The organism is Algibacter lectus (assembly GCF_004368925.1).
GTDB classification, from domain to species: domain Bacteria; phylum Bacteroidota; class Bacteroidia; order Flavobacteriales; family Flavobacteriaceae; genus Algibacter; species Algibacter lectus.
The window spans coordinates 634386-1081209 of the sequence record NZ_SORL01000007.1 but is presented as its reverse complement, the minus strand read 5'-3'; the positions used below and the strand labels follow the sequence as shown (position 1 = coordinate 1081209).

General features: G+C 33.4%; 314 protein-coding genes, 2 tRNA genes and 1 pseudogene (1 of these 317 running past the window's edge). 185 read left to right on the top strand and 132 right to left on the bottom strand.

From position 1 onward, the window contains the following. The first annotated feature begins 450 nt into the window (after positions 1–450). The 5 genes from DFQ06_RS05300 to DFQ06_RS05280 all read left to right on the top strand — a co-directional run bounded on the left by DFQ06_RS05300 (position 451) and on the right by DFQ06_RS05280 (position 4285). Positions 451–825 carry an immunity 22 family protein gene (locus DFQ06_RS05300; RefSeq protein ID WP_042507082.1) on the top strand — a complete coding sequence of 125 codons (375 nt, stop codon included), beginning with the start codon at positions 451–453 and terminating at the stop codon, positions 823–825. Positions 826–1006: 181 nt separating this feature from the next. Then, complete coding sequence (locus DFQ06_RS05295) at positions 1007–1561, top strand: REP-associated tyrosine transposase (RefSeq protein ID WP_074935569.1); 555 nt, start codon at positions 1007–1009, stop codon at positions 1559–1561. Between the two features lie 158 nt (positions 1562–1719). Further along, positions 1720–2193, top strand: coding sequence for an SMI1/KNR4 family protein (locus tag DFQ06_RS05290; protein WP_133966475.1), 474 nt, complete (start codon positions 1720–1722; stop codon positions 2191–2193). Between the two features lie 656 nt (positions 2194–2849). Continuing rightward, positions 2850–3224: an immunity 22 family protein gene (locus DFQ06_RS05285; protein ID WP_042507082.1), complete on the top strand. Its 375-nt coding sequence runs from the start codon at positions 2850–2852 to the stop codon at positions 3222–3224. Positions 3225–3700: 476 nt separating this feature from the next. Next, positions 3701–4285, top strand: a complete 585-nt coding sequence (locus tag DFQ06_RS05280; RefSeq protein ID WP_133966473.1) for an imm11 family protein — start codon at positions 3701–3703, stop codon at positions 4283–4285. A gap of 117 nt (positions 4286–4402) precedes the next feature. Here the strand turns inward: DFQ06_RS05280 and DFQ06_RS05275 are convergent, their stop codons facing one another. Then, on the bottom strand, positions 4403–4588 hold the full coding sequence (locus DFQ06_RS05275; RefSeq protein WP_133966472.1) for a hypothetical protein: 186 nt from the start codon (positions 4586–4588) through the stop codon (positions 4403–4405). A 239-nt stretch (positions 4589–4827) separates the two neighbouring features. Between DFQ06_RS05275 and DFQ06_RS19635 the strand changes: the two genes are divergently transcribed. The 11 genes from DFQ06_RS19635 (at position 4828) to DFQ06_RS19370 (ending at position 20940) form a co-directional block, all read left to right on the top strand. Continuing rightward, positions 4828–4953 (top strand): GH-E family nuclease, encoded by a 126-nt coding sequence (locus tag DFQ06_RS19635; RefSeq protein ID WP_133966470.1) that lies wholly within the window; start codon positions 4828–4830, stop codon positions 4951–4953. After that, the gene (locus DFQ06_RS05265) at positions 4944–5459 is read left to right on the top strand and encodes an ankyrin repeat domain-containing protein (protein ID WP_133966468.1); all 516 of its coding nucleotides are present in this window, start codon (positions 4944–4946) and stop codon (positions 5457–5459) included. Before DFQ06_RS19635 ends, DFQ06_RS05265 begins: the two co-directional genes overlap by 10 nt. Before the next feature lie 924 nt (positions 5460–6383). Next, positions 6384–6515, top strand: a complete 132-nt coding sequence (locus DFQ06_RS19595) for a hypothetical protein (RefSeq protein ID WP_262709869.1) — start codon at positions 6384–6386, stop codon at positions 6513–6515. Between the two features lie 4 nt (positions 6516–6519). Beyond that, positions 6520–7146 (top strand): hypothetical protein, encoded by a 627-nt coding sequence (locus DFQ06_RS05260; RefSeq protein ID WP_133966466.1) that lies wholly within the window; start codon positions 6520–6522, stop codon positions 7144–7146. A gap of 365 nt (positions 7147–7511) precedes the next feature. Then, the gene (locus DFQ06_RS05255; protein WP_052415424.1) at positions 7512–7988 is read left to right on the top strand and encodes a hypothetical protein; all 477 of its coding nucleotides are present in this window, start codon (positions 7512–7514) and stop codon (positions 7986–7988) included. Between the two features lie 622 nt (positions 7989–8610). Then, the gene (locus tag DFQ06_RS05245; protein WP_074935566.1) at positions 8611–11340 is read left to right on the top strand and encodes a hybrid sensor histidine kinase/response regulator transcription factor; all 2730 of its coding nucleotides are present in this window, start codon (positions 8611–8613) and stop codon (positions 11338–11340) included. A gap of 374 nt (positions 11341–11714) precedes the next feature. After that, positions 11715–13031, top strand: a complete 1317-nt coding sequence (locus tag DFQ06_RS05240) for a sugar porter family MFS transporter (RefSeq protein ID WP_133966464.1) — start codon at positions 11715–11717, stop codon at positions 13029–13031. Positions 13032–13041: 10 nt separating this feature from the next. Continuing rightward, positions 13042–14649 (top strand): glycoside hydrolase family 32 protein, encoded by a 1608-nt coding sequence (locus DFQ06_RS05235; protein ID WP_133966462.1) that lies wholly within the window; start codon positions 13042–13044, stop codon positions 14647–14649. A gap of 24 nt (positions 14650–14673) precedes the next feature. After that, a complete protein-coding gene (locus DFQ06_RS05230) occupies positions 14674–17841 on the top strand; it encodes a SusC/RagA family TonB-linked outer membrane protein (RefSeq protein WP_231961800.1) in 3168 nt (1055 codons plus the stop codon). 12 nt (positions 17842–17853) lie between these two features. Further along, entirely contained in the window at positions 17854–19602 is a 1749-nt protein-coding gene (locus tag DFQ06_RS05225) for a RagB/SusD family nutrient uptake outer membrane protein (RefSeq protein ID WP_042505373.1), read from the top strand. Positions 19603–20793: 1191 nt separating this feature from the next. Beyond that, on the top strand, positions 20794–20940 hold the full coding sequence (locus tag DFQ06_RS19370; protein ID WP_159020643.1) for a hypothetical protein: 147 nt from the start codon (positions 20794–20796) through the stop codon (positions 20938–20940). Between the two features lie 240 nt (positions 20941–21180). Here DFQ06_RS19370 and DFQ06_RS05220 read toward each other — a convergent pair whose 3' ends face one another. Beyond that, positions 21181–21447, bottom strand: coding sequence for a hypothetical protein (locus DFQ06_RS05220; RefSeq protein WP_074935562.1), 267 nt, complete (start codon positions 21445–21447; stop codon positions 21181–21183). A gap of 466 nt (positions 21448–21913) precedes the next feature. On the opposite strand from DFQ06_RS05220, the gene DFQ06_RS05215 reads away from it, so the two are divergent. Further along, positions 21914–22384, top strand: a complete 471-nt coding sequence (locus DFQ06_RS05215; protein ID WP_133966460.1) for a T9SS type A sorting domain-containing protein — start codon at positions 21914–21916, stop codon at positions 22382–22384. Positions 22385–22397: 13 nt separating this feature from the next. Next, the gene (locus DFQ06_RS19535) at positions 22398–23615 is read left to right on the top strand and encodes a hypothetical protein (protein WP_231961799.1); all 1218 of its coding nucleotides are present in this window, start codon (positions 22398–22400) and stop codon (positions 23613–23615) included. A gap of 418 nt (positions 23616–24033) precedes the next feature. Here the strand turns inward: DFQ06_RS19535 and DFQ06_RS05205 are convergent, their stop codons facing one another. Continuing rightward, positions 24034–25539: a right-handed parallel beta-helix repeat-containing protein gene (locus DFQ06_RS05205; RefSeq protein WP_133966458.1), complete on the bottom strand. Its 1506-nt coding sequence runs from the start codon at positions 25537–25539 to the stop codon at positions 24034–24036. A 502-nt stretch (positions 25540–26041) separates the two neighbouring features. Here DFQ06_RS05205 and DFQ06_RS05200 point away from each other — a divergent pair. The 15 genes from DFQ06_RS05200 (at position 26042) to DFQ06_RS05130 (ending at position 47569) form a co-directional block, all read left to right on the top strand. Further along, positions 26042–27235: a pyridoxal phosphate-dependent aminotransferase gene (locus DFQ06_RS05200; protein ID WP_133966456.1), complete on the top strand. Its 1194-nt coding sequence runs from the start codon at positions 26042–26044 to the stop codon at positions 27233–27235. A 3-nt stretch (positions 27236–27238) separates the two neighbouring features. After that, complete coding sequence (locus DFQ06_RS05195) at positions 27239–28363, top strand: AEC family transporter (protein ID WP_133966454.1); 1125 nt, start codon at positions 27239–27241, stop codon at positions 28361–28363. 506 nt (positions 28364–28869) lie between these two features. Continuing rightward, on the top strand, positions 28870–32121 hold the full coding sequence (gene hsdR, locus DFQ06_RS05190; protein WP_133966452.1) for a type I restriction-modification system endonuclease: 3252 nt from the start codon (positions 28870–28872) through the stop codon (positions 32119–32121). Continuing rightward, positions 32121–33548: a DUF262 domain-containing protein gene (locus DFQ06_RS05185; protein ID WP_133966450.1), complete on the top strand. Its 1428-nt coding sequence runs from the start codon at positions 32121–32123 to the stop codon at positions 33546–33548. The genes hsdR and DFQ06_RS05185 overlap by 1 nt, the downstream gene beginning before the upstream one ends. Beyond that, a complete protein-coding gene (locus tag DFQ06_RS05180; protein ID WP_133966448.1) occupies positions 33526–35580 on the top strand; it encodes a DUF262 domain-containing protein in 2055 nt (684 codons plus the stop codon). The genes DFQ06_RS05185 and DFQ06_RS05180 overlap by 23 nt, the downstream gene beginning before the upstream one ends. An 11-nt stretch (positions 35581–35591) precedes the next feature. Next, complete coding sequence (locus DFQ06_RS05175) at positions 35592–36995, top strand: class I SAM-dependent DNA methyltransferase (protein WP_133966446.1); 1404 nt, start codon at positions 35592–35594, stop codon at positions 36993–36995. Continuing rightward, complete coding sequence (locus tag DFQ06_RS05170) at positions 36996–38249, top strand: restriction endonuclease subunit S (protein WP_133966444.1); 1254 nt, start codon at positions 36996–36998, stop codon at positions 38247–38249. Between the two features lie 13 nt (positions 38250–38262). After that, the gene (locus DFQ06_RS05165; RefSeq protein ID WP_133966442.1) at positions 38263–38871 is read left to right on the top strand and encodes a DUF4062 domain-containing protein; all 609 of its coding nucleotides are present in this window, start codon (positions 38263–38265) and stop codon (positions 38869–38871) included. Between the two features lie 6 nt (positions 38872–38877). Beyond that, complete coding sequence (locus DFQ06_RS05160) at positions 38878–40278, top strand: ATP-binding protein (protein ID WP_133966440.1); 1401 nt, start codon at positions 38878–38880, stop codon at positions 40276–40278. A gap of 267 nt (positions 40279–40545) precedes the next feature. Then, a complete protein-coding gene (locus DFQ06_RS05155) occupies positions 40546–41364 on the top strand; it encodes a hypothetical protein (protein WP_133966438.1) in 819 nt (272 codons plus the stop codon). 19 nt (positions 41365–41383) lie between these two features. Then, positions 41384–41587 carry a UvrD-helicase domain-containing protein gene (locus DFQ06_RS05150; protein ID WP_133966436.1) on the top strand — a complete coding sequence of 68 codons (204 nt, stop codon included), beginning with the start codon at positions 41384–41386 and terminating at the stop codon, positions 41585–41587. 47 nt (positions 41588–41634) lie between these two features. After that, positions 41635–42624: a hypothetical protein gene (locus tag DFQ06_RS05145; RefSeq protein WP_133966434.1), complete on the top strand. Its 990-nt coding sequence runs from the start codon at positions 41635–41637 to the stop codon at positions 42622–42624. A gap of 66 nt (positions 42625–42690) precedes the next feature. Next, entirely contained in the window at positions 42691–45360 is a 2670-nt protein-coding gene (locus DFQ06_RS05140) for an AAA family ATPase (RefSeq protein WP_133966432.1), read from the top strand. Further along, on the top strand, positions 45361–46605 hold the full coding sequence (locus DFQ06_RS05135; protein ID WP_133966430.1) for an McrC family protein: 1245 nt from the start codon (positions 45361–45363) through the stop codon (positions 46603–46605). It abuts the gene before it with no gap. A gap of 55 nt (positions 46606–46660) precedes the next feature. Further along, a complete protein-coding gene (locus DFQ06_RS05130) occupies positions 46661–47569 on the top strand; it encodes a phospholipase D-like domain-containing protein (protein ID WP_133966428.1) in 909 nt (302 codons plus the stop codon). 21 nt (positions 47570–47590) lie between these two features. Here the strand turns inward: DFQ06_RS05130 and DFQ06_RS05125 are convergent, their stop codons facing one another. From DFQ06_RS05125 to DFQ06_RS05115, 3 genes are all read right to left on the bottom strand, one after another. Continuing rightward, complete coding sequence (locus tag DFQ06_RS05125) at positions 47591–48025, bottom strand: hypothetical protein (protein WP_133966426.1); 435 nt, start codon at positions 48023–48025, stop codon at positions 47591–47593. 95 nt (positions 48026–48120) lie between these two features. Further along, positions 48121–48786 carry a hypothetical protein gene (locus tag DFQ06_RS05120; RefSeq protein WP_133966424.1) on the bottom strand — a complete coding sequence of 222 codons (666 nt, stop codon included), beginning with the start codon at positions 48784–48786 and terminating at the stop codon, positions 48121–48123. Between the two features lie 6 nt (positions 48787–48792). Beyond that, positions 48793–50142, bottom strand: a complete 1350-nt coding sequence (locus DFQ06_RS05115; RefSeq protein ID WP_133966422.1) for a tyrosine-type recombinase/integrase — start codon at positions 50140–50142, stop codon at positions 48793–48795. Between the two features lie 267 nt (positions 50143–50409). Between DFQ06_RS05115 and DFQ06_RS05110 the strand changes: the two genes are divergently transcribed. The 17 genes from DFQ06_RS05110 (at position 50410) to DFQ06_RS05030 (ending at position 90533) form a co-directional block, all read left to right on the top strand. After that, the gene (locus DFQ06_RS05110) at positions 50410–51612 is read left to right on the top strand and encodes a site-specific integrase (RefSeq protein ID WP_133966420.1); all 1203 of its coding nucleotides are present in this window, start codon (positions 50410–50412) and stop codon (positions 51610–51612) included. Between the two features lie 716 nt (positions 51613–52328). Next, complete coding sequence (locus tag DFQ06_RS05105) at positions 52329–53387, top strand: GntR family transcriptional regulator (RefSeq protein ID WP_235833488.1); 1059 nt, start codon at positions 52329–52331, stop codon at positions 53385–53387. A 111-nt stretch (positions 53388–53498) separates the two neighbouring features. After that, positions 53499–57566: a two-component regulator propeller domain-containing protein gene (locus DFQ06_RS05100; RefSeq protein WP_235833487.1), complete on the top strand. Its 4068-nt coding sequence runs from the start codon at positions 53499–53501 to the stop codon at positions 57564–57566. A 563-nt stretch (positions 57567–58129) separates the two neighbouring features. Continuing rightward, entirely contained in the window at positions 58130–61657 is a 3528-nt protein-coding gene (locus tag DFQ06_RS05095) for a sulfatase-like hydrolase/transferase (protein WP_133966418.1), read from the top strand. Positions 61658–61746: 89 nt separating this feature from the next. Then, positions 61747–62718 carry a Gfo/Idh/MocA family protein gene (locus DFQ06_RS05090; protein ID WP_133966416.1) on the top strand — a complete coding sequence of 324 codons (972 nt, stop codon included), beginning with the start codon at positions 61747–61749 and terminating at the stop codon, positions 62716–62718. A gap of 40 nt (positions 62719–62758) precedes the next feature. Further along, a complete protein-coding gene (locus DFQ06_RS05085) occupies positions 62759–65029 on the top strand; it encodes a glycoside hydrolase family 3 N-terminal domain-containing protein (protein WP_133966414.1) in 2271 nt (756 codons plus the stop codon). 2 nt (positions 65030–65031) lie between these two features. Then, entirely contained in the window at positions 65032–66162 is a 1131-nt protein-coding gene (locus DFQ06_RS05080; RefSeq protein ID WP_133966412.1) for a glycoside hydrolase family 88/105 protein, read from the top strand. Between the two features lie 121 nt (positions 66163–66283). Then, complete coding sequence (locus DFQ06_RS05075) at positions 66284–68056, top strand: sulfatase family protein (RefSeq protein ID WP_133966411.1); 1773 nt, start codon at positions 66284–66286, stop codon at positions 68054–68056. Between the two features lie 293 nt (positions 68057–68349). Further along, positions 68350–69819 (top strand): alpha-1,4-L-rhamnosidase, encoded by a 1470-nt coding sequence (locus DFQ06_RS05070; RefSeq protein WP_133966409.1) that lies wholly within the window; start codon positions 68350–68352, stop codon positions 69817–69819. 88 nt (positions 69820–69907) lie between these two features. After that, positions 69908–73366, top strand: a complete 3459-nt coding sequence (locus DFQ06_RS05065; protein WP_133966407.1) for a glycosyl hydrolase — start codon at positions 69908–69910, stop codon at positions 73364–73366. A gap of 670 nt (positions 73367–74036) precedes the next feature. Next, positions 74037–77246, top strand: a complete 3210-nt coding sequence (locus DFQ06_RS05060) for a BNR-4 repeat-containing protein (protein ID WP_133966405.1) — start codon at positions 74037–74039, stop codon at positions 77244–77246. 67 nt (positions 77247–77313) lie between these two features. Beyond that, positions 77314–79230 carry an ulvan lysase-like protein gene (locus tag DFQ06_RS05055; RefSeq protein WP_133966403.1) on the top strand — a complete coding sequence of 639 codons (1917 nt, stop codon included), beginning with the start codon at positions 77314–77316 and terminating at the stop codon, positions 79228–79230. 413 nt (positions 79231–79643) lie between these two features. Beyond that, a complete protein-coding gene (locus tag DFQ06_RS05050) occupies positions 79644–82745 on the top strand; it encodes a SusC/RagA family TonB-linked outer membrane protein (RefSeq protein WP_159140025.1) in 3102 nt (1033 codons plus the stop codon). A gap of 10 nt (positions 82746–82755) precedes the next feature. Continuing rightward, complete coding sequence (locus tag DFQ06_RS05045) at positions 82756–84627, top strand: RagB/SusD family nutrient uptake outer membrane protein (RefSeq protein WP_159140026.1); 1872 nt, start codon at positions 82756–82758, stop codon at positions 84625–84627. A 39-nt stretch (positions 84628–84666) separates the two neighbouring features. After that, positions 84667–87699, top strand: coding sequence for a SusC/RagA family TonB-linked outer membrane protein (locus DFQ06_RS05040; protein ID WP_133966398.1), 3033 nt, complete (start codon positions 84667–84669; stop codon positions 87697–87699). 26 nt (positions 87700–87725) lie between these two features. Then, the gene (locus DFQ06_RS05035) at positions 87726–89447 is read left to right on the top strand and encodes a RagB/SusD family nutrient uptake outer membrane protein (protein ID WP_133966397.1); all 1722 of its coding nucleotides are present in this window, start codon (positions 87726–87728) and stop codon (positions 89445–89447) included. A gap of 39 nt (positions 89448–89486) precedes the next feature. After that, on the top strand, positions 89487–90533 hold the full coding sequence (locus DFQ06_RS05030; RefSeq protein WP_133966395.1) for a DUF5627 domain-containing protein: 1047 nt from the start codon (positions 89487–89489) through the stop codon (positions 90531–90533). Positions 90534–90612: 79 nt separating this feature from the next. Here DFQ06_RS05030 and DFQ06_RS05025 read toward each other — a convergent pair whose 3' ends face one another. Beyond that, positions 90613–91494: an AraC family transcriptional regulator gene (locus DFQ06_RS05025; protein ID WP_133966394.1), complete on the bottom strand. Its 882-nt coding sequence runs from the start codon at positions 91492–91494 to the stop codon at positions 90613–90615. 173 nt (positions 91495–91667) lie between these two features. On the opposite strand from DFQ06_RS05025, the gene DFQ06_RS05020 reads away from it, so the two are divergent. The 28 genes from DFQ06_RS05020 (at position 91668) to DFQ06_RS04885 (ending at position 148748) form a co-directional block, all read left to right on the top strand. Next, on the top strand, positions 91668–94940 hold the full coding sequence (locus tag DFQ06_RS05020; RefSeq protein ID WP_159140027.1) for a family 78 glycoside hydrolase catalytic domain: 3273 nt from the start codon (positions 91668–91670) through the stop codon (positions 94938–94940). A gap of 36 nt (positions 94941–94976) precedes the next feature. Next, a complete protein-coding gene (locus tag DFQ06_RS05015) occupies positions 94977–98249 on the top strand; it encodes a family 78 glycoside hydrolase catalytic domain (RefSeq protein ID WP_133966391.1) in 3273 nt (1090 codons plus the stop codon). 8 nt (positions 98250–98257) lie between these two features. Continuing rightward, a complete protein-coding gene (locus tag DFQ06_RS05010; protein ID WP_133966389.1) occupies positions 98258–99556 on the top strand; it encodes an alginate lyase family protein in 1299 nt (432 codons plus the stop codon). Between the two features lie 11 nt (positions 99557–99567). After that, positions 99568–102435 (top strand): glycosyl hydrolase, encoded by a 2868-nt coding sequence (locus tag DFQ06_RS05005; RefSeq protein ID WP_133966387.1) that lies wholly within the window; start codon positions 99568–99570, stop codon positions 102433–102435. 27 nt (positions 102436–102462) lie between these two features. Beyond that, positions 102463–103875, top strand: a complete 1413-nt coding sequence (locus tag DFQ06_RS05000) for an L-fucose/L-arabinose isomerase family protein (protein ID WP_133966386.1) — start codon at positions 102463–102465, stop codon at positions 103873–103875. Between the two features lie 30 nt (positions 103876–103905). Then, positions 103906–104958, top strand: a complete 1053-nt coding sequence (gene rhaT / locus DFQ06_RS04995) for an L-rhamnose/proton symporter RhaT (protein WP_133966385.1) — start codon at positions 103906–103908, stop codon at positions 104956–104958. A gap of 116 nt (positions 104959–105074) precedes the next feature. Beyond that, positions 105075–107939 (top strand): alpha-L-rhamnosidase, encoded by a 2865-nt coding sequence (locus DFQ06_RS04990; protein WP_133966383.1) that lies wholly within the window; start codon positions 105075–105077, stop codon positions 107937–107939. Positions 107940–107949: 10 nt separating this feature from the next. Beyond that, positions 107950–109734, top strand: coding sequence for a glycoside hydrolase family 43 protein (locus tag DFQ06_RS04985; RefSeq protein WP_133966382.1), 1785 nt, complete (start codon positions 107950–107952; stop codon positions 109732–109734). Between the two features lie 130 nt (positions 109735–109864). Then, complete coding sequence (locus DFQ06_RS04980) at positions 109865–111508, top strand: GH39 family glycosyl hydrolase (RefSeq protein WP_133966380.1); 1644 nt, start codon at positions 109865–109867, stop codon at positions 111506–111508. A 402-nt stretch (positions 111509–111910) separates the two neighbouring features. Continuing rightward, on the top strand, positions 111911–114868 hold the full coding sequence (locus DFQ06_RS04975; protein WP_235833486.1) for a SusC/RagA family TonB-linked outer membrane protein: 2958 nt from the start codon (positions 111911–111913) through the stop codon (positions 114866–114868). 14 nt (positions 114869–114882) lie between these two features. Continuing rightward, on the top strand, positions 114883–116475 hold the full coding sequence (locus DFQ06_RS04970) for a RagB/SusD family nutrient uptake outer membrane protein (protein WP_133966379.1): 1593 nt from the start codon (positions 114883–114885) through the stop codon (positions 116473–116475). Positions 116476–116704: 229 nt separating this feature from the next. Continuing rightward, positions 116705–118861, top strand: coding sequence for a beta-xylosidase (locus DFQ06_RS04965; RefSeq protein WP_133966378.1), 2157 nt, complete (start codon positions 116705–116707; stop codon positions 118859–118861). 47 nt (positions 118862–118908) lie between these two features. After that, positions 118909–119757, top strand: coding sequence for a hypothetical protein (locus DFQ06_RS04960; RefSeq protein ID WP_206672749.1), 849 nt, complete (start codon positions 118909–118911; stop codon positions 119755–119757). 39 nt (positions 119758–119796) lie between these two features. Then, on the top strand, positions 119797–120498 hold the full coding sequence (locus DFQ06_RS04955) for a 3-keto-disaccharide hydrolase (protein WP_133966376.1): 702 nt from the start codon (positions 119797–119799) through the stop codon (positions 120496–120498). A 67-nt stretch (positions 120499–120565) separates the two neighbouring features. Then, on the top strand, positions 120566–121801 hold the full coding sequence (locus DFQ06_RS04950) for an alginate lyase family protein (protein ID WP_133966374.1): 1236 nt from the start codon (positions 120566–120568) through the stop codon (positions 121799–121801). A gap of 11 nt (positions 121802–121812) precedes the next feature. Continuing rightward, positions 121813–122127: an L-rhamnose mutarotase gene (rhaM, locus tag DFQ06_RS04945; RefSeq protein ID WP_133966372.1), complete on the top strand. Its 315-nt coding sequence runs from the start codon at positions 121813–121815 to the stop codon at positions 122125–122127. A gap of 137 nt (positions 122128–122264) precedes the next feature. Then, complete coding sequence (locus DFQ06_RS04940; RefSeq protein WP_133966370.1) at positions 122265–124712, top strand: BNR-4 repeat-containing protein; 2448 nt, start codon at positions 122265–122267, stop codon at positions 124710–124712. A 171-nt stretch (positions 124713–124883) separates the two neighbouring features. Continuing rightward, complete coding sequence (locus DFQ06_RS04935; RefSeq protein ID WP_133966369.1) at positions 124884–127664, top strand: alpha-L-rhamnosidase; 2781 nt, start codon at positions 124884–124886, stop codon at positions 127662–127664. Then, positions 127664–130441 (top strand): family 78 glycoside hydrolase catalytic domain, encoded by a 2778-nt coding sequence (locus DFQ06_RS04930; protein WP_235833485.1) that lies wholly within the window; start codon positions 127664–127666, stop codon positions 130439–130441. Before DFQ06_RS04935 ends, DFQ06_RS04930 begins: the two co-directional genes overlap by 1 nt. 3 nt (positions 130442–130444) lie before the next feature. After that, positions 130445–132067 carry a sulfatase family protein gene (locus tag DFQ06_RS04925; RefSeq protein ID WP_133966367.1) on the top strand — a complete coding sequence of 541 codons (1623 nt, stop codon included), beginning with the start codon at positions 130445–130447 and terminating at the stop codon, positions 132065–132067. Further along, complete coding sequence (locus tag DFQ06_RS04920; RefSeq protein ID WP_235833483.1) at positions 131979–133415, top strand: sulfatase; 1437 nt, start codon at positions 131979–131981, stop codon at positions 133413–133415. The genes DFQ06_RS04925 and DFQ06_RS04920 overlap by 89 nt, the downstream gene beginning before the upstream one ends. 37 nt (positions 133416–133452) lie before the next feature. After that, on the top strand, positions 133453–136485 hold the full coding sequence (locus tag DFQ06_RS04915; RefSeq protein WP_133966363.1) for a glycoside hydrolase family 2 TIM barrel-domain containing protein: 3033 nt from the start codon (positions 133453–133455) through the stop codon (positions 136483–136485). A 31-nt stretch (positions 136486–136516) separates the two neighbouring features. Next, positions 136517–140032 (top strand): glycosyl hydrolase, encoded by a 3516-nt coding sequence (locus DFQ06_RS04910; RefSeq protein WP_206672750.1) that lies wholly within the window; start codon positions 136517–136519, stop codon positions 140030–140032. A gap of 11 nt (positions 140033–140043) precedes the next feature. Further along, positions 140044–141567 carry a sulfatase gene (locus DFQ06_RS04905; RefSeq protein WP_133966361.1) on the top strand — a complete coding sequence of 508 codons (1524 nt, stop codon included), beginning with the start codon at positions 140044–140046 and terminating at the stop codon, positions 141565–141567. A 76-nt stretch (positions 141568–141643) separates the two neighbouring features. Continuing rightward, positions 141644–143035 carry a BNR repeat-containing protein gene (locus DFQ06_RS04900; protein WP_133966359.1) on the top strand — a complete coding sequence of 464 codons (1392 nt, stop codon included), beginning with the start codon at positions 141644–141646 and terminating at the stop codon, positions 143033–143035. Positions 143036–143346: 311 nt separating this feature from the next. After that, positions 143347–145812, top strand: a complete 2466-nt coding sequence (locus DFQ06_RS04895; RefSeq protein ID WP_133966357.1) for an endo-acting ulvan lysase-like protein — start codon at positions 143347–143349, stop codon at positions 145810–145812. Between the two features lie 219 nt (positions 145813–146031). Continuing rightward, the gene (locus DFQ06_RS04890) at positions 146032–147402 is read left to right on the top strand and encodes a 3-keto-disaccharide hydrolase (RefSeq protein WP_133966355.1); all 1371 of its coding nucleotides are present in this window, start codon (positions 146032–146034) and stop codon (positions 147400–147402) included. Between the two features lie 5 nt (positions 147403–147407). Beyond that, positions 147408–148748, top strand: coding sequence for a Gfo/Idh/MocA family protein (locus tag DFQ06_RS04885; protein ID WP_133966353.1), 1341 nt, complete (start codon positions 147408–147410; stop codon positions 148746–148748). A gap of 198 nt (positions 148749–148946) precedes the next feature. On the opposite strand, the gene DFQ06_RS04880 is transcribed toward DFQ06_RS04885, so the two are convergent. The 9 genes from DFQ06_RS04880 to DFQ06_RS04840 all read right to left on the bottom strand — a co-directional run bounded on the left by DFQ06_RS04880 (position 148947) and on the right by DFQ06_RS04840 (position 162555). Continuing rightward, positions 148947–149993, bottom strand: coding sequence for a GntR family transcriptional regulator (locus DFQ06_RS04880; RefSeq protein ID WP_133966351.1), 1047 nt, complete (start codon positions 149991–149993; stop codon positions 148947–148949). Between the two features lie 170 nt (positions 149994–150163). Continuing rightward, complete coding sequence (gene aldA / locus DFQ06_RS04875) at positions 150164–151603, bottom strand: aldehyde dehydrogenase (RefSeq protein WP_133966349.1); 1440 nt, start codon at positions 151601–151603, stop codon at positions 150164–150166. Positions 151604–151636: 33 nt separating this feature from the next. Next, on the bottom strand, positions 151637–153052 hold the full coding sequence (locus DFQ06_RS04870; protein ID WP_133966347.1) for a purine-cytosine permease family protein: 1416 nt from the start codon (positions 153050–153052) through the stop codon (positions 151637–151639). 52 nt (positions 153053–153104) lie between these two features. Then, positions 153105–154394, bottom strand: coding sequence for a class II aldolase/adducin family protein (locus DFQ06_RS04865; RefSeq protein ID WP_133966345.1), 1290 nt, complete (start codon positions 154392–154394; stop codon positions 153105–153107). 27 nt (positions 154395–154421) lie between these two features. Continuing rightward, positions 154422–155795 (bottom strand): FGGY-family carbohydrate kinase, encoded by a 1374-nt coding sequence (locus DFQ06_RS04860; protein WP_133966344.1) that lies wholly within the window; start codon positions 155793–155795, stop codon positions 154422–154424. 11 nt (positions 155796–155806) lie between these two features. Next, positions 155807–157087: a sugar isomerase gene (locus DFQ06_RS04855; RefSeq protein WP_133966342.1), complete on the bottom strand. Its 1281-nt coding sequence runs from the start codon at positions 157085–157087 to the stop codon at positions 155807–155809. Between the two features lie 93 nt (positions 157088–157180). Next, complete coding sequence (locus DFQ06_RS04850) at positions 157181–159286, bottom strand: bifunctional aldolase/short-chain dehydrogenase (protein ID WP_133966340.1); 2106 nt, start codon at positions 159284–159286, stop codon at positions 157181–157183. Positions 159287–159439: 153 nt separating this feature from the next. Further along, positions 159440–161104 (bottom strand): TIM barrel protein, encoded by a 1665-nt coding sequence (locus DFQ06_RS04845; RefSeq protein WP_133966338.1) that lies wholly within the window; start codon positions 161102–161104, stop codon positions 159440–159442. A gap of 14 nt (positions 161105–161118) precedes the next feature. Further along, positions 161119–162555: a sulfatase family protein gene (locus DFQ06_RS04840; RefSeq protein ID WP_133966336.1), complete on the bottom strand. Its 1437-nt coding sequence runs from the start codon at positions 162553–162555 to the stop codon at positions 161119–161121. Positions 162556–162724: 169 nt separating this feature from the next. Here DFQ06_RS04840 and DFQ06_RS04835 point away from each other — a divergent pair, with 169 nt between their 5' ends. After that, positions 162725–164830: a DUF5722 domain-containing protein gene (locus DFQ06_RS04835; RefSeq protein WP_133966334.1), complete on the top strand. Its 2106-nt coding sequence runs from the start codon at positions 162725–162727 to the stop codon at positions 164828–164830. Positions 164831–164876: 46 nt separating this feature from the next. After that, entirely contained in the window at positions 164877–166583 is a 1707-nt protein-coding gene (locus DFQ06_RS04830) for a sulfatase (RefSeq protein WP_206672752.1), read from the top strand. Positions 166584–166664: 81 nt separating this feature from the next. On the opposite strand, the gene DFQ06_RS04825 is transcribed toward DFQ06_RS04830, so the two are convergent. From DFQ06_RS04825 to DFQ06_RS04815, 3 genes are read right to left on the bottom strand one after another with little or no spacing between them, the layout of a single operon-like run. Then, positions 166665–167465 carry a 3-keto-disaccharide hydrolase gene (locus DFQ06_RS04825; RefSeq protein ID WP_133966332.1) on the bottom strand — a complete coding sequence of 267 codons (801 nt, stop codon included), beginning with the start codon at positions 167463–167465 and terminating at the stop codon, positions 166665–166667. A gap of 11 nt (positions 167466–167476) precedes the next feature. Beyond that, positions 167477–168106 (bottom strand): gluconate 2-dehydrogenase subunit 3 family protein, encoded by a 630-nt coding sequence (locus tag DFQ06_RS04820; protein WP_159140028.1) that lies wholly within the window; start codon positions 168104–168106, stop codon positions 167477–167479. A gap of 4 nt (positions 168107–168110) precedes the next feature. Beyond that, positions 168111–169829, bottom strand: coding sequence for a GMC oxidoreductase (locus DFQ06_RS04815; protein ID WP_133966328.1), 1719 nt, complete (start codon positions 169827–169829; stop codon positions 168111–168113). 297 nt (positions 169830–170126) lie between these two features. Here DFQ06_RS04815 and DFQ06_RS04810 point away from each other — a divergent pair, with 297 nt between their 5' ends. After that, positions 170127–171218: a hypothetical protein gene (locus DFQ06_RS04810; RefSeq protein WP_133966326.1), complete on the top strand. Its 1092-nt coding sequence runs from the start codon at positions 170127–170129 to the stop codon at positions 171216–171218. A 13-nt stretch (positions 171219–171231) separates the two neighbouring features. Here DFQ06_RS04810 and DFQ06_RS04805 read toward each other — a convergent pair whose 3' ends face one another. The 4 genes from DFQ06_RS04805 to DFQ06_RS04790 are packed head-to-tail and all read right to left on the bottom strand — an operon-like array spanning position 171232 to position 180037. Further along, entirely contained in the window at positions 171232–174042 is a 2811-nt protein-coding gene (locus tag DFQ06_RS04805) for an alpha-L-rhamnosidase (RefSeq protein WP_133966324.1), read from the bottom strand. A 48-nt stretch (positions 174043–174090) separates the two neighbouring features. After that, a complete protein-coding gene (locus DFQ06_RS04800) occupies positions 174091–175524 on the bottom strand; it encodes a sulfatase family protein (RefSeq protein ID WP_133966322.1) in 1434 nt (477 codons plus the stop codon). 25 nt (positions 175525–175549) lie between these two features. Next, positions 175550–178429: a glycosyl hydrolase gene (locus tag DFQ06_RS04795; protein ID WP_133966320.1), complete on the bottom strand. Its 2880-nt coding sequence runs from the start codon at positions 178427–178429 to the stop codon at positions 175550–175552. Between the two features lie 57 nt (positions 178430–178486). Then, positions 178487–180037, bottom strand: coding sequence for a T9SS type A sorting domain-containing protein (locus tag DFQ06_RS04790; RefSeq protein WP_133966318.1), 1551 nt, complete (start codon positions 180035–180037; stop codon positions 178487–178489). 291 nt (positions 180038–180328) lie between these two features. On the opposite strand from DFQ06_RS04790, the gene DFQ06_RS04785 reads away from it, so the two are divergent. Both DFQ06_RS04785 and DFQ06_RS04780 read left to right on the top strand, forming a co-directional pair. Continuing rightward, the gene (locus tag DFQ06_RS04785; RefSeq protein WP_133966316.1) at positions 180329–181798 is read left to right on the top strand and encodes a sulfatase; all 1470 of its coding nucleotides are present in this window, start codon (positions 180329–180331) and stop codon (positions 181796–181798) included. Further along, on the top strand, positions 181795–182118 hold the full coding sequence (locus DFQ06_RS04780; RefSeq protein ID WP_206672753.1) for an EthD family reductase: 324 nt from the start codon (positions 181795–181797) through the stop codon (positions 182116–182118). Before DFQ06_RS04785 ends, DFQ06_RS04780 begins: the two co-directional genes overlap by 4 nt. A 70-nt stretch (positions 182119–182188) precedes the next feature. Here DFQ06_RS04780 and DFQ06_RS04775 read toward each other — a convergent pair whose 3' ends face one another. The 4 genes from DFQ06_RS04775 to DFQ06_RS04760 all read right to left on the bottom strand — a co-directional run bounded on the left by DFQ06_RS04775 (position 182189) and on the right by DFQ06_RS04760 (position 189723). Next, a complete protein-coding gene (locus DFQ06_RS04775; RefSeq protein ID WP_133966314.1) occupies positions 182189–184096 on the bottom strand; it encodes a sulfatase-like hydrolase/transferase in 1908 nt (635 codons plus the stop codon). 7 nt (positions 184097–184103) lie between these two features. After that, positions 184104–186932 (bottom strand): alpha-L-rhamnosidase, encoded by a 2829-nt coding sequence (locus DFQ06_RS04770; RefSeq protein ID WP_133966312.1) that lies wholly within the window; start codon positions 186930–186932, stop codon positions 184104–184106. A 282-nt stretch (positions 186933–187214) separates the two neighbouring features. After that, a complete protein-coding gene (locus DFQ06_RS04765; RefSeq protein WP_133966310.1) occupies positions 187215–188228 on the bottom strand; it encodes a fasciclin domain-containing protein in 1014 nt (337 codons plus the stop codon). 184 nt (positions 188229–188412) lie between these two features. Further along, a complete protein-coding gene (locus DFQ06_RS04760; RefSeq protein ID WP_133966308.1) occupies positions 188413–189723 on the bottom strand; it encodes an alpha-amylase family protein in 1311 nt (436 codons plus the stop codon). Positions 189724–190031: 308 nt separating this feature from the next. Between DFQ06_RS04760 and DFQ06_RS04755 the strand changes: the two genes are divergently transcribed. From DFQ06_RS04755 to DFQ06_RS04740, 4 genes are read left to right on the top strand one after another with little or no spacing between them, the layout of a single operon-like run. Next, complete coding sequence (locus DFQ06_RS04755; protein WP_159140029.1) at positions 190032–193283, top strand: glycosyl hydrolase; 3252 nt, start codon at positions 190032–190034, stop codon at positions 193281–193283. Between the two features lie 6 nt (positions 193284–193289). Then, positions 193290–194246 carry a hypothetical protein gene (locus DFQ06_RS04750; RefSeq protein ID WP_133966304.1) on the top strand — a complete coding sequence of 319 codons (957 nt, stop codon included), beginning with the start codon at positions 193290–193292 and terminating at the stop codon, positions 194244–194246. Between the two features lie 24 nt (positions 194247–194270). Further along, positions 194271–195350 (top strand): PKD domain-containing protein, encoded by a 1080-nt coding sequence (locus DFQ06_RS04745; protein ID WP_133966302.1) that lies wholly within the window; start codon positions 194271–194273, stop codon positions 195348–195350. A gap of 29 nt (positions 195351–195379) precedes the next feature. Then, positions 195380–196828: a sulfatase family protein gene (locus DFQ06_RS04740; RefSeq protein WP_133966300.1), complete on the top strand. Its 1449-nt coding sequence runs from the start codon at positions 195380–195382 to the stop codon at positions 196826–196828. A 105-nt stretch (positions 196829–196933) separates the two neighbouring features. Here the strand turns inward: DFQ06_RS04740 and DFQ06_RS04735 are convergent, their stop codons facing one another. The 12 genes from DFQ06_RS04735 to DFQ06_RS04680 form a co-directional block, all read right to left on the bottom strand. Next, positions 196934–198595 carry a glycoside hydrolase family 43 protein gene (locus tag DFQ06_RS04735; protein ID WP_133966298.1) on the bottom strand — a complete coding sequence of 554 codons (1662 nt, stop codon included), beginning with the start codon at positions 198593–198595 and terminating at the stop codon, positions 196934–196936. A gap of 442 nt (positions 198596–199037) precedes the next feature. After that, positions 199038–199721 carry an alpha/beta hydrolase fold domain-containing protein gene (locus tag DFQ06_RS04730; RefSeq protein ID WP_317129996.1) on the bottom strand — a complete coding sequence of 228 codons (684 nt, stop codon included), beginning with the start codon at positions 199719–199721 and terminating at the stop codon, positions 199038–199040. Positions 199722–199751: 30 nt separating this feature from the next. Further along, a complete protein-coding gene (locus tag DFQ06_RS04725; RefSeq protein WP_133966294.1) occupies positions 199752–199955 on the bottom strand; it encodes a hypothetical protein in 204 nt (67 codons plus the stop codon). Between the two features lie 129 nt (positions 199956–200084). Beyond that, the gene (locus tag DFQ06_RS04720) at positions 200085–200312 is read right to left on the bottom strand and encodes an outer membrane beta-barrel protein (RefSeq protein ID WP_133966292.1); all 228 of its coding nucleotides are present in this window, start codon (positions 200310–200312) and stop codon (positions 200085–200087) included. A 9-nt stretch (positions 200313–200321) separates the two neighbouring features. Continuing rightward, on the bottom strand, positions 200322–200627 hold the full coding sequence (locus DFQ06_RS04715; protein WP_133966290.1) for a hypothetical protein: 306 nt from the start codon (positions 200625–200627) through the stop codon (positions 200322–200324). A gap of 264 nt (positions 200628–200891) precedes the next feature. Next, the gene (locus tag DFQ06_RS04710; RefSeq protein WP_133966288.1) at positions 200892–203855 is read right to left on the bottom strand and encodes a G8 domain-containing protein; all 2964 of its coding nucleotides are present in this window, start codon (positions 203853–203855) and stop codon (positions 200892–200894) included. Positions 203856–204241: 386 nt separating this feature from the next. Further along, positions 204242–206818: a beta-glucosidase gene (locus DFQ06_RS04705; protein WP_133966286.1), complete on the bottom strand. Its 2577-nt coding sequence runs from the start codon at positions 206816–206818 to the stop codon at positions 204242–204244. A 61-nt stretch (positions 206819–206879) separates the two neighbouring features. Then, positions 206880–208160 (bottom strand): T9SS type A sorting domain-containing protein, encoded by a 1281-nt coding sequence (locus DFQ06_RS04700; protein WP_133966284.1) that lies wholly within the window; start codon positions 208158–208160, stop codon positions 206880–206882. 45 nt (positions 208161–208205) lie between these two features. Then, positions 208206–209609, bottom strand: a complete 1404-nt coding sequence (locus tag DFQ06_RS04695) for a sulfatase family protein (RefSeq protein ID WP_206672754.1) — start codon at positions 209607–209609, stop codon at positions 208206–208208. A 58-nt stretch (positions 209610–209667) separates the two neighbouring features. Beyond that, positions 209668–211002 (bottom strand): family 43 glycosylhydrolase, encoded by a 1335-nt coding sequence (locus DFQ06_RS04690; protein WP_074935494.1) that lies wholly within the window; start codon positions 211000–211002, stop codon positions 209668–209670. Between the two features lie 3 nt (positions 211003–211005). Next, positions 211006–212526 carry a sulfatase gene (locus DFQ06_RS04685; RefSeq protein WP_074935493.1) on the bottom strand — a complete coding sequence of 507 codons (1521 nt, stop codon included), beginning with the start codon at positions 212524–212526 and terminating at the stop codon, positions 211006–211008. 4 nt (positions 212527–212530) lie between these two features. Next, positions 212531–214288 carry an alpha-L-rhamnosidase-related protein gene (locus tag DFQ06_RS04680; protein ID WP_074935492.1) on the bottom strand — a complete coding sequence of 586 codons (1758 nt, stop codon included), beginning with the start codon at positions 214286–214288 and terminating at the stop codon, positions 212531–212533. A gap of 287 nt (positions 214289–214575) precedes the next feature. On the opposite strand from DFQ06_RS04680, the gene DFQ06_RS04675 reads away from it, so the two are divergent. The 9 genes from DFQ06_RS04675 to DFQ06_RS04635 all read left to right on the top strand — a co-directional run bounded on the left by DFQ06_RS04675 (position 214576) and on the right by DFQ06_RS04635 (position 229414). Then, on the top strand, positions 214576–216015 hold the full coding sequence (locus DFQ06_RS04675; protein WP_208326564.1) for a sulfatase family protein: 1440 nt from the start codon (positions 214576–214578) through the stop codon (positions 216013–216015). A 322-nt stretch (positions 216016–216337) separates the two neighbouring features. Continuing rightward, positions 216338–219568, top strand: coding sequence for a SusC/RagA family TonB-linked outer membrane protein (locus tag DFQ06_RS04670; RefSeq protein WP_133966278.1), 3231 nt, complete (start codon positions 216338–216340; stop codon positions 219566–219568). A gap of 24 nt (positions 219569–219592) precedes the next feature. Next, positions 219593–221131: a RagB/SusD family nutrient uptake outer membrane protein gene (locus tag DFQ06_RS04665; protein WP_133966276.1), complete on the top strand. Its 1539-nt coding sequence runs from the start codon at positions 219593–219595 to the stop codon at positions 221129–221131. 96 nt (positions 221132–221227) lie between these two features. Next, complete coding sequence (locus DFQ06_RS04660) at positions 221228–222709, top strand: sulfatase family protein (RefSeq protein WP_133966274.1); 1482 nt, start codon at positions 221228–221230, stop codon at positions 222707–222709. Between the two features lie 21 nt (positions 222710–222730). Then, positions 222731–224260: a sulfatase gene (locus DFQ06_RS04655; RefSeq protein ID WP_074935489.1), complete on the top strand. Its 1530-nt coding sequence runs from the start codon at positions 222731–222733 to the stop codon at positions 224258–224260. Positions 224261–224323: 63 nt separating this feature from the next. Then, positions 224324–225742: a sulfatase family protein gene (locus DFQ06_RS04650; protein ID WP_074935488.1), complete on the top strand. Its 1419-nt coding sequence runs from the start codon at positions 224324–224326 to the stop codon at positions 225740–225742. An 89-nt stretch (positions 225743–225831) separates the two neighbouring features. Further along, positions 225832–227010 carry a carboxypeptidase-like regulatory domain-containing protein gene (locus DFQ06_RS04645; RefSeq protein WP_074935752.1) on the top strand — a complete coding sequence of 393 codons (1179 nt, stop codon included), beginning with the start codon at positions 225832–225834 and terminating at the stop codon, positions 227008–227010. Positions 227011–227047: 37 nt separating this feature from the next. Continuing rightward, positions 227048–228076: a class 1 fructose-bisphosphatase gene (fbp, locus tag DFQ06_RS04640; protein ID WP_074935487.1), complete on the top strand. Its 1029-nt coding sequence runs from the start codon at positions 227048–227050 to the stop codon at positions 228074–228076. Between the two features lie 291 nt (positions 228077–228367). Next, entirely contained in the window at positions 228368–229414 is a 1047-nt protein-coding gene (locus tag DFQ06_RS04635; protein ID WP_074935486.1) for a GntR family transcriptional regulator, read from the top strand. A gap of 319 nt (positions 229415–229733) precedes the next feature. Here the strand turns inward: DFQ06_RS04635 and DFQ06_RS04630 are convergent, their stop codons facing one another. Further along, positions 229734–230828: a leucine-rich repeat domain-containing protein gene (locus tag DFQ06_RS04630; protein WP_133966272.1), complete on the bottom strand. Its 1095-nt coding sequence runs from the start codon at positions 230826–230828 to the stop codon at positions 229734–229736. A 27-nt stretch (positions 230829–230855) separates the two neighbouring features. Beyond that, positions 230856–231203: a hypothetical protein gene (locus tag DFQ06_RS04625; RefSeq protein ID WP_133966270.1), complete on the bottom strand. Its 348-nt coding sequence runs from the start codon at positions 231201–231203 to the stop codon at positions 230856–230858. 255 nt (positions 231204–231458) lie between these two features. Here DFQ06_RS04625 and DFQ06_RS04620 point away from each other — a divergent pair, with 255 nt between their 5' ends. After that, entirely contained in the window at positions 231459–235709 is a 4251-nt protein-coding gene (locus DFQ06_RS04620) for a two-component regulator propeller domain-containing protein (protein ID WP_133966268.1), read from the top strand. Between the two features lie 157 nt (positions 235710–235866). On the opposite strand, the gene DFQ06_RS04615 is transcribed toward DFQ06_RS04620, so the two are convergent. Next, the gene (locus DFQ06_RS04615) at positions 235867–237465 is read right to left on the bottom strand and encodes an arylsulfatase (protein WP_133966266.1); all 1599 of its coding nucleotides are present in this window, start codon (positions 237463–237465) and stop codon (positions 235867–235869) included. Between the two features lie 442 nt (positions 237466–237907). Between DFQ06_RS04615 and DFQ06_RS04610 the strand changes: the two genes are divergently transcribed. The 12 genes and pseudogenes from DFQ06_RS04610 to DFQ06_RS19530 all read left to right on the top strand — a co-directional run. Then, positions 237908–241009: a SusC/RagA family TonB-linked outer membrane protein gene (locus tag DFQ06_RS04610; RefSeq protein ID WP_159140031.1), complete on the top strand. Its 3102-nt coding sequence runs from the start codon at positions 237908–237910 to the stop codon at positions 241007–241009. A 28-nt stretch (positions 241010–241037) separates the two neighbouring features. Then, on the top strand, positions 241038–242540 hold the full coding sequence (locus DFQ06_RS04605) for a RagB/SusD family nutrient uptake outer membrane protein (RefSeq protein ID WP_133966262.1): 1503 nt from the start codon (positions 241038–241040) through the stop codon (positions 242538–242540). A 281-nt stretch (positions 242541–242821) separates the two neighbouring features. Then, the gene (locus DFQ06_RS04600; RefSeq protein ID WP_133966260.1) at positions 242822–245584 is read left to right on the top strand and encodes an alpha-L-rhamnosidase; all 2763 of its coding nucleotides are present in this window, start codon (positions 242822–242824) and stop codon (positions 245582–245584) included. A 117-nt stretch (positions 245585–245701) separates the two neighbouring features. Next, positions 245702–248437: an alpha-L-rhamnosidase gene (locus tag DFQ06_RS04595; protein ID WP_133966258.1), complete on the top strand. Its 2736-nt coding sequence runs from the start codon at positions 245702–245704 to the stop codon at positions 248435–248437. A 54-nt stretch (positions 248438–248491) separates the two neighbouring features. Continuing rightward, positions 248492–250249, top strand: a complete 1758-nt coding sequence (locus tag DFQ06_RS04590) for a glycoside hydrolase family 43 protein (RefSeq protein WP_133966256.1) — start codon at positions 248492–248494, stop codon at positions 250247–250249. 63 nt (positions 250250–250312) lie between these two features. Continuing rightward, positions 250313–251827: a sulfatase gene (locus tag DFQ06_RS04585; protein WP_160491501.1), complete on the top strand. Its 1515-nt coding sequence runs from the start codon at positions 250313–250315 to the stop codon at positions 251825–251827. A gap of 20 nt (positions 251828–251847) precedes the next feature. After that, complete coding sequence (locus DFQ06_RS04580) at positions 251848–253326, top strand: hypothetical protein (RefSeq protein ID WP_133966252.1); 1479 nt, start codon at positions 251848–251850, stop codon at positions 253324–253326. 21 nt (positions 253327–253347) lie between these two features. Beyond that, positions 253348–253557 (top strand): T9SS type A sorting domain-containing protein, encoded by a 210-nt coding sequence (locus DFQ06_RS04575; protein ID WP_133966250.1) that lies wholly within the window; start codon positions 253348–253350, stop codon positions 253555–253557. A gap of 316 nt (positions 253558–253873) precedes the next feature. Then, the gene (locus DFQ06_RS04570; RefSeq protein WP_166668885.1) at positions 253874–254404 is read left to right on the top strand and encodes a hypothetical protein; all 531 of its coding nucleotides are present in this window, start codon (positions 253874–253876) and stop codon (positions 254402–254404) included. Positions 254405–254968: 564 nt separating this feature from the next. Then, positions 254969–258022: a SusC/RagA family TonB-linked outer membrane protein gene (locus tag DFQ06_RS04565; RefSeq protein WP_159140034.1), complete on the top strand. Its 3054-nt coding sequence runs from the start codon at positions 254969–254971 to the stop codon at positions 258020–258022. Positions 258023–258042: 20 nt separating this feature from the next. Then, positions 258043–259785, top strand: coding sequence for a RagB/SusD family nutrient uptake outer membrane protein (locus DFQ06_RS04560; RefSeq protein WP_133966244.1), 1743 nt, complete (start codon positions 258043–258045; stop codon positions 259783–259785). A 316-nt stretch (positions 259786–260101) separates the two neighbouring features. Beyond that, positions 260102–260328: pseudogene (locus DFQ06_RS19530) on the top strand (DUF5712 family protein); the annotation flags it as partial. Between the two features lie 225 nt (positions 260329–260553). Here the strand turns inward: DFQ06_RS19530 and DFQ06_RS04555 are convergent. After that, positions 260554–260627: transfer RNA gene (locus DFQ06_RS04555), tRNA-Met, on the bottom strand. A gap of 135 nt (positions 260628–260762) precedes the next feature. Between DFQ06_RS04555 and DFQ06_RS04550 the strand changes: the two genes are divergently transcribed. Next, positions 260763–261155 carry an START-like domain-containing protein gene (locus tag DFQ06_RS04550; RefSeq protein WP_042498517.1) on the top strand — a complete coding sequence of 131 codons (393 nt, stop codon included), beginning with the start codon at positions 260763–260765 and terminating at the stop codon, positions 261153–261155. Between the two features lie 66 nt (positions 261156–261221). Next, on the top strand, positions 261222–262064 hold the full coding sequence (locus tag DFQ06_RS04545) for an aminotransferase class IV (protein WP_042498810.1): 843 nt from the start codon (positions 261222–261224) through the stop codon (positions 262062–262064). Here the strand turns inward: DFQ06_RS04545 and DFQ06_RS04540 are convergent. The 5 genes from DFQ06_RS04540 to DFQ06_RS04520 form a co-directional block, all read right to left on the bottom strand. Further along, the gene (locus DFQ06_RS04540; RefSeq protein WP_042505527.1) at positions 262061–262621 is read right to left on the bottom strand and encodes a YqgE/AlgH family protein; all 561 of its coding nucleotides are present in this window, start codon (positions 262619–262621) and stop codon (positions 262061–262063) included. The two genes, DFQ06_RS04545 and DFQ06_RS04540, sit on opposite strands and share 4 nt — an antisense overlap. 122 nt (positions 262622–262743) lie before the next feature. After that, entirely contained in the window at positions 262744–263016 is a 273-nt protein-coding gene (locus tag DFQ06_RS04535; RefSeq protein ID WP_042498520.1) for an HU family DNA-binding protein, read from the bottom strand. A 187-nt stretch (positions 263017–263203) separates the two neighbouring features. Then, complete coding sequence (gene fmt, locus DFQ06_RS04530) at positions 263204–264151, bottom strand: methionyl-tRNA formyltransferase (protein ID WP_042505524.1); 948 nt, start codon at positions 264149–264151, stop codon at positions 263204–263206. 119 nt (positions 264152–264270) lie between these two features. After that, a complete protein-coding gene (locus tag DFQ06_RS04525; RefSeq protein WP_133966242.1) occupies positions 264271–266175 on the bottom strand; it encodes a RecQ family ATP-dependent DNA helicase in 1905 nt (634 codons plus the stop codon). Between the two features lie 9 nt (positions 266176–266184). Continuing rightward, positions 266185–266724 (bottom strand): AAA family ATPase, encoded by a 540-nt coding sequence (locus DFQ06_RS04520; protein ID WP_133966240.1) that lies wholly within the window; start codon positions 266722–266724, stop codon positions 266185–266187. Between the two features lie 90 nt (positions 266725–266814). Between DFQ06_RS04520 and DFQ06_RS04515 the strand changes: the two genes are divergently transcribed. From DFQ06_RS04515 to DFQ06_RS04475, 9 genes are all read left to right on the top strand, one after another. Next, positions 266815–267108, top strand: coding sequence for a DUF493 family protein (locus DFQ06_RS04515; protein ID WP_042498528.1), 294 nt, complete (start codon positions 266815–266817; stop codon positions 267106–267108). 156 nt (positions 267109–267264) lie between these two features. Beyond that, complete coding sequence (locus tag DFQ06_RS04510) at positions 267265–268449, top strand: vWA domain-containing protein (protein WP_133966238.1); 1185 nt, start codon at positions 267265–267267, stop codon at positions 268447–268449. A 94-nt stretch (positions 268450–268543) separates the two neighbouring features. Further along, complete coding sequence (locus DFQ06_RS04505) at positions 268544–269197, top strand: DUF4290 domain-containing protein (RefSeq protein ID WP_133966236.1); 654 nt, start codon at positions 268544–268546, stop codon at positions 269195–269197. 9 nt (positions 269198–269206) lie between these two features. Beyond that, a complete protein-coding gene (murA, locus tag DFQ06_RS04500; RefSeq protein WP_042505516.1) occupies positions 269207–270517 on the top strand; it encodes a UDP-N-acetylglucosamine 1-carboxyvinyltransferase in 1311 nt (436 codons plus the stop codon). 70 nt (positions 270518–270587) lie between these two features. After that, on the top strand, positions 270588–271679 hold the full coding sequence (locus tag DFQ06_RS04495; protein ID WP_133966234.1) for a DUF695 domain-containing protein: 1092 nt from the start codon (positions 270588–270590) through the stop codon (positions 271677–271679). A gap of 11 nt (positions 271680–271690) precedes the next feature. Beyond that, on the top strand, positions 271691–272803 hold the full coding sequence (locus tag DFQ06_RS04490) for a DUF2891 domain-containing protein (RefSeq protein ID WP_042505509.1): 1113 nt from the start codon (positions 271691–271693) through the stop codon (positions 272801–272803). Positions 272804–272833: 30 nt separating this feature from the next. Then, positions 272834–273574, top strand: a complete 741-nt coding sequence (gene pxpA / locus DFQ06_RS04485; RefSeq protein WP_074935361.1) for a 5-oxoprolinase subunit PxpA — start codon at positions 272834–272836, stop codon at positions 273572–273574. Positions 273575–273579: 5 nt separating this feature from the next. Then, the gene (pxpB, locus tag DFQ06_RS04480; protein WP_133966232.1) at positions 273580–274311 is read left to right on the top strand and encodes a 5-oxoprolinase subunit PxpB; all 732 of its coding nucleotides are present in this window, start codon (positions 273580–273582) and stop codon (positions 274309–274311) included. After that, positions 274304–275152, top strand: coding sequence for a 5-oxoprolinase subunit C family protein (locus tag DFQ06_RS04475; protein ID WP_133966230.1), 849 nt, complete (start codon positions 274304–274306; stop codon positions 275150–275152). The genes pxpB and DFQ06_RS04475 overlap by 8 nt, the downstream gene beginning before the upstream one ends. 8 nt (positions 275153–275160) lie before the next feature. On the opposite strand, the gene deoC is transcribed toward DFQ06_RS04475, so the two are convergent. Further along, positions 275161–275817 (bottom strand): deoxyribose-phosphate aldolase, encoded by a 657-nt coding sequence (gene deoC / locus DFQ06_RS04470; RefSeq protein WP_042505502.1) that lies wholly within the window; start codon positions 275815–275817, stop codon positions 275161–275163. 437 nt (positions 275818–276254) lie between these two features. After that, positions 276255–278861, bottom strand: coding sequence for an ATP-dependent chaperone ClpB (gene clpB, locus DFQ06_RS04465; protein ID WP_042505500.1), 2607 nt, complete (start codon positions 278859–278861; stop codon positions 276255–276257). Positions 278862–279237: 376 nt separating this feature from the next. Here clpB and ytxJ point away from each other — a divergent pair, with 376 nt between their 5' ends. Beyond that, complete coding sequence (gene ytxJ / locus DFQ06_RS04460) at positions 279238–279627, top strand: bacillithiol system redox-active protein YtxJ (protein ID WP_042498545.1); 390 nt, start codon at positions 279238–279240, stop codon at positions 279625–279627. Positions 279628–279821: 194 nt separating this feature from the next. Next, positions 279822–280349, top strand: coding sequence for a DUF5004 domain-containing protein (locus DFQ06_RS04455; RefSeq protein ID WP_133966228.1), 528 nt, complete (start codon positions 279822–279824; stop codon positions 280347–280349). A 75-nt stretch (positions 280350–280424) separates the two neighbouring features. Here the strand turns inward: DFQ06_RS04455 and DFQ06_RS04450 are convergent, their stop codons facing one another. Then, positions 280425–281603 (bottom strand): hypothetical protein, encoded by a 1179-nt coding sequence (locus DFQ06_RS04450; RefSeq protein WP_133966227.1) that lies wholly within the window; start codon positions 281601–281603, stop codon positions 280425–280427. Between the two features lie 108 nt (positions 281604–281711). Next, entirely contained in the window at positions 281712–283004 is a 1293-nt protein-coding gene (fahA, locus tag DFQ06_RS04445) for a fumarylacetoacetase (protein ID WP_133966226.1), read from the bottom strand. Positions 283005–283205: 201 nt separating this feature from the next. Between fahA and glyA the strand changes: the two genes are divergently transcribed. The 10 genes from glyA (at position 283206) to DFQ06_RS04400 (ending at position 294840) form a co-directional block, all read left to right on the top strand. Further along, a complete protein-coding gene (gene glyA, locus DFQ06_RS04440; protein ID WP_042505495.1) occupies positions 283206–284477 on the top strand; it encodes a serine hydroxymethyltransferase in 1272 nt (423 codons plus the stop codon). A 314-nt stretch (positions 284478–284791) separates the two neighbouring features. Next, a complete protein-coding gene (locus DFQ06_RS19365; RefSeq protein WP_159140035.1) occupies positions 284792–284953 on the top strand; it encodes a hypothetical protein in 162 nt (53 codons plus the stop codon). A gap of 128 nt (positions 284954–285081) precedes the next feature. Continuing rightward, positions 285082–285480 (top strand): hypothetical protein, encoded by a 399-nt coding sequence (locus DFQ06_RS04435; protein WP_042498557.1) that lies wholly within the window; start codon positions 285082–285084, stop codon positions 285478–285480. Positions 285481–285563: 83 nt separating this feature from the next. Continuing rightward, positions 285564–289901: a CusA/CzcA family heavy metal efflux RND transporter gene (locus tag DFQ06_RS04430; RefSeq protein ID WP_133966225.1), complete on the top strand. Its 4338-nt coding sequence runs from the start codon at positions 285564–285566 to the stop codon at positions 289899–289901. Between the two features lie 10 nt (positions 289902–289911). Then, positions 289912–291057, top strand: coding sequence for an efflux RND transporter periplasmic adaptor subunit (locus tag DFQ06_RS04425; protein ID WP_133966224.1), 1146 nt, complete (start codon positions 289912–289914; stop codon positions 291055–291057). A 2-nt stretch (positions 291058–291059) separates the two neighbouring features. Next, a complete protein-coding gene (locus DFQ06_RS04420) occupies positions 291060–291758 on the top strand; it encodes a VIT1/CCC1 transporter family protein (protein ID WP_133966223.1) in 699 nt (232 codons plus the stop codon). A gap of 83 nt (positions 291759–291841) precedes the next feature. After that, positions 291842–292282: a thioredoxin family protein gene (locus DFQ06_RS04415; RefSeq protein ID WP_042505489.1), complete on the top strand. Its 441-nt coding sequence runs from the start codon at positions 291842–291844 to the stop codon at positions 292280–292282. Further along, on the top strand, positions 292266–293264 hold the full coding sequence (locus DFQ06_RS04410) for an FAD:protein FMN transferase (protein WP_133966222.1): 999 nt from the start codon (positions 292266–292268) through the stop codon (positions 293262–293264). Before DFQ06_RS04415 ends, DFQ06_RS04410 begins: the two co-directional genes overlap by 17 nt. After that, positions 293261–293473 carry a DUF4266 domain-containing protein gene (locus tag DFQ06_RS04405; RefSeq protein WP_042505484.1) on the top strand — a complete coding sequence of 71 codons (213 nt, stop codon included), beginning with the start codon at positions 293261–293263 and terminating at the stop codon, positions 293471–293473. The genes DFQ06_RS04410 and DFQ06_RS04405 overlap by 4 nt, the downstream gene beginning before the upstream one ends. Positions 293474–293526: 53 nt before the next feature. Then, positions 293527–294840: a DUF3570 domain-containing protein gene (locus tag DFQ06_RS04400; RefSeq protein ID WP_162857616.1), complete on the top strand. Its 1314-nt coding sequence runs from the start codon at positions 293527–293529 to the stop codon at positions 294838–294840. A 64-nt stretch (positions 294841–294904) separates the two neighbouring features. Here the strand turns inward: DFQ06_RS04400 and DFQ06_RS04395 are convergent, their stop codons facing one another. The 10 genes from DFQ06_RS04395 to DFQ06_RS04350 all read right to left on the bottom strand — a co-directional run bounded on the left by DFQ06_RS04395 (position 294905) and on the right by DFQ06_RS04350 (position 305531). Further along, entirely contained in the window at positions 294905–295435 is a 531-nt protein-coding gene (locus DFQ06_RS04395; RefSeq protein ID WP_235833482.1) for a CIA30 family protein, read from the bottom strand. A gap of 30 nt (positions 295436–295465) precedes the next feature. Next, positions 295466–295894: a hypothetical protein gene (locus tag DFQ06_RS04390; RefSeq protein WP_052415434.1), complete on the bottom strand. Its 429-nt coding sequence runs from the start codon at positions 295892–295894 to the stop codon at positions 295466–295468. 1 nt (position 295895) lies between these two features. Then, positions 295896–297383 (bottom strand): cryptochrome/photolyase family protein, encoded by a 1488-nt coding sequence (locus DFQ06_RS04385; protein ID WP_133966221.1) that lies wholly within the window; start codon positions 297381–297383, stop codon positions 295896–295898. Next, entirely contained in the window at positions 297380–297508 is a 129-nt protein-coding gene (locus tag DFQ06_RS04380) for a DUF2256 domain-containing protein (protein WP_074935353.1), read from the bottom strand. The genes DFQ06_RS04385 and DFQ06_RS04380 overlap by 4 nt, the downstream gene beginning before the upstream one ends. Next, positions 297508–298965, bottom strand: coding sequence for a cryptochrome/deoxyribodipyrimidine photo-lyase family protein (locus tag DFQ06_RS04375; RefSeq protein ID WP_133966220.1), 1458 nt, complete (start codon positions 298963–298965; stop codon positions 297508–297510). The genes DFQ06_RS04380 and DFQ06_RS04375 overlap by 1 nt, the downstream gene beginning before the upstream one ends. A 44-nt stretch (positions 298966–299009) precedes the next feature. Continuing rightward, positions 299010–299297, bottom strand: coding sequence for a TIGR03643 family protein (locus DFQ06_RS04370; RefSeq protein WP_133966219.1), 288 nt, complete (start codon positions 299295–299297; stop codon positions 299010–299012). Positions 299298–299304: 7 nt separating this feature from the next. Then, positions 299305–299706: a DUF2452 domain-containing protein gene (locus tag DFQ06_RS04365; RefSeq protein WP_133966218.1), complete on the bottom strand. Its 402-nt coding sequence runs from the start codon at positions 299704–299706 to the stop codon at positions 299305–299307. A 3-nt stretch (positions 299707–299709) separates the two neighbouring features. Then, positions 299710–299874, bottom strand: coding sequence for a Lacal_2735 family protein (locus tag DFQ06_RS04360; protein ID WP_042498574.1), 165 nt, complete (start codon positions 299872–299874; stop codon positions 299710–299712). Positions 299875–300090: 216 nt separating this feature from the next. Continuing rightward, the gene (locus DFQ06_RS04355) at positions 300091–301149 is read right to left on the bottom strand and encodes a PAS domain-containing sensor histidine kinase (protein ID WP_042505474.1); all 1059 of its coding nucleotides are present in this window, start codon (positions 301147–301149) and stop codon (positions 300091–300093) included. Positions 301150–301433: 284 nt separating this feature from the next. Beyond that, positions 301434–305531: a hybrid sensor histidine kinase/response regulator transcription factor gene (locus tag DFQ06_RS04350; protein WP_133966217.1), complete on the bottom strand. Its 4098-nt coding sequence runs from the start codon at positions 305529–305531 to the stop codon at positions 301434–301436. Between the two features lie 286 nt (positions 305532–305817). Here DFQ06_RS04350 and DFQ06_RS04345 point away from each other — a divergent pair, with 286 nt between their 5' ends. The 6 genes from DFQ06_RS04345 to DFQ06_RS04320 all read left to right on the top strand — a co-directional run bounded on the left by DFQ06_RS04345 (position 305818) and on the right by DFQ06_RS04320 (position 320058). Further along, a complete protein-coding gene (locus tag DFQ06_RS04345) occupies positions 305818–307290 on the top strand; it encodes an arylsulfatase (RefSeq protein ID WP_133966216.1) in 1473 nt (490 codons plus the stop codon). 28 nt (positions 307291–307318) lie between these two features. Then, positions 307319–309919, top strand: a complete 2601-nt coding sequence (locus DFQ06_RS04340; protein ID WP_133966215.1) for a fibronectin type III domain-containing protein — start codon at positions 307319–307321, stop codon at positions 309917–309919. 25 nt (positions 309920–309944) lie between these two features. Beyond that, positions 309945–313094 carry a beta-galactosidase, LacZ type gene (locus DFQ06_RS04335; protein ID WP_133966214.1) on the top strand — a complete coding sequence of 1050 codons (3150 nt, stop codon included), beginning with the start codon at positions 309945–309947 and terminating at the stop codon, positions 313092–313094. A 58-nt stretch (positions 313095–313152) separates the two neighbouring features. Further along, positions 313153–316239, top strand: coding sequence for a glycoside hydrolase family 2 TIM barrel-domain containing protein (locus DFQ06_RS04330; protein WP_133966213.1), 3087 nt, complete (start codon positions 313153–313155; stop codon positions 316237–316239). Between the two features lie 389 nt (positions 316240–316628). After that, a complete protein-coding gene (locus DFQ06_RS04325; RefSeq protein ID WP_133966212.1) occupies positions 316629–318239 on the top strand; it encodes a sulfatase in 1611 nt (536 codons plus the stop codon). A gap of 295 nt (positions 318240–318534) precedes the next feature. Then, positions 318535–320058, top strand: a complete 1524-nt coding sequence (locus DFQ06_RS04320) for a GH3 family acyl-acid amido synthetase (protein ID WP_133966211.1) — start codon at positions 318535–318537, stop codon at positions 320056–320058. A 4-nt stretch (positions 320059–320062) separates the two neighbouring features. Here the strand turns inward: DFQ06_RS04320 and DFQ06_RS04315 are convergent, their stop codons facing one another. Both DFQ06_RS04315 and cls read right to left on the bottom strand, forming a co-directional pair. Then, on the bottom strand, positions 320063–320665 hold the full coding sequence (locus DFQ06_RS04315) for a hypothetical protein (RefSeq protein WP_042498825.1): 603 nt from the start codon (positions 320663–320665) through the stop codon (positions 320063–320065). Positions 320666–320687: 22 nt separating this feature from the next. Then, positions 320688–322109, bottom strand: coding sequence for a cardiolipin synthase (cls, locus tag DFQ06_RS04310; RefSeq protein ID WP_133966210.1), 1422 nt, complete (start codon positions 322107–322109; stop codon positions 320688–320690). 142 nt (positions 322110–322251) lie between these two features. On the opposite strand from cls, the gene DFQ06_RS04305 reads away from it, so the two are divergent. From DFQ06_RS04305 to DFQ06_RS04290, 4 genes are all read left to right on the top strand, one after another. Continuing rightward, positions 322252–322692: an arsenate reductase family protein gene (locus DFQ06_RS04305; RefSeq protein ID WP_074935344.1), complete on the top strand. Its 441-nt coding sequence runs from the start codon at positions 322252–322254 to the stop codon at positions 322690–322692. Further along, positions 322685–324151, top strand: a complete 1467-nt coding sequence (locus DFQ06_RS04300; RefSeq protein ID WP_133966209.1) for a DUF748 domain-containing protein — start codon at positions 322685–322687, stop codon at positions 324149–324151. The genes DFQ06_RS04305 and DFQ06_RS04300 overlap by 8 nt, the downstream gene beginning before the upstream one ends. A 10-nt stretch (positions 324152–324161) precedes the next feature. Further along, complete coding sequence (locus tag DFQ06_RS04295) at positions 324162–325268, top strand: DUF748 domain-containing protein (RefSeq protein ID WP_042505451.1); 1107 nt, start codon at positions 324162–324164, stop codon at positions 325266–325268. 134 nt (positions 325269–325402) lie between these two features. Next, positions 325403–325894: a Dps family protein gene (locus DFQ06_RS04290; protein ID WP_042498602.1), complete on the top strand. Its 492-nt coding sequence runs from the start codon at positions 325403–325405 to the stop codon at positions 325892–325894. A 543-nt stretch (positions 325895–326437) separates the two neighbouring features. Here the strand turns inward: DFQ06_RS04290 and DFQ06_RS04285 are convergent. The 6 genes from DFQ06_RS04285 to DFQ06_RS04260 form a co-directional block, all read right to left on the bottom strand. Further along, positions 326438–326662, bottom strand: a complete 225-nt coding sequence (locus DFQ06_RS04285) for a hypothetical protein (protein ID WP_133966207.1) — start codon at positions 326660–326662, stop codon at positions 326438–326440. Between the two features lie 148 nt (positions 326663–326810). Then, entirely contained in the window at positions 326811–327452 is a 642-nt protein-coding gene (locus DFQ06_RS04280; RefSeq protein ID WP_133966206.1) for a porin family protein, read from the bottom strand. Between the two features lie 26 nt (positions 327453–327478). Beyond that, positions 327479–328174, bottom strand: coding sequence for a cyclase family protein (locus tag DFQ06_RS04275; RefSeq protein ID WP_133966205.1), 696 nt, complete (start codon positions 328172–328174; stop codon positions 327479–327481). Positions 328175–328180: 6 nt separating this feature from the next. Beyond that, positions 328181–328669: a hypothetical protein gene (locus DFQ06_RS04270; RefSeq protein WP_133966203.1), complete on the bottom strand. Its 489-nt coding sequence runs from the start codon at positions 328667–328669 to the stop codon at positions 328181–328183. 115 nt (positions 328670–328784) lie between these two features. Continuing rightward, complete coding sequence (locus DFQ06_RS04265; RefSeq protein ID WP_042498618.1) at positions 328785–329246, bottom strand: GNAT family N-acetyltransferase; 462 nt, start codon at positions 329244–329246, stop codon at positions 328785–328787. Positions 329247–329264: 18 nt separating this feature from the next. Next, positions 329265–330062, bottom strand: coding sequence for a hypothetical protein (locus tag DFQ06_RS04260; protein WP_133966201.1), 798 nt, complete (start codon positions 330060–330062; stop codon positions 329265–329267). A 309-nt stretch (positions 330063–330371) separates the two neighbouring features. Between DFQ06_RS04260 and DFQ06_RS04255 the strand changes: the two genes are divergently transcribed. Further along, entirely contained in the window at positions 330372–330971 is a 600-nt protein-coding gene (locus DFQ06_RS04255; RefSeq protein WP_042505441.1) for an MCP four helix bundle domain-containing protein, read from the top strand. A 199-nt stretch (positions 330972–331170) separates the two neighbouring features. On the opposite strand, the gene DFQ06_RS04250 is transcribed toward DFQ06_RS04255, so the two are convergent. The 7 genes from DFQ06_RS04250 to DFQ06_RS19360 form a co-directional block, all read right to left on the bottom strand. Beyond that, positions 331171–331683: a hypothetical protein gene (locus DFQ06_RS04250; protein ID WP_042498627.1), complete on the bottom strand. Its 513-nt coding sequence runs from the start codon at positions 331681–331683 to the stop codon at positions 331171–331173. 92 nt (positions 331684–331775) lie between these two features. After that, the gene (locus DFQ06_RS04245; RefSeq protein ID WP_133966200.1) at positions 331776–332258 is read right to left on the bottom strand and encodes a DUF4240 domain-containing protein; all 483 of its coding nucleotides are present in this window, start codon (positions 332256–332258) and stop codon (positions 331776–331778) included. 149 nt (positions 332259–332407) lie between these two features. Beyond that, positions 332408–333277, bottom strand: a complete 870-nt coding sequence (locus DFQ06_RS04240; RefSeq protein ID WP_133966199.1) for a carboxypeptidase-like regulatory domain-containing protein — start codon at positions 333275–333277, stop codon at positions 332408–332410. Between the two features lie 511 nt (positions 333278–333788). Further along, positions 333789–334355, bottom strand: a complete 567-nt coding sequence (locus DFQ06_RS04235) for a hypothetical protein (protein ID WP_042498635.1) — start codon at positions 334353–334355, stop codon at positions 333789–333791. 221 nt (positions 334356–334576) lie between these two features. After that, complete coding sequence (locus DFQ06_RS04230) at positions 334577–335608, bottom strand: helix-turn-helix domain-containing protein (protein ID WP_133966197.1); 1032 nt, start codon at positions 335606–335608, stop codon at positions 334577–334579. Between the two features lie 32 nt (positions 335609–335640). Beyond that, positions 335641–335787, bottom strand: coding sequence for a DUF5670 family protein (locus DFQ06_RS19655; RefSeq protein ID WP_227805986.1), 147 nt, complete (start codon positions 335785–335787; stop codon positions 335641–335643). A 25-nt stretch (positions 335788–335812) separates the two neighbouring features. Further along, the gene (locus tag DFQ06_RS19360) at positions 335813–335956 is read right to left on the bottom strand and encodes a hypothetical protein (RefSeq protein ID WP_159140036.1); all 144 of its coding nucleotides are present in this window, start codon (positions 335954–335956) and stop codon (positions 335813–335815) included. Positions 335957–336184: 228 nt separating this feature from the next. Between DFQ06_RS19360 and DFQ06_RS04225 the strand changes: the two genes are divergently transcribed. Beyond that, positions 336185–336979, top strand: a complete 795-nt coding sequence (locus DFQ06_RS04225) for a TerC family protein (RefSeq protein ID WP_042503372.1) — start codon at positions 336185–336187, stop codon at positions 336977–336979. A gap of 66 nt (positions 336980–337045) precedes the next feature. Here the strand turns inward: DFQ06_RS04225 and DFQ06_RS04220 are convergent, their stop codons facing one another. The 10 genes from DFQ06_RS04220 to DFQ06_RS04175 form a co-directional block, all read right to left on the bottom strand. Continuing rightward, positions 337046–339613: an ATP-binding protein gene (locus tag DFQ06_RS04220; RefSeq protein WP_133966195.1), complete on the bottom strand. Its 2568-nt coding sequence runs from the start codon at positions 339611–339613 to the stop codon at positions 337046–337048. Positions 339614–339782: 169 nt separating this feature from the next. Then, a complete protein-coding gene (locus DFQ06_RS04215; protein WP_042503375.1) occupies positions 339783–340229 on the bottom strand; it encodes a response regulator in 447 nt (148 codons plus the stop codon). A gap of 15 nt (positions 340230–340244) precedes the next feature. After that, a complete protein-coding gene (locus tag DFQ06_RS04210) occupies positions 340245–340796 on the bottom strand; it encodes a helix-turn-helix domain-containing protein (protein WP_074935332.1) in 552 nt (183 codons plus the stop codon). Positions 340797–341096: 300 nt separating this feature from the next. Next, positions 341097–341432, bottom strand: a complete 336-nt coding sequence (locus DFQ06_RS04205) for a hypothetical protein (protein ID WP_042503379.1) — start codon at positions 341430–341432, stop codon at positions 341097–341099. 91 nt (positions 341433–341523) lie between these two features. Further along, positions 341524–341715: a hypothetical protein gene (locus tag DFQ06_RS04200; RefSeq protein ID WP_042498647.1), complete on the bottom strand. Its 192-nt coding sequence runs from the start codon at positions 341713–341715 to the stop codon at positions 341524–341526. A gap of 75 nt (positions 341716–341790) precedes the next feature. Next, positions 341791–341952 (bottom strand): DUF1328 domain-containing protein, encoded by a 162-nt coding sequence (locus tag DFQ06_RS04195; protein WP_074935331.1) that lies wholly within the window; start codon positions 341950–341952, stop codon positions 341791–341793. 244 nt (positions 341953–342196) lie between these two features. Further along, a complete protein-coding gene (locus tag DFQ06_RS04190; RefSeq protein ID WP_074935330.1) occupies positions 342197–342646 on the bottom strand; it encodes a ferritin-like domain-containing protein in 450 nt (149 codons plus the stop codon). Between the two features lie 324 nt (positions 342647–342970). After that, positions 342971–343177, bottom strand: coding sequence for a DUF6327 family protein (locus DFQ06_RS04185; RefSeq protein WP_042498656.1), 207 nt, complete (start codon positions 343175–343177; stop codon positions 342971–342973). Beyond that, complete coding sequence (locus DFQ06_RS04180) at positions 343177–343524, bottom strand: hypothetical protein (RefSeq protein WP_042503383.1); 348 nt, start codon at positions 343522–343524, stop codon at positions 343177–343179. The genes DFQ06_RS04185 and DFQ06_RS04180 overlap by 1 nt, the downstream gene beginning before the upstream one ends. Before the next feature lie 26 nt (positions 343525–343550). Continuing rightward, positions 343551–343880 (bottom strand): YtxH domain-containing protein, encoded by a 330-nt coding sequence (locus DFQ06_RS04175; protein ID WP_133966193.1) that lies wholly within the window; start codon positions 343878–343880, stop codon positions 343551–343553. A 200-nt stretch (positions 343881–344080) separates the two neighbouring features. Here DFQ06_RS04175 and DFQ06_RS04170 point away from each other — a divergent pair, with 200 nt between their 5' ends. After that, entirely contained in the window at positions 344081–345436 is a 1356-nt protein-coding gene (locus tag DFQ06_RS04170; protein ID WP_162857617.1) for an NAD-dependent succinate-semialdehyde dehydrogenase, read from the top strand. Between the two features lie 160 nt (positions 345437–345596). Here the strand turns inward: DFQ06_RS04170 and DFQ06_RS04165 are convergent, their stop codons facing one another. The 7 genes from DFQ06_RS04165 to DFQ06_RS04135 form a co-directional block, all read right to left on the bottom strand. After that, complete coding sequence (locus DFQ06_RS04165; protein WP_133966189.1) at positions 345597–346991, bottom strand: NAD-dependent succinate-semialdehyde dehydrogenase; 1395 nt, start codon at positions 346989–346991, stop codon at positions 345597–345599. A 48-nt stretch (positions 346992–347039) separates the two neighbouring features. Next, on the bottom strand, positions 347040–347348 hold the full coding sequence (locus tag DFQ06_RS04160; RefSeq protein WP_133966187.1) for a hypothetical protein: 309 nt from the start codon (positions 347346–347348) through the stop codon (positions 347040–347042). Positions 347349–347466: 118 nt separating this feature from the next. Beyond that, positions 347467–347766 carry a ribosome hibernation-promoting factor, HPF/YfiA family gene (gene hpf / locus DFQ06_RS04155; RefSeq protein WP_133966185.1) on the bottom strand — a complete coding sequence of 100 codons (300 nt, stop codon included), beginning with the start codon at positions 347764–347766 and terminating at the stop codon, positions 347467–347469. A gap of 50 nt (positions 347767–347816) precedes the next feature. Continuing rightward, a complete protein-coding gene (locus DFQ06_RS04150; protein WP_042498672.1) occupies positions 347817–348458 on the bottom strand; it encodes an NADPH-dependent F420 reductase in 642 nt (213 codons plus the stop codon). A 183-nt stretch (positions 348459–348641) separates the two neighbouring features. Continuing rightward, entirely contained in the window at positions 348642–349652 is a 1011-nt protein-coding gene (locus DFQ06_RS04145) for an AI-2E family transporter (RefSeq protein ID WP_133966183.1), read from the bottom strand. A gap of 109 nt (positions 349653–349761) precedes the next feature. Beyond that, positions 349762–350667: a YihY/virulence factor BrkB family protein gene (locus tag DFQ06_RS04140; protein ID WP_133966181.1), complete on the bottom strand. Its 906-nt coding sequence runs from the start codon at positions 350665–350667 to the stop codon at positions 349762–349764. A 138-nt stretch (positions 350668–350805) separates the two neighbouring features. Beyond that, on the bottom strand, positions 350806–351435 hold the full coding sequence (locus tag DFQ06_RS04135) for an SDR family oxidoreductase (RefSeq protein WP_133966179.1): 630 nt from the start codon (positions 351433–351435) through the stop codon (positions 350806–350808). A 258-nt stretch (positions 351436–351693) separates the two neighbouring features. Here DFQ06_RS04135 and DFQ06_RS19355 point away from each other — a divergent pair, with 258 nt between their 5' ends. The 14 genes from DFQ06_RS19355 to DFQ06_RS04070 all read left to right on the top strand — a co-directional run bounded on the left by DFQ06_RS19355 (position 351694) and on the right by DFQ06_RS04070 (position 373897). Next, positions 351694–351846 (top strand): hypothetical protein, encoded by a 153-nt coding sequence (locus DFQ06_RS19355; RefSeq protein WP_159020555.1) that lies wholly within the window; start codon positions 351694–351696, stop codon positions 351844–351846. A gap of 610 nt (positions 351847–352456) precedes the next feature. Continuing rightward, complete coding sequence (locus DFQ06_RS04130; protein WP_133966177.1) at positions 352457–356092, top strand: DUF1592 domain-containing protein; 3636 nt, start codon at positions 352457–352459, stop codon at positions 356090–356092. Further along, positions 356089–357432 carry a DUF1552 domain-containing protein gene (locus tag DFQ06_RS04125; protein WP_133966175.1) on the top strand — a complete coding sequence of 448 codons (1344 nt, stop codon included), beginning with the start codon at positions 356089–356091 and terminating at the stop codon, positions 357430–357432. The genes DFQ06_RS04130 and DFQ06_RS04125 overlap by 4 nt, the downstream gene beginning before the upstream one ends. A gap of 42 nt (positions 357433–357474) precedes the next feature. Next, positions 357475–358803, top strand: coding sequence for an L-fucose:H+ symporter permease (gene fucP, locus DFQ06_RS04120; protein WP_133966173.1), 1329 nt, complete (start codon positions 357475–357477; stop codon positions 358801–358803). A gap of 1 nt (position 358804) precedes the next feature. Then, entirely contained in the window at positions 358805–360727 is a 1923-nt protein-coding gene (locus tag DFQ06_RS04115) for a serine/threonine protein kinase related protein (protein ID WP_133966171.1), read from the top strand. Positions 360728–361124: 397 nt separating this feature from the next. Continuing rightward, complete coding sequence (locus tag DFQ06_RS04110; RefSeq protein WP_133966169.1) at positions 361125–362189, top strand: polysaccharide lyase family 7 protein; 1065 nt, start codon at positions 361125–361127, stop codon at positions 362187–362189. A 42-nt stretch (positions 362190–362231) separates the two neighbouring features. After that, positions 362232–364115: an NADP-dependent phosphogluconate dehydrogenase gene (gndA, locus tag DFQ06_RS04105; protein WP_133966167.1), complete on the top strand. Its 1884-nt coding sequence runs from the start codon at positions 362232–362234 to the stop codon at positions 364113–364115. A gap of 43 nt (positions 364116–364158) precedes the next feature. Further along, positions 364159–365433 carry an Nramp family divalent metal transporter gene (locus tag DFQ06_RS04100; protein ID WP_133966166.1) on the top strand — a complete coding sequence of 425 codons (1275 nt, stop codon included), beginning with the start codon at positions 364159–364161 and terminating at the stop codon, positions 365431–365433. Between the two features lie 43 nt (positions 365434–365476). Further along, complete coding sequence (locus DFQ06_RS04095; protein ID WP_133966164.1) at positions 365477–366577, top strand: polysaccharide lyase family 7 protein; 1101 nt, start codon at positions 365477–365479, stop codon at positions 366575–366577. Positions 366578–367022: 445 nt separating this feature from the next. Beyond that, a complete protein-coding gene (locus DFQ06_RS04090) occupies positions 367023–370214 on the top strand; it encodes a SusC/RagA family TonB-linked outer membrane protein (protein ID WP_133966162.1) in 3192 nt (1063 codons plus the stop codon). A gap of 10 nt (positions 370215–370224) precedes the next feature. Beyond that, entirely contained in the window at positions 370225–371583 is a 1359-nt protein-coding gene (locus tag DFQ06_RS04085) for a RagB/SusD family nutrient uptake outer membrane protein (protein ID WP_133966160.1), read from the top strand. Positions 371584–371770: 187 nt separating this feature from the next. Then, positions 371771–372481, top strand: a complete 711-nt coding sequence (locus tag DFQ06_RS04080; protein ID WP_042498685.1) for a FadR/GntR family transcriptional regulator — start codon at positions 371771–371773, stop codon at positions 372479–372481. Positions 372482–372624: 143 nt separating this feature from the next. Further along, the gene (locus DFQ06_RS04075) at positions 372625–373395 is read left to right on the top strand and encodes an SDR family NAD(P)-dependent oxidoreductase (RefSeq protein ID WP_042498688.1); all 771 of its coding nucleotides are present in this window, start codon (positions 372625–372627) and stop codon (positions 373393–373395) included. Positions 373396–373462: 67 nt separating this feature from the next. Then, the gene (locus tag DFQ06_RS04070; RefSeq protein ID WP_133966158.1) at positions 373463–373897 is read left to right on the top strand and encodes an RbsD/FucU domain-containing protein; all 435 of its coding nucleotides are present in this window, start codon (positions 373463–373465) and stop codon (positions 373895–373897) included. Positions 373898–374072: 175 nt separating this feature from the next. On the opposite strand, the gene DFQ06_RS04065 is transcribed toward DFQ06_RS04070, so the two are convergent. Continuing rightward, a tRNA-Ser gene (locus tag DFQ06_RS04065) sits at positions 374073–374157 on the bottom strand. Positions 374158–374410: 253 nt separating this feature from the next. Here DFQ06_RS04065 and DFQ06_RS04060 point away from each other — a divergent pair. The 8 genes from DFQ06_RS04060 to DFQ06_RS04025 all read left to right on the top strand — a co-directional run bounded on the left by DFQ06_RS04060 (position 374411) and on the right by DFQ06_RS04025 (position 384310). Beyond that, complete coding sequence (locus DFQ06_RS04060; protein WP_074935305.1) at positions 374411–375040, top strand: NAD(P)H-dependent oxidoreductase; 630 nt, start codon at positions 374411–374413, stop codon at positions 375038–375040. Positions 375041–375189: 149 nt separating this feature from the next. Further along, a complete protein-coding gene (locus DFQ06_RS04055) occupies positions 375190–376383 on the top strand; it encodes a DegT/DnrJ/EryC1/StrS family aminotransferase (protein WP_042498690.1) in 1194 nt (397 codons plus the stop codon). 142 nt (positions 376384–376525) lie between these two features. Further along, positions 376526–379462 (top strand): ATP-binding protein, encoded by a 2937-nt coding sequence (locus DFQ06_RS04050; protein ID WP_133966156.1) that lies wholly within the window; start codon positions 376526–376528, stop codon positions 379460–379462. Positions 379463–379861: 399 nt separating this feature from the next. Beyond that, a complete protein-coding gene (locus tag DFQ06_RS04045; RefSeq protein WP_133966154.1) occupies positions 379862–381106 on the top strand; it encodes a T9SS type A sorting domain-containing protein in 1245 nt (414 codons plus the stop codon). A 4-nt stretch (positions 381107–381110) separates the two neighbouring features. After that, a complete protein-coding gene (locus tag DFQ06_RS04040; RefSeq protein WP_133966152.1) occupies positions 381111–381812 on the top strand; it encodes a hypothetical protein in 702 nt (233 codons plus the stop codon). Positions 381813–381835: 23 nt separating this feature from the next. Further along, positions 381836–383239, top strand: a complete 1404-nt coding sequence (locus DFQ06_RS04035) for a hypothetical protein (protein ID WP_133966150.1) — start codon at positions 381836–381838, stop codon at positions 383237–383239. 10 nt (positions 383240–383249) lie between these two features. After that, positions 383250–383831: a hypothetical protein gene (locus DFQ06_RS04030; RefSeq protein WP_133966148.1), complete on the top strand. Its 582-nt coding sequence runs from the start codon at positions 383250–383252 to the stop codon at positions 383829–383831. A gap of 11 nt (positions 383832–383842) precedes the next feature. Continuing rightward, a complete protein-coding gene (locus DFQ06_RS04025; protein ID WP_133966146.1) occupies positions 383843–384310 on the top strand; it encodes a T9SS type A sorting domain-containing protein in 468 nt (155 codons plus the stop codon). A 76-nt stretch (positions 384311–384386) separates the two neighbouring features. Here DFQ06_RS04025 and ribB read toward each other — a convergent pair whose 3' ends face one another. From ribB to tpx, 6 genes are all read right to left on the bottom strand, one after another. Beyond that, positions 384387–385547 carry a 3,4-dihydroxy-2-butanone-4-phosphate synthase gene (ribB, locus tag DFQ06_RS04020; protein WP_394345336.1) on the bottom strand — a complete coding sequence of 387 codons (1161 nt, stop codon included), beginning with the start codon at positions 385545–385547 and terminating at the stop codon, positions 384387–384389. A 15-nt stretch (positions 385548–385562) separates the two neighbouring features. Further along, complete coding sequence (locus DFQ06_RS04015) at positions 385563–387527, bottom strand: LptF/LptG family permease (RefSeq protein ID WP_081959086.1); 1965 nt, start codon at positions 387525–387527, stop codon at positions 385563–385565. 8 nt (positions 387528–387535) lie between these two features. After that, positions 387536–388171, bottom strand: coding sequence for an outer membrane lipoprotein periplasmic chaperone LolA1 (locus DFQ06_RS04010; protein WP_042498836.1), 636 nt, complete (start codon positions 388169–388171; stop codon positions 387536–387538). A gap of 12 nt (positions 388172–388183) precedes the next feature. Continuing rightward, complete coding sequence (locus DFQ06_RS04005; protein WP_133966144.1) at positions 388184–390619, bottom strand: DNA translocase FtsK; 2436 nt, start codon at positions 390617–390619, stop codon at positions 388184–388186. Positions 390620–390778: 159 nt separating this feature from the next. Then, complete coding sequence (locus DFQ06_RS04000; protein ID WP_042498714.1) at positions 390779–391150, bottom strand: diacylglycerol kinase; 372 nt, start codon at positions 391148–391150, stop codon at positions 390779–390781. Further along, a complete protein-coding gene (tpx, locus tag DFQ06_RS03995) occupies positions 391143–391649 on the bottom strand; it encodes a thiol peroxidase (RefSeq protein WP_042498717.1) in 507 nt (168 codons plus the stop codon). The genes DFQ06_RS04000 and tpx overlap by 8 nt, the downstream gene beginning before the upstream one ends. A 521-nt stretch (positions 391650–392170) precedes the next feature. On the opposite strand from tpx, the gene katG reads away from it, so the two are divergent. Then, positions 392171–394345, top strand: a complete 2175-nt coding sequence (gene katG / locus DFQ06_RS03990) for a catalase/peroxidase HPI (protein WP_133966142.1) — start codon at positions 392171–392173, stop codon at positions 394343–394345. A gap of 68 nt (positions 394346–394413) precedes the next feature. Then, complete coding sequence (locus tag DFQ06_RS03985; protein WP_133966140.1) at positions 394414–394887, top strand: ankyrin repeat domain-containing protein; 474 nt, start codon at positions 394414–394416, stop codon at positions 394885–394887. 108 nt (positions 394888–394995) lie between these two features. On the opposite strand, the gene DFQ06_RS03980 is transcribed toward DFQ06_RS03985, so the two are convergent. The 12 genes from DFQ06_RS03980 to nhaC all read right to left on the bottom strand — a co-directional run bounded on the left by DFQ06_RS03980 (position 394996) and on the right by nhaC (position 405503). After that, complete coding sequence (locus DFQ06_RS03980) at positions 394996–396219, bottom strand: autotransporter outer membrane beta-barrel domain-containing protein (protein ID WP_133966138.1); 1224 nt, start codon at positions 396217–396219, stop codon at positions 394996–394998. A gap of 102 nt (positions 396220–396321) precedes the next feature. Next, entirely contained in the window at positions 396322–397098 is a 777-nt protein-coding gene (locus DFQ06_RS03975; RefSeq protein ID WP_133966136.1) for a hypothetical protein, read from the bottom strand. A gap of 178 nt (positions 397099–397276) precedes the next feature. Further along, the gene (locus DFQ06_RS03970; protein ID WP_133966134.1) at positions 397277–398218 is read right to left on the bottom strand and encodes a hypothetical protein; all 942 of its coding nucleotides are present in this window, start codon (positions 398216–398218) and stop codon (positions 397277–397279) included. Between the two features lie 73 nt (positions 398219–398291). After that, on the bottom strand, positions 398292–398441 hold the full coding sequence (locus DFQ06_RS19350; protein WP_159140037.1) for a hypothetical protein: 150 nt from the start codon (positions 398439–398441) through the stop codon (positions 398292–398294). 248 nt (positions 398442–398689) lie between these two features. Then, positions 398690–399457, bottom strand: coding sequence for a T9SS type A sorting domain-containing protein (locus DFQ06_RS03965; RefSeq protein WP_133966132.1), 768 nt, complete (start codon positions 399455–399457; stop codon positions 398690–398692). A 604-nt stretch (positions 399458–400061) separates the two neighbouring features. Beyond that, the gene (locus DFQ06_RS03960; protein WP_074936417.1) at positions 400062–400427 is read right to left on the bottom strand and encodes a DUF6567 family protein; all 366 of its coding nucleotides are present in this window, start codon (positions 400425–400427) and stop codon (positions 400062–400064) included. A 243-nt stretch (positions 400428–400670) separates the two neighbouring features. Beyond that, positions 400671–401696, bottom strand: coding sequence for an NAD-dependent epimerase/dehydratase family protein (locus tag DFQ06_RS03955; RefSeq protein ID WP_133966128.1), 1026 nt, complete (start codon positions 401694–401696; stop codon positions 400671–400673). Between the two features lie 61 nt (positions 401697–401757). Beyond that, a complete protein-coding gene (locus DFQ06_RS03950) occupies positions 401758–402327 on the bottom strand; it encodes a Crp/Fnr family transcriptional regulator (protein ID WP_133966126.1) in 570 nt (189 codons plus the stop codon). Positions 402328–402501: 174 nt separating this feature from the next. After that, on the bottom strand, positions 402502–402759 hold the full coding sequence (locus tag DFQ06_RS03945; protein WP_133966124.1) for a DUF6952 family protein: 258 nt from the start codon (positions 402757–402759) through the stop codon (positions 402502–402504). A 49-nt stretch (positions 402760–402808) separates the two neighbouring features. Then, positions 402809–403117 carry a thioredoxin family protein gene (locus tag DFQ06_RS03940; RefSeq protein ID WP_042503454.1) on the bottom strand — a complete coding sequence of 103 codons (309 nt, stop codon included), beginning with the start codon at positions 403115–403117 and terminating at the stop codon, positions 402809–402811. A 139-nt stretch (positions 403118–403256) separates the two neighbouring features. Then, on the bottom strand, positions 403257–403895 hold the full coding sequence (locus DFQ06_RS03935) for a peroxiredoxin (protein WP_042498751.1): 639 nt from the start codon (positions 403893–403895) through the stop codon (positions 403257–403259). A gap of 141 nt (positions 403896–404036) precedes the next feature. Continuing rightward, positions 404037–405503 (bottom strand): Na+/H+ antiporter NhaC, encoded by a 1467-nt coding sequence (nhaC, locus tag DFQ06_RS03930; RefSeq protein WP_042503457.1) that lies wholly within the window; start codon positions 405501–405503, stop codon positions 404037–404039. 93 nt (positions 405504–405596) lie between these two features. Here nhaC and DFQ06_RS03925 point away from each other — a divergent pair, with 93 nt between their 5' ends. After that, entirely contained in the window at positions 405597–406619 is a 1023-nt protein-coding gene (locus DFQ06_RS03925; protein ID WP_133966122.1) for a metal-dependent hydrolase, read from the top strand. Here DFQ06_RS03925 and DFQ06_RS03920 read toward each other — a convergent pair. The 3 genes from DFQ06_RS03920 to smpB are packed head-to-tail and all read right to left on the bottom strand — an operon-like array spanning position 406616 to position 408225. Further along, positions 406616–407161 (bottom strand): pyridoxamine 5'-phosphate oxidase family protein, encoded by a 546-nt coding sequence (locus DFQ06_RS03920; protein ID WP_042498756.1) that lies wholly within the window; start codon positions 407159–407161, stop codon positions 406616–406618. The genes DFQ06_RS03925 and DFQ06_RS03920 overlap by 4 nt on opposite strands. Before the next feature lie 17 nt (positions 407162–407178). Continuing rightward, positions 407179–407760 (bottom strand): hypothetical protein, encoded by a 582-nt coding sequence (locus tag DFQ06_RS03915; protein ID WP_042503463.1) that lies wholly within the window; start codon positions 407758–407760, stop codon positions 407179–407181. Positions 407761–407766: 6 nt separating this feature from the next. Then, positions 407767–408225, bottom strand: coding sequence for an SsrA-binding protein SmpB (gene smpB, locus DFQ06_RS03910; protein WP_042498759.1), 459 nt, complete (start codon positions 408223–408225; stop codon positions 407767–407769). Between the two features lie 324 nt (positions 408226–408549). On the opposite strand from smpB, the gene DFQ06_RS03905 reads away from it, so the two are divergent. From DFQ06_RS03905 to DFQ06_RS03870, 8 genes are all read left to right on the top strand, one after another. Continuing rightward, positions 408550–410133 carry a S41 family peptidase gene (locus tag DFQ06_RS03905; protein WP_133966120.1) on the top strand — a complete coding sequence of 528 codons (1584 nt, stop codon included), beginning with the start codon at positions 408550–408552 and terminating at the stop codon, positions 410131–410133. 92 nt (positions 410134–410225) lie between these two features. Then, entirely contained in the window at positions 410226–410930 is a 705-nt protein-coding gene (locus tag DFQ06_RS03900) for a toxin-antitoxin system YwqK family antitoxin (RefSeq protein WP_162857618.1), read from the top strand. 213 nt (positions 410931–411143) lie between these two features. Further along, positions 411144–412331, top strand: a complete 1188-nt coding sequence (mnmA, locus tag DFQ06_RS03895) for a tRNA 2-thiouridine(34) synthase MnmA (protein WP_133966118.1) — start codon at positions 411144–411146, stop codon at positions 412329–412331. A 24-nt stretch (positions 412332–412355) separates the two neighbouring features. Further along, positions 412356–414011, top strand: a complete 1656-nt coding sequence (locus DFQ06_RS03890; protein WP_133966116.1) for a S8 family serine peptidase — start codon at positions 412356–412358, stop codon at positions 414009–414011. Further along, complete coding sequence (locus DFQ06_RS03885) at positions 414011–414952, top strand: NAD(P)H-dependent flavin oxidoreductase (RefSeq protein ID WP_133966114.1); 942 nt, start codon at positions 414011–414013, stop codon at positions 414950–414952. The genes DFQ06_RS03890 and DFQ06_RS03885 overlap by 1 nt, the downstream gene beginning before the upstream one ends. A gap of 95 nt (positions 414953–415047) precedes the next feature. After that, entirely contained in the window at positions 415048–416427 is a 1380-nt protein-coding gene (locus DFQ06_RS03880) for an MATE family efflux transporter (protein WP_042503471.1), read from the top strand. Positions 416428–416495: 68 nt separating this feature from the next. Continuing rightward, a complete protein-coding gene (locus tag DFQ06_RS03875) occupies positions 416496–416723 on the top strand; it encodes a hypothetical protein (protein WP_042503473.1) in 228 nt (75 codons plus the stop codon). Positions 416724–416804: 81 nt separating this feature from the next. Beyond that, the gene (locus tag DFQ06_RS03870) at positions 416805–417377 is read left to right on the top strand and encodes a phosphatase PAP2 family protein (protein ID WP_133966112.1); all 573 of its coding nucleotides are present in this window, start codon (positions 416805–416807) and stop codon (positions 417375–417377) included. Here the strand turns inward: DFQ06_RS03870 and meaB are convergent. Together meaB and DFQ06_RS03860 are read right to left on the bottom strand one after the other, a co-directional pair. Further along, positions 417348–418433, bottom strand: coding sequence for a methylmalonyl Co-A mutase-associated GTPase MeaB (gene meaB / locus DFQ06_RS03865; protein WP_042498777.1), 1086 nt, complete (start codon positions 418431–418433; stop codon positions 417348–417350). The two genes, DFQ06_RS03870 and meaB, sit on opposite strands and share 30 nt — an antisense overlap. Before the next feature lie 80 nt (positions 418434–418513). Beyond that, a complete protein-coding gene (locus DFQ06_RS03860; protein ID WP_042503481.1) occupies positions 418514–419068 on the bottom strand; it encodes a DUF2911 domain-containing protein in 555 nt (184 codons plus the stop codon). 202 nt (positions 419069–419270) lie between these two features. Between DFQ06_RS03860 and DFQ06_RS03855 the strand changes: the two genes are divergently transcribed. The 3 genes from DFQ06_RS03855 to DFQ06_RS03845 are packed head-to-tail and all read left to right on the top strand — an operon-like array spanning position 419271 to position 421896. Then, entirely contained in the window at positions 419271–419822 is a 552-nt protein-coding gene (locus tag DFQ06_RS03855; protein ID WP_042498780.1) for an RNA polymerase sigma factor, read from the top strand. Continuing rightward, positions 419806–420390, top strand: coding sequence for a hypothetical protein (locus DFQ06_RS03850; protein WP_042498783.1), 585 nt, complete (start codon positions 419806–419808; stop codon positions 420388–420390). Before DFQ06_RS03855 ends, DFQ06_RS03850 begins: the two co-directional genes overlap by 17 nt. Positions 420391–420402: 12 nt before the next feature. Further along, positions 420403–421896 carry a YggN family protein gene (locus DFQ06_RS03845; RefSeq protein WP_133966110.1) on the top strand — a complete coding sequence of 498 codons (1494 nt, stop codon included), beginning with the start codon at positions 420403–420405 and terminating at the stop codon, positions 421894–421896. A gap of 86 nt (positions 421897–421982) precedes the next feature. Here DFQ06_RS03845 and DFQ06_RS03840 read toward each other — a convergent pair whose 3' ends face one another. From DFQ06_RS03840 to DFQ06_RS03775, 13 genes are all read right to left on the bottom strand, one after another. Continuing rightward, positions 421983–422462, bottom strand: coding sequence for a hypothetical protein (locus tag DFQ06_RS03840; protein WP_042503486.1), 480 nt, complete (start codon positions 422460–422462; stop codon positions 421983–421985). 304 nt (positions 422463–422766) lie between these two features. Then, positions 422767–423228, bottom strand: coding sequence for a hypothetical protein (locus tag DFQ06_RS03835; protein WP_042503488.1), 462 nt, complete (start codon positions 423226–423228; stop codon positions 422767–422769). A gap of 280 nt (positions 423229–423508) precedes the next feature. Beyond that, positions 423509–424045 carry a DUF6933 domain-containing protein gene (locus tag DFQ06_RS03830; protein WP_133966108.1) on the bottom strand — a complete coding sequence of 179 codons (537 nt, stop codon included), beginning with the start codon at positions 424043–424045 and terminating at the stop codon, positions 423509–423511. Between the two features lie 402 nt (positions 424046–424447). Continuing rightward, positions 424448–424849, bottom strand: a complete 402-nt coding sequence (locus tag DFQ06_RS03820; RefSeq protein WP_042503492.1) for a hypothetical protein — start codon at positions 424847–424849, stop codon at positions 424448–424450. Between the two features lie 99 nt (positions 424850–424948). Then, positions 424949–425410 (bottom strand): hypothetical protein, encoded by a 462-nt coding sequence (locus tag DFQ06_RS03815; protein ID WP_042503493.1) that lies wholly within the window; start codon positions 425408–425410, stop codon positions 424949–424951. Between the two features lie 128 nt (positions 425411–425538). After that, positions 425539–426372 (bottom strand): hypothetical protein, encoded by an 834-nt coding sequence (locus tag DFQ06_RS03810; RefSeq protein WP_133966106.1) that lies wholly within the window; start codon positions 426370–426372, stop codon positions 425539–425541. Between the two features lie 199 nt (positions 426373–426571). Continuing rightward, positions 426572–427540 carry a hypothetical protein gene (locus DFQ06_RS03805; protein ID WP_133966104.1) on the bottom strand — a complete coding sequence of 323 codons (969 nt, stop codon included), beginning with the start codon at positions 427538–427540 and terminating at the stop codon, positions 426572–426574. 60 nt (positions 427541–427600) lie between these two features. Beyond that, positions 427601–428134 carry a DUF3124 domain-containing protein gene (locus DFQ06_RS03800; RefSeq protein WP_231961814.1) on the bottom strand — a complete coding sequence of 178 codons (534 nt, stop codon included), beginning with the start codon at positions 428132–428134 and terminating at the stop codon, positions 427601–427603. Between the two features lie 227 nt (positions 428135–428361). Next, positions 428362–430299 carry an OmpA family protein gene (locus DFQ06_RS03795; protein ID WP_133966102.1) on the bottom strand — a complete coding sequence of 646 codons (1938 nt, stop codon included), beginning with the start codon at positions 430297–430299 and terminating at the stop codon, positions 428362–428364. Between the two features lie 72 nt (positions 430300–430371). Then, on the bottom strand, positions 430372–432297 hold the full coding sequence (locus DFQ06_RS03790; protein ID WP_162857619.1) for an OmpA family protein: 1926 nt from the start codon (positions 432295–432297) through the stop codon (positions 430372–430374). 91 nt (positions 432298–432388) lie between these two features. Then, entirely contained in the window at positions 432389–433315 is a 927-nt protein-coding gene (locus tag DFQ06_RS03785; RefSeq protein ID WP_042501229.1) for a PorP/SprF family type IX secretion system membrane protein, read from the bottom strand. Between the two features lie 11 nt (positions 433316–433326). Then, positions 433327–441195 (bottom strand): T9SS type B sorting domain-containing protein, encoded by a 7869-nt coding sequence (locus DFQ06_RS03780; protein WP_133966100.1) that lies wholly within the window; start codon positions 441193–441195, stop codon positions 433327–433329. 32 nt (positions 441196–441227) lie between these two features. Beyond that, a complete protein-coding gene (locus DFQ06_RS03775) occupies positions 441228–441758 on the bottom strand; it encodes a hypothetical protein (protein WP_133966098.1) in 531 nt (176 codons plus the stop codon). Positions 441759–442218: 460 nt separating this feature from the next. On the opposite strand from DFQ06_RS03775, the gene DFQ06_RS03770 reads away from it, so the two are divergent. The 4 genes from DFQ06_RS03770 (at position 442219) to DFQ06_RS03755 (ending at position 446482) form a co-directional block, all read left to right on the top strand. Then, positions 442219–442704, top strand: coding sequence for a SixA phosphatase family protein (locus DFQ06_RS03770; protein WP_042503705.1), 486 nt, complete (start codon positions 442219–442221; stop codon positions 442702–442704). Between the two features lie 177 nt (positions 442705–442881). Continuing rightward, the gene (ppk1, locus tag DFQ06_RS03765) at positions 442882–444948 is read left to right on the top strand and encodes a polyphosphate kinase 1 (protein ID WP_133966096.1); all 2067 of its coding nucleotides are present in this window, start codon (positions 442882–442884) and stop codon (positions 444946–444948) included. A gap of 1 nt (position 444949) precedes the next feature. Further along, complete coding sequence (locus DFQ06_RS03760; RefSeq protein ID WP_074935793.1) at positions 444950–445855, top strand: Ppx/GppA phosphatase family protein; 906 nt, start codon at positions 444950–444952, stop codon at positions 445853–445855. A gap of 99 nt (positions 445856–445954) precedes the next feature. Beyond that, positions 445955–446482, top strand: coding sequence for a porin family protein (locus tag DFQ06_RS03755; protein ID WP_074935794.1), 528 nt, complete (start codon positions 445955–445957; stop codon positions 446480–446482). Positions 446483–446532: 50 nt separating this feature from the next. On the opposite strand, the gene miaE is transcribed toward DFQ06_RS03755, so the two are convergent. After that, positions 446533–446824, bottom strand: partial view of a MiaE family protein gene (gene miaE, locus DFQ06_RS03750; protein WP_042501210.1) — the 3' portion only. Its footprint extends 290 nt past the window's final position; the window shows 292 of its 582 coding nt (coding positions 291–582); the start codon falls outside the window, past its right edge; its stop codon occupies positions 446533–446535.

The following is a 446824-nucleotide window of genomic DNA, read 5'->3' as shown; positions in this document are numbered from 1 at the left end:
GCCCTCGCGCGCCATATCCGTAACTCTGGCGCACTTCTGTGAAGTGTGTCTAATTTTCTTTAGCATTTGCAATGCAATTTATTATCTTTAAACACTGTCTCAGAGATATAAAGTTATAGATAGTACAGTTCCAACATTTGTGACAATAACAATAATTGATTGGGTAGATTTATTTATTCGACCAATCTATTTTAAATCCCTTCGGTTAAAGTACATGTTCTATGGTAATTTGAAATAGGAAAACAATTAGTCACGCTTTACAAAAGCGCGCCAGGTTCTGCGATTATAGATGTGGCACGAGTGGGTAAATAATTCCGAAGCTTCTGCTAATTTCCATAAAAGATTAATTGCCAGATTAAAAGCAGCAAAAACAAAAAAACAAGCAAAAACAATAGTAACACAAATGCACAATAAGCACTTAAAGAAAACACATTAATTTTTTGAATAATTATGGATGAATTACATTTATGGGTAGGTATATTTAGTGGTACAGAAGAAGAATTTCACCAACTATTCGATCTAACCTCCTTTTATAATAGCCAAGAAGGAGAAGACTTCGAACGTTGTGGGTTTTGCAAATATTTGAATAAAAACTCTTATGATAATGATTTCATTGGGCATGTTTATATTGAAAATGATTTACAAAAACTACTAGATGGACTCCCTAGTGATCAATTAACAAAAGATGTATTAAAATATTGCAAAAATAATAAGCTAACTAATCCTAATGCAATGTTATATTATGGAGATGAATGGTTAGATGGCGATTCTTTAGCTAAAGAATTTGAAGGTTTAAAATATATAGGAACTTTTGATTGGGAATAAAGATTTAATAAAAATATAAGACATTGCAACTGCGGTGGTTTTTTTATTGCGATAAATATAAATACACAAAAACACCAACAGTAAAAACCCCTCGCGCGGCATATCCGTAACTCTGGCGCACTTCTGTGAAGTGTGTCTAATTTTCATTAGTATTTGCAATGCAATTTATTATCTTTAAACAATGTCTCAGAGATATAAAGTTATAGATAGTACCGTTCCAACATTTGTTACAATAACAATAATTGATTGGGTAGATTTATTTATTCGACCGACCTATTTTAAAATATTAGATGATTCTCTAAATTATTGTATTTCAAACAAAGGATTAGCGGTACATGCATACGTATATATGAGTAGTCATATACATCTTATTATTAGTTCTCAAGAAAATGAGTTGCAGGACATTATTCGCGATTTTAAAAAACACACCTCTAAGGAATTTATAAAAGCGATAAAAGAACTTCCTGAAAGTAGAAGGGAATGGCTTTTAGCTAAATTTAATTATGCAGCAAAGCGTGTAAAGAAAGGTGTTAGTTATAAGGTTTGGAAAGATGGGTATCATCCCGTAATTTTAGATACTAGCAAAAAAATAGAGCAACGTATAAATTATATACATTATAATCCTGTGGCTTCAGAATTAGTTTATCATGAAAGAGATTGGAAAAATAGTAGCTATGCAGTCTATGAAGGGGACAATCTAGAAACCCCTTCGGTTAAAGTACATGCTCTATGGTAATTTGAAATAGGAAAACAATTAGTCACGCTTTACAAAAGCGCGCCAGGTTCTGCGATTATAGATGTGGCACGAGTGGAGATTATAGAAAAAATAATAATGGGCAGGGCTATGTACAAACAAAGAAAAAAACAAAAATTAAATGTAAATCATAAATAAAAATGGCTAATCTGTTTTTTACAAACACCGCTTTGAAGATGCATATTTTGAATAACGGTGTAACAAAAGAAAAAATTGAAAATGTAATTTCACAAGATTTCAAAGGAAAAGAAGACTTTATTAAATTTTATCTTGCATATGATGGAGTATTTTTTAATGAAGGAGCTGTAGTAAGTATTGAACAGTTTGAAAAGGATGATGAAGATGAATATTATGAATTAGAATTAGAGAGTATTTATAGAATTGACCAAATCCAAAGTATTTGGGAGGCGATAAAAGAACGTTCTGCAGGAGCAAAAAAATTTATGGAAAGTCATATCCCTTTTGCTGGCGATGCTGGAGGGAATGATTTTTTTATAGAAATTCCCACAGGCACAATAAAATATATTTCTTGGGAATACGAGATTGAAGAGGGGCTTATTGGAGTTGCTCATAATTTTAAAGATTTTTGTTTATCGGTAGAACCGTTAAATTAATTTAGCCCGATAGCGCGGATTTGTACCTTAAATCTGTATGTCTTAAAATAAAGTTAGATTTTCATGAAATTGATAATCAGTTTTACAGTTTTTAGACTATTACGATTTAATTTGATCTATTTTGAAACAAGTTTATGCTAATTGTCAATAAGTACCTAATTAAAGCTCATGGTTATTCCATCCCAATGTGTTTGGAATTTAGTGTCCCCCTCGCGCGCCATATCCGTAACTCTGGCGCACTTCTGTGAAGTGTGTCTAATTTTCTTTAGCATTTGCAATGCAATTTATTATCTTTAAACACTGTCTCAGAGATATAAAGTTATAGATAGTACAGTTCCAACATTTGTGACAATAACAATAATTGATTGGGTAGATTTATTTATTCGACCAATCTATTTTAAATCCCTTCGGTTAAAGTACATGTTCTATGGTAATTTGAAATAGGAAAACAATTAGTCACGCTTTACAAAAGCGCGCCAGGTTCTGCGATTATAGATGTGGCACGAGTGGGTAAATAATTCCGAAGCTTCTGCTAATTTCCATAAAAGATTAATTGCCAGATTAAAAGCAGCAAAAACAAAAAAACAAGCAAAAACAATAGTAACACAAATGCACAATAAGCACTTAAAGAAAACACATTAATTTTTTGAATAATTATGGATGAATTACATTTATGGGTAGGTATATTTAGTGGTACAGAAGAAGAATTTCACCAACTATTCGATCTAACCTCCTTTTATAATAGCCAAGAAGGAGAAGACTTCGAACGTTGTGGGTTTTGCAAATATTTGAATAAAAACTCTTATGATAATGATTTCATTGGGCATGTTTATATTGAAAATGATTTACAAAAACTACTAGATGGACTCCCTAGTGATCAATTAACAAAAGATGTATTAAAATATTGCAAAAATAATAAGCTAACTAATCCTAATGCAATGTTATATTATGGAGATGAATGGTTAGATGGCGATTCTTTAGCTAAAGAATTTGAAGGTTTAAAATATATAGGAACTTTTGATTGGGAATAAAGATTTAATAAAAATATAAGACATTGCAACTGCGGTGGTTTTTTTATTGCGATAAATATAAATACACAAAAACACCAACAGTAAAAACCCCTCGCGCGGCATATCCGTAACTCTGGCGCACTTCTGTGAAGTGTGTCTGTTTTTTTTTAGTATTTGCAATGCAATTTATTATATTTAAACAATGTCTTAGAGATATAAAGTTATAGATAGTACTGTTCCAACATTTGTGACAATAACAATAATTGATTGGGTAGATTAATTTATTCGACCAACCTATTTTAAAATCCTTCGGTTAAAGTACATGCTCTATGGTAATTTGAAATAGGAAAACAATTAGTCACGCTTTACAAAAGCGCCCCAGGTTCTGTGATTATAGATGTGGCACGAGTGGTCATCAAGCTTTAGATGATTTAGCTAATGGTACGCGGAAAGATTTGAGAGATGGAAAAGTTAAACTACATTGTAACGGATAGAAAATGAAATATTATAAGTTAACAGATTATTATCCTAGAGATGTTTTTTTCTCGTTTAGTGATAAAAATAGTATTCAAAAAAGTAATTTAGAAATAGGCTTAAATTCTTCTTCGAAGGATAAATTAATTTATACAGTAGATAAGTTTGATAGTTATGTTGGTGAGTATGATATATTGCCTACAATAGGAGCTCCTTTAGTAAGTTTAAAGTTAAAACAAATAATAGAAAAATTTAATATTGAAGACTGTCAATTTATCCCTGCGATTATCGAAGACACTTCATCTGGTAAGATTAACGAATATTTCTTTGCAATGAATATTCTAAATAGTGTAGAGTGTTTAGATAAAGAAAAATCTGAAATTAAGCCACTAATGAAGTCTTTTCCTAATGGACCCATAAAAATAAATAATTTATTTTTTAAAAGCGATAAATTAAAAGATCACTGTATTGTGCGAATGTTAGAGTCAAAATCTATAATAGTAGTAAATTTTACATTATTAGAAAAATGTAAAGAATTTAGAGTGAAAGGAACACAATTTGTGAAAGAAGGAAATCAATTATCTCCTTCTTTTGTAGATTATAACTAGTGACCCCTGATGTCGCTAGTATGTCCGAGTAAGGCTACCGCTAGTTTTTAACTAGTGGCGAATTAGAGTAAGAAATACAAATGATAAAGTAAAACCATAGCGACAGCTGTGGTTTTTTTATTGCGCAAAAGCTTGTTTGGTTTTAAAGTTTTGCAATGCCATATCAATCATTTTAAAAACAAAGTTTTTGTTTTCATCAGACAAGGCAGAGATATTCTCTAAACGTTTGGTTGTTTCCCCTCGCGCATCATATCCGTAACTCTGGGCGCACTTCTGTGAAGTGTGTCTAATTTTCTTTAGCATTTGCAATGCAATTTATTATCTTTAAACAATGTCTCAGAGATATAAACTTATAGATAGTACTGTTCCAACATTTGTGACAATAACAATAATTGATTGGGTAGATTTATTTATTCGACCAACCTATTTTAAAACCTTTCGGTTAAAGTACATGCTCTATGGTAATTTGAAATAGGAAAACAATTAGTCACGCTTTACAAAAGCGCGCCAAGTTCTGTGATTATAGATGTGGCACGAGTGGTATGACACAAAAGGAGTTTAATGATTTTGTAAACGACCCTGACAAATTTCAAATAGAAGATCCTCATGAAAATATGAGTCATAAACACGAAAAACAAAAATCAAAGAAAAAACTAAAATGCCATTAAATATGAGTATTGATGAAGATAAATTAATTAAAGCTTTAGTTCAAGATGATTTTACTCAAATTGAAAAGTTAATTACAGAATATGGTGTAAACGCAACAGATTCATTTGGAAGAAGCTTTTTAATAAATTGTGTTATTAAAAACAAATACAATTTTGTAAAAAAACTTTTAGAATATGATAATATAGATGTTAATATACAGGATGAAAATGGGTTTACAGCTATACATTTTGCTATTGAAGAAGGTTATCCTAAAATTTTAAAAGAAATTCTTTCTACAAAAGGAGTAAATATTAATCTTAAAGATAAATTCGGAAATACTCCATTATGGAGAGCGGTTCATAATAAACCTGAAGAAAAAGAATCTATTTGGATGTTAATCAAAAATAAAGCAAATGTAAATATCGAGAATGAATATGGGATTTCTGCCTTAAAAATAATGCAGGAAGATGACGAAGACGGTCAGTATAGTTATAAAGATATTTTTGAATACATAAAAGAAGAATAGTTCAGATTTGTAATCTTTTCATAAAATAAGAGCCTCAATATAACAATTGTGGTTTTTTATGCTCAAAGACTTCGTTTTTAGAGCCTTTTCAAAAAACTTATTAACTCTCCTCTCGCGACATATCCGTAACTCTGGCGCACTTCTGTGAAGTGTGTCTAATTTTCTTTAGCATTTGCAATGCAAATTATTATCTTTAAACAATGTCTCAGAGATATAAAGTTATAGATAGTACAGTTCCAACATTTGTGACAATAACAATAATTGATTGGGTAGATTTATTTATTAAACCAACCTATTTTAAAAACCTTCGGTTAAAGTACATGCTCTATGGTAATTTGAAATAGGAAAACAATTAGTCACGCTTTACAAAAGCGCGCCAGGTTCTGGGATTATAGATGTGGCACGAGTGGGTAAAAAACAAGTGTAAGTTGTAAATAAAATAAGACACCAAATATGTCATATATAAATATAGTCATGCCATTAACTGATTTTATTCCTTTTATTCAGGAGGTTTTAGAGAAAAACAATGGATCTATTTATGCAGAAAAAAGAAACAGTGATAAAACTGTTTCTAAATTTAAGGTCAATTCTATTAATGACATAGAGAATAACAGAGAAGTTAATCCCCTCGCGCGACATATCCGTAACTCTGGCGCACTTCTGTGAAGTGTGTCTAATTTTCTTTAGCATTTGCAATGCAATTTGATATATTTAAACTCTGTCTCAGAGATATAAAGTTATAGATAGCACTGTTCCAACATTTGTGACAATAATAATAATTGATTGGGTAGATTTATTTATTCGTCCAACCTATTTTAAAACCCTTCGGTTAAAGTACATGCTCTATGGTAATTTGAAATAGGAAAACAATTAGTCACGCTTTACAAAAGCGCACCAGGTTCTGCGATTATAGATGTGGCACGAGTGGGTTATATTTTACAAATACCAAAACAAAATGGTGCAATCCCTGAAGAAGTTCTAAAATATGCTAAAAAGAAAAAAGTTATAATTGATGAAATTAAAGATGTAACCATGGATGCATTAAAATGGTGGTAATATTATGGAATTAAAATACATATTAATGGGCTGGAATGATGCCTACGGAGAAATTCAGGATAAAGAAGACACATTAGATTTTTATAGAAATTCTTATGAAGATGAAATAGAAAAAGAAATATTAGAAGAAGCATTATCTTCTTTAGAAAATTGGTCAAAATACGCCTATAAAAATAAATTATTATTTCATATAACAGCATTAATTAAAGATAATGACCAGCCTTATGCAGATATTTTATTTAATGATGGAAATGTGATTATTAATTTTATAGATGAGTTTAATAGAATATATCTTTCATATACTTTTGGAGGTAACCATCATCCAAAAAAGCTGTTTTTAGAAAGTTTATACTATTTCATTTATTCTGATGATAAAGAGTTTTATGCTTGTAGCAAGAGTATTAAAGATGTTCAATATATTTTTACACCCGAAGGGAAATTAACTGTTTGGAATCGCTATATAGAAGATGGTAAATTGTATGAGGATGTTAAAGAGGCGACAAAAGCTGTTAATGTAAATAATAATTGGGAATTATATCCAAAATTAGATCAATATGATAGTGTTTCGCGCTTAAAAAGGTGGGGAGAAGATGAGTTAACATTACCATGGAACAAGAATAATACATTATGATACACAAGCCCTCTCGCGCACCATATCCGTAACTCTGGCGCACTTCTGTGAAGTGTGTCTAATTTTTTTTAGCATTTGCAATGCAATTTATTATATTTAAACACTGTCTGAGAGATATAAAGTTATAGATAGTACAGTTCCAACATTTGTGACAATAACAATAATTGATTGGGTAGATTTATTTATTCGACCAACCTATTTTAAAACCCTTCGGTTAAAGTACATGCTCTATGGTAATTTGAAATAGGAAAACAATTAGTCACGCTTTACAAAAGCGCTCAAGGTTCTGCGATTATAGATGTGGCACGAGTGGGGGATAAGAAATTCGGTCATTTATTTGATCCGCCTTTATAATAAATATTGAAATGGAAAACTATATAAAAATACAACCCGAAGTAATTTCTGGTCTTGGTGAAAAAACTACGTTTAAAGAGTTTGAACCTCCCTTTAAGACAATTTTAAATTTACATATCGATCTTGAAGATTGGCTTGGTGATGATTTAATGGAATGTTATCCGGCATTTATTATTACTGAAAAATTAAAAAAAGGATTAGAAATTAGTGATTTTTCAGGATTTAAATTTTCAGAAATGGAGGTTTCTAAAGCAGAATATTTTGAAGATAATTATCAATTAGAAAAACCTGTACCCATCTTTTTTTGGCTACAAGTTATCGGACAAGAATTTGCAGATGATATTTTACTTAATGATAAGAAGGAACTTTATCTTAAACCTAAATTACTTAAATATTTACAAGGAAAATTTAATGTAAATTATTTACAAGTAGAACCGCAAAGGAATGAGTTTGATGACTTATTGGACAACATGTTATTAGAAAGCTAGTTGATAGAAAAATCGCACCGCTAACGCGAGAATCTTTCTGTTGAGAAAAAGAGCATAGTAATTAGAATCCTCACTAGTGCTAGTTCGTAACAAGTACCATCCCAATAAAGTTTCACTTAAAAAATTTAAACAATAAAAGCTATCTATTCATTTAGGTAGCTTTTTGTATTTTTAAATTATGCGTAGAAAGTATAAATTTCATAATCCAACAGCGGCATGTTTTGTTTCGTTTGCAACAGTATATTGGTTAGATACAGAGTAATACATCGTTTAAGTTTTCTGTAAAAACGGAATAGATTAAAAGAATAATGTTGATTTAAAGTATTCCGTTGGAAGTAAAAACACGATTTTGGTTAGTTATTTCTTGTCTTAAAAAAGACAAATTAGCTTAATCTATAAAAAGTTATATCTTCATGGAGTTAACGGGTTTATATTAACTAATTTATTTAGAGCATACGTTTGTTGTTAGGGCAGAACAATAATATAAGTTTTAAAACAGACAGTAAATATCGAAAACCTCCTACAATACTAAAAAGTGATAATTGGATGTATAATTATTTTTTTTTAATTAACCATTTATTTAAATAAACAATACCTTAGTTCCTGCTTATATTTTAAATAAATGAAAAATATTAATTTAAATAATTATTTTATTCTATTTGCTTTATTGATTATTACTGGTTGTAAAAACGAGGAGTCATTAAAGCACAAAATTGGTTTTTCTCAATGTATTAGTAAGGATGATTGGAGAAAAGCTATGGATCATGAAATGGAAGTTGAAGCTTCATTATATGAGGACATTGATTTAACAATTTTTCAGGGCAATGAAAATGTAGAACTTCAAAAATCCCAAATTGAATTCATGATAGATAATGAGTTTGATGTTATAATCGTTTCCCCGTTAAGACCAGAACCATTGGTTTCTGTAATTGAAAAAGCTTATGATAAAGGGATTCCGGTTATTATTATGGATCGAAAAATTAATTCACAAAAATTTACAGCTTTCATTGGAGCCAATAATCTCGATGTAGGGCGTAATGCTGCTAATTATATAGCTTCTTTAAATGAAAAACCATCCAAAATTCTTGAAATTAGAGGAAGTGATAATTCTTCACCTGTTATCGAGAGACATTTAGGATTTCATGAAATTATATATAATGAACCCAATAGTAAGGTTGAGTATAGAATTAATGATGAAGATATTGAACAAAGGGTACCTCAAATTTTAGATTCGCTACATGTTAAACCTATTAATTTTGTGTATGCTTTTAATGATGATATTGCGTATAGAACCTGGAAAATTGCAAAATCTAAAGGCCTTGAAGAGTCTATTAAGTTTATTGGTGTAGATGGCTTAAATGGTGCAAATAATGGAATTCAATTAGTGCAAAATGGTATACTAGCTGCAACTATATTATATCCAACGGGTGGAGACGAAGCTATAAAAATAGCTATGAAGATTTTACGAAAAGAAAACGTTTCTAAAAACAACATATTAAACACCACGGTAATTGATTATAGAAATGCTGAGATTATGAAAAATCAGTATGATAAAATTAATAAGCATCAAAATGAAATAGAAGAACAACAAGAAAAAATAACACAGCAAGAGGAAACATATTCAACTCAAAAGAACATACTAAAAGTGCTTTTAGGATTGTTAATTACAAGTTTACTTTTAGCTATCTACAGTGTATATTCAGCAAATAATATTAAAAAGAAAAAGCGTGAGTTAGAAATTCAAAATAAAAAAATAACGACGCAGCGTAATCAAATCAAGAAATTTGCCGAAGAAGTAAAGGTTAGTAACGATGCTAAAACGAATTTCTTTACAGGATTATCGCATGAATTTAAAACACCAATAACACTTATTTTATCTTCAATTGAATCTTTAAGTGAAGATAATGCCATTAAGGATAATAAACTTTTAAGGGAAGTTGGTTTAATTTACAATAACTCTAAACGATTATTAAGGTTAATAAATCAACTTCTAGATTTTAGAAAAATTGAAGACCGAAAATTTATATTAAAAGCCTCGGAAACTAATATTTATGAGTTTTCAACCGGAATTTTTAAAGATTTTGAACGTGAAGCACAAAAAAGAAATATCGAATTCTTAATTAACACCAACGATGAAAATTTAAAAATTTATATAGATAGAAATTTAATGGATAAAGTCTACTTCAATTTACTATCCAATGCCTTTAAGTTTACACCAAATAATGGTAGTGTACATATTAATATTTTAAATGAAGTTGATAGCAATTTTGTTAAAATCAATTTTAAGGATAGCGGAATTGGAATACCTAAAAAAGATCTAGATAATGTTTTTCAAGCCTTCTTTCAGGCATCCAACAACAATAAAGTAAGTTCTGGTATTGGTTTACATTTATCAAAAGAGTTTGTGGAAATGCATAAAGGAACCATAGATGTATCAAGCAAACATGGTACAGAATTTACCCTAACACTTTACAAAGGAAATGCGCATTTAAGTTCTGATGAGATTATTTACGAACCCGATTTAATAGATAATTCTGTATTAAATTTTAATACAGATTTTGAAGAAAACGAGTTTGTTGAGGTTGGTGTAGTTCGTGATGAAGAGCATTACTCTATTCTTATTATTGAAGATAATTCAGATTTAATTAAATATTTAAGAAATAAATTGATTGGCGAATATGACGTACATGTCTCCGATGGAACTGATGGTATTGAAAAAGCTTATGAAATAGTGCCCGACATTATTATTTGCGATATTAATTTACCAGATAAAACAGGTTTTGAAATATGCGAAATTTTAAAGAAGGACTTAAGAACTTCTCATATTCCAACAATTATGCTAACTGCTTTAAATAATAAAGAATCTTATTTAAAAGGTTTGGAATCGGGCGCAGATTTATATTTAACCAAGCCGTTTAGTTTTGCTGTTCTTCAGCAATCCATAAAAACCATGATTTATAATAGGGAAAAACTTCGTTATTATTTTATAAACAACATTCACAAAATAAATACGGATAATAGTTTTGGCTCGATAGAACAGGATTTTTTATCTAAAATAAATGAAATAATAAACGAGAATTTAGATAATTCTAAATTTTCGGTTGAAAACTTAGCTACTGCTCTAAACATATCCAGAGTACAACTATACCGAAAAACCAAAGCTATTTTAGGTGTTTCAATTAGCGATTATATTCAAAATATACGCTTAGAAAAGGCAAAAACACTTTTGAAAGAAACCAAATTAACAATCTCTGAGATTGCATATGCTACTGGCTTTTCTTCTCCTAATTACTTTTCTACTAGTTTTAAGAACAAGTTTGATAATTCACCTAAAGCATACAGAGCGTCTTAAGCCTGCCTTTACTTTATGTTTTCTTTAGTTACCAATTCTTGTTTTGCTAAAATAAGGGGTGTTTTTTTATGAACACTATTTTTTTAGTGGTAGTTATTAATGGTATTCTTATTTTGAGGTGGGTTTTTTTATTGAATTCGCATGTTAATAACATATAATAAGGTATCAATTTTGAAATAATGGTGTAACAATTTTAGAGATTAGTTTTTTATAATTTAAAAATTAAAGGGTTTAATCTTTTTTAAATCAGGTGTTTACACTGTATTTAAGTTCAACTGAACAATTTCAATATATATTGATACATATGTAACACATCAAAAAAGGCTTTCAGTATAACTTGCAAACACTAAAACTAACTAAACACCACCACACATATGAATAAGAAGATACTAATATGGTCTGTTACAGCTGCCTTAGCTGGCTTCCTTTTTGGATTTGATACAGTAGTTATCTCGGGCGCAGAAAAGCGACTACAATTATTATGGGGTTCTTCAGATATGTTCCATGGTGTTGTAGTAATAGGTATGGCACTTTGGGGAACTGTAATTGGTGCTTTTTTTGGTGGTATTCCTACTAATAAATTAGGACGTAAAAATACTTTAGTATGGATAGGTGTTTTATATACAATATCCGCTATCGGTTCTGCCTTAGCTAACGATCCTATAATTTTTGCCGTTTTTAGATTTATAGGTGGTTTAGGTGTTGGAGCATCTACAATTGCAGCTCCAGCTTACATATCAGAAATAGCTCCGGCTAAAGACCGTGGCAAATTGGTTGGCTTATATCAATTTAATATAGTTTTTGGTATTCTTGTCGCTTTCCTATCTAACTACCTGCTAAATAATATAGGAGAAAACGCTTGGAGATGGATGGTAGGTGTAGAGGCTATTCCTGCGGCTATATATACACTTTTTGTATTAACGGTTCCTAAAAGCCCAAGGTGGTTGCTAACTAAATTAAGAAATGCCGAAGCAGTAAATGTTCTTAAAATTATTAATCCAGATCAAGATCCAGAAAAGTTGATGATGGAGATTAAGGATGAAATGGAAAATACTGTTCCAAATGAAAACATTTTTTTAAAGAAATATAGATTCCCATTAACCCTCGCATTTTTAATAGCCTTTTTTAATCAATTATCAGGAATTAACGCATTGCTTTATTATGCACCTAGAATATTGGCAGAGGCAGGTTTAGAGGAAAGTTCAGCCCTTTTAAGTAGTATAGGCGTAGGTGTAACCAACTTGCTATTTACACTTTTGGGTATTTATTTAATTGATAGATTAGGACGTAAGCAACTTATGTATATATGTTCTTTTGGTTATATTATTTCATTAAGTTTGGTTTCAGCTGCTTTCTTTTTTAGTTGGGAAGGTAGTGCAATGCCCATATTTTTGTTCATGTTTATAGCGGCACATGCTATTGGTCAAGGCACAGTAATATGGGTATTTATTTCTGAAATTTTCCCTAATCATTTAAGAAGCTCTGGTCAATCATTTGGTAGCTCGGTGCATTGGGTATTAGCCGCTATAGTTCCGTCTTTAGTTCCTGTGTTATTCTCTACAATTGGGGCGGGTATGGTTTTTCTATTCTTTGCAATTATGATGGGGTGCCAGTTGCTATTTGTAATTTTTATGATGCCGGAAACCAAAGGAGTAAGCTTAGAAGAATTGAGTAAAAAACTAATTAAGTAAGATATATAATATGAAAACAGTAAGAAAAGCAAATCTAGTTTTAATGTTTTTGGCTTTAACCTTCATTATTGGATGTAAAGGTAAAAGTGAAACCAATCAAAAGGTTGATGAATTAATCATTGTAAACTATTCAGAAGAAGATCTTTATCGCCCTAATTTTCATTTTACTCCAAAAAAAGCTTGGATGAATGATCCTAACGGCATGTTCTATTATAATGGTTATTACCACTTATACTTTCAGTACCACCCAGATAGTAATGTTTGGGGACCAATGCATTGGGGGCACGCAATAAGTACAGATATGATTTCATGGACGGAACAGCCCATAGCTATTTACCCAGATGAATTAGGGACTATTTTTTCTGGGAGCGCCGTGGTGGATATTAGTAATAGTTCTGGTTTGGGAGAAGTAAGTAAAGCAATACCAATTGTAGCTATATATACCAGTTCAAAAAAGTTAGAGGGAAATGATAACTGGAAGCAAACTCAAAGTGTTGCATTTAGCAATGACGAAGGCAAAACCTTTACTAAATATGAAAACAATCCGGTTATAGATAACGATAAAATAAAAGATTTTAGAGACCCAAAAGTTACTTGGGATGATGACAGAAATAAATGGATAATGTCTCTTGCTGCTGGCGATAAAATTATGTTTTACGAATCTAAAAACTTGAAAGACTGGAATTTACTTTCAGAATTTGGACAAGGTATTGGTGGTCATGGTGGTGTGTGGGAATGTCCAGACTTATTTAAACTACCTGTTATTGGAACCAATGAATCTAAATGGGTGCTTTTTGTAAGTATTAATCCTGGTGGGCCAAATGGAGGTAGTGCTACCCAATATTTCATTGGAGATTTTGATGGAACTACATTTACCATGGACAAACAATTTGAAACAGCACTAAATGAAAAACATGACTATTGGATAGATTTTGGTAGAGATAATTATGCAGGGGTAACATGGTCTAATGCTACAAGAAAAAACGGTGGTAAACTTATGCTAGGGTGGATGTCTAATTGGGATTACGCTCAAAAAGTACCAACCGAAAATTGGAGAAGTGCTATGACTATAGCTAGAGAAGTACAACTTCAAAAAAACGAAAATGGCTATAGATTAATATCAAACCCTGTAAAAGAGCTAGCTAACTATAGAGGCAGAAAATATAAAAAAGAAAATATTGTCATTAAAGATGATACAAAAATTATAGATGCTGAATCCATTGATTTGGCTAAAACAGAAATTCAATTTAATATTTCAAACTTAGAAGAAACTACATACACATTTAAACTTTCTAACCATAATGGAGAGGAATTGTTATTTGGTTATGATAACATTAAAAAAGAGTTTTTTATAAATCGAAAAAAATCAGGAAAAACCAGCTTTTCTGAAAAATTCGCTAATAAAATTACTTTGGCAGGAAGAACTTCTACTAATGATAATTTATCAGGAACTATTTTATTAGATAAAACTTCAATTGAGTTATTTTATGATAATGGTGAAACCGTAATGACAGAAATTTTCTTTCCAAACACACCATATACTAAATTAAGTATTGAAAGCAAAAATCAAGAATTTATTCTAGATAACATTGAAGTGCATGAATTAAACTTTAACTAAACCAAGTATTAACTAAATTAAATTATGATGAAATTAAAACAACTATTTTTTACTCCCGTATTTGCTTTAATGAGCTTATGGGTACAAGCGCAGGTTACAGGTACTGTGACCTCGCTGGAAGATGGTATGCCTATGCCAGGTGTATCTATAATTGTAAGTGGTACAACTCAAGGTGCGGCCACAGATTTTGATGGAAACTATGTTTTGGACAATATTGATTCAAATGCAACATTAGTTTTTAGTTACGTTGGGTATAAAACTCAAGAAATTCAAATTAACGGGCGTTCTGTAATTAATGTAGTGCTTACAGAAGATGCAGCTTCACTAGACGAAATTATTGTTACCGGATATGCAAGAGAAAGAAAGGTAGACGTAACAGGGGCTATTACCGTTGTAGAACTTGGGCCTACGGAGGGTGTAAGTATGAGTTCTGGTAGTGCTGTTCAGGGGTTGCAAGGTAGAGTTCCGGGGGTGTTTATAGAAAAATCTGGAGATCCTACAGGAGCTAGTAGTAATATTTTAATTCGTGGTGCTACAACACTAGGTAATAATAACCCTTTATTTGTTATTGATGGAGTTCCAACAGTTAGGCAAGATGTGTTTTCTAGTATTAATCCTAGTGCTATAGAGTCTGTTCAAGTGCTAAAGGATGCCTCGGCATCTTCTCTTTATGGTGCTCGTGCTGGTAATGGGGTAATTATTGTTACTACTAAAAACAGTTCAAAAGCTGCTGGTGGTGAAAAATTTAAAGTAAGCATTAACTCAAATATTTCGGTGCTTTCTGAGAAGAAACAACGTTATGATATGCTTAATGCGCAGCAAAGAGGGCAAGCATTATGGCAAGCTTCGGTAAATGATGGCTCAGACCCAAATAGTGGTTATGGTGAAATTTACAACTTTGACTGGAATGGCGATTTTAACAACCCTGTTCTAAATGGAGTAACTGTACAACCATTTGTAGGAGGTGATACTAGCGTACCTGCTGGCGATACAGATTGGCAAGATGAAACTTATAAAACGGGTTATGTTTATAACAATGAAATATCTGTTTCTGGTGGTACTGATAATTCTTTTCACTTACTTAATATTGGACATTTAAGAAATACAGGGATTCTGAAATATACAGGTTATGAAAGAATTTCTGCAAAATTAAATTCTAATTTTCATTTATTTGATAATAGATTAAGAGTAGGTGTTAATACACAAATATTCACGTCTGATGAAACCTTGGCTTCTACAGATGTTGGTAGTGCGCCAACACCAGGTTTAGCGATTACTTTAGCTCCAACTTTACCAGTTTATGATGCTAATGGCGATTTTGCTGGTCCTATAGGTTCTGGGTATTCAGATAGAAATAACCCTGTTTTAATGCAATATTTAAACCGTTGGGATAATACCGATAGAACAACTTTCTTTGGTAATATATGGGGTGAATTCGATATCATTGAAAACTTAACTTTTAGAACAAGTTTAGGTCTAGATTATAGCGATTTTAACAGAAGAGATATTGAGACTAAAGTTAATAACGGATTTATTACAAGAGGTAATAATAGGCTAATACATGGCAATAGTAAATTCACAAGTTTAGTGTTTACAAATACATTAAGCTACCAATTAGAGCTTAACGAAAAACATAAAATTGGTGTTCTATTAGGAACTGAATCTATATCTGATGATTCTCAAAACTTTACAGCTCAAGCAGATGGTTTTGCAGTTGAAAATGAATCTTTCTTTCAGTTAGATGCTGCAACTGGAGCGAGAACCAATACAGGTTCTTCTACAGGAAGTCGTTTGCTATCTCAGTTCGGAAAAATTAATTATGGTTATGAGGATAGGTATTTAGCATCTTTTACCTTACGTCGTGATGGGTCTTCTAGATTTGGTGCAGAAAATAGATATGGTATTTTTCCAGCTGCAACAGTAGGTTGGAGAATTAGTAATGAAGAGTTTTGGAATGATAATGAAATTGTAAACTCATTAAAGTTTAGAGCAGGATATGGAGAAGTAGGAAACCAAACTATTGGAGATGTAGCACGTTTTGGATTATTTGAATCTAGATATGGTGCAAATCAATTACAAGCAACAGGAGATGATTTCTTTTTTAATACCTTTTATAATGTAGGTACTGCTTACGATTTAAATGGAAATAATACAGGTAATTTACCTTCTGGATTTGTTTCTATTCAAGCTGCAAATGCTGGTTTAAAATGGGAGACTACAAAGGAGATTAACCTTGGTTTAGATTTTACATTATTTAATAATAATGTTGTTGGGTCTTTTGATTATTTCACAAGAGAAACTTCAGATATTTTAACGATACCACCAATTGCATCAGCAGTAGGTGAAGGTCAATTAAGAACTTTAAACGGTGCAACTACTCAAGTAAAAGGTTGGGAATTGTCTTTAGGATATTCTAAAACATTAGATAATGGTTTATCATTTACAGTTGCTACCAACTTTGGAGCATTTAAAGATGAGATTACCGAATTACCAGCAGAAGTAGTTTCTGCATTCCCTGGAACAGTTGATAATTCTATAATTGGTCATTCGCAATTTTCAATTTATGGATATAAATCAGACGGATTATTTCAAAGTCAAGCCGATGTAGATAATAGCCCAACACAAGTTCCAGCAGGAAGACCAGGAGGAATTAAATTTAAGGATTTAGATGGTAATGGAAGCGTAGGTGTAGAGGATAGAGATTTCCTTGGAACTACTTTGCCAGACCTAGAGTATGGTATTAGAATTGATATGGCATATAAAGATTTCGACGTGTCATTATTTGGTTCTGGTGTAGCAGGAAGAATTGGTCAAGATCCTTATATTTTCTGGAATAATTTTGTGCAAGGTAGAGAAAACGCAGGTCTTGGTGTGTTAGATGCATGGTCGCCAACCAATACAGGTTCAAGTATTCCTTCTTTAACATTAGCAAATAACGATACAAGAACTTCTGATTATTTATTTAGAAACAACTCTTATTTTAAATTAAGAAACCTTCAATTTGGATATTCTCTTCCTGAAGAATTAGCAAATAAATTAGGAGGAATGACTAGCTGCAGAGTTTACTTCCAAGGAGAGAATTTATTTTGGATTACTCCAAGTGATTATATAGGTGCCGATCCGGAGCGTACGGATGTGAATAGAATTCCAGTACCTACAACGCTTTCATTAGGACTTAATATTAACTTTTAAAAAATGCGAAACATGAAAAAATATATAAAAACAATATGTACAGGAATTATGGCAACATTGGTGTTGTTTGCTTGTTCCGATGATTTTTTAGAATACGAACCAGAAGGTGTTTTATCTAATGAAAATGTAGCAACTGCCGAAAATGCCGAAGCCTTAGTGGTGGCAGCATATGCTGGAATTGCTAATGATGATATGGTTGGGCCATTAACTAGTATGTGGGTGTATGGTAGTGTACGTTCAGATGATGCATATAAAGGCGGCGGTGGTCGTGGAGATGTAGATGTTGTAGATAGATACGAGCAATATAACTTAACTATTGCTGATGACCCGTTAGATTGGATGGCTCCAAGAACGTGGACAAACTATTACGCTGCTATTTCAAGAGCTAATTTTGCTTTAGATGTAATCAATCAGATTCCAGATGCCGATTATTCAGATAAAACTATTAGACAAGCAGAACTTAGGTTTTTAAGAGCGCATTCGCATTTTGTTTTAAAAACATTGTTTAAAAAAGTCCCTTACATAACAGAGGGTTTAACGCAAGAAGAAATTTTAGAAATTGATAACCGTTTGGATAATGATGCTTTATGGAATACTATAGCAGACGATTTCTTATTTGCATATAATAATTTACCTCAATCACAGGATCAGGTAGGTAGAGCAGACAAAAATGCAGCTGCGGCATATTTAGCTAAATTACGCTTGTATCAAGCTTACGAGCAAAATGATACACACCAAGTTACTAATATTAACATGTCTCGTTTACAAGAAGTTGTAGATTATGCAGATGATGTTACTGGTGCTTTAGAGGCAGATTACGGTAATAATTATTTGGATGGTTTTGATAATGGTTTAGAATCTATTTGGGCAGCACAATTTTCAATAAACGATGGTACAACCGTTGGTAGAGTTAGTTTTGTAACAGGATTAAACTCACCGCACGGAACAGGTTTATATGGATGTTGTGGTTTTCACTTAGCAAGTCATAATATGGTAAATGCGTTTAAAACAGATGCATCAGGGTTGCCATTATTAGATACATTTAATGATAGTAATATATTTGATGTAGTTGATGGTAATGGAGAAACTCCTTTAGCTTCAGGAATTACTTTGGATCCAAGAATTGATCATACTGTTGGAATACCTGGTCGTCCATTTAAATATCGAAATACAGTTAATGAGGCTGGTGATATGATTTATAATTTTAGTTGGGCTAGAGATCCAGGCGTGTATGGCTATTTTGGAAACATGAAGGAGCAACAAGCTCCAGATTGCTCATGTTATGTTAAAGAAGGGCCATTTGTAGGAACTTCTAAAAACATTGAGTTTATTAGATATGCCGATGTCCTTTTGTTTAAGGCAGAAGCTTTAATACAAATGAATCAAGTAGATGATGGCATTGGATTAATTAATGAAGTCAGACGACGTGCAGCAGCAAGTACACAAAGACAGTTAGATGCAGGAGCATCTGATATTTATAACATTGGTGAGTATCCAATGGGAATGTCTAAAGAAGAAGGTCTTAAAGCCTTAATGTTTGAAAGACGTTTAGAGTTTGGTATGGAAGGACCAAGATTTTTCGACTTAGTACGTTGGGGAATTGCTGAGCCTGTACTTAACGCTTATTTAGATGTTGAAAAAACTAGAAAAGATTTTCTTTCTAGCGCAAAATTTACGGCAGGAAGAGATGAATACTATCCTATTCCTCAAAGAGAAATTGATTTCACCGGAGGTTTATATGAGCAAAACCCTGGGTATTAATTAAAGTATTTATTTAGTAGTTTGAGTTAGTTTTTAAATTCCAGAAGAGCCTCGTATTTTTTAGGTTCTTCTGGAATTATTTAGTATGTCTTGTTCTGAAACGGCTAGAGGTTAAAATAGGTTTTACGCTGCTATTTTGCGTGAACCATGCTAACAAAGGTTTGATTGAGAAAGAATTCATCTTTTAAGATGTCGTTTAGACGTTACTCATGGAATATTCGTAATAATGATTTTTTTGTCATATTAGTGTTAATCTTTTTTCCTTTTAAGAATTTGAGTATATACATTGCTATAATATTGTATTCCTTTTTCAGAATGATGTAAGTGTCCTTCTAATATATATACTATTACTCAAATCTTAGCTTACTATTTTTATGGAATACATATCTATGATCAAGACTAATTAACAAAAAAAATTAACGGTTTGATAAGCAAACTGTCGATTACGCCATTAAAAAAGTATTTAATAGAAGAGAGAAGTATTAATAAAGATTTCTTTACTAAAGAAACCTGTAGATTTAATCTTGATTCTTTCAATGACCTCTGTAACAACAGTGTTTTATCTGGTAATTTTTATTATTCTAAGGAATTAGTATAATCGTTATAGCAATTTAATAGAATTCGATTTAAATTGATCCTATTTGTAGTTAAGTTAAAAAAACCGCCAAATGTTTTAGCAAAAAAAAAAGTCAAGAATAAAATTCTTGACTTTCCCTTTGTTTACCTGTAGCGAGAATGGGGCACGATCCCATGACCTCCGAGTTATGAATTTTCGTACAAGAAAATTTCATAAAACTAAATAATTGATTATCAATTATTTAAAAACTACCATATTTTAAATCGTGTTCCAAAACGTGTTCAGTTTTGTGTTCACTATTATTAGTAATAATTTGAACAATAAAATTAGATTTTAAGATTGAAATAGACAAGGTTTTTTGTGTTTTTTTTACTTTAAATTTTAGTATTGAAGCTATCGTGTAAGAAAGTAATAAGTCTATTTTATACTGCTACGTTTACTTATTATTCTAATTGAATAATTTCATAAAATGGCAAAGTCCCATAATGTAAACTATATTATATATAATTGTTAAAAAAATGATAATTCTTTGATATTGAAGCTTTTTTATTGAAAACAAACATCTAAATGCAATGCGTGCATCGTATATTTATGACAAGAAAAAGAAATGCGCCATGAAAACATTAAAAGAATTAAAAAACAGATTAGAGAAGCTTAATTTTGGAAGATTATTAAATTCTGAAAAGAGTAAAAAGAACGAGCCAAGAACTTTAATTACAGCATCAACTTTTGATGATGAAGATTTGTTTATGTTTATCTAAAATATAGCTTTCTGACTGTTTATTAAAAAATGCTGATTTAGTTCGGCGGGAAGTTTTATGTTTATTTTTTAATAACATTTTAATCTTCAAGTTTTTCAGAATCTAAAATTGAGTTTTCTTCCCATAAAAATACCTTCAAAATAGTTTCTAACGCTAGGGGACTGTTCAAAATCCGCAAGGATTTCCTTAAGTAGGCTAGAACTAGCAATAAATTATAGTGTTTGAGAAATTTTGGGCCAGTCATAAAAGGTTTTTTCTTATCCCTCGAAACATCAATAATTCCATCCATTTTTTTGAGCCGGCTAAACATTGTTCCAATAATTTTCCCCTTTCTTTTCCTTTAAATTGTCCAGAACCCCAAAAGTAATTAATAACCATAAAATTCTTTCCGATTAATGGAAGCCAAGAATCTTCTAGCGGCACATATTCAAAAAATAGTTTTCCTCTAACATCTACTTTTTGAAAATTATAGCCATTTTTAAATACTTTTGATATCTGCTTTTGCATTTCTTGTCACTTATCTCACAACAAATATGTTCATCTTGAATATTCTTTTCAGTAAGTTTTAGAATTTCCATCTTTTCTGTTTTATCAAAAGTAAAATAGACAAGCTTATTTTCCTATGATAATTATCAATTATCAATGAATGTCGAATTTTTTTAAACATCCTGTTTTTTTACAAAAAGCGGAATTTAAAAAAACTAAGCATGTTTAAAATTATATATTTATTGGTTTTTGTGAGCATATTTTTAATGTGCTGTGCAACGATTAGCAGTGCTATCATTTTTTTTGATTCAATTTAATCTGCAGGTAGTTTATTCTTACTTAATAGACGTAAAAACATCTAAAAAAGCGATTAAGTGTTTATTTTTATAGATAAAATGATTATATTTGGCGAATTAAATCAGACTAGTTAATTTTCTTTTAACCTATTTGGGGTGAAAAAAGACGAAATCTATTAAAAAAGATACCAATGAAAAACACAACATTTGTAGTAAGTCTATTATTTGCTACACATTTAATCTATTCACAAGAAACTATTCCAGCATCAGGAGGAGAAGCCATAGGTAGTGGTGGTTCATCTAGTTATTCTGTAGGTCAATTGGTGTATACTAGCAATACTGGTAGTGGTACAATTACTCAAGGAGTACAACAAAGTGTAGAACTATTTACACTAAGTAATCCAGAAGTTACTACAGTAAATTTAACTGCTGTAACCTATCCTAATCCAACATCAGATTATGTAGTGTTGGCTATAAGCGATGCTAATCTTACAGATTTAAGCTATTCACTTTATGATTTACAAGGAAAAGAAATTACAAAAGGTCAAGCAACCCAATCTAACATGCAAATAGAAATGCAACATTTAGCAATAGGGACTTATGTACTAAAAGTAAACCAAAACAATCAAGAATTAAAAACATTTAAAATTATTAAAAAATAACTTTAACCTAATTATGAAAAAACTATACACAATTTTAGCAGCAGTTTTAATAACTGCAAGCGGTTTTGCCCAAGCCCCAGAAAAAATGAGTTACCAAGCTGTTGTAAGAGACAGTGATGATAATTTAATTGCAAACCAACCTGTAGGCATGCAAATAAGCATTTTACAAACCAGTGCAACAGGTACGGCAGTATATGTAGAAACGCAAACACCAGCAACTAATGTAAATGGTTTAGTAGCACTAGAAATAGGTGCTGGAACTGTTGTAAGTGGTGATTTTACCACGATAGATTGGTCAGCTGACACCTATTTTATAAAAACAGAAACCGACCCAACAGGGGGAAGTAGTTATAGCATAACTGGTACCAGTCAGTTATTAAGTGTGCCTTTTGCGTTATATGCAAAGACTTCAGGTAACGTACAAACTTATAATACTGATACAAACGGAACTGATTTTAATATTTCGACTAATGGAGATACCCACACGTTTAACTTGCCAAGTGCAAGTGAATCGGCACGTGGTGTTGTTAGCACCTCAAATCAAACAATGGCTGGAGACAAAACATTCACTGGAACTGTGGCTGCCTCTTCTAAATTAGTTGTTGGAAATAGTACTATTACTGATGGAGCTGCTTTGGAAGTATCATCTACTACAGCGACATTCTTACCTCCTAGAATGACTACAGTACAAAGAGATGCTATTGCAAGTGTACCAGAAGGAAGTATGATTTACAATTTAACCGATAAAAAAGCCCAAGTCGCAGTTGTGACTGTAGCTTCCGATTTGGATCAATCTACTTGGGGTGCATCTACAGGGGGTGGTTTAATTTCATCTGGTGAATCTTTGGGGCAGACTTTTATTGCAACCTCTTCGGCTACAGTTACTCAAATAGGATTCTATGGGACATATGGTACGTGGGCTACTGGAACTATATCATGTAAAGTATATGATAGTGTTGGTGGAAACTTGCTAGCGACATCACCTGATACAAGTACAATAAAGGAAAATAATACACACTTATTTACGTTCTCTGGACTTTCTTTAACTGCTGGACAAAGCTATTATGTTGATTTTGAAATAATTTATAGTGGAGGATATTTATATTCTTATGGTGGAACTAATTATGATGGTGGAGATGCTTATATTAATGGTGTCGTAGATCCTGCACTCGATTTACCTTTTAAAATTTTCCATCCTGCTTATTCATTAGATTGGGAGAATTTACATTAATCAATACTAGTAATCTTATGACTTTGATAGTGTCAAACATTTTAAATAAACAATGAGTTTTCAAGAAGTTTAGATAAGAATAATAAATACAAGTTTTTAGAAAGGGTTATCACTTTTAATGATAACCCTTTCTTAGTTTTGAATAATTTGCCAGTTGTTAAATTGCTACTTCTCTTTATTGTTTTAGAGCTGCTGCTGCGTTCAGGAATTAATGGTAACCTGTTTGTGTATGTTTAGTTGCGCGGTTAATCAACTAATTTACCAACCATTCGAATAGATTATCAACGGTTTGGTGTGCCTACCCTTATGTATATGGTTTGTTCAGTGTTGTAGGTGCCTAATTTCGCGAATGTAAACCGAATAGAAAATAGATAGGATTTTCGTAAGTAGTTACACAAGTCATTAATTATATGCGGTATTACTCCTTTATAACTCTTGTTATAAACTCTCTTTCATTTGATATAAATTTTAATAGATAAATACCATTTGGTAATTCAGTTAAATCAATTGATGATTTTGGTTCAATCATTTTAATAAAACGACCTGTTATATCATATAGAATAATATTATTTAAGTTTTTAATTTTCGTGTTTATTATGCCACTAGTTGGGTTAGGATAAGCAATACCTTGGAATATAGGTGAATTATTATCTGTAGAAAGCGTACTGTCAAACTCATAAGCTCCTATATCATAATTTATTCCTTTAGGTCTTGTATTTCCATTTATATCATACGTAACTATTGTACTTACAAGGTTGGTACCTGTATCAATAGCTTGAGAATCTGTTGCCAAATTAAAATCATTTAATGTTGGGTCAACAAATATAGAATTCATGGAGCTAGCCAATAGAGAGTTTGTGTCAAGCCCTAATGCTTGCCATGCGGCTAAACTAATAGTCGAACCGTCTCCTTTATTACTCATTTTATCGTTCAATATATTGTTATCGCTTGTAAACATGGCAGTATTATTTATAGCAATACAGCCTCTCCAAGCGTGTTGATTAATAATGATGTTATTATAGATTTCTGTATTAATATTAGCTCCGTTTTGAAGTAGTATTCCCCATCTACCATCGGAAGGAACAATAATGGTATTATTATATATTTTGGCTCCATTAGTTACAATGGCTCCATCTTGTTGGAAAAGTGAAATTCCTTGTGAGGAATGATTATTATATATAAGGTTATTATAAACTGTAGGATTTTGCAGTCCATCCATATTTATTCCAGCAGCTCCATTGTTATCATGAATGTTGTTACCGTAGATTAAGGCATCACTAATTATTCCATCTCCTCCTGCAGATGAATCTCCGTTTAAATGGATTCCAACATTATTATTACCATAGCACTCATTATATCTAATTATAGGTCTGTCTGAACTATTAGATACATAAATTCCGTGTTCATCGATTGAGTTAGTGCAAACATTGTATTCAATTAGAATATCATCTGTAAATGCTGTAAAAATTCCTCGTTCTGCATTATTGTCGCAAGCACAATTTCTAACAATAGAATTATTAGAAACAACCACTCGTATTCCATTACCATTTCCTAGCATATCGTTAACAATAAAGCTATCGATTATTATATAGTTAGCATTCTCAATGTTAATACCATCGTTTCTTATTGCACCACTTTGATTAATTAATACACTATTTCCAGTTCCCATAAAAATTATAGGATTTGCTGCTGTGCCATTTACATTTCTTAAGTCAAAACCTACGTAAATTCCATTTTCTACAAAAACGGTATCTCCTGCAATAACAAGATTCGCAGCATGTTGAATGGTTAAGAAAGCATCATTTTGGCTTAATCCTGTATTTGAGTTTAGTCCAGAATTTGAGACATAGTAATTAGTAGCTTTCAAGTTGTAACTTGATGTTATTATTAAAAGGAAAAGGAAAGAGAGTTTAGGTAAATTCATTTTGTTGGGGTTTTATAGTATAAAGGTAAATGTAATCTTATTTGGTTGTACAATTTAATTGCATTTTTTGCGGCTTTTTTTGCGTGATTTGCGTTAATAAAAGTTTGATCGAGAAATAATACACCAATTAATCAATGGTTCGAATAGATTGTTAATAATTATAAATCCGCTAAAATTAGATATTATTGCAGTGATTTTATATTTCTCAACTCAATATCAATAAATTCAAATTTATACTACTTAATGTTTAATTGATTACTAATTGTTTTATTTAGGTTGATTTCTATTACAGATTATTCAAAAATATAAGTCAAAACATATTATTTAGAATTTTCAATTTTTGAAAAATCGCCTTTAAATCGCTTTTTTTGTCAACCCCATAAAAAAACGCCTCAATTTTTTCGTAATACAAAAAAAGGGGTAGTGCTTTTTATGTTTTTCACTCCTTTCGTTTTATTCAAGTTTATTAACTTCTGATCTCAACTTTTTATAAAATAAAACTATGAAATCAACCGAATTTAGTAGAAGAGATTTGTTAAAAAAAGGAGGACTTTCTTTATTTACTTTAGCATTAATGCCTAATGATATTTGGAGTGCTAATGTTACAGAGGCTCAAAAAAGTAACAGTCCTTTTTTATATAATTATAAGAATACTTTTAATGAATTTACTCCACCTATACTAAATGAAGTTGAAGATTCATTAGTGATTTTAAGAGCTAATGAAAATCCTTATGGTCCGCCTCCAGAAGCAGCTAAGGCATTTCAGGATGAAGTATTCAAAGGAAATAGATATGCATGGAAAACCTTAAAGGAGCTTGAAGCTAAAATAGTAAAGAATGAAGGCGTAACGCCAGATCAGATTTTAATGGGTCCTGGTTCTTCAGATTTGTTAGAAAAAGTGGGTATGGTATTTTTTAGTGAAGGAGGTAATGTGGTCAGTGCCGATCCAAGTTATATGTCGCTTATTGTAGTTGCAAAGTCGGTAGGAGGCGAGTGGAAGTCTTATAAATTATTAGAAGATTCTCAACACGATTTAGATGCTATGGAAGCAGGAGTAGATGAGGATACAAAACTGGTTTATATCTGTAATCCAAACAATCCAACGGGTTCAATTACCGATGCAAATAAATTAAAAGAATTTTGCCGAAGAGTCTCAAAAAAAGTACCTGTTTTTGTTGATGAAGCTTATATCGAGCTTTCCAAAAATGGGTTAAAAGATTCTATGAATTCCTTGGTAGCAGAAGGTGAAAACGTCATTGTTGCGCGTACATTTTCTAAAATCCATGGTATGGCTGGTTTACGTATTGGTTATGTAATAGGTAAAAAAGAAACTTTAGAACGAATTAGTGAAATTACTCGTGGCGGAATGGGCATTACAGGGCCAACAATTGCTGCAGCTTCAACAAGTCTAGATAATGATGCATTTTTAATAGATTGTAAAGCAAAAATTACGGAAGCTAGAGATTATACCATGACGTATTTAAAATCTAATAACTTCTCTTGTTTGCCTTCTGAAACTAACTTCATCATTTTTGAAATCCCAATGGATGGCGAAAAATTCTTAGAAAAAATTTATGGTAAAAATGTTGCTGTAAGAGCCTTTAAGTTTTGGGATAAAAACTGGTGTAGAGTAAGTATTGGCACTCTAGATGAAATGAAAGCTTTTACTAATGCTATTAGCGAAATCTTTGCCTAATAGATGGAGAATGTTTTAGATAAACCTATTTCGTTTCTTCTTTTTGTAGTTATAGGGCTGTTGTTAAGAAAGAAAATATCGGCAGGCGATGAAACCAATGGATTGAAAAGTTTAATTCTTTCCATAGTTTTACCTGCAACTATATTTATAGCCCTATTAAAAATAAAAATTGATAGTAACCTTATTCTTTTTCCAGCATTAGCACTTGGTCTAAATTTATTATTATTGGCCATATCTCCTTTGTTACTGCTTATTATTGGAATAGATGAAAACTCACCATCTGGCAGAAGTGCTAAACTTTTAATTCCTTCTTTGGCTCCAGGACTATCTTGTTTTCCTTTTATTTTAGAATTTCTAGGAGATGGCGCTTTAGCAAATGCAGCCATGGCCGATTTAGGAAACAAATTCTTTGTTCTATTTCTGTTATATTTATTGGCTGTAAAGTGGCATTATAAAAAAGCAGATACACAAAAAATGCCTTTAAAATCGAGGTTAAAATCACTTTTACTCACTTTACTTTACGAGCCTGTTAACCTTTTTATTTTCGCTGCACTTATATTGGTTTCATTTAATATCTCTCTAGATAGTCTTCCTAACTTTTTGGGCAGTACTTTAACTCGATTAAGTGCGATAATGACGCCGCTAGTTTTAATTTTTATTGGATTAGCTGTAAAATTGAAAAAGAAGCAATTTTTCGAAATATTTTCATTACTTATCCTTAGAGCAGCTTTTACACTTTTACTTATTTCTGCAGTTGTTTTTACTTTTAATTTAGTTGTTAAAAATGATATACTCGTGCTCATCGCCTTTTCCTTAAGCGCATGTAGTTTTTGGCCTTATGCACACATTTCTGGTATTGATTTTAAAGAAAAAAATCGTGCAGCGCATGATAAAACCTTTAATGCAAATTTTGCAATATCGATATTAGCTTTATCCTTACCCATATCAGTTTTACTGATTTTAGGAATTCTTACTGCAAATACACTGTTTGTTTCTCCATCTAACTTATTATTTTTAAGTTTAGTTTTATTTTTTATGGGGATAATTTACCCTGTTATTTTAAAGGTTAGAAAAAGTTCGTTTAATCATGATAAAGAGCAGATTTTAGAACAAAATGTAAATCAATAACTGACTAAATTAGTTGTCTTTTGCAAACGCTAACAATTCCTTTTCATGGAAGTCTAAAATCATTGAGAAGATAATATTTAAGCTCTTTTTACTTTTCTTTGTTTAAAATTTGAGTGTTTATTTCCTCTTTTACGGTTTTCCGTAAAGTTTACTTCTGCAAAAACTTTAAGTTTGATAAATTCTTATGTGATGGTAAGAAATTAGTAATTAGTTTTATTTGGAGTATTTCATCTAAAATCCTCTTTCTAAGGCGTTTTGTTAATTGCTTAATATTTAGGTTGTTATTTTTTGTTGTAAGAATGTCATCATTTTAAGTGTAAGAAAAACAATTATTTTTAAACCATAAGAGGCTATGTTTTTGATAAAGGTGCTATATTTAGAGTCTCCCTTATAATTAAAATTGATAGCATTGAAGTTTAAGTAATCAATAGAATGGTGTTCTATGGCGAAGTCAAATTATAATTTGATTTTTTTTAGAGAGCTCGTTAGTTATTTTTAGTTTTTAAATGAAAATAAATACAAATTTTAGTTTTTTAGAAAAAGGATATCCTGGGTTAATGCATTTAGCAATTTTAGCTGAACGCAATTGTTATTCAGATCCTAGCACAACTTTGGCAAAACTTAGAATTCTCACAGAAAAGCTTGCTAGTATATTAATTGACTTTGAGCAGTTAGAAGAACCTCACGATAAAAAGCAAATGAGTCGTTTGGCTGTATTAGCTAACAATTCAGATACGCCTTCCGAAATCATTTCTATTTTTCATAGTATCAGAAAATCTGGAAATAAAGCATCACATTCAGGAGAAGGCACACAAGCAGAAGCAAGATACATGTTAAGGCAAGCCTTTTATTTAACCAAATGGTTTATTGAAGTTTATGAAAACGAGGAGGTTTCTGTAGATTATGCAACACCACAAGAGTCTTGGTTTATTTTAGAAGACTCTAGAGCAGAAGAACTTGAACAAGAGTTGGAACTTCTAAAGCAAGAAGTAGATAGTTATAAGCAGAAAATAAAAGAGCAAACTCAAATTTCTGAAGAAGCAAAACAACAACGTAAAGAGCGTGCTTTTGCAAAAGTAAAAAAAACAGAAGAGACCGAAGCAGAAACACGAGACCGCATTGATAAGCAATTAAGAGATGCGGGTTGGGAATGCGATACACCAAGTTTAAATTATAAATCCAAGAAAACACTTCCTCAAAAGGGAAGACAAATGGCTATTGCCGAATGGAGGTGCGGAACTAAATGGGCAGATTACGCTTTATTTAATGGTTTAGAACTTATTGGTATTGTCGAAGCTAAAAAGCATATTAAAAATGTAATGAGTGATTTAGGGCAAGCTAAAACATATAGTGAGCTTGTAACTAATGATCATAATATTACATTTCCTAAACATATAAATAATTCAACTTACAATGTGCCTTTTATGTTTTCTACCAACGGAAGACCATATTTAGAGCAATTTAAAACAGCTTCTGGAATTTGGTTTTGGGATGGAAGAGATCAGAAAAATTTAGCAAGACCCTTACCAGATTGGTTTTCACCTAGAGATTTAATTGAAAAGTTAAATTATGATGAAAACGAAGGTATAGAAAAGCTTCAAAAAACAGATTACGACTTATTATCAGATCCAAGTGGTTTGGGATTAAGAACGTATCAAATTGATGCTATTAAGGCGGTCGAGCAAAAGATACTTACTAATATAGAAGATAGACGTGCCTTATTAGCTATGGCTACAGGTACAGGTAAAACGCGTACCATGATTGGTATGTGTTATCGTTTAATTAAGTCTGGGCGTTTTAGACGAATCTTGTTCTTAGTGGATAGACGTATGCTTGGTAAACAGGCGTCCGATGCTTTTAAGGAAGTGCATATTGAAGGTTTACAAACTTTTGCTCAAATTTATGACTTACAAGATTTAGAAGATAAAGTATCTGAATTGGATACTAAAATCCATTTTGCAACGGTACAAGGTATGGTGCAGCGTATTGCATATTCTGATGATTCACCTAGCGTAGGAGATTATGATTGTATTGTGGTTGATGAAGCGCATAGAGGTTATACGCTTGATAAGGAAATGGATGAAGAAGAAGTAATACTTCGCGACCAAATTGATTTCCAAAGTAAATACCGTATGGTATTAGATTATTTTGACGCCTACCGTATTGGTTTAACAGCGACACCAGCATTACATACAAAAGATATTTTTGGAGACCCTGTGTTTATGTATTCCTATCGTCAAGCCGTTATAGAAGGGTATTTAATAGATTTTGAGCCACCTTATGTATTTCAAACCACGTTGTCTAAAGGCGGGATAGTTTGGAAAAAAGGTGATGAAGTCAAAGTTTATGATCCTGAAGAGAATGAAATTAAAGATTTAGGAGTAACCGAAGACGAAATAAAAGTAGAAATTACAGGCTTTAATCGCAAGGTGATTACGGAAAACTTTAATCGTGTTATCTTAAATGAATTGATTTCAATTTATGGAATATTACCTGATAATAAAGGGAAAACTCTAATTTTTGCAGCAACAAATGCACATGCAGATACTATAGTAAGATTACTTTATGAAGAGTTTGCCGAATTAGGAGAAGAAGCCGATCAAGATGCTATTGTTAAGATAACAGGAAATGTTTATAATCGAGAAGATTTATTACGTAAATTTAAAAATGACCAATACCCAAGTATTGTAGTTACTGTAGATTTATTAACCACAGGAATAGATGTACCAAGTATTTCTAACTTGGTGTTTTTACGTCGCGTAAACTCACGTATTTTATACGATCAAATGATTGGCCGTGCAACCAGACGTTGTGACGAGATTGGAAAAGATGTCTTTAAGATATACGACTGCGTTGGTGTTACTGAAATTATGTCTAAAGAACAAGTCATGAAACCAGTAGCGCCTTTAGTAACAAAGTCTTTTGGTAATTTAGTAGAAGAACTTGCCATTATTGAAGATAACTATATTAAAGAAGTAAAATTAGACCGTATTATCGCCAAAATTCAGCGTAAAATATCAGGGTTTAGCGAAAAGCAAAAAGAGCAACTTGAAATACTTTCAGGTGAACCTACAGTAAGAGATTTTGCCAAAAAACTAAAAACCATAGACATTGAGCAAATAAACCAAACTATAGAAGACTATGGTCATTTATGGGAGTTTTTAGATAGGGAAAAAGGGCAATCTTCAAATTATGGTACATTATATAGCGACCATGAAGATAGCGTTGAAGACGTATCAAGAGCTTACGAGAAAAACCTGAAACCTAAAGATTATTTAGAATCTTTTACTGAATTTATAAATAACAACCGTAACGAAATTGCGGCACTAAATATAGTGTGTACAAAACCGAGTAGTTTAACAAGAGCTGAATTAAAAGAGCTACGTTTAATACTCGATACGCAAGGTTTTAATAAAAACAACTTAAATACAGCTTACAAAGAGGTTACTAATACAGAAATTGTTGCAGATATTATCGCACACATACGTACCTCTGCTTTAGGGGAGGACTTGGTGAGTCACCAAGAGCGTATCACTAATGCGGTTTCAAAACTTAAAACATCCCATAATTGGAATCAAATACAATTAAAGTGGTTGGATAAAATGGAAGCACAACTTCAAAAAGAATCCATTATTACTTTAGAAGATTTGAATAAACCGCCTTTTAGTGTGGATGGCGGATTAAAACGCTTAGATAAAGTCTTTAAAAATGAAACAGCTCAAATTATTAAGGAACTAAATGATTATCTGTACGCGTAATGGAGAGAGTATTAAAAGACGTTGAACAAGACATTACATTAGTTGGTACAGTTAATATTCATTCTTTTTTCAAAAGGAAAAACAATATTACAATACCAGATTACCAAAGACCTTATGTGTGGGATAAAGAAAAAATAGACCAATTATTTAGTGATTTAAAAAGTCATTTTTTCACTGATAATATTTTTCAAGATAACACAGATAGTTATTATTTAGGTTCTGTTCTATTTTATAAAAAAGATAATGAATATCAAATAATAGATGGACAACAAAGAATAACTACTTTAGTTTTAATGCTAAAAGCATTTGGTGTTCCTGGTTATTCAGAAGACATGTTTAATTTAAATTATAAGTCTAATATTTCACATAAAAATATTAAGAAAAACTACGACTATTTAGTTTCTTATAATGGTTTCATAAAGAATTTTTTTGAGGATATTTTAAAGAAATTAGTTTTTACAATTATTATAACACCTTCAGAAGATGAAGCATTTACTTTTTTCGATAGCCAAAATAATCGCGGTGTACCTTTAAGTGCTATTGATTTTTTAAAATCGTACCATTTAAGAGAATTGAAATATAGTGAAGATCTTCAAGCTGTTTTTGCAAGGAAATGGGATTCAAATAACAAAGGGAAGTTTCTAGAGTATTTGTTTGATAATTATTTATGGAGAAATAGAAATTGGAAAGGAAAATGGCTAGAATATGAGTCAAAAACAGCTATTTTAAATACGTTTCAGAAAAACAGTAAAAAAAGTTATGTAAAAGAGGTTAAATTGTACCCAAATGCCTTTAATACACTCGCTTCAAACTTAGTTTTCGATGAGTTAAAAGGTGTAAATTTACAAACCAATTCTTTGTGGTTAAATACAAAGGAAAAAGACTATCCATTTACATTAAGACAACCCATACAAAAAGGGATTGGCTTTTTCTTATATGCAGAAAAATATACCGCATTGTATAACCATTTGTTTGTAGAAAGAGCAGATAATGAATTTATTGATTTTTACGAAACAATTTACTCCAGTATCAATAATTATCTTAAAGGTTTTTTTAAACTCTGTTCTATTTCTTTTTATGACCAATTTAAAGGAGAAAAACTATATGACTTTGCTTTGTATTTAGATTACTTTTTAGGAAGTATCCGTTTAGGACAAAAAGCTATTGTTGCTCAAACCATAATAAAAATATTAAGAGATCAATCACAAAATTTATTAGATGTAATTGATATGAGTTATGAGCCACAAGAAGTGTTTGATTTTTTAATTAGTATTACAGATAATAATTTATATCAGAATAATGCTAATGAAAATTTCTCAGGTGTAAGAGGTAATTATTACAATTCAGTAAAGTGGTATTACAAAAAAGAAACAGAAACCATGTTAAATAAAAAAGACTGGATAAATGATAGACTTATTAGAAAATAACGAGCAACTTATTGATATTAAGTCTGAAGAAATAACTTTAAGCAAAGTAGTTTCTAATAATTTAAGGTTTAATATTCCTTTGTATCAAAGGCTATATGTTTGGGGAGAGGAACAAATAAATACGTTATTAGGAGATATTAAAAATGCATTTTTAACAGACCCCACTAAACCTTTTTTCTTAGGTGGTATTGTTGTTATAAAAAACAACAAAAAGCAATTTGATTTAATAGACGGGCAACAAAGGTTTACTACATTGTGGTTAATAAGTAAGTTTTTAAACCGCGGTGGTTTAGAGCGATTTACTTATACTAATGGGGATAGCACTGCAAACGATAAATCTAACAATTTTGATTGCCGTTTACATTTTTCTGTAAGAGATTTTGCAAATAAGTATTTTTCTAAACACAATTTTATACTGACTAATTCTGAAAATGAGGAATTAAAAGCTATTTCTTCAGCTGAAAAAACAATCGAAACCTATTTTAACAACGATAGTAAAGAAGTAGAGAATATAAATTTAGATAAATTATCAGAATATATTTTTAAAAACATTCGCTTGATTGCTACAGAAATGCCTGTAAATACTGATGAAAACAAAGTGTTTGAGGCAATGAATAATAGAGGTGTACAATTACAGCAACACGAAATTTTAAAGTCTAGATTACTTCATCGATTACAGCACTATCCTGATAGAGAGAAATATGCAATGATTTGGGATGCATGCTCTGTTATGGATGAATATGTAGAAAAAAGTTTAAAAGACACGGCTAATTTTACATGGGGAGAATTGTTTCCGGATAAGGTTACAGAGAATGAAGATAAGTATGAAGAAGTACCAATTGATATTTTACCTAAATTAAAAGCATTTGAAGAAAAGGAAGATTCTATAAATCTTTTAAAGATTATTAGTGATGATAAATTTCTAGAAGCCAATGATAATTCTAAGGAAGATAAAACCCAATATAGCTCAGAACAGGTAAGAAGCATAATTACTTTTCCGATGCTTTTGCTGCATACCTTGCGTATTTTTCAATTTAAAAAGTTTAAAAATTTAAAGCCTGAAGAAAGCTCCGAGGTAAAAGAAAAAAATCTGATAAAAATATTTGAAGATGCTTTTAAAAACGAAACTCTAAACAATGAAAATGAAGTTGCTAATTTTTTTAAACTATTATGGCAGGTTAGAGTTCGTTTTGATAAATATGTTATAAAATGGGTTACCAATCCAGATAGCAATCACGAAGAAACGCATTTGATTAAAAAATTATATAAATCAAAATATAAAGAAACAATTTCTGTAAGGCGAGTAAGTCCAGATACTAACGAAAAATTTGCTTTATTACAAAGTATGCTTTACCACTCGCAAGAATTAATTACTCAGTATTGGTTAACGCCATTTTTAAATAAAATGTTAGAAGATCATGTAGATGAAACGATACTTTTTAAGTATTTAAAGCAGCTTGATAACGACATGTTTTGTAATGAAAGAACTGTAAAACTAAAAGAATTAAGTTTTAGTATGTTAACTAAAGATGAAACAGAGATGAGTGGTAACGTAGATTTTGTTACTGCTGTTTTAAATTTAAAAAATGGGACAAAGTTTGCTAGTTATTGGTTTTACAAACTCGATTTTATTTTATGGATGAACCGAAAAGAGTTTATTGCATATAAAACAGAAGAGTTAAAGAAACTCTGGGAAAACTATAGAATGACTGCCAAAAATTCGGTAGAACATATTTGCCCTCAAACACAAAACTCACATGATTATGACTTGGTCTATAACGTTTCCGATTCGGAAGAAGTGAAAAAACATAAGCTTGATGATTTTGGGAATTTAGTACTGTTAACCTCTAGTATGAACTCGGAGTATAGTAACAAGATGTATGCAGTAAAAAGAACAGAATTTATAAAGAAAAAAAGATTAGATTCGCTTAAATCAGATATAATCTTTGAAAAAAATAATTGGAATTATCAAAATATGGACGATCATAGAGTAATGATGATTGAACAATTTTCCAACTACCTTAACAATTAGAAAACATATAAATGGCATTATCCACACAAGAAATAGTAAATAAACTTTGGAATCTCTGTAACGTATTACGCGACGATGGTATCACATATCACCAATACCTTAACGAGTTAACCTTTATTCTGTTCCTTAAAATGGCAGAAGAAACAGACTATAACGACAAGTTACCAGAAGGCTACCGTTGGGAAGACCTAAAACATAAAGAAGGCATAGAACTGTCTACATTTTACAGAGAGTTGTTGTTGCATTTAGGAACCAAAACAACAGGTAAAATCCAGAAAATATACAACAACGCACAAACCAGTATTCAAGAACCTGCCAACCTACGTAAAATTATAAAGCACATCGATGAGCTCGATTGGTTTGAAGCCAAAGACGAAGGTTTAGGTGAAATGTACGAAGGCTTGTTAGAAAAAAATGCGAGCGAGAAAAAATCGGGAGCAGGTCAATACTTTACACCAAGACCATTAATTAATGTGATGGTACGTTTAATGGATCCTAAAGTGGGCGAACGTTTAAACGACCCTGCATGTGGAACCTATGGGTTTATGATTGCCGCACACCATTACATTTTAAAGCATAACGATCTTTATAACCTTACCGAAGCGCAAAACAACCACTTACAAACCGAGCAATATTCAGGTTGCGAGTTGGTAGGCGATACACACCGTTTAGCAATGATGAATTCCTTTTTACACGGTATGGGCGGAAACATTGCACTAGGCGATTCTTTAAGTAGTTATGGTGAAAGCATTAAAAACAAAGATTTAGTATTAGCAAACCCACCATTTGGAACCAAAAAAGGAGGCGACCGACCTACAAGAACCGATTTAGTATACCCAACAAGTAACAAGCAATTAAACTTTTTGCAAGGTATTTACCGTAGTTTACATACCAGAGGTGGCGCACGTGCTGCCGTAGTATTACCAGATAATGTACTGTTTGAAGATGGCGACGGACAAAACGTACGTAAAGACCTCATGGAAAAATGTAACCTACACACCATTTTGCGTTTACCAACAGGTATTTTTTATGCAGCAGGTGTAAAAACCAATGTGCTCTTTTTTGAACGAGGTACCACAGACAAAGCCAACACCAAAGACGTATGGTTTTACGATATGCGTACCAACATGCCCAACTTTGGAAAACGCACACCATTTACCGAAAGCTATTTTACAGACTTCGAGAAAGCCTATACCGCCACAGACCGAAACAAAATAAAAGACGAACGTTTTAGCTGTATTTCGAGGGAAGACATTGCCAAAAAGAACGACTCGCTCGATTTAGGCTTAATTGCCGACGATAGCATTACCAAAGCCGAAGACATTGGTGAACCTATAGACATTGCCAAAGCCGCCTTAACCGAATTAACCAGCATTACCACGGAGTTGAATGCCATAATTAAAGCGCTGAACTAGATGGAGAAGACATTGCCAAAGAATTGGGTAAATGCTAAGTTAAAAGATTTATCAACTATTCAAAGTGGAGGAACACCTTCAAGAAGTAAAAAGCAGTATTGGTCTGGCGACATTCCTTGGGTTAAAATTTCTGATTTAAAAGAGTGGTATGTCAATTCTACAACTGAATTTATTACTGAAGAAGGATTAAATAATTCGTCAACTAAGATTTTTCCTAAAGGAACAATTCTTTTTACAATTTTCGCAACTATAGGTAAAGTAGGTGTTTTAGATATTGAAGCTTGTACAAATCAAGCTATTGCAGGAATTACACCAGTTGAAAGCATTGAGCATAAATTTTTAACTTATTCACTGATTGAATTAGCTGAAATATTAAAAAATGAAGGAAAAGGTGTTGCTCAGAAAAATATCAATTTAACTATTTTAAAGGATCTGAACATCCCTCTTCCACCACTAGCAGAACAACAACGCATTGTTGCCAAGTTAGACGCCTTATTTGGGCATCTAGAGCAAATCAAAAATCGATTAGATTCATTAAATAAAATTGGTGGCAAGTACTTAAACAGTTGTATTGTTAATTCATCCGAGAATAAGTTTTATCCACGAAAGAAAATTGGAGAATTTTTGGAGGAGGGAACTTCTCGTATTGGAAATGACTGGGAAGGACTTAGATTAATTGGTGTTTCTGCAAAAGAAGGAATAACAGATTTAAGAATTGGCCAGAAGAAATCTTTTGAAAAATATAAAATAGTCCAACCAGGTGATTTTATTTACAATACAATGAGAGTTAATATTGGTTCGATAGCAATATATGAAGGTGACAAAATAGCTTTAACTAGTCCAGATTATGTTGTTTTTAGAGTTAAAGAATATTTATCGGCACAATTATTATTCAGGTTTTTAAAATCTGAACAAGGGTTATTAGAAATAGGATCTAATACTAAAGGTAGCGTTAGAGCTAGGTTGTATTTCTCTGCTTTATCGGAAATAAGAATGCCTATTGCGCCAGAACCAATTCAGCTTTCTGCGCAAAAATTTTTAAAAGAGTTTGATACTACCTTAAAGAGTTTGAATAGCCTAAAAAGGAAGCAACTAGATAAACTTCCACAAGCTATTTTAGCCAAAGCCTTTAAAGGCGAGTTGGTGGAGCAGTTAGATGCAGATGGTAGTGCTGAGGTTTTGTTGGAGGAGATAGAGAGTTTGAAGGCAGAGTTGAAACCTGTTAAGAAAACGGTTAAAAGGAAGAAGAAATAAATATTGAATAAAAATGAGTGTAAAACGTAATAATATAAAAGTATTTGTAGCATCTACAGTTTACAATTTTCAAAGTAATTTAGATCGAATTTATAATCTTTTAGATGGTTTTGGTTATGATGTTTTTATGTCTCACAAAGGTACCATACCCTTAGATAGTAGTAAGTCTTGCGCTACTATGTGTACAGATGGTGTAGAAATTTGCGATGTGTTTTTAGGTTTTATAAGACCAGATTACGGCTCTGGTGTTTTAGAAAAAGGAGGAGATTCTATAACACATATGGAGTTTAAAACAGCAGTGAAAAGAAACATACCAAGATTTGTATTATGCGACTATAGAGTAACATTTACTAGAAATTTATTTAAGGATAGTTATGTTATAGAAAACTATACGCAAAAGAAAATTAATTTTGAAAATATAGCATTTCAAAATAAGGTGATGGATACAAGATGCATTACAATGTATAACGAAGCTGTAAAGGATAAAGATCGACCTGCATCTAGAAGAACTGGTAATTGGGTACAAGAATATTATGATTATGATGCTGTAAAAATGCATATAGAAAGTCAGTTTAAATATCCAGAGCGTATTCAAAAATTAATAGATAATTCAAAAGCTTAATTAATTATGGAAAATCTATCATTTATTCAAGAATTAGTAAAAAGTAAAAAAGAACTAAACGTTACTTTTTTAGAAACTATAAACCAAGAACAAATATTAAAGACTATTTGTGGGTACTTAAACACCGAAGGAGGTTGGCTTGTTATTGGTCATTCAGGTAAACAACCAGTAGCAATAAATAATTTAGACAATAATATAGTTGAAAAACTTAAAGCAGAGGTTAATACTAAAATTAATCCACAGCCTTTAGTGTATATAGCAATCGATGACGATGGAGCTGGTAATCAGTTTATATTAATTAACATATTAAAAGGCTCTAGGCAACCTTATACATTTAGTAATGATTTTTATATTTATGAGGGTAAAGAAGTAAAATTAGCAAATCAAGATGATATTAGTGTGATGCTAAGAACTTCAAATAAATATACTTCTACTTGGGAAAAAATAACAGCTATAGATTGTGTTTTATCAGATTTAAACGAAGATGAAATAGGAAAGACAATTAATGAAGCAAATAAAATGAGTAAAGGGGAAACGTTACCTAATAATATAGAGGCTTTTTTAAATTATTTTCAATTAACAGATTATGGTAATATAAAAAATGGCGCAGTAATTCTTTTTGCAAATACACCAGCTCGCTTTTTACAACAATGTAGAATTAGAATATCTGTTTTACCAGAAGGAAAAACCGGAAATGTAATTAATGATATTGAATTAATAGAAGATAATCTTTTTGTTGCATTTAAAAGAGTACAAGATTATTTTAAACGTAATAACCCATTAATAAGTAAATTTGATAATAATGATTGGGATAGAAGAACAGCTTTAAGGTTTCCTAGTGAAGCATTAGATGAAGCTATAGTAAACGCTATGGTACATAGGGATTATGGAGATGTTTCAGGAGATATTACTATTAATATTTACCCAGATAAAATGGAGGTTATTAATTCCGGAGAAATTCCAGACGATATTGTACAAAGAAAAACAACAATTAAACCCCATCATTCTGTGTTAAGAAATCCTACCATTGCTCACATGTTTTATCTAAGAGGTAAAATGGAAAAACTAGGACGAGGTTTAACCCTAATTAGTAATCAATTTATAAAAGCAGGTTACAGAAAGCCAGAATGGACTACTCAAAGTGGTTATACTACATTAACTTTATACAGTGTAGCTAAAGAAATAAAGCTTAATAAAAGAATGGTTTCTTTTATTAAAAATTATAGTGAACCTATGTTTACTCGTAAGGATTACGAATTGTTTTTTGAAAATGATATTTCAGAGAAAACAGCCAGAAACGATTTATCTACTTTAGATGAAGCAGGTTATATTAGTCAAAAAGGTAAAGGTTCTAATACCTTTTATAGTAGATTAAAAAAACAATTACCGGAAAATACCGGAAGTTAATTTGTTTATAATTAATGCATGAGGTTTTAACTTTGTTTTTTTACCGGAAATTACCGGAGAATAGTTTGTTTGCCTTGATAATTGTAAGAAATAGTACTTTTTATTTACCGGAAATTACCGGAAGCGATTCGTAAAGTGCTAAAAAAAATAAAAAAGAATTACCGGAAATTGCCAGAGTTATTATCGTTTAAAGTAAAAGTAAAGATCAAAAGTTTAAAGCCTGTATTTAGTAAGATTGTATTTAAAGAGTATTTATAAAATAAAAATATGATAGATAATATAAAATACGCAACTATTAGCGACATTTATGTAAAGGACTTGATGTTTTATAACGAGAATGATATACCTAATTTAATAAAGTTTTGCAAGAATAATAATATTACATGCCTACCAGGAAGAGATCGAAAATCTTGCTATAAGTTAATAGGACATGAATTTAAAAGCGCAAAGTTGTCTCCTGATTTGGTTTGTAATCCAACTGATTTACTTTTTGATTCAAAAACATTAGATAAATTTAAAAGTGGAAATCATGATGAGGTTTTATTTGTTATTGAGAAAAAAACAATAAAAGGAGTTGTTCATGTTACTGACTATAATAATTCTTTTATAAATTTTGAAACTTATAAATTAGTTTATCAGTTTGAAAATTTAATACGCAAATATTTAATTAAAAAGAATGAAACAAACGATTCTTTGATTTCATGGATGAAAGAGGAAGGTCAAAATAATTCACATTTCGAAAAGCGATATAAAGAATGTATGCCCGATGATTACTCCAAAAAAGAAATGGAGAAGAATCGTAGATTGAACTTTAATCCTTTTCAAACATTTTTTTTAAATGACTTGCTTTATTTTTTGATTAGTAAAAATTATCTTTCTTCTAAATTTAACGTGAATTCTGTAGAATCAATAAAAATAGTAAGAAATTGGGTTGCTCATAATAAGGATTTGGCTCACTTAAAGTTTGGGGGGCAATTCCCTATTTATCAAATAAAAGAATTAGAACGATTTGTAAAACACATTAATATATTCTTTGAGCGCTATGAAGAACTTGATTTTAGCTTAAAAGAAATGTGTCTTAAATAAAATTGTTAACCATTAAAGAATGAAAATACTACCTACTAGAACAGATTTAAGCAGTTTAAACGATCAGCAAAGAAAAGCCGTATTATCAGAAGAAAAACGAATGTTAGTATTAGCAGGAGCAGGGTCGGGCAAAACAAAAACCTTGCTTAATAAAATTAATTATTTAATTAATGATAAAGATGCCGATTCTAAATATTTTAGAGCAAATGGCAGAACGTCTTAAACTAGTGAGAATAGGGATTAATAAATAGTATAAAAATAATTATGAAAATGCAATACTCTTCATTTGAAAAAGGAGAATTATTTGAAAAATTTGTAGAAGATAAATTATTCAAAGTAACAGATTACGATTTAATACATAGAACAAATAGCATAAGTCAAAACGAAACAAGATATGCTGAAGATACATTAAAACCAGATTTTAAGTTCCGTTGTAAAACAACACAGCAAGAGTTTTATGTAGAAGCAAAATTTCGATCAGGTTTTAATGCTAAAGATATGATTGAGGTTATAAGTTATAATCAAATAGAACGGTTTAAGATAATTCAAAAAGAGGAAAACACACCTGTTTATATTGCTATTGGATATGGTGGTGTGCCAGATAATCCTAATTATGTAAGTTTAATTCCGTTAGACGAGTTGAGTTATTTAGAGCTTTATGATTCATATTTAAGACGTTTTCATATTGATAAGGCATTAGTTAATAGCAGTCAATTAAATTTCTCAATAACACCACAAGAGTCTGAAGAACGCTTGAAAGAAAGTATTAATGAACAGAAAGCTAGAGTAGAAGAGGATTCTGTATCTCGTTTTAAAAACAAGAAATTTATAGTTGGATTTGCTATTGGTTTGCTATTATTGTCTTTTTTTATTTTTAATGTTTTCAAAACGCCTACAGAAGACACTTTAAAACAAAAGACAACTGAGTATTATAGCACTATACAATCTGGTAATATAGATGAATTAGAAAATTACATTAATCCTTATGTAAATAAGTGGTATAGTAAGTCTAATGTAACTTTTTCTGAGATTAAGAAACAAACACAAGCGTATATAAAAAATCATCCTGAAAGTAGAGTGGAAATACAATGGGATACTTTCAAAGTGACACCTTTAAATGATGATTATGCTGTAACGTATAATATGATCTACAAATTACTAAAAGAGGATTATGGTAAAGATAAAATCTTTCATTTAAAAATTAATGCAGTATGGAGTAACGATCTAAAGTTAAAGAGTCTTTATGAGGAGAAAATATAAATAGAACTATTGTTAGTTAATCGTATATAACGGAAAGAATCAGAGTCAATTAGCAGCATTTTTTTTATGCTAAAATTAAAAGATAATAAGTTAATGCTATTCAATAGAGTAACTAAAGAACATATACTGCAAGGAATTAGAGATTTTGAAGAAAAAGGGTATCCGAATGAATTTGGGCCATCTTCAACTTATGATTTGGTTCATGAAGGTAAACATTACGCTCCTAAAGCTATAATGGCTTATGCAAATTATCATGCAGAGGGAAGAACGATTGAGCGTTATTTTAAAGGTGGAAAAAATACGGACTGTTTTAATACCTTCGAAAAACTTAAATTTAATGTTATTAAAAAGCAGCTTAAAGATCCTATATTTCAAATTCAAGTTTCTAACACTGATAAAACTGCAGATGGCGATTTTTTAACAGCAAAATTGCAAATTGTAAAAGGTGGTTATCAATTATTAAAAGGATCTTATATTTATAAAGAACCAAAACCTAGTTTTTTAAAACACTCTTATTATAAAATGAGAGTTAAATATGAAAAAGAGAATTATTTTGAAGATTCAGAGTTTAGTAAATATCTCATTCTTAAAAAAAGTATAACTTTTAATAAACCATCGCCAGCTGCGGTTATTACTCTTAACAGAGCAGCAAACGGAAAACATGAATGGAAATTACAAGATGGTACTACCCTTGAAGAATTTGAGAAAATGATGAATTTAAATGATTATAGAAAACAAAGTAGTAATACAAAACTAGATGGTTTAATTCAAAACTACAAAAGAGCGCTATTAGAGGATAATTGGTTATATGCTGAGTTATACAAATTTGAATGGGCTAGTTGGTTATATAGTAAAGTGGATTTTAACAAACAATCTAATGAAGAAATTCTTGAAATTTGTTTGGCTTCGCAAAATGAAAACTATACCAATTCTAAAGGAGTTCAGTTTATTAAACAAGGAGCTAGAGAAAAACTTAGTAAATATATTGGAATTGAAGATATCCGAATTTTTAGAGATTTTTATAATGGTCTAGAATTAGAATATATACATTATTCTAGTCGTAATATGAGTTTTCCTATTTTGTCTTGCTGGATGTCTGTTTTAGTACCTAATTCTGTTTTTCCTGCAAGTAGAACATCTTTTTTAGGTGTTATTAAAGAGTTATTTTCAATAAAGTTAAAGAGTAGTAATATTGATTTTGTAATTGGAATGCAAAAACCAATGCAGAGAATATGCAATATTTTATTGGAGGATAAGGAGATTGTTGATTTTTTTAGTAAGCAATTACATAAATCAGAGTTGTCACAGTTAGATTTAAATTGGTTAACACAAGATTTTTTACTATTCACAGATAGAAATCCAAATTTGTTAAAATCTATAGCAGAAACTACAGAAGAAAAGAAAGAACAAAATGTTATGGTTAATATAGCTCCAAAAAATCAAATACTATACGGTCCTCCAGGAACAGGTAAAACGTTTTATTTAAAAGATCGGTTATTTGATAGTTATACGTTAAAGAAAGAGGCGGTAACAAAAGAAAAGTATTTTGAAGAAACAGTTTCAAATTTAACGTGGTGGCAGGTAATTGCATTAGCTCTAAATGAAATAGGAAAAGCTAAAGTAAACGATATTTTAGAAAATAGGTGGGTAGCTACCAAAGCAGCATTATCAGAATCAAAAAATGTAAGAGCAACGTTATGGGGTACTTTACAAATGCATACTATTTTAGAGTCTAAAAATGTTGCGTATAAGCAACGTCAAAACCCACTAATTTTTGATAAGGATGATAATAAAACTTGGTGCTTATTAGATGATGAGGTGAAAGAACAAAGCCCCGAAATTTTTGATGTACTGCAAGATGTAAATGATTTTGATATTAGTCCACAAAAAGTAATAAAAAACTATGATTTTGTGACATTTCATCAATCTTTCGCTTATGAGGATTTCATTGAGGGTATAAAACCTATTATTCCAGAGAGCGATAACGAAATAGAAGATGGGCAATCTTTAGGATATACTATTGAAGATGGTGTGTTTAAAAAATTATGTATTAAAGCTAAAAATGATCCTGGTAACCGTTATGCAATTTTTATTGATGAGATAAATAGAGGTAATGTTTCTGCTATTTTTGGAGAGTTAATTACACTTATTGAAAAAGATAAACGAAGTGGAGGTAAAAATGAATTAAGTATAAAGTTACCGTATTCTAAAAAAGAGTTTAGCGTGCCAGCTAACTTAGATATTTATGGTACTATGAATACTGCAGACCGATCTGTAGAAGCATTAGATACTGCTTTAAGGCGACGATTTGAGTTTAAAGAAATGATGCCAGATTATGGAGTTATAGAAAATGAAATGGTTGGAGATTTAAAGCTTTCTGAAGTATTAAAAACCATAAACCAACGTATCGAACTTTTAATCGATAGAGATCACAGTATCGGACATTCTTACTTTGTAGATGTTAATAATGAAGAAGAATTAGCTCAAGCTTTTAATAATAAAATTATGCCATTACTACAAGAGTATTTTTATGGTGATTATGGTAAAATAGGATTGGTTTTAGGAAAGGGCTTTGTTGAAAAATTAAAGAATGATAAAGTAGACTTTGCTAAATTCGATTATGAAAATGCTAACGATTATAAAATACCAAGCTATCAACTTAAGCAAGTTAATGCCTTAACAGTTGAAGATGCTGTATCACTTTTATTAGGTTTAAAAGAAGTAGTTGCTGAATAATTGAAAAAACGAAACAACATATCCGTTTTTGAACATCAACGTCTTTATATCGGTGATCAAGGCTTTAAACAAGTGCATTTAGATGCACTTTTAAAGTTGAATGAATATCACGATGGTAATTATTTTGAACCCATAGCCAAAGGTGTAAAGTTTAATCAATACGTAGGAGTTATTCAAGTTGATGGCTTAACTATTGAGATTAACCCTAAAGCAGATAAAGATGACGATGATAATAAATGGAAAGGTGTTTTGCTTAAAATGTTACAAGCTTGTGGAAAGCTTAAAGCAGAATCTTCTGGAGCAGCACATGTAAAAAAACAACATCTTAACTTGTTAGAGGTTTATTTTGAATTGTATTTGCTAGAAGTAGAAAGTCTAGTTAGAAAAGGACTAATTAAACAATATAGAAAGCAAACACAAAACACAAAAGCTTTAAAAGGAAAGCTAGAGTTTGCTGGACACATTAGTAAAAATATAATTCATAAAGAGCGTTTTTATACTACGCATCAGGTTTACGATAGTAATCACTTTTTACATCAAGTTTTACAAAAGGCATTAACTATTGTCACTCAATTTGCAAATGGGTCTAGATTGCAAGATTTAGCAAATAGAGTACAATTGAACTTTCCAGAAGTAGATAATAAAATTATTACAGCAAAAGAACTTAATGCCATTCATCTAAACAGGAAATCTAATGGATATAATAACGCATTAGAATTAGCACGTCTCATTATTCTTAACTATTCGCCAGATATTTCAAGTGGTAAAGAAAAAATGTTGTCACTTTTGTTTGATATGAATGAGTTATGGGAAACCTATATTTTAAAGCAACTTCAAAAGGAGTGTGTAGGTACAGATATAAAAGTTTCAGGGCAAGAATCTAAATCCTTTTGGGGAAGCAACAGTTTGCGTCCAGATATAGTGTTACGGCAAGGTGAAAAGACAATAATTATAGACACAAAGTGGAAACGACCTAATAGAAGTTCGGCTTCAGTAGGGGATTTGCGTCAAATGTATACCTATTGTCGTTTTTGGGATGCAGAGAAAGCTATGCTTTTATATCCTGGTGATTATGCTGAAAATAAATTCAAATCTTATCTCACAGACGATTATTCAAAGCATGAAAATGATGAAGCATCTGATATAGATCATCAATGTAAAATGGGTTTTGTATCTGTTTTGGGTGAGGAAGGTGAATTAGATAAAGATATTGGGAATAAAATTATAAAACTCTTGGAAGGATGAATCAAATTAAAGAAGACTTAGTAATAAATTCAAAAGAGAATAAAAGAAGTAAATAATGGCATTGTTTTTAAATACCCCTAAATTAAATTATTGGATTCCTAAATTAATCGAGGAAAGTGAAGAAGAGTTGATTTTAATAGTTCCATATATTCAGACATCTGAAAATGTCCTAAAGGCTTTAAATAAAGCAGATTCTAATGGAGTGGAAATAACTTTAGTCTACAGAGAGAATAAGTTATCAGACTATGAGAAAAGCAAGCTCTTAGCTCTAAAAAATATAAACTTATTGCATCATCCCAATGTACATTGTAAGTGTTATTATAATGGAGATTTACTTATTGTCGGTTCTATGAATCTTTATGAATATTCAGAGAAGAATAATAGGGAAATGGGAATGTTAATGCATCGATGTGATATTGACGGTGATGAAAAGGGATTTAAAATTTATAATGATGATAAAGAAGTTTTTGATGATGGTATACAAGAAATTCGCGAGATTATTAATGGTGCAAGTTTAGAGAAGTCTAATGATAAAGCTAGAGAAAGATCTTTTGAAATAGATATTATTAAAACCGAAGAAGATTTGGCAAGAGATCTATGTGATAGATTAAATAAATCTTTTTTGAATAAGAAGTTTAAGCCTTTTGAAATTAATGATAAAGTATGGTTTGCAAAATGTGATAATTATTTTGACAAAGTAGATGTTATTTTTGAATACAAAAGAATAGCAATAAAATTTAAGTTAGATCAAGAAGAACTAATCAAAGTATATAACGCGTGGGTAAATGTATACGATGAGTATGAGTTTGCGGGGTTTAAGTATTATTGGAATGATCCTTATCAAGAATTATTATTGTACAGAGATTTTAATTTTGATTGGAGTGATGATAACATTAAGGACAAAAAATACTATGAAGGTATATCTAGTATTATTGAAAAATATAGAAAGCTTTCTAATAAATAAAAGTAGTAAGCTACCCCAACACTAAAAAAAATAAACAACATCACCAGTATCCATATCAAAATAGGGTAGAGCACCATCATGTCTAGGAGCTAAATTATTGATTTTATAATAACGTGTAAGAATCTGTTTTTTCAGGTTTTCCAAATCACCTTTAGTAGCAGGTTTATTATTCAATGGAGTAAAAGCAGCTTTTATTGTATCGGCTAGCAAACTACCTGCTGCTGCATTTCCTGTACCAGCCAAACTCATTGAATCTACTTTTGTTTTTTCAGGTGCAGTTGGTAAAGTTGTGACTTCAGTTTTAGCTTCGGAATCAGAAACGGTAGGAAGTTTCATTTCTATTTTCTTTCTAGCATGATGAGCTTTCGAACGACAAGAGTTGCTACAATATTTTTGAACACGACGACGTTTGGGGTCAAATTCTTTATAGCAATATTGACAAGTATAAAATTCCATATCTTTAATTTAGCGTCAAACGAACGCACGTTTGACGCTAAATTAATATTTTTTGTAGTTTTTAGACTAATTTTGTAGTCAAAAATTTTAAAAAGTTAGAGATCAACGTTAAAAACCGAGCTTAATAAAAACTTATCAATCTCATCATCATCAATTATTAGCTTTTGTTTTTTGGTAGGTTTAGCCTTTTCGCTAACGGGTAGAGGTTGTATAGGTTCAGGAGGAGTAATTTTTAATTCAGTACTAGCATAGGTTGCCTTTAATTGTTCTAAAAGCGCTATAGTTTCATTCGGTACTTTATTTGGTTGAATTTTAAAATGATTGTTTAATTCTTCACTATGTTTTTGAAATTGCTCCGCTTGGAATTTAAACATATTGATAATACCAACATCTAAGTTCGCGAAAGTTTTATCTATATTAACATACATCCACCGCGTCATAAATGCATGACCTTCTACGTGCTCTTTATATTTATCTAGTAATACTCTAAAATGTTCTTCTTCTAAAGTCTTTTTAGCTTCAAATAATTTAAAAAGATTACTTTCTAGTATATCCGATTTTTCTAAAAGCGCAACTATTGAAAACGCATTAACGTCCGCAATTATTTCTTTTGGATTGAATAGATAGAATAAAGTATTAGCAGCATCTTCAGGTAAAACACCTTCGTAAATACTTCCTTTAAGTTTAGAAAAAAGAATGGTTGGCACATATATAATATAATGCCGAAGTAAATTATCTTTTATCGTTGTAAAAATATCCATATCTATTTATAGTAAATCGGAATAATCATTTGGCAATTCAGCATCAATATCTCTTAAGTATTTTTCAAGAGCCTGCATTGAAGAGTGCCCTGTTATAGACATCAATTCACTTTTTGCAGCATGAGGCGATGTGCTTTGCGCTAAAGCACGGTATAATTTAGTTATAAATGTATGTCTAAAACTATAAAGCCCATGGTTATTATCTAAGTTAAACTTTTCCTTCACTACGGTTTTAAATCGTTTAGAAAAGTAATCGCGTCTATTGTTTTCTGTAGCATCCCAAGCACCACCAAGTTTTATTGGTGTGAATAAAAAGTTTTCAGGATTCAGTTTAGATAAATCTGGAAGTTCTTTTAAAATTATCTTAGGAATAATTTTCGTTTTTAAAGGGCTGTTTTTAGCTTTAAACTTAATGGTGTTATTCTTTAAGTCAAAATCTTTTATTTTCAATCTACACACTTCTATTGGTCTTAGTAGATTGTAAGAAATGAATTTAATGTACAGAAGTAATATGGGGTCTTCTTTTTCTAGGTATTTAAATATGTCTTCTTGTTCATTAGCACTATAAGTTTGATTCCTTTTCGGAGTACTTTTAAGAACAGATATTTTTCGCATTGGATTAGAAGCAATAATCTCATTGTCCTCCAAAGTTTGCATCAAGCTACTTAAATTAAGACGATAATTGTTTCTATTTCTAGCACTAGATTTCAATAACACAGAGTTTAAAAACTCTAGAGCTACTTTTTTAGTGAATTGATCTATGGTTTTAATTTTCGGTTTATTCTCTTTTACCCATTTCACAACAGCATTGGTAGAATATTGGTAATCCTTTAGAGACCTTTCATTAATTACTTTAGCCTTGAGTTCCAAACTAAAATCAAAAGCCTCGCGAATCGTCATTTTATCCTCTTCTTTTTCTTGTTTTGGAGGTTGTGAAGCTTCAATTTTTACTTCTGCAGGGATAGATTGTTCAACAGGAACAGTTTTAGCTTGTTCTACAGGAGCAGGAACTTCACTTTTTTTAGCAAGTTTATTTTTATGAAATTCTGTATTATCAAGAAATGGATTGTAGCCTTCTTTAAGTAATTTTAAAAGTCTTCTACGGTATCGAGATAAAAGTGCAAGCCTATCTTCTTTATTTTTGTGAGAGTTGGCAGAACCATAAATATTTTTCATTCGCTTGAGCTTCCCTGTTTTAGGATCTCGAAAAGAAAAATAGACGTACCAACGTTTTGATAAATCTCCGTTAGCGGTGTGGATTTTTGGAGTTGAAAAAATCTTTTTGTGTGCCAAATCGTATTCTAAATCGTGTTCATTTTCGTGTTCAAATGTAATGAATTCGTTTATATTAAGCATAAAAAAACGGTTTAGAGTGAACTAAACCGTTTGTTTTGAATCGATTAAATGATGTAGCGAGAATGGGGCACGATCCCATGACCTCCGAGTTATGAATTTAGAGCGTACTATGTCAAATCAATATGAATACCTTTAAAATTCACTAAAAGTGAAGCTTTAGATTTTGTTTGAATCGAAATGAAATCAATTAATATCAAAGAATGTTTTAGCTATGTTTTAGCAGTGTATAAATACACAGAGTTTTATCTTTATTAAAAATCAATACTTATGGCATCAGTAACACCTTTTTTAGTTAAACGACCAAATTCAAAAAATCTACATCCTATATCGATTAGAATTATAAAGGATAGGAAGCCATCATATATTTATATTGGACAATCTATAAAGTTGAAGCAGTGGGATACCAAAAATCGAAGGGTAAGAAAATCACATCCAGATCATTTAGAAATCAATCAGCTGATACTATCAAAACTATCTTTAGCCAACAAAAGTTTGATTAATGCAGAGATTGAAGCGCAGGATTTATCTTCAAAAAAGATAAAAAATCAGATTGTATCGAAATATGATAACGATTTTTTTAAAGTAGCCGAGAGTTACTTGGTAAACATAAGAAACCGAAAGCAGTTTCATCAATTGGATATTGAAATTGGTCGTATAGCAGTGTTTAGAGAATTTATAAAAAACGATCACCTTCATTTTAAAGACTTGAATGTTGAACTCCTAAAACAATTTGAACATTTTCTGTTAAGTAAAAGAAATTTGGTTGCACGTACTGTGGCTAATTATATGATTACGCTTCGAACTATTTATAATTTAGCTATTAGTCAAAACATCACCAAAAAAGAGTTATACCCTTTTGGAAAAGGGAAATTTCAAATTAAGTTTCCAGAAACAAAAAAGGTAGGATTAAATAGAGAAGAAATAAAAACTTTAGAGAATTTAACAGGTTTAACCCAAGCTCAAGAGTACGCTTTATATGCATGGTTAATTAGTTTTTATTTTGCAGGAATTCGGATAAGTGATGTATTACAATTAAAGTGGGCAGATTTTTATGACGAGCGATTACATTACCGTATGGCTAAGAACAACAAATTAGTGTCTTTGAAGATCCCTGATAAAGTTTCTAAAATTCTCAGTAAATTAGAAAGAGAAGAACATTCTGTTTATCTGTTTAAGGAGTTAGAAGGGATTAATTTAAATGATAAGAAACGCGTAAGAACGAGAATAAAAACAGCTACAAGAAACTTCAATAGGAGGTTAGAGCTTGTTGCCGAGCAAGCAGGAATAGATAAAAAAATGTCCATGCACATTGCTCGCCATAGTTTTGGTAATATTTCGGGAGATAAAATACCCATTCAAATGTTACAAAAACTATATCGACATTCTTCGGTTACTACAACTATGCTTTATCAAGCTAATTTTTTGCGTAAAGATGCCGATGAGGCACTTGATATGGTTATTGATTTTTGAGTTTTATTAAGAGATTGTTTAATTGGTTCAAGAGGAACTAACCAAAATCTAATTTTAATATTAGTCTCAGAAGGTAATAACGGCTATAGTTTTATTTGGCACCTAATTACATACCGTTTTGTAAGTCTTTATTCAACTTATTGATTTTTAACTTTGATTAACTGAGTATGGATAAGATAGAAGTAAGTCAATTTGTTTTTTTTAGTCCTTTTCTAAATTTATTTTCATTAAAAACTAAACAGTATTTTTTTTGCTAACCACGAAACTCAAAAAAAATAGCCTGCTATAACCAATAGGGTTTTAAAATACAGAAACCATCATTTATAATAAGTTTTTATTCTAATGTTATTATGATAAATAATATATTTTAATTAGTCCTGCTTAAAAGTTATAGACATGGTAACTAAGTTAAAATTTTTCTTTTTTACACTTAAATTGCTTCTAAAGTAGAAACAAGTTTATGTATAACAAAATAGCTATAGTTATAAAAAAATGAGAAGAAATTAAGTTAAAACAAAAATGTTAGTGTATTTATTTCAGTATTTCAATCATACAAAAAATAGTTTAAAACAAGTTTATTTTCTTACATTTAGTGGGGAAAAAACACTTTGTTGAGGGTAATTGGTACTTTTCGATACCAAATTCGGTATAATTTAACTCTCTACTAAAAGTAAATTGCAGTCAGAATTTTTTTAATCTTTAAATTTTTAGAAATCATGGAAACTGTAATGGATGCAATTAATTTTATAGATATTAATAAAAGCTCAAGAGTACCAATGTACCAACAGATCGTTGATTCTATAATCAATAATATATCAAACGGTAATATAGTATTGAATGAAAAATTACCATCAATAAATACAATAAGTGAGGATTTCTACCTTTCTCGGGATACAGTTGAAAAAGCATATAGTATATTAAAAGAGCGTAATATAATTGTTTCAATACCTCGAAGAGGTTATTACGTTTCAAAAATAGAGACTACGCATAAATTAAAAATTTTATTTTTAGTAAATAAACTAAGTTCTTATAAAATGAGAATTTATAATTCTTTTTTGGATAGAATTGGAGTCAATTCGAAAATTGATTTAGTGATTTATCATTGTGATGAATTTGTCTTCTTGAATACTTTAAAGAATAATAAATCGGGTTATGATTATTATGTTATTATGCCGCATTTTAAAACCGATAAACTTCAGCATGCTAGTTATACAGAAGAGGCGCTTAGGGCTATAAATAGTATTCCAAAAAATAAATTAATCATATTGGATAATTTGATGCTGCCAATAGAAAAGGATGTAGCTGCAGTATATCAGGAGTTTGATAAAGATATATATGACGCTTTAAAAATTGGGATATCTAAAATATCTAAGTATAAAAAAATGATTTTATTTTATCCCGAAAAATCTGTTTATCCTTTTCCAAGGAGGATTCTTCATGGTTTTAGGAAGTTTTGTTTGGAAAATGAAATTGATTTTGAAATACTTAGTGAGGTCTGTGATGATATGGTATTTATTAAGGGAGACCTGTTTATTACTATTGAGGAGACTGATTTAGTAAATTTAGTGAACCAAATACGAGAAAAAGAATTTATAATGGGAGAAGAAATAGGTGTGATATCCTATAATGATACTCCGCTTAAACAACTATTAGGCATAGCAGTGGTGTCTACAGATTTTAAAATAATGGGGTTAATGGCTGCTGAAATGATTTTAAATAATGATAAAAGCAAAGTAAAAGTGCCTTTTCATTTTATAGATAGAGCCTCTGTTTAAAAAATACTTAATTAAAATTTTAAGTTATACAAATCTTATTTAATACCAATAGATATTAATACTTTAGTCTCACAAGTAAAAAAGTTTAATTAACTTTACTCTGGCTTTAAAATGTCATTAATTAAACCGTACTTTTTATATATGCGTGGGCATTTCATGTTTTTCTTTATTTTTAGTTATATAGCTTTAGGTTTTTCACAAAACGACACCTATAAATTCAAGCATTTGGTGGCAACCGATGGTTTATCTCAAAATACAATTATAGATATTAATCAAGATGATTTAGGGCAAATTTGGATAGGTACTCGAGATGGTTTAAACAAATTTGATGGTAGTGAGTTTACGGTTTATCGGCATGATAAAAATGATCCTAGATCAATAAGTAATAACGATATTATTTGCATTGAAAATGGTAGAGATAGTACAATATGGATCGGTACTTTTTCGGGATTAAATAAATATGACACTAGGACGGATGTATTTAAAACTTATCTCAATGATGATCAGAAAACATCCCTTGGAAACAATATTGTTTGGACTATTAAAAAGTTATTAAACCAAGAAATATGGGTAGGTACACCGTCAGGGCTATCTATATATAATGAGTTTAAAGATTCCTTTAAGAATTATACTTCAGTGGGGCAGGTACTTTCTATTTTCGAAAATAAAGCAGGAGAAACCTACATAGGAACAGACAATGGAGTATTAAAAGTTATAGCAGAAAGTAATAATGAATACAGTTTTATTAGAATAAAAGGAACAGAAGGAGTGGTTGTTCAGGATATTGAAGAGAGTCAATATGGGAACTTGCTTTTAGGGACACGTAATCAAAATGTATTGGAGTATAATTTAGATAGTGGTAAAATTACTACTTATTTAGACCAATTGAGCTTAAAGGGGCAGGATAAGAACGTTAGAAAACTGCTATTTGATGATTTGGGAAATTTATGGGCTGGCACTTATGATGGTGTACAGATTATAGATAAGAATAAAAAATTATTAACGCTTTATAGTGATATTAATGATAATGAATCTATTAGTGGGAACTTTATAAAAAGTTTGTTTAAAGATAAAAAAGGCTCGATTTGGGTTGGAACCTATCATGGAGGTATTAATATATGGGATGATTCCAATATAAATTTTATTAATATCACTCAAAAACCTGCAGATAAAGGTTTAAGTTTTAAGGCGGTAAGCTCTATTGTTAATCATAACGACAAGGTTTATTTTGGAACAGAAGGGGGCGGGGTGTCTATTTTAGATACTAAAAATCAGTTCTTTGAATATATTACAACCAATAATTGTAGTGCATTAAAAAGTGATAATATTAAATCGTTGTTCTTGTCAGAAAACAATAATTTATGGATAGGGACATTTGAAAAAGGCTTTTTATTGTACAATATTAATGATCGAGAAGTCAAGAATGATATTTTGCCTAAAAAGTTATTAGAATCTATTCAAAATGTAGGTGTAAGTAATATATGTCAAGATCTTGATAAAAATATTTTAATAGGTACTTTGGGAAAAGGCTTGATAAAGTATAATCCTATTAAAAAAAACTATGAGCTAATTAATAAAGGCTTAACAAGTAATAATATTAAATGTCTATATGTAGATTCTAAAAATAATATTTGGATAAGTGGTTTTAAAGGAGGTAATATTATTAAACCAAATGGAGAAATAAAACACTTTTTTTATGATGAAAGCACTAATTTGGGACTTAGTACTACGGTCGTTTTTGAAGACTATAAAGGGACTATGTGGGTAGGGACAGAGTTTGACGGACTTTTTAAACTTGTGGGTAATAAGTTTACTCCGGTAAATCTAAAAATTAGTGATATTTCAATTATAGGAATTAGAAGTATTGAAGAAGATAAAAAAGGAAAGCTGTGGCTTAGTACCACCAATCAAGGTATAGTTTGCTTTAACACTGTTAATAATAGTATAGCTAAATATTATACTCAAAAAGACGGAGTTATTAGCAATCAGTTTAATAATAAGGCTAGTTTACATATCGGAGATTCAGGTTTTATGTTTGGAGGACCATCTGGTGTGTCTTATTTTAATTCCAACAATTTAATTAGAAATAAATATGTACCGCAAGTATTAATAACCCATTTTAAATTAAAAAATAAATCTATAAATGTAAATAGTAAAGAAGGATTACTTACTGAAACTATAACATTTACAGATGACCTAAAACTTGCCTACGACCAAGGGAATTTTAGTATCTCCTTTTCTATACCCAGCTTTATAAATTCAAGTAAGAATAGTTACTTATACCGTTTAAAAGGACTTGAGGATGAATGGACAGAAACCACAGAAAACACAGCGTCCTATACCATTCAAAACCCTGGAAATTATACTTTTGAAATAAAAGGGGTTAATAATGATGGCTTTTCAAATAAAGTTCCTACGAGGTTAAATATTCATGTAAATCCTGCACCTTGGAGATCTTGGTGGGCTTTTTTATTTTATGGAGTATTTATATTTTATGTTTTGTATTATTTAATGAACATATTAAAGTCAAAAACAAAATTAAAGCATCAATTAGCTTTAGAAAAAATAGAAGCAGAACAAATTAAAACAGTTAATAAGCATAAATTAGAATTTTTTACTAATATATCTCATGAGCTAAGAACACCACTTACCTTAATCCTTGGCCCCCTAAATGAAATACTTGATAATTATAGGGGGAGCAGCACAATGTATAAAAAATTGAAAGTTATAGAGAGTAGTGCTAATCACTTACTACAACTCATAAACCGCTTGATGGATTTCAGAAAGCTCGAAAATAATTTAATGAAACTGGAAGCGGCGGAAGGAAATATAGTGAAGTTTTTAAAAGAAATATATTTGTCTTTTTCAGAATATGCTAAAAATGGAAATTACGATTATACTTTAGAAACTACTTCCGATAATATTCAGGTCTATTATGATCGCTATAAGCTAGAGCGTGTGTTTTATAACTTAATTTCAAACGCATTTAGATATACACCAAAGGGAGGGAAAATTACATTAAAAGTTATTCAATATCCTGATGAAATTTGTATTAAGGTAGAGGATTCGGGTGTGGGGATTGCTGAAGAATATAGAGATAAAATTTTTGAACGTTTTTTTGAATTGTCTATAAATAATAAACCGGATAATGACTATAATAAAGGAACAGGTATAGGTTTATCAATAGTAAAGAATATAGTAGACTTGCACAAAGGTAAAATTAGTGTTTCTGGTAACAAAGATGGTAAGGGAACCGTTTTTTCATTCAAACTACCATTAGGAAAAGAATATTTGGATGAAACTGAAATTATTCAAGATTTTAAATTCTCTGATGATTTGGAGCAATATGTTAATCAATTAGAAGGTCAGGAAGTAGTGCTTGAAAAAGATGTTTTTGAGCTTCAACATATTCAGGAAAAAAGTACAATACTTATTGTAGAAGATAATAAGCAACTTAGAAAATTTATTGTAGATATTCTTATTTCAGAATATAATGTTTTAGAAGCGGAAAATGGAAAAGTAGCCTATAAGCTAGCTATAGGTGAGCCAGTAGATCTTGTAGTAAGTGATGTAGTAATGCCAGAAATGACGGGTACTGAGTTATGTTCTCTAATTAAGGAAGATATTAGAACAAGTCATATTCCTGTAATTTTGTTAACATCAAGGTCTTCGTTGATTTTTAAAATGGATGGGTTGGAAAGTGGAGCAGACGATTATTTAAGCAAACCTTTTAATGTGAAAGAGTTGAAGCTAAGAATTAAAAATATTTTGAGTACAATCTCCCGTTTAAAGGAAAAAATAAATTCTAATGAAATACTGCAACCCGATGACGTTGTATTGTCTTCATTAGATGAAAAACTGTATAATAAAGCATTATCCATAGTGGAATTAAATATTAGTAATGAGCAATTTGATATCTCATTTTTTTGTGAAGAACTAGGGGTGAGCAGAACGGTCTTGTTTAAAAAAATTAAGGCATGGACAGGATTTTCACCTAAAGATTTTATTCAGCATATACGTTTAAAAAGAGGAGCACAGTATTTGGAGCAAGGAGAGTTAAATATCTCTCAAATTAGCTATAATTTAGGATTTAAAAACCCTAAATACTTCAGTAAATGTTTTAGAAAAAAATTTGGTAAAACACCAACAGAGTATATAAAAACCTTTGGAGATTATTAAAATGAAATTATTTCCGGAAACAAGTTAAGATTACCTCGCAATATATTGTAAAAGAATTAGTTTACTCTTTTTGAGTATTTATTTACCCCTCTAGTTGTTTAGTTTTGACGTGATTAGCAAATAATAAAGAGTTTGCTTTTTAATATAGGTTTATAACTAACTAATTAAACTAATGAAAAATAAGAAAATCAATGTCTTGGAATTAGCCATAATTTTGATTGTGGTATTTTGTTCTTTGATGCTTATTTATTTAATAGGCGAACTATAATTTATATGGTTCACTTAATCCGTTTACCGTTGCTGTAGAATAAGATTTCCCTAAGGGGTCTGGATATATTGATCTCCATGACCCTACTATCAATACTGAAAAATAAGAATAAAAATATAAGGAGTTATAATTATGTTTTTAATATTGATGTTGGACATTATATAAATCTCTTAATGATAATTAAGTCAGGACAGAACAGGACAATCAATAAATATTAATAGATTAATTTTAATTTTTTGAATTTATAAAGAGAATATTATTTTAAATTAAATCAATAATTTTTGTAGCTATTACTATGTATAAAAGTCGTTTTTTATTAGGTCTGTTTAGTGTTGTTTGTGGTTTAAATCTCACTAATGCGCAGCAAAAAAATAACCAAGAAAAGCCAAACATTATATTTATCCTTACAGATGATCAGCGTTTCGATGCGATTGGTTATGCGGGTAATAAATATGTGGAAACTCCAGAAATGGATAATTTGGCAAAATCTGGAACATATTTTAAAACAGCCATTGTTACAACACCTATTTGTGCAGCAAGTAGAGCTAGCATATTAACAGGATTGCACGAACGATCACATAACTTTAATTTTCAAACAGGGAATATTCGAGGAGAATATATGGAAAGCTCGTATCCTACACTTCTTAAAAATAATGGGTATTATACTGGTTTTTATGGTAAATATGGTGTTCGATATAATGATTTAGATAAGCAATTTGATGAATATGAATCTTATGACCGAAATAACAAGTATAAAGATAAAAGAGGCTACTATTATAAAACAATCGATAAAGATACAGTTCATTTAACGCGTTACACGGGCCATCGGGCATTGGAGTTTATTGATAAGAATGCAACTAATAATAAGCCATTTTGTTTGTCGTTAAGTTTTAGCGCACCACATGCCCATGATGGTGCTATAGATCAATATTTCTGGCAAAATACTACCGATAAGCTTTTACAAGACACTACAATTCCTGGTCCTGAACTTGCTGATGATAAATATTTTGAAGCCCAGCCTAAAGCTGTTAGAGATGGTTTTAATAGGTTACGTTGGACATGGCGTTACGATTCTCCCGAAAAGTATCAGCACAGTCTAAAAGGATATTACAGAATGATTTCTGGAATAGATTTGGAAATCAAGAAAATTAGAGAAAAACTAAAAGAAAAAGGTTTAGATAAGAATACGGTAATCATCGTAATGGGAGACAATGGTTACTTTTTAGGGGAGCGTCAATTAGCAGGTAAATGGTTAATGTACGATAACTCTATTCGGGTGCCATTAATAGTTTTCGATCCTCGTGTAAACAAACATCAAGATATTAACGATATGGTGTTGAATATTGATGTACCCTATACTATTGCAGATATAGCAGGGGTAGAAGCCCCTAAATCTTGGCAAGGTAAAAGTTTAATGCCTATTGTAAAACAAGAAAGAAATACAATTGAAAGAGATACCATTCTTATAGAGCATATATGGGATTTTGACAAAATTCCTCCAAGTGAAGGTGTTCGTACTGAAGAGTGGAAATACTTTCGTTATGTGAATGACAAAACTATAGAGGAACTTTATAACCTCAAGAAAGACCCACAGGAGATAAATAATTTAATAGGAAAGAAAAAATACCAAAAAGTAGCCCATAAGCTTCGCGAAAAACTAGAGGAGTTAATTAAAAAGAATAGCAATGAATTTAGAGCAGCTCCAACCGATTTAACAGTCGAGCTAATAAGAGAGCCGGAAACCGAAGTTAAAGTTTTCGATTTAAATCCAGAACTTGGATGGGCGGTACCATTAGGTTCCAAATTTCAATCTGCTTATCAAATATTAGTAGCATCTAAGGAAGCCACTGTTAATGATAATAATGGTGATGTTTGGGATAGCGGTCAAGTACGTTCAACAAAATCTACTAATGTAGAATACCAAGGAAAACCATTAAAAGTAGGAGAAACTTATTATTGGAAAGTTCGAATTTGGGATGAGGAAAACCGTTTAGTTGATTATTCAAAAGCTCAGAAATTTACTATAGGTGAAAGTGATAGTTATATTATTTCTACCGAAAACAAGTTCGTTATCGATAAAATTAAACCAGCAACATTTGAAAAGAGAGGGGCTTTTTATTTTATAGACTTTGGTAAAGCTGCTTTTGCAACAATGGATTTTAAATATGTAGCAAAAACACCACATACCTTAACTGTTAGAGTCGGAGAAATGATAGATAACCAGGGCAACGTTAACCGTACACCTCCTGCAAAAAGTAATATTCGTTATCAAGAGTTGAAAATTAATGTAAAACCAGGTCAAACCAACTATAGAATTCCTGTTCAAACAGACGAAAGAAACACAAGAGCCAACAAAGCCATTCCCTTGCCTGATGGGTTTCCTCCATTGGTGCCATTTAGGTATGTGGAAATTGAAGGGGCTCAATCCGAAATAGAAGCAAATGATGTTGACCAATTAGCGTTTCATACGTATTGGGATGAAAAAGCTAGTAGTTTTAATAGTAACAATGATATTTTAAATCAAGTATGGGATCTAAGTAAGTATTCTATAAAAGCAACTACGTTTAACGGACTATATGTTGATGGAGATAGAGAGCGTATTCCGTACGAAGCAGATGCTTATCTTAATCAGTTAAGTCATTACACAACCGACAGAGAATATGCTATGGCAAGAAGAACCATAGAATATTTTATGAAACACCCAACATGGCCAACCGAGTGGCAACAACATGTCGCTTTGTTGATTTATGCAGATTATATGTATACGGGTAATACCGAATTAATAGAACGCTACTACGAGTCGTTAAAGCATAAATCGCTTTATGAATTGTCAAATAATGACGGTTTAATTACCTCTACAAAGGTAGACGCAGAGTTTATGCGTAAACTCGGTTTTGAAGAGGGGTACAAAAAGCCACTTACAGATATTGTAGATTGGCCACCCGCTAATTTTAACGGAAGCAAAACAAAAGGAGAACTCGATGGATTTGTATTTAAACCTTACAGTACGGTAATAAATTCGTTCTTCTACGAGAATATGAAAATCATGTCAGAATTTGCAAAAATACTTGGTAAAACTCAAGAAGTTCTCGATTTCGAATTAAGGGCTTCAAAAGCTAAAAAGGCAGTTAACGAGCAAATGTTTGATAAAGAACGTGGTATTTATGTTGATGGGATAGGTACAGACCACGCATCTTTACATGCTAATATGATGCCTTTGGCATTTGGCTTGGTACCCGAAGAATATTATGAATCGGTTGTTAATTTTGTAAAGTCTCGGGGTATGGCCTGCAGTGTATATGGTGCACAATTTTTAATGGATGGCTTATATAACGCAGGCGAAGAGGATTATGCGCTCGATTTATTGGCCAGTACTGCCGAAAGGAGTTGGTACAACATGATTCGTATTGGATCTACAATTACTTTAGAAGCCTGGGACAATAAGTATAAAAATAATTTAGATTGGAATCATGCTTGGGGTGCAGTGCCTGCAAATGTTATTCCAAGAGGGTTGTGGGGTATCAAACCTAAAACTCCAGGATTTGGAATAGCTACAATAAAACCGCAAATGAGTACGCTAAAAACAAGTGAAATTACAGTACCAACGGTTCGTGGTGCTATAAAAGCTAAGTACACCCATATTAGTTCCCGATTGCAATCTTACGAAATTGAAATACCGGGGAATATGGTAGCTGAGTTTTCTTTAGGTGATATAGAGGGAAAAGATTTAATCCATAATGGAGAGAAGGTGGCTTCTGCTTTTGATGCTGTTCAATTATCTCCTGGTAAGCATACCATTCAATTAAAAATCAATTCGTTTTAATTGAAGTGAAGCGTATAGAAATTAAATAAAATGAGCGATTACAACAGTTTTATTGTGATAAAATAGCAATAGAATAGTCTTTCAATTTCATGGAAAACAAAAAAATTAATTGGGGAATTATTGGTTGTGGAGATGTAACCGAAGTTAAAAGCGGACCTGCTTTTCAGAAGGTCAAAAACTCCTGTTTAATAGGTGTTATGAGACGACAAGAAGCCAAAGTTATTGATTTTGCTAAACGTCATGGTGTTGCTTATTGGACTACGAATGCAACTGAATTGATAGAAAATAAAGAGGTAAATGCGGTTTACGTGGCTACACCGCCTTCATCCCATTTAAAATATGCACTTCAAGCTATTAAAGCAGGAAAACATGTGTATTTAGAAAAACCAATGGTCCTTAATACACATGAAGCAGAAGTGCTTTTAAGTGCTGTAAAAAAAAATATAGCCAAAGTTACTGTAGCGCATTACCGTCGCGAATTGCCTGTTTTTAAAAAGGTGAAAACATTATTGGATAGTAATAGTATCGGCAAAGTGGCTTCAGTAAAAATAGTAATTAAACAAAAAGATAATACGAGCTTAATAGCTAAGACTGAAGACAATTGGAGATTGAACCAAGAAATTTCTGGAGGTGGATATTTTCATGATATTGCACCTCATCAAATCGACTTAATGTGTCATTATTTTGGAGAGGTTGAAATCATTAAAAAGGGATTCCAGGACGTAGCGCAATATTCGAAGCAAAATGTAGCTGGCGAGATGATATTTAAAAATGGGGTAAAGTTCACTGGCCTCTGGAATTTCAACGCGTCCGAAGATATGGATAGCTGTATTATTCATGGAGAAAAAGGGCGTATAGTATTTTCTTTTTATAACGATACGATAAGCCTATCGGTTTGTGGAAAGACCGAAATTTATAAATATGACACACCCGAACATGTGCAACAACCTATGATTGATAAAACCGTGCACTATTTTTTAAGTAATAGTCTTAATCCGTGTTCTGTATGCGAGGCTGCCGTTGTAACCCAAATCATGGATGTGTTTTGTGGAATTAAATGAATTATAATTTTTAATAGAAAAATAAACGATTTAAGCTAAAATGAAGAAATTACTATTTACATTTTTAATAACAACGGGTACTATACTTTTTTCTTGTCAAAAAAGTGAAGCACAATCAAAAGATTATAAAGATGCTCGTTTATCTGTAGAAGAACGTGTAGAGGCTTTATTGCCCAACCTTTCTTTAGAAGAAAAAGTATCTCAAATGCGTATATTTCATGCAAACATTGGGGTAGAAGCAGATGAAAAGGGAAGCTTGAAATTATCTGATAGAGTAGTAAAAAAACTAAAATTAGGTATAGCAGGAATAAAAAATCCAGCAGAACATATGGATGCTCTTGCTGCTGCAAAATTTAATAATGAACTTCAAAAATACATTATAGAGCATAACCGTTGGGGAATTCCAGCGTTATTTGTTACCGAATCTTATAATGGTGTGGATGCCGAAGGGTGTACAAAATTTGGTCGTCCCATTGCATCAGCGGCGTCATTTAATCCGGAATTGGTGAATCGTATTTGGGATGTGGTAGGAAAAGAAGCTCGTTTACGTGGGATGCATATGTGCCATTCTCCTGAAGCCGATTTGGTTAGAGATCCGCGTTTTGGACGGATGAGTGAGGCCTTTGGAGAAGATACTTATTTAACAACCCAAATGGTTACTAATGCCATAAAAGGGGTTCAAGGGGATTATGAAGGTTTAGGTAAAGGTACACATATTGGTGCTGTGGCTAAGCATTTTGCAGGATATGGACAGGTGTTAGGTGGTACTAATTTTGCTGCCATTGAAATATCGGATAGAACATTAATAGATGAAATATATCCACCTTTTGAAGCCGCAGTTAAAGATGCTAAATCTTTAGGTATTATGGCATCACACGGCGATCTAAATGGTATTGCGAGTCATGGAAATCCTCAATTATTAACGGGGACACTTCGCGATGATTGGGGGTTTAAGGGTTACGTTGTCTCTGATGCTAATGATATTGGACGTTTACATTATTTTATGAAAGTTGCTGAAACACCTGAAGCAGCTGCACAAATGGGATTAGAAGCTGGTGTAGATATAGATTTGTATGCGGAAGATGCTTATGCTTTACTTCCTGAAATGGTAAAGAAAAATCCTGAAATTGAAAAATTAATAGATAGATCGGTAAGACGTGTTTTAAGAACTAAATTTATATTAGGATTGTTTGATAACCCATATATCGATATTGCAGAAGTTGAAAAAGGAGTGCGTGCACAATCATCGTTAGAATTAGCAAAGGAGTCCGATTTAGAATCTATTATTTTACTTAAAAACGAAAATAATACGCTTCCGTTAAATAAAAATAAAAAAACTAAAATAGCGCTTTTAGGGCCATTGGTTAAAGAGAATACAACAGAAATGTTTAAATCTGTTGTTGGTAAGAATATTCAATTTGTATCAGAAAAAGGATTTCATTTAACGGATGAAAAAGGAGGGAATCCTAAGTTATTAGATAAAGATCCAAAAGCCATAGCTAAGATGGTTGAAATAGCTAAAAATTCAGATTTAACTATCTTATTTTTAGGAGGTGATGAGTTTACTTCAAAAGAAGCTTTTTTTACAAACGCTATTGGAGATCGAGCAACTATTGATCCCGTTGGTGCTCAAGATGAACTTATAGAAAAAATAAAAGCTATAGGAAAACCTGTAATTGTGGTTTTAAAACACCGTAGAACACTCTCTATTAATACCATTTCGGAGCAAGCTGATGCTATTTTAGACACCTGGGATTTAAGTGAGTTTGGAGATCAATCAACAGCTAAAATCATTTTTGGAGAGGTGTCACCTTCTGGTAAATTACCTGTTACGGTTCCCCGATCTATTGGTCAATTACCTTTTCATTATAGTATGAAAGAAATCAATTATAAAAAAGGGTACTTATTTATGGAAGATGGTCCCATATATCCCTTTGGTTATGGTTTAAGTTATGTTAATTTTGAGTATTCGAATATTAATATTTCTAATTCAGAAATCACTCCTGATTCTGTAATTGAAGTTAGTATAAAAGTTACAAATACAGGGGCTATCAAGGCTAAAGAAGTGGTTCAAATGTATATAAAAGATGAAATAGGCTCGGTAACTAGACCCGATAAAGAGTTGAAGGGGTTTGATAAAATTGAACTCAATCCAGGAGAAAGCCAAACCGTAAGTTTTAAAATTACACCTAAAATGTTGAAATTTACTGGACTTAACATGGAAAAAATATTAGAGGCAGGAAGTTATACTGTAAAAGTAGGTTCATCATCAGAAAATTATTTAGAAACAACATTTAAACTAAAAAAATAAAAATGAAAAAATTGGTATTAAAGTTACTGGCAGTATATACGTTAATTGGTTGTGCAGTGCCTCACAAGGCAGTTGCACAAATGGCGTTAGATAATTCTGAGATTGAAGCATCAATGATTAAAGCCTTAGAGTGGCAAGAAGCACACCCTATTTTTGCTATCGCTCCTACAGATTGGACGGCAGGGGCCTATTATACCGGAGTGGCTCGAGCACATAAAACCACCAAGGATATGATGTATATGGCTGCTTTAAAAAATCAAGCGTATAATAACGATTGGCAAACGTATAATAGATTATACCACGCCGATGATGTGGCTATATCGTACAGTTATCTCTATGTTGGAATGAACGATAATCGACCAGGTTTTGTAAACTTAGAACCTACTCAGAAATTCTTAGATGCACATTTATTTGAAGATAATATATGGAAATCGGGTAAAGATAAAACCACTAGTGGTAAAACTATTTTATGGTGGTGGTGCGATGCTTTATTTATGGCGCCGCCCGTATTAAATTTATATGCAAAGCATACTAATCAGCCTAAGTATTTAGATGAGATGCATAAATTTTATATGGAAACCTACAATCAATTATTCGATAAGGAAGAGCGCTTATTTGCAAGAGATATGCGTTATGTTTGGAAGGGCAATAATAAAGATGAGAAAGAACCAAACGGAAAGAAAATATTTTGGTCTAGAGGAAATGGCTGGGTATTAGGAGGTTTAGCACTACTTTTAGACGACATGCCTAAGGAATACAAACACCGACCATTTTATGAAAATCTTTTTAAAGTAATGGCGTCAAGAATTTTGGAACTGCAACCAGAAGATGGTTTATGGCGTACTAGTTTATTATGTCCTGAAGCTTATGACCACGGCGAAGTAAGCGGTAGTGGCTTCTATACATTTGCTTTAGCATGGGGTGTAAATAATGGAATATTGGATAAGGCGAAATACCAACCAGCTGTAAAAAAAGCATGGCAAGCATTAAAGAAATGTCAACACAGCGATGGTAGAGTAGGTTGGGTTCAAAATATTGGAGCTTCTCCTGAGCCTGCGTCTGCAGATAGCTGGCAAAATTTTGGTACCGGAGCATTTTTAATGGCAGGAAGCGAAGTTCTGAAATTAAAATAAACTAAATATTCTTTGGTATTCATAATATACTTGGTAGCCTGAAAATAATTTGGGGATACCTAAAGTATAATATTATAACAGAAAACTGATAAGTATAAAATTAATCGTAATAATAAAATAGATGAATTTTCCTAGATTAAAGTTTTTTAAGAATTTAATGTTTTTATTTATTGTAATACTTTCTATAAGTTGCCAGAATAAAAATAAAAAGGATAAACCATCAACTATTTTAGACCAACAGAAACGCCCCAATATCTTATGGTTAGTTACTGAAGATATGGGGGCGTATATTCCGCCTTTTGGAGATTCAACAGTAGTAACACCACATTTAAGTCGATTAGCAAATGAAGGTGTGATTTATCCCAATTTGTATTCAACTTCTGGGGTTTGTGCTCCAAGTCGGGCGGCAATAGCTACGGGAATGTATCCGTCAAGTATAGGGGCAAACCATATGCGAACCAATAGCTACACAAAAGAAAGAGGGCTTCCTGCCTACGAGGCCGTACCGCCTTCTGATGTAAAAATAATTAGTGAATGGTTACGTATGGAAGGCTATTATTGTACTAATAATTATAAAACAGATTATCAATTTAATGCCCCAGCCACGGCATGGGATGAAAGCAGTGTTTATGCCCATTGGAGAAACAGAGCAGATAATCAACCGTTTTTTGCCGTTTTTAATTTTACAGAAACACATGAGTCGGGGTTGTTCGAGCCATACGGATTTAGAGAAATTGAAACCCGTCTATATCACGCAGGAGATAGAAATTACAATTGGAAAAACAAGAATGCTTCTCATGCGAAAAATAGAATGGCAGAGGCGGAAACACCAAAGCACCTTCCGTTGGATACAGAATTTAATATCCCTCCGTATTTACCAGATACAGATGTTGTGAAACGAGATATGTGGAAGGTTTACAACAATATTGCCGAAATGGATAGCCAAGTAGGTGCGGTATTAAAACAATTGGAGGATGATGGCTTATTGGAAAACACCATTATCTTTTTTTATGGGGACCACGGTGGCCCATTACCTAGAGAAAAGCGACTTATTTATGATTCGGGATTAAACACTCCCATGATTATTCGTTTTCCGAAAAAGAAGCGTGCAGGAACAAAAGATGATCAATTGATAAGTTTTGTAGATTTTGCCCCAACGTTATTGGCGCTTATAGGAGAGAAACCAAAACCATACATGCAAGGACAACCCTTTTTAAATGCTTATAATACAGAAAAACGAGAATATATACATGCAGCTGCCGATCGTTTTGATGCAGAAACAGATGTGATAAGAGCTGTGAGAGACCAACGTTTTAAATATATTAGAAATTATAGGCCAGAACAAGGGTATTATTTGCCAATAGCATATAGAGAGCGAATTCCAACCATGCAAGAATTATTGAGGTTGAAAACAGAGGGTAAACTTAATGATATTCAAAAACAGTGGTTCAGGGAAAGAAAACCCAAAGAAGAACTGTTTGATTGTGAAACAGATCCTTTTGAGTTAAACAATTTGGCGGATAACCCTAATTATCAAAATAAACTTAGCGAATTAAGTAACGAAATGGACAGGTGGTTAAAAACGATTGGTGACAATCCTTATTTGCCAGAAGTAGAGCTGATTAATAAGCTATGGAATGAAAATAAAACACAACCAAAAACATCCGACCCCATTATTTCTAATGAAAATGGAAAAGTAAAAATAACATGTGAAACCGTTGGAGCCTCCATTGGATATAGAATAATAAATGAAGGAGATAATACAACACAGTCATGGGACATATACCAAACTCCATTTTCAATTGCTCCTGATGTAAAATTGGAATGTTTTGCACATCGTATTGGTTTTGAGCCAAGCAAAACTATTCGTATTTCGGCATCAAATAAGCTTTAGGTTCTTAGTAATAATAAATGTTTATAACTTAAAATCATTAGTTTACCGAACATAAAGATAGGTTTGTCTTTCATAGTGTTTTTTTATGAAAAGCCTGTTTTGGGGATATTATAGCACGCTTGTATTCTATTCATTAGAGAGCTGTTTATTCAATTATAAAATAATAATAATAGGAGCTTTTTTAAAAGTGGGCTTGCTAAGCAGCTTAAGTAAACTCTATCTCAAATTAGCATATTCAAGAGGTTCTAAAAACTAAAAATAGTACTAGGTAATATAGAAATAAATAAAGTTTAATGATAGATAAAAAAATAAGCAGGTTGTCAAAAACGATAATAATATTGTTTTTGCTTTCTCCATTAATTTCTATTAAGGCGCAAGCACAAATTGTTTTGGAAACAGATTTTACAAATCCTACAAATGTGAAACAAGAAATGCGCTATCATTTAAACGTTTTCAACAGGATTACGCCTTTAAATGGGGTTAAGGTTTCAAAAGCCAACGGTAATTCTAAGATTTGTATAGTAAGGCCGCTTGGAGGTATTGCTAGTAAAGGAAAGGCTGATATAACCAAGGATTCTTATAAGTGGGATGCTAATTCTAAAAAATTCTATACAGATTTTACCTTGTTAAAAAAGCAGATAGATGGTGTTTTTAATCAAGGGTTAGGTATTCATCAAATTGTATTAGATAATCCATCTTGGGCATTTCAACGTAATGAAAAGGGAGAGCTAATTAGGGACTCTTTAAAAATTTCTACCTACGGAAACGCAGAACCTCCTAGAGACTATAAGGCTTGGGGCAATTATTTAAAAGATGTTATGGCGTTTCTTGTGGAGACTTATGGTGAAGAGAGGATGCTGAAAACACAGTTTGATATAGGTCGTGAAATAGGAACTCCAACTCATTGGTCTGGCACCAAAGCGCAGTTTTTTGAGTTTTATAAAGTATCAATTACAGCTATTAGGGAAGTGCTTCCTAAGGCAAAAGTAGGTACGCATTTCCTTTGGGGCTCTTCTAATAAAGCCTGGGGAATCGATTTTGTAAAATGGAGTAAAGCGAATAAGGTGCATTATGATTTTGTTGGTGTTTCTTTTTATCCCTTTTACGATAAACCAAACCGTACTAATTTTAAAGAAGTGTATGCTAAAGATTTTGCAGTTATTAAAGATATCCCAGAATGGGATGAAAAGGCAAAACTCGAGATGCATGAATATGCTTTAATTAAAAGCTTGAGCAAGGCAGGGAACTCCTTTGTAAATGCATCAGAAGCGCATCAAAATTCATTTATAGTTGGGCTTATGAAAATGTTTTACGAAAACAATATGCAAAATGTTTTTCAATGGGGGCAAGGAACAAAGCATGAGCTAGCCGATAAAGCCCTTTTTGAGATGCAAGGAAATATCTATTATAAGTCTAAAAAGAAAGGAGCAGAATTATCCAAAACTAGTTATGTTGATGCTATATTTTCTAAAGATGTTTCAAAGCGTAAATATAACATCTTGGCGTATAATTACAATGCTAATCCTAAAGCAGCAGCTTCAGCGCATTTAAAAATAAGTGCAAAAATTAATATTCCGCCGGGTACAAAAGTAAAGGTAAGATCTGCAGTTTATAATGTAAAAGAAGATCTCTCTCCATGGTCTAAATGGCGTGAAATAACTACCAATGGAAATGAGAAAAACAAATCTAATATTTCTTTTGAAGCGGAGCTACCCGTATTTTCTTTTTTGAAATATGAAGTTATACTCTCGGATTCATATTAAAAACCTTGTATCGATTGGTTTCGATACTTAATTTTTCAATTGAAACTAAAGTACTAATTACATTAATTTAATTTAACTGGACCAAGTAATGAAGTGTAAAATTTTATATATCCTTATTGCTATTTCTTTCTTTTGTTGTGAACCTCCAAATAACGAAAATCGAAATATTGAAAACACATTAAGTTTGCAAGAGTTAAGTGATCAATTTAAATCGCCTTCAAAGCAATATCGACCAGAAACGTGGTTTCATCTTAATGGAAACAATATAAGTAAGGAAGGATTAACTTTAGACTTAGAAGCGATTAAGGAAGCTGGTTTGCAAGGCATTCATTTGTTTAATAAAGCTGGTCGCCCTTATCCAAATGTAGAGCCTGTTAAAATTTTATCTCCAGAATGGGAAGATATGATTCGGCATGCGGCCGACGAATGTCAACGTCTTGGATTAAAATTTACCATGCAAAATTGTCCAGGTTGGTCTATGACGGGGGGACCGTGGGTACCGGTAGAAGAGGCGCAGCGTGAAATTGTAGAAACGGTTTACAGAGTATCTGGAGGTAAAATATTTAGGGGGATTCTAGAAATTGATTCATTATATAAAACTCTAGATTACAATTATAAAGACATTCAGGTGCTCGCTTTTCCAACGCCGGAAGGAGACGATTTAGCACCTTTAAATCCTTCAGAAATTAAAACCAATAATACTTTAATTCCATGGAGTGATATTTTTAATCCCAATTCGAAAATTAGTGTTACTCGTACAGCGACACATTTGGATAAACTTTTAAATACCTATAAGTCTCAAGGGATTTCAAAAGTAAATGATGGCCATACTTGGGTTGAAACTAAGTTTAGTAAGGCTGTTACATTACGTGCTATTACTTTTCCGCAACCACGACATATTATAATGGGAAAAGAATACCCTAGGGTTGATGTCTCAATTAAAGTTGAAGCATTTATAAATAACATATTTACGGAAATAATAACCCTGAAATTACCTGATGCAAATTGGAATGATAGGCGGAAATTTCTAACGCTAGCCATTCCTGAAACCACGTCTAATACGTTTAAATTTACGTTTAAAGGCAAACATGCTATTTCACCAGAATTTATTCACTTAAACTCAAGTCCAAAATTGCATAACCATGAAGCCAAAGCGGCAAAGGTATTAAGACGCCTTGAAAAAGAGGTGCAATTTCAGTATTCTGAGAATACCATGGTTAAAAAAAACACCATCTTGAATTTAACGGATAAAATGGATCGAGATGGGAAATTGAATTGGAATGCTCCTGAAGGTAATTGGACGGTTGTACGTTTTGGTCATATCAATATGCGCCTTACTAATAAACCGGCAGTACCTGAAGCGACTGGTTGGGAGTCCAGTAAATTAGATAAAATAACGATTGAAAATCATTTACGAAAAGGAATGATTGGTAATTTAATTAAAGCAGGCGGACCAATTGGAGATGGTAAATTACACGGGTTATTAATAGATAGTTGGGAAAGCCATGTACCTACTTGGACCGTAAATTCTGAAGATATGTTTAAGGAATTTGAAAACCGTAGAGGCTATAGTATGGAACTATATTTGCCAGCTACTATGGGATATGTTGTTGATAGTCCTGAGGTAACCACCAAGTTTTTAAGAGATTTACGCCAAACTATGGATGACGTTTTTGTAGATAATTTTTTTAAACATTTTGCAACCGTAGCTCACGATATGGGAGCCGAAGTATATACCGAAGGTGCAGGAGGAGAAGTGTTGCCCATTGACCCTATGAGGTATTATGGAGTAAGTGATATTCCTATGACTGAATTTTGGTATCCGAAAGCGCCATCTGCCCAAAACGAGTATGCAAAACCTATTCTTTCCGCGGCATCTGCAGTACACTTGTACAACAAAACTGTTTTGGCTGCAGAAGCATGTACGCAGGTGGGCGTAAAATGGAATGAACATCCTTTTTCAGTAAAATATTTAATAGATTATAATTTTACCAAAGGGGTAAATCATTTGGTGTTTCATACGTTTTCGCATACCCCACAAACTAATGTATATCCTGGCTCGAGCTTTGGTGGTAATATTGGTTTCCCTTTGGTTCGTGAGCAAACATGGTGGAAATACATGTCTGATTGGACCGATTATTTAGCTAGAAATCAATTTGTTTTACAGCAAGGCGAATACGTAGCAGATGTGTTATGGTATTATGGGGATCATTTTGAACGCCCACCTTTCGATTTAGATTATTTTCCTAAGGGGTATCGGTTTGATTATTTAAATGAAGAAATTTTACAAAACAACCTTAATGTTATAAATGGTAAAATCCATGTTGAAAATGGAGGAGATTACCGAATTATCAAACTAAGAGACTCTCAAGATATGCTATTATCTACAGCGCAAAAATTAAAAGAATTGGTACAGGAAGGCGCTGTAATTCTAGGAGATAAACCCATAGATTCGCCGAGTTTGATGGATGATGAGAAGGATTTAGAAAGGCTTAAATCTATAGCAGATGAGCTCTGGGGGACAACCAAAAGTGGTTTAAAACAAGTAGGTAAAGGCCGAGTGTATTGGGGGAAAACATTGGATGAGGTATTAAAAGAAGAACAAATAGTACAAGATGTTATTGTTCCAGAAGGTTTGGACATCAATTGGATTCATAGAGAAACCCAAGATGCGCACATATACTTTGTAGCATCAAAAGAGGAAGTTCCCGTTGATGTGTCATTAAGTTTTAGGCTTAATAATGTAAGCCCTCAAATATGGAATGCATTTACGGGAGAGCAACAGGGTGCTAAAATATGGAGTAGCTCTAAAAATCGAACCAATGTTGTACTGTCATTACCGTCAAGCGGAAGTGCTGTAGTGGTATTTTCAAAAGAAGATAAAAAACCTTTAGCTTCAAAGGTAACCTATAACAATCAGGTGCTCTTAAATTCTAAAATGGGCTGGTATCATATTAACGGTTCTACTGATTTTCCTAAATTAACTTGGAAAGATGATACACTTATAGCTTCAACATCGGGGTCCTATGTTTTTCATAACAAGAATAATAACTTAACTAAGGTTATTAATGTTGATGAAGTATCGCTTCAAAATGATTGGAAATTGAATTTTGATATAGGTTGGGACACTTCAGAATCTATACAAATTCTAGAATTAAAATCCTTATCAGAACTGGAAGATGAGGCTATAAGGCATTATTCAGGAACAATAACCTATTCAAAAATAATTAACCTGAAAGAAACAGGGAAGCACACCATGTTAGATTTGGGAAAGGTTGCTAACATTGCAGAGTTATGGTGTAATGGTGAAAAAATAGGAGTTAAATGGGCTCCTCCATTTGAGTTTGATGTGACTAATAGTGTTAAAAAAGGCGATAATTTAATTGAGGTTAAAGTAACTAATACTTGGAGAAATCAACTTATTTTCGATAATACCCGCCCAGAGGGAAACAAAAAAACATGGACAACAAGTCCGCCAAGAAAAGCAGAGAAACAATTGGAGGAAACAGGTTTAATAGGACCAGTAGTTATAAGGAGTATCAGGTAATTTTATTCCGGTAGTAGGAGTTTTTTTTATTCCTGTCCAAATTTAGTTTTAAGTCACTAGTTAACAGTGAGAGAACCCATATAGGGCAGGATAGATATGTGGTGTCGTTATTAGATATTTATGTGCAAATGAACTAACTAAACTTTTTCATATGATAAAAAAACGACACTTAAACATCTCATTTTTATTGCTTTTTGTTTGTATTGCAGTACGGGTAGCTTTAAAAACATAAATTAAATTAACAAAGCTAGAAATATGTTTTTTTTTTGAAAAAGTACTTTTAACACCAATTAAATCTTAATTGTTTAATTGGTGTTAGCTATGTGTGTTTTATGTAATCCTACCTAAAATGTGAAATGAGATTTCAATCTTTTCTTTACACATTCGCTAATTTTTATATGGGAGATGCATGTGTTTAAACCACTCTAAGGTTATAAGTTTCATATAAAACAAACTAAACCTTCAAGTCCTGAGGTTTTAGCTGGATATATAGAATTTTCATGGTAGGCCCTTAGCCGACCAATAGCAACTAAGAAATTAATCATTAAGCATAATTATTATGATCCAGATTGTTTGGTTAGAATAAGCAGTTATGTCTTATTACAAGGTATAACGTTTTTTTTAACATGCAATCCGTTAAAAACTAAACTAGAATTTTAAACTAATTTTAATGAAAACAAAAATACAATTAAGCACTACAAGAAACTATGGAATGTTAATGGTGTTTCTATTAGTCTCGTACTTATCATCTTTTAAAATATCGGCACAGGTTACTTTTATGGATAGCACGAAGGTTACTAACGATGCTTTTTATTTTTGGAAAGAAAGCGACCCTAAACCATACCATTATGGAGCTAGTATTAATCCACATGGTAATTGTGTGAAAGTTTCAAATGGTTATGTGTTTTATACATGGTACCGGGGTGGTTGGAGCAATCGTGCCTTAATGGTTTCTCGTAAGAAAATTGGAGAAGGAACATGGGTGCATGTAGCGCTACCTGCTAAGTTAAGTTTGGTTGGAGGAAAAGGAGATACGCATTTAACCACCAATATAGGAATTTGCCCCATAGATGGTACAGTACATTTAATGTTTGATCACCATAACGAAGATTTAAATTATATAAGATCGAAGAAAAATATAGCATTTGCTCCAGATAGTGAGTTTACTGCCGAGAACTTTCTTCCTCAACAAAACTACTTAACGCCTGGAAAAGTGGTTGGCGGGGTTACTTATCCCGATTTATTTAACAATGACCAGGGAGAAATGTATTTTGAAAGAAGATTAGGTTCTGCTGTTGGAGGAGATATTGTTATGACATATTATAACGGAGATACTTGGTCGCAGGAAACTACAATAATTAAAGGAAGAGGGGCTGAGGTAACTCAAGGAGAACGAAATTTTAGCTATGGAAGTGCACACTTTATTAATGGTAAATTTTACTACACCTATTCGCCACGTTGGGCAGAGTCTCCAACAGTACTGGGTGAAGGTGTTTATTTGATGGAATTAGGTAAACGAATGGACAGTAAAGCAACAAATGTAGCAGGAAAAAGTTTCGATTTACCTATTATAGATCACTCTCCGTTTTTTATTGCCGATCCGCGAAGTGTTCCTGACAATGCAGGTTGGGCAGGAGGACCTCAAGTTGCTATTTCGCCCAAAAATGATATTTATATGTACATTCAACCTAAAAAGACAACGCATTATAATTATCTGAAAAAAGCAGGAGAAACAGAATTTATTGAAGATAGAGGCAAAGGCGGGTTAGGTACCTTTTATGGAAACCGTATGTATAAGTTTGTTACTAGTGGTGAGGATCTAGTGGTTAATAGTTGTTTGGCAGGAAGCTATGAATGGCGCGAAGATTTTAGAATGAACGTTGGAGCTCGATTTAGGAAAAGTGTTAAAATTATGGATAACGGAACTATTGTAGCCGTATTTAGCGAGAGAATAGATAGCGATAAAGTACCTATTTATTGTTATGTATTAAAAATTGAAAAAGAAGATTACATCCCCCAAACCATAAGTTTTGAAGCTATCGAGGAAAAAACAGAAGGCGATACCAATTTTCAGTTAGATGCAACAGCCAGTTCTGGGTTACCTGTTTCATATATTTCCACAAATACCAATATAGCTCGCATTGTTAATGGTAATACCGTAGAGATTATAGGTGTTGGATCTTGTAATATTGTGGCAAGTCAGGTAGGAAATGGAGTCTATGATAATGCACCGGATGCATCTCAAACCTTGGTGGTTCATGCAAATGCCTCTAAAACAAATCAAACTATTCAATTTGAGTTAACTTCAACTACTCATGTTTGGGGTAGCCCCGATCAAACTTTAAACGCTATAGCAAGCTCAGGATTAGTTGTTCAATACGAAAGCACTAATACCAATGTAGCTGTTGTTTTAGAGGGGAAAGTACATGTAAAACGGGCCGGGAAAACCACTATCAATGCGTTACAACTAGGTGATGATACTTACAATGCGGCACCTATTGTAGGCCACGAACTTGTAGTACCTTTAAAGGAACAGGAAATTACTTTTTTAGAAATTCCGGAAGTAACATCAGGCGACCCAGCATTCCAACTTCAGGCTAAAAGTAATAATCCGGATGCAAACCTTAGGTTTCTATGTCCAAATAACCAAGTCGCTATTGTTTGGAGTAATCAAGTTAGACAGGTTTTGGGAGCTGGCTCTGCTACCATTACTGTCTCTGGCGCGGGTAATGAGTTTTTTACTTCGGCACAAACTACCCAAACTATAAAGGTGAACCCAAAAACTCATATCATACCTACAGATATTGAAGCAGAATATTACACAACAAAAAGTGGTGTAAATATTACTAGGTGGAGTAATACCGTATTTTATCTAAATTCATGGAACATTGATGATTTTGCTGAATATACTATTGATGTACCCGAAGATGGTGTATACGAAATTGAGGTTTTTGCAGCATCGCCCGGGTCTTCTAAAAAACTTAAAGTGGTTAGTGGTTCAACTAAACTCGCCGATATAGCTCTTACGGTAACACCAAATCTAACTGTATTTAAAGGCTCTAAAGCAAATATTACGCTTAATAAAGGCGTGCAGAAAATTAAATTAGTGGGCGTTATTGGAGGCTTTAACTTCGACCGCATGAAAATAACTAAAGGCCAGATAGTAGGTGGTGCTGATGGCGAAGGTGTTTACAAGTTAATTAATGTAGGTACTGGGAAATTTTTGGGTGCAGGAGTCGCAGGTAGCCAACCGGTAATTATGCAGGATTCTGGTGAAGGGCTAGATAGAAAATGGGAGTTTGTTAAAACTACTGTTGGAGGTGTAGATTATTATAATATAGACAGTAAAGACATTGGTATATTGCGTTATACAGGAGCAGGGTTTTCTGCAGGTGCATATCTTGTAGTAAGTACAACCAAAGAATCTCCGGCAGGTGATACCGATAAAATATGGACAATACATTATAACGAAACAGATAATACCTTTAGGTTTGAGGCTAAAAGCAATGGCAAGTTTTTGTATCATGATATTGATGGTAATTGTTACAACATAAGTGCTGATGCGGATGATGCTAGAAGTAAATGGAAGGTTGAAGGCCATGGTGGCCCATTACTAAATCTGAAAAATCAAGATATGTTGGTGTCTTCTATAAAAGTATATCCTAATCCAGCAGAAGCAAGCTTTATATTAGCCCTAAACAATTTAAATACGTCACATATAAAAATATATAATATTTTAGGCAAGCTTGTTTTTGAAACAACCACAAATGAGAAAAATATGCAAATAGTGAACCGTGGGCAATTTACTTCCGGAATTTATTTAATAAAGGTTTTAACCAATAACCAAAAGGTATTTTACACTAAACTTATAATTAAGTAAGATCTTTAGTGAGAGGTACACTGGGAATTAGGATAGTATTAATAATTTTTTTGATAAAAACAAACAGATGAAAAGACGCAATTTTATACAGCTTTCAACCTTTGCCGGGATTGGCTTGTCTCTCCCAATTTCTAGTGTTTTTAGCGCTTGTTCAAATCATTCAGAGCATTCACTGGAATTTAAAAATTTAGTTTCTGGTCTATTAAAAGATTGGTGTGATGGGATGATTAAAGTGCAGATTAACAATCCGTCTAATTTAGAGGAACATGGAGCTTTGGGGTGTCCATCTTGTTCACATATACACGGCCGCTGTATGGATGCTGTTTATCCATTTTTATATATGGCCGATGTTACTGCCGATAAAAAGTATTTAGAAGCTGCTAAATTAGTAATGATTTGGGCTGAAAATAATGTATCCCAAGACAATGGAGCTTGGACAGTTATTCCAAACCCAAAATCGTGGAAAGGCATTACCATTTTTGGAGCCATAGCCTTGGCGGAAGCCCTGCATTATCATGGCCACGTTTTGGATAGTCAAACCCGTAAGCAATGGACAGAGCGTTTAGCAAAAGCAGGTCAATATATTTATGACACTTTTACAATAGATTTTACAAATATAAATTATGGAGGAACAGCTATCTATGGCTTAGATTTAATAGGAGGTGTGCTCGGTAATGAGGAGTTTAAATCGAAAAGTAAAAAAATGGCTCAACAAGTAACGGGCTTTTTTACAACAAAAGATCATTTATTGTTTGGAGAGTGTAAACCTGATGCTGGTAAACTTAGTGCTAAAGGTTTGCATGGTGTAGATTTAGGGTATAACGTTGAAGAAACCCTAAATAGTTTAGTTATGTATGCTTTAAAAAATAAAGACGAAAAGTTATTGGAAGTGGTAACCAAATCGCTAGAAAGTCATTTAGAATTTATGCTACCCGATGGAGCTTGGGATAATAGTTGGGGTAATCGGATGTATAAATGGAGCTATTGGGGAAGCCGAACCTGTGATGGTAGCCAACCCGCATTCGCAATGATGGCACATATTAACCCAGCATTTGGAACCGCAGCAGTAAAAAATACTGAATTATTAAAACAATGTACTTCAAAAGGTTTGATACATGGAGGTCCACATTATATATCGGCAGGAATACCTCCTTGTGTGCATCATACGTTTGCGCATGCCAAACCTTTAGCTGTTTTGTTGGATCACTGGAAGCATCTTCCAGAAATTAATAAAAAAGCAGCTTTACCAAGAACGGTTGCAGATGGTGTAAAACATTTTAAAGATATTGATGTCTCTGTTTTTGCAAGGGGAGATTGGCGAGGGACCGTGAGTACCTACGATGCAGAATACCATTATAAATACGATTATCGTCAAGCTACTGGAGGCAGTTTGGGCATATTATATCACAGTAAGGTAGGATTACTTTGTGCAGCTAGTATGGCTGTTTACCAAATGGTAGAAGAATACAATCAGCAACCACAACCAGGTGAAGATATTGCTTTAACACCAAGAATTGAAACTTTTAAAGATGATGAATGGTACACAAACCTTTTTGATTTAACAGCAAGTATGGAGTCTAATGATCAAAATGGGATCATTGAGGTATTGTCAAAAGTAAATCTTAAGAATGAAGCAAGGGAAACCGTTTCGGAAACGGCATCTACATTTCAGTTAAAATATAGCTGTGCAAAAGATTCTCTACAAATACAGGTATCAACAAATCAAAAAATTATAGAACCAACAGCATTTGTATTACCAATAGCTTCGCCTTCTGGGGAAGTGGTGGAGCTTGTAGATGATAATGAAATAAACATTATAAAGCCAGAAGGTGTTGTCAGCATAAAATCAAATGTACCAATAAAGCTTAAAAATATTTCAGGAAGCAGACTTTTTAATATGGTTCCAGGTATTGAGGCTGTACCCATAGAAGTGTTTTTTGAAGAAGATTCTAATGAGTTATATTTAACTATAACCGTGAATTAATAAATAATTTAAAATAGGTTTTTGCTAAAAAAAAAGGGTATATCTTTTTTATTTAAAATAATATCAAAAATCTATTTTGATATTATTTTTTTTTAGAATAAATTGTGTTAGAAAATTCTTCCAAAAGGAAGATCCTCAATATCTGTTAAAGTGTTAATTAAGCCATTTTCTACTCATGTCCATATGGCTAATAAAAGTGTCCCGTTTTTTAGTAATCAAAATTAATTATATGAAGATCTTTAGTTTCTGTAATTAATGCAAAATAAGGTTTTGTTTATTAAAAAAATGTATAAAGTACATTGTTGCATGACAAAACAGGACAGGTTAACTTCTTTTAACATATATATTTACAACAACTAATTTTGAACTAAATGTATATGAAATTAAAAAAAACATTAAAAATTTCGCGAAATATGAGGCGAATTTTTACTGCAGCTGGGATGATACTGTCCTGCATAGGAATGACAAATGCTCAAACAGTTTCGGGAACGGTGTCTGCAGACGGTCTAGTTTTACCTGGCGTTACAGTTGTAGTCAAGGGGACTTCTCAGGGTGCTATTACAGATTTTGATGGAAATTATAATGTAAGCGCAGACGCTCAAAGTACTCTTATTTATTCTTTTATGGGGTATAAAACTCAGGAGATACCTGTTGCTGGTAGGAGTAAAATTGATGTCGTTTTAGTAGAGGATGTTGCAACGCTAGGTGAAGTGGTAGTGGTTGGTTATGGAGTCCAGAAAAAAGAGAGTGTAGTTGCTGCTATTACTCAAATTGAAGGAGAGGCTTTAATGGAAAGAGCGGGAGGATTAACCAATATAGAAGAAGCACTGCAGGGAAACTTACCTGGAGTAACTACTATTCAAGGTAGTGGGATTCCGGGTCAGTCCGACATGCAAATTTTTATTCGCGGTCAAAGTTCTTGGAATGGAGGAGGACAACCATTAATTCTTGTTGATGGAGTACCTAGATCTATGACAGATATTGATATGAATGATGTAGAAAAACTTTCTGTACTTAAGGATGCTTCTGCTACTGCTGTTTTTGGAGTAGAAGGTGCAAATGGAGTAATCCTTATAACAACCAAGCGTGGTAAAACAGGGAAAGCCCAATTGTCCTTATCTGTTAATTCTACCATTAAAATGGTTTCAAAATTGCCGGAAAAATTGGATTCTTACGATGCAATCCGACAGGCTAACAGTTCTATTTTAAGAGAATTACCAATCTCTCCAATAGGATGGGGGGATTACACACCAATGGGAATTCTTGATAAATACCGTAATCCATCAACTCTAGAAGAAAGTTATATATATCCTAATGTGAACTGGGAGGATGAGCTTTTAAAAGATTTTGCTCAAGATTATAGAATTAACCTATCTGCTCGCGGTGGAGGAAAAAATTCTAAATATTTCGCGAGTTTAGCTTATCAAACGGTGGATGATATTTTTGATGGAGCCAAATACGATAGTGGAAAAGGATATCTGGGTGAATATAATTATGAGCGGTTTAATTACCGAAGTAATCTAGATTTTAATATTACAAAAACTACAGAGTTATCGGTAAACCTTTCGGGGTATTTAGGAATTCGAGAATCACCAGCTAATTTAAATGTTGTAGTTAATGGACTCTATGAAATTGCACCTAGTCTGTATACACCAGTATATCCAGATGGTTTATATGGCCAATATATAGACGATGGGTTTGGTATAACTAATCCTATTGTGAGTTTAACCAATACAGGATTTACTACCACTTCTAGCTTTCAAGTAAATACGGATGTTATATTGAAACAAAAACTTGATTTTATAACTCCAGGTTTGAAATTTCAAGGACGGTTTTCGTTAGATAATAATATGAATAGCCAACAATCTTTAACAGACCCAGGAGGAGATGGTCTTGAAAATTTAGTATACCGAGTTTATGATGGAGATCAGGAATTAATTTTGTCTCCAAATGGAGTGAATGATTTTGATTTTGTGGTAAATCCATGGAGAGTAGGAACTTCATCTGTTCAAAATGGAACAAGGTCTCGTAGGTTACTTTATGATATGTCTTTGGATTACTCAAGAACTTTTGCGGAGAAACATAATGTTACTGCATTGTTTTTATTTAGAAGACAAGAGATTGCTAGGGGAAGTGTTTTTCCTACATTTCGTGAAAACTGGGTGAGTAGAGTAACTTATAATTATGATAATAGATATTTTATAGATATTAATGGTGCATACAATGGTTCAGAGAAATTTGGTCCTGGTTTTCGTTTCGATCTATTTCCTTCTGCAGCAGCAGGGTGGACAGTTACTAACGAGGCGTTTATGGATAATGTAGATTGGTTAAATAAACTTAAAGTAAGAGGCTCCTATGGACTTATAGGTGATGATAATTTTAGTGGTAGATGGCGTTATATTACACAATGGCAAAATGGAGGGTCTGCATTTTTAGTGCCTAGCGCTTATCAAGGTAACGGCGGAAGGTCTCCATATATTTACTATACGGAGCAAAGTGTTGGAAATCCTAACCTTCAATGGGAAACAGCTACTAAATATAACGTGGGTGCCGAGGTATCATTATTTAATAATTTAATCACCGCTGAATTCGATTATTTTGGAGAAGACCGAGATAATATCCTTATCACTGGCTCACAACGAGCCGTTCCAGATTGGTTTGGAACAGCTCCTCCCGATTTTAATAAGGGAAAAGTAGAGGTGAGAGGATACGAAATTGTTTTAGGTGCAGACTATAAATTGGGTAACGGTTTAAATCTTTATAGTGATTTAAGTTTTACACAAGCAAAAGATAAAGTTATAGAAAGAGATGACCCTGCGTTAAGACCTTTTTACCAAAAGAATGAAGGTTATACAATAGGTCAATCAAGATCTGCAATTCCTGCTGGAATATTAACAAGTTGGGATGATGTTTATATGTCAACACCACAGATAAATAATCAAGGCCAAACACGCGTGGGTTATTATGATGTGGTAGATTTTGATGGCGATGGTATTTATAATAGCTCTTTTGATAATGCCCCATATGGTTATACATCACGTCCGCAAAGAAACTGGACTGCTACTTTTGGTGCACGTTACAAAGGCTTTAATCTTTCGGCTCAGCTATATGGAACACAAAATGCTCAAAGGAGTTTTGGAAATAGAACCTTCACTAATCAAACAGATTTGATTTTTAAACAAGACATAGATTATTGGACTGTAGATACTCCAAACAATACAGATACCCAACCAGCATGGCGGGCAGAAGCAGCTACTAACCCTAGAGATGGTATTTACGATGCATCATTAACAAGGCTTAAAGCGATTTCATTATCCTATAATATACCTAAAAAGACTTGTAAGAAATTAGGCGTAAAGAGTCTTCAAGTTTTTGCTAATGGTAACAATTTGTTTGTATGGACAGATTTACCAGATGACAGAGAATTTAACGGTGGACTTACCGCAGATTCTAGTTTTAGGGGAGATTATCCTACATTAAGAAGGTTTAATTTCGGGTTTAATTTGAATTTTTAAAAAAATGGTGATGAAAAATTATAAAGTAAAAATAGTATTAATCTTGGGGCTTATGTTCTCGTTTTCATGTGAAGACTACTTAGATAAAGCGCCCGAGTCAGACTTAGATCAAACAGATGTTTTTAAAAACTTCGATAACGCGCAAGGTTTTATTGAGGAAATGTATGCTTTAGTCGTAGATTACGGAACTTCAGCACACACCTTTCAAGACTATTTGTACGGAGATGATGCACATGGTAATAGAACATGGAAGGCTAGTTATCTGATTGATAACGGGGACTTAAATGGTTTAAATTCAGCTAATTATAGTTATTTAACACCATGGAAAGGAGCGGCTTATGGAACCGCTAATAATAATACAAATCAGGCTAATGCAAGTAGAAGACCTGGCGTATGGGATGGTAGTTTAAAAGGAATTCGTAATGCTAATATAGCAATTTCGAATGTAGAGTTAATGGTAAATTTAACTCAAGAGGAAAAAGATGTTATACTTGGACAAGCCTACTTTTTTAGAGCCTATTTTCATAATGAAATTATGAAGTTTTGGGGACGTTTTCCTTATATAAAAGAAGTAATAACTGGTGATGGTTTTACAATACCACGCCCATTAACCTATAAAGATTGCGCTTTAGAGGCTAATGAAGATTACAAAAAGGCCATTGAATTATTACCTGTAGATTGGGATGATATGTTATATGGACAAAAAACCTTAGGCGAGAATATGGGGAGACTCACTAAAGGAGCAGCTTATGCTTTTCAAGGTAAAAACCTACTTCTTGCTGCAAGCCCGTTGATGCATGCTAACAATGGAAGTCTTAATACCTATGAGTATGATACAGAGTTATGCAACATGGCTGTCGATGCTTTTGCAGGGATACTAAAATTAGCAGACCAAGGGAGATATGGATTAGCGACCAATTTGGACGACTATGAAGAAGTGTTTTGGAGAACACCTGCACCTAATATGTGGCCTGGTAGTACAGAGTTTGTTTTTTCTGCTCCAGGAGGTCGAAGTGTTTCTGCTGAAATATTTATGACATCAGGAATGGATAGAGACATCCATGGAAGGTCCGGGTCCGAAATCTCTAGCCCGACCCATAATTTTATCCATAATAATTTTGGAATGGCAAATGGCTTATCAATTGAAGATGATATGAGTGGAAAGTATGGTACACCATTATATGATCCTAACAATCCATTCGAAAATCGCGATCCCCGTTTTTATAAATGGATTGTTATAGACGGCGAAGTGTTTGGAACAAAAGCAACTATACCTGCTAAACATAGAAAAGCTCAACTTTTTACAGGAGGGGAGCATCGTAGTAGTGGTAGTGATAACCAGCCATCTACAACAGGATATATGAGAAAGAAATTTTACCCTGTAGTTAATGGTGAATTTCATAGTAAGTGGAATAGAATTATAAATAAATATATGGGAGTGCGTTTACATATGAGACTTACCGATGTCTATTTAATGTACGCAGAAGCATTACATGCGGCTAAAGGAGCAACTGCAACGCCTGCGTCCTATTCATTAACTGCTGAGAATGTTGTTAATATAATGAGAGATAGAGCAGGTATTCCTCACGTTAATTCATCAATTGTTTCTGATAAAAACAAATTTATGGACGAATTACGACGCGAGAGAAGTGTAGAATTAAGTTTTGAAGCCCACAGGTGGGTAGATCTTCGCCGTTGGGGAATAGCGCATGAAGAAAAATATAGAAGGAAAACATCTTTTGAATTTCCTAAAGACCATTCGTCTTACACGGAAAAACTACTTGTTGAAAGAGTTTGTGAATACCCAAAGCATTATTGGATACCATTTGAGGCTAAACAAACACAGATTTACGAGGGATTTCCTCAAAATCCAGGATGGTAGTTTTATACAATTCGTTTTAATTAATATTAAAGAAAAAAAATGAAGATAAATAAATTATATAGGTTGTTTACTCTAGCGTGCTTAATGTTGTCTTGCTTTTGTAATGTTGCAATAGCTCAAACTGAAGGAACAGAGGTAAAAGCGACCGTGATTGATGAACAAGGTAACCCGATAAACAAAGTTAATGTTTTTGGACCCAATGGTATTCAATCATCGACAGATGTTAATGGACAGTTTCAAATTAAATTACTTAGTGATGAGACTGTGGTAATTCAAAAAAAGGGGTATGAGTCAGAACTAATTAATATGACTGATTTAACTGAGAAAATTACCCTAGTGAAATCTGCTTTTCTGGCCAATGAAGATGACCAAATAAAAATGGGGGTTGCTACCAAGCACCGTCGTGATATTGTAGGTGCCGTATCTTCAATAAATACAAAAGACCGATTAACTTATGATAATACCCAATGGGTTAGAGATTATATTAACGGTTTGATGTTAGGAGTGGAAGGATCTGCGAACGTTAGAGGTTTAGGAAATGCTGTATTCGTAATCGACGGGGTAATAGGTCGTGATCCTAACATCCTAAACATGGAAGAGGTAGAACAAATAACCGTGCTTAAGGATGCTAATTCTGTGGCTCTATACGGAAGTCAAGGTAGAAATGGAGTTATTATAATTAATACTAAACGCGGGAAAATAAATAAAAAAGAAGTTAATGTAAATGTGCGTTCTGGTATTAGAACACCACTTGCATTACCTAATTACTTAGGTTCTGTACAGTATATGGAACTTTATAATGAAGCAAGAAATAATGATGGATTAGATAACTTTTTTGAGCCTTCTCTTATTGAAGAATTTAGGAGCAGTACAAATAAATTTCGTTATCCAGATATAGACTTCTACTCAAGTGAATACTTGCAACCTTTTGTAAATTCCACAAATGTGGTTACAGAGTTTTCTGGAGGAAATGATAAATCTCAATATTATGTTAATGCAGGATGGACAGGAAATGAAGAATGGGTTAGAACAAACTCTGATGCAAATGCAGGAACTAATCGATTTAATTTGAGAGCTAATATAGATTTTAAAGTTAACGATTGGATTACAAGTAGTATTGATGGTATTGCAATTATTAATTCAGACAAGTCGGCATTGTCAAATTTGCTAAGCGCGGGTACAACGTTTAGACCTAACGATTATTCACCTTTATTGCCAGTATCAATGGTTGATACAGAGGCTAATCCAGAACTGGCTGCACAATTAGAAGCTGCTGGAATATTTGATGGAATGTTACTAGGATCTACACAACAATTTCAAGAAAATACACCAGTTGCAAATGCAATTGCAGGAGGTTATCAAAACGATGTGTTTCGTTCTACCCAGTTTAATAATTCAATTGATTTTAATTTAGATAGAATAACCGAAGGTTTATCTGCAAAAACATATTTAAGTTTTGATTTTTATGATTCATACAAATTGTCAATTAGAAATAAATATCGGGTTTATGAACCAACTTGGGAAGATGATAAAATTGTAGCATTAACAGCGTTTGGTGATGTAGATCAAAAAGATTTAACCGAAAATGTTAGTACAAACGGTTTTGTTTCTCGATTGGGTTTTTACGGATTGGTAAACTATCAAAAAACTATTGGAACTAATCATTCAATAAATTCTACTTTTTTAGGGTACTACAACTCAGAGAAAAGAAATAGCGTACTTCAAAAAGATATTGATTCTCATTTTGGGTTTCAATTAGCTTATGATTATAAGAAAAAAATGTTTGTAGATTTTAGTGGCTCTTATGTGCATTCTATTAAACTACCAGAAGGAAATAGAGGAGGTTTATCTCCAACATTGGGTGTCGCTTATATCCTAAGTGAGGAATCTTTTCTTAAAGAAAGTAATTTTGTAGACTATTTAAAGTTAAAAGCATCTGGAGGTATTATAAAGTCTGATAAAGGGATTAACGGTTATTATTTGTACGGTGAAGATTATTCTAATGGAGGAACATTTAATTGGGCCGATGGACAAAGTTCTAACAGAAGACAAGATATCTCGCAAGGAGCAAACCCTAATATGGGATATGAAGAACGTATTGATTTAAATATTGGCTTAGAAGGTTATTTATGGAATTCACTTTGGTTCGAATTTAACTATTTCAAATCAGACCTTGATAAGCAATTAACGTTTTTAACAGATAAATATCCATCTTATTATAACACCTTTAGACCACGAGACAATTATAATAAAAATTCATTTAAAGGTTTTGAAATTGGTGCAAACTATAAAAAAGCTATTAATGATTTTACAGTAAGCTTAGGCGCTAATATTTTATATAGCGAATCTATAGCAACAAAACGATCTGAAGTTAATGAGTTTGACTACCAAAATAGAGTTGGAAGAGAAACATCGACAATTTTTGGACTAGTAGATCAAGGGTTTTATTCTGAGGCTGATTTTAATGTAGATGGTGAAGGTAATACTGTGTTAAATGATGGATTACCTGTTCCTGGCTTTGGTGCGGTACTTCCGGGAGATTTAAAATATAAAGATCAAAACGGAGATAATATTATTGATAATGATGATAGAGTGGCAATTGGACAGTCTAGTAGTCCTTTTAGCTATGGAGTAAATTTAAATTTAAACTATAAAGCATTCAATTTGTTTATTTTAGGTACTGGTCAAACAGGAGGAGATGCTATTAGGTCTAATTCCTACTTTCAAGTAAATGGTAATGATAAATATTCAGAAGTTGTTTTAGGCCGATGGACTCCACAAACCGCAAGCACTGCAACGTTCCCAAGGTTATCAACTCAAACAAATAAGAATAATTTTGGAACGTCTACTTTTTGGTTATACGATAATAGCTTTTTTAAAATTAACCGTGCACAGTTAACTTATGAATTTAATGAGGCTTTAAGTAACAAATTAGGTATGAATGATTTCAGTTTAAATTTTCAAGGGACTAATATTTTAGAACTATCTAAAAACAGAGATATTCGTCAGTTAACTATTGGTGGGGCTCCTCAATTTAGATCTTATACTTTAGGTGTGAGAATGTCATTTTAATGTAAAAACAAAACTTATAAAATAGAATGAGAAATTTAATAAAATATATATTACTAGTATCGGTTTTTGCGGGTATGGTTGCATGTGATTCCTTGGAGCCAATCGATGAGAACAGATTGGACTTTGATTATGTGAGTACAGTTCCCCAATCGGCAGAAGGATTATTATTACATGGCTATAATGGTTTAATAGACCAGTTTATCTTCTCGGAAGTAGCAACGGATGATGCTGTAAATAATAAATTAAATAACGGATATAAGCGAATGGCTCTTGGCGAGTTAACAGCGCAATTTAATCCTGCTTCACGTTGGAATACTTTTGAAAGAGTATTTTACCTCAACAGGTTTTTAGAAGTTATTGAGGCTGGCGAGATTCAATGGAATAGAGATGAAGATATTAATGCATTGTTTTATCAACGGATGAAAGGAGAAGCTTTAGCATTAAGAGCATTACATCATTTTTATGTGTTACAAGCACATGCTGGTAAAGGGGCTTCAGGTGAGTTATTAGGGATACCATATTTTACGGAGTTTATTGAAGCCGATGGTGATTTTAATAAACCGCGTTTATCGTTTGAAGGAGCTGTTGAGGCTATTATGAAAGATTTTGATGATGCTTTAGATTTATTACCTACAGATTATTCAGAAAATGAATCTGACGTAGATCCATGGTATGCAGATGTAGATTTTGGAAAGTATAAAGTAGTAAATGGTGGTCAGTATAATTTACGTATTTCTGGTAGAATAGTAAAAGCACTTAAAGCACGTTTGGCGTTGTTTGCTGCCAGTCCATCATTCTTAAATGGCCAAAATGGTTATTACAATATGGCTGCAAATACAGCGGGAGAAGTCCTAAACACTATAGGAGGTATTTCTGGTTTAGAACCTAACGGTATTGAGTTTTACACATCAGATAATGATATAAATAGTGGCGAAATGATATGGCGTGGATCTATTGGAGGCAATAGTTCAGGTTACGAGGAAAGAATGTTTCCTCCTTCTGTAAACGGTGAGGGAGAGGTAAATCCAACACATAATTTAGTTATGGCATTCCCTATGCAAAATGGATACCCGGCAACTGTAGCTAATGGTTTTGATCCTCAAAATCCTTATGCAAATAGAGATCCTAGATTAGGAAAATATATAGTAGTTAATGGATCTTCCTTTGGAGGGGGGACTATTAATACAGGTGTTGGAGGCGGAATTGATAGATTGGATTCTATACCTCAATTTTCAACAACTACAGGATATTATCTTAAAAAATTATTACGTCCAGATGTTAGGATTAATAATGATGGTACTACCACAGGGAAGAGGCACTATGACGTTTACTTTAGGTACACAGAATTATTTTTAATATTTGCAGAAGCAGCTAATGAAATTGGTGGTCCAGACCAACAAGTAGAAGGTATGTCTGCTCGTGATGTTATTGGAGCAATTCGTCAAAGAGCTGGTATTACTCAACCTGATGCTTATTTAGCAACTATTACAACCAAAGAATCTATGAGAGAGCTAATTAGAAATGAGCGCCGATTAGAATTAAGTTTCGAGGGGCATAGATTTTGGGATCTTCGTAGATGGGGAGTGTCATTAAATGAATCTGCACAAGGATATTTCGATGATGGAGATAATTATGTAGAACTTCCTGCTGTTGAGATTAGAAATTATCAACCATTTGCTACTTATATGCCAATTCCAAACGCTGAAACTTTAAAGTTCTCAGAGTTAGAGCAAAATCAAGGTTGGTAGGATTATTGTAAATTTTAAAAGAATTTAAAAATATTAAATATGAAAAAACATTTATTAATAATATGCGCTTTTGCCTTTTGTATACTGGCTTGCGAGAACCAGGAAAATGAATTTGATGACTTTGGTTCGACCTCAGTATATTTTCCTTTCCAAACACCAATAAGAACTTTAATTTTAGGTGAATATGATTTGGGATTTAATGAAAATGATAATAATCATCGGTTTGAAATTGGGGTTACCATGTCTGGAGTTTATGAAAATAATAAAAATAGGAAGGTCTATTTTGAATTAGCACCAGATTTGATTAACTCAACCTTATTAGGGGTCGATTCTGTAAACGTACAGGTATTGCCATCTTCATATTATACTATTGAGCAAGAAAGCCCGGTAACAATTCCAAAAGGATCTATTAAAGGGCGTATACCAGTTCAGTTAAATGATGCATTTTTTGAGGATCCGCTTTCATTTGCGGGAGACGGTGAGGTGCATTATGTTATTCCTTTAGAAATAACACAGATTGAAGAATTAGACTCTCTGTTAACCGGTGTTCCTGTTGTTGATAGCCCAATAAAAATAAAGAGTGATGATTGGCAAACAGTTCCTAAAGATTATACACTTTTTGGTATTAAATTTATGAATAAATATCAAGGTGTTTATTTACGCCGTGGTGCGGATGAAATGACAAATGCAGGTGGGGAAACAGTGAATAATGTTTATCATGAAGAATTTGTGGTAAAGGATGAGTTGGTAACTTTATCTACAACAGGGAAAGATAAAATTGAATTATCTAACCTTGTTCGTAGAGGTGGACTTTCTAGTCCTGGTAATGTGAACATTGAGTTAGCTTTTAATGAAAATGGAGATTGTACTATTAATAGCTTTGATGAAGATCCTTATAATGTATCTGGCTCAGGAAAGTTCGTGCAAGATGGAGATGAATGGGGTGGAGAAAAGCGTGATGTCATTTATTTAGATTATTCATATACAGATGCTGTAAATAATGAAACGCATGCCGTAAAAGACACCTTAGTAATAAGAGATAGAAATGTTAAATTCGAGGAATTTACAGTTGAATTAACAGAGTAGATTTATTTGTAGTACATAAATAAAAAATATTAATATTTTATAGAATAAATAAGTAGAGGGAGTTTGTAACTCTCTCTACTTATTTATTATTACCAAGGTTTCTATACTTACCAGGTGATAATCCCGTTTTACTTTTAAACAATCTGTTAAAATAATAATCAGATTCAAAACCTAGCTCATAGGCTATTTCTTTTTGGTTTTTTTCGGAACTTAACAGTAGCTCTTTAGATTTTTCAACTTTTAATAATAAATAATACTGCAAAGGAGAAACACCCGTTTGCTTTTTAAAGTCTAATCTAAATTTAGAATAGCTCACACCCAATTCGGCAGCCATTTTTTTTAAGTCAATGTTTTTATTAATGTTTTCATACATTAAACCTTTTGCTTTAGAGACCATAGAGTTTAGGTCTTCTATGTTGTTTCCTCCGTGCTTTATGTTGTGGAGTTCTGCCATAAGTTGCATACATATACCCGAGGCTAATTTTTGAAACCCAAAAGGTTCTTTATCAAATAATTTAAAAAGGGAATTAAAATAATTTAAAACTTGAGGTTTATTGCATTTAGATATTACAGGCTCATTAGGCGTAAAAAAACCATTTGATAATAACTGATTGGCTATGTCACCAGAGAATCCAACCCAGCGTTCTGTCCATCCTGTTTTTTTTAACGGTTTGTATTTATGCCAAACTCCAGGAAATAATAAAAAAAGGTCCCCATCAGATACTTTTAGAGGTCCACTTTCTTTACTTTCAAAAAACCCTTCGCCTTTGGTTATAAGCACAACATGAAATTCATCTAAAACACGACCTCTGTTCCAAGTGAAAAAATAATTATCTGGATGGTCTTTTGGAGGGTAATTACTGTTTTTTTCGATAACAGTTCGTCCTAGGTTATTTATGTAAAAACCCCATTTTTTATCATTTTCAAGAGTTATTAGATATTTTCGGTATGTATTTTTCATATCATTTTGTGCAACTAATATATCAAATTGTTAATTGATAAATAGTGTTTAATTATAGAAATTTATAAAAAAATAAAGTCCCTACTTCAATTTAAAATAAAGCATGTTTTCAAATCTGTGTTTTATCATAATATACGGGTAACATGTATTATAAGATTTTTAAATTATTACAAATGAAAAATAAATTATTAAGTCCATTTAATTCAGTTTTTAAAGTTGTTATTGTTACCGTTTTTATGTTAACAATAATCAGTTGTAATTCAAAAACTAAAAGCGAGGTTACGCCAATAGATCTTAAATGCGAATACCTTGTAGATCCGTTAGGAATAGATAATGTGCAACCAAGATTAAGTTGGAAAATTATAGATAAAAATAAAACCCGTGGTCAAAAGCAAACAGGGTTTCAAATAATAGTAGCCAATAGTCTAGAAAATCTAAATGCAAATAAAGGTGATGTATGGGATTCTGGTCAGGTTTCAGATGCGCAATCTGTTAATAATATATACCAAGGTAAAGCATTAACTTCCGGACAAATTTGTTATTGGAAAGTTCGTGTTTGGGATGTATCTGGTAGCGTTTCTAATTGGAGTGAGCCAGCCAAATTTGCAATGGGATTGTTAAACGAAAAAGATTGGACAGGCGATTGGATTTACAAAAACGACCAAACAAAAAAAGATCATAACTGGTACAGAAAAAACGTAATACTTACTGATGTTCCAGAATCTGGACTTATACACGTGGCTTCTTTTGGATACCACGAAGTTTATGTTAATGGCGAAAAAGTAAGTAATGCTGTTATGAATCCGGTGTATTCGATGATGAAAAAACGTTTACCGTATTTAACCTACGACATAAAAAATCACCTTAAAAAAGGAGATAACGTTATTGGTATTTGGCACGCTGCAGGTTGGGCTAGATGGGGAAGAATGGTTGAGTATCACGATGCGCCGTTTGTATTTAAAGCGCAAGCTAATATTTCTGTTGCAGGTAATAATATGGTTTTAGCAACAGATACAACCTGGAAATGTAAAAAAAGTTACAGCGCGTATTACGGGCCTTGGGATATTTTAAATTTTGGAGGAGAAGTCATTGATGAGCGTTTACGTGAAGATGATTGGAACAAAGCAGATTACAACGATAGCAATTGGGCAAATGCCGTTGTTTTCAATCAGTCTGATGCAAAAGAAATTGGTAAAGCCGATATTTATTTGGGTTTAAAAGGAGCTAAAGTTGTAGAAAGCACCGATAATAATCCGCCAACAAGTAAAATAACCGCGACTCTAAGTGCGCAAATGGTAGAGCCCCAAGTTAAGTTTAAAGAGGTAAAACCTATTGGTGTTCAAAAAAATAACGATGGTACTTACGTGGTAGATATGGGAGAAAACTACACAGGTTTCTTCGAGATGAATTTATTTAACGGTTCAGAAGGTGATACAGTAACCTTTGAAATTAGTGACCAGCTAGGACAAACTTCTTCTTGGGAACAAAAAAGTATGTATATCTATGATAAATCTGGAGAAGGTCATTTTACCAATCGTTTTAATGTAGCAGGTGGTCGTTGGATTACAATTCAGGGGATAAATTATAAGCCAGAATTAAAAGATATTAAGGGTTATGTAATAACCAATGATCGTAAACAAATTAGCCAATTTGAAAGCTCTAGCGAACTTTTAAATAAAATTTATCAAATTAATTTAAACACGTATATCGCAAATACTATTGATGGTATTTTGGTGGATTGTCCACATCGTGAAAGACGTGGTTGGGGAGAGGTTACTGTTGCGGCTATGTATGGCGATGCTTTACCAAATTTTGAAAGTGGAGCTTATATGGAGCAATATGCACAATTTATGCAAGACTCTCAAGCTGATAATGGTAAAATGCGAGCGGTTATTAATGGTGATGATTTTAATTTTTTAATGTGGATGGCAAATAGCCCAATTACCATTTGGGAAACCTACAGAATGTTAGGTGATAAAAAGCTACTGAACAATCATTATCCAGCATTAAAAAAATGGATGAATTGGCTATACGAACATTCTAATTACAACACAGGCGGAGCGTTAAAAATAGGGAAGCAAGGTTCTATGGCTTTTCCTGGTTTAGGAGATTGGTGTACGCCAAGAGGTAATTTCTGGACGTCTAGTAACTCCCCAGAATCTGCTCATTTTAACAATTGTGTGTACGCTTTTATGCTAGAATCAGCAAAAAATATTGCCGAAGCATTAGATAAAGATGAAGATAAAAAAGTGTTTGCAAGCCGTTTAGAGGTACAGCGTAAGGCTACGCATAAAGAACTTTACAATCCTGAAACAGGCAAATATGGCGAAGGGCATCAAGTAAATCAGGCTTTTGCATTAATTGCAGGTATTACGCCAGAATCAGAAAAACAAAAGGTATATGATAATTTGGTAGACCAAGTATTGTATAAATTTCCATATTATGATACAGGTAGTTCTGGTCAGGCACTTTACACGCGTTATTTTACCGAGTACGGCGAACGTATGGATTTAATTTACGAACTACTTCAAGATAAACGCCACCCAAGTTATGGGTATTTTATTGAGCAAGGAAAAACGGTATGGCCAGAGCGATGGTCTGCGGTAGGTGGCAGTCAAATACACACGTGTTACACAGGTATTGGTGGTTATTTTATCAAAGGTTTTGGAGGTATAAGACCAGATTCTGAAACATTTGGAATGAAACGTTTTATTGTAAAACCTGCTCCGGTAGGCGATTTAACGTACGCTAACACAGCTTATACATCGATGTATGGCGATATTGCTGTAAATTGGAAAAAAACGGATAATTCAGCAGTTTTTCAAGTTGAAGTTCCTGTAAATACATCAGCTAAAATATACATTCCGGCTACTTCAAGTCAAGATGTTTTAGAAGGTAATCTTATTGCAGAAGATGTTGATGGAATTAATTATATAGGCACAGAAAAAAGTGATGCCGTTGGAAATTATGTTATTTATGAAGTTAGTTCTGGTGTATACAATTTTAACGTGACGCAACTTCCAAAAACAACCTATCCAGAGCCGTTAAATCAGCAAGAAAATTTAGCTTTAATAGCACGAATGAATGCGTCTTCAATGACTATTAAATCTGATAAATTACCAGTTTTTGAAGCTTTTAGAGCGAATGATGAAAATACTGAAACGCATTGGAAAGCAAGTGGTTTAGAAAAGGAATGGTTAGAGATAGAATGGGTGAAGCCTGTAACTTTCAATACTATTGTACTTAAAGAAATAGACAAGCATATCACCAATTATAAAATTCAATATTTAAAAGAAAACCAATGGGTAGATCTTGCTAACGGAACTTCTATTGGAGATCTTAAAACATTCAATTTTGAAACGGTTACATCTAAAAAATGTAGATTATTTATCACTAGCGCTAAAGATAAACCTAGTGTTTCAGAATTTGAAGTGTATCAAAAATAAATAGTTGAATATCATACTACAAACAAAATTTATAAAATGAATAATTTCTTCAATACAAATCTAAAATGGGTAGGCGGTACTATGCTGACTATACTTTTTTTAGCATTACTATCTAGTTGTAAATCTGATAATTCAGAAATACTTGAAGTGAATGATTTGCGTTGTGAATACCGCGTAAATCCTTTGGGTATAGATAATACTGCGCCAAGATTAAGTTGGAAGTTAGTTGATCAACATCAAAAAAGAGGACAAAAACAATCAGCGTTTCAAATACTTGTTGCGAGTAGTTTAGATAATTTGAACAATAATATTGGCGATTTATGGGATTCTGGTAAAACGGAAACCAATGCGTCTGTAAATAATGTTTACGCGGGTAAAAAATTAGCATCTAACCAAGCCTGTTTTTGGAAAGTAAAAGTTTGGGATGCTACAAACAAGGAATCTAATTGGAGTGATTCTGGTAAATTTTCAATGGGACTTTTAAAATCAGAAGATTGGAAAGGGGATTGGATTTACAAAGCAGATCAAAAAAAGACCGATCATAACTGGTATAGAAAAACGTTCACACTTTCAGAAAATGCGACTTCGGCTTTTGTGCACGTAGGATCTTTTGGTTATCATGAATTGTATGTGAACGGTGAAAAAGTTACCGATAATGTATTGAATCCTGTGGCTTCTTATATGAAAAAAAGGATTCCTTATTTAACGTATGATATTGCTGATAAATTAAAAAAAGGAAACAATGTTATTGCGGTATGGCACGCTGCTGGTTGGGCACGTTGGACACGTATTCGAGAATATAGAATGGTTCCGTTTGTATTTAAAGCACAAGCCGAAATTGTTGCAGGAGGAGAAAATATTACTTTAAAAACAGATGAAACTTGGAAAACTAAAAAAAGTAATTCTGAATATTATGGCGATTGGGATATTCTGCGTTTTGGAGGTGAAACGATTGATGATAGCAAAAGAGAAGACGATTGGAATACTGCACAATATAATGATAGCAATTGGATGAATGCAAGTGTGTACGATTATGAAGTTTTAAATGCTAAAATACCTGAAGGTAACAATATAAGTTTTGCCTTAAACAGTAATAAAAACAGAGAAGTTCGTGCGTTGTATAGCCCAATAAAAGCTGAGTTAAGCGCTCAAATGGTAGAGCCTCAAGTAAAATTTAAGAAGATAAAAGCTATTGGGGTTGCTAAAAATGATGATGGAACCTATCGTATTGATTTAGGAGAAAACTATACAGGTTTTTTTGAAATGGATTTGTATAATGGAAAGGAAGGTGATTCTATTTTGTTTGAAATTAGTGATCAGACCGAAAGAATTATGAATTGGAGTCAAAAAAGTAAATATATTTTTGGGAAATCAGGAAAAGGAAAGTTTTCCAACCGGTTTAATGTTGCAGGAGGACGTTGGGTTACCGTTTATGGGTTAAAATATGAACCTAAAATAGCAGATGCAAGAGGTTATGTAGTGACTAACAATCGTAAGCAAATCAGCAAATTTGAATCTTCAAGTGCGCAATTAAATCAAATTTATCAAGTTAATTTAAATACCTATTTAGCCAATACTATGGATGGTATTTTGGTAGATTGTCCACACCGTGAACGACGTGGTTGGGGAGAAGTTACTGTAGCTGCAATGTATGGTGATGCGTTGCCCAATTTTGAAAGTGGCGCGTATATGGATCAATATTTACAATATACTAGAGATGCACAATTTCCAGATGGTCAAACTAGAGCCGTATTAAATGAAGAAGATCGTCCGTTTTTAATGTGGAAAGCAAATAACCCACTAACAGTTTGGGAAACTTACAGAATGTTAGGCGATAAAAAAGTACTAGAAGATAATTACGAATCGATGCAAAAATGGATGACTTGGTTGTATGAGCATTCTAATTACAAAACTGGTGGTGCTTTAATAATTGGTGAACAAGGAAAAAGAGAAATGCCAGGTTTGGGAGATTGGTGTACGCCACGTGGTAATTTCTGGACAAGTAGTAATTCTCCAGACGCAGCACATTTTAACAATTGTTTATATGCTTTTATGTTAGAAAATGCGATGCATATTTCTGAGGCACTGAATAAAACTGAAGATGCGCTAGCTTATAAAAATAGATTGAAAGTGCAGCAAGAAGCAACCCATAAACTATCTTACAACCCAGAAACGGGTAAATATTTAAAGGGGTATCAAGTAGATCAAGCTTTTGCACTTTTATCGGGAGTAACACCAGCATCAGAAAAAGAAAAAGCAGAGGCGCAATTGGTTAATAATGTCTTGTATGATTTTCCATATTACGATACAGGTAGTTCTGGTCAAGCCCTTTATACACGCTATTTTACAGAGTCTGGTGAGCGTATGGATTTAATTTATGAGTTGTTAAGAGACAAACACCATCCTAGTTATGGCTATTTTCTGGAACAAGGTAAAACGGTATGGCCAGAGCGTTGGTCTGCGGTAGGAAATAGTCAAATTCACACTTGTTACACAGGTATTGGTGGGTATTTTATTAAAGGTTTTGGTGGAATTAGACCAAATCCGGAAAGTTTAGGAATGCAAAATATGATTATAAAACCAGCTCCTGTTGGCGATTTAACCTATGCCAATACAGCATACGAATCGATGTATGGTAATGTGGTTGTTAATTGGACAAAGAAAGCAAACACAGCTACATTTCATATTGAAGTTCCTGTAAATACAACGGCAAAAGTATATTTACTAGCAACGGATAAAAATAGTATAACTGAAGGCGGAGCATTAGCCGAAAATTCAGAATATATAAGCTACGTAGGTACAGAAAAAAATGATGCGGTTGGTAATTATGTAATCTATAATGTAACATCTGGTATTTATGATTTTAATGTGACCGATGTGCCAGAAACAAGCTATCCAGAGCCATTAAATAACTTAATTAATTTTGCTTTAATAGGTAGAATGAGTGCATCGTCTATGTTTATTGAAACTGAAAAACTACCAGGTTTTGAAGCTTTTAAAGCCAATGATGAAGATGATGAAACACGCTGGTTATCTGCTGAAACTAAAAATCAATATTTAGAAGTCGCTTGGGTAAAACCTCAAACGTTTAACCAGATAATGATTAATGAGTTTGACAATCAAATTACAAACTATAAAATTCAATATTGGGATAATGGTACGTGGAAAGATCTTGTAAGTGATACCACTTGTGGGGCTAATAAAACGCATAAAATCGATGCTGTTACAGCTACAAAATGTAGAATTTATATTATTGATGCTAAAAAAGCACCATCAGTTTCAGAAATAAAAATATATCAATCTAAATAAGATAAAATATGAAACATATATTTCTTAGATACTTCCGTTTTAGTTTTGCTTTAGTTGTTTTAACTCTAGTAGGATGTAATTCTTCATCTAAAAATAAAGTATATCTCGAAGAAGAAAATAAGGCTAAAACAGATCTGGATATTGGGCTGGTATATTACAATGAACTTCATTTACAATTAGTAAAAAAACGAATTAAAGAGAAGGATAGTTATTTCAATAATAAGTACCATGAGGTGTTAAAAGAAGGACAAGCGGCGTTGGATTATGTGGCGGACCCTGTAACAAATAAAACCCAAATTCCTCCTAGTAAAGATTTGCACGATTATTTAAGTTACGCGCCTTATAGGTGGCCAGATGCTTCTAAACTAGATGGCTTGCCTTGGATTGCTCGCGACGGTATAATTAATCCTGTGTCACTTGGTGCAGATACAGATTTTAGCAGAAATACAGCTTTTTTTGATGCCATAGAGAAGCTAACATGGTCTTATTATTTTTCAGAAGATAAAAGGTTTGCAGAAAAAGCGATTGAATTGATAAAGGTTTGGTATTTGAATCTTGAAACTAGGGTAAATCCCAATATTAATTTTGGTCAAGCAGTTCCAGGACTTGCAGATGGAAGAAAGGCCGGAGTACAGGAATGGTGTCAGCAATCTCAAGTAATCACAGCAATGCAAATGTTTGAAAACGATGGGATTCTACCTAAAGACGTAAAACAAGGCATGGATATTTGGTTTAATGATTATCTCCATTGGCTTATAACCAACCCTATGGCAATTGAAGCGGGTTTAACTAGACAGAACCATGCAAATCATTATAATTATCAAGTAGTCGGGTTAATGATGTATCTCGGTAAAAATGAAGAGGCTAAACAGGTGGTTGAAGATGCTAAACAAGCTCGAATTGCAGATCAAATTATGCCAGATGGAAGTCAGCCTAGGGAAATGGGTAGAACCAAATCTGTTCAGTATGCCACTTTAAATTTATGGTCTATGACGGAGTTGACACTTATGGGGCAAAAATTAGGCATAGATTTATGGGCTTATGAAACAAAAGAAGGTAGAAGCCTAAAGAAAGCTTATTCGTATTTAACTCCTTTTGTGTTAGGTATTGAAAAATGGCCTCAAAGGCAAATTACCGAAGGCGGTCCTGAAAAAGCAATTAATAAGTATATGGTACCAGTGTTTTCTATGGCATCTACTGCTTTGGACACCATATTAATAGATCCTAAATTTAAAACTTATACTAATTTGAAGCCACTTGATGCTTTAAGGTATCCACCGATAAATCTTTTACACAGAAAAAATTAAAAAAGTATAAAATGAAAAATAAAAGAACATTAACTACTAAGAGAATTTTTAGAACATTATCGGTTTATGTATTTCTCTTTATTATTGTAGGTAGTTGCAATACTGATAATGTAGAAAAAACAAGTCCAGATCTTTACAGTAGTTTTCAAAATCCACCAGCCCAAGCACGTCCATTTGTTCGTTGGTGGTGGAACGGAGATAAAATTAAAGCGAAAGAATTAGATAGAGAATTAGAGTCGCTTCATAGTGTTGGTTTTGGCGGTGTAGAAATTAATCCTATTGGTATGCCGGCAGCTCCTGATAATGGCGATAAGTCTTTAGTTTGGATGAGTGACGAATGGATTGATATGGTAGTACATGCTAGTAAAAAAGCCAAAGATTTAGGCATGATTACCGATATGATTGCCGGTACAGGTTGGCCATTTGGTGGAGAGTTTCTTAAAGACGATGAAACTTGCCAGCGTATGGTTTCCGATAATGTGGTGTATAAAGGTGGCGAAACTATTTCTGTAGACGAGCCTTTTCTTATCAATTTATATAAAGAAAAATATAAAAACTACCGTGCTCAAAAACACATTAGCGAGCGTACAACTTACAAACTATCGCACGTAACGTTAGTGCCAGAAAATTGCAAGAATGGCAATGAGGTGATAGATCTAAAAAAGCATATAGATAGCAACGGAAAATTATCTTACAAGATAGAAAAAGAAGGAAATTATTTTTTAAGCTATGGCTTAGTACAACAAAATTTTAGAGATGTAACATTAGGTGCGCCAGGTGGTGCAGGACCTGTAATGGATCATTATAAAAAAGAAATGACCTTAGCGTATTTAAATAGATTAAAGAAAATATCTGAGCGATCTGGATATCCTTTAAGCGATTTAATAAGAGCTTTATTTTGCGATAGTATAGAAGTTTCTGGAGCAAACTGGACCGATGGTTTTGCTGATATTTTTTATAAAGCGTATGGTTATAAGTTAGATAATTGGATGCCTTTTGTATTTTATTTAGCCTATGATGATTATTCAAAAGATAAATATTCTAAAAATTTCACACCAGAGTTTAAAGATCAATTAAAGCGTGTACGTTATGATTATAATAAACTATTGGTAGAAACATTCTTAAAAAACTTTACCCAAACTTATAAAGATTTTTGTGAAGAAAATAATGTACTATGTCGTTACCAAGCTTACGGAACACCATTTTTAATGGGGCTGTTAGATGGTAATATGATACCAGATATTCCAGAAAGTAATAACTGGATTTATACCGTTGAAATGAAAGATTTTATCTGGAAATGGAAAGAAGATCATGGGTATATGCTTTGGAACATGCACGCATCTGCAGGGGCACACTTAACAGGAAAGAAAATTACAAGTAGTGAAGCATTTACCAATTTACATGGGGTTTTTAAAGCAACCCTTGAAGAGATAAAGCAGCATGATGATATGAATTTTATTACAGGAATTAATCATACTGTAGTGCATGGTTATAATTATTCGCCACCCGAAGTTGAGTTTCCAGGATGGGTACGTTTTGGTACTTATTTTAGTGAACATAATACATGGTGGGAGCATTTAAACCATTGGACAGGTTATAATGCACGTTTATCTCATGTATTTCAAAATTCGCAAGCAGAAAAATCGGTGGCTATTGTTGGCCCAACTGCAGATGTTTGGGGAGATTACGGGTTAAACCGTGGAAAACTACAAAATAACTTAGGGTATTTGTATAAATTATGGGAGCCTATCAGTCAGTTAGGGTATTCGTGCGAATACATCAATCAAAGAGTTTTAGAAGGATCTGTAATTAAAGATGGGACTATTTCTTTTGGTGATATGACTTATGATTTACTTGTTTTAGCAAGCTTAAAATCGATTAGTCCAGAGGCTGCAATCATTATAAAAAACTATGTAGAATCTGGAGGAAAAGTAGTGGTTGTAGATCAAATGCCAACAAAATCATTACATTTTAAAGATTTTGAAAAAAATGATAACATTGTAAAAAGTACTTTAGATAAGTTGTTGGCAGAAAATCCTAAATCTTTCATTCAGGTAAAAGAACCAAAATCTTTAGATGACTTATTGCCATGGACAGAACAGATCTTAAAAGAATCTAAAATTGCTGCAGATGTTGTCATTAGCAATCCAACAAAAAAGGTGTATCAATTACATCAGTTTACTGCTGATAAAGATATTTACTTCTTTACGAATATACACAGGTTCGAAACCACCAATTTTGATGCTAAATTTCCTGTTGAAGGGAAATACCCTTGGGTTTGGAATCCTGAAACAGGAGAAAGAACACCATATTATTACGCTTCTAAAACAAATGAGTTAAGCATCAGTTTAAAACCTTTAGAGTCTTTATTATTAATTTTTGAAGATGAAAAACCATCTGTAAAAGCTGTTCCTGTAAGCACTAAAATAAAAGATTCTAAAGTATTAGATGTTAATTGGACCGTAACAGGAAATCAAATAGATAAGCAAACTTTTACGTGGCAAATGAAAGAACTTATCGATTTTAGCAAATCTAATGATAGCACACAAAGTGGTTTTGGTGGAAAAATAATTTATAAAACAACGGTAAGTAACACAGCAGGTTTTACACATTTAGATTTAGGCGATGTAAACGAAGGAGTTACAGAGTTGTACATAAATGGACAAAAAGTAGGGAAACGTTGGTACGGAAAAGCGCTTTATAATATAGAAGATTATCTTAAAAAAGGCAATAATGAAATAGAAATTCATTATACCACAGTATTGGCAAACTACGCCAAATCGCTTAAAAATAATAAAATGACAAATGGTTGGACTAGACGATATAAAGATTTAGTACCAACAGGTATACAAGGACCTGTAAAGCTTTTAAACTATTAATAATAAGATTAAGAAAAAGATATAACAATGATAAAAGTAGGATTATTTGGTGTCGGTTTAGATACCTATTGGCCACAATTTGAAGGTTTGTTAGAACGATTAGAAGGCTATCAAAAGCAAGTTGCAGACAAAATGCAAAGTTTTGGGGCAGAGGTAATTAATGTAGGCTTGGTGGATTCACCTGTAAAAGCACGAGAAAAGGCTCAAGTTTTGAAAACTGAGGATGTAGATATCCTTTTTTTATATGTGTCTACTTATGCCTTATCATCTACAGTTTTACCTGTCGTTCAAAAACTAGGTTGCCCAATTATAATTTTAAATATACAGCCTGTAGCTGCGATAGACTACGAAAGTTTTAACAAACTAGGAGATAGAGGAAAAATGACAGGCGAGTGGTTGGCACATTGTCAAGCGTGTTCAGTGCCAGAATTAGCAAATGTATTTAACCGTTCGGGGATAGATTATGAATTTGTTACAGGGTATTTAGATGAGCAAGCGGTTTGGGACGAGATTCAAGATTGGATAGATGCAGCTAACGTGGCTTCAGTAATGAATAACAATCGTTTAGGTATTTTAGGACATTATTACTGTGGTATGCTAGATGTATATTCAGATTTAACGAAGCAATCGGCAGCATTTGGCACGCATATAGAAATTGTAGAAATGTGTGAGCTTAAAAGGTATAGAGATGAAGCTACAGATACGGAGGTAAATGAAAAAATTAAAGAATTTCATACCACGTTTGAAGTGGTTGAGGCTTGTGAGGAAGACGAAATAAAACGTGCAGCTAAGACATCTGTAGCGTTAGATAAATTAGTTGAAGTACATAATTTAGGATCTTTAGCCTATTATTATGAAGGAGATTCAGGAAATGAATATGAAAATATTGTAACCTCTGTTATTGCAGGAAACACCTTATTAACAGGGAGAAATATACCTGTAGCTGGCGAGTATGAAGTCAAAAATGCACAAGCCATGAAAATTATGGATGCCTTTGGTGTTGGTGGTTCTTTTTCTGAGTTTTATGCTATGGATTTTAACGATGATATTGTGATGCTCGGGCATGATGGACCAGCACATTTTGCCATAGCAGAAGGCAATGTACAATTGGTTCCGCTTCCTGTATACCACGGTAAACCAGGTAAAGGATTATCTATTCAAATGACTGTAAAACATGGCCCAGTAACCTTATTATCTGTAGTAGAAGGTAAAGACGATGTGTTTTTATTGGTTGCCGAAGGTGAATCTGTAGAAGGGCCTGTGTTACAAATAGGAAATACAAATAGTCGTTATCGTTTTTCTATAGGTGCAAGAGGGTTTATGAACGAATGGTCTAAACAAGGACCATCGCATCATTGTGCTATTGGCGTAGGGCACATAGGAAATAAATTAGGAAAACTTGGTAGACTTTTAAATTTAAGGGTTGTTACTATTTGTTAGAAAAAAAGCGAAGAATACAAAATAATAATTATGCAAGCAATATTAGGAGTTTTATTTCATTCGTTAGGCGGTGTGGCCGCAGGTAGTTTTTACATGCCTTATAACAAAGTAAAAGGTTGGTCTTGGGAAACCTATTGGGTGGTTGGTGGCGTTATGTCTTGGCTAATTGTACCACCTATAGCAGCTTGGTTAACCGTACCAGGCTTTGCAGAAATAATTGCAGCAAGTTCAAATACAATCTTGTTAATTACATTTGTAATGGGATTACTTTGGGGTGTTGGAGGTTTGTCTTACGGGCTTGGTGTACGTTACTTAGGGATGTCCTTGGGTAATTCTGTAGTACTTGGTTTTTGTGCTGCTTTTGGAGCGATAGTACCTTCCATTTATTACAATATTAATCCTGAAGCAGGAAAAACATCTTTTACAGATATGTTGGCCGATTCTGGCGGACAAGTTGTATTACTTGGTGTTTTAGTGTGTGTGTTAGGAATTGCAATTTGTGGAAAAGCAGGAGTTCTAAAAGAAAAGGAACTATCCGATGAAGAAAAAAAGAAAAGTGTATCAGAATTTAATTTGGTAAAAGGGCTAATAGTAGCTGTACTTTCTGGTATTTTAAGTTCTTTTTTTAGCTTTGGTATAGAAGCAGGAAAACCTTTAGCAGATGCTGCTGTAGCTGCAGGCTTCGATCATTTATATTCTAACAATGTTACATTTGTTGTTATTCTTTGGGGAGGGTTGGTTTCTAATTTAGTATGGACTACTTTGTTGAGTATCAAAAACAAATCATATAAAGATTTTACAAATAAAAGCACACCAATATCAAAAAATATTATGTTTTCTGTATTAGCAGGAACCATCTGGTTTTTACAATTCTTTTTCTATGGAATGGGAGAAAGTAAATTGGGTAATGGTGCTAGTTCTTGGATTCTGCACATGTCTACCATTATTTTAACAGCAAACCTTTGGGGTGTTTATAGAAAGGAATGGACTGGTGTTGCTAAGAAAACAAAGTATACCATTGCAGGCGGAATTTTAGTGATTCTTTTATCTGTTGTTTTAGTAGGAATAGGGAATTCTATTTAATTAAGATTCTATCAATTAAAAAATAATATTTCTTTAAACCAATCAGGACAGCTCAGTACAGTTATAAATAACTACATCATTAACTTTGAAAATCACTTAAAATTAAGAACTAAATAATGATAAAAATAAAGATTTTATTTGCGCTTTTGTGTATTGGTTTGTTAAACACGTCTTGTTATCAGAAGGAATCCAATATAGAGACTTCAGAAATAACTTTTGAATCTTTAACTTGTAATGCCAAAATAAACCCAACAGCTATTGAAAGTAAACAACCAATTTTTTCATGGATTGTAGCTGTAGAAGGTAACAATAAATCGCAATCTGCTTATCAAATATTAGTAGCATCAAGTTTAGAAAAATTAAATAACAATCAAGGAGATTTATGGAATTCTGGTAAAACGGAAGAAGCTAAATCAACTTACGTAAAATATAAAGGAACAAAACTTAATGCAGTAACTTCGTATTACTGGAAAGTAAAAATTTGGGACGAGAAAAAACAAGAATCAGATTGGTCTGAAATTCAAAGTTTTCAAACAGGGTTAATAGATGAGGCAAATTGGGGAGACTCAAAATGGATAAGCCTAAATAAAGATACAAGAACATCAGAACATAGTTTTCGTGAATACAAAACAGGGCCAATGAAAGCGCCTATTATGGTTAATGGGCAAGCAGCATCTTACTTTAGAAATGTTATTAATACAGAAAAAGAAATAGAAAATGCACAAGCTTATATTTGTGGATTGGGGTATTATGAGCTTTATTTAAATGGTGCTAAAGTAGGCGATCATGTTTTAGATCCTGCTCCTTCTAATTACGATAAGCAAGCTTATTATGTAAATTATGATATTTCAGAACAACTAAAATTAGGTAAAAATGCTTTTGGAATCATTTTAGGGAATGGTTTCTATGCGCAAGATATTTCTTGGAAAAGAGACCCAGAATCAGATAAAGATATGTCTTACGGCCCACCAACGGTTCGTTTTTTAATTAAAGTAACCTATAAAGATGGTAGCAAAAAAGATTTTTATACAGATGAAAATTGGAAAGAATCTACGGGGCCAATAGTATTTAATAATATTTATGGTGGTGATACTTATGATGCTCGTTATGAAATTAATGGTTGGAATACTTTAAATTATAATGATGAAAAATGGGGAAATGCAAAAGTTGTTACACCTAAATTAAAGAAGATTAGTGCACAACAAATTCCTGCAATTAAAAAATTAAAAGAATTTGAGCCTCAAAATGTATTTAAAGCTCCAAATGGAGATTGGATTGTAGATTTTGGTCAAAATATTGCTGGTTGGGTAAAAATAAATGTAAAAGAAAAAGAAGGCCAACTTATAGAAATTACAACTACAGAATCTTTGTTAAGAAATAGTAAAGATGTTTTTCAAGGTTCTACAGGTGGTGGAGCAAATGGTATGGCTCAGATTTATAAATATATCTGTAAAGGAAATGACTTAGAATCTTGGGAACCAAAGTTTAGTTATCACGGATTTCGTTATGCTAAAATAAAAGGCGTGTCTACAAAACCAGACAGCAAAATGATTAAAGCTGTTTTAGTGGCTACAGACATTCAAGAAAAAGGAAGTTTTAGCTCATCAGAACCTTTATTTAATAAAATGCATAGTATTAGTAAATGGACTATTGTAGATAATGTACATGGTATTCCAGAAGATTGTCCGCATCGCGAAAAATGTGGTTGGTTAGGAGATGCACACGCGTTTTGTGAATATGCATTATATAATTATGACATGTATGATTTCTATAAAAAATACATGGAAGATATTCGTACTCAAATGAGACCAACTAAAGGACATAATAATCCTGAAATTAAATTTCAAGTACCAACCATGATTGCGCCAGGTAAAAGAACATCTTCTTATGCAAAACTAGATTGGGGTGTAGCAACAATGTATTTACCTTGGTATAATTACTTGCATTATGGTGATGATGCTATTGTAAAAGACTACTATAAAGAAATGAAAGGTCTTACAAATTTTTATCTTTCATTTAAAGATGAAAATGGAATTATTCAAGACGGAATGGGGGATTGGTGTCCACCAAGGTGGGATAGAAGAAAGAACCCAGGTGCTATGGAGTGCGACCCAATTATTTCTGCCAATGCTTATTTCTATGATATTTTAGGTGTTATGGAAGGTTTTGCAAAAATAAATAAGGATGCTGCTTTTGAAGCAGAAATGAAAAAGGAAAAAGAGCAATTAAAAGCCGCTTTTAATAAAAATTTTTTAGTTGCTATGCCAAAAACAAACTTAAAATGGTATGGTAGTCAAACAGCAACTGTACAAGCATTACAGTTTGGTATGGTTCCAGAATTAGAAATAGAGCAAGTAGTAGATGGTTTGGTGTATGATATTACAGAAATAAAAGGATGGCATCATTCTACAGGTATTCATGGTAATAGATATATTTACACTGTTTTAACTAAATATGGTAAAGCAGATTTGGCGTATCAAATTTTAACAACACCAGATTTTCCTAGTCAAACGTATGTAATGAATAATGGTTTTACCACTTGGCCAGAGCGCCAGTTTGAATGGGAAACTATGGAAGGACCAACCAATTCTTTAAACCATCCTATGCATAGTGGTTTTGCTGCTTATTTTTATGAATCTTTAGGAGGAATTAAATCATCAAAAGATAATGTAGGTTATAAAGTATTTACAGTAAACCCAGAATTTCCAAAGAAAGTTACATCAACTTCAGTTACCGTACCAACCCCTTATGGAGATATTAAAAATGCCTGGTCTTTAAAAGAAAATGTTTTATCTATGGATATTAAAGTACCATTTAATACCAAAGCAAAAGTTGTTTTAACTCAAAACGAAATAGAATCACTAACTATTAATGGTGAACCTTACCTAGATAATCAAGAAAAATATAATCTAGAAGTTGTAGAAAATACGAATGTAATTTTAGGATCAGGTAATTATATAATTAAGTATAAAAAGTTTTAATAATTTTTAAATGAAGAAGATGTCTTATTCAGGTGTATATAAAGTATTGGTTTTAATTTTAGCTGTAACTTTTTTTTGGTGTAATTCAAAACCCGAAAAGAAAGAAATAGCTGCAGCCATAGAAGTAAAAGCTACAACAGGTAGTTGGGGAGATCAAGGCGATGGCACTTATGTAAACCCTATTTTAAATGCAGATTATCCAGATTCTGATATAGAACAAGTTGGAGATACTTATTATATGATTACTTCTAAGCAACATGTTTCGCCAGGAATGCCCATTTTAGAATCTAAAGACATGGTAAACTGGACTAATGTAGGACATGTTTTTAATAGTTTGTCATGGGGGCCAGAATACAATTGGGACAGAATGAATGGTTATTCTTTTGGAGTATGGGCTGGTGATTTAGCATATCATGAAGGTACTTGGTATTGCTACCAAATAGATTATCAACACGGGTTAATGGTTACAACTGCAAAAGATATAAAAGGCCCATGGAGTGCCCCTGTTTTTATGCTGCCAAAGTCTAAAGTTTTAGACGATCCAGCTGTGTTTTGGGATGAAGAAACTCATAAAGCTTATGTTATAGTCAATACTGCAGGAAAACAAAAAAGCGCAAAAAACACTATTGAAGGAAACGAAAATAGAATTTACGAAATGAGTTGGGATGGTACCAAAATTCTTGATGAAGGTAAATTAGTATACACCGGAATGGGAGCAGAGGCAGCTAAAGTTTATAAAATAGAAGATACTTGGTATATCTTTTTAGCAGAATGGACTATAGGGGATAAGTCTACCAAACCAGGTGTTAAAAACCCTAAAAATGATAGAAAACAAATTGTTTTACGTTCAAAAGAAAGTATCTATGGACCATATGAGGTGAAAACAGTTTTAGAAAAGGGAGCCGTGTTTAATGACCGAAGCGCAAGTCAAGGTGCGTTAATGCAAGCCCCAGACAAATCTTGGTGGTATATGCATCAATTAATTCAAAACGATGATATACCTTTCCAAGGAAGACCACAATGTTTAGAACCAGTGAAATGGGTAGACGGCTGGCCAATTATTGGTGTAGATGAGGATAATGATGGAATAGGAGAACCTGTGAAACAATATAAAAAACCAATAAAAGACTATCCCATTACAGCACCAAGTACAGATGATGATTTTTCATCTGCTAAATTAGGATTTCAATGGGAATGGAATCACAATCCAAGAAATACACATTGGTCCTTAACAGAACGGTCAGGTTGGTTGCGGTTAAAAGCAAGTAAAGTTTTGCCTAATGAAAAAGGTTACGGACCCAATATTAATGAATGGACCAATAATGATGGTTCAGATTCCGATTTTTGGAGAGCAAGTAATACTTTGAGCCAACGTATTATGGGAATAACTACGGGTACAGCGATGGCTAAGTTTGATATATCAGGTATGAAACCACATCAATTAGCAGGATTTGTACGTTATGGTGGGGTGTTTAACTTATTAGGTATTGAGGTTGATGCTACGGGTAAGAAACACTTGTTTTATATGAATCCTTTGGCAAAAAAGGTTACAGGACCTGAACTAACAGGGAATGATTTATATGTAAAAACATCAAATAATAGTAACCAAGCCACTTATGAATATAGTTTTGATGGAGAAAATTTTAAACGTTTCGGACCTACATTTACTATAGCTTTTGGAAAATGGACAGGAGATAGATTAGGGTTTTTCTCATGGAATGAAAAAGAAGATGCAGGTTACATAGATGTGGATTGGTTTACTTATGATTATGATGGACCTAAAGCATCTAATTAATAAATAACTATGGCTGGTGCCTATTAAGTCAAATTATTTAGGATAGATTACCCCTTTAATACAGGATAGAAAGGGGGAATCTGTTATTTATTTTTATAGAATAATTGCATAGTATTCCAAAAACTAAATAATGATGACTATAAAAAGAAATAATATTCTATTTATAATTTTTTTGCTTTGTATTTTTCAGTTTTCTTGCTCTAAGGCTGAAGATATAGAGGAAGTTGTAGAAGAACCTGAAGAAATAGAAGAACCTACTATAAATCCCGATAAAACAGTCTCTATAAATACAGGTGCCGTAGTTGGGGAATTTTATAATTTTTGGTCTACTCGACCTATGATAAACCAAAATCGATTTTCAAGTTCAAATTTTAGAGCGGCCATTGAAGAGATAAAGCCTTATGTTAAGAGTTATAATTTAGTAAGAGTATTAGGGGGGAGAACCGATAACTTAAATACATTTTATAAAGGTGTTGACGATCAAGGAAAAATTATTACCGATTTTAGTGGCCTTATAAGTAGTATGCAGGGGTTTATGCAAACGGGTTTTAAACCTAGAATTGTATTGGATAATGTTCCTTGGGCTATGAATGCCGTGAAGGAAGTGAATACCTATGGAAATACAAATCCACCAGACGACTATGATTTGTGGAGGCAATACATTAATAATTTCTTACAAACTTTAATAACGGAGTTTGGTTACAATGAGGTAAAAACTTGGCGTTTTAGAGTCGCTACAGAACCTAATTATGCACCACAACATTGGAACGGTACCAAAGAAGACTTTTTTAAGCACTACGATATTACAGTAGATGAAGTTTTAAAAGTGATTCCTGAAGCAATTATTGGCCCAGGGAATAACTTAACAGAAGGGGTAGCTACATTCACTACAGAAATTATAGACCACTGTGCAAATGGAACAAATTATGCTACCGGAGAAAAAGGAACGCAAATGGATTTTTTCTGTATTTCCTATTATGAAAAAATAGACGAAAATACGGTACGACTTCCTAATACTGTTGAGAAATACAGAGCCAAACTTGATAGTTATCCGCAGTTTAGGGATATTCCTTTTGATATTCAAGAGTTTGGAGTTTTGCGTGATGAAAATGGTAAAAGAGGACTTAGCTTAAGTGATGCCACAGAATTGGGGGCTAGTTGGTATGCAAGGATTGCCGATTTGGCTTACGATTATAAAATTTCTGAAATATATGATTGGGGACAAGAAGTAGAGGGTACTACCTTACCAGAAGGAAGAAGGAATGTTACCGAAATGTTTTTAAAGATGGAAGGCGGAAATAGAATAGAATCCATTGATAATATTAATGACCATGCTGGTGTAATACCAGTCACTAAAGGCAATATAATATATTTATTAGTTTACAACCATAACACTAGTAGAAATAGTACTTCAACTAGAACAGTATATCCTCAACTAGAAGGTGGCCTAATTAGTGGAGGCTCAAGTTGGAAAATGAATACCTGGACGGTAGATAAAACTCATGGTGTTTTTATGCACGAACTTTATAAAGATGTTAGAGCTGCTGGAGTAGGAGAAAAAAACAGTGGGCGTATATATGGGAATAGGCCATCCGATCGTTTTGAAGACGGATGGACTAATGTGTTAAATGCCAACTTAGCAAAATATACACAATTGGCTCAACTACCACAAACCATCAAAGATTCAATTGTAAGAAAGAAGGATGGTAAAATTACTTTAAAAGTTGATTTGGAATCTCATAGTGTCAAATTAATAGAACTTATTCCTCAATAAAATGAATATTAAAATTACAACAAATCTCATTGTTTAAAGGAAATGAAAATTACTTCATATTGTTTTAAAACTTGTCGTTGGAGTAGAGTAAAGTTTTCATTGATATACTTTCATAAAAGGGTTTAATTAAGTTTAAACCCTTCACTTTTTTATAAATGTACTTCCTTAAAGCGTTATTTGTTTTTTTGCACAAAAAGAGGGGTTTATTTAAGAGGTTAAAGTTTTAAAATAAAGATAAGTTGTAAGCATGACAAAACAGGACAGTTAAGTATTTAGCACTTTCTATATTTATAAATATTAAACTAATAAACTAACTATATGAATCTAAAAATTAATTTCAAAACCCTTTTTGGGTATCGAAAAACTTGGTTGTCTGCAATCTTAATATTGTCTTGCATAACCATGACAAACGCTCAAACAGTATCTGGTACTGTAAAAGCAGACGGAGAACCACTACCTGGAGCCACCGTTATTGTTAAAGGAACATCCAAAGGAACAACGACTGATTTTGATGGGAACTTCACTGTAGATGCAAATGCTCAAACCGTTCTAGCCATCTCTTATGTAGGGTATTCAACTCAAGAAATTTTGGTGGGGAATCAAAATCAAATTAATGTAACATTAGAGCAAGATAACAAGTTAGATGAGGTGGTTGTTATTGGTTATGGAACACAGCGTAAATCAGATTTAACAGGGTCGGTTTCATCTGTAAGTTCAGAAGATTTAACTGCAGTTCCCGTATCTAGGGTCGATCAAGCCTTGCAAGGTCGAGCTTCTGGTGTTCAGGTTACACAAACTAGTGGTGCTCCTGGCGCAGGCACTGTTATTAGAGTAAGGGGAGGTAACTCTATTACGGGTAGTAATGAGCCGCTTTGGGTTATCGATGGTATTGTTGTTGGAACAAATTTCAACTTAAATAATATTAATAGTAATGACATTAAATCTATTGAGATTTTAAAAGATGCATCTTCCATTGCTATATATGGTTCTAGAGGAGCAAATGGTGTTGTTTTGGTTAGTACTAAAAATGGTGCTGGGGCAGGTTCAGGAAAACCTGAAATAAGTGTAAATCTCTATACAAGTACGCAATTAGTGCCCGAATTACCAGATATGCTTTCTCAAGCAGAACAAATTGCTTTTACAAATGAAAGTGCACGATTTAGATCGGCAGCAGAACCTTTTCCAAACGATCCATCAAGCTATCCTGATAATGATTGGTTTGATTTGCTTTTAGACCCATCTCCAATTTATAATGCCGATGTATCTATTTCTGGAGCAACAGATAATTTAAATTATTATACCTCTTTAAACTATTTCAATCAAGATGGACTAGTAAAAAGTACGGGTATCGAAAAATATATTTTCAGATCTAACTTAGATTATAAACTTAGTGATAAAGTAAAAGCAGGATTTAGAGTTAACTATTCAAGGATTGAACAAGATAATGGGAATGCAAACTTTGGTAATGCTTTTGCAACGCTTAGAACACAGCCTATTTATAATGACGATGGAACATTTAATGGTTTTGATGAGGTGGTAGGTTCGCCTTGGTCAAACCCGATAGCCAATATAGCTTTAAATACAAACGAAACATTTTCTAATAATTTGTTAGCATCGTTATATTTAGAATATAAGCCAGCTCCAAATTGGGTTATTCGATCAACATTTAGTCCGGAGTTTAATAACACAAAACAAAACAGGTTTACATCTAGCCAAAGTCCTCATTTACTTGTTGTAAATGACTTAGGCAGTGCAAGTGTAAGAACTGTTGCAAGTAGCGGGTGGAATAATGAAAACACCATTCAATACCAATCTGATTTTGGGGAGAATCATAGTGTAACGGCACTTGCTGGAGCATCTTTTCAAAAAGTGTCTACAGAAATAGCCGAGGCAGAAGCTTTTGGTATTACTAGTGATGCTACTGGTTTTAATAATCTAGGCTTTTCCGATCCTACACGAAGCGTAGTAAGTAGTGATTTTACAGGATTTCAAATTGCTTCTTTTTTCGGAAGGTTAAACTATGCCTATAAAGACAAATATCTTTTAACTTTAGTGGGAAGAACGGATGGTAGTTCGGTTTTTGCTGAAGGGAATAAATATGAATTTTACCCTTCAATTGCAGGAGCTTGGAAAATAACAGAAGAATCATTCATGGAAGACCAAGATGTATTTCAAGATTTAAAGCTAAGAGCTAGTTATGGTAAATCTGGTAATCAAGCCATTGATCCTTATAGAACAAAGGGGGTCTTAGTTGAAGCTAATACAACACTTAATGGTGAAGAAAAACCGGGTTTAACATTAGGTAGACCTTCAAACCCTAATTTAATATGGGAAACTACAAATGCCTTAGACATCGCTTTAGAAGCATCTCTTTTTGGGGGTAAAATTTTTACAGAGCTAAATTATTATTATAAAAAAACGAATGATTTATTGTTAGACGTTACTATACCAAGACAAACAGGGTTTACAAGTCAGTTACAAAATGTAGGGTCATTGGAGAATAAGGGATGGGAATTTCTTGTGAATTCAACAAACATTAGTAATACCAATTTCAATTGGAATTCTACTTTAACAGTATCATCTAACAAAAACAAAATTTTAGACCTTGGCGGTGCAGATTTTATAGATTTAACAGTCGATGCTATTTTGGGCTCTGGTAATACGCGATTAATAGTGGGAGAGTCTGTGCCTGTTTTCACAGGGGTACCCTTTTTAGGAACTTGGAAAAGTCAAGATGAAATTGATGCTTCAGGTTTAACAGACCCGCAAGTTGTTGGAGGATCTAAATTTGAAGATGTTAATGGCGATCATATTATTTCTAATGAAGATGCTGTTGTGTTGGGGAGTCCGCTTCCTGATTTTATCTTTGGATTTGAAAACTCATTTTCTTATAAAAACTGGGATTTTTCATTCTATTTTCAAGGAACCGTAGGTAACGAAGTGTATAATTTAAGAACACGAAATCATTACTTTAATAGAGGTGAAACTACTAAGTTTGCTGAGTTAGCGGATCGATGGACTCTAGATAATCCTACGTCTAATATTCCAAGAGCTGGTGCCGATTCGGTTACGGGAACACCTCCAAATTCAGAATATGTCGAAGATGGGTCGTATTTACGTCTTAAAACTTTAAGATTAGCATATAATTTACCTGTTGATAAAATGGGATTGAACGGATTTAAAAATGCTACCATTTATTTTTCAGGGAGTAATTTATTGTTGTTTTCTAACTTTAGATTAATTGATCCTGAGGCCAGTAATTTTGGAAGAAGTGGCCTAGGTAATATTGCACAAGGTTATAATGACGGTTCATATCCTAACCCAAGAGTTTTAACACTTGGATTAAACGTAACATTTTAAAAATAAACACACAGATGAAAACAAAATATATATATTTATACGTTGCCATTACAATTGCTTTTTTTAGTTGTGAGAGTTTCCTAGAGGAAGATCCTAAAGCAGTAATAGCACCCGAAACATTTTTTGCTTCAGAAAATGATGCAAGACAAGCTATGAATGGTGTTTATGGAATTTTAAAGAATAATTCTATTTACGGCCAAGTTGGCTTAGATGTTTTTTATGATAATGGAGCAGATATTATAGAACCCAATCGTGCGGCAAATATTTTTGAGCCTATTGGGAATTATTCTATGAATGAAGCCATTGCCGATGTATCTGTACAAAAAATGAGTGTATCAGATACTTGGAAAGATTTATATAGGGTTATTAATAATGTAAATATTGTTATTGATAGGGTTACCGATAATGAAGCTATAACACCAGCCTCGCAATTGGATATTATTGCAGATGCAAGATTTGTAAGAGCGCTATCTTATTGGCATATAACAAACCTTTGGGGAGATGCACCGTATTACACAGAAGCTCTAGAAATAGATGAAGTTAAAGTTTTAGGAAGAACAGATGAAGCTATTATTATAAGTGGTGTTTTAGACGATTTACAATTTGCTCAAGCCAACTTGCAAGATGCTTATACCGGAGATAATAGTGGTAGAGCCTCTAAATGGGCTGCTGCTATAATTGAAGCAAAAATTTTAATGCAACAAGAACAATGGCAATTAGGATTAGATAAATGTATTGAGATTATTAATCAATCACCACATGCTTTGTTATCTAATTATGCAGATGTATTTGATCCAAAAAACGAATATAATTCAGAAATTATTTGGTCTTTAGACTTTGCTAAAGATATAAGAGGTCAATTTGAAGAAGGAACAGTAAGGGACGATGGTTCTTTACCTGCTGTTTTTGGTAATGGAAACTGGAGGCCAAGTATGTTTAGTCCGCGATTAAGAGATGAGCCTGCTAATAATGATGATAGTGATGCTTTAAAAGCAGCTTTAGCCGCAAATAACGAAGCGTTTAACGGAACGGGGTTGCAGGTGGCATCTAAAGATTTTGCGGAAAAGTTTCCTGCGAATGATTTAAGAAGAGCATTAAACATTCAAGATACTTACGCAGGTATTCAATTAAACTTTCCTTATATGTCTAAATTTTGGAATTTAGATGTGAACGATTCACCGCGATTTAATCACTCGGATAATAGATTAGTATTTCGTTTAGCAGATGTACATTTAATGGCTGCAGAGTGTGAAAACGAGCGTCCTGGAGGAAGTCCTATAGTAGCTTATAGTTACATAAAGGATTTAAGAGAACGTGCTTATACAAGTATAGTTGATGCCGAGATTATAAAAGGGCTTAGTCAACAAGCGTTTAGAGAAGCTATATACGATGAGCGTAAGTGGGAGTTAGCAGGAGAAGCTCACAGACGTTACGATTTAATTAGGTGGGGCATACTGTTCGATGTTGTAGAAAATTTAGAATACAGATTTTGGGACCCTTCTGCCAATATAAAATCATGGCATGTAAAATTGCCAATACCATTACAAGAACTGCAAACCAATCCAAATTTATTGCAGTCAGACCCAACTAATAATGGCTACAGATAAGAGTGTTTTTTAGTTTGTTACCTTTATTAAGGTCGAAATAATTGTATTTCGGCCTTAATGTTTTGTTTAAATAGTTATCCTCAAACTATTGCTGGAGATTTTTATAGTGTTTTGGTTATTCACGCAATACCAAGCTTAAATTTAAAACAGATAACAGTAAAGGAGCTTCTAATTACACGTACAAAATGTTCCAGGAATTTGAAATTTTTAATAACTAAATATATTATTGATGAAAAAAATATGGTTAACAGCTCTATTGTTAGCAACATTGCTTACTAGCGAAGCACAAAACAATAAATCTGTAGAATCTAGATTAGATACAGAAATAAATGAACAAGTAGCTAAATTAATTAGCCAAATGATGTTAGAGGAAAAAATTGCTGAAATGACGCAAGATGCTCCGGCAAATGATAGATTGGGTATCCCTTTTATGAAATTTGGAGAAGGCTTACATGGACTTTGGTACCATGGCGTAACGGTGTATCCTCAAGCTATTGCGGCAGGTTCAACATGGGAGCCAAAATTAGTTAAAAAAATGGCTGAACAAACAGCCTTAGAAGCACGTGCTTTAAACATTACACATATTTATTCACCTAATTTAGATGTTATTTCAGGAGACCCTAGATATGGCAGGGTAGAAGAATCATACGGAGAAGATCCTTATTTAGTATCAAGAATGGGCGTTGCATTTATTCAAGGTATGCAAGGTATGGGGAAAGAACAATTTGATAAAAACCATGTGGTAGCAACAGCGAAACACTTTGTGGGATATCCCGAAAATAGAAGAGGAATTAATGGTGGTTTTAGCGATATGTCGGAGCGCCGATTAAGAGAGGTTTTTTTACCTCCGTTTGAAGCCGCGGTAAAAGAGGGGGATATAGCCTGTATTATGCCAGGGCATCAGGATTTTAATGGCGTACCGTGCCATATGAATAGTTGGTTGTTAAATGATGTTTTAAGAGGAGAACTAGGATTTGACGGGTTTATAGTATCGGATAATAATGATGTGGGGAGATTACAAACCATGCATTACATAACAGAAACTAGAGCAGAAGCTGCTTTGTTGGGGTTAAAAGCAGGCGTGGATATGGATTTAGTTTTAGGTAAACCGTTAGACTTATATACTTATCATGCTACAGTTTTAAAGGATACCATCCAGAAAAATCCGGAATTAGTAAAATATATTGATAAAGCAACCTCTAGAATACTTAAAGCAAAATATAAATTAGGATTGTTTGATTCTAAATCAAAAGAAGTAAAAACAGATACTATAGTTAGCAAAAAGGAACATCAGGAATTTGCTTATGAAATGGCGAAAAAGGCGATTATTTTACTAAAAAATGATAATAACCTATTGCCTTTAGATAAATCTAAAATAAAGTCTTTGGCCATTATTGGCCCTAATGCTACTGAATTACAGCCTAAAAAAGGCACCTATTCATTATTAGGAGGGTATTCTGGACTGCCACCTTATTATGTTTCTGTACTAGATGGTATTAAAAATAAGGTGGGAAAGGAGATAAAGATAAACTACGCAAAAGGCTGTGATTTATTAGGCGAATCTACACAAGGGATTTCTGAAGCCGTAGCGGCAGCCGAAAATTCAGATGCTGTAGTACTCGTGGTTGGAGGTTCTAGGCGGACAGCAGGAGAAGGTGTAGATCGTGAAAGTCTGGAATTATATGGGGTACAGAATGATTTGGTGGAAGCTATTCATAAAACAGGAAAACCTGTAATTGTAGTTTTAATAAATGGCCGTCCATTATCTATTAATTATATAGCTGAAAATGTGCCTTCAATTTTAGAAACATGGTATTTAGGAATGCGTTCAGGAGACGCGATTGCAGATGCTCTGTTTGGTGATGTAAATCCTGGAGGGAAATTAACGGTTTCTTTTCCTCGTTCGGTAGGTCAAATTCCTGTAACGTATTTAGAACGACCAGATTTTATTGGGTCTGGTAAAGGGCTATATAAAAATGCTGTTAAAACACCATTATTTCCATTTGGTTATGGGTTAAGTTATACAGCGTTTAATTACAGTAAACCAAAATTGGAAAAAGAAACCATTAATATGGACGGATTTACTACGGTATCGGTGGAGGTAACTAACACGGGACAAAGAACCGGAGATGAGGTTGTGCAAATGTATGTGCGCGACGATTATGCTTCTGTAGGCCGTTACCTTAAAATGTTAAAAGGGTTTAAGCGTATTACCTTAAAGCCAGGAGAAACTAAAACTGTTAGTTTTAAACTTGGTTTTGACGAATTAAATATTTTAAACCAAGACCTGAAAAAAGTTGTGGAACCTGGAACTTTTACTATTTCTGTAGGAGCTTCTTCTAAAGTTGAAGATTTAAAAACGATTACCCTAAAGGTTAAATCATAATTTAAAAAATAAGTTACAGTACATTTTTAAAACAGATATTTATAGATATGGACAAATTAGTTTTAATGGTATTTGCCATTTTAGTTGTGGGTTCGGTAACAGCACAAACCGTAATTAATGCGCCCAGCGGAAGAGTAGCTATAGTGGCAGATGGCAATTCACCAGATCCAGACGATTTGGGAGGTACAGCCGTTTCCATAGCTTTGCTTAAAGCAACAGGCCTAGAAAATAGGTTGGTACACTATTCCCACAGTTGCGATTTGGTAAGAGTAGATAGAATTTCAGAAGCAGCAGAATACGAAAGGCACGCCATGATGCAAACGGCCTGCGATGGAACTGCACGGCGATGGGGAGGTTTTGATCATTTAACCTTTTTTGATGCCAAGTGGCAATTGGACGAAACTATTAAAGATTTAAGTAATGCTATAAATGCTTCTTCAGAAAAGGACCCACTTTGGATTATTGAAGCAGGCGAGCCTGATATTATAGGCTTTGCATTGGAGGCTTCGCTAAAAGAGAAGCTCCAATTCGTGAAAGTGATAACGCATCATCCTGCAAATGACGATGCTGGTGATTTTTATAAATGGCAGGATATTTTAGATTTTGGTATTGAAGAAGTTCGTATATCTGATCAAAATATCAATTTAAAAGTGGATCAATCTCAATGGAATTGGGCTATGAACCATCCCGATCATCGCATTCAGTTTGTTTGGCTTATGGGGAAAATGGCAGAAATAGATAATGTGGTGAAGTTTCAAAAAGGAAAATGGGATTGTTCGGATGCCGGTATGGTGCTATATTGGATAACAGGGGCTAATGTAAATAAGGGATTGCAGCAAGGTTCTGTAGCGGTTGTTAAAACCTTGTTAGAAGGGGGGATTTCAAAAAAAAACTAAATAAAAATCACATCAAGTATTCACGAGAAAAATTAGACAATGATAAAAAATAAGTTGGTATTAATTGCCGTATTGGTTTTTACGTTAAATGTAATTGCCCAAGATAATACTCAAATAAAAAAAGTACAACTATTAAATAATGATAAAGAGCCTCAATTAAATAGCGGGGAATTTATAGCTTTATTTAATGGGAAGAATTTAGATGGCTGGGAATCTAAACAGGGAACTATGAAATTTGAAGTAAAGAATAGTGAGATTGTAGGAACTTGTAGCGAGGGACCGAGTACTTTTTTATGTACAGAAAAAGAGTATGTAGATTTTATTTTTACTTGTGAAACAAAATGGGAAGTAGATGGTAATACAGGAGTTCAAGTCCGTTCCATAATTCAAAAGGATTCAAATCGAAATACAGTTATTGGTCCCCAGGTAGAAATGGAGGATTTAGCAAAAAAAGGGCGCGGTTGGTCTGGAGGGATTTATGGTCAGAATTGTGGAGGATGGTTTTACCCTTTAAAAGCTCCTGAACACGAAATTCATAAAAATGTTATAGATAGAAGTACCTGGAATCGTGTAACGGTAAAAGTAAAAGGAAATGTATTTAAAACTTGGATAAATGGAGTTCCGGCAGCACATTGGATAGATAAAAATAATGAATACCCAAAAGGATTTATTGGACTGCAAGTTCATGGTGGTAAACAAGGGGTTATTCATTGGAGAAACCTTAAAATTAAGGAGCTTTAATAAAAAAACATTTCAAAGTTTAAATAGTTTGTTTTTTCATATGTAATTAATAAAAAGATTTTAAAATATGAGTCGTACTATGTTTAAAACAGTGGTTTTATCACTCTTAATGGGGGTAACGGTTTCTGGTAATTGTAATATACAAGCTAAACCGGATGAAAATAAAAATGGGTTTAAAGACAGTTTGTCGCTTTTAGACTGTAGTAAATTAGAGGCTGTTAAAAATAAGTTAGAAGCCCCAGAGTATGCTAATGTGTATAGCGATTTGGTAAAAAGTGCTAATAAGCAATTAGAAGATAAAGCCTTATCAGTGGTTCAAAAAACACAAATACCACCAAGTGGAGATAAACATGATTATATATCGTATGGTCCTTATTGGTGGCCAAATCCAGATAAACTAGATGGATTGCCGTGGATAAGGAAAGATGGACAGATAAATCCGCTTACGCGTGAAGGAAATACAGATTTTGAAAGCAAAAATGTTATGTTTGGAAATATTACTAACCTGTCTTTGGCTTATTTTTTTTCAGATGAAGAAAAATATGGGAAAAAGGCTTTAGAGTTTCTTAAAGTATGGTTTGTAAACAATGAAACAAAAATGAACCCTAATTTAAATTTTGCTCAAGGTATTCCAGGGATAAATACAGGGCGAGGTATTGGGATTATTGAGTTTGCAGGAGTAACAAATATTATAACGGCTATAGAGATTTTAGAGTTAAAAAATACAATAGACAAGGAAACAAGTAAACAATTAAGGCTTTGGTTTACAAAATACCTTTATTGGTTACAAACTAGCGAAAATGGCATTTTTGAGAAAAACACCAAAAACAATCATGGGGTATGGTATGATGTTCAGGAGGTAAGTATACTTATGTTTTTAAATAAAAATGAAGAGGCTAAAGCTGTACTTGAAACCGTTAAAACTAAGCGTATAGCAACACAAATAGAACCAAATGGAAGTCAGCCACACGAATTAGCACGAACAAAAGCACTTTCGTATAGTACCATGAATTTAAGAGGGTTTACACAATTGGCATACTTCGGAAAAAGATTAGGGGTCGATTTATGGAACTATCAAGCAAAAAACGGCGCTAGTATAAAAAAAGCCTTTGAGTTTTTAAAACCTTATGCCTTAGAAGAAAAAAAATGGGAACATCAACAAATAAGTAGTGTTAAAAAAGCACTCCAAGGTCTAAATAGTTTGTTTTTAATGGCCGGAAGTCAATTTAATGTTGGTGAATACTGTGCCATAGGAAAACCTAAAGATGGTGTTTATTCTAACCTATTATATCACTGTAACTAAATATATTTTTTATGCAAAGATTAGCTTTTAGAATGAAATTGAATGAAGGTCAGAAAGAGGCCTATAAAGAACGTCATGATAAGTTGTGGCCAGAGTTAAAACAATTGTTAAAAGAGAATGGAGTGAGTGATTATTCTATATTTTTAGACGAAGAAACCAATATGCTTTTCGCTTTTCAAAAGGTTTCGGGCAATGGAGGCTCTCAAGATTTATCCAAAAACGACATAGTAAAAAAATGGTGGGATTTTATGGCAGATATTATGGAGGTACATCCCGATAATTCTCCTGTTTCTGTTCCTTTAGAGGAATTGTTTTATATGGAATAGTAAGCTTAGGCTATCAAGAAGTTAACGGCTTTAGTTATCTTATTCATAATTTAAATTACACCCCTACAAAGCAGTATAGATATGTTCTAGTCTCTAATTAAATTTATAGACTAAAATAAACTAAATAAATACTTATAATGCTTTATAATGAAAAAAAATACTTAGTAAATATTGTTAGTTATAAACCTGTACAAATATTTATAATACTCCTATACACATTTATTTCACAGGCACAGGTTGTATTCGAAAATGAAATTAAAATAACCGATTTAGGTTTGCATTTCGATGGAAGTCAAGTAACAACTAGTGCTACAAATACAGGAGATGCCGCACCCTATGATTTTTATTTTGGAAGAAATATTTCAGCTCATGGCGACTGTATTACAACGTATAATGAGTATGTTTTCATGACGTGGTACAGAGGCGGGAAAGCAGACCGCCATGTTATGTTAACCCGTTACAACACCAATACAGGAACCATGGCGACCATAGAGTTTCCGCATCGCCATACGGGGTATCAAAATAAATGGTGGATTGGAGAATCTCATAACACTATTGCTATAGGAGTAAGCCCTTTAAATGGAACAATCCATTTATTGTACGATATGCATTCTTATGACAATTCAAGACCTTCAGATGGTAGTTTAAGTGACGATTATTTTAGATATTCCTATTCCATAGCCAATGCTGCTGCATTACCTGATGTAGACTTCACATTAGATAAGTTTGTACAAAATACTAGCGGTGGATATAAACATTTAAGTCTTAATGGTGGAGTAGATTATAACAATTTTTCGGCACTTACGTATCCTAAGTTTTTCTTGAACAATTCGGGAGATTTATTTATGTACATGAGAGAGGGCGGAAATAATAATGGAGCATATAAATTTTCTAAATATAATGCAAGTACATCCACATGGTCTAGTTTTACCCATTTTAACGTGTTAAACGCAAAGAATCAACCAGGAATAACCTACAATTGGGGGCTTTATGGCGATATAAAATATGTTAACGGTAAAATGCGTATCGGTTTTCAGCGAAGATCTCAAGATAATAACGATAAGTACATATATCAAAATGGGGTGTATTATGCGTACTCCGATGATCAAAATGGCTTTACAGGCTGGAAGAACCACCAAGGACAAAGTTTCAGTTTACCATTATATGATGCCGATTTTATCAAAGTAATGGAGCCTGGAGATTATGTGCAAGGTACCAATGCAAATTCAATAAATATTGTTCAAGATTTTGATTGGACTGTTACCGAAAATGGGGATGTTCATATTATAAGCAGGGTAAAAGACAATCAATATAATATTACAAAATATTTACACACCTATAAACCTGCTGGAGCAACAGATTTTATAACCTCGGAAGATTTCTCGGGAGCAGAAGCTATTTATACTGCAGGGGACGATATCTTTATCATTGGATTAACTGGAGGTAGAGTTTATGTAGAAAAGGCACAAGGCGGTACCAATAATTTTACACGGGTCTATCAGGCTATTTCTGGTAAAACCTTCGATCATGGGCAAGTGTATATCGCTAATGGTAAATTGTATTATTATTTGATGGAAAACAGCTCAGGCAATGCTCAACCACTATATCTTCAAGTGATAGATTTAGGAATTGTATTAGAACCTTTTAGGGTAACTATAACATCTCCGTCAAACGACGAAACTTTTGATATTGGAGAAACGGTTCAAATTTCTGCTAATGCTACCGATGAAAATGGAAGTATTTCAAAAGTAGAATTTAGAGTTAATGGCGTCTCTTTGGATGAAGATACTACAAGTCCATACACTGTTAATTGGGCTCCCGAGACCGAGGGAACTTATACCGTTCAAGCTATAGCTTACAATACAAGTAATAAAACGGTGTCTTCTCCCGCAATTACTGTTCATTTTCAAGTTAATGATCCAACAGATTTAACAGGTAGTATTTACAGATTGAAAAATTTTGTAACCGAACAGTATTTAGATTCTGAAGGTGCCGATGTTGTTGCTAGTGTATCCAGTAATGGTACCGATAAAGAATGGGAGTTTGTTAAGGCAGGAGATTATTATAATATTGAAAGTAAAACAGATCGCGGTATCCTGAGGGCTGCAGGTAATCCAGTTGGCGATATTATAAATACAGCATTTTCTGCACCTCGTGAAGATTCTGATAAACAATGGACTATTATTTATGAAAACGATGGCGCGTATCGTTTTAAAACCCGAAATGGGAATAGATATTTGTACCACAATGCCAACGGGATTATTGAACACTCTGAAAATACAGACGATAGGAGTAAATGGATTATAGAGGCTGCAACGCTAAACATAGATGATAAAGTACTTAAATCATCATCATTAAAAGTGTATCCTAACCCAGCTCGTAATAAATTTATACTCGTTTTATCAGGTTTTAATAGCGCAACAGTAACTATTTATGATATTTTGGGAAAGCCTGTTTATAAAAGTTCAACAAATAGTAATCGTTTAGAGATAGAAAACCAGGGCAGGTTTAAAAAAGGTGTTTATTTTATTGAAGTTTTGGATGTGTACCAAAGGATAAACCGAACAAAACTTGTAGTGAAATAATTTTATAATAAAGGTATGTATTAATTCTTTTTTTTAATAGCTTCTCATGAAACGAGATAAAGCAGGACAGTTTTTATATAAAAAATAAACATCTTAGCTTTTTAAGCTTTATCTGTTTTTTGGAGTTGTGAATAGCTTAAGATAATCGTGTTTTTAACCTAAATATTATATATGAAGTTAGAGTATTTTTTCGTTTTAGTCATTAGTTCCATAATAAGTTTTTGTTCGTTTTCATGTGAAAAAAAAAATGTTGAGGCTCCGTATGCTCTAACCATTTCTGAAGGATTTATAAATCCAATTGGGTTTTATGATAGTAGGCCCACTTTGTCTTGGAAATTACCAGTTTCAGAACAAGTTAAGTCACAAACGGCTTATCAGGTAGTTTTAGCATCTTCAGAAGAACTATTGCCAAATAATCCAGATTTATGGGATTCCAATAAACAAGATAGTGAACAAGTTAGTTTTGTAAAATATCAAGGTAAAGTATTAGAATCTAGACAAAAAGTGTATTGGCAAGTGCGCTATTGGAATGAGAATGGCAAGGTATCGGAGTGGAGTGAAGCAAACACTTTTGAATTAGGTTTATTGCATAATATAGATTGGAAAGCAAAATGGACCGGTCTAGATACTGCTAAAGATAGTATCAAAGGTGTGCGAAAGTTTTTAATGCATAAACCTCAGTATTTAAGAAAAGGTTTTACATTACCTAACCATGTAAAATCTGCTAGATTATATATTACTGCTAAGGGCATTTTTGATGTGCATTTAAATGGTAAAAATGTTAGTGATGATGTGATGCCTCCGGGTTGGACACCGTATAATCACCGTATAGAAACCTTGACATACAACGTTACTGATTTTTTAGAAATAGGTAAAAATGTTATAGCAGTAGAGCTGGCTACTGGATGGCATTCAGGAAGAATTAGTAGAGGCAAAGCGCTTTACGATAATTTTGCATCTCCAAAAGTATTATGTCAGTTAGAAATAACCTTAAAAGACGGTTCAAAACAAACTATTTTATCAGACGAAAGTTGGAAAGGTACAACCAATGGGCCAATTAGATTAGCTGGTATTTATGATGGAGAAACTTACAATGCTAATTTTGAAATCCCCAATTGGTCAACTTCAAATTTTGATGATGTGTCATGGCAAAATGTAGAAGTTGAACCTATTTCCGATGATGTTCAACTAGAGCCTAAACGTCACACTACAGTAAAAAACAAAACAATTATCAAAGATGTAGAGATTGTTTCAGTAAAGGAAAATTCGGTAATATTCAACTTAAAGCAAAACATGGTAGGCATTCCAAATGTTAAAGTGCCAATGAAAAAAGGAGATACTTTAACAATTCGTTTTTCTGAAATGTTGTTGAATGATGGAACATTTTATACCACAAATTACCGTTCAGCACAATCAACCGATTATTATATCGCAGCTGCGGATGGTATTATAGAATACAAACCAAAATTTACATTCCACGGATTTCAGTTTGTAGAATTAAGCGGATTTGATAAAGAGGCAAAGCCCGAGACAACTTGGGTTGAAGGAATCGTGCAACATTCAGATTTTGAAAAAAATGGAACATTTACTTCATCGCACCATAAATTAAATCAACTGCAAAGTAATATAACATGGGGGCTACGAGATAACTTTTTCGATGTTCCAACAGATTGTCCGCAACGTGATGAGCGTTTAGGGTGGACTGGAGATGCACAAGTAATTTCTCCAACGGCTATGTTTAATTATAATACACATGCTTTTTGGACAGCCTGGTTGCAAAGTATGAGGGAAACTCAGTCTGAACATAACAATGGTTTAATTCCTTTCATAATTCCAGATGTACTACAAAATAATAATGGAAGTTCGGGTTGGGGAGATGCAGGTGTTATTATCCCTTGGGATATTTATAATATCACAGGAGATATAAGCGTACTTGAAGAAAATTACGATATGTCCAAAAAGTGGGTTAGCTATTATCAATCTAAGGCTGAAAATTATATTCCCAATATGTACTCTTTTGCCGATTGGTTGCAACCCTATCCAGAAAAAACAGGTAAAATAGGAAATAGAGGCGATACACCCAAAGAGTTGATTAATACAGCTTATTTTGCACATTCGGCCCATTTAGTCTCCAAAATGGCTCGAGTTTTGGGAAAAACAGAAGAAGAGAAAATATACAAAAAGTTATATAAAGAAGTGGCTAATGCTTTTGAAAACACCTTTTTTGATAACGGAAAGTTTACAGGCAAAAAACAAACACAAACAAGTTATTTATTAGCAATCTATTTTGATTTACTAAAACCAGAAACTAAAGTAAAAGCACAAAAACAGTTGCTTGAGGAGATAAAAAATGCCAATAACCACTTAGGAACTGGTTTTTTGGGAACACCACTATTGCCAAAGGTACTTGATGATATGGGAGAAATAGATTTGATGTATAAAATTCTATTTAAAGAAACATATCCATCTTGGTTTTACTCTATTAATCAAGGTGCAACTACTATGTGGGAACGTTGGAATAGTTTCAGTAAAGCAGAAGGGTACAATCCGCAAAGTATGAATAGTTTAAACCATTATGCTTATGGTGCCGTTGGACAATGGATGTATGAGCGTATTGCTGGCATTGCATCTTTAGAGCCGGGTTATAAAAAAATAAGAATTGCTCCCATACCTAATACTGATTTTTTAAATTCTGCTTCTGCAAGTTTAAATACACCATACGGAAAAGCTTCTTCTTCATGGAAAATTGAAAATAAAACGTTTCAATTGGAAGTTGTGGTTGCTCCAAATACATCAGCAGAAGTTCATATACCATATGGAAGTATTGAAAATCTATATGTAAACGGAAATCTTTTTAAAGCTACTTCAAATATAAAATTAATACATAGCGATAAAGAATTTTTCGTGATTTCAGTAAATTCAGGAACCTATAAATTTCAAACTAAACTTTAATGAATACAAACATGTTTAAATATCTTTTTTCTGCAATGTGTTGCTTTATTTTATTTTTTCAAGTATCATGTAAAGAACCACAAACTCTAGGAAGTCCTAAAAATTTAACGGTTTCAGAAGGTTTTGAAAACCCTTTAGGATTTTACAATAGTAAGCCTAGTTTTTCATGGCAATTGCCAGTTTTGTACGAAGTGAAAAACCAAACCGCTTATCAAATAGTTGCAGCTACTAACCCAGAATTACTTCCAAACAATCCAGATGTATGGGACTCTAATAAACAAGAGTCTAGACAATCCACTTGGATTAATTATCAAGGAAAAGCACTAAAGTCGAGACAAAAAGTATATTGGCAAGTTAAATATTGGAACCAAGATGATATAGCTTCAGAATGGAGTGAAATTAAAAACTTTGAATTAGGCCTATTAGGTAATAGTGAATGGCATGCAAAATGGATAGGTCTAGACACTAAAAAAGAAAAGATTTTAGGGAGTCAAGAAAATATAATTCATAGAGTACAATATTTAAGAAAAGGTTTCGAATTGTCTGCTGAGGTGGCTTCTGCAAGATTATATATTACAGCAAAGGGCGTGTTTGATGTGGCTATAAACGGAGAAGATGTGAGTGATGATGTGATGCCTCCTGGATACACACCATACAAAGCACGTTTAGAGACTATAACGTACGATGTAACTGGTTTAATCGTGTCGGGACAAAATACAATTGGAGTAGAACTGGCTGCCGGGTGGCACTCAGGGAGATTAGGTTGGAAGAAATCTCTATGGATTGATACAGAATCCCCAAAGGTGTTGTGCCAGTTAGAACTAACAATGAAAGATGGTTCAAAACAAATGATTCTTTCTGATGAAGGTTGGGAAGGAACTACAAACGGACCAATTAGAATTTCTGAAATTTATGATGGTGAAACTTACGATGCTAATTTGGAAATGAGTGGTTGGGCTACTAATAATTTTAATGATAAAAAATGGGAATCTGTAGAGGCGTTTCCTGTTTCTAACGATATACGCTTAGAGCCTAAAAGACATACCACCGTTAAAACTAAAATTGAATTAGCCACCAAAGAGATAATTGAAAAAGATGGAGCTGTTATTTTCGATTTAAAACAAAATATGGTAGGAGTTCCATTGTTGAAAGTTCCGATGAAAAAAGAACAAACATTAAAAGTTCGATTTGCAGAAATGTTGTCGCCAGATGGTACTTTCTACACGGAGAATTACAGAAGTGCCCAGTCTACAAATTATTATACAGCATCAAAAGATGGCGTTGTAGAATGGATGCCAAAATTTACATTTCATGGATTTCGGTATGTGGAATTAAGCGGATTTGATACTTCAAAAACACCTTCAAAAAACTGGGTTACAGGGTTAGTGCAATATTCGGATTTTGAACAAAACGGAACATTTGCATCGTCTCATGAAAAATTAAACCAACTTCAAAACAATATTGTTTGGGGCTTACGTGGCAATTTTTTTGATATTCCAACCGATTGCCCACAACGTGATGAACGTATGGGGTGGACCGGAGACGCTCAAGTTTTTGGGCCTACATCAATGTTTAATGCCGATGTTTATAAATTTTGGGCAAGTTGGTTGCAAAGTGTACGAGAATCTCAATATGATAATGGCGGAATTCCTTGGGTAGTGCCAGATGTTCTACTTAACAATAAAGTAAGTGCCGGATGGGGCGATGTATGTACCATTATTCCTTGGAAAATTTACTTTAGAACAGGAGATAAAAAAATCTTAGAAGAAAACTTTGAAACCATGAAAAGATGGGTAGCCTATCATGAAACAAGGTCTAAAGATTATATTTCTTCTATGGATGGTTTTGCCGATTGGTTACAGCCGCTTCCTGCAAATGGCAATAATAAAGGAGATACATCCCACAGTTTAATTGGTACTGCTTTTTTTGCACATTCAGCAAATTTAACAGCAAAAACGGCGAAAGCTTTAGGTAAAACAGATGCCTTTAAAAAGTATAATACTTTGTACAAAAATGTATCAAAGGCTTTTGAAACTGAGTTTTTTGATGAAAATGGAAAAGTAAAAGAAGGTACAGCAACTCAAACTTCTTATTTATTAGGCTTGGCTTTTGGTTTAATCTCTGAAGATAATAAAGCTAAAGCAAAAAAGTATCTTATAGAAAAAATAACAGAAGCCGACAATCATTTAAGAACAGGTTTTTTAGGAACTCCTTTATTGTCTGAAGTTTTAGATGAAACTGGAGAAATAGATTTGATGTATAAACTATTATTCAATGAAACCTATCCATCATGGTTTTATTCTATCAATCAAGGTGCTACAACTATTTGGGAACGTTGGAATAGTTATAGCAAAACAGACGGATTTAATCCGCAAAAAATGAATAGTTTAAACCATTATGCTTACGGAGCAATTGGAGAATGGATGTACGAGCGTATAGCAGGTATTGCACCTTTAGAACCAGGCTATAAAACCATTAGAATAGCACCAGTTCCGGGAGAACCGTTAACTTCAGCCTCAGCTAACTTAAACACACCTTACGGGGAGGTGGCATCTGCTTGGGAGATAAAGGATAAGGGCTTTTTCTTAAATGTTACTGTGCCACCAAATACTAAAGCCGTAATAGAAATTCAAGCAAATACATCTCAAGAAATTTTTGTTAATGGTGAGGTATTTAAAGAAAGTGAAAATCTTAAATTAATAGAGAAAGGAACAAGCGTTTTCAAGCTATCTGCACAATCTGGTTCTTATAATTTTCAAACAACAATTAAAGAATAAAAAATGAAAATAAATACAACCTTCTCCATTGTTTTAGCAGTGTTAATTAGTTTGTCAAGTTGTAACGATGTAAATAAAAAGGAGTTAACTAAAGATATTGAAACCCGTAAAAAGCCAAACATCGTTTTTATTTTAACCGATCAATGGAGAGGTTCTGCTTTAGGTTATGCCGGTAATCCCGATGTTAAAACACCACATTTAGATGCCTTTGCAAAAACGTCTGTAAATTTTACTAATGCAGTATCTGTTACTCCCGTTTGTACGCCACATAGAGCGGCTTTACTAACTGGTAAATTTCCCACGACTACAGGTATGTTTTTAAACGATCTGTATTTACCTTCAGAAGAATTATGTATGGCGGAAATTTTAAAGGAAGAAGGTTACAATACCGCCTATTGGGGGAAATGGCATTTGGATGGGCATGGAAGATCAACGTATATTCCAAAAGAAAGACGCCAAGGTTTTGATTTTTGGAAAGCCTTAGAATGTTCTCATAACTACACAAAAATGCCCTATTATGATAATGAAAATACGGAGTTAAAACATTGGGGTGAATATTCTCCATTTGCTATTGTTAAAGATGCTAATCAATACTTAACGAAGCATGCTAATGATGAAAACCCATTTTTAGCTTTTATCTCTATAGCTACCCCGCATTATCCTCATAATAGTGCACCAAAGAAATACAAAGACATGTATTCACCTGATGCATTAACTCTAAACCCTAATGTGCCTGAGGAATTTAAAGAAAGAAGTCGTAAAGAGTTACAGGGGTATTATGCACATGCCACGGCAACAGATGAGGCTATTGGTAAGGTTATAGCTAAAATTAAGGAGTTAAATTTGTCTGATAATACCATCATTGTTTTTACTGCCGACCATGGTGAAATGATGGGAGCACATGGGGTAAAGCCCTTTGTAAAACAATTGGCATGGGACGAATCTATTAGAGTTCCGTTTTTAATAAAATACCCTGGTATAGACAAGCAGAAAGGAGCGGTAATTAATGCGCCACTTACTACACCAGATATATTACCATCGCTATTAAGCCTGATCAATATTAAAATTCCTGATGATATAGAAGGTGAAAATCTTTCAGAATTAATTAAGAATCCAAACCCAGAATTTGATCGTGCTGCTTTGGTTATGAATGTTGCCCCTTTCGGTTCTAATTACAACGATTCTCCATATCGAGCTATAAAAACTAAGCAATATACTTATGCTAGAACACCTAAAGGACCAACTATGCTTTTTGATAATTTAAGAGATCCGTATCAAATGCATAATTTACTTGGTAAATCAGAATTTACGGAACTTCAAAATGAGTTAGACACAAAACTTAATGTAGCGCTGAAAAAACTAGGAGATGATTTTAAAACACGAGAAGCATATTTGAAAGAATGGGGCTATATGTTAGATGAAAAGAAAAAAGCAATTCCTTATTGGGGCTTTGATGAAGGTAAAGGAGTGGTTAAAGATTTAGGTAAAAGACGCATGGATGTGCAATCACCAAAAAAAAAAATAAGATATGAAAAATATGATGTGGATATTTGTTTTTGCTCTGAGTTTAGCTTCATGTACTTATGCACAGCAAGTTCAGCCCAATATATTGGTGTTTTATGTTGATGATTTAAGAGCAGAGTTGGGGTGTTACGGAAGTGAAACAGCAATAACTCCTAATATAGATAAATTAGCAGCAGAAGGAATTCTGTTCAATAAAGCATATACACAACAAGCTATTTGTGCCCCTTCTAGAATGAGTACTTTAACGGGTTTACGCCCAGAATCTTTAGGGATTTATAGTATTTTTACACCTCTTCGTAAAGTTCATAAAAATGTGGTTTCAATGCCACAATTTTTTAATAAAATAGGCTATAAAACAGTAAGTATTGGTAAGGTATATCATCATAGTTCTGATGATAAAAAAGAATGGTCTATCTATTTTGAAAAAGAACCAAATACTTATAATAAACCAGATAATCTGGCATTAATAGAGCAATTAAAAGCCGAGGGTAAAAAGTCTTTAAACGGACCCGCTTTTGAAAATGCAGATGTAGAAGACGAAGCTTATAAAGATGGCCGCGTATCAAAATACGCCATAGAAACATTAAAGAAGGTTAAAGATGATAAATTCTTAATGTTTGTAGGTTTAAGTAAACCACACTTACCATTTAATGCGCCCAAAAAATATTGGGATTTATATGATAGAAATAATTTTAAAATTCCCTCTAGAGAAAAACCTAAAGATGCTTACAGATTAGCATTAACTCAGTGGGGCGAGTTAAGAGGGTATCAAGGTATACCTAAAGAAGGCGATTTAGATGATGATTTAACCCAAACTTTAATTCATGGTTATCACGCTTCGATTAGTTATATAGATGCTCAAGTAGGTAAAGTTATGAATACTCTAGAAGAATTAGATTTACGCAAAAACACCATGGTTATTTTTATGAGCGATCATGGGTATAAAATAGGTGAATATGGAGCTTGGTGTAAACATTCTAATCTAGAAATTGATGTTAGAGTTCCGTTAATAATTAGTAGAGAAACGGGCCATAAACATAGAGTTGTTGGCAAAACATCTGATGCCTTAGTAGAAAATGTAGATATTTTTCCAACTTTAATTGAATTATGTGGATTAGAAGGTCCAAAAGGGGAAGGAAGAAGCTTACTTTCTGTAATTGATAATCCAAAAAAACGATGGGATAAAGTGGCAACAAGTGTGTATGCTAGAGGAAAAAAAATAATGGGTTGTACGGCAACAGATGGTGAGTGGCGTTATACAGAATGGAGAAATTCTCAAACTAACGAAGTTCTTCAAGCTGAATTATACGAACATAAAAAAAGCCTTTTATCTTATGTTAATTTATCTGGAAACAAAAAATATAAGAAAGTTGAACGTAGAATGAAAATGCTTTTAGAAATACAATTTCCTGGGGATAAACCATTCTTGCAAAAAGATATTCCTAGGTAGAATATAAAATTAGTTTAAATCAACACACTATTGTAATATGAAAAAGCATTTTATAATAATACTTTCTATAATGCTATTGTCGTTGGAACTTTTTTCGCAACGTGCTGAAATAAATTTCAATAACAATTGGTTATTTATTCTAGAAGATAACGTGTCTTTTTCAAAAGAAAATTTTAATGATTCCAAGTGGCAATCATTAAACGTCCCTCACGATTGGTCTTTTGAAAAAGGCGTTCGTAAAGGAGGTGATCAAGGTCAAGGTGGTGGTTATCATGATGGCGGTATAGGTTGGTATAGGAAAGCTTTTAACGTAAAAAAAGAAAGTCTTTCAAAAATAACATACATCAATTTTGATGGGGTTTACATGAATAGCGAAGTTTGGGTAAACGGCAACCATTTAGGGAAACGACCTTATGGCTACATTAGTTTTATATATGATATTTCAAAGTATTTAAAAGAAGGTGAAAATAGTATTACTGTAAGAGTTGATAATAGTTTAGAGCCATCGGCACGTTGGTATCATCCTTGTGGAATTTATGCCCCAGTAAAATTAGTAGTCGTAAATCCAACGCATTTTAAACCCAATAGTATTTTTATAAAAACGCCTTCTATTAAAGAAGATAAAGCAACTGTTTCTATTGATGCAGAAATTAATGGCGATGTAAACAAGCTAAAATATGAAGTGAAATTGTTTTCTCCAGAGGGAAAAGAATTGACTAAAAAAAATGAAAGCTTAAAAGGATCAAATCCAACTTATCAATTTGAAATAGAAAAACCACAATTATGGAGTCCAGAAACGCCAACCTTATATAGAGCTATTACCAAAATTTTAGATGGTAAAAAAGTAATTGACGAGGTAGAAACAACGTTCGGCTTTAAAACAGTAAAATGGGAAACTAAAACAGGTTTTTGGTTAAATGGCGAAAACGTAAAATTAAAAGGTGTTTGTGAGCATTGGGAAGGCGGACCTGTTGGAGGCGCTTGGACAAAGCCTTTGTTACGCTGGAAATTACAATCTTTAAAAGATATGGGGATTAATGCCATTCGCCCGTCGCACAACCCAACTCCTCCAATGTTTTATGATTTATGTGATGAAATTGGTCTGTTGGTGATGGATGAAATTTTTGATGGTTGGCACAAAAAAGCACCTCAAGATTATGGCAAACAAGCCTTTGATGAATGGTGGCAGCGCGATGTAAAAGAATGGATTACCAGAGACAGAAATCATCCAAGTATTTTTGTGTGGAGTTTAGGTAACGAAACCCATAGTGATGTTGCACCAGAATTGGTGAAATTCGGAAAAAGTTTAGACCCAACACGATTATTTACATCAGGCGCAGGAAATCCAGAAGATATGGATATTACAGGTGTTAATGGAGGATCAGAAACCAAATCATTTATAGAAAGTAAAACCTTTGATAAACCATTTATTTCTACCGAAGCGCCACATACTTGGCAAACTAGAGGTTATTACAGAACACAAACTTGGTGGCGAGATAACGAATTACCAGGAACTTACGAATTGCCAAATTTAACCGAAAAAGAAATCTTTTTTTACGAAGGAATCAACCCTAAAAATTGGCGAAACAGAAAACAAAGTTTCAATTCGTCTTACGATAATGCTACGGTAAGAGTATCAGCTAGAAAATACTGGGAAGTAATGCGAGATAATCCTTGGCATAGTGGTCATTTCCGTTGGACAGGTTTCGATTATTATGGTGAAGCAGGTTTAGTACATGGAGGTTTACCATTTAATTTATTTATGGGAGGTGCTTTAGATGTAGCAGGATTTAAAAAAGATTTGTTTTATTTCTATCAAAGTCAATGGACCAAAGAAACTATGATTCACATGCTTCCTCATTGGACGCATCCCAGAATGGAAAAAGGAACGGTTATTCCGGTTTGGGTATATTCTAATGCAGATGAAGTTGAATTATTTTTAAATGGAAAATCACTTGGAAAAGACAAACCGGGAACCGTTTGGAACGAAATGCAATGCGAATGGATGGTACCTTATCAAGACGGAAAACTAGAAGCCGTGGCATACATTGATGATAAAGAGGTAAAACGCACGTCTTTTTCAACCAGCAAGCAACCATCAAAATTAAAGACAAGTATTCAAAAGTTAGCTGCGGAAGATTCTTTTACCACAAGTTATATTATCACTTCAGAAGGATTAGACGAAAGTGATAATTTATATCCCTACGGAGAAAATAAAGTCTACTATAATATTCAAGGTGATGTAAAGAAAATTTCTATGGAAAATGGAAATCCTATTGACCCTACAAGTAGAACAAAATCAGATTTTAGAGCCTTGTTTTTCGGGAAAACGAGATTGTTTTTAAGAGCGTTACCAAATGCAGAAAAAGCTTCACTAATAACAGCTTCAATTTTAGGAGATAAGGCATTATACACTTCAAATAAAATATCCATTGATGCCAAACAGATTCAAGTTTTTGGGACTTCAAATACAGATGATTTAGAAATTCTTTATACTGTAAATGGCGAAAATCCAGAAACAAAAGGTGTTATTTATAAAGGTGCTTTTAAAGTTGCAGATGCTACAATAGTAAAAGCAGTAGTAAAACAAAATGGCAAAGTTGTTTTAAATATGGAAGAAACCTTTGGTAAAAACAAAGGCTTATTTTGGGGAAACGAACACTCTAAAGATATGTGGATAGGAAGAGGGGTAAACATTTCTGCGGAAGAAGGTGTTTTAGAAGGTGATGCAAAAGTTAGTAAGCAGGCACACCGTTATAAAGGTAGTGGATTTGTAAGGTTTGATGGTAAAGAAGGCGCTATAACGTTCTATCAAGAAAACGATGGTGAAGAAGGTGATTATAGTATGCGTTTTAGGTATATGCATAATAATGAAGGGGAATTACATACCATGAAGTTATATCTAAACGATGAGTTTATAAAAACTCTAGAATTTAAACCAACTGGAGGTTGGGAAAAAGAATGGAAATTCGTTCCTGCCATATTAAGACTTAAAGCCGGAGCAAATAATATTAGGATTGAAACAGCTGGCCACAGCGGACCCTTTATTGATGAGTTGTTTATTGATTAAGGTAAAAATTAAATTAATTTAAAGATTAAAAATGAAAAAGGTTTTATTGCTAGTATGGATTGTTGTTTTATCTGTTAACCCAATGTTTGGGCAAAGTTTGTATAAACAAGATAGTACATTCGACAAAAATAGCATACTTGAAACAGGGTTTCAATCCCCACCAAATGAAGCTAAAGCAAGAACTTGGTGGCATTGGATTAGCGGAAACGTATCTAAATCTGGAATTACAAAAGATTTAGAAGCGATGAAAGAAGTTGGTATTCAAGAAGCACAATTGTTTAATGTTAAATTAGAATTTCCAGATGGACCTGTAAAATATTTAAGTGAAGAGTGGTTAGATTTATTTCATTTTTCTGCAAAAGAAGCTAAAAGATTAGGATTAGAACTTACGTTTCATAACAGTGCAGGTTGGTCATCTTCAGGTGGTCCATGGATTACACCAGAATATGCTATGCAAACAACCGTGTTTACGGAAGTTACAGTACAAGGCGGAAAATTATTTAAAGATCAATTACCACAACCTAAAACCAAATTAAATTATTACAAAGATATTGCAGTATTGGCATTTCCTAAACCTCAAACAGATATAAAAATAGATGGTTTAGATTATAAAAATTTAACAGATCGTATTCGAAATCATTTGTTACCAGATACAAAAGCGATTACTGCTTCTGCCGTAATTAATAAAAATGACATTATTGATTTAACTTCAAAAATTACAAAAAACGGATTTATTGAATGGAACGTCCCAAAAGGAGAATGGATTATTTTAAGATTAGGACACACGCCAACAGGTAAAAGTAACCACCCAGCACCAGAAGGAGGCCGTGGTTTAGAAGTTGATAAAATGAGTAAAAAAGCAGTTGATGTCTATTGGGAAGGCGGCATACAACCTATTATTAATAAATTGGGAGATTTAATTGGAACAACTGTTAATAATTGTTTGATAGATAGTTATGAAGTAGGAACTACCAATTGGACTGCCAGGTTTGATGCTGAATTTAAAAAATTAAGAGGGTATAGTTTAACAAGCTATTTACCAACCTTAGCAGGTTATTACGTAGAAAGTGGTGAAGTATCAGAACGTTTTTTATGGGATTTTAGAAGAACGATAGGAGATTTAATGGCAAAAAATTATTACGCTCATTTTGGAGAATTATGCCGTGAAAATGGCATGAAATTTTCTGTAGAACCCTATTGGGGGCCATTTGACAATATGCAAGTTGGTGCAACTGGAGATATAGTAATGTGTGAGTTCTGGAGTGGTGGATACCCGTTTTTCGATTCTCCTAAATTCGTTTCTTCGATAGCACATTTAAACGGAAGTTCTATTGTTGGTGCCGAGTCTTTTACAGGAATTGGTGGTTGGGACGAGCATCCTGCTGTTTTAAAATCTATAGGAGACCAAGCTTGGGCACAAGGTATTACGCGTTTTATTTTTCATACGTATGTACACCAACCTTGGGATGTAGCTCCTGGTTTAGCATTAAGTTATCATGGTACAGATTTTAACCGATTAAATACATGGTGGAGTCAAGGAAAAGGCTTTATGGATTATATTGCTAGGTCTCAATTTTTACTTCAACAAGGTCAAAATGTAGCAGATGTTTTGGTTTTTACAGGAGAATCATCTCCTAACACAGCTTTTTTAATGCCAGAAATTAAAGCCATGGGTTTTGATTATGATTTAATTGGAGCCAATAAATTAGCAGGATTAACGGTTAAAAATGGAGATATTTATACATCAGTTGGTAATAAATACAAAGTTTTAGTTTTACCAACTTCTAGTTGGATGAAACCAGAAACACTTTCTAAAATAGCAGCACTTACAAAAGCAGGTGCAAAGGTAATTGGTGAGCGTCCTTATAAATCTCCAAGTCTCGAAAATTACCCAAAAAGTGATGATAAGATTGATAAACTTGCAGAAAACTTATGGAATTCTGGTTTGGTAAAAAAAATAACAATTCAAGAATTTTTATCAAAAAGTAAAACACCTTCTGATTTTAGAATTGAAGAAGGAGACGCATCAGACATCAGTTTTATCCACAGAAAAACAGAAGATGCAGATATCTATTTTATTGCCAATGCTAAAAAAGAAAGTAGAGAAATTACAGGACGATTTAGAGTAAAAGGAAAGCAACCAGAATTATGGAATTCAGAAAGTGGTGAGGTTAAAAGTCTTGCTGTTTGGGTAGATAATGAAGACGGAACAACAAGCGTGCCTATTCAATTAGGTATGGAAGCATCTGTTTTTGTGATATTTAGAAAACCAGTTGCAGCATCTGCTCATATTACAAAAATTTCTGAAACACTTAAAAAACCTCAATTAGAACCTTTATCTAATTTGAAAATTATTAAGGCAGAATATGGTTCATTTTTACAAGACGGATTGGTAGATATCACCGATAAGGTAAAGGCAGCTGTAGAGGATAATAAATTAAAACTACAGGCAGGAAGAGGTTTTTGCGATTGTGATCCTGCAATGGGGTATAAAAAGGAATTCCGAATGGAATATAAAATAGGTGAAGAAATCAAGCGAATATACGTAGAAGAAAGAGAGTTTGTAAATATAGATGCTACTGATAAAGGATCTTTAACCATTTTAAAAGCAGTTTTTGGAAAGTTTAAGCCAGAAACTAAAGAGGTACCTAAATATTATAAAACATTTGATATTACAGAGAAAATTAAAGGTATGGTATCCTCTGGAGTTTTAGAAATTCCGATAGAAAAATCTTTAATAGATGGTCATGTTCCCGAAGGTAAAAACAAAGTATTGCGTGTTACTTTTTCTACGGATGGGGTAGAGCATGTTGTTTCTGTTCCGGAAGGAAGAGTGCTTAACCTGTCTAAAGATATTTCTAAAACAAAACTGGTTAGTACTAATGGAAAAGTAAATTGGGTAACATCTTATCCAGGAGAAATAAAATACCAAACTTCTTTGGGTAAGAATAAAACGATTAAAGTAAAATCGGTTCCAAAACCAATAGAGTTAGTAGGTGACTGGAATATAGAATTTAAAGAAAATTTAAGTACACCAATTAAAACCGTATTTAATAATTTGGTGTCGTGGTCTAATTCAGATAATAATGCTATTAAATATTATTCAGGAACAGCAACATATCAAAAAAACTTTAATATTTCTAAAAAGATATTTAAAAAAGACACCTCTTTTGAGTTAGATTTAGGAAGTGTTGGTGTAATAGCAGAAGTAATTATAAATGGTAAAAATGCAGGTATATTGTGGAAAGCACCGTTTAGAATTAATATTGATGATTTTGTAAAAGCAGGACAAAATACGCTAGAAGTTAGGGTAACCAACCTGTGGCCAAATCGTTTAATTGGAGACGAAAATTTATCGTTAGATTTTGAAAGAAAAGGAGAAAAAACAAAAAGTTTACCAAATTGGTTGCTAAATAATACACAACGACCGAGTAAGAGAACCACGTTTCCGGCTTGGAAGCATTGGAGTAAGAATGATGCCTTATTTGCTTCAGGGTTATTAGGACCGGTAAAAATTAATGTATTTCAAAAAATTATTTTAGAATAAAATATTTAATTATGAAATCTACACATTTAATATTTTTTATTGTTGCGTTTTTAAGTTTAGCCTGTCATAATAAAAAGTTGGTTAAAAATGAAAAAGTCGATGTCAAACCGAATATACTGTTTATCTCGGTTGACGATTTAAACAATTGGATAACACCTATTGATGGATTTTCAAATGCGAAGACACCTAATTTTGACAGGTTAGCAGCCATGGGAGTTACATTTACAAATGCACATGTTCAGGCACCTTTATGTGGGCCCTCGAGAGCATCTATCATGTCAGGATTGCGTCCTTCTACAACAGGTATTTATGGTATGACACCAGATAATGAAATCCGAAGATCAGGTAATCCTGCTACCAAAGACATTACATTTTTACCAGAATATTTTGAGAATAACGGCTATCATACCATGGGGATTGGTAAACTGTTTCATATTCACGCACCAGATAGTGTTTTTAATGAATCTGGAGGTCGTGTTAAAGGTTTTGGGCCTTATCCAGAAAAACGTTTTGTTTGGGATGGTTATGGAAAAGGTATCAAAGGAACACACGGAAGAACCAGCACAGACTGGGGCGCATTTCCAGAAAACGATACCTTAATGCCAGATCACCAATCTGTAAATTGGGCTATTGAACGCTTACAAAGAGCATACGATAAGCCATTCTTTTTGGGACTCGGGTTTTTACGTGTACATGTGCCGCTTTATGTGCCTCAAAAATGGTTTGATATGCATCCTTTGGAAAGCATACAAACACCAGCATATTTTGCGGATGATTTAAACGATATTCCATCTGTAGGTATGCAGATAAACGATTTACCCATGATGCCTTCCACAGAGTGGGCAATACAAAGTGGCGAATGGAAAAAGATTATACAAGCCTATTTAGCTTGTATGAGTTATGTGGATAATGAATTAGGGCGCGTGCTAGATGCATTGGAAAATAGTAAATATGCAGATAATACTATTATTGTATTATGGTCTGACCATGGGTACCGTTTAGGAGAAAAAGGCACCTTTGCAAAACATGCCTTATGGGAAACCGCAACAAAGGCACCTTTAATGTTTGCAGGACCTAATGTACCAAAAGGCAAGAAAATTGATGCACCAGTTGAGATGTTATCTATTTACCCAACACTTTTGGAATTAAGTGGATTACCAGCTTATGCTAGAAATGAAGGGAATAGTTTAGTTGCTATGATGAAAAATGATGAAGGATTGGAAGAGGCTAGAGCTATTACAACCTTTGGTATGAATAACCATAGCATTAAGGCAGATGGCTATAGATACATTCGTTATGAAGATGGAACTGAAGAGTTTTATGAGCATAGTAGCGACCCTAATGAGTGGAAAAACGAAGCTAGTAATCCTAAGTTTAAACATAAAATTGAGGCATTACAAAAACTATTACCCACTGTAAATTCCAAATGGGATGAAAAATCTAATTATACCTTTCAACCTTATTTTGTAAACCAAAAGATGAGGGTAAATGGAAAAGATACCGAGCCTGTAAAAGTTATTGGAGCAGATAGATAGTTAGGAGGAGTAGGCCAAATTTAGGTGGCCAATGGATAAAAATAAAATAATTAAGTGTAGTTAAAAACTAAAATTTATGTGTAGAATATTGCTAATAATCATGTTTTATATCGTTTCAACTTGTACTGTGTTTTCACAAATAAAGGTGGTTAACGAAAAGATCTCTATTGTTGATAAAAATGCGCTTACCGTTGACGGTAAATTTTCTAGCGGAATAAACGGGCGCACATTTCAGAAAGACGCGTTGATTTCTCATAAGGGATACCAATATATTGTGAATTATAATAATGAACGTCGCGTTTGTATCAGTAGAAGAAAATTACCTAATGGAAAATGGAAAACGATTACGTTTTTAGATTATCACTTTAAAAGTAACGATTCTCATAATTCTATATCTATGGGTATTTGCCCTAATGATGGAACCATACATTTAGCTTTTGATCATCATGTAGATAACTTACATTACAGAGTTTCTAAAAAAGGATTGGCAAATAATCCAGAAACTATGAGCTGGAATGCTTCCGCTTTTGGTCCCATTATTTCAGAACTAGAAAAAGGAAAGAAAATAAAAATAACTTATCCAAAATTTTGGCAAACTCCAGATGGAAACCTTCAGTTTAATTATCGTGTTCGTGGCTCGGGCGATGGAGATCGTATGTTGGTAGATTATAATGCTAAAACGGGAAAATGGGAAAATACACGCCAGGTTGATAATGGAAAAGGTGTCTTTCACGATCAATTAGGAACGAGTGAAACCAGGTGTTCATACCCTAATGGATACGATTATGATAATGAAGGAGTCCTACATGCTACATGGACTTGGAGAGAAAACAGCCAAGGTGCTAATCATGATTTAGTTTATGTTTATAGTGAAGATAACGGATATTCATGGAAAAATAATTTCGGGAAAACCTTAACAGAAATTCCTCACGTAAATTCAGAAGATATTGTGGTGCAGTCTATTCCTCGGGTATTAGGTTTAATGAATGATCAAGGGCAAACAATAGATTCTAAAAACCGATTGCACGTAGTTATGTATCATTGTACAGAAGAAACGATAACCAATGCAGGTAGTTTTTTAGGTGAATTAAGATGGGGGCCAAATGAAGCTAAGCGGTACCACCATTATTGGAGAGATACATCTGGGAATTGGCACAGTTTTGAAATGGACTTAAAAGTTGGCAACCGCCCAAAAGTATTCGCAGATAAGGATAACAATTTAATTATGATTTATGCCGGTAATGCTAAAAACGATTTGATTATAGCTACAGCAACAGCTAAAAATAAATGGAACGATTGGGCTATTACACATACAGTTAAAGGCCCATTTATTAATGATATGTTGGGGGATTTTTATCGTTGGAAAACGGATGGTGTTTTGTCTATTTTAGTTCAAGATATTCCTAAGCCAAATAAAAAAAACAGCACTTTTAAAGTCGTCGATCTAACTTTTGACTCTAAACCATAAATAAGACCAAATTTTTATCTATTCTGATTATGAAATCATTTCTAACTCTATTATTAATAATGTTGTTAGTTTGAAAGCAAATGAAATGGGTATTAAAGAACAACTATTAGATTTAAATATAGACTCTTTTTATAACTACATATTTTACCAATGATGTAAATTAAAAGATAATTTAGAGAGATATATGATATATATAACAGTTGGTTTTTAAGGAGTTCTAAAAATATTTCTAGATTAAAATAAGCCAAGCATAATTAATAAAAATTGCTGAGTAGTAAAGTTATAAAAAGATAACCTATTAAATTAAAGACATGTTATATAATTTTAAGAAGTTAAATATAATTTTAATAATCATTTTGGGTTCGCAGCTTGTTAAAGCGCAGTCTGTAAAACATCCCGTTATTTGGGTAACGCAAGATGAAAAACACGATGTCTTAAATCTTATTGAAAAGTATGATTGGGCCAAGAAATTAGAGCAGGATTTACATGTTGTTGTAGATGAAAAAGTAGAAGCGCATCAAAAAAATCCTTCAGCAATATTATCCCATATTCCAGAAATACCAGCCGATAATTCGTTAACCGAATTTGAAGCTGTAACCGTAGAAAATCACGCAGCAGTACTAACAGATGCCTCATATGCAGCCATGTTGTATTTCTTGACGGATGAAGAAAAATACGCCCAGTTTTCGGTAGATATATTATGGCATTACGTGTCTGTTTTATCTGATAGAAATCCTGAAAACACCACCATTTGTGGGAATCATTTTTATGATCCGCGTACATCTTACGCCCAATTTGCACTAGCATACGATTTCATTTATAATTTTTTAAATACACCTACAACCAAGGTTTATAAGGTATCTGAACGTAAGCAGCAAACTTTCGATAGAGACCTGTTTCAAAAGGTACTTTTAAATATGGTTGGCAGTAGCTTACAGGAATATGGCCGCCCGGATACGCATGGTAAATTTATTTCTAATCATCCTATTTTAACCGCTCCAGGGGTGCTTTATGGTATTCTTTGTATTGAAGATGATAAAGAAAGAGAACGTTTGTTTGATGTATTTTGGGAGAAAGGAACTGCACATCAAAATTCTTTTAAAAATACCATTTTACCAATGTTTGGTAAACAAGGTATTTGGCCAGAATCTACCAGTTATAGTTTTATGCCTGCTGTTACTCTAGTTTTAAATATAATAGATCGGGTTTATCCTGAAATGCATGTTACTCAGAATTACAAAAACATTTATAAAGGAAACTTTTTGTTCGATAATTTAAGAATGCCAGATGGTCGGTTTGTGAGATATGGTGATTCTAAAAGAAACCACGATGGTACCGAACAGTTATATAGGTATACACTAAACTTAGCACAACGCCGAGGATATTCAAATTTAGAAAAGCAGGCTAAAATAGCCTTAAGCCAAGCTTATCAGAGACAGGGTGGCTACCAACCAAAAATTTATCCTGCTACTTTTGATAGCACAGGACCTTTAAAATTATTTTGGGGTATACCTATCCCAAAAGATATAGATTCTAAAATAGATTTTAAAAAGCCTACAGTTTTGGTAGAACATGCTGGTATTGCCTTGCAACGAAACTATGTTGAAAAAGATAACGAATTGTATGGCTTATGCGGTATAATAGGAGGTGCTCATTATGTGCATTCTCATGTTACCGGAATAACTATGGAACTTTATGGAGCAGGCTATGTAATGGCGCCAAATGGAGGTTTGCCTCCGTCTGTAAAAGAAAGAAGGATTCCTTTACACGAAAATTATTTTAGACTCTATGCAGGTAATAATACGGTAATTGTTAACGGAACATCGCATGGTAGTCAGCCTGGTTCTTGGAAGGGAAGAGCTTATGTTTGGCAAAATACAGCAGTGAATATTGCATCGGAACCTAAACATTTAGAAGATCCTATTAGTAAGCATTTTAGCTTTGCAACTCAGTTTTTAAGGGATACTATTAACCATAGTGATCAAGAGCGTACATTGAGTATCATTCGTACTAGCGATAAAACGGCTTATTATTTAGATGTGTTTCGCTCTAAATCTTTAGACGAAAACAAGTTTCACGATTATATCTATCATAACATAGGAGATACTATAACACTTGAAAATGATCACGGAAAAGCGTTGAAAACTCAAGCTACATCACGGTATCAAACAGATATTGGAGACCCTGTGCAATCTCCAGGATGGCGTTATTTTAAAAAAACAGAATCAACTAAAGCGATCAAAGATGGAATAAAGGCAAAATTCCAAATAAAAAATGATAACCGATTTATGCATATGTATGTTCCTAATGGAATGGCGCGAAATTATACTACAGCTCTGGCTCCTCCAACCCGAGAAGCAGGAAATGGATATGTTGATAAACCGACTCAAGTTTTGGCAATACGGCAACAGGGTGAAGCTTGGGAAAATCCTTTTATCGCCATTTTTGAACCTACTCTAAATGCAAATTCTAGCGTGCAAAAGGTTATGACTTTAAAGGATGGAGATAAGGTAGTAGGGGCTATTATCACTTCAAAAGTTGAAGGTAAAACCATTACTGATTATGTGATTTCTTTGGATAAACCGGAGGCTACATATTATAGTAAGAAATTGGATTTAAAATTTAAAGGCCGATTTGCAGTCGTTAGAGTGGAAACTTTTAAAAGCAAACAAAAGACCACGCTTTATATAGGAGAAGGAAGTGAACTCTATTTTAACACTTATAAACTGGTAAGTGGAAATTTAAGAAAAGCCACTCAATCTTATGGCGGCTTGTAAAGGAGTAAAATAAATCTAATTTAAATAGGGTTATTGTTGAACCATGGGCTAAGTCAGTTTCTTAAATAATTGATAGTTTATGAGTCTATGTTATATTTTTTCTAACTTACAAAAAAGGAATATTTAAAAATTTAGCGTTGTACAGGATAAGGCAGTATAGCATTTATATTTTAAATAAATAAATTAGCAATCACTATAACAATAAAATAAAGAAATAGTATGATTAAAATTTTGAAAGGGGCTGTTATTATATGTACAGCTATTTGTGTTTCAAGTTGTGCCCAGGTTAAAAATAGCGAAGTACCATGGGTATCTTTAGTTAAAGGTAATACTTTGGAAGGGTGGAATATAAAAGGAGGAAATGCTACTTATACCGTAACAGACGGCGTAATTACTGGTACAACTGCAAATAATACCCCAAATACATTTTTATCGACAAATGAATACTATGATGATTTTATTTTGGAAGTTGATTTTAAAGTAGATCAAAGTATGAATTCTGGAATTCAAATAAGAAGTAATAGTTACCCTTATTATCAGAATGGTAGAGTACACGGCTATCAAGTAGAAATTGATCCTTCTAAAAGAGCTTGGAGTGGTGGTATTTATGAAGAAGGTAGACGAAAATGGTTAAACCCAATTGACGACCAAAATTTAGAAGCAAAAAAAGCTTTCAAGAAAAATGAATGGAATCATTATAGAATTGAAGCTATTGGTGATACCATAAAAACTTGGATAAATGGTATGCCTGCCGCATATTTAATTGATGATAAAACAGCTACTGGGTTTATAGGTTTACAGGTGCATAGAATTAACGATGCTCAAAAACCAGGAAAAACTATTTCTTGGAAAAACATAAAAATATTAACCCAAGATCTAAGTAAATACTCTAAAAAATCTACTTTGAAACCAATCGTGACAAAAAATCAGTTAACAATTGATGAAAGTAATAAGGGCTGGAAAATGCTTTGGGATGGTAAAACTACAAATGGATGGCGTGGAGCCAAATTAGATGCTTTTCCAGATAAAGGTTGGGTAATTGAAAATGAAGAACTTATTGTGTTGTCGTCTGGTGGAGCAGAGTCTGCGGCAGGAGGAGATATTGTTACTGAAGAATTATATGGAGATTTTGAACTTAAAGTAGACTTTAAATTAACGGCAGGAGCTAATAGCGGAATTAAATATTATGTAGATACAAATATTAATAAAGGCGAAGGCTCGTCTATAGGCTTAGAATATCAAATTTTAGATGATGCTCTTCATCCTGATGCTAAATTAGGAAACCATAAAGGGAGCAGAACAGTTTGTTCGTTATACGATCTAATTCAGGCCAACCTAGAGAAACCTATAAAGCCGATTGGCGAATGGAATAGTGCCTACATTTTATCTAAAAATAATCATGTAGAACATTGGATAAATGATGTTAAAGTTTTGGAATATGAGCGAGGAAGTGACGAGTTTTTAAAGCTAGTTTCAGAAAGTAAATATGCCAAATGGCCAAACTTCGGCCTATTAGAGAAAGGTCAAATTTTGTTACAAGACCATGGAGATAGAGTTGCATTTAAAAATATAAAAATTAAATCCCTTTAATACTTATGACATCAAGAAGAAACTTTATAAAAAAAACAACTTTAGCAGGTGCAGCTATTACAGTAGGTAGTTCCGCCATGGCTATGTCTGCTAAAAGCTATAACAATATTATAGGTTCTAACGAACGTTTAAACGTTGCAGTAGCAGGTTTAGGTAGAAGATTAGGGGCCTTTACGGAACCTATTGGGCTAAAAGAAAGTAACGTGAAATTACTTTATTTATGCGACGTTATGGAAAGTCAACGTTTAAAAGGTCTAAAAGAATTTAGGAAATATATTAACTACAATCCTGCATTAGAAAATGATATTAGAAAAGTATTGGATGATAAAGATGTTGATATATTAATTAATGCAACTCCAGATCATTGGCATGCACCAGGTTCTATTATGGCCATGAAAGCAGGCAAGCATGTCTATGTTGAAAAACCATGTAGCCATAATATGTACGAAAATGAACAATTGGTAAAAGCGTCAAAGCATTTTAACAAGGTGGTACAAATGGGAAATCAGCAACGTTCTGCAGGTCATACTATAGAAATTATTCAAGAAATTCATAATGGTATTATAGGAAAACCATATAAAGCTGTGGCTTTTTATAATAACAGCCGTGGATCTGTTCCTCATCAAAAAAGTGCGCCTGTACCAAACGGTTTAGATTGGGATTTGTGGCAAGGCCCGGCTCCTAGACGTGATTATACATCAGAGACATGGGATTACAATTGGCATTGGTACGGTTGGGACTATGGTACAGCAGAGGCAGGTAATAATGGAACACACGAATTGGATGTAGCACGTTGGGCACTAGAAGTAGATTTTCCTCAGCATGTATATGTAGAAGCTGAAAAGCGTCATTTTGTTAATGATGGTTGGGAAATGTATGACGATATGGAGGCTACCTTCAAATTTGCGGACAACAAAGTTATTAAATGGGATGGAAAGTCCAGAAATAGTTATGGTACTTACGGCAATGGTAGAGGTACCGTTATTTATGGAACAGAAGGAACTGTTTTTGTAGATAGAGGTAAGTACATTTTATATGACCGTAGAGGAAAAGTTATTAGAGATAGTAAAACAGTCTCAAATGAATCAGGAACAGCTTTAGGTGGTGGTGGTGCAATATCAACAAAACACGTTCAAAATCTTTTTGATACCATCCGTGGTAAAGCTAATTTAACAGCTCCTATTGATGACGCTAGTAAAAGTATGGCATTAGTGCATTATGCTAATATTGCTTATCGAATTAACAAAGGGTTTGATGTTAATGATAATACAGGTGCCATGTATAACCGTGATGCTATGGCGTTATGGAGTCGTAAATACGAAGCGGGATGGGATCCTACATTTTAATATTAGGAACTAATTAATAGACATGAGTTCGAATAGGAACAAGTTCTATAATTAAAAAGAAATATGTTAAAGGAAACCGGAGTTAAGTAATTAAATTTATTTTTTGGGTTAGTTTAGTTTGAAAGAGGCAGTAATAATATATTACTGCCTTTTTGTATGTATTTGTACTTAAATAGGCCTTAAAAATAAGACGATATACTAAATTGAATTTCGATCAATAAGAGTAAATGGGTTTTTAATTTTACCTTTTTTATTATTAATAATCATATCGGCAGCTGTTTCTCCCATTTTTTCAAAATCTGTTGAAATAACAGCGATATCTAATAATCTTTTAAATGGAGTCTCATTATACGATATGATTCCCACATCTTGCCCAATAGTAAGGCGTTTGGTTTTTATTATGTCTAGTAGTTTAACTAAATCATCATCAGAAATTGTAATAAATAATTGTCTTGAATTAATACTTTCATCTTCTTGAATTTTATTAAGAATTTTAAAATTAAATAGATGTTCATTGCAGAATTTTATAAAACCACGACGTATTTTATGAAAATAGGGATAAGTTTTTCCTTCTGGAATAACTAAATTCAACCTTTTGTAGTTAGCTGTTTTTTTTAATCCATTTTTGAGTGCATTGTAAATATCATTTTCAAAATCTTGATATATTTCTATGATATCGCCATCTATGGTTAATTCGTTATTATCCATTAAAACAAGTTTTTCTCTAGGTATACTTGTTATGGCTTTTAGTGCGTCATTCTTAATATTTATTTGGTTAACATTGGTACATTTAAAATGTGGTATTATAACATAATAATCATACCTCATTTTATTCTTTTCCATCAAGTTAACGCAAAATGATTTTTCACTATTATAAATTTCAAAATCCGTATGATATTCATTACTAATGTTTTTTAGGAAAGAATGGTATGTTTCTAATTTGTAAGTACTTAATTTATTGACAAGAAATAGAATGTTTATTTTTGAGATTAATTTAGTTCTGTTTATATAAACGCCCTTGCCCTTTATCCCAATAATTATTTTCTTATCCTTTAACACGTTGTAAGCCTTTTCTACAGTGTCTCTAGATACTTTGTATTCTTTGCTAAAAACATTAATCGATGGAAGTTTTTCATTCATTTTAATGCTTCCTTTTGATATGTTGTAGGTAAGACTATTGGCTATTTGTAAATATAAGGGAGTTTTATTGCTTTTTTTGAACTTTAAGTCTTTAAGTAAATTCATAAATGAGAAATTAACTAATAGTTAAAAAGTGAAAACTTACACTTTTATAATAAGAGTTTAGTAACTAAAATCTTTTAATTTAGTACTGTTTTAAAAGAACTTGTTGTTAAAAAAAAAGGTAATCTACTTAATTAAATAGACTACCTTTTTATTTTAAAATCTCTTTAATATTAGAAATATTTAGCATAAACTACTTTGGTTTGCAAAAACTCTTGCATACCATGCTTGCCGTCAGCGCCTCCAATACCCGATTTCTTCCAACCAGCGTGGAAGCCTTGCATAGCTTCAAAGTGTTCGCGATTTACATAGGTTTCGCCAAACTGGAGCTCGTTGGTAATTTTCATGATATTATTAAAATTCTCAGAAAACACAGAAGAGGTTAACCCAAATTGAGAATCGTTTGATAAAGCTATGGCTTCGTCTATTGAATTAAACTTCATGATAGGTAGCACAGGGCCAAAAACTTCTTCTTGAATAATTTCCATTTGTTGAGAAACATTCGTTAAAAGTGTTGGTTCGTAGAAATAACCTTTATTAAAATTTTCGGCACGTTTTCCCCCAATTAATACTTCTGCACCTTCTTTTTTTGCGAACTCTACCATTTCAGAAATCTTGTCGATTTGAGATTGAGAAACTAAACTACTCATATCGGCATCGACTCCTGTTAGAGCATCGTCAATTTTCACCTCACTAATTTTTTTTGTAATTTTTTCTACAAACTGATCATATATATCGTCTTGAACATAAACTCGCTCAGCACAATTACATACTTGTCCGCTAAAAATAACTTTAGAAGACACAATAGCATTAACAGCTAAATCTAAATTAGCATCAGAGCACACAATAGCAGGTGCTTTTCCTCCTAATTCTAATGATACTTTTGTAATGTTTTTAGCAGCAGCTGTAATAATTTGTTGTCCAGCACCAACGCTTCCAGTTAAACTAATAATACCTGTAATAGGACTTTTAGAAAGCGCATTCCCAATAAGTCTACCAGATCCACAAACAAAGTTTAATACACCTGGAGCCATACCAATATTCTGAATCAATTCAGCAAATTCCATAATGGTATTTGGAGCTTCAGAACTTGGTTTAATTACGCATGTATTGCCAGTAATTAAAGAAGCCGCTACTTTACGTGCCATTACAAAAAACGGGAAATTCCAAGGGCAGATTCCTACCGCTACACCAATGGGCACTTTATGTAAATAGATATGTTCTTTTTCACGGTCACTTTGAATAATTTCACCTTCAATTCGTCTTGCCCAACCGGCGTTATAATCAAAATAATCGGCGGTAACATCAATTTCTACTTGGGCTAAACCAATAACTTTAGCTTGTTCTTTAGATAATGTTTCAGCCAAATAAACTCTATTTTTTCTAATAATATCTGCCATTTTATGTAGAAAAGCACCACGTTGTACAGCAGGTAATGCTTCCCATTTAGGTTGTGCATCTTTGGCGGCTTCTAATGCTAAATTTGCGTCTTCCGCAGAACCTGTTGGGATTGAGCTAATAACTTCTTCATTACATGGGTTTAAGACGTTAATTCGAGTTGTAGAGGTTGAGTTTATAAACTGACCGTTTATATATTGTTTATATGTTTTCAAAGTATATTGATTTTAATGTTTTTATAAATAAGTTTAGTTTTTTTTGTTTTGAAAATACTTACTAAATATTAAGAAGAGTAGTCCGCATAATAACCAAGCAGGCAGTGTAACAAATGATAGAAAGACATCAAATTGTATAGATATGAAGTAGAATAAGCCAAAGCTAATAGCCCAAGCCCAAAACACAGATTTGCTAAAAGATAGGTTTGCCGCCTCAGCGTAGTTTTTTATAATACCCGCTTTTTTATGAAAAAAATGTTCGAATACAATGATAGCTCCAAAAGGCGCTAAAATAAAACCGTATAGCGCAACAAAGCCTAAAAGCTTCATGGCGAAAGCAGGAAACAGACCGGCAATTGTTGCTAATGTACCAGCCAAAATGGTCACTTTTGCAGTAGATAATTTAGGTAGAATAGCTTGAAAGGCTAAACCAGCTCTATAAATTGTTGGGTTAGCGGTTGTCCAACCAGCTAATACTACGGCAATAATTCCTAAAACACCAATAGCGTTATATGCCATGGGACCAGGGGCTACAGGAGGCGCTTGTCCGTTATTTAAATATGATAATGCTTCTGGAGACTGAATATATACAGCATAAAGTAGAGCAGCAGCAATCCATGCCATATAGTGCCCTACGTACATTCCTGCGGCAGTAGCCCATCCGGCTTTTGCTTCTTTTGCGAACCTAAATACTGATAGATCGGACATACCAATATGCATGGCACCATTAGCAAACCAAGACCAAATAACAACATGCCAAAAGGTGAATTTTGTTTGACCAGGAAAGGGGGCTGAACCTTCACCCCAAATATCCCAAAATTTAGAAAAGCTATCTACACCTAGTTGGCTTAAAGCTACAATTCCACAAGCAATAAAAGCTAGCACAATAATTGGAGACATCCAATTTGCTGCTTTGGTAACGGTGTCATAACCGCGTGCCGCAATTAATGAAATTACGGCTCCAATTACAATTACTATAATAACCCACGTCATTCCATTTGGAAGTGTATCATCCAATTTTGGCATAGGCATATTAAAAGGAATACCTACGGCAGTAGCAGAAACCGTGATCATAGAACCTGCTAAAAAGCAGAATAAAATACCGTTGGCTAAGTTATAGCCTGTAACCAATTTTTTTCCGCAAATTTTTTCTAATTGATAATATAGAGTCAGCCTATTTTTAACAGCTATTTCAGCTGTTAAAAAACGCCAACTTAATACTGCTAATAAATTTCCTATTAGTAAACCTATAATTAAATCGAATGCACTTACACCGGCTGTTAGAAATAATGGACCAATCATAAATTCTGTTCCAGCTGCATGTTCACCGGCATACATACCTATAAAGCTTTTCCATCCTTTTAATTTGGATGTTGGTACCGGGGTTCTTTCAAATTCTCCTCCTGCAATATCTTCAATTGCATCTTGTTCTATACTTACTTGGCTCATTTAGTTGGTTGTTTTTTTATACGATGTATTAGTATTTATAATTTTAGTGCTGTTAGGATAAAAACTTTTTTCTTAAATCTTCAACTTGGTCATCATTGATAGGTACCATTTGTCCTAAAGAATTTCCTAAAACAATAGATTTAGCACTGAATTCAGCAACTTCCAAATAATCAAAAGTTTGAAGTAATTTATCTCCTGTAATAATGACTGAATCATTTTCAATAATTAAAGCCGTAGCGCAGTTATCAACTATGGTAGAATTGTTGTTTTTTCTAAAATGATCCCCATATTTTACGACATTAATGTCTTGTAAAAAGATCCAGCTTTCTGGTATAGTACGTACATTTAAGTATTCTCCAGTGACTCCGAACGCCATTAAATAAGGTGATTGCGTCATAATTATAGAATTTACATCAGGGTTACGATTGTAAATTTCTTGATGAATCCAAGCCGCTCTACTTGGTGTTTTATCAGCTTCTCGTTTTCCGTCTTTAATTTGGACAATATCATGAATGTTTAAATCCCACCGGTTACTTCCTGTTGGAGTAATAAGAAAGTCATTCTTGTTCCAGCGCATAGATACCGTACCGTAAGAACTTATCATTAAGCCTTGTTGGCATGAGCGTTGAACAATTTTACAAATTTCTAAACGTTTTTCAACTTCGTCTGAAGGATAATGAACGCTCTCCATTTCAGGCAATACACCGGTTGCTTGTGCTTCAAACTCTTCAATTTGTTCATCTGTTAAATATTTAGGAGTTCCAATTTGAGAACCATATAAAATGGTGCTTGCACAAAACTCTAAAGCTTCAAAACGTTCAAAAGCGTCAGTTAAGTCGCTTCCCCCTAAAACAGTACCATGATTTTCCATGATAATGGCTTTGTACCCTTTTTTAAACTCGTCGGCAATAACATCGCCTAAATCTTCACTACCAGGCAACCTATACTTTGCATAACCAATAGGGCCACAAATATGTTTTGCTTGAGAAATAATATTTGTGTTTGGTATTTGTCGTACAATACTAAATGATACTAATGCAGGTGGATGCGCGTGAATTACAGATTTAATATCTGGACGTGCTTCATAAATAGCTTTATGGAATGGAAATTCAGAAGAAGGTTTGTGTTTTCCAATAACAGTTCCATCTTTTTGTACACAAATAATATCTGAAGCTCTTAAAGACCCTTTGTCTATAGCCGAAGGTGTAACCCAAATATTACCGTTATCATCAATAATTGAAATATTACCACCAGATGTTGTGGTCATTCCTCTTTTGTATATTCTACTAATAATAGTAGTAATTTGATCTCTTGGATGTTCTAAATTTATTTTCTTAGACATTGTTAGTATTTTAATAAAAATTAGTAGTTAATCACTTATTATAAACGGGACGTGTTTTTTTAGAGCGTAATTCTTTTTTAAGAATTTAGAGTTTAAACGTGTATCTGAAATAGATATGGCAGCTCCAAGTGCAGAGCCTAGAGACGCTTGTGTAGTTCGTAATTTTTTATCCCTAAAGTAGTGTGATAGCAATTTTATATAAAGGTCGTTGTCGCTAAACCCGCCGTCTACATATAACCTAGTAATGTCGTCATTACCAATGGCTTTTTTTACACATTTAATTTGTAATAAAACGAGCTCGGTCATTAATTGGTGGTAGGCGTGATCATATTCAGTATACGCTAGTTGCGTTTGTTCTGGCATATCTTCATCTATTAAGCCTTCCCATTTAAAAGCATGTTTAAAATCTTTTACAATTTCTAAATATGTATCATAATTAAATTTTACATTTCTGTGGTAATCTTCATCAACACCGTAGCGTTTATTTAATTTTTCAACCTGAATTTTATATTCGTTACCTAAAAATAATCGAGAGGCTTTAACTGGTTTACCGTTAATACGCATGTAATTAATGGCATCTCTATCGTTAGTGTCCTCTGATATTGGGTTATCTGTAAACGGGTTAAATGCTATGCTCCAAGTGCCTGTAGAAATAAGTACAAATTTTTTATTGATACTTCTAACATAGGGGAGTAAAGCCGCAGAGCTATCGTGTATTCCTACACCTATTTTAATACGGTTACCATTGTAATTCATGTTAATGCTCGTTTCTGTAGAAACGATAGGAGGAAGAATTTTATTTAAACCTTCCTTATATACCCATGGGTGGTAATCTTTCGCTTGATAATCCCAAAGTGCAGTATGGCACCCTATACTTGTATATTCGCTTAAAGGCAGCCCAGTGAACACATAACTTAAATATTGAGGTAAGTGCAAAGAATACTTAATTTTATTAAATACTTCGGGTTTTGTTTTCTTTAACCAATAGAGTTGTAAACCGGAATTGAGCATGCTTAAATCGGCACACCCAGTTTGTTTTAAGAAATCTTCTTTTGGTCCATATTCCTCAAAAAAAGAGGTAATAATGTCCTCGGGGAGCGCTTTAGTGTAGTTATATAAAGGAGTTACGGGGTTGCCCTCTTCATCAATATGAACAAAGCTTGCACCATAAGTAGAAAAGTTAATCGCTTTAACCTTGAATTGTTCTGCTTTAAGAATACGATTAAAAACGTCTTTAAGCCATTTTTGCAATGCAATAAGATTCTCAGTTGGATGGCCGTCTTCATCTTCTATTTCATCAAATGAAATATATTCCTTGTGTACTTCTTTAAAATCTTTATCGAATAGGAAAAACTTTTTATTAGTTTTTCCTATATCAAAAACAGCAGTTACATTTTTCATTTTATTTTAAATTAAAGGCCTGTAGCTATTGTGTTCTTTCCTCTTTCTTTTATAAGTCCGCCGCGAATATCTAATGCTCTGTAAGCATTAATAGGGCTTAAAACACCGCCTCTATTTAATCGTGCTTTTTCTAATAATGGTCTAACATCGGTACGGTAAGCACCTTGTAAAATTTCTTGACATTTAACTACGTCATTATTAGATTGTGCTGCTTTTAGTGCGTTTTGATCAATAAGTAAAGCTTTGGCGTAAGCTTCTTGAATGGCTTCTAAGGATTGAATTAAATCTTCTAAAGGATCTTTAACGTTATGGCTAGCATCAATCATCCATGCTAAATCTGGATTTTGGGGGTTATTTTCCATACCGTAAACCAACTCGTTAAAAATTAAGAATAAGGCATAAGGTTTAATACTTCCAACAGTTAAATCATCATCACCGTATTTGCTATCATTAAAATGAAAACCGCCTAATTTTCCTTTTAGTTGAAGAATAGACACAATTTGTTCTATATTAGAATTTGGAAGGTGATGACCAAGATCGACTAAAGTGAATGCTTTTTCTCCACATTCGTTAGCTAACATCAATGAAGCTCCCCAATCTTGAATAACAGTACTGTAAAAATTGGGCTCGTAAGGTTTGTATTCAATAAGTAATTTCCAATCGTCTGGCACACCTTTGTAAATGTCCTTTAAACTATCTTGTGTATTTTGAAATGCCGTTTGAAAATTATTTTGTCCTGGAAAACACGACCCGTCTGACAACCAAACGGTTAAAGCTTTGGAGCCTAATTTGTTTCCAATATTGATAACATCTAAATTATGCTGAATGGCTTGTTGACGAACCGCCTCGCTCGTGTTACTTAAAGATCCATATTTATAACTTTCCTTGGCGTTTTTTTGATCTTGAAAGGTGTTTGAATTTACAGCATCAAACTTAATGTCTAATCCATTAGCTAATTCTTTAATGGCATTATAATCTGAAGGAACGTCCCATGGAATATGAAGAGATACCGCACCTGCCGTTTGTGTTAAAGCGTGTAAAACTCCAACGTCTTCTATTTTTTGTTCTAAACTAGAAGGTTCCCCATAAAAAGAGAAACGACCAAAACGTGTACCTCCAGCACCTAAAGCCCAACTTGGTATAGCCACTTGGAAATCGGCTAATTTAGATACAATGCTAGTAACATCATGTCCTTCTTTTGTTAATTTGTTGGCTAAAAAATCAAAGCTTTCGTTATGACTTTCTAATCCATTTTTATTATAATCAGAGATTTGCTCTTTTTGTATTTTCATAATTTTTACATCTTTAAAATAAAAGAAACTCCCATAAACTTCAAATAGAACCTATGGAAGTTTTCCTTAACTAAACTTAAATTAAACTTGTTTTTATCGTACAAAAGCATTTGCCATTCCACCATCAACATTAATTATGTTTCCTGTAGATTTATCCAGTATTCCAACGAGCGAGAATACGCCATTTGCAATATCATTTGGTGTAATAATTTCATTCAATAAGTTTCTCTTAGCGTAAAAAGCAGGTAATTCTTCTACTGTAATGCCATTCGCTTTTGCTCTTCCTTGGGCCCAAGCACCTTCCCATATTTTACTGCCAACAATAACGCCGTCTGGATTTACTGTGTTTACTCTAATTTTATCTTTTCCTAATTCTGCTGCTAATAAACGTACCATGTGTTGTTGTGCTGCTTTTGCAGTACCATAGGCTACATTATTTGGACCTGCTACTAAACCGTTTTTACTTGCAATAGCAATGTAATCACCACCAAGTGCTTGTTTTCGCATTATGGCAGTAGCTTGTTTCGCTAAATCAAATTGACCTTTTACTAATATGTTTTGTAGAATGTTCCAATCCTTATCGGTTGTGTCTTCTAAAGCTTTAGAAATCGCTAAACCTGCACTATGAACAACAATATCTACACCACCGAATTCAATACATGCTTTTTTGTAAGCCGATGCAATAGAATCGGTGTTTGTTACATCGCAAATAGCATAAGTAGAAATATCACGTTTGTATGTTGCATGCGCCTCTTTTAGGCTATCTTCATTAATATCGGTAAGTACTACATTAGCCCCTTCTGCAGCTAGTTTGTCTGCAATAGCTTTACCAATTCCACCACCAGCACCTGTAACCAAAGCTACTTTTCTAGATAAAGGTTGCTCTTTAGGCATACGTTGTAATTTGGCTTCTTCTAACAACCAATACTCAATATCAAAAGCTTCTTGTCTAGGTAAAGAGGTGTAAGCGGTAATGGCTTCTGCACCGCGCATTACATTGATCGCGTTAATATAAAACTCATTGGCTACACGTGTAGTTTGCTTATTTTTGGCAAAACTAAACATCCCAACACCTGGATAAATTATAATTACTGGATTTGCATCACGCATAGCAGGACTGTTTGCTTTTTTACATGTATTATAGTAATCAGCATATTCTTGTCTGTAAGCTTCAAAAGCCGGTTCTAATTTCTTTAAAATAGCATCAGAGTCAGATAAATCTTCATTCTTATCTAATGTTAATACTAGCGGCTGAATTTTTGTACGCAAGAAATGGTCAGGGCAAGAGGTTCCCATTGGAGCCAGACGTTCTAAATCATTACTATTTATGTATTCCATAACCACATCTGTATCAGAGAAATGACCAATCATTCTGTTTTCAGAAGAGCATAAACCTCTTAAAAGTGGCATAATTTGAGCCGCTTTTTCTAAACGCTCTTCTTTTGGTAAGCTTTCAATTTTTTGACCACCAAATACACTCCCTTTTTCTTTTATTTTTTTCTCAATAAATTCAGAAGCCATTTCAATAACTTCTAAACTGTTCATGTAACATTCATAAGAAGTGTCTCCCCATGTGAATAAACCGTGACTACCTAATACAATACCTCTAATTCCAGGATTGTCTTCTAAACATTTTTCTATTTGAAGACCTAAATCGAACCCTGGACGTTGCCAAGGCACCCATCCCATAGTATCTCCCCAAATCTCTTTGGTGACTTGTTCACTATCTTTCGCTGCTGCAACTGCAATGAGTGCATCTGGATGCAAGTGGTCTATATGAGCGAAGGGTAATAAGCCATGCAAAGGGGTATCAATTGAAGGCGCTTTACTATCTAAATCATAAATACAGTGGTTAAATAAACCTACCATGCGGTCTTCATCTTCCAAGCCTCCGTAGACATTTTTTAAATCGCGTAATCTGTTGGTATAGATGCCTGCAATACCACTTCTGTTTAAAGTGCCAATATCACCACCGGAACCTTTAATCCACATTACCTCAACATCTTCATTGGTAAGTGGGTCTTTTTCTATGGTTCTGCAGCTTGTGTTACCACCTCCATAATTAGTAATTCTTAAATCTGCTCCTAAAATATTAGATCGGTATAAAAACAGATCTACTTGATTATCGCCAAATGAAGAAGCTTTTGCTTCGTCCCATAAGTAATCGACATATTTAAAAGTTTTTGTGTTGTTTTCCATATTGGTTTGTTTGTTAAAGAATAATAATTCAAAAGTAGAGTCATTAATAGATTATTCTATCCTGTACTACCTTGTAAGTAATGCCTTAAGTGTAAAAAAGTTTTAATCGAAAAATTTGTAAAGTGTTGTTTTTTAATGTTTTGCGTTTGTAGTTTAGAAAGATTTTAAATTGTAGAAGATAAATCGGTTTTTACTCATTTCAGGAATCATGATACGGCCTTTTTTTGTATCTATGCCTAAATCAGCAAATTGTGAAAATCCAGAAATCACTTCTTTTACATCACCTTTTTTGTTAATTTTTAGTAATCTTCCTCCTGTCCAATCCGTAGCGTAATAATATGGACCATATTTAATAACACCGTCAAAGTTTGCTATTGGTAATCCTTTTCCAATAGGACTTATTTTTTTTGTTTTTAGGTTTATCGTCTTTAGAGTTCCTTTTTTGCTTGTTTCAAATGTAGCGCGATTGGTCATTGGTCCCCAAGTAGCTACAATTAATTCATTTTTATCTACCCACAAACCATTAGGGTATTCTAACAGGTCATTTTTTACAAATATTTCAATATTACCACCTTCCGGAAGTTTATAAATGGTATTAGTAAAGGTATCAGATATATAAATATCTCCATTTCTAGAAGCGGCTACATCATTAATAAATTCAGAGTTTGGTAAATTTATTTTCCTAATAATTTCACCTGTTGAAATATTAATTTCTACCAAAACTCCACGGTCTCCTACATATAATAGATTTTTATATGAAGCCATTCCGGTAGGTGCATTTAAGCCTTCTATCCATCTATTAGAAATAATGTTTCCGTTTTCGTCTAGTCGTGTTATCCAACCATAACCATCTTTCTCAAGAGTTACTTTTTCGCCTCCTAAATTTGAAATAAACCACGATTTTGAAATGCTATCCCAATAGGCATTTTCTGGGTTGTCTAAAATATGATTGAGATCATTATTTTGGATTTTATAAGTTGAATCTACCAAAGCATTCCACTTCGTTATAGAGCGCGATAGATGCTCTTTAGGTTCATCTTCAATACCAAAGGTGTGTAACATCGTTTTACCTTTGAATTTTATTTTTTGTAAAACGGAAACAAATTTAGAAACGTCATAATCGCCTTGATCTAGTGGTTTTATAGCGTCAGACCAATTTGCTTTATCATTTGCAAACATGGTTACATTAGTGCCCGAAATAGAAGCGAATTTTAAATATGGCGCTGCTTTTATAGCAACCTCAAGAAGGCGATTGCCATTTCCGGCACGCATTTCATGGCATAAATGTAATGTTAGAAATAAGTTTGGTTCATTGAGTTCTTCAATGTATGGAATAGCTTCTTCTGCAGATTCTATAAAACAGTTATCATGTGGATAAATAACAATATCCTTATTAACTTTTTGAGCTTCTTGAGCCATTGTTTTTAATAGAAGGAGCGTCTTTTCTTTGGTGGCATTTCCATTTATAATAACCCACATTGCTGTTCCTTGAGGTAGCGCAGCTAAGGTTTTTCGCCACATTATGTTTTGAGTTTCAATATTATTTGAGAAATTGAAACCGAAAAACACAACGGGTATGGTAAGCTCACCACTGGTGAATTCCTTAGTCTCTAAATAAGACTTTAGTATATCCCTTTGTTTATCGGACTGTACTCTAAGTGTTGTACCGCTATATCCTAATTTAGCAAACAGTTTTGCGCGTTCGGCTATCGGGAGGTGCTCCATTTTAAAATCAAAAGCATATAACGACTTATCTATGCCTTGTGCATTTGTAGATATTGAAAGAATAAAAAATAGTAATTTTAATAGTGTTTTCATTTTAATGTTATTGGTTATTCTACTGATTTTAAATAATGATTTCTAAATACTGAATCTTGTTCGTTAAAATCTTTTGTTGGTATTCCAGAGTTTTTAAGTTCCTGTCCCCATTGTTTTAATCTTTTCTTTAATACTTTCGCTTTTCGTGGATATGTATTTATTAAATTTTTGTTTTCATGGGCTGCGGAAGTAACATCAAATAGGTACTCGTGTTTTCCTGACTTTAAAAATTTATAATCTCCCATTCTTACAGCTGATTGTCCCCAAAACCTCCAAAAAAGGGCTTGATGTGGATCGCCTTTTTTTGTGTTATTTAAGTAGGGGATAAGGTTGGTGCCATCTAACTCATCTGTTTCTGGTAAACCAGCCAACGCAATGCAGGTTGCGGCAACATCTAGTGAAATAACAGGCCTATCATAAACTAAACCTTTGGGTAAACCTGCTGGCCAATTTATAATATAGGGGATTCTTATGCCTCCTTCCGAGAGCATACCTTTTTCTCCAACCCAAGGTGTGTTTTTAGAGCCATCCCAACCTGGTCCAACACCTGGGGTATCGGCCATGTTTAGTTTTATTGGCGTACCATTATCACTTATAAAAAAGATGACTGTATTTTCGTCTAGCCCCAGTTTTTTTAGGGTCTCTTTTATTTTTCCAACACCATCATCTATCGCAGACATCATTGCTAAGCAATATTGTCTTCGTTTTGGCATATCTTCAGGGAAACGATCCATGTATTTTTTTGTAGCCCCTAAAGGTACGTGTGGCGCAAAATAGGATGTATAATAAAAGAACGGCTTGTCTTTGTTATTCTCTATAAATTTTACCGTTGCATCGGTTTGAATATCCAGTCTATAGCCCGCTTGTTTTATCCAATGCGCTTCCATATTTCTTTCTCCGTCTAACGTATAAGTTGTCCAATAGTCTTGAATATAGCCTTGAAATGTGTCATCAAAACCTCTATTAGAACTCATGTAAGGTATTTTTCTTTCGAAAGGAATATCACTTGGTTTCACTGTTTTAATATTTAGTTCGGGCATATGTTCTTTTAACCATTTTTCTTGTTGATGGTTAGGTTCTAAATGCCATTTTCCCGTCATACCAGTAACGTATCCTGCTTTTTGCATACGTTGGGATATTAATGTTTCGTCTAAGGGCAACGGTATAGTGCCATTATGATCTAGTCCAAAACGTTGTTGGTATCTACCAGATAATAGTCCTGCTCTAGAAGGAATACATTGTGGAGCGGTTACATAGCCTGCTGTCATTCTAACTCCAGTTTTTGCCAATAAATCAATGTTTGGGGTTTTAATATCATCAACTTGCCCATTTACACCAATGTCGGCGTATCCTTGGTCATCTGTGAAAATGACAATAATATTAGGCTTGGCTTGTGCAAATGTTTGTGCATGAATTAAAAAAAGTAGAATTAAAAAGGAGGTTTTCTTCATAACATTAATATTTAGAATTATATAGGCTTCCTGTAAGTGTTTTAGAGACCTCTAAAGTATTTAGAAAGAATAATAATACTATCATGCCCTTTCTGTAGACGTACCGTATTCAACAGGATAGTTTTTTGAAAAATGCAACGTATTTTTACCTTTGATAAACAGTATTACTATGGAAAAGTGTCTTTTGTTTTTTTTTATATTCCCTATCTGTCTTTTTTCTCAAACTGGCGCTACGACTTTAAATGTAGATACCCAAAAGTATAATCAGATAGAAATAAGTGTTTTAGAGGGTGCTGTATATGATGTTAAGACTTTGGGAGAAGACCCTTATGTATTTATAAAGCCTTTATCTCATAATTTAATTAAAGAAAACAATCAACTTTCGTTTGAGTATTTCTGTCCAACGGGTTTAGATCATATAGAGGTATATTTTTATCCCTTAGGGGAACAGGTTAAGAGTGTTATGGTTGGCGATATAGGCAGTACCGAAGGATGGGTTTTGTTTAGAATGGATCTTAGTGAATATGTTGGAGAATGGGGAAAGGCAGGAGATTTTTTAAGATTGGATTTTGGAACTGCCCCAGCTTTGAATATTCAAATAAGAAACTTAGAACTTCGGGCTATGAGTGCTAGAGAGTTAGATATTCAATCTAATAAGGAGGCAAAGAAGCAGCAGGAATTAAATTTTGAGAATAATTTAAGATTTTATTTGGATAAGGAATTTCCAAATAGCATATCAAATGTTTTGGTTACCAACGACAAAGTGAAATTGGTAGGAGAAATTTCAAAAACAAAAAACTATTATATAGCCGAAATTGATGTTCATGAAAATGGAACAGAATTGGAGAAATTTGAGTTTTTGGAACCTATAAAATCTAAAAACGGGCACTTTGATGTTGAAGTAAATCGCTATGTAAAACGTAATGGATATAAACAAGATAGATTGTTGTCAAAATGGATGATTGTTGAAAAACAAGATAATCAATACAAAGGCGTTTCTCACGCAAGATATACCGATTCTGTTGTTCCGAAATATCGCTACTCATTTGTTAAACCTGCTACTAAAAAAGGGTTGGGAGGTTATAGTATCAATCGGGCAGCGCCATATACCGATTTGGATAGTTTAGGAATTACAAGTGTGACTGTAAACGTGATGGTGTCTAAATTATTAAGTTCTAAATCTTCTCCTCAAAATATGCCGTTCGAGTACTTGGGCGAGACTTATTATGTAAATAAAAAAAGAGTACTAGAGTATGACAAAACATTTTTGAGTACATCAAAAAGAAATATTGAAGTATCTGCTATTTTATTAGTTGATAAGGCTTCAAAGACTATAGATAAAGAAATTGGTAGTATATTAGAACATCCAGATTGCGACCCTTCAGGAATATTTAGCATGCCGAATTTAACCACTCCAGAAGGTGTGCAATATTACGCTGCTATTCTAGATTTTTTAGCAAGTCGTTATATGAGGTCTGATAAAAAATATGGGCGTATCCATCATTGGATAATCCATAACGAAGTGGATGCTGGATGGGTATGGACTAATGCAGGAGAAAAAACCGCTTTAGTTTTTATGGATATATACCATAAATCCATGCGTATGTCTCATAATATTGCAAGAAAATATAATCCCAATTCAAAAGTATTTATAACACTTACTCATTACTGGAATTGGACGTCTAATCCACATTTCTATCATTCTAAAGAACTGCTTGAACAATTGTTACAATACTCTAAAGCTGAGGGCGATTTTGAATGGGCTATTGCTCAACACCCTTACCCTGAGTCGTTACGAGAGCCTAAGACTTGGCTCGATAAAAAAGTGAGCTTTGATTTTAATACGAAGCTAATTACTTTTAAGAATTTAGAAGTGCTAGATGCTTGGGTAAAACAGCCTGAAGTCCTTTTTAAAGGACAAAAGAAACGACTTGTATACTTGTCTGAAAACGGAACAAACTCTCCAACTTACAGTGCCCAAGATTTAAAAGAACAAGCGGCAGGCATGGCTTATGCTATGAAAAAGTTGAAGTTTTTAGATGGTATTGATGGTTTTCAATATCATAATTGGCAAGATAATCGTAAAGAAGGCGGACTGCGTATTGGGCTAAGACGTTTTCCTGATGATAAAGAAGACCCTAGTGGTATTAAACCCGTTTGGAAGGTGTATCAAGCTTTTGGTACCGAAAAAGAAGCCGAAGTTTACGACCAGTATAAAGAAATTATTGGAATTGATCATTGGGATGAAATTCATCATAAGGATCCAATTAAATAGTAAAAACAGGTTATTTAAAACAAAATTCATATTAAATAATATATTTATGACAGTAATAAAAAATAGCATGTACTGCTTAATAGGACTACTCTTGGTAGGTTGCCAATTTAAACAGGACAAAAAAAATAAAGAGGAAGTGGAAGAAATTTCACGTCCCAACATTATTTTTATTCTTTCCGATGACTTTGGTATAATGGATAGCCAGGCTTATGCCAATAAGTTTACGGGTACGCATCCGGATGAAATGTTTTATGAAACTCCAAATATTGACAAACTAGTAAGTGAAGGCACTTCGTTTTCACAAGCTTATGCCAACCAATTATGCTCACCTACACGAGCAAGTATATTAACAGGTAAATATGCTGGACGTGTTGGTTTTACTACAGCAATGCCACCAAGAGCAACTTATTATAATCAAAAAGCAGACGTGCCTAAAGGTTTTTATGTACACGATGTTTTTGAGCATAAAGATAATATTAAGATAGAGCAAGCATTAATAAATGGAATTTCTAATTCGGCCGTTCCAACAGGAAGTGCCATTGATGGAGGTAGAGATGAACTCTCTATAGCAGAAGCTTTGAAAGATTATCATTCAGCTTTTATTGGTAAATGGCATGTGGGTGGTTTTGGAGCAAAAGGGTATCAACCAAAAGACCAAGGTTTTCAACCTTTAGCATGGTATGATGCAGGCGGATCAGCTTATTATAACTGGAAAGGGGCTTGGAATAATAGAACCAATAAAATGTTTCCAAAAGTTTCTCCTGAGGCTCTAGAAATTGGTGATTCGGGAAAAGAAACTAACGAGGATTATTTAACCGATGATCTTACCTCACAGGCGCTTGAATTTATAGAAAATAAAGCTGCAAATACCGATAAACCTTTCTTTTTATATTTTTCACATTTTGCAATTCATACACCGTACCAAGGAAAAGACGACGAAATAACTCATTTTCAAGGTAAAGAAAGTAAAGGATGGAACGGGCATAAGGATCCGGTTTATGCATCTATGATAAAGAGTTTAGATCGTTCCGTTGGTGCTATTTTAAATAAATTAAAAGTATTAAATATAGAAGAAAATACACTTGTTGTGTTCATGTCTGATAATGGAGGTATAGATGCAGAAGTTACTCCAAATGATAAAGGAACCAATAACGATCCATTTTTAGGAGGAAAGGCATGTGTTACCGAAGGTGGGATTAGAGTACCTTTAGTTTTTAGATGGAAAGGTAAAGTGCAAGAAGGGAAGTGGGTAGATGTTCCTGTAGACTGTACGGATATTTATCCATCGCTTTTAGAGGCGGCAGGATATAATTCAAAAGAAATTGTTGCTCAAAATAATTTAGATGGCGAAAGTTTAATAGCTATGCTTTCAGATTTAGATAATGAAAATAAAAGCTATTCAAAAACAACGCATTATTGGCATTATCCGTTTAATGTAATTTATAATAGTCCATATGAGCCTTTTGCGCTTACACCACATTCTGCTATTAGGGATGGTGATTATAAGCTTATTTTTGATTGGTATGGTAGATTGTATTTATATAATTTAGAAAAAGATCCTTTTGAAAAACACAATTTAGCTGAAGAACGCCCAGAATTAAAAAAAGAGATGTTTAATAAATTAATGGATTGGTTAAAACTAAATATAGATAAGCGCTATTGGCCAAGTGTAAATAAAAATTATAATCCTAAGAAAGAAGTAAGAGAGCAGCCGTTTGTAGATCTGTTTTCGTCGTATAAAGAACAGATATAATCTTTATTTTAGATTTGTGATTAAAAGAAAAGCTCTTTAGTTTAAAACACTAAAGGGCTTTTCTTTTTATAAGCTGTTGCTTTATAATTCCATAATCTCGATATTTTTAAATTCAACAGGATGGCTTTCACTTTGGAGTGAGATATAGCCGCTTTTTAAAGGCATTCCCTGTTTTGTTTTCCAAAATTCGGCGTTAAAATTTACATTGCCGCCATACTGCGGTTTACTATAGCGTAATACCTCTTCTCCATTGATCATGTGTTTGATAATAGAATCATTTCTAACTTCCATTTCTACATGAACCCATTGTTCGCCGTGATAAGTTTCAGAAGAAGATTTAATAATATGCCTAGTGATTAGTGAATCCTTATATTTAACATGTGTTCCTGGAGTACATAAATTTCCTGTAGGGCGCTCATTAATACCATCTCCTCCTAAAAGTTGGACTTCTAGAGAAACTGGAAAATTTTGCTCAACTCCCATGTTTTTTGGATCTTCACAATGAATCATGATACCATTATTTCTCAGTGCCCAGGCTGGACCTCCTGAAACTTGTTCTCCTATAAAGCGGTAATCCATTCTAAATTTATAATTACTAAATGGATTTTTATAAAAAATATGCCCAAAACTATTGTTAAATGAGTCATAAGCTTTGTAACTTACTTTCATAACACCATCTTCAACTATAAAAGTGTTATTGTAATTATTACCAACTTCATGGCCTTTAATTTTAACAATCCAATCGTTAAGATCGTTTCTCGTTAATAGGTTTTTCCATGATGTTTTTTTTATTTCCGAAGTTTTATTTTCTTCATTTTTTTTACAATTGAATAAAAATGAAATGCAGAAAAGAAGGTAGAGTATTTTGAATAATTTTGTCATCCTTTTTTAGTTTATAAAGACCAAGCTCTTCCATTAGGAACATCTTCGATAGACATACAACCTATTTGAATTCCTGGTACAGGATCGTAATTTAATATTTCTTCTCCAATTTTTTCAGAAGTAAAATATCCAAATAACGTATATGCTCTAACAGAAATTAAAAATTTATATAAAGAACGGTTTTCTATTTGTGGATCTGTTAAATTTTCAATAGGAAGTCTTTGTTCTTTAAAAATAGTTGCAGTAGCTTTACCAGAAATATCGAAATAAAATCCTAATAGCGTTTCAAACTGTTCTTTACTGCCTTTTGCTACGTCAGAACCAAACTGATTTTTAAGTTTTTCAGAAAAAATTGAAGCCCCTTTTTTAAATAGGTCTTGATTTTCTTTTTTCTCAATATCATAATACATCATATCTAAAAACTGAGGCACATTAACATCTAAAGCACCAGGAGTATCTGAAGCTGGTAAAATAATATCCACCAACAGGGTTACTATATGTTTTTCTTCAGAAGATAAAAATAGAGGAGACCAAGTGTTAACTTCTGCCGTACAAGAAGATAACATATTAAAAATAGTTGGTGCTGCTACTGTGTAGCCCAAACTCATGGTTAAATTTTTTATAGCGGTTCTTCTGTTCATGATTTTAAGTGTTTTTATTTTTTTTGAATTCGGTTGCGGCATGGTTCGCTGCTCTAGCCGTTAATGCCATATAAGTTAGGGATGGGTTTTGGCAAGCAGATGACGTCATACAAGCACCATCAGTCATATAAACATTTGGTACGGCATGTATTTGATTATGTTTATTTAAAACTGATGTTTTAGGGTCTTTTCCCATTCTTGCAGTTCCCATTTCATGAATGCAGGCACCCAAAATAGGTTCTCTTTCATGAGCTCTCACATTTTTATACCCTGCGGCCTTTAACATGGAAACCGCTTGGGCTTTCATATCTTTTCGCATGTTACGTTCATTCTCCTTTATTTCAGCATCAAAAGTTATAGTTGGTAAGCCCCATGCATCAAGCTTATTGTTATCTAGTATCATTTTGTTTTCGTGATATGGTAAGCATTCTCCAAAACCACCCATGCCTATGCGCCATGGGCCTGGTTTTAAAGCTTTGTCTTTTAGTGCCTTTCCAAAGCTTAACTCTGCAACGGCATGCTGCCAATTGGTTCTACTTGCTCCACCTTGATAACCAAATCCGCGAACATAGTTTTTAGTGTTTGTTTTATCATTTCCAAGATTTTTAAATCGAGGAATGTAAAACCCATTTGGACGTCTGCCTTTGTAATATTTATCATCAAAACCTTCAACTTCTGCTGATGCTCCAATGCCATAATGATGATCCATCAAGTTATGCCCAAGTTCTCCGCTATCATTACCCATACCGTTAGGGAATCGTTTAGATTTAGATTGCATTAAAATACTTGTAGATGCTATGGCAGAAGCACAATTAAAAATAATTGCTGCCTTAAAAAATATTTTTTCTTTGGTATTTGCATCAATAACTTTTACTCCCGAGGCTAATCCTGTTTTTTCATCATAAGCAATTTCATAAGCTATAGAATCTGGACGTAAGTGCATATTGCCCGTACGTTCTGCTGCGGGTAATGTTGAAGAGTTACTACTAAAGTAGCCTCCAAAAGGACAACCGCGAACGCAACGTGCTCTAAATTGGCAGTTTGAACGGCCTTCATGCATAGCGTTTCCTGTTAAATGCGCCACACGACCAATAGTTAGTAATCTATCATCATCAAATTCGTCTTTTAATTTTTCTTGTAAATCTAACTCCACACAATTTAGTTCCATAGGATCTGATAGTTTTCCATCAGGTAAATGCGATAAGCCTAAATTTTGACCAGAAACACCTATGAATTTTTCAACTTTGTCGTACCAAGGTTCAATATCTTTATAACGAATAGGCCAATCCACACCATGTCCATCTTTTTTGTTGGCTTCAAAATCCATTTCGCTCCAACGGTAACTTTGTTTACCCCACATAATGGAGCGTCCACCAACATGGTAGCCTCTTATCCAATCAAATTTTTTAGATTCATTATACGGGTGCTCCTCATAATTTGCAAACCAATGTTTTGAATATTGATTGATAAAACCACTTCTACGGTTTTTTGTATGTCCTTTTATATCACCATCGGTAAATTTACCTCGGTGTTTTAAATCCCATGGGTCTAAATGCATGGTAGGGTAGTCTTCAATATGTTTTACCATTCTACCTCGGTCAAGGACTAGCGTTTTTAATCCATTCTCACAAAGCTCTTTTGCAGCCCAACCTCCGCTTATTCCTGTGCCAATTACAATGGCATCGTAGGTGGTTGGGTGTTTAGTTATTTTTTCTTCAGTCATTTAAGTTGTTTTATTTGTAATAAAAACAAAAAGAATCTAGATACTTTCGTTTTTTATTTTTGGAAATAAATTGGGTGTAGTTGTTTTATTATAATTTTTACAGGAAGGTCTCGGTGTCCTTCAGTGTGTTTAAATTTAAAAAACTTTTTAAAAATAGTTATCCTGTACTATCTGCTTATAGGTAATACTAAATATAAAATTATTAACCTTAAACTACTTAACATGGTTTTACAGGATAGTTTTTACTAGAGTATTTGTTTTATTTATACAAGGAATTAAAATTATAATCCAAACACTATGAGACTTAATAAATTTAAAATAGTATTATTTGTTTTTACAACGGTTTTTTTTAATCTTATTGTTTTAGCGCAGCCTAATTTAAAAACTAAGGTTTCAATTAAAGATAATCAGTTTTATATTAATGAGGAATTAACGTATAAAGGGCGATTTTGGGAAGGCAATAAAATTGAAGGATTACTTATGAATTCCAGAATGGTTCAGGGAATTTTTGATGATTTGAATCCTGAGACTGTAGATGTGTTTAAGTATCCAGATACTCAAAAATGGGATGCGAATAGAAATACCAATGAGTTTATTGCAAATATGGCTGAATGGCATAAACACGGTCTATTAGCGTTCTCATTAAATCTGCAAGGTGGGGGGCCATTTGGATATAAAAACCACAATTGGATTAATTCTACTTTTGATGAAAAAGGAAATTTGAGACCAGAATATATGGCGCGTCTTGAAAAAGTATTGAACAAAGCTGATGATTTGGGGATGGTGGTTATTTTGGGGTATTTTTACTTTAGGCAAGATGAAGATTTAGAAGATGAATCAGCTGTATTGAATGCTACAGATAATATAACTGCATGGATTCTTCAGAAGGGGTATAAAAATATTCTTATCGAAATTAATAATGAATGTAACGGACCATACGACCACACGATTCTTACACAATCTCGTGTACACGAACTCATTCAACGCGTAAAGAAAATGAGTAATAATAAATTACTGGTAACAACGAGTTATGGAGGCGGGATTATTCCGCAGGAAAATGTACTTAAAGTGTCAGATTTTATTTTGATTCATGGTAATGGTGTTCATGAACCTTCTGGAATTACCAACATGGTTGAAAAAGCAAAAAATGTAGCTGGATTTTCAAACCAACCAATTCTGTTTACAGAGGATGACCATTTTGATTTTGACGCAGATCAATACAATTTTAAAGCAGCAATAGAATCGTATGCCTCTTGGGGGTATTTTGATTTCCGTTTGGATGGAGAAGGTTTTGAAGATGGTTATCAAAGTGTACCTATAGATTGGGGAATTAATTCACCTAGAAAAAAAGCCTTCTTTAAAAAACTCAAAGAAATTACAGGATTCTAAATAGATTTACTTTTTATTTTAAGTTTGAAGTAATTAGATATTTGCCAGCGTTAAGTGTTAGTTTTTCGCCTATGCCTTGGGCGTCTGTAATCTTGTTAGTTTCTACTTTAAATTCTTTTGAATCTTTTTGAATCTTAATAAGCTTACCTGGAACTCTTAGCCTAGCTTCAGCACCTGCAGGAATTTCAACTTGCCATGTCAAGGTAGATTTATTCTGATTCCAAGAACTTTCAATCACGCCCATTGGAGATGAAAAACGGCATTTAACCCATTCCAATTCAGGAATAATTTGTGGTTCTAAATCAATCAAGCGATAACCTGTTAGTTTTGAATTTGGCTTAATTCCCGCTAACCCTTCATAAAACCAACTGACAAAGGCCGCTTGAAACGGATGGCTCATAGATTGTTTATAATAATCCAAGTTCTCGTTTTCGGTTGGCCAGACTTCCCAAAACGTCGTAGCGCCTTTACTCATAAGATGTTTAAAACTGGGTGCCTTTTCATTTTGAAGCGCTTTCCAAATAGTTTCATGATATCCAAATTTCCCAAGTACAGGCCACAGAGAAGGCATACCAAAAACGCCTGTTTCAAAGTGATAACCAGTATCAATAACCTGTTGGTTTAGATTTTCTGCAGCTTTTGCTTGATGCTCTGGTGCTAGAATATCCCAATCTACAGCAATGGCATTAATAGTCTGGTCTGGTATCAATAGTCTGTCTTTTCCATAGAAAGCTTTAGTAAATGCTGTACGAATGTCACTAGCCAGTTTATCGAAATATAAATAATCTTCTTTATTACCGATAAGTTGCGCTGCATCAGCAGTAATTCTTGCAGAGCGGTAATAGCATGCAGAGGATAGCATGGGTGTTATTTTACCATAAATTTCACGCTCGGTTTTTTCTTCTGGGTTGTTTATAATAGGTTTACACCAATCGCCCATGCCAGAATATACGATGCCTTTGGTTGATATGCCTTGTAAATGTTCAGTCCATTGTTTTATAGAACTATAGTGTTCTTTTAATGATCTAATATCTCCTGTATGTACATAAATGTCCCAGGGAATAAATGCGATGGCACTTCCCCAATCTGGAGAGCCTTCCCCGATAAATCGTTTGCCTGGAGCAACCATAGTAGGGATGCCAGATTTTTTTATTTGTCTTGTACGTTCGCCAAATTCGTCTCCAAAGCATAACATAGGTGCTGAAACTTGCGCTGTTGTCGCAATATCTGTTGTATATTTTCGCCACATACTCGCGGCATCGAAACGATACATGGTATAAGGCACGGTTAAATGTGCATCGCCTGTCCAACCGCATCGCTCTCGAACAGGGCAATCCATTGGTATGCCTAATACACCACCAGATTGTGTCCAATGTGCCATGTCAAAAATTTGATTTAGAGTATCGTCTGAAGATGAAAATTCCCCAGTTATAGTCATATCCGTATGAACAACCATACCTTGAAGTAAATCTTTTGTTGGTGTTTTATTTTTTAATTCGCCATTGCTTATGGTTACTTCAGCAAAACGAAATCCGTGATAGGTAAACCGAGGTTCCCAAATTTCTTCGCCTTCGCCTTTAGTAATGTAGGTGTCTGTTTGAATGACTTTAGTAGCTCTAACTCCACTTGTAGCAAAGTTTAAAGCCCCCGTAGAAAGTTTGTCTTCTGCAAAGCGAATAGTGATTTTGGTATTAGGTGTTGCATCAATCTTCATTTTTGCCCATCCCACAAGATTTTGCCCAAAGTCAAAAATCCAAGTGTTTGGATGTAATTGTTTAATCTCTTTTACAGTTACGGTGTCTGTTATGCGACAAGGCGGTAGCTGTTGTGCAACTAATGTTTTTCCTGGTACAGTTTCTATATTTACAGGTTTCCAGTTACTAATGTCGTTTTGATTTTTAGCCCACAAAGGATCATATAGATTAGCATTATAGTTCTCGCCGGCATAAACATTAGAGGCTGTGATAGCACTAGATTTACAAAGCCAGTTTTCATCTGTTGAAACAATAGAGGTACTGCCATCATCAAAAGTGATTTCAAGTTGTGCGAGTACTTTTGGTTGTCCGTAACTCAATCCGTTTGTTCCCCAAACTTTATCTTGGTTGTAAAAGCCATCGCCTAACCAAAAGCCTAACGTGTTTTGACCTTGATTTATTAATTTGCTCACATCGTGAGCAACATAAAAACTTCGGATATTATAATCTGTTTGAGCAGGTTGTAATAGGTCATTACCTATTTTTTTTCCGTTTAGCCAACTTTCATGCATGCCTAATCCGCAAACGTAAAGTCTTGCTTTGGTAACGGTTTTATTTATTTCAAATGAATTTCGAAACCAAGGCGCTGATTTTTGGCGAAGTTCAGGTTGCATACCAATCCATTTTCCAGTCCAATCTGAATTATTTTTTAAACCAATTTCAAAATGAAAAGTCTCGCTCCACCATCCTCGGCTATCATCTTCTAATACGGCTCTTACCCGCCATAAAGCAACGGTTCGTGATGGAAGTTTTGAAGCATCAAAATAGAACCAAGGGCCATTTTCGATTTTAGTAACTGTTAATTCGAGGAGATTTCCGTTGTTGTTTTCTAAGTCCGTTTTGTTGTCAGCAACAAGCAATTCATAACCAATGACTTTTTTTTCTGATATCTTGGTAATAGGTTGCCATGAAAACTTTGGTGTGACTTCATCTGTGACTATCCATTGGTCAAAACCTTCAACTTTTAATTGCGTTATTTCGCCTTCTAGAACTGAAGGTTTATTGCATCCATAAAGGAAGATTAGTGTGGCTAGGATAGAAAATTTAAATAACTTAAAGTCGTTTTCCATTATTGAATATTATGTTTTACTGAATTTGTAAATGCTTTTTCTAAACTATTATTTGATTTTGGATTCCATAATCGAGAAATTCTCAAGTAATTTTGGAGGTCCACTAAGCGATTCGTCATCATTAACTTCTATCATTCGTTTTGATATCATTTTACGTAATGATTTCAGTTTTTTAGAGTATTCTGGAAGTTCAGCAAGATTGTGCTGTTCTAATGGATCTAGCTCAAGATTATACAATTCTTCAGCAGGGTTAGTATGATAATCTGTTAAAAAATTGGCGGCAGCTGGATCTGTTTTGGCTGCTTTAATATAGGAATTCCAATGATGACCAGCATGATTGGCATGTAGTTTTGTCATTGGTACTTCTGTAGCCCATGCATCAGTATGGGTTGTATAGGCAAATTCCGGATGTAAATTTCGAATATATTTCCATTTCCCAACTCTAACAGATCGGATAGGGTATACGTTTTTTTCATTATCACCTTTGTGCGTTGCGTAAATAGCGTCTCTGTGTTTGTTTTTCTTTCCTAAAATGACTGCTGTAAAAGGTTTCCCATCAATATTTTCAGGTACTGTTCCATCTGCAATATCTATCATTGTAGGAAGTAAGTCAATCCAACTTACCATGGCTTTTGTTGTTGAATTTGGTTGAATTTTTCCTGGCCAAGAGATTAGTAATGGTGTACGTATTCCTGTTTCATAAAGAGACCATTTAGCAAAAGGCCACGCCATTCCATGATCGGAGGTATATACCGTCATCGTATTTTTTTTGTCTAAATAGATATCTGACATTTTTAGGATATTTCCAAGTTTGGTATCTATAGATTCTGCTGCTTGGATGTATCTACTCATTTCTAGTTGAGCTTCAGGAGTGGTATAGATTCGTTTGTTTATAATAACATCCTCTGGTTTGATTCTTGATTCTCCGGCAGGTGGGAAAGGTGTATGCGTGTCAATGCATCCAATAAACAAAGCTAATGGACGTGTGTCTTTTCTGTTTTTAAGAAAATTTGCTACAACGCTCATTTTTGTGTCTTTTCGAGGGGATCTTTTAAGAACTTTTACATTGTTAGGAATGTAGCCTCCATGATGGTTTTTTCCTCCGTGGGCTACCTTACCTTGAAAAACGACTTCATACCCTTGGTCAATCAGGCTAGGAATCAGCGACTGAACACCTTGTTTTAAGTTCATTTCATGATTTCCTACAATACCATTATTATAAGGCATCAAGCCCGTAAATAATGCAGCTCTACTGGGTGCGCAGGCTGGTGAAGCAACATATGCATTATCAAACCGCATCCCTTCATCTGCCAGTTTTTGCATATTTGGTGTTTGTATTATATTAGAACCATAGGGTGTAGAATGCAATACGCCATGATCGTCTGCAATTACGATTACAAAGTTTGGTTTTTTAGCTTGTGAAAAGCAGAAACTATAGGCTAGTAAAAAGCAAAACCAAATTATTTTTTTTAATATTATCATAATTTTATTTAGAACTATTTTAATATCAATCTGTACTTTTCATAATTGTAACTGGACCTATTAATCCAGAAGTAAGAAGGTCATCATCTGCCTTAAAATGATTATGAGCAGCGTATGTTTTACGCTTTGAAGATTCAGGAATTCCCGTTCCCTTTTCGATCCAACTAGGAAGTGTTTTATTAGATTCTTTAAACTTAGGATATTGTGCATCTCCAATAAGACGGTTTGGCCAAAGGTTTGTCACTTTAATTTCTAGAGTATTTGTTCCTTTCTTCAGTGCATCTTTTATGTCTACTTGGAATGGGGGTTTCCATAATGTTCCAAGATCTTTTCCATTTAATTTAATTTCTGCTATTACGGCAACTTGTCCTAAATCTAAAAGCATTGATTTCTTATTTGTACTTGTCTTAAATTCAAAATTTGTTTTGTAAGTAGCGGTACCAGAATAATATTTTATAGCCTCATTGGTATGTTCATTCCATGGTTTTAATTTTTCAAATGGTATCGTTTCGTTTGTTCCAAAATTTTTATCGAAAGTTACATGCCAGCCGCCGTTAATATTTTGAATGGTTTTATAAGTTGGGTAGGTATAAGATCCACTTGTTTTTTTAGTTTCCTTTTGAAATACAACAAATATAGATTGTGCAGAAGTTAGAGATAATTCAACTTCAGTAGTTCCGTCTTTCAATTGTTTCCAGTTGAGGTTTTTAGAAATTTCGCCTGTTTCAGGATCCCATAGTTCTGGTTGTTTTCCTGTTACTCTAAAAGTACAAGTCCCTTTTTTAGAATCATAAGATTGATTGGATACAAAATAGAAGTCTCCATCATTAATTTTATGGTGGGCATAATCGAGTCCTAAAGGTAATTGACAATCTGGAGTTAATGCACTAATTGATTTTTTATAAGTTGATGGTAATTGTATTAATCCCGAGTCCCAATATTTCTTTACTAATATATTAAATTCATTAGTAGCGTTTGGATTGGTTTCTATACCCGGGGTTCGTATTGGCTTTTGAGCAATCACAATGGCGCCATCTTCGGCTAGTTTTCCAAGTTTTTTGATAGACGCTATGCGCATTAATAGATCTCTTTTTAAAGAGAGTATTTTGTATCGAGTATCTAATAATTTACCTTCGTAACTTACTCTTATATCGCCATTTTCATCAACACTTAAGTCATCTAAAGAATCAATACCAGCTACATCAAACTTATAGCCTTCTAAAAAATAAAAATCTAATTTTTCTACTCTTCCTAAAAAATTATTAAAACCACGCTCATCTCCATACATAACCAACGCATCGGCTTGTTGAGTTCCTGTTTGCATGATAAATTGACATCTAGCAATATAATCGAGCCATGGTTTAGACTGATAAAACCAGGTGTTGTTTCGGTGCATATTAGACCCAAATCGACTCATGGTCATGCCTGGTTTGATGTTATCACTCCAAGGTTGATGTGCCGATGTGTGGAAATAATAACGATTAATACCTTCGGTAAAGGCCTTGTCCCCTATAACTTTCAAATTGTAAGGATGTACCGTCCAATCCCCCTTCATTCTAGTAAATGCTTCTGCTCCTACAATGGATCGTCCTGATAAATGTGCCGCTGAAGACGTCATATGGCTAGTCCATTTCCAAATATTTCTTTGACCCTTAGCTTTATCTTTGTGCCAAAATTCAGACATAGGAATATCAACAAGTTTCCCTACTTGCGCAGCATCAAAAGTCCCAGAGCCGTAGGGCTCTGTTGCTAATTTAAGTCCGTTTTTATGACATTTTTCTTTGAAGAATTTAAAGTAGTTTTCATACATTTCATCAGCAACAGTTTTTCTGAAATCCCACAAAACACGTTCAGAATATTCAGTACTTTCTAAAACACGTCCTGTTGCACAAAGTAATCTAGGAATTAAATCATAACCACGCTTTTCTTTAAAAGTGTCTTCAAAGTTTGCTGTCCAATTTTGATGTCCAACTTCGTAACTATCTATAAGAATTGTGGTGTATGCTTTACTGCCCTTTGCATCCTCTGTTATTTTATCTAGTAATGCTTCCCAATGCATAGTAACAGCTTCCTTACTTAATTTATCTAGTTCTAAACCTATACCACCTTTTGATGCAGGTCTAGTTTGCGCACCTGTTGTAGTATAGCCAATCCTTAATACCACCCAGTCTTTAGATGGTGGTGTCCAGTTAAGCGTTCCATCCGTACCCATTTTATCAGTTAAGTTTAGAATGTCATCTAGGTTTATTATGGCATCTTTTGGTGCGTTTTCTAAAGAGGGAATAAATTGATCTGCCTTTGCTTTAAGGTCGGTTAATGATTTTGCTTCCCAATCTGATACTCTAAATGTGGCGTTTTTAGGTTTTGGAAAAGCAATGATGGCAACATCTTTATAAAAATCATGACTTTGTTGCTTTTCATTCAACTCAGGACGTTTAAGTTTAATTGGGCTACTTGTTTTTGAACTTACTTCGTGTTCACTCCAAACCAACATTTTCATGGAGTTTTCAGGTGTAATCCATGGACCTCCGGTACTTGACCAACCCGAAGCACTATTAATTCCCATTTCTAAACCTAAACGTTCTGCTTCTGCAATAGCAAATGTGACTTTATCATGATATTCTTTTGAATTAAATACGGTGCCTCCATGAGGTAGTCTTAGACCAACATCAAATAATTGAAAACCACTTAAGCCTACTTTTTTAAACGATTCTAAATCTTTGGTAATTCCTGCTTTGGATACGTTTCCATCAACCCAATGCCACCAGGTATGTGCGCCTGCTGATTCTGGTGGATTTAAAAAGGCTTTTTCTAATCCGTTCTGTGCTAAACAACTTGATAAAATCAATAAAAACAGTAATGAAATATGACTGTAATGTGCAGGTCTTGAAAATTTATTTTTCATATTTATACTTAGTAAAGCACGTTAAATATATGTTTTTTGAGATAGTGTATATTTTAGTTATTTTAGAATAAGCTTTTTTGTTAAAGTCCCAACCTTTACAAAGTATAATCCTGTAGCTCCAATTTGGTTTGTTGGTATTGAAATTTTGTTACCAATTATTTCATTTGAGGAATAAACAAGTGCACCAAGCGCATTTAAAACACTTATTTTAGAATTGTTATTTGTGTTATTTAAAACAATGTTTATTTGATCTTCGGCTGGGTTTGGGAAGAGTTGAAAATCATCTTTGTTTTTGTATTCAAAATCCGAAGCAGAAAGTAAACTAGCATAATAGGTGTCTAATTGCGTAAAAGCGGCTTTAATTTCGGCTGGAGTGCCTTGAAGCAATATGGATTCTTGTCTTAGTTTTTCATAAACACCTGCATATTGACCGGTTAGTTTCGATCTATCAATTAAGCCGTTCAATTCACTTCTAAAACCAATCCAAGACATAGAAGGTGTACGGTATTGTCCATCCAAATAAAAATCGGAAGTTGTTCTATTATCCACATAGACTTCTGAGTTATCTGACTCTTTTATACCAACAACATTAAATTCATTGAGATACGATAGTGGTAAATAAAAACCTAAAGCATTTCCTGAGTTTTCATCATTGGAATCTGCAACAATAAATCGAAGTTTTAATTGCTCTATCTTACCTTGAAATTGTTTTTGACGATCTTTAATTTCCCAATCTCCGTTTTGTTTTTGTTGGTATCGGTAGCCTGGATTCCAAGTAGCTACATCGTTTCTAATACTCCAAGATAAAATAATACTGTTCATATTATCAAGTCCACCAGGATGGACACCTACAGGGTTTTCAACAGAAATATCTGATAAAAATTTACTGTCATTCCATTTTCCAGCAGCTTTTAGTCCTTGTTCATTAAATTGTTTCATTCCAGAATTTGGTCCTATAGACGACCTTACAAAACGATATTCCAAATAATGACGAATAGCTGGTATAGCAAGTCCTACTTTTGTAGTGTAGTCTTCATATTCGCCATAATAATCGAAATTACTATATACCTCGGCTTGTTGTCTTCCAAAGGTTTTACCATTAATAGTGACCGAAATAGCTGGGTTCGATTCGGTAATATTATCAATATCGGTATTACCTCCATCTGTTTTGTACGGATCTGCTCCTATATTTTCCCACTCTGTATAGTCGTAGCCACCATCTCCGTTATAAAAAGCACAACCACGACTAGGAATTACCAATTTACTACTTGATACTGTAGTGATAGCACATTCTGTACCTAAAAGGTCACTGTAACCAGCTTGAGTAGGGTTGCATTGACCACCTCTACCCATATCGCGAATTGAAGATTGCCCGCCACGACCATATCTTTGCGCTTGAAAACCCATAATATTTCCAAGTCCTGGCATTTCAATTTGTGTAATGTAGCCACCACCAAAACTATTGATTCCAACTATAAAACCTCCCGAGTTTATACTGTGTGTAACATACCCTCTTTTAGCTGTGTTTTTCTTGATAATGAAAAACTCTTGAGAGTTTCCTAAATTACTCATACTTGCAACAATAATTAATAGTAATAGTTTTTTCATTTGGATTCTAAATTTTTAATCTGAAAATTAGAGTTGACTTTCACTCTAATTAAAAAATGTGGTAAGTAGAAGGTTGCCTTCTACTTGGTTGTGAAATTAACAGTGTTTTTTTTATTATTCATCCTGTAGAATCTGTGGAATAAAGTGGATTACAGAAGTTTGCTTTGAAATATTTATGTTAATAGATAAATATTGACCCGACAGGGTTTTACAGGATGGTTATGGTTGTTTTATTTCTTTTATTTATAGCTATAAATTATATCGATTGAGTCTTTAATTTTAACTGGAATCATGATAAAAAAAATAGTATTTGTTTTAGTATTAATTTTTGCTTTAGGAGCTTGTAATTCTAATCAGAAAACGGGGGGAGGTCAATCATTGGAAAAACCAAATGTTTTATTTATAGCTGTAGACGATCTTAATGATTGGATAGGTGTTTTGGGTGGACATCCGCAAGCTAAAACACCTAATATGGATAAATTAGCTTCCCGAGGTGTGCTTTTTAGTAATGCACATTGTCAAGCACCTGTTTGTAATCCTTCCAGAGCAAGTATGATGACGTCTTTATACCCAAGTACTTCAGGGATTTATTTTTTAAATCCAGACATTAAAGATTCGCCTATAGCAAGTAAAAATATTGTGATGCCAAAGCGATTTCAGCAAGAAGGCTATACTGTTTTTGGAGGCGGTAAATTATTGCACAATGGCGAAGGGATAAACGAAACTCATATTCCAAATTACGCCGGACAATTTGGAGGTTTTGGGCCTATGCCAAAAGAAAAAATTAGTACATATCCAGGGCATCCATTATGGGATTGGGGTGCTTTTCCAGAGACAGATAATCAAATGCCAGATTATAAAATAGCCTCTTGGGCAGAAAGTAAATTAAAAGAAAATTACGAAAAGCCCTTTTGGATGGGGGTTGGTTTTTATCGTCCGCATGTGCCACAATTTGCACCGCAAAAATGGTTTGATATGTATCCATTAGAAACTCTTCAATTACCAAAAACTATATCAGATGATTTGGACGATATTTCACCTTATGGAATAGATATTACAAGAGAAAAACACGTGTCTCCAACTCATGAATGGGTTTTAGAAAATGATGCTTGGAAACCTCTTGTGCAATCTTATTTGGCCTGTGTAAGTTTTGTAGATGAACAAGTAGGACGAGTGATTACCGCTCTGGATAATGGCGAATATGGCGATAACACATATATTGTATTATTCAGCGATCATGGATTTCATTTAGGAGAAAAAGAACGTTATGCCAAACGAAGTTTATGGGAAGATGGTACTAGAGTGCCTTTAATTATTGTTGGTCCAAGTATTGAAAAAGGAAAAGTTTGTAATAAACCTGTACAATTGTTGGATGTCTATCCTACGTTATTGGAATTGACAAATCTAAAATCAGATTCAAAACTAGAAGGACATTCTTTAGTGCCATTATTGAAAAACACAAATGCTGATTGGTCTCACTATGCACGAACGAGTTTCGGTCCTGGTAACTATTCTATAACTTCTGAAGACTATCGTTTTATTCAGTATAAAGATGGTTCTGAAGAATTTTATAATCATAAGATTGATCCACAAGAATGGCACAACGCTATAAACAACCTCGAATATGTTGATGTTATTGAAAAGCATCGCGCTGAAATACCTCAAGAGCACTATGAGATTTTAGGTGAAGGTTCTACCGGGCATTTATCTTATGAAGCATCAGGAAAGAGAAATATTAATAATACCAAATATAAATTATGAAAAAAGGAATGATAAAATTAAGTGCGTTGTATCCAAATACAGAAGATAGCTATTTTGATATCGACTATTATTGTAATACGCATACTCCAATGGTTGCTAAGTTTTTAGGAGATGCAATGAAACATGCTGCTGTAGAAGAAGGTTTAAGTGCTTTTGATAGAGATTCTGAAAAACCTTTCATGGCTATCGGCCATTTGTATTTTGACACTTTAGATGACATGCACAATGCTTTTGAGCCTTATATGGAAGAGATTATGGGAGATATAAAAAACTACACTAATGTGCAACCCTATTTTCAAATAAGTACCGTTAAAATTTAAATATTTCTTATGAAAAAACACAAGAAAACACTCCTAATTAAAAACTTAGATTTTTAATTAGGAGTGTTTTTTATTTAACATTTTTAACAGGGATACCATACCTCAGTAAAATACTTTTCATCAATCGTTGTGGATATGCAGCATAGCGTTTGTTGGGAGCTTCCGGAGTTGTAGACCAATTTGCAAATTCATGCTTTAAGCTAGCGGTTTTTATCCCACAATCATCAAGAGCAGTAAGTGCAGACATTACAACAAATACATTGTCTTTTCTTTGCGCTAATTCAGAAAGCAGTACTAATGCCTCTTTAGAAGTCTCAGGGTCATCACCGTATTTAACCAAAGCCCAAGCTGCTGCAATTTTTACATCATCAGAAGTATCTGATAGTGCCTTTTTTAATGCTTTTTTACTTTTTGATACGGCTTTTTTACCGTGCATCATCATGCCCATAGTGGCCCAATATCTCACAATAATGTTCTCATCGGTCATTCTTTTTTGTAGTTCACACACATCATCCGGATTCATAAATGAAGCTATTTCAGCTGTAGAAAATATGCGTTCAAAAGGATATAATTTCTCATTATGTCCAAAATCATAAGGTGCCATATTAGTATTAAATCGTTCATGCTCTGGAATAAATCCAACATCTCGAATAGCAAGCGCGTAATCTTGTTGTGCTTTACGCATTTTTTTTAGAATATCTTGATGTGCTTTAGATTTGGCAAGGTTATTTACTTCATCTGGATCGTTTTTTAAATCGTAAAGTTCTTCAGGAGCCTTTGGTGTGTCCCAAAAAAGACTTTGTGCCTTGTTGAGTTTTCCTTGGTCATAAAGCTTTTTCCATGCTGCTGTAGAAGAAAAAGGTAAACGAATTTGTGATTCTAAACGTTGCCCTTGTGAAAACTGGGGCATGTAATTTCTAAGATAAACATAGCGTCCGTTAGAAACACTTCTTACTAAGTCTGACCGTTCGTCCATACGTCCACGAAACCCGTAAACTAATGGTTGCTCTTCAGTTTGATAATCTCCTGCGAAAGGATGTCCTTGCATCCATTTAGGTGGCTCAATACCCGCAATACTAAGCATGGTTGGTGCGAAATCCACAAAACTTATTAAACGATCAGACCGCCCACCAGCTTTATATTCTTTAGGAGCAAGATGTTTCCATTTCTCAGGAAAATAAACCACTACTGGTACTTGAAGCCCGGCATTATTAGGCCAACGTTTATTACGTGCAAGTCCACCGCCATGGTCGGCAAAATAGAAAACAATAGTATTATCTTCTAATCCAGCTTCTGCAAGTTCAGCAAGACGTTTACCCGCAATAGAGTCTACCACAGTAATACTATTATAATAAGCAGCCCATTCTAATCGCATAGCTTCACAATCTGGATGGTATTTTGGTAATTTTACTTTGGCTGGGTCGTGTAAAGATGGTTTTCTCTTGTTTTTAGCAGTTCGAGTTATGTCATGTATATGACCTTCATGACTTTGTGTATTATTAAAATAAGCAAAAAAGGGTTGTCCGGGTTTGCGCTTATTGTAATGTGCTCTGTTAGAAGATTCATCCCAAACCCCTTTAGGAGTACTTAGGTTGTAATCTTCTTTTCCATTTCCGGAACAGTAATATCCTATATCTCGGAGATATTTAGGAAACATATTTTTCTCCGTAGGATAAGGAGACATACTACGCATGTGCTCTCCTCCTGAACTTGGTCCAGAAATGCCAGACCAGAGTGTGGTTCGAGCAGGAGCACAAACTGGGGCAGAAGACCATGCGTAATTAAAACACATGCCTTTCTTTGCAAATTTATCTATGTTTGGAGTAGTAGCAAATGTATCGCCATAAGCACCCATATGTGGACCGTGATCTTCTGAAACAATCCAAAGGATGTTTGGTTTAGTAGCTTGTTTCATAGTATCCTGATGTTGTGCATTCAGGAACATGGTAGATATCAAAAAAAAGGATAGTAATTTCATATGTTTTTTATATTTCAGATTTAAAAGAGTAACTTCCAGAACCAATATCTAAGACTTGGTAGATGCCATCTCTTTCTAATATTTTTAATTTTTTTCCAGTAATTGGAGTGCTACTTTCTTTAATAGTATAATCTTTCTTGGCAGGAACAAATACTTTCGCTGTGGTGTTTACAGGAATTTCAACGTCTAATGAAAATGTATTGTCATTTATAGACCAAGAAGACACAATTTTACCATTTATGGAACCATATTCACCATGTACATTAGTTAATGATTTATCGCCTAGTTTCGGACGAATAATAATCTTATTAAAGCCAGCATCTTTCGTATTGATTCCTGCCATATCACTAAACAGAAACTGAGAAAAAGCGCCAAAAGCATAATGGTTAAAAGAATTCATTTTGGCATTCATTTCGCCATTAAACCCTTTTTCGGGTGTGTAACTGTTCCATCGTTCCCAAATAGTTGTGGCTCCATTAGCAATTTGAAAGCCCCAACTTGGATATTCTTTTTTAAGTAATATCTTGTATGCTAAATCTGAACGACCAATTTTAGAAAGTGCAGGAAGTAATTGTCGAATTCCTAAAATACCTGAGGAGGGTAAATTATCATTTTCTTCTAAAAGATTTACTAAATGTTCTCCCGCTTTTATTTTTAGTGCTTCGGGGAGAATATCAAAATAAATGGCTGTAGCGTAAGCCGATTGAGTATGTCCTGTAAATCCTTTTTCGCCTTCAAAATAGCCTTTTCCATCGCCATAAATAGTTTCATCTATTTGAAATTTTCCGTTTTCATTTAAATAATGTTTTATAAATGCAGCTACTGAAGTTTTATAAGTGGATTGATAATAATCAGCCTTTTCTTGGTTACCTATGGCGGCACTCATTTCTGCCATTATTTTTAATGCATATTGATAATACATAGAAGCCATAATATCGTGTGCCAGATGTTTGTCGGTCATGGATAGCCAATCTCCAAAGCCGCCTTTTGGTTTAGCTTCTGCCCATGAATCTTCAGGGTAAAATTTATCGTTTTTACTTTTTTCTATATGATAATCCATAAAGCGCGTCATAGACTCATAATGGTCTTCCACTATTTTAGTGTCTCCATAAAATTTATAAGTATTGTAGGGTACCATAACGCCAGCTTCCATCCAACCAGGAGAAAACCATTCCAATTTGGGGTAGGGTTGAGGTGCAAAAACAGAATAAGGTCCAAAATCATATTGTGCATCTCGAACATCTGCAAACCACTTTTTATTAAAAGCACCAAGATTTGCATTGTATAGTGCCGATTTAGAAAAAATCTGAACATCGCCCAACCAACCTAAACGCTCATCGCGCTGGGGACTGTCTGTAGGAACTTCCATGAAATTAGAACGCTGCGTCCAAATCACATTTTCAAACATTTTATTTAAGATAGTATCAGAAGATGTAAATGAACTTTCCATTGGTATGGACGAGCCAAAAGAGATACCCGTTATGGTGTTATGGTCTGGTTTGTTTTTTAGTCCAGTAACCTCAACATATTGAAAACCATGATATGTAAATTTTGGTTCCCATATTTCAACACCTTCACCTTTTAAAATGTAAGTATCAGTTGCTCGGGCAAATCTTAAATTTTCGGTCATTAATTTGCCATCATCATATAAACGTTCTCCAAAACGCATGATAATTGTATCGTTTTTATTCCCTTGAACTTGTAAACGTGCATGACCAGCAAAATTTTGTCCCATGTTAAATACATAAGTACCTTTTGTTGGTTCTGTAATTTCTATAGGTTTTATTTCATCATAGATTTGTATGCTATTTCCTGGATAGGCTTGAAGCACACCTTTTGTCCCTTCGTGAATGTATACGTTATCCCAATTTTGGTCGTCATAATTAGAAGTATTCCAATTGGGTAATTCTAAATTAGCGTTATAACCAGTTCCCATAAGTAAATCGGCATAAACTATGGGACCTTCCTTAGCTTTCCAACTTTCATCTGAAACGATGATTTTTTTGGTGCCATCTTCATATTGAATTTCTAACTGAGACAATAATGCTGGATGTGATCCATAGAGTTCTCTATTTCTCGGTTTTGATAATACTTTTGGCCCAACATAACCAGCATACCAACCATCGCCTATAATAGCACCTAGTGTGTTTTCTCCTTGGTTTATAGTATTACTAACATCATAGGTTCTGTAATAGATGCGTTTATTATAGTTAGTCCATCCAGGCGTTAATAAATCTTGTCCTATTTTTTTTCCATTTAATGCTATTTCAAAAACACCTAATGCTGTGACATAAAGTGTGGCGTTTTGGATTGTTTTGTTAACTGAAAATGATTTTCTTAAATATGGAGCAGGAGGTAAGTGTAAAGTGTCTTTTTTATTCTTATCGTCTGTTTTAAAACCAATCCATTTTGCTTTCCAATCCGTTTGATTTAGTAAACCCATAGTCCAAAAATTTGTGTCACTCCATTCTGAAGCGCTATCATTTTCGTCCCAAACTTTGACTTTGAAATAGCAATGTTGTCTCGAATTCAGTTTGCTACCTGCGTAACGAATTTGTGAGTTTTGATGTGAATTTAATTTACCCGAATCCCATAACAGGTTATTATCATCTTCAAGGGCTTTTTCAGAACTAGCGACTTTAATTTGGTATGCAGATTGTTTCTTGTTTCTTTCCTTTGAAACCATGGACCAACTGATACTAGGATGTGGATCATCAATTCCTAAAGGATTTTCAAAATAGTTTACGGTTACTTTTTTAATAGAAATACCTTCGTTAGTTTTTTTACAAGAAAATACTAGGGTTAGTAGAAAAAGAAGTACTATTTTTTTATTCATTTGTACTAATACTTTTGGGTTGAGTAATACTATGCCATAATTATTACTAACAATATTAGGATTTTAAATAGGTTTTAGTATCCTGTTGCTTCATGTTTAATAAAAAGGTAAAGGTTTGATGTTTTAGACGGCACTCGTTATAAACGAGCGAGAGTTAGGGCTTTATTCCCACGCTACCACAGGAATCACTTGGTGTGTTATTAGGGGCTAAATACATAAAAAAACGCCTTAAGAAATTAAGGCGTTTTTTAAAAGAACATAATTTATAGTTAATAAATTCACTTATTCCTTTGTTGTTTCTCCAATGACTCTATTTACAACGTGTAAAATACCATTTGTAGCTTGTAAGTCACTTATTGCTGGAAGTATTCTGCCAGTACCGTCCTTGTCTGTAAGTGTTAAACCAGCCATATTTACAGTAATTGTTCCTTCATCTAAAGTTGTTATTTCTCCATCAACAAACCCGTTAATTGGTGTTATTCCATTAACAATATGTCTTAACAAAACAGCGTCAACTGTTTCTGTAGGGATATCTTCAATATTTTGAACTCCTAAACTTTTTTTTAAAGCATTAAATGCAGATCCTAATGGTGCAAAAACGGTAAAAGGGCCTAATTCTGTTTGGTTATTTAAAACTTCACTGTATGATGGTTGAAGTGTGGGAGAACCTAAATCTTCTACATGAATAATAGCATCAACTAAACCCGAAAAGCTGGGATTTGAACCAATTAATACTGCAAGTGTAGCCGGAGGAACAACACCATTTACAACATGTATAGTACCATTTTTAGCGTTAATTTGATTACCAGTTACTGGCACACCGTTAAAGGCTAATCCAGATATTCCATTAAAAAAGATGCTTACGTTAGTATTATTTGGTCCCGTTGCCAAAGTTTTATCATATCCAGTTCTTAGCGCTTTAAGGCCTGTAGTCGTGTAACTGCTATCTGGTATAACGTGGTTTAATAAAAGTTCGGTTAAAGCTGTATCTGGTATATCCTCAAAACTAAGAAAATCATTATCATCAATATAATTTTCAAAAGCGTCATTTGTTGGTGCTAATATGGTTTTCTTTCCATCCGCAGCTAAAACAGTAGTTAGGTTAGCTTCCTCTAAAAATGCAACAAAAGAACTAAAATTTGGATCCGCACTTAAAATTTCAATAATATTCAGTTCTTCAGTATTTATAGCATCATCATTCTTAATTTGAGTAATACCGTCTTCTTCACAAGATGAAATTACAAAAGTCGCTAATGCGATTAAAGATATTTTTTTTAGATAGCTTAATGTTTTCATATTTACAAGGTTTTAGTTTATTTGTTGAAGCAAATATAAAATTCCACTATGTAATTCGCATCCTGCTGTTCCTGTGCTATCTTTAAGCTGAACCAGGTGTAATTTGAGTGATTTTTTCTAAAAATGAAGATATTTATTAATTTTATCATCATTTTTTAGTATTTAAATATTTTTTCAGTTTAAATTAAATACCCAAACTAACATCCAAAAGTGCAATAGCATCCATAATTTCTTGGGGCGTGCCATAAAGTATATAAACTTCATTTCTAAAGGCTTCATAAGTATTTGAATCTAATCGTGTCCTGTTGATCATACCTCTAATAATGTTTACAAACCCATATTTACTCATAGAAGCAATCCGTTTAGGGGAATATTGTATGACATCCTTAACAGCTCTATTGTCTTTATAACTAATGCTTCCATCTGTTTCATTAAGGCCTATAATCATATTTCTGTTAATATCTGTTTTAGGACGATAAATTGCTAATGCTCTGCCTTCTGTTTCAATATTAGATTCAGCATTTATAAATAGGGTATGATCGCCATTTGGAAACTCATCATCAGTTTTACCAACATCATCCATAATAAGTGTTTCCCATTGTCCGTTTGTTTTTCTATAATAGGTGTAGGTTGGCGTCCATTTATCCCTGTCATGTCTTAAAGACCAAACGCTCGTCATTCTATTCATATCCTTGTCAGATCCTTGATGTACACCATCAGGAGCATTTCTTGAAATATCAGGCTGAACCGCATTGGCGTTCCATAGTTTTGTGCCAGCTCTATGTTGATTGATGCAATGTCCTGGCGGACGGATAAAGGATATTTGGTAGTAATGACGTATGATGGCTATATCAATGCCATTTTTACCAGAAAGGTCTTCGTAAGTGCCATAATAATCGAATTCACTTCGTACTTCATCCAATTGTTTTCCAGGTAAATCTTCCTCATCTAATCCATCTTCATCGGTATTTCCGCCATCAGTTTTGTATGGATCGGCCCCAACATTTTCCCATCTTGTAAAGTCATATTGCCCATCACCATGCCAAAGCGCCAACGGTCTTGGTTCAACGACTAGCGTTTTATAATCTGAGGATTGAGTAATTTCACATTTTGAGCCTAAGGTTTCATTAAAACCGGCTTGAGTGGGGTTATATCGCCCGCCATGAGAAGCGTCCCTAATGGCTACTTGTCCAGCTCTACCATATAGATCGGCTTCTTTATCCATAATATCGCCTAAACCAGGAATAATCACTTCATTGATTACACCACCAGCATTTGAGGTAATACCAATTTGAAATCCAGATGAGCCAGATGCTAAATGGTGTGTTGTAATTCTAGGATTAGATTCTGAGATGATTTCAAAAGTTCCATTTTGAGTTTCTTCCTCCTCTTCTTTTTGGATATCTTCAATATCGGAGTCCTTTTGACAGCTATTTAGCAATGGTAAGATTGTAAGTAATATGATGCCTAAAAAAATAAGTTTATTTCTGTTCATAACGCGTGCTTAAAATTTGATATAAAAAGTATTAAGAATGTCAAATATATCTTTTTGAAGTTCTATTTGTATCCTGCTGTTTATGGTTTAAGGTAATTATAGCTACTTGTTTTTCTTTTTGAGTAATTAGTAAAAAAAGGAATGTGTTTAATAAGGTAATACACTTGTATAATCTCTAGTTTATCTTCTTAGCCTAATAGTGATAGGCAGTAAAGGGCAGGATAGATTTTATAACATTTATGTGTTTATTTACACAAACTTATTAAAGAGTCTAATAATTACAAGTTGTATCACGTATGAATTTTCTATTGAAAAATTTTAAAATTATCATAGTTTTAACCGCATTTATATTCCATAGTTGCGAAACACCGAATGAAGTTAAAAAGCCCGATTTAGGGAAGTTGAAAACCGGATTTGTAACCCCTTCGGAAGACAATACATTATGGTGTTATTGGTATTGGATTGGTGATGATATTTCTAAAGATGGAATTACCAAAGATTTAGAAGCTATGAAAGCTGCTGGTATTGGTGGCGCTTTAATAGGAAATATAAATCCTGATGAAAAAGATGGTAAAGTGCCTATGCTAAGTGAAGATTGGTGGAGCCATATGGTACACGCTGTAAATGAAGGAAAGCGTATTGGTGTTGATATAGGAGCATTTAACTGTCCAGGATGGAGTCAATCAGGAGGCCCTTGGATAACATCAGAAATGGCGATGCGCTATGTAACGTATTCTGAAGTGAAAGTTGAAGGCGGTAAAACTATTGATTTAAATTTGGTACAACCTGAAAAAGAATTCCAAGATACTTATGTTTTAGCGTTCCCGTCAATAGGTTACGAAGCGAATACGACTTCAGTAAAAAACACCAAAATTGTGGTAAAACCGAGTATCAAAAACGCTATGAATCTTATAGATGCTGATACGGTATCTGTAGCCAGTTTTTCAAATAGCGTCGGTAATTATGAAATTGAATTAACTACAGAAAAAGCATTAAACGCTAATAGTTTGCGCATTATTCCTGGTAGAAAAAACATGTTTTTAAGTGGAGAGATTTTTGCTAAAATGGATGGTGAATATAAAAAGATTAAAGCATTTACTGTTGACAGGAGAAAGCTAACACCAAATGTGGGGGCAGATAAATATGCACCCATATTGGTAAGCTTAGCAAATATAAAATCTAACAGTTTTAAAATAAAATTTAAACAATTAATAAAAGGGAACCCTGCTCAGCAAAAAGGTGAATGGGATCTAGCAGAGATTTCAATTTCAGAAGCTTCAGGAATGGAAAGTTATGCTAGAAAAAGTTTAGCAAAAATGCACCCAACACCATTTCCGGCTTGGGATAGTTATAAATGGAATCAGCAAGAATCTGTAGATTCGGCTTTAAAAGTGGGGTCTAACGCAGTTATTAATATCAGCGATAAAATGGATGCTAATGGAAAACTTAATTGGGAAGCTCCTGCAGGTTTGTGGACCATTCAGCGTTTTGGGATGACTCCAACCGGTACAAGAAATTCACCATCGGCACCGCAAGGAAAAGGGTATGAGGTTGATAAAGCTAATAAAGCCTTGGCTCAATTTCATTACAAACAATTTATTGGAGAATTTTTAAAACGAATTCCAGAAGAAAGCAAAAGTGCTTTTAAATATGTTATTGCAGATAGTTATGAAATGGGGTCGCAAAACTGGACAGATGGTTATGCTGAAAAATTTGAAGCCAAATTTGGTTATAGCCCTATAAAATACTTACCTGTTTTTACAGGCAGAATTGTAGGAAGTGTGGAAGAATCTGAACGTTTTTTATGGGATTTACGTCGCTCTATTGCAGATGCCGTAGCTTATGAATATACAGGTGGGCTTAGAGAGTCAAGTAATGAGGATAATTTGCAATTGTGGTTAGAAAACTATGGACATTGGGGGTTTCCTTCAGAGTTTTTAATGTATGGAGGGCAGTCGGATCTGGTAAGTGGCGAGTTTTGGAATGAAGGTACTTTAGGAGATATTGAATGTAAGTCGGCATCGTCTGCTGCTCACATTTATGGGAAAAACAGAGTCTCTGCCGAAGCGTTTACCGCAGGACAACGTTCATATGTTAGGCACCCAGCAATGTTAAAAAAACGAGGCGATTGGTCTTTAACCGAAGGTATTAATCATTTTGTACTGCATTTATACATTCATCAACCAGACGATAATAGGGTGCCAGGTGTTAATGCTTGGTTTAGTACAGAATTTAATCGCCATAATACATGGTTTAAAAAATCGAAAGCTTATTTTGATTATTTGAGAAGATCACAGCATATGCTACAACAAGGTCAGTATGCTGCAGACGTGTGCTATTTTATAGGCGAAGATGCACCAATAATGACTGGTGTTAGAAACCCTGAATTACCAGAAGGCTATTCTTATGATTATATTAATGCTGAGGTTATTTTAGATAGAATGACGGTTAAAGATGGCAAATTTGTATTGCCTGATGGTATGAGTTATAGTTTAATGGTGTTGCCACCGTTTGATACCATGAGACCAGAACTTTTAGAGAAAATAGAAACTTTAGTTAGTCAAGGTGGAAAAATTTACGGACAAGCACCCAAAAAATCTCCAAGCTTACAAAATTATCCGGAAAGTGATATTAAAGTTAAAGAAATAGCCAATAAAATGTGGGGATCTAGCGACGAAGCATTAAAAACGTATAGGCAAGGGGCTATTGCTGATGGTTTGGAATTACAAGAGGCACTTACAAAATTAAATATTGATAAAGATGTTGATTTAAACGGACAAGCCTCTGTACTTTGGACACACCGAACAATGCCAGGAATAGAAATTTATTTCTTAACCAATCAGAGTGATAAAGCTATTGAGTTTACACCTTCATTTAGAGTAAAAGGGATGAAACCTCAACTTTGGGATGCCATTAATGGAACAATTAAAGATTTACCCGATTTTAAAGAACTAAATGACCGTACAGCAGTACCAATAAAAATGGAAGCTTTACAAAGTTGGTTTGTTGTTTTTAGTACATCAAATAACATGGGTGAAACATTAAAAAGTGAAAGTAATTTTCCTGAAACCAATATCGTTCAAACATTAAATAATCCATGGAAGGTTGATTTTAAAAACAAAGACATTGGACCAAAACAAGTTATAGAACTTCCTAAATTAACAGATTGGATTGAAAGTGAAAATGATAAAATAAAGTTCTATTCAGGTACTGCTGTTTATACATCTAATTTTAAGTATTCTAAAGAAGAAGAAATGACAAATGTGTATATAGATTTAGGAAAAGTTGGAGTTATGGCATCTGTGAAAATTAATGGAAAAAATATAGGTACCACATGGATCGCTCCTTTTAAATTAAACGCAACTTCTGCTCTTAAAAATGGCGAAAATACTATAGAAATAGAAGTGGTTAATGTTTGGAGAAACAGATTGACGGGAGACCGAGAATTAGATAAAGATGAGCGAACTACTTGGGTTATTGTTGATAGTGCCAAAAAAGAAGAGGAATTGATTTCATCAGGACTATTAGGGCCTGTAACTATTCAAACAGTAAAGAAATAGCTAGCCATGAGAAATTTTATTGTTGGAGTATTAATTCTATTAACTATAATAAGTTGTGAAGGTTTCAAGAAAAACAAACAAAAACCAGTTGCAACAATCGTAGATACAAACTTAAAGGAAGTTGGCATAGATAATGGTATTTTAGAATTAAAATTAGATTTAACCAGAGGTGGGGCTATTTTTTATATTTCGGAATCTGGAAAAGAAAGAAATATTGTAAATGTGCATGACGAAGGGCGCTATATTCAGCAATCTTATTATGCAGGAAATATGTTAAATAGGGTTAAGGAAGGTCAAAATCCAAATTGGTCGCCATGGACGTGGAATCCTATTCAGGTAGGAGATTCTTTTGGAAATAGAGCGGAGATATTAGCTGCTACAAAAACAGAGAACACATTATACGTAAAATGTATTCCTATGCTATGGGATATGAATAATAAACCTGCAGAAGCCATAATGGAGCAATGGAGCATCTTAGAAGGCAATGTTATAAAAGTACATAATAAATTAACCTGCCACCGTACAGACACTATTTATGGAGAAACGGGAGCAAGAAGTCAAGAGCTTCCTGCAGTATATCCTATTTCGGCACTTAAAAATTTATATAGTTATTTTGGAGAAGCACCATTTACGAACGATACTCTTGATAATCCTGAAGTAGAACATCTAGAAGATGGTTTTTGGGGGCGTTATAATGAAAATAAAGTTACAGAACATTGGATGGCATTTGTAGATGATAATAAATGGGGTATGGGTGTTTATACGCCAATATCTTCAAATTTTTTAGCAGGAATGGCGGGTGCTCCGGGTTTTGAAAGTACAGATAGTCAAACCTCTTATATCGCACCATTAAAATCTGTACAATTAAAGAAAAATGATGTTTTTGAATACGATTATTGGTTAGTCATAGGTAGCCTTGATGACATTCGTTTAGAAATTTATAAACTAAATAATCGCCTTTAATTATAAATAGTTAAGGATTAAATCATGATTAAAAAACAGTCGTATATAATTTGCTTAACTTTTTTGTTAGGATTGTCATTATTCACTTTTGGTCAACGCGGTAAGGAATATAAAATTTACCAGTTTCCAAAAAATGAAATCCCTAGAATTGATGGTCGTTTTTCAGATTGGAAAAATGTTCCAGAATCCTATACCATTGGTTTAAAAGAAATGAAAAAAGCTGTAAAAGGTTTAGGTTCAAATTTAGACCCAAAAGATTATGATATTGAAGTTAAAGTAGCATGGGTTAAAGACTTAGATAGACTCTATTTTTATGTTGAAGCTTATGATGATTATTGGGATTTTAGTGAGAAAGGACTTCGTCAGGATATTTTTGAATTAGTAGTTGATGGTAATTTATCTGGAGGGCCTTTCATTAAAAAAGATAATGGCAATTTAGATCATTTCACTTTTGAAGCATTGCATTTTAAAGGCCATGGCGCACATGCTCAAAACTATCATATTTTCACACCTGTCCTAGATAAAGATCCAGCTATGGTTTGGGGCAATACACCTTGGATAAAAAATTTTCCGTATTTCAATATTGCTTACGACTATAATTTTAAACATGGCGAAAAAGGAAATCTTAAAATGGAGTTTTGGATAACACCTTTCGATCATGCAGACATTTCTGGAATTGATAAATCAACAATAAGTCAATTAAAAGAAAATGAAATCATTGGTTTGTCATGGTGTGTTATTGATTACGATGGCGAAAAATCTAGAGACTTTATCCATTTGGCAGACGACCTCAAAATGATTCGTGATGCCAGTTATTTGAATTTCTTTCGGTTAATGCCTTTAGATGAAAATCACAGAAAACCAATAGAAGCTCATTGGTCATTTCTAGAATTAGATAGAAAAGAACGATGGATTCAGTTTAAAGATGAGTCATTTGGAGTAATAGAAACATGGCATTGGGATTTTGGAGATGGAAAAGAGTCTTTTGAAAAAAGTCCATCTCACTTTTATGATAAAGCCGGAGAGTGGATTGTTGTTTTAACAGTATCTGGACCTAAAGGCGAAGACATACGTTCAAAAGTTTGGGATGTAGTTACCGAATAATTTGTAGATTAATTAAAATATATAAATACATGATACCATTTAAGAAACTTAGCCTTTTGGTTATAGGCATTACTATGTTACTTTCTTGTAACTTAAAAAAAGGGAATACCACTCAAGTAACAAAAGAATCTAAACCCAATGTCCTAATTATTTTGGCAGACCAATGGAGGGCCCAAGCAACAGGGTATGCCGGGGACCCTAATGTAAAAACACCAGCCTTGGATAGTTTAGCGGCAATGAGTGTTAATTTTAAAAATGCGGTATCAGGAATGCCTGTATGTTCTCCTTTTAAAGCATCTCTATTAACAGGACAGCGACCTTTAACACATGGTGTTTTTATGAATGATGTGCAATTAGATACCAATGCGGTAACTATGGCAAAAATTTTAGCAAAGGAAGGATATAGTACAGGTTTTGTGGGTAAATGGCATATTGACGGACATGGAAGGTTACAAAATGTAATGCCTGGTAATAGAAGACAAGGATTTCAATTTTGGATGGGAAATGAATGTACACACAATTACAATGGATCTGTATATTATGATAATGATTATCCTAAAAGAAAAATTTGGAAAGGTTATGACACGTTTGCACAAACTGATGCTGCTATTAATTATATGAATGATAGAAAATTGGCTAACAACCCATTTTTAATGTTACTTTCTTATGGAACGCCTCACGCGCCTTACCATTCAGCCCCCAAAGAATATAGAGACTTATTTAACCCAGACGATATTAAGTTACGTGAAAATGTCCCTGTTAATATGAAGAAAAAAGTAAGAGAGGATCTCGCTGGTTATTATGCACATATTACGGCCTTAGATGATATGATAGGAAAGGTTGTCCGAAATTTAAGGAAAAATAGCCAGCTAGATAATACTATTATTGTTGTAACCGCAGATCATGGAGATCTTTTGGGGTCTCATGGCGCCTATAAAAAACAACAACCTTATAACGAATCTGCTGGAGTTCCTATGTTATATTATATTCCTGAAAAATTAAAAATAGCTCCAGGTATAAAAGATGCTTTGATGAATTCGGAAGATATATTACCAACTATTTTAGCTTTGTGTGATGTTACAATTCCTAACACTGTAGAAGGTATTAACTATAGACCTTATTTGGAAGGCAAAGAAAAGAACGTTGGAGAGTCTACTTTGTTAACCTGTGTACAGCCATTTGGACAATGGAATAAAGTGCAACATGGAGGTAAAGAGTATAGAGCGCTTAAGACTAAAAGATACACTTATGCGAAAGACTTAGACGGTCCTTGGTTGTTATTTGATGACGAGAAGGATCCGTATCAAATGAACAATTTAATTGGAAATGTAGCCTATGCTTCGTTACAAAAAGAGTTAGATAAAAAGCTAATAGAACGCTTAGTTGAAACAGAAGACGATTTTCTTCCAGGCATGGAATATATAAAGAAATGGGGATATCCTTTAGACGCAACTGGTACTGTGCCTTACACACAATAAACTAATAGTTTTTTAGCTTATAAATATAAAAGAAAGCCCTCCTTTACTCATCCGAATGTTAAGGAGGTCTTTTGTATTTACAAATTTGTTTAATGAATAAGTTTATTATTTTGTATCTCCTTTTGGACCATCATAGTCATATTGAAACCAATCAATATCAATATATCCTTTTGCTTCTGAGTTCATGCTGTAATAGCCAACCAAATTGGGTGCGAAACCACTAAATAGTAAACGGACTTCATTTCCAAATTGTGTAAACATTTTTCCGTCTAAACTATAATAAAAAGTAGCTAAACCATTTGTGACTTTCGCCTGAAACCAAATATTTTTTTGATTTATAAAGCTTCCTTTTTGAATATTAAGAGCGTCATTTTTACCAGATCTAAACAAGAGTTGTAATTTCTTTTTTTCTTTTTTGATAGCAATGGCATTATTTTCAAGAGAAGAAATATGAAATCCAATTTCTTGTCCAGACTTCATTTTAGAAAGGTCTATTTTGGTCGTCATGACATTATCGTATCTCCCCATTAAACGTTGTCCGATTATATTTGGAAGTTCATCTAGACTGTTGTTTTTTGAAGAAGAAGGGACAGATGATTTTAATCTTAAGAAACCAGGTCTTTCTGTGAGTGACCATTTTGACATATCCGGATTAAAGCGCCAGTTCAATTGCATCCCTAATATAGCTCTATCAAAGTTATCATCGAATGCTGGTGCTTTTATAGATTTATTTTGTATCGGTTTTGTGTGTTGCCAGACAACTTCACCAACATCATTTCCATCGGTATCAATACCTACAATTGGCCAACCATCTTTCCAAATTACTGGCTCTAGAAACTGTGGTCTTCCCATATATCTTTCTTGTGGAGTTCCTGTAGACAATTGATGTAAAAACCAGCTTGTACCATTTTCCAAATTAATGAAAGCTCCTTGTGCAGGGTTTCTATTAGTTCCATTTCCGTTTTCTAAGATAAGTTTTCCCCAAGGGCCTTTTATACTTTTTGAGCGTTGAATAGCTCCTTTTCTAAGTCTGGTGCCTTCAGTATCTTTTTCTACATAAACATTCGAAACATAGTACATGTTTTCGTACTTAAAGATCTTTACAGCCTCTCCTTGATAAGTATTTGTTACGAGAATTCCTTCTCCCTTATTTTCTAATATTTCAGTCCCATCCCATGTCATAGGATAAATTCTCACTTCTCCATGAGTCCATAGCCCTATCCATGCCTTTTTAGTTTCTAAGTCCCAAAAAACTCCAGGGTCAGTGGTGTTTATATGACTACCATCTGCCCAAGTAATTTCTTTTGGGATACTCCATGGTCCTTCCATCGTTTTCGCTTTAGAATAGACTATAATATGTGTACCTCCAGGTTTTATGTTTCGTTTGTTGTAGCACCAATAGGCAAAGTATTCTTCCCCATTATATCCAAAAGAACCTGCCCAGTTTCCTCTACTGGTTAATTTTCTTTTTTGAGTAATACTAAAATTTTCATCATAATCTACTGGTGCATTCATAATATGGTTTGAAAACTCCCAATTGACCAAATCTGTTGATTTTAAAATAACCATACCTGGCACAAAGTGGTTAGTAGAAGACATCATATAAAACGTATCTCTCATTCTAATCACATCATTATCAGTATAATTGGTTTGAAGTATTGGGTTTTTGTAAGTTCCATCGCCTTGATCTCCCCAACTACCCGTTTGTTGTGCAGTTATTATATGTTGGGAAGCAATAATAATAAGTATTATTAAAAATCGTTTCATTTTTTATTAATTTTTGATAAGTTATTAAAGTGATTATTACTTTTTCATTAACCAACTTTAGAAAGATAATAGTCACTATAAAAACCTATAGGGATATGACGAATTATAACTCTATTTTATTACGTCTCGGTATATTTAAAACTTATAACCAACACCAAAACTAAAATTGTTTTAATTACCCAAAATAGAGGCTTCATTTAAACTATTATTAACTACATGTTTATCCGTTAGCCCATAATTATATCGAGACTCTATAAACCAATGGTTATTGATGTTGTATTGCGTTCCAATATTACCCAACGGTTAATGTATGATTTCGTTTCGTGGTATTTAATCGTCAAATTACAAAAAACATTAAATGGGATGCAGTCCTTGATTTTACTGCTGTCTCGGCTATTTTTTTTCATATTTGCCAGTAGTTTTTATCCTATTCAACTCAATTTTATTTATCTAATAACTTATCCACAAAAAACTCAATGAATGAATTATATTTTGTTTTAGCCCCTGGATATTTCAAATCGGCTTCAACATTTAGCTTGTCCATTTTTTCTTTTAGTGCGGTTCCAAAATCTACATGATGCACAACCCAACCTCTAGCTCTCTTTGCATTGTTTGGTACTGCAGTTTTTGGCGACATTGCATATTGCATGAAAATAGGAGGATCATCGGCAGTTACCAAAACAAGAGCAGATATCGTTTTTGCTATTTCATCGGCTTCCTCTAGTGTTTTAGCGCCAAAGGTTTGAAGGCGAGTTTTACCGTTAAAAGTTGCCTCTTCACCAGGAGCATATTTACCAATATGTTTAATCCAGAAGTCAGATTCCATAGTGGTTTGTCCACCTTTTGTGGCTACACAAGCAACACGAGTAGATTCCCTTTTTATTGGATCATCAATTTTGGTATTAGCCATTTCGTCACTAAAAGCAAGCCACATACATATTTGTGCACCTGCAGAGTTCCCAAATACGCCTATACTATTTTTATCAATGTTCCATTCGGTAGCATTTGAACGAATAAACTGTAAAGCAAGCTTAGCATCATTATGTGCGGCAGGCAAGGGAGCAATTGATTTATAGCGGTAATTTATGGAGGCAACAGAAATTCCTGCTTCTAACAATTGTGTCAGTTCATCATCATTGATCCTTTCTTTATTACCTTACGAAAATCCTCCTCCATGAATAAATATAGCTAAAGGTGTTGTTTTGTTTTTGTCTGCAAACCAAACATCTAAAACATTTCGCTCATGCTCACCATATTTAACATTGGTTAAATATGGTGCAGGTTTACCTTTTTGAGCATGAGCACAATGTGATGCAATTAAAAAAAGAACAAAGATATTGATAGTTTTAAGACTTTTCATTTTAGAAAATTTATGTGAACATTAATTTATCTTCATTACCTTTTTTATTATTCAAAAGCCTTTATTAAGGACGAGTCAAAATTGTTAATAACGTATATAAGGTAATAAATAGCGTTTTCATAATTAATTTTAAAACTTATACCCAACACCAAAACTAAAATTGTTTTTATTACCCAAAATAGGGGCTTCATTTAAGTTATTATTAACAACATGCTTATCTGCTAGACCATAATTATATCGGGCCTCTATAAACCAATGGTTATTGATGTTGTATTGCGTTCCAAGAGTTAAAGAAGCAGCAAGGCTTTCAGAAGAAGAACCTCTAAAAATAGAATCATCTTTCGTGTTAATTTCCAATTGGGGACCTTAGTAAATGTCAAACTTATTAGTCAGTTTATATTTTAAAAGTAATGGAATTTCTATGACTGAGTATTGCCTAATATTGGTCTCAATTTGCAAACTAAACTTTTCTGATAGCCTTTTTGTTGCAAATAGCCCAAAGTAGATATCTTGATTAGTGTTGTTGCCGTTTTCATTTGAAAGTGCTGTTGCTATGTAACCATGCCGAATACCAAAATCAAAGGATTTAGAATCTACTGAAACCTCTGAATCTTGTGCGAAAATAATTGAAACTGATAATAACGTAAATAAGGTAATAAATTGTGTTTTCATAATTAATTTGTTTTAATATTTATATCCACAAACCTAAGCCTGTAAAGAGTTTGTAGTTGCCAATTAAAACATGATTAAACCTATATATAAAGTAAAATACTGACAAAAATTGTTAAGTTTTTAAGATAAACTTATCTTAATTTTATTATAGAATGTTTGCTTTTATATATCCGTAGATTTAATGATGAAATAATTGCAGTTTTTGAGTTTATAATTCCATCAAAATCTAGGCAACAAAAGTGTTTTTTGTTTTTGAAATTAGTTTTATTTAACCACTAACTTTTTAGTAATAAATGTGTTTTTATCTTTAAGAAAGAACTTGATAAAATACATGCCAGATTTTGCATTTTTAAGGTTTAATGTGTTCCCTTTTTTCTGAGAGTTAATTACCTTTCCTGTAATATCATATACAACAACTTCAAGATTACTATAATTTTCTAAACCATTTAAATGAACAATTTGTCTAGAAGTAATAGGGTTTGGATATAGCGTTAAAGTATTATTGTTTGTTATTACATTTTCCACATTTAAAACAGGATTGTTTTCAAATAATGGCCCTAAACCTATATACTCGGTTCCTGCAAAAGTTTCATCTCTATCTGTAACACCATCATTATCGGTATCTAATACAGGCCAACCCGCAGGTTGTATATTCCATTTAAAATTAATAACAGAAACTCCTAGTTTTGTACCAAAGAACTTTACGTAATAATGGTTTCCTAGTTTGGCAACTGTTGTTTCGCTTGAGTTTTTTAAAGCTGTTAAGGTTGTAGCTACAGGATAGTTTTCTTCAGTAGTAATCCCTGCAAGTTTCGCAAAATTCTTCATTCTAATGATTACATGGTCTCCATCTTTGTAAGTGTCTTCCAGTCTTAACGTAAGTTTTCTGTTATCAGGTAGATTTTCAAATTGAATCGTGTAGAGAAAATCATCATTTAATATGACAGCAGTTTGTGGAATATTATAAAAACCATTAGAATGGTAGTGTCCTGCTTTGGATGTACCTGGTTTGGTTCTTGTAAAAGTCATTCTAGGAACGTTTGTAGCATTTTCATTACCGCTAGTTATTGGGAAATTAAGATGTCCAATACGTTTTTTTGTGAAATAGGTATTCCTCCAATTTTCAAAAGGTTTTTCTGTACCGTCACGGAGCATATTGTGATTAGATATTATAGTTCCTCCACCTGGTACACCAGTTAAAGAACCGTCTTTGTCCCAAATAGCAAAGATCCATACACGTACTTGTGCAGCAGAATTCGCTCCTGCAGGACCTTTTTGTAATCTATTATAATTCGGAAGATTAAAAATAGGAGGTCCCGTAAAATCTTTCTCAATACCTGATACCACATAATTTGGATGCTTTTTAGAGCCTCCAATTGATGATGCGTATTTTGTTTCTGGCTGATTCCAACCTACTAAATAAGAATCTGTAATAGAAAAAGCTCCGTCATACGCTTTCATTAAAACACGTTCTCCATTGAATACACTTTCACCTGATTTTGCAACAAATATGCAGTTTAGATGATCTGAATAGTTAGCATGCATTAAATGTATTTCATTATCAATGAATACATTATTTCTAAAAATAACATTTCTAGTAGGGACACCACCACCAATACCACCATACACGCCAATTTCATTAGCATACCAAGTATTGTTGTCTAAATAGCGTTTTTCAGATCTATTCCAACTTGCATTGGCTCCTATGGAATGATCTTTTCTTAGAATATCAAATATATCAAAGCCATTTTTATTACTGTGTGCCGTATTTCCAGAAAACGCTCCCAATTTATCTCCCCTCGGATTTAAATTTTTTAGTCTGTCTACGCCTGAAGACTGTTGAATGGGCTTGTCTGGAAAAATAAACCAAAAACCGGTACCATCTGAACCTCCTGCTACATTGTTGGTAACAATATTGTTAGGATTTGTAATCCAATAACTAGATGGCGAAGCATTTTGTGGGGTACTAAACTGATTGTCAGAAGGTGTTAATTCGTCTCCTTTTGCGGGCTTTCTTGTAACGGCTACTACATTATTTCTAATAATATTAAAACGTTCTCCACCATCTTCCATAAATAATCCATGCCCCATATGATCGACACAGAAGTTACCCTCAACTAATGTAGATTCTGTCCCATGAATAGTAATCGCGCGGTTGTAACTTCTATAAATACTTGTGTTTTTTAAATATTGTCCAGCACCTCTTTCTTCAACTAAATGCCAATGGAAAGGGTAGCGTCCTAATTGTTTTCTTTGACCCATTTTGTACAATTCTACATCCTCTACATGAGCTACACCATTGTTATGAATCATCATATGGCCACCGTAGTTTAAAGCTTCAGAATCAGCATCTCCTTGAATTTTTATACTTTTGGTTAACAGTCCTACTTCTGCTCTAATATCGGCATTCCATGTTTTATTTGATGGACTTGTATAAGAATGTGCTGTACCTATGTGAGGAAAATTTAATACTGAATTTAATCTTATTATTTTTCCATTATTTGATATGCTTTTTATGGTTTTGACTTCTGCTTGATTCATATTAATTCGAGAAGATAAAATAATAATAGAGTCTCCAACTTTCCAATTTGTAGCAGGGTCTACCAAACTTATAACATCTCTATTTTTTATTGCATTGGCACTTAGTTTTGTCCAAGATAATTTTTTTTCACCATGTAGTTCAAGAACTCCATGGTTCATAACAACAATTGATTTTGTTGTGACGTTTGTATTGGGTATTTTTTTCTCAGTATCCGTACCAATCAAAGTTATGAGTCCATTTTTTAAATAGGGTTCCGTTTCTGTTCCCCATTCAAAGTAGGCTTGTGCTCCTTTTACGAAAATAAATTCTGTGGAAATGCGAATGTCTTTTGAAAGATCGACAATTAATTTTCCGGCAACGGTAATAGATTTTACACTGATGTTTTCATCTAATACCAACACAGAATTCTCGGGTACAACAACATCATCTTCTTGGGATGGTTTAATTTCTCCTATCCAACTTTCAGCAGAGGACCATTTTTTTAACCCTGTGATATTACTACCAACAGGTAGAGTAACATTTCCTGTATGAGGTTTCGATTCTACAACGGTAAAAGCTACACCTGTTTTTTGTGATTTCTTAGTTTTTTTTACCTTGCTAGCATGCATCATTCCCCCTGATAGGAGTAATAAAAGAGTTAGTAAATAGCTAAAATGTTTAGAATAGAATAACAGATATGTTTTCATTTTGTTTGTGTATTTAGTGATAAGTATTCGTTATATAATTGGATGATAACTCCGTGGGTATAGGGAAATACTATTTCAATAGAGGAGGATTGTTTTAAAGTAAATATTGACTATGACAGTTTATAGAGAACAATAACACACACATAAGTTTATAGATATAGGAGTACGAAGTCATAATTAGAGGTTTAAAGTAGAGTACCTTCTTATTTTATTAGGTTTCCTTTATTTTTAATCGAAGGAAAACAAGCTTTACCAAATTATCATTTTTGTTTTTTTTTTGCATCCTGCTGTTTAGGGGTCAGTGGTTTAAGGAGGCTTTATAGTACATTAAACCCCTATATACATATATGTATACAGGGGTTAAGATTTGATGTTTTTCTTCTTGATTAACGTGTAATTGACACGTTTCTTAAAATTTTAGTTGAAGATTGTCCAAGTAAAATATCAAAAGTACCTGGTTCTAACCACCATTTATGTGTCTCTGGATTAAAGTAAGAAAATGCGCTTTCATCCAGATGAAAGACAATGTCTTTAGATTCTCCAGGTGCTAATTGAATACTCTGAAATCCTTTCAATTCTTTTAATGGTCTTGGAAAAGTAGATTGCTGATCGTGTATATATAACTGAACCACATCTATACCTTCTACGTTTCCTGTATTTTTTACTGTCATACTTACAGTCACATTTTTACCTTCTATTTTTATATTTGGTTTTCCGTAACTATAAGTTGAATAACTCAAGCCTGCTCCAAAAGGAATTAATGGCTCAATTTTTTTACTTTCATACCAACGATATCCAACAAATACACCTTCATGATGTTCTATAGTATCATTTTTAGCTGAGTTTTGGCGAAAAGGTGCTGCCGGTGAGTCTTCATATTTTTTAGGAAAAGTTATCGGCATTCTTCCTCCAAAATCATTGTCTCCAGCTAATAAGGAAGCCAATGCATTTCCGTTTTCAATTCCTGCATACCAAGGTAAGACTAGGGCAGGAGCTTTATCAAACCAAGGCATAGCCATAGGTGTTCCTCCGTATAGTATTATGGCGGTATTAGGATTTACAGCTATTACGCGCTCTATCAATTTATCTTGATAGTCTTGAAGTCCCATACTTAATCTATCCATACCCTCAGATTCGGTATTATGATCTAAACCTACAGCTAAAACAACAAATTCTGCATTACGAGCTGCTTCCACGGATCTGTCAAGTTTGTCATTTAATTGTTGCTCAGAATTTGGAGTTATCCAAGATAATTGAATATTTCCATCACCACGAGCTTTACGGAACGTAAGTTTGATTTCGTACTTTTTTCCGCTTTCTAATCTCATTGTAGACTCACGAAACCTTTGGATAAACATTTTGTTAGAAACCAATTTACCATCTAATTCAAGTGTTACTTGCTGACTCCCTTTTATTCTAATGGTATAATTTCCAGATGTTGGAGGAACTAGTGTACCAGTAAACTCTGCAATATATCTATCAGAGCTTAATTCATCACGGTCCGGTGAAGCCATTTCCCAATTAAAATTAATATCGGGAGTATTATGGTAAACGATATTTTTTTTATCAGTATTAGGGTGTTTACCTGAGTAAGTAGCTAAGAACCCTTCTCTTTTTTTACCAGTTTTATCAATATGATATACGTTAGGAGCTGCAATGGTTTTGTATAATTCATTGATTGAAAAAGGTACATTCGTAACTTTATCTCCAAATCTTTTTTTAAGACCTTGTAGCGCTGATATTTCATACATTACCCCTCTAACACCTGAACTTCCTCCAGATTCTTTAAAGAATTTTTTATTCGCCATAGGTCCTAGTACAGCTATCTTATTTGTTTTATTAGAAATAGGTAATATATTATTGTTGTTTTTAACCAACACCATACTTGCCAATGCAGCATCAAATGCCAATTGGTGATGTTTATCATAATCAACAATTACTGTTGGTTTCGCTGGAGATCCAGGTAGTTTTCCTGCAAAATAATTACCACGTAATAAACGTCTCACTTTATCATCTAAGGCTAGTAAATTAGTTTGACTTGCGTTCGCTATAGGTTTTATTTTATTAACAGAAAAAGGAGATCTAACTTTTCCTGGCATAGATAAGTCTAAACCTGCTTCAAAAGCTTCTTTTGATGTTTGTACCCCGTTCCAATCTGTATATAAAAAACCGGGCCAATTCCATTCTTCTTTTAATATATTGATTATATCCGGATTGTCAGAGGCATGTGGTCCGTTAACTCTATTTGCACCAGTCATTATACTTAATACTCCAACTTCACATGCTGCTTTAAATGCGGGTAAGTAAATTTCATGTAACGCTCGTTCATCAATAACAGCATTTACTTGACCTCTATTTTGTTCTTTATTATTTCCTATAAAATGCTTGGCAGAATTTAATGCACCTGCACCTTGTCCACCTATAATAAATGCACTTGTTACTTTTGCATTTAAATATGGATCTTCCGTATAATATTCAAAATTTCTTCCATTCAAAGGGTCTCTAATAATGTTGATTGAAGGTGCTTCTAGAATATCCCAGCCTGCTTCTAGTAATTCTGAAGAAATAGCTGCTCCAATCTTATTAACCAATTCAGGTTTAAAACTTGCAGCTTGCGCAATACCTGTGGGGAAAAGTGTGCTTTTATATGACGTCTGTAGTCCCCTAGGACCATTATAAAAAATCATGGCACCTACACCTAAACGTTTTACTGCAGCCGAACCTCTGCTAGGAGGTGCATGTCCGTCTATATCACCTTGCAACATAGTTAGCTTTTCATCTAATGTCATTTGCTTAAGTATATTTTCTACAGCAGTTTCCATTGCAGGAGTAAAGAACTCATTATACTTTGGTGTAGCATTATATTTTGGTTTTTGAATATTATTATTATTATTATTATTATTATGTGTATTTGAAGCACAAGATGAAAGAATTAATAAAGTAATAATTGACACTAATTTCATATGATTTTATTTTATTAGGAACGGAAATAAGTTAATACAGTAAGTAAAAGCTATGTTATCTTTAATTTATAATTAATTTTTTAGTGATGAAATTATTTTCATTATCAAAACGGAACTTTACAAAGTATAATCCAGTATCGGCATTGGTTATTTTTATAGTATTACCCTTAGAATGAGATTGAATTATTTTTCCTGTGATATCTGTTACAATAATTTGTTCAATATCATCAGATTTTAAATTTTTGAAATTAACAACATGCCCTTTTTTTGATGGGTTAGGAAATAATTTGATAGCACTATCATCAAGTTCAAAGTCATTTGTAGATAATGCTGCATATCTAGTGTTATCATAAACTTGAGCCTGTGTTGGAGTGCCGTCTAAACCTTGAAATAAACGTCTTTGTTCTATAAGGGATAAAGCAATTCCTGTCATAGTATTATCATAAGTAGTACCATCGTTTATGGTTTCTGGATAAAATGTAAAAGCAGGGTTGTAGGTTACAGGCATAATAACCACTCTATTACTTCTCATAAAATTAAAATCCATGAGATCTGTACCAAGCCATCTCATAAAATCTCTAAATTGTTGAAAACCGTTAGGTGTTCCATAAGGATTGGTCATTGTATTTACGGGAACTTGAAAAATAATACGTTTGTTGATGGTGTTAGGATTGGTCCAAAGCCATTTAAGCAACGTTTGCCTTGAACCCCCATTATTATACCATAATTGAGGTTTTGCTTCAATAGCAACATTTGCTACTAAAGGGCTTTCACACCAGCCTCTACTTTCAGCACCATTATTTCGGGCATTATAGATGAGTTTAACATTGGGGCGGTTAGCATCCAACCAATTTCTCATGGTTTGAACTTCTTCTAAAGTATATTTGTAAACAACTCTAGTGCTTGGGTCGCTGCCTACAAAATTATCAAAAAACATAATCCCATTAACCGTATAGCCTGCTTGATCAACTTGTGCAAATCTATTTTCTAGAAAAGGTATTAAATCATCTCTGTCAGGGAAAGCATCACTTTTAAAAAATGTTCTAGGAACTGGAATAAAACCATTTTTTCCACCTAATTCATAAGTGTTGACTAGATTATTAAATTGACCAGTAGTCAGAGACTCTTCTCCTTCACTTGGTGTTCCTGCTGCTGGATTTACAGGTGTATTATTAATATTTAAGCCTTCAACTAATTGAGCTGTATTTGCCCAAGTTTCTTTTTTTAAAATAGAATTTCTTGGAGTACAAGTTGTTCCTAGCCAAACTTCATATTGGCTATGGCAATTTATACTTGCTAATATAAAAGCTAAAACTACAACTACTGATAATTTATTTTTCATGGCATTTTTTTATTGTAAAATATAATTTGTATTTGTTGGAGATATTTAATTATTTGAATGTCCAGCTGCTCTGTTTCCAGTTCCTTTTGCTAAACCAACATTTAAGTCTCCTAATTCTCTACGGGCATATTCAACGACTTTCATGAGTTCTTTTTCTTTTTCAGGATATGTTGCAATCACATTGTATTGTTCCCCAGGATCACGAGTCATGTCAAATAGTTGGGGTTCTGTAATAACTACATTTTTCCGTTTACCATTTTTTCTATCGTTTCCTATGTCGTTTTGATAGCTTTTGTATGTATGAGGTAATATGAGTTTCCAATTTCCTTTTCTAACGCCGTTTAGGTTGTTTTTTCCGTAGTAGTATAAAATGGTTTCTCGTGGATCAGATGTAAAATCGCCTTTAAAAAGTGAGCTAATATCGACACCATCAATTTTGTTTTTAGATAATTTTCCTTTTGACATTGCTGCTAGAGTAGGAAGTAAGTCAATAGCACAACCTAATTTATTACAAACCGTTCCTGCTGGGATTTTATTTGGATAACGAATGATGAACGGCACACGTTGTCCGCCTTCCCAACTACTTAGTTTACCTTCTTTTAAACCACCTGAAGATCCTGCATGATTTCCAAAACTAAGCCAAGGGCCATTATCAGAAGTAAAAATAACAATAGTGTTATCCTCTATATTATTCTTTTTTAAGGCTTTTGTAATTTCTCCGACAGACCAGTCAATTTCCATCATGACATCGCCATACATGCCTTGTTCACTTTTTCCTTTAAACTTGTCAGAGACTCCTAAAGGAATATGTCCCATGCTATGCGGCAAGTATAAAAAGAAAGGCTTATCTGCATTTTTATTTATAAATTCTACAGATTTTTCAGTGTACATAGTGGTCAAGTTATCTTGATCTTCAAAACTGGTAATGTAACTAATCGTTTTATTGCCTTCAATTAAAGGCAAGTCAGGAAGCTTACCACGTCCTTTATCTTTTGGAAGTCTTTCTCCTGTCTGGCTACTATAAGGCCATATATCGTTAGAGTATGGTAATCCTATAAATTCGTCAAAACCATGTTGTAATGGTAAAAATTCTTTCTGCCAACCTAAATGCCATTTACCAATGCAAGCTGTTGCATAACCTTGATCTTTAAACATTTCAGCTATAGTGTACTCATCTGAGTTTAATCCCGTGTTATGAAATGGAAATAACGCACCGTTAATGCCAACTCTATTTGGGTAGCATCCAGTCATGATTCCAGCTCTAGATGCACTGCATACGGGTTGTGCTGCGTAAAAATTAGTAAAGCGCATACCCTCACTTGCCATTTTATCAACATGAGGCGTTTGAAAACCAGTAGCTCCATAGACTCCCACATCGCCATAACCTTCATCATCTATAAAAACAATGATAACATTTGGTTTAGTTGGGTTTTTACTTTGTGATTGCATCGTTTTGCAGCTAAAAAAAAGCGATGCCATTAAAGTTAATAGGATGTATTTTTTCATATTATTTACTAAAATAAAAAGCGTTAAGATGAACCAGTTCTCCTTTATCTCCTTTAAAAACGAAATATAAATTATGCGTTTTCTTTTTGTTTTTTAATGGGGTAGACACGGTTTTATAACTGTACCAACTGCCTGTATTTGGTATGTTACAGGTCCCTAATAATTCTCCTGTGGGACTATCTAATCGAATTTCTATGGTTGCATTATCAACTTTTGAAGCCACCTCAAAATTAATAGTAGTATTAGCATCCATTTTTATGATGCTTGGAAAGTTTACATAGTCGTTATTTTGAATGTTTTTCAAAACAAAACCATCTTGTCCTTCTTTTTTCTGAATGCCTTCAGACTTTTTAAAAAACCATTCGGCTTCAATGCTTTTCCATAGCGCACTATAGCTTCCTACACCAGTTTCATAATATTTACCAGTTTCTATAAAATTGGGGTCGCTAATCATATCACCATTATCTTTATAGTGTAAATAAGTCATCATAACTTGCCGATATGCTCTATTGTCATAAGGTGCGCAAGTAAATTCCCAAGCATGGTAACTTTGCCCATTGTAATTTGCAAAACTAGCGTGTCCTTTGGGTTGTCCAGTACTTCTTTCATTAACGTAAGGGCCTTCTATGTTTTTGGACGTTCTATAAATTCCTGCACAGCTTAAATAATACGTGTCTCCATATTTATGAAAATATTGATGATCTCTAGCTCTCCCTTTTTCTCCAAAACCAAATTCGGTATCGGTTTTTAACGAAATTGGTTCTCCTTTTAGTGAGACCATATCATCGTTTAATTCAATAAGTTGGTAGTACAACATTTTATTAAGAATAAACCCATTTCTACCGTATATCAGATAGTGTCTCCCATCGTCATCTGTAAAAGTGGTTGGGTCATATTCATAATTTTTAGACATTTCCTTTGGTAAAAAGGCTTTGTTGTAAATATCTACGTAAGGACCATCTGGTTTATCTGCAACCAACATCCCTGTCTCTTCGCCAGCGTTAGAAAAGTAGAAATACACTTTATCATTTTTAAAAGCAAGATCTGCGGCCCAACATCTTGTGCTAGCTTCACCTAAATAAGTATCTTTTGGATCTATATGTGCTTCAACTTTCCAATCTCGTAAATCGGTAGATGAAATAATAGTCCAATAGGTCATTTTAAATCCTTTGTTTCCAATAGCATCGTCTTTGCCAATAGCCATATACATTTTTCCATCATGAACCTTCATGGCGGGATCTGCATAGCCTCTTATAATGGGGTTTTGAGAATATAAGCTGCCAGAGTTTATAAGTATAGTTAAAAAGAGTAATAAAGAGTTTGAAATAATTTTCATGTATTAGTAGCTTGGATAGTTTTTAATAGGAAATATTGGGGGTATTCCAAATTTTGATTTACTTCCTTTTTTATAATTAGGATTTTTTACAGGAACTAGAGCATCAATATCGTTAAGATAATTATCGAGCATTTTTGTCATGCTCTGAACTAGTTTTTCTTCATTTGCCGCAATGTTATTGCTTTCAGAAATATCTTCTTTTAAGTTGAATAATTTATATTCGGGAGTTCTGTTAGGTCCTTCACCATACACTTTTAGTAATTTATAATCTTCGTGCCATACTGCTGTTGTAGGATAGTTGCCGGTGGCGGGAACATAATGAGGGAAGTGAGAAAATACAGCTTTTCTGTTTAATGGTTTTTGTTTAGTTAGTAAGTCACTTAACGATATACCATCTAGTTTTTGCTCTGGGTTTTGCTTTGTATTTGTGATATCTAATAGGGTTGGATAAAAGTCGGTACTTTGAATGATTTCATCTGAAGTAGAATTTGGTTTAATTTTACCTATCCAAGATACAATACAAGGCACTCTAATGCCGCCTTCATAGATATTTCCTTTACCAAAGCTTAAAGGGTAGTTGTTGGTTGGAAAATCTCCATTAACCACGTCGTACATGTTTCCACCGTTATCAGAATAGAAAACGATAACCGTATCTTCCATAATATCAAGAGCTTCTAATTTATCTAAGATAGCACCTAAACTCTCATCTACTTTCTCCATCATGCCACCCATAATCGGGCTGTTTTGTTTTCCACGAGGGTCTTTTTTAGCTTCGTATTTAGCAATCAATGCTTTTGGTGCTTGATAAGGGGCGTGCACACCATATTGCCATACGTTTAAGAAAAAAGGTTGGTCTTTAGTTTGATTTTCAAGGAAGTTAATCGCTTCTTTTGTAACTCTATCTGTTATGTATTCGTGCTTTTCTCCGTTTGGTAAATTCGGTATTTTATAAGGCGAAAAATAACTTGGAGGTCCTGGATGTTGTTGGCCGCCAATATTTATGTCGAATCCATGATCTTCTGGCCAATAGCCTTTTTGACCTAAATGCCATTTACCAATATGAGCGGTTGTATATCCATTTTCTTTTAAGGCTTCGGCAATAGTAAATTGATTTGTAGTAAGAAAGGTTCTTGAATCTGGTGTTGCCATTTTTTGCCAAGGCGCTCCTTTTTTTGCACTTAAATCTTGATTTGGGTTTGGAGGTAAATGGCCTCCAGGCATAGTAATACGAACTCTTGCAGGGTCTTGACCTGTTAAAATACTAGATCTGGTTGGCGAGCATAGCGGGTTAGCTGCATAGGCGTGCGTAAATTTCATTCCCATTTTTGCTAACCGCTCCATGTTAGGGGTTTCGTAGTATTCACTTCCGTTTATACTGGTATCCATCCAACCCATATCATCAACTAAGAAGAAAATAATATTAGGTTGTTTTACTGTTTTTATCTCTTTTTTTGTGTGAGAACCACATGCAAGTACGCTTGCAAGAAGCGTTGCTAAACCAAAGGTTTTTAATGTTTTTATCATGAATTTATTGAATTACTTTTAACCCTTTTGGAGCCTCTATAGATGTTGTTATTTTACCGTTAGATTCTTTTTTATGACCGACTTTTAATACTCCAAATTTTGTTGGAAACGTACCGTTAACAAATTCTAACTCGCCAAGGTGTGGTTCTAGTTTTATAGTATTTCCGCCATCTAAAACATTTACGCCTAATACATGCTGTGTTAACCAAGATGTTGGTCCGCTTGCCCAACCATGGCATAAACTATGCCTTAATCCTACATAACAAAAGGCTCCAAAATCTTTATGAATATCACTTTTGTTTTCAGTGGGAACTTCGTCAATTCTTCCGCTAATTTTGCCTTCTGTAATATTAAAATCTTCCCAAAACGTTGTAGCACCTAAATCTAACATGCCACCCCAATAGTCTTTAATAACATTTATAGCCCCGTTGTAATCATCGGCTTTAGCCATAGCTTCTAAAATATAATAGCCATAAAATGTAGACATATTTTCTACGCCGTTTTTTGTTAAAATTTCTAAATTAATTTGTTTTGCTTTTGCAATATCTGCCAATACCATTAAGGAGGCTGCTTGTTTTGTTGTGTTGCCTTCAGGGATATGTTTCTTTAAATTTTTAGATATTTTTTTATATTTTTTCTGTAGATCGGGTCTGTTAAATTCTCCCATAATGTCCGACCCAGCTTCAAAAGTCATAATCATCATAGCTTGTAAGCCTGCATGAATAGCTTTAGGATCTGTACTTGTTGGCCAATCTAAAAAACGCATTCCGTTTAAAACCTCTTTATTATCGATATCTATAAAAGTGCTTAACTGATCTAACAATGCAATCATATAGGTTTCTTGTTCTTTTAAGTATGGTAAATCACCATGATAATCGTACCAGTTTTTATGAATTAATAACCACCACATTGAATACGAACTAATGGTATTCATCCATTGTGGTAACGGGTGTTGGTCTCTTGCCAAATCTAAACTTTTAGGGACAATACTATTTTTTCCAAAAACAGTATTAATCGTCATCACTTCGGGATGCATATCGCCAACCCAAACTAAACGATCTCTTTTTATACCGTCCCATAAATAACTTTGCATGTTTAAATGCACAGTATAAGCACCTGTTAGCCAAATATCATTTAAACGTTTATCGCTACTTTCAAAGGAGCCTAAATAGGAAATGTCTCTATATGTAAATGCTGCTGCAATTTCTTTTAATGGTGCGTTTTCATTAGCGTCAACTAAATCAATTCTAAGAAAACGAAACCCAGTTTCTCCAACTTCCACAGAGCCTAACCATGGGACTTCAATAATAAAATCTCTTAAAGAGTGTTCGTTTGTTGCTGTATTTTCACCACCAACATCAGACATGGTTTCTGAGACCGATTCACCAAAACGCAATCTTAATTTAAGTGGTGTTTTACTCGGTCTAATGCCCATTGATATTTTTACACCACCATGAATTTCTTTTCCGTAGTCTAAAATAATACCGGGTTTGTGAGTGTCTGTGCTTATTAATCTGAATTGATTTTTATCATTCACAGCTACTTGGCCGTTTCCTTTTTTTAATAAGGTTTCTTCGTTTTGGATATACGTATCTGTATTATCCGATTGCCAAATGATTTTTTGCGGGGTTAAATAGGTTTTAACCATTTTTGAATGACTCGCTCTAGCTTCATCACTTTCGTTGAAAATAGGAGGGAGTTGCCCGAAAAATAAGGTTTGGCTTAAAAGGAAAACCAATAATATAGCGTGTGTTTTTTTCATTTTTTGACTTTATTGAAAAAGATTAATAATTTTTATGTGTTACACTGGCTTGTAAAAGTACCTCAGAATACAATAAATAGTATCCTGTTGAAACCTGTTGCCTTTATATATTAAATGAAAGGCGGTTACTTGTTTTTGGTTTAAAATCATTGATATAAAAAAGGAGTATAGCAGATATAGCAGGATACATTAGGGGATTATATTTAATATTTTTGAGGACTAATTTAATATGTGATTTTATGTTTTTTGCTAGAATTCGATTTACTCTTCTAATCATTAGTGTTTCTATGTGGTTTCAAAGTTGTAAAAGTCAAAACGATGTAAAAGAACGAATTGAGGATACACAGCCATTAAACGTTGTACTTATTTTATTAGATGATCAAGGTTATGATACAGCCATAGATGGAACAAAAGGTATTAAAACACCTAATTTTGATAAGTTTACAAGAAAAGGTATGCGTTTCACTAATTCTTATGCTAGCGTACCATCATGTTCGCCAAGTAGAAGTTCTATTAATACCGGTATGTTTCCGCATGCAAATGGGCATTGGAGAAATACCATAACACCAAAATTAAGTGATCCAGATAGTTTCTTTGGAAAAGAATCTCCAACGGTTGATGCAGTAGGTATTCATGAATACATTAAAACTTTACCAGAAGTTTTGAAGGAATATGGGTTTTTCACAGCTATAACTCAAAAATTTCACATGAGTCCACCTTGGAAATTTCCATATTCAGATAGGAATCCTGTTCATAATAATCCGGAGGAGTATAAAAGGGTGATTTCAGAATTTATAGATAATGCAGGAAGTCAGCCGTTTTTTTTTCAAGCAAATATTTCGCCGCCACATAGAAATTTTGACACTCATATGAATGAGTTTCCTGAATATATGGTAGACCCAAGTATCATTACTGTTCCAGAATATTTACCAGATACGCCGTTAATGCGCGAGGATTTGAGTAAATATTTTGGGTGTATACAGTTAGCCGATGCTTGTGCGGGAAGTATTATAGAAGCTTTAAAACTTAAAGGGAAATTTGAAAATACCCTAATTATTTTTACTTCCGATCAAGGTCAACCTTATCATAGAGCGAAAGCCTCAGCTTATGCCGAAGGATTACATGTGCCTTTCGCTGTTGTTGGTCCAAATATTAGAAAGAATAAAATCTCTGAGGCGTTAGTTTCTCATGTAGATATTATGCCTACTATATTAGACTTTTTAAATATTCCTGTACCCCAGACTGTTCAAGGTAAATCTTTAATTCCTATTTTATCTGGTAGAGCAAAAAAAATACAGAGCAGAAAATATATTTTTGGCGAGCATAATTCTCATGGACCAAACCCAAAGGAGCACTACCCAAGTCGTATGGTTTTTGATGGTGAATTTTATTTTATTAAAAACTTAATGCCAAATAAAGATTATTTACTTCCTGCCGATTTAAGTGATGTTAAAGGTTGGAATAATAGAAGTTATGAGGCTACTATACAGGCTAAGTTTAGCCATCCAAAACAGTATAAAATTTTAAGGTTACTAGAATCTGGACGGCCGGAAGAGGAACTTTATAACATTAAAACAGATCCATATCAGCTTGTTAATTTGGCTAACGATGCTAGTTATAATACAAAAAAAATGGAGTTAAAAAACGCATTGAAGACATGGCGAAAGGAAACACAGGATGAAGTTGAAAATCCAGCAAAAATAAAGACACGACAAAACATACGTTAACGTTTTATAAAAGTAAATAGGTTTTATAGTTTAAAAGATAAGTGTATAAGTGGTGGTCTTTTCTTGCGTAATAGAGATAAATAAAGTCTTGTTTCAATAAATTACTAGTGTTGTATCTTCCAAAGGTAGTGACAGAAGAAAGATGAAAGCATTTTTTTTGTTCTTTTTGTTTCCTGTTTGTTATTGTTTTAAGGGCGTATCTTGTATTAAAAGTTGTTATTGCAGATTCGGCAGGATGCAATTATGTTAAGATTATATTAATATTGTTGGAGTTAGAATAAACCATTAATCATCAAGATTAAAAAAAATTAAAAACTAAATTATGAAATTAATTAATTACGAGAATGTCTTGAAGAAGATTCTATTCTTTTTCTTTATTATGCTTTCTTTAGGAAGTTATGCTCAAGAAATTGTTAAAGGTGTTATTAAATCTTCAAACGATTTACCTTTACCAGGTGTTGCTGTTGTGCAATTAGGAACATCCAATGGGACGGTTACAGATTTTGATGGTAATTATGAAATCACTTTAAAGCCAGGCTCTAAAACATTAGTCTATAGATATATTGGGTTTGTATCTGTTGAACGTCCAATAAATAGTTCGGGTACTGTAAATATTACTTTAAAGGAAGATATTCAATCATTAAACGAAGTGGTTGTTATTGGTTATGGCGCGGTAAAAAGGGAAGATGTAACAGGTGCTATAAGCTCTGTTAAAAGTAAAGATTTAGAAGATCAATTTTATACTAGTATAACTGAGACCCTTCAAGGTCAGGCTTCAGGTGTATTGGTTTCTCAAGATTCAGGTGAACCAGGCGGAGGGATTTCTGTAAATATTAGGGGGATAAATAGTATAAGTGGAAGTAGTCAGCCGTTATATGTAATAAATGGTATTCCATTAGGTTTAGATACTCAGGCAGAAGGCGATAACTTTTTTACAAGTACTAACCCGTTGGCAGATTTAAACCCAGATGATATTGAAAGTATAGAAGTTTTAAAAGATGCATCGGCCACCGCCATTTATGGTGCTAGAGCAGGAAATGGTGTTGTTTTAATTAAAACCAAGGAAGCAAAGGTAGGAAAAACAAGAATTGAGATGTCTTTTAAAAGCTCTATTTCCAGTATTGGATTACCTTACGAGTTAGCCACAGCAAGCCAGTTTGCTCAATTTGCAAATGATAGAACGGTAATACAAACTCCACAATTAACGTATCAACAATTGGTAGATGATGATAGAATTCAATTTGATGGATCAGAACCAAATAGACCGCTACCTGAAAATGCTGGTGTAGGTACCAATTTTATGGATGCTATTTTTAGACAAGGTTTTAATAATACTGTGAATTTTAGTATTTCCGGTGGTACAAAAGCATTTTCTCAGCTATTATCTGTGAATTATAATCAAAATGAAGGTAATATTATAAATTCTGTATTTCGCAGAATGAATTTGAGATATAATTCCAAAATGAAAGTGGGTGATAATTTCACACTTAATACAAATCTTCAATTAAATAACACCAAAAATCAAAGGGTGCAAACTAGTGCAAGAAGTGGTTTGGCAGGTGTTGTTTTTTCGGCCATGAGGATTAACCCATATGTTCGTTTATTTGATGAAGCTGGCGACTTGAATGAGTTTGACCAAGAAGGCGAAATTGTACAAAATCCTTTAATTGAAGCAACGCAAGCAGATAATGTTGTGCGAGGTAAATCGATGATATTCTCTACAAGCGGGGTGTATAACTTAGCCAAAGGTTTAAACTGGACCAATAGAATTGGTTTTAATTATAACAATAATACAAATCAAAGTTTTCAAAACAAAAAAACACGATCTGGACGAAACGCTAATGGACGCTTATTTCTTTCTGATGCTGAAACTAATAGGTTTACAGCCGAATCATTTGTAAATTATAATAATCAAAACTTCAATAGTCATAACATAAATGTTACGGCAGGTGCTAGTTATACCGATGTTACAAGTTTTAGAAAAAGCACATTGTATAACGATTTTACATTCGATGATTTAGGCGTAGATGCTATCCAGTTGGCAGGAACTATTTCGGATCCTAAATCTTTTAAATCAAATAATTATATCCAATCCTTATTATTCAGGTTTGTTTATTCCTACAAAAAGAAATATACCTTTACAGCAACAGGTAGAAATGATGGGGATTCTAAATTTAGTCAAGGAGAGCCATGGGGATTCTTTCCTTCGGCCGCGCTTTCTTGGGATATAAATAAAGAAGGATTTATGAAAAAAATAAGATCCATTTCTCAATTTAAGTTAAGAGTCTCTTATGGTGAAGTTGGTAGTTCTATTGGTGTAGGGCCGTATTCAACATTAGATACTTATGCAATAGGTAGAATAGGGTTAACAGACAATACCTTAAATACTGCTACTTTTTCGGAACGTATTGCAAATAAAAACCTGACTTGGGAAACGAGTAGAACATTAAATTTAGGTGTAAATTTAAATTTCTTTAAAAACAGGTTAAGAACATCGGTGGATGTTTATGAAAGAATAACTGATAATCTATTAAACAACCTACAAATACCATTACAGAATGGTTTTGGATCAATACCAATTAATGATGGTGAATTAGAAAATAGGGGTATTGAAATAGATTTGGGGTATGATATTTTTAATAATGAAAAGTTTTCATGGACAACCAAACTAAATTGGACGAAAAATGTGACTAAGTTGATTGAATATGGTACAAATGAGTTTATTCAAGGGCCTAATTTAGCGACCAATTTCTTTGGAATAGATGGAACAAGAACAGCTCCGGGACAAGAATTAGGTTTGTTTTATGGTTACAAAGTTACAGGGTTAATTCAAGTGGACGATTTAGTAGATTACGCTAATGGTAACTTCAATATTAGAACTGAGCCAGGGATAGATTCTGATGGTAATCCAGTCGATGTTCAAATTTTTGCAACCACAGCTCGAAATAACAATGGTAATGGTAACCCACAAGCAAATACACCAGGGTTATGGAAGTTTGACGATCTTAATGGAGATGGCGTAATAAGTATAGAAGATAGGCAAGTTATAGGTAATCCTAATCCAGATTTTTTCTTCGGATGGAACAATCAATTTAAGATTGGAGATTTTAACATTTCCATGTTCGTACAAGGCTCTTTCGGTAATGATATTCTTAATCTGAATAGAGGTTTTATTGGCTCTGGTTGGGTAGGTGCTAATAGTTCTCAAGATTATCTTAAAAACCGTTGGACCCTAGATGATCAGCATAATGATATCAGATACCCAAGTAATGGAAGTCCTGAAGTTGTTAATATTCCAAATTCTGTTTATGTAGAAGATGGTTCTTATGTTAGACTTAAAAACTTAAGTGTGAGGTACAATTTAAGAAAGGTTCCCTTTTTTAAAAATGCGTCTATAATTGCAACAGGAACTAACATGGTTACTATTACAAACTATACCGGGCCAGATCCAGAAGTTAGTACAAATGGAAATGGCGCCTTAAATAGAGGTATTGATTATTCGGCTTACCCAAGACCAAAGGTGTATACATTAGGAGTAAACTTAACATTTTAATAGTCTAAAATAAAAAAATATATTATGAAACTTAAACATATAATAGTTTTCTGTTTAATGATTGTAGGCCTTGTATCGTGTGATACTGCCTTAGAAGAGGAAATATTTTCAACCTACAGTAGTGATACGTTTTATCAAAATGAAGATCAGTTACAAGCTCAAAATCTTGGGATTTACGAAGCGTTTAAGCATGTTGTTTGGGAACAGGATATGTATATGCTAGGAACTATGGCAGGAAGTAAATATGCTACTTCTAGGAGTCTTGGTTTTGCTATTCATTCAGCTTATTTAACTCCAGAACAACAACCTTTTAGGTACGACCGTATATGGCGTACTGGTTTTATTGCGATTGGACGGGCTAATACCATTATTAAAAATATGCCTTTATCTCCTTTTTTTACAGAACAACCAGAAATAGCTAATCGCTATTTAGCAGAAGCAAGATGGATGCGTGCATATACTTATTTTCAGTTAACACAAGTTTTTGGCGATTTACCTATCTATACAGAACCAGTAACATCGGCAAATCCAGATATTTTATTTAAAGGAAGAAGCTCTGTAGGAGATGTTTATAATTTAATAATTGAAGATTTAATATTTGCAAATGAGAACTTACCAGTAACTTGGACTAAAACAGGTTCAGGCCGAGTAACAAAAGCAGGAGGAGCTTTCTTATTGGGTAAAGTGTATTTAACTTCTGCAGGATTACCTTTGGAAAGAACAGAGAATTATCAAAAAGCTATAGAGGTTTTAAAGCCGTTGGCAGATAATCCTCAAGATTACGATGTGGCATTAGAAGATAATTGGGGAAGAATATTCGATATTTCTAATGAAGGAAATAAAGAAATTATTTTTGCATTTGGAAATATTTACGAAAATGGACTTGGAGGCGTATTACCTGTTTGGGCAAATCCTAACTTAAGCACTGTTGGAGGAATACAGTCAGCAAATGGTAGTAATTATTTATTAGCATGGCATCCTGCTATTTTAGATCTTTACGAGGCTGATGATGTGAGATTGGTTCAAGGATATCAAAATACATATATCAATAAGCGTACAGGTAATGAAGTACCATATAAAGCAACCCCGCTTGTATCGCGTGGAACGACTTATCAGGGTAGAAGTGGTATATGTTCTACTAAATACATGGATGGTGGAGCTACAAATAATGTAGCGCACACAAAAGATCATATTGTTTATAGGTATGTTGATGCCTTTTTAATGTTGGCAGAAGCTTATAATGAAAATGGAGAGGCAGCAAAAGCATTGCCATATTTAAAAATTGCTAGAGATAGAGTAAATGCTAGTGAAATTACAGAAACAGATCCGGTTGCTCTAAGAACCATTATTAGAGAAGAGAGAACAAGAGAACTTTATGCTGAAATGGGAGAACTTTTCGATTTAAGACGTTGGGGGACTGTAGAACAAGAGTTTGAAGATCACTTATTAAGAAAATGGAGATACCCAAATAATAGTTGGGATGATAAATTTATTTTATCTCCATTACCTAATGCTGAGATAAGTAAAAATCCAAATTTATTGCCTAATAATCCAGGATGGTAGTATAACATTTTAGAAGAGTAAAAGCCGCAAATTTTATGTTTGTGGCTTTTATTACTAAACAATAATTAGTTTTTTACTGTCATAACAGTATAGAATATGAGATGTATATATATATTATTTAGCTTAGCTGTACTGTTGTCTTGTAAGTCTAGAGTTTTAGAATCTAGTGAAATAACTTCGCGAAAATCACCAAACCTTGTTATAGTACTTTCAGATCAACACTCTGCCGATATGGTTGGAGCATATGGCAATACACAAATAATAACACCAAATTTAGATAAGCTTGCCAGCGAAGGCATGTTACTTGAAAATGCATTTTCGAGTCAACCCGTTTGTACACCTTTTAGAGGGATGTTAATGAGTGGCATGCATCCATTAAAAAATGGAGCCTTTGTTAACGATGCGCCTTTATTGCCTAATAAAACAAATTTGTTGGCAGAAATATTAAAAGAAAAAGGCTATCAAACCGCGTATTTTGGAAAATGGCATTTATTGGGGGGCGATAGAGATAGACCTATTCCTGAAGCGTTAACTTATGGTTTCGATACTATTTTAACCAACAACTGTCATGTAGATTTTAGGGCAGGGAAAGCCTTTTTTTGGAATAAAAACGGGGAAAAGGAATTTTTTAGCGAGTGGGAACCCTATGGGCAAACACGTCAAGCTATTAATTATTTAAAGCAAATAGATAAAACCAAACCATTCGCCATAATTTTGTCTTTACATCCACCACACGATTGGGGCAAGTTTAAAGGAGAGGATGGTAAAATGCATTATCGATACGACACAGAGGATGAGTTGATGAATTTGTATAATCGAGATTCTATAATTTTACGTCCTGGTTTAGAAGATACTCCAGATAGAAGACGCATGTATCACGGCCATATGGCACAAGTTACAGGAGTAGATATTGCTTTAGGTAGATTGATGGATCAATTAAAGAGTATGGATGTGGAAGATAATACCTTGGTAGCATTCTCTGCAGATCATGGAGATATGTTAGAATCTCATAACGCCGTTTTGCCAAAGCAATACCCACACGATTATTCTAACAAAATTCCGTTTATCATTAAATATCCTAAGAAAATAAAAAGCGGCTTAAAAACAAAAACGCTTTTTGGGACTTTAGATATTTTACCTACCCTTTTAGGGTATTTGGATATTGATACGAAACAAGAGTTTGATGGTCGTGATTTGTCGGCGGCATTAATAAAGAACCAATCTAATAAAGATAATTATGTACCACTTTGGGTATATCGTCTTGGCCATGCAAATAACATTAATTGGCGAGGTGTTGTTACAGAAGAATTTACATTTTCTATGGATAAAGATAATAACCCTATTACCAATACTTTGTTTGATAGAATAAAAGATCCATCCCAATTAAATAACTTATATGAAGATCCAGAATACAAAGTTATTAAGAGTCGTCTCAAAGAGTTGACTTACCAATGGATGGATAAATACCATGATGACTTTTATGGGGCTGATGAGTTTAAATCCGTTCAGCCAAAAGAAACATGGCAGTATAATTATACCAAAAATCCTGTTGAGCTTTTTGAAGCTAAAAACAAATAATAATTCGATAAAAATATTAAGATGAAAAAACTGTTTTTTTTAATTTTAACTTGTGCCTTAATCACTAGAATAGAGGCTCAAAATAAACCCAACGTAGTTTTTATTTTAGCTGATGATTTAGGCTGGAGCGATGTTACACTTTACGGTAAAACTAAACTATACGAAACTCCAAATTTAGAACGTTTGGCCGCTAGAGGTATTACTTATACAAGAGCTTACGCAGCAAGTCCATTATGTTCTCCAACACGATCAAGTATTTTAACGGGACAAACACCGGCTAGAACGGGTATTACAGCGCCTACTGCACATTTAGGAGAGGTGAAATTAAAAGCAACACTACAAAAAAATCCAGCTCCTGGGAATAAAGCGGTCATGTTAGAATCTGTTTCACGACTAGATAATCAATTACCAACTTTAGGTAAACAATTTAAAAATGCGGGGTACCAAACAGCACATTTTGGAAAGTGGCATTTAGGAAAAACACCTTATTCTCCTTTAGAACATGGTTTTGATGTTGATATTCCACATTGGCCAGGGCCAGGGCCTGCAGGTAGTTTTGTTGCTCCATGGAAATATCCAAGTTTTAAAGAAAAATATACTAAAGAACACATAGAAGATAGAATGGCAGACGAAGCCGTTTCTTGGTTAAGATCTATAGATAAGTCTGTGCCATTTTTTATGAATTATTGGCAATTTTCTGTGCATGCGCCTTTTGATGCCAAGGAAACTCTAAAAAAATATTATAGAACAAAAGTAGATTTAACGGATGCGCAACATTCTGCAACTTATGCAGCAATGATTCATTCTATGGATGATGCCATTGGACGATTGCTAGATGAATTGGATAGATTAAATTTAAGCGAAAACACCATTATTGTTTTCACGAGTGATAACGGAGGGAATATGTACAATGGGGTAACAGATGTTTTACCAAACGGAGAAGAATATGTAGCTCCACCAACAAGCAATAGACCTTTACGTGGCGGAAAAGCAACGATGTTTGAAGGCGGCGTAAGAGTGCCAACAGTTATTTCATATCCTGGAATTACTGCACCTGGAACAACGAGTGATGCATTAATTCAGTCTACAGATTTCTATCCAACGTTGTTGCATTTAGCAGGTTTAGAAATGCCTAAAAATTACACTGTTGATGGTATTGATATTACCGAAACTTTAAAAGGTAAAGATGTAAAAAGAGAAGGGGTCTTTACATATTTTCCGCATCAACCAGGAGTTCCTGATTGGTTGCCAACAGCAATGTCTGTGCACTCTGGAGATTGGAAATTAATTAGGTTATTTCATCAAGGAAATGATTTTAAGCACGATTATTTATTATATAATTTAAAATGGGATGTGAGCGAGCATAATAATTTAGCCAAAGTATATCCGGAAAAAGTTACGGAATTAGATAAATTAATTGAGAAACATATTCAAGATACAAAAGCTATTATACCCATTCAAAATCCAAAATTCGATATAACCAAGTACAGACCAGAAAATGTTGGAAAACAACTAAAAGGATTAAAAGGAGAGAAACTAGAAATTAATTAAAGAAAAACACCCATTTCTAGGGTGTTCTATTAGTGTTTAGAAACTATAAAAAAAATATTATTTATGAAATCTTATATAAAACTAGCATTCGCCTTTGCTTTTTGCGTTTTAAATGCGCAATGTCAAAGTACAAACGACACCGCGAAAAAAAGTGGTGTTAATAAAGAAAAATCCAAACCAAATTTCATTGTCATTTATACAGACGATCATGGATATTCAGATCTTTCAATTCAAGGTATCAAAAATGATGTTAAAACTCCAAACATAGATAATTTAGCTCGTAATGGGGTGCGTATGGAAAGTGGATATTCTACAGCGCCGCAATGTGTGCCATCTAGAGGCGGTATTTTAACAGGACGTTTCCAATCTAGATTTGGATTAGAACTTAATGGTGATTCTTTGGAAGGATTTGATGCAGAAACCACTATTGCGGACAGGCTTAAAAGTGCTGGTTATGCTACTGGTATGGCTGGAAAATGGCATTTGGGCCCTGGAAATCAAATAACCAAACATGGTTTCGACCATGTGTTTTACAAAAACAGTGCGCAACCAGGAGTGGCTAATTTTAATTTTGAAGGTAAGTCTATTCCTTTAGCTGCTGGAACTACTAAAATGTATCATTTAGATGCGTGTAGTAAAGCGGCAACAACTTTTATAGAAATGCATAAGGATAAACCGTTCTTTTTCTATTTAGCATATAGAGCACCACACGTGCCATTGGATGCGACACAAAAATATTTGGATCGCTTCCCTGGTAAAATGCCAGAACGTCGTCGTCAAGCTTTAGCCATGCTTTCAGCTGTAGATGATGGTGTTGGAGAAATTATGAAAACTTTAGATGAAAATAATTTAACAGACAATACGGTTATTTTCATTATTGGAGATAACGGCGCACCTTTAAAGATTACAAAAGAAGATAAACCTGGGGGTGGTCCTGGATGGGATGGTTCTTTAAACGATCCATTGAATGGTGAAAAAGGCACCTTAATTGAAGGAGGTATCAGGACCCCTTTCGTGGTGTATTGGAAAGATAAATTGGTAAAAGGAACATATAAGCACCCAGTGTCCTCCATGGATTTTGCTGCAACGGCAGTAGAATTGGCAGGATTATCAACAGATGATAAGTTAGATGGTGTTAATTTAATTCCCTTTTTAAACGGAGAAAAATTGGGAGCTCCTCATGATAAATTGTGTTGGAGATGGGGAGGACAATCGGCCATTAGAAAAGGTGAATGGAAATTCTTGAAAGGTGATGATAGAGAATATCTTTTTAATTTGGATGAGGATATTGAAGAAAAGAATGATTTGCTTGCTAAGCATCCGGAAATAGTTAAGGAGTTAAAAAAAGAATTATTGGCATGGAGTAATGGATTGACTCCAACCGGGTTTTCAAAAGGAGAAATGTCTAAAAATGCTAACGCCTATTTTGATTATTATCTAGATGGAAAGCTCAATAAAAAAATTAAAGTAGGTAAAAAATAAAACATTTACAGGCTGAGGTTTAAGTAGTTAGTCCGCCTAAAATGTAATCTGAGGACTAGATTAAGCTTATGTCTAAAATAAAATTAGAAATGAAAAAAAATATAATAATGCTTTTGGTTGCAATGCTTTTTGTAGGTGCAAATTATGCTTATTCCCAACAGAAAAATGAGGTTTTACTGGAAGGTGTTGTTATAGATGAATATAAGATGGTAGTGCCATATGCTGCCATAGGTATACCTTCCAAATATATGGGTACTGCAAGTAATGACGAAGGTGGTTTTCAACTATCACTGGCTAAAAGCAACCTGCAAGATTCTTTAGAAATTTCAAGTATTGGCTATAAAACATATAAAATAAAAGTTCAAGATTATTTAGATAAAAAAGTGAAAAGTATAGTCCTAAAAGAGGATATTGTATCACTTTCTGAGGTTAAACTTTTAAATCCTAGTGCGTATGTTAAAAATGCTGTAAAAAAGGTTAAATATAATACGTTAAGTTCTAAACATCAGTTAAATATGATATACAGGCGCTCTTCTGTAGAAGATGGAAAAACCCGTTTTATGGTAGAGCATTATCTTAAAATATTAGATTATGGGCCTACGGTACCAAGTTTTGATGAAATGGAAATTGCAGAGCAAAGAAAATCTGCCGATTATCGATTCGTTAATAAAAAGCAACCTGTGCATACCGTAATTGTAATGGCTCAAATAGACCCAATAAGACAAGGTTTTTCATTAAAAGATTATGATTGGAGTAAAACAGGTGATACCTCTTATGATGGTGAAGATATTGTTATTATTTTAGGTAAAGAAAAGGACAATCCAAAGAAATTTATAAGGCTCTATATAGGTATTGATACTTACGGTATTTACAAAATGGAACTATCTAGATTAAATTCTCTTTTTCTTTATAAGAAAGATATTAATGGAAAATTAGTTTTGAGTTATCATAACAGAGACCCGTCTTTTCAGGGAACCATTAGTGAACAAAAAAGGAAACTTTTGAAGTTGAAAACTACAAAAGTAAAATGTGCTTACAGACATGAAGCCATAGTTTTAAGTGTGATTTCGGATAGAAATAAATTTGATATTGAAAATATAAATAGTAAGCGTAGCGATATGGGAGACTTTGATATAAAATACAATCCTACCTTTTGGGATACTATTAATTTGCCTCCCGAAACCGCATTTTACAAAAAAAGTGTAAACGATTTAGAATCTATTTATGGTGTGCCAATAGAAACACAATTTAATGCTGTAAATAAATAAATAAATATAATATTTAAGCAATAATGCTAAGTTGATTATGGAGAATAAGCATATAACTTTGGGTGAGTTTATCATTGAAAATCAAAAACATTTTAAATACTCCTCTGGTGAACTTTCAAGATTATTAAATTCAATTAGATTGGCCGCCAAAGTGGTAAATCATGAAGTTGGAAAAGCTGGTTTGGTAGATATTATTGGGACGGTAGGAGAAACTAACATTCAAGGTGAAGATCAACAAAAATTAGATCTTTTTGCTAACAATGTTTTTAAAACAGCCTTAATTAACAGGGAAATAGTATGTGGTATTACTAGTGAAGAAGAGGAGGATTTTATTACAATTCAAGGTAAAACAAATTCACATAGAAATAAATATGTGGTATTAATTGATCCATTAGATGGGTCGTCTAATATTGATGTTAATGTAAGTGTAGGAACCATTTTTTCAATTTACAGAAGATCAACTCCTATGGGAATGCCGGTAAAAAAAGAAGATTTTTTACAAAAAGGAAATGAGCAAGTAGCAGCAGGGTATATAATTTATGGTACATCTACTATGTTGGTTTACACCACAGGACATGGAGTTAATGGCTTTACATTAAATCCTGCCATAGGGTCGTTTTATTTATCGCATGCCAATATGCGTTTTCCCGAAAATGGAAATACGTTTTCTATTAACAATGGTAATTACACCCATTTCCCTCAAGGAGTAAAAGATTATTTAAAATTTTGCCAAGCAGAAGAAGGAAACCGGCCCTATACTTATCGCTATGTAGGTTCGATGGTTTCAGATTTTCACAGAAATTTAATTAATGGCGGTATTTATATGTACCCTACAAGTTCTAAAAATCCAGAAGGAAAGTTGCGTTTATTATATGAGTGTAATCCTATGGCGTTTTTGACAGAACAAGCTGGTGGAAAAGCTAGTGATGGTTACATAAGAATTATGGATATAAAGCCGAGTACTCTACATCAAAGGTGTCCAATTTTTTGCGGCAGTAGACTTATGGTTGAGAAGGCAGAAACGTGTATGAAGAAATATTTGCTAGAGGAAACACCAACAGCTTAAACTTCAAAATTTGTGTATTTGTTTAAATTAGCATTTTTTATAATGCCTTCATTTTTATTGACTTGTAAATTATTTAATTTGTTGTTATTCAGATTATTGTGTGTTTGTTTTTTTCGTTATTGAAGACATATCACCTCTTATAAAAGCTATATTTCCCCGATTTTTTTTTCGTTCTTAGGTAATTTTGAATACCGATTTTTTTATTAGAAATTAATAAATTAAATGAGTTTATAAAATTACATGTAAAGATTTAGGAACGGTTTTTTTTTCAACTTTAAAAAAATAAATTTTATGGAAATATCAAATTTTGTTCAAATTGATGAGGATTCAAGAGAATCAAAATATCAACAAATTGTAAAATCAATAATTCATAATATTGCCATTGGAAATTTAGAAATGGATGAAAAAATTCCATCAATTAATAGTTTCAGTGAAGAGCTTTATGTCTCTAGAGACACCGTTGAAAAGGCGTATAATATTTTAAAGGAGCGTAATGTTATTTCATCAATTAGAGGTAAAGGATTTTATATAGCAAGAACCAAACTTATTTCTAAAATTAATATTTTGTTTCTTGTTAATAAATTGAGCTCTTATAAAATGAGAATTTATAACTCTTTCGTAAATGGTATGGGGGCTAATGCTCAAACCGATTTACATATTTATCATTGTGATGAAACGCTATTCTTAAATTTGTTAACCAAACATAAATCGTCTTATGATTATTATGTAATTATGCCTCATTTTAAAACAGAAAAGCTTCAGCATGTTAGTATGACTGAAACGGTATCTTTAGCTTTGAAAAAAATACCAGAGAATAAGCTTATTTTATTGGATAATGCATTGGAGAGTGACGAAAATCAGATTATTACGGTTTATCAAGATTTTGAGAATGATGTTTATACAGCTTTAAAGCTTGGGATTCAAAAATTATCCAAGTACAAGAGAGTAGTGCTTGTATATCCCAGAGAATCTGTTTATCCTTATCCAAGAAGAATTTGGCGTGGCATTGGAAAATTTTGTGGAGAATATCAATTTGATTTTGAAGTGTTGGATGAGATTTATGATGATATCATAATGAAAAAGGATGATTTATTTATAATCATTGAGGAGTCTGATTTAGTAAATTTTATAACACAGGCTAGAGAACAAGAATATGTGCTAGGAGAAGATGTTGGCGTTATTTCTTACAATGACACTCCTTTAAAGTCTCTTTTTGGAATTTCAGTTGTATCTACAGATTTTGATATTATGGGAGAAACAGCAGCTAAAATGATTTTAAACAAGGAGAGAGGGAGGTTTAAAGTACCTTTTAATTTTATTGATAGAGATTCAATTTAAATAATAAACACTAAGTGAATATATTTATGGCAATCAGTTTCGATCTTCATTATTTTATTGGCTTTGTTTTAATTTATATTTTTTTCTATAATATTGAATTAAAATTTTATTGAAATAAGCATGGTCTTGTTTTATAAATTTGGTTAAATGGCATACATAGAGTTACTTATATCAATATTACACATTAAGTTATTGTAATACAAAAGGCTCATAGGATTTTAAAACCTATGAGCCTTATTGTTTATCTAATATTTTTAGCTTTAAGCAAAAGCAAAAGCAAAAGCAAAAGCAAAAGCAAAAGCAAAAGCAAAAATGAATGTTATTGCTTTACAAAGCGAATAGTTTCTGTCGTATTGTTTTCAAACTTAGCTTTAAAAAGGTAAACACCTTTTGATAAGTTAGAAACATCAAATTCTTTTTGATTAGTAAATGTTTTGATTTCTTTACCTAACATACTATATATTTTTGCAGAAACTACGGCTTTAGATACACTAATACTCTTTGTTGCTGGGTTAGGATATAACTTAAAGTTAGATGCAGATACTATGCGATCAGTTGATAAAGTAGTACCTGATAGAATAGTGAAATAAGATTCCCATTCAAAATTAGTAGCGTCTGTATAATTAGTTACCCCAGTAGCAGTTGGCACAAATAATTGACCCCCAGAAATTGGAGCAGTAATACCACCAAAAGCAGTTGCATTTACGGTATTTGGAGCCGCATCTGCACCTAAGTATAAAGTTTTTAAAGCAGTACAATTAAGAAATGCATTAGGACTAAACGTTGTAATTGCAGTACCTGAGAAATCAACAGTTTCTAAACTTGTACAACCACTAAATGCACCTGTATATACTCTACTTGTTAGGGTATTGTTTTTAAGTGTAAAAGATGTTAAACTAGTACAATCTCTAAATAAATTCCTACCTGATTTACTAGCTGGAGTTCCTATACCACGTCCAAAATTAATGTTTGTTCCTGTTAAATCAATACTGGTAAGGCTAGTACAGCCCCAAAAAATAGCATCTTCAAATCTTAATAAAGAAACATCAACAGTAGAAGGAGCAAAAGTCACTGTAGTTAAATTAAGCAGTTCTCTAAACGCATTAACCCCTACAAGCTTTATACTTCCAGGTAACGAAATAGAAGTGATAATTTGGTCGTTGATCCCAGTATTATTATAAAAGGCACCACCTGCAATAACGGCAACGTTGTATTCTGTATTAGTAGCTGGGTCAGTTACTTTTTCTGGAATAACTAATGAGGCCGATTCCATTCCAGCAACAAAACCCTTGCAACTTACTTCGGTACCGTTCGTTTGAATAGAAAAGTTTAAATTTCCAGCAACAAAGTCTTGTGCAAAAGATTGTGTTACGCACATTACTAGTGCGGCAATAAATAGTAATTGTTTTTTCATAATAAATAGTTTTAGATTAATTGATAATTATTTTTTTTTCTTACTTGCTTTGATAATTTCTTTAGCTCGTTCATTACCAAAAGCTTTAACTAAAGCTCTATTGTATATTTTGGTTGCTTCTTGTCTTTTAGCTTTAAATTCTGGAGTCTCTTTATATTTTTGGTTAACTTGCTTTAAGTTAGATATGTGAACAAACTTAAATTCTTTGATTTTTTCGCTCTTCTCTGTTGTTAATGTGATTTCTTTTTCTAAGTTTTGAACAAACCTAGCAGCACCTTTTCTTGATTGCTCATCATTTGGAGATTGTGCATTGACCATAATTGACATGCCAAATAAGAAATAAAGAGATAATAATACTTTTAAATATTTTTTCATAATAAAGAGTTTTGAATTAATATACTGTGTGTTATTAAGCAATAATACATTCAAAACCCCAAAATACCATCCTGTTGTTTCTGTGGTAATAAAGATTATTTTGTTAGTATGTGGCTTAATTATAGTTGGTTGCGTAGGTTTTGTCGTGCTTGTTAGATACATTAGTTTGGATAATTTTCTCTTTACAGGATACTTTGGTATTAATTTATACCTAAATTTAGCACAGTTGTTTAATTTTAAAATATCAATAAAAAATTGAAGAAATTTACTTTTCTCATTCCTTTCTTATTTCTGTATTCATCCATGTTTTCGCAATGGCGGTTAAACCAGATAGCCGGCGAAGAAGGCTTATCTCATAACTCTGTAACAAGTATTATACAGGATAAAGGAGGGTATTTGTGGTTTGGCACTTTAAATGGAGTGAATAAATATGATGGTTACTCCATGAAACAATATCATTATGGTCTTAATAATAAGGGGCTTAGTAGTAATGTGGTGTATAAGTTGTTTGAAGATAGAGCAGGTTATGTTTGGGTAGGAACAGGTGAGGGCTTGAACAGAATAAACCCAAATACAGATGAAGTTGATGTTTATTTTAAAGGAAGAGGAGAGCCTCGATATGAAGGTAAAGTTAGTATTCAACAATCGAAATCTGGTGTTTTCTTTATTAATGATTATAACGGAATAAAATTTTTTGAAATAGATGATCAAGGGAAATTAGAATATGAGTTTTTTTTAAGTAAATATGGAGGCTTAAACTTAAATATTCAAAATATAATTCCTTCTAAAAATGATAAATATTGGTTTTTTACACCAAATCAAAAAGTAAAGTTACATCAAGTTGATATAATTAGAGACGGTAAAACACCGCAATTAAGTATTGAATCTACCAATTATACAGATGCCTCATTTACTAAGGGGACTGTTGTGTTGGATATGTTGGAATATCCAAAGAATACCATTTGGATTATTAATAATAAACTTGAGCTATTAAAATTAAAAGTTGATGAAGATTTTAAGGTTACCGCATCCGAAAAAATAGAACTATATTCAACAATAAACTACGATGAATCGGAAGTTGTTCGGGGTGTAAGTATATGCAGTGATAACGAAGGCAGAATATGGATTGCGGGTAATAAATTACTTCTGAATTTTGATACCGAATCTAGAGTAATTAATGACCTATCTAGAAATAATCAATTAAAATCCTTGATAGGTAGTCAGGACATCCGAGACATCTTTATTGATAATTCTAATATAGTTTGGCTATGTACTTTAGATTTTGGGTTGTATAAAATGGATTTAGATAGCCACACGTTTTACAATTCTACCGAATATTTAAATTCTAATCAATCCTTGGAGTTGTTCAGATCGCCGATAGTATCTATGTGTGAAGATCTTAAAGAAAATATTTGGATAGGTACTAGAGACGGTATTATTAAAGCTTTTCATAAAAGCACTTTAAAGGATGAGACAGGAACTAAACCTAAAACACCCATAATATATAGTTCTTCAATTAATAAAGAGAAAATAAATAAGCCATCTGCTTTGCCAGAAGTTAAGCGATTAATGAGCGATAAAGAAGAGGCTATTTGGGTAGGTGCTTTAAATGGTTTATTTAAGATTGAATTTGAAGAGCAATCTCAACAGTATAAAATTAAAGAAATAGAGGACATAAAAGACAACCTGGGTAATAAAATAAATAGTCGTGTTTTTGCAATAGAAGAAGATAGAAACGGGGCTATTTGGTTTGGGGCATGGGAAAATGGCTTGATGAAACTGGTTTTTAATAAAGCAAATAATGCCTATCAAACCGTGAACTATAGAATGTCGAGTAGAGATTCTACAAGTTTATCTAATAATAATATAACCGATATCGTAGAGGATAACCATGGAAATCTTTGGATAGGAACCATTAAGGGCCTTAATAAATTGAAACGTTCTAAATCGGGAAATGTAACTTTCGAGAAATTTTTTAATCATCCCTTAGATAATAATACTTTAAGTAGCGATCATATACTCGATATTCATCAAGCTAAAAACGGGGATCTTTATATTGGAACTTATGGCGGCGGTTTAAATCGCTTAAGTTATTCAAATACGGGCAAGGTCGAGTTTACTCGTTATAACGTGGAAAATGGTTTACCAAATGATGTGGTATCACAAATAAGAGAAGATTTTGAAGGAAATATATGGTTAATGCATATTAGGCAAATTTCAAAATTAAATCCTACTACCGGTGCTTTTATACATTTCGAAAGAAAAGATGGATTTAATGTAGACCAATTTATGGGAAATGCTATGGAGTTTACATCTTCTGGAACAATGCTTTGCGGGGGAGTTAATGGTTTTACATTTTTTCAGCCAAATAATTTAACGGTTAATACTAAAAAGCCACAGATAACGATTACCGATTTTAAACTTTTTAATGAATCTGTTCAGGTTAATCAAAAAGTTGATGGACAAATTCTATTAACGTCAGGTATAAATGATACCAAAAAAATAGCGTTACCTTATAATTTGAATTCTTTTGAATTTGTTTTTTCGAGTATGCATTTTTCTAGCCCCAAAAAAAATAGATATAAATTTATTTTGGAAGGGTTTGAAGATAAATCACAGGCTTCTGTAATTCGGGAACGTAAATTTGCATCTTATACAAACATACCTCCAGGTAATTATGTTTTTAAGGTTTACGGTTCAAATAGCTCGGGTGTTTGGAGTGATTCCCCTAAAGAAATTGCCATTACAATTGCTCCTCCATGGTATTTTACAAAATTAGCTGTTATCACTTTTATAGGAGTTATTATATTAATTATATATGTTGTTTTTAAGGTTCGTTTACATCAAGTTCAACTAAAAAATAAACTTAAATTAGATAGTGCGCTTTATGAAAAGTCTGAAGAAATAAACCAAATGAAACTTCGTTTTTTCACCAATATTTCTCACGAATTAAGAACACCATTAACTTTAATCATTGGGCCACTTGAGCAGATTATGAAAGGGAGTAATGATGTAGAATATTTGCAGCGTTTAAACGCTATAATGTATAAAAATTCAACACGTTTGTTGCGCTTAATCAATCAATTGCTTGATTTTAGGAAAGCAGAATCTAGTAATATAAATTTAGTAGTAGAGCAGAGTGATTTGGTAAGCTTTTTGGAAGAAATACATCGTGCTTTTCAAGAAATAGCTAAAGAAAGACAAATAAAATTTACTTTTAAAACAAACGAAAGTTTTATTGATGCATGGTTTGATAACGATAAAATTGAAAAGATAATATATAACCTATTATCCAATGCCTTTAAATTTACGGCCCCAAATAAAAGCATTGAGTTAATCTTGGAAACAGAAATTATTAATAATAAAATGGATGCTGTTATTAAGGTTGTGGATCAGGGTATAGGGATACCTCAAGCAGAGCTATCAGGTATTTTCGAAAGGTTTTATCAAGTTAATAAGGAAAGTAATGCTATACAAGTTGGGTCTGGGTTAGGGCTAGCGTATACAAGAAGACTTATTGAAATTCATAAAGGAAAAATTAGTATCGATAGTGTTATTGAAAAAGGAACCACAGTGTCTGTTACTTTTCCTATTTCTAAGGAGGATTATGAAGTAGATTCTATACTGGAATTGCAACCAAAACAATATGATTTTAGTTTTGTAAAGAATGAAGTTAAGGATTTTAAAGACATGCTTACAGAGTCGTCTAAGGTGATTAAAACGGTGAAACACGAAAAACGAACTCAAACTATTTTAGTAGTAGAAGACAATAAGGATCTAAGGGAGTATTTATTTGAATACTTTCAAAATTTCTATAAAGTATTAACCGCTTCAAATGGAGAAGAGGGATTAAAAATAGCTCTAGAATTGGCCCCTGATTTAATTATTTCAGACTTAATGATGCCTAAAATGACAGGTATAGAAATGTGTAAAAAAATTAAAAATAATTTAACAACGAGCCATATTCCAGTGATAATACTCACTGCTAAGGCAGGTATAGAAAACGAAAAAGAAGGCTTGGAAACAGGGGCAGATGAATTTGTTTTAAAACCATTTAATATGGAAGTGTTAAGACTTCGTGTTAATAATATTTTAAGAACAAAACAACAATGGGCAGAAAAATTTAAAACAAAGTCTACATCCTCTTCTTGGAAAGAATTATCCAGTAAATTAGATAAAGAGTTTTTAAAAAAATCTTTAAAAATAATTAAGAAAAACATTGACAATTCCGGTTATTCTTCAGAAAAATTTGCGTCAGATATGGGGATGAGTCGCTCTGCGCTTTTTAATAAAATTAAGTCTATTACTGGGGTGTCAACAACAGAGTTTATTAGAACTATTAGAATAAAACGAGCAGCAAACCTTATTAAGTCTGGGCGCTATTCAATAACAGAAGTCGTTTTTATGGTTGGTTTTTCAGATCCTAAATATTTTAGAACTTGTTTTAAAAAACAATTTAAAAAAACGCCTAGTGAATATCTAAAAACTTTTAAAATGGACAACTAGCTTTAAGTTGTTCAAGCTGTTTTTTTAGTTTAGATTCGGGTTTTGAATAGATTATAATAACGCTAAAACAGTTTGTTTTGTTAATGTTTAAAGTCTCTGGATTTTAATAATTTATAATTTCAAGCTACGCAGGGTTGCCTTTGGTTTGAAGGTATATTTAATTTATAGAGTATTTTTCTTTAAGTTTATGTGGCATGGCAGTTGGCACATATTGGCGGCCAGAGCCTTTATCTCCTTGAGGTGTGTAATGGATGCTAGTAGCTGTGCTTTTGGGCGTGTAGCTAGGTTCATTACTTTGTTCTTTCCACCAGTTCAGCCATTTTTTGTCTAATTTACTTGTTTTTTTATTTAGTGTTTGGGATAAATCATTTGTTTCTAATGGATCTTTTTTGGTGTTATATATTTCCCAACCAGAACCATCTACTTCCACTAAACTGTAGTTTTTTGTACGTATGGCTCTATTATCCATAAATTGAAAATATAATGCTGATTTCCTATTAAACTTTTGCCCTTTGAATATCGAGGAGAACGATTCTCCTACATAATTATCTGATATGCTTTTGTCTTTTTTATAGGAATTTGTAAGATCTAAAATTGTAGGCATAATATCTACCATATGTAAGTCTTCAGTATATATTGCCCCCTTCTTTTTAATTCCTTTAGGCCAATACGCAATTGCCCCAGTTTTTACACCACCATTATGTTGGCTAATTTTATATAGTCTATTGGGAGTAACACTAGCATAAGCCCATCCTGTTCCCGGTTGGTAATTAGAGCCTACATCGCCTGGTAGCAATCCTTTTTTTAGCATCACATCATCCATTACAGAAAAGGAGTCGGTGCCATTATCACTCATAAATAGAATTAACGTGTTTTCTATTTGGCCATTGGCTTCTAGTGCGTGTAATAGTTTATCTATACCATTATCCATACGCTCTACCATGGCGGCGTATACTGACATGCGTAGATCTTCCAAATCTTTCTGTTCTGGAGTTAAAGTATCCCAATTGGGTAAATTTTTAGGATAATCTGGTAATGGAGTTTCTTTGTTTATAATGCCAAATTTAATCTGATTTTTTATTCGGGCATTACGGATAGCCTGCCATCCTTTTAAATACTTGCCTCTATGTGCCATAATTTGTTCCTTTGGCGCTTGCAGAGGATTATGTGGTGACTGATAGCTTAGATATAAAAAAAAGGGTTTGTTGTTTTTGTTTTTTTCTGGATTTATAAAATCAATAGCATAATCTGTAAACGCATCTGTGCTGTAAAAATCATCTCCAAAATTATTAAAAGGTTTTTTATTAATACGATAATCTTTACCACCTTTATAGTAACTAGAATAACCACCTAAAAATCCGAAAAAATAATCAAACCCTTTATCATTAGGCTCTCCATTAAGGTGCCATTTGCCTATTAAACCTGTTCGGTATCCAGATGCTTTAAGTTTTTGTGCAATGTTCATTTCGTTTTTTATACAGTAACCAACTTTGGGCCACCATTTTCCTGTTAACATAGAACTTCTAGAAATTACGCACATACCTGCATTATACATGCTAGTTAGTCTCATGCCTCCATTTGCCATTTGGTCTAAAGCAGGGGTTTTTATTTCGCCTCCATAACACCCTATATCGCTATAACCAAGATCATCAGCAAGAATTAAAATAACATTAGGCCTATCTGTGTTTTGGCTTTGTAAACTAAATAAAATAGTAAAGTGCAAAAGAGAAAAAAGTAAAAGTGATTTTTTGTTCATAATTTAAATGTTTAGCCCGGTAATTTTGCTTCAAAGGAAGCGCAATGTAAAATTATATATTAAGAAGAATATAGTTATCCTGCAATACCCTGCTTTTTAATTTTTTGTCTAAAAAATAAATTGTAAACGGCCATACTTTGGGTCATTAGATTACAATATAAAAAAATCTATTTAAGAAAAATTTGTGGTTATTCTCCTAATATTATATAGGGTTAGCACCTATAAAGATTGTGTATTTAAGCTTCGTTTGTTTTTCTATAGAGGTTTCTTCTTAAAATCAATTTTTACTTCATTTATTATTTATAAGTCTTTGTTTGCTAGTTTGTTTGCAGGGTTTTGCAGGATGCGTTTATAATAAAATCAATTTATTATTACATCAATCAACTTAATAACCAATTAAACTAAAATAAATGATATGATGAAAAACAAACGCATTAAAAAAATGAAAAAAACATTATCGTTCTGTTTAATAATATTCTCGTTGGGGATGTTTGCGCAGGGGAATGTTGTAAAAGGAACAGTGACTTCTGAAGATGGTATTCCTTTGCCTGGAGTTAATGTTTTGCAAAAAACTACAAACAATGGAACGGTAACAGATTTTGATGGTAATTTTGAAATTAAATTGATAAAAGGAGAACAGATATTAGTATTTTCTTATGTAGGTTTTAAAACCCAAGAGTTCTCTGTTAGTGGAAAATCTAATATTAACCTATCCTTGGAAGAAGATGCACAGAGCCTTAATGAAGTAGTTGTAGTTGGTTATGGAACACAAAGCAGGGCTGATTTAGTCGGTTCTATAGGTTCTGTTAAAGGAGAAGATATTGCTTCAATGCCAGTGCCTACATTTGATATGGCACTTCAAGGTAGAACTGCTGGATTAGATATCGTGAATACATCTAGTGAGCCTGGAGGAGAGGTTACAATTAGGATTAGAGGAAATAATTCTATCTTGGGAGATAATTCTCCGCTGGTAGTCATTGATGGGTACCCCATGCCTACAGGGTCTGAAGCAAGTGCGAATGGAGCTGGGGATGGTAACCAAACTTCATCTAATATTTTAAGTTTCTTAAACCCAGCAGAGATTGAATCTGTTGAGATTCTCAAAGATGCATCATCAACCGCCATATATGGCTCTCGTGGTGCTAACGGAGTAATCATTGTAACAACAAAAAAGGGAGCCTATCAGCAAGCAACTCAAATTAATTTTACAGCTGAAACAGGATTTAGTAATATTCAAGATTTTCCCGAAGTTTTAGATGGTCCAACTTATGCAGCATGGAGAAATGAAGTAGCCTTAAGAAACGGTGATGCAGAACTACCCTTTGATGGAGACCCAAGACCATTACCAGAAAACACATCAACTACAGATTGGTTGGATAGAATTTTGAGAACAGGGGTAACAAATAGGTACCAGCTTACGCTATCTGGAGGTGGAGACAAGTCTAGATATTTCTTATCGGCTAACTATTTAGAAAATGGAGGTGTTGTTAAGTTTACTGATTTTTCTAGAGGTAATATTAGATTGAATATCGATAATACCCTTACCGATAGGTTAACCACAAGTACATCTGTAAATTATGTGCGTACAAAAAATAACAGATCAGGAGAAGGTTCTGGAGCCATAATTAATTCGGGAGCAGTTTTTTCAGCTTACAAAAACTCTCCTACAGCAACGCCTGGCGATAATATAGATGAAGGTGATGGAACAACCAATTTTTTTACAGATCCACTAGTCGAATTGGCAGATACCCGTAACGAAACCTATAACGAAAACTTAATTATAAGTATACTATCAAGATATAAAATATTAGATAATTTAACCTTTAATCTGTCTACAGGAACTACTAGTTCAAACAGTAGAAGAGAACTGTTTTTTCCAAAAACAACAAGAATAGGTTCGTTACGAGATAGTAGAGCTGTTTATAATGTAAGTTCTTCAAGTAATTATTTAGTTGAATCTTATTTGTCTTATAATAAATCATTTAATTTAGGCAATATTGATGCAACCGCTGGTTATTCTTATCAAATTGATGATACACGTCGGCTAAATACTATTGTAGATGGTTTTCCGGTAGATGTTTTAGCAACTGACAATATCGGTTTAGGTTTGGTTCCTTTTATACCAACAAGTTCTAGAATTGAAAGGGTATTGTCTTCTTACTATGCAAGATTAAATTACAATTATGATAAAAGGTATTACATTTCATTAACAGGGCGCGCTGATGGCTCAAGTGTTTTTGCCGAAAATAAAAAATGGGGTTATTTTCCTTCAGTTGGTTTTGGCTGGACGGCATCAAATGAAGCGTTTTTGGAAGATGTTGATATCATGTCCAATTTAAAATTTAGGGCAAGTTATGGTATAACAGGTTCGCAATCCATACAACCATTACAATCTTTAACACTTTTAGGTACTGCTAATGCGGTATATGGAGATGTACTATATTCAGGTTTGGCTCCTACAAGAATTGGGAATCCAAATTTAGAATGGGAAAAAACAAAACAACTTAATGTTGGGGTAGATATAGGGGTTTTAAAAAATAGATTTTCTGCATCTTTTGATTATTACAACAAAACAACGGAGGATTTATTATTAAATTTTCCGCTACCAACCTCTGCCGGACTAGGTTCTATTACAGCAAATGCTGGAAGTATTGAAAATAAAGGAATTGAAATTGTAGTTGGAGGTTATGTTGTAGATAATAAAGATTTTAAATGGAATAGTAACTTTAATTGGAGTAATAATAAAGCAACTGTTTTAAGTTTAGGGGATACAGATGCAGATATTTTTGGACCTGGACCCGCAGCAAATATTGTTACCGACCCATCCAATATTATGCGAGTTGGAGAAACTTTTGGTGCACTATATGGTTATAAAGTTATAGGTTTACTTCAAGAAAGTGATTTTGACAGTAGTGGAGCCGCAACAGTGCCTATTTTTGGAACAACACCAGAGCCAGGACAATATAAGTATCAAGATATATCTGGCCCAGAAGGAATTCCGGACGGCGTTATAAACGGACAAGATAGAAGTATTATTGGAAATACTAATCCAGATTATATTTTTGGTTGGAACAACGATTTTTCGTATAAAAATTTCACTTTAGGCATATTTATTCAAGGTTCAGTAGGTAATGATTTAATGAATATTAATAACCTTTTTCTAAGCACAGGTAGAACTGCAAATAATGTTTTTAAAGATTGGTACGAAAACAGGTGGACTCCCGAAAATCCTACAAATAACCCAAGGTATGTTGACCGTATTGATAATCAATATTTACAACCAAATTCTGCAATTGTGGAAGATGGGTCATACATTAGACTAAAAAATGTAAGTCTTGGATATAATATTCCAACAGAAAAAATTAAAGGTGTAAATTCTTTAAGAGTTTATGCTACAGCCACAAACTTGATAACTATTACAGATTACTCAGGATTTGATCCAGAGGTTAATATACGTGGTGGAAATAATCTTTCTCAAGGTATTGATTTTGGTTCTTATCCTAGAGCTCAAAATTTCACAATCGGTCTTAATATTGGTTTATAATCATTGTCTAATTTTAAATAAAATAATAATGAAAAAATTAAAATATATAATTCTATTTTTTGGGCTTGTAGCGTGTTCAGATTTGGATGAACAGGTGTACTCAGAAATTAGCCCATCAAATTTTTATCAAAATGCAGGTGAGGCAGAGGTAGCATTAACTTCGGTTTATAATTCATACAATAGAGCTGTAAGTCTTTTCGATTTTGGTTTGGCCTCTTTAGCGGTAATGCCTTCTCCAAAAATGATTGCCAGAGTTCCTTGGAGAAGAATGTGGGGTAACTATACTACAAGCGCAAGTGATGCCGTTTCTTTGCCACGTGTTTGGAATCCGTTATATCAAGGTGTTTTTAGGGCTAATGTGGTTATGTCCGAACTAAAAGGAAGCGAATTTGAAAGTGAAGCAGAAGAAATTAAGCGTAAAGAAATAATTGCTGAAGCTAAATTTTTAAGGGCATGGTCCTTTTTTAATCTAGTTCAACTTTTTGGAGATGTACCACTGCCTTTAGAGCCTACAACTACGGTTGTAGGGGCGCAACTACCAAGAACTGCAATAGCTAAAGTGTACGAACAAATTATTTTAGACTTACAAGATGCTGAAACAGGTTTACCTAGTATTAAGCGTGGCGAAACAGAAATAGGACGGCCTATTCAAGCTACTGCTAAGTTTTTACTAGCAAAAGTGTATTTAACAATGGCTGGCTTGCCTTTGCAAGATCCTACAACTATGGCCTTAGCTCAAAACAAATTACAAGAAGTGCTTAATTTAGAAGATACGCCTCAAGGGTATAGCCTTTTAAGTAGTTATGAAGACGCTATAAGAGTTGATAATAATAATGAGCGCATATTTGCGATGCAACAAACACAGGTTTCTGCAGATCAAGGTACGGCTTTTGGTCATGTTTGGGGAGCAAGTAACAGGTTTGATCCTTCGTTAGGAATTGGGCAATTTCATGGTGGATATACCCAAGAGTTTTATGATTCTTTTGAAGAAACGGACGAGCGAAGAGATGTTACCATGTTGTATTCTTATGAAGATAATACAGGTGTTATACGCACTTATAAAGGTGAAGAGTATGATGAGCGTTGGGGTATTTTTCAAAATAAATATGTTGATTTCGATCAGTCCTGTTGTGACGGAGATCCAGATATGATTATTTACAGGTATGCAGACGCACTGTTAATGGCTGCTGAAATTGAAAACAGCTTAAATGGACCAACAGAAAAAGCCTATGGGTTTTTAAATAGAGTAAGACGTAGAGCCATTGCTACTGATGCCCCAATAGGTATGACACAGTCTGAGTTTTCCGAATATGTTTACGAAGAACGTTATAGAGAACTTTCCTTTGAATTCCAAGAAGTATATGATATTAGAAGGTTAGGTAAGGTTGAAGAGGCTTTATCTCAGCATGCTGAAAATATAACTTTTTCGCCAACACATACAGAATATAAAGCAGGCTTTAATTTATGGCCGCTACCAATAGCGGAAGTTCAAACAAATCCCAATATACTAACAAATAATCCAGATTGGTAATGTCTTATTCTAAGATGTTTTAAATCACTAAAGGCTACTGTAAAGTAGCCTTTTTGTTTTTTAGTATAACATATATTTTTTTTATAATAACTCTACACTCAGTACTCATTTAATAAGGATAATCCATTGATTTTTTATTAATGAAAGTGAGAGTATACAGGTTTTTACAGGACACTTTTCTACGGGAATTAGATTAATATTACTTTAATTATTGGAATTCAGTAGTGTAGAGCTGAATCTTGTTTAGGTAAGCAATCAATTTTTAAACACAAATAACACCCATGAAAATTAAATTTTTAACTTTATTTATTACACTTTTATCTTCTAGTTTCCTGTTTGCTCAAGATGTTAACAACAGAGCGATTACAGTTAAGGAGCTTCGGTTAGAGTATCATGTTAACCCAAAAGGCATTGATGTTTTAAAACCTAGATTTAGTTGGGTTTTATTAGGCGAAGGAAGAGGTAGAGCGCAAACATCATATAGAATATTAGTGTCATCCTCGCAAAAAGCATTAGATAAAAATGAAGGCGATGTTTGGGATAGTGGAAAGACGGCCTCTAATAATACCAATCAAATTGTATATAACGGTATTTCGCTTACTTCAAATAGAACTTATTTTTGGAAAGTAAAAGTTTGGGACGAATCTAGTGCCGAATCTAACTGGAGCCAAACAGCACATTGGTCTATGGGGTTATTAAAGTTTTCAAATTGGAAAGGGCTTTTTATTAGTCACGATGTTGGCTATGATAAAACAGATAAATACAATAGTTTATACTTGCCACCAGCTAGATACCTCCGTAAATCATTCACACCTGCAAAAAAGGTAAAAAAAGCAACGGCTTACACAACAGCACTAGGTTTATATGAACTAAGACTAAACGGAAGTAAAGTTGGAGATGATTATTTTGCACCTGGGTGGACAGATTATAACAAGCGTTTATATTACCAAACTTATGATATCACCGAAAGTATAAACCAAGGCGAAAATGTTATTGGTGCTGTTATTGCAGACGGATGGTATGCCGGATATATAGGCTATGGGCTATTAGTTCGCTTAGATAAAGTACGCGAATATTATGGCGTAAATCCATCATTTATGGGACAAATACATTTGGAATATCAAGATGGTACTACTGAAATTATTGCTACCGATAGATCTTGGAAATCTAGCCAAGGCGCCATTCGTGAAGCCGATATTTTAATGGGAGAAGTTTATGATGCAACTATGGAAAATACAGGTTGGGATGCTCCAGGCTATAATGATGTATCTTGGAAAAAGCCAAAAGTATACACTTATCCTAATGGAGAATTACAAGTGCATCCTGGTGGTTTAGTGAAAAACACCGAACGTATTCGTCCGCTAAAAATCACAGAACCAGAACCTGGAACTTATGTTTTTGATATGGGGAAGAATATAGCGGGTATTGCCGAGCTAAAAGTTCAAGGACCAAAAGGCACTAAAATTCAGTTGCGTTTTGGAGAGATTTTAAAAAGAGATGGTAACATTCAAACTGAAAACTTAAGACTAGCAAGAGCAACCGACACCTATATTTTAAAGGGTGATGGTGTTGAAGTGTGGCAACCTAAATTCACTTATCACGGTTTTCAATATGTTGAGGTAACCGGTTTTCCTGGTAAACCAGATCTTGATGCCATAACGGGTATCGTGCTAAGTTCTACAGTGAATGATGCAAGTACCTTCAGTTCATCAAATGCGATGAACAACCAACTTTATGAAAACATAAAAACCACACAAAGTGCTAACTTTTTTGACATTCCTACAGACTGTCCACAAAGAGATGAACGTTTAGGTTGGTTAGGCGATGCACAAACTTATATGCGCTCTGCCACTTATAATGCAGATGTAGCTCCATTTATGACCAAGTTTTTAGTAGACCTTGATGATGCTCAACGTTGGTATGGAGCATACCCTAATTTCGCACCGTTTCCGTATTCGCGACCAGCTCAATATTCTCCGGCTTGGATGGATGCAGGTGTTATCATTCCATACAATATGTATAAAGTATATAATGATACCCGTGTTTTAGAATATATGTATGAAGGTATGGAGAAATTTATGGAATTTCAAGCTGATGCCAGTACCGATTTTATTCGCCCAGGAGGAGGAAACAATTGGGGAGACTGGCTGTCTGTAAACGAAACCACTAGCCATGGTTATGTTGGGGCTTCTTTTTATGGTTTTGATGCTAAATTAATGGCTGAAATGGCAGAAGCTCTAGGTAAAAAGGAGGATGCTGCAAAGTATAAAACACTTTTCGAAAATATCAAAAAAGCATTTGTTAAAAAGTACATTTTAGATACGGGTTATACTTCAGAAGATACACAAACTACCTATGCATTTGCATTATATTTTGATTTATTCCCGGAAGAGCTAGCTCAAAAAGGAGCTGATAGACTTGCTGAGAAAATAAAGAAAAATGGATTTAAGTTTTCTACAGGTTTCTTGGGGACAAAACATGTGATGCTTGTTTTATCACAATATGGTTACGATGATCTGGCTTACAAATTATTTAAACAAACCGAATATCCTAGTTGGGGGTATTCCGTAGAAAATGGCAGTACATCTATATGGGAACGCTGGAATAGTTATACTAAAGACGAAGCTGGGAATTCAGATTTGAATGGAAAAATGAATTCTTTTAGTCATTATGCTTTTGGCTCGGTAGCAGAGTGGATGTTTTTACATGCTGCTGGTATCGATACAGAAGATTCTGGTTATAGAAACATCATTATAAAACCAGCAATAAGCAAAGAGATGGATTTTATAAATGGAAGTTATAAAAGTATAAATGGCCATATATCATCAGCTTGGAACTGGAAAGGAAATAAGTTAATAATGAATATTGAAATTCCTGTAAATACTAGAGCTAAAGTCTATATTCCAACTTCAAATGTGTCCAATATTAAAGAAGGAAATAAAGCAATTTCAAAGTTGTCTGAAATTAAAATATTAAAATCTAATAGTAAAGAAACGGTTCTTGAAATTGGATCTGGGAATTATGTTTTCAGTACTAAAATATAGTAATAGGTATAACTTGGCAACTACTATATATTAGTTAAGGTTGCCAAGGATAATACAGGATACATGTTTAAAAAATAATAATAACCTTTATAAGATAATATTAAAATTACTAGAATAATGATGAGACACGCTTTTGTTTTATTTATGTTTTCAATCCTTTTTAGCTGTCAAAAAACGGTTGAATATAGAATTGCTCATAAATCAGAATTAAACACACTTGCTAATAATGCTATCACTTTTAGGTGGAAAATTGAAACTGAAGAAATCAAGGAGCAAACAGCCTATCAAATTAGGGTTTACGCGGGTAATAAAAATGATAGTAATAAGAGTAATATTATTTGGGACTCAGGTAGAGTAGAGAGTAAATTACAATCTTTTATTCCTTACTTAGGCGAAGCTTTAAAAGGAGGACAGGTTTATTATTCTAAGGTTAAGGTATGGGACGAAAACAATAATGAATCAAAATGGAGTACCCCCAAAAGACTAATAGCGCCTTTAAAATATCCAGAAGATTGGTCGGCTAAATGGATTACTTATAGTTATAAACCTGAAGACCCTTTGCCTTTATTTAGAAAAAAATTCAGTATTAAGGATACTGAAGAAATCGATTTTGTACGTTTTTATATCGCGGCACCTAGTTTTTATGAAGCTTATATTAATGGAAAAAGAATAGGTGAAAATGTATTAGATCCCGCTCAAACAAATTTTAACGATTATATGTTTTATACAGCTTACGATATTCCTATGGAACAATTAAAAACTGAAAACGTATTAGGTGTTATGCTTGGTAATGGTTGGTATAATCAAAATGTGGTTTGGGGCAAATCCATGATTTATGGTCAACCTATTGTTATGGGGCAGTTACAAATAACTTATAAAGATGGACGCAAGAAAACTATAAGTACCGATACGTCTTGGCAATGGACGGCAGGGCCAATTACATATACCAATATTTATACAGGCGAGTATTATGATGCCCGAAAGGAAGTTGCCAATTGGTCATCAAGTCTTGAAAATAATGCCCAATGGCAAGATGCAACACTAGCAGAAAAACACCCTAATAAAGTATTAGAGCAGTTTGCAGAACCCATAAAAGTTATGGATAGTATCATGCCAGTAAAAATAGCGTCAGCTAAGTATGGAAATTATATTTATGATTTTGGACAAAATATTACAGGATGGGGCAAACTGCAAGTTGAAGGTGAAAAAGGACAGGAAATCACAATTCGTTTTTCTGAAGAAATGGGGAAGGATGGCGAATTAGATTTTAGGTCAACAGGTATTAAGGCTACTAAAAATATACAAACCGAAAAATATATTTGTAAAGGTGAAGGGGTTGAAATCTGGGAGCCACGCTTTACTTATCATGGTTTTAGATATGCAGAAGTGTCAGGATTAACTAGTAAACCATCTAAGGATTTATTAACAGGGATGATCGTGTATTCTGCTATGGAAAAAACAGGAAGTTTCAATTCATCAGAACCTCATATTAATAAATTACATCAATTAACACTTTGGACTCTAAAAGGTAATATGCAGGGCATTCCAACAGATTGTCCACATCGTGAAAAATGTGGATGGACAGGAGATTCACATGCTGTTGCCAAAACGTTAATTCATAATTTAGACGCGCATCAGTTTTTGACTAAATACGTTTACGATATGCGGTCTTCTGGGAGAAATGAAAAAAAAGAACTTTATTTTGGAAGAAACTTTCACGACCGCAGTATTATTACAAAGCCCAAAGGCATAACAACCATGATTGCTCCAGGAAGACGTACTAGTGGCACAGCTTCTCCAGACTGGGGAACTGCTGTAGTGCAGTTGCCATGGTATATTTATACGTATTACGGCGATAAAAGTATTTTAGAAGCGTTTTATAAGGATATGACTACTTGGGTTGATTATGTAGGTTCTAAAAAAGAAAACGGTGTAATAGTGCATGGTTTAGGAGATTGGTGCCCGCCAGATGGAAACGCTAGTATTGAGTGTCCGGTACCAGTGAGTTCTACGGCTTATCACATTTTAGATGTTTCTATTTTAAGGAAAACAGCAAAAGTACTTGGTTATAAAGACGATGAAAAAAAGTATGAGCTATTAGAAAATCAACTAAAAGCTAGTTTTAATAATGCTTTTTTAGATAAACAAAAAGGAACTTATGGCAGCCAAACCGCTAATAGTATGGCGTTAGAAATAGGAATTACACCCGAAGCGTATAAAACGAAAGTAGCAAAAGCTATAGTGGAAGATAGTAACGCAAATCACAATGGGTTTTTAAGTACAGGAATTTTCGGTGTTTCTAGAGTTTTTCAAGCATTAAGTGAAAATGGTTACGAGGATAAGGCTTACCAACTACTTACTAAAAAAGGGAATCATAGTTTTGAAGCGATGTGGGCGCATTATGATGCTACTACATTATGGGAAATTTTACCCGTTAACACGAATCCTGAAGAATATGATAAATTGATGTTAAGGAGTCATAGTCATCCTATGCAAGGCGGATTTGACTCATGGTTTTATTCGGGTATAGCAGGAATTAATCCAGATGAAAATGAGCCTGGATTTAAAAAGGTGATTTTCAAACCTTATTTAACACAACAAATGGAACACGCTCAAGCATCGTATGAGTCTAGGTACGGTGTTATTAAAAGTGCTTGGAAAAATAAAGCAGGAATCTTTTCATGGGAAATTCAGATTCCGAAGAATTCTACAGGGGATGTATATGTTCCTAACTATGGAAAAGAAGTTGCTATTACTATAAATGGGGAAGCATTAAACAATCTAGATTTGTCCTCTCAATTTACAAATATAGGTTCGTTTAGTTCAGGAAATTATATTATTATAATGAAGTAATAACTGCCCAGTTTAGCAGAAGTTTATTTATCAACAAGAGTTAAAATCAACATCATGTTACTGAAGTTAAAGTATGTATTACCTATTTTGTTTTGTTGCTTTTTTTCATGTGCAGATAAACAATCAAATGAAAATGAAAAGCCTATAACAGGTAGCTGGGGAGATCAAGGTGATGGTACTTATAAAAACCCCATCTTAAATGCAGATTATCCAGATGTCGATGTGGAGAAGGTGGGAGATACCTATTATATGATTTCTTCTAAGCAGCACATGTCGCCAGGTATGGTTATTCTTGAGTCTAAAGACATGGTTAACTGGACTACCGTTGGTCATGTTTGGGAGAGTCTTTCTTGGGTTAAAAAATACGATTGGAATCAAATGAATGGTTATGCTCTTGGGGTTTGGGCCGGAGATTTGGCCTATCATGATGGTACTTGGTATTGTTACGTTATCGATAGAAACTATGGATTATTTATGAGTAGTGCCAAAGATATACGAGGTCCGTGGACCGAACCACACTTAATGTTACCACCTAATGAGGTGCTTGACGATCCCGCGGTATATTGGGATGAAGAGAACCATCAGGCCTATATGATATGTAATACAGGGAAATTTAAAAAATCAAGAGAAAATACAGCAGAAGGCAACGAGAACCGATTGTACAAAATGAGTTGGGATGGAAAAGAAATTCTTGATTCTGGAGAGGTCATTTATACAGGCCCTGGTGCTGAAGCAGCCAAAATTTATAACATAAATGACACGTGGTATATTTTAATGGGTGAGTGGTATGTTAAAAAACCTAGAAGGAGTAAAAAGATAGATAGTCCAGAAAACGATAGAAAGCAGATAGTATTGAGGTCTACTACAAACAGTATTTATGGCCCCTATGAAAAGAAAATTGTTTTTGAGCGCGGCAATGGTATCGAGAGAAGTTGCAGTCAAGGAGCATTAATGCAAGCGCCAGATAATACTTGGTGGTATACACATCAATTAATACAAAATATAGCTACGCCATTTCAAGGTCGCCCACAATTATTACAACCTGTAAATTGGGTAGATGGTTGGCCAATAATTGGTGAGGATATAGATAACGATGGTATTGGTGAACCTGTACTTCAACATAAAAAGCCCATTCAAGGTTTTCCAATAGATGCGCCTTCTACAGATGATGATTTTTCAAACACAACATTGGGACGTCAATGGGAATGGAATCACAATCCTAGAAATTCACATTGGTCGCTCACTGAGAGACCTGGTTGGTTGCGGTTAAAGGCCAGTATGCCTTTACCAGAAGAAACTACCAATGGCCCCGGAAATAATAATTGGTCAGAAAGTACAGGGACTACTTTTCCTTTCTGGCGGGCATCTAATACAATTAGCCAACGCATTATGGGAAATACAACTGGTGCAGCAGTTGCTAAATTTGATATTTCGCAGATGGCAATCGGTCAACGAGCGGGTTTTGTTAGGTTTGGAGGTGTTTATCATGTATTGGGAATTTATGTGGATAATCTAGGAGGTCGTAATCTATTTTATGTAAACAAAGATGGCGAGGAAACTAAAGGACCTAAAATAAAGTCTAATGATTTGTTTATTAGAACATCCAATACAGGAAATCAAGCTTATTTTGAATATAGCTTAGATGGAAATAAATATGAAAAATTCGGGCCACAATTTACCTTGAAATTTGGGAATTGGACAGGAGATCGGCTTGGGTTTTTCTGTTGGAATGATAAAGAAGATCAAGGCGTAATAGATATTGATTGGTTTACGTATGACTATGATGGGCCAAAAGGTGTTTATAAAAAATAAAAAAGCATGAAATATATTCATTTTAAACATTCCTATTATTTATTTTTTTTGAGCTTCACCTTGATGATTAACTATTCGGTTTTTGCTCAAAATAGTGAGTCAAAACCTAATATTCTTTTCATAGCAGTCGATGATATGAACGATTGGATTGGACCACTAGGCGGTATGGAGTTAAGTAAAACCCCGAATTTAGATAAATTAGCATCGCAGTCTATGCTATTTAAAAATGCACATTGTGCTTCTCCAGCATGTTCTCCGTCTCGCCTTTCAATCATGACAGGTGTACAGCCTTCAAAATCTGGTAATATGCAAAATGAGTGGTATGATGGTGCGCAGTGGCGCAATGAACCTATATTTAAAGACATAGAGACTATAGAGCAGTTTTTTAAAAACCGTGGATATAAAACACTTGCAGGAGGGAAAATCTATCATACATTAGCGCCGCCTTGGGAGGTGTTAAATCAAACTGAACCAGAATCTTGGGGTTTTTATTTCCCTAGTGCTCATGCGCCATTACCCTATCAAATACGAGCGGAGGATAGTATTATTAATCCAACTCATTTTAAAGGCAAGAGACTTGAGTATTTTACTTGGGGCCCACTTAATATTCCTGAAGAGAAAATGGCGGATTATCAAGTGGTAGATTGGGCGAGATATCAACTTCAACAAAAGCACGATAAACCCTTTTATTTGGCTTGTGGACTTTTTCGTCCTCACATGCCTTGGGAAGTGCCTCAAAAATATTTTGATTTATATCCTTTAGAGGATATACCAGATTTAGAAATTCAAGAAAATGATTTAAAAGATGCTTTTGATCATGGTCGTCGTAATTGGCATAAATGGGTTTTAATGAATAAACAATGGAAAAAAGTAATTCAAGGTTATTTAGCATCTATAGCCTTTGCAGACGCGCAGTTGGGACGTTTATTAAAAACATTAGAAGAATCGGAGTATCATAAAAATACCATTGTGGTACTATGGTCTGACCACGGTATGCATATGGGCGAAAAAGAAAACTGGGAAAAATTCACCTTATGGGAAGAGGCCACTCGTGTGCCGCTTATAATAAAAGCTCCTGGTGTTACAATTGCTGGAAGTAGCAGCTACCAACCTGTATCATTACTTGATGTTTATCCTTCTTTAGCTCAATTAGCAGGGTTTGAAGTGCCTGAACATTGTGATGGTGTTTCAGTACTTCCTTTAATTAAAAACTCAAAAGAGAAACGAAACCAGAGTGCTTTAACCAGTTTTAACTTTAACAGGTCTACTGCAAATTACCGAAAAAATCCAATAATTGGTCATGCTCTAAGAGGAGAGCGTTTTCGTTATATTTATTACGAAAAATTAGGGCTTGAAGAACTTTACGATCATAACAATGATCCTAGTGAGTTTAATAATTTAGCTTATAGAAAAGATTCAAAACATGTGATAAAAGAGTTTAGAAATGAACTTGTTGGTAGAGTTGATTATCTCACACTTGAGGACTTTAAGAAATTTCCGAAAGAATATATAATAAATAACGAAGTAATTGAGAAAACTAATTTCAAAACCATGAATGAATTGATTTTCATGGAATAATTGATGTTAAAAATAGAATTATGATAAAATTAAAATCGTTTGGTAAGTTGGCATTATCAATAGTCACAAGTGTTAATGTCTACAGTCAAAATCCGCCAGCAAATATTGTGCTTCCTTCAAATCCAAGAGTGACTACCGATATGTTAACCTCGGGTGATAATGGTTTTGCCATCGGTATCACTTCAAATGGAGGTGGTGTAATAAATAAATTAATTATACCAGGAATTACGGCGAAAAGTGATAATCCTGATAAGGATGTTTCAGGCCCCAAAGCAGATCTTTACGGACGCTCGGGACAAATGACGTTTAGAGATGGTGCACATTCTTCAAAATACAACCCTACTCAAGCAGGGTTTCACGAGCGTTTAGGTACAAGAACTACAGTAGAAACCGTTAATAAAAATGGAACTGCTAAAAAGTTAATTGTAGGCCCATTTAGATTGGCACTTTGGAGGGCTGATAATGGTTATGATTTTACTGAAAATGAGATTGGAGATAATGGCAATGGCGGTAAAGTAGTTTTAAAAGATCCTTATAATGATGATGATAAATTATTCCTAGATAGAACGACAGCAGATCCAAAAGATGAAATTTTGATTGCTGGAGATAATAAAGTTTTAGATATTGATGAAATAGAAGAAGGTCTTGAGATTACCCACACCGATGAGGTAGGAACGCCATTTACTTATTACGGAACTTACGAAGACATGATTGGCGAATCTGGTTTTACAGATGCATCTGGATCTATTATCAGACATTATTATGAGGCACGATATTATGATGAAGCCGATCATAGTTTAGAGCAGTTCAGATTTGGAACGATAAGAGCGGATAGTAAACAAGATGCTGGAAAACCTATTTTAAAAAGTGATTTATTTAAGAATCCTGCTACAAGTTTATTTCCTATACCTCTAGCATACTTAAAAGACAGTGGTTATAAAACAGATTATAAAGATTTGAGTAACATGTCTAATGCCTGGAATCTGCGTATGGATAACGATTATTGGGAGCCTGCATTTCGCTTTGTTTTTAATCAAGACACAGATACTTGGGTACGTACTGCTAGAGGTGAAAAACCTAAAAAGCCTGTTTTTCGATCGGATACAGGGAATTTTAAGGAAATATTTATGCTGACTAGTGAAGAGGATGTGGATAGCGATGTAGGATTTGCATTAATGCTTTTTAGACCAAAATCAGTAATTAATGATAAGCAAATAGTAGGAAGAAAGAAAGTAAATGGGGTATGGGAGAATATTTATGAATTGAGAAGAACTTTTGAATCATATGCTTCAGAAAGTTTTTTAAGAATTCCAATCTCTGCAACTTCTAGAGGAATGAGTACTTTTGGTTTTAGAAATAGAGTAGATTATTTACTTAATCCTGATGCATTGGTTGATGGAATTCGAGAAGTGTATCGAGCAGAATATTATATTGTTTATGGTACGCCAAAGGAATGTCTTGATAATTTAGCTAAGATTGAAGTTTTTGCTGCAATATGATCTAGTTTAGACGTTGAAGATTTGCATTTAGATACATTAACCTCTGTTTATCCTAATCCAAGTTCCAATGGTGTATTTCATTTAAGACAATCTGCACCTTGGACCGTATTTACACTTTATGGACAAAAGCTAAAAACGGGAAATAGCAATCTAGTTAAACTATCCCATCCAAAGCCGGGTATTTACATAATTAAGCAAGCAGGTAAAGTATGTAAAGTTGTAGTGAAATAATAATTAATATCAATAATATTTAAGAAAAAGTGGGCTTCAAAGCTAAATCAAGCTAAATACATGTTTTTAGTTAATTGCCATTTTTTACACGAATTCAAGAATAAAAACATTTACAGATTTTCACAAAATCAATGCATCCGTGTTAGTTTTTAAGAGTATGATTTTGTCCTAACAGTTGAATTCTTGAATTTTTTTATCTCTTTAATTTATTGCGCTATAATCAAGGTGTTCTAAATGCCCGCCGACAGGAGTTCTGTATGACGATGAACTTTATAAATGATTGCGGATATTCTGAAAATAAAATAATTATTAAAAAATGACAAAAAAAATAAGCATCATAATTTTGTTTGTAACTATAGCTATATTTAGTTTTTACGCCTATGTTCAATTTGAAAACGAGTCATACATATGTCAAAGTAAAGAAAAATCCTGTGAATGTGAAGGCTACGAGATATTCAACTTGAATGTACAAGAGTGCTTAGACATAATGGAAGCGACGGCTCTAAAATATTCTGAAACGGGTGTTGCTGTAGTCTCATTTGTTCCTGGGGAGGACACAAAATCTTGGAATTCAAGAATGCGGGTAGTAGGAACGTTAAGTACAAAGAACCATAATTTTTTAGGCGTTGCAAGTGCTAAATCTGCGGAAATGGCTGTTACACTTCAGAATTCAGGTACTAGCAATAGACCTCCTTTAATTGGTGAATTAGGATATAAAGGTGGAGTGATTCAAAAAGTATCATGTGGTTACTTAATTGCTAGTTTTTCTGGAGCACCTTCAGAAATTGATGCTGAAATTTCAAAAGTAGGGGTCCATTTTCTATCTAAATTGTTTGAGTCTCACTAAGTCCTTAGATTAGAGTTTCTTTTTTTTCTTATAATCGAGGTAGTCTGAGTTAGTATATTCATTTCGAGATTTCACTGTATTATTTTTATTGTTATTAGAAAATATACTTCTTTTTCTTAACAAGAATTCTAGTAGTACCTTCTCAATATTATTCAAAGTTTTTTGTTTCATTTTAACTTGAAGTCTTTACTTTAAAAATAATTTCTGTTATAGGAAACACTTTCTATTAAAGTCTGATAATACACGCTACTTTGTTTTCTACTTATAAAATAATATTTCATACTAAGACTTGTTATTTTTTATAAAAAAAGTAGATTCTATATCTATAATTTTTTTTCTATATATCTGTTTAGTTTACTGTTGTTTAGTGGTTTATGTTTTGTTTGTTGATAAAGTAGGCGAGCCTGATACGGCAGGATGAACAAAATAGTCTAAATATATAATTTAACCCCTATTAATAAAAGTAAATCTATTTGGGTATGGCTACAGCATGATGATGACATGTAATGGTTAATGTTTAATAAGATTTATCAACCAACTATTTTAACTAAAACAATAAGACTAATGAGAAAAAAATTAACTAAATTTTATTTAATGTTTTTATTGAGCGCCTTTTGGTGTTGCTCGATATATGCACAGAGCCTCACAGATGTGCAAGGGGTGATTCTTGATGCTAAAAGTAATTTGCCGTTGCCGGGAGCAACGGTTATGGTAAAAGGAACTTCGAGGGGAACGGTAACCGATTTTGATGGTAATTATAGTATTAAGGCCACTTCCAATGATGTGCTTCAGATTTCTTTTATTGGGTATAAATCTGTAGAAGAAGTAGTAAATGGACGAATCAAAATTGATTTCAAACTAGAGGAAGATAGTGAGCAACTTTCCGAAGTAGTAATTGTAGGTTTTGGCGAGCAGAAAAAAGCGACTGTAACAGGGGCGATATCTTCAATTAGCACTAAAGAACTTAAGCAAAGTCCAGCGGCAAATCTTGCAGTAACGTTAGCTGGGCGATTGCCAGGGCTTACTTCTATTCAAACTTCAGGAGAACCAGGTCGAGATGTTACCCAGCTTTTTATTAGAGGGCAGGGAACTATCAATGCACGATCTCCAATTATTTTAGTTGATGGAGTTGAGCGTGATTTAACTTATATGGATCCTAACGAGGTGGAATCTGTAACCATTTTAAAAGATGCTTCTTCAACGGCTATTTTTGGGGTAAGAGGTGCTAATGGTGTAATTCTGGTAACAACTAAGCGAGGGACTTCTGAGGTGCCTGAGGTGAATGTATCTATGGAATCGGGTGTTCAAACTTTTACAAGATTGCCGCAACCAGTAAATGCATATGAATACGCAACATTAAGAAATTTGGCTCAGAACAACGACGGATTAGGGAATGCCTTTTCTGCGGAAGCTTTAGAGGCTTACAAATCGCATTCAGATCCCGAAAAATATCCAGACACCGATTGGGCTGGACTTTTAGTAGAAGATTTTGCTCCACAGCAAAGAATAAACCTTAATATTTCTGGAGCAAGTAAGGCTGTTAAATATTATATTAATGCAGGGTATTTAAATCAAGGAGGGTCATTTAAAACTGAAAAAGATTTGAATTATGATCCCAGCTTTAAACTGGATCGTTACAACTTTAGGTCCAATATAGATATGCAGATTAATAATAACCTAAAGGCATTCCTTAATTTAGCTGGTTATGTTGAAAAACAAAATGCACCATTTTCAGTTGGTACAGCCTCAACGGGACAAGGAGGGGCTTCCCCTTCTGTTAACATATTAGCGGGTATTCTTGATATGCCATCCAATGTGCCAGGCCCTGTTTCTCCTAGTGGTGCAGTTGTAACTGTTACTGAGTTAGTTAATCCTGCTTATGGATTATTGAATAGGACAGGATATAGACAACAAACAAGGAACAACACTACAGCAACTTTTGGAATGGAACAACAGTTGGATTTTATAACAAAAGGCTTATCGGCTAAAGCTGTTATGTCCTTTGATACAAAGGGGACAAATAATTTGAATGCTAGTAAAAGTTATATACGAGAAATACAGGTGATTGATAAAACTGCATCTGGAAGGGATAGTATTTATTATAAGAATTTTTCTGATGATGTAGAAACGCCCCTAAATATTTCAGGAAGTAGAGCGTTTCAAAGTTTTTCAAATTTTCAAACCTATTTAAATTATAAGCGAACTTTTAATAAGCATGATGTTAGTGGTTTATTACTTTATCAGCAGCAAAAAGAAATTATTAATGAACAACTTCCTTATAACCTTATAGGGGTTTCTTCTAGGGTCACCTATGCCTACGATGATAAATATTTTGTAGAGTTTAATGCAGGTTATAACGGTTCAGAACAATTTGCTCCCGGAAATCGATTTGGTTTTTTTCCAGCTGTTTCAGGAGGTTGGTTGGTTTCTAAAGAAAACTTTTGGAATGTAAAAGGAATTGATAGATTAAAAGTTAGAGGTTCTTATGGAAAAGTAGGTAACGACCGGATTGGAAATGATAGGTTTTTGTATTTAGATGATATATCAGTAAGTGGTGGTGGTTATTCATCTAGTTTGGATCAAGGGAGAAGAATAGCTATTAATCAATTAAGAAATGGAGAGTTACAATGGGAAGTTGCAAATAAAATTAATATTGGTTTAGAAGTCGATTTTTTAAAGTCTTTTGAATTAATTGTAGATGTATTTAGTGAAAAGAGAGACAATATTTTAAGAAATAGGGGAACAATTCCTATTTTAAACGGATTGTCAACTAACGTTTTACCACCTGTTAATATTGGGGTTGTTGAGAATAAAGGTTTTGAAGTGGAATTGAATTATAAAAAAGCGTTTTCACCAGATTTTTTTGTTAGAGGAAGGGCGTTTGTAGGTTACGCAAGAAACGAACAAAAATTTGCTGATGAACCATTATTACCAGAAGACTACGCTTATAGATACAGACAAACAGGTTATAGAATTGGTCAAAATTTCGGATATATTGTTGAGAAATATTTTGATACTCAAGAAGAGATTGATAACTCTCCAGTACAAATTGTTGGTGGGCATGAATCTAGACCAGGAGACTTTAAATACAAAGATCTTAATGAAGATGGTGTTGTAGATCAGAAGGATATTGCACCAATTGGGGCTTCAACCATGCCTGAAACTTCTTTCGGACTAGGATTGAGTACAACTTATAAAAACTTTGATTTGAGTGCTCTTGTACAAGGGGTTGCCAATGTAGATAAGTTTTATAGTGGTAGAGGGACTTTTGCTAGTGGACAAACCAATTATTTTGACCAACATTTAACTAGTTGGACTCAAGAGCGTGCGGATAATGGAGAGCCTATTAATTTTCCTAGATTGAGTACCGAACCATCACCAAGTGAAAAAGAAAATTCCTTTTTTATTAGGGACGCTAGTTATGTAAGATTGAAGAACTTAGAAATAGGATATAGAATTCAATTAAAGGGAGTTGCAAATATGCGACTTTACATGAATGGGTTAAACTTAATTACTTGGGATAAATTACCTAGCAAAAATTATGATCCAGAAGCAGCTAACGGCCTTTCTTACCCACTACTTAAAGTATATAGTTTAGGTGTTAATTTGAAATTTTAAAACTGAAAAAATATTAAGAAATGAAAAATAAAATTTTATATCTATTCGTAAGTGCTCTAGTCATAATAAGTTGTGATAAAGCATTAGACATAACGCCAGATGGTAGGCTAACATTAGAAGACGTTTTTAAAGATGAGCATCAAACGGAAGCCTATTTGAACACGGTTTATAGCAGCATTCCGTCTTATTCCTATTATTACCATTTTTTCACTTATATAGCAGGGGTTACAGATGAGTGTCAAGACGCTGCTGTGGGAAATACACCAGGTAATATTGCCAACCTTTGGATTACAGGGGCAATGACCCCCGATTTTAATCCTCTTGAAAATGGACCGGGAGGTCATGGAAAAAAGCATTATGATACGTTTTGGGCAGGGATAAGAAACGCTAATGTATTTTTGGAAAATGTGGAAACAGCCAATATTCCCAATGATAAAAATAGAGAGCGATATAAAGCAGAAGCTTTAATACTAAGAGCTTTTTATTATCTTGAGTTAATAAAGCAATATGGACCAATGCCTATTGTTACCAAACCTTTTGGTCCAGCATTTGACTATACAACTTTAATTAGGCCAACATTTCAAGAATGTACGGATTTTATAGTTAATGATTGTGATGAAGCCATTGCTAATTCATATTTACCTCTTCGTATTACCTTAGAGCCAGAACGTGGGCGCTTTAGTAAAGCTGTAGCTTACGCAATAAAATCACAAGCATTACTTTATAATGCAAGTCCGTTATGGAATCCAGAAAATAGCACTGCGAAATGGCAAGCAGCTTCAACGGCTTCAGAAGAAGCCTTGTCAAAGCTTACCGATGGAGGGGAGTATGAGTTGTTCCCAGATTATGAACAATACTTTTTCTCTAGTTCCGATATAAATCCTTCTCCTAGAGATAGAGAAACCATATTGGAAATAAAAGCTACTGGTCATCCTAGCTTTAGAAATACCAATGCCTTACCAAGTATGCCAGGTCAAAATAATGCAGGAATTACACCAACGCAAGAGTTGGTTGATAGTTACGATATGTTAGGAACTGGTGAACCAGCTATCTTAGGGTATAACGACGAAGATCATTTGGAACCTATTATAAATACCAATTCAGGATATGATCCTGCCAATCCTTATGATGGCAGAGATCCTAGATTTTATGCAACCGTATGGTATAACGGAGCACTTTTAGATAATATTGCTGGAAAAATCCATGTAGTTGAAACCTTTTTAGGTGGTGCCGATGCACTTAAAAAAACACCGCCAAACAAAAACAATACCCATACGGGGTACTATTTGCGTAAATTTCATGATCCAAAATTACAGAATGGTCAAAATGCGCAATCTAGATGGAAAAAGTATCATTTGGCTGAAATTTATCTAAATTATGCTGAGGCTGAAAATGAAGCTAATGGACCAACTGTAGAGGCTTATAATGCCATTAATAAAATTAGAGAAAGAGTTGGAATGCCTAATTTACCTGCAGGACTTTCAAAAGATGAATTTAGGAAACGCGTTAGAAACGAAAGAAGGGTGGAACTCGTTATTGAGGAGCATAGATTTTGGGATGTAAGAAGATGGAAAATATTAGACCAAACTGATAAATTGGTGACCGGTATGGAAGTTATAAAAAACGGAGATAATTTTGAGTATGAGCGTTTTGTAACAGAACGAAGAAATGCGTGGCAGGATAAGTTTCTTATTTTTCCAATTCCGATTAAAGATACTTCTATTATTCCTGATTTTAACGATAATCAAAATCCAGGTTGGTAGTGGTTTTTTGAATAATTATTTTATAAGATTTATTTAAAGAGTTAGTTTTTGTTAAAAAGCCGTAGACATTTATGTCTGCGGCTTTTTTTATTCTATTTACCTATAAATGGAGGGGGAGATAAGGTATTTTTAAATGGAGTAATAAGTTATTAGTAATAATATGGTAATTGCTCTATCACATTCCCCTACATTCCGTAAAAACTACATTCCAGAAAAAAACACTTCACTAAAAAGTCTTGGACCCAATCCTCACTTTTGACTTTTCATTGCGTTTATGCTTTCTGCTTCGCTGGAAAGTAACACTTCATTTTCAAGTAATACTGTAAAAATCAAAAAGAAAGAGCCATAGTTTTATTGAATTACAGTTAGTCCTAGTAAATATGAATTAAGTAAACGGAAACCAATTCCGAAGATTTAAAAAAATATACTAGAGCAATAATGCATGATTATGCAAGGTCTTTTAATAGAGAGATTAATGGTAAGTCGATAACCGTTGATGACATAAAATATTTTGCGAAAATTGAAGATCAACGCACATTACGGAATGTTAGATCGTATAAAAATAGAAAAGGTGCTAACATTATGGTTTACCTGCTAATTTTTATTTTTCAGAGGAATTAATGTGAAAATTTTATTAATCTAATAGAATTTGAGGTAAATTGATGTTGATTGTGTAGTGAGTGAGAAAATACAGGAATTTTTTAGCTATGTTTTAGCAAAATAAAAAAAGCCAAGAATAAAATTCTTGGCTTTCCCTTTGTTTACTTGTAGCGAGAATGGGGCACGATCCCATGACCTCCGAGTTATGAATCCGACGCTCTAACCAGCTGAGCTACCTCGCCATATGCGTTTCCGCGGGTGCAAAGATAAAAACATAATTAGATTACACAAACATTAGTTGCAAAAAATATTATTAAATTTTCTGTGGTACTTCTTAATTAATGTATATATTGGTCAACATAAAGATTAAATCATATATGGACGAGAAAGTAAAATATAATATAGAGTTTCCTATACAAGCATCACCGCAATTATTATATCAGTATATATCAACGCCTTCTGGGTTATCTGAATGGTTTTCAGACAACGTAAATTCCAGAGGAGAGCTGTTTACTTTTATTTGGGATGGTAGCGAAGAAAAAGCAAAACTATTAAATAAAAAAAGTGGCGAGCGTGTTAAATTTAGATGGTTGGAAGATGAAGAGGAAGGCGATTCTTATTATTTTGAAATCAGAATTCAAGTAGATGAAATCACAAAGGATGTATCTTTAATGGTGACTGATTATGCTGAAGAAGATGAAGTAGACGAATCTAAAATGCTTTGGACTAACCAAATATCAAGTTTAAAGCAAGTATTAGGCTCAGCGTAATATAAAAAACATAATATTCGATTATATTTGTCCCGTTTTTACACTTAATGAAAACGGGATTTTTTTATGGTAAATTTTAACGAAAATATTTTAGAAGATAATACATTGTTATCTATTAATAATAGAGGTTTTGCATATGGTGATGCCTTATTTGAAACAATTAAAGCTTCTTATGGTAAATTGTTGTTTTGGGAAGACCATTATTTTAGACTTATGGCGTCTATGCGAATTATGCGCATGGAGATTCCTATGAATTTTACCATGGAATATTTAGAAGAGCAAATACTAAAGACCTTAACGGAAAACAATTTATCAAACGCGTCTTCTAGAGTGAAATTAACTGTTTTTAGAAATGAAGGTGGCTTATATTTACCCGAAACTAATGATATTAGTTTTCTAATTGCTGTAAAACCTGTCGATACCGATTTTTATATCGTGCAAGACACCTTCTACGAGGTCGATTTATTTAAAGATTACTACGTGTCTCCAAGTTTGTTATCAAGCTTAAAAACTAACAACAAGGCTTTAAACGTAGTTGGTAGTATCTACGCTAAAGAAAATAAGTTAGACAATTGTTTAGTTTTAAATACCGATAAGCAGGTTATTGAAGCTTTAAACGGAAATGTATTTGTTGTAAAAGGCAATACTATAAAAACGCCACCAATAGAAAACGGTTGTTTAAAAGGTGTAATGCGTAAGCAAATTATAGAAACAATAGAGAGTTTACCAGAATATGAACTGGTAGAGGAAGCAATTTCTCCTTTTGAGCTTCAAAAGGCAGACGAAATCTTTATTACCAATGTTATTGTTGGTATACAAGCGGTGAGTAAATACAGAAAAAAGACTTTTAAATCAGAAGTATCTAAACTTCTAATTCAAAAATTAAATATTAAAATTAGAGTGAGTTAATTATAACTCGGATTTTCTGGAGCATTAGACCAAATACTATATTCTCCTCCAAATTCTAACATTTTTTCTTTCCAGAAAGATTTGTAGCTTTTTTCAATAACATCTTTTTTATAGATGTTTTCGGTAACCACCCAGGAATTAGCTTTAAGTTCATCGGATAATTGGTTAGTATCCCATCCAGAATAGCCTAAAAAGAACTTTATGTCGTTTTCATTAATGGTTTTATTAGCGATAAGTTCTGCTACTTCATTAAAATCACCACCCCAATAAATACCTAAAGATATTTCAATACTATTGGGTATAAGTTCTGGTATTTTATGAATAAAGTAAAGATTATCTTGCTCAACAGGGCCGCCGTTGTAAACTTTAAACGACGCATCAAGTTCTGGTATTAAGTCGTTTATAGTATATTCTAAAGGCTTATTTAAAATAAAACCAATAGAACCTTCATTAGTATGATCGGCTAGTAAAACAATAGAGCGATTAAATGAAACGTCTCCAATAATAGCTGGTTCTGCTATTAATAAATCACCTTTTTTTGGTTGTGTAGTCACCATATTTTCAGGAATTAGTAATTAAATCTAATATTAATTTATTAAAAAAGCAAGTCTTTAATGTATATATACAAAAAAAGCCTTCAAAATTTGAAGGCTTTTCTGAATATTTATGAAGCAAATAATTAGTTTACTGCATTAGATAAATCTGCACCAGCTTTAAACTTTACAACGTTTTTTGCTTTAATTTGGATAGTATCACCTGTTTGAGGGTTTCTTCCTTCTCTTGCAGCTCTTTTAGAAACTGACCAAGAACCAAAACCTACTAAAGAAACTCTGTTACCTTTTTGTAAAGCTCCTTCGATTTCAATAATTGCACATTCTAAAGCTTTTTTAGCAGCAGCCTTAGTAATTCCTGCGTGTTCTGCCATAGCATCGATTAAATCTGTCTTGTTCATAATATAAAATTTAATTATTAATAAATTGGTTAAACATTTTGTTATATCCTATACAAATTTATACGGATTACTCAATAACACAAGTAATAGCAAGGGAAATTCGTGGTTTTGTTAATAACTTATCGCATTTGTTAATAAAGAGCCGTTGATTTAACGTTTTTTTAATAACATCAGCAGGAATAAGGCTTTACAGCATTTTTGCATCGCTTTCAAATTGATAGCCATTTAAAAGTGATTTTACATCCATAGTGCGCTTACCAGGAAGCTTAATATCATCTATAATAAGGTAACCTTTACTCACAGCGACTTTTAACTCTTTTTTGGTAGAAACAATACTTCCTATGGTATCTTTATGCTCAATAATTTCTTTTTTCGCACTATAAATCTTAATGTCTAGGTCATCATCACCATTAATTAAGGTGCACCATGCTGCTGGGTATGGGCTTAATCCTCGTATTTTATTATGGATATCATCAATAGAAGTATTCCAATCTATTTTACAATTATCCTTATTTAGTTTATAAGCTGTTTTTATATCGGCTGTTTCTTGTTGCGGAACCGTAGTTACAGAGCCTTCCTTTATAAGATTGACTGTTTTTAAAACCAAATCACTTCCTAAGTGCATTAATTTGTCGTGTAAACTTCCTGCGTGTTCTTCCGGTTCAATTGTTATTTCTTCTTGAAGAATCATAGCGCCAGTATCAATTTTCTCATCAATAAAAAAAGTTGAAACACCTGTTTTTGTTTCTCCATTTATAATAGCCCAATTAATAGGAGCCGCTCCACGATAGTTAGGTAATAAAGAAGCATGTAAATTAAAGGTGCCATATTCAGGCATTTGCCAAACGGCTTTTGGTAACATTCTAAATGCTACTACAATTTGTAAATTAGCATTTAGTGCTTTTAATTCTTCCAAAAAGTCTTCACTCTTTAAATTGGTAGGTTGTAAAATATTTAACCCAACCGATTTTGCATAAACTTTTACAGCACTTTCGTTTAATTTACGGCCACGTCCTGCAGGTTTATCTGGAGCAGTAATTACCCCAACTATGTTTTGTTTGTTTTCTACTAATGTTTTTAAAATGGTAACGGCAAAATCTGGCGTTCCCATAAATACTATTTTTAAATCTTTCATTTTAATCTTATTTTCCTAACATGTTAGTCTGTGCTTATACATGTTTAATATTTTATTTTTTATACCCTATGTATTAGGTGTAGCTGAAGTTTCTATTTGAGTTTAATAATTAAGCTGAATTATAAATGGCTCAATTTATACGTATTCTTAGCTGTAATCGTTATTATTTGATGTTCTAAAAGTAATTTTAAAACCTGTTTTATGTGTTCTTCGGAAGTGTTTAATAAAGCTGAAATTTGTCTAGAAGATTGATCTCCATTTTCTAAAAGCCCGATAACTTGCTTTTTTATAGTTTTGATATCATTTGATGTGACCCTAACTTTTTTTTGAGTACAAACGGAACAAATACCACAAGGACTAATTTCTGTTTCTCCAAAATAGGCGAGGAGTTGCATGCTTTTACAAGTCGATTCGTTTTCAACATAATCTAGCATTGCTTTTACTTGCTGTTGCTTTAAATTATTTTGTTGCTCTATTGTTTTCGCTATTCTGTTAATAGTCTTGTTGTCTTCTCGCGGCTGAATAAAAGTAACTTCGGCATCTGTTGCAGATAGTTTTAAGGTAATAATACCATCATGTTCTAGCTGCTTTAAAGCGTTCACTATTTTAACTTCGCTTATCGCCGATTTTTCGGTTATTTTGGCCAATGCAATTTTGGTGACTTGCTCAAAAACACCGCCATACATACGTAAAATAGATTTTACAATAATACTGTACTCCGTATGTGTATCTAAATAGTTAAACAATGCCGCATTAGAAATTATGAACTGCACGGTAACCTTGTTTTTAAATTGTTTAGAAAGCGTAATAATACTATTTCTATCTAAAATCAATAAAGCACTGTAGCATGAACTCGGACTAAACTTGTAGGTTTTACAAAAGGTGTTAAAATCGAACTCAAAAGTTAAATATTCACCTTCACCGTAAGGCACCTGAAAATAATTGCATAGTTTTCTGTAAACTTGCTTTACAAAATCGACACTAGCAAGTGATCCTAAAAACTGTTTTTTAATACTAGCTTCGTCACTTTTGTTTTTCAAAATTACTGCAAAAGCCTTATCCCCATTTCGGCCAACCCGTCCGGCTTCTTGAAAGTAACTTTCTATACTTTCTGGTAGGCTAATATGTACCACGGTTTTTACATCTGGTTTATCAATCCCCATTCCAAAGGCATTTGTAGCTACCATAACCTGTTTTCGGTTATTAATCCAGGCATCCATGTTTTTATCCTTTTCACTATTGTGTAAACCACCGTGATAAAAGGTAGCTGTTATGTTTTTAGACTCTAAAAAAGCACTAAGTTCAATAGTTAGTTTTCTATTTCTAACATAAATAATGGAAGACTGCTTATATTTTTTTAATATCGTCTGTATTCTGTAATACTTATCATTTTCATTGTAAACTAAATAAGCCAAATTGGGTCTTAAAAAAGACTGCTTAAATATTTTAGGATTAATAAAATCCAGTTGTTTTACAATATCATCAATTACCTCAGGTTTTGCCGATGCTGTTAGTGCAATAGCGTTTACCGTTGGTTGTAGTTGTCTTAAAAGTGCAATGTTATTGTAAGCAGGTCTAAAGTCGCTACCCCATTGCGAAATACAATGTGCCTCATCTATGGCAATTAAATTCACATTCATTAACCTAATGCGGTCTTGAACCAATTCTTGCTGCAATCGCTCGGGAGATAAGTATAGAAATTTGTAATTACCGTAAACACAATTATCTAAAAGTGTGTCTAATTCTTTATATGAAATTCCACTTGTAAGTGCCATCGCTTTAATCCCCTTGTTGTTTAAGGACTGTACTTGGTCTTTCATTAAAGCAATAAGTGGCGATACCACAATGCATATCCCTTTTTTTACCAGAGCAGGAATTTGGAAACATAACGATTTTCCACCACCAGTTGGTAAAAGCGCAAAAGTATCCTCACCAGCCAAAACAGAATTTATAATGGCCTCTTGGTTTGGTCGGAACTCGGTGAATTTCCAATAACGTTCTAGTATATTAATAGGGTGTTCCATTCTGGACGCTTACATCTTTAATTTGTTTAAAATAAAATTGGTTCTATTCTCAACAGTATCAAAAGGTACATCTATTAAGTTATATTCGTAGTTTTCATAGGTTTTTACTAAGTGATCGTGAATTTCTAAGGCTTGATCAAAAGTCTCGTAGCGTTCATTATCGCTGGTGTAAATAGCTTCCCAAGGTTTTAATATAAAAACGGTGTGGTATTTAGATTTGTTACAAGTTTCAATGAAGTTTTCTGGACATTCATCGCCAATAAAATCCATGTAAGCTAGTACATCGGGCAAACCACGATCGAAAAATACGATTTCATTTTTAAATAATTCGGCATCAACAAATTGTTTTTGTCGGCCCTTTAGAAGGAGTTCGCTAAACATGAGCGGGTTGGTTAAAAAGAGCTGATCGATACCTTCTTTTTTGGCATCTAAAATTACTTGTCGCGAAATTTCTTCTAAGCAAGTGTGGCCTCTTTTTATTAATTCGTTAATTAAAGTTGATTTTCCAGTTCCTGGACCGCCCGTAATAACAATCTTTTTAGTGTTCAATGCTGCTTTATTTTTGTGTAAAAATCGGAATTTATAATCTATAAAAAAAATGGAAACTAAACTGTATATTTGCAGCCAAATAAATATGTAATGAGCACACCTCCAAATTCAGAAGAATTTTACGATAAATTAAAAGAACAATTATACGATACAGACGTTTGGCCTGCAGAATACTTATATAAATTCATTGTGCTTTCAAACAAAGAAAAAATTGAAAAAATTGAGACTATTTTCGATGGGTTAGGAGCTGTTATCAAAACAAAAGAATCTAAAAACGGAAAATACACAAGTGTTTCTATTGATGTTTTTATGGAAAAACCTGAGGCTGTTATAGAGAAATACAAAGAGGTATCTTCTAAAGTAGAAGGCGTAATTAGTCTTTAATACTTGTAGGTGTTTGTTTTCCGTGAAAACGGGAGCATTATTTTTTTTGTTACAAAATTTAAGGAAATTGCTATAAGCAGTATAGAATTGAAACTTTATTTTTTATTCTGAAGCAACCTTTTGTATAATTTTGCATCTTGAAATAAAATATTTGAGATGAAAAAAATTGCTTTAGTTTTATGTTCTGTTTTTGTTTTATTCAGTTGTGAAAATGGTGATAGTGCCATCGATGGAAGTTCTGAACTCGATTCATCGTCATCTTCGAGCTCAAAAGGTTCAGGAGATTCTGGTAATGGTGGTAATGGTGAAAGTGCCGGCCAAATCACGGCTGGTGAATGGAACGATTTAACTCAATGGGATTTCTGGAGCGATTTATTAAATTCTCAAGATTATACTACATTTCAAGCAAATTGGAGTTTCAATACATCAAAACGTATTGCATTTCAAGTTTTAGATAAAAACACCTCGCAACCTTTAAATAATGTATCGCTTTCTCTTTTTAAAGATGGCGAAATTATCAGTGAAGCTAAAACAGATAATTTAGGTGAAGCTAATTTATTTATAGATTTGTTTGATAGCGGAAAAACGAGTTCTTCAGTAAATCTTGACGATTACGATGTTCAAATTAATGGAGAAGTAATAAGTCAAGGGGTTTCTCTTTTTAATGAAGGTGTAAATGTTTTTAATATTGAAAATACTACAGCAACTGCCGATAGAATAGAAGTGGCTTTTATTGTTGATGCTACAGGCTCAATGGGCGACGAGCTAGAGTTTTTAAAGAGTGATTTAAAAGATGTTATTGGTCGGGCACAAGAGGATAATGCCAATTCTACAATTTTAACATCTACGGTGTTTTATAGAGATCAGGGCGATGATTATGTCACAAAACGATCAGATTTTACAACGAGTATTTCTTCTACTGTAGATTTCATTAGCAAGCAAAGCGCAGATGGTGGAGGCGATTTTGAAGAGGCCGTGGAGGAAGCTTTAGATGAAGCAATAAACGATTTGCAATGGGGTACAAATTCTAAAACACGAATTGCTTTTTTACTTTTAGATGCGCCACCACACCAAACCGATGACGTAAATTTAAGTATTAAGAAATCGTTAATTAAAGCGGCCAAAAATGGTGTGAAATTGATTCCGGTAACGGCAAGTGGTATCGATAAATCTACCGAGTTTTTAATGCGTTATTTTGCTATTGCAACCAACGGAACCTATGTGTTTATTACAAACGATAGCGGAATTGGCAACGACCATATAGAGCCAACTGTTGGAGAATATGAGGTTGAATTTCTAAATAATTTGCTCGTTAGGTTAATAAATAAGTACGCGCAATAATTGATTTGGTAATAATAATCGTGCTATTCAATTTTTTTTGTATTTTGCGCAAGCATAACAACTACATGCAACAATATAAATTCTACACATTATTTTGATAGACGATTTAGAATACAACACAGAGCGTGAGCATTTAATCATTCCAGAGTACGGAAGACATATGCAGAAAATGATTAATTACGCTAAAACAAGAGAAACAAAAGAAGAACGTAATAAATTAGCAAACGGCATTATTGCTGTAATGGGTAATATGCAACCGCATTTACGCGATGTTCCAGATTTTAAACACAAACTTTGGGATCAGCTTTTTATTATGTCTAATTTTCAATTAGATGCAGATTCTCCTTATGAAATTCCTACTAAAGAAATTTACGAAGAGCGTCCTGAGCCTTTAAAATACCCACAAAACTTCCCGAAATATCGTTTCTACGGAAATAATATTAAAACCATGATCGATGTGGCAAACACATGGGAAGATGGTGAATTAAAAGAAGCGTTGCTTTATACCATTGCAAATCACATGAAAAAGTGTTTTTTAAACTGGAATAAAGATACCGTTGAAGATGCCATAATTTATGGACATTTGTTCGAGTTATCTGAAGGGAAAATAGATCTTCGAAATTCTGAAGAAGATTTATCAGATTCTACTAGTTTATTGAGGACTAAATCGAAATTCGCCAATAATAACAACAAAAAAGGCGGTCAGAAAAAGAGCAATAATAACAATCGCCAAAGAAAACGCTACTAATTTTTACGCATGGGAACATTTAAAATTGAAGGTGGACACCAATTAAAAGGTAGTATCCAACCTCAAGGAGCAAAAAACGAAGCTTTACAAATTCTATGTGCCGTTCTACTTACTCCAGAATTGGTTACAATAAATAATATTCCGGACATTATAGATGTTAATAAGCTAATAAACTTATTAATAAAGCTAGGTGTTAAGGTTGAAAAAATAAGCAAAGGAAGTTATACTTTTCAAGCAGACGAAGTAGATTTAGATTATCTAGAGTCTGATGCTTTTAAAGTGGATGGCCGTGGCTTACGAGGGTCTATAATGATTGTAGGGCCTTTATTAGCTCGTTTTGGTAAAGGATATATTCCAAAACCAGGAGGAGATAAAATTGGTCGCCGTAGACTAGATACGCATTTTGAAGGTTTAATTAATTTAGGTGCTAAATTTAAATACAGCAAAGAAGATCAGTTTTACGGCGTAGAAGCCGAGTATTTAACTGGAACTTATATGTTGCTTGAAGAAGCATCGGTTACTGGAACGGCAAATATTGTAATGGCTGCTGTTTTGGCTCGAGGAATAACTACAATTTACAATGCAGCTTGCGAACCTTATTTGCAGCAACTTTGTAAAATGCTAAATAGAATGGGGGCTAAAATTAGTGGTGTTGGTTCTAATATGCTTATTATCGAGGGAGTTGAGACTTTGGGTGGTACGGAACACCGTATGCTTCCTGATATGATTGAAATAGGAAGTTGGATTGGTCTTGCGGCTATGACGAAAAGTGAGCTTACTATTTCAAACGTAAGCTGGAACGATTTAGGCGTAATACCTAGTGTTTTTAGAAAATTAGGAATCACCGTTGAAAAGCAAGGAGATGATATTCATATTCCTGCACATACTAACGGTTACGAAATTCAAAGTTATATAGATGGTTCTATTTTAACCATCTCCGATGCGCCTTGGCCTGGTTTTACTCCAGATTTATTGAGTATCATTCTAGTTGTAGCTACACAAGCTAGAGGTAGTGTTTTAATACATCAAAAAATGTTCGAAAGTCGTTTATTCTTCGTGGATAAATTGATTGATATGGGAGCAAAAATTATTTTATGCGATCCGCATAGAGCTACTGTTATTGGTCATGATTTTAAATCGACTTTAAAAGCAACAACCATGACGTCTCCAGATATTCGTGCGGGTGTATCCTTACTTATTGCAGCACTTTCTGCAAAAGGAACATCGACTATACAGAATATAGAGCAAATAGATCGTGGTTACGAAAATATCGATGAGCGTTTACGCGCTATTGGTGCCAAAATAGAACGTGTAGAGTAATCTCACGTTCTTCTTTTTTTTATTTTCAATTGTTATATTTGTTTAAAACGAAATCACCTAATGGTGCGGTATGAGTTTTTTTAATAAGTTACTAAAGAAAGATATGCCTGTAAAATCTTATTCAGATTTTTGGAAGTGGTTTGTTAAAAAAGAAAAATCATTTTTTAAAGCGATTAGTGAGGAAGGTGATGTTAATGTTTTGTTTTTTAATGATTTATCTTTAAAATTAGATGAATTAAAAGAAGGGTTTTGGTTTCTTGCAGGAATGTGTGATACTGACACAGCAGAACTTATTTTAACGGCCGATGGTGATTTAAGAAACATTGCTTTTGTTGAAGATTTGGTAAACGAAGCTCCAGAAATTAAAGGCTGGAAAATTACAGCTTTAAAACCGGAATCTGGTTTCGATGACTCGAACATCCAAATAGGTGAGTTGGAGTTTAGTAAAAATACACTTCATTTTTATTCTAACGATTTAGGAGATTATCCTGACGAAATTGATATCACCATAACTCATAATGGTTTAACTGAAGAGCAACGTGTAGATTTCACCAATGGGGTTTATCTATTTTTAGATAATGCTTTGGGCGAGTTAAATGCGGTTTCTATTATCGATAATCTAAATGTTGTAAATACCGCTGATGCTCAAGCAGATTTAGTGCCTATAGAGAAATTAAAAGATTTTCTAATTTGGCGAGAAAAGGAATTCATTGAAAAATATGATGGATTGCGGCATTCTACGGATAAAGATCGTTATGCGGCGTTAGAGGCTACTATGGAGTCTGGTTTATCGCTTTTAGCGGTTGTTAATACCGATTTGCTACAATGGGATAGCAAAGCATCGCATCCATGGGTTGCAGTGCTCGAAATGGAGTATCAAGGTATTGTAGATAATGGTATGCCAGATGAAGGTACTTATAATCTTTTAAGTGTTATTGAAGATGAAGTTTTAGCGCAGCTTAAAGATTTTGATGGCTATCTTAATATTGGTAGACAAACAGCTGATAGTATGCGCGAGGTATATTTTGCATGTACCGATTTTAGAAAACCTTCTAAAGTTTTTTATGAGATTGAAACAAAATACTCAGATAGATTAAAAGTTACTTTTGATATTTACAAGGATAAATATTGGCAGTCTTTTGATAGATTCTTACCTCGATAAATAGCTTCTATATGAAACCACATGTTATTATTCTTTTTCTATTATTTATTACAGCTTGCAAACAATCAGAAAATAAACAGGAGATTGTTTCTGATCATGATGTGGTTCAAGTTATAAGTCAAGATGTTCCAAAACTAGATTTAGAGCAGGCAAATAAATTGGCTGCTTTACCGCTTCATTGTATAAATGCTGAATACCCAAATAAGTTATCTCAAACCTTAGGAAGTGGAGAAGATTTAAAAAATCCTGCAACATTACATCCTGCTTTTTATGGTTGTTTCGATTGGCATTCTGCTGTACATGGACATTGGAGTTTGGTGAGTTTACTTAAAACGAATCCTGATATAAAAAACCGTAATGATTTAAAGAATAGGTTATTGCTTAATTTGTCTAAAGAAAACATTGAAGGTGAGGTTGCTTATTTTTTAGGTAAACATAATGCGTCTTTCGAGCGAACTTACGGTTGGGCTTGGTTGTTAAAGTTGGCGGAAGAGCTTCATACTTGGGACGATGATACTGCAAGAGTTTTAGAAGAAAATCTTCAGCCTCTAACAAATTTAATTGTTGAAAAATATACCGTTTATCTTCCAAAATTAAATTACCCAACGCGAGTTGGAACACATGGGAATACAGCTTTCGGAATGTCTTTTGCTTACGATTATGCTGTTGCGGTAAATGATGAAGCATTTAAGAAAGCGATTGAAGCTCGTGCAAAGTATTTCTTTTTGAATGATGAAAATTGCCCGATGTCTTGGGAGCCTGGCGGTTCAGATTTTTTATCGCCTTGCTTAGAAGAGGCTGCTTTAATGAAGCGATTGTTACCTGTTGAAACTTATAAAACATGGCTAAATGATTTTCTTCCGCAACTGAAATCTAGAAGCTTTTCCTTAGAAACGGGTAAGGTTTCTGATAGAAACGATGGGCATTTAGTACACTTAGATGGTTTAAATTTTTCTAGAGCGTGGAGTTTAAATAAAATAGTAGAAGGTTTGCCAGAATATGTACATTTAAAGCCTGTGGCTATACAACACTTAAACCATTCTTTACCTAGTATTTTTGGTGATAGCTACGAAGGTGGACATTGGTTAGGCTCTTTCGCTATTTACGCCTTAAATTCTTTCTAATAATTAATTTAAATTCGCTAACTTGGTTTGGTGGAAATTAAAGCTATAGATATTAATGTTGATGTAGGCGAGGGGATTGGCAACGAAAGTTTGCTTATGCCGCATATATCCTCATGCAATATTGCTTGTGGTGGGCATGCCGGAACTTTAGAGATTATGCGAGATGTTACACGTTTAGCTAAGCAGCATTGTGTTAAAATTGGCGCACATCCATCATTTCCTGATAAAGAAAACTTCGGAAGAGTGATTATGGACATGTCCTGCGTTGCGCTTTACGCTTCCATTAAACATCAAATTAGAGATTTGCTTTCTGTTTTAAAATCTGAAAACGCAAGACTTCATCATATAAAACCACATGGCGCGCTTTACAATTTAGCGGCTACCGATGTTAAAACAGCAAACGTTATTATCGAGGTTATAAAATCACTTATGTTGCCTATTAAACTTTATGTGCCTTATAAGTCTGTTATTGCAAATTTAGCTTTAGAGAATAATATTAAAATAGTTTACGAGGCTTTTGCTGATCGAAATTATAACAACAATTTAAGCTTAGTTTCTAGGCAAGAACAAGAAGCTTTAATTCATGAAAAAGACGACTTGTTTAACCATGTTTTTAAGATGGTTTCTGAACAAAAAGTTAAAACGATTCAAGGTTGTGATATCGATATTTTAGCTGATACATTTTGTCTTCACGGCGACCAACCAAATGTTGTAAATTTAATTGAATATTTAAAAGGTAAATTGGAGCTTAATCAAATCAAAATTATTTAGTTTAAATGGCTTTTAAACTTTGTTATAAATCCTTAGGTTTACATGCCGTTTTAGTAGAGTGGCCGGCTGAAATTAGAGAAGATGTTCTTCAGGATGTCTTAATTCTGAAGACTAAAATCGAAAATTATCATGTTAAAGAAATTATTCAGGTAAATTCCTCATATAGCTCATTATTAGTTTTTTATGAAAACATAAATATTTCTTTAGAGGAGCGAATTGCTATTATAGATAAAATCTATTCAAGTAAAAATAATGCTATTTATGTGGCTTCTCAATTGTGGAAGATTCCTGTATGTTATGATGAGGCTTTTGGTCTCGATTTGGATGCTGTTTCAATTGAAAAAAAGGTATCTAAAAATGATATTATTAAACAACATTGTGGCGTTATTTACACCGTTTACTTTATAGGTTTTTTACCTGGTTTTTTATACTTGGGTGGTTTAGATAAATTACTCCAAATGCCGCGTAAATCTACTCCAAGATTACAGGTTGCAAAAGGAGCTGTTGCTATAGGCGGAAATCAAACAGGAATTTACCCAAATGAGAGTCCTGGTGGTTGGAATATTATCGGTAATTCTCCTCTTAATTTTTTCGATGTTTCTAAAGAAAAACCATGTTTTGCGAAAGCCGGAGATCGCGTTCAATTTTATTCAGTTTCATTAAAAACGTATAACAATATTAAAACTTTAGTAGAGGCGGGAGTATATCAATTAGAAAGCGAAGAAGTAAATGATTAAGGTTTTAAGAGCAGGTTTTTATTCCACCATTCAAGATTTTGGTCGCTACGGTTATCAGGAATTTGGTGTGCCATTTTCAGGCGTTATGGATCGAAAAGCGGCAGCTTTTGCAAATAGCTTAGTTGGTAATTATGAAGATGAAGCGGTTTTAGAAATGACGATGTTAGGTGCTAGTCTTCAATTTTCTGTAAATACACATATTGCATTTTCTGGCGCACAAATGGACGCTAAGTTAAATGATGTTGAAATAACGAACAATGGTTCGATTGCTATAAAACCTGGAGATATATTAAATTTCGGAAAACTTAAATGGGGTTTTAGGTGTTATTTAGCTGTTTTAGGTGGTTTTAAAACCGAAACAGTCATGAAGAGTAAAAGTATGTGTTCGAACATTACAAAAGCAAGCAGGTTGCTTAAAAATGACGAATTAGCTATTAATGCCTCATCTCTGGAGAATCAAAATAGATATTCTAGAATTCGATACGATGAATCCTATATAAATTCATCGAATTTGGAAGTTTATGTAGGTCCAGAATTTGAAAACCTAACTGATGCTCAGCAAAAGAAATTGTTGTCTATACGTTTTACTATTTCAAATAATAACAGCAGAATGGGATATCAGCTAAATGAAAATTTTCAAAATAATTTAGAAGCGATTATTACCGGACCAGTTATTCCTGGAACAGTTCAACTTACACCTTCAGGAAAGCTTATTGTTTTAATGCGCGATTGCCAAACTACTGGTGGTTATCCACGAGTGCTTCAGTTAAGTGAAACTGCGATAAATAGCTTGTCACAGAAATATACCGGACAAGCCATTTCATTTAAATTGAGTAAATAAAACTTGTTTTATGCTAGTTTTAAAAGCGCTTTTCTAAGTTTTAAGTTTGGAGAGGCTCCAATACGACTTACACCAATATCTATAAATTTTTGAGACATTTCTAAATTAGTAATACCTCCCGAAGCTTTAATTTTTATGGTATCTCTAACTGTTTTTTTAATAATTTTTACCGCAGTAAATGTGGCGCCACCTTTAGAAAAACCGGTAGAAGTGGTTATAAAATCGGCATTAGCATCCGAACAAATTTGAGATGCTTTTACAATTTCGTTTTTATTTAATTCTGAAATTTCAATAATAACCTTTAGTGGTATGTTCGAAATTGCTGTTTTTACAGCGCTAATATCTTTCATTACCGATACGTAGTTTTTACTTTTCAATAAACCAAGGTTGATAACCATATCGATTTCGCTAGCACCTTCTTTAATGGCGTTGGTTGCTTCAAAAATTTTAGTTGCTGTTGAAGCGCTTCCTGCAGGAAAACCAACCGTAGAACATATTTTAACGTCCGTGCCTATAAGTAGCTCTGTTGCTAGTGCTACATAGCAGCTGTTTATGCAAATGCTATTGAGGTTGCTTTTTCTTGCTTCTTGGCAGAGTGCTATTATTTCTGCTTCTGTTGTTGTGGGAGATAATAGGGTATAGTCTATGTATTCCGAAATAATCATTGTTAGGGAGTTTTAGGTTAAGCTATATTTTTTTATGAGGGGGCAGAATTAGTCTTCATTAGTTTTAAATAATGAAAGTTTAGGGTAATTCTTCTGTAAAGTTAGAAACTAACCGAGTGTTGTTTGGGTAAAATTTAATTTTTTAGACGAACGGTAACTTAATTCCTACTTTCATAGAAAAATTAAGAAAAACATGGTGTTTGTAATATAATTTATCTATGGCAAGGCTTATTTATAAAAGACTCGCGGTAAAATGAACTGTTTTTATGTGTTTCTAAAAGATGTTTTTAGTTTGAAAGGTAATTCGTAAAAATAGTATCAGAATTTTATCTTTAATTGGCGTTTTACATTATTCCGCTAATAAAAAAAAGCAACACATCCCTCATTTCGAGTTCTGTGTTGCTTCAAATTAACAATTAAATTCTAGTATCAAAAACTTAGATTTCTTCGCTAACCAAGTGATTTTCATTTCTAAAAACCAACTCGTCATTAAAGGCATCGAGTAAAATAATACTATCTGTTGTTACGGTTCCTGCTAAAATTTCTTTACTCAGGGCGTTTAAAACTTCTTTCTGTATTACCCGTTTTACGGGTCTTGCTCCGTATTCTGGGTTATAGCCTTTGTTGGCTAAATAGCTTACAGCTTCTGGCGTAGCATCGAAAGTAATACCTTGTTTTGCTATCATTTTGGTGATACTTTTTATTTGTAAACCAACAATAGATACAATGTTTTCTTTGCTTAAAGGCGTAAACATCACGGTATCGTCAATACGATTTAAAAACTCAGGTCTTACGGTTTGTTTCAATAAAGCAAGTACATCTACTTTTGCAGCTTCAATAGCTGAGTCGATATCCTTTGTAGCTTCAAAACGATCTTGAATTATTTGACTTCCCATATTAGAGGTCATAATTATTATCGTGTTTTTAAAATCTGCTGTTCTACCTTTGTTATCTGTTAAATGACCTTCATCTAAAACTTGCAATAAGATGTTAAATGTATCTGGATGCGCTTTTTCAATTTCATCTAAAAGCACTACAGAATAGGGTTTACGTCTCACGGCTTCAGTTAATTGCCCACCTTCATCATAACCAACGTATCCTGGAGGTGCTCCAACTAAACGGCTTACAGCATGACGCTCTTGGTATTCACTCATGTCTATACGGGTCATTGCACTTTCATCATCAAACAAATATTCAGCTAAGGCTTTTGCTAATTCCGTTTTACCAACTCCGGTGGTTCCTAAAAATAGGAAGGTTCCAATTGGTTTTTGCGGATTTTGTAATCCGGCACGACTACGGCGTACAGCATCACTAACAGCTTCTATAGCTTCTTCTTGGCCAACCACACGTTTGTGTAGCTCATCTTCTAGTCTTAAGAGTTTTTCGCGTTCACTTTGTAGCATTTTCGTAACAGGAATACCTGTCCATTTAGCAACTACTTCAGCGATATCATCGTAAGTCACTTCTTCTTTAATAAGAGATGTTTCCGATTTTTCATCCAATTGCTTTTGGAAAATCTCTAGCTGTTCTTGGGCTTCTTTTATTTTCCCGTAACGCAATTCTGCAACCTTACCATAATCACCTTCGCGTTCTGCTTTTTCTGCATCTAACTTATAGTTTTCAATGGCTTGCTTCGTGTTTTGAATATTGTCTACAACTTCTTTTTCACTTTTCCATTTTGCGTTAAGCTCATTTCTAGTTTCCTTGATATTAGCCAAGTCTGAACGTAGAGATTTTAACTTCGTTTCGTCTTTTTCGCGTTTAATAGCTTCAATCTCAATTTCAAGTTGCATGATTTTACGATCTAAAACATCTAGTTCTTCGGGTTTAGAGTTTATTTCCATGCGTAGCTTAGAGGCGGCTTCATCCATTAAATCGATGGCTTTATCTGGTAGAAAACGATTGGTAATATATCGTGTTGAAAGTTCTACAGCTCCAATAATAGCTTCATCTTTAATACGTACTTTATGGTGTGTTTCATATTTTTCTTTTATACCACGAAGTATTGAAATGGCACTTTCTGTATCTGGCTCGTTAACCATAACTTTTTGGAAACGACGCTCTAGAGCTTTATCTTTTTCGAAATATTTTTGATACTCATCTAAAGTGGTTGCTCCAATAGCTCGCAATTCGCCACGTGCTAAAGCAGGTTTTAAAATGTTTGCTGCATCCATCGCACCTTGTCCGCCACCTGCACCAACTAGTGTGTGTATTTCGTCAATAAACAAAACAATGTCTCCGTCGCTAGTAGTAACTTCTTTAATAACGGCTTTTAGACGCTCTTCAAACTCACCTTTGTATTTAGCTCCTGCAATAAGTGCTCCCATATCTAGAGCAAAAATTTGTTTGTTTTTCAGGTTTTCTGGAATATCTCCATCTACAATACGGTGTGCTAAACCTTCGGCAATAGCAGTTTTACCTGTACCAGGTTCTCCAATTAAAATTGGGTTGTTTTTGGTTCTACGTGATAAGATTTGTAAAATTCTACGAATTTCTTCATCGCGACCAATAACCGGATCTAATTTACCATCTTTAGCTAACTGGTTTAAATTTTTAGCGTATTTGTTTAACGAATTGTATGTGTCTTCTTGGCTTTGTGAGGTTACATTTTCGCCTTGGCGTAACTCATCAATTGCAGCTTGTAGTCCTTTTTCGGTTACACCTTGGTCTTTTAGCATTTGCGCTATTTTGCTCTTTGATTTAAAAACAGCTAGAATAAGGTGTTCGATAGAAACGTAATCGTCTTTTTGTTTTTTCGCAATTATAGAGGCTTCATTTAAGCTTTTTCCTGCTTCGCGAGATAACATAAGTTCGCTACCTGATACTTTTGGGAAGCTTTCTATTTGTTTGTCTAGAGCTTGTTTTAGTATCGGGATATTTACGTTTAATTTCTTTAAGATAAACGGTAGCACGTTTTCATCGACTTCAAAAATGCCTTTAAAAATATGTTCGTTTTCTATTTGCTGTTGGCCAAAACCTTGCGCAATTTGTTGTGCTTGTTGTATGGCCTCTTGCGATTTAATAGTATAATCGTTTAGGTTCATAATTAATATGTTTTATGATTTCCGTTTAACGGGAAATCTTGTTGTTTTTTTATTTCGGAATGTATATTTCAAATTCCCTACCAAGTTGATTTGCAAGACAAAATGGCGGTTGTGTTGTAGTTTTAAATGACTTTTTGTCGGTTTGTAAGGTTTTAGTTTAGCTGTCGACTTATTTCTGGTAAGTTTTGTTTTTGAGTATTATAAAAGTACTTAAATTTGAACCAAATACTCGAAAAAGTTTCGGGTTTAACATTAATTTGGCGGACAATTGCGTTAGGGATAGAACGGCTTGTTTGAGCTCCCCGACGGTAGGAGGTAGCGAGTAGTGAAAGCCCGACCCTTGTGGTAACGCCCAAAGAAGTATAATAATAAAAACATGGGATTATTTAATAAAATTTTTGGTGATTCGGGAGAAGCAAAAGAAGAAAAGGTATTGCCTTGGATTCCGTTGAATGCTATGCAGCAATTGGATTTAATAAAGGAAAAATCGAGTACTAAAACTCAAATGATCTTTAAACATTCTACGCGTTGTGGAATTAGTAGAATGGTGATGAGCCAGTTTGTAGATGCTTATGATTTTACTGAGAAGGATGCAGATTTGTATTTTCTAGATTTACTGAATTTTAGAGAAATATCTAATGAGGTGGGGTATAAATTTCAGGTTATGCACCAGTCTCCACAGCTTTTGGTAATTAAAAATGGTGTAGCTGTTGCACATGAAAGCCATGGTGCGATTAATGAAATGGATTTAAGTAAGTTTATTTAATAACTTACTTGTTTTGATAAAGTGTAGAATGCTCGATAAATGTATCGGGCATTTTTTTGTTTCCATAATTTTGAGTTTATTAGTTTGATATGCAGTTTAATAGGTCTTTTTGTAAGGTTTTTTGTGTAAAAAACGAATAATTCTAACGCAACCTTTGAATAGATTTATCATCTTGAAAATAAAAATAATTAATTATGAAGAAAAGTATTTTATTAATGAAGAGTTTAATGGTGTTTAGTTTACTATTTGTTAGTTGTAACGACGACGACAGTGATGGTGTAACTTGTACCGATAGTTTAACGGGGGAATTAACCGATGTAGAAATGAGTTTTAGTGGTACTTGGGTATTAACTGCTGTTGTTGCTGAAGATGAAATTGATTTAACCGATGACGGTGAAGATAATGCTAGTACAGATTTGTTTGTGCAATATGATGACTGTGAGAAAGATATTGTTTACGGTTTTGAGGACGATAGAGCTTACTCTTTTGTTGCAGGTGGTACTAGTGATTGTGATAATGAGCAAACTACTATTGGTACTTGGAAACTAAATGAAACTTATGGTTTAACGGTAGTATCTAGTTGTTTTAGCCAAACGAGCCAACTTGAGGTAAATGATGATTTTACTGAATTTACCTCTGAAGGAAACATTAATTATATTGATGTAAATGGTGAAACTATAACTAGTAAAACAACATTTACTTATACAAAAACAGCGATGTAATACTATTTTTACTGTATTTAATTTGAAGTTTTATTGAAAAAGAAAGTCCTCTAAAATTTAGAGGACTTTTTGATTTTATTCGGGATTGTAAGTGGTTATAATATTTTTGAGTTGTAGTTTGAGATCTTCTCCGGTGTCGAATATCATTTGTTCGTTTATAGGGAACGGTACTTTACGAGATCTTATAAGTTGTAAGTCTTCGGTGGTTAAGGCACGTTTATCTCCACGATAAGTTGCGTAGATGTTTTGGAAGTTAAAACCACTATCTACAGGAAAAGATTGTAAAACCTGATTTGTTTTCATGTCTTTATAAATCACGTTTCCTAGAATTTGAGACGATTTTTGTTGGCTTAGCTCATATAGCTTAGCTTTAACTTTTATAATATTATCTACTTTAATATCGTTACCTAAACTATCTTTTTTTACGTTTCCTTTTTTATCTAAAACATATTTTTTACCATCGATTATGGTTTGCTCTCTTAGAATTTGACGTTCTTTTACATGTTCTGGAGAGATGATAATTTGTTTTAACTGTAATTGCATGGCTAAATCGTATACTCTAGCTCGCTCTGGTGATGCGTGGTATACAGTCCAAAATTGGTTTAGGCCATAAGTGTCGAAATTTAGTAAATCGCTTTCCAAATCTCTAGGTATGGCTTGTTTTGTTTGGTTTGCAATAGTTACGATAACGTATTTTGTACCGCGTGCATGAGCTTCTTGTATAAGTTCGCGAGTATCTTCGTAATTAGGGTTTATAGATTCTATGTAGCTATAAATTTGGTGCGCATCTCTAATTTGTTCTTTGTTATCGCTTTCTAGTAAGTCGAGACCTTTTTCATATAAGTAATTAGAGGTTTTGTTTCTGTAGCTCGAAATTTGAGAGCTATAGTCGCTAAATTCAAATTTAGCTTCTTTTCCGTTAATGTATAATGGAAGCACAGGCTTTATGGCCTCTTGTCGTGTATTTAGATTTTTGTAAACATTAAAAATATTTTCAAATAGCTCTGGGTTATTATCTCTTTCTAAATGTTTAATGGTGTTTAAATCTTTTTCGACCACTTTGTAATAAGCATCACGAAGCATTACAATGTAATCTTGTTTTCGTTTTTTATCCTTATTGGTTTCAAGTTTTTTTAATGCCTCTGTAATGGCTTGATTGTAGTTGCCTGTATTTATGGCTTTTTCGAGTTGTTTGCGTCCACCGCAGGATATTAAAAATGAAATGGATAACAATAATAGTAGTAATCTTTTCATAAGTATAGGTTTTATGTTATTTGGAGGTAATTTCAATTTTGATGCCAAACAAAAACAAACCCTCAAGTTTTTAGTTTGAGGGTTTTTAAGTGTTTGATTTTTATAGAGTTATTTGGATTTTTTTGGTTCGAATACAGGAAGTAATTGTGTAGATACTTCTCCAAAACCAATACGAGTACCATCTTTTTCACAATAACCACGCATAATAACGGTGTCGTTATCATTTATAAATTTACGTTCGGTACCATCTTTCATTTTTAAAGGTTTTTCACCTTTCCATGTTAACTCTAGCATAGAGCCATAAGAATCTGGTGTTTGTCCAGAAATGGTTCCGCTACCCATCATATCGCCAGAGTTTACTGGGCAACCATTTACGGTATGGTGCGCTAGTTGCTGAGACATGTTCCAGTACATATACTTAAAGTTAGATTGACTTACAGTAGTTTCTTTAGCGCCTTTTGGCTGTATGGCGACTTCTAAATTAATATCGTAACTTTTTTTGCCTTTGTATTTAAGGTAATCCAATTGTTTTTTAATTGGTTTAGGTCCTTCTACACGGTAAGGTTCTAGAGCATCTAGCGTTACAATCCAAGGTGAAATAGACGATGCAAAGTTTTTAGCTAAAAACGGCCCTAGTGGCACGTATTCCCATTTTTGAATGTCGCGTGCGCTCCAATCATTAAAAAGTACAAGTCCGAATATATATTCTTCTGCTTCGTTAACTGGTATTGGTTCTCCTAAATCGTTAGCATCGGTTGTAATAAAAGCCATCTCTAACTCAAAATCTATTAACTGGCTTGGTCCAAAAACAGGTTCGGTTGCTCCATTTGGTAAAGTTTGACCTTTAGGGCGGTGCACCGGAATTCCAGATGGAATAATAGACGAACTACGCCCGTGGTAACCTACCGGAATATGCAACCAGTTAGGTAACAACGCGTTTTCTGGATCTCTAAATAATGTACCAACATTAGTAGCGTGTTCTTTACTTGAGTAAAAATCGGTATAATCACCAATTTGAACAGGAAGTTGCATTTCAATTTCGTCTAAACGAAAAAGAACAACCTCTTTATGTTGCATGTTGCTTTTTAAGGCATCATTTTCTGCATCAAAAATTTCTGCAATTCTATCTCGAACCAAACGCCATGTTTTACGGCCATCTGCAATAAAATCGTTTAAGGTATCTTGAAGAAAAATATCGTCGGTTAACGGGATGCCATCAAAATAGCCTAATTGGTGTAAAGCACCTAAGTCTATAGCAGTATCACCAATACGGGTACCAATGGTTATAATATCATCTCGGGTTAAAAAAACACCAAAAGGAATGTTTTGTATCGGGAAATCGGAGTTTTTATCGACGTGTAGCCACGACTTTCTATCTGGGTTGTTCGCTGTTAATGGCATATTCTGTTTTGTTTTCGGGTTGTTGTATTCTTATCAAACGTACATAATTTTTTTGTTTTACAACGAAAAATTACTTTAAAAATGAATTTTCTTTAACCGTTAATAAATTGGTTAAAAAGTTAAATGTAAAAAACGAAATTTTCATCAATTTAAGTAATCTATTTGTTATTTTTGCGGAATATTAAAAATCAAACTCATAATATGCAACGCGACGAACAAATTTTTGAACTTATTGAAGCCGAAAAAGAACGCCAATTACACGGTATAGAACTTATTGCATCGGAGAATTTTGTAAGCAACCAAGTTATGGAAGCTGCAGGCTCTGTGTTAACTAATAAATACGCCGAAGGTTACCCTGGTAAACGTTATTATGGCGGATGTGAAGTAGTTGATGAAGTTGAACAAATAGCTATCGATAGAGCAAAAGCTTTGTTTGGTGCAGTATATGTAAACGTACAACCTCACTCAGGAAGTCAGGCTAATACAGCTGTTTACCATGCATGTTTAAACCCTGGTGATAAAATTTTAGGATTCGATTTATCTCATGGTGGGCATTTAACTCACGGTTCTCCAGTAAACTTTTCTGGTAAACTTTACAACCCAGTATTTTATGGTGTAGAGCAAGAAACAGGAGTTTTAAACTATGATAAAATTCAAGAAATTGCTACTAAAGAGCAACCAAAATTGATTATTGCAGGCGCGTCAGCTTATTCTCGTGATATTGATTTTGAGCGTTTTAGAGTGATTGCTGATAGCGTTGGTGCTATTTTAATGGCCGATATCTCTCATCCTGCAGGTTTAATTGCTAAAGGTATTTTAAACGATCCATTACCTCACTGCCATATTGTTACTACAACAACACATAAAACATTACGTGGACCAAGAGGTGGTATGATTATGATGGGGAAAGATTTTGAAAACCCTTTCGGAATTAAACTTAAAAACGGAAACTTACGTAAAATGTCGTCTTTATTAGATTCAGCTGTTTTCCCAGGAAATCAAGGTGGACCATTAGAGCATATTATTGCTGCTAAAGCAATTGCTTTTGGTGAGGCTTTAACCGATGAGTTTTTACAATACCAATTACAAGTTAAGAAAAATGCTGCTGCTATGGCAAAAGCATTAGTTGCTAAAGATTATAACATTATTTCTGGTGGAACTGATAACCACTGTATGTTAATAGATTTACGTAACAAAAACTTATCTGGTAAAGATGCTGAGCAAGCCTTGGTAAAAGCAGATATTACTGTAAATAAAAACATGGTACCTTTTGATGATAAATCTCCATTTGTAACTTCTGGAATCCGTTTAGGTGTTTCTGCTGTAACAACTCGTGGTTTAAATGATACGGATATGGTTGCTATTGTAGAGCTTGTTGACGAGGTTATTAATAACTTTGAAGATGATGCCGCTTTAGAAGCAGTAAAAGCAAAAGTAAATGCTATGATGCAAGATAAACCTTTGTTTGTATAAGTATTATTAAAATATAATTTATGAAAGAATCCTGCTTTTTAAGCAGGATTTTTTTTATTTGAAATCTACTTCTTGTTATAATGATTTCAAATAAAAAGTACTTTTCACAAATGATAAAATATAAGGCGGATTAATATTTTAGTTGAATTTTAACAAATTAATTGGACTGTAATTATGTTATTATTCTTAATATGCTCATTCAAACTTTAAAGTTGGCTATTATTTTGAGACAGGTTTTTTTATTCGTGATGGTTTCTACGTTCGTATTTAGCGTGGGGTGTAGTGGTAAAAAGACTGTAAAACCTGAGGTAATCTTGGTGAAGACTAATCTTTCGGATGCGAATTCAAAAGGTTGTTTTGGACAAAACAAAAATTTAGATACAGTAATAGATCAAAATGATAATACACTTAAACGTTATTTTGGTTCTATGGTTCCAGCACCATCACGGTCGAGTTTATTTGTAAAACGAGAGTAAATAGGCTAGGTTTCAGCACTAAAAGTACTCCGTCGAATAGTTTATAAAGACGGTGTTGTAAATATAACTATAGAAATAATCTATATTAAAAAATGTTATAAAAGTTTAAAATTATTACCTTTGTTTAAGTGAATAAATTATTTTCCATAGCGTTATCTTTAAATATCCTGATTCAAAGTTTTGGGATATGCGTTACGGATATTGCCCAAATCGATGAGTTTATCGAGCATGCGCAATATCATAGCGAGCAGTATGGGGATAATGTTTTAGTGTTTATCTCTAAGCACTATGGGGAGCAAAAGGCAGATCACGACAAGGACCATCAAGAGGAACAGGAGGAGCACGAGCAATTACCGTTTCATCACCAGTCTCACGTGTCTTCTGTACTTGCTTTTGTGTTAAATACGCACAAAGCAGAATTTAAAGCAGTTGAATTTTTAGAATCTAATACGCATAAATTTTATTATCAAGCACCTTCTTCTTCACTTCATTTGGAAGGGCTTTTTCAGCCACCAAGGCTATCATAAGTAATCAGGGACTTTTTTAATTTTTTTTATTCCTTAATCAGGTATTGGTTTAGGAATGTTCACATCGATTATTTTATGAAAATATGCTATCATACATTATCAATTTCAGCATAAAGAACAAGTTTATTGTTCTATTATTTACCACCTTTATTATTGGGTTTGGACTGTATTCCTTATCTCAAATACCTATTGGTGCTGTGCCCGATGTTACAAACAATCAGGTGCAAGTAATCACAACATCTCGTAACCTATCTACGCAAGATATGGAGCAATTTATAACCTATCCCGTAGAATTGGAGATGGCAAATTTGCCTGGCGTTATCGAGATTCGTTCTATATCAAAATTCGGACTTTCGGTAGTTACCATCGTTTTTAACGATGCTATGGGTACTTTTTTACCCAGACAGCTTATTGCTGAAAAAATAAAGTCGGCTTCCGAAAAGATTCCCGAAGGTTTTGGTACGCCAGAAATGGGCCCCATTACAACAGGTTTAGGGGAGATTTATCAATACATTCTTGATGTAGAACCCGAATTTAAAAATCGTTATAATGCAGAAGATTTACGAACCATACAAGATTGGGTAGTAAAGCGACAGCTTTCAGGGATTCCTGGAGTTGTAGAAGTAAATACATGGGGAGGTTTTTTAAAGCAATATGAAGTAGCTATTGATACCGAAAAGCTAAATGCCATGGCTATTTCTGCTCGGGATGTGTTTACCGCTTTGGAAATGAATAATAGTGTTTCTGGTGGTGGCTATATTGAAAAGGTGAATCAAGCCTTTTTTATTCGTGGTGAAGGTTTGGTGTCGTCATTGGAAGATATACGGAATATAGTAGTTAAAAACACGGATGGTTTACCTATTTATATTAAAGATGTGGCCAAAGTTGGCTTTGGAAGTGCCACGCGTTTTGGTGCCATTACTGGGAATGGTGAAGGTGAAAAAGTACTGGGACAAGTGATGATGCTTAAAGATGCTAATTCTAAAAAAGTTATTGAAGCCGTAAAAGAGCGTGTAGATGAAATTTCAAAATCCTTACCAGAAGGTGTGTATATTAATGCCTTTCTAGACCGTAGCGAACTTATTGCCAAAACCACATTTACAGTAACAGAAAATCTAGTTTTAGGCTGTTTAATTGTCATTTTTGTGGTGGTTTTACTTTTAGGTAATTTTAGATCGGGATTGGTGGTCGCTTCGGTTATTCCGTTGTGTTTGCTCTTTGCATTGTCTTTAATGTATATTTTTGGAGTAGATGCTAACTTAATGAGTTTAGGGGCTATAGATTTCGGGATTATTATTGATGGTGCTGTTATTATTGTAGAATATATTGCGTTTCAAATCACTCAAAAGAAGCTTGAAATAAATGCATTATCCAGAACAGAACGTCAAGCATTTAAAGATAACATTACCATTAAAGGCGCTTCAAAAATGATGAACTCTGCCATCTTTGGTCAGCTTATCATTTTAATTGTATTTATCCCCATATTATCCCTTTCTGGCGTAGAGGGTAAAATGTTTAAACCTATGGCATTAACGTTTAGTTTTGCATTAATAGGTGCCATGATATTTTGCTTCACTTATGTGCCCGTGGTGGCTTCTTTATTTTTAAAACCATCCAATGCAACACATAAAAATGTTTCAGTAAAATTAATGAATTGGCTTAATAAAATATATGAGCCAACCATAGATTGGGCGTTACGTAGTAAAAAGCTTGTTTTGGGTATAGCGGGTACTTTTTTAGCGATTTCAATTTATTTATACTCGACTATGGGAGGGGAGTTTGTACCCACTTTAGACGAAGGGGATTTTGTTATTCAACCTATATTAAAAACAGGAACGTCCTTAAGTAATACCGTTAAAACGGCAACCGAAATTGAAAAAATCCTTTTAAAGCAGTTTCCAGAAGTGAAACAAGTTGTAACGCGTATTGGTGCGGCAGAAGTACCAACGGACCCCATGTCTATGGAAGAAAGTGATGTTATTATTGTGCTTAATCCTAAAAACGAATGGACATCGGCATCTTCTAAAGACGAATTGGCCGATAAATTTAAAGAAGCACTTGCAGTAATTCCTGGGATGGAAGTTGAATTTACTCAGCCAATAGAAATGCGTTTTAATGAATTAATTACCGGAGTTCGAGCAGATATTGCCATCAAGATTTTTGGAGATGATTTAGATATTCTAGCAAAGAAAGGAAATGAAATTGGTGCATTAATAGAAAATGTGCCAGGAGCCGCAGATGTTTCGGTTGAAAAAATTGCAGGATTACCAGAAATGAATGTACAATACAATCGTGCTAAAATTGCCCGATACGGCCTTAATATTCAAGAACTGAATGATATGGTTTCTATGGGGTTTGCAGGGAAATCTGCAGGGAGTGTTTTTGAAGGTGAAAAGCGATTCGATTTAGTGGTGCGGCTTGATAAAGACAAGCGCCAAGATATTGATAATCTAGAGAATTTGTATGTGGATCTACCTTCCGGTGGAAAAATTCCGTTAAGTGAATTGGCAGAGATTAGTTATCAAAAAGGAGCGGCTAAAATTTCCCGTGATGATACCAGACGAAGAATCGTGGTTGGCGTTAATGTGCGTAATCGGGATTTACAATCTGTAGTAGATGATGTTCAGAAATTAATAAATAATAACATTCATTTACCAGTTGGATATTCTATTACTTACGGTGGCCAATTCGAAAATTTACAAAGTGCAAAAGCTCGATTAATGGTTGCCGTTCCCATTGCTTTAATATTGATATTCGTGCTTTTGTATTTTGCTTTTAAATCTGTTAAAGAAGCCTTAATTATTTATTCGGCAATTCCTTTAGCAGCCGTTGGAGGCGTGTTATTATTATGGCTTCGTGATTTGCCGTTTAGCATATCTGCAGGTGTTGGTTTTATCGCATTATTTGGTATTGCCGTGCTTAATGGTATTGTGTTAATCGAGCACTTTAAAGAATTAAAAAATCACGGGTTTGAAAGTATGGAAGCTTTAATAAAGCAAGGCACTAAAGATAGGTTACGTGCAGTGTTATTAACAGCCTCTGCAGCAGCATTAGGGTTTTTACCTATGGCTATTTCTACCAATGCAGGCGCAGAAGTACAGCGTCCGTTAGCTACTGTGGTTATTGGTGGTTTGGTTACGGCAACCTTATTAACGTTAGTGGTTTTACCTGTGTTGTATGCTTTGTTTAATCGTCCGTACAACAGCAAAAGAATACGTGGTAGAGTCAGTTCTAAAAAGACTTTAGGTTTGGTATTATTATTGGCGTCCTTTAGTGTGTTTGGTCAGCAGCGGAGTGGTGCTAAATTAAAAGACCTTATCCCTATGGCAATAGAGAATAATGCCGGATTAGAAGCTGGGAGATTGCAAGTAAAACAATCGGATGCTTTAATTGGGTCTGCTTTTAGTTTTGATAAAACGCATGTTTATTATGAGTTTGATGAGAATAATTTGGCGGAGAACAATACGCCATTAAGGGTGTTTGGTATTCAACAAGACTTTAAATTTCCAACGGTTTATTTTTCCGAAAAGAAAGTTAATCAAGCACGATATGGCATGGTTTCGAGCAGTTATAATATTCAGAAAAAAACGATTTCTCGCAAAGTAACAGCTGCTTATTACGCATATCAAATTGCTAAAAAGAAGGAAGGCGTTTATAAAAAGTTGGACAGTCTCTATACTAATTTTTCCAAAGTGGCAGCTCGGCGTTTTGAACTAGGGGAAACCAATTATTTAGAGAAAATTACAGCAGCATCCAAACAAAAGCAGGTTAGTCTTAAATACAGCGAAGCTCAAAAAGAGGTTTTATTAGTGTATAATAGCTTAATAAAAATAATTCAGGTAGACGAGCCCATTTTAATTGCTGTAGAATCTTCTTTAAAAGCCGTGTTGAATACGCTAGATATTGATGGAAGTGCAGAAATAGCTTATTATAAAAATAAAGTAGCCCTTTCCGAAGCAGAACGTCGTTTTGAAAATCATAAACTACTTCCTGATATTAGTCTTAATTATTTTCAAGGCACCAATCCGGGATTAGGAGCTAGTCTTTCAGGGTATCAGTTCGGTTTAAAAATCCCGATATTTTTTAGTGGTCAAGCGGCTCGAATTAAAGCTGCTGGTTTTGCAGAAGAGGCTGCTGTTTCAGAATCCAAGGCATTTGAAATTCAATTAAATGAAAAGCATAATGCCCTTAAAATTCGGTTATCACAACTTCAAGAGGCTTTGAATTATTATGAAAATGAAGGCGATAAACTTTCCGAAGAAATTTTAAAAACAGCTCATGGAAGTTTTAGAAATGGAGAGATCGATTTCTATCAATACATCCAGAGTTTGGAAAGTGCTTATGAAATAAAATTGAGTTACTTAGATAAGCTTAATGAGTACAACCAAACCATAATAACCATTAATTATTTAACTTTATAAACGCAACGTTATGACACGTAAATTATATACAATAGTGCTGTTTAGTTTTCTCTTTACTTTTTTTGGTTGCGGAGAAAAAAAGAACGAAACAAATAAATCTCAAACGGAGAATAACACCATAAAAGACAGTCGTATTCAGGTAACACAGGCGCAATTTGGCCAAAGTAAAATGACTTTAGGAGGTCTTGAGGAAAAATCATTTCCTAATGTTGTAAGTGTAAATGGACTAATTGATGTTCCACCAGAATATAGAGCGGTTGTAAATGCCACCATGGGAGGCTATATTAAAACAACGCCTTTATTAATTGGTGATAAGGTAAAAAAAGGTCAAGTTCTTGTTACTATAGAAAATCCAGAGTTCGTAACCATTCAGCAAAATTATATGGAAGTAAACGAACAACTTACGTATTTAAAAGCGGAATACGATAGGCAAGTAACCATGAAAGCTGAAAATATTACTTCGCAAAAAAGCTTTTTAAAAGCAGAGAGTGACTATAAAATGGCTGTTGCAAAACATAGAGGTTTAGAGAAGCAGTTAAGTATGCTTCATATATCGCCATCACGAGTACGCTCTGGGGAAATAACTTCTGTAGTAAATGTTTTAGCGCCAATTTCAGGACGTGTTACTAAGGTAAACGTTACAAAAGGAACTTATGTTTCGCCTGCGGAAGCTATTTTGGAAATTATTGATAACGACCATATTCATTTAGAACTATCTGTTTTCGAGAAGGATATTATGGCTATTAAAAAAGGACAAAAAATAGATTTTAAAATACCCGAGGCTTCTTCGGAGACTTATAAGGCAGAGGTGCATCTTGTGGGCACATCAATTGAACCCAATAGAACTATTCATGTTCATGGGCATTTAGAAAATGAATCTGAGAATCATTTCTTGGTAGGAATGTTTGTAGAAGCAGATATTATTACAGGATCCATTTCTGCGAAAGCCTTACCTCAAGAATCTATTATTGAAGAAGGAGGCGTATCTTATGTTTTAGTTTTAGATGAAAAGAATGGTGATGTTTATTATTTCAATCAAATAGAAGTTGAAGTAAAAGAAAATTATAAAGGGTATTCAATGATAGAAGGAGCTGAAAGCTTTCAGGCGAATACAGCATTTTTAACTAGTGGCGCGTTTAATTTATTGGGAGAATAGTTATGGAAATACAAACAACAGAAAAGCACTATATAAACCGGAGTGGTTGGCTTAGAGCAAGTGTTTTAGGAGCGAATGATGGTATTTTATCTACCGCAAGTTTAATTATAGGTGTTGCTGCGGCAAGTAGTACTCGAGAGCCTATTTTACTTGCAGGTGTTGCGGGTTTAGTAGCCGGCGCCTTATCTATGGCGGCGGGAGAATATGTGTCTGTGAGCTCTCAAACCGATATTGAAAAATCGGATTTAGCTCGTGAAAAACAAGAACTTATTGATACTCCAGAACAAGAGTTGACGGAGCTTACAGAGATTTACAAAGCACGTGGTTTAACACAAGAAACCGCATTGGAAGTTGCTAAACAATTAACTGCACATGATGCTCTTGGCGCGCATGCAAGGGATGAATTAGGGATAACAGAAATGACGGAAGCAAAACCGTTGCAAGCCGCACTATCCTCAGGGATATCCTTTACAGTGGGCGGTTTTTTACCCGTATTGGTTGCTTTTATAGCTCCGTTAAATACCATGGAATATATACAGTATGTTTTTGCTATTTTGTTTCTAGCTGTTTTAGGAGCAATCTCTGCAAAAACGGGAGGCGCAAAGCCTTTAAGTGCCATACTTCGTGTTACATTTTGGGGCACATTAGCTATGGGGTTAACGGCTGTAATTGGTGCTTTGTTTAATACGAATTTGGCTTAAATATTTTAATAAAAAAACTAGTCCCTTTTTGATAGGATACTGGATAATTCTTGACTATATATAAATAAGTAAATAATAAAAACATGAAAAAAATAATATTAACAGTAGCACTTTTTCTAGTTAGTGTCATTACAATAACTGCTCAAAATTGGCAGACAGATTTTACGCTGGCTAAAGATATTTCTTCTAAAGAGCACAAACCTATAATCCTGGTTTTTCAAGGTTCAGATTGGTGTGGGCCGTGCATAAAGCTCGATCACGAAATTTGGAGTACCGATGCTTTTAAAAACTATGCCGATAAAAACTATGTGATGTTACAGGCCGATTTTCCTAAAAGAAAGAAAAATGCCTTGCCTGAAGCTCAAACTAAAGCCAATGCCAAATTAGCCGAGGCTTATAATAAAAATGGCATTTTTCCTTTTGTAGTGGTTTTAAACGCTAAAGGCGAAGTTCTGGGGGAAACGAGCTATAAAAAAACTACACCAGAAAATTATATAAAAGAAATCAATGCGTTTACAAAATAATTTAAAAGGGCTAGCAACCGCTTTAATCGTGTTTTTTTCAATGTTGGGCTTCGCTCAGCAGCCATATAAACGCACCCTAAAACTTATGGGAAGTCGTTTTGATATTACTGTAGTTGCTAGTGATGCTGTAAAAGGAAATGAATATATCGATAACGCTGTCGCGGAAATAATTCGGATTGAAAAACTCATATCCTCTTGGGACGAAAATTCTCAAACATCTGCCATAAATAAGAATGCAGGAATTAAGCCGGTAAAGGTCGATTTGGAACTTTTCAGTTTAATTGAACGCGCAATCGGAATTTCAAAATTGACCGATGGCGCTTTTGATATTAGCTATGCATCTATGGATAGAATTTGGCATTTTGATGGTAGTATGACGGTGATGCCACCCGAAAACAAAATAAAAGCATCTGTAGCAAAAGTAGGGTTTCAGAATATAGTTTTAGATAAAGTGAATACAACAGTTTTTCTGAAATTAGAAGGTATGAAAATTGGTTTTGGTGCTATTGGGAAAGGTTATGCAGCCGATAAAGCAAAGGCATTGCTTATAGAAAAAGGTGTAGTCTCCGGTATTATAAATGCTTCGGGAGATATGAATACTTGGGGAAAACAACCTGATGGTACAGCTTGGAAAGTAGCCATTACCAATCCCATGAATAAAAACAAAGTGTTTGCATTACTTCCTATAACCAATGGGGCTGTGGTAACTTCTGGAAATTATGAGAAGTACGTTAATTTTAATGGTAAACGCTACACACATATTATCGATCCCCGTACCGGATATCCTTCTTCAGGAATTATAAGTGTAACCGTTTTTGCACCAAAAGCAGAATTGGCGGATGCTTTAGCAACATCGGTTTTTGTAATGGGGAAAGAAGCGGGTTTGGATAGAATAAATCAGTTGCCAAAAATTGAATGCATCATTATAGATGATAAAGGAAATATAATTAAGTCCAATAATATAGAAATAGATAAATTATGATAAACAAGTTAATATGTTGCGTATTAATCGTCACATCTTTTAGTAGTTGTGTTGTGGTTAAAGAATACGAAAAAGTGAATATAAACGATCCAGATATGGTATTATCTGATAAAAAAGTAGATCGTAACCTTTCTACGGCACACTCTTATCGCGAAGCAGCGGTAGGGGCAAACGGAGGAAAAACAGGTGGTGGTTGCGGTTGTAATTAACCGAAACTCTTAGTATATATCTGTATTTAGAAATTTAAAAAAAATAAAATAAATTGAAAAAACTTATAATTTTGTTTTGTGTATTCGCTTTCGTGAAGGGTTACGCACAAACAGGGCAAGACGATACCAAAGTCTATAAAAAAAGAGTTTTAGAAACTACCGAAATCGATTTTTTAACCAGTTATTATAGTCAAGATGGCGATAATGCAGCAGTAACAGGAGGTGTTGGTACTGAAGAATTAACGGATGTTACAGGAACTTTTGTAGTTTCTATTCCGTTGAATGATGATGATGTGTTAACCATAGATGCAGGTATTTCTGCATATACATCGGCGTCATCGAGTAATATTGATCCTTTTGATGATGGACCAGCAGATCCCTTTCAAGCATCGTCAGGGGCTTCAAGCAGCGATGCTTGGGCAAATTTAACGGGAAGTTACAGTCATAGTTCGGATGATAGAAACGATATTTGGTCGGCTAAGTTAGCTATTTCTTCAGAGTACGATTATTTTTCTGTTGGTGTTGGCGGAACGTACTCTAAACTTTTTAATGAAAAGAATACCGAGGTTAGTGTAAGCGGAAACGTGTATTTGGATACTTGGAATCCTATTTATCCAACAGAACTAAGACCTTTTGGAGCAGAAGGAAATGGTTTAAGTGATCGATTATTTACTCAAAACACCATTACGGGTAACACCGATTATAATCCTAGATTTTCAGAGTTTGATAGTAAAGGACGTAATTCGTATTCGTTAGGTTTTGGGTTCTCACAAATACTTCATAAAAATTTGCAAGGGTCGTTGGCGTTAGATTTTGTTCAGCAAGACGGTTTATTATCTACACCTTTTCAAAGAGTTTATTTTGGAGATGTAGCCGATTCTTTTATAGATGATTTTCAGCTTGCCGATGCTGTGGAGCGCTTACCCGATTCAAGGTTTAAAGTGGCTGCTGGAGGACGTTTAAATTGGTATATTAATGAAGTTTTAACGGTGCGTACTTTTTATCGTTATTATTTTGACGATTGGGGAATTAACTCGCACACCGCGAGTATTGAATTGCCAATAAAAATTACTAATAAATTTAAGCTTTATCCGTCTTACAGGTATTATAATCAAACTGCGGCCGATTATTTTAATCCTTATGAAGGCGCTTTATCTACGGATGCGTTTTATACTTCAGATTATGATTTATCTGAATACTCTGCAAATCAATATGGGTTTGGAGTCTCTTATACCGATATTTTTACGAAAGCACATATTTGGAACTATGGTTTAAAAAGTATCGATTTAAAATTTTATCAATACGATAGAGATACGACGTTTTCATCGAGTATTATTACAGCAGGTTTTAAATTTGTATTAGATTAACTCTTGTTATTAATTTACAAAAAAAGCCAATCTCTTTATTTGAGATTGGCTTTTTTTATTCAAATTACTTTAAAACAATAGAATCAATTTCTAGTTTAAAATCTTCAGCAGTTTTGTTGCCTATTAAAAATGCAACTTCTTCAATGCTATTTGCGTCGAAGTTTAGAATATCGAGTTTACGACCTCTAAACGCCGGATACATATCCGCTAGTGATATTTCGATTACTTCCCATGTTTTTGAACTGCTGAAAAGCGCGATATAAGAGTGTTTGTCGGATAGTTTAGATTTTACTCTAAATTGGTAATTTTTACCATCACCTTTAATTTTCAATATCACTTTTGAAAAGCCTTCGGTGCTAATGTCGTTAAATCGATATCTTAAAGAGGAAAAACCGCCATTGTTTTCTAAAGATACATGCCCGGTGTAAACACCATGTCCTGTTTCATTTAAAGTGAATGCTCCAGAGGATTTTCCGCCCATAACAGCATCGTTAACCACGGTCCAATTAGTAATATCCGATGTTTTTTCAAATTTAAATATAGTGTCTGTTTGCATAGTAATGGCTATTAAAAGTATTAAAATTAAAGGCTTCATAGTGTCTTAGTTTTAGAATAGAAATGGCTTTTAAGCATCGTAATAATCTAATTTTAAAAAGCTGATTTTTAAGTTAATCATTTTATCAATAAACTTTTTATTATCGTCATAATTTTTATTTTTCTTAAACTTAATAAAATGTCCATTAGCGTGTATAGTATACGTTTTTGTGCTATAAGTAACTAATCTGTAATAGGGGATTATCCACGAGTAACGATCGAGTCTATTTGTAAAATGCACGATTATACCTTTTGGCCTTAGTTCTATATTCGCATAATTTGTGGCTAGAGTTTGTAGATTTTTAGGTTGAAGTTTTTCGCTTATTTCTTCAATCATAAATCTACTAGATCCAATACCTCCCATTTTTATTTTTTCTAAAAAAGAAAAGGCTTTTCCAACTAGGTTGTCACTTTCTTTTACAAAAGCATCATTAATTTGTGTTGTGTTAAATAGCATCATATTAGATTTTTAAGGATAATAAATACTGTTCTGCATGTTTAAGATGTTGCTCTTGCTTTTCAGAAGGCATTTTATCAAACATTTTTACCAACATGCCTAATCTAGGGTTCGATAAAAAGAAGTCGCGGTGTGTATGCATAAAGCGCCAAAAAAGACCATCCCAAGTGTTTTGCCAATCTCCTTTTTTATAATTACTCATTTTCATTAAATAATTACTACCACTTATATAAGGCTTTGTAGCCATTAATCCGCCATCGGCAAACTGACTCATTCCGTATACATTGGTTACCATAACCCAATCGTAAGCATCAATAAAGAGTTCCATAAACCATTTATATACTTCATCTGGATCGAACTCACAAAGCATCATAAAGTTCCCTAAAACCATTAAACGCTCTATATGGTGGCAATACCCAGTTTGTAATACTTTTTTAATAGTTTTATCTATGGGTGCTATGCCCGTGGTGCCATCGTAAAACGATTTAGGAATTTTCTTTTTAAATCCCCAAAAATTAGTGGTGCGTTCTTCACCACCTCTAGCTTCATAAACGCCTCTTATAAATTCGCGCCAACCTGTAATTTGCCTAATAAAACCTTCGGTAGAATTAATAGGTACATTGTTCTCTTCAGCATATAATAAGCAAGCATCAATTATTTGCTGAGGAGTTATTAAACCTACGTTTAGCATAGGCGTTAATACACTATGGTTTAGTATCGAGTTTTCTGCAACTATAGCATCTTCATAAGTTCCAAATTCCATAAAACGTTTTTCAAAAAACTGCTGCAACCAATTGTTTGTGCTTTCAAAATTAGTAGGGTATAAGGCCTGCTCTGTAAGCTTCCCTAAATGATTCGAAAAATGCTTTTCTACATATGCTTTTGCCTCTAAATAATAAGCATCGCTATCAGGAAACTGAACCGATGGTGGTGTTTTTTTAGCAGGATATTTTTTTCTGTTTTCAGCATCAAAACTCCATTTGCCTCCCAATGGTTTATTTTCAGAATCGACTAAAATCTTTCTTTTTTTACGCTGCTCGGTATAAAATGTAGATTGTTGGTATTTCTTTTTATCCTTTCGGAAGAAATTAACCAGTTCATCTTTAGTGTTTAAGAATAAAGGCGAAGTATAAACGTTTGTTGAAATGCCGTGCTCTTCACTTGTTTTTTCTATTCTTTTTTGAAGCCAATTATCTGTTGGATCTACGTAGTTAATGTGTTTTACTTCTTGTTCACTTAACTGGACGATTAACTTTCTAATATCCGATAAATCGCTAATCGCTTCAATATAATTTACTTCAAGGTTTTTTTCGTTCCGAAGAAAATTTGCGTAGCACTTCATTGAAGCTCTATGAAACGCTATTTTTTGTTTATGAAATGGGTATTGCTTAAAAAACAAATATTCTTCAATTATATAGATAGGAGCAGTGGTTTCAAAAATTGGTGATTCATGAAACAATTGATGTGGAAATATTAAGTTGATGCTTTTCATTTATTCTTTCTGCAACGTGTGCTGCAATATTTAACGTCGTTCCAATTTTTCTCCCATTTTTTACGCCATGTAAATGGTCTGTCGCAAACCACACATATTTTCTCTGGCAGATTTTCCTTTTTCATTAGTTTCTATTGACATGAGTTTGTAAAAGTCTATTCTTTTCTTGCAACACAGCAGGGTGTTTTTTATGTCCCCAAATTTTGTCTCTAGCAATTCTAGCACTTTCTTGTAAATCTATTATGGGGTTTGGATAGGTTTCACCCATAATAACGTTGCAAAACGTTTGTTCCATAGCTGTCATTTTCCAAGGTTCATGAATGTGTAACGTTGGAACAGCTCTTAGTTCTGGAATCCATTTTTTTATAAAAATACCTTCCGGGTCATGTTCTTGTGAGTTTTTTACGGGGTTATATAAACGCACGGTATTAATACCTGTGGTGCCTGCTTGCATTTGAAATTGAGGAAAGTGAATTCCTGGCTCGTAATCTAAAAACTGCCGTGCTAAATGGTAAGTACCATCTCTCCAATCTTGGTCTAAATTGAGTGTTAAAAAAGAGACAACCATAGCACGCATTCTAAAGTTAATCCAGCCAGTTTGTTCTACAGCTCGCATGCAAGCATCGATTATAGGGTAGCCGGTGTGGCCTGTTTTCCATGCTTTTATGAAAGCTTCGTTTTTATTGTGAGTTAAAAGCTCGTAGCCTTTGTTTATGCATTGTGTTTCATAACGGCATTCTACTTCAAACTTTTGAATAAAATGGCAATGCCAATGTAAACGGGTTAACATTGCTGAAAATGCTTTACTGTTTTTTGTACCGTTTGGGTGTGTGCCTATAAATTGGAAAGCTTGCTTTATGCTTATATTTCCCCAGGCTAAATAGGGCGAAAGTCTGCTGCAAGACATTCTACTTTCTGTAGGCTTAGATATGTGTTTTTGGTAATTAAAACCTCTTTTTGCTGCAAACGATTTTAAGTAGCGCCAAGCATTTACTTCACCTGCAGGTTGGTAATGTTTAGGATATGCTTTTAATTGATTTTCTAATTTTTCGGGTATACAAAATTTATGATTAAGAGGCTCGATTTCAGAAATGGAATAGTTGTTTTTTATAATTGGCGTATGCATGGTTTGATGCCATTGCTTGTTCCATGTATCTCTGTTTTTAAGACCTCTAATAATACCATCTCGTTGCAATTGTTTCCATAAAATAGTATTCTCTTTACAAAAGTTGGCTATTTCTTTATCGCGTTGCCAAGTTATCTGAATTCCGCTTTCTTGATAACTAAATACAGATTTGATGTTGAATATGTTATTCAAATATTGAAAAACAGTAAGAGCTTCTCCGTAAAAGACTTCAACACGTCTTTTATAAGTTTCTATTGTTGTGTTTAACGCCGAAATAGAGTGGTAAATGAATTTTAAATGTCTCGGGCTTGTATCGGGATATTCTATTATAGTAGGTTCAAATAGATAGATAATAAGGTACGGAGTACCTGATTGTTCTGCTTTTTGTAAAGGCTCATGATCTTGCGAGCGAATATCTCGCTTTAACCAAACAATATTTATCGATTGCCTTTTCAAGAGGTTGTTTGTGTTTTTTATTATTTGTGAGTGAATTAATTTAATTAGCGTTTACTTATTTTATTACTAGAAATTACTTTTTGTCTAGAGCATTTAAAGCGAGTAATATCTGGATTTCGTTTTTTTAAATGCTTTTTACTCACTCCGCTATTTACACGTTTACGCCAACGTTTAAAGCTAGACTCTTTAAGGTTACCACGCATAACTTTAATAACTTCTTTTTCGGGTAATCCAAATTGAAATAGAATAGCTTCAAAGGGTGTACGATCTTCCCAAGCCATTTCAATAATACGGTCTAGTTCTCTTTCTGTTAATGGTTTTGTTTCTGTCATCGTGAAATTATATTTTTTCCCAAGTTTGGTCTGCATTTAAATAAAAGCTTCCTAGAGGATTAAAATTGCAATGTTCTGGTGCTATTATGGATAGAAAAGATTCTCCATTTTCTCTTTTGTATAAATGATATACTTCGCCTATAACGGGTTCAAAAGTAAACTTAGCATCGAATATGAGTTTATTGTATTCAAATTCTTGAATCATTTTTTCATATTCTGCTTTTAGCTCCAGATATTTAGCCTCAACCTTATGATTGATTTTTGTGATGCTTCTGTTTTTCCAAGCAATACTATCGGTTGGAGTAATTACAGGTGCACCAACAGAAGTAGCATACGGCTTAATAGAAGCATCATACTTTTTGGTTTCTGTATTGTAAACGACCTGATCTGGCTTTTTTTCTTCACTCATTTATTAATTCAACTTTTCTAGTTTTTTCATGACTTCTTCTGCTTCAAAAACTTTTTGATCACTCATTCTTCTATTTGATGTAGATAAGGCATGTGCTTCATTCATCAGTTTTTCATATTGTTTTTGTAACATTTCTTTCTCTGATTTTGTTTTAAATAGTCCAAACATTTGGTGTGCTTTTTTATGATTTATAAAAATTAACTGCTTTAAATATTTTATAAAGATACAATAATGTTTAATGTTTTCTTTAAAAAGTTAAACAAAATAATTCTAGAGCCAATAAGTGGATCTCGAAATTCTGAATATTTCAAGGGCTTTTTCTATGTAGTAGATTGAGATTTTATAATGATAATAGCGTAGTCAAAATGATGTGCATAAGAAGAACTAGCTATTAAAACTGATGGTGAATGTTGTGCCATGATTGATCTTGCTATCTACATGAATGCTTCCGCCAAGTGAGGTTACATGGTTGTAAACTAAGTATAAACCCACACCTTTGCTGTCTTCATTTCCGTGAAAACGTTGATTTAATTTAAATATTAGATGACCTACTTTTTCCATATCAAACCCGAGACCATTATCAGAATATTTAAAAGTGGGTTTACCGTATAAGTTATTAGATGTTATCGAAATGATAAGCGGAACTTCTGGTCGTGCGTATTTAATAGAGTTTGTAATAAAATTAAGAAAAATACTTTCCATATATGCCGGATTAAAAGGAACGTTTTCTAAAACCGAAAAATCTATTTCGAATTGCGCTCCAGACTTTTGGATTAGCGTACTTATGGAATGACTGACTTTGTTGAAAATGGCATTAAAGTTAACAAGGTCTAGGGTTTCGTTTGAGATATTTTTTTGTTTAAACGCTTCTACGTAAGTGTTTAGAGAATCGTTTAGACCTTCTGCAGAGACCTTTATGTAGTTTAACATTTTTAAGGTTTCGGGATCTTCAACTTTACTTAAATCAATTAAATCTACTAAAGAGATTAAATTATTTACGGGAGATCTCAGGTCGTGAGATGTTGTGTAATTAAGTTGCTTAAGTTTTTCGTTTACTTCACTAAGCTTACTTAAGTGCGATATGCGTTCGTTCTCTAGTTCTTTTTTGTGTGTAATATCTTTTGCAATGGCATAAACTAGCTTATCTTTTTCAACAGGAATTGCTGTCCAATGCAGCCAGATAATTGCGCCAGATTTGGTTACATATCTATTTTCAAAATTTATTAACGGTTTGTTTTGTTTTAAATTAGACCTGTAAGAGGCTGTACGCTTTTTGTCTTCATCATAAATAAAATCTGAAATTAATTTTGAACGTAATTCTGTTTCAGAAAATCCTAAAAGTTCTACAAAAGCAGGATTGATTTTAACAAAATAGCCTTCAAAATTTGCAATACAGAGACAGTCCATCGATAGTTCAAAGAAAGGGTCTAAATAATGATCCATTGGTTTCGCTATGCTAAATTTAAAAAATTAGAGAGTCCGTTAAGAAGCAACGAAGTTAAAGCTAGTTACCTATAAAATCAATTAAAAGGGGGGTATTTGTTTCAATAATGAGATAATGTAAAAATTAGTCTGATTAAAATATAATTTTTCTGAAAAACGGCTAAAAAATAGAGAAATATGTTAATTGAATGTATCTGAAAATTAACAAAATAGGTGCAAAAAAAATCTCAGTTATATGGTATAACCGAGATTTAAAAACTTCTTATAATTTATAAAAGATAATTTTATTCGGTATTCTGTTTAATATACTCTGTAGGACTCATGCCGTATTCTTTATTAAAGCATTTACTAAAGTATTTCTGGTTGTTAAATCCCGTCATGTAAGCAACTTCAGAGATATACATTTTATCTTGTTTTAGTAACTGAGCAGCTCGTTTTAGTTTTATGGTTTTAATGAAATTTACAGGAGTATCATTCAGTATTTGCTGTACTTTTCGATATAAGTTTGCTCTGCTCATTCCAATTTCAGAAGCTAAAAATTCTACGCTTAATAAATTATTGTTCATATTATCTTCAATAATTTTGATAAGCTTTTTAATGAATTTTTCGTCGTTAGAGTCTACGTGTTTATCAACAGGAGCTGTGGTTATAAGTTTGCTATATTTTTCCTTTAGATTATGTCTCGTTTTAAATGTGTTTTTTACTTTCCATTTAAGAAATTCTAAACTAAAAGGCTTTTCTATATAGTCGTTTGCTCCAAGACTTAAGCATTCAATTTTAGACTCGTCAGAATTTTTAGCAGTAAGCATAAAAATAGGCGTATTGTTAAATTCAGCATTCTTTTTTATCTGTTTTAACATAGAAAGACCATCTTGAATAGGCATTAAAATATCGCTTATAATAAGGTCTGGTTTTTCTGCCATAGCTTGTGCGTAACCTTCTTGGCCATTTGGAGCTTCAATAATATCAAAATCATCGCTTAACTCTTCTTTTACCATTTGCCTTAAATCATCATTATCTTCAACAATAAGCACCTTAGATTTTTTAGTTTTTTGTTCTATGTTTTTTTTATTATTAAACTCGGTAGAAACTTCTTCAATGACTTGGAATTCCGAGTTTTTTATGAAATTTCGTTTTAGAGGCATACTAGTTTGCATGCGCTCTTTTTTGCTATATTTATCTTTTGAAATAGGAATACAAAAAGTGAACTCTGTGTAAACATTCTCTTCGCTTTCTACCTTAATTGTACCATGATGACGCTCGATAAGTTTATGCACGAGTTCCATGCCAATTCCGGTTCCTGGTATTTGATTACGTTGTGATTTTGTTGCTTGGTAATAGCGATCGAAGATAAATTCTAAATCTTTTTTAGGAATTCCTAAACCATTATCTCGAACGCTACATCTTATATATTTACCATTGAATGGGTGAGGCTCACTCTCGTTTTTATTTGGTTTTATAACATCTAGATTTACTGTTATTTTTCCGTTTTTAGCGGTGTATTTAAAGGCATTGGAAACAAGATTAAATAGAATTTTCTCCAATAAATCTACATCGTACCAACCGGATGTTTTCTTTGTATTAGACGTAAAATCATAATCGATTTCATAAATTTTAGCAAAGTCGTTAAAGGCGTTTTTTATGGTATTAATATCTTTAACAATATCATTTTTAGAAACCTTGAGTTTAAATTTTCCTTCGTCAAACTTTCTAATATCCATAATCTGGTTTATTAGGCGGTGCATTCTAAGAGTATTGTTGTAAATACGCTGACTCGTTAAAGGACTTAATGTGAATTTTTTCTCTTTAACCACTTTTTCAATAGTACCTAATATTAAGGATAGAGGTGTGCGTAACTCATGAGAGATATCGGTAAAAAATATCATTTTCATTCTGTTAAGTTCATTGTCTTTTTCTCTAGAAATGGTTTCTTTTACAAGGTTTTTCTTTAGTAAATACCAACGTCTAATTAAAATAGAACCTATGTAAATAATTAATATACCTAATAGAACATAGGCTATAATAGCCCAAATACTTTTCCATATTGGCGGATTGATAATAAAGGAAACCTCGGCAGGTGTATCATTCCAGGCGCCATCACTGTTGGTACTTTTAACCATAAAGGTGTAAGTGCCAGGCGAGAGATCGTTATAATTTGCATTTCGGTTAGAAGCACTTGTATAAACCCAATAGTTGTTGAGTCCTTTTAATTTATAGGCGTATTGGTTTTTATTCGGTGTGGTTAAGTCTAACGAAGAAAAATTTACAGCAATGTTATTTTGATTGTACGGTAATTCTATTGGTGCACCAGAGTATGTGTAAAATTCATTGATGTTTTTAAAGCTATTCATAGCTTTGTTTTCTTGTGTTTTACCAAGAATAGCGAAACTTGTAATTACCGTAGTTGGCAATATAGTTTGCGGTGTTAATTTTGTTGTAAAAACACTATAAAAACCGTCGGTACATCCAAAATATATAATCTTCTTTTGAGTATTAACCGTACTGGAGTTAAAAAGGAATTGGTTTTCGTTAATACCATCTTCCACACCAAAAGGTATAAAACGTTGTGTTTTAATATTAAACTTTGTGATGCCATTTCTGGTACTCATCCAAATATTACCATTGTAATCCTCTTCAATAGCCGAAACTATTTTTGGTCTATAGGCGTTATTCTCTTTAAAATTATTGAACTTGTCAAGAGATGCTTCATACATATTTAATCCACCACCACGTGTTCCTACCCAAATATTATTTAAATTATCTTCATGTAAACTTAAAATAGCATTGGATGTTAAACCATTTTCTAGGGTAGGCAAATAGTGCTTTATGGTTTCATTTAACAGATCTACACAGTATAAACCTTCTCCACGTGTACCAATCCATAATTTATTGTTTTTCGCGAGTAAGAGGGTAGAGGTATGGTGATTTTCTAGTTTTTTAATTACATTTTGTTTAAATTCAGAAATGGCCTTATTGCTATTAATAATGTCAATACCACCGTTCCATAATGCTACCCAAAGTTCATTTTTATTTATAGGTACAATATCTTTAATAAGTTCTTTGTAAGATTTAATTTTAATTAAATCTAGTTTAGTATCGTTAGAGTTATAATTGTTGGTTTTATAAATGGCTTTATTATCAGCAATTAAAAACTCGGTGTTTTCGTAATTTCTTGTAATGGTTTGTATAAACTTGATGTCGTTTTCAATTTTAACATGGGCTTTGGTTTTTTGATTAAAATGAAAAAGACCTTCTCGTGTACCTACTAAAATATTGGCTAAGTTCAAACTCCTTAAACTCGTAGTAATGCTATTGCTTTGTGAGAGTTTGTTGTATTCAAATAAAGAAGTTCTGCCTAAATATTTATTAATTCCTTTAAATGAACCAATCCAAAGATTGCCATAATCATCAAATATGGTAGATGAAATATGATTGTTTAATAAGTTAACCTCTTTGCTAGTGTTTGAAAAATAATTAAAATGATAAGTATTATCTATTCTGTTGGCTTTAATTAACCCTTCTGATGATCCAATCCAAATGACATTATTTTTAGCATCTATAGAGACTGTCGTTAAAAAACAAGTGGAAGATAATTCTATATTAATATTAGGGTATTGTTCTAGAATCTCTATGTTATAGTCTGCTTTATTGGTGCCTAGAATATACATGCTGGTTGCACTTACTACCATTATTTTATTATCTGCCAAAAACTTCATATCAACAATTTTTTCATTGAAGTTCGTAGCTGTAATTAAATTGTTTTCGTTGATATAAAATAGGCCATTATCGTTAGCAATCCAATGTCTATCAAAATTATCGATTAGTACAGTAGATATGGTTTTGGCAGAAGTTTTGTATATGTTATCGCTAGGGGTGTTAGTAAAAACTTCGGGTAAGTTAATTTCAGAGATATCTTCCTTAGATTGAAATTTAAGTAAGCCTTCCGTTTGGATGTTTACCCAAATATCACCTGTTTTACTACTTGTTTTTACAAACGAGCTAATATTCTTCAAAAAACCTTTAAACTGGTTTTTTTTTCTATTATAATGAATAAGATAACTTTCGCTTCCTATCCATAGGTTCTTATGGGCGTCTTCAATAATAGAATTGATATTATTATTAGGAATAGAATTGGCATCAAAAACATCATATTGATATTCTTCCAAATCGTGTCCATCATATCTATAAAGGCCAGAATTACTTCCTATCCATAAATAACCGTAGCTATCTTTAAAAAGCACGTTTACCTTCTTGTTAAAAAGTACACCGTGTATATCTAATTCATGAAAGTTTAAAGAATTAGATTGAGAGAAAGAAATGTTTAAAGTGAAAAATGTAATAATTAAACATATGTAGGTAATGGTGGTTTTAAAAATGCTCATAAAAATCAAAGGAGTAATTATGTTGTATATAAAATATTCTTGACAGCATCACAATTTACATAAGTTTTATCATTTTTTACCCTTAATTAGCTTGAGCTAGGCCTAATAATGTAAAATAATAGGGGTGATAATGTTGCATCTCCTTTAGTTTAACCATGTATTGCAGGTATCGCAACATTTGTAGGGGGATTTTAATAAAACGAAGCTTTAATTTACAAGTATATTTGAATGTATTAAAATGTTCAAAGGAAATAGATCCTAAAACTTAGAAAAGAAATTGATAAAAATGAAAAAAGGTATTCAAATTTTACTGTCGGCTATTTTAGTTGCAAGTGCGTTTTCGTGTGGAAAAGCGAAAACCAAAGAAAATGTAATTTCTGCGGAAGTTGTAAAAGAGAATAAAAAGCCGAATATCATATATATATTGGCTGACGATCTTGGCTATGGTGATTTAAGTAGTTTTGGTCAACAAAAATTTAATACACCGCATATAGATAAATTAGCAGCAGAAGGTATGTTGTTCACTCAGCATTATGCAGGTAATACAGTTTGTGCACCATCACGTTCAGCTTTATTAACGGGTATGCATACAGGGCACACTCCAGTTCGTGGTAATAAAGAAGTTATGCCAGAAGGCCAATATCCAATTCCAGACAATACGTATACTATGGCAGAAGCGCTTCAAAAAGGGGGGTATGTTACAGGTGCTTTTGGTAAATGGGGTTTAGGTTATCCAGGATCAGAAGGTGATCCAAACAAACAAGGTTTCGATGTTTTTTATGGTTACAATTGTCAACGTTTAGGACATAATTATTATCCTTATCATTTATGGTCTAATCAAGATTCTATTGTTTTAACAGGTAATGCAGGGCATAAAAAAGAACAATATGCTCCAGAATTAATTCAAGAAAAAGCCATCGAGTTTTTAGAAACTTATAAGGATAGTACATTTTTTATGTATGTGCCGACCATTATTCCTCATGCCGAATTAGTAGCTCCAGAAGCAGTTTTAGCTAAATATAGAGGTAAATATACTCCAGAGAAAGTGTTTGAAGGTACAGATGATGGGCCGGAATATAGATTAGGTTTTTATGAATCTCAAACAGAGTCTCATGCTGCTTTTGTTGCCATGATTGAAATTATGGATAATCAAGTTGGTGAAATTATGGATAAAGTAAAAGAGTTAGGTCTTGAGGACAATACTATTGTTGTTTTTACTTCGGATAATGGACCTCATACTGAAGGTGGAGCCGATCCAAAATATTTTAATAGTAACGGACCTTTTAAAGGTGTTAAAAGAGATTTATATGAAGGTGGAATTCGTGTTCCAATGATGATTAAATGGCCAGGAAAAATTAAGCCAGGTAGTAAAAGTGATTTAATTTCTGCATTTTGGGATGTACTTCCAACGTTTTCTGAAGTAGCAGATGTTCCAGTTCCATCAAATTTAGATGGTATTTCATTTTTGCCAACATTATTAGATAATGCTTCGGAACAAAAACAACACGATTATTTATATTGGGAATTTCATGAAAGAGGAGGTCGCCAAGCGATTAGAAAAGGGAAGTGGAAAGCAGTAAAATATAAAGTACTTAAAAACCCGAATGCACCTATAGAATTATACGATTTATCTGTAGATGAAGGTGAGCAAAATAACGTTGCTAGCGAGCATCCAGAGGTTGTAAAAGATATGGAGCGTATTTTAAAAGAAGCAAGAACACCATCGGATGTGTTTACCTTCGATCAGGTTTCATTTTAAAAATTTAATAAGCGATTAATCTTAATTTATGGCTTTTAAAAAAGTGAAAATCATACAATTGGTTTTAGCGGTTTGCCTTGTGCAAACCGCTTCAATATATGCGCAAAATCCGGAATCTATAAATATAGATACCACAACTGGTCATGCTATTAAAAATGGTGCAAGTGGCTTCAATGTGCGTATAGCCGATAAAGTTTGGAGTTATACACATCCCGATTTTGTAGCTTCAGTAAAAGAGCTAAAACCAGGTTGGTTACGTTATTTTTCTGGCACAATGGGCGATGCTTTTAGTAGTGCAACAGGACAGTATGATTTGGATTATATTGCCATGTTCGATCACCAAAAACCTTATTTAAAAGGACATCGCTTTACGGAAGTTAAAGGTCCACATCGCGTTACCGATTTATATCATTTATTAAGTGAAATCAACGGAAAACTAGTGATTACGGTGAATGCTTTTTCTGAAACTCCAGAAATGGTGATGGAATTGGCACGCTTTTGTAAAAATAATAATATTAAAGTTGAAACTTGGCAATTTTGTAACGAACCCTATTTTTACGTGCCAAATAGAAATAGATATTGGTGGAATGATGGTTATGATTATGCGGCAAAAATGCAGCCTTATGCCGAGGCTATTCAAGAAGTGCTGCCAGATGCTAAATTAGCCTTGAATTATACTTGGGATGGTGTATGGACTTTTATGAAAGAGATTAATAAATTTCAAAAAACCAATGGTGCTTACTGGAATACGTTTTCAAAGCATTCTTACGCACCACATACCGGAAAAAAAGAAACGTTAGAGCAAGCTTATAAACGGGCAAACACCAAATTAATAGAAGCGACAAGTCCGTCGGCAATGTCGGAAATAGAAGATTATACTTGGAAAGGTGCCCTCATGATTATCACCGAATTTGGTGTATGGAACAGTCCGTTAAATGGTATTTATTCGGGTATTTATAACGTGGAATATATTATGCGTCAGTTGCAACACACCAACACCACTTATGTTGCAGCGCACGAGGTTAGTAACAAGTTTTTGCCTGCGGTAAATAAAAATAATTTGTTAGAAGACGCCTTTAAAAATAATCAGCAAATAGATACCGATACCATTATTACAGGTATTCATCGTGATATAGAAGGTAAAACTTTAAAAATATATCATGAGGCTACTAATAACTCTAATTTCTTATATAAAACCGATATCTCTAAAATGGTACAAGTTCCGGGATTAAAAGGCACAGAAGCAAATGGTATGTTTGTGCAAACCTACAAAGGGAATAATGGATTCAATTATTTAGTGATTACGAATAGAAGTGAAGAATCTAATCAGTTTCAAGTTAATATTAACGGCACACCATTAAAGGAAACTTTATTAACGAACTATATTTCTGCCGATGTTTTGAAAACGAGAAACCCAGATATTCAGGAAACTACATATAAAAACGGACTTATAACTGTAAAACCATTTAGTATTTCGATTAGTAAATGGAAAACGAATTCCAGTGCACTTACGCAACCAACTATTTATAAAGCAAGTATTGAGAAAAATGGAATCCAGTTAAATTGGGGAGAAGTTGGTTTAGCTACAGCGTATAAAGTTTATTATGGTACAGATGCTTTAAATTTAAATAAGTCGATTACTGTAAAAAACAAAACAGCCATTTTGTTTGAAGCAGTAGAGAAAGGAAAACCGTATTATTTTAAGCTACAAGCATTAAATAAAGCTATCGAAAGTCCAATCTCAGATGTGGTTTCAGTAACATTCAATAAACCGGAACAACCTGAAATTTTTAAAGTTTCAAGACGGGATTATAGTGTTACCCTTTTTTGGAAAAGTGTTGCAAACGCCAAAGGTTATTTAATACACTATGTTGATGAAAACGGAAAAGACATAGAGATTGATACCGATAATGTTTTCGGTTACCGTATTGAAGGTTTAAAGGATCAAACAGATTATCAATTTACAGTTTCAGCATACAACGGTTTAGGTAGAGGCGAAGCTTCCGATAAGGAAAACGTTACAGTATCTTCTAGAATACCGTTTAGTCCGCGTAATGTTTCAGCTGTAAAAAAATCATCAAATACCATTGAGGTTAAATGGCATAGCCAAGATCAAGTCTTGGAAGGCACAAGCTATAATGTGTATCGTGGTGAGAAGTTGCATGAGTTTACCAAAATTGCGACGGCTGTAAAAGACACCGTTTTTCTGGATAACAATATCTTAAATGATAAGCAATATTATTACACCGTAAAAGGGTTAACCGATGCTGGCGAAAGTAATTTTTATCCAAATATAGCCACGGCATTTTCAGCAGAAAACAATGATAAAATTACTATTCAAGTTGTTGAAACTAAAGAAGACGGTTATCTTGTAAAGGTGAAACTTAATAAACTTCAACTAAAGGAAAATGACGCTTTTGGTATTATTATCAATAATGTATCTTATTTAAATGTAGAAGATATTAAAATTGAAGGTACACGAAGACCTGAAGAAACCAAGCAATTTCAGGCATTTATTCCTTTATCAAAAGTTAAACAAAATTCAAATTATACCATAAAAGCATTCATTACTAAACAAGGTAAAACGTTAGAAAGTGCTCTGGTAAATCAACATATTACAACAAAATAAAGAGAACCACTAACTTAATTATAAAATGAAAAAGTATTTAATCCTCATCATCGCTGTTATTTCATTAGTATCCTGTGATAAAACAGAAACAAGACCGGTTTATACGGCTGAAAAATGGGAAAATCCAGAATGGGAGAATCCAGAAATATTTCAAATTAATAGAGAAGAGCCAACGGCATCATTCTATAAATATACTAATGAAAATGAAGCATTAGGGAATGAATCTTGGGAGAATTCTCCGTTATATCAATCTTTAAACGGTGTTTGGAAATTTTATTACGCAGATAGTGTACAAGCGCGTCCAACCGATTTTTACAAAGAAAATTTCGATGTCAAACAATGGGATACACTTACTGTACCATCTAACTGGGAATTAAAAGGTCATGGTGTGCCAATTTATACAAATAGAACGTATATGTTTCCTCCAAATCCTCCATATATACCTCATAACTTAAACAGCAACGGTAGTTATAAAAGAGATTTTGAAGTTTCAGAAAATTGGGACGGTAAAGATGTTTATTTACATTTTGCAGGTGTTAGCGGTGCTATGTATGTTTGGTTAAACGGTGAAATGGTAGGTTATAATGAAGGTAGTAAAACACCGGTGGAGTTTAAAATAACCGATTTAGTGAAGTCTGGAAAAAATAGCTTAGCTGTACAAGTTTTACGTTGGTCGGATGCTAGTTATATGGAAGATCAAGATTTTTGGAGATTAAGCGGTATTGAGCGCGATGTGTACTTATATGCTAGTAATAAAGTAACGTTACGAGATTTTAGAGTAACATCAGATTTAGAAAATAATTTTCAAGATGGTGTATTTAAAGTAGATTTAAAAGTTGATAATAATACTTCTAAAGCAGCAGAGCAGGTTGTTAAAATTCAATTATTAGATGGTGATAAAGAAATTTATACCGATTCTAAATCGGTAGCTTTAAAAGTAGGAAGAAATGAGTTGAGTTTTGGTAAAATAATTCCGAATGTAAAAACATGGAACGCAGAGTCTCCAAACTTATACACGCTTTTGCTAACTGTTAATGGAGAGTCTACTGCCATTAAAGTTGGTTTTAGAAACATTGAAATTAAAAACAACCAGTTTCTTGTAAATGGTATGCCTATTTTATTAAAAGGTGCAAATTTACACGACCATAGCGAAACTGAAGGTCACGTAATTTCTGAAGCTTTAACCATGAAGGATTTAGAAGTTATGAAGCAAAATAACTTAAACGCTATTCGTTGTAGTCACTACCCGAAAAACCCACATTTTTATAGATTATGTGATAAATATGGTTTTTATGTTATTGATGAAGCAAATATTGAAACGCACGGTATGGGGACAACCAACCAAGGTTTGAATAATAATAAAAAAGATCAGTCTGTTCACCCTGCATATTTACCACAATGGAAAGCCATGCATATGGATAGAACGGTACGCATGTTTGAGCGTGATAAAAATTACCCATCTATTGTAACTTGGTCTTTAGGAAATGAAGCCGGAAATGGTGAAAACTTTTTTGCAACTTACAAATGGTTAAAAGAGCAAGATAGTACAAGACCAACGCAGTATGAAGGAGCTACACAATATTCTAATACAGATATTCAAGCGCCAATGTATTGGACAATTGATCGTATGGTTAAATATGCTGAAAATAACCCAACGCGCCCTTTAATTCAATGTGAATACGCACATGCTATGGGGAATAGTGTTGGTAATTTACAAGATTATTGGAATGTTATTGAAAAATACGACATCATGCAAGGTGGTTTTATTTGGGATTGGGTAGACCAAGGTATTCTTACTGAAAATGAAGACGGCGAAGCATTTTGGGCTTACGGTGGCGATTTAGGTGCAGGACATTTACATAATGATAAAAATTTCTGTTTAAACGGTATTGTTAACCCAGATAGAACGGCGCATCCTGCTTTATTTGAAGTTAAAAAAGTGTATCAATATATTAAGTTTAAAGCTATAAATGCTAAAAAAGGAACGTTTGGAATTAAAAACATTTACGATTTCACAAACTTAAATACTTTAGATTTTTCTTATACTTTATTGAAAAATGGTGTTGAAATCGCAGATGGAAAATTACCTGTTTTAGATGTAGCACCATACACGGCTAAAACTGTAAATATAGATTTACCAAAGTTGGATGATGCTAATGCAGAATATCATGTTAACATTTATGCAAAAACAAAAACAGCGACAGATTTAGTACCAAGCGGACATACGGTGGCTTACGAGCAATTCGAAGTTCAAAAAGGACAATTTAATTTTGGAATAAATAAATCTACTGATGAATTAATTGTTGGAGAAGATGCTGAAAAAATATTAATTTCTAGTAAAGATATTAAGGTTGCTTTCAACAAAGCTACAGGTGTTTTAAATGAATTAGATTACGGTAATGGTAACGTTATTTTAAAAGGTATTCAAGCTAACTTCTGGCGCCCAACAACCGATAACGATTATGGTTTTAAAATGCCTAAGAAAATGGGCGTTTGGAAAGAAGCTACCAAAAATCAAGGTTGTGTAGATATTAAGCAAGAAACAGATGCTTCTGGTAACAGCGTAGTAACCGTAAATTACAAATTAGCCGCTATTAATGGCGCTTTACAAATGGTTTACACGATAAATACGGAAGGATCTATTCTAGTAAACACTACTCTTTCTGGTATAAATGGAGAGCTACCTGTATTGCCTAGATTTGGTAATAACTTGGTTATTAATAACGAGTTTAGTAACGTAGCTTGGTTTGGTAGAGGCCCTCACGAAAATTATCAAGATAGAAATACATCGGCATTGGTTGGTTTATATAAAGCATCGGTAAGCGATTTATATTTTCCATACATTCGTCCACAAGAAAACGGTTATAAAACGGATACACGATGGATCACGTTTACAAACGAATCTGGTAACGGAATTAAAGTAACTGCGGAAGATTTAGTGTCATTTAGTGCCCACCACCAGTACAACGACGATTTTGATGCTGGAGAAGATAAAAGACAACGCCATACTACCGATATCGAAAAACGAGATTTAGTAAACATCAATATCGATTACAAACAAATGGGTGTTGGCGGCGATACAAGTTGGGGTAGAATGCCACACAAGGAATATCAAATAGAAGCTGATAACTTAACTTATAGTTATACCATTGAAGCGGTAAAAGCCGAAAAATAGAGTTGATAGGCCTTATGGTTTTTCATTAGACGTAAAGGATAAAAATGTTAGAAATAATATGCTAAAACAAATTAAAAATATTAAAATATCGCTTGTTCTTTTCAGTTTGCTATACTTATGTCTAGTTGGTTGTAAAGAGGAAAGTAGTACGATAGAAACACGATTACGAACTAGTTTTGATGCCGATTGGAAATTTATCCAAGAGAATATTAAAGGTGCCGAAGTTGTCGATTTTAATGATACAAATTGGCAAACTGTAAATGTACCTCACGATTGGAGTATTGAAGGTGAATACGACGAAAGTAACCCTATGGGAGCGCAATGTGGCTACTTACCGGCAGGTTTAGGTTGGTATAGAAAAACCATTGATGTACCAAGTTCATGGAAAGGTAAACAAGTTGAAATTGCTTTCGATGGTGTGTTTATGAATAGCACGGTTTGGGCCAATGGTGTAAAATTAGGCAACCGACCTTATGGCTGGGTGTCTTTTGCTTACGATATTAGTGACATTGCGGATAGTACCGATCAAATTACCTTTGCAGTACATGTGGATAACGACAAACAACCATCGGCGCGTTGGTATACTGGTAGCGGTATTTATGCTCACACTTGGATTGATGTAAAAAATAAAACAAACATTGCTCGCGATGGCATTTTTGTAACAACCAAAGGCGGTCAGGTTTTTGTTGAAACTGAATTTGCTCCAGAAAATAAGGATGTTAAAAATGCGGTTTTAGTAACATCAATACTTGATAAAAGTGGAGTAGTAGTTGCTTCTTCCGAAGAAAAAATTGAGAACCTAAATACTGCAACTAAAATAGAATTAGCTATTTCAAATCCTAATCGTTGGTCTACGGAAACTCCATATTTATATACGTTAAAAAGTGAGTTATTGGTGAATAATAAATTGGTAGATGTTGTGAAAACCAAATTTGGTGTTCGTGATATTGAATGGATTGCCGAAACGGGTATGTGGATTAATGGTGAAAACGTCAAACTTCAAGGGGTTTGTAATCATCAAGATGCTGGAGCTTTAGGGGCTGCGGTGCCCGATAAAATTTTACGTTTCAGAATTCAGCAATTAAAAGATATGGGGGTAAACGCCATTAGAACATCTCACAATCCGCAAACGCCTATATTTTATGAGCTTTGTGATGAAATGGGAATGTTAGTCATGGACGAAATTTTCGATGGATGGATGAAAAAAGCCAAAAACGATTATGGTGCTCATTTTTTTGATCAGTGGTGGAAGAAAGATTTAACCGATTGGATTAAGCGTGATAGAAACCATCCATCCATAGTAATTTATAGTGTTGGTAACGAAACCCGTGGGGCTATTGCTAAAGATTTAGTAGCACAATGTAACCTCCTAGATCCAACAAGACCTGTAACATCTGGACATTCAGGATCTGATTTTATGAATGTTTTAGGTGTAAACGGAAGTAGTGAAAAGCAAGGGTATTTAGAAAATTTAACTGAAAAGCAAAAAGGAAAAGTTTTTATAGGAACAGAAAATACACATACTTGGCAAGTTCGCGGTTTTTACCGAACAAAAACATGGTTTAGAGATGGTTATCCTAATAAAAATCAAAGACCATACGAACTTCCTGATTTAACAGAAGAAGAAGTCTTTACTCACGATTGGGTAGATGAATTAGATAGAAAAAATAGAAAACAAATATTTAATTCTAGTTATGATAATGCTACAGTGCGTGTGTCTTCTAGATTAAACATCGAACAACTTCGCGATATTCCGGCCTACGCAGGATCGTTCCGTTGGACGGGTTACGATTATATTGGCGAAGCTGGTTATGTACATGGTGGCTGGCCGTTTAAGGCGTTTATGGGTGGAGCAATTGATTTAGCTAACTTTGAAAAAGACTTATTTTACTTATATCAAAGTCAATGGACAAATGAGCCAATGGTACATGTTTTACCACACTGGACACATCCTAAAGTGGCTTTAAATACCGAAATTCCGGTTTGGGCATACTCTAATTGTGACGAAGTGGAATTGTTTTTCAATAACACATCATTAGGAAAATTAAAACCTGGCACAGCTTGGGATGAAATGCAATGCCAATGGATGGTAAAATGGCAACCAGGAACTTTAAAAGCTGTAGGTTATAAAGCAGGAAAAGTAGTTTCAGAAGAAATTGTACAAACCGCGGCACAACCTTCAAAAATACAATTATCTATAGATGGTGAACCACTTGGTAATAGCAGTCAGGATATTGTACAAGTACGTGTTTCTACAACCGATAGTTTAGGTGTTTTTTATCCTTACGGGGAAAACAGAACGTACTTTAACGTTTTGGGCGCTGGTAAAATTAAAGCGCTAGATAACGGTAGTCCGGTAGATGTAGAGCAACATGTTGGTCCTAATCACAGAACAGCATTTTACGGTTTAACACGTGCTTATATTGAGTCTACAGACCAAAATGGAGCTATTAATTTGTTAGCGAGTTGTATTTTAGGTGAGAAAAAACAAATCACTTCTAACTTGGTAAGTATTGATACAGAAATTATTAATTTAAGAGGTGATAAAGTAGACCCTAAAATTGACGTGTTTTATACTGTAAATGGCAATGTGCCAACTATAAGTTCTAGTAAATATCAAAACAGTTTTAAAATTGAAAAAGAAACTACCGTTAAAGCATTAATTGTTGTTGATGGTATTGAAACTCAAATTTTAGAAGAACGTTTTGGTGAAAATGAAGGTTTTACTTGGAACAAAAACACAGGAGATGGAGAACAAATAGGAGAGCAAGCTGAGGAAGCCACGCTTAATAATGCTAAGATAATTACTAATGGAGCAAACTTTAAAGGCAAAGGTTTTGTTAGTATGAATAAGGCCCAAGGCGCTTCTGTATCTTGGTATCAAGAGAATGATGGCGGTGCAGGTCCTGCCGATTTGTATATGCGTTATAGTATAAAATTAAAGGAAGCTGCTGGGACTTTTATAAAAGTTACTGTAAACGGAAAAGTGGTTAACGATAAATTGTTTTTACCAAATTCTAGCAACATGGGTAAAGCATGGAGTAAAGCTAAATTACCTATTAAAATAGACCGTGGTGCTAATACGATTAAGATAGAAACAGTAGAAGATAAAGGATTGTTTATTGATGAAATTATTATTAGATAATTTTCTAATTTAAGTTATCGAGTATATTTTTCCTTTTAGGAAAATTTAAAATAGATATAAAACTAAAAAAAGCTCTATTAGCATAGTAAATCATGCTTATAGAGCTTTTTTGATTCATTTTGAACCCATATTTGAGAATTTTAAAATATTAAAACGCCTTATTTTTGATATGATGCAAGGGGAATTCACCTCTAAGGAGATTAAACCTTCTTGTTTGTTTTGTTTTAGTTTAAGTATAATTGCTGCCTTTAATTTTTGTTTGTTGAAGGCAGTTTTTTAATGGTTGTAGATTGTTTATATTTAGAGCTAGAACAGTAATTAAATTAAAATAAAAAAATAGCTTTTGGGAGCTATTTCATTGAGATAAATAAAAATAGTTATAAAAGTTTATGAAATTAAAAAAAGCATCGAAATATTTGGTACTCGCTTTAACTTTAGGGAGTACGGTTTTTACGTCTTGTAAATCTGAAAAAGCAGAAGTTGAACCTAAGAAGCCCAATGTGCTATTTGTATTGGTAGACGATTTAGGCTATCAAGATTTAAGCGTTATGGGAAGCGATTATTACGAAACGCCGAACATTGATAAAATTGCAAAATCTGGAACTATTTTTACAAATGGTTATGCTACATGTACAGTATGTAGTCCGTCGCGAGCAAGTTTGCTTACCGGACAATTTACAGCGAGACATGGTATCACGCAATACGAAGGTGCTCAATCTGGACAGGGTTGGAAAGCCAAAAACCGATATACAAAATTATTACCACCAGATTTTAAACAACATTTAGATCTCGATGCGCTTACGTTGCCAGAAGCCTTTAAAGCTGGAGGGTACAGCACATTTTTTGCTGGTAAATGGCATTTAGGAAGTAAAGAGCAACACTCTTTGCCAACCGATCATGGTTTTGATGTTAACCAAGGAGGAAACAAATCTGGAGGACCAAATGGCGGTTATTTTTCGCCGTTTAAAAACCCTAACTTAACAAACTTACCTGAAGAAAAAGGGATGACGTTATCTATGAAGCTTGCCAAAGAAACTTCAAAGTTTATAGAAAAAAATAAAGACACTACTTTTTTAGCTTATTTATCGTTTTACGCAGTTCATGCGCCTATTCAAACTTCTGAAGAAAAATGGAAAAAATATAGAGATAAGGCGGAGAAAATGGGAATTGATGAAAATGGATTTAAAATGGAACGTGTTTTACCAGCTCGAAAACATCAAGATAATCCCGTTTATGCAGGTTTGATTGAGCAGGTTGATGAGGCGCTTGGAACTGTAATGCAAACGCTTAGAGATTTAGATTTAGACAAAAACACTATTATAGTATTCACATCGGATAATGGAGGTGTGACTTCTGGTGACAATTTTTCTACAGCACAGCTAGATATTCGTGGTGGTAAAGGTTATCAATGGGAAGGTGGCGTGCGCATTCCGTATTTTGTATATGTTCCATGGATGGATCAAAAAGGTAGCAATATCGATGTACCAGTTTCTGGAACCGATTTATTTCCAACACTTTTAGATTTAGCAGGTTTACCATTAGAACCACAAGCGCATATGGATGGCGTGAGTTTAAAACCACTTTTAGAGGGTAAAACTATAGATGAAAGACCTTTGTTTTGGCATTATCCACATTATGGAAATCAAGGCGGAGAACCAAGTTCTATAATCCGAAAAGGAAATTGGAAACTTATTTATTATTGGGAAGATTTACACAGTGAATTGTACAATTTGGATAGTGATTTAATGGAACGTAATAACGTTGCAGATAGTAATAAAGAATTAACAGCATCATTAAAAACGGAGCTTTTAGAATGGTTAGAAAGCATGAATACGCAGTATGCCGAAGAGGATCCGTTATGGGATGAAGCAGCTAGAAAAAAACGTTTAGAAAACCATAGAACGCAGTTGTTACCTAGGTTAGAAAAACAACGTAAAAAGATGCTGTCTCCCGATTATAAACCAAATAAAGATTGGTGGGGAAGTCAAGTTGAGAAGTAGAATGCTTTAGTTCGAAAAGGAATAAAACAGACGTTTAACTTTTCCGCGAAAGCGATATTTAGATTAGAGTATATTTTAGATTAAGTAGTTTTAAAACCGATGAATCTCAGGGGCTCATCGGTTTTTTTGTGCTATTTTTTTCTGCTTTGGATTAATAATTATTTTGATACAGCTAAACTATTCTATGGTTTTGGCGGATTTTTGATAGATGAGTTCGTGGCGCGTTTCATATTAAATTCAAACGCAATTTACGTACGCTTAAAAACAGCTATTAACCGATAAAACCACTGTAAATATGGCCATAATAGGAAATATAATTAAAGGAATAATTCATGCATCAGAAATCATTTCTTCAGAATTTGATGCTGCAGAAGAACAACGCGAGGTTCTAAAAGATTTACTAGAAACAGCAAAAAATACAGAGTTTGGTAAAGCTTATCAATTTGAAGAGATTCTAAAATCGGATACTATGGAACGTGATTTTAGAGCTAAAGTGCCATTTCACGATTACAATCAAATTACAGAACAGTGGTGGGAAAAGGTGCAAGCTGGTGAAAAGGATATTACTTGGCCAGATAGCCCAGATTATTTTGCTCTAAGTTCGGGAACTACAGGGAAAACAAATAAACGTATTCCGGTTACAGATGCCATGGTTAAAGCTATTAGAAATGCAGGAATTCAACAAGTTCTCGCCTTAAGAAATTTTGATTTACCGGCCGATTTTTATGAAAAAGAAATTATGATGTTGGGAAGTTCTACAGATCTTGAAGAACATAATGATGCGCTAGAAGGTGAAATTAGTGGTATTAGCGCCAGTAATATCCCGTTTTGGTTTCAAAATTATTATAAGCCAGGAAAAGAAATTGCTCAAATTGACGATTGGGATAAACGTGTACAACGTATTGCGGAAAACGCTGCTAATTGGGATATTGGTGCACTAAGCGGTATTCCATCTTGGATGGAGTTAATGCTGCAAAAAGTGATAGATTATCACGGTTTAAATAATATACATGAGATTTGGCCAAACTTACAAGTGTATACTTCTGGAGGTGTAGCTTTTGGTCCATATAAAAGGAGTTTTAATGCCCTTTTAGGAAAACCGATTACGGTTATTGATACTTATTTGGCTTCGGAAGGTTTTATGGCATTCCAAGAACGACCAGATACGGATGCTATGAAGTTAGTAACCAATAATGGCGTTTATTTTGAATTTGTACCTTTTAAGCCAGAGTACATTCAGGCCGATGGTTCGTTGGTGCAAGATGCACCGTCGTTATCTATTTCTGAGGTAGAACTTAATCAAGATTATGTTTTGGTAATTAGTACGGTTGCAGGATCGTGGCGTTATTTAATAGGTGATACTATTGAGTTTACAGATATTAAACGTGCCGAAATTAAAATTACGGGACGAACAAAATTCTTTTTAAATACTGTTGGTTCTCAGTTATCGGTTAATAAATTGAATGATGCTGTGCAACACCTAGAAAAGGAATTTGATATTGAAATACCTGAATATACCTTATGTGCCAATAGAATTAATGATGATTTTTACCACTGCTGGTATTTGGGTACAGAGTCTAACATAGAGACTGATAAATTGGTAAATGCTTTAGATGAATTTCTAAAGAATGCCAATAAAAATTATAAAGTGGCACGTTCTAAAGCTTTAGAAGGTGTAAAGGTTAACACAGTATCACCTTCTGTTTTTCACGATTGGAGTGGAAGTAACAAAAAGAAAGGCGGACAAGTAAAAATGGAGCGTGTTATGGGGCAAGATAAATTTGCCGAATGGGAAGATTTTGTAGCCTCCAAGCTGTAAGAAATTAGTTTTCTACAGCTTCTCGTTCTTTCACTAACAGTAAAATTTCATCTGGAGCTAAATAGTATTTTCTAATACGGGCTTTATATGTTTCTTCGATTTCAGCATTATTTAGAATAAAATGCTTTGTTTTTAGAATATATTCTGCCATTCCAGATGAAACCGCGTAAGAGTCTGCTGTGCGTTCTGCTTTTCTAATATGGTTATCGGAAAGTAAATATCTAATACCGAACCAAATAAGGTTAAGGCTGCTGCGGTTTTGGTAATCGCAAATATGGCCTAATTCATGGCCAAGCCATCCAATTAAAATATCGCTATCTACATCGGTAGTTTTAAATTCTTTCCCCGATATTTTAAACTTTCTACTCAATAACACCAAATACTTTCTTTTTTTACGATTTTTTAAAAGACTGCAAAATACAGGTTGCGCCAGCATGGTCGATTTTTTGATGTCGTTTTTAAAGCGAAACTCTATTTCGGTATCTTTTAATTGCGGATAGTAAGCTAGCGCAATTGTGGCTTCTTTTTTTATAATTTCGGGTATAATGTGTTGTGCTTTTGTGTATTCTACACTCATAAATATTAGTATATAAATTAAAAATTTCATTCGTTTTATTTCGATGTTTACTTTAGAGTAGCGGGCTAAAAAACTTCGCCATACCTTCTAGTAAACGTTTCCAGACCGGTCTGTTTTTAAAAGACTCGTAATCTAATGGTATGTAATTATTGCAAATAGTATCAAACTCTGTTTGTATGCTCTTGGTTAACTCAACATCATAAAGTAAAGCGTTAGTTTCAAAATTATGTTCGAAGCTTCGGTAGTCAAAATTACCCGAACCTATAGATGCAATTTCACCATCAATTAAAATCATTTTACTATGTGAGAAATCGGGTCTCAGGTATATGTTAACACCAACAGCAAGAAGCTCTTCAAAATTTGAAAACATACTTAATTTTGCCATTTTAGAATCGGATATTTTTGGAACAAGTATACTAACTTTAATACCACTCAATGCTGCAATTTTTAAAGCTTGTAGCACAGCAGTACTTGGTATAAAGTAAGGGTTGGCAATGCAAATGCATTTTTCGGCCAACATAATCATACTTATATATTGCTGCATAATGGCTGGCTGTTTAGAATCTGGTCCGGCAGCTACAATTTGTATAGTATGGTTTCCTTTTTGTTCAATTTTAGGAATATATTTTTCTTTTAGAAGTAACTCTTCATCACTAGCAAAATAATAATCTTTTATAAAAACCCGATGTAAACTCTTCACTACAGGACCTTCTAGCTTAATATGAATATCGTTCCAGATGCCAAGATCGGAAATAGGTTTTATATATTGATCGGTTACATTTACACCACCTGTAAAACCAATTTTTCCGTCAACAATAATCATTTTTCTATGATTTCTGTAATTCAATGTAAATAGAAGACTTCCAAAACGAATTGGCATCATAGGGAAAGCTTTCACCCCAAGATCACGAAAACGTTTAATGGTGTTTCCACGAAAAGAAGAACTCCCGAAAGAATCGTATATTAATCTCACCTCGACACCTTTTGCAATTTTCTCCTTAAATATGTTGTAAAAACGTTCTGAAAGTTCACCTTCAGAAAAAATATAATATTGCAAATGGATAAAATGTTCTGCTTGTTCTAAAGTTTCAAATATACTTTCGAAGGTTTCTTTACCGCCGTTTAGTACTGTTGCTTTATTACCGGCATATGCTTTAAGTAGTGTGCCGTTTTCTATAAGTTTAGAGAGTTTTTTGTTTTTTGCTGAATGGAAATCAACACTATTTTCTAGTTCATGAATGTCCTTATATTTTTCATCAAAAAGCTTTCGCTTTTCTGTTTGCTTCAACCTGAAAAATTTAAACTTTCTTCTATTAACGCCAAATAGATAATAAAGTAGTGGACCCGCAAATGGTAATAATACCACAGCCAATAACCAACTTAATGATTTTGTTGGTCGGCTGCCATGCAGTATAATACTGATGATGCTCCAAAGGGTTACAATCCCGTAAAAAGTCCATAATAGTGTGTTCATTACCTTGTTTTATTTTGTATTCACAAGATAGTTAATGTACCGTTGATAGTTGGATAGCGCGTGCTTTTGAGTTACAAAAGAATTTGATTACGCTAATTAAAAAAGTGGAATCAGGGTATCTTTCGACTTAAATTAAAACATTATGGGCGTGATATCAACAGACAACAGAAAAATTACAATTTATTATCATTCAGAGCACTCTATAGGTAAGCAAACGTATGCTTATGTAAAGTCTTCTGAGAAAAAACTACATGCAGTAGATATATCTAAAACAAATGTTACCGGAACGCAATGGGCAGAATTGGCCAGTAATTTGGGCAAAAATATATCGGATTTAATAAATAAGGATCATCCCGATTTTATTGAAGCTTATGGTAAAGATTCAGCAATTATGGAACAGCACGATTGGTTGAAAATATTAGAGAATGAACCACAATTATTAAAATATCCTATTGTGATAGATGGTGAAAACTATTTGCAAATTAAAAGTGCAGCCGAATTTAAACAATATATTGATCCGGATAGTGCAGGCTTAAACAAAGAACCTTTAGACCAACAATTTACTGAAGAAGACCATGCCTAAAACAGAATATAAAACAAAAACAATACATAAAAAATGGCCCCAAGTATTGCTTGGGGTCGCTATTATATTGTTGCTATGTTTATTAGGTTTACAGGTTTATGGAAAATACGCTTTAACAGAAGCCATAAGTGATAAAACGCCTAAAAACGTGAAGTTAACTTATGATGATTTGGATATCAATATCCTTTTAGGGTCGGTTGAATTTCATAATTTGAACTTAAAGACTTTAAATGAAATAACTGAAAAGATAGAGATTTTAGCAACTGCAGAATTTTTAAAAATTACCGATGTTGCATATTGGCCACTTTATAAAGATAAGCGATTTGAAGCCGATAATATTGAAGTGAAAAACGCAAAAATCACAACGTATAAAGAAGATACAGATGATGTACATTTTTCCGTAGATGAGTTATCCTTTAATATATCTGATGTGAAAACAGACAAGGAAATGCTTCAGAATAAAATCCCTTTTAATTATGAAACCTTAGATGCCGAGTTGCAAGAACTGTATTTAGATTTAAGTCGTTTTGAAGCATTGAAGGTGGCTAGCCTTTCATTTAAAGAAAATAATTTAGAGTTTGAAAATTTATCAATTACTTCAAAATATAATAAAGAAGCACTTTCTAAACGATTAACTGTAGAGCGTGATTATGTCGATTTTACAGTTCCTCAAGGAAATTTTGAAGCTTTAGAATTGGGAACAGCTAAAGATAGTTTTGCAGTTTCTGTAGAGCGTTTCAATTTAAATAATTCCGAATTACATCTCTATAGAAATAAACTAATAGCAGACGATTTTACAGTAAAAACACTTTATGGTACACGGCTTGAAAGCCTTCCTGTAAAACTAAATATTGAATCTTTTTTTATTAAAAATGCTAATGTATTTTATTCTGAAAAAGTAGATTTAGATATCGACCCGGTATCTATTTCTTTTGAAGATCTCGATGCAGAAATGAACAATGTTTCTAACACTAATACTGAAAAAACTGATATTAAAGTGCAAGCAAAACTTATGGGTAAAGCACCAATATTGTTTAATTGGGATTTTAATACTAAAGATGCCGCCGATTCTTTTAATGCATCGGCTGTTTTAACCGATTTGGAAGCTGAAACAATTAATCCGTTTTTAGAATCTCAAGCTAATGTAAGAGCCTTAGGTCGCATTCATGAAATGTATTTTACCATACATGGTAACAATTTTAAATCTACGGGAGACATGAAAATGAAGTATGAAGATTTTAAATTCTCTATCTTAGATGAAGACCAATTGGGTATTAATAAAACACTTAGTGCCTTAGTTAATATTTTAACCAATGATGGCTCTAAAACTGATGCCAACGGCTATAGATATGGAGATATTGCTGTGGAACGCGATAGAACAAAGTCATTTTTCAACTATTTATGGTTAAACACTAAAGATGGGCTTAAAAATACAGTAGTTGGCAACGGAAAAAAATAAAACATAACACATGGAAAAGAAGAAAAACAGAGGCTTGAGGAAAAAACGATATACCATACCAGTGATTATTATTGGTGTTTTAATCTTGTTTAGAATATTATTACCTTTTATGGTTAAAAAGTATGTAAACAACGTACTTGCTGATATTCCGGGTTATTATGGTCAGGTTTCAGATATTGATATTTCACTTTTTCGTGGTGCTTATGTAATTCATAATTTATATTTAAATAAGATAGATGCAGGCTCTGAAGTGCCATTTATTAAGTTAGCCGAAACAGATATTTCTATAGAATGGCGCTCTTTACTTAAGGGAAGAGTAGTGAGTGAAATTATAATGACGAGTCCCCAGTTTATTTATGTTTTTGAAGATCAACAAAAAGATGAAGCCGCCGATCCAGATATTGACGATTGGACCAAAGCCTTAACAGATTTGGTGCCTATTGATATTAATAATCTTAAAATTATAGATGGTAAAGCAGCCTTTGTGCAACTTACTGCCGACCCAAATATCGATTTAAATTTAAACCAAATTCAGTTAAACGCCACCAACCTTAGAAATGTAGAACGTACTGAGCGCGAATTGCCTTCGGAAATTAATGCTACTGCCATGTCTATTGGGGAAGGTCGTTTTACCTTAAACGGAAAAATGGATTTAGTAAAGCAAATTCCAGATATGGATGTATCGTTTTCTTTGGAAGATGCTTCTGTAACGGCTTTAAACGATTTTACTAATTATTACGCAGGTATCGATTTTGCTGAGGGTAGTTTTAATGTGTTTAGCGAAATAGCCATTGCCGATGGTTTTTTAACTGGTTATGTAAAACCATTACTGAAAGATTCTAAATTAATAAGTGCCGAACAAGACAGTTTTTTAAACACGCTTTGGGAAGGTTTTGTAGGCTTTTTTAAGTTTGTTCTTAAAAATAAAGGGAATAACACGTTGGCAACAAAAGTGCCCTTGTCTGGCGATTTAAACCAAGTGAAGACCAAAGTATGGCCAAGTATTTATAACGTCTTTAAAAACGGATGGATAGAAGCTTTTAAAGGTGTTGTAGATAATGATATTAATTTTGAAGATGCCGAAAAAGCAAGCAAAAAGGAAGATAACAAAAAGTAAGTTGAGACTTAAGCCGAAAAATTTACTGTTCTAAAGGCTTAATTTTTTAGCGCTAATTATTAAATGTTTAGCGTTAATTGAAACTGCTGGTTACTAGTATCTTTATACTATAAACATAAAAAAAATAAAAGAAAATGGAAACAACAACAGCAGCCATAGGCATTAAGAAAGATAATAGAAAAGCAGTAGTAGAAATGTTAAAGCAACTACTTGCCGATGAATATGTAATGTATACTAAATACAGAAACGCGCACTGGAATGTTGAAGGAATTGATTTTCATAGTAAGCATGTGTTCTTTGAAGAAGAATATGGAAAACTAGAAAATACCATTGACGAAGTTGCAGAACGTATCCGTATGTTAGGCTTTTATTCGCCAGGAAGTATGCAACAGTTTATAGAACTTTCTGAATTGAAAGAAAACGGACCAGACACTAATGATAGTGCTAGTTTTATGAAGGTTTTATTAGAAGATCACGAAACAGTGATAAAATTTATAAGAGAAAATATTGGCGACAACGCCGAAGCACATAACGATGAAGGTACAGCCGATTTTATTACCGGTATTATGCAAATGCATGAACAAATGGCTTGGATGTTACGTTCGTCTTTAAAAACGTTTAAATAGAAAATAAAAATTGCTAGAAAAAAAAACGGTAAGAGGAAACTCTTACCGTTTTTTTGTTTTCTAATTTTGATCTAGATAAGTTTTAAAATTTATTATTAACCGTTTATACTCATTCTGAATCACCTTTGTGAGGATTAAAAAGACTACAGGGAAAATAAAATAAGCTGGTATAAAAATGCCTATTTGCAACCATAAATCTATTATTAGCATAAGTATGGGGAGGCAAAGTAAAAATAATAACCAATACCTACTTTTAGTCTCTAAAGATATTTTTGTTTTTAAACTAGATAATTTGGTTAAATTCCCTTTGGCTATGATGTCACTTTTGGTGTTATGATAATGTGTATCGAAAGTTAAGCTAGAGCCGAACGAGAACTTTAAACTGATAATGAAACGCGTCTCAGATTCCCATCTAAAATGAAAGGTTTCTATATCTTCATTGAGTTTCTCTTTTAAATCCTCAATACTCAAATTTAAGATAATCTCTTCTTTGTGAGATTTTAATAGAGATGAGATATTCAATGTTTAAGAGATTTTCATGTATTAAAATGTTAAGACACTTGCCGATTTTAACACGAAAATTAAGGCAACCGTAAGTCCTCCACTAAAGTATAGAGCGCCTTGCCAATAGAAAGTCCGTGTTCCCCATTGTTTCCACATGTTTTTACCGAATTCCTTTTCGGCATAAGCACGAGTTAATCTCCAATACAGAAAAGTAATTACTACAAAAAGGCTTATTGCTAAAAGTATTATCGAAGTCTTTTCCATGGTTTTAATTTTTAGTTTATAATTAGGTTTTACCCGTACTTGAGTGAATAACTAATTTAATGAATTTAACCCAAATAAACATGAAAAAACAAAGATTTTGATTTTAAAGTAGAGCTATCATTAAATTGTATAATGTAGAGTAGTAAGCTTATAATCCAAACAGTAATCCAATATTTCCGGTTAAATGTTGATTAGCTCTCCAGCCAGTATTACTTCTATATCCAGAATCGACGGGACTCAAACCTAATTGCCCTCCTAAATCGAGTGTAATTTTTAAGTTGTTTTTTAATTGATAAATAATTCCAACTCCACCAGCAAGCCCAAGATCATAAGGTTTGAATTCATCTTTATTATCCGTAGTATCTTTTTCTCCTCTAATAGAATTCAAATAATATTCTCGTTTGGCGGATATCAATCTTGCTCCATAGGCTCCAAAATTAAAGAAACCTTGTAGATTTCCTTTGCCTAATCTCCATTCAGCCATAATCGGCATCACTAAGTAGTTTAATTTTTGAATTACAGATCCTGTATCCCACTCGTTTTCATTCAGAATTCCTTTTCCTTCATATTTTAACTTCGATTTTATCGCCCAATTTCTAGAAAAATTGAATTTACCCACAAGTCCAAATGATATTCTTTCTATGGAATAACCTTGTACATACCTAGCTTCAATATATCTAAAATCACTAATATTTAAGCCTATTTCAGGGCCTAATTCAAATTTTGAGTTTTGAGCAATACTATTAAAGAAAGCAAAGAGTAATAACAGTTGAAATATTGTTTTTGTCATTTTTATAATTTTACATGTAATAGTTACTATTTTTCAAATATTGCAACAGCTCTTACAGGAGAACCTGTTCCTCCTCTTATTTTTAATGGAAGCCCAATAAACCTAAATCGTCCTCTTCCAATTAATAAATCAAGATTTATCATGTTTTCATAATGAGTAAAGCCTAATTCGCCGCAAATATGATGTACTTCTTTGTTCGATATTTTTGGAACGCCAGGAGACATGGTTTCTACGCCAAATGCAGCAATTTTTTTCTCTCCTAGCCAACGAGCAGTTTCAATAGAAACTCCCGGTCCGTTTCCCCAATCTATTCCATTAAAATGTTTTCGGTAATGGTCGGTATAAATCAAAACGGTATCACCTTGTTTAATGTCTAAATTTTGTTTTTTACAAGCATTTTCAATTTCAATAGGTTCGATTAATTCTCTAAGTTTTTTGTGTGAAAAATCTAAACAAATACCTTCTGTATAAAACATAGATAAAGGCATGGTATCTATCGATTGTCCTTCATATTCTTTTGCCATATGGTTTATAGCATCAACATGAGTTCCTGTGTGTTCACCGAGTTCTAATTTATGTACTGCAGGTGTTCTTGTTTTAGGGTTTTTTATGCCGTCCCATTCTTCGTGAGAATTATGAATTTCCATTTTAACTTGTGGAAGGTCTTTAAAAACAGGCATTCCTTCATATATTTCCTGACTTAAATCAATAATTTCTGTCATTTTACATTACTTTTTATCGCGATTTATTAAAGACTCTATATTAAGGTTATATTTGTTAAGTACTGTATTTATTTCAGTTTTTTCAGATTTCAAGTCTTTTGATGCTTTCCTGTATTGAAGCATTAGCCTCAAAGCTATTGATAAAATAGCAGCTCCAACCAAATAAATTAAGTACGTATCTTCAAAATATTTCCAACTCGAATAACTTAATTCCATTTTAAATACGATCACTAAAAGGGAATGGCTTTTAAATATAACGATTAATCCAATGGTAGATATTAGAAGAAATTTTACGTAAACAGATGTTTTTCGTTTTTTTAATTTTTCAATTTGATTCTGTAATTCAAGAAGATAGTTTTTGAATTCATTACTAAATTTAATTTTTGAACAAGAAACTTTAAAATCAGGTTTTTTATCAGTCAAACCACAATGTAAGCCAGTTTTCAAATTCCTTTTAGGAAACTCACATAAATCACAATGCTTGGCTTGTATCATTTTGTTTTGCAGTAGGTGTAATTAAACGATGGCAACTTTTGAGTATGCGGTATTAGTGAATCCTAAAATCATGATAAACTGAAGTGTTTTAAGCCTAGCATAACAATTCTAGGTGTTATACTGAAGCATTTATTCTTAGTTCAAATTTTATTTTTCTTACTCCATGGTCGGTGTCCCATTGTTTAACTTCTTTGAAATTAAATTTCTTATACAATTCGGAAGCTGGCCCATTATCTACACCTGTTTCAACAACAAATAGTTTAGAATCGAATGTGTTTAAAACAAATTCCATTAATTTCCTTGCAACTCCTTGTCTAAAAAAACTTGGAGACACCACTAAGCTATTAATATGTGTAAAGTTCTTATTATGGCTAATTTCAATAACACCAGCAAGCTCTTTATCTTTTAAGTATCCAAAAAAGGTTGTATCACTGTTTACATAATTTTCAAGAGGTCTTTTTAAAGGAGGGAAATCAATAGCATTTAATAATTCCGCTTCAATTTTATAAGATGACTGAAAAACGGAATATATTTTTTTAGATACTTCTATGTCGTTATTTTGGAGCTTTTCAATCATTTAAAGTAATAGTTTGTTTTATTCAATAGCATCTAAAAAAGGCTTCATCTCTAATAATTCAATATCATCACGTTTACGTAATTCCTTTAAAAACCAACCTTTATGTCCGGCGCCATATGTAATTAGTATGCGTTTTCCTTGATAGCGGTGTTTTTCTAAAGCCTTTTCAATATTCCAATAATGTGCGATATTAATATTTTCCCAGCCACCAAGGCCAAGCTCATCATTAAACAATGTATTATACGTTTGCAGGCCTATATCTTGAATACTATCATATTCATTTGTATGGATAAAGTATGGATTATTTACTTTACCACTAGCCAAATATAATGAATCTGAAAGTTTATTTCCTTTTACATATTCAGCCCAATCATCAGCTCTCGAAGTGTCTTGGCGAATGGCTCTTAATTTGGCCCCACGTTCGGCTGCCATATATTTTGTCCATCCAGCTGTTGGTATAATTTCAAACTTCATTTTCTTTGATAACGGAAAAATAACATCAACATATTCAGGGAAACGCATGGTACGAGGTTCCGAAATACTATCGTCTCTTTTAAACCCGTCCATGGCGGTTTTAAATGCCTTTGGAGGAATCTCGGTTAATATATAATCTGGATTTATTTCTGTTATTAACTTTTGGAGATAATCTATATTGTAAACACTATCGGTAAGGTGCCCACCGTGTATTGTGCCTAAAACTAAAACTTCATTTTTTGTTTTTTTATCAGAAGAAGCTTTTTCCTCAGGTTTATTACAACTTGTTACAGAGAAAAGTAAGATGAATAAAATGGAAAAATTGATTGTTACTTGTTGCATTAGATTTTTAGTTTTAATCATTTGTAAATGTATATAATTTGAGAATATCTACTATTATGACATTAGGTAGTCAATTTAATTTTTATTTCTTACAGTTTGTTTGTGTCCATAGTGGAAGTTTTTTTTGTAAGATGAGGATAAGCACAATAAGCGGGATCTAAGCACCAAAGTTTACAGACAAATTATAGATAGAAAATTTTAACGAAAATTTAGGAAATACAATCTTCCTGAGAGCGCATTGTGAGCCTCGATTCACACCCTTTTTTGTATATTTACAGCTAACGTTTAATCTCGAAAAAGCTATAGAATATGGGGTTTTATAATAAATTAAAGTGGATACTTGGAATATTAATGGTTTTTGTTTTAATCATTGCAACTAACTTAATCGATAAGAACAATTTTGTTCGTGTTCGCGATTCTGTGGTTACAATTTACGAAGACAGATTAGTGGCGAATGATTTAATTTTTGAAATGCTAAAATCTGTTCAAGAAAAGGAATTAGCTGTAGCCATATCTGATTCTACTTTTTTTGATAATAAAAACTCAAAAGTTAACCATAATATTGAAGCTTTAGTTTCTAGATTTGAGGAAACAAAATTAACCTCGCAAGAGGAGAATGTATTTACAGATTTAAAGCAGAATGTTAAGTTGTTGGTAGATGCTGAAACAAAGTTTTTAAACTCAGGTTATACTGATAATGCTCAAATTATTAAACATATTGAAAGTTTAAAAACTAACCTTAGTGATTTATCTAAAATACAGCTTACAGAAGGAAACAGGCAAATGTCTATAAGTAAACGTGCGCTTGATTCGGTAGAATTATTTACCCAAATTGAGATTTTTATATTGGTGTTCTTGGCTATTGTAATTCAGATTGTCGTTATGTATAATCCTAAAACGAAGTCTTAAATACTGGTTTGTAAGCTATTGATAGAAGATGTTGTAGCTGCTAGAACGCAGTTTTTTATATCTTCAATTTTAGATAAAATTTCGGCTTTCTCAATCAGTTTATCGTCATAAAAAGTAATCCGTGATCATATTTATCTATATCGACGGTTAATCGATTTCCTTGATGTTTTTTCAAGAATAACTTGATGAGTTTTCATTTTTAATAAACTTTACAAACTCTCTCAAACATGGTGTCAAATTCATTAGAATTAAGCTTTTTTAAATTCATATGGTTGGTATTTAAAAAATCTTTTAAATATTCCAATATGTCTTCTTGCAATAAATCTGTGGCCTCCGTTTTATATTGTTCAACTTTTTTTACGTTCGAACCTCCGAAAAATTGAACGAATTTTGAAGTTGGTACTATGTTAGATTCTTTAAATTCAATAACTAATTTAATGTCATCGGGTTTTACGCTTGGAGTAGGGTAAAGGTGCGGATAAATATGAAGGATATATTCTTTTTTGTACTTTTCATATTCTATAGAAAAATTCCAAGTATTATCATCCATGATATCCGAATCATTCTGGTTTTCAGGTGTTGCTTTTCTGAGTAATTCAAACCAATTGATGCTTTTATAGTGTTCTATGACTTCCTTAGTAGAAGAGACTGTAGTTTCTACACCCTTTTTTCCTGATAAAGAGTTTTTAAAAGCTATTTTATATTTTTCCATTTAGTTAATGCTTTAAATTTTAAGCCTTTATTATTGGTTAGGTTTTGTTAATATCCGTAGAATTTTCAGTTTATTGAAAACGCTGTTATACGCTATTCAATCCAACCTTCAGAATTTGAACAAGATTCCATAGAGTGTTTTGAGTATCTATCAAATTCTTCATTAAATAACTCCTCATATACTTGATATGCCGAGAAACCAAAACCTTCCGCCTCTAAATCAAATTTTGCTTTAGATGGAGTTTTGTCTATTAATTCATAGTAGCTTTTTCCCATTCCTAAAATAAAGCATCTGCAGTATAAAAATCCATCATCAGAGCCATCTGTATACGTATGAATCTCTTTTCTGTCAATATGGTACATTCTTTCTTCAAGGATATGAATAAATTTAGTGAGTTCTTCTTTTTTTAGTTTAGATAACCGTTTGATATAGTTTTCTGTAATATCCTCTTCTAACTGATAACTTAATTGTTCTAAAGAATTCTCATCATTATTTGCTTCATCTCTCTTTTTTTTTAGCTCTGGAGAATCTTGCCACGATTTTTCTATTATTTTCCAAAATTTTTCTTCTGTCATTTCTTTTTATGCTTTACAATGTTTTTTTTAATGATAGTTACGGTGTTGCATACGAGGGCTTAACGAATAAAATCATTTGAAGCAAACACATAACTACTTTTTTTTATCACTAAACCGTTATTATTTTCAACTGGTGTTGTAAGCAGTTTTTACTCACACATTGCGTTTAAATAAAAACTTAAATTTTGCCCTCCTTTATTCCAATTATCCATCGATTTTTCCCTGAAATAAGCTGTATGTGTTGGTGAGGTTGCAGTTGAAATTGCAAAATATTTACTCTTTTCATTTGCTTTTACGCTTTCAAGCCATTGAATTGTTACCGCAACCTCTTCGATTTCTTTGTTGAAAAAAATTTCATAAGGTTCTAAATCGACTTTAAACCAACCAAGAAAGTTGTCTTTTATTTCGAATACGATATTCTTTTTAACTATAAAATCTGTTGGGAAACCGTCTTTAATTTTATAAAAATTCACTCTAAATTTTAAAGATTTGAAGTCATTTGAAGTTATATTAAAATTCAAATCTTTGATTTGACAATTTCGTCTCATTTTAAACTTCATACCTCTTTCCTTACTCAAACGGTCATCGATATCCTTTTCATAATATGAGTAAAAATTCGAGTGCATCAATCCTAGGCCTTTTGACGTTCTTCCAATTTTTTTAGATTTTAATTTTATCTTTTTTGAACTCACAATTACTTCATCTAATTCCATACTTTTTGGTTGAAGTAAAATCGGTTTTTTTATTTTATTTAGTTCCGAAACCAAATATTTTTCGGTTTTAAAACCAATGTATGAAAAAATAATAGTGTCTTTTGAAGATACTTTGTCATTTAAAAAAAGCTTGAATAAACCATTATTATTAGAAACTGTTCCGACGGTTTTGTTTTTAATTCCAATATTAACATAGGAGAGAGGTTCATTATTTTCAAAATTCCATACTTCTCCAGTTATTGTTTTTTCTTGAGAGTGAAGAATTATACTTATAAAAATTGATGTTATTGCGAAGAAAATTTTCATTAAAGTCGTTGATTTATGGTTAGTTGCAATGTTAAAAAATCAAAAATCATTTTTAGTTAAGAATTTTATAATTGGCGAAATCTTAAGATTCAGATACCGAATTTGTCGATTTCGAGGCAGTTCTTAAATTACTTACAACAAGCATATAAAAACAATTCTAAGTAAATACGTCAAATAAGAGGTGTCGTTATTCCTATACAGGTTGTTATTATATTTAGTATATTAATTTGCTAAGGCTTTTCCTAGTGTTTCTCCAAGTTCAAAAATGTACCCAAGAGTTAGCATGATTAATACAAAACCAATAGTTAAGTACCAATAATTTAATTTTTTTGATTTATTCATTTTTTATGGTTTTAAATAAGTTTTGTCTATTAGTGTTTGATTTTGTTGTAATGTTACATGATTCTTTTAAGGCTATATTTAGAGTGTATTTAAGAAAAACACCCTTAAAGATAACTCAAATAAATATCTTTTTTATTTTAAAGTTGAGTGATTTATGATTAAAAGATATTCATGGTCGTGAACCAACAATTATTTCAATTTGATTTTGTTCAAGGTCTGAATTTGTTAGAACGACAACTCTAGTAGCTATATGGTTTTCATTCATGATTTTATTCATAATTTTTCCTATAGAATTTGTATCAGTGCTTGTTTCTCTTATTGTAACACCAAAACCAATACCTCCTACGATTATATCTTCCCAAACACCATCAACATCCCAATTTACATCAACGAGAATATTTTTTATTGTGTTTGCAAACTTAACAGCTTCTCTATCACCTTGTATTCCGTATAAAATTACTTTAGTTTTTGGCAGGTTATTTAATGCTTTTAAGAAATTGAGTTTTTGTTTTATAATTCGTCCTTTTTGTTCGTCTTCTAGTTGTTTCATGCTTTTCGATTGATCAGCATGGTCAAATGCAGTCATAATTAAGCCAATCAAAAGTATAATTATAGAAGCAATGTCTAGATGTATATCGTCTAGATTAGGTACTAGTGGTTTTAGGGATTCACGAAAAAGACCTATACCAATTAATCCGCCAAAAAGAGATATAAGTAAACCGGCCCAAAATTTCATTCTTAAATTTGTTAAACTTGATAATGTGAGAAATAATTATAACAAACATATAAAATTCATCCTAAAGAATACTCTTAAAACCAAGAGCTTAATTAACAAAAAGTAAGAGTTTTAAACAAATTATTGATTTGCTAAAAACAGAAGAAAAACAAAAAATCCGCTAAGCTAGCGGATTTTTTCATTGTTATTTCGGGAGTATATCCCAAAAACTTGTTTATTAATTAGGCTGTTACAGCTACCGAATATTGATTTTCTTGGTAATACTTTGGGCTACAGTTATATTTTTCTTTAAAAATTTTAGAAAAATAACTTCTACTTGTTAAACCAACGGTGTAAACAATTTCAGAGATATTTAAGTCCGTTGTTTTCAATAGGTTTTCAGCAGTTTCCACACGGGTATTTCTAATAAAGTCCGATACCGTACGGTTGTGCAATAATTTAAAACCTTCTTGTAATTTTGCCGGAGACATACCACCTTTTTTACTTAAGTAAGCCAGTGTATATTTAATTTCCGGGTAGTTTTGTATAAAGTTAGATAACTCGTTAATGGTATCCATTTCGCCTCTGCTTAAAGACCCGAAGTTGGTTACACCATTTTTAGTATCCTCGTTGTGTTGCTCAATTTCTAAAGCCAAAATCATGTGTACAATACCGTTAGTTAATAATTGTCTAACAATACCTTTTTGCTTAATAGCTTCTAATTGTTGTATTTTTTCTGAAATCCTCAAGTTATAAGATCCTATGTATGCAAAAATTTCTTTATCACCTTTAGGCATAAAGGTTTTTAAAAGTTGTGTTTGCAATAAGTTTATAGCATCGGCATCTTTATCGCTAGATTGCGTATCGAAACTAATGTTAGAGAATTTTACTGTTTGTCCTTTTCTAAAAAAGAAACAGCTTGTTTTATGTGGATCGCTGGCAAATATTCCAGTTTGAAACTGGTTTAAAGAGCGTTGTTTACTGTTTAATCCAAACCCGTGACTCATTTGTCCTTCTGCACAATAAAGAAAGTAAATAGGGTTAGTGGTTGGTGTGTTTCTAGCAATTACAGTATCGTTTTCAAACGTAATATTATATTCTAAGAAAGATATATTTTCGTTAACAGATACACCTTTAATTTCTCCCTTAGCGATGTTATTATCAATGTCTAAAGAGTATTCTTTATCTGCTGAATCTAAACGGCCACCTAGGTCTTCCTTTAGTTGGTTAAAGGTTTGTTCTAAATTATTTGTTTTAAGATCTATAACTTTCATAATAATGCTTTTTTAGGGTTAGGGTTAGGGTTTTATTTTTCTTTTAATACTCTTATTATTAGTACCACTGTTGCCGATACTAAAAATATGTGTGAAATAATGATAAGGTTGTACACAAAAAATCCAATGGCCCAAAGACCGAAAAGAACTATAGCGAGTACATTTAATATTTTAGACATATCATTAATTTAAAGTCAATATTTTTTAATAATTTGAATCTTGTTTAGTTCCTTCTGTAGAACTATCAGATGGGGTTGAAACATTATGTTCCGTATCGTTTAAAGTCTCTTTAGACCATCTACGTCCCACTCTCGAATTTGTTAGGTAATTTTGGCTGTTATTTTTCATAATTGGTCTGCTATTTTGTTTGATACAAAGTTCAGAAATAGACACACCTTTTTCGTTATACAATTTTGGTATTATGTTATATAATTATCGGAAAGTGCCTGTTTTAGGCCGTTAAACCATTAAATTTTGATGCAAACGAAGTATTTCTAGCAAACTGTGGTTAATTTTTTATAAATTTCATCTATATATTAAACCGTATTCAATTACACATAAAAAAGAGATTAAACCATGTTCGAAATATTTTCAAGTCCCGATGCTTGGGTAGCTTTATTAACCCTTACTTTTTTAGAAATTATATTAGGTATAGATAATATTGTGTTTATTTCCATAGCGGCTGATAAACTTCCGGAGCACCAACAGCGCAAAGCAACCAACTTAGGGCTCATGCTAGCCATGGTACAGCGTATTTTATTATTATTAGGTGTATCTTTCCTTGTAGGACTAAAAGAGCCGTTTTACACCATTACATGGTCTTGGTTAGAAGTTGGTATAAGTTGGCAAGCACTTATTTTGTTTTTCGGTGGGCTCTTTCTATTGTATAAGAGTACTTCAGAAATTCATGAAAAACTAGACGAACCAGGGCAGGAGGAGCAAGAATTAAAAGGAAAAAAGATAACCTCACTTTCTAATGCCATTGTGCAAATTGTAATTATAGATTTTATTTTTTCTATAGATTCTATACTAACAGCCGTTGGGATGACAAACGGTATTGGCGAACACCATAACGATGCCCTTATATTAATGATAATAGCTGTAGTAATATCTATATTAATAATGATGTTGTTTGCAAACCCAATACGCGAGTTTATTAGCGAGCACCCATCTATGCAATTACTAGCTTTATCTTTTTTAATACTTATTGGCTTTATGCTAATTACTGAAGCAGCGCATTTATCGCACACCGTAATATTCGGACAAACCATTGGTGCTATTCCAAAAGGATACTTATATTTTGCTATTGCATTTTCACTTTTAGTAGAATTTTTAAATATGAAGTTGAAGAAAAAAACAATCAAAAAATAAGCGCATCGTGTTTAAAGATGCGCTTTGTAATTTTGTTTTATAGGAAACATTTCGGGCTGCCCAACTCTAAGCAGGCAAGTAAATACAGAATGTAGAACCTTTACCAGGTTCACTCTGCGCTACAATATGTCCTTTATGGTTTAAAACGATTTTCTTGCAAATGGCTAAGCCAATTCCGGTTCCCGAATATTCATCTTTTTGATGTAAACGCTCGAAGAGGCCGAATATTTTTTCGGCATTTTCTTGATCGAAACCAATACCATTATCCATTATAGATATGCGGTAGTAGTTTTTACGTTTCTTATCAAAAACCTCAGAGATTTTATTCCTAGATAGCTTTTTACAGTCTATAACAATTTTTGGAGGCTCTGTAGTGCTACCATATTTAATAGCATTAGAAACTAAGTTATTAAACAGTTGTTCCATTTGAAAAGGAATGGCTTTTAATGATGGTAAATTATCTATAGCAATATCAACGCCAGTTTCCTCAATACGTTCTTCCAGATCACCCAATACTTTTTCCATAGTATCGTTAAGTGATATTTTTATAAAATCTTTTTTAGTTCGGTTAATACGCGAGTAGGCAAGCAGATACTTAATAAGCGTTTGCATACGGTTTGCAGAACTATCTATTTTTTCAAAATACATTTTTCCCTTATCGGAAAGTTTATCTAGTTCACGATCCGAAAGACGCGAAATAAACATTTGTATTTTTCGCATAGGCTCTTGTAAATCATGACTCGCTACACGGTTGAAACTTTCCAATTCGGCATTAGAACGTTTTAGCTCTTCATTCTTATTTCTTAATTTTTCTTCAGTTTTTACACGGTTGGTTATATCTTGAACCACACCAACAGATGCCGGCCTACCATCTTTAATTACTTTTTGTCCGTTTACGTAAATATGCTTTACGTTTCCTTTTTTGGTAATAACACGGTAGGTGTGTATATTGGAGTTTCCTTTTTCTACAGTTTCCTCACCTAATTGATCGTAACGCGGTAAATCGTCGGGATGCACCAGCTCTCGGTAACTATCGAAGGTGACGTCAAATTCATTAGGTGTAAATCCTAAAATTCTATAAAAATTGTCCGATATATTTGCAGCTCCTGTATCTAAATACCAAACATAACTACCAATATCTGCAACACCTTCGGCATCTTTAAAAATGGAGTTTTGTATTTCTAGTTCAGCATTTAAATCGTTTAATTTTGCAGCTCTTGTTTTTTCTAGTGTAATATCACTGGTAGTTATCGTTACGCCATCGTTAAGTTTAATGGCTGTAGCTTGAAACCATTTGGTTTCACCATCTTTTTCAAAGTTGGTTTCGTATTCAATTTGGCGTTCTTCTTCAATACAAGTTACCATTTTTTCGAATACACCATTTTCAAATATTGTTGGATAAATTTCTGAAGCTTTTTTATGCTTAACATCGGCTGGAATATCGCCAATAACGTCGCTAATAGCATCGTTAATAAACAAGGTATCAAAATCAATAATTTTACCAGCGACATCTCTAATAGACTTAAAGTGCATAACAATATTAGATGTGCTTTTAAATATGTTACTTAAAAAAGCACGATTATCTAGCAGTAAAAGGTTTTGAGTTTGTAGTTGGTCTTTAGCCGAAATTAAGTTTTGCTTAATATCATATTCTTCTGTGGTATCGCTGGCAGTAGCCAAAACACCATCGTTTAGTTTAACCACATTGGTTTTAAAACGATATTTGATACCATTAAAGTTATTGGTTTTTTCGAAGCGTTGGGTTTCGCCAGTGTTGTAGCACGTCACCATAGCATCAAAAACACCGTTTTCAAAATGTATTGGTAATACCTTAGAAAGTAATTGGTTTTCTAAAACAAGAGGCGATGTGCCTAATACATCTTCAATATTTTCGTTAACGTAAATAATTTTAAAATCGGTTATTTTATCGTCTTCATCTTTAATAGGCGTATAGTAACTAACTATGTTTTCAGTGTTTTTTAATACACTTTCTAGGAAGGCTGTAGTTCTATCGTTTTTTTTACGCTGTTTGTTAATTTGCCAAAACGAGATTATAAAAATAAGCAGGGCAAACATGCCTAAAAATAACGTCATTATTGGGTTTAGTCGTCTCGATTCCGAAAACTCTTCTTGGCGACGCGACAACAGAATTTCTTCGTGGCCCAACATGTTGGCCTTAATAGTTTCTATTTTTCGCATTAATGCCGAAACATCTCGTAAATGTGCGTTTTGCAGTTCTTTATCGGCTGTAGCCTCGGTATTTAACGCTTCTATACTTTTATAAAAAGAAGCTTCTAAACCTATAAGTTCTTCTAAATTCTTCTGCTGTTTAGCGTTGTCTTTAGTTAAAATATCTAAACGTTTAAATATTTTAAGTGTAGTATCTTTTTGGTTTTTTAATAAGGTTTCGCGATCGAAATTGTTTAGCAACTTGTTTTCAAAAATTCGAGACTGCATCATGGCATATTGCGAAAACAGACTGTTAATCTCGGTTTCTACACGTAAGGTGTGCATTACCATTTCTGCGGTTTTCTCTAATTCTCTAATTTGCTTGTAGCTATTACTGCCTAAATACATTAACACCGATAGGGCCAAAATAAGTAGTACAATAAATATTTTGTATGTTTTAATCACCTTCTAATTCGAATTTATATGAATGATAACCTCGCTAAAGTAAGGAAACTATTTTTTAAAAAACCGTTTCAGTTAATCCTGTAATCGATTGAGTTAAAAAAAATAGTAAATGAGCACAGAAAAGAATGTTTTCTGTGCTATACAGCGATAAACCTTGAAGAAATGCACGTTATAAGCGCAATAAAAAGTTGTCTCTATTAAGCGCAGAGGTGTGGTATTGCCAGTTTATTTTTAAAACTTTATCTATGGCTTTTTTAAGCGCAGAAAAACTGTTAGGTTTATTGATGTAAACATTTGCACCGTTAACAAAGGTGTTTTCAATATCTTCTTCAGATGAAGATGTAGAATATATAGCAACGCAAAGCTCATTAAGTTTATCGTTAGCACGAATTTCTTTTAAGCATTGCATACCATTTTTTATAGGCATATTTAAATCCAGAAATACAATTTCTGGTAAAATGGTATCTGGTAAAACCAAATAATCCATAAGGGCTTTACCATCATTAAATAACGATAGTTTAGTTTTTACATCAATTTCCGATATAGCCTCATCGAATAATAAGCGATCATCTTCATCATCGTCGGCCAAAACAATATTCATAACAGTTAACGGCATAGCTCTATAGTTTTATTATTCAATTTCTTGTCGTTTTTTAATAATGCGCTGAAAAGCAGAAGGAGTAAGGCCTGTTGTTTTTTTAAACTGCGCAGATAAATGGGCAACACTACTGTAATTTAGTTGGTGTGCAATTTCTGTTAAGGTAAAGTCTTCGTGAATAATAAGATGCTTGGCAAGGTCAATTTTTTTCAGAATAATGAAATTCTCAATCGAAGAATAGGTTATTTCTGAAAATACAGAGGATAGGTGTGCATAAGAATAGTTTAACTCATCGGCCAAATAACTAGAAACATTATACTTTCTAGATTTTTCCGGATCGCTTATAAGTTCTGTTATTACGTCTTTTATGCGTTCTACTAATACGTTTTGTGGATTGGCTAATATTTCAATGCCGTACTTATTAAAAGCTTCCTTTACGTTTTCGATTTCTAATGCAGAGAGTTTTTTCTGGAATTCAACTTCACCTAAGTTGTTAAGCTTGTACTCTAAACCGAGTGCTTCTAATTGTTCGTGTAAAACGGCTTTACAGATAAAAGTATAATCAAATTTGATATTTATTTTCATAAAACCAGACTAATATTGGATCTAAATTATTTAAAAAAAATGTACTTTTTTGAGTATAATTTTATTTCGATAAATATAGTGCTTTTATCGATATCAAAACTTTTTTTTAAAATGCTTAGAAAACAAATTAAATCTGTTAATTATTCAAAAATAATTAAAGTGATTTTGGGTGAAGTTGATATTACAGAAGTCTAAGTGTTTTGTAGTATGTTAATTGTGTTTATTTGTTTGTAATTTAGGGGTTTAGAGTAGGTTTGAGAACTCGTTTTTTAGACTGGGTTTAATAAAAAAATTAAACTATCAATTTAAAAAATTAGCTTCTTGAGATACGTTTTCCTTAGGAATCGCTTTAAAAAATTCGGCCGTACTAGTATCGCTAGATGGGCTGTAGTTTGCCAAAACGGTGCCTTTGTTACCTTCTCTTGTTTCAATGGCGTATAAAATGGACATGTCTGATGGATTACTGATGCCTTCAAAACGGTGTTCTGCAACTACTTTTATATCCATAGGGTAATACTCCTTTTTAGTTTCGGTACTCACTAGTTTATGGTTCACCATCATGAAATTGCTAGTAAAACCTTTTTCTTGGTACATTTTAATGTAATCTTTCTCGCTTTTTAAATTTTTCTTTTCCATGATTTTTTATTTTAAAGAAACAACGGGCTAGATCTTTAAGTAGAAATGCCCGTTGTTTGCTATTATATTAATTCTCTTTCTCTCAATACTATTAATTGTCGTCCGTAGCATCGTCAATTTCGTCTTCAATTTCTTCAACACCTTCTTCGATGTTGTCTCCAGCATCATCAATAGTTTCTTCAACTTTTTCTGATGTCGATTTTTCGTCTCTACAACTAGTGAAAGATGAGATTGAAATGGTGAATAATAAGGCGTATGCTAAGAATAAAAATGATTTTTTCATTGTGTATATGTTTTAATGGTTAATGTATTATTGGTGAGTTTTTTCCTTGCCCCAATATTTGCAAGGTGAGTTTAATTATACCCTTTTATTTCCTCTAATTAAAGAGACTATAAATAGTACAATAAATATGAAGAATAATATTTTAGCGATGCTTGCCGCACCTGCTGCTATTCCTCCAAATCCGAAAACTCCGGCGATTAGTGCTAATATTATAAAAGTGACTGTCCAACGTAACATAGTAATTTGTTTTTAAGATTAATTTTTCAATTGATACTTTATCAATTTCCTTTATACAAAGATGCCATTTATGTAGCGTGTAGATTGCCGTAATCGGTTCTATTGTTAATCCATTTGCGAATTACCCTAATAAAACTGGGTGTTGCGACGTATAAAGCCGATAATGTTTTTAGTATAAATAAATTTAAAACAAAAAAAGGATGCTATTTAGCATCCCTCTTTATTAGTAAGCATAAGTTTGATATTAACTTAAGTCTTCTAAAAATTTTATAGTGTTTAAATCAGATTTAATACTTTTCATCTGGTTGTTTAAAAGTGTTGCCGTACTTAATGGTAAAGCGGTATCTTTTAAAGCTTCTTCATATTCTGCTACTGCAGCTTTTTCTCCTCTAATAGATTCCTCTAACATAGATTCGGCATCGTTTGCAGAGAATAAGGCTTTTGTATCCATCCAGGCTCTATGTACAGTTCCTGTAACGCTACCACCTTTTTCTGGTTCTTCACCAAATTTTAAAATTTCGGCTTTCAATTCGTGTCCAAAATTGTAACGTTCTTTACTACGTTTTTTAAAGTATGGTTTTAATAAAGAGTGATCTGTGTTTTCTGCTGCTTTGGCATATCCTTTTTCAGCATCGTATGTTTTTTCTAAAATTTCGTTTAGTTTATTTCCTATTGTTTCTGTGTAAGTACTCATAGTATTTTTTTGTTTTTAATTAGTAGGCTTTTCTTTAATGATACAGCCTATTTAATATCACACTCAAATTTACTATTAATGAAAGATTAACCTTAACGGAAACCATTCAGTTATTAGCTCTATTGATAAAGAGTTTGATTATTAGTTTGTTAAGGTGAGTTTTTACGCTGTGTTGAAAATTTGGGAAAGAGGTGTTTTTTAAACTTAGGATAATATAAGGAAGACGGTCACCCTTCATATTAAAACAAAAAAAATACAACTAAAACGTTTTAAGGTTCTAGTTGTATCAAATTGTTTTTGTAAAAAAATCTTGGGAATATTTTACTATTTAATAATTTTGCGTAGTAGCATTAGTACGCCGTATTTTTTAATGCCTGCTAGGGCTGTGCTTATCCAATTTGCTGGACTTAAGTCTTCTTTTAATTGATGTTTAGTCAATTTGAGTTCTTCTAAATGAATTTCGCGTTGAATACTCAATAGATGTAGTTCCGTATTAATTTCCTCTAAGGAATTATAATTTTTTTTTTTCATTAGTCAAAATAGTTTTCAGAGAGTTTTTTAATAACGTTATTTTCTATCTTTTTTCTCAGTAAATAAACAATACCGATTAAAACGAAGAATACGCCTGCTATACATAAGTAACCTAAAGCGGCACTTTCAAAATACGAACTTAAAGCGGCTGCTCCTGCAACGGCTAAAAATATAAGACCCAGCGTGCAAAGTATAGCGTAAATGGCTAACTTAATACCAGCAGTAGATAAAATAGCTAACTGCTGAAATACTTTTAATTCAAAGTAATTTTTAGAAGTTTGCACATAATCTTCTCCTGTTTTTACTGCCTTCGAGCTGGTCTCGTCTAATGCTTCAATTATTCCCATTTATGATTTCTTTTTTATAGTTCTTATTATGATTTTTGAAGTTTTTTATTCTTCGCTTTAAGGTCTGCTAATTTCGTTTCTAAGGTAGAGATAACGTCTTCTGCTTTGTGACTTGCATCTGATACAATATTGTTTAATTGCGTATCCAAGGTTTCTCTTTTAGAGGCTACCGTAGAAGCAGCTTTATCTCTAATATCTAATGTAGTTTCTGTAATGCTCTCTTTAGCAGATTCTGCTTGTTCGGCAATTCTTTTTCTTGTTGCAGATCCTTTATCAGGTGCAAAAAGAATTCCTAATGCAGCGCCTATTGCTGTTCCTGCTAATACTCCTAAAAATGTGTTTCCATTATTGCTCATGTTGTAAATGTTTTAAATTAATATTACTTCTTGTTTCTGTTACAAAGATGCAAGCTATTTACGGTTAGTATTAACGCAAACGCTTAAAATATTGACTTAGTCGGCATAGAAGGATATGAGGTAAAATGTAAATGGATTGTGTTATCTTTATTAATAATAAGTGCATACCTTGTTGAAGTATATTTAAAAATGAAATAATTATGATAACTACTAATAATCCCTTTAATAATAAGGATATAGAGACTTATAAATTACATACGGAGTCTGAAGTTCAGGAAATAATTGATAAAGGCGCTAATGCTTTTAAAGATTGGAAAATGAAAACTATTGGTGATAGAACTGATATGCTTAATAAGGTATCTCAATTGCTACTAGAAAGAAAACAGGAATACGCTGAATTAATGACGAAGGAGATGGGGAAACCTATTTCACAGAGTATAGCCGAAATAGAGAAGTGTAGTGCTGTATGTGATTTTTATGTAAAAAATGCGGCCTATTTTCTAGCAGATGAATTAATTAAAACCGATGCAAAAGAGAGTTTTATTAGTTATGATCCTTCTGGTACTATTTTAGCCATTATGCCATGGAACTATCCGTTTTGGCAAGTTATGCGCTTTGCAGCGCCAACACTTACAGCTGGTAATACAGCTATTTTAAAACATGCATCTAACACCACAGGTTGTGCCTTGGCTATGGAACGATTGTTTATAGATGCTGGATACCCAGAAGGTTGTTTTCAAACCGTATTAATAGGGCATGAGGATATTGAAACTATTATAGCTCACGAAAGCGTTGCTGGTGTTACCCTTACGGGAAGTGAAAAAGCCGGACGTAGCATTGCAGCTTTAGCCGGAAAGCATTTAAAGAAATCGGTTATGGAATTGGGCGGAAATAACGCTTGTATTATTCTAGAAGATGCAAAATTAGAAAAGCATATCGATACAATAGTAATGGCAAGAATGCAAAATGCAGGACAAAGTTGTATTGCTGCTAAACGTTTTATTGTGGTCGATGCTATTTACGATGAATTTATAGAAGCCTTTAAAAAACGTGTTGCTGAAATTAAAAAAGGAGATCCTATGGAAATGGATACCGAAATAGGTGTAATGGCTAGAAAGGATTTAGTAGAAGGTCTAGAAAAGCAAGTTGAAGACTCTATTAAAAAAAGCGCTAAAGTAACTTATGGTTATAATAACGATGGCAATTATTTTGAACCTACTATTTTGGAAGATGTAAAGCCAGGTATGCCAGCATTTGATGAAGAACTTTTTGGACCAGTAGCAGCGATTATTCGTGTAGCAGATAAGCAAGAAGCCATTGAGACTGCAACACATTCTAAATTTGGTTTAGGTACCATGATTTTTACAAAAGACTTAGAAGCCGCTAGAAAGCTTATTAGTGATATTCCTGATGGCGCATTTTTTATAAATGATATGGTAAAATCGGATCCTCAATTACCTTTTGGAGGTACAAAGGCTTCTGGTTATGGACGCGAATTGTCTCAGGAAGGTATATTAGAATTCGTAAATAAAAAGACGGTATATATCAAGAAATAGAAATCTAATAAAATAGATTGCGTTAATATAAAAAGAGCCCTATAATTAGGGCTCTTTTTACGTTTAGGGCATAAAAAAACCTCATCCTGAAATTACTTTCAAGATGAGGTTTTTGTTATTTAATTCTGTTTAATTTGAAAATATATTCAAACTAAGCTTATTATTTTTGTTGTGTAATGGCTTTTGCATTAGTAAACTCACGTACACCAAAACCTCCGTGTTCTCTTCCGTAACCGGAATCTTTAACGCCTCCAAAAGGCATATTAGGATATGCTAAACCATAAGAATTAATATGTATCATTCCTGTATCAAAATGATTTTTGGCTAATTCTAAAGCTTTCTCTTCATTTTTACTGAAAATCCCACCACCTAAACCAAATTTACTATCATTGGCAATACGCATAGCATCTTCATTATCTTTTGCTTTTATTAGAGAAGCTACAGGTCCAAAAAGCTCATCGCTATATGCAGGTTGGCCTGGTTTTACATTATCTAAAACAGTAGAAGGGTAGAAGTAACCTTTTGTGTTCGGTATTTCGCCACCGCATAAAACTTTAGCGCCGTTTTCAACACTTTTTGTTACTTTATCATGTAGTTCTTCTCTTAAATCTTTTCGAGCTATAGGGCCTAAATCGGTATCCGAATTTGTGGGATCACCAAGTTCCATAGCTTTCATATGGCTAACAAATTTTTCTTTAAAAGCATCGTAAGCACTATCAGCTACTATAAAACGTTTAGCAGCAACACAGGTTTGTCCGTTATTGTATATTCTAGCTTTGGCACAAACTTCTGCTGCTAAGTCTATATCAGCATCGTCTAAAACAACATAAGCATCATTACTACCAAGTTCTAAAACGGTTTTCTTTAATACTTCGGCAGATTTTATAGCTACGTGTTTTCCTGCTCCAGAACTACCTGTTAATGTAACACCTCTAACGGCATCGTTGGCAATAATTTCATCCGATACATCGTGATTAATTACTAGTACCTGAAATAGATCTTTTGGAAGTCCTGCTTCTTCATATATTTCTTTCAATTTAATAGCCGATCCTGTTACGTTTTTTGCGTGTTTAAGTAAAACACCGTTTCCTGCCATTAAGTTGGCTATAGAATAACGAATAGGTTGATATAACGGGAAATTCCAAGGTTGAATACCATAAATTACACCTATTGGTGAATAATGTATAGTTCCTTTTCCACCATCATAAAGTGGTCTGTATTCATCTTGTAAATGTTTTAAACCTTCTGTAGCGGTATAGTCGCAAATGCCAATACATAATTCTATTTCTTCATAACTCTGTGAAATTAGTTTACCCATTTCCTGAGTCATAAGTTTAGCGTAAGCATCCTTATTTTTCTCTAAAGTTTTACCAATAGATTTTATAATTTTCGCACGTTCATCTAAAGATGTTAATTTCCACTTCAAAAAGGCGTTGTGGGCGTCTTTTACTTTGCTGGCAGCTTCTTTGCTGTCCATGTATTTATGTGTTTCTATTGTTTCTCCTGTTGCAGGATTAATAGTCTCAAAATTGGTTTTATCGTTTGTATTACTCATAATGTTTCTTTCTTTTTCTAGTTTTTATTTATGGACTCAGGCGCGTTTCTACTTCTCACTTCTACTTACATTGGCACGCTCTGGAGCTTCTAAATTCTCTTTGTCTTCACCGCCTTGTCCAAAGAGGGTGTTTTCTTCATCTGTAATAATTTGAGTGGTGTTAATACCACTTTTACTTCTTCCTGGGATATCTAAATCTTTCCCTTGAAAATCTATCGATTCTTCGCGGTCTAGTAACAATCTATCATCTTCAGAGTCTGCTCTCAGGCCTTTTTTTCCTAGGGCACTAATATCATCTTCTGTTATGTTAGAATTATAAGTTGCATCTGTATTATTTATATTTTCTGAAGTTTTCATTGTATTATGTTTTAAGGGTTAATATTAAAATGGGATGGCTTTAAAAGAAATAGGCCTCAACATCCAAAAGTTTGTCAAGACCATTTCCAACCACCTATAGTTATCTTTAATTAAGAGTTTATCTAGCTCCCATTTTATCTTTTGTCTTGTTTAGCTGAATTTCTAAATCTCTAATAGTTTCAGCTATAGCGGCTTCGAATGTTTCTGCATGTGTAGATGCAAAAATTCGCGGGCCAGGCAAACTTAAGCGTATGTCACAAATTTGTTCTTTATCGTCTGTGCGATTTTGTGCTTTAAAAAATACATCCGCCCTATGGACAAAATTGAATTTTTTCTGTAAGCTTTCTAGTTTGTCTTTTGCGATGGCCTCTAAGCTACTGCTTGCAGACACATCGTGATATTCATATATAATTTGCATGTGTTTTAGTTTTAATTAATTTCTTTTATATAGCTAAAGAAATTAATATGTTAAAATGATTTTTGAGAATGAATGGTATCTAAAAGTTCTGTTTTAGAAACAGACATACCGTAAATTTCTTGATCGGGATCCATAATTTTAGAATCACTTAAGTTCCCAACATAAACAGCATCGAAACCAATATCTTCTATAAGTTCTTTTACCACGTTTTTACTACTTTCATCTTGCGCTGCAAAAGGAACAGAGAGTTTATCTTGCATTCTAAAAGCACGATTTTTTAAGTGATCGGCTTGTATGGTATTAAATGCTTTGGCTGTTTTTGCCGTACCAAATTTCATGGCTGTATATTCTGAAGCATTATAATTAGCATCTCTTACATTTTGTGCCATGTCGCCATCTCGAGATGGGTATGGGTTGGTAGCGTCTAAAATGATACTATTTGCATATTCGCCTGCGTAATGTTCTGCGATTTCATCAATGGCTTTAAACGGCATGGCTAATACATATACATCAGCTTTAGCTTCAAAAGTTTCTGTTACAGTTAAGGCTTTGGCATTAGCTCCAGCTTCTTTAACAAGACTCCCTAATTCTTCTGGGTGTCTCGAGCTAAATAGCACGTTATGGCCTGCTTGTGCCCAATGTTTTCCTAAATTTCCTCCAATTTTTCCACTTCCTATTATTCCTATTTTCATAATTGTATGTTTTTATATTCTGAATTGCTTCAGAACGGTTCATTATTCTTACTACTTCAATATTACGACTCAATGACGGTGTGGGTTGACTTGTTCCCGTTCTTTTTTGATGCTATCCATTATTCCGGATAAAATCCTTATAAATTAAATGGTATTGAACGTGTAAGTTGTTTCTATTACTATTTATTGAGTTTCTCCGTATTGTTTTTTGTAAATGCGAAGTACAATAAGGAATAGACTAACTAATAAAGGCCCGAAGATTAATCCGATAAAACCGAATAGTGGTACCCCAACCAAAACGCCCACTAAGGTTATTAAAGGGTGTACGTCGTCGAGCCTTTTTAAAATATATAGTCTAAACACATTATCTGTGGCCCCAATAGCCACAATACCGTAAATTAAAATTCCCCAAGCCTGCAATGTGTCACCGTTTGATAAGGCTAGTAAAAACACCGGAATGGTACCCAAAGCACTACCTACAAATGGAATCATAGAGCCAACGGTAACAATAGCAGCCCAAAAAAACGGGTCAGAAACTCCAAAAATTAGAAAGCCAATTAAGCTTACAATACCTTGACCAATGGCTACCAAAGGAATACCGAGTGCATTTGCTTTTACATTGGCATTAGTTTCCTTGCCTATGGTTTTTAGGTTTTCATCTTTTATGGGGATATATTCATATAAAGATTCTTTTAATTTTTTTCTATTGGTTAGCATAAAAAACAAAAGGAAGTACATTAAAGTTATGGATATTACCATATTGAATGTGCCACCTGCAAAATTTTGTAATTTATCTGATAACCATGAGGTAATTGCTCCTGTGTCTATATCGGATGCCATATTTATATTGAAATATGATTCTACCCGTTCTAACTGACCTTTACCAGCGTTAATTACTTTCTGAGAGTTATCTACTGCGTATTGAATTTTGCTTCCCATCATAACACCTAAACCAGCTATAGGAACCATAATACATAAGAAAGAAAGTATCATTAAAACTATAGCCGCTAAATTGGGATACCAACCTTTATCGGTTAGTTTTTTCATAGGTTTTTTTAGAATAACGTAAATTGTTATTGCACCAAGAACACCACTTAAATAAGGTAGAATTTCCTGAAATATAAGTACGCCCATAAGTATTATAAGCAGTAATACAAAAACTTGTCTAATAATGTTTGGGTTAATTTGTTTCATAAGTGTTGGTGATTATAATGGTTTGTTTTCCATTACATCAAAATTCAGGATTTAAGATGAAATCAATTAATGGTATCGATTAAAAAGTTAACTCGTATAGAACTGTGAGTTATTCTGTTATAATACCAATCGTCTTCGGTTCTATGCCTTTGCCATAGCGTTTTGCATAAACGTAAGTGAATTCGGCTCCAAAAAATAAAATAAGTGAGGAGTAAGAAACCCATAAGAGAATTAGAACAATACTACCCGCTGCTCCATAGGTGGAACCTGGATCGGCTTGACCAAAATAGATGCCCAGTAATAATTTACCCACTACAAAGAGTATGGCGGTAAGTATAGCACCAATCCATACGGTTCGCCATTTAATTTTAGCATCGGGTAAGTACTTAAACATTAAAGCAAAAAGCACAGAAATAATACCAACAGATAACGTAAAATCTAGAACGTAAGCGATATATAGCAGAACATCTGGCAAGGCGTCACGTATATAACTGTTTAATGCGCTAATGGCTGCAGTAACTATAAAACTCACTAAAAGTAAAAAGCCAATAACTAATATGAAAGCAAAACTTAAAGCACGATCGGTAACAATTTTCCAAATTTTAGCATTCGGGTTGGTTTTGATCTTCCAGATTTCGTTAAGCGATATTTTTAGCTGATAGAACACACCAGTTGCACCAAAAAGTAGTGTACCAATACCGATAACGGTAGACAAGAAATTACTTTCTGAATTTTGAGTTTCACTAATAATATTCTCTATAGCACTTGCGGCGTCTTTACCTAATGCGGCCGAAATTTCATCGGTCACTTGTCCTTGTACAATCTCTACACCCCAAATGGCACCAATTACATTTATTATAATCACCAATAAAGCGGGTAGAGCCAATACAGTATAGTAGGCCACAATGGCGCTAAGCCTAAACGGATCGTCGGCCATCCAAGAGGTGTATGTTTCTTTTATTAAAGAAGGAAGTTCTTTAAGGCTAAATTGGTGTGTTGTTTGTAATTCTTCCATAATACAGCGCAGTTTTAATGAAGTTTAAAAAGCGGATTGATTAAAAATGAGTGCATGCTTTTTATTAAAAAAGGTGTGCCTTTTTTATTCTTAAAATAAAAAGACACACCTAATAGTCTTGAAGTATAAATTTTTTAATTAAGACAGCGTATCTAAAGCTTTCCCGATAAGAGTATTACCTTCTATAATTTCAAAAGTTTGGTTAACTGCGGCATCATCATGAAGTGATCTCACCAAAGTTTGCGCAACATCGGCTCTGCTAATAGAACCATTTTTATTTAAGCTTTTTTCTAATTCAATATGGTCTGTAGCCTCATTATTGGTTAAACTTCCTGGTCTAACAATAGCGTAGGTTAAATCACTTAGTTTTAAATATTCATCAGCATTATGTTTAGCCATTAAATAGTTTTTTAAGTCGCTTGCTTTTTCTGGGGTTTCTGCTCCCATAGAACTTAGCATAACAAATTTCTTAACATTGGCTTTTTTTGAAGCATCTACTAATTTTTTTGCACCTTCTTGATCTACATCAATAACGTTTTTTCCTCCAGAACCCGCTGCAAATATTACTTTATCTATACCTTTTACAGTATGCGAGATGTCTTGTTCTAAATCTCCTAAAACGGTTTCTATACCGTCTTTTTTAAACTGTTCTTCTTGTTCGGCTTTACGAACCATAGCGACAGGTTTAAAATATTGAGATGCATTTAATAAGTTTACTATTTTTTTTCCGGTGGTACCATTGGCACCAGCTACTAATATATTTTCCATAATTTGTTTTTTTCAAAGGTGCCGCTATTTCCTGCTTTGTATTAATTCAAAAACGTTTATTGTTAACCCAATTGAATTCTGTGTAGGTATAAAGTTGTTCGAATTACTCAATTAATGCATTGCGTTAAAAATTTACAGTATTCCGTTAATCGGTTAAGGCTTTAATAAATACATTTGAAGAACTACTCAAAGAGACATGTTTTAGTATGAAGAAGTAATACATGTCTAGATATTAATTCAACATAAAATATAAAAGATATGAAACAAGGAGAAGAAGATTTTAAATTTGTAAAAGAGAAAAATGAAGATAAAGGAAATTATATTTTTCAGAAAGATAAATTAACCAGATATGGTTTCTATTTTGTAGGAACGGTATTAGCTATTATTGGTATAGTACTTTTTGTAGTTTAATGCGGAAGGTATATACATTTATATAAAATTAAAAAGCCCTGAACTTATGTTTGGGGCTTTTTTGTTTCACCATGTCTTGTAAATGGGTGATAGTTTCTAATCTAGGGGTAATAATATCGTTTATTAATTTGTTTTAAATTTTAGATTTACAATACCACTCATCTTTAAATTTAGATGAATTTACTGAATTAAATTAGTGTCTGTTTTTTACAATAATTGGCTTCTTTTTTAGCGAAATAAATTTTTAATGTAAAAAATAATTCAAATTATTACGGTGTTAAAAAAGGTAAACCGTATACAGAAGTTTATGAATATCCCGTGCCTAATTTCGATTTAAAAGCAAGAGAATAAAGTTAGTATTAGTATGAGAAATAATACTAAAACCATCTGCTATATAAGTCGTGACTTGAAAATAGATATCATTAATAAAATCAGTTCAAAAGCAAGTTATCTTTATTTTTAAGCTCGTTTTTTTACTGATTTTTTAATTTAAGAACAGTTTTTGTGTTGATTTGCAAAAATAGTATCATGATTGGTTGAGATTTTGGAAGATTAGTGTTTATATTATGGGTAAAATTGTTTTTTATAAAACCAACCAACTATAACTTTTATGAAACGCACGTTGTTAATTGCAATTGTTTTCACAATAGTCCTTTTCGGACTCTTCTTGATTCCGCTAGACGGTGAAGTAGAAAATACATTTGTATTCTTTTTGGGTAGATTTCACCCTATAATTCTTCATCTTCCAATAGGCGCTTTAATTGTACTATTTTTCATGGAAATTATTAACAGTTTCCGTCCAGAATTAAATCTAGATTCAGCATGTAAACTTTTACTTTGGTTTTCGGTTTTTAGTATAATTCCAACCCTAATTTTAGGTTTTCTTTTAGCTTCTTCAGGTCATTATAATGAAGACGTACTAGGTTTTCATAAATGGTTAGGCTGGTTTACGGCGCTTATAGCTGTATGGCTGCTTGTTGTAAGACAAAAATCTGTTAATAAAGAGGAAAATAAAGTATCCAAATCTTATAAAATATTTTTATTTATAAATGTTGTTCTATTGTCTTTAACAGGGCATTATGGAGGTTCTTTAACGCACGGATCGACGTATTTAACCAAACACATGCCATCTGGTTTAAAAGCCGTATTAGGTGTCGATGGAAGCGAAGGCGACTACATTGCGCTTAATACAGAAAGTGATTCGACTTCACAAGAAGCTGTAGATTTTAAAACCAAAGTGCAACCTATTATAGAAACGTATTGTTATGAATGTCATGGAGCTGATAAGCAAAAAGGTGATGTACGCTTAGATGTTTTGCATTGGGATATGATAAATGGTCACGATGCCGAAGGTTGGCACGCTGCCTTAGATATGATAAATTCTGGTGAAATGCCTCCAGAAGATGAGCCACAATTAAAAGATGAAGAGCGCCGTGCTGTTGTAGATTGGATGACGGAGAATTTAGAGAAAGCGGCCATTGCAAAAAACAACGCTAATAAAGGTGTTATGCGTAGGTTAACCAAAAAGCAATACACCAATACACTTAATGAATTACTTGGTGTAAACGTTAATTTTGGTGATGTGTTACCAGATGATGGAAAGTCTGAAATGGGGTATAGTAATAACGGAAGCATTCTTCAAACATCGGCACTGCATATCGATTATTATCAAAAAATTGCTCGTGAAGCATTAGATAAGGCCATTGTTTTTGGAGAAAAACCAGAAGCTAAACGTTACAAAGTAACCTTAGGAAAAAATATTGGAGACGGCAAAACAGGCGCTGAATATGGTGGTTACCAAACAGCTGCTATAAGTAATAAGGATTTACGAGTAGATATTTTAAATAATGAAGGAAATCCAATAGAAAATACTTCAACTAAACAAAAAGACACCATAAAACGCTTAAAAAATAAAATAGGTATTGGTATGCGTGGTTCAGCCAGTAACCGTTATAGTGTTGTTGCAGAAGGCATGTTGCTAAATTCAGCTTTACCAGCAAGAGAAGTTACACCAAAATCTTGGCAAGGGCCTTCGCCAAATTTAAAATTATTAGTAAAAGAAGATTTTCCAAGAACGGGCGATTTTGTTTTCCGTGTAGAAGCTTCCAAAGGATATCTTTCGGAATCTGTAGAACGTTTAATTGATTTAAGAAAAGTTGAGCCAGCTAGAAAAACTTCAAAAGCAGTGCGTATTTCTGCTAAGGATATAAAAAAAGCAAAAGGATTTGTTTTGAAAGATAACCGTTGGTTAATTGCGGAAAATGTGGCTACCAATGTAAAAACTCAGTTTAAGTATCATGTGCCGAAATCAGGTATTTATCAGGTAGATTTAATACATCCGTATGTATCAGAAGATGCTATGCCATCCTATCAATTAAGTCTTTTAGGCAATAATAAAGAGGGGCGTGTTGGTGAGCGTTTATACATGGATAAAAGTCTTGTAGATACAGATGAAATTATTACGCCGGTAACTTTGGCATATTTATCTGAAGGGGAACACAAAGCCTATATTGGCGGTAAGTTTTTTGTAGGTTTTAGCGATATAGTACTTACACCTATACCGGAAGACGATCCATTACCAAAAATACTAGCTGAAGAAGCTGAAAGAAATAATTTAAAGTATGCCGATGTTAATCCGTCTATTCAGGTTTTTGCAGGTGCAAGAACCGATGATGGTATGGATTATAAAACCTTTGGTGAGTCGGTTGAAGTTACCGCTTCAATGGGCGAGTATCAAATGTTTGAGTTTAAAGGCAGGCTAGAGAATTTACCAATTCCGCTAGGTAGTGCACAAGTAAGTGGCGATTTAGCAAATATACTCACCGTTGGTCTTTGGAATAATCATTTGGTTAAAGATGGTAGTTTTAATGGTCCTCCATTATTAGTGAAATCTGTAGAGTTTGAAGCGCCTTACAACCCAGTTTGGCCACCAAATAGCCATACACATTTATTTTTCGATTCACCAAATAAAGCAAACGCAGAATTGTATACAGAAGAGGTGCTAACTAGTTTTATGGAACGCGCTTTTAGACGTCCGCTTAATGATGGCGAGCTAAATAGATATATGGATTTTTGGCGTAGTGTTAAAGATGATTTTGATCGTTACGAGGATGGTGTTAAGGAAGTTATGGTTGCTGTGCTTTGCTCCCCTAATTTTATATATTTGTTTGAACCTGAGATTCCTGAAGACGATAAATCTAAAAAATCTACAGATGAATTTTATTTAGCCTCGCAATTGTCGTATTTCTTATGGAATTCACCACCAGATGAAAAACTGAATAATTTGGCATCTACAGGTGATTTATATGATGAGTTACCAGAGCAAATTGAGCGTATGGTAGACGATGAAAGAATTACAAGAATGATTCATTCGTTTTCTTATGAGTGGCTGCGTTTAGATCGTCATAAAAGTATGGATACCGATGTGGGTATGTATAGAGATTATACACGTTTTGTGAAAGAAGATATGTTTAAAGAAACCTATGAGTTTATTCAGCATATATTAAAAAACGACTTAAGTATTATGAATTTTATTGATTCAGATTTCGCTATGCTGAATCAAAACTTAGCAGAATTTTATGGTATTGATGGTGTAAAAGGAAATGAGTTTAGACCGGTAACTTTACCAAAAGAAGAGCATCGAGGTGGTTTACTGTCTCAAGGTTCATTTTTAAATGGGCATTCCGATGGGGTGCAAGCGCATCCTATTAAAAGAGCGGTTTGGTTGAAAGAAAAAATATTGGGCGATTCACCACCACCGCCACCACCAAATGTACCCGAGTTGGCAACCGATACGCCTGGCTTTGAAAAAATGACTTTAAAAGAACAGTTGTTTTTACATAGAAATAAAACGTCTTGTTTAGATTGTCATCATAAAATTGATCCCTTTGGAGTTGTTTTTGAAAATTATGATGCCGTTGGAAGATATCAAACCATAGCCAAAGGAAAGCCAATTGATGTAAAATCTAAATTACCTGATGGGACTGAAATTGAAGGTGTACAGGGTATTAAAGATTATATTTTAAGAATGAAGCAAGACGATTTCACACGTGCATTAGTAGAAAATATTTATGCTTACGCTTTAGGGCGCGATGTGAGTTTCGCCGATCAAAAAGAAATAGATAGAATAGTAGAAGAAGTTGTAGAAGATGATTATCGTTTTAAAACGGTTATAGAACAAGTGGTTTTAAGTCCGTCATTCTATAAAAAAGAACAAAGTTGGTTTAACAAAATATTTGGATCATGAGCAAAAAACCTTGGCATTTAGATCGTCGTACGTTTATTAAAGGATTGGGAGTAGCTTGTATGCTTCCGTATTTTGAGGGTATGGCTATGAGTAGTTTTTCAAAATTTATAGAGCCAGAAATACCAAAACGTTTAGGTTTTCTATACTTTCCAAATGGTGTTGGAATTCCTCCAAAAGAAAGTGCGGAGCACAAACACTGGAGCTGGTTTCCTTTAAATGAAGGACGCGATTATAAGTTAACCAAAACCTTATCGCCTTTAGCGGCTTATCGTGATGATATATCTATAATGGGCGGTTTAAGTCATCCATACAGTCGTAATGTTTTAGGGCATATGGCAGGCGATTCTTGGTTAACAGGTGGTGATTTACGTGGGGAATATAAAAACAGTATTTCTGTAGATCAATATGCTGCGGGAAAACTTAGTAAATACACACGTTTTCCTTCTTTAGCATTATCTACAGATGGCGGTGTTGGGTATAAATCTAGAACGTCAACATTGTCTTTTAATTCTTCAGGAAAACCGTTACCGTCAGAGCATAGACAACGTGAAATTTTTGAGCGTTATTTTTCTCCAAGTGGTGGTGCTTCAACTACAGAAAGGCGTAAAAGTTTAAACCAAGGTAAGAAGATTGTCGATTTAGTTTTAGAAGATAGTAAAAACCTAGAAAAACGTTTGGGTGCTAATGATAAGGCGAAGTTAGATGAATATTTAACATCCCTTAATCAAGTTGAGCAACAGGTAAAACGAAATGAAAAATGGCTAGATGTGCCCATGGACGATTTTGATGCGAGCTTAATTAATTTAGATGTAGATCCCGTTTCGGCTCCAGATGATTATGTACGCTCCATGATGGATTTAATGGTACTTGGATTTCAAACCGATTCAACACGTGTTATGACGTATATGATGGCGCGAGAAGATGGTATGGGCTTTGGTGATAATTTCCCTAAAATAGCTTTAGGTTTAAAAGGACATCATAGTATTTCTCACGATAAAACAACTGGACATTGGGAAGATTGGGGACGCTTGGATCAATGGTACGCTAAGCATTTTGCTTATTTTATTAATAAAATGAAAACTACAGAAGATGCACATGGTTCTTTATTAGACAACTCGCTTATTCTTTACGGAAGTGCTTGTAGTTCTACACACAATGCTAGAAACTGTCCGCTTATTTTGGCTGGAGGTGCTAATCTTGGTGTTGAGCATGGCGCTTATACTAAATTCAATGAAAAAGAAGTACGACTGTCTAATTTGTTTGTAAGCATGCTAAACAAAGTAGATGTACGTACCGAGAGTTTTTCGGATAGTACAGGGCCATTACCTTCAATTCTTTAAAAAATACCACACTAAATTTTAATAACAAACTAAATTAAATAGATGAATAAAAAAGAGCGCATTCCGGTTGTAAGTAAAGAATTATTATTTCCTTTTATCATTATAACCTCTTTGTTTGCTTTATGGGGAATTGCTAACGATTTAACCAACCCAATGGTATCTGCTTTCAAAAAAGTAATGCCCGAGTTATCTAATATTCAAGCTTCCTTAGTGCAATTTGCATTTTATTTTGGGTACTTTTTTATGGCGTTTCCTGCGGCTTTATTCATTAGACGTTTTAGTTATAAATCGGGAATTCTTTTAGGTTTATCGCTTTATGCTATTGGCGCATTTTTGTTTTATCCAGCGGCTAAATATGAGGAATATAATTATTTTTTAATTTCATTATGGGTAATTACCTGCGGATTGGCTTTTTTGGAAACCACCGCAAACCCATTAATTCTTGCTTTAGGTGATAAAAGAACAGCGACACAGCGCTTAAATTTAGCGCAAGCTTTTAATCCGGTGGGGTCGCTTACGGGAATGATTATCGCACAGGTTTTTGTATTACAGGCGTTGCGTTCTGATGATTATTCAGCGGAAGCTTACAATGCTTTAGCATCAACAGAATTGGCTGCTATTCGTGAAAACGATTTAAGTGTTATTAGTATTCCGTATTTAAGTTTAGGTGTTTTAGTGTTAATCATTATGGCGATTATTGTGTTTACAAAAATTCCAAAAACAGCTGTAGAAGATAAAATGAGTCTATCGGATTCATTAAAAAAATTAAAAGCCAATAAAACGTATTTAAAAGGTGTTTTGGCTCAAGCGGCATGTGTTGGTTCTCAAATTATGTGCTGGACCTATATTTTTCATTATGTTGATAATCTAAATGAAGCCACAGGGAGTGACATTACTGCAACAAATTATAATGTGGCTGCCATGATTTTATTCTTATCAGGTAGATGGATTGGTACAGCATTAATGAAAAAAGTAAACCCACCAAAAGTACTCATGTTATTTGGATTGGGTGGAACTTTAGCAAGTGTAGGAGCTATTGTGTTACCTGGAATGGCTGGGTTAATTTCGTTAGTAGCTATTTCCATTTTTATGTCTATTATGTTTCCAACTATTTATGGTATTGCTTTAAAAGATATGGGCGATGAAGCTAAAATTGGCTCAGCCGGATTGGTTATGGCCATTGTTGGTGGAGCGCTTATGCCTATTGTGCAGGCCGCTATTTTAGATTTAGGTGGCGATGGTTTGGCTGATATTAATTTTTTAGGCTATATACCTGAGGTTAATTTATCGTTTATTCTACCTGCATTATCATTAGCCTTTGTTGGTTATTACGGTTATAGTAGCATAAAAACAATGGTAAGTAATTCTTAGTATGAATTTGAACTTAAAAAACAATATTTTTTTTCTAAAGTCTTTACTATTAGCAACGCTTGTATTTTTAGCGTCTTGTAAACAAGAAACTGGAAGTGTTGTAAAAATTGCCAATAGCGACAATCAATGGCCTATGTCTGGTGGACCGGATGGAAGTTATAAAATTAAAACAGATTTACAGGTTCCAGTACAATGGTCGGTTCGAAATAACGAAAATATTAAATGGAAAAAATCACTTCCTGCTGGCGGACAAAGCGGTATTGCTGTTTGGGACGATAAGTTGTTTTTTACTATTAATCCGCCTTTAGATACGCCCGCTTTTTCTGAGTTACAAAGTAATTATGATGAAGCTAAATCTAATTACGATACTATTTATACTGAAGAATTAAGCTTTTTAAGAAAAGAAGGAGTGTCTGCTTTTGAAACGGTTTTCAACCGGAAAAATACAGCGCATAATCTTTTCGAAGTCTTTTTGCTTTCTAATGAAAATTATCAAAAATTATCTTCTGAAAAAAAGAAGACTAATTATAACCGATTGCTAAATAAGAGTGGGGCAGGCCGTATGTTTTCTGAAGCCAATAAAAAACTAATTGATTATGTGAATTCAAAATCTGATAGGGTTTTAAAGAGTTATAATCAATTTCAACAAGCTGAAAAAGCATTAAAAACCAGACCTGTAGGGACAGATATTGTTCTTTATTGTATGGATGCCAATACAGGAGAAACCCTATGGATGCGTACTGTAAAAGGATTATTACCTAGCGATTATAATTATGCCTTTAGTGATGCCACAACGCCGTGCCCTATGACTGACGGTGAGTTTGTTTGGGCTATTAATGCCAGTGGTGGTATGGCTTGTTTTTCATTAAAAGGTGATTTGGTTTGGGAACGTACTTGGATGCCTACCGTGGGGAGGCCGTTTAATAAACAGTTCGATTCGGTGTTGTTTGAAGATATTATTTTGAATGTTGAACCACCACTTGAAAGTGATTCTACACGAATAAAAGAATGGAATTATCTACACGCTTTTAACAAGAATACCGGAAATCACGAATGGACCACTCAAGCAGCTATTACGCATTATAATACGCCCGTGATTGGAGAAACTTCCGAAGGAAAACCTGCAATTTTAATAGGTCGTGGCGGTCCGCATGGAGTTCCAGAACGTCCTGTTGGTTTGAGTTTAATAAGCTTAGAGCAAAACAATGCTGGTGAATCTCTTTGGCATTGGGAACCTGAAGCGCCTAACAAACTATCGGGTTATGGTGCTTTAAATACCCAACATTGGGATACCGAAAAAATATCGTGGATTTATAAATGTGAAGAAAATTTAACGGTAAACTCAAATACTGGTGAGCTAATGAGCCAAAAGCCTTTAAATATTGTCGATCAATATATTTATGATGAAATGGATAAAACCTATCATTTAAATGAAGGTGTTGTTCTTAAAAATTCTGAAAACGAATTCCATTGCAATATGGCTGTAAACAATTATACCTTTTATATGGTTATGCATAAGCCATTTATTGCGCGCCATAATATGGTAACTGGTAAAAATGAACATCTAGAATTACCTCATGAAAAAAATGCTGACGGTAGTTTTATTTGGAAAACACCACAAACTAATGATGGTTTTAATGCCAAAGGACAATTGCATAGTAATGATGCTCGCGTTTTGGGCGATGGCTTTCAACGTTCGTTTTTAGGATCTCCGGTTATGATTAATAATTACATCTATTTTACAAATGCCATAGGAATGGTTTATGTTATCGATGCAAATGCAGAACGTTTTGATGAGCGTGCTTTAGTCTCGGTCAATGATTTAGGTGAAAAAGGAAAAACATGGACCGTAAACACCTTAAGTTTTGCTAATGGTCACATCTATCACCGAACCTTAAAAGAGATTATTTGCATTGGGGAATAAACAAGTTTTTGTATTTAAATCTATTAAAACACAAGATTATTTAACCTGGAAAAATTCATAAATATAAAATTAACTCGATTTATTAAGAGAGCTATTATATGTTTTAATTTTTATCGTTCTGTTCTCGGTAAGGCCTATGAGTAAAGGTGTAACCCGTTCGTATCGCTCGTTACATTAAGGTTGGTATTAATGTTTTTTGCTTTATTTTTCTTTCGTTCTATGAGTTTTTTTTCTTTTATAACTCTATATAAATATTTATTACTATATTTGGTACACCAGATTGGTGTACCAAATATTTTTTAATAAGAATGAGTTACTTTTTCTGAATTTATTAAATTGGAAGTTTCACTAATTAGTATCTAATATATTGAATGTTGCAATGAATAAAGATCATATAATGAAACCTCAACTAATAAAATCAACGTTACTAATTCTCTCCATACTTTGCCTTGTGGTATTAACTAGCAGTTGCAGAGATACCAATAAAAAAACGGAGAATGTAAATGCAAATGCTACCGTTTATCCAAGTGATGTGATACCATTTATGGATCAATGGCGTATTCTTTGTGGCGATGGAACAAAATTTGAAGAACTAGCCAATATTGAGCATAGAGATTATTTTTATGTTACAAATGATGGTAATACGGATTGGGTAGTTTATAAAACACCAAACTCTGGTATTACATCTCGAACCTCTAGCAATACAAGAACAGAATTAGGACAAAAAGAACATTGGACAACCGAAACAGGAGGTAAGTTAACAGGTTCGTTAAAAGTAATGCATGTTTCAACTTCTGGAGATGCAAGAGTTGCCGCTTCATATTCAGTTGTAGTTGGACAAATTCATGGAAATGAAGGGCATGAAAATGAACCTTTAAAAATTTTTTATAAAAAATTCCCTGGCCACACCAAAGGTTCTGTGTTTTGGAATTATGAAATTAATACGGCTGGTGATGATAATTCTGGAAGATGGGATTATTCTACGCCAGTTTGGGGTTATGATATGTCTGTTGTTGGATCGAGCCCAACCACATCTCCCGAAGAACCAAAAGATGGTATTGCTTTAGGTGAAGAATTCAGCTATGAAATAAATGTTTACAAAGGCATTATGTACCTCACTTTTAAGAGTGAAGGTCACGAAACCAAAACATTTACTAAAAATTTGCTAAAATCTGATTTTGCGAAAAAAGAAGATATTCCTCAACAAATATGGACGTTATACGCAGTAATTGGTCGTGATGGAGTTGAACGAGAACAGGCTTATGCAGGGGAATTACAAAATTTTAAACAAGGTGCGTATAACCAAACTAATGGCAAGAACCCAGAAGATAACATCGTTTGGAGTACAGGATCTGAAACTTATAATGGAGACATCGAAAAGCAGTACGCTAATGGATGTTATGCAGAAGTTTGGTTTAAAAATGGAACTTTAGGAGCGGGTACTGATCCAAATCAAGAATAATAGTATTTAACGATATAAGGTTTATTTAAAACATTTAAGAATTTGAATAATGTAATCTTTATAATGGGAGTTTCAGGCTGTGGCAAGAGTACCATTGGTGAGTTATTATCTCAAGAACTCGAAATTCCTTTTTTTGATGGGGACGATTTTCATCCGCAATCGAATATAGATAAAATGAGTAGCGGTGTGCCATTAAATGATGAAGATCGCCATGGTTGGTTAGTTACGCTTAACGATTTGGCAAAAAGTGAATTACCAGATAATAGTTGCATTATTGTTTGTTCAGCTTTAAAGAAATCTTACAGAGATATTTTAAATACAGGTATTCAAAATCAAGTAAAATGGATTCATTTAGCAGGAAGTTTTAATCAAATTTTAGAACGATTAAATAAACGAGAAAACCATTTTATGTCTTCCAATTTATTGCAATCGCAGTTTGATACTTTAGAAGAACCGGAAAATGCTTTTGTTGTAAATATCGGTTCAAAACCAGAAGACATTGTTGAAAAAATTACAAATAAAATAAAGATGAAATCAGAATTCGGGTTATTTGGACTAGGCGTTATGGGAAAGAGTTTAAGTAGAAACCTGGCTCAAAAAGGATTTGAAATTTCGGTATTTAATAGAGAGGAAAAAGGAACGGAAGAAGATGTTGCTATAAATTTCAAAAAAGCACATAAGGAACTTGAGACTGCTCAAGCTTATTCTGATATCGAAGCATTTGTAAATTCATTACAAACACCAAGACGAATTATGCTCATGGTGAATGCTGGTAAGATAACAGATTTGGTTATTGAAGATTTGATTCCCTTTTTATCAGATGGTGATATTTTGATTGATGGTGGAAATTCAAATTACTTAAAAACTAAAGATCGTTACGATTATTTAAAATCAAAACAGATCAATTTTATTGGTGTTGGAGTTTCTGGAGGAGAGCAAGGCGCATTAATAGGGCCTTCTATTATGCCTGGCGGAAATAAAGAAACGTATAATTTAATAAAACCGTATTTGGAAAGTATCGCTGCCAAAGATGCTAATAACCTGCCTTGTTGTACATATATAGGTGAAGAAGGTAGTGGGCATTTTGTTAAAATGGTCCATAATGGTATTGAATATGTAGAGATGCAATTGTTGGCAGAAGTTTACACTATTCTTAAAGCCATGGGAAATAATCCTGATGAAATTGCCAATATTTTAGAATCATGGAAACCCGAAGCTGATAGTTATTTACTTGGAATTACCATAGATATTTTAAGAAAAAAGGATGGAGACGATTGGTTGGTAAATAAAATAGTAGATAAGGCAGGAAATAAAGGTACAGGAAATTGGACCACTATTGCAACAGCTCAATTAGGTGCTCCAAGTACTTTAATCGCGTCGGCATTGTTTGCGCGTTATACCTCGTTTTATAAAGAAGAAAGGCTTTTGGCTAGTGAAAACTTCAATATAAACCCATCTTCATTAGATTTAGATATACAAGATGTTTTAAACGCTTATCAGTTTGCTAGAATTATTAATCATTACCAAGGTATTAAACTGATTTCTGAAGCAGGAAGAGCTTATAATTGGGAATTGAATTTAAGTGAAATCGCTCGTATTTGGACCAATGGTTGTATTATAAAATCTGATTTTATGGTAGAATTAATTCCAATTTTAAAAACGGATGATAATATTTTAAAACACGCTACTATTATTAATAAACTGAAAGCTCTGAAACCTTCTATAAATAAAGTAGTTTCTCAATGCATTTTGAATGAGTTAACAGCATCTTGTTTTAGTGAGTCTGTTAATTTTTTAAATGCGTATACAACCTCAAATTCTTCAGCAAATATAATTCAAGCACAACGGGATTATTTTGGAGCACATACTTACCAACGTATCGATGATGATGATACGGGTAAGTTTCACCATACCAACTGGAATTAACCACTCCATTTTTAACTAAATATACCAAACTAAACTAAATATAATGTCTGAATTAAAAGAGAAGAAATCTTTATTACAAAAAATTGTAGCCATAGTTTTGGGCTTTGGTCCAGGTATTTTTGCTATCGGTTATACCATAGGTACTGGTAGCGTAACCTCGATGATTGTTGCTGGAAGTAAATTTAATATGCAATTATTATGGGTACTTTTAATCAGTTGTATTTTTTCGGGCGTTTTAATGTTTGCCTACGGTAATTACGCATTGCTTACGAGTGAAACAGCGCTTTACGGATTTAAAAAACATTTAAAATTTGGAAAAACTTTAGCCATATTAATTATTGTTGGCATTACGTTTGGTCAATGGAATTCATTAATGGGAATTTTAGGGATTTCATCAAACATTATTTACGAAATATTAGCCATTAATTTTGAAGGATTAAGCGCTTATAAGTATGAAACTGTTTTAATAACAGCCATTATAATTATTGTTACGTTTTACTTATTAATGCTCGTTGGTAAGTACACATTTTTTGAGAAAATATTGGTTGTTTTTGTAACCTTAATGGGGTTTTCATTTGTACTTTCATTATGTTTTGTGCAGCCACTTTCTATAGATGTAGTTAAAGGCTTATTGCCTACTATACCAGATGTTCCTGGTGGTAAAATGCTAGTTGCTGCGTTTGTTGGAACCACCATGGCTTCGGCTACATTTCTATCTCGACCACTTTTTGTAAAAGGAAAAGGTTGGACTATTAAAAATTTAGATCAACAGAAAAAAGATTCTATTACTGCAGCCATTTTAATATTTGTGATTAGTGCAGTTATTATGGCAGTAGCCGCAGGAGCTTTATTTTATCAAGGTAAAGAGGTTTCACAAGTGTTGGATATGGCAAATACATTAGAACCTGTTGCTGGTAAATGGGCCGTTTCTATTTTCTTTTTTGGTGCATTAAGCGCAGGTTTATCTTCTATTTTTCCGTGTTTATTAATAGCTCCATTACTAATTGCAGATTATCAATCGGGAGAATTAGATACCAATTCGCGTCAATTTAGAATAATAACTGCTGTAGCTTGTCTGGTGGCTTTAATTGGTCCTGCATTTGGAGCAAACCCTATTGAAATTCAAATTCTATCTCAAGTATTTAATGTATTTGTGTTACCAATTGTTGTGCTTGGTATTATTCTTATGTTAAGCAGTAAAAAAGTCATGAAAGATTATAAAACGAGTTTAGGTGTTTATATAGGGTTGTATGCTGCATTGTTCTTTTCTTTAGTGATTTCATACAACGGAATAGTTGCTCTTTTAGAATATTTCTAATGCTTAACTCATAAAAAATAAAACTAAATTAAACCATACCAAAATGAATACAAAAAACATATCTACAGGATCTACGCTTGTCATGCTCAGTTTTTTTATAATCTTTAACAGTTGTAATAATGCAACTAAAAATGAAGCTAAAGAAGTTACAACGGAAAAAGTTACAAAAACCGTTTACGCTAGTGATGTTATTCCTTTTTTTGATGATTGGAAATTAATTTTAGGAGATGGTTCAAATGTGGGAATAGTAAATAATTTTGAAAATAAAGATTTCTTTTACACAGCTAATGATGGCAAAAATGATTGGATTGTTTTTAAAGCACCAAATGGTGGAGATACGCATGGAACCTCGAATAATACTAGAACAGAATTAGCTCAAATAAAAAAGTGGTACCCAAAAGCAGCTAACGATAAATTGACGGCAACATTAAAAGTAATGAATGTATCTGCTACGGGTGATGCGCGTGTTGCAGCTTCTCACGCTGTAGTTGTGGGACAAATTCATAGTGCGGATAAGCATGAGAATGAACCCCTAAAAATTTTTTACAAAAAATTCCCAGGGCATACAAAAGGTTCTGTGTTTTGGCATTATGAAATAAACACAGCGGGTGATGATAATTCAGGAAGATGGGATTATTCAACGGCAGTTTGGGGAAACGATTTTTCGGTTGTTGGATTAGAAGAAAATACATATCCTGAAGAACCAAAAGACGGTATTGCTTTAGGTGAAGAATTTAGTTATGAAATTGAAGTAAGAGATGGTATTATGAACTTGAAATTTACAAGTAAAGATCATGAAACCAGAACGTTTACAAAAAACTTAATAGAATCGGAATACACAACAGCCGCAGATATTCCTGAGCAAACACAAAAACTATTTGTAGTTATTGGTCAAAATGGAGTAGAACGTGAAGCAGCATATACAGGAGAGGGGTGTTTTTTCAAACTGGGAGCCTATAATCAAACCAATGGAAAATCTCCGGAATTAAATAAAAACTGGTGTTCTGGTGCAGAAACACATGGCGGTGATATTGAAAAACAATATGCCGATGGAAACTATGCTGAAGTTTGGTTTAAAACAGGGAGTATAACTGTAAGTGATGCGGCAGTATCTAATGAAGAGTATTTCACTAAAAATGATTAAGAAATCTACAATATTTCTATTTGATATTTAAGTTAAAACTATTAAGACTAATTAATAGCCTGATTGAAGTTAATAGTAGATGTTGGAGTAGTATTTTAGCCTATTAAAACTACTCCAACAATTTAAATTTTCGAGGTATTTCTATATACTCGTAGTTCTTGGTACGCTTAAGTTTTTATGGTAAACACAAAATTATAGTTAGTATCCTTTGATTTTTAGATAATTATATCAAAATTATATTTTGCAGTAACAATTTTTTCATATATATTTGGTACACCAGTTTGGAGTACCAGTTTGGTGAACCAATAATTTGAATTTTATTAATCTTAAAAAAATAACAATTAAACTAAAAATTTATGACCGCCAAAGTGCCAGAAATTATCTAATTAATTTCTCTAGAGCAATGTGTTTTACGTTGCATTTAACTAACTAAATAAAATAACCAATGAATTTAAAAACTAAACTATTTTTAATGTTAATAATGGTATTCAATATATCATTATATGCACAAGACGGGTACCAATTATCTGGTACGGTATCAGATGGGGCTAATTTGCCTATTTCTGGTGTTAATGTTATTGTGGCTAATACCACAAAAGGCACAGCAACAGATTTTGATGGAGGATTCAAAATTAATGTTAAAAGCGGAGATGTTCTTCTGTTTTCCTATGTAGGCTATGTTTCGCAATCGATTACAATAACAAATCAAAAAACGCTTAATGTTGTTTTAACTGAAGATTCTGCTCAATTAGACGAAGTTGTTGTGGTGGGTTACGGTACAACAAAAAAATCTCACCTTACAGGTGCTGTTGCAAAAATAGGAGGAGAAGATGTTGCTGCTGTACAAACCTCTCGTGTAGATGAAGCTTTAGCAGGAAAGCTTCCTGGTGTTAATATTCAAAATCAAAGTGGAGAACCAGGTTCAGATTTAAAAGTTCAAATTAGAGCGGGCTCCTCACTTTCGAGTAATTCCGATCCTTTAATTGTTGTAGATGGGTTTCCTATTTCAGGAAATTTAGCAACCGTAAACCCTAACGATATTGAGAGTCTAGAGGTCTTAAAAGATGCGGCTTCTGCTGCTATTTATGGTTCTTTAGGTGCAAATGGTGTTATTTTAATTACTACTAAAAAAGGGAAATCTGGAAAACTTAATTTTAGTTACAACGCCTATACAAGTACTTCAAGAAAGTATGTAAAGGATATTGAAATGCTTAAAACTGCAGGAGAATGGGCGAACGAATTACAAACCGGTGATTACGACCTTTCTTTAACTGACCCAGGATTATTGGAATACAGATTAGATGCATACGCAAATGCTCCAGATGTTGTGAGTATGGAAGATTGGCTTTTTAAGAGTGGTAATTCAACAAGTCATGATTTTAGTGTAAGTGGAGGTTCTGAAAATATAAAAGCATTTGCTTCACTTGGGTATTTAAACACTGATGGTATTGTAAAAGAACAAGGTTATGAGAGGTATAACGGACGTATGAATATTGATGCGACTTTAAACGATAAGTTAAAAGCGGGATTAAGTATGAATGGGTTTTATGGTAACCAAGATATTGTACCTTGGGAAATGAGAGATCTTTTAAGGTCTTATAGTATCAGTCCTATTTACCATACACAAGCCTCTATTGATTTTGTTCAGCAATTGGATGCTAAAAGACAAGCTCTATTCGATTCAGGATTTACGGGTAATAACATCGGACAGTCTTTCGATAGTAATTATAGAGGCGATTTAAGTCAAAATTATGATGCGCATAGCATTTACGATTTGCAACCTGGAGATGTTGTAAACGATTGGCATTATGGTAGAAATCAAAATGGAATTGGTGGAACAGGTGATGCTGGTGTTGCTTCTAAATTTGATAATTCACAACGATACAAAAAAACGCTTTATGGCAATGTAAGTTCTTATTTAGAATACGAGCTTATGGAAGGCTTAAAAGTGAAAACCATTTTTGGAGCAGATTTACGTGATGTTAATGAGTATGAATATCATGGTGTATTATCAGATGGTCAACAGCGCTCTACATCATCTAGTTTAGATATGTCAGACATAAAAAAATCGACTGTATTAAGTACAACTACTTTAAGTTATAACAAGTTATTTGCTGATAAGCATGATATTTCTGCAGTAGCAGGTATGGAATTTGTAAATACAAAGTACACTGGGCTTTCATCAAATGGAACTAACGTACCAGTAGGATATCCTTTAAACTATTCTTATTTTAATGCGGAAGATGTTATTTCGAATAGAATAGATGAAACACAATCAAGACGTGGTGTTTTCGGTAGGGTAGCTTATGCTTACGACGATCGTTATTTACTATCGGCATCTGTGAGAAGAGATGGTGATTCTCGTTTTGGATCTAACGAAAGATTTGCGGTATTCCCGGCGTTATCGTTAGGTTGGAATGTGCATAAAGAATCTTTTTTAGAAGATAGTGAAGCAGTAAGTTTATTAAAACTTAGATTTAGTACAGGTTCCTTAGGTACCTCTTCAGATTTAGGTTCTTATAGTTCATTAAGTATTTTGGGAACGACACCTACCGCTTTTGGAACAGGTTTTTTAATTCCAGAAGATGTTACAAATCCAGATTTAACTTGGCAAACGAATAAAGAAACGAATTACGGTATTGATACTGGGTTTTTAAACAATCGTTTTAGAGTTAGTGTAGATTATTACACCTCTGATGTAAACAATATGCTAATTAATCAAAGTGTTTCTGAAGTTCTTGGTACACCTTCTATTAGACTTAACCGTGGAGATATTACGAGTTCTGGTGTAGAGATAGAATTGAATGCAAATATCATCCAAAACGATGGTTTTACTTGGAGTATGAATGCCAACTTATCTACGGTTGATACTAAAATTGCAAGTTTAGGTTCTGTCGATGAGTTACCGCGTCAAATTTATGGAGGACCAAGTGGAAGAGGTGCTGAGTTTAGAAACTATGTTGGTGGCGAACTTGGTGAAATGTGGGGTTATGAAAGTGCAGGTTTAGTTGAATCTATTTATATTGAAGATCCAACAAGAACTATTGGATATACCAGTGGTGTACATTATGTAGTAGATCAAAATGAAGATGGCTTAATTACTTATGAAGATGATTATGTAAAATTAGGATCTGCGACTCCAGATTTTTATTGGGGTTTATCAAGTAATATGAACTATAAAGATTTCGATTTTTCATTCCAATTTCAAGGATCTCAAGGTGCAGAAGTCTATAATATCGATCCTATCTACTGGCAATCTCATTTCCGTGATGCTACAGCACCTAGTTTTGATGTTGATAATGATGGTATTGCAGATAATAATGGTTTACATTATTTACAAACTAGAGATGTACATGGTTCAATGATTCAAGATGCATCATACATTGCTTTAAGAAACCTAACTATAGGATATACACTTAATCCAGATTTTATTAGTAAAATGGGTATTGGTTCATTAAGAGTATATCTTGCCGCTACCAATTTGTTATATGTAATGGGTAAAGATTATACATCATTCAACCCTGAAGGGATAGAGATTGAAAACGATGGTTATGGAGGTCCAACGACTTACGGATACCAAGAAGGGGCAAGTCCAATTGTCAAAAGTTTTACTTTCGGTCTAAATGTTAATTTTTAATTAAGAGAAAATGAAAAATATAAAAACGATATATACAGTATTAGCAGCTATGCTGTTGCTAACAGCGTGTGATAATGATTTGGAACAATCACCTGAATTAGATTTAGAGGCAAGTAAATTGGTAGAGTTCGAACCGGTTTTAAATGCAGCATACTACTATCAAACAGGCGTTGCCATGCCGCAATTGGTTATGGGTGATTTTAGAGCAGACAATATGTTAATGTTAGAAAATCCGCATACTTCAATAGATACTTATGACTCCGATCTAGGAGGAGGCGATATGGCGGGAGCTTTTTTTAGTCCAGTTTATAGTAATTTGTATAAAGCAATTTTAAGTGCTAATAATGTTATTGAAAATTCATTAGACGATACCCAAATCAATGAGGCTAAATTTTTAAGAGGATTATCTTATTTTAAGTTAGTCATGATTTTTGGTGATGTTTCTGTAATCCTAACGCCTCAGCCATCCGTGTCAGAGATTCCTGATGTAGATTTAACAAGACAACCCGTTGCCGATGTTTACAATAATGTTATCATTCCTGATTTACAAGATGCTATTGCTGGCTTAACCAATTCCGGATTAGCAACAGGACGAGCGTCGCAAATTGCAGCAAAGGCATTTCTTGGAAAAGTATACATGTACAGAGGTGATTTTGCTAATGCAGCAACAATGCTGGCAGAGGTTTTGAGTGATGCCGTAGTTGAAGGTGTAACTTTAGAACCTAATTTTGCTAATGTTGTTACGGATGTAAGTTCAGAAATTATTTTTGCAACTCAATTATCATCTTCTATTCCAAATGCCGATGGTACGTCGTCTTCATCAACGTTTGTTGGATGGTTTGCAGGAAATGATACAAAATCACTTACACCTTTAGATCCGCGTTTAACAGCTGCTTTCGATGCTAGTAGTGCAGCTGGTGGAGGTACAGATTTAAGAAAAGCTTTAACAATTGATGCGGCAGGAGGTAAAGGAGTTAAGTACACGGGAGGTAACAGCGATCAGGACTTTATAGAAATGAGATTGTCTGATGTTATCCTAATGTATGCAGAGGCATTAAATGAATCTACAAATGCAACAGGAGCACAATCTGCAACTATTTTAGCAGGTTTAGACGCTATTAGAACTAGAGCAGGGTTAACCTCTTTAGTAGGTACTGCAACAACGCAAGCTGATGTGGATACTGCCATTCAAAAAGAAAGAAGAGTAGAATTAGCTTTGGAAGGACATAGATGGTTCGATTTGGTTAGAACCGGAACTGTTGATGCTGAAATGGGGCAAACCATTTCTAGTAACTACTATGTATTTCCTATTCCAAGTACAGAAATCACTGCCACAAATGGCATCATTACTCAAAACACAGGGTATTAATTATATTTAAATAGATAAAAGAAATTAGTGTTGGATTAGTTGTATTAGGTTACCTAACCTGAGGGTGGAAGGGGAAGGGTAACCTTTTATTTTTCTAATACAGAATATAATATGTTTTGTTTTTGTAAATGGTATAAATTTAATAATTTCGCGAACCAATCTGGTGTACCAATTTAATTTGCTTTATATGAACATAAATGTGCTTTCTAAAAATGAAAATCAAGAAATTACTAGTATTGTTAAAAAACTAATTTCTCAAATAAGCGATTTAATTACTAGTAAACATTTAGAACCAGGCGATAAATTACCTGCAGAACGTGTATTGGCAGAAAAATTTGGTGTAAGCCGCAGAAGTGTAAGGGTTGCTATTCTTAAATTAGAATCATACGGGATATTAATTTCAATGCCACAAAGTGGAACATTTGTAGCAAACATTGGTACTATTGCCATGAATGGTATGGTAGAAGATATACTAAGTCTTGGTATACCTAACTTTAAATCCCTAGTAGAAACTAGAATTTTACTAGAATTAAAAACAGTTAGGCTTGCTGCAAATAGACGTACAGATGCAGATTTAAAAAGAATTAATAAGGCCTTAAATGCCCATAAGGCCAAATTATTGGCGAAAGAAGATGCAGTTCAAGAAGATTTATTGTTTCATTTAGCAATTGCAAAAGCAAGCGGAAATGTTACAATGAATGAAATTATGATAGGTATAACACCTCAGATTATTGTAGATTTTAAAAAGTACCATAAAGATTATGATACTTTAGATGAATTGAGAATAAGAGAGCATACCGAAATTTATGAGGCTATTGAGGATCAAGATCCAGATTTAGCTGAAAAAAGAATGAAAGAGCATTTTAAATTATTATACGAGTATTGCGACGTTAGTTAACACTGTAAGAACAAAATAAAGAACAAATATTCGTGATTTAAATCTTTATTTTTTCTACTTCCGCACTTGTATTGAATACATTGAAATGAAAATATATGAAGCGATAATTTTAAAATTATTAGCTCAATCAATATAAGAATAATATGATAAAAAATGACAAATTAAGCGGGAAAAATGTACTCATAACTGCTGGAGCTCAAGGGATTGGAGAGTCTATCACTAAGCACTTTATTGATAACGGAGCCCATGTTGCTATTCACTATTTTTCTAGTGCAGATACGGCAAACGAATTAGTGGAATACGCTAAAAATAAAGGCCAAAATGCCGTTGCTATCAGTGGCGATTTAACAAAAGAATTTCATGCAAATTCACTGGTTGATAAAACAATAGAAGTATTAGGCGGAATAGACATTCTTATTAATAACGCAGGTTCACTTGTAGCACGTAAAATGCTGAATGAAATGGAGGCCGAATTTTGGCACAAAGTTATGGATATCAACATGACATCCATGATGTTTGTAACGCGAGCTGCAGCACCTTATCTTGCAAAAAACCTTAATAGTAGTATTGTTAATTTGGCATCACTTGCGGGACGTAAAGGTGGTCATCCTGGTTCATTAGTTTACGCGACTAGTAAAGGCGCCATACTAACGTTCACACGAGCGCTATCAACAGAACTAGGGCCACTAGGAATTCGAGTTAATGCTGTTGCTCCAGGGCTTATCCTTGGAACATCATTTCATAATACGCACACAACGAAAGAATCGGCTGATGAAACAATTTCAGGTATTCCAATTCGTCGTGCTGGAAACACAGCCGATGTAGCTAGAGCTGTTTTATATTTAGCATCGGAGTACGATGGTTTTATAACAGGAGCGACATTAGACATTAATGGAGGTGTTTACAATATGTAGTTCTTTTTAAAATTGAAAAAATTGAATTCCAAAAGTATTAATAACTAATCGTTGTAAGATATAGTCGATGTTAAAAACGCCAGTTATACACCCAACAATTATGGAAGTGTTGGCACGTTCGGGCCATTTTGCACAAGTAGTAATTGCAGATGGTAATTTACCCGTTGGCGCCATGACGGGGCCTAACTCAACCACCGTACATTTAAACTTTAAACCAGGCTTGTTAGATGCTATTACAGTACTTGAAGGCATACTAGAAGTTTGCCCAGTTCAAGGAGCAATAGTTATGGAAAAGCCTGTTGAAGCAAATGCCGAGATACACGATGCTTATAAAAAATTATTGGGGGAAGTTACTTGGAATGAAATGGAACGTTGGACCTTCTATGATAAAATAAGAGATCCCAATACCACATTAATTATTCAAACAGGTGAACAACGCCGCTTCGCAAATTTAATATTAACGGTAGGTGTAGTAAAAATGGCGGAAGAAAGTAATTTTTAAAAGTCTAAAAATCAATAATATAAAATAGAAACCCTCTACTAAGTAATGAAAGTAGAGGGTTTTTTATATAGCTGTTTTTTAAAATAGAAGTGTATTAAATAATAGCTTAACAGTACCTAATATTACATTATAAAAAAATAAAACCTCGTAAACATATAGCTTACGAGGTTTTTTGCGGAGAATGAGGGATTCGAACCCCCGGAGGTGTGACCCTCAACAGTTTTCAAGACTGCCGCATTCGACCACTCTGCCAATTCTCCTGAGTGCCTCATCAGGTTATTCCCTGAATGCGGGTGCAAATATAAGAGCCTTTTTCGATGTATTCAAATAAAAATAAAGTTTTTTTCAATTATTTTTAAAACTATTTTATAACCTATTCATTTTTAGACTAAAACAATAAAAATAAATTTTGAGTAAAAATCAACAAAACCCATAATGCTAACATTTCCTAAGTAATTCAAAAAAAACAAACTTATAAAACCTTACTTTTGTAGAACAATTAAGTAAAACTAAATGGATATTATAAAACAGTTGCAATGGCGTTATGCAACCAAAAAGTTCGACGCTAGCAAAATACTAACACCAGCAAAGTTAAATACGCTAAAAGAGGCCTTTAACTTAACCGCAACTTCTTTTGGTTTACAAACCTTAAATTTAGTTATTGTAAAAAACAAAACACTTCGCGAAACCCTATTACCGCATTCCTACAACCAACCCCAAGTGGTAAACGCATCGCATTTACTAATAATATGCATTCAAGAAAATATAGAAGATAGCGATGTTATCGACTATTACAACAACATAAAAACCATACGTAACACACCAGAGAGTATCCTAAACCCATACCGCGAGCAACTCCAAGTTATGATGCAGAAAAAAACCGTAGAGCAACGCCAAAGCTGGTCTAAAAACCAAGCCTACATTGCCCTTGGTAACCTCATGACGGTTTGCGCAATCGAAAACATAGATGCTTGCCCAATGGAAGGTTTTATACCTGAACAATATGATCAAATATTAAAACTCGGGGAAAAAGGATTAAAATCCGTATTAATCCTACCTGTAGGATATCGCGCCGACGACGATATGTTTTCAACCCTAAAAAAAGTTAGAAAACCAATTAACCAAACCGTTATAGAAATTTAATATCTTTGGGCGTTACCACAAGGGTCGGGCTTTCACTACTCAATCTTTTTGTTTTTTAAGGAAAACAAAAAGGATTTCAAACAAGCCGTTCAATCCCTAACGCAGAAGTAACCGTCCAACATAGAATAAAAAGATAAAACAATAATAATATGCCAGGATTCGAATTATTTGGAGAATTAGAAAAACAAGAAGTAAACGATGTTTTAGACAATGGCGTTTTAATGCGCTATGGTTTCGATGGTATGCGTAAAGGACATTGGAAAGCTAAAGCCTTAGAAAGTGAACTACAAAACACCTTTCAATCTAAACACGTACAACTTGTATCAAGCGGTACAGCAGCTGTATCTGTCGCTTTAGGATCTGCAGGTGTTGGAGCAGGAGATGAGGTTATTATGCCAACCTTTACCTTTGTAGCTAGTTTTGAAGCTATAATGATGTTAGGTGCTATTCCTGTTTTAGCAGATATCGATGATACTTTAGGTTTAAACCCAGAAGCTGTAGAAGCAGCCATTACACCAAAAACAAAAGCCATTATGGTGGTGCAAATGTGTGGTAGTATGGCAAATATGGATGCACTTAAAGCAATTGCAGAAAAGCATAACTTACTTTTAGTAGAAGATGCTTGCCAAGCGATTGGCGGAACTTTTAACGGACAGCCATTAGGTAGCGTTGGAGATCTTGGATGTTTTTCGTTCGATTTTGTAAAAACCATAACCTGTGGAGAAGGTGGAGCCGTAATCACCAATAACGAGAAATATTATACCAATGCCGATCATTATAGTGATCATGGTCACGATCATGTTGGTAGCGATCGTGGTGCTGAAACACACCCGTTTTTAGGATACAATTTTAGAATTTCAGAATTACATGCTGCTGTAGGTTTAGCTCAAGTAAAACGTTTACCAGAATTTTTAGATATACAAAGACGTAATTTTAATATTATACGTGAAGCTTTATCCACCATTCCAGAAGTTGTTTTCAGAACCGTTCCAGAAGGTGGTGTAGAAAGTTGCGCATTTTTAAACTTCTTTTTACCCGATTTAGAAACTTCTAGAAAAGTAATAGAAGCCTTTAAAAATGGAGGAGTAGATGCGTGTTGGAATTATTTTGATAACAATTGGCATTACATTCGTAAATGGGATCATCTAAAGAATTTAAAATCGTTGTTTCCTATCTCTAAAGAAGTAAAAGAAGGATTAGAATATCTTCAAACAAGAACATTCGAAAAATCTGATCATTATATTTCAAGAAACATATCATGTTTAATTAAACTTTCATGGACAGAGGAGGAAGTTAAACAACGGGCCAATAAGATGGCAGAACTCATTAAAAGTGTATTATAGGCTATAAATAGAATATATAATAATACAAACATCAAAAAGGCTTTAAATTTTAAATTTAAAGCCTTTTTTATATAAACATTTTAACTGCAACCATCTGTTTTTTATATAATTGCGTATATTTAATAAGCTATTAATTATTCTTATGAAATTCGCATCCTTTCCATTTTTATTTTTGGTCTGTTTTTGTTCTTGGGGACAAAAAGATAAAAAAATCGATTCTGCTGTAATTGCAAAATACAAGACAAAGGTAATTCAGTACATAAACCCAAAGCCCGACAGTGCGCTTTATTATATAAAAAAAAGCTTTAAAGTAGCTCAAAAAAGTAGCTATCAAAAAGGGATTGCCGATACTGAGTATTTATATGCTCAATATTTTAGACGGACTCAACAAACGGATTCAGCTTTGTATTATTTTCAAAGCTCAGCAAGAAGATCAGAAAATGAAAAGTATAACATTGGGGCGGCAATAGCTTACAATGGTTTATGCAGAAATTTGTACCTCCTAAGCAAATTTAAAGATGCAGAATTTGCTTGCGATAAAGCTTTATTAAACATTAATAACGAAGACGAACTTTCTTATATGACCAAAGCTGATACATATACAGCCTTGGGAACTATTTATAAGCAACAAGATTTTATAAAAAAAGCCCAAATGTACTTTTTAAAGGTAGATTCTATGCACATTAAAAAATCTTTAAGACCAGATGTAATAGCTGCCGCATATCAAAATTTAGGAAATATTTACTTAGGGTTTGATGATTTTAATCTTGCCGAATCGTATTACGTAAAAGCAAACAATCAGTTTGAAAAGCTCCCAGCGGCAGCTGCCGAATATTATATGAGTACAAATAATGTAGAATTAGGTAAACTCTATTTTAAACAACAAAAATTAAACTTAGCAGATAGCATTTTGACTCAGTCTCAGAAATTCTTTTTTAAAATTAAAGATTTGAGTAATGCCGCAGAAATAGGTACAACATTGGGGCTTATTAAATTAAAGAAAAATAAGATAGAAGAAGCAGAAACGCATTTTACAGAATCTTTTGAGTTCTATAAGGAGTTTAAATTTAATTTGCAAGCCGCAACAAATGCCCTTGAACTTGCAAAGCTGTCATTATTAAAAAATAGTTTACAAAAAGCTTTATCATGGTCTCAAGTTGGAATTCAATTAAATAAAAGTATTAATAATAGCATAATTAAAAAGGATTTGGCATTTGTTTTGGCAGATATCTATATTCAATTGGGAGAACATGAAAAAGCAAATAATTTCAATGAAATAGGATATAAGATAAAAGATTCGCTTAGTCAAATTCAAATTGCTGAAACGATTAAGGAAATAGAAGGAAAATATCAAACAGAACAGAGAGATGAAGAAATAAAATCTTTAAAAGCGGAAAACGAATTAGCCCAACAGCAAAAAAAGAATCAACGTAACTTATTAGTAGCTGGGTTAGGGTTTACAACACTTGCTGGAATATTTCTTTTTCTTTTATTTAGAAATCGTCAAAAAACAAATAAGAAACTTAAAGAATTAGATACCGCAAAATCAAACTTCTTCGCGAATATATCTCACGAGTTTCGAACGCCTCTTACTTTAATATTAAACCCTATTGATGCGGCTATTGCGGATCCATCACTTTCAGATAACAAAAGAGAGCAATTTATTGTTGCTAAGCGTAATTCTGATAGATTATTATCATTGGTAAATCAGCTTTTAGATCTTTCAAAAATAGATGCAGGTCAACTTAAACTTCATATTCAAAAAGGAAACATTCAAAATATTATTTCTGGTTTAGCCGAATCGTTTAAATATTCAGCAGAACAACATAATATTTCCTATAAACTAAATATTGAAAAGCGTAAAGAAGAATCTTGGTTCGATAAAGATGCTTTAGAAAAAATTGTAGTTAATTTACTTTCCAATGCCATGAAATATACGCCAAAAGATGGTGATATAACTTTTAATTCAGTTATAGAAAATAATACATTATTATTAAGGGTAAAAAATACGGGAGTTGGCTTTACAAAAAGCGAATTAGAAAACATATTTATGCGTTTTTATCAAACCGATGCACAAAATGAAGGCACTGGTATCGGTTTAGCTTTAGTAAAAGAATTGGTGGAGCTTCACAAAGGTACTATTAATGTCGATAGCGAATCTAAGGAATGGGTTTGCTTTTCGGTTTCGCTACCTATAGATGAAAACAGTTTTAAAGATGAAGAATTTATAAATGCTACAGCTAATATTACATCGAGTTACAAAGTACCTCTTATGGAAGAATCTGAAGTTATTGACGATGAATTTGAAGCAAGCCATAAACCTATCCTTTTAATTGTTGAAGATAATAATGACGTAAGAAGTTTATTGAAACAAAACTTTGAAAGCGATTATAATATTCTAACAGCCTCAAACGGGCAAATAGGAATAGATTTAGCTATAGAACGCGTTCCAGATATTATAATTTCGGATATTATGATGCCTGTAAAAGATGGTGTTTTTCTAACCAAAACGCTAAAAAATAACGAGCTTACAAGTCATATTCCTATTATTTTACTTACGGCTAAAGCTGGTGATAAAAACGAATTAGAAGGCATAGAAATTGGTGCTGACGATTATTTAACTAAACCCTTTAGCTCTAAAATTTTAAAAGCAAAAGTATCTAATCTTATTGCTATTAGGCACAAGCTTCAAAGTCGTTATAGTCAGGAAATTGTATTAACACCTAAAGATATCGCTGTTACTAATTTAGAAGAACAATTTTTAAATAAAGTTCAGCAAGTTCTAGAAACAAAGCTTATAGAATCTTCTTTCAATGTCGAAAACTTTAGTAAAGCTGTCGGTATGAGCCGTATGCAACTGCATCGAAAAATAAAAGCACTTACTGGTTTATCGGCGTCTGAATTTGTTAGATCACAACGTTTAAAATTAGCTGCTCAGCTTTTAAAAACTTCCGATATTAATATTTCTCAAGTTGGATATTCGGTTGGTTTTAACGATCATTCTTATTTCGCAAAATGCTTTAAGGATACTTACAAGTGCACACCAACCGAGTATGCCAAAAAGCATGAAAGCTCATAAATATTTAATAGCAGATTTCTTTTTTTTAATAATTATAAAAATTTGTCCATAATATTTTCAATATTCATGTAAACTTAAATGTGTCTACTGTAATTAAATACATGTGAAATTTCTTTCTTAAGTCAAGCTATTACTAGCTTGTTACATATATTATATGTATTGTTACATATTTTATAACTACCAGGTTTTTAGTGTTTTATATTTGAGGTAATTATTAGCAATAGTTTTTACCTGAATAGAAAGTGGCACACAAAAACAAAACTTATAACGGTAAAATTGAATCTCTCCCGAAGCATAAAATTTATCTAAATGTTACGCATTTAGAGCATGGTAAATACATCTTAAATATAGTTTACAAAAATAAGATTATTAAAAAAATCAGCTTTAAAAAATAACGACATGAAAAAACTTTATCCTTTAGTATTTGCAATATGCTTTGCAGGAATTTCTAATTTATATGCACAAACCGAGTTTCGGTTAGATTCTACGCATGTTTATTCTTGGTATATCGACGATTGGTCGCACCATACTAGAGAGCTTTATACTTATGAAAATGGAGGCATTAAAGAAACAAATTTATTACGCTTGACTAGCAATGCGAGTGGTTGGGTTAATTATTACCAACGAAATAAAATGTATAATGCTGCTAATAATTTAATAGAAAACATCCAACAAAATTGGGAATCTGGTACTTGGATAGATAAATTGAGAGAAAGTTATGCTTATGATGATTTAGATAACCAAACATCATACGTATATGCTATTCTAGTCGGCGGCACTTGGGGCAACACTAAAAGAGAGGTTAAAACCTATGAGAGTGGTAGGCTTATTTCTAAAACTTTTGAAAGTGCTTATGTTGGTGCTGCTCTATTTCCAACAACGAGATATTTATATAATTATGATACATTAAGTAATGAGTTAAGCGAAGAAATAGAACAAACTTATTTTGCTGATGTTGATGTATGGCAAAACGTGCGAAAAATGAAGTATAGTTATACCTCTTTTGGCGCATTACACAAAGTAGAAGAAATTGGGTTTAATTCTCGAAACGGTGAGTTTAACAATTTTCCTACCCTTCAAACCTTATTTAGTTATAATGCTCTGCAGCAACTTACAGATCAAGTTGTGCAATTGCGTATAAATGATGATTATAGGAATAACAGCCGTTTTGTATATGTGTACACGCTTGGTAATCAAACAGAATTGATAATTCAGGAATGGCATAATTTAAGTGAATCTTGGCAAAATAAGAGTAGACAATTACGAACTTTTGATACCGATAACAATGAAACTTCGCTTATTTACCAAAGTTGGGATATAGATACAGCAACATGGAAAGGTTTTGTACGTATAGATTCGTTCTGGAGTATGGCTGAAGATTTTGATATTACACTAAGCAATACGGAACCTATTGAAAAGGAGTCTGGTATATCGATTTACCCAAACCCAGCTACAAATTTTATAAATATAAATGCACCGGAAGAGGTGAAGTCTATAACGCTCTATAACCTTCATGGAAAGCAAATTTTATTTGATAACAACAAAACAAGGCTTGATGTAAGCCATTTGGCAGCGGGACTTTATGTGGCTAAAATAAATTTTGGAAACTCTATAAAAACAAAGAAAATACTAATTAAAAACTAAAAACATGAAAAACTTAATCAGCTTTGGTATTGCATTTCTAATGGTTTCAGTCAATTTAACCGCACAATGCACCGATATCAATACAAAAGAAATAGCCAACTATTTAAACGAAAAAGTTAAACCTAGGTTAGATATTAAACTAGATAGAACCGATGGTTTTGTTGCCATTAATGGCACCAGGCAAAATTTAGATCTTCAAGACATTAAAATCAGTCCAATTAAAAGGGAATGGACTTATTTTTTTCAGGATGTAAGGCGTGCAGATAGTAATTTTTGGTACGACTCAAAAAAAAATAGTTTTATACTGGACGTAAAATTCGAAAATAATGGCATTGAAATAAAAGGAAGGTGTGAAGGGTGTATAACAAATAGAATGAAGGATAGTCGTGCACCAGACATTGAGTGGAGAGCGCCACAAATACTACGTTTTACATTAAAACCTATAACCTATCAAAAATCTGTGTCTTTCGAGGTAACAGAAGTTGAAATGATTGGTAAGTTAGAAGGTGGTGGTTTAGCTAAGGTTATTAAAAATCTAACAGCAAGCGTAGGCGGTATGGTAAGTAAAGATTTAAAAAGGGTTTTTGCATCAGATGTTACAAAGCGATTATTAAATGATGCTATGCGCCCGCTATTAAAATCTAAAAACACAGTCTCTGCAAATAGTGTATCACTAGCATCAACTAGTTTAAGAGTTTGTAAATAATTAAAAACTAAAATTAATCCATCATGAAAAAACTATCAATTATCCTCTTTATTCTTGTAAATTCAATCTTCACGTTTGCCCAACAAGGTATTAACTATAAAGCCATTATTAAAGATGCTAGTGGCAATGTATTAAGTAATTCGTACATGACGATACAATTTAGCATTCATCAAAATACAGAAACAGGTACTGTGGTGTACCAGGAAGATCATAATTATACCACCGATGCTAATGGCCTCGTAATATTAAGCATAGGTACAGATATTACACCAAGTATTGGCGATTTTAATAGTATAGCTTGGGGTAAATATGCTCATTTTTTGCAAACAAGTGTAACCTATAGTGGTGGCACTATTAATTTTGATGCTACCGAGTTTATGGCGGTACCCTATGCTAAACACGCTGAAACAGCAGCTGTGGCCGAAAATGTATTTAGTGGCGATTATAACGATTTAATTAATCAACCAAACACCATACCTACAGGTTTAGAGTCTATAGATGAAGGTAATGGTGCGGGATGGAGATTAATAGGTAATAATCCTGAAAACTTTGGTTCTATTGGATACAGTTCTATTGATTTAAGTATTAGCGTTGAAAATTCAGAGTTATATGGTGCTACAGGCTATGCTTCTTTTGCAATGGGAGTATACACAGAAGCTTCAGGCCAGTATTCAACAGTAATGGGAGTGTATGCAAAGGCTTCAGGTAACACTTCAACAGCAATGGGATATTTAACAGAAGCTTCAGGTGACACTTCAACAGCAATGGGATATTCAACAGAAGCTTCAGGAGGCTCTTCAACAGCAATGGGATCTAGTACACAAGCTTCAGGAGGCGCTTCAACAGCAATGGGATCTAGTACACAAGCTTCAGGAGGCGCTTCAACAGCAATGGGATTTAGAACAGAAGCTTCAGGAGATTTTTCAACAGCCATGGGACGTTCTACAAAGGCAGAATCCTATTATTCAATGGCAGTCGGTGCATTTAATATAGGCGGAGGTAGTTCAAATCTTTGGGGTGCTACAGATCCTCTTTTTGAAATAGGTAATGGTCTTGATTTAGATAATAAAAATAATGCATTAACCATTTATAAAAACGGAGATGCACAATTTGATGGAGAAATACAACACACAGCAACAGGAACTGCCAATTTAGTTCCTATAGCTTATGGCTTAATAGAATCTAATGGTAATATTTTAAATGGTACAGGTAATTTTACAGCAAGTGTAAGCAATAATGTTTTTACTATAAATATAGATAATGAAAATTTTAGCCATGAAAATAATGTGTGCTTTATTACACCAATTTCAGGTGGTTTTAGAACGTCTAGTATTAGTAGCTCTGGCGGTAATGTTACGGTTCGCATTTTTAATTCAGATGGAAATACCTCGAGCACATCATTTCAATTTATGGTTTATAAACTTTAATCTAAAACTCATGCAAACATACAAATTCATCTTACTACTCGCCATACTTACTATGTCGTGTAAAAACGAAACTAAAACAGCAGAAGTTGAGAATAATACGCCAGAAATAGTTAAAAAGGAAACTCCAAGTGTAGCCAATAAAACATCAAATGGCACTTTTCTTTGTAAAATTAACGGTAAAGACTGGAGTTACACTAAAGCGTCTGGAATTGTATTAACACATAAAAAAACAGGTATAGTTACTGCTATTGTCACGTTTACAAAGCAGTTAGAAAAAGGTAAGGAAACCTTGCAACTTTTTTATGATGGTGATACTAAGCAATTAGAAAAAGTATCGGTACATTTAAAACAGCCTACAAAAGATGGAAGCAGAATGACTGCCATGTACCAGTTGCTTGTAAAAGGAGGGAAGCGACATCCTGAAAGCAAAATATCTGGAACGATAGATTTGTCTCATCCAACAACAGCCTCGGGTAATGCCGAAGTTTCTAAGATAAAAATGCTTTTTGAAGCCAACAAATTAGAAGATGAGAGTATGCAAATAATTTCACTTTCCTCTATTCAATTTAGTGGTATAGGATATTCTAAATAAAACGCACAATTATGAAAACTATAAAATTAACTTTAATGATAATTACCCTATGCACATGGTGTGGATATAGCCAGTCTATTGAAAAATTCAGTATCGATTCGGGTGGCGCAGCTACTTCTGCGGGTGGTTTGCAAATACTATATGTTATTGGAGAGGTAAATGTGGCAGAGCAGATCTCTGGCGATTTTAGTATTTCTGAAGGATTTATAACCGGTGGTTTGTTACCTACTTTAGATGTTAATGATGTTAAATTTTCTGCCTTTCAGATTAATATTTACCCAAACCCGGTGTCAGACGTATTGCATGTTTCATCTTCTGAACGCATTGATCACATGGAACTATTTAGTGTTTTAGGCGAAAAGGTAAAGCAAAATTACAATAGTGATGAGATTACTGTAAAAGGTTTAAGTACAGGAATCTATTTATTGAAAGTATTTAATAATAATAGATATATAACGAAGAAGGTAGTAATTAAATAGTGTTCTTGATTACATAACTAAAAAAGGCTTTAAATTTTAAATTTAAAGCCTTTTTTAATTCAATTAATTTGTGAAATTAATACTTCACATAATCAACAATCTCTAAACCATAACCAATTAAACCAACACGTTTGGTTTGTTCGGTATTAGAAATTAGGAGTAGTTTATGTATGTTTAAATCGTGTAATATTTGAGCACCAATTCCAAAATCACGGTTGTCCATATTTATTTTCGGAGCCTTAGTAACCGATTCACCATTTTGGTTATCTTTCAAAAAAGCTAATCGGCTTAAAATATTCATTGATTGCGATTCTTGATTTATAAAGATAATAGCACCTTTTCCTTCTTTATTAATAACATTAAACATGTTTTCTAGTTGCGCATCTACGTTGTTAGTAAGCGTTCCTAAAATATCGTTATTTATAAGTGTAGAGTTTATTCTGGTTGGTACCGCTTCACCATCCGTCCAAGAACCTTTAGTTAAAGCAATGTGTACTTGGTTATTTGTAGTTTGTTTGTAAGCTCGCAATCTATAACTTCCAAAACGTGTTTCAATTTCAAAATCTTCTTTTTTCTCAATTAAAGAGTCGTGTTGCATTCTGTAAGCCACTAAATCTTCAATAGAAACAATTTTAATATCGTGTTTTTTAGCAATTTCAAACAGTTGTGGTAAACGAGCCATGGTACCATCTTCGTTCATAATTTCCACAATAAAACCAGCGGGCTCCAAACCTGCTAAACGTGCAAAATCAATAGCAGCTTCAGTATGTCCGGTACGTCTTAAAACACCTCCTTCTTTAGCAACTAATGGAAAAATATGTCCTGGTCGTGCTAAGTCATGTGGTTTTGTATCTGGATCAATCAAAGCTTGTATCGTTTTAGAACGATCTCCTGCCGAAATACCAGTAGTTACTCCATTGCCACGTAAATCTACAGAAACTGTAAAGGCTGTCTCCATAGGGTCTGTGTTATTGCGTACCATCATACCTAAATCAAGTTCTTTACAACGAGTTTCTGTTAATGGGGCACAAATTAAACCACGACCATGGGTAGCCATAAAATTTATTACTTCTGGAGTTACTTTTTCTGCTGCAGCTAGAAAATCACCTTCGTTTTCTCTGTTTTCATCATCAACAACAATAATAACTTTTCCATTTCTAATGTCTTCAATAGCATCGTGAATGGTATTTAATTTAATATCTGGATTAGAAGCTTTGCTCATAGGTTCTGTAATCATTTTTTTTTAATAGTGTTACTTTAAAGAATCTAAACAAAAACGTTTTAAGTCTTCTTTTAATTTATCATTCAATAAAGGGTAGGTAATCATGTAAAGCGGTAATCCTAGAATAAGTAACCCTACGTTAGGACGTCTTGCTTTTTTGTTTATATAGTTGTAAAAACTATTCAAATTTAAAATAGATTTTAAATAGTAAATAGCATACAGCGCAAAGGATACAATGCTTAATTGTATAGAGGCTGTAGCGAGTGGTAATAATTTATTGTTTTTAAATACGAAGAAAAGGATAAGTAATACAGCACCTGTTCCATAAAGAAAAATAGCAAATTTACTATGGTCTTTATAATCTTTTACTATCTTTTCAGAGGCAACGTACTTACTATCAATCGTTATTTTATTGGCTTCTTGTAACTCTTTAATGCTATGTCCGCGTTCATTTAAAATATTGAGCGCTTCGTAGCGGCAGTTTTCATCATGACCTAAGGCTTCATAATTTTCAACTACATCAGCAAGTTCATCATTTTTATAGCCACCTAAGAATCTAAAATCTACGCTATCTTTTTCTTTTATTTTGAATAATTTTTTAAGCGGTTCCGTAATACTTCCTAAATCAAAAATGCCTTTATCTGCTGTAGCACGTTTAGTTAAATAAACACCTAATGGCAGCATAATAAGAGTAGAAAACCAACTTGCTAAAACAGGATTGAAGTCGCCGGTTTTGGCAGAGTTTGTAGCGAAAATACCAATAAAGTGATAACTTAAAAATAGTAAAATAGCAATTACCATTGGTAGACCAATACCACCTTTTCTAATTAACGCACCCAACGGAGCACCAACGAAGAAGAGGATAATACAAGCTATACCAAGAGCGAATTTTTCGTGAAACGAAATAATGTGTCTATTAAAATTGGTTTTAGCTATTTTATAAGTTTTAATTTTTTGACTAACAGTTTGCTGTGTACTAGCCGCACCTTTTAGGGTAAGCTCTACTAATTTTATTTTATCCGATGTTTCAAAAACATCTAGAATAGGACCAGTGTAAATGGTATCGATATCTTTTTTAGTATTTCTATAAACCTTATTAACGCTAGAGCGGTTCATTAAGTTTTTAGCAAGACCAGCATTTTCGTTTTTCTGCTTAACAATTAACGAGTCCATAGCCGTATTTAAATCTACAACATCAAGCATGCTGTATTTATCGGTTTGAGATTGCTCGTCCATATCGACCTCATTAAGGTTAGATAAATCGATATTTATAATATACTTTTCAAAAGTACTTTTTGCAAAAGGTTTTTTCTCTTTACTCTTTCTATTTTTAGTAGCGATATCACTGTAATAGTTTCCATCAAATAAAATTAGTTTTAAAACATTAGAGTCGGGCTCACTAGCCAACTCTCCAGTTTTCGACTTAATAGTTGTTGCATTTGTACGGCCGTCTGCTGCTTTTAAGTGGATAGTAACATCGTCTAAATATTGGTCACGATCACCATGCTTTTTGGTAAATTTAATGTTGTAGTTATCTACTTCGTTAAATTGACCTTCGGCAAGTAACATGGCTGGTTTCATTTTAGCAATATTACGTCGGAGATTATAAGAGTTAACTTCGGCCCATGGAATAACATTGTTCGCAAAGAAAAAGGTAAGAATACCAAGCCCTACAATAAAAACACTTAAACCAGACATGGCACGTTGCAATGAAATACCTGTAGATTTCATGGCGGCAAACTCGTAGTTTTCTGCAAAGCTACCAAACACCATTATAGATGAAAGTAAAATGGTAAGCGGTAATACCAATGGTATAAGCTTTGGCATAAAATAAACTAAGAACTTCAAAATTACACCTATTTCTAGGTCTTTACCTGCAAGTTCTTTAATGTATAGCCAAATGGTTTGTAAAACAAAAATCAGCATGAGTATAATAAACACGCTGAAAAAAGTTTTTAGGTAAGTTGTTAGTATGTAACGGTCTAATATTTTCAATGGAATACCTAATCTAGTTTATTGATATAATAGTCTGAATATTTATTCGCATCAAAGGTAAATAAGGTTTTCGATAAAGTCTCGTTTGTTTTAAAAGAATTTACAGTAAGAGTCGTTTTCGTATTATTTTTTCCAATTTGAATTAAATTGTAAATGTTTTTAGTTTTAGAATCTATACCTAATAAAATAGTTTTAATTTCAGAACTAGAATCAATAGGTGTTAATTTCACGTATTGAATTTTTCTACCATTCATGTTTTGCTCAATATCTAAAGCGTAAGTATAACCATCTTCGTAAAAAGATAACATTTTACTTGGCGTAATAGCATCATTCTCATCATCATTTTCTTCAGAGATCGTTACTTCTTCATCTTCTGGACTAATGCTGTACAATGTTTTACCATCGAATAAACGTGTGATACCTAAAATATTAAGTTTATAACGATCACCTTGCATAACAACGTCACCTTTAGTCACTTGTTTTAAATTTTCAGCAGTGTTTTCTAACACATACTTAAAATCGATTGAAATGTTATCGTAACTTTTTACTTTTTGAGAGACTTCATTCAACAGTGCTTTTCCTTTGTTTTGAGCAAAGGCGTTAACTGAAAGGGTAATTAATAAAAGTGCAATAATTTTCTTCATTTTCATTTTAAATTATATTTCATTTTCTAAATGCTGATCTAATGCTATTAAATCGGTTACTAACACTTGTCTGGCTTTACTACCTTCAAACGGGCCAACAATACCTGCGGCTTCTAATTGATCTATAATTCGGCCGGCACGATTGTATCCTAATTTCAATTTTCGTTGTAATAACGAAGCAGAACCTTGTTGTGCTGTAACGATAACTATAGCAGCATCTTTAAAGAGTTTATCTCTATCTGATATATCTATATCAAGACTTGTGCCACTTTCTTCACCAACAAATTCTGGTAATAGATAAGCCTCAGGATAAGCCTTTTGCGCACCAATAAAGTCTACTATTTTTTCAACTTCTGGTGTGTCTACAAAGGCACACTGTATTCTTATCATATCATTACCTTGCGTATAAAGCATATCTCCACGACCAATAAGTTGGTCGGCTCCTCCGGCATCTAAAATAGTACGCGAATCGATTTTACTAGATACTCTAAAGGCAATACGTGCTGGGAAATTCGCTTTAATAATACCCGTAATTACATTAACAGAAGGACGTTGCGTGGCAATAATTAAGTGAATACCAATGGCACGTGCTAACTGTGCTAATCGGGCAACTGGTGTTTCTACTTCTTTACCAGCCGTCATAATTAAATCGGCAAACTCATCAACAACCAAAACAATGTAAGGTAAGTATTGATGCCCATCATTAGGGTTTAGTTTTCTAGCTTTAAATTTAACGTTGTATTCTGCTATATTTCTACAAAGTGCATTTTTTAGCATTTCGTAACGGTTATCCATTTCTATACACAATGAGTTTAGCGTATGGATAACTTTAGTATTATCTGTAATAATAGCATCAGCTTCGTCTGGAAGTTTTGCTAAATAATGACGTTCAATTTTGTTGAAAAGTGTAAGCTCTACTTTTTTAGGATCTACTAAAACAAATTTAACTTCAGCAGGGTGCTTTTTATAAAGTAATGAGGTTAAAACGGCATTTAAACCAACCGATTTACCTTGCCCTGTTGCACCAGCCATAAGCAAGTGAGGCATTTTAGCTAAATCGACCACAAAGGTTTCATTACTAATAGTTTTACCTAAAGCAATAGGTAAGTGCATTTCTGAGGCCTGAAATTTCTTTGAAGCGATAACAGAACGCATAGAAACTATGGTTGAGTTTTTGTTTGGTACCTCAATACCAATAGTACCTTTACCAGGAATTGGAGCAATAATACGAATACCTAAAGCCGCTAAAGACAGTGCTATATCGTCTTCTAAATTTTTAATTTTAGAAATACGCACACCAGCTTCTGGTACAATTTCGTAAAGGGTTACTGTTGGTCCGATAGTCGCTTTAATACTCGCGATACCAATTTTATAATTATTTAAAGTTTCAACAATTTTGTTTTTGTTGCTTTCTAATTCTTCTTGATTAATGGTAATACCACCAGTATCATATTGTTTTAATAAATCTAAAGGAGGAAATTGATATTTACCAAGTTCTAGAGTAGGATCAAACTGTCCAAAATCTTCAACTAACTTATTGGCTAAATTGTCGGTTTCTGAAACTTCTTCAGCAACTTTAACCACTTTCATTTCTAAATCTTCCTCTTCAACTTCTTCTTCAGCAACTTTAACTACAAGAGGTGTTTTATCTTCAACTATAACTTTTTCAACCGTAATTTTTTCAATTTTAGATTTTACAGGAGCCTCTACAGGTTCTAGTGGTGCTTCAATTGGTTTTTCTTCCTCTTCAGAGATATTAAAAGCAGATTTGAAATCTTCGGCTTCTTCAGATAAATTATTATCTAAAGGCACGATAATATCTTCTTTCATATCCGATAACTCACTCTTTAGATTACTCTTAGCCGATTTAAATTGATTTGCAATACTTTCAAACGTCACTTTAAAACGAATAGCTAAATATGTAATTAAACCAAAAACGAGTAGGAGTACAACACCTATTTTACCAATATAATCTTGAAGGTAACTGTTAATTTCGAAACCTATTGTACCACCAAGAATAGCGTTTTTATTTCCGAAAAACCCTAAAAGAATAGACGACCAAATAATAATTAATACACCCCAAAACCAATGTCTTCTTAGTTTCTCTTTATTGATGTTCATTAAAACATACACACCAGATAGGCACATAAGGCCGGCAAATATAAAAGAAGGCAAGCCAAAACCACGTTGAATAAAGAAATCGCTTAACCATGCACCAGATTTACTTAACCAGTTTTCTGTTTCTATGTCGCGATCTGCAAAATGAGATAAGCTACTTTGGTCTGTTTCTCCTGTAAAAAAGAATGATATAAATGAAATAGCTAGGCTTATGCCAAGCGTAATTAAAAAGCTGCCTAATACTAGTTTTTGTTGATTAGACAATTTAAAACTAGGTAGTTCTACTTTTTTACGAGGTGCTTTTTTAGGTTTAGTTTTACTTTTCGCCATTAATGCGTTTAGATTTCATGATTGAGGTCTTGAAGCGAGTTCAAAGATGTCATTATATTTATAACGACACAAAAATACAAATTACTAACGTTAACGAAACTATATTTCAAAAAATTGCAGAGCAAACTTTTAATTAACTCAATTTTAAAAGAGGATTGTCTAGAAAATTTTAGGAATATAAATAATAAGGCCGATAATAGAGGTGAAGATTGCTGCAATAAATACAGCTCCGGCCGCAATATCTTTTATTAAACCTATTTTTTCGTGATGTTCTGGATGAATAAAATCGGCAATAGCTTCAATGGCCGTATTAACACCTTCGGCACACATTACTAAAGCAATGGCCAATAGTTGAATAAGCCACTCGGTAGTAGATATATTGTAGTAAAACCCAGCAATAGTCACGATAACGCCGAGTGTAAATTGAATTTTAATGCTGGCTTCGGTTTTAAGGAGCAATACTGCACCCTTAAAAGCAAAGCCAACACTTTTTAATCTATTTACTAAAAAAGATTCCTTTTTGTTACGCATCTAAAAGAGCTTCTAAAGCAGCTTTGTAGTTAGGCTCTTCTGTAGTTTCTGCAACTTGTTCTGTGTATAAAACAGTTCCTTTTTCATCTAAAACAACAACGCTTCTAGAGTGTAAACCTTCTAATGGGCCATCGATAAAATCTAAACCGTAAGCTTTACCAAAGTCTCCTGTTTTAAAATCAGACAAACTCACAACATCATTTAAACCTTCTGCACCACAAAAACGCGCATTAGCAAATGGTAAATCGCGAGATACACATAATACTTTAGTGTTTTCTAGTTCGCTAGCTTCACGGTTAAATTCGCGAACAGATGTTGCGCAAGTACCTGTATCTACACTAGGGAATATGTTTAAAACTACTTTGCTACCAGCAAAATCGCTTAATTTTTTTGTTGATAAATCATTTGCTGTTAAAGCAAAATCAGGTGCTTTTGTTCCTTTTGCAGGAAGATTTCCTGATGTATGTATTGCACCACCTTTTAATGTTACTGTTGCCATTATTTTATGTTTTATTAATTGTGTTGTAAAATTAAGAATAATAAGATGTTTAAACTATTTGTTTAATCTTTTTTTAATACTTATGCCTGAGATTAAATCACTACAAATCAAATAAATGTATATGGCTAAGCGTTAATAAAGTGTTAAAGCGTAAATAATTCTAAACCAATTACGACTAAGCTCCGTAGATGTAGGAGAAAGTATATAATTGGGGCTTTAGGAAAGCAATATTTATAACACCTTTAAAATAAAAGGAATACAGAATCGATTTAATTAATACTATAATATTACGATTATCTTAATTTACTAGGGATTTATTAAGATTATATGGGAAAGCTGCTTCAAACTGAAGCGGCTTTTTTTGTTCCCTAAGTTAGGTTTGCGTAAATTTAGGGACAGATAACTCGGCTAGATATAAAAATTACTTATGATAAAATAAAAACAATCAATTTTATTTATCGTTTTTAAGTTTAGTAATAGAGTAATTTTATCAAAAATTAAAACGTAAAAATTTATATCATATGGATCATAACAACGGCGGTGACATGGGCAAATGTCCTTTTATGCAAGGCGCAATTACTACAACCGAAAAAACAGTAACAGATTGGTGGCCAAACACACTTAATCTAGACATTTTACACCAACAGGATACAAAAACAAATCCGTTAGGTGCAGATTTTGATTACCAAGAAGAACTGAAAAAATTAGATGTAGACGCTTTAAAGAAGGATGTACACGATTTTATGACAGATAGCCAAGATTGGTGGCCTGCAGATTGGGGGCACTATGGTGGTTTAATGATTAGAATGGCATGGCACGCAGCAGGTTCATATAGATTAGCAGATGGTCGTGGCGGCGGTGGTACAGGTAACCAACGTTTTGCACCTTTAAACTCTTGGCCAGATAATGCCAGTTTAGATAAAGCGAGACGTTTACTTTGGCCAATTAAGAAAAAATATGGTAATACAGTAAGTTGGGCCGATCTTATTATTTTGGCAGGAACTATTGCTTACGAAAGCATGGGATTAAAAACCTATGGTTTTGCCTTTGGTCGTCAAGATATTTGGCATCCAGAAAAAGATGTGTATTGGGGAGCAGAAAAACAATGGTTAGCACCAAGTGACGAGCGTTACTCAGATGTAGATCATCCGGATACTATGGAAAATCCATTAGCAGCCGTACAAATGGGATTAATTTATGTTAACCCAGAAGGTGTAAACGGTAAACCAGATCCATTAAAAACGGCTCTACAAGTTAGAGAAACGTTTAAGCGTATGGCCATGAACGATGAGGAAACAGTGGCTTTAACAGCTGGTGGACATACCGTTGGAAAAACACACGGAAATGGAGATGCTAGTATTTTAGGTCCAGACCCAGAAAGTGCAGATGTAGAAGAGCAAGGTTTAGGTTGGTCTAACCCAACAAAATCTGGTAAAGGTAGATATACGGTTACTAGTGGTTTAGAAGGTGCTTGGACTACAAACCCAACAAAATGGGATAATGGCTTTTTCGAAATGTTATTTAACCACGATTGGGAACTACGTAAAAGTCCAGCAGGAGCACACCAATGGGAACCTATAAACATTAAGGAAGAAGATATGCCTGTAGATGTTGAGGATATGACGACTAAGCATAACCCAATGATGACAGATGCTGATATGGCCATGAAAATGGATCCTATATATAAAGAAATTTCATTGCGATTTAAAAATGATTTTGATGCCTTTTCTGATGCTTTTGCACGTGCTTGGTTTAAATTAACACACCGTGACATGGGACCAAAAGATCGTTGGTTTGGACCAGATGTACCACAAGAAGAGTTAATTTGGCAAGATCCAATTCCAAAAGGAAATTACGATTATAATGTTGAAGCTGTAAAAGCTAAAATCGCTGCTACAGGTTTAAGTATTTCAGAATTAGTATCTACCGCTTGGGATAGTGCAAGAACCTTTAGAGGATCGGATTTTAGAGGTGGAGCAAACGGAGCACGTATTCGTTTAGAGCCACAAAAAAACTGGGCAGGTAACGAGCCAGCGCAATTACAAAACGTATTGTCTGTTTTAGAACCTATTGCTGCAGAATTTGGTATTAGCATTGCAGATACTATTGTTTTAGCTGGTAATGTTGGTGTAGAAAAAGCCATTAGAAAAGCCGGTATGGTTGTAGATGTTCCTTTTGCACCAGGTAGAGGCGATGCATCGCAAGCGATGACAGATGTAGAATCTTTTGAGTCTATGGAGCCGCTTGCAGATGGTTACAGAAACTGGCAGAAAAAAGAGTATGTGGTTAGCCCAGAAGAAATGTTGCTAGATAAAACACAATTACTTGGCCTAACAGCTGCAGAAATGACGGTTTTAGTAGGAGGTATGCGTGTTATGGGAACCAACTATGGTGGAACTAAACATGGTGTGTTTACAGAAAATGAAGGCGCTTTAACAAACGATTTCTTTGTAAACTTAACGGATATGATTTTCGAATGGAAATCACTTAACAACGGTATTTACGAAATTAAAAATCGTAAAACTGGCGAAGTTAAATTTACCGCAACTCGTGTAGATCTAGTATTTGGTTCAAATTCTATTTTGCGCGCTTACGCGGAAGTTTACGCTCAAGACGATAGCAAGGAAAGGTTTGTAAAAGACTTTGTATCTGCTTGGACGAAAGTGATGAACGCAGATCGTTTCGATATAAAATAATAACATTAAACATAGATTTTAGAGGAATGGTTTTTATAGCCATTCCTTTTTTTATAAAAAAAATCCAAATGAAAGACATTAATAACTTATTTGAAAGTATAAAAAACAGAGATATTTTAACTCTAAAAAACTTACTATCAGAAAATCCTAAATTAGCCGAAGCTACAGACGAGCGTGGCTTTACACCATTAATTTTAGCGACTTATTTTGATAACGAAGCTGCAACAAAAACATTGGTAGAACACAAAGCACCTATTAACGCTAAAGATGCCTCAGGAAACACGGCCTTAATTGGTGTGAGTTTTAAAGGCAACGTCGCCTTTGCTAAATATTTAATTGAAAACGGCGCCGATTTAAACGAAGTGAATACCAACGGAACCACAGCTTTAACCTTTGCTACACAATACAATAAAATAGACAGTGTTAAGTTGCTTTTAGAACATAACGCTGATAAAACCATAAAAGATAACTCAGGAAAAACAGCTTTAGCTTACGCTGAAGAAAAGAAGTTTACCGAAATTGTTGCGCTTTTGAAACAATAGAAGTAGAGATCAATTATAATGAAAACGGAGATTAAAACGTGCTTGTAATAAGGCTGGTTTTAATCTCCGTTTTTTTGTAGAAATTTTTTTCTTTTTATGAGGATACTTTTAGAATAAAGAATATCCTAATATTACAGAGAAGGTCTTATAGTTTGAATCGTAATAAACATAATCCGATAAAATTTCTCTATCTGGTTGAAAACGAAATTGTAAGCTGTATTTATCATTGTACTTGTAACCAATACCTAAACCTATATTAGGATATGCATTAATATCTAAGTTGCTTAATTCAGTATTGTCTCCTCTTTTAAATGTAACTGAAGAGCTTGAACTAAAATCAAAAATATAAGAGATATCAACAAAAATCTTAGAATTATCATTGATAAAAAAATAATGCCTTAAACTTAATGGCACTTCAATGGAAGTATAATCTACATTAGCTATTAACACACCTCCAGAAACGATACTGCTTTCAGAAGTTTGTTCGTTTTTGTAGCTTTGGAATGTAGGTTCTAGAGTAATAGCCCATTTATTTTTATTAAAAGGAAGAATAAACTCAGCTTCTAAACCTAATCCAAACCCTGTTTTATTATCAAAATCGGCATCTTGCGGATTGTTAGAATCTTGACGAATTGATAATGATGTGCTATTTACTCGCGGTCTAATCGTTAAATTAAATAGATTACCAATTCGCTTTTGTTGAAAATTAGTTAATTCACTATTGTGGCATTCACTGTATTCAGTAAAAAATCGGACTAAGTCATTTTTCTTATAACTTACATTTTCAATTTTACTCATTTTAAAATCCGGACAAGGTAAATCAACCCATAATTGTTGTCTAAATCTATTATTTTTATGGATTTTATCATCTGGAGATTTATAACTTTTGAATATTAATTGGCTAATATCAGATGTTTCTGTGCTGTAAAAATAACGTTTCAAGTTACCTTCAATATATTCATATAAGCTAGCCTTACCTTCAATTAATACTTTTAAAAAATGTTCTTCCTCATTAAAAGTAGGGGCTTTATCTTTACTTAAATTACTAACGCTCTCGCTAGATCTATCCATACTTACTGTCTTCTTTATATATTTTGAAGATGTACCAATAGCAAATTCTTTAATTGTTTTTATGGTGGCTATTTTAGATTCGCCAGTTTCTATTAGTTTATATTCAAATTCGGTTGGGTTATTTTTTCTGTCGGTATCCTTAATTAAACAATTAACCTTTTGATTGGCGTTGTCAATATAATAGCCTTTTTCAAAAGAAATTTGAGAATAAGAGCTAAAACTTAAAATGGTTACTAAAAGAAATAAAAGTTGTTTTTTCATTGTTATTAATTGGTTTATAGATAAATTATTGGAGATTATGGTTGATAATGAATTTTTAAATTTTGTACTCAAATCTAATATTTGTTCTTAAATGCAATGTGTTTATTTCATTAATTCTATTTGAAATTCTGCCGCATTAAAAGCCATTTTTAAACCTAGTATGCTAGGTTCTTGTGGATGTTCTGCAAATAGTTCATTCAAGTATTTAGCTTGTTTCACCACGCTACTACTATCTCTTAAATACATGTGATACTTTAACAGAACCAAATTAGCCAATATTTTGTCCGAAATATTTAAGTTCTTTTCTTTTAGAATATCATCAATCGTACTTTTTATTTTTCCGTCGTTTTCTGGTAATTCATCCAATAAATAAGCTTGGGCTAAATTAGGCTTAGGTTTAGCTGAATAATCACTCTTATCAGACATGTTTAGTCTGTAAGTCATTTTATTACCATTTAGAAAATACCATCGCGTATAAGAATCATTGGCGATGTCTATTTCTTTTTCAAATAGTTGTTCTCTTGTATTCCAGTTTGTATATGCCACTAAAATCTCATGGCCATCGTCTGTTTTAAGAATAGCCATTTTTATTAAATAACTTCTATCTCCTGGTTTTTCAATCTCAATTTTCAAAGGCGTGTCTGCTGAAACATACGTTTTTATAGCTTTCAATATAGACAAAACATCTTTTGTGCTTGCCATTGGAAACAAATTCTCTCGTAAAAATAAATCAATATAGAGATAGTGCGTTAAATAGAAATCATCGGCTTTTAGATAGTTAGCTTCATCAAGTTGATCCGATTTTATTATAATTTTTTCAGATTGAGTATATCCAAAACTAGTTATGAAAATTGTGGCTATTAATAATATTTTATGCATGTTTTTAGTTTGTAATTTTTAGAGGGAGAATTTAATTTTTATAAAATTAGATTGAATTAAGTCTTTTACAAATTATAAATCAATACTATTTTTTGATGGTTTTTAGAGAAGGGCTTGAGCTAAAAATTAGTGGGGTTTTACTTGTTTTTTAGCACAGTACTTTGTTGGGCTTAGTTTTTTATAACCAACTTTTTAATAAATCAATTATGTATGGATAAAGAAATACTCCTGGAATCACGAACAGAATAAATTTCATATATCGTTTATATATTTTTAATTTGTTTTTATCTCTACCAACTCCTATTATCGTTTTAGGCTTAAAAATTCCTATAAGGCAAAAAACTAAAGTAATAATAGCTCCTCTTTTTGCAGTTTTATTTATTTTTATTTCCTCTTGAATATCAGTTGGTATATATCCAGAATTAATTTTGAGTAATAAATCTATCGCTTCTGTTTGATTCTTTTCGTTTACTCCTGTTTTAATTATTGTAGCTATTTTGTCTTTATAAATTTCTTTTGTGTTAGGCTTATATGTCGAGAATATATTTAGTGCTAATATGAAGCATAAAATACCGCTGAACATAGCTAATGGGAAAGCCAATTTTAACCATAAACTTTGTATAGTAAGAGGTTTGTATTTATCTACCCAATTCTCAAGCTGGTAGTTTATTTCATCCTCAATTTCTGATTTAGTTGATTTTACTTCGTACTCTAACTCTCCGTCATATCTTTGTTTTGCATTGAAAGAAAACCTATTTGTTCTGCCATATTCAATATCTATGCTTAACTCTTTTGGGCTGAAACTTTTAATTTTTGGGTCAACTAAAAGTTCTTTTACAGTATTGTCTTTTAGTTTAGATTCATCCTTTGAAATTAACGTAATGTCTTTTCTAATAGAATCAAATGAGTATTTAACCGCATATTTTCTTGCCTCATCTAAGCTCTCACGTTTTTTGTCTTCAAAATCTTTCAATGCAATAGATTCAATAATCTCATTTCGAGACTTTTTAAGTTCATCATTCGCAAATTCTACAATTTCATCAAGTTCCTCTAAAGCTTTTATGTCTAAGAACCAAGGTCCAGTAAATGTTCGTTTTGAAGGATTGTATAGTTTTCCCATTTTATGTTTTTCAAATTAAGCCCAACTATTATATATACTCAGTTCTATTAATCATATCCAGCTTATAACAACACTAAAAGCAAGAACCTGCAATAGGTTTTTCAATGCAATTTCCTGCGCCAAAACAAACGGTTTCAGTTTCGCAACCGCCTTCTTCTTCGGTGCAAGAAGTAAAGCTTAAGGAAATTGTTGCTACGAGTATAATGCGTTTTAATATCTTCATCTGTTTCATTTTATGTTTTCTTCATATTTCAAAAACATAAGCAACGAATTTACTTTGTTTCTGTAAAAGAATCAATACGTATAACTGCGTATTTTTCTTTAACGGTGAGCAAATTACAAAAGTTTGTTTAGTCAACTTTACGGAAAACCGTAATTGTAGAATAAAAGCATAAAAGAAGCCCTAAATAGGGCTTCTTTTTTATTTGTAAGTACTAAAAATGTACTATTACTAATGTGTTTAAGCAATAGTTATTCTTTAATAATTTTCAATGCTTTTGCATTTTCTGTTTTCAAGATATAGATTCCGTTAGTTAAGTTTCTAAGATCTATTTGTTCTTTTTCTTGTATAGAACCGTTTAAAACGCTTTCACCAAGTATATTGTAAATGGTATAATTTTCTTTTACTTTAAATCCTGAAATTTCCATAAAATCGGTAGATGGATTTGGATAGGCGGTTATTGTATTTGAATTATTTTCTAGTTGATTTGTAGATAATGTTGATTTATCAAAAATAGAAACGTTATCAATTAATACTTGCGCGCCAGCATCTCCACGTGAGTATATAAAAGCTTGAACATTTTCTGTATCGGTAGCTGTATATTCAAATTCTCCTTTTTTCCACTCTGTTGTAGATGAGTCTGTATAGGGATTAGTTAACAAAGTAGTTGGAAAAGCACCTGGAGTATGAGATAAATTAAATTCAACCTGAGTTAAATTACCAGAAACAGCTTTGTAATAAAAAGTACAAACATAAGTTGTACCAGAAATGAATGACATATTATCTGTATTTATATAGTTTAAGGTTCTACCTGCGTCAATTTCTAATTGTAAACTTGCGGTTCCATTTTGAAAATCGGCACTTTTTTCCCAAATTCCATTAAAATATCTAGTCCAATCATCTGGGTTTGTATCAAACGAATCCCAATTCTCCATATCTCCATTAGGAACAAGGTTTGTTTGCGCATTGATGTTTAATGTTGCAATAAATAAAAATAGAATAAGTAGTTTTTTCTTCATAATTGTTTTGTTTTGAGTGTTTTAAATTATATTGTTTGATTACCTCTGTTCCTTAAACCTTCTTATAAAACAAATGCTGTTATGTTTTATGCTGTTTTTAGGACTTAAAAGTGATAGCAAGTAAATATTTATATATGAAATTACGTAGTTTTAATTGTTAAATGTAGGATATAATGTCATTGTTTTACTGTTCGTCGATAAATATTGTTTTTTTGTGTTTTAGGAATAAAATGTTGGGTATTTAATTTTAGATGTTTTTTTAGTTGTTTTTCTGGCTGTAAATTCGAAGAACATGTTCTTTATAATAACTTAAATGGAAGAGTAGGATTGTTTAATTACGGTAAAAAAAGTATAGTGATTTAATTTGTTATATATCGATAAATTTATGCTAACCTTAAATTGGAGAAGAGTAGGTGTTATATTTTTTTATATTTAATTTTTGAATCAGATTGTAGTCTTATTTCTGAAAATAAATCGATGTATAAAGTTGCTCATTTTTGTTTTACACGTAGTTGTTATTTAAAACAGAAACGCCTTAAAATATTAATTTTAAGACGTTTTATGCTAAGATTTAGGAATGTAGTAAAATATAATTTTTTTTTAACTATTCTGTAAACTCAATAACTTGTGCTGAAACAGTAACGAGTTTTCTACCGAAAAAAGGAAAACTTGATCCTTTAATTTCAACTGTTTCATTGATAACTGCTTTTGCTCCTCCTTCAAGATTTGCATTTTGAAGCATCTCGGCTTTTGCTTCTGTTATTAACGCCTTTTTAGATAAACCACCAATACCAAAAATATAGGTTACGCTCGCGTCTCCGCTAACGCTATTTATTACTTTAAAGTTCTTTTTTGATAAAACAACTTGAGTGGAATGATTGTTAACATTGGATGTTAGTCCATAATGTCCTGCACAACTGGTAAGTGAAATTGTTCCAACGAGAGTGATAATAATTGATAATTTTTTAATCATTTTGATAAATTTAGGGTGCCTACTTCTGTTTTAAGTCTGTTTTCGACTTATTCCGACTTTATTTTTAATTCTGATTTTATTTGATTTTACACTATAAGGTTTGAGTTTTCCTTTAACACCACGCAAATTATAACAGTCCAACCAATCAAATTTACGGGTATCCGTAATTGGAGAATAAAAGGCCTAAAAAAAGCCCAAAAAATTGAGCTTTGTGTAGTTTGTCGATATTGAAATGCATTATTAAGCGTTCCAATCTTCTTTTATATATCGAAGGGCTTCTTCCAAAACTTGTTTAGATCGTTTTGGGTTAAAACCTAAAACACTTTTAGAAGCACTAATATCATAATCTTGTTTTAAGCCATAAAACATATCGAGATAATGCCTTTGGAGTAAAGGTTCTTTTCCTGTTATTTTACTACTAAATCCCATAAGTCCAGCAACGGCGTATAATAAACATTTTGGAACTGTTTTGGGTGTTTTTAGTTTTAATTCGGGATACAAATTAGCGGCAATTTTCACGCTGTCTTGCAAAGTGGTGTGTGTAGGATTGGATAGAATGTAACGGGTTTGATTTTCACCTTTCAGCATGGCTTGGTAAGCGCCAAAGGCGACATCTTTAACATCGACCCAGTTTAAGGTTACATTGGTATCTACAGGAATTTCGCCTTTTAGAATTTGATGCACCAAATGGTTAGAATAACTTAATTTGTGAGCATGGCTGCCAATCATGGCGGATGGTAAAATGAGTACGGTTCTAATACCGTATTTTTGGCCTAATTTTAAGGCTAATTTATCGGAATCGTTTTTAGAATTGTAATACCAATTTCTACGGTCTTTGTTATAACCATTATTAACGTTTGCGGGTAAGGTGGTAAAATCTAAAGAGGCTACCGAACTTACGTAAACAATATGTTTTATACCGCAGGCTTTCGCAACGTCGAACAGGTTTTGGGTGCCTTTTAGGTTGTTGTCGTAAATTTCTGTTTTAGGATTTTTGGCCCACATGCTAAAGTTTGCCGCTACGGCGTATAAGTGGGTTACATTTTTAAATGCTTTTTTTAGCGAGGCTGTATCTAAAAGGTCGGCCTGTACAACATCGCAATCTAGCCCCTCAAAAGGAGCAGAGTTATTGATATCTCTAACCGTAGTTCTAACATTTTGATTTTTAGATAGTAGTAAACGGATTAAATTATTGCCTAAATGGCCGTTTCCGCCTGTAACTAATGCAATATCTTTACTTGTGTTTTCAATGTTATCTTTGCTCATGTTTTTATTTTTTTGTTTGAGCAAAGGTCTGTGCTTATTGATGTTTTAAAAATAACATTTGTTAGAAAGTGATTTGTTTTCTAATACGACTTAGCGATTGTGGCTCCATGCCTAAAAAAGATGCTATATTATCTATAGAAACGTTTAAAGCTAGGTTTGGGTGTTGTTTTATAAACTTCTCATAACGTTGTTTTGCTGTTAATATCTGAAAATCTTTAACGCGTTCGAGTTTACAATTTAAATGTTCGTTTGTAACGGTTTTTATAAAATCGCTCCAAAAGCTAGATTGTGTCTGTAATAGGTTATAATCGGGTTTTGAAATTTTTAATAGTTTGCAATCGGTAATGGTTTCATAGTAATCTGGAGCAGGCGTTTCACTCATAAAACTATCTAATGAGGTAAAAAAATCTTGTTCTGGTACTAAATGCTGTACTACAATTTTGCCATCTAGGTTTTGATACCCTTTTACAATGCCTTCACTTAAAAAATAAACATAGCGTTCTACTTTTCCGGCTTCTAATAGTTTGGTTTGTGCAGGTACGTGCTCGGTAATAAAATAATGTTGAACTAAACGAGTATCTTCGTCAGTTAAAGTAAATCGCGATTGAATATAGTTTAGCAAATTTTTCATGATTGTGCTTTGGATAGGGCGGACGTTAGAAAATGGATTATTTAGACGCCGTTATTATTTCCGAAAAGACGAAGATAATCCAAATTGATTTAAAGGCAAGTTCCCGTTAAACAAAAAAAAACCACTCTGTTTCACAAAGTGGTTTTAAAATAAATACAAATTTTTCTTTTTCAATTATTTGTCGATAGAACCCAACACGCGTTGCATAAAACTGTTTACAGCTTCTTTTTTTGGCATGCCTTCTTTTATCATTTTATTCACTTCAATGGCGCCGTACATATTAGAAATAAGTTCGCCAATAACATCTAATTCTTCATCTTTTAGAGAAGAAACTTCGGTTAAAGCTTCAAGTGTTTCAATAGTTTCAACAACGTAATCTTCGTCGTTTTCTTCAATAAATTGTGTTAAATGTTTTATTACTGGTAATTTCATTTTTATATGGTATTAATCACGCTTTCGCGGAAAGGTCTTCTACTTTGTATTATATTACTTCGCTAACTAATTCTTTTAAAACATCGAATTTGTTAGTTTGTACTTGCTTAACTAATTTGCCGCCTTTAAAGGTTGCAAACGTTGGTAAATTATCAACCGTAGCTAGTTTTCTAGATTCAGGAAACTTTTCAGCATCAACTATAACAAAAGATACACCTTCGTTTTCTGTTGCTAATTTTTTAAATTTAGGTTTCATAATTCTACAATTTCCACACCATGTGGCAGAATATTGAACAATTACTGTATCATTACTCGAAACGATTTCACCTAAATTATCTTGGTCTAATTCATTTATCATAACTATATTTTTTTTTGGAGTGTGTTATTTAAAACAATCTAAAAGCTGAAAGAAATAGCTATTGCTGTTTTAAATAGAATTTTGAAGGCCTGCCTAAATAAATATGAGAGACAAACAGGCCTTAAAATTATTTTTTTAACTAGTTAGCTGCTAAGTATGCTGCAGTTCCTTTTGCATTTGGAGCCATAGCTTCTTTTCCTTCTTCCCAGTTTGCAGGACAAACTTCACCTTTTTCTTGTACGTGAGTTAAAGCATCTACTAAACGGATGTATTCACCAACATTTCTACCTAAAGGCATGTTGTTAATACTTTCGTGTTGTACAACACCATCTTCGTCAATAATGTAAGTTGCTCTGTAAGTTACGTTATCACCTTCAACTTGTACAGTTCCAGTTTCTTCATCAAACGTTTCGTTAGTGATATCTAAAATACCTAAGATGTTTGATAAGTTTCTGTTACTATCTGCTAAAATTGGGTAAGTTACACCTTCAATTCCACCGTTATCTTTAGCTTGGCTTAACCATGCAAAGTGTACTTCTGGAGTATCGCAAGATGCACCAATAACAATAGTGTTACGTTTTTCGAATTCTGGTAAAGCCGCTTGAAATGCGTGTAATTCTGTTGGGCATACAAAAGTAAAATCTTTTGGGTACCAAAATAAAACTACTTTTTTCTTGTTGTTAACTGCTTCTTCAAGAACGTTTACTTTAAAAGTATCGCCCATATCGTTCATTGCGTCAACGTTTAAATCTGGAAATTTTTTTCCTACTAATGCCATGTGTTTATGTTTTTATTTGTTAATTGTTTTCTGGGTACAAATATAAAACACATTTAAGGTTTTTAGTAAAATCCGAAATTTTAATTTCTTATTACAGAATAGTTTTTGTCTATGGAATTAAAATTTATTGATAATTTAATTCTATTTAGAGGCGAGTTGTCTAATTTTAATATTTAAAGCCGCAAACAGGAGTGTAGTAAACGGACTTAACCAGTTGAATATAGCATATACAAAGTACTCTGATATGCCGACACCCAAAACCCCAGATTGATAAGCTCCACAGGTATTCCAAGGGATAAGTACCGAAGTTACCGTACCAGAATCTTCTAAGGTTCTACTTAAATTTTCAGGGGCTAAACCACGATCTTCATAAGCTTTTTTAAACATTTTACCAGGAATTACAATAGCTAAATATTGATCGGATGCTATAATGTTTAAGCCTAAACAGCTAATTACTGTACTAGCAAATAAACCAAATACAGAGGTGGCTATAGATAGTAACCCTTTTGTTATTCTAGCCAAGGCACCAATGCCATCCATAATACCACCAAAAATCATGGCACAAGTAATTAAATAGATGGTCCAAAGCATACCTTTCATGCCACCAGCAGAAAAGAGCTCGTTTAGTTTTTCATTATCGGTAGTAATTTGTGTATCGGTTAAAATAGAGGTTGTAATTGTAGAGATTTTAGAATCTCCTAAACCATTAAGAATTTCTGGTTGAAAAACAAATGCAAAAACAGCCGCTAATAAAACACCCGTTACTAAAGCAATAAGGGGTTTTGTTTTTAAGAGAATTAAAGCAATTACAGTAACTGGTACTAAAAACAACCAAGGTGTAATATTAAATGTACTCGCTATAGTGACCAATAAACTTGAAACATCGGCACTTCCGGTAGTATCAACAGATAAACTTAAAATAGCAAAAACAACTAGGGTAATTATTATGGTAGGTATGGTGGTAAGCGTCATATACCTAATATGTGTAAATAAATCTGTTCCAGCCATGGCAGGAGCAAGGTTAGTGGTATCACTTAATGGTGACATTTTATCTCCAAAATAAGCACCAGAAATTACAGCACCAGCAATCATTCCAGGAGGAATTCCTAAAGCGGTACCAATACCAACTAGAGCAATACCAACGGTAGCCGATGTGGTCCAAGAACTTCCTGTTGCAATAGAGATTACGGCAGCAATAATAACAGATGCTGGTAAAAATATACTTGGGCTTAGCACTTGCAAACCATAATAAACCATAGCAGGAATTACGCCACTAACAAGCCATGTACCAGCTAAAGCTCCAACTAAAAACAAGATCATAATCGGTATAAAAACACTTTTTAGGTTGGCCCAAACTTCGGTAACCATGCGGTTAACAGATACTTTGTTGTAAAAACCAACTACGGCTGCAATGGCACCACCAATAAGTAAAATAAATTGATTAGAATATTCTCCAAACCATTCGCCATCCTTATAAGTGATGTTGTAAAATAATAAACCCATTAGAAGAATTACAGGAATTAAAGCTTCCCAAATATTCAATTCTGAGTTTTCAATAATTGTTTCATGGTCTGCTTTTATCTCAGAAATATTCTTGTCGTCGTGCATGCTATCAATTTTGTACCGTAATGTTACGATTTTAGTTGAATGTATGCAAATAGAAATACTTGCTTACTTTTGCCATTCAATTCAAAAAATATTATGGATTCATTAACTCAAATCGTTTTAGGTGCTGCATGTGGCGAAGCTGTGTTAGGCAAGAAAATAGGCAATAAAGCGCTGTTATTTGGTGCAATAGGCGGCACGATTCCCGATTTGGATGTTATTGTGGGTGGCATAATTCATCAAAATAAAATTGATGCGATGTTATTTCACCGCGGGTTTATGCACTCCATTTTATTTTCTGTTTTGGCGGCTTTTTTCTTCGGCTGGTTGGTTTTCAAGTTCTATAATACCAAAAAACGTATAGATACAACAAGCCAAAGTGATTGGGTAGGTTTGTTTTTCTGGTCGCTTTTAACGCATCCCATATTAGATTGTTTTACACCTTATGGTACGCAATTGTTCGCACCATTTAGTAATTATAGAGTAGCTTTTAATAATATTGCTGTGCTCGATCCGTTGTATACCGTTCCTTTTTTAGTATGTATTATTGTCTTAATGTTTTTTAAACGCACATCAGTAAAAAGAAGCATTTGGCTAAAATGGGGTATAGGGATCAGTTCGGTTTATATGCTTTTTACGGTGGTTAATAAATTGTATATCGATTCAGTTTTTAGAAGTTCTTTGGCAGAAAAAGAAATAGAATATTACCGTTACAGTTCTAACCCCGCACTTTTAAACAATATATTATGGTATGGCATTGCCGAAACAAAAAAGGGTTATTTTATCGCTAATTATTCACTTTTAGACACTAAAAGTAGCTTTATTAATTTTGTGGAATTGCCAAAACAACGCGATTTAAAACCAGAAGCTTATCAAGATATAAAAGATCTAGCTTGGTTTAGTAATGGTTATTATAGTGTGTATAAAATGGAGGACAATAATTATCAATATAACGATTTGCGTTATCCGTTATTAGATGACAAAGATCCGAACTCTTCAGTATTTAAAATGAAACTTTTTAAAGAAGGCGGCCGCCTAAACATGATACCTTTTGAGCCAGAATCGAGAGATTTTAAAGCAGCTATCGCGAATCTGTGGGAACGTACAAAAGGAATTTAATCTTCTAAAATTTTGGTATCAAAACCATCAATACTTTGGGTGTTGTTTTCTTTCCAGTAGTTTTCAATACGGGCTTTGCCTTGTTTTTCCGACCAAGAATTTAGCATACCACGTTCTTCTTTAAAATCCATAAAAGGAATAGAGTAGCCGCAAGATGTTTGTACAGATTCTATATCCATAACAATAATTTGTCTAGAGCCTGTATTTCTTTCAAACAAACCAATATGCTCCTGGTATTCCGCATCGCGTTCATGGTAGGTTATTGCACTACCATAAAGGCGTAAAATCAAAGGTTTACCTTCAAAAGCACAAAACATAATAGTCATTCGGTTTTTTTGCAGTAGGTGAGCAGCTGTTTCGTTGCCACTACCTGTTAAGTTCAACCAAACTATTTTATTAGGCGATAAAACCCTAAGTGAATCATGTCCTTTTGGTGAAATATTTATGCGTCCATCACTAGCCGCTGTACCAACAAAAAAGATATGTTGGGCTTTAATAAAATCTTCAATTTCTGGAGTTATACTCGGTTTAAAATCACTCATTTAAATGGTGTAAGAAATTAATCTAAATATTTAGAAGGAATCGGGTTTAACCAAGTTTCCTGAGTCCAGTACATATTCAAAATCCACCAACGCTCGCCATCATTCAGTAATTGTATACTGTTAATGCCTCGCATTTCAGAGTCTTCTTTATTTTCATCTTCCGTATTATAGGTTTTATAACTACTAAAAACATGCGCCATACGGCCATACTCTTCTGTTTTTCTGCGCATTTCTTTTTTTACAAAACCATTAGATGTAATCCATTTACTAGAACTTTTTACATAATCTGCAGCACCCATAAATTTCACCTGAAACTCTCTATCATTATTTCTTCCTGCTGTAATTAATTTTGCATCTGGGTGAAACAAAAGTTTAAAAAGTTTCCAATCACGTTCTTCATTCTTTTTCCCCGAAACCACATCATAAAGTGTATTAACCACATTATTTACGGTTGCATAATTTTCCGAGTAGTCAATTGGCTCTACAGCTTTTTCTTTGCCGGTTTCCTTTCCCTTTTCTTGTCCTTTTTTAGGCCCTTTTTGCGCCTGAGCGGTAATAGAAATTGCAGTTAAAAAAAGTATAAAAACGTATTTCTTCATGGTTGCTTATTTGTAAATTTTCTTAATTCGATCTAAGTTTCGTTTATTATCACGATCTTTTATAGTTTCACGTTTATCATATAGTTTTTTACCTTTAGCCAAAGCAATAACTAATTTAGCGTAACCTTTTTCGTTAATAAATAAACGCAACGGAATTATAGTTAAACCTGTATTTTGCACTTCTTTATGCAATTTTTTTAATTCCTTTCGGTTTAGCAGCAATTTTCGTTCCGCTTTTGGCTTATGGTTATAATAATTCCCATAGATATATTCCTCAACCGTCATATTTATCACAAAAAGTTCGCCAGCCTCGTTAAACTCGCAAAAACTTTCGGCAATAGATGCTCTACTACTTCTAATCGACTTAATTTCAGTACCCGAAAGTACAATTCCTGCGGTGTACTTATCTAAAATCTCGTATAGAAAGCGCGCCTTTTTGTTCTGTATGTTTATCTTATTTTGCATGACCAACAAAATTACAAAAATTATTATGGCATTCCCTTTTTTAAAGCTAGAAGATTTTCGAAAAATAAAATCTTTTAACTTTAAAAAACGTCGGGCTATACGCTACAAGTCCTCGTGCCACCAATTACCATTGGCATCACTGTGGGCTTTTCACTGCTATCCCTAATGCGAGCGCCAAGGGTCTGGATTTCAATAAGTACTGTGGCCTCAGTGCAACATTTTACAATTTTAAAAAACACGCTAATCATAGCGTTTTCTTAAAATAGAGACGTCTATCAAAAAAATAAATTACATTTACAACACTAAAATTATTGTCCGGTATACATGCGTAAATTCACCATATTTCTAATCTCATTTAGTTTCTGTATTTCATGCGTAAGCGTTAAAAAACATAATGCACAAATAGAAGCATTACACACACCAGAGAGCTTGCATATGGATATAGATCGAGTTTATAATCAATTAAAAAAGCACCATCCAAATCTATATCAATATACCTCTAAAACCGATTTAGACTTTAAATTCGACAGCCTAAAAAGAGCCATAAACTCACCAATTAATTCGCGAGATTTTTATAAAAAATTAGCACCAGTAGTAGCGCAGGTAAAGCAAGGGCACGTATCTTTAGGGTCGGCATATACAGAGTATACAAGAAAAGAGCTTAAAGCATTAAAAAAGAAAAAGTTTGAGTTTTACGATCTCGATTTCGAATATTTAGACCATAAACTTTGGGTTATAGAAACTAGAGGTAAAGATTCCTCTTTAGTAGGAGCAGAAGTGCTTAAACTAGAAAACGAAAATGTATCCGATTTAATAACTGGGTTTAAATCACGTTTTGCTTCCGATGGTTATAATCAAACTTTACAAAACAGATTGGTAGGCCGAAATTTTTCAACATTTTATTTTAAAGAGAAAGGTTTTATCGATATTTTACAAGTACAGTTCAAACTAAATGATTCTGTGTTTATAAAAACACTAAAGCGTATTGATAAAAAAGAAAAAACTAAAGAAAACGATTCCATTGCTCCAGAGCCAAAACCTATAATAAAATTAAGTAAAGCGAAAAAAAAACAAAATAGAATTGCAGAAAGAAATAAGCGCAAAAAGCATAGAGAGTTAGGTTTTATAGCTAAAAGTAAAGAGTACACACGTAATTTTAGTTTTATTGGTAAAGACAGCGCCACGGCTTACATTAAAATTAGAGGCTTTAATAATGGTAACTATCGTAAGTTTTATAAAAAAAGTTTTAAAAGATTAGATTCTGCTAAAACTAAAAACTTGGTACTGGATTTAAGAGATAATGGAGGCGGGCGCATAGCCGAAATAAACTATTTATATAGCTATCTAGCGAAAACAAAATACCAATTTATGGCGCCTGCCGAAGTAAATAGACGTTTATCATTTTTTCCTGCGTTTATGAATAACACCTCTTCGGTTGCTACTAAAATATTTATGGGTATTGCATCACCTTTTATAGCGGTAGACAATCTTTTAAAAACAAAAAAGCAAGATGGAAAGCTCTATTATAGATTTCCATATTCCAAAGAAAAAGAGCCTAGAGAACAAAATTACAAAGGTAAGTTGTACGTATTAACAAATGGAAACTCGTTTTCTGCATCGGCTTTAATTTCTACACATTTAAAAGCAACTAAAAGAGCTGTTTTTATTGGTGAAGAAACAGGTGGCGCTTATAATGGTTGTGTTGCAGGTTTGTATAAAATTTATCAATTACCAGAAACTAGGTTAAAAATTAGAATGGGCCTGATGCAAATAGAAGCACCGTTTAAACAAAATCCTGATGGTTTTGGTGTTAAACCTAATATTGAAATAACACCAACTATTTCCGATAGACTTTCAGGAAACGATCCAGAACTCGAATGGGTTTTATCAAATATTTCTAAAAATTAAAAATATTTGGCAATGTATTTGCTTAAAACAATTTGAAAACAATAATTTCGTTTTCAAATTGTTTACAATCTATATACAACAAGATTTTCCTTATGAAATTAATAAAATTATCAACCTTACTATTTTTTGTTTCCACGTTAATTCTTTCTGCGCAAAGTATTAATCAATTTGATAGTGCAGGAAAACGTGATGGCGTTTGGAAGAAAAACTTCGATAATACAGAAGTAATACGTTATCAAGGTACTTTTTTACATGGTAAAGAAATAGGAGAATTCAAATTTTATAAAAACGTTAGAGGTAAAGCGATACTATCAGCCACAAAGCTATTTAATAAAGATAATAACATTGTAAAAGTGGTGTTTTTAGCTTCGACTGGAAAAGTAATTAGTGAAGGTGAAATGGATGGTAAAACCTATATTGGCACCTGGAAATACTACCAAAAAAGTAATAACAATCTACTAATTTTGGAACACTTTGATAATTCTGGTCAGTTAACTGGGGAGCGTTTGGTATATTATAAAAACGGAGAAATAGCCCAAAGAGAAAACTATAAAGCAGGAAAACTTGATGGCGAATCGTTTTGGTATTCAGAAAACAAAGTGGTTTTAAAATCTTATGTTTATGAAAATGGTGAAATTCATGGGCCAGCAAAAATTTATAATGGCAAAGGCGAATTACTTATCGATGGCCAATACAAACGCGATAAAAAACATGGCGTTTGGAAGTACTACGAAAACGGCAAACTAACAACCGAAAAAGATTTTACATACGTGCCAAAGTACATTAAAAAACAATAATACGCTTGCTCTTTTTAGGCTTACAAACTGTATGTGTTTTACTTATAAATAGGATAGTTATTTACTATCGAAATTCAATTTAAATACAATCCATAATACCTACCTTTGTAAACTAATTTTTTTAGACAACAAACCATTAATTAAAACAATGTATTTGCTGGTTTTTCTAGGTTATATCTAGATTATCGGTACATATATTTTATTATATAAAGCATGAAACGAGTTGTAATTGGACTTTCGGGAGGTGTAGATTCTAGTGTTGCTGCATATTTATTACAGGAGCAAGGTTATGAAGTTATCGGACTATTTATGAAAAACTGGCACGATGATACGGTTACCATATCAAATGAATGTCCGTGGCTAGATGATAGTAATGATGCAATGTTGGTTGCCGAAAAGCTTGGTATTCCTTTTCAAACGGTAGATTTAAGTGAAGAATATAAGGAGCGTATTGTAGATTACATGTTCAATGAATATGAAAAAGGACGTACGCCAAATCCTGATGTACTTTGTAATAGAGAGATTAAGTTTGATGTTTTCATGAAAATCGCTCTAGATTTAGGTGCAGATTATGTTGCTACAGGGCATTATTGCCGTAAAGGAACACTTGAAAAAGATGGTGAATCTGTTTATCAATTATTAGCAGGTGTCGATGGAAATAAGGATCAATCTTATTTCTTATGTCAGTTATCACAAGAGCAACTTGCAAAATCACTGTTTCCTATAGGTGAATTAACTAAGCCAGAAGTGCGCGAAATTGCTATGAGTTTAGATTTAGTTACTGCAGAGAAAAAAGATTCTCAAGGACTTTGTTTTATTGGGAAGGTAAAATTACCCGATTTCCTTCAGCAACAGCTAAAACCAAAAGAAGGTGTTATTGTTGAGATTTCTAATGATCTTGATATATATAAGGAAACAGAGCAGAGTTTTGCTTCCGAAGAAGAAAAATTGGCCTATTTATCTCGTAAAATTGATTATAAAGTTGATTTAGGAAAAATAGTAGGTAAGCATCAAGGTGCGCATTATTTTACAAAAGGTCAACGAAAAGGTTTAGGTGTTGGTGGTACTATCGAGCCTTTATTTGTAATTGATACAGATGTAAATGAAAATGTAATTTACACAGGTCAAGGAAAAGCACATCCGGGATTATTTAAAAGGGCTCTTTTTGTAACCAATGATGAGTTACATTGGGTGCGAGAAGATTTAGCTGTCGCGAATGGGGAAACCATGGAAGTACTAGCTAGAATACGCTATCGCCAAGCTTTAGAAAAAGCTACTTTACATAAAGTAGAATTGGGTATGTATGTAGAATTCGAGAATCCGCAATCGGCTATTACGGAGGGACAATTTGTAGCATGGTATTTTGAAGATGAGTTACTTGGTTCCGGAGTTATTTCGTAACTTAGTGCATCTAAATCTATTACATTGAAAAAAATTATACTTTCCCTCAGTTTATTCGCTTTTTCATGTCATTTATTTTCCCAAGAAGATGCTTGGGTGTATTTGGCAGATAAAGAAAATGAAACCACTTTTATTGCCAATCCGTTAACTATGCTTACTCAAAAAGCACTGGATAGAAAGGCTAGGCATGGTGTGTCTATAGATGCACGCGATGTACCTGTAAACGAAGACTATGTTACAGCTATTAAAAATGCTGACGGCATATCCGTTTTAGCTAAATCTAAATGGTTCAATGCTGTACATGTTCGAGGTGAAAAAACAGCCATTGAAAACTTATTTATCAATCAAAATAACTTGATTGAACCTCAAAGAACATTTATAAGTAAAATTGTTTTTGCAGATAGATCTCAAGGCGCTTTAGAGAAATCGACCAATGAAAAACGAAGGTATAAGTTCGAAACTATTTTAACCGATTATAATTACGGTAATGCCAACCAAAATAATCAGATTAAAATGATTAATGGCGATGTGTTGCATCAAACAGGTTTTACAGGTGAAGGGATTACAGTTGCCATAATGGATGGAGGATTTCCAAATGTTAATACCATGAGTTCGTTTGAAGCACTTCGAAATAATGGAAGACTACTTGACGATTACGATTTTGTAAACCGTGATGAAGATGTTTACACCAATACATCTACAAATCACGGGACTTTGGTTTTAAGTGCTATGGCGGGATATATTGACACTGCAACTAAAAATTACGTTGGTACAGCGCCCAATGCATCATATTATCTATTTATTACTGAAGATAATAATGATGAAAACCCAGTAGAAGAAAGTTATTGGGTGGAAGCTGCTGAACGTGCAGATAGTTTAGGGGTAGATATTATAAATACCTCTTTAGGGTATGATGATTTTGATCCAGGAACTAAGTACGATTACGAGCCATCGGATATGGATGGGCAAACAGCATACATTACAAAAGGAGCTAATATTGCTTTTGAAAAAGGAATGCTCTTAGTAACATCGGCAGGAAATGCTTGGGGAGCTAGTGTTGGCGCGCCGGCAGATTCTCCAAATGTTTTAACTATTGGAGCTGTTGATTCTAATGGTGATTATGCCATGTTTAGTTCCATAGGTACGACCTATCAGCCGACTATAAAACCTGATGTTGTTGCGCAAGGCGCTAGTAGTTATTTAATTAATGAATTTGATAATATTATCACCAATAGTGGTACATCTTTTAGTGCGCCAATTTTGGCTGGTGGTATTTCATGCTTGTGGCAAGCTTACCCAAGTTTAACCAATTCTGAAATTATGGATTTGGTTAGAGAATCAGCATCACAATACAATAACCCTGATTTTTACTTAGGTTATGGTATTCCAGATTTAGAGAAAGCTTTGTCAAATATCTATGCGCTTGATACTACAAATGCCAGTATTAACGATAAAATTACGCTGTATCCTAACCCAATGAATGCGCGTTTGTTTGTGAGCCTTCCTACCGATGATTTTGCAACATTAAATCTCTTTGATGTTTCAGGAAAAAAGATTAATACGTATCAAGTTTCAAATGAAAATAATTGGATCAATACTTCAGAATTGGCCAAAGGCCTTTATGTTGTTAGGCTTGAAACTGTAAATGGAATTGATACCTTTAGACTTATAAAAGAATAATGGCAAATAGAATTACCGAACTTTTTGGAATTAAATACCCTATAATTCAGGCTGGAATGATTTGGAATAGTGGTTGGAGATTAGCTTCAGCTGCTAGTAATGCTGATATTTTAGGATTAATTGGAGCAGGATCGATGTATCCTGAGGTGTTACGTGAACATATCCAAAAATGTAAAAAAGCAACAAATAAACCTTTTGGAGTAAATGTCCCAATGTTATATCCTAACATTGAGGAAATCATGAATATTATAGTTGAAGAAGGTGTTAAAATTGTGTTTACTTCTGCAGGAAATCCAAAAACTTGGACCTCTTGGTTACAAGATAGAGGTATTACTGTTGTGCACGTGGTGAGTTCTGTAAAGTTCGCTTTAAAAGCTCAAGATGCTGGTGTAGATGCCGTTGTTGCCGAAGGTTTTGAAGCTGGTGGACATAACGGGCGAGATGAAACAACCTCCTTGACATTAATACCAATGGTTAAGGAAAAAATAACCATACCACTAATTGCCGCAGGCGGAATCGCAACAGGCAAAGCCATGTTGGCCACTATGGTTTTAGGAGCAGATGGTGTTCAAATTGGGAGTCGGTTCGTTGCTAGTACAGAAAGTTCTGCACATGCTAACTTTAAACAAGTGGTTGTTGATGCTAAAGAAGGTGATACGCAGTTAACGTTAAAAGAATTGGCGCCAGTACGTTTAGTAAAAAACGTCTTTTTTAATGAGGTACAAGATTTATACAAAACAGCTCCAAGTGTAGATCAATTAAAAGAATTACTTGGTCGCGGACGTGCCAAAAAGGGTATGTTTGAAGGTGATTTGGATGATGGTGAACTAGAAATCGGGCAGATTGCAGGTATTATTCATTCAATAAAACCTGTGGCAGACATTGTTACGGAAATCATCACTGAATTTGAAGATGCAAAGCGTGATGTTTCTCAACTTTAAAACTCATAATTTCACCAATAAATAAACTTAAATATTTCCTCTTAAATTAAGAACACAAAATTGCTTTAAACAAAGCATAAGTTTACTTTTGCCAAATGCAATTAACCGACTACACCAAAGAATTTAAATATAACTGGCAGCTTGCAGCTCCCGTTATGTTAGGCATGTTAGGCCATACTTTTGTAAGTTTTATAGATAATATTATGGTTGGCCAATTAGGTACAGCCGAACTTGCAGCTGTTTCATTGGGGAATAGTTTTATGTTTATTGCCATGTCTTTAGGTATTGGTTTTTCTACGGCCATTACGCCATTGGTAGCAGAGGCCGATGCTGAAGGAAATTTTGGTAAAGGAAAATCATCTTTTAAACACGGTTTATTTTTATGTACCGTTTTAGGAATATTGTTGTTTTTGGCGGTGTTTTTTGCAAAGCCGTTAATGTATTTAATGAAACAACCTATAGAGGTTGTGGAATTAGCAATTCCTTATTTAGATTTAGTGGCATTTTCACTTATTCCGTTAATTATATTTCAAGCTTTTAAACAATTTAGCGATGGATTATCATTAACTAAATTCCCTATGTACGCTACTATTTTAAGTAATGTTATAAATGTAGTTTTAAACTATTTATTAATTTTCGGAAAGTTTGGTTTCCCAGAAATGGGTATTGTTGGTGCGGCTTATGGAACTTTAGTATCTCGTTTTGTAATGGTTTGGTACTTGTGGTATTTATTAAAAGGACGAAAAAAATCTAAAGAATACGTTACAAATATCAAGTTGTTTGTACTTGATAAATTAATGCTGAAAAAAATTATAAATTTAGGCACTCCAAGCGCCATGCAAATGTTTTTTGAAGTGGCTATTTTTACTTCAGCGATATGGCTAAGTGGTTTGTTAGGTAAAAATCCACAAGCAGCCAATCAAATAGCATTAAACTTATCGTCCATGACCTTTATGGTAGCCATGGGATTAAGTGTGGCTTGTATGGTTCGTGTTGGAAATCAAAAAGGTTTAAAAAAATATGTAGATTTACGTCGTATTGCCTATTCTATATTTTTGTTAGGCGTTATAATTGCCTTTGGTTTTGCGGTTATGTTTTTCTTGTTGCACGACTATTTACCAAGACTGTACGTAGATTTAGGAGACCTTAAAAACTTAGCCGATAATACAGAGGTGGTTAGCATAGCATCCAAATTAATGGTTGCGGCAGCTATTTTCCAAATAAGTGATAGTATACAAGTGGTTTTTCTTGGGGCATTGAGAGGTTTACAAGATGTAAAAATCCCGATGGTTTTAGTATTCATTTCGTATTGGATTATTGGCTTTCCTATAAGTTGGTTTTTTGGATCGGAAGATGCTTATGGAAGTTTCGGGATTTGGCTGGGCTTATTAGCTGGTTTAACATCGGCTTCTATTTTGTTGTATATAAGGTTCAATTATTTAACAAAAAGATTAATTTTGTCGAACGTCGAGTAGTAAGGAAGTAAGCAATTTATAATATTTAGTCTGTTACTAAAAACTAGTAATTAACAAAAAAAGAAAACATGACATTACCAAAATTTATATTAGGGGATAACACAGAGTTTCCAAACGCTATTTTTGTTATTCATACTGAATTTCCAAGATTTATAATTAACCTTGAAGATGATGAAGTTGAATGGTTTGAAGATTTCGATGCTGATGATCAAGAAGAATTAGAAACAGAAACAGAAAATGCAATTAAGGAAGCTACTGCTTTTTATGATGCAGAGGTTGCTAAATACGACGAGTAATTTGTTTTTATAATGCCTTACAGGAAATAATAATTAACGAGTAAAACAGAGGCCTTGGGCTAATGCTAAAATAAAATAGTAATGATAGATCAGCTTTTAAAAAACGACACCGAGTTATTTGTATTTTTAAATAATTTGGGTTCCGAACCTTGGGACGGCTTGTGGTTGGCTATTACAGATAAGCTTACTTTTATACCATTGTACGCTGTTTTGTTGTATTTACTTTATAAAAAGTTTGGTTTAAAATCGCTATTAATTTTCGTGGTGGTTATTGCTTTAATGGTAACCTTTACCGATCAAATTACTAATGTATTCAAACGTGGTTTTCAAAGACCAAGACCTTGTGGTGCGGCAGATTTGGTAGATAGAGTTCGTTTTATTGCAGTGCGCTGTGGTAAATATGGGTTTTTCTCTGGGCACGCATCTAACACTATGGCTGCAGCTGTTTTTGCAGGTTTAACATTAAGACCATTTTATAAAAATTTAATTTATATAATGGTGTCTTGGAGTCTTATTGTTGCATTTAGCAGAATATATGTGGGCGTACATTATCCGTTGGATATCTTATGCGGATTAACTTTTGGAGCAATCTCTGGAGTGTTATTTTATAAAATAGCTAAGTATTTATTGAAGCGATTTGTTAAGACTGAGTAGATAGTCTGCTGCAGCAAAAGGCGTTGTTTTGTTGGTTTCAATTAATTTTAATTGTGCTTCGAGTGCTTCTTTTATTTCTTTTTTATTGAAGAAGGACCGTTTCAATTCATTTTCGATCGTTTGAATAAGCCAGAATTTATTTTGCTTCGTTCTATTGGTTTCAAAATAATTATTCTCGGTAGTTTTAGTTTTATATTCTAAAATTAATTTCCAAATATCCTTAATGCCTTCATTTTGTAATGCACTGCAAAGCATCACTTTTGGAGACCATTGCGATGGTTTAGGCGGATAGAGGTGAAGTGCTCTATTAAATTCAACCTTGGCTAGTTTAGCTTGTTTCAGGTTCTCTCCATCGGCTTTATTAATGGCAATAGCATCTGCCATTTCAATAATACCGCGTTTTATTCCTTGAAGTTCATCGCCAGCACCAGCCAATTTCAGTAGTAAGAAAAAATCAATCATGCTATGTACAGTGGTTTCACTTTGTCCCACGCCAAGAGTTTCAATTAGAATCACATCAAATCCTGCGGCTTCGCATAAAATAATACTTTCTCTAGTTTTTCTGGCAACACCACCTAAAGAGGTTCCGGAAGCCGATGGACGAATAAAGGCATTTTCATCTTTGGCCAAAGTTTCCATTCGTGTTTTATCACCTAAAATACTACCTTTTGTAATGGAACTTGTTGGATCTATAGCAAGTATGGCAATGCGTTTACCTTGCGATGTTAAATGTTTTCCAAAGGCTTCAATAAATGTACTTTTTCCAACACCAGGAACACCTGTTATGCCTATTCTAATAGATTTGTTGGCATGTGGTAAACAAGCTTTTATTATGGTGTTAGCTTGTTCTAAATGTTTATGGTTTTCACTTTCAACTAAAGTAATAGCACGACTTAAAGCCGCTATGTTTTTATTGAGAATAGAAGAAACTAAAGTGTTGGTGTCAATTCGGGCTTTGCGCTTCGCTTTGAGAGTTTCAATGGCATTAGAACTTGTAATTTCTGGAGAAGAAATCCCTGTATGTTCAGAAAGCGCCGATTTGTTTTTTTTAGTCAAAATAATCCTTTTGGAACTTCAATTTACAAATTTATTCAATAGCGTATTTTGATTTTCTTTAGAAGAATTTTTTAGTGAAATTATTTTAAAGGCACAGACACTTTTACAACATCCCAAGCCATGGTTAAAAATAAATCGTCTGTAGAGTTATCAAAAGCAATGGTAAACTGTTCTACAGGTTTCTTTAAATCTCTAACAGGAACCTCAATGCTTAAAGCATCATAATTAGGATCCCACATCGGTTTCATTTCAGAATCGACACCCCAAGAATATTGCTTAGTGTTAAAAATTACGGTCCAAACAGAATCTTTTGGTACAGTCCATAAGGTGTATTTTCCAGCAGGTAATGGCATACCCTTAACTTCTAGAGGTTTATTGGTTTCAAAAGTTGTCGCTTCGTTGGCACCCGTTCTCCATACTTTATCAAAAGGCACTAAAGCTCCAAATATTACACGGTTTTTCTTAGATGGGCGATTGTAAAACACCTTAAGCTCTAAGTCGTTTAACTCAAACTTCACGGTGTCTTTTGGACTTAATCGAGGAGCAAATATGTTTTCAACGAAAGTGGAATATAAAAATAATCCTAAAGCTATTACAGTTAAGGATATTAAAACGCGTTTTAAAAAGGTGTTCATTTACGGAGCAATTTATTAAGGCAATAAAGATACTTTAAAAAGTATTGATTACTAAAAAACCTAACGCACATTTGCACAATTTTGGTATATTTTAAGTAAAATTTAATAGTTTTTGCAACACTTTGTTTTTTTTGTCGTCTTTTAAACGAACCTAAGCCAATATAATGATAAATTGGCCTAACCAACCAAAAGCAAAATTAGTATGTTTCAAGTTGACATTATCGAAAAATGTAAACAAAACAATCGGAAAGCGCAATTGCAGTTATACAACCAGTACTGCGACGGGATGTATATTGTTGCTAAACGATTTTTAAAAGATGCTAACGATGCCGAAGATGTGGTGCAGGAAGCTTTTATAAAAGCATTTACAAAACTGGATCAGTATAAAGCAGAAGTTACTTTTGGAGCTTGGTTAAAACGTATTGTTGTTAATAAAAGTATCGATTTCTTGAAATCTAGAAAACAAGAACTTGTGGAACTAGAAGAGGTGCACCTGAAAGTGATTGATACTACAAAAGACGACAAATGGTTAGTTGACGATGCGGTAACGTTGCATGATGTAAAAGAGGCTATTAATAAATTATCACAAAAATATCAATATGTGGTGATGTTATATTTAATTGAAGGATACGACCATCAGGAAATATCGGAAATTTTGAATATAACACAAGTAGCATCGAGAACGCAACTATCGCGGGGAAAATTAAAATTACAAGAACTGTTAATACACAAAAATAATGGCACAAGATATTAGAGACTTATTTAAGAATGAAAAGGTTGTACATGATGAAATGCCAACCAAGCATGAAGCGCGTTTTCTTGAAAAATTGGATAAGGCTTTACCTGAAGCTCCTAAAAAATCTGGTTTGGGCTGGATGCAAATTGCAGCTAGTGCTGTTGTGTTTTTAGGTTTAAGTTTTGGTGCTTATTCCTTTTTTGAAGGAGACATTGAAACCATCGAAACTATTGAGACCGTTGCAGCTACTAAGGTAACGGAAACAAAAACTTTAGGTGATGTATCTCCGGGGCTTAAAAAAGTGGAAGACTATTATTTAGCGAGTATTAATTTAGAATTATCTAAAATGAAATACACGCCAGAAACTAAAGAATTATTCGATGGGTATTTGGCGCAGTTAGACGAATTGGATAAGGAATACAAGCGATTATCGTTGGATCTTACAGAGTCTGGGCCATCGGAATTAACAGTGAATGCATTAATAGATAATTTAAAATTCAGATTAAATTTAATGTATCGATTACGCACACAATTAAAAGAATTAAAATCGTCTGATGCTTTATCAGAAAAAGAACAATCAATCTAAATCAATCAAAAAATGAATAGTACAATCATAAAAATCAAATTATTAATACTGAGTTTTGTTTTAACGGCAAGTGCTTTTGGACAACAAAAGTTAACAAAACTAGAGCAAAGTATTAAGGTAAATAAAGATGTAGTTATCGATTTAAATACAAGCCATTGTAATGTTGTTTTCGATACATGGAATAAAAACACCATTGAAATTGAAGCTTATGTTGAAGGTGAAAAAATATCGAAAGAGGCGCTTGAAAGTGTTTTAAAATCTTGGGATGTTGATGTTGATGCCACTTTTGATAAGGTTTCGATAAATACAAATAAATCAAAGCCTAATGTGGTTTGGGTTGAAAAGAACAATGATAGCGATGGCGATTTATTAACCATAATTTTTGACGAATTAAAATACGAATTGGCCGATTTACCTCAAGCTATCATGAACGAGTTAACCGTTGACGTGCCTGAAATTCCTGCTATGCCAGAAATGCCACAGTTACCAGAACTTCCGGCAGGCGCACATGCTATGGAGTTTGATTATGAAGCCTATAAAAAGGATGGTGAAAAGTATCTAAAAAAGTATGAAGAGAAATTTGAAGCCACTTACGGAAAAGATTTTGAAGCTAAAATGGAAGCTTGGGGCGAAAAATTTGGAGAAGAATGGGGAGAGAAGTTTGGCAAGCGTATGGAAGCCTGGGGAGAAGCTTTTGAAGAACGATTTAATGAAGGTGATTTTGAAGAGAAAATGGAAGCATGGGGAGAACGTTTTGGAGAGCAAATGGAAGCACAAGCAGAGCGTATTGAGGCGCAAGCCAATCGTGTTGAAGCACAAAGTAAACGTGCAGAGGCTAATAGAGAACGCCATGAAGAACGTGCAACTTTAATGAAAAACCGCCAGAAAGAAGTTGAAAAATTAATGAAAGGGCATGGTGATTCTAATATTAAGAAAACCATTAAAATAAAAATGCCAAACCACGCCAAGTTAAAGGTTAATATTAAATATGGTGAAGTAGAATTTGCTTCTAATGTTAGCGATTTAAAAGCTAATTTATCACATTCAAAATTTACAGCATATAGTGTTAATGGGAGTTCTACTTCCATTAATGCTTCTTATTCGCCGGTTAATGTAGAATTCTGGAATTTAGGAGAACTGAATTTAAATTACGTAAACAATGCAGAAATAAAAGAGGTAAAGCAGTTAGTTTTAAATGCCACATCATCTAATATCGATATCGATAAATTAAGCGGTAGCGCTATAATTGATGGAAATATTGGTGATTTGAACATTTCTAAAATAGAAGATAGTTTTAGTAATTTAAACATTATTCTTCAAAATAGTAATGCCTTTATAAAATTACCAAGTGTAGATGCTAACGTGCAATATAAGGGAAGTTATTCTAAATTCTCGCATCCAAATCAATCTGCTAAAAATCAATCGTCGTCTTCTTTTTCTAAAAGCGGATCTAGCGGAAAAAGTATTATTATAAATGCAAAGTATAGTAATGTTGAAATGGAGTAGGTTGATATAATTAACCCTAATTTTTCAGCATAAAAAAAAGCGCCTTAAAAAAGACGCTTAAATTTTATTATTAATATCTAAATGTATTAGAATTGGTATCTTAAACTTAATGCGATATCAAAAAGTGTATTGTCTGTAAAACGATTGTTCCCAATTTCTGGTCTAAAATCTAAAGAAATTAATAACGGAATATCAAAATCGTATTCAATACCAACATCTCCAGCAGCAAAAAATCCGAAATCATCATCTAAGTTATTATCATTTCTTCCAGAGTATGATGCTAAACCTGCACCAGCACCAGCATACCAGTTAAATCCTCCGTCGATATTCCATACCCATTGGTATAAACCTGCTAATTTAAAAGCGCTGTAATCGTTTCCGTTTCTCCAACCTAAATCAGCTTCAATTCTATTGTTATCACCTAGAGCACGTTGGTAAGTAATTTCAGCTCCTAAACCATCACTATCTCCAAGACGTAACCCTAAAGCGTTATCTGCAATATTTTGTGCGCTAGAGGCAAATGTAAAACCTAATAATGTAATTGATAATAAAAATAATTTTTTCATAGTTTAAATAGTATTTGTTATTGATATACGGCCTTTCATATTAAAAAGACCATGCTTTGTCTACATATTAAATGCACTGCAATAACGTGAAATTTCGAATTATATTTAAAGAAATATTGCGTAAGCGGTCTTTATTTGTTTTTTTGGGTTAAAAATGAGAGTTGGGGAGAGGTTGGAGGTTGGTTTTAGTGTTTATATGTAAGAATAGTGTGTTTTTGTATGATAGGATTTTCATAAGGAATTTCAAAAGCCAATAAGTAAAGAAACTCATATTTATTAGTATAAAACTAGCTGTCTTTTATTATTACTCATATTTTTCAATTTTTGTAATAATGTTATTTTTAATTTCTATTCCTAAAGAATCAGTTTTCTTCTTATCTATTGGTTCTAATGTTAATTCAAATTCAGAGCTTTTATCATGCATTGGATAGATAGCAGATAAATAAAACTCATTTTTCCAATTAGAATATTTTGCAATATTATCAATTCCGCTAGCGTTAATTTTATTTTCAATTTTAGGTAAATACTCATTTTCCCAATTCGTCACTAATTGACTAATAAAATCTAGGTGATTAGGAAAAGGACTTGTATTATTTCCTTCTAAAATAATTGTTGTTTCAAGTAGTTGGTTCTTTAAGAATATATTACCATGCCAAGTATAACTTTTAGCAGGATTACCGCCTCTAATTCTCTGACTTTTTAAAACTCCAATTACGGGATGTTTAAAAGTCTTTTTTTGTCCAAAAAGAGAATCAATTATATTCATATATTATTTTTTGAGTATGTTACTAGTATTAGCGTTTATGTATAAAATTGTGCTGTATGCGAGGATTTTTCGCAGGAAAATCAGACGTAATAAACTTGCAATTACCTTTGGTTAAGCCCAAAATCTAGTAATTATTTTTATACATTGTTGCAAATGTTTTATTTTTTAATTATAGATTATTTCTCTCTTTACAGCAACACACAACCAAGCAGGATCGAAACTATAGAAATGAGCGCTATTACTTTTTTATAAACGAGATTTAAAACTCAATACCAATCTGCTACTTGCAAAACTTATTCAACAATTCCTGCATTGCATCATTAGGATACCCATAACCACGTTTCTTTTTACCAAGAACGCTTAAAATCTTTTCATTAATATTGGAATTCAATTCGTCCACGTCTATATCATCAATATTGTCACCATAGTCTTCGGTAATATATCTCTTCATATTAAGGGTGGCATCCTGTATAGCGCCCAATACCTTTCTATTATTATTGGTAGTTAAAAAAATTGGCTGTAACTCTGTCGTGATTTTGTCTGTAAATTTAGATGGAAAGCTTATCTCATCATTTTCTAATTGCTTAAAAAAGCGCTCAGCAAATACTTCATGAAAATTCATTAAATCAATTTTTTTGAAATCAATTAAAAGTACAGAATAATAAGAAACATCATTCATTAGTATTACACAGTTTTTCCTGCTAACCGTAAACACATTAGCGTTCCAGTTACCAAGAGGAGAAGATTTATCCGATTTAACTATACGTGATTTACCAACTACAGTTTCAAATTTTTGGGTACAGTATATTATTGCCATTATTTAAATTTCAAATTATCATTTATCTCAAACTCGTACTGCACCGCTTAGAAGTAATCAAGTGCATTTCAATTCGTTTGGGTAAGCAAAGTTACAAATAATATACGTTGGGTTACTAATCAAAACACTACATGGTCCGACAAAGGTATACTAAGAGATGGTAGAAAATAACAAGCTACTTTAGGGTAAAAGTTTTAAGTAAAATATTTATCCGTACTTAATGTATGATAAGGGACATCCTTTACACTAAGCTTTATTTATATTTGGCAACGGTTTCGTGTAAGAATAGTGTGTAGTTTAGCACTTAACTTTGCAAGTACAAACTAAACTGAAAATCCGAGAGGATTTTCAGAAGTAGGCGAGAACAAGCAATTACTTATAGCCATTGTTGGCAGTAGTTTTTTAATTTTCAAAATTGTATTCCACATTAACCAATTCAATCGAATTAACCATTCCTATATCAAATGATTGTTCTTCATCGAAACTAATAGTACAATCTGAATTTGCCTCAATTAAATAACAAGGCGAAGAATCAGTCGCAATATTTGAACTTATAATTCCATCCGCATTTATTGTGATTTTATGAAATCCATTTATTGCAGTATTATTCGGGTTTGAGAATTTAATTTCATAACGTAATCTTGATGTATTATTACCAGTATCAGGTGTAAACTCAAATAGTATAACTTCATAAGTTACATTTTCTAATTCAGTTTCTTCTGGTGTTATCATATCGTCATCACTTGGGCAACCAAAGAGAAGAAGAAAGATTGGTAATAATAAAATGCTTTTTCTAATGTTCATAATTTCGATTTTTTAATTAACCACAACGAGTGGATTCTAATTTGTGCTGAGCTTTTCGAAGTCGCCTTAATTGTATTTATAAATTGTTTATCATAGTTTTTAATCAAATTCTGAGTCATAATATCCGAATCTAATTGTTGCTCTATGGAATATAAATTCTGTTTCTGTTTCTTTGAATTCAATATTGTCAAAGAATATTGTATAATCGGTATTATTTATTCCAGTATGTACTCTTCCAGAAAAAGAAGTGCCATCGATTTCATAATCTTCGTCCACTAAACCGTCATAAAATTCAAATGTTGAATTTCCTTCAACCAATCTTGCGCTAATTCTAGCGTGAGGAACATTATTTGGATGTGTTTTAGTATAATTTTCAAATCCCAAAAATGTAAATTTAAATCCTTCTCTATCGCTAAAAGTCAAACAATCATTTTCTTCTATAATTGTTGATTCAAGAAAAGCAATTTCTGCACAATCAAAGGATTGTTCATTACTTTCCTCATTATTTTCTGAACAAGATAAAAATGTTATTAATAAAACTAAAGTTGAAATTTTTCTCATTTTTCTGTAAATTATTGCCAACGGTTTCGTGTATGGTTAGTTGCGTGTTTAAGCAACTAATTTAGTAAACAAAAACGGACGCGAGAAAATTCCGAAGGAATTTTCCAAATAGGCAACGACCAAAGCAATTAATTATACACAGTATTGGCAATAGTTTTTATTTTTTTTCCTTCCATAAAGCCAGGGTTTTCTCTTTCTTCACTTTGGTATATTCTGTAAATTTTTAGTGGTAATGTATCATTTGGTGGTCTTGGAAAATCATATATTTTAAAAATGTCACTTCTATTTGTTACAGGCAAACTTTTAGTAATCATTGAATCTGGAATTTTCTTGTCAGCAAAAACTCTTAAATGAAATCTTATTTCATTAAGAACGTCCTGTTCAGGTCGACCAGTTATTAGACTATCTTTAATTGTTTTAATATCAGATTCTAAATTATTTAAGTTGTCAGATAGTTCGGTTTTTCCAATGATTTTATTATTTGAAAATCCCATAAATATTTTTAGAGAATAATCACTTTCTAAATTGATAGGTTCACTTTTACCATCTTTTGGTAGTTCAAATTTAATTCCACTTTTTTTGTTTAAATAATCAATATAATTATTAGCTTTAATGAGATTGAATTCTACTTTTTTATCTGGCTCTATAATATGTGTAAATAATGTATCTTTTGTAGATGAGAAATTGTACTCAAGGACAGTCTTTTTGATTTTTCTTCCAAGAGAGTCGGTAAACATTAGGTTATAATCAAATTCTATCTTTGATTTATCCGCTGACCATTCTACAGTTTGGGTTCTTAAGTCAGTTATAATTAGGCTGTCTGAATTGAAATTTAATCTCGTTATTCCATTATTTTTGATTTCATACCATTTACCATTTAGTTCTTTTTCAGATGAATTTTGTCCACAAGAAAACACTAATAGAATAATCAATAAGTTTAATATGTAAAATGGTTTTCTCAAATTATTACCAACGTTTAGTATAAGAAACGTAGGGCAGCAAATAAGCACTTTCATTTCGGTTTATTACTAAGCTAAATATAAATATTTTGCTTTTATCTTTTTTACTATAAACGCCTAATTTTATATTTAGTGGACTCTATTAATATGCACAGACCTTCAATTTTGCACAAATGCCCTATGTTTTTTTATACCTTGTTACCTACAGTTTTAATATTTCTTCAATTAATATTTTTCCCTCGACATTCTCTTTTTTTGTATTGAAACCAGCTCTAATTTCTTTAAGGCTCTTATGCCCTTTAAGAACATTTAAAGCCGAAGTTTTAAATTCTTTCCCTACAAATAGAGATAGATTTTCTAAATTTGGCGCTTTTGAGACACCACTAATGTCATTTAATATTTTCCAACTTGTTATTGATAAATCAGTCAATTGTTCCAGTTTTTCTAATGAAGGAAATTTTGAAACAGAGTTATAGTCAGTTATATCAAGTTTTTTTAAATTCTTTAAATGCGAAATGAATTCTGCTGTAGTGTCTTTATAATTTTTCACAATAAAAGCATCTGTCAATTTTGGTAAATCATATAAGCCAGAATAATCAGTAATTTTATCACTAGACCTCAATTCAATTCTTTCCAAATTTAGTAAAGGTTTCAAAAAATTAAGATTGTTAATTTTTAAACTTTCAAGACCTATATATTTTAAATTGCTAAAATTTTCAATTTCTTCTATATCCTTTATATGAAATATTTTAAGTTCTTCTAATTTATCTAATCCAGTTAAAGGTTTTAAACGAACTTTTGCAGATTGAAAAACATTAAAGAATTTTAATACTTTGAGTTCTTTTAAATGAGCAATTGGGCTCAAGTCTACACCTTTGAAATAGAATATAAATAATTCTTTTATATCGGGTAAGTATTTAAGAAAAGATATGTTTTCAAGTTCTGTTTCAGAATACGATAATGATATTCTTATTGATGAATTATGTGTAATTATTATTCTATTTATTTCTTTCCAAGTGTTTTCAGTTTGTTCATAATCAAATGAGATATATTCAATCTTTTCAGAAGATATTACTTTTTCAATTTTATCTAAATCATTACTATTTAGAGTTGCTTTGATTTCAATACTTTTTCGAGAGTAAGAATCATCAATTTCAAAATTGTAGTTCATTTTTTTTGTAATTGTAGGTAACTTAAGGATAAGCTTATATCTCAATAAATTTTCCTAGTATTATTTAATCCTTCTCGCTTGCGTTGCAAAAGATAAGCCTTGTTGGCCTACAGTAGAATTCATAATTGCTTCAAATAAAGGTTCTGGGCAGTCTTTAGGTGTTTTCCATTCAAATACAAAATTAGAACCGGTACCTCCAGAGTTATCAATTTCATCAATAATAATTTCACAGGTTTCCATAGGCGCTAAAAAGATGGCATGGCCAATGTAAGGGCGCACATGTTTACCGTGTGTATCAAAATACTTAGCACTTAGCACATAAATGGTATCTACATCGCTTGTGTTTCTTAAACTAACCATAGTGGTTAAATTGTGTGTTTTATGCTCAGACATACTAAAAATTTGAGAATAGGTAGACAAGTAAGACTTTCCGTATTCTAAGGAATCTGAAAGCGTTTTAGAGACTTTACGTTTCGACCAATTTTCGGTGCTTACCGAACTCATTTTAGTTTCGTTGTTACAGCTTGTAAAGAGTAAAGCTGTAAAAATAATAAGAAGGTATTTAGATGTATGCATAGAAGACTTTATTAACATGAATTTATACTTTTAAAATAAGACTTTAAAATAAACTTTTTTTGCTGTTAAAGAAATTTTAAACCTATTATTTAAGCTGTGATATATACAAAGATAATGAAGTAAAGGCTTTAATAATTGTATCTATTGATATTTTAGAATGTAAAATTTTATTTACAGAAATAAAGAAAAGCACCAAAATGAATAACATATTGGTGCTTTTTTAAAAGGGCATTTAAAATGCCAAATTATTTTATTTTAGAAACAATAAACTGTGTACGTCTGTTTAGTTCGTGTTGAGCTTTAGAGCATTTAATGCTACCATCACATTGGTTTACAAGTTGTTCTTCTCCCAAACCTTTAAAGGACACAATTCTATCTTTATTCACCCCATGTTCTATGAGGTAATTGTAAGTAGATTTTGCACGTTTAACAGAGAGCCTTTTGTTGTATTCCGCAGGTCCTCTAGAGTCTGTATGCGATTCAATTTCGATTGCCATTTCTGGATACGTGTTAAGCATTAAATCTACAATTCTATTTAGCCCATCAGTATCTTGATCTCTAATAGTAGATTTATCGAAATCGAAGTAAATAGGAGCTAACTCCACAATTGGATAAGGCTCAACTGTTGGTGTTGGTTCCTGTATTTTATTAAGAACAAAATCTTCGGTAATAGTTGATACATTCTTGTCTACATTTTTAGAAGTTGTATCGCGAGAGTCTTCAATATATCCGTCTTTAATTACTTGCAGTTTGTAATCGGTATCTCTATCAATATTGATATCGTAGTTACCATCGCTATCTGTTTCAACGAAAGCAATAGGTTTTCCATCGGTATCCAATAGAGTAATGGTTGCATTTTCTATAGGAAGATTGGTTTGGGCATCGGTTAATTTACCGGCTATTTTTAATTGAGGTGTTTTATCGAATGCATAAATATCATCGCTACCTACACCGCCTTCACGGTTTGATGCGAAGTAACCAGAAAGTCCATCTTCATTTAAAAAGAATGAAAAATCGTCTTTACTAGAATTTACAGGAACGCCTAAGTTAGCAACGTTTGTAATGGTTTTGTCTTTACTGTAAACGGTTGCAAAAATATCCATTAAGCCTAAACCTTGATGTCCATCGGAAGAAAAGAATAATACATCTTCACTATTTACAAAAGGGAATTTTTCGTTTTTATTGGTGTTTACAATTTCACCTGCGTTTGTAGGTTCTCCTATGCTGCCATCGGCATTAATATTTACGTAATAAATATCCGATCCACCAAATCCGCCAGGTCTATCTGATGCGAAATATAATTTTGTTCCGTCGCTATTTAACGCTGGATGACCAGTAGAGTAGGAACTGTCGTTAAAAGATAATTCTTCTAAGTTTTTCCATTTTCCATCTGTAAGCGTGGCACGGTATATTTTTAAATTGGTAATGCCTTCTGTATTTTTACCTAAGACATTTTTATTGAAATCATTTCTAGAAAAATAAATGGTTTTTCCGTCTTTGGTAATTGTAATTGGTCCATCGTGAAAAACAGAATTTATATCACCTTTTAGTTTTGATTTATGATTTATTAAAGAATCGTTAGTCCCTTTTTCGGTAACATAAATATCTAAAAATGGTTCTTTATTCCAACCGTAAACATGTTTTGTTAATGCACCTTTATCTCTAGCAGATGTGAAATAAATATTGCCATTATGTTCAACGGCTCCAAAATCGCTAAATTCTGAATTAAACTTTACATCGGTTAAAAAATAACTTTGCTTTGCATTTACTACAGATTTTAAGAAGTCTTTATCGCTTGCTAATTGGGCTTCATTAATAATACCACCTTTATCTTTATACTCACGCATCCATTGGCGATACCCTTTATAATCTTTTACACCTCTTAAAGCTTGTGCATAATTATAATAGTATTCTATAGGCACATTTGCTTGTTCTACAGCTTTTTGATAATATACCACAGCACTGTCTGGGTTTCTCATAAAAGCATAAGTATCGGCCAATTGCCTAGTGGCATAATCGGTATTAAAATCTTTATCAATTAACCTAGTATATACCTCTGTTGCATCAGCAAAAGCAAATGTATTGAATAGTTTATCCGCTTTTTTTTGCATGCCATATTGTGCGAACACCGTTATGGAAACAAGCAAGAACATACTTGTTAAGCAGTAATTTTTTAATTTCATGGGTCTATATTTAATTAAAAAAATATAAGTAGGTTTTAGGTAGAGTAAAACACATGCGATTAGCTGTATTTACTATTCCATTTTTATCACTATAAACTGTGTACGTCTGTTTAACTGGTGGTCTTTTTCTTCACAATTTTGCCCATCTTCACAACCATTTGTTAATCTACGCTCACCAAATCCTTGATGCTCTGTAATTCTTTCTGGTTTTACACCTTTAGAAATTAGATACTCGTAAGTAGAGTTTGCTCTATCTATGGATAGTTTATCATTGTAAGATAGTAGCCCTCTAGAATCGGTATGCGATTCAATTCTAATTACCATTTCTGGATAAACATTCAACATTAAATCTACAATTTTATCTAATTCTAAAGCCGCATCCGGACGAATGTTATGCTTGTTGAAATCGAAATAAATGGTGTTTAATTCCGCTAGCTTTATAACATCTGGTACAGGGTTTAAAAGTAAATTGGCTGTAATTGAGGTTAACTCGGTTTGCAGGTGTTTAGATGTAAATGTTCTGTAATCGTCGATGTATTTTTTCTGACTTGCAATAATTTTATAATCTTGATTTCTGTCTATATTGATTTGATAGAAACCATTTTTATCCGTAGTCATGTAAGCTACTTTTTCTCCTTTTGAGTTTATAAGTTGAATAACTGAATTTGGAATTGGTTTAGAGTTAATAGCATCGCTAACTACACCTTCTACATGTAGAACAGGTTTTCTGTGGTAGGCATAAATATCATCGTCACCACGACCACCAACACGATTAGAGGCAAAATAACCCGTAATACCGTTAGGATTCATACTAAAAGAAAAATCATCTTTATTCGAATTAATCGGAACACCTAAATTGATAACATCTACAACTTCGTCTGCTTGATCATCTTCACCTTTAATAGTTGCAAAAATATCTAACAAACCTAACCCTACATGACCTCCAGAAGAGAAGAATAAGGTTCCTTCATTATTAATGAATGGAAAACCATCGGCCTGATCTGTATTAATTACCGGCCCAACATTTTCAGGTTCACCTAATGTACCGTCAGCATTAATATCTACAACGTAAATATCTGAGCCACCATAGCCACCGGGTCTATCTGATGCAAAATATAACTTGGTATCATCATTATTTAAAGCAGGATGTTGTGTTGAAAAATCGGCGCTATTAATAGATAAATCTTCAACATCTGTCCAAAGACTATCACGTAGTTTAGCTCTAAAAATTTTCATATTGGTTAAACCTTTAGAGTCTTTTTCTTCAACTTGATCTTTGTAGTTGTTTCGAGAGAAGTACATGGTTTGTCCATCTTTGGTAATCACCACAGGCCCATCATGATAAATAGAATTTACATCACCTTTAAGTTTTGCTGTATGGTTTACGTTACGTCTAGTGCCCGCTTGAGCCACATAGATATCTAAAAACGGCTGCTCATTCCATCCGTAAACTCTTTTTACGGCTACACCTTCATCTCTTGCTGAAGCGAAATAAACTTGTCCGTCTTTTTCAAAAGCACCAAAATCACTATACTTAGAATTGAATCTAACTTTATCTAAAAAGTATTGTTGTTTTGAATTGAAAACGCTTGTTATAAAGTTTAAGTCTTTAGAAAAATCGTTAGAATTTATAACGCCACCAGAATCTTTAAAGGTTTGTAACCATTGGCGAGAATCGTCGTATTTTTTCATACCACGTAAAGACTGTGCGTATTTATAATAATATTCTACAGGAACATTATCTTGCTTTACAACACTTTTGTAATATCTAGAAGCATTTCTAGGATCACGAAGTAGGGCATAGCAATCTGCTAATTGCCTAGTAGCGTAATCTCTATTATAATTATTTTGAATAAGTTCTCTGTATACTTTAGCAGCCTTAACGAACGAAAATTTATTAAAAAGGGTATCTGCTCTTTTTTGTTTTCCTTGTTGAGCAAAACCATTAATACTTAATATTAAGGCTATACAAACTAATATGTAATTTTTTAGTTTCATATATAGGGTTTTATTTCTTTTTAGTTTGTTAGTTAAGCCGATTGCGTTGAAAATTTTTATTATGCCATTTGGTAGACATAGTAAAGTTTTTTTAGAAATAACGAGGAGATTTTAATTTAGAGCTCAAGAATTTGAATTCATAAATTAAAAGAACCTCATGTGTTCCTGTTGTATAATCGGCAATTTCTGAAATTGGTTTTTCGTAAGCATAACCTAAACGTAATTGTCTAGATACTTGAAAGTCTACAATACCACCAACAGCAGCTGTTTGTTCGTTTATTCTATAAGATCCGCCTAACCATATTTTTTCTTTGTAAAGGAAATTAGCAGTTAAATCGTATGATACAGGTGCGCCATTGGTAGCTTTAATTAACGCTGCTGGTTTGAACTTAAAATCTTGACTAATATCTAAAACACCACCAACAGTAAAGTAATAACTAACACGCTCTAAGGCTTCGAAGTCATTTTTATTGTTAATGTCATTATTTAGGATTCTCGGTGCAGATAAACCTGCGTAAATACGATCTGTACTCCAGTAAACACCAGCACCAATATTTGGTGTCCATCGATCTTCAGCTCCAAAAATTAATGGATCGGATAGGTTAGAGGTTTCTAATCTAAAATCGGTATCGAAACTAAACTGTGTAAAACCACCCTTTAATCCGAATGCCAATTTACCGTTTTTCCCTGTGGGGATTGAGTATGAGAAATCGGCATATAAATATGAAAAGTTCTGGGGTCCTAAATCGTCTTCAATAAAAGATAAGCCTAAACCAATACGATCGTTTCTTAACGGTGTATGTATCGATAAAGTTTGTGTAATTGGTCCGCCTTTAAAACCAACCCATTGGCTTCTGTGCAATCCAACAATGCTTAATGCTTCTCTACTACCTGCATAAGCCGGGTTTATAGAGATTGTATTGTACATGTACTGGGTAAATTGCGGTAGTTGTTGCGCAATTCCAACTGTACAGCTAAACAATGCAATAGCTATTATGTTTTGTTTTAAAAATTTCATAGGTTAATATTTTATTTGGTTCCTAAATATATTGGGCCAGTTAAAGGAGCTAATCCACTATCCTGTAAATGAATAATATAATAATATGTTCCGTTAGGTAATTTTCCATTGTTTCCTATTGCCGATGTAGGAGAGTAACCATCCCAATCGCCTTCACTACCAGAAGTAGACATGCTACCTAAAGTGTAGTTAGAAGATTCGTAAACAATAGCGCCCCAACGGTTGAATATTTTTACGCTAGCAACAAAGCCACATAAATCTATTCCAGAGATATCGAACGTATCATTTATACCATCACCGTTTGGTGTAATAGCCGTAGAGATTTCAATATCGTTTTCACCACAAGGTAATACATCACAATCCGCATGGATATTCATGGTAATTTCTGTAATGCTAATACAGCCATTGTTTGTTGTAGAGTATCTGAATAGATAATCAATACCACCATCATTAGGTAAGAAATCTGCGCTAAGCTCTAGAGTAGAAGGATCGAATAAGTTATTTGTTAAAGTAGCTCTTAAATCACCTTCTAATAACTCCCAAGTACCATCGGTATCTAAGGCGGGATCAATAAATTCATTTAAATCTAAAACACCTTCTTTGTAACACCAGTCTGGAGCAACGATATCGCTATAAATTTCGTCTAAAGCAACGTTTAATGTTTGTGTATAAGTTTCACTGTTATCACAAGCATCAGTAACTTTCCAAGATCTAACAATTTGGTAATCTAATAAAACTGTTTTATCAAATGAATTTGTTTCGCTGTATTCTATAGTAACATCATCTGAACAATTATCTGTAAACTCAATTGTTGGCACTTCTGGAATATCTGTACAACTTACATCTAGTACTGCATCGAAAGTAGTAGTAGGTGTTGGTGCTGTAGTATCTGTAACAGTAATTATTTGTGTATGTTCTGCTACAAGACCACAATCGTCTGTTGCTGTCCATGTTCTTGTTATGGTGTAGTTAGAAGGACAATCGCCATCTGTTCTTACATCATTCACTTCTACACTAGCATTGCCACAGTTATCAGTTGCTGTTAAAGTTTCAGCATCAGGAATGGCATCACATTCTACTTCTAATGTTTCAGCAGGTAAAGGTGCATCGAACACAGGAAGCGTGGTATCACGAACTGAAATTATTTGCGTGTAAGATGTTTTGTTTTCACATTCATCTTCCGCAGTCCAAACTCTTGCAATAGTATAATTAGATGCACAATCACCATTTGTAATAATATCTTGTACCGTAACTGTTGCTGTTCCACAAGAATCTTCAGCAGTTAATGTTTCTGCCGTAGGAACTTCATCACATTCAGTCACTAAATTAGCACTAGGTAAATCGCCAACAAATGTTGGAGCAGTGGTATCTTGTACTGTTATAGTTTGTACAAAGCTAGTTGTTAAATTAGCTGCATCTGTTACTGTCCATGTTCTAACTAAAGTATAGTTGTTTGTACAAGATCCGTCTGTGCGTTCTTCATTAAAAGTAACCGCTGGTGTCGTGCAATTATCAGCTCCTGTAAATGTTTCAGGAGTAGGAACGACGTTACATTCAATAGTGATTGTTTCTGCAGGTAATTCTTCAACAAACGTTGGAGGGATATTATCTACAACTGTTACAGTTTGTGTACAGTTACTAATATTTCCTTCAGAATCTGTTACCGTCCAAGTTACTAGCGTATCTCCAATAGGAAAAGTTTCAGGCGCATCGTTTACTACAATAACGCTTGTGCAATCTTCAATATCTAAAGTACCTAATTCTACATTTGTTGCGTTACAAGAATCTGCATCTACAAATACTGAAACATCTTCAGGGCAAACAACCTCTGGTAAATTACCATCTGTAACTGTTACCTTTTGTTCGCAAGTTGTTTCGTTTCCTGATGTATCAGTTACTGTCCAGGTTACAATTGTTTCACCTAAAACAAATGGCTCTAAAGCATTATTTGTAATAGTGGCTACTTCACAATTATCAGTTGTTGTTGTAAGGCCTAAATCTACATTAGTTGCAGTACATTGACCAGCATCAGCCGTTATTACAACATCTGAAGGACAGGTGATAGTAGGAGCAATATTATCTTCAACAGTTACTGTTGCATCGCAAGTACTTGAGTTTCCGTTTACATCGGTTGCTGTTAATGTAACAATAACATTTCCAATGTTAGAACAATCGAAATTAGTTTGAGAAGCTGTTAATGAAACTGTTCCACAAGCATCTGTAGATCCACCATCGATATCTGATGCCACTATAGTCGCTAAACCACTGCTATCTAATTGAACCGTGATATCTTGACATAATACTGTTGGTGCAAGGTTATCTTCTACAGTTACAATGGCTGTACAAGTACTTACATTGTTATTAGCATCTGTTACTTCTAAAGTAACATTGTTATCTCCAACATCTGTACATGTAAAAATGGTTTGAGAAGCAGCAAGAGTTACAGTTCCACAATTATCGTTAGAACCATTATCTAGATCACCGGCAACAATAGTAGCGCTACCGTTAGCATCTAATTGAATAGTAATGCTTTGGCATATAGCTTCTGGTGCAATGTTATCTTCAACAGTTACAATAGCAGAACAGGTAGAAATATTATTGTTGTTATCTGTAACGGTAAGTTCTACTGTGTTGTCTCCAATATTTGAGCAATCGAAAGTTGTAATGTCTAAACTAATATCTTGAATTCCACAAGCATCATTAGAACCATTATCAATTTGGTCAGGCGTTATTATTGCATTGCCATCAACATCTAATTGCACTGTAATAGCTTGGCATATTGCTGTTGGAGGTGTAATATCTTCAACAGTAACAATAGCATCACAGAAACTATCGTTTCCATTTACATCGGTAACAGTAAGTGTTACTGTGTTTTCACCAATGTTAGAACAATCGAATGTGCTTTGAGAAACAGAAAGAGAAACTTCGCCACTACAATCTGCAGAACCATTATCAACATCTTCCGGTAAAATTGAAACTGTTCCTGTATTATCTAATTGTACTGTTATGTTTTTACATTCAACTGTTGGATCAATAGTATCTTCAACAGTTACTGTAGCTGTACAAGTATCTTCGTTACCACTAGAATCTGTTACGGTAAGGGTAACGGTGTTAGCCCCAACATCTGCACAAGTAAAGTTAAGTTGAGATGCGCTTAGTGCAGGAATACCACAATTATCGGTAGAACCTCCATCTATATCACTAGCAACAATATTAGCATTTCCAGCACTATTTAATTGAATAGTAATGTCTTTACAAATGGCTTCAGGAGCAATAGTGTCTTCAACAGTTACAATAGCTGTACATGTTGATACGTTATCATTATTGTCTGTAACAGTAAGTTCTACAGTGTTATCTCCAATATTTGAACAGTCGAAAGTTGTTATATCTAAACTAAGATCTTGAATACCGCAGGCATCATTAGATCCATTATCAATTTGTTCAGGTGTTATAGTCGCATTTCCATCGGCATCTAATTGAACTGTTATGGCTTGACAAATAGTTGTTGGAGGAACAATGTCTAGTACTGTTACTAATGCATCACATGTACCTGCGTTTCCATAAGCATCTGTAACCGTTAATGTCACAGTGTTTGCGCCAATATTAGAACAATCGAATACGGTTTGAGAAGCTGCAAGTGTTACCTCACTGCTACAATCTGAAGAACCATCATCAATATCACTTGGCTCGATAGTTACAGAACCTGTTTCATCTAAACGTACTGTAATATTTTTACAAGCAATAACAGGAGCTACATTATCTTCAACAGTTACTGTAGCATCACAAGTAGCTTCATTACCATAAGCATCAACAGCTGTTAATGTTACTGTATTTGCTCCAACGTTCGAACAATCGAAACTTGTTTCAGAAACACTAAGTGTTATGTTTGTGCAGGTATCGTTAGAGCCGTTATCTACATTTTCAGCAGTAATGGTTGCAATTCCTGAACTATTTAATTGAACAACAATATCTTGACAAATAACAGTAGGAGCAATGTTATCTTCAACAGTAACTGTTGTTGTGCAAGTGGCGCTGTTTCCATTTATATCGGTTACTGTTAATTCTACTGTGTTGTCTCCAATATTTGAACAATCGAAGGTTGGAGTGTCTAAAGTTAAAGAAGCTATATCACATGAGTCGCTAGAACCATTATCTATTTGCTCTGGAGTAATTGTTACGTTACCTGTGGCATCTAACTGAACCGTAATGGCTTGGCAAAGTGCAGTAGGTGGTGTTACATCTTCTACCGTTACTGTTGTAGTACAAGTTGAGGTATTTCCGTTATTATCAGTTACTGTTAATTCTACCGTATTTGCACCAACATTATCACAATTGAATGTTGTAATATCTAATTCAGTATTTGCTACACCACATGGATCTGTAGAACCATTATCAATTTGATCTGGAGTAATCGTTGCATTACCAGTAGCATCTAATTGAATTGTTATAGCTTGACATAGAGCAGCAGGAGGAACGTTGTCTTCAATTGTTACAGTTGCAGTACAAGTTTCTGAATTTCCATTTACATCTGTAGCGGTCAATGTTACCGTATTGACACCAATATTATCACAAGTAAAATCTGTAACATCTAAAGTAAGTGTATCTATTCCACAAGCGTCATTTGATCCATTATCGACATCGGCAGCACTTATTGATACATTTCCTGTAGCATCTAGTTGAGCTACAATGTTTTGACATATAACAGTAGGCTTAATATTATCTACAACGGTTACAACTGCAACACAACTATCTACGTTGCCCACATTGTCAGTAACAGTTAAGGTAACATTATTATCTCCTAAATTAGAACAATCGAATGTAGTTTGCGATAATGCTGTAGAACTAAGTCCGCTACAATCACTAGAACCATCATCCACATCTCCAGGAACAATAGTAGCTAAACCATTTGCGTCTAATTCAACTGTTATACTTTTACATGCTACAGCTGGTCCTTGGTTATCTACAATATTAACTGTAGTTGTACAAGTGTCGCTATTACCTGATGCATCGGTAACTGTTAAGGTTACAGTGTTTGCACCAATATTACTACAATCAAAATTTGTTTTATCTATAGTGATACTATCGATAGAACAATTATCCGTAGATCCATTATTTATATCGGCTACAGTAATTGAAGCATTACCAGCACTATCAATAGCAACATCTATTTCATTAAAGCATATTGCTTCTGGAGCAATATTATCAACAACAGTAACTTCTGCAGTGCATGTAGTTTCTAAATTATTACCATCCGTAACCGTTAGTGTTACTATATTTACGCCTAAATCATCACAATTAAATGTTGTTTTAGAAGCAGTAAACGTAATTGTTGAACAATTATCACTAGAACCGCCATCAATATCTTCAGGATTAATACTAGCGTTACCACTAGCATCTAATTGAACTGTGATATTAGCACAAATAGCTGTTGGAGGTATATTATCTACAACAGTAACTTCTGCGGTACAAGTAGAAATATTATCACTATTATCCGTTACGGTAAGGGTTACGGTGTTTGTTCCTAAGTCTGTACAAGAAAAAGTGTCTTTATCAACTTCTAAAGATTTGATGCCGCAAATATCGTTAGAGCCATTGTCTATGTCGCTTGGAGCTAATGTTGCTACGCCGGCCGCGTCTAAATAAATTGTAACAGGTTGGCAAAGCGCTTCGGGATCGATGTCATCAATAACAGTTACCGTTGCATCACAGGTTGCTGTTTGTCCACTTACATCTGTTACGGTTAGTGTAATGGTGTTTACACCAACATTACTACAGGTGAATTCAGTTTGTGAAGCAGATAATGTAACAGCACCACTACAAGCAGAAGACCCATTATCTATTTGATCTGCAGTTATAGTTGCATTTCCGGTAGCATCTAATATTACATCAATATCTTGGCACATTGCTGTTGGAGGAGGCGATGGCATTCTGGTAATTTGTTGTGTTACGTTAGTAACATTACCACAATCATCGGTAATACTATATGTTCTTGTAATAACCTCTGGTGTTGCGTTGTTTGATACATCTTCAACAAAAGCAACTATAGGTGTTTCACCTGAATTATCTTGTAAGTTAGTAACTAAGGCGGTATCTGCAACAGGAATATCTTCACCACAATTAATCATTATATCCGCAGGAGCATCTCCGGTAGGAGGAGAGTTGACATAATCTTCATAATTAATAGGAATAATTATTGGAGCAGCAATACTAGAGCCTATACAATTTCCAGACATTTCGTAACCCTGAATAAGAGTAAGATCGAATGGTGCACCAGAGATAGCTCCAACACCACTAATTTTTCCATTTACAGAAACAACTTTATCAGCACGATCTTCGTAAAAATCGCAATCTGTTGTTACCGTTAAAGAGAAACTTATACTTGCTAAAACAGTATCTGAATCTGGTGCTACAGGTAGCGTTCCAATATTCCATACAATAGCTCCATTTGTTCCAATACTCTCATCGTATACATACGGCGTATTTACAAGCACATAAGGAGGAGTTACTTTCGTGTTTACATTTAAGTTATCCGGATCTACAGAATCAGGTAGAGGAATTGTTAATGTTGTATTATTGGTAGGTTCAGAACCTCTGTTTGTTATTTCTATAACATATTCGGCACTTTCCGTTGGTTTTAAACTACTTGGGGAAGCCCCATTAACAGTTGTCGCGGTTAAAACACCTTCTGGTTCCGGTATATAAGCATCTACAGCAAAAGTAGCATTAAAAATTATGTAGGTATCTTGTGTAGAATTATACTTAAATCGAGTGTAATCTTGTCCGTTGTCAATTAAAGATTTATCTGAGTTTTCAATATTGAATATTGCAATATCTACACCTGTATTATTTTTTAAATCTGGAGTTCGTTTTCCCGGAACTCCATTATGTGTATAAATTGATGAGTTAAAAAAGTTATCAACTGTATTTCCAGGGTGTACTAAATCGCGATAAGAATTGTTTAGAAAAGTAGTAGGTATACCTTCAACATCATCTGCATCAGGAATAATCATGGAAAGTCTATCTCCACCAACACCAACATCACCTTCACCAGCCATAACACCTAGCTTGATATTAACATCACCTGTTTGTACAGCTTTAAACCCGCTTACGTCAATAAATTCGTCACCACCACCAGAACTCACATAGGCAAAACCATCAAAAATGGTAATATCACGCCATTTCATTTTGTAGTTGTCATAAACCACAACTAAACCCCAACCACCAGAATAGCCAGTAGGGTAACCATTACCTTCTATAGTTGCAATATCTCCAACGGTATAAACACCTGCACCAGCATTATCAATTACTAATTGAGTAACATCAGCAAAAGCAGCATACATGTTGTTGGATTCATCGTCTGGAAACTCAATACCTGTTGCTGTAATTTCTTGGTAATCAAAGCCAGGACCTTTAAATAATACTTTAGTTTTATCGAAGTTTTTTGTTTCTGTACCTTTAGTTACGGTAAATGTATTAGGATTTCCATCACCATCTTCGTTTGCATCTGGTCCGTCAAGACTAGCTCTACCCGTCCAATAAAGTCCAGCATAAATAATATTAGAACACTCCGGAAGTGCTCCGTTTTCTGTTGAAAATTCTAACAGCGAAGAAGATGAGTTGAACGTTCTAGAGTCTCCATCGATATCCACATATCGCATGTCTTCACCATTACTAGAAGTTTCATCGTAATCAGTAAGCGTAAGGTTGGTATTTCCAATCATGGAAAAATCACCCTTAATATTAAACGAACTTACTCTAGGAGTAAATTCAACTGCTTGACTATAACCATTAAAAACTGATAATAGAAGCAATACAGTAAAACACATCAAACCAAGTGATGTGTTAAATACTGAAAATTGTTTAGTGTAGATTTTTTTCATTTCTTAATTTTTATTAAAATCGAAATATTATATTATGAAGGCCTAACAGAAGTATAAAACACACGCACATTACTGTTTGATATGTTTTTTACAAAACTTTTAATTTGCTCATTGTTACAGTCAAAATAGCATCTTATATAGACGTACTTTAATTTTGACAATCCTGAATCGTTAGATAAAGTTATAGGCGTGCTTAAATCAGCAATACTCTTTAAAGTAATCGTAATTAATTCAACGTTATCAAAGTTTCCTTTATCTTGTTTAATCAAGTTTAAAGATGCAACATCGTCTAGGGTAAGTTTTACAACATCATCATCACCGTATGTGTTCTTTAATTTATTGTTAGCTAGATAAGCTGTTGGGTGAAGTTTTTGAGAAAGATTGTAAAATTCAGTTCTAGTATCCGAAGTTTTAGATTTACTAGCTGTGGCTCTAGAAAATTGGCTTGATGCGTTTAACTCATAAATTCCATTTTCTTGAGCATTACTTTCGTAATTAAATAAAAGTACTACGGCACAAAACAGCGTGAGACTTTTAAGTAAGTTAGATAAGTTGTTTTTCATAATCATTCAATCAATTTTTAATATATACTAACACGCTAGGGCACATCTAAGTTCAAATCAGTCTCAGGTATGCACTATTTGTGTCTTTCAAATAATATGTTCAACGTCTTCTTAGGGAAGAAACAAAATGCCAAAGCACTGTAAAACAATGCTGATATCAGGTTTAAAATTAGATTTGGGATCATAATTTTTTATATTTTATAGGTTCATCAAAAGAAAGCATTGAAAGCATGTTAAAAAAATATAAATGGTAAATCACTAATAAACTCGTTGTAAGGTTTCTTGCTTTCACTTAATCGGTTATTAGTATGTTTTGAACGATTGCTAGTACTTCAAATAAATATATTTGAGAGAAATTCTTAGCAGGTCGTTTTTTTTAATAAATTTATGTGCAAATAAATTGAATTTCATCGACTTATTGGTTTATATGTCGATGAAATTTAGTGTTTTATCGATAAAAATGAAAAAACTTATACTAGTTCGCCATGCTAAATCTTCATGGAAACATAATGTAATAGACCACGAACGGCCCTTAAATGAACGCGGATTGGAAGATGCAAGCCTCGTTTCTAGTCACTTCAAAGACTTTCTTTTAATGCCTGATTTAGTGATTTCTAGTGATGCTACACGAGCAAAAACCACAGCAGAGATTTTTATTTCTGAACTTAAAATTTCTTCTGAAATCGTTCAGTATAACCATGAAGCGTATGACTTTTCTGGTGAAATGTTAATACGTGTTATACAATCGTGTCCAGAATCTATAAACACACTCATGATTTTTGGTCATAATCATGCTATTACAGATTTTGTAAACTCCTATGGAAGCATGTTTATAGAAAATGTTCCTACTTGTGGTTTGGTTATTATAGATTTTAATATAGATAATTGGAAAGCTATCGAAAAAGGAGAAACTGTAACTGTAATATTTCCAAAAGACTTAAAATAAGATAGTTAATGCTTTTGTAGGTTTGGTTTTTTATAATTCTTCGATAAAATGTATTTGTCAATGGATAAAAATTAATTAAATTCCTTCAAAATTAAAAATTTGATAACCCTAAATTGCTGTTTTTTTACATGTAAATAGAATATATTTGTTTTTTACATGTTTTCAATTAAAAGTACAATGATAAAAGCTGAACCTGTCCATAATAATAGTTATATAAATAGAGAAATAAGTTGGTTACAATTTAATGCACGCGTATTGCAAGAAGCCACTTGTAATAATGTACCTTTAATAGAACGACTTCGTTTTTTAGGTATTTTTTCAAATAATTTAGATGAATTTTTTAAGGTGCGTTATGCCACAGTTAAGCGAATTGTAGAAGCTGGTAAAGGTGGAAAAAATGAGTTAGGTGGTATAAAAGCCAAGGAATTATTGGATATTATTACGCAAATTGTAATTAAGCAACAAAGTGAAAGTTTAGATATTTTAAATGATGTAAAATCTAAACTAGAAAAGGAAGACATTTACATTATAAACGAAACTCAAATCGATGAATCTCAGGAGGAGTTTATAAGGAATTACTTTATTAAAACAGTAAGTCCTGCTTTGGTTACCATTATACTTAACGATTTGGTGGTGCTGCCAAACTTAAAAGATAGTGCTGCATATTTAGCCGTGCGCATGCTTATGGCAGGCGATCATAAGCAATTTGCTTTAATTGAAATACCAAAATCTATAGACCGTTTTGTAGAGTTACCAAAACAAGGTAATAAAAGCTATATTATATTAATAGACGATTTGTTACGCTATTGCTTAAGAGATATTTTTAATATTTTTGATTATAAAACTATTTCGGCACACATGATTAAAATCACTAGAGATGGTGAGTTGGATTTTGATAGTGATTTAAGTAAAAGTTTTATTGAAAAAATATCCGATAGTGTAAAGCACAGACAAGTTGGCGAGCCTGTTCGCTTTGTTTACGATAAAACCATACACAAAGAGACATTACAGTATTTAATGTCTAAAATGGGGATTGATGATACCGATAGTATCATTCCTGGTGGACGTTATCATAACCGCAGAGATTACATGGGCTTCCCGAGTTTAGGTCGACAAGATTTACTTTATGATAAAATAGAGCCTTTACCCATTAAAGGTCTTACTTTTCAAGAAAGTATTTTTCAAGCCATTACTAAAAAGGATTATTTGCTTTATGCACCTTATCAAACATTTTCTTATGTTGTTAAGTTTTTGCGAGAAGCGGCATTAGATCCAAAAGTAAAGACTATAAAAATTACGATTTATCGTTTAGCTGAAATTTCTCATATTGCGAGTTCTCTTATTAATGCTGCCATTAACGGTAAAGCGGTTACCGTTTCTATTGAGTTACGTGCCAGGTTTGACGAACAAGCTAATATAGATTATGCCGAGCAAATGCAAAGCGAAGGCATTAACCTTATATTTGGTGTAGCAGGGCTTAAGGTACACAGTAAAATGTGTATTGTAGAGCGCGAAGAAGGGAAAAAACTTAAGCGTTACGGTTTTATAAGTACAGGGAATTTTAATGAGTCTACTGCCAAAATTTATACCGATTACACACTGTTTACAGCAGATCAACGTATTTTAAAAGACGTAAATAAAATATTCAGTTTCTTCCAAGCGAATTATAAAATCTACAGCTATAAACATTTAATAGTTTCACCACATTACACTCAAAAATCTATTTTCAAATTAATTGATAAAGAGATAGAAAATGTAAAGAATGGTAAAGAAGGATTAATACGTTTAAAAATGAATAGTGTATCGAGTTATACTATGATTGATAAATTGTATGAAGCTAGCCGTGGTGGTGTAAAAATTCAAATGATTGTTCGCGGTATATGTTCTTTAATCCCTGGGATTAAAGGCATGAGTGAAAATATTGAAGTAATTAGTGTTGTTGATAAATTTTTAGAGCATTCAAGAGTATATATGTTCGGAAATGATGGCGACATGAAAATCTATATTTCTTCTGCCGATTGGATGAGTAGAAACATAGAAAATAGGGTAGAAGTAAGTTGCCCTATTTATGATGAGGATGTAAAAAAGGAAATAATAGAAACCTTCGATATTAGTTGGAACGATAACGTTAAAGCTAGAATATTGAACGATTCTCAAGAAAATCAATATAAAGTAAATGATAAAGAGCCGTTGAGATCTCAGTATGTGGTTTACGATTATTATCTTAAAAAATTAGAAGAGTAATATGCTTTCAATAAAAAAATATGCAGCCATAGATATTGGTTCTAACGCTGTCCGGTTACTTATATCAAATATTATAGAGCAAAAAGGCAGGCCTGTTCAGTTTAAAAAAAACTCATTGGTTCGTGTGCCTATTCGTTTGGGAGCCGATGTATTTATTAAAAACAAAATTTCTAAAGAAAATACAGCGCGTATTTTGGATACTATGTTGGCTTTTAAATTACTTATGAAATCTCATAAAGTGGTTAAATATAAAGCATGTGCAACCTCTGCCATGAGAGAATCTGATAACGGAGCTAAAGTGGTAGAAGCTGTTTTAAAGCATGCAGGAATAAGCATTGATGTTATTGATGGTGAAGAAGAAGCTGCTATTATTGCAGCAACAGATTTAAATAAATTTATAGAACCAAACAAAATATATTTGTATGTAGATGTAGGTGGTGGTAGCACGGAGTTTACCGTAATAGATCATGGAAAACAAGTAATTTCTAGATCGTTTAAAATCGGTACCGTAAGGTTATTGAACGATATGGTTGGAAAAGATACTTGGCAAGAATTACAAAATTGGATTACTGATAATACCAAGGTTTACGATAAAATTGAAGTTATTGGTTCTGGCGGGAATATTAATAAAATATTTAAAATTTCTGGCAAGGCAATGGGGAAACCACTAACGTATTTTTATATGACTTCTTATTATAATACACTTCAAAGTTACTCTTACGAGGAACGTATTACGGAGTTAGATTTAAATCAGGATAGAGCCGATGTAATTATACCAGCTATGCGTATATACATGTCTGCCATGAAGTGGAGTGGTGCCAAAAACATTTATGTTCCTAAAATCGGATTGGCCGATGGTATCATAAAAAGTATTTACTATGATACGGTTTCGAGTAATACACAGTAAAATCTTGCACTTTACCTACATTAATTGTATGCTTTTAATTTTATAATATATATTCGCACACATATTGTGGTATAAATTACAAACCCAAACCTATTTGTTATGAAAAAAATATTACTCTTTACTCTTTTACTAAGCCTGTCTTTTTATGGTTTTTCACAAGATATAAAATACGGAGTTCGCGGTGGTTATAATATTTCTAATTTAGATTTCGACGAACCATATTCAATAGAAAATAAACATAGAAACAGTATTTATTTCGGTGCTTTTGCAACCATTAGCTTAAATAAAACGCTATCATTAATGCCGGAATTTCAATTTTCTGCTGAAGGTGCAAAGGAAGAAGTAATTAATCTAGATTATTTACAAATGCCTATTTTATTGCGTTACAGAATAAGCGAAAAGTTTCACGCAGGTCTTGGGCCACAAGTGGGATTAAAAGTCCATAAGTACGAAGATGGTATTCGCAACTTTGCGTATTCTGGAGTTGCCTCTGTAGAGTACAAAATTAACTTAATGCTTTTTGCAGATATTAGATATACTTATGGTTTCTCTAATATATTTGATGAGCACTTAGGTATTGGTGCTAAAAACAGAAACATCCAACTTGGTGTTGGTTACAAGTTCTAAACACAAAAAATTATTAAGCTTAATTAAGTTGAAAATACAAGGTGGTTATTCTAACCATGTATCGTTTCAGACTTACTTAAATTAAGCATAATTTTAGCCTCATATTCAAGAAGTTGCTGCCATTTGGTGTCAACTTCTTTTTTTTCGCCATATTGTCTGGCAAAACCTAAGAACATAGTGTAATGGTTCGCTTCACTTACCATTAAATTTCTATAGAATTCAGCAAGTTCCTTGTCTTCTAATTCTTCAGAAAGTAATCTAAAGCGTTCACAACTTCTGGCTTCAATTAGAGCTGCATAAAGCAATCTATGCACCAATTGTGTTGTTCTACTTCCTCCTTTA

Coding starts and splice junctions, on each gene's coding strand:
- DFQ06_RS05300 (WP_042507082.1), top strand. CDS start 451: ATGGATGAATTACATTTATGGGTAGGTATATTTAGTGGTACAGAAGAA.
- DFQ06_RS05295 (WP_074935569.1), top strand. CDS start 1,007: ATGTCTCAGAGATATAAAGTTATAGATAGTACCGTTCCAACATTTGTT.
- DFQ06_RS05290 (WP_133966475.1), top strand. CDS start 1,720: ATGGCTAATCTGTTTTTTACAAACACCGCTTTGAAGATGCATATTTTG.
- DFQ06_RS05285 (WP_042507082.1), top strand. CDS start 2,850: ATGGATGAATTACATTTATGGGTAGGTATATTTAGTGGTACAGAAGAA.
- DFQ06_RS05280 (WP_133966473.1), top strand. CDS start 3,701: ATGAAATATTATAAGTTAACAGATTATTATCCTAGAGATGTTTTTTTC.
- DFQ06_RS05275 (WP_133966472.1), bottom strand. CDS start 4,588: ATGCTAAAGAAAATTAGACACACTTCACAGAAGTGCGCCCAGAGTTAC.
- DFQ06_RS19635 (WP_133966470.1), top strand. CDS start 4,828: ATGACACAAAAGGAGTTTAATGATTTTGTAAACGACCCTGACAAATTT.
- DFQ06_RS05265 (WP_133966468.1), top strand. CDS start 4,944: ATGCCATTAAATATGAGTATTGATGAAGATAAATTAATTAAAGCTTTA.
- DFQ06_RS05260 (WP_133966466.1), top strand. CDS start 6,520: ATGGAATTAAAATACATATTAATGGGCTGGAATGATGCCTACGGAGAA.
- DFQ06_RS05255 (WP_052415424.1), top strand. CDS start 7,512: ATGGAAAACTATATAAAAATACAACCCGAAGTAATTTCTGGTCTTGGT.
- DFQ06_RS05245 (WP_074935566.1), top strand. CDS start 8,611: ATGAAAAATATTAATTTAAATAATTATTTTATTCTATTTGCTTTATTG.
- DFQ06_RS05240 (WP_133966464.1), top strand. CDS start 11,715: ATGAATAAGAAGATACTAATATGGTCTGTTACAGCTGCCTTAGCTGGC.
- DFQ06_RS05235 (WP_133966462.1), top strand. CDS start 13,042: ATGAAAACAGTAAGAAAAGCAAATCTAGTTTTAATGTTTTTGGCTTTA.
- DFQ06_RS05230 (WP_231961800.1), top strand. CDS start 14,674: ATGATGAAATTAAAACAACTATTTTTTACTCCCGTATTTGCTTTAATG.
- DFQ06_RS05225 (WP_042505373.1), top strand. CDS start 17,854: ATGAAAAAATATATAAAAACAATATGTACAGGAATTATGGCAACATTG.
- DFQ06_RS19370 (WP_159020643.1), top strand. CDS start 20,794: ATGAAAACATTAAAAGAATTAAAAAACAGATTAGAGAAGCTTAATTTT.
- DFQ06_RS05220 (WP_074935562.1), bottom strand. CDS start 21,447: ATGCAAAAGCAGATATCAAAAGTATTTAAAAATGGCTATAATTTTCAA.
- DFQ06_RS05215 (WP_133966460.1), top strand. CDS start 21,914: ATGAAAAACACAACATTTGTAGTAAGTCTATTATTTGCTACACATTTA.
- DFQ06_RS19535 (WP_231961799.1), top strand. CDS start 22,398: ATGAAAAAACTATACACAATTTTAGCAGCAGTTTTAATAACTGCAAGC.
- DFQ06_RS05205 (WP_133966458.1), bottom strand. CDS start 25,539: ATGAATTTACCTAAACTCTCTTTCCTTTTCCTTTTAATAATAACATCA.
- DFQ06_RS05200 (WP_133966456.1), top strand. CDS start 26,042: ATGAAATCAACCGAATTTAGTAGAAGAGATTTGTTAAAAAAAGGAGGA.
- DFQ06_RS05195 (WP_133966454.1), top strand. CDS start 27,239: ATGGAGAATGTTTTAGATAAACCTATTTCGTTTCTTCTTTTTGTAGTT.
- hsdR (WP_133966452.1), top strand. CDS start 28,870: ATGAAAATAAATACAAATTTTAGTTTTTTAGAAAAAGGATATCCTGGG.
- DFQ06_RS05185 (WP_133966450.1), top strand. CDS start 32,121: ATGGAGAGAGTATTAAAAGACGTTGAACAAGACATTACATTAGTTGGT.
- DFQ06_RS05180 (WP_133966448.1), top strand. CDS start 33,526: ATGATAGACTTATTAGAAAATAACGAGCAACTTATTGATATTAAGTCT.
- DFQ06_RS05175 (WP_133966446.1), top strand. CDS start 35,592: ATGGCATTATCCACACAAGAAATAGTAAATAAACTTTGGAATCTCTGT.
- DFQ06_RS05170 (WP_133966444.1), top strand. CDS start 36,996: ATGGAGAAGACATTGCCAAAGAATTGGGTAAATGCTAAGTTAAAAGAT.
- DFQ06_RS05165 (WP_133966442.1), top strand. CDS start 38,263: ATGAGTGTAAAACGTAATAATATAAAAGTATTTGTAGCATCTACAGTT.
- DFQ06_RS05160 (WP_133966440.1), top strand. CDS start 38,878: ATGGAAAATCTATCATTTATTCAAGAATTAGTAAAAAGTAAAAAAGAA.
- DFQ06_RS05155 (WP_133966438.1), top strand. CDS start 40,546: ATGATAGATAATATAAAATACGCAACTATTAGCGACATTTATGTAAAG.
- DFQ06_RS05150 (WP_133966436.1), top strand. CDS start 41,384: ATGAAAATACTACCTACTAGAACAGATTTAAGCAGTTTAAACGATCAG.
- DFQ06_RS05145 (WP_133966434.1), top strand. CDS start 41,635: ATGCAATACTCTTCATTTGAAAAAGGAGAATTATTTGAAAAATTTGTA.
- DFQ06_RS05140 (WP_133966432.1), top strand. CDS start 42,691: ATGCTAAAATTAAAAGATAATAAGTTAATGCTATTCAATAGAGTAACT.
- DFQ06_RS05130 (WP_133966428.1), top strand. CDS start 46,661: ATGGCATTGTTTTTAAATACCCCTAAATTAAATTATTGGATTCCTAAA.
- DFQ06_RS05125 (WP_133966426.1), bottom strand. CDS start 48,025: ATGGAATTTTATACTTGTCAATATTGCTATAAAGAATTTGACCCCAAA.
- DFQ06_RS05120 (WP_133966424.1), bottom strand. CDS start 48,786: ATGGATATTTTTACAACGATAAAAGATAATTTACTTCGGCATTATATT.
- DFQ06_RS05115 (WP_133966422.1), bottom strand. CDS start 50,142: ATGCTTAATATAAACGAATTCATTACATTTGAACACGAAAATGAACAC.
- DFQ06_RS05110 (WP_133966420.1), top strand. CDS start 50,410: ATGGCATCAGTAACACCTTTTTTAGTTAAACGACCAAATTCAAAAAAT.
- DFQ06_RS05105 (WP_235833488.1), top strand. CDS start 52,329: ATGGAAACTGTAATGGATGCAATTAATTTTATAGATATTAATAAAAGC.
- DFQ06_RS05100 (WP_235833487.1), top strand. CDS start 53,499: ATGTCATTAATTAAACCGTACTTTTTATATATGCGTGGGCATTTCATG.
- DFQ06_RS05095 (WP_133966418.1), top strand. CDS start 58,130: ATGTATAAAAGTCGTTTTTTATTAGGTCTGTTTAGTGTTGTTTGTGGT.
- DFQ06_RS05090 (WP_133966416.1), top strand. CDS start 61,747: ATGGAAAACAAAAAAATTAATTGGGGAATTATTGGTTGTGGAGATGTA.
- DFQ06_RS05085 (WP_133966414.1), top strand. CDS start 62,759: ATGAAGAAATTACTATTTACATTTTTAATAACAACGGGTACTATACTT.
- DFQ06_RS05080 (WP_133966412.1), top strand. CDS start 65,032: ATGAAAAAATTGGTATTAAAGTTACTGGCAGTATATACGTTAATTGGT.
- DFQ06_RS05075 (WP_133966411.1), top strand. CDS start 66,284: ATGAATTTTCCTAGATTAAAGTTTTTTAAGAATTTAATGTTTTTATTT.
- DFQ06_RS05070 (WP_133966409.1), top strand. CDS start 68,350: ATGATAGATAAAAAAATAAGCAGGTTGTCAAAAACGATAATAATATTG.
- DFQ06_RS05065 (WP_133966407.1), top strand. CDS start 69,908: ATGAAGTGTAAAATTTTATATATCCTTATTGCTATTTCTTTCTTTTGT.
- DFQ06_RS05060 (WP_133966405.1), top strand. CDS start 74,037: ATGAAAACAAAAATACAATTAAGCACTACAAGAAACTATGGAATGTTA.
- DFQ06_RS05055 (WP_133966403.1), top strand. CDS start 77,314: ATGAAAAGACGCAATTTTATACAGCTTTCAACCTTTGCCGGGATTGGC.
- DFQ06_RS05050 (WP_159140025.1), top strand. CDS start 79,644: ATGAGGCGAATTTTTACTGCAGCTGGGATGATACTGTCCTGCATAGGA.
- DFQ06_RS05045 (WP_159140026.1), top strand. CDS start 82,756: ATGAAAAATTATAAAGTAAAAATAGTATTAATCTTGGGGCTTATGTTC.
- DFQ06_RS05040 (WP_133966398.1), top strand. CDS start 84,667: ATGAAGATAAATAAATTATATAGGTTGTTTACTCTAGCGTGCTTAATG.
- DFQ06_RS05035 (WP_133966397.1), top strand. CDS start 87,726: ATGAGAAATTTAATAAAATATATATTACTAGTATCGGTTTTTGCGGGT.
- DFQ06_RS05030 (WP_133966395.1), top strand. CDS start 89,487: ATGAAAAAACATTTATTAATAATATGCGCTTTTGCCTTTTGTATACTG.
- DFQ06_RS05025 (WP_133966394.1), bottom strand. CDS start 91,494: ATGAAAAATACATACCGAAAATATCTAATAACTCTTGAAAATGATAAA.
- DFQ06_RS05020 (WP_159140027.1), top strand. CDS start 91,668: ATGAAAAATAAATTATTAAGTCCATTTAATTCAGTTTTTAAAGTTGTT.
- DFQ06_RS05015 (WP_133966391.1), top strand. CDS start 94,977: ATGAATAATTTCTTCAATACAAATCTAAAATGGGTAGGCGGTACTATG.
- DFQ06_RS05010 (WP_133966389.1), top strand. CDS start 98,258: ATGAAACATATATTTCTTAGATACTTCCGTTTTAGTTTTGCTTTAGTT.
- DFQ06_RS05005 (WP_133966387.1), top strand. CDS start 99,568: ATGAAAAATAAAAGAACATTAACTACTAAGAGAATTTTTAGAACATTA.
- DFQ06_RS05000 (WP_133966386.1), top strand. CDS start 102,463: ATGATAAAAGTAGGATTATTTGGTGTCGGTTTAGATACCTATTGGCCA.
- rhaT (WP_133966385.1), top strand. CDS start 103,906: ATGCAAGCAATATTAGGAGTTTTATTTCATTCGTTAGGCGGTGTGGCC.
- DFQ06_RS04990 (WP_133966383.1), top strand. CDS start 105,075: ATGATAAAAATAAAGATTTTATTTGCGCTTTTGTGTATTGGTTTGTTA.
- DFQ06_RS04985 (WP_133966382.1), top strand. CDS start 107,950: ATGAAGAAGATGTCTTATTCAGGTGTATATAAAGTATTGGTTTTAATT.
- DFQ06_RS04980 (WP_133966380.1), top strand. CDS start 109,865: ATGATGACTATAAAAAGAAATAATATTCTATTTATAATTTTTTTGCTT.
- DFQ06_RS04975 (WP_235833486.1), top strand. CDS start 111,911: ATGACAAACGCTCAAACAGTATCTGGTACTGTAAAAGCAGACGGAGAA.
- DFQ06_RS04970 (WP_133966379.1), top strand. CDS start 114,883: ATGAAAACAAAATATATATATTTATACGTTGCCATTACAATTGCTTTT.
- DFQ06_RS04965 (WP_133966378.1), top strand. CDS start 116,705: ATGAAAAAAATATGGTTAACAGCTCTATTGTTAGCAACATTGCTTACT.
- DFQ06_RS04960 (WP_206672749.1), top strand. CDS start 118,909: ATGGACAAATTAGTTTTAATGGTATTTGCCATTTTAGTTGTGGGTTCG.
- DFQ06_RS04955 (WP_133966376.1), top strand. CDS start 119,797: ATGATAAAAAATAAGTTGGTATTAATTGCCGTATTGGTTTTTACGTTA.
- DFQ06_RS04950 (WP_133966374.1), top strand. CDS start 120,566: ATGAGTCGTACTATGTTTAAAACAGTGGTTTTATCACTCTTAATGGGG.
- rhaM (WP_133966372.1), top strand. CDS start 121,813: ATGCAAAGATTAGCTTTTAGAATGAAATTGAATGAAGGTCAGAAAGAG.
- DFQ06_RS04940 (WP_133966370.1), top strand. CDS start 122,265: ATGCTTTATAATGAAAAAAAATACTTAGTAAATATTGTTAGTTATAAA.
- DFQ06_RS04935 (WP_133966369.1), top strand. CDS start 124,884: ATGAAGTTAGAGTATTTTTTCGTTTTAGTCATTAGTTCCATAATAAGT.
- DFQ06_RS04930 (WP_235833485.1), top strand. CDS start 127,664: ATGAATACAAACATGTTTAAATATCTTTTTTCTGCAATGTGTTGCTTT.
- DFQ06_RS04925 (WP_133966367.1), top strand. CDS start 130,445: ATGAAAATAAATACAACCTTCTCCATTGTTTTAGCAGTGTTAATTAGT.
- DFQ06_RS04920 (WP_235833483.1), top strand. CDS start 131,979: ATGATGTGGATATTTGTTTTTGCTCTGAGTTTAGCTTCATGTACTTAT.
- DFQ06_RS04915 (WP_133966363.1), top strand. CDS start 133,453: ATGAAAAAGCATTTTATAATAATACTTTCTATAATGCTATTGTCGTTG.
- DFQ06_RS04910 (WP_206672750.1), top strand. CDS start 136,517: ATGAAAAAGGTTTTATTGCTAGTATGGATTGTTGTTTTATCTGTTAAC.
- DFQ06_RS04905 (WP_133966361.1), top strand. CDS start 140,044: ATGAAATCTACACATTTAATATTTTTTATTGTTGCGTTTTTAAGTTTA.
- DFQ06_RS04900 (WP_133966359.1), top strand. CDS start 141,644: ATGTGTAGAATATTGCTAATAATCATGTTTTATATCGTTTCAACTTGT.
- DFQ06_RS04895 (WP_133966357.1), top strand. CDS start 143,347: ATGTTATATAATTTTAAGAAGTTAAATATAATTTTAATAATCATTTTG.
- DFQ06_RS04890 (WP_133966355.1), top strand. CDS start 146,032: ATGATTAAAATTTTGAAAGGGGCTGTTATTATATGTACAGCTATTTGT.
- DFQ06_RS04885 (WP_133966353.1), top strand. CDS start 147,408: ATGACATCAAGAAGAAACTTTATAAAAAAAACAACTTTAGCAGGTGCA.
- DFQ06_RS04880 (WP_133966351.1), bottom strand. CDS start 149,993: ATGAATTTACTTAAAGACTTAAAGTTCAAAAAAAGCAATAAAACTCCC.
- DFQ06_RS04870 (WP_133966347.1), bottom strand. CDS start 153,052: ATGAGCCAAGTAAGTATAGAACAAGATGCAATTGAAGATATTGCAGGA.
- DFQ06_RS04865 (WP_133966345.1), bottom strand. CDS start 154,394: ATGTCTAAGAAAATAAATTTAGAACATCCAAGAGATCAAATTACTACT.
- DFQ06_RS04860 (WP_133966344.1), bottom strand. CDS start 155,795: ATGAAAAATGTAACTGCTGTTTTTGATATAGGAAAAACTAATAAAAAG.
- DFQ06_RS04855 (WP_133966342.1), bottom strand. CDS start 157,087: ATGAAAATACAAAAAGAGCAAATCTCTGATTATAATAAAAATGGATTA.
- DFQ06_RS04850 (WP_133966340.1), bottom strand. CDS start 159,286: ATGGAAAACAACACAAAAACTTTTAAATATGTCGATTACTTATGGGAC.
- DFQ06_RS04845 (WP_133966338.1), bottom strand. CDS start 161,104: ATGAAAACACTATTAAAATTACTATTTTTTATTCTTTCAATATCTACA.
- DFQ06_RS04840 (WP_133966336.1), bottom strand. CDS start 162,555: ATGAAGAAAACCTCCTTTTTAATTCTACTTTTTTTAATTCATGCACAA.
- DFQ06_RS04835 (WP_133966334.1), top strand. CDS start 162,725: ATGGAAAAGTGTCTTTTGTTTTTTTTTATATTCCCTATCTGTCTTTTT.
- DFQ06_RS04830 (WP_206672752.1), top strand. CDS start 164,877: ATGACAGTAATAAAAAATAGCATGTACTGCTTAATAGGACTACTCTTG.
- DFQ06_RS04825 (WP_133966332.1), bottom strand. CDS start 167,465: ATGACAAAATTATTCAAAATACTCTACCTTCTTTTCTGCATTTCATTT.
- DFQ06_RS04820 (WP_159140028.1), bottom strand. CDS start 168,106: ATGAACAGAAGAACCGCTATAAAAAATTTAACCATGAGTTTGGGCTAC.
- DFQ06_RS04815 (WP_133966328.1), bottom strand. CDS start 169,829: ATGACTGAAGAAAAAATAACTAAACACCCAACCACCTACGATGCCATT.
- DFQ06_RS04810 (WP_133966326.1), top strand. CDS start 170,127: ATGAGACTTAATAAATTTAAAATAGTATTATTTGTTTTTACAACGGTT.
- DFQ06_RS04805 (WP_133966324.1), bottom strand. CDS start 174,042: ATGGAAAACGACTTTAAGTTATTTAAATTTTCTATCCTAGCCACACTA.
- DFQ06_RS04800 (WP_133966322.1), bottom strand. CDS start 175,524: ATGATAATATTAAAAAAAATAATTTGGTTTTGCTTTTTACTAGCCTAT.
- DFQ06_RS04795 (WP_133966320.1), bottom strand. CDS start 178,429: ATGAAAAATAAATTTTCAAGACCTGCACATTACAGTCATATTTCATTA.
- DFQ06_RS04790 (WP_133966318.1), bottom strand. CDS start 180,037: ATGAAAAAACTATTACTATTAATTATTGTTGCAAGTATGAGTAATTTA.
- DFQ06_RS04785 (WP_133966316.1), top strand. CDS start 180,329: ATGATAAAAAAAATAGTATTTGTTTTAGTATTAATTTTTGCTTTAGGA.
- DFQ06_RS04780 (WP_206672753.1), top strand. CDS start 181,795: ATGAAAAAAGGAATGATAAAATTAAGTGCGTTGTATCCAAATACAGAA.
- DFQ06_RS04775 (WP_133966314.1), bottom strand. CDS start 184,096: ATGAAATTACTATCCTTTTTTTTGATATCTACCATGTTCCTGAATGCA.
- DFQ06_RS04770 (WP_133966312.1), bottom strand. CDS start 186,932: ATGAATAAAAAAATAGTACTTCTTTTTCTACTAACCCTAGTATTTTCT.
- DFQ06_RS04765 (WP_133966310.1), bottom strand. CDS start 188,228: ATGAAAACATTAAGCTATCTAAAAAAAATATCTTTAATCGCATTAGCG.
- DFQ06_RS04760 (WP_133966308.1), bottom strand. CDS start 189,723: ATGAACAGAAATAAACTTATTTTTTTAGGCATCATATTACTTACAATC.
- DFQ06_RS04750 (WP_133966304.1), top strand. CDS start 193,290: ATGAGAAATTTTATTGTTGGAGTATTAATTCTATTAACTATAATAAGT.
- DFQ06_RS04745 (WP_133966302.1), top strand. CDS start 194,271: ATGATTAAAAAACAGTCGTATATAATTTGCTTAACTTTTTTGTTAGGA.
- DFQ06_RS04740 (WP_133966300.1), top strand. CDS start 195,380: ATGATACCATTTAAGAAACTTAGCCTTTTGGTTATAGGCATTACTATG.
- DFQ06_RS04735 (WP_133966298.1), bottom strand. CDS start 198,595: ATGAAACGATTTTTAATAATACTTATTATTATTGCTTCCCAACATATA.
- DFQ06_RS04725 (WP_133966294.1), bottom strand. CDS start 199,955: ATGAAAAGTCTTAAAACTATCAATATCTTTGTTCTTTTTTTAATTGCA.
- DFQ06_RS04715 (WP_133966290.1), bottom strand. CDS start 200,627: ATGAAAACACAATTTATTACCTTATTTACGTTATTATCAGTTTCAATT.
- DFQ06_RS04710 (WP_133966288.1), bottom strand. CDS start 203,855: ATGAAAACATATCTGTTATTCTATTCTAAACATTTTAGCTATTTACTA.
- DFQ06_RS04705 (WP_133966286.1), bottom strand. CDS start 206,818: ATGAAATTAGTGTCAATTATTACTTTATTAATTCTTTCATCTTGTGCT.
- DFQ06_RS04700 (WP_133966284.1), bottom strand. CDS start 208,160: ATGAAAAATAAATTATCAGTAGTTGTAGTTTTAGCTTTTATATTAGCA.
- DFQ06_RS04695 (WP_206672754.1), bottom strand. CDS start 209,609: ATGCAATCACAAAGTAAAAACCCAACTAAACCAAATGTTATCATTGTT.
- DFQ06_RS04690 (WP_074935494.1), bottom strand. CDS start 211,002: ATGAAAATTATTTCAAACTCTTTATTACTCTTTTTAACTATACTTATA.
- DFQ06_RS04685 (WP_074935493.1), bottom strand. CDS start 212,526: ATGATAAAAACATTAAAAACCTTTGGTTTAGCAACGCTTCTTGCAAGC.
- DFQ06_RS04680 (WP_074935492.1), bottom strand. CDS start 214,288: ATGAAAAAAACACACGCTATATTATTGGTTTTCCTTTTAAGCCAAACC.
- DFQ06_RS04675 (WP_208326564.1), top strand. CDS start 214,576: ATGTGGTTTCAAAGTTGTAAAAGTCAAAACGATGTAAAAGAACGAATT.
- DFQ06_RS04670 (WP_133966278.1), top strand. CDS start 216,338: ATGAAATTAATTAATTACGAGAATGTCTTGAAGAAGATTCTATTCTTT.
- DFQ06_RS04665 (WP_133966276.1), top strand. CDS start 219,593: ATGAAACTTAAACATATAATAGTTTTCTGTTTAATGATTGTAGGCCTT.
- DFQ06_RS04660 (WP_133966274.1), top strand. CDS start 221,228: ATGAGATGTATATATATATTATTTAGCTTAGCTGTACTGTTGTCTTGT.
- DFQ06_RS04655 (WP_074935489.1), top strand. CDS start 222,731: ATGAAAAAACTGTTTTTTTTAATTTTAACTTGTGCCTTAATCACTAGA.
- DFQ06_RS04650 (WP_074935488.1), top strand. CDS start 224,324: ATGAAATCTTATATAAAACTAGCATTCGCCTTTGCTTTTTGCGTTTTA.
- DFQ06_RS04645 (WP_074935752.1), top strand. CDS start 225,832: ATGAAAAAAAATATAATAATGCTTTTGGTTGCAATGCTTTTTGTAGGT.
- fbp (WP_074935487.1), top strand. CDS start 227,048: ATGGAGAATAAGCATATAACTTTGGGTGAGTTTATCATTGAAAATCAA.
- DFQ06_RS04635 (WP_074935486.1), top strand. CDS start 228,368: ATGGAAATATCAAATTTTGTTCAAATTGATGAGGATTCAAGAGAATCA.
- DFQ06_RS04630 (WP_133966272.1), bottom strand. CDS start 230,828: ATGAAAAAACAATTACTATTTATTGCCGCACTAGTAATGTGCGTAACA.
- DFQ06_RS04625 (WP_133966270.1), bottom strand. CDS start 231,203: ATGAAAAAATATTTAAAAGTATTATTATCTCTTTATTTCTTATTTGGC.
- DFQ06_RS04615 (WP_133966266.1), bottom strand. CDS start 237,465: ATGAACAAAAAATCACTTTTACTTTTTTCTCTTTTGCACTTTACTATT.
- DFQ06_RS04610 (WP_159140031.1), top strand. CDS start 237,908: ATGAAAAAAACATTATCGTTCTGTTTAATAATATTCTCGTTGGGGATG.
- DFQ06_RS04605 (WP_133966262.1), top strand. CDS start 241,038: ATGAAAAAATTAAAATATATAATTCTATTTTTTGGGCTTGTAGCGTGT.
- DFQ06_RS04600 (WP_133966260.1), top strand. CDS start 242,822: ATGAAAATTAAATTTTTAACTTTATTTATTACACTTTTATCTTCTAGT.
- DFQ06_RS04595 (WP_133966258.1), top strand. CDS start 245,702: ATGATGAGACACGCTTTTGTTTTATTTATGTTTTCAATCCTTTTTAGC.
- DFQ06_RS04590 (WP_133966256.1), top strand. CDS start 248,492: ATGTTACTGAAGTTAAAGTATGTATTACCTATTTTGTTTTGTTGCTTT.
- DFQ06_RS04585 (WP_160491501.1), top strand. CDS start 250,313: ATGATTAACTATTCGGTTTTTGCTCAAAATAGTGAGTCAAAACCTAAT.
- DFQ06_RS04580 (WP_133966252.1), top strand. CDS start 251,848: ATGATAAAATTAAAATCGTTTGGTAAGTTGGCATTATCAATAGTCACA.
- DFQ06_RS04570 (WP_166668885.1), top strand. CDS start 253,874: ATGACAAAAAAAATAAGCATCATAATTTTGTTTGTAACTATAGCTATA.
- DFQ06_RS04565 (WP_159140034.1), top strand. CDS start 254,969: ATGAGAAAAAAATTAACTAAATTTTATTTAATGTTTTTATTGAGCGCC.
- DFQ06_RS04560 (WP_133966244.1), top strand. CDS start 258,043: ATGAAAAATAAAATTTTATATCTATTCGTAAGTGCTCTAGTCATAATA.
- DFQ06_RS04550 (WP_042498517.1), top strand. CDS start 260,763: ATGGACGAGAAAGTAAAATATAATATAGAGTTTCCTATACAAGCATCA.
- DFQ06_RS04545 (WP_042498810.1), top strand. CDS start 261,222: ATGGTAAATTTTAACGAAAATATTTTAGAAGATAATACATTGTTATCT.
- DFQ06_RS04540 (WP_042505527.1), bottom strand. CDS start 262,621: ATGGTGACTACACAACCAAAAAAAGGTGATTTATTAATAGCAGAACCA.
- DFQ06_RS04535 (WP_042498520.1), bottom strand. CDS start 263,016: ATGAACAAGACAGATTTAATCGATGCTATGGCAGAACACGCAGGAATT.
- fmt (WP_042505524.1), bottom strand. CDS start 264,151: ATGAAAGATTTAAAAATAGTATTTATGGGAACGCCAGATTTTGCCGTT.
- DFQ06_RS04525 (WP_133966242.1), bottom strand. CDS start 266,175: ATGGAACACCCTATTAATATACTAGAACGTTATTGGAAATTCACCGAG.
- DFQ06_RS04515 (WP_042498528.1), top strand. CDS start 266,815: ATGAGCACACCTCCAAATTCAGAAGAATTTTACGATAAATTAAAAGAA.
- DFQ06_RS04510 (WP_133966238.1), top strand. CDS start 267,265: ATGAAAAAAATTGCTTTAGTTTTATGTTCTGTTTTTGTTTTATTCAGT.
- murA (WP_042505516.1), top strand. CDS start 269,207: ATGGGAACATTTAAAATTGAAGGTGGACACCAATTAAAAGGTAGTATC.
- DFQ06_RS04495 (WP_133966234.1), top strand. CDS start 270,588: ATGAGTTTTTTTAATAAGTTACTAAAGAAAGATATGCCTGTAAAATCT.
- DFQ06_RS04490 (WP_042505509.1), top strand. CDS start 271,691: ATGAAACCACATGTTATTATTCTTTTTCTATTATTTATTACAGCTTGC.
- pxpB (WP_133966232.1), top strand. CDS start 273,580: ATGGCTTTTAAACTTTGTTATAAATCCTTAGGTTTACATGCCGTTTTA.
- DFQ06_RS04475 (WP_133966230.1), top strand. CDS start 274,304: ATGATTAAGGTTTTAAGAGCAGGTTTTTATTCCACCATTCAAGATTTT.
- deoC (WP_042505502.1), bottom strand. CDS start 275,817: ATGATTATTTCGGAATACATAGACTATACCCTATTATCTCCCACAACA.
- clpB (WP_042505500.1), bottom strand. CDS start 278,861: ATGAACCTAAACGATTATACTATTAAATCGCAAGAGGCCATACAACAA.
- ytxJ (WP_042498545.1), top strand. CDS start 279,238: ATGGGATTATTTAATAAAATTTTTGGTGATTCGGGAGAAGCAAAAGAA.
- DFQ06_RS04455 (WP_133966228.1), top strand. CDS start 279,822: ATGAAGAAAAGTATTTTATTAATGAAGAGTTTAATGGTGTTTAGTTTA.
- DFQ06_RS04450 (WP_133966227.1), bottom strand. CDS start 281,603: ATGAAAAGATTACTACTATTATTGTTATCCATTTCATTTTTAATATCC.
- fahA (WP_133966226.1), bottom strand. CDS start 283,004: ATGCCATTAACAGCGAACAACCCAGATAGAAAGTCGTGGCTACACGTC.
- glyA (WP_042505495.1), top strand. CDS start 283,206: ATGCAACGCGACGAACAAATTTTTGAACTTATTGAAGCCGAAAAAGAA.
- DFQ06_RS04430 (WP_133966225.1), top strand. CDS start 285,564: ATGCTATCATACATTATCAATTTCAGCATAAAGAACAAGTTTATTGTT.
- DFQ06_RS04425 (WP_133966224.1), top strand. CDS start 289,912: ATGACACGTAAATTATATACAATAGTGCTGTTTAGTTTTCTCTTTACT.
- DFQ06_RS04420 (WP_133966223.1), top strand. CDS start 291,060: ATGGAAATACAAACAACAGAAAAGCACTATATAAACCGGAGTGGTTGG.
- DFQ06_RS04415 (WP_042505489.1), top strand. CDS start 291,842: ATGAAAAAAATAATATTAACAGTAGCACTTTTTCTAGTTAGTGTCATT.
- DFQ06_RS04410 (WP_133966222.1), top strand. CDS start 292,266: ATGCGTTTACAAAATAATTTAAAAGGGCTAGCAACCGCTTTAATCGTG.
- DFQ06_RS04405 (WP_042505484.1), top strand. CDS start 293,261: ATGATAAACAAGTTAATATGTTGCGTATTAATCGTCACATCTTTTAGT.
- DFQ06_RS04395 (WP_235833482.1), bottom strand. CDS start 295,435: ATGAAGCCTTTAATTTTAATACTTTTAATAGCCATTACTATGCAAACA.
- DFQ06_RS04390 (WP_052415434.1), bottom strand. CDS start 295,894: ATGATGCTATTTAACACAACACAAATTAATGATGCTTTTGTAAAAGAA.
- DFQ06_RS04385 (WP_133966221.1), bottom strand. CDS start 297,383: ATGAAAAGCATCAACTTAATATTTCCACATCAATTGTTTCATGAATCA.
- DFQ06_RS04380 (WP_074935353.1), bottom strand. CDS start 297,508: ATGAAAAAGGAAAATCTGCCAGAGAAAATATGTGTGGTTTGCGACAGA.
- DFQ06_RS04370 (WP_133966219.1), bottom strand. CDS start 299,297: ATGACAGAAACAAAACCATTAACAGAAAGAGAACTAGACCGTATTATT.
- DFQ06_RS04365 (WP_133966218.1), bottom strand. CDS start 299,706: ATGAGTGAAGAAAAAAAGCCAGATCAGGTCGTTTACAATACAGAAACC.
- DFQ06_RS04360 (WP_042498574.1), bottom strand. CDS start 299,874: ATGTTTGGACTATTTAAAACAAAATCAGAGAAAGAAATGTTACAAAAA.
- DFQ06_RS04355 (WP_042505474.1), bottom strand. CDS start 301,149: ATGGATCATTATTTAGACCCTTTCTTTGAACTATCGATGGACTGTCTC.
- DFQ06_RS04350 (WP_133966217.1), bottom strand. CDS start 305,531: ATGAGCATTTTTAAAACCACCATTACCTACATATGTTTAATTATTACA.
- DFQ06_RS04345 (WP_133966216.1), top strand. CDS start 305,818: ATGAAAAAAGGTATTCAAATTTTACTGTCGGCTATTTTAGTTGCAAGT.
- DFQ06_RS04340 (WP_133966215.1), top strand. CDS start 307,319: ATGGCTTTTAAAAAAGTGAAAATCATACAATTGGTTTTAGCGGTTTGC.
- DFQ06_RS04335 (WP_133966214.1), top strand. CDS start 309,945: ATGAAAAAGTATTTAATCCTCATCATCGCTGTTATTTCATTAGTATCC.
- DFQ06_RS04330 (WP_133966213.1), top strand. CDS start 313,153: ATGCTAAAACAAATTAAAAATATTAAAATATCGCTTGTTCTTTTCAGT.
- DFQ06_RS04325 (WP_133966212.1), top strand. CDS start 316,629: ATGAAATTAAAAAAAGCATCGAAATATTTGGTACTCGCTTTAACTTTA.
- DFQ06_RS04320 (WP_133966211.1), top strand. CDS start 318,535: ATGGCCATAATAGGAAATATAATTAAAGGAATAATTCATGCATCAGAA.
- DFQ06_RS04315 (WP_042498825.1), bottom strand. CDS start 320,665: ATGAAATTTTTAATTTATATACTAATATTTATGAGTGTAGAATACACA.
- cls (WP_133966210.1), bottom strand. CDS start 322,109: ATGAACACACTATTATGGACTTTTTACGGGATTGTAACCCTTTGGAGC.
- DFQ06_RS04305 (WP_074935344.1), top strand. CDS start 322,252: ATGGGCGTGATATCAACAGACAACAGAAAAATTACAATTTATTATCAT.
- DFQ06_RS04300 (WP_133966209.1), top strand. CDS start 322,685: ATGCCTAAAACAGAATATAAAACAAAAACAATACATAAAAAATGGCCC.
- DFQ06_RS04295 (WP_042505451.1), top strand. CDS start 324,162: ATGGAAAAGAAGAAAAACAGAGGCTTGAGGAAAAAACGATATACCATA.
- DFQ06_RS04290 (WP_042498602.1), top strand. CDS start 325,403: ATGGAAACAACAACAGCAGCCATAGGCATTAAGAAAGATAATAGAAAA.
- DFQ06_RS04285 (WP_133966207.1), bottom strand. CDS start 326,662: ATGGAAAAGACTTCGATAATACTTTTAGCAATAAGCCTTTTTGTAGTA.
- DFQ06_RS04280 (WP_133966206.1), bottom strand. CDS start 327,452: ATGACAAAAACAATATTTCAACTGTTATTACTCTTTGCTTTCTTTAAT.
- DFQ06_RS04275 (WP_133966205.1), bottom strand. CDS start 328,174: ATGACAGAAATTATTGATTTAAGTCAGGAAATATATGAAGGAATGCCT.
- DFQ06_RS04270 (WP_133966203.1), bottom strand. CDS start 328,669: ATGATACAAGCCAAGCATTGTGATTTATGTGAGTTTCCTAAAAGGAAT.
- DFQ06_RS04265 (WP_042498618.1), bottom strand. CDS start 329,246: ATGATTGAAAAGCTCCAAAATAACGACATAGAAGTATCTAAAAAAATA.
- DFQ06_RS04260 (WP_133966201.1), bottom strand. CDS start 330,062: ATGCAACAAGTAACAATCAATTTTTCCATTTTATTCATCTTACTTTTC.
- DFQ06_RS04255 (WP_042505441.1), top strand. CDS start 330,372: ATGGGGTTTTATAATAAATTAAAGTGGATACTTGGAATATTAATGGTT.
- DFQ06_RS04250 (WP_042498627.1), bottom strand. CDS start 331,683: ATGGAAAAATATAAAATAGCTTTTAAAAACTCTTTATCAGGAAAAAAG.
- DFQ06_RS04245 (WP_133966200.1), bottom strand. CDS start 332,258: ATGACAGAAGAAAAATTTTGGAAAATAATAGAAAAATCGTGGCAAGAT.
- DFQ06_RS04240 (WP_133966199.1), bottom strand. CDS start 333,277: ATGAAAATTTTCTTCGCAATAACATCAATTTTTATAAGTATAATTCTT.
- DFQ06_RS04235 (WP_042498635.1), bottom strand. CDS start 334,355: ATGAAATTTTGGGCCGGTTTACTTATATCTCTTTTTGGCGGATTAATT.
- DFQ06_RS04230 (WP_133966197.1), bottom strand. CDS start 335,608: ATGAAAGTTATAGATCTTAAAACAAATAATTTAGAACAAACCTTTAAC.
- DFQ06_RS19655 (WP_227805986.1), bottom strand. CDS start 335,787: ATGTCTAAAATATTAAATGTACTCGCTATAGTTCTTTTCGGTCTTTGG.
- DFQ06_RS19360 (WP_159140036.1), bottom strand. CDS start 335,956: ATGAAAAATAACAGCCAAAATTACCTAACAAATTCGAGAGTGGGACGT.
- DFQ06_RS04225 (WP_042503372.1), top strand. CDS start 336,185: ATGTTCGAAATATTTTCAAGTCCCGATGCTTGGGTAGCTTTATTAACC.
- DFQ06_RS04215 (WP_042503375.1), bottom strand. CDS start 340,229: ATGCCGTTAACTGTTATGAATATTGTTTTGGCCGACGATGATGAAGAT.
- DFQ06_RS04210 (WP_074935332.1), bottom strand. CDS start 340,796: ATGAAAATAAATATCAAATTTGATTATACTTTTATCTGTAAAGCCGTT.
- DFQ06_RS04205 (WP_042503379.1), bottom strand. CDS start 341,432: ATGGAAAAGAAAAATTTAAAAAGCGAGAAAGATTACATTAAAATGTAC.
- DFQ06_RS04200 (WP_042498647.1), bottom strand. CDS start 341,715: ATGAAAAAATCATTTTTATTCTTAGCATACGCCTTATTATTCACCATT.
- DFQ06_RS04195 (WP_074935331.1), bottom strand. CDS start 341,952: ATGTTACGTTGGACAGTCACTTTTATAATATTAGCACTAATCGCCGGA.
- DFQ06_RS04190 (WP_074935330.1), bottom strand. CDS start 342,646: ATGAGTACTTACACAGAAACAATAGGAAATAAACTAAACGAAATTTTA.
- DFQ06_RS04185 (WP_042498656.1), bottom strand. CDS start 343,177: ATGAAAAAAAAAAATTATAATTCCTTAGAGGAAATTAATACGGAACTA.
- DFQ06_RS04180 (WP_042503383.1), bottom strand. CDS start 343,524: ATGGGAATAATTGAAGCATTAGACGAGACCAGCTCGAAGGCAGTAAAA.
- DFQ06_RS04175 (WP_133966193.1), bottom strand. CDS start 343,880: ATGAGCAATAATGGAAACACATTTTTAGGAGTATTAGCAGGAACAGCA.
- DFQ06_RS04170 (WP_162857617.1), top strand. CDS start 344,081: ATGATAACTACTAATAATCCCTTTAATAATAAGGATATAGAGACTTAT.
- DFQ06_RS04165 (WP_133966189.1), bottom strand. CDS start 346,991: ATGAGTAATACAAACGATAAAACCAATTTTGAGACTATTAATCCTGCA.
- DFQ06_RS04160 (WP_133966187.1), bottom strand. CDS start 347,348: ATGAAAACTTCAGAAAATATAAATAATACAGATGCAACTTATAATTCT.
- hpf (WP_133966185.1), bottom strand. CDS start 347,766: ATGCAAATTATATATGAATATCACGATGTGTCTGCAAGCAGTAGCTTA.
- DFQ06_RS04150 (WP_042498672.1), bottom strand. CDS start 348,458: ATGAAAATAGGAATAATAGGAAGTGGAAAAATTGGAGGAAATTTAGGA.
- DFQ06_RS04145 (WP_133966183.1), bottom strand. CDS start 349,652: ATGAAACAAATTAACCCAAACATTATTAGACAAGTTTTTGTATTACTG.
- DFQ06_RS04140 (WP_133966181.1), bottom strand. CDS start 350,667: ATGGAAGAATTACAAACAACACACCAATTTAGCCTTAAAGAACTTCCT.
- DFQ06_RS04135 (WP_133966179.1), bottom strand. CDS start 351,435: ATGGAAAATATATTAGTAGCTGGTGCCAATGGTACCACCGGAAAAAAA.
- DFQ06_RS19355 (WP_159020555.1), top strand. CDS start 351,694: ATGAAACAAGGAGAAGAAGATTTTAAATTTGTAAAAGAGAAAAATGAA.
- DFQ06_RS04130 (WP_133966177.1), top strand. CDS start 352,457: ATGAAACGCACGTTGTTAATTGCAATTGTTTTCACAATAGTCCTTTTC.
- DFQ06_RS04125 (WP_133966175.1), top strand. CDS start 356,089: ATGAGCAAAAAACCTTGGCATTTAGATCGTCGTACGTTTATTAAAGGA.
- fucP (WP_133966173.1), top strand. CDS start 357,475: ATGAATAAAAAAGAGCGCATTCCGGTTGTAAGTAAAGAATTATTATTT.
- DFQ06_RS04115 (WP_133966171.1), top strand. CDS start 358,805: ATGAATTTGAACTTAAAAAACAATATTTTTTTTCTAAAGTCTTTACTA.
- DFQ06_RS04110 (WP_133966169.1), top strand. CDS start 361,125: ATGAAACCTCAACTAATAAAATCAACGTTACTAATTCTCTCCATACTT.
- DFQ06_RS04100 (WP_133966166.1), top strand. CDS start 364,159: ATGTCTGAATTAAAAGAGAAGAAATCTTTATTACAAAAAATTGTAGCC.
- DFQ06_RS04095 (WP_133966164.1), top strand. CDS start 365,477: ATGAATACAAAAAACATATCTACAGGATCTACGCTTGTCATGCTCAGT.
- DFQ06_RS04090 (WP_133966162.1), top strand. CDS start 367,023: ATGAATTTAAAAACTAAACTATTTTTAATGTTAATAATGGTATTCAAT.
- DFQ06_RS04085 (WP_133966160.1), top strand. CDS start 370,225: ATGAAAAATATAAAAACGATATATACAGTATTAGCAGCTATGCTGTTG.
- DFQ06_RS04080 (WP_042498685.1), top strand. CDS start 371,771: ATGAACATAAATGTGCTTTCTAAAAATGAAAATCAAGAAATTACTAGT.
- DFQ06_RS04075 (WP_042498688.1), top strand. CDS start 372,625: ATGATAAAAAATGACAAATTAAGCGGGAAAAATGTACTCATAACTGCT.
- DFQ06_RS04070 (WP_133966158.1), top strand. CDS start 373,463: ATGTTAAAAACGCCAGTTATACACCCAACAATTATGGAAGTGTTGGCA.
- DFQ06_RS04060 (WP_074935305.1), top strand. CDS start 374,411: ATGGATATTATAAAACAGTTGCAATGGCGTTATGCAACCAAAAAGTTC.
- DFQ06_RS04055 (WP_042498690.1), top strand. CDS start 375,190: ATGCCAGGATTCGAATTATTTGGAGAATTAGAAAAACAAGAAGTAAAC.
- DFQ06_RS04050 (WP_133966156.1), top strand. CDS start 376,526: ATGAAATTCGCATCCTTTCCATTTTTATTTTTGGTCTGTTTTTGTTCT.
- DFQ06_RS04045 (WP_133966154.1), top strand. CDS start 379,862: ATGAAAAAACTTTATCCTTTAGTATTTGCAATATGCTTTGCAGGAATT.
- DFQ06_RS04040 (WP_133966152.1), top strand. CDS start 381,111: ATGAAAAACTTAATCAGCTTTGGTATTGCATTTCTAATGGTTTCAGTC.
- DFQ06_RS04035 (WP_133966150.1), top strand. CDS start 381,836: ATGAAAAAACTATCAATTATCCTCTTTATTCTTGTAAATTCAATCTTC.
- DFQ06_RS04030 (WP_133966148.1), top strand. CDS start 383,250: ATGCAAACATACAAATTCATCTTACTACTCGCCATACTTACTATGTCG.
- DFQ06_RS04025 (WP_133966146.1), top strand. CDS start 383,843: ATGAAAACTATAAAATTAACTTTAATGATAATTACCCTATGCACATGG.
- ribB (WP_394345336.1), bottom strand. CDS start 385,547: ATGATTACAGAACCTATGAGCAAAGCTTCTAATCCAGATATTAAATTA.
- DFQ06_RS04010 (WP_042498836.1), bottom strand. CDS start 388,171: ATGAAGAAAATTATTGCACTTTTATTAATTACCCTTTCAGTTAACGCC.
- DFQ06_RS04005 (WP_133966144.1), bottom strand. CDS start 390,619: ATGGCGAAAAGTAAAACTAAACCTAAAAAAGCACCTCGTAAAAAAGTA.
- DFQ06_RS04000 (WP_042498714.1), bottom strand. CDS start 391,150: ATGCGTAACAAAAAGGAATCTTTTTTAGTAAATAGATTAAAAAGTGTT.
- tpx (WP_042498717.1), bottom strand. CDS start 391,649: ATGGCAACAGTAACATTAAAAGGTGGTGCAATACATACATCAGGAAAT.
- katG (WP_133966142.1), top strand. CDS start 392,171: ATGGATCATAACAACGGCGGTGACATGGGCAAATGTCCTTTTATGCAA.
- DFQ06_RS03985 (WP_133966140.1), top strand. CDS start 394,414: ATGAAAGACATTAATAACTTATTTGAAAGTATAAAAAACAGAGATATT.
- DFQ06_RS03980 (WP_133966138.1), bottom strand. CDS start 396,219: ATGAAAAAACAACTTTTATTTCTTTTAGTAACCATTTTAAGTTTTAGC.
- DFQ06_RS03975 (WP_133966136.1), bottom strand. CDS start 397,098: ATGCATAAAATATTATTAATAGCCACAATTTTCATAACTAGTTTTGGA.
- DFQ06_RS03970 (WP_133966134.1), bottom strand. CDS start 398,218: ATGGGAAAACTATACAATCCTTCAAAACGAACATTTACTGGACCTTGG.
- DFQ06_RS19350 (WP_159140037.1), bottom strand. CDS start 398,441: ATGAAGATATTAAAACGCATTATACTCGTAGCAACAATTTCCTTAAGC.
- DFQ06_RS03965 (WP_133966132.1), bottom strand. CDS start 399,457: ATGAAGAAAAAACTACTTATTCTATTTTTATTTATTGCAACATTAAAC.
- DFQ06_RS03955 (WP_133966128.1), bottom strand. CDS start 401,696: ATGAGCAAAGATAACATTGAAAACACAAGTAAAGATATTGCATTAGTT.
- DFQ06_RS03950 (WP_133966126.1), bottom strand. CDS start 402,327: ATGAAAAATTTGCTAAACTATATTCAATCGCGATTTACTTTAACTGAC.
- DFQ06_RS03945 (WP_133966124.1), bottom strand. CDS start 402,759: ATGAAATTACCAGTAATAAAACATTTAACACAATTTATTGAAGAAAAC.
- DFQ06_RS03940 (WP_042503454.1), bottom strand. CDS start 403,117: ATGATAAATGAATTAGACCAAGATAATTTAGGTGAAATCGTTTCGAGT.
- DFQ06_RS03935 (WP_042498751.1), bottom strand. CDS start 403,895: ATGGCATTAGTAGGAAAAAAATTTCCAGATTTAAACGTTGACGCAATG.
- nhaC (WP_042503457.1), bottom strand. CDS start 405,503: ATGCACGACGACAAGAATATTTCTGAGATAAAAGCAGACCATGAAACA.
- DFQ06_RS03925 (WP_133966122.1), top strand. CDS start 405,597: ATGGATTCATTAACTCAAATCGTTTTAGGTGCTGCATGTGGCGAAGCT.
- DFQ06_RS03920 (WP_042498756.1), bottom strand. CDS start 407,161: ATGAGTGATTTTAAACCGAGTATAACTCCAGAAATTGAAGATTTTATT.
- DFQ06_RS03915 (WP_042503463.1), bottom strand. CDS start 407,760: ATGAAGAAATACGTTTTTATACTTTTTTTAACTGCAATTTCTATTACC.
- smpB (WP_042498759.1), bottom strand. CDS start 408,225: ATGCAAAATAAGATAAACATACAGAACAAAAAGGCGCGCTTTCTATAC.
- DFQ06_RS03905 (WP_133966120.1), top strand. CDS start 408,550: ATGCGTAAATTCACCATATTTCTAATCTCATTTAGTTTCTGTATTTCA.
- DFQ06_RS03900 (WP_162857618.1), top strand. CDS start 410,226: ATGAAATTAATAAAATTATCAACCTTACTATTTTTTGTTTCCACGTTA.
- mnmA (WP_133966118.1), top strand. CDS start 411,144: ATGAAACGAGTTGTAATTGGACTTTCGGGAGGTGTAGATTCTAGTGTT.
- DFQ06_RS03885 (WP_133966114.1), top strand. CDS start 414,011: ATGGCAAATAGAATTACCGAACTTTTTGGAATTAAATACCCTATAATT.
- DFQ06_RS03880 (WP_042503471.1), top strand. CDS start 415,048: ATGCAATTAACCGACTACACCAAAGAATTTAAATATAACTGGCAGCTT.
- DFQ06_RS03875 (WP_042503473.1), top strand. CDS start 416,496: ATGACATTACCAAAATTTATATTAGGGGATAACACAGAGTTTCCAAAC.
- DFQ06_RS03870 (WP_133966112.1), top strand. CDS start 416,805: ATGATAGATCAGCTTTTAAAAAACGACACCGAGTTATTTGTATTTTTA.
- DFQ06_RS03860 (WP_042503481.1), bottom strand. CDS start 419,068: ATGAACACCTTTTTAAAACGCGTTTTAATATCCTTAACTGTAATAGCT.
- DFQ06_RS03855 (WP_042498780.1), top strand. CDS start 419,271: ATGTTTCAAGTTGACATTATCGAAAAATGTAAACAAAACAATCGGAAA.
- DFQ06_RS03850 (WP_042498783.1), top strand. CDS start 419,806: ATGGCACAAGATATTAGAGACTTATTTAAGAATGAAAAGGTTGTACAT.
- DFQ06_RS03845 (WP_133966110.1), top strand. CDS start 420,403: ATGAATAGTACAATCATAAAAATCAAATTATTAATACTGAGTTTTGTT.
- DFQ06_RS03840 (WP_042503486.1), bottom strand. CDS start 422,462: ATGAAAAAATTATTTTTATTATCAATTACATTATTAGGTTTTACATTT.
- DFQ06_RS03835 (WP_042503488.1), bottom strand. CDS start 423,228: ATGAATATAATTGATTCTCTTTTTGGACAAAAAAAGACTTTTAAACAT.
- DFQ06_RS03830 (WP_133966108.1), bottom strand. CDS start 424,045: ATGGCAATAATATACTGTACCCAAAAATTTGAAACTGTAGTTGGTAAA.
- DFQ06_RS03820 (WP_042503492.1), bottom strand. CDS start 424,849: ATGAACATTAGAAAAAGCATTTTATTATTACCAATCTTTCTTCTTCTC.
- DFQ06_RS03815 (WP_042503493.1), bottom strand. CDS start 425,410: ATGAGAAAAATTTCAACTTTAGTTTTATTAATAACATTTTTATCTTGT.
- DFQ06_RS03805 (WP_133966104.1), bottom strand. CDS start 427,540: ATGAACTACAATTTTGAAATTGATGATTCTTACTCTCGAAAAAGTATT.
- DFQ06_RS03800 (WP_231961814.1), bottom strand. CDS start 428,134: ATGTTAATAAAGTCTTCTATGCATACATCTAAATACCTTCTTATTATT.
- DFQ06_RS03795 (WP_133966102.1), bottom strand. CDS start 430,299: ATGAAATTAAAAAATTACTGCTTAACAAGTATGTTCTTGCTTGTTTCC.
- DFQ06_RS03790 (WP_162857619.1), bottom strand. CDS start 432,297: ATGAAACTAAAAAATTACATATTAGTTTGTATAGCCTTAATATTAAGT.
- DFQ06_RS03785 (WP_042501229.1), bottom strand. CDS start 433,315: ATGAAATTTTTAAAACAAAACATAATAGCTATTGCATTGTTTAGCTGT.
- DFQ06_RS03780 (WP_133966100.1), bottom strand. CDS start 441,195: ATGAAAAAAATCTACACTAAACAATTTTCAGTATTTAACACATCACTT.
- DFQ06_RS03775 (WP_133966098.1), bottom strand. CDS start 441,758: ATGAAAAACAACTTATCTAACTTACTTAAAAGTCTCACGCTGTTTTGT.
- DFQ06_RS03770 (WP_042503705.1), top strand. CDS start 442,219: ATGAAAAAACTTATACTAGTTCGCCATGCTAAATCTTCATGGAAACAT.
- ppk1 (WP_133966096.1), top strand. CDS start 442,882: ATGATAAAAGCTGAACCTGTCCATAATAATAGTTATATAAATAGAGAA.
- DFQ06_RS03760 (WP_074935793.1), top strand. CDS start 444,950: ATGCTTTCAATAAAAAAATATGCAGCCATAGATATTGGTTCTAACGCT.
- DFQ06_RS03755 (WP_074935794.1), top strand. CDS start 445,955: ATGAAAAAAATATTACTCTTTACTCTTTTACTAAGCCTGTCTTTTTAT.